The organism is Pantoea coffeiphila, from assembly GCF_016909495.1.
GTDB lineage: Bacteria > Pseudomonadota > Gammaproteobacteria > Enterobacterales > Enterobacteriaceae > Erwinia > Erwinia coffeiphila.
The window spans coordinates 802,740-1,247,023 of record NZ_JAFBFW010000001.1 but is presented as its reverse complement, the minus strand read 5'-3'; the positions used below and the strand labels follow the sequence as shown (position 1 = coordinate 1,247,023).

The window sequence follows — 444,284 nt, the reverse complement described above, 5'->3', positions numbered from 1 at the left end:
ATTCTCTCCTGGCAATATGCGTTGCAGCTTTAGCGGTCATGTGAATTTCCTTGAAAGCAACACTGAAGTCACGAAGCGGACTGGCGGATTTCCCGGTTGGGCATCCACAGCGCTGAACGTAGAGAGGAAGCCCGGATTCGGCCGCATGGACGCGGACGAAAAGCGCAGCCGGGGCAGGACGCCCCGTCTGCGCTGGTCCGAAAGGCTGACGAAAGAAGTGAAGGCACCGCATCGCGGCGCGAGGACCGCCCATTAGGGAAAACCACCAGTCAGCGTTGCCATCGATTGTTACCATCGGTCATGCAGCCCCGTCTGCACTGGTCCGAAAGGCTGACAAAAAAAGTGAATCCACGCTACTGCGCCGCTTTCTCCACCCCGATATCACCCACGTTATTACAGGTCTTATCCTTCGGGCAGTACAGATCCAGCAGCTTCAGCGTAACCCCATTGGTCCAGCCAAAACCGTCCTGTAACGGATATTCCCCACCGCCGCCACCGCCCAGGCCTTTTCCTTCCACCACGTATTTTTCCACCAGCTTGTGCTCTTTATCGTAGGTCGCCTGCACATTCTGCAGGAAGCGCATGCCAACCTCTTTTGCCAGCTCCTGCTTGCCATAGTGATTCAGCCCCTCAACGGCGGCCCACTGTAACGGTGCCCAGCCGTTGGGTGCATCCCACTGCTGGCCGTTGTTAACGGTTGTGGTGACCAGGCCGCCTTCCTTCAGCAGCTGCGCCTGGACGGCACTGGCGGTTTTGCTTGCGTGCTCATCGGTGGCCGCTTGCAGGTAGAGCGGGAACAGCGCTGCTGCGGTCAGTTGCGGGCGCACGCTGGCTTTCTGCCAGTCGTAATCCGCGTACCACCCCTGTTTTTCATCCCACAGATAGCGGTTGATTGCCTGCTTGCGGGTTTCCGCCTGCGCATCAAAGCGCTTCGCTGCCGCATCGTCTTTGGCGATCCGGTTGGCTTTCGCCAGGGTTTTCTCCAGGTGGAACACCAGCGCATTCAAATCGACCGGAACGATGCGCGTGGTGTGGATAGTACTGAGATCGTCGGGCTTATCAAACCAGCGCGAGCTGAAATCCCAGCCCGAGGCCGCACCCGCACGCAGATCGCGATACAGCGCAGCCTTTTCACGATTTTTGGCTTTATCGGCGGTGCTGATGTCATCCATATAAGATTCGGTACGCGGCACATCACGCGCATCCCAGTAGCGGTTCAGCACCGTGCCATCTTTCAGCTTCACTACGCGCTTGCTGGCGGCACCGGCGGCCACGCTATCGGCATCGGCCATCCAGTAGTCGTACTCTTTTTGCAGCTGCGGGCGATATTTGCTGTAAACCTCGTCGCCACCGTGCGTGGCCAGCAGATCGACCATCATACTGAAGAACGGCGGCTGTGAGCGGCTCAGGTAGTAGCTGCGATTGCCGTTCGGAATATGGCCGTACTTATCCAGCTCAGAGGCAAAGTTGTCCACCATGTCCTGCACGCGATCCCAGTGACCGCTCTCCGCCAGACCCAGCATGGTGAAATAACTGTCCCAGTAATAGACTTCGCGGAAGCGACCGCCAGGAACCACATAGGGCTTCGGCAGCGGCAGCAGGGAATCCCACTGGTTAGCCTGGCTGGCGGAACGGGTCAGCACCGGCCACAGGCCGTTAATATGTTCACGCAGGCTTTGCCCGGCGGGAGGTACATACTTTTCCCCTTCGGCGGGCAGCGTAAAGTTGGTATTCACAAAGCGCTTCAGGTCAAAATTGCCCTGGGTTTTCTGCATTTGCCAGTCGGCGAGAATAGAGGTCGGATCGCCGTGAGGCACCGCATCGGCGAAGGTTTTCTGGTCCGGGTAGAGTTTCGCTGCCTGAACGGCGTGATACAGCGGTCCGAGACGCACATCCGGCGGCTGCGGGGTACTGCTCAGCATCCGCTGATTATCTTCCGCCTGCGCCGTACAGCTGGCCGCGACGATTCCCGCCAGCAGGAGCGGATAAATCAGGCGCGTACTCAATCGACGTTGTTCGACTTTTCTCATCGGCTTTTCTCCATGTCCAGATCCGGTTGATCTGTAAGCTATTGACCCTGCGAAAAACTTTAGACGACTTTTCGCATTTGGTCAGGGAGGCAGGCCGGAAAATGTGAGTCAGACGGGTATTTTTGCGCTTAAAGCGGTGGGGAAAACCGTGCCGATAATACGTTATTTATCCATAAAGTCGGATGAATAACGGCATCGGCAGCAGGTTCAGGTCAGTGCCTGACTAAATCATCCACAGTGTGGATAATATCGCTACCAGCCAAAGGCAGATCAACGCACAGATTGCCCGGTGAAGTATCCGACGTGCGCCCAGCCAGCGATCCTCCAGTGAACGCGTAGCTCCGGGTTTCACGGCCCACAGATGAGCCATCCCGGCGTCAAATGCGGCAAGGTCATCCTCACTGTTTAACAGCTGAAACAGCCGCTCATCCAGCCACAGACGCCAGCAGTAATACTGCGTCAGCAGAAACAGCAGCAGCAAGAACGCGCTCTGATATGACCCGAACAGAAGCAGGGCCAGCAACAGCGGCGGCAGGGCCAGCGCGGAAAAGAAGCGCCAGCTGGCGAGATGAATATGAATCACGCGCTGCGTCATACGGATGTCGGGCATTGTGCCTCCTTAAACTGTTTCAGCAGCCGGAGATGATCCGGCGTCAGCACCACCTGAGGTCGCTGCGAGCGGATCATTGCCACCGCAGCGTCAACACTGTCGGCATGCTTTTCCGCCAGTAGCCAGGCGGCCACTACCGTTGCACTGCGGGAAAGTCCAAGGGCGCAGCAGACCCGCAGTGTGTCCTGCGACTGACGCAGCAGGCTTAGCCGATCCACCGCGCGCTGCAGATCGGCGATTTCCGGCACCAGCAGATCCATCATTGGGCAGCTGTGCCAGACAGTTTCTGGTTCGGGGCGGTGATGAAATTCAGCGGTCAGATCCAGCACGGCTGCCTGCGGTGATGTCTTATCGGGAAAACCGCCAAGGGACACACCGCCTGAAATCGCCGACGACGCGGGTAACCTACGGGAAAACCAGCGTTTCGACAGCCTGGCTCCAACCAGATAGGGCAACAGCAGCCAGCGGGCCGAAAGCGATATCTGGCCCTCCGGCGTTTTCTGAAATACGCGAGTTCCCAGCCCGGCATACCCGGCTGCCACCATCAGCAGCGCGGCGGCGGGCCACAGCAATACAGCACAGTAAGGTATCGACCACGCGATAAGCCCCAGCAGCAGCGCAGCAGCGGCATAGCGTGCCGCAAGCCGCCGGGCGCGAGAACAGGGCCGCTGCCAGCACCAGTCACCCGACATCGGAATGGCATAGCTGATAGCGATGCCCGCCGCAATACCGGTCAGCACGTCAATAAAATGGTGCTGCCAGGTGGTCATCACCGACACCGCGATTAGCCAGAATCCGCCACCGACCAGCCAGCGCATCGGGCCAGTCACATGCTGGCGAAAACGCAGCCACAGCAGCCAGGCCAGAATAATATGCAGTGAGGGCGCCTGATTATAGGGCAGGTCGAACTGTTCAAGCTGGTGGAACAGCCAGCCGAAGATCCCCGGTGATTCCGGGCGGCTAAAGGTGAACTTCAGCGGGAACAGTAAAAATCCAACGCAGGCCACCAGCGACGCCGCCAGCAGTCGCCAGGCATGGCGGGTCAGCTCGCGCTGAGAAGTGCAGATAAACAGCGAAAGGCCGTACAGCAGATCGATGCTCCAGTAGGGCACGATGGTCCAGGGGATAAACGGGATCGCGTGTTCCCAGCTGAAAACCAGGCTGCCGACATCGGCGCGGGTAGCGGTAAAATGGTTGACCTGACCGTAGCTGAGAAAGAACAGCGGCCCGAGCAGCAGTAGCCAGCAAAGCCCCTGAATCCACAGACGATAACGGCCCGGTGCGATAGCCGAATCAGCCATGGGGCTTTCTCACCGCCAGCGATACGGTGAAAATACCGAATTCATCAATCGCCTGCTGGCGCTTTTCGAAACCGGCTTCTTCCACCAGCGTATCCATCTCTTTCTGGCTGCGCACGCGCATAATCCACGGCATGCCGTTTTGATGGCTGGTCAGCGTCCAGGCGATAGTTTTGAGCTGCGGATGCCACGGCTGCCCGGTATACACCAGCACGCCGCCCGGTGGGATCGCCGCCGCCAGCCCGGCCAGCGAGGCTTTAATCAGCGCATTATCCGGGAACAGTTCATACAGACCGGAGACGATGCCCAGCGTGGGTGCCGGATCGAGCGTGGCCAGGGATTCGGTATCAAACGCATTGCCGTGGCGGAACTGTACCCGCTCGCTCAGCCCGCGCTCTGCGATCATCGCCTGGCCTCTCTCCACGTTGAGATCGCTGTAATCCCGCAGCAGAATGCTGTCGACGCCAGGCTGGTGTTCCAGCGCATCCAGCACGTAGCGGCCGTGTCCGGCAGCAATATCCACCACACGCACCGGCAGATGAGCCTGCTGCAGGTGCGCTACCGCGGTGCTAATCATCCGCTGGAGGTTTTCTTTGCGTATCCGAATCCCGCGCCAGCCGATGCTGTTCAGGTACTGACGATCGATGACCCGCCCCAGTATGCCGTTGCCTTCCGGCCGATTGCGGTAGACATAATCCAGCGTGCTGCCGGAATCAAAGCCGGTTTCATAGCCCAGCCGCATTCCCGCAGACTGCCGGCCGATGGTTTTCATGCCGTAGCGCATCGCGGCGTAAAACAGCCCCTGCGGCGAGCGTGAATTTGGCGGAGCCTGCAGTTCGCGAAAGGCGTCCGCGCTCGGGCTCCAGCGATCTTCCTGACCATAGTCAAAGACGTAAGGCGCAGTCGCATAAAGACGGTCGATAAAGTTTTTCATCTTATCGAACGCCAGCTGGCGATCTTGCTCACCCAGCGTGTCGTGGTAGAAGCCGGGCAGGATATGCTGCTCTTTGATTGCGCTGCGCAGACCGGCATAAAACTGCTTCTGCGGTTTAGCGTGCACCACGAAGTCATCGCCGGAAATCAGCAGCTGGGTCGGCAGGGTGATAGCAGCAGAATCGGAGACAATGCGTTCGGCGGTCTTGTAGAGATCGAGCAGGATATTGACGGCGATCTGCCGGGTAATCAGCGGGTCCTGCTCGAAGCTGGCGATGCGCTGCGGATCGTGGCTGAGGAATTTCCCCTTCACGTAGGAATTGACGTAAAACAACCCGCGTATGCGCTGCATTAATCCCAGCCCTGCGCGGGCAAAAGGCACATACAGTTTGACCTTAAAGGCGGGTGATGCCAGCACCATTCCGCGTATTTTCGGCGCATAGTCGTGTACCCAGGTGGCGATCAAAACCGCGCCGACGCTTTGGGCAACAGCCACGATATCCTCCAGGCCAACCTGTGCATCACGGGCAACAAAGCGCACGAATTCATCGACGTCCAGCACTGAACGGGCCAGGCTTGGGCTGTAGCCGCGATCGCCGGGCGTGTGGCCGTGGCCGCGCGCGTCCCAGGCATAAAAGTGCGTATCGGGCATCATCAGCTCATCGACAACGTGCTGCAATCGCCCGGAGTGCTCGTGCCCACGATGGAACAGCACGATGACTTTACGGCTGCCGCTTTCCGCAGCGGGCCAGTGGCGAAAATAGAGCGAGGCTCCGTCACTGGTGGCGAAGGTGCCTTCCTGATATTCACGTGATGGCTGAGTCATGGCCGTTTCCTTTTTTCAGGCGGTTTTCGCCGCAATCGCACTGCGGCAGCGGTTAAAACAGGTCCAGACCAGCAGCAGGGCGCAGACGGCAAATACCACGTTAAACGCGGCGATATACTGCGGCCAGAGGGCTATGATCAGGCCTGAGGCACCGAAGACGAAGGCGCGATCGCTTTTCCCCAGCGGGCCGCGATAGTCGCGCACGCCGGTCAGCGTCTGGCAGATTATCCCGCAGAACTCGGTCAGCCAGGCGAGCAGCACCACCAGAATCACCAGCCACGGCGAAATACCGGCTACAAAAGCAAAAGCCAGATAGAGTGCGGCGTCGGAGATGATGTCGCCGACTTCATTCAATACCGCACCCAGGGTGGACTGCTGGTTGAATTCCCTCGCCAGCATGCCGTCGATGGCGTTCAGCGCCATGCGCAGAAACAAGAAAATCGGCAGGGAGATAAATAACAGCGGATGCGGGAAGGCGATCAATATGCCGCCCAGCACGATCGAGGCCAGCATGGCCAGCAGGGTGACCTGGTTAGCGGTCACGCCGCGTGCATGCAGACGGGCAACCAGCGGTCTTAACAGGTTCTGAAATTTGGGTTTGATGTCGTACAGCGTCACGTTTTGGCTCCTGCCTTTCTTCGCGACGGGCGCGTTGCCCGCTCGGGTGTGATGGATATGCGGTGTTGTGAATCACGTGTTGCGAATACCGTCGTTACAATCCCGCGTGTGCACTGGGGTGCAATACGGGGAGGGATGCGGATAAATATAACTCAGATGGGGACTTTTGCCGCCGCAGCGGGCGGAGAGCCGGGAACATTATGGTTCCCGGCTTAAAAGCAGTTACAGATTAACGCAGGTTTCTTCCGCCAGGCCCAGCATAATATTCAGGTTCTGTACGGCAGCCCCGGACGCGCCTTTACCGAGGTTGTCCAGGCGCGCAACCAGTATCGTCTGGCGCTGCTGCGGGTGGGTAAAGACGAACAGCTCCATATTGTTGCTGTTGTTTAATGCTTCCGGCAGCAGGTATGGCGCGGTATCGTCATCCAGATTATTCAGTTCGCGAACCTGGATAAACTGCTGACCGGCATAGAACGCTGCCAGCTCACGCTGCAACGGCTCGCCGTCGGTATCGTTCAGCGGAATAAATACCAGCATGCCCTGTGCATAGTCACCCACGCCCGGCTGGAAGATCGGTCGGGTGCTCAATCCGCCCCAGGCCTGCATCTCTTTCAGATGCTTATGATCGAAGCCCAGGCCGTAGGCGGCAAAGCCGGTACCCTGCTGCTGGTACTTTTCAATCATCGCTTTACCACCGCCGCTGTATCCCGATACGGCATTGATCGCCAGCGGACGATCGGCGGCCAGCAGTCCGGCGCGGGTTAGTGGGGCGATCAGGGCGATGGCGCCGGTGGCATAGCAGCCAGGGTTGGAGACGTGGCTGGCCTGGCGGATTTTCTCGCGCTGACCGGCATCCAGTTCCGGCAGACCATAAACCCAGCCGTCCTGCACGCGGTGCGCCGAGCTGGCATCCAGCACGCGGGCACCAACTTCATCAGCCAGCGCAACGGCTTCACGTGCGGCGGCATCGGGCAAGCAAAGGATAGTGACGTCAGCCTGTTTCATCAGGGCCTGACGGGCAGACGCTTCTTTACGCTGTGCGTCGTCAATGCTGAGTAATTCGATGTGGGGATGACGGGCCAGACGCTGCTGGATTTGCAAACCGGTCGTACCCGCCTGACCGTCGATGAACACACGATATTTCTGACTCATTACAGCCTTTGCCTTAAGAATAAATGAGAAAAAAACAGTGTAATCAGATTGCAGCAGATTAAAAGCGCTTTATGAAAAAAATTGCATGAATATTCACGCTGAGGGGTTTTTTATGCTGATTGAGGGAAGCGGATTCTGACCTTCCCACCGGCGGCGCATCCCGCCGGTGGGAAGGGCTATGCTTATTTTTCGGTGGCCTGATTTATCGTCTCAGAGGCCTGCCAGATGCGGTATTTTACCTGCACATCCTTTGGTACGTAGACCACAATCGGCAGACGGCTGTTGTAGCGCTGGAAGGCATCCTCACCCAGGTTGGCGGCGATAAATTTTTGCTGTCTGGCGCGATCGGGGCAGGCCATCATGGTCGATGCCGGTTCGGAAAGCTTCTCAACGACCAGATAGTCGTAGCCCCAGCCGGAGAGCGTTTCGCGCTTGATCGTGCCGCCAATCATATGCCGGTTACAGTCCACTTCCAGCGTTTTACCGATCAGCAGCTCTACTTTAAGATCCCGCTCATTATCCTTTGGCGGCAGGGTAATCACCTGGCGGGTCATTCCCGCTTCGGCCTGCGGATACGGCGCAATTTTCTCCAGTGGCTGTTGGCTCGGGCTGCCTTCCTGGGGGGGACCTGAGGCCGCGATGGCCGAGACGGAACCGGCCAGCAGCAGAACAGAGAGAGTTGAAAATAGCGTATTCATCGTTTCTTCCTTTAAATGATCGGTGAAAATGCTGGAATTATACACCGAACAAATCGCACATAAAGGCAAATTATATGGCTTTAAGATTGTTTTTGCGGAATTATTCGCTGTCACTGTTCTCTGAAATATAATCCAGATGCTGGTTTAGCCACTGTTTTACGATATTCTGTGCGGCGGTTTCAGCATCGCTAGCGGAAAAACCACGCTCCAGCTGCAACCACTGACTGGTGGCCTGCCGGGCGGGGTCGATTGCCGCCAGCGTCAGCTGTCGCTGGGTAGCAGGCCAGTTCTTTTCATCGGTCCAGTCGCGAATGCGCTGCGCCGGATCGCCGTTTTGTTCCGTGTCCTGTTCTGATTTCAGGAAACTTTGCGGTGACAGCGTGGCGCGCAGAGCCAGGATGCGCCAGGCGGCGAAGCTGGCAAAGCGGATGGTGCCCGCATTGGCACTGACCGCGCTTTCCGGCGCGGTCAGCTGATTACGCAGCTGCCGCCAGGCTTCCTGTTTAAACAGTCCACCCTGCGGCGGGCAAATGGGCGCTGAGCTGTCACGGCTGGAACCGTAGAGCGGGCCAAATGCCTGGTAAGCCGCATCCCCCTGACGGGCAAAAACGAAGCAGTGAACGTAGGGGCGATCTTCTGCGCCGTAGCCGTTCAACTCAATGGTCATGCGCAGCAGCATCAGCACGGCTTCACCGCGCGAGGTTTTTGGATCTTTTCGCGTATCCTGCAAAATCGAGGCGGCAAAACTGTCCTGCGCGGTGATGGCAGCAATGGCGGTATTTTCGGCCCGTTGTGCCTCCTGCTGGCTGACGCCGCTGGTCGGAATAAACTGATGTAGATAGACCAGCCAGGCCGCGGCCAGCGGGCTGCTGCTGTAGTGACGCAGCTGTATCGCCGATTGGGCTGGTGTTGTCGGGATGGTGGCAATCACCGCATCTAACGCCGCCTGCGCCGGATGTAGCCGCGCGTTGAGTGCACCTTCACGTAGGGTTAACTGTTGGTCGAGACAGGAATTGAGCGATGCGCTGTCGCCGGCGCAGCTATTGCGTTGTTTCAGCCAGCTGCGCTGCTCGGTGCGCAATGTATTGATTTCTGCTTCAGGCAGCACCGCAACCAGCTGCTGATAGTTGTCAGCAATCGACGCATCCTTATCACTGAGTGCCTTATCGGCACAGATTGCTCGCTCCGTTGGCGTCGCTGCTTTCTGGCAGTCGAAAGAGGCCGCCTGCGCTGAAAAACAGCCAAAAACCGGCAGCATCAGCATGAAAAGACGGGATTTTTCGGACAGAACAGCGCGTATCGCCATGGGCATTCCTTTTGAAGTAGAGAGGATAATTTGCCACGTTATCCTAAAGATAGCGGCAAGTAAAAGACGCATTTCCTGCATCACCCTGAGTTGAATGAATACCGTAATGTATGTCCTGTTTTTGGGAGCGAAATGTTCCCTCATACCCGCTTGCAAGCCGTGGTGCATCGAATTTTAGTCATTGAGTTCCCCAACAACTCGCTAAACCGGGCGTTCGTGCGTCCGGTCTGTTTTGAGGAGAATTACGGTATGACCCGCATCGCCACGCTGCTGGCTTTCGGGCTGTTTTCCAGCCCGGTGCTGCACGCGACGCCTCTCACTTACCAGGTTGCGACCGACAGGACCGATATCGCACTGTCATGGAATGCTTTCGGCGACACGTTCTCTCAGGCACGGCTCAGCGGTGTCACCGGTGAAGTTTCGCTGGACCCCGGCCATGATTATAACGACCGCATCAACGTCAAAATTCCGGTTTCTACACTGAAGGCTTCTAACGATATGCTGACCTGGCAGTTGAAGAGTCAGCTGTTTTTTGACGCAGTTCGCTACCGCGATATTATTTTTACCAGTACACGAGTGGTCGATAAAGGCCAGGGACAGTACAAAATTTTTGGTCTGCTGCAGGTTAAAAACGTCCAGCGCCCGGTGATCCTTGAAGCCACAATGGCGGGAAAGGAGGCATCATCTTCGCCTGATGAACTGGTGCTGTTCGCCACCACGACTATCTCCCGCTCGGCATTTAAGATGGATCGTCTGGCCATACTGGTCGACGACCGCATTAAAATTGATATCGCTATTCGTGCGCATCTGGCCCCTGACGAGAATGCGAGCTCGCCGTAATCATCCCGGCCCGTCGCTGGCGGCGGCGAGCAGGGGAACAATCAGGTCGCTAATCGGTGTTGCAATGCCGTGCACCTGGCCTCGTCGCTGGATCACACCGTTGCGGCAGTCCCATTCCAGTGGGCGATCCGCCTGACGATCGGTCAAAATTGATGTACTGAGGTCGGCAGGCGCACGATGGAACCAGGTCAGGATCTCCTGCGGAACCTCATCCCCCAGTGCGGCTCCCTCTGCACGTGCCACCGCCTGGCATTCCTGGAGCAGCGCAAGCGACAGGCCGGTGATATCAATGCGAGAAAACATCCCGGCACGGCGGCCGGTCAGGACCATCAATCCGGCCAGCGCGTTTTGCATCAGTTTACGCCAGGCTACCTGCGTAAAATCGGTGGTGACATCAACCTCACAGCGTGTCCCTTGCAGCGCTTCAAGCACCCGATGGCTTTCCGCTACATCCGGCAGGGTGAGGCGCGGGCTGCTGCGCAACCACACGGTATTTCCCGTTTCGCGCTGCGCGGGGAACCACACGACCGAGGGCAGGATCTGCTGTGCGGAGAGGTAAGGCGCAAAAAGTGAACGCTGTTCAACGCCGTTTTGCAGCACGCAAACCACGGTCTTTGCGCTGCACAGTGCCGCCAGCCACGGTGCGGCTTCGGCAACCTGAGTGGTTTTTACCGCCACGAACACCAGGTCGTAATGCTGTTGAACAGCGGAAGGATGGGTAAGGATCGGGCCGGGGATTTCAATGCGGTGGTTGTCCACGCGCAGCAGCAGGCTGTCGTGGGGGGTACGTCCACAGAGCGTGGGTGTGCGGCCAGCTTCATGTAACGCTGCCGCGACGGTGGTGCCAATCGCACCGGGGCCGATAAGTGCAATAGCAGGGTATTGAGACATGATGCGTTTTTCCTGTTAATCAACGATTCGGGGGATGACAGAAACCAGTAATACTGTGCGCGAGCGTGCTCCGGCTGTCGCACCGTAATCCGCCTGGCGCATTATCTTCCCCTGGTAATATGAACAAACCAGGGGCGATCGTCCAAAAAAACATCACCGGGTTGAGCCTGACCCTATTCCGTCAGATGATTTTTTGGTGGGAAGCCGCCTGCCACTCGGAGGGATAGCGCGATGGGGCAAAGCGCAGCGTCAGCAACATCAGAGCTGCCACGCAGGCGGCGTGAAAGATCCAGTCGGCCAGATAGTCGCCGGTGGCGCTGCGCAGGAATCCGGACAGATAGGGTGATACCCCGGCGATAATAAAACCGATGCCCTGCATAAAAGCCACCAGCCGTGCGGCAAGAGGTGCATGGGAAGAGTGCTCCAGTGCCAGGACCAGGCTCAGCGGGAAGGTGCCGCCCAGGCCCACCCCGCAAATCAGCGCCCAGCCAACCGGCAGCTGCTGCGGTAGCCAGATAAAACCGCAGAATCCCACCAGCTGCATCATCAGCGCTATCAGCAATAACCGACGCCGATCCTGATGACGCGCCAGCATTGGCGTCAGTAGCGCGCCTGCCGTTTGGCCCAGCGTCAGCAGCGCCAGCAGACTGCCGCTGGACTGCGGCGTGGACCCCAGCTGCATATAATAGGGCGGTAGCCAGGCGACCAGACTGGTATACCCGCCGTTAATCAACCCGAAGTACAGCCCGAGCAGCCATGCGCGCGGGCTGACATGTAACCGTACCCGAGGGGTAGATAACGTTTTATTCGGTGGCTGAATGGCGGACTGACCGATGACCATCCAGCCGGTGAGCGCCAGAATGGCCGGTAGCGACCACCACGCCAGCGCGTGAAACCACACCTCGCTGTGCTGTGCCAGCCACGGGGTCATTGCCGCACCCAGCCCGCCTCCGCCCATTAGTGCAGCCGACCACAGCCCCATAACCGCGGGTGTGCTGTGGCCGAAGAGCCGCTTAATGATGCCAGGAATGGTGGCCTGAATCAGGCCAATGCCAATTCCGCCGATTAATGCACTGCTCAACAGGAGTGTGCTGTGAGGAGCCAGTTCGCGCAGCAGTGCGCCCGCGGCGATGGTCATCAGGCTCAGCGCGACGGTTTTACGCTCGTTGAGATGGTGACTCAGCCACTCTCCTGCCAGCGCCATTACCCCCATTGCCACCACCGGCAGGGCGGTAAGCAGGGAAGCCAGCGCAAAGCTCATTCCGCTGGCATCGCGAAGCTGCGGCAGCAGCGGTCCCACTGAGGTCAGCAGAGGACGCATATTCAGGCCAACCAGTACCAGAACCAGCAGTATCAGGCCGTTTTTTATCTTCAGACTCATCACATCACTCTCATTTCTTATTGTTCGAAGAAGGGTAAGGATGAGTTCACATAAGATAAAATATTCATTTATGATTAAGTCTATTGATTCTGCTTATGGGATGGCGTCATGCTGCTTCGACATATCAACTATTTTCTGGCCGTAGCCGAGCATCAAAGCTTTACCCGCGCAGCTCAGGTGCTGCATGTCTCTCAGCCGGCGCTGTCTCAGCAGATCAGGCAGTTGGAGGCGCATCTGGGCGCGACGCTTTTCGACCGAAGCGGCCGAAGCATTCGTTTGACCGATGCGGGAGTGGTTTATCTGGACTATGCCCGCCGGACCCTGCAGGGGCTGGAAGAGGGTAAGCGGGCGATCCACGATGTTGCAGACCTGCGTCGCGGTCTGCTGCGGATTGCTGTAACGCCAACCTTTACCTCATGGCTGATTGGGCCACTGCTGGCCGCGTTTTATCAGCGCTACCCGGATATCAACGTCAGCATTCGTGAGATGTCGCAGGAGCGTATTGAGGAACAACTATGCGCAGGCGAACTGGATGCGGGTATTGGCTTTGAAGGGACTTATACGCAGGAAACAGACGCGCAGGTACTGCTGAAGGAAAAACTGGTGCTGGTGGTCGGCAGCGGTCATCCCCTTGCGGGGCATGCATGTTTGCCTTTAGAGGTCCTCGATGCGCTGCCGCTGGTATTGTTGAGTACAGAATTTGCCACACGCGGGCAGATCGATCGCTGCTGCTGGCAAAACGGGCTGAGCCCTCGGGTGGTCATGGAGGCAAATTCAGTCAACGCGGTAGTCGAAATCATCCGCTGTGCACCGCTGGCAACGCTGCTGCCTGCGGCAATCGCCAGGGAAAATAAGCCGCTGACCGGAATTGCGCTTGAGCCGCCGCTGTTGGAAAGAACGGCGGTTATCCTGCAGCACCGGGATAGCTATCAAAGCGCCGCCGCCCGGGCGTTTATTCAGCTGGCTTTGCAGTGGGCAACGTTGTCGGCCCCGTATCCTTCTTAATCTGATCAAGATAGTTGTAAATGGTGTAGCGCGTTACGCCCAGCACTTTTGCCGCTTTCTCAACCCCGCCGCGCACCATAAACATCCCCCGGTTTTGCATCTGGCGAACAATCTCGACCTTCTCCTGCTTACTGGCTCCGGTTCTGAGCTGCCCCGTGGGGGGAATGCAGGCACGGATAATCTCATCCAGCTTTTCCTCCAGCCCGATGTCCTGCTCCTGTTTTTCCTCCGCTTCCTGAGGCAGCAAAATGGCTAAGGCCTCGCGTGCCGCATTTATCGCGCTGTTGTCGGCGTTAAAACAGAGTGAAAGTTGGGGTTTGCCGTTTTCATCTTTGAAGAACACCGTTGAGCTTTGTAGTGGTTTTCCCTGCAGGCTGGCCGTTGGATAGCTGTTAAAAACCGTGGGTTCGCGATCCAACGGGGCTGCGGAAGGATTAAGCAGGCCGAGAAATCCCCTGTCGTTATCCGGTGCATCCAGCAGCGGACTGCCCGGTTTTCTGCCGGAAACGTGCCCATTGATAATTTTGATTACCGACGTTTCCGGCTGTGCGAGATCGTGTAAAACGACCTCGATATGGCGACCCGCAACGGAGGCGAAGGCGTCCATAACGGCGCTAAGCTGGTTAATCAGCTGTGATTTATCGGTACTGGCAGTCATCAATAAAAACTCGTTGTGTCAGATATCATTCTGGATAAGAATATAAACAAATTGTTGAAACATCAACATTGATTGTAAATCAACGCCGGTGAGGGCCGATGACCAGCAAACTGTATCTTTTAAGCGATAGCCTCCGTGCCGCAGCGACCGTTCTATCATCCACTCTGGCGGAAGACGGCCGGTTCCATACTGTTCTGTCAGAAACGCTGTTCCATCCGCAGGGCGGCGGGCAGCCTTATGACATCGGGCTGATTGGTAAAGCCAGCGTGCTGGGTGTATTTCAGGAGAATGATGAAATAGTGCATGTTACCGACAGTGCCCTCCCCGTGGGCGAGTGCGCCATGGCGGTGGATGAAGAGTGTCGGCAGTTGAATACCCGTATGCACTCCGCCGGGCATTTGATTGCCGCCGTGGGCGAGGATCTGGGCTGGCAGGCGATTAAGGGCAATCATCGTCCCGGTGAAGGCCGGGTGGTATTTGCAGCCGCAGTCGCGGGGCAGGCCGTCCCCGATGCTGAATTACTCTGTGATGAAGTTAATAAACTGGTGAATCAGGCTCTGCCGCGTCAGCAGACTATGCCGGAGGGCATACGTCGTATCACCTGGGGTGAACTGCCGTTTTACAGCTGCGGTGGTACGCACGTCATCAGTACCGATCGGATTGGGCAGGTGTTGATTAGCAGCGTGAAGTTCCGCAAAGGGCAGCTTTCCGTTTCTTACTCGCTGGCCGATCCGCGACCGTTAACCCTCAATCAGGCAGCCTGAAATGCAACTACATCTGAATACTCCACTGCTGAACTCACGGGCACTCGGCCAGCTGAGCGGCAGTAACGTCTGGCTGAAAATGGATGCGCTCCAGCCCTGTGGTTCATTTAAAATTCGCGGCATCGGGCTGGCCTGTCGTACATATTACGAGCAGGGGGCCCGGCGATTTATTTCCTCTTCGGGCGGTAACGCAGGGCTGGCCGTTGCCTGGGCAGGTAGAACGCTGGGCGTGCCGGTGACGGTGGTCGTTCCGGAAACAACCTCAGCGCGCGCGAAGGAATTGCTGCATCTTGAACAGGCTGACGTCATCGTTCACGGTGCATCCTGGCAGGAGGCCAATCACTTTGCGCTCTCCCTGAAGGGGGAACTGGACGCGTTCCTGCACCCCTTCGACGATCCGCTGCTGTGGCAGGGACATGCCTCAATGATTGATGAAGTGGTGGCCAGCGGCGTACGGCCCGATGCGGTTGTGCTTTCCGTCGGCGGCGGTGGGTTGCTGTCCGGCGTGGTTGAAGGGTTGCAGCGCAACGGGCTTTACGATATTCCGGTGGTTGCGGTAGAGACGGAAGGTGCGGCCTCATTTCGTGCCGCCATTGAGGTCGGTCAGGCGGTGGAGCTTGAACACATCAACACCGTTGCGACCAGTCTGGGTGCGAAAAAGGTCTGTGAGCAGGCGATCAGGCTGGTGGGGCTTCATCCCGTTATCAGTGAGGTGGTGACCGATGAAGAGGCGGTGCGCGCCTGTCGTCGGTTTATTGACGATCACCGCGTGATGACGGAACCGGCATGCGGCGCGAGTCTGGCGTGCATTTATGAGCAAAAAGCCGTTATGAAAACCTTTCACAATCCGCTGGTGATTGTCTGCGGCGGCGCAACGATGTCCGCCGAACAGCTCTTTAGCATGCACGGCGGCGCATAGCGAAGCAAACGGACGGTCGTGAGCGGCCGTCGGCGGGTCGCTTAGCTTAGTTTAGCTCTCTTGCCGGGCATCAGCCGCGCCGATGCCCGGATTCTGTATTACTTCACGGTGAAGTTATACATCCCTTTGGTTTTATGGCCGTCGACGGAAAGGACGTGCCAGTCAACCATGTACTCACCGGCTTTCAGCTCTGATGACAGCGGAATATGCAGGACTTTATTATCCGCGCTGTCGACGGTTGCCTTAGCGGTGTCCACTGCTTTGCCGGCAGCATCGGTGATTGCCGCACCGCTGAAGCTGGCCTCAACGCCTTCGGTAAAGGTCAGGGTCAGCTCTTTTGGTGAACCGCTGACTTCGGCCTTGCTGGCCGGTGACGCGCTGGCGAGATGAGCGTGGGCCAGAGCCTGCTGAGACACCAGTGTTGCAGCCAGCACAGCAGCGGCGGTGAGGGCTTTCTTCATACGTAATACCATCTGAACTTCTCCTTGCGTGACAAACGGCTGCCGGACGATGGCCGACAGCATGAATACATTTATCGCCGTTGACTCAGGCGAACTGCGACACCTGGCGTTTCTGCTGCTGCCAGCGCGCGACATCAATCAACAGGAAGGCCAGCAGACTGGTTCCCATTACGGGTAAACACCATCCCAGAGCCGAGGTGACCAGCAGAGAGCCAATGCGCCAGCGCATCGGTAGCCGCAGCCAGGCATGGAGTAGCGAACTGGCAACGTTGTCTGCGGGGGCCGTCGGGCGGCGCAGCCACCACATGCGGTATCCCAGCACAATCATCACGCAAACGCCGATACCGAAGGCAGTCAGCAGCAGCTGGTTGGCCAGACCGAATAACAGTCCCATATGGAAATCGATTCCCCAGCGGGTCAGTTTGGCGGCGAGCGGGTGCTGATCAAAGTAGACGCGATCGACAATGCGCATATCGCGCGGATCGATGGCTACGATATCCACCTGCGAAGGCCAGCGCGCCTGGGCTTCGGCCACCGTCCACGCTTTGCCCTCGCTTTTCGGGCCGCGAATTTCGACTTTCGGTGCATCAATCCCTGCCCGGCGGGCGCTGGCCAGCACCTGCTGCCAGGTATTGTCCTCAGCGGAAGGCATGACCATACCGGCCATCGACATATGATGTTCAGCGTGCGGATCGGCAGGGGCAGGGGAAACCGCATGCGTATCCAGCGTGGTTCTGACCTGCGGCGTCAGCCAGTTGAAGGCGCTGCGCATTTTATCAATATTGCCACCGGCCCACTGCGACCACGTCAGGCCCGTTGCAGAGAACATCAGCAGACCGGCCAGCAGAAACAGCCCAAGAGTAATGTGTAACCGACGGCTGGCGGCCATGCGCCCCTGCGCTTTTTTCAGACGACGTTTCGGGCGGCCCAGCCACCACAGCGCCACGCCACCCACGGCAGCCACCCACATCCAGGAGGCCGCCAGCTCGCTGTAGAGGCGGCCGGTATCGCCCAGCAGCAGCCCACGATGAACCTGATCGATCCATTTTCTCAGCGGTAGCGATCCGCTGCTGCCGTAGACGGTGAGATCGCCGCGGATTTCAAGCGAGTAGGGGTCAACGAAAACGGCCCGCGATTCTGAGGACCCCAGCACCGGATCGACAAACTGTACGCGGGTGGTATCAGTGCGGCCCGGAGCAGGGCGTACGGCATAAATTCGCGTATCTTCCCCGGCGTAAGCCCGCGCGGCTGAGATTTGATCGGCCAGTGAATGTGCTTCGCCAACCGGCTGCGTGGTCAGCTCATGGGCATAAAGTCGGCTCTCTATCTGCGTGCTGAACACATAAAGCGTGCCGGTTAAGGCGGCGACAAAAATAAATGGCCCAACAAACAAACCGATATAAAAATGCAGACGGCGGAAAAACTCCAGCACGGCTCCGCGTGTTTTCTTATCGTTATTTTTAATTTGCGACATGGGTAATCCTGTGCAGAGCACATAATTTAAAATGCAGGTTTCATTTCCTGAAAATTAATCAGGAATTTTAATTTTATAGTGGAATAACGGCGTGATTAGTGGGCAGGCGGAGCCCGGGGAAGGCAGCAGCCAGGCAGAAATGTCGCGAAAAATGAGACAACAAGGCGTACCGGCGGTGCGCGCGTTGAAGTGCATAAAAGCCAGATCAGAGGGATAAGCACCCAGATCATAAACGGAAAGTGTACCAGCAGTTCGCAGTAGCCGCAGGCGAGATCGTCCATCGTCGCCATTCCGCCTGTTACGGGCTGCGAGCTATTATGGTCCGACATCGATGGGGATTTTTTCGCGCTGCCTTCGGTGTTTACGGCGGGCATTGTATGATGGGCCATGCCGGAAGCCATGTGATGCATGGGCATGGAACCGTCGTGCGCTACGGCATGTTGCGTATCACGTACCGGTATTGAATGGTCGGGGAGCGCGCCATCAGACATGCGCCCAGCCTGCATTGAATCGTCAGGTCCTGAGTCAGCCTGTTCACCCTGAGCCATTATCGCGTTTGCTGCACGCCATTGCGCCAGAGTTTTCGACACCTCTGGAGCAATAAACAGCATCAGTATTGCCAGTACGGCAATAAAGGCTGGCATGCGGCGTTGCGAAAGGCCTAACAGAGAAACCAAAGCGAAAGTCCGATAGCATTATTCATAATGGTGGAAATTTTAACGGCTTTTCTGGCAAATATGAAATCTAAATCAAGGAAAAAATTATTTTTTATTTGCTTTGCCATATAGTGCAAAAAATTACGCAGTAACTCGGCTTTATTTAAACATTTCGTTAACATTGCGGGTCAATTATTTTTACGGAGTAGAACGGCTTAACGCCTGCCGAGTCGGTCCCTGAAAATAGATCGTGCTGATATGGCAGCTCCGCGGCTGGGTCAGCACAAAACGGATCGTTTCCCACAAGGATTGGCCGTTAAGCAGGTTTTCTCCCATTCGCTCATTCCCCGTGGTCGATGCCTGCAAACTGGTGATTTCAAAATCCGGTGGATACAGCGCAGTGACGCGGATGTTCTCCTTTGCCATCTGACCGGCGAGTTTCTGACTGAAACCGCTTATTCCATGCTTGCTGGCGAAAAATGCGGGATGTGCAACGGAGTCCGTAAACTGTGGAATGCCGCAGGATGAGACTATTGTCACGATATCTGCACCCGATGACAGACGTAAGCCGGGTAAAAGCGCCTGAGTTAACAGAACAGGGCCGGTTAATCCGGAGTTGATTGTGCTGATGATCTCAGCAGGCGTTTGCTCATCCAGTTCTCCTTCCAGCCATTGCGCAGCGCTAAGGATAAGAATATCGATGGCTTGTTGCGGATGTAAAAGCGCCGCACAGAACCGGCTAATCGAGTCCGGCTGAGCCATATCGCACTCATAACCGCGAGCAACCCCACCTTCTGAGTGAATAATGTCGCAGGTAGCTTCTGCATCGGTAATTTTGCGCGCGCAAAGATCAACTTCGACTCCTTCTCTGGCCAACCAGACGGCAATGGCCTGACCAAAGTCACGGCCGCCTCCGGTAATCACTGCTCGTTTACCTTTCAGCATTTCTTCCTCTCTGGTTTATCATAAATTATTTCATTTACACGTAAGTTGACACAAGTGAACGGAGGCCGTTTTCCCAACAGTGCTCAAAAGGCGTCAGCTAAAAACCCAGCCAGTCAGATGTTAATTAACTTTTTATTTATTTTTGTAATATTGATCGCGTGATAATTTAAAATACTTCCCGAACCCACAGCCTGATTTTGCCAATAATACATTTTTTGATTACTAATGCGGTTTTAGGGTAAAAGCCTTTAGCCGATGAGCAATATCGTTTATCCTGTTTCCTCTCTTGAACAGACAATCATCGCCGTTTTCTTGAAAGAATAAGAAAGCAGAGTAGGTGATTTTTTATATCAATAATCATGAATTGGCTTATTCATGGCCGTTGTTTTTATATACGCGTCAGGCGGAATGATATCGGCTAAGTGATTGATAACCTGTTCCGATCAACAAGCCGCCTGTGATCTGGTTTTTCCATGAAAAAATGGTTTTCTGATGGTGCTTTCCGCACCATTATCCGCAATAGTGCTTATTTAGGCTCCGGAAACGTTGTTAGTGCGTTGCTGGGGCTGCTGGCGCTTTCATGTGCCGGCAGAGGCATGTCGCCTGAGATGTTTGGCGTACTTATTGTCATTCAGTCCTATACCAAAGCCGTCAGTGATTTTGCCAAGTTTCAGACATGGCAATTCATCGTTCAGTTTGGTATGCCGGCGTTAGTCAGTAAAAATATACAACGCTTTCGCGATGTGATCGCATTTTCATTTGGGCTGGATATTGTCAGCGGTGCGCTGGCGATGCTGGCCGGAATGATATTGTTGCCCTGGCTGTCCGACGTTATTGGACTGGATGCGGAAAACTTTAAACTGGCACTATTATACTGCACGCTGATTCCTTTTATGGCCTCATCAACGCCAACGGGAATTCTGCGAACGTTGGACCGTTTCGACCTGATTGCCGTTCAGCAGGCAATCAAACCGTTAATGATTGCTATTGGTAGTATCATTTCTTATTTCTCCCAGCTCGGTTTTGCCGGCTTTATTGTCACCTGGTTTGTCTCAAATCTGTTCGCCAGCCTGTTATTCTGGTGGTTTTCCGCGCGCGAACTCCGCAGGAAAAACTTTCATAAAGCTCTGCGCCCCGGTTTTATTGAACCGGCGCGGAGATTATCGGGTGCATGGAACTTTGTGTGGACGACCAATCTTTCGCACTCTATTTGGTCTGCGCGAAACTCATGCAGCACGGTCCTGGTGGGTATTATTCTGGGGCCGGTGGCGGCGGGGCTATTTAAGATCGCCATGACCGTTTTTGATGCTACGGGAACGCCAGCGAGCCTGCTATCGAAAAGTTTTTATCCGGAGATCATGCGTCTTGACCCTGCCAGTAAAAGGCCATGGGTGCTCGGGTTACGGTCAGCACTGCTGGCGGGCGCCATAGGAATACTGGTCGCGTTGCTGGTGGTTGTCGTTGGTAAGCCATTAATCTCCTTTGTTTTTGGGCTAAAGTATCTTGAAGCATATGACCTTATACAGGTGATGCTGGGGGCCGTCGTGATCTCCATGATGGGTTTTCCGCAGGAGTCATTATTGTTGATGGCGGGAAAACAGCGGACCTATCTGGTTATGCAAACATTTGCTTCCGCGTCATACATCGCATTGTTACTTGTATTACCGCATTTCTTTGGTGTGATCGGCGCAGCCTATGCGTATTTTGGCGGGCAGTGTTTTGACGTCCTGTTTTCTCTAATCCCTACGCTATGGGCCTGGCGTCATCGCAGTTCTCTTTCTGTTAATACTTCTGTTGGGACGAGTAAAAATGAGCAGTAAAAAGTGGGAAAGATTTTCCCCTGAAACAATTGAACGACTATTTACCGCTGTAGAAGAAGATGACAAACTTGTCGAGTCTGCCAGTTTACCGACGTTTATTGAGTTACGATGCTCAACGGATGATATCCGTCATTATTACGCCTTGTGTTTACAATTCTGGGAAGATGGATTCAAACGTGAGGATTTGCTGAAATTAATTAACAATGTATTACAGGGGAACGTTCTGAGTGAAAAAGAACGGCTTCAGTATAAATATATTCGCGCACGCTATAAACATTTACGGTTTGCCCAGCGACTTTACAGTAAAAAACATGAATCCAACTTTATTTTCCGTCAGACTACGGTTTTTCTGGGGCATTTCCAGGATGCCTTTCGCAATCACAATGAAAAAAACATCAAGATTTACGGGCGATTGTTGAATGTGATTTTAAGTGCGCCGGTCTGGTCCGTCGTTCGCTACTGCCTGCGCCATACGGTCCTGGATGATGATAATGGCTTTATACAGTACAGGCAGCAGCAGATACGTAAACTGCAAGAGGCGATCGCTAATCCTGAGCTGACGGGAGATGAGTTCCATGACGTCCGTAAAATTGTCAGCCAGCAGGTATCTTACTATGACACGATGAGGTCGCTGGAGCCGGGTAATTCAGATGCGCGCCAGCTTTCCAGTTTTTTATCCAATATTAATGGGTTAATGGGCGACCGCCATGACGAGATGGTTGCCGATAAATTATCCGGCAAGAGGTCTTACAGTGAATCCAGCCAGATGGCTAATAATATTCGTCAACCTATTGAAATGTTTGTTGCGCGTTATCCTTTATAAACCTCAGAGGGAATGATTACATTGTTAATTCGTTGATAAGGAAAGTCTGCAATGTTACGTATTTCCACACTGTTACTGCTAATTTTATTTCCGACGCTGGCATTTTCACATAACTTCATCGAGGGGCAACCTGTTGCCCCGGTTGGAATAGCCGATCGCGGCGAATTAATCCTTACCGGTAATGAAATCAGCTATAAAAAATGGAACAGTTCAAAATTGCAGGGAAAAGTTCGTGTAGTGCACTACATTGCCGGGCGTCGTTCAGCAAAAAAGAAAAACTCCATCCTGATAAAAGCGATTAAAGCGGCGAACTTCCCGAGTGACCAATTCCAGCCGACTACAATTGTGAATACGGATGATGAGTTTCCCGGTACAGGCTTATTTGTGGTCGGTAAAGTGGAAAAAAATCAACGCCATTATCCCTGGGCCCAGTTTATCATCGACAGTGATGGCCTGGGGCGCAAGGCCTGGCAGTTGAAAGAAGACAGTTCTACGATAGTGGTTCTCGATCGTGAAGGGCGGGTTCAGTGGGCAAAAGATGGGGCGCTGACGCCAGGTGAAGTGCTTCAGGTGATTAGCCTGATACAGCATTTACTCGACAATCCCGATCGCCATAGCGGTGCCCCATCCTCTGCGGCAGTTTCTCCTTAACGCTGTAGCGCGGTAAAGGCCTGAATAATTTTATCGATTTGTTCTTCGCTGTGTGCGGCGTTAACGCTGCATCGGAGTAGCGTAATGCCGGATGGTGCTGCCGGTGGCAGAACGAGATTGACGTAAACACCCCGGTCAATCAGTTCCCGCCAGTAGCGCAGTCCTTCTTCTTTCGACCCAATCACGACCGGAACTACCGGACTGATATGTGCACCGAGGGTGTAGCCGATTTTTTCAAGACCCTGATAAAGTCTGGCGGCGTTAGCCCACAGTTTTTCACGTAACTCAGGCTGTTGAGCGATAATTTTCAGCGATGCCCGTACCGAAGCGATGCATGAAGGGGATGGTGACGCGGTGAAAATGTATGGACGGCTGCTGTACCGCAGAACTTCCATTGCTGCAGAACCGACGGCAAAGCCCCCGATTGACGCCAGGCTTTTACTGAAGGTACCCAGCACAATATCTACGTCCTGTTCAACGCCCAGTTCCTGAGCCAGCCCACGGCCGGTAGCGCCCATAACGCCGAACGAGTGAGCCTCGTCAACCAGCAGATATCCACCGAAGCGCTTTTTAATCTCGACAATTTCAACCAGCGGGGCAACATCCCCCAGCATGCTGTAAATCCCTTCAACGATGATAATCGCGTCTTTCGCCCGCTCTTTCAGCCGAACCATTCTGCGTTCCAGATCCTGGGCATCATTGTGTCGGAAACGTATTATCTGTGCGCCGCCCAGAACGCAGGCGTCATAGATGCTGGCGTGGCAGTCTTCATCGATCAGCACGACGGCATTCGGGTCGGCCAGTGTACTGATAACGCCTAAATTTGCGGTATAGCCGGTAGAGAAAACGATAGCGGTAGGCCGGTCAAAAAAAGTCGCCAGTTCGTGTTCCAGCGCCAGATGGGAACCGTAGCTGCCATTCGCCATACGTGAACCGGTGGTGCCCGTTCCCTGATTGGCCAGTGCCGCCTGGCCAACCGCAATGGCTTCCGCATTAAAGGTTAAGCCGAGGTAGTTGTTAGTCCCTGCCAGGACAATATTTCGCTCGCCGATTCGGCCTTCTGTTGCAGAATAGACTTCATCAATGCAAGTACCGAAGGGATTAAGGCCGGATGTCTGAAACTGTTCTCGCTGGTTAGCGAGGCGGGTGAATTTATCATACAGACCCATTAGTGCTCTCCAGATATGAGAATAAGGTTTCAAGTAGTTGCTCAGGCGTTCTGACGTTCAATAAAATATTCATGGGTATTGAAATATCGAGTTTATCTTCAAGCATCATCAACAAATTCATCACCTGAACGGATTCAAGGCCAAGATCGTTGATTAGATCGCTTTCTTTCTTAATTTCAACATCTTTTGGAGCCATCTCCCGTATGCATTCCAGGATATAGTCCATTAGTAATTCACGGTTGCACATAGAAATAATTTTTAACACCTATAGTCTGGGGAAATTAAAAGAGTCTTTCGCGCAGCGCTCGCTCTACGCTAACCTCAGGACGCCAGTTAATATATTTTGATATATGGGAATTGCTTGCTGACCAGTCGTTGTGGGTTAATTCTCGGATTTTGCTGCGGGTTAACATCGGTTCTTTTCGCATTATACGATGCGATAGCATACTGACGTCGGCGGCCAGTTTTAACAGTGGAAGAGGAACGCCGATTAAATGCACTGGATTGCCACGTATACGGGAGCCGATCTCCTGCAGACGTTTCCAGCTGTATCCCTCGATATCTCCGTCGCAAAGCTCGAAGGGGGTTGTCTCAGATGTTTCAGCGATGACCCACTGATAGACGGCTTCTGCTAAATCGCTAACGTGAAGAAATGACAGAAGAGATTCGGCGTAGCCGAGGCGGGGGAGAATACCGCGCAGGAGCCAGTTAAACACCGGCTTCAGTTCTTTATCACCCGGCCCATAGACCGCAGTGGGGCGGAAAATACCGAGAGAAATATCAGATGCCATGGCGGTTAGCTTCTGCTCGGCAATAAACTTTGAATTTGCATACCACGAAAGCTGCGGATATCGCGCGGCCAGCGAAGAAATAAACAGGAAGCGCTGACAGTGACCGCCTGCCTGCACTGCCTGCATCAGACGCAGACTGCCGGATACGTTACAGTGGGTAAAAACGTCTTCCTGACTGCCTCTGACCTGGCCCGCGCAGTGGATAACGCAGTCTGCTCCCCGGACCAGTTCAGCCAATGCTACCCGATCGTCCAGGTTGCCGCGCACCCAGATCAAATTATCTGCCGTGCGGGTACTATCCTGCCGGGTTAATGCTCTGACAACGAAGCCCCGTGAGAGTAGTTTCTCGACAATATGCTTGCCGATAAACCCCGTTACGCCCGTAACGGCTACCGTTCTGTTCATTGCGCATAGCCTGCCAACTGCAAGGGCGAGCTCATCGCCTCACTGAGATAGCGCTTTTTAGCTTCGGCCCGCGCCGGTTTTCCTGAAGATGTGCGGGGGATACTGTGCGGCGGCAATAGTTTAACTTCCACCGTTACACCAAACTCGCTTTGAATACGAGACGTCAGCATATGAATAATCTGATCCCGGCGCTCTTCGGAATTCACACGGCACTGTATCTGCAAAATAATTTTCCCTGCCTCATCACGCTCGTTTGACGTCACGAAGGCAATGGCATCGCCGGTACGAACTTCCGGTACCGATTCGGCAACGTATTCAATATCCTGCGGCCAGATATTACGGCCGCGTATGATAATAAGATCTTTTTTCCGACCGGTAACATACAGCTCCCCGTCCAGCAGGTAGCCTAGATCGCCGGTATCCATTCTGCCGAGGGACTCGATTTTCGAGCGTGAAGCGTTGTCCCTGAAATAGCCACTCATCAGACTGGGACCTGAAATCCAGATATGACCGATTTCACGGTCGGCTAAGATTTTCCCTGACTCATTACGAATTTCAACACGATGCTCTGGAAGCGCCCGTCCGCAGTTAACGAATGTTACTCTGGCGCGCGTGTTCCGGGTTGGCTCAACGGCTTTGCCCTGATATTCCAGAATGTCGCGATCGACCGTATCGACCATCCGAGCGGCAACGTTATCGAAGAAACTGACCGCCAGCGTATTTTCAGCCAGGCCATAGCAGGGCATCAGCGCCTTGCTATCAAAGTTTATTTTGCTGAAGCACTCAGCAAAACGCTGCAGCAGCTCGCCCGAAATCGGCTCGGCACCGACCCCGGCCACACGCCAGCTGGACAGATCCAAATCAGCAATCTCTTTATCACTACAGCGCCTCAGGCATATTTCATAGCCAAAAGGAGGGGCAACGGAAACGGTGCCGCGATTTTTGCTGATGAGTTTTAGCCATTGCATCGGGCGCATCGCAAAATCCTGCGTACGCAGATAGTCAACGGAGAGCTGGGTTGCTACTGGCGTAAGGAGAAAACCAACCAGCCCCATGTCGTGATAGAAAGGCAGCCAGGAAACGCAGCGGTCACCGGCCTGTAACTTAATACCATAGCGGCTGATGGCCTGCAGATTCGCCATTGCCGAACGCTGGGTGATAATCACGCCGCGTGGAAAGCGCGTGCTGCCGGAGGTGTATTGAAGATAGGCGATATCATCGGGTAAAGGTGCCTTGAGCTGGACATCTTTCTCCGGCAGCTCATTGATCTCTGTATGAGTGAGGATACGTATATGCGCGGCTTCGCTATGTACGGGTTTGACTAACGGCAACCATTCATCACTGCTGATTATCGCGGCCGGCTGGCAGCTCTTGAGCAGCCCCTGAAGTTTGTCGATGTAGGAAGCACTCTGGCCTACGCCCATAGGAATGGCCAAAGGAACCGCAACTAAGCCCGCATACTGGCAGGCAAAAAAAGCTTCGACGAAGCCGACGCTGGTTTCTGCGATCAGCGCGACGCGGTCACCTTTTTTCAGGTTCATTGATAACAATCGACGAGCCACTGTCACCGCTCGCTGCTGAAGCACGCGATATTCCAGCGAGGCGATGAGCTGGTTACGTCGATCGTAGAAATTCATCCCGGTACATCCCTGGGCTGCGTAGTCTAAAGCTTCAACGAGAGAAGAAAAGTCTGCGTAGCGCATAGGAAGAGAATGCGTAGAGCGTGTTTCGTGCATATACAACCCATTTATAGATTAAATTATCTAACAATAGAAATGATTACTATTTGGAGGTTTTTTATTTGCGTAAATTTTTACACAAGCACATTTTTCGTCTCACAAAGTTGCCTTTAATTACACAGGTGTTGATAAGTCACAGCATGATAGGAAATACTGCGCGCGGACAGCCCGAGAGGAAAATATGACACGTTGGCTTTTTTAATTTTATCCCGGCATTAAAATACTGCGATGGCTGAAATTTTTAAACCCTCCCGTAGCGAAAATTCATGTTCTGACTTGAATGTAGCATTTAGTGTTAAAGGCTTTTTGACTTCGTTTAGGAAAAATACTGTTTAAATAAGAAACGGGAGTTGTTTATTGGAATAATTTGTTAGCAGCATAATATGCCTAACGCTCTGGTGATTTTCTTCGGTTAGATAACAGGCTAAAAATTCAATGCTTTTTATATAACCACTTAATGCATTTCGAGTATTGCAGGGTGGAAAGGGGTAAAGGGCACAATAACTACAGGTAATACGATCCTAAAAAGGCTATTGTGTGTTTTTTTCGTAAATTATTAGTTTCAATGGTATGTATGATTCACATCGAAAAAGTTATCAATAAGCGTCAACTCAAGTCATTTATTACGTTTCCCTCCAATCTTTTTCAAAACGATCCAAACTGGATTAATCCTTTAAATATTGAGCGATTAGAGCACTTCTCGAAAAAAAATCCGGCAGATGACCATATTGAATGGCAGACATGGCTGGCGAAAAAAGAGGGGGAAGTTGTTGGCAGGATATCTGCCCAGGTCGACTCCTTACACCGGGGGCTCTATGGTCCGGATACCGGGCATTTTGGCATGATTGATGCCGTCGACGATCCTGAGGTATTCAGGCTGTTATTTTCGGCCGCTGAAAACTGGCTGGCTTCTAAAGGCGCCAGAAAAATCACCGGGCCTTTTAGTCTTAATATTAATCAGGAAAGTGGTCTGTTGATTGACGGCTTTGACACCCCGCCAAGCGCCATGATGACGCACGGTAAGTCTTATTATTCGGCCAGAGTTGAGCAGCAGGGATACACACAGGGCATCGATCTGCTGGCCTACTGGATGCGTCTGGCTGAACTCCAGTTTCCGCCATCACTGGCTAAACTGATGGACCATGCTCGCAAAAAAGTCAGCATTCGCTGTCTTAATCGCAAGAAATTCAGTGAGGAAATGCAGGTTCTGCGCCAGATTTTTAACTCGGCATGGCAGAAAAACTGGGGATTTGTACCCTTTACCGAACACGAATTTGCCGTTATGGGGGACCAGCTAAAATTCCTGGTGCCGGACGATATGATCTTTATCGCCGAGATAGATTCCGTACCCGTTGCGTTTATTATCGGCCTGCCTAACATCAATGAAGCGATTGCGGATCTCAACGGGCGATTATTCCCCCTTGGCTGGGCGAAACTTCTTTGGCGGCTGAAAGTCAGCGGGGTACGTACGGCCAGGGTGCCGTTGATGGGGGTAAAAATCGAACATCAGTTTAGCCGGATTGGGCCGGTTATTGCCCTGCTACTTATCGAGGCGCTGCATGCCGCATTTGGTAAGTGGAACATCGAAGCGTTAGAAATGTCGTGGATTTTAGAATCTAACGCCGGGATGAGGAATATTTTGGAAAAAATTGGTGCGATACCCTACAAGCGTTACCGGTTATATGAAAAACAACTTTAATATCTTCTTGGGTTAATAATATCGCGATGCTATTTGAAAAGAAAAAGGGTTTCGGCCGTCTGTTCGACAGCATAAAAAACTCGCTGTCTGGTCTTGCTAACGCACTGTTAACGGAAAATTCATTCAGGCAGCTGTTTATTATTACTGGAATATTATTCGTCATTGCGCTGTGCGTTGATGTGTCAGCCGTTGAACGTCTGTTTTTAGTTTCCAGTTGCTTTCTCCTGCTGGTCGTAGAACTCCTTAATACGGCTATCGAAAGCGCCATCGACCGGGTTTCTCTGGAGATTCATCCACTGTCAAAACGAGCAAAAGATATTGGCGGCGCAGCACAGCTTGTCACGATGCTGATGACCGTGACCGTCTGGGCAATGATTTTGCTTTAGCCGATAATATCGCTATGTTTATACCAAATTAAGCCTCGGCAAGTTTCTCCATTCTTTCGGCAGAAATAACCGGATAAATTGCCGCCAGCGCGGTTTGCAGAACCTCATCATAGGGAGCCCGGGCATCAATGTTTAACACTCTGGAACCATTGTAATTAAGCTGGCTCATCACAAGGGCCTTGTCGCGCAGTTCGTCATAGTTATGATCGGGTTTGCGTGAAAAGGCGGTATCGGCATCAATTTCCAGACGAATAATCAACTCGGGCTGATACAAAGCCATCTGCTGGTATAAATGTTTTTCGCGTTCCGCCAGATACGTCATCAATTTCCCGCTTGTGCGTTCAACTCCGATGCCGGGGCCATCATAATAAAAGCCGGAAATTTCAGCCTGCGGATAGCGATCGCTGATCACCAGTACGCCGCTTTGAGCTAAGCGTTTCGCTTTAGCCAGATTCGCTTTTCGCCACACGGAAAGCCCGTACATAATCAGCGCGGCCCAGAGAGCAGGCGCTTTACTGCTCATGCGCTGGGTTTTCTCCGATTTTGCCGCCAGCCGGCGCTCAAGCCATACGCCAATCACCGGTAAACGTTTGATTTTATCGCCATCCTCACCGGATATTAACCCAAGATAGCGGCGTTCCACTGTGCAGGACGAACTGAGTGTTTTCACTAAATCTGCGGTCAGCGTCGATTTTCCGGTGCCGTCGCAGCCCACCACGGCAATCAGTCCGGGAATGCGGGTGGCAGAGTGTTGGGCTGCCGTGTTTAATTTATCGCTATGCATTTTTCTGTAGGCCTGAAAGGGCGAGATGAACCGCCCGCAGTGATGTATCGATTATTTTGCTTTCCGGTTCACGGGCATCTAAATCAAGAATTTTCGCGCCGTTAAAGGTCAGCTGTGGTATCGCGGCGATTTTCTCGCGCAGTGCAGACAGGGCGTGATCGGGTTTGCGTAAGTGCGCCGTTTGCTCATCAATATTCAAACGAATCAGCAGCGCCGGCGGGTATGAAGCCATCCAGCGGTAAAGCCGCAGTTCGCTATTTCTCAGCATGCGCACCCAGTAATTACCGCCTTCCGCCTTTGCAAGCTGAGGACCATCAACGCGGAACCCCGGAATTTCTGCCTGCGGATAGCGGTCGGTAATCAACAGACAGCCCTGTTGGGATCTCGCCAACATGCGGCGGAACTTATAGACCCGCCAGCAGGAGAGCAGATAAATGACCAGTGCGGCCATATTTCCCGGCGGGGAAGAAGGGCGACTGTGCACGCGTTCAGAACGGTTATTTAAATATTTCCCAATATATGAACCAATAATCGGAATTTCGGCGATCCGTTTGCCAATAAATCCTGAAGACTGCCCCAGATAAATCAGTTCCGTTTCACTCTGAGATGAAAGATGATTTGCAAGATGAGCGGCCAGCGTTGATTTTCCGGCACCGTCGCATCCCGTAATCGCGATCGCCCGAACCGGGGAGTGATTGATAATCGTTTTTAAATTCTTCACGTTAACAACCCTGTTTTAACAATGCATTCCATAATGCACGATGTTCTCCGTGTGTTTAAGTTCTGTAGAATAACAAGCATGATTAGCGACAATCTTCTTTTAAAATGCTATATCCTGAGGAGTTTATTTCACAGGGATGGCTGTATGAATTCGAAAAACAACCCACCAATCATCGCTATTATTGGCTGCGATGGTTCCGGAAAGTCGACTATTTCTGAACACCTTATTGGCTTTATTAATCAATATGAATCCGCTGTTAAAGTACATTTAGGAAAACAGGCCGGTAATGTAGAACGCCAGTTAGTAAAATTGCCGCTGCTCGGTAAAAAATTGGGTAAAACTATCGATCGTAAAAAAGTCAGCGTAGCAAAATCGAAAATTGGTGTTGTACCTGCACTGGTCATGATGGTTTTTGTTTTACGGCGTCTTTTCCGTTTTCGCCGTATGCTACGCTTTCGCAAGCAGGGGCTGATTATCCTGGCCGATCGCTATCCTCAGATGCAAATTCCCGGTGCCTATGATGGTGTTCTTTTACCTGAGCATGTTCCCGGCAGGCCTTTCATTAACTGGCTGGCTGGCCGTGAACATCAGGCATTTCGCTGGATGACCAGTTACAAGCCCGACCTGGTGTTAAAACTTAACGTTGACATTGATGTTGCCTGTGCACGAAAACCCGATCACCGCCGGGAATCGCTGGAAAAAAAAGTAGCCGTCACTTCAAAGCTGAATTTCCCCGATTCTGAAACTGTCGATATCGACGTTAATCAACCTCTCGACCATGTTCTTCTTTTGACAGAACGTGTCGTTGCTGATTTTTTGCAGTCGAGAGGATACAAAATGGGGGCTAATCAGCAGGGCTAATGCTTCTTGTCAAATCGGTTAACCAGTATTAATGCCAATGCCAGCAGGAGTATGGGGGGAAGTAGTGCCGTCAACGGTGCACTGAAAGAGAACAACAGGCCAAGATTGACTATGATCTGGTAGCTGACATAGGTGAGTAACCCAATAATAGCGCCCGTCGCCAGGCGGCTTCCCATACCTGGCGCCCGGGGGTTGCTAAATGTGAAGGGAACGGAAAGTAATATCATTGCAAGTATCAAAACAGGCTGCCCGAGCTTTTGCCAAAGTGCGATTCTGAACTCTAAATCGGGTTGGTTTGTTGTTTGCAAATAATCGATGTAGTTATTCAGCTGCCGGATTGAAAAACTATCACTGGGCATCATTAATTCTTTCAGGCTGGTATGGTTGAATATCGATTGCCACGGCATACTGTCATGTAACGTTGATGTTTCTTTTCCGTCGGCCCATGTTTTTTGATTAACATCGTATAAAGTCCATATGCCGTTGCCAATGATGGTCGCGGTTTTAGCATAAACATAATAATCGAGGGTTTGATCCTTGTGATACTTAAATATTTCAATGCCAACAGGCCGGTTGTATTCATCCAGCGTTTTAATCGTAACAAACTCATTATTTTTACGCGCCCACAGCGTGTTAGCTGAGCCGGACGCACTATCATCTCTGGCCTCGGCAATATCTTTTAACTGAAGTGCCCGCTGCTGAAGCGGTGAAGCCACCCATTCGTCCAGCGCACACAGCGCCACGGTAAAAATAATACCGGCACATAGCGCATTCATTCCTATCCTGAAAACTGACATGCCGGAGACGCGCATCGCAGTCAGCTCCAGACTTTTCGACAGCTGGCCCAGCCCGACAATACCGCCAAGCAAAGCGATAAAAGGCCCCAGATCGATCAGGCAGCGAGGCAGTTTCATCAATACCACCATCAATGCCTGAGTCCAGTGGTATCCGCCTGAACTGACATCATCCAGTTCATTAATAAAATCAAAAGTGGAAAAGAGCGGGATCAGCAAAGCCGCCGCGGCAGCGAAACCGAGAAAGACATTTTTAATCAGATAACGGCTAAAAATATTCACCGGAAAAACTTCTGTAAAAGTGAGGCCTGATGGGCCAGAAGGGCCAGGAAGCCCAACAGCATCATTAATGGCACCGTCCACACGCCGGGGAATGAGGGGATAATATCGCTGGCTACCAGTGAACGGCTGATGTTACCGGCATAAAAGATGAGAACAAACAGTACGGCCAGCGGTAACAGAGTGGCAAATCGCCCCTGGCGGGGACGCGTGCGGCTTAATGTTATCGCCAGCAGTGCCATTAAAATAGCGCTAATTCCTCGGCTTTCCCGCCACTGACGTTCGGCAATATCGGCGGGATCGTGTGAACGCGATAATTCTGCCATTGGGGCAGATTTACTTCTGAGTTCGATGCTTTGCTTCATGGGCTTAGGATGCAGATTAAAGTTTTTATACGTTTGTACGTTGTCATCCGTGCCTTTACGGTCAAGTTGATATGCCGTGCCGGAATGAAGCGTGACCGCCGGTGAGGCGATCGCAGGATTGACCACCTGCACAGAGAGTGCCCGAAATAAAAAGGTGTTATTGCCGGAGGTGCTGTAAATCAGCACATCTGACAGCAGGTTATTTTTACGATCGATCTTATCGCTCAAAATCATTCTGCCACTGTCATTCAGATTAAATTTCTTTTCCTGTAGATGGCTGACATCTAATTCAGACTGCGCCTGCTGTTTTAACTGGAATATTTGCGCATAGGCCCAGGGGCGGGCGTACACCGAGAGCAGGGTCACTAAAATACCTAATGGGATCGCCAGGAACAGGATTGCTTTATAAATCCGAAAAGGACTGATGCCTGAAGCCAGTACGGCAGTTATTTCTGAATCGTTATAAAGCTGCCCCAGCGCAACGGCAACGGAAACATAAAGCCCGACGGGAAGTAACATCTCCAGAGCAATCAATATCTTATAGAAAACGATATACATCACCGATTGCAGCGCCAGCGTACCGTTGGCGGCATCGGTCAGATAGCGTTGAGTGGAATAACTGGCAAAGATAAAAATCAGGAAGCCGATTATTGTTATCACCAGTCGTTGCGTTGCAACCATGATGTAGCGTTCGATTAAATACATAAAATATTGAGACTCAATATCAGCGTCATAAATAACGGATTTTTATAGCCTTTCAGAGTAATAGTTCAGTCGCGTTACCGTCTTGCAGTTACGTGCTATTGCCTGAGCGGCCTGTTCGCGATGAGCGATTAGTGCGGTAAGCCATCTGGCAGTTGATCTGTATTTGAGAATAATTTACAACATACCATTAGTAACATACTTTTGGTATGTTGTGGCAATCACGGCCAAACTCACTCTCATCACGCCCAGGGAATCTTACTATGCACGCACTTATTGTTGTTGCTCATCCGGATACACAGTCATTCACCCACAGCGTTGCCGCCCGCGTGGCAAAAGGCGTCACTGATGCTGGCAGTGGCAATACCGTTGAAATTGCCGATCTTTTTGCTGAAAATTTCGATCCGCGTTTTGCCGCGCCGGACCTGGCATTTTTCCGCAATCAGTCATCGCCGCTGGCGGAAATCGTGGCTGAACAGCAGCGTATCGATCGGGCTGATGCGCTGGTGCTGGTCTATCCCATCTACTGGTGGTCGTTCCCCGGCATGCTGAAAGGCTGGATCGATCGCGTGTTTACCAACGGCTGGGCCTACGACTACGCAGAAGACGGTGGACTGATAAAAATGCTGCCGAATCTGAACGTTCATCTGATTGGCATTGGTGCTGCCGACGAAGGGACCTATTCTCGTCGTGGGTATGATGAGGCGATGAGAACGCAGATCGATCGTGGAATATTTGATTTTGTTGGTGCAAAGGTGGTTACATCTGAGCTGCTGCTGACGCCAAACGGCCAATTCCCTGAATCACATCTGGAAATCGCGCTGAAAATCGGTAATAAAATCGCCGGATAACGCCATGCCAGCGGCCAGTCAGCCTTATTTTCACCATCGATCTTTTCAGGATTGATACAACGAGGAGCTTCGGCATGTCCCGTATTCTGAACGAGAAGCACGGCGTCATTAGTCACCATACAGCGTTAAGCATGACGGCGCGGGGTCAGTGATGTCGCGGCGTCGCTTATCTAAGGAAGAGCGCTTTGCTCAACTGATCGCGGTTGCGTGGCGGCTGATTGCCAGCGAAGGGACCGATGCGCTGACGATGGGCCATCTTGCCGAGGCGGCAGGCATCACTAAGCCCACCGTCTACGAGCATTTTGGCTCCCGCCAGGGGCTGCTGGCGGCACTGTATCAGGATTTTGAATCTCGCCAGAATAAGGTCATCGACGATGCGGTGGCTGCTGCGGAACCGGTTCTGAATGAGAAAGCCCGTATTATTGCGTCCAGCTATGTGAACTGCGTGCTGACGGAAGGGCGGGAAATTCCCGATGTGCTTGCCGCGCTGAGCGGTTCGCCGGAACTGGCCGAGCTGAGGAAGCAGTGTCAGAAAAGCTATCTGGAAAAATGCCGCCGCTCGCTGGCGATGTTTAGCGGCCCACGCGGGCTGTCGGATGCGGCGCTGTGGGCGATGCTCGGTGCGGCGGACAGCCTTTCGGCCACCGCCGTCAGCGGCGATATTGCTGAACAGCAGGCGGTTGATGAACTGTATCAGGTGATTGTGGCGATGGTGGAACGCAGCCGCTAGTGCGGCTGTCGTTTATAAAGACGCCATGACGTCGTTGCGTAACTTACTGATGTGATTGCGGATGGAGGCCAGGCTTTTCTCGCGGTCGCCTTCGCGCATGGCGGTCAGCAGATCGAGATGCTCGGTGTGATTCTCGCTCTGGCGGTGCAGCGGACTGTGCAGGCGGAACAGGCGAACGTTAACCCGCAGCCCCTTTAACACGCCGGCCAGCACCACGTTGCCGCTGGCTTCCGCGATGGTGTTGTGCAGCTTCTCGTCATAGCGCCAGAAAAGATGCTCCTCGTCGGCCTTCATCAGTTCGTGCAGCTCGGCGATCAGCGCATCCAGCGTTGGCTTACCGATTTTATCCAGCGCCTTGCCAACCGCTTCTACTTCCAGCAGTTCACGCAGCGCCATGGTATCTAAGTACTCTTTGATATCCACCGAGCGAACGGTATACGAACGCGCGCCGCGGCGCTCCAGCAGGTTCTCACCGGCCAGTCTGACCAGCGCTTCACGCATTGGGGTGCGTGAAACCTGTAGCTCATCGGCCAGGCGCGACTCGGACATTTCACTGTTGCCCGGAATTTTACGCTCAAGAATTAACTCTTTCAGTAATACATAGACCTGCTCAGACAGGCTGGCCGATTTCATATACAACGGTTTTGACGCCATAATTGCCGCCAGCGTATGGTCCTGATAGTCAGTCATCTTCACGCAGTTTCCAGTAGTTAATTCCGCCGCTAGTTTACCGAATTATCCTTCCGATGGGAAAGGGACCGCGCAGGCGAGGAAACGCCCCTGGCCCGCCACGCCGTGGAACTGATTATCGCCCCACACCGTCACGCCGTGCGACAGCGTAACGGCAGGCCAGGCCTGAACCTCTTTCCCTTCATACGGCGTGTGATCGGCGTTGGTATGCAGCATAGCGCTGCTGATGGTTTTCGGCGTTTGCGTATCCCAGATCACCAGGTCGGCATCGGAACCGGGGGCGATTGTGCCCTTTTGCGGATAGAGGCCATAAAGCTTCGCCGGGGCGGTAGCGGTCAGATCAACAAAGCGCTGGGCCGACAGGCGATTTTTCAGCACGCCCTCGCTCATTAACAGCGGCATGCGCGTTTCCAGCCCGGCAATGCCGTTCGGCACCAGATCGAACGATGCGTTTTCACCGTGCAGCTTTTTGCCGGTGGCATCATTATTAAACGGGCAGTGATCCGAAGAGAAAATGGTGAAGGTGCCGTTGGCCAGCGCCGTCCACACTGCGTTCTGGCTGTCCGTATCGCGCGGTGGCGGGCTGCAAATGCATTTCGCCCCGTGGAAGCTGTCATCAATCCCGAGATCTTCCGCCGTCAGAAACAGATACTGCGGGCAGGTTTCCGAAAAAATGTGCATGCCCTGGCCGCGCGCCCAGTAAATTTGCTCAATCGCTGCCCGGCTGGAAACGTGCACCAGCAGAATCGGCACATCAACCAGTTCGGCCAGCGAAATCGCGCGGTGGGTCGCCTCGCGTTCGCCGATCGGCGAGTGGGCGAGGGCGTGATAGCGCGGGGCGATTTTTCCCTGCTTCTTTAGCCGCTCGGTCAGCCAGTTGATGCAGTCATCGTTCTCCGCGTGGATCATCGAAATCGCCCCCAGCTGGCGGGCGGCATCCAGCACATCCAGAATATGGTGATCCGACAGCTTCAGTGCCTCATAGGTCATATAAATCTTAAATGAGGTGTAGCCCTGCTCGATCATCGCCGGCAGCTCAGCAATCACCGCCGGGTTGGCATCGGTAATAATCAGATGGAATGCGTAATCAATGCAGGCTTTGCCCTCGGCGCGCTGATGGTAGTCGGCAACGGCATCCTGCAGGCTCTGCCCCTTGAACTGCATGGCAAAGGGGATCACCGTGGTGGTGCCCCCGCACGCAGCCGACCGCGTGCCGCTGATAAAATCGTCGGCACCGATTGAGCCATCGGTCGAGGGCTGATCGAGATGGCAGTGGGCATCAACGCCGCCCGGCGTGACCATTCTGCCCGCGGCATCAATCACCTGGCGCGCGTCTTCGGCATTCAGCCCGGCGGCAATCATGCTGATTTTGCCGTCGCGGATGCCGATATCGCCGTGATAACGGTCGGAAGCAGTAATGATATCGGCATTTTTCACAATCAGATCGAACGTGCTCATCGCTGTGTCTCCCTGGCCAGCGCGGTGCTGGTGTCGGTTAACGGGGCCTTTTTCACCGGACGAGTATGCTGGGTACTCTGATACGCTTTCGCGTAGTGCAGCTCGATGCGCCGCTGAATGAAGTCCCACAGCGTGGTGAGGATCAGGTAGTAGGTTGCCGCCACCATAAACAGCTCCAGCACCATAAACTGCTCCTGCATCAGGATCTGCGTACGGCGCAGCAGCTCTTCCATCGAAATTACCGAGGCGATCGAGGTGGTTTTCAGCAGGCCGTTAAAACTGTTGCCCAGCGACGGCAGGATCAGGCGCATGGTCTGCGGGAAAATCACGTAGCGCGCCACGCCTGCATGGTTAAAGCCCAGCGCCCTGGCCGCGTTGATTTGCCCCTTCGGCAGCGCCTGCACGCCGCCGCGAATAATCTCTGCCAGATAGGCCGCCTCATTCAGCACCAGCCCGGTGATCACCGCTTCGATCACCGTAAAGCGAATGCCGATCTGCGGCAGGCCGGTATAAATGATAATCAGCTGCACCAGCAGCGGCGTACCGCGGAAAATCCAGATATAGGTACGCGCTAACTGATTAACCCAGGACCAGGGCGACAGCCTGGCGAAGGCCAGCACCACACCCAGTACCAGCCCACCCGCCATTCCAGCCAGGGTTAACAGGACGGTATTCACCGCCCCAAGGAAAATGAAATAGTTGGTGAGATAATGGAAGTAGCCTTCCCAGCTCCAGCCCTGAATCATAGTGAGAGTTCCTGTGGTTTAAGAGGAGGGGCCCTGAACGCTAAAGGTTCCTGGGATCATTTCCGCGCCGTATTTCTTAAACAGCGCAGGCAGGCTGCCGTCGGCATTCATCTTGTTCAGCGCATCGGCGGCGGCGGCGGCCAGCTTCGGATCTTTAAAGGCGATGGCTACCGGGGTGGGTTCCAGCCCCGAGATCACCTGCTTAAACATCCCTTTGTGCTGATAGTCGGCGGCCACGGCGTCAATACTGATCACCGCATTCACCTGGCCTGCGCGCAGCGCCTGGAAAGCGACGGTGAAGTTGTCGAAGGTATGGATATCAACGGGCTTAAGGTTTTTGGCAACCAGCTGCTGGCTGATTTTGCGGATGGTGGTTTCTTCAAACCCACCCAGCTCAACGCCCACGCTCTTACCGGACAGATCCTCAACCTTGGTGATTTTTCCTGCATCGGCAGGTGGGGTAGAAATACTCACCGCCTGGCTTTCATACGGGATCATGTACATCATTTTGGCGCGCGCCGGGGTGAAGAAAATGCCGGTATTGATCATATCCCAGTGGCCACCCTGCAGGCCGGGCACCATCGCGGAGAACTCAATACGGGTGTAATCAGCTTTCAGGCACAGGCGTTTGGCAATCTCCTCGCCCATTTCAATGCGCATGCCCTTTAACTTTCCTTCACCGTCGACATATTGCAGCGGCGGCAGCGTCGGGTTTGTTGACATCTTCAGCTCGCCTGAGGTAACCAGGCTGGCGCCCTGCGGTGCTGTACAGTCGGCGAAGCAGCTGCCGGACAGCAGCGTTAGCGCGGCTAATAAGGTTAATTTGGCTTTCATGTTGATTCTCCGGGTGTCAATTCAGGCCAGTGATTAATGCTGGAAGCTGTTCAGCACGTTAAGTTTTTCTAATTCATGACGTAAAACATGATGTAAATCGTCGGCCAGCGGCAGGCGCGGCGCACGCGGGATACCGACATCCAGCCCCATCATTGACAGACCGGCCTTGCTGGCGGCGACGTAGTGCGGTCCGCCCACGGCGCGCACCACCGGCAGGATCTGGCGATACAGGGCGAGGGCCGCGTCGCGATCCAGACGATCCGCTGCGGCTTCAAACATCTGCGCACACTGCGACGGCAGCAGGTTAGAGGCCACCGCCACCCAGCCACAGGCCCCCAGCCAGAAGGATTCGTAGCCGAGTATTCCGGCAAAGACGTTCATCCGATCGCCGCACAGTTCGATAATGTCGCGAACGCGGGTGACTTCCAGCGTGGATTCCTTGATGTAGCTGACCGTATCGATCTGCGACAGCCGGGCGACGGTTTTTGGCAGCAGGTCAACGTTGGCGGTGGCCGGGTTGTTGTAGATCATGATCGGGATGGAGATCGCTTCCCCGACCGCGCGATAGTGGGTAAACAGTTCGTCTTCATTCGGGCAGCTGTAAAACGGTGGGATGATCATCACGCCGTCTGCACCCATGCTTTCCGCTTCTTTGCTCAGCTCAACGCATTCCGGGGTCCATTCTGCACCCGTACCCATCAGCACCGGCACGCGCCCGTTTGCGGTGCAAACCACCGTTTCAGTAACCAGCTGGCGCTCCTCGCGGCTCATCGATAAAAACTCACCGGTGCTGCCGAGCGGAATAAGCCCATGAATTCCCTGTTCAATTTGCCAGTTAACCAGTTTTTTCAAAGCTGGCACATCTATTGCTGAACCATCAGGGGTAAAGGGGGTAATCAATACCGTGTAAGTGCCGCGAAACGTAGACATGCTGAGTTCCTTGAGAAAGTTCTTGATGAACACCGTTTGTATACCGTATACGTACTGTATACGTATACGATGTCGGAGCACAAGATCTGTGGAACTAAAATCTCAAGATATCAGCCAGAGTACCGAAACCCGGACCATCTGGTTTGATGGCCAGGCCATACAGGCTCTGGCTTCAGAGACGATCGCGGCCGCCCTGGCCCGCAGTAATATCGTGGCGCTGCGCGAAAATACACAGGGCGAAAAGCGCGGATTGTGGTGCGGGATGGGCTCCTGCTATGAATGCGTGGTGGAAGTGGACGGCAAAGGATCGCAGCGCAGTTGTATGACGCTGGTTGAGCAGGGGATGCAAATTCACAGCCGCCGTTCAGACGATCGCACGCCTCAGCCGCTGGCGTCGGCACCCGCGACGGTTGAACCCGCTGAAACCGTCTGCGATCTGCTGGTGCTGGGAGCCGGACCCGCCGGACTCTCTGCCGCGCTGGCGGCGGCGCAGGCCGGGGCTGCGGTTATCGTCATCGATGAGCGACCGCAGAGCGGCGGGCAGTTTTTCAAGCCGCTGGCACCTTCCCATATTCTGCACGGCAACATGCCGCCGCAGTGGCGCGACGGCGAAAGGCTGCTGACCGACGCCGTCGCGGCGGGCGTTACCGTTGTTCAACAGGCCACCGTGTGGGCGGCTTTTTCCGCGAATGAAATCGCCGTTATGGTTAACGGTCAGACGCGGCTGTTTCGCCCCGCGCAGCTGATTATTGCCACTGGTGCCTACGAACGGCCCGTGCCGTTTCCCGGCTGGACGCTGCCGGGCGTGATGACCACCGGAGCCGGACAGACGCTGGCTAAAGCCTATCGCGTGATCCCTGGCAGCCGAGTAGTGGTGAGCGGTAATGGCCCGCTGAACCTGCAGTTTGCCGCCGACCTGCTGGAAAGCCAGGGTTCGGTGGTGGAAGTGCTGGAACGCGCGCCGAAACCCGGGCTGAAGCATTTCCGCCAGATCTTCACCATGCTGCAGGCGGCCCCCGAACTGCTGTGGAAGGGTCGGCACTACCTTGGCGTATTAAAAAAACATCGCGTGCCGCTCAGCTGGGGCTATGAAGTGGTGGCCGCGCACGGGCAACAGCGCCTGGAGCGGATCACCGTGATGCGCGTCGACGCGAACGGGCAGCGTATTGCCGGTTCCCGCCGGGAAATCGACTGCGATGTGCTCTGCCTGGGGCACGGATTTATCCCTTCCACCGATCTTGCCCGTATGCTCGGCTGCGAACAGCAGCTTTCCTCCACGCCGTTCAGCACGCCGACGATTAAAACCGACCCAAACGGCGCAACCAGCGTCAACGGGGTTTACGTCGTGGGTGACGGCGCGAAACTGGGCGGCGCACAGGTGGCGCAGGCGCGTGGCAGGCTGGCGGGTCTCGCTGCTGCCGCCGCGCTGGGCAAAACGATCAGCCCTCAGGAGATTCCTACCCTCACATCCCGCCTGACCCGGGCCGAGGATTTCCAGCGCTCGCTGTGGCAGGTCTATCAGGCTCCGGCCGTCAGCCTGGCCTCGCTGGAAGATGAAACGGTGATCTGTCGCTGCGAAAATATCACTCTGGGCCGCCTGCGCCAGGCCATCAGCCAGGGGATCGACACCCCCGCCGCGCTGAAACGCAATCTGCGCAGCGGCATGGGGCTGTGCCAGGGGCGCACCTGCTCAGGAATGGTGGCGCAGCTGGTGGAAGAGATGACCGGCCGCCGGAACACCGTCAGCGGATTTTACGCGCCGCGTTTCCCCGTCCGCCCCGTTCCGATTGCCGCGCTGGCCTTTGAAAAGCCGGAATGGGGCGGGCATAAACCCGCCATCACTCCCAATCTTGCCCGACCGGTAGAGCAGGCCGCGCTGCCGTTGCAAAAAACCGACATTCTGGTGATTGGCGGCGGGGTGATGGGTAACTGCCTCGGTTATTACCTCGCGGCGGGCGGTGCCGGTGTGCTGGTGGTGGAGCGTGACGAGATCAATCTGCAGGCCTCCGGTGCCAATGCGGGCAGCCTGCATGTCCAGCTACTGTCCTTTGATTTCGGCAGCAAGGCGCAGGAGGGCGGTGGCCCGGCGGCGCAGACGCTACCGCTGGGCCCGACGTCGGTCAGGCTTTGGCAGGCGCTGGAACAGGCCAGCGGCGAATCGCTGGAAATTAAAATTACCGGTGGACTGATGGTGGCTGAAACGGAACAGGACATGCGCTTTCTGGAGCAGAAAATCGCCATGGAGCGCCGCTACGGCATTGAAACCGAACTGCTGGATGCCGCCCAGCTCAACCGGCTTTCTCCTCATCTGTCACCGGACCTGCTCGGCGCGGAATTTTGCCCGATGGAAGGCAAAATCAACCCCCTGCGCGCCACCTACGTGGTCAACAGACTGGCGACGGAGGCCGGTGCACGCTTCCAGCGCGGGACCGATGTGCAGGCCATCGAACCACTGCCGTACGGCGGTTACCGGGTGCAGACCAGCCGTGGGGTGATTGAAGCCGGGCGGGTGATCAACGCCGCCGGAGCCTGGGCGGCCAAAGTGGCGGAAATGGTCGATGTTGCGCTGCCGGTGAAAGGCGCGCCGCTGCAAATGATCGTCACCGAACAGTCCGCGCCGCGTATTGACCACCTGATCGCCCACGCGGGCCGCCACCTGAGCCTGAAGCAAACCGCACACGGCAGCATCCTGATCGGCGGCGGCTGGAGTGCAGGATTTAACCCCGAAACGCGGATGAACCAGTCACTGCGCGCCAGCATCGAAGGCAACCTGTGGGTGGCCGGGAAAGTGCTGCCCGCCCTCAACAGCCTGCATATGGTGCGCAGCTGGGCGGGGATGAACATCAATATCGACGGTGCGCCGATCGTCGGTGAAGTCCCCGGCAAAGCCGGCTTTTACCACGCGGTTACCTCTAACGGCTACACGCTGGCACCGGTTGTCGCCTGGAGCCTGTCACAACAGATTTTGCAGGGCCGCAGCGAGATCGATCTTGCGCCCTATGCGATTTCCCGATTCCACTGATAATAAGGATTTCTTTTCGTGAGCAATACACAACACACTCTCGCCGGCTGGATTGATAACCATTTTGAACAGCAGGTTGAGATGCTGAAAAAGCTGGTACAGATGCCTTCCGACAATCCGCCTGGCGACTGTACTCCGCACGCGTTGATGACCGCCCGCTGCCTGCACGACCTCGGGCTGGAGGTGGAAATCCTCACCGTACCCGATGACGTCGTCGCCGCAGGCGGCATGCGCAGCGCCACCAACCTGATTGTCCGCCACCGCTTTGGCCCCGGCAAGACCGTGGCGCTGAACGCCCACGGTGACGTGGTGCCGCCGGGCGGCGGCTGGAGCAAAGATCCCTACGGTGCGGAAATTGAGGACGGCTGGCTGTACGGGCGCGGGGCGGCGGTATCGAAATCCGATATCACCACCTACACTTCGGCGCTGTTGGCGCTGATTCACAGCGGTGCAGATTTGCAAGGCACCGTTGAACTGCATATCACATACGACGAAGAGACGGGCGGATCGACCGGCCCCGGCTGGCTGCTGGCCAACGGCCACAGCAAACCGGACTACGTGGTTTGCGCCGCGCTGAGCTACTTTGTGGTCACCGCGCACAACGGCTGCCTGCACCTGGAAATTGATTTAAAAGGCCAGTCGGCCCACGCCGCATTTCCCACCACCGGCTGCGATGCTATTGAAGCCGGAAATCGCCTGATGACTGCTCTCTACCGCTATCGCGATGCGCTGGGTGAAACCCATTCGGCAATTGACGGCATCGACTCACCGACGCTGGTGATTGGCCTGGTCAACGGCGGCATTAACACCAACGTCGTGTCGGACAATTTCGTACTGCGCCTGGATCGCCGCATTATCCCGGAAGAAAACCCGGAGGCCGTCGAGCAGGAACTGCTGGCGCTGGTCGCCGACGTACAGCGCCAGGTTCCCGGCGTTGCTTTCAACGCGCGTCGCATCCTGCTCGCCCGCCCGTTTACCCCTTCGCCGCAGAGCCTGGCGCTGGCGGCGATCTTCAGCCAGCAGGCCGAAGCCGTGTTCAATGAGCCCATTCCGCTGGTCGGCCTGCCGCTGTACACCGACGCGCGGCTTTACAGCGGTGCAGGTATCCCGACCATCATGTACGGTGCCGGACCGCGCAGTTTCCTGGAAGCGAACGGCCATCGCGCCGACGAACGCATTCACCTTGATGACTTACGCCGCGCCACCCTGGTGGTTGCCAACAGCGTGGCCACCCTTTTGCAGGAGAAAACCGCATGATCGCGATTAAAAATCTGACTAAATACTACGGCGAGCTGCCGGTCCTAAAAAACTGCACCCTTGATATTCAGAAGGGGGAAGTGGTGGTGATCTGCGGTCCTTCCGGTTCCGGGAAATCCACACTGATCAAGTGCATGAATGCGCTGGAGCCGTTCCAGAAAGGGGAGATTAATATCGACGGCATGGTGCTGAGCGATAAAAAAACCAGCCTGCCCGCGCTGCGCCAGCAGGTGGGCATGGTATTTCAGTCGTTCGAACTGTTCCCGCATATGACGGTGATGGACAATTTAATCGTGCCGCAGATGCGCATCCTTAAACACAGCCGCGAGCAGGCGCAGAAAAAAGCCCACGAGCTGCTGGAGCGCGTCGGCATGAAATCCCACGGTCATAAATACCCGGCACAGCTTTCCGGCGGCCAGCAGCAGCGCGTGGCGATAGCCCGCGCGCTGGCGATGGAGCCGAAGGTGATGCTGTTTGATGAACCGACTTCGGCGCTGGACCCGGAAATGGTCGCCGAAGTGCTGGCGGTGATGGCAGAACTGGCGGAGCAGGGCATGACCATGTGCTGCGTGACCCACGAGCTGGGCTTCGCGCGGAAAATCGCCGACCGGATGATCTTTATGGACGCCGGAGAAATCATTGAAGATTCGCCGACCGACACCTTCTTTACCGCTCCGGCTTCCGGGCGGGCAAGAGATTTCCTCGAGCAGATTATCCACCATTAACCGCGTTGAAAACCGCGCCTGCCCATTGCGGCAGGCGCGGGAACACGCTCAACGGGAAGATCCGGCGGCGTTAAATTGCAGGCCTATCCCACAGCGCTGCGCATTGTTCAAATACCCCCCGCGCGGCGGGCGTGACGGCGGTCATATGCATCGCGCCATGGACTGTCCCCGCCAGCCGTTCGAGCCGCACATTGTTGCCATCCCGCGCCAGTCTGCGGGCGTACTCTTCCGCCTCATCCCGCAGCGGATCGCATTCACAGCTCAGCAGCAGCGTGTCCGGCAGGCCGTGCAGCGACGCTGCCGCAGACGGGCTGGCCAGCGGATTCTGCCGATCGCTGTCGTCGGGCAAATAGCGCTCCCAGCAGTATTCCATTACCGACCGCGTCAGGCCAAAGCCCTCGCCGAACTGCTGCCAGGAAGCCGACTGCATCGCCGTATCCAGCGCCGGGTACAGCAGCAGCTGGCGGGCAATCAACGGCCCCTGGCGATCTCGCGCCAGCAGGCAGGCCGCCGCGGCCAGGTTGCCGCCCGCGCTGTCGCCGCCAACCGCGATGCGCTGCGGGTCGATGCCCAGCGAATCCGCCCGGTCGGCGATGGCACAAAGCGCGGCATAAAAATCGCTTAACGGCACCGGGAACGGGTGCTCCGGGGCCACGCGATAGCCAACGGAGAACACTACGCTGCCGGTGGCGTCGGCCAGCTGCTGGCACGGAGTATTCCAGGCGTCAAGACCACCCAGGCACCAGCCGCCGCCGTGGGCATAGACCAAAGCCGGATGTGCCTCACCGTCTTCTGCCCCGGCCGGAAAATACATTCTTACCGCGATCGGCCAGCCATCCTGCGCTTCTATGCTTAACGCCTGCCAGTCGCGAATTTCCCCGGCTACGGGCTGCTGACCGGCTATCAATCCTGCGTCGGTGGCCGACCGCATTACCGCCAGCGGCACGGCGGCGCTGAAAGCGGGCGCGGCGGCCAGCCAGCGCTGCGTTGCGCTATCGAGCGGCATAGCCTTTCTCCTGTAAAAACGCCGCGATCAGCGCACAGAATTCATCCGGGCACTCTTCGGTAATAAAATGCCCGCAGTCGCTGACCATCGCGCTGCGTAAATCGGGGGCGACTTTTTTCATCGTCTCAGCCGGGGCATCCCGCGTGGCGTTTTCCGCACCGATAGCCAGCACCGGCATACTCAGCGGCGTGGCGGCCCGCTGCTGATTCTGGCGGATGGTCTCCGGGATGGCGCGATAGTAGTTAAATCCGGCCTCCAGTTTCCCCGGCACGCTGTAGGCGTCGATATAGACTTCCGCCGCCACGCGTTCCCGTCGCCATGACCATTTATCGAACATATAGCTGAGATACAGCCGTTCGCGGCCCGCGATCAGCGCCTCCGGCAGGCCGCTTAGCTGGTTGAACATAAAGTGCCAGAGGAAGATATTCTCCTGCGGGCTGACAAAAATCTCCGGGGCGGGGGCCAGCCCGGGGATCACCGCTTCGGTCAGCAGCAGCGAATGCACGCGCTGCGGGAAATCTGCGCCCATGGCGTAGCCCACCCACATGCCAATATCATGGCCGATAACCGGATAGCGTTCGTGGCCGAGCTGGGACATCGCGTCAACCAGCTGCGCGGCGATATTCCCGGTATCAAAACCGCCGGTTGGTGCGTCCGACTCGCCGGTGCCGGGCGGATCGACCGCTACGGCGGTATAGCCCGCATGGGCCAGATGCTCCATCACGTGCCGCCACGTGTACCACGTCTGCGGCCAGCCGGGGATCAGCAGGACTGCCGGGCCGTGGCCCTGAGTGACGCAGTGCAGACGGCGTCCGTTAACGCGCAGATAGCGGTGGTGCAGAGTGGCGTTAACCATGATGTTCAGCCTCCGTGGTGGTGATGCCTAACAGGCGGTCTATCTGACTCTGGCTGACCGGGGCTGCCGCGAAATCATCGAAAATTTTATCGGTGACCGGAATAATATGGTCGCGGATAAACGCCGCCCCCTCGCGCGCGCCATCGTCCTTATTCTTCAGACAGCACTCCCATTCCAGCGCCGCCCATCCGGCGTAACCGTTCTGAGTCAGGCGGGAGAATATCGCCCTGAAGTCGACCTGACCGTCTCCCGTTGAGCGAAAACGCCCGGCGCGATCGGCCCACGACTGGTAGCCGCCGTACATGCCCTGACGCCCGGTGGGATTAAACTCAGCGTCTTTAACGTGGAACATGCCGATGTGGTCGCGATAGATATCCAGAAAATCGAGGTAATTCAGCTGTTGCAGGACGAAGTGGCTGGGATCGAACAGGATTTTACAGCGCGGATGATGGCCGGTGCGCTGTAAGAACATCTCGAATGAGATGCCGTCGTGCAGATCCTCGCCCGGATGAATTTCATAACACAGGTTCACACCCTGCTTCTCGCAGGCATCAAGGATCGGCAGCCAGCGGCGGGCCAGCTCGTCAAAGGCGGTTTCCACCAGCCCGGCCGGGCGCTGGGGGAAGGGGAACACGTAGGGCCAGGCCAGCGAGCCGGAAAAGGTGCCCATCTCGGTCAGCCCAAGGCGGGAAGAGGCGCTGACTGCCGCCAGCAGCTGCTGTTTTGCCCATGCGGCGCGGGCTTCCGGTTTGCCGTGCAGGTGCGGCGGCGCAAAGCTGTCGCACAGCGCATCGTAGGCCGGGTGTACCGCCATCAGCTGGCCGAAAATATGCGTGGTCAGCTCGCTGATAACCAGCCCGTGCCGCGCCAGCATGTCGGTTATCTCATCGCAGTACTGCTGGCTTTCCGCCGCCAGATTGACGTCAAACAGCCGCTTATCCCAGGCCGGGATTTGCAGAGCGCGGAAGCCGTTCTCCGCTGCCCATCCGGCAATCGCCTCAAGACTGTTAAATGGGAAAACATCATCACTGAACTGCGCCAGGTGCAGGCTGGGACCCTTGATCGTTTGCATATGAACCTCTATTGTTTGTCGATTGACAAACAATAGAGATCTGACGAAACGGCCACAAGGCGTTTTTGTTAACGCAGCACAGAGTGCTCAGTCGCAAGGGCAGAAGGTGGCTGATTTAATGTGATATTCTTGCTGCCAGATCCTGAACGTATCATCCGAGAGAAGAGAACCGCTATGGCCGGAAGACCCAGAGAATTCGATCGTGAAGCCGCCCTGATTCAGGCGCGGGATTTATTCTGGCGTCACGGCTTTGAGGGTACGTCGATGTCCGATCTGGTGGCGGCGCTGGGCATTGCCTCCGCCCGCATTTACAAAGCGTTTGGCTCGAAGGAACAGCTGTTCCGCGAGGCGGTGGCGCACTATGCAGAACACGAGGGCGGTTTTGCCGCACGGGCGCTGGAAGAGGGTGAGATTGCCCTCGCGATAAAACGAATGTTAATGGATGCCATCGCGCTCTATACCCGGCCCCTTGCGCCAGCGGGCTGCATGGTGGTTTCCGCCGCCGGTGCGCTCAGCGATGAAAATCAGCCGTTGCAGCAGTGGATGGCAGAACAGCGCCGCCTGCGTACGGAATCGATTATTAACCGCTTCCGCCAGGCGGCGGAGGCCGGGCAGCTGAAGCGCGATGCCAACCCGGACCTGCTGGGCAACTATTTTGCGCTGGTGCTGCACGGCCTGTCGGTACAGGCGCGGGACGGCGTTCCGGCGGACGTCTTGATCGAGGTGGTTAACGCCTCGCTGGCGGTGCTCTGACGGTTAAGCCGCGGATGGCTTAACCCTGGTCATTGTCCTCTGCAAGAATCCTCGCCCGACAAACGTCCAGAATTTCATCGGCCAGCGCGGAATCATCCGGGCAGGCGCGGGACAGTACCATCGCACCCACCAGATGCGCGAGGGTGTCGATCAGATCGGCACGCTTTGCGCCTTTTTCCCCTTCTTCGCCCGAGAGCCTGGCCAGATTTTTTTCAATACCGGCGGCAAATATGGCCTTCACCGACTCGGGCTGGCGCGCCGTGTCGGTGCCGAGCGCCGACATCACACAGCCTGACCCCATCGCATCGCGATGCTGGCGGGAGAGGTAGCGCTCAACAAATTTTTCCCGGGTGGTGCCGCCTGACATACCCGCCGCCTGTACAAAGCCGCAGCTCACCGCTTCCGCCATCAGATCCGCCTTGGAAGCAAAGTGCTTGTAGAAGCCACCGTGGGTAAAACCCGCCGCAGACATCAGATCCGCCACGCCAACCCCATCGAAGCCGCGCTCGCGAAACAGCGCCGAGGCCGTTTCGACAATATGCTGGCGATTTTCGCGTACCTGTTCTTTCGACACTTTCATTGCTGCTGGCTCCTCTGAGCGAAATTTCTGGCGCAATTATACATTGATGATGATCGTAATCAAAAAATATTGACTGTTTAGATTATGATCGTCATCATTAATTCCACGTCGCGTTGTTGCCGTCAGCGGGATCTTCCATGCCAACCGGGTGCGGCTGGCAGAGAGCAATATGGGCAGCACGACTCATTCAATCATTCACAGAGGAAACACGCAGATGTCCAAACCTTCCGTTCTGATTACAGGTGCTTCAACCGGTATTGGCGCAGTCTATGCGCAGCGCTTCGCCCAACGCGGACATGACCTGGTGCTGGTCGCGCGTGATAAAGCAAAGCTGACCGCACTGGCCGAACGTTTGCAGCGGGAAAACGGCGTTGCCGTGGATATTCTGCCCGCCGATCTTACCCAGTCGGATGACGTCGCGACGGTAGAAGCGCGCCTGCGCGACGATGCGAAAATTGGCATTTTGATCAACAATGCCGGTATCGCCCAGTCGGGGGGATTTGCCGGGCAGACGGCCGATTCGATTCAGCGCCTAATCGCGCTGAACGTTACCGCGCTGACGCGGCTGGCTAACGCGGTCACGCCACGTTTCGTGCAGGCCGGGGAGGGCGCTATCGTCAACATCAGCTCGGTCGTGGGGCTGGCACCGGAATTCGGCATGTCGGTCTATGGCGCAACGAAAGCCTTCGTGCTGTTCCTGTCCCAGGGGCTGAACGTTGAACTGGCGGATAAAGGCGTATACGTACAGGCGGTACTGCCTGCCGGCACTTACACCGAAATCTGGGATCGCGCGGGCATTGATATCAACACCCTGCCGCAGATGATGGAAGCGGGCGATCTGGTCGACGCCGCGCTGGTGGGGTTTGACCGCCGCGAAACGGTCACCATTCCGCCGGTGCAGAGTGCATCAAGCTGGAGCAGCCTGGACACGGCGCGACTGGGGCTGATCGCGGATATTAATCAGGCGAAGGTGGCGGAGCGCTATCAATCTGCCTGACCAGTGCTTACTGCTACAGCCCGGACCTGGGCTGTAGCTGATAAATCCAGGCGCTCACCTGCAGGCCATCAACCGTGGTGACCTCGACCTTCACCCGGTCATAGCCGTCCTCGAACTCATCCAGCATCGGCCAGTGTGCCTGCAGATTGTCCGATAAAAACAGGTAGCCGTTCACCTGCGCGCCATCGCTGTGCAGCACAATGCCGGGGAAATCCGCCGCCGCGCCCCAGCCCCGCTCGTAAAAGGTCCCGGTAACGTGGCCTGCCAGCCATTCGCCGCCGATGTTTTCCATGATATGCGCATTCGAATGGCCCGGGCGCAGCGTGCCGTAGACAAACAACGATTCCATCTTGCCTCAACAGTGAAAAAGGGATTACCCGCCGGGTAAAGAACAGCTTTCAACATACGGCCTAATCCGGCGGCTGGCAAACCCTTCGTCACGCAGGCACCCTCCTACAGATACTGCTCCAGCAACGTCTCCAGACTGTTCTGGTCGACGGCAAACAGGCGGATCCCTTCGGCCAGTTTTTCCACCGCCATCGCGTCCTGATTATGCGCCCAGTAGAATTCCGCTTCGGTCATGGCCGCAGGCTTAGCCAGTACTTCGCCCGCATAGCTTAGCGGCGCGGGCACCGGCCCCTGGCTTTGCTGTAGCTGTGCCAGCAGCGCCGGAGACACGGTCAGACGATCGCAGCCGTTCAGCGCCAGCACCTGTTCCGGCGTGCGGAAGCTGGCACCCATCACTACCGTGTGGTAACCGTGCTGTTTATAGAAGCGATAAATAGTTTGCACCGACTCCACGCCCGGATCGTTGTCGACGGTCCAGGCGGTGCCGGGACTGTTTTTCTTGTACCAGTCGTAAATGCGGCCAACAAACGGTGAAATCAGGAACACACCGGCATCGGCGCAGGCTCTGGCCTGGGCAAATGAGAACAGCAGCGTCAGGTTGCACTGGATCCCTTCTTTTTCCAGCGTTTCGGCGGCACGTATCCCCTGCCAGGTGGCGGCAAGCTTAATCAACACCCGTTCTTTGCCAATGCCTTTCGCTTCATACAGGGCAATGATTTCCCGCGCTTTGGCAATGCTGGCTGCGGTATCGAAGGAGAGGCGGGCATCCACCTCGGTGGAAATGCGCCCCGGCACGCTTTTCAGGATCAGTGCGCCGATACTGACGGCCAGCGTGTCGGCAATGTCTGACGCTTTTATCGGTTTTCCCGCCTGGCGGGACTTCACCGCCGCGACGGCTTCCGTAATCAGCGCGTGATACTGCGGAAGCTGCGCGGCCTTGTAGATAAGCGACGGGTTGGTGGTCGCATCTTCCGGCTGATAAGCCAGAATGCTATCAATATCCCCGCTGTCGGCAACAATCGTCGTGTGCTGCTTTAGTTGTTCAAGCTGATTCATAATCGTGACCTGTAATGAGAAGTAGGATTGAATGCACGGGGAACGGCACGGAGCCGCTCCCTGTGGTGGGGCTGGCAGGGCGATCAGTTAGCCTGCGCGACGCGGGTGGTCAGGCCTGGCATATTGAAGCACTCGGCTTCATTCTGGATCATATCCTTGATTTTATTGACCACGTAACGTTCAGGCTCCACGCCAAACGATTTCAGGTTGGCAAACATCGCCTTCATCTCTTTCACTACCGCCGGTTTTTCGTAGTTGTAGTGGCCGCTGAGTTCAAGGATCTCTTTCAGCAGATCCGGCTCATTAAAGATCTGCTCTTCGGACTTGTTTTTGTGCTCATCGGTCATCCATTTTTCCCACTTGTGGCTCAGCACGCACTCGCGGGTCAGCACGGTTTTCAGGTCGGACGCGGTCTTGATAAAGCCTTTCGCCGCCAGATCTTTTTCCACCTGCGCCAGCTTCAGATAGGCGCGGGTTTCAATGGTGCCGTAAGCCGGGGCCACGTTCATCGCGGTGATCCCCAGGCCCGGGTGCTTCAGCAGGATCTCATCCGGCAGATAGTCGCCGTTGTGCTCTTTCAGGCCTACGCCGTGACGGGTGCTGATGGCGGACAGTTCAGCGGACTGCTTATCGTTGAAATGACCGACGTTCTTGGTCAGGCGGGTCAGGGTTCCGGTCTGACCGACGATAAACAGCGGCTGCGGCAGCGATTCGGCCGCCAGGCGCTTGTTCAGCTCGATAATAAACTCTTCATAGGCACTGACGTCGGTCAGGCCGCCGTTGGTCTCTTCGGTACCGACCTCGTAGAAGAACTCTTTCAGGCTGTTGGCTTTGCGGTAATCTTCGCAGAAGCGGATCAGCTCAACGGTGCGGCTCAGAACCAGTTCGATATCAATGGCTTTACCGACAACGTACGGATCTTTGGTCGGGTCGATATGCAGCAGGTCGAAACCGGCATCCATATCAATCTGATAGGAGCGGCGGGCCAGCTTCATCGCTTCGTCTTCCGGGATATGGTCTTTACGTTCTTTATCGCGCTGCCACGGGCCGCCGTGGTCGCGGCAGAGGAAGTAATCGCCGTCAAAACCGACTTTATCCGCCATCGCTTTCAGGTCAGCGGCAAAGCGGAACTGATCCCAGTTATTCACGTAACCGGCACCGAATTCATCGGCATCGACCTGGTTACGGCTGGCAATAAACATCAGCGGCAGATCTTTTTCTTTTCCCAGTTCAAAACAGGCCTGAATTAATGCCGGAGACATGGGGCCAATTCCCAGCATGGTAGATTTTCCACCGTTAACAATATAATCAACGTACTGTTTCATTGTGTTTTTCATAATAACTCCTCAGGCTTTATTCATATCAGAAGTGATGGTTTTTTTAGTCGATGCTTTTTTTACCGGCTCGGTAATGTTCGGTCGCAGAATATGCAGACAGATGGCGGTCACAATCACGCCGATAGCCATATCGATGACGTACCACATCGGGGCTTTGTTCACCCCGGCAATGGCAATTAATCCGCCGTGGGGAACCATGGATTCAACGCCGTGAATCATTGCCAGACCGGCACCAACGGCGCTGCCGATAATAATTGACGGCAGTACGGTTTTAAGATTTTTAACGGCAAACGGAATGGCGCCCTCGGTAATACCGATTAATCCCATAAAGGCGGCAGAGGTGCCCATTCTTCTTTCATCTTCGGCCCATTTACGCTGGGAAATAAAAGTTGAGAGGGCAATGCCCAGCGGTGGAATAGCGCAGGCAATACGATATGCGCCGTTCGGGCCATAAATACCTTCGGCCATTAAGGCGAGGGTAAAGGCCGTGGCGGTTTTATTGACCGGGCCACCCATATCAAAGGCCGCCATCGCACCCAGAATCAGGCCGAGAATAACGCCGCTGCTTCCCTGCATATTCGACAGCATGGAAACCAGCCATTTCATCGCAAAGCCGATTGGCCCAATCAGTACGTAGAGATAGAGCATGCCGACAATACAGGTGGAGACGATGGGGATGATCATAATGGGCATCACCGGCATTAACGCCTTGCCAACCTTCCAGGTTTTGATCCATTTGGCAACGTAGCCGCTGAGAATACCGAGCAGCATTGCCCCAAGGAAACCGGTCACCACGTGGTCTGTGCCCAGCGGCGTGCTGGCCATAAAGCCGGTGATAAAGCCCGGCGTCAGCCCCGGTTTACCGGCAATGGAGTAGGAGATATAGGCCGCCAGCACCGGGATCATCATACCCAGCCCGGCACTGCCGATAGCACCCAGATTGAGTAAGAACGGGTTAGTGACCACCATTCCTTTGCCGACGACCGGTTCGCCACCCACCAGCGACAGCGCCAGGCAGATCCCGCCGACCACCACCACCGGCATCATGTAGGACACCCCGGTGCTGAACGCTTTGACTAAATCATCTTTAATGACTTTGATATTTTCCGACATTTTTTATCCTCCCGAACCCGCTATTTTTATCGGTTGCTGCGATATTTGAACGCAGCGATCCCCGTGCGCCCGCGCGCGCTATTTAAAATTGCAGAGTTCGCAGACATGTAATTAACGTTTTTAATATTCCGGTGACGGCCGTCGAAATAAAACGCACCGGCGCGTTGTTTAATTCACCAGGCTTACCGCTTTATCAATAATCGCGGCCGGATCGCGCACCACTTCGGCCGGGTTGAGGGAAATAACCCGACCCTCGTCTTCTTTTTCTTCAAAGCGCTCAACGCCCTCAATACCGATAGCAATTGCCAGAATCACCACGTCGGCTTCGGCAATGTCATCGTCACTTAATTCATTTTCAATGCCCATGCCGCCCTGGGTTTCCACCTTGACGTCATAACCTCTTTTTTTACACTCCTGCTCAATCGCTTCCTGCGCCATATAGGTATGGGCAACTCCGGTAATACATGCTGCAACGCCGACAATTTTCATAATGAACTCCTGATTTTTTATTGGCTGATTTTTAAAATAGGACTGACGGTTATTCTGTTTTTATATAGCCAGCGTGCTGGCCATCAGGTTGTAGAGTACGGTCACGTTTTCGGCCTGTTTTATTTCATTGCGGAAATCCTCTTTCATTAGCTTTCTGGCAAGCGTTGAGAAATATTTCATATGCTCGTTAGGATCGGCGGATTTACTCACCGTCAGCATAAATACGGTTTCAACCTGCTGATCGCCCCACGTAATGGGCTTCGCCAGGGTGGCCATACTGATAGTGGAGTGCTGAATATGGTCCGACTTGGTGTGCGGAATGGCGAAGCCATAGCCCACGGCGGTGGAAAAGGAGTCTTCCCGCGCCCAGATATCATCGGTTAACCGATCGCGATTATCGGTACGGTGATGCAGCCAGAGATTGTCTGTCATCATCTTGATCGCTTCGTTCTTATTACCGGCATCCAGAGCGCAGAGGATAAATTCCGGCGCGAGGATCGGCATTTTGCTTATTGCCCTGACTTCCGGCGAGCGTAGGGCGCTTTTCACCCCGGCGGAACGTTTTACGCTGACGATCTCCTGCACCAGCCGCTGGCATTTGGTGAAATCCAGCTCGCGCAGCGTGTGCTTTACCCCCGGGATGGCGGTCCCGCTCATGCTCAGTTCGTCAAAGCCCATTCCGACCAGCAGCGGCAGGAAATCGCTGCTGGCACCCAGCTCACCGCAGATACCGATCCACTTGCCAGCGCGGTGCACCTCATCGACGGCAAACTTCAGGGCGCGCAGGAAGGACGGGGCATAATTGTCGTACACCGATTCAACCTGCGAATTGCCACGGTCGGCGGCAAAAAAGTACTGCGTCAAATCGTTGCTGCCGACGCTAAAGAAATCGGCGTACTCGGCAATTTCGCTAATGGCGAAGAGAACCGAGGGGATTTCCAGCATCACGCCCAGCGAGATGGCCCCGTTGAACGGCAGGGCTTCATCGCGCATTGCGCTTTTGACCTCTTCAAGCACCTCGCGGCACCAGATAACTTCATCAACGCTGGCAATCATCGGGATCATGATTTTCGCCTCGCCGAGCGCCGAGGCGCTGAGAATGGCCTTCAGCTGCATGGCAAAGAGGTCGCGATAGCGCGGATAGGTACGCACGGCGCGGAAGCCGAGAAAGGGGTTTTCCTCCTCGCCGGTATCCAGATAGTCCACCGGCTTATCGCCGCCGATATCGAAGGTGCGGAAGATAACCGGCCTGCCATCTGCCAGCGCCATGACCTGACCATAAAGATCCGCCAGCTCGCAGTAGTCCGGCGGCGTTTCGCGGTCCATAAACGACATTTCGGTACGAAACAGGCCGATACCTTCCGCGCCGTTGTTGAATGCCGCTTCGGCTTCCGCCACGCTGGCAATATTGGCGGCGATTTCCACGCTATGGTTATCGCAGGTCGTTGCCGGTTGCATCACGCCCGCCATCATCTGCTGCTGCATCTGCTGCTGGACGGTGATTTCATGACGGTAATAGCGCAGGACCTGCTCGTCCGGTGCGGTAATCAAAATCCCCGGGTTACCGTCGATAATGATGTCCGTGTTCGCATCCAGCGTCAGTGCCGTAAAATCAATATCCGTCAGGGTCGGGATGCCGAGCGAACGCGCGAGGATCGCGGTGTGCGAGGTTTTACCGGTGGCGGACAGGACCATGCCTGCAAGGTACTGTTTATTGATGCCGAGGAACTGGCTCGGCGTCAGGCTGTTCGCCAGAATAATTGACGGCTGGGTTAATTCCAGGCTGTTTTGCGGCAGTGCACCCGTGCCATAAATAGCGGTAAGCAGCTGTCCGGTAATATCGAGAACGTCAAGGGTTCTCTCTTTAATATATTTGCTCGCTGAACGGTTAAGAATTTCACACAATTCCATCGCCGATTTAATGACGGCATCCCACGTATTCTCGCCGTTTGCAATGGCGGTGGTAATCTGGCTTTGGAAAGTCGCATCGGTCACGATCGATAAATGCGCCTGTAAAATATCATGCTCAACGCCGGTCTTAATTTCCAGTGCGGTAAGCTTCTCATCCTTCAGTGCCGCCAGGCCCGCCTGGAAAATACGCTGTTGCTGTTCTGCTGAATAATCTCCGCCGGGATTACGCGCCAGCATTTCGTTTAAAGACAGGCTCTGTATGCGCACCGGCTTCGCAATCGCCACGCCGCCGCTGATGCGTGAACCCTGAATAAAATCGAGCCGGGTTTCCCGCAGGGATCGCGGCAGATAGCCCGCTGGCGCCGTGGCTTCCTCCGCCTGACTGACCTCGAAAGAGGGCAGCTTTTTCAGCAGCGCCCGCAGCTGCTGTGCGGCTTCAGCCGCATCTTTCCCGCTGAGCGATATTTCGCAGGCGTCGTTGAATAATGTGTCGGTAGCCACCACCGAGAGAGCGCTTTTCCCATTACCCTGAATGCCGCTGCGAATATTCTTCCAGCACACGTCGGATTGAAACGTATTACACAGTCGTTCGATGTGCCCTGCAGGCCGGGCGTGAATGCCTTCATTCAGTTCACACTGGTACGCTATTATCTCTGACATCATCGCTCCCGATAAAGCTTTGCAAAAGCAGGCTTATTTTGTTGGCAGATATACGGCTCTGCATTTCATGTTTTATATCCTTCACCGTTCATGACCGTGTTTGAATAGAAAAAAAGTGACCTTTGCTTGAATAAAAAAGCAGGTTAATTATTTTGTGATCGCAATCATAAAATTAATTCGCGCTAAGCTGCTTGTGATAATCGTCACGTTTTTATTCATCATCGCGCCGTGATGACATATTTGCTAATTAAGCACCTTTTCTACTCTTTAATGGCGGGGTGAATGACGTACAGAATAAACACACTCTTTTATTTTTTATGTGGAAAGAACGATGCATTTTCGTGGGGTATTACTGGATTTAGACGGCACGCTGGTGAACTCGCTGGATTTCGTTGAGGCCTCCTGGAGTTTGTGGGCCGGGCAGAAAGGGCTGGACCCGCGCACGGTTTGCCATTACCTGCATGGCAAACCGGCGCTGAGCACCCTGCGCCACTTTATGCTGGACGCCAGCGAACAGACCATTCAGGACGAATTTCTTGCGCTGGAAGACTATGAAGCGAGCCATACCGACGGCATTACCGCCGTCAACGGTGCCGTGGATTTTCTCCGGCAGCTGGAGCGGAACCGGGTGCCCTGGGCCATCGTCACCTCGGGATCGCTGAAAGTCGCGTCGGCGCGCATCAGGCAGGCTGGTTTCCCCATGCCGCCGGTGCTGGTGACCAGCGAAGACATTCAGCAGGGCAAGCCCGATCCTGAACCGTTCCTGATTGGTGCCGCCCGGCTTGATGTTTCTCCCGCCCGCTGTATCGCTTTCGAAGACTCCACCGCCGGTCTGCTTTCTGCCAGTGGGGCAGGGTGCGTGGTGGTTGAAGTCCTCACCCGCCAGTCGGTGGTTCACGACATTGATACCTGGCAAACCATCGATCGCTATGCCGGGCTGAACGTGACGCCGAAGGGCGAGGCCGAATTTTTCCTGACCATTCAGAAGGAGTGTTAAATGTCATCACGAAAAACCCTGGCCAACGCCATCCGCATGCTGAGCGTAGACGCCGTGCAGCGGGCCAACTCCGGCCACCCCGGTGCGCCAATGGGCATGGCGGATATCGCCGAAGTCCTGTGGCGGGATTTTTTGAACCACAACCCGAATAACCCAACGTGGAACAACCGCGACCGCTTTGTGCTCTCCAACGGCCACGGATCGATGCTGCTTTACAGCCTGCTGCACCTCACCGGCTACGATCTGCCGATGGATGAACTGAAAAACTTCCGCCAGCTGCATTCGAAAACCCCGGGTCACCCGGAACTGGGCTATACCCCGGGCGTGGAAACCACCACCGGGCCATTAGGGCAGGGGCTGGCCAACGCGGTGGGCATGGCGATTGCCGAAAAAACCCTTGCGGCGCAGTTTAACCGCCCAGGCCACGCGATCGTTGACCACTTCACCTACGTTTTTATGGGCGACGGCTGCCTGATGGAGGGGATTTCTCACGAGGTGTGTTCGCTGGCCGGTACGCTGAAGCTGGGCAAGCTGGTGGCCTTCTATGACGATAACGGCATCTCGATTGATGGCCACGTTGAGGGCTGGTTCACCGACGATACCGCCAGGCGCTTTGAGGCCTACGGCTGGCACGTGGTGCGCGGGGTGGATGGACACGATCCGGACGCTATCCGCGCGGCGATTGATGTCGCGAAGTCCATTAGCTCCCTGCCGACGTTGATTATCTGCAAAACGGTGATCGGATCGGGTTCACCGCACAAGGCGGGGACGCACGATGTGCACGGTGCACCGCTGGGCGAAGCCGAAGTGGCGGCAACGCGAGAAGCACTGGGCTGGCACTGGCCGCCGTTTGAGATCCCGGACGAGATCGCCGCGCCGTGGGATGCCCGAAAGTCCGGCCAGGCGAAGGAGGCGACGTGGAATGAGGCATTTGCCGCCTACGCCAGCGCCTTCCCGGAACTGGCTGCGGAATACCGCCGCCGGGTTAACGGCCAGCTGCCCGCTGAGTTTGCCGCGAAGGCGCAGGCATGGATTGAGCAGCTGCAAAATAATCCGGCCAATATTGCCAGCCGTAAAGCGTCGCAGAATGCCATCGAAGCCTTTGGCCCGTGGCTGCCGGAATTCCTTGGCGGATCGGCGGATCTGGCTCCGTCAAACCTCACCCTGTGGTCGGGGTCAAAAGCCATTAATCAGCACGGCGACGGCAACTACATTCACTACGGCGTGCGCGAGTTCGGCATGACCGCCATCGGTAACGGCATCGCTCTGCACGGCGGCTTCCTGCCGTACACCTCCACTTTTCTGATGTTTGTGGAATATGCCCGCAATGCGGTGCGGATGGCGGCGCTGATGAAGCAGCGGCAGGTGCTGGTTTATACCCATGACTCCATCGGGCTGGGCGAGGATGGCCCGACCCATCAGCCGGTCGAGCAGCTGGCCTCGCTGCGCCTGACGCCAAACCTGAGTAACTGGCGCCCCTGCGACCAGGTGGAATCAGCGGTGGCGTGGAAGTTCGCCGTCGAGCGGCAGGATGGCCCCACCGCGCTGATTTTCTCCCGGCAAAACCTGGCCCAGCAGGAGCGGACGCCGCAGCAGGTGCGGGACATCGCACGCGGTGGCTATGTTCTGAAGGACTGTGCGGGCCAGCCGCAGCTGATTATTATCGCCACCGGTTCGGAAGTCGGGCTGGCGGTAGCCGCGTGGCAGGCGTTGACGGCGCAGGGCGTGAAGGTGCGAGTGGTATCGATGCCGTCTACCGATTGTTTCGATCGGCAGGATGCGGCGTATCGCGAGTCAGTGCTGCCGCAGGCGGTTTCCGCACGTATCGCGGTGGAGGCGGGAATTGCCGACTACTGGTTTAAATATGTTGGCCTGAACGGCGCGGTGATCGGCATGCACGGCTTCGGTGAATCCGCCCCGGCGGAGCAGCTCTATCAGGAATTTGGCATCACCCTGGAAGCGATACTGCAACAGGCCAGGGTGCTGCTGGCCTGATGCTGACGGCCCCTTTATCTAACGAGGGGCCTGTTCAACGGCGAGTGACCGGCGATCCCACCAGCCTGTATCTGCTCGATCGGCTACAGGTCGATCACATTCCCTCTGGGCAGATTCAGCGACTTGCGCATCGCGCCAATCACCTCACCCGGCTTGAGCAGCAGCGAATTAATGCAGACGTTCAGGATGCGGCAGCCGTCAAAGCGCAGAGGATTATCGATGGTGATATCGGAGGCGATGATGGTCAGCTCCGAGGCAAAAATATCCTCGCTGGTGATTTTATTCTTCAGCCCCAGCACGCCCTGCGTCTCGATTTTTATCGCAAAGCGATACTGCCTGGCCAGTTTCTCCAGCTGTTCCGCTGCCATGTAGGTGTGCGCCACGCCGGTGGCGCAGGCGGTCACCGCTACCACATGCAGATTGCGTTCGCTGGAGAACGGCTGGATCTCTTCTCTTCCTGTTCGGATAGTCATAAGCCTGCTCCCTTATTTTTGCGGCGGTATTCCAGCGGCGTGCAGTCGTTGATATCGCGAAATACCTTGCAGAAATAGTTGGTATCGGTGAAACCGCACTGCTCTGAAAGCTCGTTGATCTTCAGATTGGTACTGGTCAGTAGCGCCTTCGATCGCGTGATGCGCGCCAGCTTGAGATATTCATTAAACTTCACGTCTGACTCCCTGGAAAACAGACGCGACAGATAGCCGGGGGAAATATTAAACGTCTCGGCGACGCTTTCCCGGCTAATGTCCGTATGGTAGTGGCTGTCGATATGGCTCTTAATTTCATCCAGCAGCGTGAAGGGCCGCTGGTTAATCAGGCCATCGGTGATTTGATACAGCAGATCGTTAATCAGCGCGTAGACCACGTGGGCAAAGGTCTCGCCGGTTGTATCCTGCGACCACGCCAGCGATTCGGCCAGATCGAGCAGCCGGTCGCGGATCGTACTGCTGGAGTTTTGCAGGTTGTACTTCTCCACTTCCTTAAACTGCGTGCCGTCCCAGTTGCTGATGCTGAAGCCAACATCCTGTTTCCAGAACACGATCGACATGCAGATCACCGGGCTTTCCCACTGCGGCGAATTCCAGCTGTTGGCAGGAATATAGGTAATGGTGCCGACCGGGCGCTCGTATTTCACGATGCGGTCCGCCCCCTTGGGCAACAGCATGCTCAGCGCACCTTTTACCGTCAGCTCAATGCGCGGCACGTGCAGATAGTAGGCCATCGCCGGTGGATTCGCGTTGCCGTTTGCCACCAGCACGCTGTCGTTTATCGCGCCCTGGCCGCTGAATTCGCTGAGGATAGACTGAATAAAAGTGCCCATATTATGCCCGAGGTTTGATAACGGTTTTCAGAACCTTCACCGCCACGGCGGTGGCGACGGTTCCGGCAATGACCGAAACGATATAGCCAAAATGGTTGCCGACCACCGGTAAGACGATCAGCCCGCCCCATGGCGCGGCGTTGGTGGCACCGAACCACAGAGAGAGGATGGCCGCCACCGCGCTGCCGAACATAATCGCCGGGATCACCCTGACCGGATCGGCCGCCGCGAAGGGGATCGCGCCTTCAGTAATGCCCATAAAACCCATGATCACCGCAGGCTTCCCGGCTTCGCGCTCCACATCATTAAAAATGTCTTTAAACAGAAAGGTCGCCAGCGCCAGTCCCAGCGGCGGCGTGCAGTCGGCGGCGGCAACGGCGGCCATCAGCTGCGGATTGGTGGAGATCAGCGCCACGGCAAAGAAAAAGGCGGTTTTGTTCATCGGGCCGCCCATATCAACGGCGATCATGCAGCCCAGAACGGTGCCGAGAATGATAAACGACGTGCCCTGCATATTACCCAGCCAGGCGCTCAGCCACTTCATCAGCCCGGCGATCGGATCGCCAATAATGTAGTAAACCGCCATGCCGGTGAGGAAGGTGCCGAGCAGCGGGATAATAAATATCGGCAGCACCATGCGCAGAAAATTGGGGATGCGCAGCCGGGCAATCAGACTGAGCAGCAGCCAGACCACCAGCCCGGCAATAATCCCGGAGAGCATGCCGCCTAAAAATCCGGCCCCCATCTGGTAAGCCATCAGCCCGCCTATCGCACCGGGAGCCAGCCCCGGCTTATCCACCATCGACCAGGCAATAAACCCCGACAGCATCGGAATAAACAGGGTCAGACCAGCAAGGCCGATTTGCGACATCGCCTTCAGAAAGCCATGATCGGGTACGGCGGCCTTTTCGTTGAACATCACCGCCAGCGCCAGCAGAACCCCTCCGGCCACCACAAACGGCACCATATACGACACGCCGGTCATAAAATGCCGTTTGGTATTTTTTAATATTTTTATCATGTCAGCCTCGTCAGGTGGGTGCTCAGCAGGCCAGCGTGCGGGATATCAGCGTATACAGCGCTTTCGGGCCTTTCGCCAGTTTGATTCGGCTGACAAATTCATCGTTCATTAGCATGCGCGCCAGGGTGGAGAAATGTTTCATATGCGCGTTATTCTGCGCGTTTTTACTAATGGTCAGCATAAACAGCGTGTCCACCAGCACACCGCCCCAGGCAATCGGCTGCCGGAGCGTTGCCACGCTGAGGGTAGAGTGATGGATATAATCGGTTTGCGCGTGGGGGATGGCAAAACCCGAGCCGACGACGGTGGGAAACGGCACTTCCCGCGCCCAGATATCATCGCAGAGTTTATCCCGCGCGTCGGTGCGCTGCTGTAGCCACAGATTATCCACCATCATTTTGATCGCCTCGTTTTTATCGCGGGCGTCCATCCGCCATAAGATCGTCTCCACCGTCAGCAGCGGTTTTTCCATCGCGCTGGCCTGGTCTTTATTCATCGCGGCGTTGACCCGCAGCCGCTGCTGCATCGCCTGCTGAACGGCCATTTCATGGCGGTAGTAGCGCAGCACGTTCTCATCCGGATGGGTGATAAGCATGCCGGATTCAGCGTCGATGACGATTAGCTGCCCGGCATCCAGCGTCAGCGGCGCAAAGTCGACATCGGCGAGAGTGGGAATACCCAGCGAGCGGGCCAGTATCGCCGTGTGCGAGGTTTTTCCGGTGGATGACAGCACCAGACCCGCCAGCCGGCTTCTGTCCAGCATCAGCAACCGGCTGGGGGTCAGATAGCTGGCGAAAACAATCGCCGGTTCAGTGAGCCGCAGCGGACTTCTGTTCAGCGCCCGTTCACCATAGGCTGCGCCGATCAGCTGCGTGGCGATGTCGAGCACATCCAGCGTACGTTCCTGCAGGTAGCGGCTGGACGATTGCTCAAGCTGCTGGCAAATGTCCTGCGACACCCGGACGATGGCCGACCAGGCATTCATCCCGTCGTTAAGATACCCGATCGTTGCATCCTGAAACTCACCGTCGTCAATCAGCGTGAGGTGCGCCGCAATCAGATCGTGCTCAATACCCCGGGTTTGACTCAGGGCGCGCTGTTTCTCCCCGCGCAGCGACGCTATCCCGGCAAGAAAGCGCGCCGTTTCGCTTTCGACCCCGTCGGCATGCCGGGGAGTGCGATCGATAATGTCGGCGAAGGTCAGGCTCTGCATTACCCGCGGCCGGGCAATGGCGGCTCCCTGGTGAATACGGGTGCCCTGAATCACCTGCGGCTTCAGCTCGCGCAGGCAGCGGGGCAGGTAGCCCTGGCTGACGACCGGTTCGGGCTGCATGCTGAACGCCGGAAGATCCGCCAGCAGCGCGCGCAGCCGGGCCGCAGCCTGCTGTTCATCCTCCCCGTCCAGGGTGATGCGGCATTCATCGTTGAGCAGCGTATCGCTGGCAATCAGCGAGAGGGCGCTTTTTGCATTCGCCCGTAGCCCGGTGCGGGTGTTTTCCCAGTCGATAGCGGCCTGAAACAGGTTGCACAGCCGGGCGATATAGCCAGCGGGTCGGGCATGAATCCCTTCATTAAGTTCGCATAACCAGGTGATTGAAACCGCCATGCCGACTCCTGAGCGTGTGCGCAGAGCAAAATTTGCAGAACAGGTTTGCTATCTTTCCCTGTTCACTACGGCGATGACATAGCAAAAAAGTGACCTTTGCTTGAAAATAGTGGACTGATTGTTATTTTGTGACTTTTATCATATTTATTGCGGCGGGCAGGATTTGTTAGCGTGTTGATTGTAGAAGGGATTGTTATATCGTGGCGGGTGGAGTGGTTTGTGAGGCTGGTCACAAAATTTAAGAAGGTGACATCTCGGGATGGGAAATGTCACCCGCGAAGAGGGGGATTAATTTGTCGCCGGGCTCACCACGGCATCCATCAAAACAATCCGCCCGTCCTGCCGCTGATATTGATTGATAGCAGGGACCAGCCGCTGAAAATGCGCAGTGGCACAGTGTACATCCAGCGCCGCACGGTCCGGCCACTCTTCGATAAAGATAAAGTGCCCCGGATCTTTCTCATCGATAAACAGATCGTAAGCGATACACAGCGGTTCTTTTTTCGTGGCGGCAACCAGCTCGCGGTACAGCGGCAGCACGGTGTCGATGTGTTCGGGCTTGATAAAGTCTTCAGCGATTACTTTTAGCATTTGGGCCTCCTGGCAGGGATGGATAGTGGATTATGTAAATCTGGTAACATGTTTAATCTTCCGATTCAACACCAGATAGTGATGCCTTGAGATAAACCACACGGCAGCCCAATAGTTCCCTTAACCCTCCGTATTTCGCTCCTTCATGTAGCGCCAGAAGCGCTCTGCCGTCAGATTCAAACGCGCGCCGGAGCGATAAACATACGCCGAAATCTTCAGAGTAAGGCCCGGGTCCATAATCGCGAGTCTCTTCTCTTCCAGCTCACGCTGAATCGAGTAATCAGGCAGCCAGCCAACGGCGTCGCCCTTCAGGATCATCCTTTTCAGCAGCTCACTCATCGAGGAAACAAAAGTCAGCAGAAAGGTGGTGTTCGGTATGCGATCGATGACCTGATTGACCTGACGCCCCATGTAGCTGTCATTGGCATATTTAACCAGCGGCAGCGGGCTATCGTTTATTGAGAATAACGGCTTGCCGTCAGGGTCGCAGGGCGAGACCAGGTGCAGAGACGAATCGAAGATTTTATGATTGATAAACGGGTAATTCATCAGCTCTTCGTTATAAAACGACAGGATAAAATCACTTTTCCCCTCTTTCAGGTTAAACACCGCATCGTTGACGTTAATCGATTCAACGAAGAACACCTTATCCGGACTGTCGCGGTATTCGGCTAACAGATCGGGCAGCAGCAGAACGGAAAGCGACGGGGCGGCATCAATGCGGATGCTCTGCTTCAGCTTATCCTCGCCCTTGATGCGGCTAATCTGGAAGTCCATATCGTCGAGCATATTCCTGGCATAGCCGACGAATATTCTGCCCTGCGGCGTTAACTGGGGGGGGTTCACATTGCGGTTGAAGACGCTGAAACCCAGGTTGGACTCCAGTGACTGAATTCTTCTGCTGAAGGAGGATTGAGAAATATTTCGTTTCTCTGCCGCAAGGGTAAAGCTGCGGCACTCCTCCAGCGCAATCACATCATAAAGCCATTTCACTTCGAGATTACTTAGCACTTCTCTGCTCCGATTTCAGCCCCCATCGCTATGCAATTTTTACATGACGGATGATTTAAATGCAATTTCTGCATCACAAAGCCGGTGTTACTATCCGCTGCATCATGAGGTCGGCTATTGCCACCTCGCCATTCATCCAATGAGTCAGGGTATTCTATGAGCGCCATTCAATCTGTCATGCAACATCTCTCAAGCCTTGGCATCAATGATGTTCGCGAGGTGGTCTATAACCCGAATTACGAATTGCTCTTCGAACATGAAACCGCTGCTGACCTGAAGGGACCCGCTCGCGGTACGCTGACGACATCTGGCGCAGTGACGGTGGATACCGGTGAGTTCACCGGCCGTTCTCCACGCGACAAGTACATCGTTCGCGACGACGTAACCCGTCATACCCTGTGGTGGTCCGATGCCGGTACGGGCCGTAACGATAACAAACCGATGTCCGCTGACGTATGGGCGCACCTGAAAACGCGGGTTGCCGACTACCTGTCGGAGAAAGCGCTGTACATCGTTGATGCCTGGTGCGGCGCCAGCACCGATACTCGCCTGGCGGTGCGTTTTGTGACGGAAGTGGCGTGGCAGGCACACTTTGTCAAAAACATGTTTATCGCCCCCACCGACGAGGAGCTGGCAGACTTTACTCCGGACTTCACGGTGATTAACGGCGCGGGATGCGTGAATCCGCAATGGCAGGAGCAGGGGCTTAACTCCGAGAACTTCGTCGCCTTTAACCTGACGGAAAATATCCAGCTGATTGGTGGAACCTGGTACGGCGGCGAGATGAAGAAAGGCATGTTCTCGGTCATGAACTACCTGCTGCCGCTGAAGGGAATCGCTTCTATGCACTGTTCAGCAAATCGCGGTGAGAAGGGCGATGTGGCCCTGTTCTTTGGCCTCTCCGGCACCGGGAAAACCACCCTGTCGACCGATCCGCGCCGCCAGCTGATTGGCGATGATGAGCACGGCTGGGATGCTGACGGCGTATTCAACTTTGAAGGCGGCTGCTATGCCAAGACCATCAATCTGAAGGCGGAGTCCGAACCGGAAATTTATGGCGCCATCCGCCGTAACGCGCTGCTGGAAAACGTGGTGGTCAGGGACGACGGCAGCGTGGATTATGCCGACGGCAGCAAAACCGAGAACACCCGTGTCTCCTATCCGCTGTCGCATATTGAGAATATCGTGCAGCCGGTTTCCCGCGCTGGTCATCCTTCACGCATTATCTTCCTGGCGGCGGATGGATTCGGGGTGCTGCCGCCGGTTTCGCGCCTGACGCCGGAACAGATGCAGTACCACTTCCTGTCCGGCTTCACCTCAAAGCTTGCGGGAACCGAGCGCGGTATTACCGCCCCAACGCCGACCTTCTCGGCCTGCTACGGCGCGGCTTTCCTGCTGCTGCACCCAACGCAGTACGCCGATGTGCTGCAGGAGAAGGTGGCGCAGAGCGGTGCGGAAGTCTGGCTGGTGAATACCGGCTGGAACGGCGCGGGTCAGCGCCTGTCGCTGAAGGATACGCGCCAGATCGTTAACGCCATCCTGGAAGGGGAAACGGGCGCACTGCGCGAGGAAGCGCTGCCGATATTTGGCCTCGCCATTCCGCAGGAGATTGCCGGTGTGAATGCCGCCACCCTCGATCCGCGTAACGCCTGGGCCTCTCCGGCGCAGTGGCAGGAAGCCGCAGAGAAACTGGCGCAGCTGTTTATCAGCAACTTTAAACAGTACAGCGACAATGAAGCCGGTGCGCGTATTGCCCTGGCAGGGCCACGCCTGGAACAGGGCTGAGCTTTGAGTAGTTTGTAAGAGGTTGCTCCACCGTCGCTGAGAATGAGGCGCTGAACCTGAAAGATCTAACGCTGCCCCGTGTGTAAACCACCGGGCAGCGTTTTCATTTTTACAGCAGGCCGATTTCTGCCGGGGCGATACGTTGTCCACTTCATGCTTTTTTATATCGACTGGCCGAGAAGCAAATCGGCCAGATCGGTTACCGTGGGCTTACAACAGTTATCATTCCTGGGCTGGTCACTGTGAGGTTAAAACGGTTTTGTGGGCAGGTACTTGCCATCCAGGGTGATAACGGCGCGATGGCCTCCGTCCGGATCTTCGACCTTCTTGATGTCCAGTTTAAAGTTGATGGCGCTGATAATGCCGTCGCCGAACTTCTCGTGAACCAGTGCCTTAAGAGTCGTACCGTAAACCGACATCATTTCGTAAAAACGATAAATTGTCGGATCTGTCGGTATCCCATCCGCAAAACTTCCGCGAACTGGCATCGACTGCAGTAAAGTGACTTCATCAGCACTAAGCCCCAGTTTCTGACCAACGACTTCCGCAGCGCTGGCGGGTAGCGGGTGCTGACCAAGCAGAGCCGCAGTGACAAAGGCTTCGGACAAACCCGTCCCGTCTACAATCTCGGCAAAGGAAAGGTCTTTGCGGGCTTTAGCCAGAATAATGGTTTCGGTAAGGATCTGGCGAGCGGTCTGGGTTACTTGAGTCTGGATCATACTTTCATCTCCTTGATAAATATGGTGTTCAGGCAACACGCCTGGTTTGTGGGGAAACGGCCTGAATGTCAGGGTTGTCTGCGAGAGACATGAAGGTGCCGCTGCGGCTGTCAAATGCGTCGATACGCCCACTCTCAATGTCATAGATCCAGCCGTGCAGGGTCACGCGGCCTTCTTCAAGCGCCAGGCGTACAGAAGGGTGAGTCTGAATGTTAGCCAACTGCGCGATGACGTTCTCGCGAACCATGGATGCGACTTTAGTCGACTGGTCGGCATGCTGGCGGGCCTCATTTACCACCCGGGCTGAGTCTGCGTAACGCAGCCAGCTTGAGACTGCGGGCATATGATCCAGGCATTTGCAGGTGGCAATGGCCGTCATTGCGCCGCAGTCAGAGTGACCACAAATCACGATATCGTTGACCTGAAGTGCGGCTACAGCGTATTCCACGGAGGCTGAAACACCGCCAGGTTCGGGGCCATAGGATGGCACAATGTTACCGGCGTTGCGGATGACGAATAGATCGCCCGGCTCGCGCTGGGTAACCAGTTCAGGCACCAGCCGACTGTCAGAGCAGGAGATAAACAGTGCCCGGGGACTCTGCTGGTTAGCAAGGTTCTTGAACAGCTTTACACGCTCGGGAAAGGCGTTTTTTTGAAACTTAAGAAAACCTTCAATGATCTCTTTCATGGATGTTGTCTCAATGTCACTGGGTGTGAGGCAGAGATTAAACAGAGCGTGGTATAAGGTAAAAGTCTCATTTATTATTATCTGAATCAGATAATCTTATGAGGTAGGTTATGCTCGACCGACGTATTCGGTATTTTATGGCAGTCGCTGAACATTCCAGCTTCACCAGGGCTGCAGCGGCGCTACACGTCTCTCAGCCCGCTCTCTCACAATTGGTTCGGCAGCTGGAGGAAAGTCTGAATGCTCAGTTGTTCGACCGTACAGGCAAAACAACACGCTTGACGGATGTGGGGGAGGCCTATCTTCAGTATGTTCGCCGTGCTTCTCAGGAGCTGCAGGAAGCGACGCGGGTTATTCATGACGTGAACGATCTCAGCCGCGGCTCACTGCGGATTGCAGTGACGCCGACCTTCACAACCTATCTGGTCGGGCCGCTGGTTGAGGCGTTTCACTCGCGATATCCGCAGATCACCCTCACCGTGCATGAAATATCCCAGGAGCGCATGGAGGATCTGCTTCAGGTGGGCGAGTTGGATGTGGGGATAGCGTTCGGGGACGTCAACTGTCCGGACATTGAGGCAATCCCGTTGCTAAACGAGACGCTTGCGCTGGTAGTCAGCACCAGACATCCCCTGGCGAAGGAAAAATCTGTTGGATTACAAACCCTCAATACAGAGTCCCTCGTCTTGCTCAGTAAGGAATTCGCGACCCGTGAACAGATAGACAGCCACTGTAGAAAACACGGCATTCACCCAAAGGTGATGATGGAGGCTAATGCTCTCGGTGCGGTAATCGAAATCGTTCGAAGAACACTTTTGTCAACGCTGTTGCCCGTAAAGACCGCTCTGGCTCAGGAGGGGCTGGTGGCGATTACCCTCGAGCCAGAACGCCTGCAGCGCACTGTGGTCCTTATGCGACGCAGGGATGCCTATCAAAGCGTTGCGGCCCGGGTTTTTGCTGAACTGGCTGTAGAGGTATCGACTCGACTGGAGCAGGAAACGAGCCTCACCCCAAAAATGTTTCCCCCATCCTCGTGACGGTAATACGCGCTGCCGCCGTGTAATGCGGCGATGGCGCTGACCAGCGACAGCCCCAGGCCGCTGCCTGCGGTGTGGCGGACGTTATCACCGCGCCAGAAACGTTCGAAGACTTTCTCCGGTTCCGCCAGCGCATCGCCGGCGTTTGCCACCTCTATTTCGGTAACATCGCCGCGATGAAGGGTGCTGACCGCTATCGTGCCGTGGCCTGGCGCATAGCGGATGGCGTTGACCAGCAGGTTCGTCATCGCCCGCTGGAACAGCATTTTATCGGCGGTGAGGTGGCCGTTGGCGTGGAGTTCAATGACCATTTCCCGCTCTTCCGCTACCGGTTCCAGAAAATCGATAAGGGTTTCCAGGGCGTCATGCAGTAAAAAGGTTTCTTTATTGAGCCGGATATTGTGGTGCGTGGCGCGGGCCAGAAAGAGAATATTTTCCGTCAGCCGCGACAGGGCTTCCAGCTCTTCAATATTCCCTTCCAGCAGTGCCTGATATTCCTCTGTGGAACGCGCGTGGCCCAGCGCCACCTGATTCTGGCCTAATAACACGTTGATCGGCGTACGTATTTCATGGGCCAGATCGTCGGCAAACTGCGTCAGCCGGATAAAGTCCGTCGACAGGCGCTGGCGCATGGTATTCAGCGCTTCACCCAGCGGCAGCAGCTCTTTCGGCATCGCCTGAAGCGGCACGGTGTGGGTTAGCCGGTCGCTGCCGGTTTCCGCCATGGCCTGGCTTAAACGGCCAATCGCCCGCAGCCCGCGCCGGATAAGCAGCGGGCTGAGCGCGGCGCACAGCAAAATCGCCGCCAGCGACACCAGGATACTTTGCTGGCGATAGCGCTCCAGCATTATCGCCCGCTCCCGCGCCACCCGCGCAAGGGTAATCACTATCGGCCCTTCCTGAGAACGGGCCTGCAGGCTCAGCGCCGAGGCTTCAATATTATCCGCACCGAGCCAGCGGTGGATCTGCTGCTCGCCGGGCGGAGTACTGACCGGGGTAGGGGACATCTTCGGCAGCGCCACGCCGGTATGATTAATGCTGACGTTTTGCTGATGCTGCGAGCCGATACTGAGAATATCCTGACGAGTATCAACCATACGATTGAAATAGAGCGGCAGAGAGTCGGGATGCGCGCCGCCTTCCAGCAGTTGCCGTAGCTGCGCGGCGCGGTTGATCAGCGTTTGATCGTCGCGCCACACCAGCTCGCTGCGTAACGCGCTATACAGGAGCAGGCTGATACCGCCGCAGGCCAGCGCCACGATCAGCGTGAAGATCGCCGTCAGCCGCAGGGTGAGGGAAGGGCTATACACCGCCTGCCTCCTGTTCAGAGAGGCAGTAACCCATGCCCCTGACCGTAGTAATCAGCTTTTGCGGAAAAGGATCGTCAACTTTACGGCGCAGGCGTCGAATGGCGACATCGACGATGTTGGTTTCGCTGTCGAAATTCACGCCCCAGATTTCACTGGCGAGTAGCGTACGGGGCAGGATCTCGCCGTGACGGCTGGCGAGCAGCCACAGCAGCATAAACTCTTTGCGGGTCAGCGCCAGCGGAACACCATTACGCGCTACCTGAAAGCGCGCCGAGTCCATCACCAGATCCGCCACGCGGAGTGTGGTGCTGTGCGGCTGATGCTGGCGAAGCTGATTTCTTACCCGCGCCAGAAGTTCAGCAAACGAGAAGGGTTTAACCAGGTAATCGTTCGCGCCCAGCTCCAGACCTTTAACGCGATCGTCCACCGAATCCCTGGCCGTGAGGCAAATCACCGGTGTGCTGCTGGCGGTGCGCAGGGTTTTCAGAACCTGCCAGCCATCCAGGCCCGGCAGCATAATATCCAGTATCACCAGGCTGTAAGGGTGCGCCAGCGCCAGATGCAGGCCGTCCCGCCCGTCTACCGCGTGATCCACAATGTAGCCCGCTTCCTCAAGCCCTTTGCGCACCCAGGCGCTGGCCTTCTGGTTATCTTCAATCAGTAACAGTTTCATGGGCGCAGTGTGCCATGAAAGACAGGGGCGCCACAGCGTTTCAACGCCAGATGACAATATGGTCATCTTCGTGACAGGTAACCACGACCCGCGCGCAGGTATAACAGCACGGTCATTAACACAGGAGAATAAAACATGAAAAAGTCCGTCGCTGCGCTGTCCCTCTCTATGCTGCTGGCTGCGCCCGGTATGGCCCTTGCCGCCGGTAAAAACCCGATCAGCGTGCATATCCTGAACCAGCAAACGGGGATGCCCGCCCCGCATGTAGCGGTAACGCTGGAGAAAAAACAGGGTGAGAAATGGACCGTGCTGAACACCGCCAGCACCGACGAAGATGGCCGCGTGGCGGCGCTGTGGCCGGAGAAACCGTTTGAAGCAGGTGACTATCGGGTGATCTTTAAAACCGGTAAATACTTCGCGGATCGCAAACAGGAAAGTTTCTTCCCGGAAATCCCGGTGGAGTTCCACATCAGCAACACGGCCACCACCTATCATGTTCCGCTGCTGCTGAGCCAGTATGGTTATTCGACTTATCGCGGGAGCTGAAAAACAAAAAGCCCGCTTAAGTTTCCTTAAGCGGGCTTCTCTAAATATGGCTCCTCTGACTGGACTCGAACCAGTGACATACGGATTAACAGTCCGCCGTTCTACCGACTGAACTACAGAGGAATCGTGTGAACGAGGCGCATATTAATCATCGCGCCCGGGTGTGTCAACGTGGAAAATCAATAAAATCAGCTAACTGCTGATGTTTGCAGCAAAATGCTGATTTCGTCGGCATTTATCTCAGCATCCCCCTCATTTTTACGCCATTTGCGCCTTCCCGGCGGGCAGCGGGTTACGCTTTGCCAAAGGCTCTAGTATTATCGGCGATGGGTGCGCTGAATCGATCCATCCCCTGGCGGGCCCGCAAACTCGGTGAATTTTTAAAGGATTACGGCAATGAAAGAAAGATTTCCGCAAGGCTTTATGTGGGGTGGCGCAACCGCTGCCAATCAGGTGGAAGGCGCATACGATAAGGACGGCAAAGGTCTGTCGATTGTCGATGCCATTCCCGGCGGCAAGGCGCGTCTGAGCATCGTTTCCTCGCCGGAGTTTGATTTCTCGCTGGATACCGAGCGCTATACCTACCCGAACCATAAAGGCATCGATCACTATCATCGTTACCGTGAAGATATCGCGCTGTTCGCGGAGATGGGCTTTAAATGCTATCGCTTCTCCATTGCCTGGACGCGCATCTACCCGAACGGGGTAGAGCAGCAGCCGAACGAGGCGGGTCTCAACCACTATCAGCAGGTCATCGACACCTGTATCGCCCACGGCATCGAGCCGGTGATCACCATTTCCCACTATGAAATGCCGCTGCACCTGGCCAACGCGTTCGGTGGCTGGCAGGGGCGTGAGGTGATCGGCCACTTCGAGCGCTTTGCCCGCACGGTGCTGGAGCGCTTTGGTCAGCAGGTGAAGTACTGGATGACCTTTAACGAGATCAACAGCGCCTTCCACTTCCCGATCATGAGCCAGGGCCTGACGGTGAAAACCGGCGCGCTGGAGCCGCAGGCCAAATTCCAGGCACTGCATAATCAGTTCGTTGCCAGCAGCCTGGCGGTGAAAATCGCCCATGAAACCAACCCGGAAATCAAAATTGGCTGCATGATCCTCTATGCAACAAGCTACGGCTTCGACTGCAACCCTGTGAACCAGCTGGCGGCGCTGAAAGAGCGTCAGTCTTCCGACTTCTACTGTGCCGACGTGCAGGTGGGCGGCAAATATCCGTACTACGCGAAAAGCCTGTGGCAGTCGCTGGGCGTAAAGCTGGATATCCAGCCGGGCGATCTGGACCTGCTGAAAGCGCACACCGTCGACTACATCGGCTTCAGCTACTACATGTCGCGCACTATCTACGCCACCAACCCGGAAGCCGCAGCGGCGCACGGCAACCTGCTGGGCGGCGCGCGTAACCCGTTCCTGGAAGCCAGCGACTGGGGCTGGGAGATCGACCCAACCGGCCTGCGCATCGCGCTGAACGAGCTGTACGACCGCTACGAGAAGCCGCTGTTTATCGTTGAAAACGGCCTGGGTGCGATAGATAAGCCGGATGAAAATCACTACGTCGCCGATGACTACCGCATTAACTATCTGCGCCAGCATATCAGCGCGATGGCGGAAGCGGTTGAGGACGGGGTCGATCTGATGGGCTACACGCCGTGGGGATGTATCGATCTGGTGAGTATGTCGACAGGGGAGATGAGCAAGCGCTACGGCATGATCTACGTCGATCTGGATGACAACATCAACGGCACCGGCGACCGCTACCGTAAAAAATCCTTCCACTGGTATAAGCAGGTCATCGCCACCAACGGTCAGGATCTCGGATAAAGACTCCGGCTGCCCCGCAGGGGGCAGCCTGTCTTAACGCTTAACGCCGAGCTACCCGGCGCGGGCTGAATCCGAAAGAAGCGCAACGTCTTTGTCTGAGCGCCGCCGCACGGGCTCGGCTGCCTCAGAAAGTGACGACCTAAGCTATCGCCGCGCGGTCGCGCAGGCTGGACCAGACAAACGCCACGATAAAGATCAGGCTGAACAGCACCACGATCGTCGGTGCGGGCGCGCTGTCGAGGAAAAACGACAGCCAGGTGCCGAGGAAGCAGACCGCCATCGACAGCAGCACGGCGAAAATCAGCACCGACGAGAAGCGGCGCATCAGCAGCAGAGCAATCGCCCCCGGCGCAATCAGCAGCGCAATCGACAGAATAATCCCCACCGCCGACAGCGTGGCCACGATGGTCATGGCGATCATGCACAGCAGGCCGTAGTGCAGCAGCGAGGTGTTAATCCCGCAGGCTTTCGCCTGATGCGGATCGAAAGCGTGTAGCAGTAAATCCTTCCACTTCACCAGCACAATCAGCGCAATCAGCGCGGCAATCCCGCCGGTCTGCAGCATATCCGACAGCCCAATCCCCAACATATCGCCGAACAGAATATGGTCGAGATGCACGTCAGATTCGATGGACAGATAGAGGATCAGTCCGAGAGCAAACATCCCTGAAAAAATAATGCCCATCACCGTATCGCGCTTGATGCGGCTGTTCTCCGCCACAAAGCCGGTGGCAAGCGCACAGAACAGCCCGGCGACGAACGCGCCAATCGCTACAGGAATACCGATGATGTAGGCCAGCACCACGCCGGGAAACACCGCGTGGCTCATCGCATCGCCCATCAGCGACCAGCCTTTTAACACCATAAAGCAGGAGAGCAGGGCGCAGGGGATCGCCACCAGCAACGAAATCGCCAGCGCGTTCTGCATAAAATCAAACTCAAACGGGCTGAGCAGCAGTTCGGTCAGGTTCATGGCTGTGCCTCCTGCGTTTGTCGGGCCAGGCGACGGCGCGCCAGCATCCCGTGTTTAGGAGCCCAGATAAACGCCAGCAGGAAGATTACCGTCTGTGCCACCACGATAATGCCGCCGGTTGCGCCGTCCAGATAGTAGCTGAGCCAGGCACCGAAAAAGCTGGTGATGCTGCCGATAGCCACCGCAATTATCAGCAGCCGTGGGAAGCGGTCGGTCAGCAGATAGGCGGTTGCACCCGGCGTCACCACCAGACAGATCACCAGAAACGCGCCGACGGTTTGCAGGGCGGCCACGGTCGAGGCGGAAAGCAGGGTGAAGAACAGCAGCTTCAGCCGGGCAGGATTCAGGCCGATCGAGCGGGCGTGGTTTTCGTCGAAAAAGGTCACCATCAGGTCTTTCCACTTAATCAGCAGGATCGCCAGCGAGGTGAGGCCGATAATCGCCAGCTGCAGGATATCGCCCGGCGCAATCGCCAGAATATTGCCCATCACGATGGTCTGAATATTCACCGAGGTGGGATTCAGCGACACCATAAACAGCCCGAGGCCGAAGAATGAGGAGAAGATCAGCCCGATAATCGCGTCCTCTTTCAGCCGGGTGCGCTGGTTAAGAAACAGCATTCCGGCCGCCGCCAGCCCGCCGGAAAAGAACGCGCCGAGGGCAAACGGCAGGCCGAGCATATAGGCACCCGCCACACCGGGAACGATGGAGTGGGATAGCGCATCGCCAATCAGCGACCAGCCTTTCAGCATTAAATAGCAGGAGAGAAACGCGCACACGCCGCCGACCAGCGCGGAGACCCACATCGCGTTGAGCATATACTCATAGTGGAACGGTTCCGCCAGCCAGCCCATTACGGATTCTCCCAGACGATATCGCGCAGCGCGCCGCTGAAGGCATTCTCCAGATTTTCGCGGGTGAAGGTGGTGGCGGTGGTGCCGCAGGCCAGCACCGTGCCCTTAATGATCACCGTGTGGTCGCAGTATTCGCTGACCGACGCCAGATTATGCGTTGACACCAGCAGGGTGCGCCCCTCATCGCGCAGCTCGTGCAGCAGGCTGATAATTTGCTGCTCGGTATTCACATCCACCCCGGTAAACGGCTCATCCAGCAGGATCACCCGGCCGCGCTGGGCAATGGCACGGGCCAGGAACACGCGCTTCTTCTGGCCGCCGGAAAGCTCACCGATCTGCCGGTGGCGATAGTCGGACATCCCCACCCGCGCCAGCGCGTCGGCGACGATATCGCGATCCTGCTGGCGGGCGATGCGCAGCATGCCCATATGGCCGTAGCGCCCCATCATCACCACATCTTCTACCAGCACCGGAAACGACCAGTCCACGTCCTCGGCCTGCGGCACGTAGGAAACCAGGTTCTGCTTCAGCGCCTGGCTGCCGGGGCGGCCAAGCAGGGTGATGCTGCCGGAAGAGAGCGGCACAAACCCCATAATTGCCTTAAACAGCGTCGATTTGCCGGAGCCGTTAATTCCCACCAGCGCGGCGATGCTGGCGGTGGGAATATCAAGCGTGGTGTTGCGCAGCGCGGTGTGGCCGTTGCGATAGGTCACGGTGACATCGCTCACGTGGATGCCGCCGGGCTGCTGAAGGGCACTGAGTTCGGTCATTTTGCTAACCCCTGCTGGATACCGCGCACGATGGTCTCGCTGGTCACCCGCAGTAAATCCAGATAGGTCGGCACCGGGCCGTCCTGCTGGCTGAGTGAATCCACGTAGAGCACGCCGCCGTAGTGGCTGCCGGTTTCACGCGCAACCTGGCGCGCGGCCTTGTCGGAGATGGTACTTTCGCTGAACACCGCCGGGATCTGATGCTGTTTCACCTGGTCAATCACCCGGCGAACCTGCTGCGGCGTACCCTGCTGATCGGCATTGATCGGCCACAGATACAGCTCTTTCAGGCCGTAGTCGCGGGTCAGATAGGAGAACGCGCCTTCGCTGCTCACCAGCCAGCGCTTGTCTTCCGGGATCTGTGCCAGTGCCTGCTGGGCCGGGGCAACGGTAGCGCTGATTTGCTGCTTGTAGCGTTCGGCGTTGCGCTGGTAGGTAGCGGCATTGGCCGGATCGTATTTCACCAGCGCATCGCGAATATTATCGACGTAGATCAGTGCGTTTTTCGCCGACATCCACGCGTGCGGGTTTGGTTTACCGCTGTAAGGGCCTTCGCTGATGCCCATCGGCTCCACGCCAGCGGAGACCACGACTTCCGGCACCCCTTTCAGATGGCGATAGAAGCGGCTGAACCAGCGCTCCAGGTTCAGGCCGTTGGCGAGGATCAGCTGTGCACCCTGCGCGCGTTTGATGTCGCCGGGCGTCGGCTGATATTCATGGATCTCCGCGCCTGGCTTGGTGATCGATGCCACCTCGGCGGCGTCTCCGGCCACGTTCTGCGCCATATCGGCAATCACCGTAAAGGTGGTGATCACGCGGAATTTCTCTGCGGCAGCGGCGGGCGTTAGCGGCAGCGCCGCCAGCAGGGCAACGCAGCACAATCCTTTAAACCAGTTCAGACGAGGCATCAATGTTCTCCTGTAAGAAAGTTACGCAAGGCAATTAGCTGATGCTATGAGTTATAGCACAGGCTATAACTCAGGGAGAACAATTTTCATTCACCATTTCAAAAAATTACAAATGGTGTGGATTACGACTGATAGCAAACTAGCCAACGATGGCTAACGCCTTCACTTCGAACGGGTATTCCGTCGTGCTGAGACGGGCACAAGCGTGGATGTTGCATTTTTAGCAGGGGTTTATTTCCTTTTTGCAACAATCATTTAACTTGATCTTGTCGGGGTATTCCCTATAAGATGCATTTCAAATGCAACTTATAGTTCGCATCAAAACGATACACTGACCTCACCTGCACTGAGTCACCTCAACAGGTTAAACACAAGGAAATTTGCTATGAGCCAGACTCTCAATTCCGACCAGCTGCTGTCCGCCCTCGATAAAGTGATGGTGATTTCCACCACCGATCTGCAGGGCACCATCACCTACGTCAACGACCTGTTCTGTCAGCTGACCGGCTACAGCCGCGAAGAACTGCTGGGGCAGCCGCATAGCATCGTGCGCCATCCGTCAGTACCAAAAGCCACCTACAAGGACATGTGGGACACCATCAAAGCGGGCAATATCTGGACCGGCATCATCCCTAACGTTGGTAAAGGCGGTGGCCTGTACGTGGTGGATACCACCGTGCAACCGCTGTACGACGAGCAGGGCGCTATCTCTTCTTACATCAGCATCCGCCGGGTGATTAACGACCTGATGACCGATTTTGAAGCGGTAGAGTTCTCTAAAGAGCAGTTCGACGAATTCTACGATAACTAAGACATCACTATGGCCGATCTCATCGAACGTATCGTTATTGGCTACGGTTCGGAATCGGGCGATGCCCGGGCGCTGGCACTGCGCCTGGGCGAGCAGCCTTTTCTGCAACCTTTCGCTCCGCAGGTTCTGGAGCTTAACCATCTCTTTCAGGCAGAGCCGCGTTCCGGCGATCTGCTGCTGATCGTCTCCAGCTCGTTTGGCGATGGCGAACCTCCGGCCAACGCGGAACAGTTTATTGACCAGCTGCAACACTATGCGGGGGCTGACGGCCTGCGCTACGCCATCTTTGGCCTTGGCGATACCGCCTATCCCAACTTTTGTGGCTTTACCAAAACGCTTGATGCGGCACTGGCCGAGCGCGGGGCGCACAGCGTGATTAACCGCGTGGATGCCGATGCCGCGTTTGAGGGCTTTTTCTCTCAGTGGCTGGCGGTGCTGGAAAAAGTGCTGAACGGTGATGAACAGGCGGGGCGCGATCTGCACCTGCAGGTGACCGCCTGGAGCGAAGATAACGCCTTTGCTGCGCCGATAATCGAACGCCGCCGACTCAGCGCCGAAGCGCCCTGTGCGTGGCATATCCGGCTGAATATTGCCGGCAGCGGCATCCACTATCGCGCCGGGGATACGCTGTATCTCCAGCCGGAAAATGACGCCGATCTGCTGGCCGCAATTGGCACCTGGCTTGGCCGCAGCGATGCTGCCGAGGCCCTGCGCCGCCGGGAACTGCGGCAGATAAGCAAAACCACCCTGCGCGAACTGGCGAAGCTTTCCGGCAGCGACGAGCTGAAGGCACTGCTGAAAATCAGCCAGCGCAAAACGCTGGAGGCGTACCTTTACGGCGCGGACCTGCTCGATGTGCTCGAAGATTTCTGCACGCCGCAGTCGGTGACGCTGGACGCGCTACTGGAGCTGCTGCCCGGCTGCCTGCCGCGCGCTTACTCTATCGCCTCGCGCCCCGATACGGAGATCGTCGATCTGTGCGTGCGTGAAGTGTGCTATGAACGCCGCAACCGGGCGCGCAAGGGTGTCGCCACCGGCTGGCTGCTGGGTGACAACGGTGCGATGCGCATATTCAGCCGTGCAAACCCGGGGTTCTGGCTGCCGAAAGACGAGCGTGCGCCGCTGCTGCTGATCGGCACCGGCACCGGTATTGCACCGCTGATCGGGCTGCTGCGAGAGCAGGCGATGGAGAGCGCGACGACGCGTGAAACCTGCCTGATCTTCGGTGAAAAGCGCCGCGAAGGGGATTTCCTCTACCGGGGCGAGCTGGAGGAGCTTGAGCAGCAGGGCACAATTGGCCAGCTGATTACCGCCTTCTCGCGCGACGGAGCCGGTAAGTACTACGTGCAGGATGCCATCGCCGATAACGCAGAACACATCAGCGCGATGCTACAGCGCGGCGCGCACGTTTATCTGTGCGGTAACAAGCAGCATCTGGAAGGCGCGGTGGAAAATGCGCTGACGGCGGTTTGCGGCTTAGCAGGCCAGGCTGAAGAGACGCTGTGGCAGCAGCTTGCACAGCAGGGACGGCTGCATCTGGAGCTTTATTAATCCCGCCAGGTTTGCTGCCAATGTTCGCTCCGGTTGCGGTTCTGGAGCGAACATCATCCGTTACCGTCGGTCTGCGCAGAAAACTCTATGCAATCAGATGATCGGTTCGACGATAGCACGGCAATCTCCGTCATTAAATCACCGTAATCTGCAATCGCGCCAGCAGCTGGCTCATCTCATCATCCAGGCTCTCTTCCACAATCAGCGTGCTTGCAATCTCAAGGCCGCCGATCGCAAAGGCCGAAGCGGAATTCAGTTTTTCCGGTGACGCCATCACCACGGTTTCAGCGGCACGTTCGGAAAGGGCGCGCTTCACGCAGGACTCTTCATAGTTCGCAGTGGTAAATCCGGCAGTGTGATGAATGCCCGTCACGCCCATAAAGAACAGGTCGGCATGAATGCGCCGGATGGATTCGATCATCGCCGCGCCGACCGTGACCAGCGAATGCTTATACAGCTGGCCGCCAATCAGAATCACTTCGGCCAGCGGGTGATTGACCATGCTGACCGCAATGCTCGGGCTGTGAGTGACCAGCGTAAACGGCAGCGTTTTGGGGATCATCTGGACCATCTCCCCGGTGGTGGTGCCCCCGTCAACAATCACAATATTTCCCGGTTGAATCAGGGCCGCCGCTTTCCGGGCGATAACTTTTTTTGCATGAGTTTGCACGTTTTTGCGCGTTTCAAATGGCGCAATCGCCGTGGAGACCGCCAGCGCACCACCGTGCACTCGCTGAAGCTTCCCCTCGGCTGCCAGCTCCCTGAGATCGCGGCGGATAGAGTCTTCAGAGATGGAAAATCGCTGGCTCAGTTCGCGGGAAATAACCTGCTTTTCATCAGCAAGGATGTCCAGAATAAGCTGTTTTCTCTGGCTGGAGAGCATAATTCTTCCTTCTTGTTTTTTCTTGATCTTGCACGATTATGCATGCTAGCGTGCCTGCTGTCATCTCTTCTGGGGAAAACCATGCAAACTGAACCGCTAAAAATCCGCAATATACGTGAACAGCTGCTGTCGGATAACTGGTACACGCTGAAAAAATTCACCTTTGAGCTGCAGCGCCGGGACGGGCAATGGCAGGAACAGAGCCGCGAAGCCTACGATCGCGGCAACGGCGCGGTCATCCTGCTGTACAACAAAGCGCGCCAAACGGTGGTGCTCACCCGCCAGTTCCGCTTCCCGATTTATATCAACGGCCATTCGGGATTTTTGATCGAGGCCGCCGCCGGGCTGCTGGATAACGCCTCTCCCGAAGAGCGAATTATGGCCGAGGCGGAAGAGGAAACCGGCTACAAAGTGGCTAACGTGGAGAAGGTGTTTGAAGCCTATATGAGCCCCGGTTCGGTGACCGAAAAGCTGTACTTCTTTATCGCTGAATATACCGAGCGCGACCGCAGCACCGGCGGCGGCGGGCTGGTCGAAGAGGGTGAGGATATTGAGGTGCTGGAGTGGCCCTTCACACAGGCTCTGGCCGCCATTCGCAGCGGGGAAATTCAGGATGCGAAAACCATTATGCTGATTCAGCATCTGGCGCTGAATTCGGTGTTGGTTCAGGACGGTTATGCGGCTGGATAATGCGGTGGGTAAGTGGGTAAGTGGGTAAGTGGGTAAGTGGGGAGATCGCAGGCTGGGAAACTCTTTCGTGGCCTGAATGTGTAAAAAAGTCATCGGCAAGAAATTAAAGAGTCATTGGAAGAAATTTGCGCAGCGCGAAACAGATGTTATGTTATTTTATAACCGTTCAGATTAAGCTTCAGTTTTTAAACTAAAACCGTTTCACCCAATGCCCGCAGTCGTTAAGACAGCCCGACAGCGCCCGGAATGCTTATTAGGGGTTCAGATGAAAATCAGTAAAATTATTGTGCTCTCTCTGACGGTGGCCTCGGCACAGGCTCTGGCCTTTCAGGCGAAAGAGACTCAAATTTCCGCTCCGTCGCAGGAGCAGTTAAAAACCGCTGAAAATGCGCTAATCGGCAACTTCTACAATCCGCATGGGGTGCGAGGCCAGGCCAGTGCCTTTGCCACCTGCGCCGCCGTCCCGGTCGCCGGATGCGGTTGCCCGTTCTGCACCCAGCTGCGCAGCCGGGCATAAGCCACAAGCCACGCCGCCGGGTTCTGCTCCGGCGGCGGAGCTTTTACCTGTTAATGCGTGTGTTCGTGGTTATGCGCGTGCTCATGGCTGTGATCGTGTTCATCGTGAGCGTGCCCGCCGCCGTGAACCTTGCCCGATCCACCCACCGCCACGATATTAAACGGCTGGCCAGCCACCGCGATCTCACCGGTTTCTTTAAACGCCACCGCATCCAGCACGTGGATTTTGCTTTTCAGCGGATCGGTCACGAAGATTTTGCTGTCCGCCACGGCAATGCGCGGGCGCGGATCGTTCCAGTGGCCGTCCATTGAGTAAGGTTCGGTGACCTTCACCGACTGGGTAATCTGCCCCTTCAGCACATCAATCTGATTCAGCTTGCCGTCTTCAGTAAACACGTAAGCGAATTTCGGCCGCACCGGATCAACGGCAAAATGCACGCGGCGGGTTGGCAGCTGTATCAGACGGAAACTGTCCGCTTCGGTCGGGTCAATCAGCACCAGGCGGTCCGGGCCGTAGTTGCCAATAAAGTACTGCATGCCCTTGCCGCCAATCAGCGTGGAGGTGCTGCCTTCCGGCAGTGATTTTGCGTAAGGCAGATGCTTAATCACCGGCGCATCGTCATTTTGCGTGATAAGCAGCAGGCCGGTAGCGCAGGAGAGGGCATAGATATTGCCCGAACCGGCAGAACCGTGCAGTCCCGGGCAGGCGGCATCTTCGCCGACTTTATTCCCTTTCAGATCGACCACCCGCGCGCCGATTGGGCGCTTAGTAGCATCTTCAGGATTCGGAATAGAAACCACCGCGTAACCATCGTACGGCACCGCTACGCCGTGATGCGCGGCCACAACACTCACTTTGGCCGCATCATTTTTACCCGCCAGCAGCGCATGCTCGGTCAGCAGCTGCGCGCTGTTTTCACCGTCAAACCACTGCGCAACCTTGCCCTGGCGTTCCACGAAGTGGCCGGGCTTTTTGCCGTCCAACTCAACTTTCAGCAGTTTTGCATCGTCGATATCGATATCGGCATGATCGCCGTGATCGTGGAAGGCAATACCGGAAGAAATCGCCGACACCACGTTGGCGCTGCCCTGAATCGCAAATACCACCGCGCCGCTCTCGGTGCGCGAAAGGCTGGCCGGCCCCTTGACGTTAAGCGTCGCCAGCTTATCGCCGTCCAGCGCATCAATCACATTAATCACCGGCTTATCGTGATCGGCGACAAACAGCCGCCAGGCGTTAACGTCGTCTTCAGCCTGTGCGGAACCCGCCGCGACACCCAGCAGCAGCGCGGAAATCGCCGCTGATAAAATGCGTTTTTTCATGCTTATCTCCATCTTTAACTATTTCCCAGAATAATGAGTCGGTTACTGCTTCCCGATGGCGGCGGCCGCAAGCGTTGTGGCGTTGTGTTCCATCATGGCGAGATAGGTGGCGGCAGGGCCATCGGCGGCGGAAAGTGCATCGGAGTAAAGCGTACCGGCAACGTGCAGCCCGGCTTCACTGGCGATCTGCTGCACCAGCCGCGGATTAGAAATGTTCTCAGCGAAAATGGCGGAGGCGCGGTGGGTTTTTATCTCCCGCAAAATTCCGGCTACGTCCGCCGCCGAGGCTTCAGACTCCGTGGATACGCCCTGCGGCGAAAGGAAGTGAATGCCGTAGGCCTCTTCGAAATAGCGGAAGGCATGATGCCCGACGACCACGGTGCGCCTCTCCGGCGGCACCTGCTGAATTGCGGCGGTGATTTTGCTATCCAGCACGCTCAGTTTTTCCGTATAGCGATCGGCGTTCTGCTGATAAAACGCGCAGTTATCCTTATCCGCGGCGCAGAACGCCTCGGTAATATTCTTCACGTAGACTTTCGCATTGGCGACGGACTGCCAGGCGTGCGGATCGAGCGGGGCGGCATGGAACACCGCTTTGCCATTGTTGAAGTGATAGTGCCCGCCTGCCGGATCGCGCAGGATCGTGGCGTCTTTGGTGGTTTCAATAACCGGCGCGGTGCTCTCGCTGGAGCGGATCAGCCGGGTCATAAAGCCTTCCAGCTTCAGGCCGTTAATCAGGATCACATCGGCTTTTGCCATTGCGATAGCGTCAGCCGGGGACGGTTCATAGACGTGCGCATCGCCGTTTGGTCCAACAATCGTGCGCAGCGTAATGCGGTCTTCACCAATGCTGTGCGCCATATCGCCAATAATTGAAAAACTGGCGATCACATTGATTTTGGCGTTTGCCTGCGCGGTAGCAAACAGCGACAGCATGGATGCCATCACCAGCGTTAACGCGGGCAGGCCGGGCTTCTTCATCACATCACTCTCCTGATTTTATCCCTGGCGGAAAGCCATAAAGGCATACAAAAATTTACATCATGAAACGTTATAACATAACAATTGATGATGCAAATGATTATTAATGCCGAGTTTCAGGTGAGGAAGTGAGTGAACGGCCGCTTTCAGGCGACGCGATGAAGAGTGTGGGTTTGGAGAAGTGTCAGAGACGAAACATGGGTAAAAAAGACAGGTTTCAGTAATCAATGGGTAGCCAACTAACCAGGGGGCTATCAGCTCATGCGGGAATAAATTCACAAGAAAATACAATAATCTACTAATACACTCCTGTCTTAAATCACAGCATACTTCACCACGGTGCTTGAGGCTTTTTGTCTGGTCTCATGCAAATGCGTCGGAGACAAAAAGCAGAAAGCCCCGAAGGTAATTTTTCAATCACCAACGAGGCCTACTGATCGTCCCAACAACGTGAATGTAGCCTCTTACCCGTCGAAAGACAAGGAGAACGGCTATGAGATTGCCACCCGCTGTTATTATCGTGTGTTTGCTAATTATCCGCATCACACTGTTAATATTTACCTGGCTGACGCGCGAAACGCTCTGCGAATTGCGCTGGAAGGAGGCAGATCGGGAGGTTGCTGCATTATTCATGGCTTACGAATCCGGTAAGTAGCGACCCGCGCGGGGGAATGATTCCCCCGCTAACGGGGTTCACGCAGGTTGTGACGGTATCCAAAAGCACTGCTTACGGGGTTATCAGTTAACGCTGATAGCCCCGTCCTTTATGCATCAGAAATACGAGAAGAAGGGCGACTGGCGAGAGGTGTGAAAATCCTTTACTCTTATCGGCCTCAATGCGGGTTGGAAATCCCTGCAAATTCAGTGGTGTAATCCAAAATGAAGAAGTTTTTTATTTCGCTGTTGTTTTTATTTTCATGTAATTCCTCTGCCTTAACCCTGAGTAACTGGGAATTCCAGAAACCGGGATCGTTTTGCCCACTGATGGGCTACGATATGTGCCTGATGGATGTGTACGAAGGTGACATCGTGAAGGGCGATGCGGATAAGATAGCGAGCCGGATCGAAAAGCTGGCGAAAATAGACCCCTCTACTCGAACCGGCATGATCCAGATCCAGTCCAACGGCGGCGATGTGGAAGAGGCAATGCGCATCGGCCGACTGCTGCGGAAAAACAAAATTCAGGTGCTGGTGCCGATGAATGCGCACTGCTATTCCTCCTGCGTGCTGCTGCTGGCGGGGGGCGTGGGCCGCTTTGCGGCAGGAGAAATCGGCATCCACTCCTTTTACAGCCTGAGTTCGCAAAAACCCGGTGCGGACTACGATCGCGAAGAACAACTTTATGCGGATACCGAAAAGTCGATCAGAACCTATCTGAGTGAAATGCGTGTGCCGGGCTACCTGATGGATGCGATGCTGCAGGTTCCTTCCTCCAGACTGGAAATACTCGAACTGGATAAGCTGCAAGAATATGGCCTGTTTAGTGTCGATCCGGTGTTTAATCAGTACTTGAAAGCGAATAATCTGGATAAGTAAGTGTCATGGTGGGCAGATATTCTGCCCGCCTTGGCTCTGATGAGCAGATGCCGAAATATCTGCTCTGATTACTCACGAGCCGCTTTTAAACGTGCCCTTAACCCCGTGCGGTTCCGAACGCAGATACTGCGGCGGAACGCTGACCTCGCCTTTGAGCGCGGCGGCGGCATGCCACGGCCAGCGCGGGTTATAGAGAATACCGCGCCCCAGCGCGATCAGGTCGGCATCGCCATCGGTCAGCGCGGCTTCGGCCTGATGCGGCTCGGTGATCAGCCCCACGCCAATCACCGGAATAGTGACCTGCTGGCGAATATCGCGCGCAAACGGCAGCTGATAGCCATCCCGTACGGTAATCGCCTGCGCGGTGGAAAGCCCGCCGCTGGAAATATGCAGATAGTCGCAGCGCAGCGCTTCCAGTTCCCGGCTGAAGACAATCGACTGCTGCACATCCCAGCCGCCCGCCACCCAGTCGGTGGCTGACAATCGTGCGCCCACCGCCACCGATGCCGGTACGGCTTCACGCACCGCGCGGAACACCTCAAGCGGGAAACGCAGGCGATTTTCCAGCGATCCGCCGTACTCATCTTCGCGCTGGTTGCTGAGCGGTGAGAGGAACTGGTGCAGCAGATAGCCGTGCGCCGCGTGCAGCTCAATCAGCTCGAAGCCCAGCCGCACCGCGCGCTCGGCGCTTTGAACAAACGCCTGCTTGAGTTCGCCAAGTTCCTCTTTGGTCAGCGCATGCGGAGGTGCATCGCCCTCGGCAAAGCGGGCCGCCGACGGCGCAACGGTTTGCCATCCTCCCTGTTCCTGACTCAGCTGGTGGCCGCCGTTCCACGGTGCGGCGCAGGAGGCTTTACGCCCGGCGTGGCCCAGCTGGATGCCGAGCCGAATCGGCGAATACGTGCGGATATCGCGCACCACCTCGGCCAGAGCCGCCTCGGTTGAATCATCCCACAGCCCTAAATCGGCGGGAGAGATGCGGCCTGCGGGTTCAACCGCCGTGGCCTCCAGAATCAGCAACCCGGCACCAGAAAGCGCTAAATGGCCGAGATGAATGCGGTGCCAGGCGGTGGCATGGCCGTTATCGGCAGAATACTGGCACATCGGCGCAATCACGATGCGGTTGTCCAGCGGCAGCTGGCCGATATGGACGGGGCTGAATAGTTGACTCATAACACTCTCCGTTGCAAAAGTTAAAATATACGCCGCTCAGCGCAAAGCGATACCCGACAGCAACGTTGTTTTACGCTTTGCGCAAAGCAACACTCAACAGCGCAGCCGTCAAACCTTCAGTGTTTTGGCACGCCCGATAGCGTAGGGTATGCCCTCAGTGCAAAGCCACGCCCAGCAGCACCGCCGTTTCACCCGCCACACGAATCCCTTGCTGCCCGGTCAGATGGCGATGCTGGCGGCGGCGCTCGCCCGGCAGGCGCAGATCGGCATCGCCGTGCAGATGCGTCACCAGGCTGGCGATGCGCTCGGCGAACGGCGTGGCGGTGCTGAACGCCGGATCGATAACGATAATCGTCTGCCCGGCGTTGGAACTGGCCGCGCCGGGATACTGCGCTGAGCGATCCTCAAAGCCGAAACGCCCGCCGGTCAGCGCGGCGGCCATCACCTCCACCATCAGCGCAATCCCCGAACCTTTGTGGCCGCCGAACGGCAGCAGCGTGCCGCCGTGCAGGACCGCAGTGGGATCGGTGGTGGGCTGGCCGGATTGATCCAGCCCGGTGCCCTCCGGCAGTAGCACGCCGCGCAGTGCATGTTGCTTGACCTCGCCCAGCGACATCGTGCTGGAGGCCTGATCCCAGCCCAGCACGCCGCCATTGCCATCGGGGAAGGCAAAGGCCATGGCGTTGGTGCCGACCAGCGGCCCCGGTGAGCCGTACACCGCCAGGCGCGGGCGCGAATTGACAAAGTTTAGTGCAACATAGCCGCGTTCGGCGTACTCCTCAATATCGGTCCACAGCGCGCCGATATGGTGTGCGTTGCGGATGCTCAACAGAGCGATACCGTAACGGGACAGCCGTTCTAGCACTGCCCGCTGCGCCAGCTGTGCGGCTGCCTGGGTAAAGCCATTGCCGCCGTCCGCCTGCACAAACGGCGACGGCTGCGCGTCAATCACCGGCTGTGCATCGGCCGTAATCCATCCCGCCCGTATCGAGGCCAGATAGTCCGGCAGGCGCATCAGGCCGTGGCTCAGCGTGCCGTCGCGCTCGGCAATGGCAATACGCTGAGCCAGTATCCCGGCGATGGTGGAAGGAATACCTGCGGCGGCCAGTACCGCCTGTATACGTTCATGCAGCTGTTCAAAAGAGAGAGTAACGCTCATCGGGCGCTCCTTTTATTCGTCGGTAAAGCGGCACAGGCTGAACGGCGACCGCGCGGCAGAATCATCAGCACTGGCGATCAGATCGCTCACCCACCGCGCGGTCGCTGGCGCGCCGGACATGCCGTAATGGCCGTGGCCGAAGGCGCAAATCAGGTTCGCGGCGGCGGGATGGCGATCGATATAGGGCAGCGAGTCCGGTGTTGACGGGCGATGCCCGTACCACTGCGACAGGCGTACCCGGGGATAGCGCGGAAAGCGCTGGCGAAAATAGCGCTCCAGCCGGTCATAGCAGTCGCGGCGGGCGGGGCTGCCCGGATGGGCGTATTCAGCGAAGCCGCTGACCCGAATGCCGCCGGACATTTCCGTTATCACGCATTTATGGCTGGCATCGTGCAGTACGCAGGGTGTGAAACCGTCCTGCTGCGAGTCGGCAAACAGCGGGCGGCTGCGTTCCAGCATAATGTGATAGCCGCGCTCGGCGATCAGCGGAATAGGCAGACTGCTGGTGGGGAGCAGGGCGGTGGAAGCGTGGCCCGCAGCCAGAATGTAGTGGTCCGCGTGCAGCCTGCCTCCGTCCCCGGTCAGGCTGCGGATACGTCCCTCGCTGACCGCCAGCCGCTCGGCGCGGTAGCGCTGCCAGCGGCCTCCGGCGGCGATAAATTTTTGCCGTAGCGCCTCCAGCAGTGCGGCCGGATCGCGTACGGCAGCGGTGTGGTCAACGGCGGTAAAAATGGCTCTTTCGGCCGCGATCTCCGGGAAACAGCGGGCAATAGTTGCAGGGGGGATAAGGCGTGTCGCCACGCCAACCTGCTCCCGCAGCCGGGTGGCCAGCGAGGCCATCACCGCCTCTGCGCGAGTGGATTCATGGCGGGAAACGGTGCTGCCGGGGCGAAACAGCGGCGTCCAGGCCCCTTCACCCAGCAGCTCACGCCAGCCCTCAATGGCCTGATGATGCAGCCTGTGCAGCCCATCGCGGCTGCGCAGAAGCTGTGCCTCGTTGGCCATCTTCAGGCTAAGCCGCAGCCAGCGCAGGGCGTCAGGCAGCGCATGCGGCCTGACGATCACGCTCTTCCTGTCGCCGAACAGCAGGGCGGGCAGCTGACGCCAGAAGCCGGGCGTCGCCATGGGCACCACCGCATTCGGCCCGACCATCCCCGCATTGCCAAATGAGGCACCCGCGCCGGGGCGACGGGCATCCAGCAGCAGCACCGAATGCCCCTCACGCTGAAGCCGGAGTGCGGTGGCGCAGCCAATCACCCCGGAACCCATTACGATGCAGTTCGTACTCATGTCGTCGGCAGCGTGAAGGTGGTGTGGCTGGCGAGAAAGCGCTGGGTATGCGGCAAAGAAGGGTGGAGCAGGATCTCATCCGGCGTGCCCTGCTCGTAGATCGTGCCGTCGCGCAGAAAGACGATGCGGTCGGCAACGTGCCAGGCAAAGCCCAGCTCGTGGGTCACAATCGCCATGGTCATGCCCTCATCGCGCAGTCCCTTGATGGTGTTCAGCACCTCGCCGACCAGTTCCGGGTCCAGTGCCGAAGTCGCCTCGTCAAACAGCATCAGCTCCGGCTTCATCGCCAGCGCCCGCGCAATCGCCACGCGCTGCTGCTGACCGCCGGAGAGCTGGGTCGGCAGCGACGTGGCTTTATCCGCCAGCCCGACCTTGGCAAGATAGTGTTCTGCGATGCTTTTCGCCTCGCTGGCGCTGCGGCGCAGAATATGGGTCTGCGCCACGGTGATATTGCGCTCCACGGTCAGGTGCGGAAACAGGTTAAACTGCTGAAACACCATGCCGGTTTTCTCGCGCAGCGCCTGCAAATCACGGTCGTCGTAGCGCCGCGCACCGTCGCGTGCGGGCTTACCCAGCGGCTGGCCGTTGAGGATAATCTCGCCGCGATCGGGCGTTTCCAGCAGATTCATGCAGCGCAGCAGGGTACTTTTCCCGGAGCCGCTGGCCCCGAGGATTACCACCACTTCACCTTTTTCAATGCGCAGATCGATGCCGCGCAGCACCGGCTGCCCGCCGAACGATTTGTGGATATTGCGTAATTCAATCATAACGACCTCGATTTGGCGGGGGCATAGCGGGCCTCAATCAGCCACGCCAGCGCGCTTAACAGCAGGATAAACACCATAATGATGCCCGCTACGGCGGTGTAGGTTTCCACCGGGCGATATTCGCTGTCGCTGATCATCCGCGCCTGGCTCAGCAGCTCAGGGAAGGCGATAGTCGCCGCTACCGCGCTGATTTTGACGATCTCAATCACCTCGTTAACCAGCGCGGGCAGGCTGTGGCGCAGCGCCTGCGGCAGCATCAGCACCGCAAACGCCCGGCGGCGGGAAAAGCCCAGCATGCTGGCGGCTTCCCACTGCCCGGCAGGCAGTTTTTGCAGGCTCCCGCGCAAAATCTCGCAGAAGTAGGCGGCGGTATACAGGCTGAACGCCAGCCAGGCGGTCAGAAAGCGGCTCACCTGCATTCCGGTGTACAGCGGCAGGGCGTAGAAGAACCAGAACAGCACGATCAGCGCGGGCAGATTGCGCAGCAGATTAACGTAGATCTGCCCCACTGCGCGCACAAGCGGGCGTGGGGACAGCCGCAGCAGCGCCAGCAGGGTGCCGAGCAGGAAACCGCTAATCATAATCGCCAGCGACAGCTGTACGGTGTTGAGCAATCCTTCCCACAGCACCGCGCGGTAGTTGAGCAGGAAATGAAAATTCAGGCTGTAGTTCATCGGCGCGCCTCCTGCTGCCAGCGGCGTTCAAGCCCGCGTGCCGCCAGGCTGATCATCGCCAGCAGTACGAAGAACAGCCCCCCGAGCAGGGTGAAGGTTTCCAGCGGGCGGAAGGTTTGCGACGAAATCCGCCCGGCGTTATACACCACCTCGCTGAAGCCGATCACCGACGCCAGGGTGGTGGTTTTGATCAGATCGATCAGCCGGTTCATAAACGCGGGCATCACGTGGCGCAGCGCCTGCGGCAGCACAATCAGCCGAAAGCGCGTCCATCCGCGCATATTGAGCGCGGCGGCGGCTTCCCACTGGCCGCGATCGACGCCCTGAATCCCGGCCCGGAACACCTCGCAGAAGAAGGCGGCGGCCTGCAGGCTGATGGCCAGCACGGCGGAGGTCAGCGGCGCGGGGCTGAAGGCAAACAGAATCGGAGCGGCAAAGAAAAACCAGTAAATCAGCACGATGGCCGGGGCGGAGCGGAAAAAGGCCACGTAAAGCCCGGCAAAAGCGCGGAGCAGCACCGACGGCGACAGGCGCAGCACCGCCAGCAGCAGGCCGAGGGGGATGGCGGCCAGCAGTGACCAGGCCACTAACAGCAGCGTACCCTCCAGCCCTTCCAGCAGCAGCGGCAGCAGCCGGAAAACCTGGGAGAAGTCCCATTGATAATGCATAACGTCCTCAGTGACTTCAGGCGAAGGGGGCGGGCGCTGAACGCCCGCCGGAAACGGATCGCATTACGCGGATTCGCGCTGTACCGGGATCACGCTTTTCGGATCGATGCCGCGGAACTTCAGGAAGGTTTCATAGAACTGCTGCGATTTGCCGGTGTAGTAGAAGTAGCCCGCGCAGGTGTTCAGGTAGTTCAGCCAGCGGGAGTCGTTCTCCTGGCGCACCGCAATGCCGCCGGGAATATAGACCTTCGGCGCGGGTACCAGGGTTTTGCCGCTGCCGATACGCGCACGCGCCAGGTCGGCAGCCACGGCGGAAATCAACCCGGCGTTAATGCGCCCGGCCTGGAAAGCGGCAAAAATTTCCGCACTGCTCTGGAAGCGGCTGATGTTGGCCTTCGGTGCCTCCTTGGTGATGAACTCATCCCAGGTGGTGCCAAGGCCGACGCCGATAGTAAAGCTCGGGTCGTTGATCTGCTGCCAGTTTTCAATTTTGGCATCGTCCTTCGCCAGCAGCGCCAGCGGATACCACAGCAGCGGAGTGGGGATAAAGTTCACCGACAGCGCGCGGGCCGGGGTGGCATCCAGCAGCACGAAGGTATCAAACTGCCCGGTTTGCAGCCCGGCCACGGCGTTTGCCCAGGTGGTTTCCACAATCTCCAGCTGCACGTTCATCGCATCCGCCACCGCTTTGGCGAAGCTGATGCCGACGCCGCGCCAGGTCACGCCGTTGCTGACTACCGCGCCCGGCAGGTCCGAGCCGCTGCTGTCTTTAAAGTACCAGGGCTCCATCACCGGTGCGCCAATGCGCAGGATTTTAGTTTTCTGGATGCGGTCCCAGGTGCTGTCGCCGGGGTTCAGCGGCTGCGGGGCCGATTCGGCGGTGGCAATCAGCGGCAGGCTGGCGGCGGCAAAGGCCAGCGGCATGGCGGTAAGAAGCTCGCGACGGTTCATGATGGTGTTCTCCTGGTGAAGTAATAAAAAAGTTAAACGCTGATTTTGCTATAGATTTTCTTAACCAGCCCGGTGCTGTGCCAGGCATTGCTGACGCCACGGTTGACCGCCACGCCCTGGCCCGGCCCGTAGACGAAGGATTCCCCCAGCGCGTTGCTCAGCTCGATTTCTCCCTGCACCGGATACATCAACTCGTAGTCGCCAAAGGCGGCCAGGCGACGGGTATAGGGCGTTGCCTGCCAGATCCCCACGCTGAATTTTCCGTCGGCGCTGAGGTACAGCACGCGGCGATGCACCGTCGGGCGTTCGGCGGAGCTAATCAGATCGGCGGCAGGCCCGTCGATGAGATCCAACTCCACGTCGGCGTCCACTTTGAACGGCTGCGCAGTGGCAGGACCGGCAGCGAGCGAAAACGGCGGCGCATCGCTATGGCCGTCAGCAATCGCCTCCGGCTGATAGGCGCTGAACCACACCCGGGTGCCCGCTTCGCTGTGTAGCGCAAACTGTGCACCGCGTGGGATCACCAGACTATCCTCGGCGTTAGCGGTAATCTCATCGCCGTTGCTCAGCCGCAGCGTCAGCCGCCCGCCGATAACAATCAGCCACAGATCGGCATCAAAAGTGTCGATCTGCTGAGAAAATGCCCGCAGATACGCGACACCGGAATAAACGCCGTGCTGCTCGTTTTTGCTGTAGTAAAAGGCACGCTCGATCAGCAGATCGTCATCAAGCTGCGGTCGGCCATCAAGCCAGCTGTGGAAAAAATCGCGGCGCTGCTCGTCGCGGTGGTAGGTAATAATTGGATACATAGCAATCTCTGGTGTTAAGGATGAAGTGAAGAAGGCTCGCGGCCGTAGCGGGCATCGTTCAGACGATCCTCCAGCCGGTAGCGAGCGGTAAGGGAACTGACCAGCGGACGGTGGACGGCGTGGAACCAAAGAGGCCGGACGTCGGTCAGCGGATGCACCAGCCGATCTTCCTCTTCACCCCGCGCCAGCGCCGCCAGATCGCGCCCCATCAGCGTACCGATGGCGACGCCGCGCCCGCTGAAGCCGTAAGCAGCCAGCACGCCGGGAGCCAGCCGGTGCAGGCGCGGGTAGTGATCGACGGTCATATCCACCCAGCCCGCCCAGTGATACGCCCAGTTCAGCGTGGTGAGCTGCGGGAACATCATTTGCAGCCGTCGGGTTGCAGCGTTAAGCCAGCCGTCGGCGTGGTGGCGAAACAGCGGGCCGTCCAGACCCACATGCAGACGGCCATCGGGCCAGATGCGCACCCCGGAAAACATCCGGCGGGTATCATTCAGCGGCTGGCCGCCGGGCAGGATCTGGCTGAGTATCTCCGGTGCCAGCGGCTGGCTGACGGCCTGATAGGCTCGCACCGGGATGATTTCACGCTGGGTTTGTTGGCCCAGCAGATCGCCGGTAAAGGCACCGGTAGCAAACACCACCTGGCCCGCCGTCACGCTGCCGTGAGGGGTGGCAACACGCCAGCCGCTGCCCGACTTTTGTAGTGAAGTAAAAGGTGACTGCGTGTAGATCTCTGCGCCTGCCTGCCCGGCGGCCCGCGCCAGTCCGCGCGCGTAGCCAAGAGGATTCAGCGCGCCGCCGCGTTCATCCAGCAGCGCGCTGCGATAGCGCTGGCTGCCGGTAAACTGCTGTGTTTCAGCGGCATCCAGCAGGCGAACCGGATAGCCGCGCCGCTGAAGATCCTGCGCCGTAGTGCGCACCCACTGTTCCTTCGCCGGATTATGCGCGGCGATAAGATTGCCGCTGCGCACCGCGTCGCAGCGGATGTCGTGCTGTTTTACCAGATTGAACACCACGTCCGGTGCGGTTTCGGCCGCGCGGTTAATACGTGCGGCGATTTCAGGCGGGAAATCCTTCTCTATTTGCGCGGGCATAAACTTGGCGGCAGCGGCGACCTGTCCCCATGCACGGCCGGAAGCGCCCCAGCCGATTTCCCGCGCTTCCAGCAGCACCGTGCGCACGCCGCTTTCCGCCAGGCTCAGCGCACAGGAAAGGCCGGTAAAGCCACCGCCGATCACCACGACATCAGCGTCACTATCGCCATGCAGCTTCGGCCAGGCGATCGCCGGTTCAGCACGCTGGGACAGATAAGCGGAAAGGGGTCCGGCGGTTTCTAAGAAAAGTTCAGCAGATTGAGGCATGGGTTGTTAACCGATCTAAAACCCAGACTATAGGGATTAACGGCAGGCAGCAGAAACGACAAAGCCTGCTTTGCTTATGCAGCCAGCGTATTTGGCCTGGCGAACCGGCATCGCGGCCAGCAGCGGGTCAGTAGAGAAAAAGGTGGGGTCTTTATTCGTTGTGACGCCGGGCGTTGAGGCTGAAAATAGCAACGAATTATTCGCTGTGCCGATTCGATTCAGCGCTTGGGAAATAAATTCCTTCAAACTTCCACATTAACGGTCAGGTAATTTCGACTAATGGCGGCAATGAATAAAAGGATATATCTCATCGTACCACTTAAGGCTGTAAATAATATTCCCTGCTAACTTGTTGAATTATTTCCGCGTCTTTTGTTGTTATTTTTATCCACGCAAAAAGTGTTATTAAAATAAATAAAACATCGATTGCATAAAAAAGTGTGATCTTTATCACACATAAAGAATGCTAACGGTTATTGTCGTTGTTTTGTCAATTTTGGTAATGATATAACAAAAACCGCATAAGGGAGTGTAAAGGGATCTCCTTTATACATCAGATTGTTGATCGATTTTTCAGACTGTGAAGGCTTTTTCACAGCCTGCGGTAAGAGATTCTTAAAAAAGATAACATAAGAATAATTTGTTATTTTTATGTAAAATTAGCCCTTACAGAGCCTGTGGGACAGTTTGCATAACAGAAAGAGTCAATCGTGGGTCACGGCCATGCCGGTGATCTTTTGTTGGCTATAAATAAATTTTTTTTCGTGACTGAATTTACCCTGATGATGATGGGTTTATTATTGCAAGGCAGTTGGCAGCGCTATAATCATTATAATTTACACTGGAATGTACCGTGAGCAGATTCAGGTTTTTTAAAAGCCTTTACCTCATGGAGTATTACGATGAGATTTCATCGCAAAACTATCTTTGTCGCATTAAGCGCCGCGTCATTTATGGCAGGTGCGGCATCAACCGACAAAAAAACCGATAACGAAACCAAACCGGGCGAACTGCCCACCATTACCGTCACCGCAGAAAAAGTGGCTAAAGGCGAACAGCAAACGCCAATTAGCATGTATACGCTGACGGATTTTGATATTGAACGACGCAAAATCGACAATATCTATGACGTTTCGACCTACATACCGAACTTCTACATGACCAAAGCGGGCAACACGTCCGACGCGGGATTCTTCACCATTCGCGGCCTGACGCCGGGCATGGAAGGCGAACAGGCCGTAGGCTTCTTCGTTGATGGCGTATACAGCGCGCTGTTCGACGCCGAACTGCTGGATGTTGACCGGGTCGAGGTGCTGCGCGGGCCGCAGGCCACGCTCTACGGCCGCAACACCGAAGCGGGCGTGCTTAACGTCATCACCAAAGATCCTGACACCGTGCCGGAATACAAAGTCGGCCTTTCCTACGGCAGCTACAACCGTACCCAGGCCGACGCGCTGGCGGGCGGAGCAATCGGCGACAGCGAAGACTGGTCATACCGTACCGCGCTGAAATATGTCTACGGCGATGGCTACTTCAAACGCGAATCCGACGGCGCGAAAGATGTTGACCGCATCCGCGACTTCTACGGCCGCGTCAAGCTGCGCTGGCAGCCGATGGACGGCAACTGGGACGTGATCTCCACCTTTGAGTCGCAGAACAAGCGCGACGGCAACTCGCCGTTCGTTAACTGGAACGACATCAAAAGCGGCCGTAAATACGTGAAGTCTGACTACGGCGGCCAGGCCGACGTCGACGTATGGAAAGCGCAGATGAAGGCGGTGTACTCGTGGGATACCATCGATTTCACCTCGATCAGCGCCTACAACCACGATAAAAAAATCGACAACGAGGACCTCGACTTCACCAACGTCGACGAAGCCAAACTGTTGATGGATCGTGAAACGCGCTACTTCTCGCAGGAATTCCGCCTGAACTCCACCGATCAGGGGCCGTTCAACTGGCTGCTGGGCACCTACTTCCTGCACCAGGACGATAACAACACCATCGCCTATCGCTACAACTCCTACGACTACTTCCAGTCAGGCAACACGCAGATCAAAACCGACAACTACGCGGTGTTTGGTAATGCGGGCTACTACGTGCTGGATAACGTCGAGCTGGTGGCGGGTGTGCGCTACGACTACGACAAAAAACGCCTGCACTACACCTCAACCGGCACCATGATGGGCTATCCGACCGGCGACGGCGAAGATAACAACGATCGTTCGTTCGATGCCTGGCTGCCGAAGGCCGGAGTGAACTGGTACGTCACGCCGGAAGCGATGCTGTACGCCAGCATCTCCAAAGGCTACAAGAGCGGCGGCTTTAACACCCTTGGCCCGAACATGGCCCGCTCTTACGATGCCGAACACACCACCAACTATGAAGTGGGTCTGAAATCCGACTGGTTCGATCACAGCGTTCGCTGGAACACCTCACTGTTCTGGATCGACATGAAAAACCAGCAGACCGAAGTCACCTTCTACCCGGACTCCTACACCGCCAACAGCGGCAAATCGGTCAGCCGTGGGGTGGAAACCGACCTGACCTGGCAGGCGACCGACGCACTGCGTCTGGCGGCCAACGCGGGCTATACCGATGCCAAATTTAAAGACTTCCCGACCGAAGTCGATAACGGCACCGGCACCTACGTTTCCACCAACTACAAAGACAAGCGTCCGGCGAATGCGCCAGCCTATAACTACGGCTTCAGCGCGGACTACAACTTCGCCAACGGCTTCTTTGTACGCACCGACTATAACGTCACCGGCAGCATCTACTTCGATAACGCCAACACCAAAAAACAGTCGGCTTACGGCCTGCTTAACCTGTTTGCGGGTTACACCACCAACGAGTACGACATCACGGCCTACGTGAAAAACGTCACCAACGAAACCTACGTCACTCGCGCGTTCAATATGAACGGTGACTGGTATGCCCGCGCAGGGGAACCGGTCAACTTCGGCGTCAGCGTTAACTACAAGTTCTGATGTAAGCGGAACCTCAGGTGGCTGCGTGCAGCCACCTTTTCTGGCTGTTTCTTGCGGCCGGGCTTTTTCAGCAGGGCCTTATTTTTTATATCCCCCGTGGGGAAATTGAGGGAGGTTGGATGAAGCGATCGTCTATTGCCAGTGGCTGGGTGAGAGAGAAACTGTTGCAGCATGCGCAACACAAGCCGGACAGCATCGCGCTGCGCTATCGTGACAAGCAGAACACCGATGAATGGAGCTATCGTCGGTTAGTGAATACCGCCTTCGCCATGGCGCAGGAGATGGGCGATTCGCTGAACGTGAATCAGCGTGCCATCCTGCTGATGCCGGGCGATGCCAATTTTATTGCCAGCCTCAGCGCCTGCATTCTTAGCGGCGTGGCCGCCATTCCGGTCCATCTGACCAACGCCTTTCGTATTCACCGCAGCGCCGGGGTTATCGGCCATATTGTCGAAGAGAGCGCGCCGGAATACATCTTCACCTACCGTGCGATGGTCGAAGAGATCCAGTCGAAGGGCTGGCATCATCAGCGCAAACTGATCGTCGTTGACGAGCTGCCTGCCAGCCTGGCGTCGGGCGATCTGCCGGATAGCGCAGCGCTTGATGGGATCTATCATCCGGGTGGCCCGGTCTACCTGCAATACTCTTCCGGCTCGACCGGAAAACCGAAAGCCGTCTGCAACTACGACGACAATATTCGTGCCCAGCAGCAGCTGCTGTTGGATTTGCACTGCCGCTGCCAGCCGGAGGTGATCACCGCCAACTGGCTGCCGTTCTATCACGATATGGGCATGCTCAGCGGCCTGATGATGCCGCTGCTTTCCGGCGGATGCTGCAACTTTATGCCGCCGGCGCAGATGGTGGCCGACCCGCATCAGTGGCTGAAGCTGATTGAAGAGTACGGTGCCAACGCCGTCGCCGCGCCGGACTTCGTCTGGGCGCTGTGCAACGAGATGGTCAGCGATGAACAGGTTGCCCGGCTGGATCTGCGCTCGCTGAAGGTGGCCGCCAACGCCGCCGAGCCGATCCGCGCCGATACCATGGCGCGCTTCACCGATCGCTTTGCCCCGGCGGGCTTTGAGCCGCAGGCGTTCACCCCGGCCTACGGCATGGCGGAGTCCACCCTTGCTATCACCTACAAACCGGCCAACACCGACTATGTGATCCAGCGCTTTAACGGCGCGGCGCTGGCGGCGGGCAGGGCGCAGCCGGATGCACACGGCAGGCCGCTGGTCAGCTCCGGGCGCGTCGATCCCCAGTGGCAGCTGCGAATTGTTGATGCCGACAGCCATCAGGCGCTGCCGGAAGGGCATATCGGCGAAGTCTGGGCCAGCGGGGCATCGAAAGCGCACGGCTACTGGAACAAGCCGCAGCTCAGCGCGGAAACCTTTGAAGCCACCGTTGCCGGTGAGCCGGAAGGGCATCGCTATCTGCGCACCGGCGATCTGGCCTTCGTGTGGCAGGGGGAGCTGTACATTTGCGGACGTCTGAAGGACATCATCATTGTGGCGGGTGAAAACCACATGCCCAACGATCTGGAACAGGCGATCGAAAAGCAGTGCGAAGAGATAAAAACCGGCGGCGTCTGCGCCTGTCAGGATACCGACAGCGGCGAGATCCTACTGATGCTGGAAGCGCGCCGCCATCAGAGCGACGAGGTTTATAGCGCACTCGCCCGCGCCGCCTGTGCGGTGGTGGCGGAACACTTTGGCCTGACGATTGGGCGCGTTGTTGTGCTGTCGCAGGGCAAACTGAAGAAAACCTCCAGCGGCAAGATCCAGCGCCGCCAGATGATGAAAGAGTGGCAGGGCAACGAGCTTAGTCCGCTGTTTGTCTGGCAGAACGATCCGGCGGGCATCTCTGCCCTGGCTTATCACGCTGAACATCCCGAAGGCGGGATGGCAGAGAAGGAACGCGTGCCTGCCGCGCAGCAAGGATTGGCTGAGCGTGCCATTCCAGCGAACGGATCTACCCGCGTTGATAATGCGGCAGCACCATTAACCTCGTCATCAGCATCATCCTCTGCATCGCCATTGTCATCGTCATCAGCAGCATTAGCCGATCGCGACCTTGCGGCCAGTCGTGCTCTGAACGATGAGATCCTGCCGTGGCTGCACGACACGCTCTGCCGCCTGCTGGCGGTCGGTGAACTTGATCCGGCCCAGGGACTGCTGGACGCCGGGCTGAGCAGCCTGCAGGCGCTGCGCCTGTGCCAGCAGATCAATGAGAAATACCGCTGCCGTTTGTTGGTCACCGATCTGTTTGCCCATCCGACCCTGTTACAGCTGAGCGGCTGGATCGCCAGCCACACCGCCGTGCAACGTGCAGACGAACAGCCTGTACCGCCAGTTAACGATAACGAGGTGGCGATTGTCGCCATCAGCTGTCGCCTGCCGGGCCAGCAGTACGAGGGATGGCAGGCGTACGCCGACTGGCTCTCCGCCGGGGAATCGGCGGTGCGCCACGAAGCAAACGACCTGCGCCGCTTTGCGCTGCCTGTGGGGGCGCTGGCGGATATCGACGGCTTCGACGCCGCCTTCTTCGCCATCAGTCCGAAAGAGGCGCAGCTGCTTGATCCGCAGCAGCGCATGCTGCTGGAGCTGAGCTGGCACCTGTTTGAGCAGGCGGGCTGGCGGCCGGAGAGCCTGAAAACGGCGTCGCTGGGCTTCTGGATCGGCCAGAGCGGCAGCGAGTTCGGCATGCAGCTGATGCAGCAGAACGATCCCGACTACGCCAAAAGCTGGCTGGCAACCGGCATCAGCGCCAGCGCCAGTTCGGGCCGCCTGGCGAAGTTTTACGGCACGCGTGGCCCGGCGCTGACGCTGGATACCGGCTGTTCCTCGTCGCTGGTGGCGCTGGACTGCGCGGTGCGCAGCCTGCGTGCGGGCCAGTGCCACGCGGCGGTGGTCGGCGGGGTTAACCTGCTGCTCTCCGCGCAGGTGGAGCAGGCGCTGACCCACGCCGGGATGCTCTCGCCGAACGGCCGCTGTGCCACCTTTAGCGATAAAGCGGACGGCTACGCGCGCGGCGAAGGCGCGGTGATGATGCTGCTTAAACCCTATGCTCAGGCGCTGCGCGATGGCGATCCGGTGCTGGCGGTAATAGAGAGCAGCGTAGCGGCGCAGGATGGTGAAAGCAGCAGCCTGACCGCACCGAATCCGCAGGCGCAGGGCGCGATGATGCGCCAGCTGCTGGACGAAGCGGGCTGCACGCCGGACGCGGTTTCGCTACTGGAAACCCACGGCACCGGCACCGCGCTGGGCGACCCGGTGGAACTGAGCGCCGTGGCGACGGTGTATGGCGAACGCCTGCAGCCGCTGCCGCTGGGGGCCAGTAAAACCCAGCTCGGCCATCTGGAAGCGGCTTCCGGCCTCTACTCGGTGTTACGCGCCGTGGCGCAGATCCAGCGCCAGCAGCACTTCGGCCACCCGCATTTCAGCCAGGTGAATCCGCAGCTGGCGGAAAGCTGGCCGCGCTATCGCTATCCGCAGCAGACGCAGTCAGCCCGCGTTGAACGGGTAGCGGTAAACGCCTTCAGCTTTACCGGCACCATGGCATCAGCGCTGATTAAGCGTGCGGAAACGGCTTCACTGCCTGCTTCTCGCGAAGAGGTTAGCGGCCTGCTGCCCGTCAGCGGCCACAGTGAAACCGCACTGCGGCAGACCGCCTCGGCGCTGGCCGATGTCCTGGTGAAGCACCCGGAAAACGCCGCCGCGCTGCTGAATGCCTGGTGCGTCGGGCGCGAACATCATTTCCCGCTGCGCGCGCTGATCCGCTACCGTTCGCTGGATGAGTTAATCAGCCAGCTGAAACAGCCGGAGATCGTCACCACTGAACGCCTCAGCCGCTTCCGCCAGGCTGACAGCGCCGAACAATGGCTGAGCGGCGGCCGCTTTGACTGGCGGCAGGGCAGAGCACAGGTACACCCCGCAGCGCTGGCACTGCTGCCGCTCTATCCGTTTGACCGCCAGCGCCACTGGCCGCCGGGACTGCGCTTCACGCCGTCAGCAACGCACAATACAGCCGAGTCGGGCAACGCAACGCGCGAAAGCAGCGCCAGTATTGAGGGACAATCTTCGGCGGACCAGCCCGGCAGCGAGTACGTGCGTGGTTGGGTGGCGGACACCCTCAGCCTGCCCGCGGCAGATCTCAACGGCGATGACGATCTGCTGACGCTGGGGCTGGACTCCCTGCAAATGCTGGATCTGGTGGATGAGGGGAAAAAGCTCGGCGTGACCCTGACGCTGGCGCAGCTGTTTGAAAAAACCACCCTCAACGCCTGGCAGCAGTGCTGGCAACAGGCGGAGCGGCAGGCGGAATCCGTCCCGCAGGCTGAAAAGGCGCAGGTGCAGTGGGACGGCGGGGCCTTTACCCTGACCCCGGTGCAGCTGGCCTACTGGCGCGGGCGTCAGGGCGATCGCCAGCTGGGCGGCGTGGCCTGCCAGATCTATCTGGAGCTGGACTGCCCGGCGCTGGGCGATGAACGGCTCAGCGCGGCGCTGAACCAGCTGCATCAGCGTCACCACCTGCTGCGGATGCGCATTAACGCCGCCGAGCAGGGGGTCATTGAAGCCTGGCATCCGGTGGCCGTTGACAGCTATCACTGGCAGGCGCTGGCCGATGAGGAGGCCGAAAATCAACGCCGGGCGCTGCGTGAAAAACTGTCCCACCGGGTGGCGGATCTCAGCCGGGAAAGCGGCTTCCATCTGGCGGCCAGCCACCGTAGCGAAGGCAGCCGCCTGCATATCAACATTGATATGGTGATTGCCGACGGCATGAGCGTACAGATCCTGCTGGCCGAGCTGAGCCGCGCCATTCATCAGCCACAGGCGGCGTGGCCCGCGCTGGAATACAGCTTCCCGCAGTACCTGCTGGAACAGCAGCAGAACGACCTCAGCGCCAGCCGCGACTACTGGCAGCAGCGCCTGATGCAGGGACTGCCGCAGGCACCGCAGCTGCCTCGGCAAAGCCATGTCGGGCAGGGCGCACCGCGATTCAGCCACCGCGACTGGCAGCTGGACGCGGAACGCTGGAGCCGCCTGAAAGCGCTGGCGCGCGGTCAGGGCGTTACGCCGTCGATGCTGCTGGCGGGCTGCTACGCGGCCACGCTGCGCGGCTGGTCGGCGGTGCCGGATTTCAGCCTGAACCTCACTATTTTTAACCGCCGTGGCGATCACCCTCAGCTGCCGGAACTGGTGGCGGACTTCACCACGCTGCTGCTGCTGGCCTGCGAAAGCCAGCCCGACGACACCCTGCTGGCCGGTATCCGGCGGCTTAACCAGCGCTTTATGGCCGACTTCGATCGCGCCGACTACAGCGCGGTGGAGGTAATGCGCGACGGTGCACAGCTGCACGGTCGCCAGATGGATATGCCGGTGGTGTTCACCAGCAATCTGGGCCGCGATCTGATCGGCAGCAATACGCTCGGCGAGCTGCACTACTGGATTTCGCAGACGCCGCAGGTGTGGATTGACTGCCAGGTGATGGAGCATCAGGGCGCGCTGCTGCTGTGCTGGGACAGCGTCGATTCGCTGTTCCCGCCGCAGATGGTTGAGCAGATGTTTGGCTTTATGTGCCGACTGATCGACGGCATCGCCAGCGACGAACGGCTGCTGCATGCCCCGGTGGCGCACCATGTTGATAGCGCCGCGCTGGCGAAGCGTCGGCTATCGCAGGATCGACACACCGTGCCGCCGTTCAGCCCGCGCCTGCTGCACACGCCATTCTGGCGCAGCGTGCAGCAGCAGCCGCAGCAGCGAGCGCTGGTGGATACCGACGGCGAGCTCAGCTATCGGCAGCTCGGCAATCAGGCCCGGGAACTTGCCTGGCAGCTGCGTGAAGCGCGCGTGCAGCCGGGCGATCGCGTGGCGATCCTGCTGCCGAAAGGCCGCCAGCAGATCGTCGCGGTGCTGGCCTGCCACGCGGTGGGCGGCATTTATGTGCCGCTGGATGTGGCGCAGCCGCCAACCCGTTTACAGCAGATTATCCGCCAGGCGCAGGTTCGGATTCTTGTGGGCGCGGGTGAAAATATTTTCGACGCCGGTCAAAACCCGGCGGATACGTATGGAACTGCGCCGGTCGCTGGCGAGGCCAATGCATCCGCCTCCGCACAGCATGCTGAAAAACCGGTCAACGCGCCTGCCTTGACTGGCCATGCTGATGACGCTTCAACCGCTCCTGCTGCTAATCTGCAATACACCTGGCTGGATATCACCCAACCCGGCGAGTCGCTGCTGCCATTGAGCGAAATCGCCTGCGGCAATCCGACGGATGCCGCCTACATCATCTTTACCTCCGGTTCCACCGGGGTGCCGAAGGGGGTGATGGTCAGCCATCAGGCCGCGGCAAACACCGTGGATGAGATCAACCGCCGCTACGTCGGCGAGGATGCGATGCGGGTCTTCGCGCTGTCGGCGCTGAACTTCGACCTCTCGGTGTACGACATTTTTGGCGCGCTTTCCTGCGGCGGCACGCTGGTGATCCCGGCGGAGGGCGAAGAGAAAGACGCCCCGCGCTGGCTGAACCACCTGCATCAGCAGGAAGTGACCCACTGGAACAGCGTTCCGGCTCTGTTCGATATGCTGCTGACCGCCGCAGAACACGATCCGCGCGGGCTGCCGTCGTCGCTTAACCGGGTGCTGCTTTCCGGCGACTGGGTGGGGCTGGATCTGCTACCGCGCCTGCGCGCGCTGGGATCGCAGGCCGGATTTACCGCGCTCGGCGGCGCAACCGAGGCGGCCATCTGGTCTAACGCGCTGGACGTTGAGCAGATCGACCCTGAGTGGCAGGCGATCCCCTACGGCTATCCGCTGGCCCACCAGTCGTATCGCGTGGTGGATCGGCAGGGCCGTGACTGCCCGGACTGGGTCGCCGGTGAGCTGTGGATCGGCGGCGTCGGGTTGGCGATGGCCTACTACGGCGACGAAGCCAAAACCGCCGCCAGCTTCGTTATTCAGGGCGGCGAACGCTTCTACCGTACCGGCGATCGCGGGCGCTTTGTTCCCGGCGGCTGCCTGGAATTCCTTGGCCGGGAGGATCGGCAAATCAAGCTGAACGGCTACCGCATCGAGCTGGGCGATATTGAAGCCCAGGCCGAACGTTTCAGCCGGGTGGGCCGCGCGGTGGCGATCTATCTGGACAAACCGCATAAGCACTTACGGCTGTTCGTTGAGGGGGAAGCGCAGCGTGAAACCCGGGCCACGGCGACTCCGGTTGCGCCGCTGCCGGACGCTTTAGCGGTGGACGAGACCGTTCAGCAGGAAGCCCACGCGGTGCGCCATCTGCTCTGCCAGCTGCTGACTACAAAGCTGGGTCTGGCGATGAGCGAATGGCATCAGCCGGATGCGCTGCTGGCTAAGGCACAGATCGCCCCGCGCTATCGGCCGCTGGTGCGCCACTGGCTGAGCTGGCTGGTCGGGCAGGGCTGTCTGATCTCCGGCGAGCAGGGCGTGAAAGCCGGGCAGTGGCCGGGCGAATTTACCGCGCCGCCGCACCCGTACCTGGCGGCAATCGTGCAGTCGCTACAGCAGCGGCTTGAGTGGATCGCTGGGGTGGTACGCGGCGAGCAGAATGCGCTGGCACTGCTGGACGATCCGGTGCTGTCGCCGGAAACGCTGGTGGCCGGATCGCCGGAAACCCAGGCGGCTGTTGATGCCGTGGTGGCACAGATTGCCGCGCTGGCAGAGCAGCTACAGCGCCCGGTGCGCGTGGCGGAGCTGAACGGTCGCAGCGGTCTGTTCGCCAGCGCGCTGCTGGCGGCGCTGCCGGAGTCGGCGATTGAATACTGCCTGGTGGAGTCGGCCTCGTCGCTGCGCCAGCAGGCCGAGTTCCGCCTGAGTGGCTATCCGCACCGCAGCCTGCTGCTGGCGGCTGCAGACCCTTGCCGCTTCAGCGCCGACGTGGTGCTCAGCAACAACGCGCTGCACCGCTTCAATAACATTGCGACAGGCGTTCAGGCGCTGCGCGGACTGTGCGCCGCCGACAGCCGTGCGCTGATACTGGAAACGCTGACCCTCAGCCCGCTGGCGCAGCTGACGGTGCTGCTGCTGCCGCAGGAAGCCGCTTACGCCGATCGCCGCCGTGGCAGCCTGTCGCCGCTGCTTTCCGCCGACGGCTGGCACGAGGCGCTGGCCGAACAGGGGATGACGGTGGCATCGGCCTGCACGGTGGGCACAGGCGCGCTGCTGCTGCAAAGCCTTGCGGGCCGGTCGCGCGCGATGCCGGACGCCGCCGCCCTGCGTAGCTGGCTGCAGCAGCAGCTGCCAGCGTACATGCTGCCGCAGCAGATCCATCTGCTGGAGGCGATGCCGCTCAGCGCCAACGGCAAAGTGGACCGTCGTGAACTGGCGGTGCGCGCCGCCGCGGATGCGCAGGCGACGGGCAGTACGGTCAGCGCCGCGCTGCACGGCGAGCGCGAGCATCAGGTCGCTGCGGTGTGGCAGCAGGTGCTCGGCGTGATGCCGGACGCCGCCAGCAACTTCTTCCAGCTGGGCGGCGACAGCCTGCACGCCACGCGTATTGTGGCGCAGCTTGGCGATATCGGCATCGGCGGTGCCACCCTCGGCCAGCTGTTCGCCAGCCCGGTGCTGCGCGATTTTGTCGGCCAGCTGCCCGAACAGCAGGCCAGCGTGCAGATTGCCGCCCTGGCCCACGATGCTGAACAGCGCTACCAGCCGTTTGCCGCCACCGACGTGCAGCACGCCTACCTGACAGGGCGGCAGTCCGGCTTCGATCTCGGCGGCGTGGCGACCCACTACTATTCGGAATATCAGGGCGACGCGTTTGACGCCGCGCGGCTGGAGCAGGCGCTCAGCCAGCTGGTGGCGCGTCACGATGCCCTCCGTCTGATTTTCGACGAACAGGGAATGCAGCGCGTGCTGCCCGAGCAGCCCGGTGCCGTGCTGACCGTGCTGCGCTGTGCGGCCGCCGAATGGCCGTCCTTTACCGAACAAACGCGTGAAAATCTCTCTCACCGCGTGCTGGCACCGGGTGAATGGCCGCTGTTCCACGCCACGCTGATTGAAAGTGACGACGGGCAAAACCGCTTCTGCCTGGGGCTGGATAACCTGGTGCTGGACGGGCTGAGCATGCAGATGTTTATTGCCGAGCTTGCCGCACTGTATGCCGATCCGCAGGCCGCGCTACCGGCGGTGGATATCGGTTTCCGCGACTACGTGACCGCCGTTCACGGCAAGCAGCGGCCGGAATCGGAACAGTACTGGCTGGATCGGCTGGAAAACCTGCCGGATGCCCCGGCGCTGCCGCTGGCCTGCGATCCGCGCACCCTCGGTACGCCGCGCTTCCGTCGCCGCAACGGCTGGCTCTCTGCTGAACGCTGGCAGCAGCTGACCGCTAAAGCGCGTCGCCATCAGATCACCCCGTCGTGCCTGCTGCTGACCTGCTATGCCCAGGTGCTGGCGCGCTGGTCGGCGTCACCGTCGCTGAGCATCAACGTCACGCTGTTTGATCGCCAGCCGGTCCATCCGGCGATCAATCATGTGATGGGCGATTTCACCTCGCTGCTGCTGCTGGCCTGCCACCACGAAGCCGGTGAGAGCTGGCAGCATCGCGCCCGCCAGCTCCAGCAGCAGCTGGGCGACGATCTGGCGCATATGGATGTCTCGGCGGTGTGGGTGATGCGCGAACTGAGCCGCCTGCGCGGCAGCGCGCAGACCATGATGCCGGTGGTGTTTACCAGCGCGCTGGGCGCGCAGAACGCCGACTATCCGCAGGCTGACTTCCCGCCGTCTATCTGGGGCGTCTCGCAGACCCCGCAGGTGTGGATTGACCATCAGGTCTTTGAGCGCGGCGGCGAGCTGCACTTCAACTGGGACGTGGTGGAGGGGCTGTTCCCGGCAGGCATGGTGGATGAGATGTTTGCCGCCTACGGCGATCTGCTACGCCAGCTCAGCGAAAGCGAGAGCTGGGACGGTGTGATTCAGCCCGAACTGCCCGCGCCCCAGCAGGCCGCACGGCATCAGGCTAACGGCGTCACGCTGCCGCAAGACCCCCGTTCACTGCACGGTCGGGTGGCCGATGCCATGCGTGAGCATGCCGACCGCACCGCGCTGATCGACGGCGAGCGCCAGCTGAGCTTCCGCCAGCTGGAGCTGAAGGTGCAGCGGCTGGCGCTGGCGCTGCTGGAGCAGGGCGCACAGGCCGGGGAGCACATTGGCGTGGCGCTGCCGCGCGGCAGCGAGCAGGTGATTGCGGTGCTGGCCGTGCAGTGGATCGGCGCGGCCTACGTGCCGATGGCCGTCTCGTGGCCGCTGCACCGCCGTCAGCAGATCGTCAGCCAGGCGGCGATCCGGCGAGTCATCAGCGGACATGATGTTGAGTGGCCGTCGGACATTGCGCAGATTGCTGCAGATGCCCGCCCGCTGGGTTCGCGGCTGCCTGCCGCCGCGCAGGTAGAACCGGATGCACTGGCCTACATCATCTTTACTTCCGGCAGTACCGGAACCCCGAAAGGCGTGGCCGTTACCCACGCGGCGGCGGTGAACACCCTGGTGGCGATCAATCAGCTGTACGGCGTAACGGAACGGGATCGCGGGCTGGCGCTGTCGGCGCTGCATTTCGACCTGTCGGTGTGGGATATCTTTGGCCTGCTCGCCGAGGGCGGCAGCCTGGTCACGGTGTCCGGGCAGGATGAAAAAGACGCCTGGCGCTGGCTGGCGCTGGGGCAGGAACACCGCATCAGCCTGTGGAACAGCGTTCCGGCCCTGCTGGAAATGGTGCTGCCGCTGTGCGAGATGCAGGATGCGCCCGCCGGGCTGGCGGATCTGCGTCTGGTGATGCTCTCCGGCGACTGGGTGTCGCCAACGCTGGCGCAGCGGCTACAGGCCGCAGCCCCGCAGGCACAGGCCATCGCGCTGGGCGGTGCCACCGAGGCATCGGTCTGGTCGAATCACTGGCCGATGGCACAGCGCGTTGACGGCTGCCCGTCCGTTCCCTACGGCGTGCCGCTGCCGAATCAGGCATTCCGCGTGGTTAACGATCTGGGCGATGACTGCCCGGACTGGGTGCCGGGCGAACTGTGGATCGGCGGGCGCGGCGTGGCGGCGGGGTACTTTGGCGATGAGCAGCGAACCGCCAGCCAGTTTGTCACCCTGAACGGCCAGCGCTGGTATCGCACCGGGGATATCGGCCGCTGGCTGCCCGGCGCGGTGCTGGAGTTCCTCGGCCGCCGCGACAATCAGGTCAAAGTCTCCGGCTACCGGCTGGAGCTGGATGAGATCCGCCTGGCTATCGACAGCGCACCGGCGGTGAACGATGCGCTGGTATGGGTAGCCGAACAGGGCGGTCGCCCGGCGCTGGCGGCGGTGGTGCAGTCCGCGCAGCAGCCGGACTGGCGCGCGCTGGCGCAGCATCTTGCCAGCCTGCTGCCGGCTTATGCCGTCCCCTCCCTGTGGGGCTACTGCGACAGCTGGCCGCTGACCGACAACGGCAAGCGCGACCGGCGTGCCATTGAAGCGCTGGCCCAGGGCGTGGCGCGACAGGCGGCGGACCGCCCGCTCAGCGACTCGGAACGGCAGCTGATTGCGCTGCTGGCTCCGCTGCTGGAGCGCGACGACATCGATATTTACGACAACTTTTTCGCCATCGGCGGCGACTCCTTTATTGCCACGCGGCTGGCCGCCGCTCTGCGCCGTGAACACGGAACAGAGCTGCCGCTGTGGCAAATCTTCCAGTTACAAACGCTCGACCGCATCGCGGAGGCCTTGGCTTCCGCCTGCGAGCAGGCGTCGGATACCCATTTTGAGGAAGGAACGTTATGACCAGCCATTCGCCATCGGCGCAGCAGGCGCTTTCCCTGCTGCTTTCCCTTGAAAAACAGCAGGCGCAGTTCTGGTTAGATGCGGGCGCGCTGAAGTTTCGCGCCCCGCAGGGGGTGATTGGTCCACAGCAGATTGAGCAGCTTAAGGCGCTGAAACCGCAGATTATCGCACTGCTTGAGCAGTGGAGCCGCGAAGATGCCTTTATCGCCGAGCCGCAGGACCAGCACCTGCCGTTTGCGCTCAGCGATGTGCAGTCCGCCTACTACATTGGTCGCCAGCAGGCGTTTAACTTCGGCGGCATCGGCTGCCACGGCTATTTTGAAATTGAGGCCTCGCGCTGGGACGCCCCGCGGCTGGAGGCGGCCTGGAACCGGCTGGTGGCCCGCCATGCGATGCTGCGTGCCGTCGTCAACCCGCAGGGCGAGCAGCAGATCCTGCCGTCGGTGCCGCACTTTGACATCGCCAGCCGCAATGCGTCGCCGCAGGCCCTGCGCGAAGAGATGTCTCACCGGGTTTATGCCACCGACCGCTGGCCGCTGTTCGATTTACAGTTCAGCCACACCGACGCCGGTGACTGCCTGCACTTCAGTATCGATCTGCTGATTGCCGACGCGCTGAGTATTCAGATCCTGCTGGCCGAGCTGTGGCGTGAATATCGCGGGGAGTCCGCCGGTGATGAACTCACCGTCAGCTTCCGCGATGTGATCCAGTACCAGCAGCGCCAGCAGCGGCATCGCCGCTATGCCGAAGCGCGGGATTTCTGGCTGGAACGGCTGGAAAGCCTGCCGGAATGCCCGCAGCTGCCGCTGCTGCCGGAGGCCGCCAATGAGGGAACGCCGACCTTCTTCCGCCTCAGCCAGCAGTGGGACGCTACGCAGTGGCAGCGCCTGCGGTCACGCTGCCAGCAGCAGGGCGTGTCGCCTTCCGCGCTGCTGCTGACCCTGTATGCCGAAACCATGGCGCGCTGGTCCGCCAGCCGTCATTTCTGCCTCAACCTGACGGTGATGGATCGTCCGGACGTGCACCCGCAGGTGGCCGCGCTGATCGGTGACTTTACCTCGGTCAGCCTGCTGGAGGCGGATCTGCGCGCTACCTGCACCCTCGGCGAGCGGGTAAACCAGTTGCAAACCCGTCTGTGGCAGGACCTGGAGCATAACGCCTTTTCCGGCGTGTCGACCATTCGTGAACTGGCCCGCCAGCGCGGCAGCCAGCGTGCCCGTATGCCGGTGGTGTTTACCAGCGCGCTGGTCAGCGATGAGCACGCGCCGGATACCGCCAGTGCGCTGCCGGGCGATGCGCACTTTACCTGGGGCATCAGCCAGACGCCGCAGGTGTGGATCGACTGCCAGGTGATGCTGTTCCAGGGCGGACTGCTGATTAACTGGGATGTGATCGACGGCGTGTTCCCCGAAGGCACCGTGGCAGCGATGTTTGATGCCTTTAGCAGCCAGATTGCTCGGGTGCTGGAGGACGATCGCTGCTGGCAGCAGCCGGTCCAGCTGCCGCTGCCCGGCGCGCAGCAGCAGACGCGCATTCGCGCCAACACCACCACCCGCGATATCCCCAGCGGATTACTGCACGACGAGCTGCTGCAGCAGGCGGCACAGCGGCCGAAGGCGGTGGCGCTGATTGATGACGATGGCGAAGTGAGCTACGGCGAACTGCTGCATCAGGCGCAGACCCTGGCCGCTGCGCTGGCCGGTGCGGGCCGCTATGCGCTGGTGCTGAATGTGCGTCGCCAGCAGATTATCGCCGCGCTGGCGGTGCTGCTGGCGGGCGGCACCTATATCCCGGTCGACGCCGGGCAGCCGGAGCAGCGCATCGCCCAGATCGTTGCCGACGCCGGGGTGAAGGCGGTGCTGGTCGCCGGGCAACTTGAGCAGCAGGCGTGGCAGCAGCAGGGCGTGGCGGCGGTGGATGTGCTGCACCCCGTGGCACTGGAACCGCAGACCGTAGCGGCGCAGATCGATCCGCAGGATGCCGCCTACATTATCTATACCTCCGGCAGTACCGGGCAGCCGAAAGGCGTGGTCATCAGCCACGATGCGGCACGCAACACGCTGCACGATCTGCAACAGCGGCTGGCATTAACCGCCGACGACCGCCTGCTGGCGCTCTCCCGCATCAGCTTCGACCTGTCGGTGTTCGATATCTTTGGCGTACTCGGTGCCGGTGGCGCGCTGGTACTGCCCGCCGAGGCCGACCAGCGCAACCCGGCGCAGTGGGCGCGGCTGATCCGCGAACATCGGGTGACGCTGTGGAACACGGTTCCGGCGCTGATGAATATGCTGACCGGCTATCTGGCGACCGAAAACGCTACGCTGGATTCGCTGCGTTCGGTGATGATGTCCGGCGACTGGATACCGGTGGGGCTGCCCGCGGCCATCGCCCGCTGCGCGCCGCAGGCCCGTCAGCTGAGCCTTGGCGGCGCGACCGAGGCGGCGATCTGGTCCAACAGCTGGCCGATCGACCCGAAACACCACTATCAGCAAAGCATTCCGTACGGCCTGCCGCTGGCTAATCAGCAGTTCCGCGTGGTCAACGCGGTGGGCGAGGACTGCCCGGACTGGGTGCCGGGCGAACTGTGGATCGGCGGGCGAGGCGTGGCCCTGGCCTACTGGGGCGACGCGGAGAAAACCGCCGATCGCTTTATCACCGACGAGCGCGGCGTGCGTTGGTATCGCACCGGCGATCGCGGCTGCTATAACGCCGACGGCGTGCTGATCTTCCTCGGCCGACTGGATCAGCAGGTGAAAATTCGCGGGCATCGCGTGGAGCCGGGCGAGATCGAAGCGGCGCTGTCGCGGCTGCCGCAGGTGGCGCAGGCGTCGGTGGTGGTGCGCGGTGGTGTGATACAGAAAGAGCTGCACGCTTACGTGGAACCGGCGATGCTGGCGGCGGCCGGTCCGCAGGAAAATGCCCAGTGGCAGGCGGTAGTGCCGTCGCTTCAGCTGGCGGCGGACAGCGTGACCGCTTCACTGGATCGCGGGCAGATTGCCGAACTGACCGACGCGCTGGACCGCGTGGCGCTGATGCATATGGTGAAGGCGCTGTGTGACAGCCGGGCGCTGAACGTCGGCCAGCCGGTAACGCTTGATGAGATGATGCAGAGCGGCGGCGTGGCGGAAGAAAACCGCCAGCTGGTGCGCCGCTGGCTGCGCGCGCTGGTGCAGCACAACATGCTGGTGCAGGACGGCGAGCGCTATCGCTTGCAACAGTCGGTTGATACCGCCGTGATCGCCCGCCTGTGGCAGCGCGGTGAGCAGCTGATTGCCGGGCTGGACGACAACGGCGGCCTGCTGACCTATCTGGAGCGCAGCAGCCGCTGCCTGCCGGAGCTGCTGCGCGGCGAAGAAGATCCGCTGAATCTGCTGTTCCCGGACGGCAAGCTCGATGTGGCGACCCACGCCTATCAGAACAACCTGATCAGCCGACTGATGAACCATCTGCTGCTGCACGCGGCGGAAGAAAAGGTCCGCACGATGGCCGAACGCCGTCGGGTGCGGGTGCTGGAGATCGGCGCGGGAGTTGGCGGCACCAGTAACGTGCTGATCCCGCTGCTGGCGGGCTATGACGTGGAGTACACCTTTACCGACGTTTCGCCGTTCTTCCTTAACGAGGCGCGCCAGCGCTATCAGCAGCACGACTTCGTGCGCTACCAGCTGTACGACTTCAACCGCCCACCGCTGGAACAGGGCCTGGACTGCGGTCAGTTCGACATGATCGTCTCCAACAACGTGCTGCATAACGCGGTGGTGGCGCGCGACGGGCTGGCTAATCTGCGTCAGCTGCTGGCCCCCGGCGGCTGGCTGCTGATTATCGAGGCCACCCGTGACAACTACCAGCTGATGACCTCGATGGAATTTAAGCACGGCCTGACCGGCTTTACCGACGAGCGTCTGGAGTTTGACTCGCCGTTTATGCCGCAGGAGCGCTGGCTGGCGGCGCTGGATGACGTCGGGGCGGAATCCCTGTGGGCGTGGCCGCCGGAGCAGGATGCGGTATCGCGCCTCGGCCAGAGCTTTATGCTGGCGCAGTTCAACTCTCGCCGCCAGCGCTGTGAACCGCAGGCGCTGCTGACCGCCCTGAAAGCGCAGCTTCCCGCCGCGATGATCCCGGCCCGCCTGGCGGTGCTGGAAGCGCTGCCGGTGACGGTGAACGGCAAGATCGACCGCCGCCAGCTGCCGGAGTTGCCTGCCGCCGCCGAAAGCCACGCACAGTCGGCCAGCGAGGCGGGCAGCGACGCGCTGGAAACCCGGCTGCTGAGCCTGTGCCGCGAACTGTTGAATAACGCCGCCATCGGTCCGGAGGATGACTTCTTCGCCAGCGGCGGCGACTCGCTGCTGATCACCCAGTGGGTCAGCCGCATCCGCGAAGCGCTCGGTGCCGACCGCGTGCCGTGGGAGGGCAGCCTGCGCCAGGTGCTGCAACAGCCGACGGTGCGCGCGCTGGCGGACTACCTGCGCGAACAGGGCGCGGCGCAGGAAGAGAACAGCGACGGCTACGCAAAGGTCGCCTGCCTGAAGCCGGGCGATGGCGAGGCGGTATTTATTCTGCACGAAGGCAGCGGCACGGTGCTGCCGTGCCTGTCGCTGGTGGAGGCGCTGAGCGGGCCGGTATACGCCATCAGCGTTGCCAATACCGAGGCCTTCCTCGATCTGCCCGCCGAGGGGCTGATTGCGCGGCTGGCCAGCGACTATCTGGCGGAGATCCGCGCGATCGCGCCCGACGCCCACCTGTTCGGCTACTGCAAAGGCGGCCTGCTGGCCTATGAAATCGCCCGTCAGGCGATGGAGAACCAGACCCCGCTGGCGTCGGTAACGGTAGCCAGCAGCTACCGCATTCCTTATGTGATTGACGATCCGCTGATGATCGATATGGCTATCGTCTGGGCGCTGGGCATTGATGCACCGTGGCCGCTGGACAGACTGGAGCTGGAGGAGGTCTATCAGCAGATCCTGCACCGCAATCCGGCGTCCATCACCCCGCAGTGCGTGGCGCGCGTCGCCCGCGAACAGGGCAAAACCGCTTTCGCCAGCGCCTATGAAGAAGTACAGCAGCGCACGCCGGAGCAGCGTCTGAACGAGCTGACCGCCGCCATCGTCGGCAATTCCGGTGGCCAGCCCGCGCTGGCCGAGGCCGAGTGGCAGCGCATGTGCGCGGTGTTCCGCCACAGCATTCGCGGCATCTGCTGCTACAAGCCGGGCTTCTTTGCCGGGGAGATGACCTTCGCCTGCCAGCAGGGCGATACCTACCTGCTGCCTGCGCTCCAGCGCGATATGAAATCGTTCTGGGAAGGGGTGTGCATCGATGAGGTGCGCTATGTCGATTTGCAGGGCGACCATTTCAGCTGCATGAGCGCGGAAAACGTCGCGCCGCTGGCGCAGCATCTGGAACAGCAGCGGAGGGCAGGATGAAACACATTATTGTCACCGGTGGTCGGGGAGAAGTGGGCCGCGCGGCGGTAGCGCTGCTGCGGTCGCTCGATTACCGGGTAACGGTGGTCGGGCGCAGCCCCGGCGGGCTGGAAGCCGATTACCGGCAGTGCGATATCTTCGATGCGCAGGCGCTGGCAGACGTCTGTCGCGGGGCCGATCTGGTGCTCAACGCTGCCGGTCCGTCGTCGCTGATTGGCGCGCGGGTGGCGCAGGCGGCTCTGCTGGCGGGGGCGGACTACGTTGATGTGGCGGGCGATCCGCCGCTGTGGCGTGAAATCGCTCAGGACGGCAGACTGCAACACGCGCTGGCCCAACGTGCCTGCGTGCTGGGAGCCGGGTTAACCCCCGGCCTGGCGGCGATGCTGCCGCGCTATGCGCTGGCGCGGCTGGCGCACGTTTCCCATATCACCCTGTACGGCGGCGGCATCGAGCGCTTTACCGCCGTTTCCGCTGCGGATTTCATTGCCAGCCTCAATCCTTATCAGGAGCAGGGCCGGGCAGGCACGGTGATTGCCAACGGGGAAATGCAGCGGGCTTCGGCGCAGCAGCGGGTGAAGATTCCCACCGCCGCCCGGCCGTTTGACGCGCTGCCGTTCCTCAGCTTCGAGCTGGAGCAGTTGGCCGGCGAGTTCGGGCTGGGCAATCTGGCCGCCTACAGCCTGGTGGCCGATGCGCAGATGCTGCTGGCCTGCCAGCAGCAGGATGAGGCACAGGCGGAACTGGTGCGGCTGAGCACTGAGCTGGCCGCTGCCGAAGGCGAACAGCAGCACTTCTGGCTCCAGGCGCGGGGCACCCAGGCCGGGCAGCCGGTCAACCTGGAGCTGCGGCTGCGCTTCGCCAACAGCTACCGCCTGACCGGCAGCGTGGCGGCGCTGGCGGCGGATGCGCTGCTGCGCCAGCCAGCGGGCGACCTGAAGTGGCTGCCGCAGGTGCTGACGGCGGAACCGCTGCTCAATGCGCTGCACGCGCGTGGCCTGCTGGCGCAGTTCACTTCCAGCGTGCTGCCTGCCGAACAGCCACAGTTTACCGAGGGGGAGCTATGAGCCGTCCGTTACGCGTGGTGGTCTGCGGTACGCTGTTTGGCCAGGTCTATCTTTCCGCGTTTAATCAGCCGTTCGCCGGGTTTGAGCTGGCGGGCATTGTGGCGCGCGGCAGCCAGCGATCCCGCGATCTGGCGGAAAAGTACGGCGTGCCGCTCTATCAACAGGTGGACGATCTGCCGGGGGATATTGATATCGCCTGCGTGGTGATCCGCTCGGCCATCGTCGGCGGGGCGGGCAGCGAGATCGCCCAAGCGCTGTTGCAGCGCGGCATCTCGGTATTGCAGGAGCATCCGGTTTATCAGAGCGACGTGGCGCAGTGCCTGAAGCTGGCCCGTAAACACGGCTGCACCTATCACGTAAATACCCACTATCCGCACAGTCCGGCGGTGCGGCGCTTTATCCGCGTAGTGCAGAGCGCGCTGGCGGAGCAAAAGGCGCTGTTTATCGACGCCACCTGCGGCGTGCAGGTGATCTGTAGCCTGCTGGATATTCTGGGCCGCGCCTTTGGCCGCTTCGCCCCCTGCGCCTTTGAAGCGCCGGACGGCTGGAGCCAGGCGCTGCGATCGCAGATGCAGGGCACGCCGCCGTTCAGCCAGCTGCGCGGGGTGATTGCCGGGGTGCCGATCGTGCTGAATCTGCAAAACCAGCTCGACCCCGCCGATCCGGATAATCACTTCCACATTATGCACCGCATCTGCGTGGGCCTGCCGGGCGGCAACCTGCTGCTGGCCAATACCCACGGTCCGCTGCTGTGGCATGCGCAGATGCATATCCCGCGCGAGCGCAGCGAAACCGGCTGCCGTGAACCGCTGCCGCCGGAGCATGCGCCACACTATTACCGCACGCCGTTGTACGCGCTGGCCGAGGATAACCGTGACGATCTGGACGGCGTGCTGGCGGAGCAGTGGCCGTCGGCGGTGCGCCATGCGCTGCGGGAGTTTGCCACGCGGATGGGCGATCCGCAGCCGCAGCATGCCCAGCAGCTGCTGGCGCTGACCGCCGCCTGGAAGGATCTGATGAGCCAGGTCGGCAATCCGCAGAGCGTGACCTTCGACGCACCGCCGCCGCTGCCTGCCGCCGCGTGGGCCGCGTTTAATCAGGGCAAGGAGCAAGACGATGACTGAACAACCTTTACGCCTGCTGCGTGCGGGCACCTCCCGGCAGCTGGTCTGCTTCCATCACGCCGGGGGCATGGCCGAGTACTTTCTGCCGTGGCGCGACGGCGTGGCGCAGGAAAGCGCGCTTTACGCCACCCAGCTGCCGGGCCACGGTGCGCGGATGAACGAAACGCCGCTGACCTGCCTGCATCAGATGGCCGATCGGCTGGCCGCCGCCTGCCACTTCCTGCCGCGCCGTCCGACCTTTTTCTTCGGGCACAGCATGGGGGCGGCGCTGGCGTTTGAAGTGGCGCTGCGCCTGCAAAAACAGGGCAGACCGGTGGACGGGCTGGCGGTGTCCGGCCGCCTGCCGCCGCACCGCAACAGCGGCAGCGACTACTACCGCCAGAGCGACAGCCGCCTGATGGATAAAGTCACCCGGCTTTCCGGTGATGAGATGCCGTCGGGCCAGGCCAGCGAGCTGCTGACGCTATTAATGCCGGTATTTCGCGCCGATTTTCAGGCGATTGAAACCTACCAGCGCCGCTGCGAGGAAAAACTCAGCTGCCCGGTATTTGCCGCCGTCGGCGAGCGCGACAGCGAAGTGTCGGTGGAGGAGATGTCACAGTGGGAAAGGGTGACCGGACATCGCTTCAACCTGAAGGTGTTTAGCGGCGGTCATTTCTATCTTCAGCATCAGCGCAGTGCGCTGCTGGCTTTTTTAAACCGCGAGTGTGACCGTGCATCCGGTGCCTCGGTGAAGGAATATCATGAAATATAATGCGAATATCGTCAGCCTGTTCGGCCTTTACTGCGCGCAGGGCACGCCGCTGGGCTTTGCCCTGTTTGCCCTGCCGGGAATACTGCGCGAGCAGGGGGCGGATCTGCGCTTTATCGGCCTGGTCGGCCTGAGTATGCTGCCGTGGGCGTTTAAGTTTATCTGGGCCTCGTGGCTGGAGAACCGCCGTCCGTGGGGCTTCCGTTCGTTGCCCGCCGGGCTGGCGTGGATACAGCTGTTAAAACTCTTGTCTCTGGCGGCCATCGCGGCGCTGTTCTGGTTCGATCCCGCTGGTCACATTATCGGCCTGGTGGTGATGGTCACGGCGGTGAACCTGTTCTACGCCACTCAGGATGTGGCGGTAGATGCGCTGGCGGTGCGCACCTTTGCCGGTAGCCGCCACGTTAACGTCAACGTTGGCCAGGTGGCGGGCTTCAGCCTCGGCATGCTGGTGGGCGGAGTGGTCAGCCTGTATGTCTTTTACCGCACCGGCTGGCAGGGTACGGTGCTGCTGTGCCTGCTGATCCAGGTGGTCTGCCATCTGCCGTTCCAGCTTCATCTGCGCCACTTTGCCCGCCAGCCCGCTGAAGTGGCACCGCTGGGCGAGAAGGGCGCGGCGCTGCGCTATATCTTCCGCCGCAAACACTGGAAGCCGGTGATCCTCACTGCGCTGCTGTTTAAATCCGCCAGCACCCTCGGTGCCAGCCTGGTGTCGCCGCTGCTGGTGGATATGGGCGTCAGCCTCGACCAGATTGCGCTGATCTCCGGCAGCGTGCTGATCGTCAGCTATATCGCCGGGGCCGTGGCATCCGGCGTGCTGCACCGCTGGCTGAGCAGCGCACGGCTGACGCTGATCGGCCTGTCGGGCAGCCTGCTGTGCTGGCTGGGGATGGCGCTGTCGTTAAGCGCCGATCGCGCCTCCACCCAGTGGATCTTCACCTTCTTCGTGCTGGAAGGCTTCTTCTTTAACCTGTGCTGCGTGGCGCTGTTCGCCTGGTTTATGTGCTGGAGCGAAGGGGAAAAAGACGGTTCGGTGGTGCAGCCTGGCACCGACTTTACCCTGCTTCAGTGCTGCGAAGTGCTCGGCAGCAGCACGGCGATGGTGATTGGCGGCACGCTGGCGCACTACCTCGGCTTTGCCAACACCTTCTATATGGCGGCCCTGTTCGGCGCGGTGATTGCGCTGGTGATTATGCGCTGCTTCCGCCGCGTGCCGGATCGCTCACCCGATGAACCGCAGCCGCTGAATGAGGTGGCGCAATGAGCGAGCCGCAAAACGGCAGCGCCTTTCGCTGGCTGATGGCGCTGGTTAGCACCCAGCGGGCGCGGCTGGCGCTGTCGATGAGCCTGGCGGTGTGCTATTCGCTGCTGGCGCTGGTACCGTACGTGCTGGTCTGGCGGCTGGTGGACGGCATGCTCAGCGATCGCGCGCTCACTGCCGGACAGGTGTGGCAGTGGGTCGGGCTGGCGGCGCTGGCGCTGGCGCTGAAAATCGCCCTGCAGCTCACCTCCGGCCTGCTGTCGCATCAGGCGGCCTTCCGGCTGCTGTTCGACCTGCGCCGCCGGGTGATCGAACGGGTTGGCAGGCTGCCGCTCAGCGTCTGTCATCAGCATACTTCCGCCCGGCTGAAGAAGATTATTTCCGACGATATCGGCCGCATCGAAACCTTTGTCGCCCACCATCTGCCGGATATGGCGGCAGCGATTATCACCCCGCCCGCCGCCGCGCTGCTGCTGTTTTTCTTTGACTGGCGGCTGGCGCTGGTGGCGCTGATCCCGCTGCCGGTGGCGATCCTGATGCAGTGCTGGATCTTTCGCGGCTTCAGCGGGCGCATCGGCGACTATCACCGGGTGGTGGCGGATCTGCATACCAGCATCACCGACTTTGTGAAAAGCATGCCGCTGGTAAAAACCTTCAATATGACGGTGGACTCCCATCGCCGCTACGCCCGCGCGGTGGATGAGCACTATCAGCTGGTCAGCGGCTGGCTGCGCGACACGCGTACGCCGATGGCGCTGTTCAAAATCAGCATCGACATCGGGCTGCTGTGCCTGATGCCGGTGGGGATCTGGCTGTTTGCCCAGGGCGAGGTGACGCTGGCGACGCTGTTTATGTTCCTGCTGCTGGGCGTGGGGCTGATGGAGCCGCTGTTTAACCTTTTGCAGTTTGCCGGAATGTTCAGCGAGCTGCTGAAAGGGGTGGAAAACATTCGCGACTTCGCCACCATGCCCGTGCAGCAGGAAGCCGGGCAGTGGGCGACGCTGAAGCACTACGATATCCGCTTCGAGCAGGTCGGTTTTACCCACGGCAATAGTCAGAAAGCGACGCTGGAAAACCTCAGTTTTACCGCTCATCAGCATCAGATCACCGCTATCGTTGGCCCCAGCGGCGCGGGGAAAACCACCGCAGCACAGCTTATCCCCCGGCTGTACGAATATCAGCGTGGTGAGGTGTTGATTGGCGACGTGCCGATTACTGCGATGCCGCTGGAGCAGCTGATGTCGCTGGTCAGCGTGGTATTCCAGGACGTGTTTATCTTTGAAGAAACGGTGGAGAACAATATCCGCATGGGCAACACCGCACTGAGTGAGTCGCAGGTTCAGGCGGCGGCGCGTGCGGCCTGTGCCGATGACTTTATCCGCGCCCTGCCGCAGGGCTATGACACTCCAATACGGCCCGGCATGCTCAGCGGCGGGCAGGCGCAGCGGCTGGCGATCGCCCGCGCCATTGCCAGAAACGCGCCGATCCTGATCCTCGACGAAGCGACGGCGTTTTCCGATGCGCGCAACGAGGCGCTGATCCAGCAGGCGCTGTCGGCGCTGATGCGGGGCAAAACGGTACTGGTGATTGCCCACCGGCTGAACACGCTGACCGAGGTCGATAAGATTGTGGTGATGTCCCAGGGAACGAACGTGGCGGAAGGGCCGCACGCTGAACTGCTGGCGGCCTGCCCGCTGTATCTGCATATGTGGCAGGCGCACCAGCAGGCGCGCGAATGGCATCTGCCGGTACGGCAGCCGGAGGTGGTGCATGAATGATATTTTCAAGCTGATGAAACAGGTCGGCAACGCGCTTAGCGGCCTGCGCAAAATGGTGCTGCTGACGGTGCTGGATGCGTTTCTCGCCTCGGTGCCTTACGCGCTGCTGTTTTACATCCTGCTCGACATGCTTTCAGGCGCGCCAGATCTGCGCTGGCAGTTTACCCTGGCGGCGGGCTGCCTGCTGTTGATGCTGCTACGCGTGGCGCTGGCAAGGGTGCTGAACTTCAACCTGTCGCTGATGGGCTTCCGCGCCGGATATCAGCTGCGCAAATCGCTGGGGGAGCATCTGCGGCGGCTGCCGATGGGCTTCTTTTATCGCACCGATATGAGCAGCGTGAACAATACGCTGCTGAAGGATATCGATATGAGCGAGAAGATCTTCACCCATCTGTACGCGCCGTTTATCGCCAGCGTTTCCGTAGTGTGCTTCTTCGCGCTGGGCCTGCTGTTTAAGGACTGGCGGATGGGGCTGGCGATGCTGTCGACCCTGCCGCTGGCCGTGGCGGCTTTCCTGCTGACCCGCCGCTACGCGCGCCGCTGGACGGCGCAGATGCAGGCGCTGATGTTCCGCCTGAACGACGCGCTGATGGAGTATATCGACGGCATTAAAGAGCTGAAGGCCAGCCGGATGACCGGGCAGGCGTTTGGCCGACTGGATAAGGTGCTGGAGACGACCTGGCGGCAGTCGCTGACCGCCGAGAAGGCCAGCGCCTGGCCGGTATACAGCTTTAATCTGCTGGTGGAGTGCGGATTTATCGTGCTGCTGGCGGCGGTCAGCTGGGCCTGGCTGGGGCAGACCCTGCCGATGGCCGAGGTGCTGATGTTCCTGATCGCCGCCGTGCGCTTCTTCCGTCCGCTGCTGAATATTTCAATGTTCCTCGCCGAGCTGAACTACTTTGGCCTGGCCGCCGGGCGCATTGCCAAAGTGTTCGATCTGCCGGTGCTGCCGCAGGGCAATGAGATGCGCGATCCCGACCGGCTGCGCATCCGGCTGGAGAACGTCAGCTTTGCTTATCCTGAGAAACCGGCTCTGTTTGAGCGGCTGAATCTGACCATTGAGGCGCAGCAGGTGACTGCGCTGGTCGGGCCGTCCGGATCGGGGAAATCAACTCTGGCATCGCTGATTGCCCGCTTCTGGGCGCTGGAGGGCGGCACTATCTGGGTCGGCAGCGATTCGCAGCGGATTGATACCGCGAAGATGGACGCCAGCCACTGGCAGTCGTATATCAGCGTGGTGTTTCAGCAGAGCTACGTGCTGAACGATACCATCGCCAATAACCTGCGGGTGGCGCAGCCGGATGCGGACAGCCAGGCGCTGCGGCGGGTGTGCGAAGCCGCGCGGCTGCTGCCGCTGATCGACAGCTTGCCCGACGGCATGGATACGTTGGTGGGCGCGGGTGGGGTGCATCTTTCGGGCGGCGAGCTACAGCGGCTGTCGATTGCCCGCGCGCTGCTGAAGGATGCGCCGCTGATTATTCTGGATGAGGCCAGCGCCTCGCTGGACCCGGAAAACGAGCGCGATATCCAGCTGGCGATGCAGTCGCTGACCGCCGGGAAGACGGTGCTGGTGATTGCCCATAAGCTCTCTTCGGTGCGCTATGCCGACCGGATTGTGGTGATGGATGACGGGCGGATTGTGGAGCAGGGGGATCATCAGCAGCTGATGGCGGCGGACGGGCTGTATGCGGAGATGTGGGGGTTGCAGCAGCAGGCGATGAGCTGGCGACCGGGGGCAGCGGTGGTGTAACTGGCTGGCTGATCGGCTGATCGGATCGTTGGCTGGTTGGTTGGGCGATCGGGGGCCAGACCGGTGATGGCTGTGCGAAGGTCGCCCGGGCGATCGGGCTCAGGGCCGGGGGGAGACTGCGCACGCCGGAGCGGCAAAACCCGCATCCCTGCGTGCCTCGGAACGCGCCGTCCGTGGCGCGTTACGCCCGGATTAGCGCAGTCTTCCCCCGTCCCTTTGATAACGGAGATGGCTGTGCGAAGGTCGCCCGGGCGATCGTGGTCAGGGCCGGGGGGAGACTGCGCACGCCGGACCGGCAAAACCCGCATCCCTGCGTGCCTCGAAACGCGCCGTCCGTGGCGCGTTACGCCCGGCTTAGCGCAGTCTCCCCCCGTCCCTTTGATTTCGGAGATGGCTGTGGAAAGTCGGTTCTGCAAATGTGTGCTGGGTAAGACGGAAGATTGAACTCGGATCTAATCTAAATCGCGGTTTGATTCTTTTGATAACAGCAACGAAGAAGTCAATAAGGGAAGGCGTTGGGGCGGCTGGATGCAGACTCACGGCCAGGGATGGCCGTGCGTCAGGCTATAGGGACATACTCGCGCCGGTGCAGTAAGCCGCCCCAACGCCTTCAACCATTCTCCGAACATGCAGCGATAACTACAGCGCCCCAATGGCTTAGACCGTGCTCCGAACATGCAGCGATATCCAGCCCCAACGCCTTCAACCGAGCAAGAATCTAAACGCGGCTTAATTCAACCCCAACGCCTTCAGCCGAACTGGACGCGATAAAACTTCATTTCTCTTCCGGCGCGGCCTTAAGAAACTGCTCCAGCATCTCCTTCAGCATCTGCGCCTCCTCACTACCGTACGCATCTTCAATCTTAGTCTGATGCTCGTTCAGACGACCATTCTGCTGTTGCAGCACCGCACTACCTTTATCCGACATATACAACCTCACCTTGCGGCGATCCACCTCATCCGGGCGGCGGTAAACCAGCGCCTCCTGCACCATCTTGTCGATAATCTTGGTCAGCGTAGGGAAGTTCTGCATCAGCTCCTCGGAAAGCTCGCGCATGCTCACGCCGTCGCGATCCGAAATGATTTTTAAGGCGCGCCAGTGCTCAAGCGTAATGCCTTCCAGCGACAGCTCACGGTTGACCCGACGGTTGGCCTGAACCAGCAGATGGGCAAGGTATTCATTAATCGGCCTGTCGGACATTGGTCAGCTTCACTTCAGCAGCGGGAGGATAACCGCTACTTTAGCACTTCACTTTTGCGCGGTCATCCTGCGAGAAGTGAATCACAGAGTTGTTAATAATTTGTGAATTAGCACGTTTTTTGCATTAGGTTATCTTTTTGCCGTGAAGAGAATACCGCCATGTTCACGCCCCGGAATGACCTGTCACCTGCGATTCCTCGCTTTGGTTTACAACGCCAGGCGGGGGGATATTCCGGTTTTTCCACCGATCGCGGCCGCTGCCAGCAGAAACACAGGGGGAAATCCAGGCCGCTGCGGCTGGGGCTGTTGGTGCCTTTTCACGGCAGCGATGCTATCTGGGGGCCGTCGTGCCAGTACAGCGCGGTGCTGGCCGCCGCCGAGATCAATCGCGGGCGGCGGGTGCTGGGGCGTGAAATTGAATTGTTTGCGGTGGATGCCGGGGGCGATCCGCAGTCGGTCGTCGACAGGTGCCGGGAACAGGTGCAGGCGCATCACATCGATGCGCTGATCGGCGTGCATCTCTCCAGCGTGCGCGTGGCGCTGCGCGAGGCCTTTGCCGGGATTATTCCCTACGTTTTTGCTCCGCTGTATGAAGGCGGGGAGAACACGCCGGGGGTGTTTGCCATTGGCGATACGCCGCAGCAGCAGTTTCCCGCCGCGATCGCGTGGATGATGCGGCAGCACCGGCTACAGAACTGGCATATCGTCGGCAACGACTACATCTGGCCGCGCGCCACGCACCAACGCGTGCGCGGTTACATCGAATCCAGCGGCGGCCAGGTGGTCGGCGAAGACTATCTGCAACTCGGCCAGCTGGATATCTCCACCCTGATCGAACGCATCCGGGCATCCCGCGCTGATGTGATATTTGAATCGCTGGTCGGGTCTGACTGCGTGCTGTTTAATCGCGCCTTTTCAGAGGCGGGCCTCGCCGATCGGGTGATCCGGCTTTCGGGGTCGATTGAGGAAAATACGTTGCTGGGAATAGGGCACGACCATACCCGCAACCTCTACTGCGCCGCCAGCTACTTCAGCGCGCTGACCACCGAAGCCAACCGCACCTTTATGGATCGCTACCGTGCGGCCTATGGCCAGTCTGCACCGGTTCAGGGCGTGCTGAGCCAGTCCTGTTATGACGCCATCCATTTTTTTGCCGCGCTGGCCGAGCGCGCCGGAAGCCTTTCCCTCACTGCACTGAGTGCGGCATTTGAAGGGCTGAGCTTTCACAGCGTGCGGGGGAAACAGCATATTGTTTCAGGCCAGACGCATCCCACCATGTATATCGCCAAAGCCGAAGGCGTTCAGTTCTCCGTTGTGGCCGAGCTGGCTGATACGATGAAAAATTAGTAACCAATATTATATTTGAAAAGTGAAATATAACTTGTTAGGTTAATTCTTCCTGGCCGCGGGGCGATTTGCCCGGCGCTGACCATTACTGGGGAGAAGCAGAGCAAGATGGCTATTTCACGCAGTTTGTACCCGTTGTTGTGCCGTTCTGATGCAGAGCGGAGGCTGATATGGCGCTGACGCACAGCTATCAGCTACAGCAGTACGGCGGGCAGCCGGTCAGAGTTGAACACCCGCTCCCGCCGCTACAGAACGATGAAATCCTGATCCGCGTGACCCATGCCGGCGTCTGCCATTCCGATGTCTACATCCAGGATGGTTATCAGGATTTGGGCAACGGCGAAAAAATTGATTTTGCCGACAGCACCATGCCAATGCCGCTGGTTATGGGCCATGAAATCGTCGGTGAAGTGGTGGCCACGGGGAATGAACAACACCGTTCACTGATCGGCCAGCGCAGATTGATCTATCCCTGGATCGGCTGCGGAAACTGCCCTTCCTGCACCGGCGGGCACGACAATCACTGCGAGCAGCCGCGCTCGCTCGGTATCTTTCGCCACGGCGGCTACGCCGAACACGTGGTCGTCCCCGATGCCCGATATCTGCTTGATATCGGCGATCTCGATCCCGCCTGGGCCTGCACGCTGGCCTGTTCCGGCCTGACCGTTTACAGCGCCCTCCAGCAACTGCTGCCGATGAAATCCGGTTCTGCTCTGGCGATCGTGGGCCTTGGCGGGCTGGGACTGAGCGCCGTCTCCCTGGCGCGGAAACTCGGCTTCTCAACCATTATCGCCTGTGATATCGCCGACGACCGGCTGGAAGCCGCGCTGAAGCTGGGCGCGGATCGGGTGCTGAACACTGCCAATAGTGAGGATGCTGAACAGGCGCTGAAGTCCCTTGCCGGGCAGCGCCTGCACGGAGTGATTGATACCGTCGGTAGCCCCGCCACGGTACAGATGGCTATCGGCGCGGTGGCGAAAGGGTCACGCGTGGTGCTGGTGGGGCTGCACGGCGGCCAGACCGCGCTACGCATTCCGCTGCTGCCGTTCAAAGCGCTGTCGCTGATCGGCAGCTATACCGGCAGCCTGAGTGAATTGCAGGCGCTGATCGCCCTGGTCCGGCAGGGCGGTATTGCCCCACTGCCGATTAACCAGCGGCCGCTCTGCTGCCTGCCGGATGCGCTGAGCGATCTGCGCCGTGGCAAGGCATTGGGCCGCATCGTACTGAATCCCTGAACCATCAAGCCGGAGAGCACCATGATTTCAATTACCGCCCTGATAGAAGTGAAGCCCGGCTACGAGCGGGTCATGCTTGATGCCCTGCTGGAAGTGGCCGACTGGGTGAAAGCCCATGAGCCGACCACCCGGGGGTTTTATATTTCGCAGGATAGCCATAACGCCTGCCTGTTCACGACCTATGAACGCTTTGACGACCGCGCCGCGATGGATCGCCATAACGGCTCCGCCGCCGTGTCGCGCTTTTTTGATATTGCCCGACCGATTCTGGCGGGTGAGGTCACTCTGGTTACTGCAAATGAGGTGTCAGCCAAATGAGTTATGAAAACAGCATCGCCGCCCTGAGCCCGGCGGCGGCAGAATTTGTGAAGAAAAAGCACCAACTCTTTATCAATGGCGAATGGCAGGATGCCGCAGCGGGCGGCACGCTTGACGTGATCGATCCGGCCAGCGGCCGCGTGTTCACTCAGGTGGCTGCGGGTGAACAGGCCGATATCGCGCGCGCGGTCAGCGCCGCTCGCCGGGCGTTTGACGAGGGTGAATGGGCGGAGATGTCGCCGTCTTCGCGCGGCAAGCTGCTGTGGCGGCTGGGCGATCTGCTGGAACAGCACGCCGACGAACTGGCCGAACTGGAAGCGCTGGATAACGGCAAGCCCTTTAACGACGCGCGCTGGGGCGATGTGGCATTCAGCTACGAGCTGCTGCGCTATATGGCGGGCTGGAGTACCAAAATTACCGGCCAGACGATCCCGCTCAGTTCGGGTGCGCCGTTCCATGCCTACACCCTGCGCACGCCGGTGGGCGTCTGCGGCCAGATTGTGCCGTGGAACTTCTCGCTGATGATGGCGGTATGGAAAGTGGCTCCGGCGCTGGCGGCGGGCTGCACCATCGTGCTGAAACCGGCGGAACAGACGCCGCTTACCGCGCTCAGGCTGGCCGAACTGGTGCAGGAGGCGGGCTTCCCGGTGGGTGTCTTTAACGTGGTCACCGGCAACGGCGAAACGGCCGGGGCGGCGCTGGCCGAACACCCGGATGTGGATAAAGTGGCCTTCACCGGCTCCACCGAGGTGGGCAAGAAGATCCTGGCGGCGGCGGGCGGCAACCTTAAAAAGGTGTCGCTGGAGCTGGGCGGGAAATCGCCGATGATCGTCTATGCCGATGCGGACATTGAGAAAGCCACGGCGGCCGTCGCTTCCGGTATTTTTTACAACATGGGGCAGACCTGCACGGCGGGCACGCGGCTGTATCTGCATAACGACGTGGCCGACCGGGTGCTTGAGGGGCTGGTGAGCTATGCCCGCGACCTGAAAATGGGACCGGGCCTGGACAAAAGCACGCAGATGGGGCCGCTGGTTTCCGCAGAGCAGAAGCAGCGCGTCTGCGACTATATCGCGTCCGGCCTGGCCGAAGGGGCCACGCTGCTGACCGGCGGCGGTTCATGGGGTGAGGCGGGATACTTTGTTGAGCCAACGATTCTGGATCACACCCGCAACGACATGCGCGTGGTGCAGGAAGAGATTTTCGGCCCGGTGCTGTGCGTGATCCGCTTCTCCGATGCTGAAGAAGAGGACGTGGTGCTGCAGGCCAATCAATCCATCTACGGCCTGGCCGCCAGCATTTTCACCCGGGATATTGGCCGCGCGCACCGGGTGGCGAAGCGCCTGAAAGCGGGCACTATCGGCATTAACACTCACCACGTGGTCGATCCGGCGCTGCCGTTCGGCGGATTTAAACAGTCCGGCTGGGGGCGTGAGATGGGCTGGGAAGCGATCGAACTGTACACCGAACTGCGCTCGGTCGGCGTGGCGCTATAAGCGGAGGAGAAAACGATGAGCAGTCAGCAGCACGATGCAGTCAGCGCCGATCCGGCGGCCCTTCGCGTTAACGGTGAACGGCTGTGGCAAAACCTGATGGAGATGGCGGCGATTGGTGCCACCGATAAAGGCGGCAACAGCCGCCTGACCTTATCGCCGGAAGACAGCGCAGGGCGGCGAAAATTTATTGCCGACTGTCAGCAGCTGGGCATGACGGTCACCAGTGATGCCATCGGTAATCTGTTCTGCCGCTATGCCGGTACGGATAGCCGGGCCGATGCGGTAGTGATGGGCAGCCATCTGGACACGCAGCCGAAGGGCGGGCGTTTTGACGGGGTGTACGGCGTACTGGCTGCTCTGGAAGTCATCCGCACGTTCAGCGATGCCGGTATCCGGCCCCGGCGCAGCGTGGAGATTGCGGTATGGACCAATGAAGAGGGGGCGCGCTTTACGCCTGCGATGATGGGGTCGGCGGTGTTTGCCGGCATCATGCCGCTGGCCGAGGCGCTGGCGCGACAGGACAGCGACGGCATCAGCGTGGAGCGTGTGCTGAAGCAGGAGCAGTGGGCCGGGGAAAGTCCGTTTGGTCGCCCCTTTGATGCCTATTTTGAAGCGCATATTGAACAGGGCCCGGTACTGGAGGCCAGTCAGCGGACGATCGGCGTGGTCACCGGCGGCCAGGCTATCCGCTGGCTGGATATCACGGTGGAAGGGCATTCTGCACACGCCGGAACCACGCCGATGGCGAGCCGACGCGATGCGCTTCTGGCGGTGGCGGCAATGGCCGCAGAGCTGGAGAGGGTCGCCGCGCGGTTTGCACCCGAGGGGATGCTGACGATTGGCGAGCTGACTATCGCTTCGCCGTCCCGCAATACCATTCCGGGCAGCATCACCCTGAGCCTGGATCTGCGCCACCCGGATGACGAGGTGCTGGCCCGCTTCGATAGCGAGTGTCGGCTGGCGCTGGCGGCGGTTGCGGAGGGGCGTGGCGTGCAGGTGACGGTGAAACAGCACTGGCTGAGTGCGGCAACGCCGTTCGACAGCGACTGCGTTGATCGCGTCGACAGCGCCGCCCGGATGCTGGGATACGCTCATCAGCGCATTATTAGCGGGGCGGGCCACGATGCGATTCATATTGCCAAACACTGCCCGACGACGATGATTTTTATCCCCTGTGCCGGAGGGATCAGTCATAACGAGGCGGAGAGTATTGAGCCGGACCACGCGGAGCAGGGGGCCAATGTGCTGTTGCAGGCGGTGTGGGGACGGGCGAATCGTTAACAGTTGGTTGGATGGCTGGGCGAAATTCGCCTGTGCGTTGGGATATGGTCCAGGGGGGATGGCGCACACTGGATCGGCAAACCTGTATCTCTGTATGCTTTATCGTTTTAAACAGCGATGAAGAAGTTAATGAGGAAAGGATGTGGGGCGGCTTGATGCAGACTCACGGCCAGGGATGGCCGTGCGTCATGCTATAGGGACATACTTGTGCCGGTGCAGCAAGCCGCCCCACATCCTTAGCCCGGTCGCGATCCCACAGCAATGCTTTTAACATCTACGTTCAGAGCTCAGCCAGCATGCCGAAAATAAAACCTCCACCGACACACTCATCACATATATTAAAATCGCCAGGATTAAACAGTGATATTACCCACATTTTATCAGTTGAGAATTTTCAATTTTCCCTGTATCGACTATCGCGCAGGTAATATAAATAACTTATGTGAAGTTACAGTTATAAGTTTTTATTATTCCTTTGCTTTGTGGGTGTGCAACCGTCGCCCCTTTTTTGCTCCTGCTGGTAAATAACGCACTGTGATGGTGAGTGTGAATATTTATATTAAGTCATAAACCAAATTTATACGGCTTATAAAAATATTAAAGTTGACGAAATATCACCGCTGCGTGAATCTGAAAGTGCGTAGTTAATATATTAACTAATAAATAATAAATTATTTCCAACCCTCGTACGCTAATCAAGAAAACCAAATTTTGTAATTCGGAGTGAGAAATGACAGGATCAAACATTGCCCCGCGTAACGGCGGACAAATGGTATTGGAACAGCTGCGGGAGCAGGGCGCGCGCCGAATTTTTCTGGTCCCGGGCGAGAGCTTTCTGCCCTGTATTGATGCCTTCAATGAGCACCGCGACCGCATTCAGCCCATCGTTTGCCGTCAGGAGAGCGGGGCGGCCTTTATGGCGGAAGCCTATGGCAAAATGACCGGCGAACCGGGGATTTGCATGGTCACCCGCGGGCCGGGAGCCACCAATGCCTCGATTGGCGTGCACACCGCCTTCCAGGACTCCACGCCGATGATCCTGTTTATCGGCCAGGTGGGAAACGACTTTGTTGAACGCGAAGCCTTTCAGGAGATCGACTACCGGCGGATGTTCGGGCAAATGGCCAAGTGGGTTGCGCAAATCGATCGCACCGAACGCATTCCTGAGTATGTGGCCCGCGCCTGGGCGATCGCTACCAGTGGCCGCCCCGGGCCGGTGGTGCTGGCACTGCCGGAGGATGTGCTGTGGGGAGAATCCGATGCCGCCATCGTTCCGGCCCGGCCGCGGCTGGAAACCTGGCCGGGGAGCGCGCAGATGGCGGAGTTTGCTGACGCCATCGAGCGGGCCGAACGGCCGTTTCTGCTGGTGGGCGGCAGCGGCTGGTCGCAAGAGGCCCAGCTGCAGCTGCAGGCGTTTGCTCAGCGCTTTGACCTGCCGGTGGGCGTCGCCTGGCGTCGGCTGGAGTGCTACGACCAGCAGGACGAACAGTTTGTCGGCCACGTGGGCTTCGGCATGCCCGATGCGCTTCGGCAGCAGCTGATCGACAGCGACCTGATTATCGCCCTCGGCACCCGCCTCGGAGAAGCCACCAGCGAAGGCTACAGCTGGATTACATCGCCCCACCCGCGTCAGAAGCTGATCCATATCTATGCCGATCCTGAAGAGCTGGGCCGGGTTTATCGCCCCGATCTGGCGATTAACGCCAGCGTCAATGCCTTCGCCGCATCGCTGGCGGCGCTCCGGCCCGTCGGAAATCCCGCCTGGTCCGCGCTGCGGCAACGTGCGCGCCGGGCGTGGCGGGATACATTGGAACCGCTCGCCTCGCCGGGTAACCTGAGCCTGGATCGGGTGTCGGCCACGGTGGCAAAAGTGCTGGAAGGCCGGGGCTGTATCACGGTGGGGGCCGGGAACTACGCGCTCTATCCGCATCGTTATATTGCTTTTCGCGGGCTGGGCAGCTCGCTGGCACCCACGGTGGGATCGATGGGCTACGGCCTGCCTGCCGCTATCTCTTACAAGCTGGAGAATCCTCAGCAGCCAGCCGTTTGCTATGCCGGCGACGGCTGTTTCCAGATGAATATGCAGGAGCTGGGTGTCGCCCTGCAGTACGGCGTTGGCGTGGTGGTACTGGTGTTCAATAACGGTATGTGGGGGACCATTCGCGCCCATCAGGAGCGGGACTTCCCCGGCCGGGAAACGGCGCTGCGCTTCACTAACCCCGAGTTTGCCCGTCTGGCCGCCGCCTATGAAGGCTTCGGTAACGTTGTGGACCACATTGACGATTTCGAGGACGCGTTTCGCCAGGCGCTGGCGTTTGCGGAGGAACATCAGCGCCCGGCGATTCTGGAACTGCGCTACGACGCCAACGGCATTGCGCCCGGCATTTTACTCAGCGACATTCAGCGCAAAGCGCTGGAAGAGAGGCGTGCATGAGCCTTCCATCTTCCTTACTTACCCAGCTGTTAACGATAGAAACCGCCACGCTCGGGCACATCATCGATCACGGCTTTATGCATCCGCAGTTGCAGTGTGTGCTGCCCGCCGTGCGCTGCTGTGGCCCGGCGGTGACCGTTTCGCTGCCGGAGGATGACGGCTACAGCCTGCCCGCTGCGCTGCAAAGTGCGGAGCAGGGCAGCATTCTGGTGATTGAGCGGCTCAACGATGACCGACATGCCTGCTGGGGAGCAGTAATGACCGCGGCTGCTCAGCAGGCGGGAATTGTCGCGGTGGTACTCGACGGGTACATCACCGATATTTCGGCGATTATTGCCGCACCGTTTCCGGTGTGGTGCAAAGGACGATCGCCGTTAACCACGAAAAAAGGAAAGCAGGGTGGATCGGTAAATAAGCCGATTATTTGTGGCGGAGTTGGCGTGAACCCCGGCGATATTATTCTTGCCGATGAAAATGGCGTGCTGGCACTGCCACGCAGCGAATTCGAAACACATTTACAGCAGGCGCTGCGGATGCAACAGCAGGAGCCATTAATTATTGAACAACTAAAACAGGGAATAAGCCTGGCTGATATTTACGGTCACGGATAATTCCAACGTTATATTTCGCGAAGCCCAACCCACTGGAGAGAAAAGCATGACAAGCTCGGTGAATTACGATGCTGTGATTTCTGACGTGCCCGCAAAAGTGAATATGAAAAAAATTGCGGTAGCCAGCGTTATTGGTACGACGGTTGAATGGTACGATCTGTTTATTTTCGCCACCGCCTCCGCGCTGGTGTTTAATAAAATATTCTTTCCTTCGTTTGATGCGTTGATCGGCACGCTGCTGGCGTTCGGCACATTCGCTTCCGCCTACGGCGCGCGTATCGTCGGTGCTGCGCTGTTCGGGCATTTTGGCGACAGGCTGGGGCGAAAATCGATGCTGCTGATCTCGCTGCTGGCGATGGGCATTTCGACCTTCGCTATCGGGCTGCTGCCGGACTATGCCGCTATTGGCATCTGGGCACCGATTCTGCTGCTGACGCTGCGGCTGATTCAGGGCCTGGCGCTGGGCGGTGAGTGGGGCGGTGCGGTACTGATGGCGGTGGAGCACGCTCCGGAGAATAAACGCGGCCTGTACGGCTCGTGGGTGCAAATCGGCGTGCCGGTCGGCACCCTGCTGGCCAACCTGGCGTTTCTGGCGATTGCGGCGCTGTTCCCACTGGAAGATCTGCTGAGCTGGGGCTGGCGCATTCCGTTCCTGGCCAGCGCGCTGCTGATCGCCGTTGGCCTGTATATCCGCCTGAATATCCATGAAACGCCGGTCTTCCAGGAAACGAAAAAACAGCAGCAGCAGGTGAAGGTGCCGCTGCTGGAGATCGCCCGTAAACACTGGAAGCAGGTACTGCTGGGCGGGGTTGCCACCATGTCCACGGGTTCATCCTTTAATATTATCGTCGCCTTCGGCCTGACCTACGGCACGCAGACGCTCGGCTTCAGCCGCTCGATCATGCTTACCGTGGTGCTGGCTTCCTGCGCGCTCTGCATTGTGCTGCTGCCCGCCTTTGGCGCACTGTCGGATCGCTTTGGCCGCAAGCCGGTGATTATCGGCGGCATCATTGCCGAAGCGGTTGTCGCCTTCCCGATGTTCTGGCTGATGGATACCCAGTCGCTGCCGCTGGTCTTCCTCGGCTACGGGTTGCTGATGACGGCGTTTGCCGCCAACTACGGCCCCATCGCCACCTTCCTTGCCGAACTGTTTGGCACCCGGGTTCGCTATTCCGGGCTGTCGGTGGCCTATATGCTCTCCGGCCTGCTGGGCAGCGCCACCACGCCAATCGTCACCACCGCGCTGCTTTCCTGGACCGGGAAGGGATCGTCGGTGGCCTGGTATCTGATGGGATCGGCATTGATTTCGCTGGTGGCGCTGCTGCTGCTGACCGAAACCTTCCGCCGCGACCTACGCAGCAGCGCAGACGAAAAGCGCTGAGCCAACTTCACCGAAAATCCAATGAGAGAAAGTTATGAAACGCATTACCGCCGCGCAAAATTCACCCTCCCCCGCAGGCCCGTATTCGCAGGCCGTCGTCAGCGGCAACCTGGTGTGGACGGCGGGGCAAATTCCGCTGGACGCCAGCGGCAGTCAGCCGGACAGTTTTGAGGAGCGGGTCCGCCAGACGCTGCGTAATCTCGAAGCCTGCCTGCGGGCTGCGGGGTCTGACTTCGACCACGTTATCAAGGTGAACGGCTATCTGACCGATCCTGACCAGCTGGAAACGTTCAACCGCGTTTACCGGGAGTTCCTCGGGCATGCGCCGCCGGCCAGAACCACCGTCTGCGTGTCGCTATGGGGCGTGGAGCTGGAGATCGACTGTGTCGCTCAGGTTATTGAACACCCCTGAGCGGCGTTAAGCGGGTGAATAGCCCGCGTTAAACAACGCCTCTTTCAACCGGCAGAGAAAGGCCTCTTCGGCCTTGTTGATCTTCAGCACCTCATTCCACATCAGATACAGCGTAATCTGCGCAATACCGTCTTCGGGTGGCAGCTGCCACAGGTGCCCGGCGGCGGTTTCATCGTTCACCACATGTTCCGGCAGGGCCCCGATACCTAAGCCACAGCGGATCATCCGCTTCACTTCATGCAGGCTGGAGCTGGTGCCCACCACGGTGCCTTCCAGCGCCTGCTGGGCGCGGAACAGCGCCAGCGGCGCGAGGACGCCGTCGAGCTGCTCACTGGCGAAGGAGATAAATGCCTCGTGACGGAGGTCATCAACCTCAAGTTGTTGCCGACCATACAGCGGATGGCTGCGGCCGCAGTAAAGAAAATAGCGCTGGTGCAGCAGCGGCGCGTGCGCCAGCCCCTGTACCGGTTTATGCCGCAGGGAAACGCCCAGCCCGGCCTGATAGTGCAGCAGCGCATGCTGTACCTCATGGCTGGAGCCGGTGGTGATATCAAACGTGACGCGGGGATGATCGGCGTGAAACCGGGCAATCACGCTATCCATAATCTCGCTGTTAACACCGGATACCAGCGCCAGTCGCACCACGCCGCTCAGATCCTGGGGGATATCCTGCACGGCGAGCGACAGGCGGGCAATACTGCCGTAAATAACCAGCGATTCCTGGTAGACCATCTCCCCGGCGGCGGTCAGCGTGAATGCCGATCCGCTGCGGGCGATCAGGCTTTCGCCCAGCCGCTCTTCCAGCCGTTTCAGCGCCAGACTGACGGCGGGCTGCGACAGGTGCAGGCGAACCGCAGCGCGGCTGATGCTGCCCTCCTGAACAATCGCCAGAAATGTACGCAGCAGGTTCCAGTCAAGACGGTCGTGAATCGGTGACATGATTTTCTTCCTCGGCGGTGAGCCGCAGTGCGGGATAGTGCGTCTGAATACAGGCAATCAGTACGCCGAACGCCTGCCGCATGTCCTCTTCCGGCAGGGTGGAAAAGCCCATCAGCAGGCCGGTTTCTTTCCGTGAACCCAGGTAGTAACGCGACAGGGGGCGGACCAGAACGCCGCGTTCGTTGGCGATAGCGGCCAGCCGAACGTCATCCACTTGCTCGGGTAAACGCAACACCACGTGCAGACCGGCATTACTGCTGAAGGGATGCAACGCCCCGTCGCCAAAATGCTGTTCGATCAGTGCGACCAGGCAGGCGCGGCGTTTGCCGTACTGCAGGCGCATACGGCGAATATGCGCGCTGTAATGCCCGTCGGTAATAAAGTGGGCGAGGGCGTTTTGTGCAATCAGATGCCCGGCGCGATAAAACTCGGCGTGCGCCGTCATCATGGCGGCAGCCAGCGGCTCAGGGAACACCACATAGCCGAGGCGCAAACCGGGATAGAGCGTTTTGCTGAAGGTGCCGATATAAATCACCGGCGCACCGGCTTCCAGCCCCTGTAGCGACGGGATTGGCTGACCGGCAAAGCGGAATTCGCTGTCGTAATCATCCTCAACGATCCAGCTGCCCTGCCTGCGGGCAATCGCCAGCAGCTGCTGACGGCGCGAAAGGCTCATGACGGAACCGAGCGGATACTGATGCGAAGGGGTGACGAAAATCAGTCGGGGCGGCACGGTCAGCATATCGTCCGGCGGCAGCATACCGGCCTCATCGACCGTCACCGGGCAGAGGTTAACGTCGTTCATCCGCAGAATGTTACGGATGCCCCAGTAGCCCGGCTCTTCGACCCACGCTGAATCACCCGGATTGCACAGCATGCGGGTCACCAGATCCAGCGCCTGATGTATGCCCTCGGTTATCAGGATCTGCTCCGGCAGGCACTGAACGGAACGCGCCACTCGCAGATAGTCAACCAGCGCCTGCTGCAATTCCCGACTGCCGCCGGGATGGCTGTTGTAGGTGAGATGCTGCGGCGCGGGCTGGCGGCTGAAGCGGTTGAGGTATTTGGCAAACAGCTTATGCGGGAAGGCCGACACGTCCGGTACGCCGGGCATAAATGCCCCCCACTGTCGGGGACCGGCGCTGGCATTGGCGATCAGCGCCATGCCTCGCTGCGACAGCGCGGGTGGGGAAACCGGCTCCGGCTGGCGCTGTACGGGAGTGGCAGGCACCGGCGGCAGGTCGGGCACGCTGTCGGTGACGAAAGTCCCGCTGCCTGCCCGCGCCTCCAGATAGCCTTCTGCCAGCAGCTGCTCATACACTTTGAGCACCGTATTTCGGGAAAGCGTGAGTTCCTGGGCCAGATCTCTGGACGGCGGTAGCCGGGTGCGGGGCGGCAGGCTGCCGTCAAGAATGCTGAGCCGTACCGCATTGTATAACCGTGTATAGCGCTTATTCCCCGGCTGTGCGGCCAGGCGCTGCAGCAGTAAATCCCCGTTAAGCGATCGCAATTGGCCCCCTAAAGTATTCATAACTGGCTCTCGTTTATGGGGCCAATTTAGGGCTATATAATCATTAATACGTACGCGTTCAAAGTACTTTATTCGCCGGTTGCCGATTTTAAGTGAGGGACATAATGAATAATGCAGAACTGAATCAACGACGTCAGCAGGCCACACCCCGTGGTATCGGTGTGATGTGTAATTTCTTTGCCGAACGGGCGGAGAATGCCACGCTGTGGGATGTGGAAGGCCGCGAATATATTGATTTTGCCGCCGGGATTGCGGTGCTGAATACCGGGCATCGCCATGCAAAAATCATTGAGGCCGTCACCCGGCAGCTGACGCAGTTTACGCATACCGCCTACCAGATTGTTCCCTATGAAAGCTACGTCTCGCTGGCCGAGAAAATTAACCAGCGCGTGCCGATTGCCGGGCCGTGCAAAACGGCATTTTTCTCAACGGGCGCAGAAGCGGTGGAAAACGCGGTGAAAATTGCCCGCGCGCATACCGGGCGCCCCGGCGTTATTGCTTTTGGCGGTGCGTTCCACGGTCGTACCTTTATGACCATGGCGCTGACCGGCAAAGTGGCTCCCTACAAGCTCGGTTTCGGGCCGTTCCCCGGACAGGTCTTCCACGCCCGTTATCCGAACGCACTGCACGGCGTATCCACCGAAGAGGCCCTTGCCAGCCTGGAAACGCTGTTTAAAACCGATATCGACCCGAAGCAGGTGGCGGCGATTATTCTGGAACCGGTCCAGGGGGAAGGCGGTTTTAATATTGCTCCGGCCGATTTTATGCGGGCGCTGCGTGAGCTTTGCGATCGGCACGGTATTTTGATGATTGCCGATGAGGTACAGGCCGGTTTTGCCCGCACCGGCGAGATGTTTGCGATGGAGCATTACCCGGATGTGGAGGTCGATTTGCTGACGATGGCGAAAAGCCTGGCGGGTGGTCTGCCCCTGTCGGCGGTGGCCGGTAAGGCCGAGGTGATGGATGCACCTGCACCGGGTGGACTGGGCGGTACTTACGCGGGGAACCCGCTGGCGCTGGCCGCCGCGCATGCGGTGCTGGATATTATCGACGGTGAGCGGCTTTGCGAACGCTCCCGCCGCCTCGGCAGCGAACTGGCTGAGGTGCTGAACGGCCTGAAAACGGAATGCGCGGCGATTGCGGAGGTTCGTGCGCTGGGATCGATGGTTGCCGTTGAGCTAAACGATCCCGCTACCGGCCAGCCGTCGGCGGAGCTAACCCGCCTGGTGCAGCAGAAAGCGCTGGAAAACGGTCTGCTGCTGCTCTCATGCGGCACTTACGGCAACGTTATCCGCTTTCTCTACCCGCTTACGATTCCTGATGCCCAGTTCAAAAGGGCACTGGCGATCCTGAGCGATGCGCTAAAAGCCATCTGATCGCCTTTCTAACCGAATAAAGGCCTGCATAATGCAGGCCTTTTGCGTTGTTGGCCTGCAAACAACGGATTCAGCGCTAAAAAGCCAAATTATGCGAATTGTTGCCCGCCAATAGGCTGATTGCCCGACAGTTTTCATTACTCCTCTCAGAAAGTAAGGAAAAGGCTATTAAATATATAGGGTGTTTCAAATGTGACCCGCTTAAACCCGCGTATAGAGTAGCCAGAGAATAACAACAGGAGTAGAGCAATGAGCAATTCGACCGATCAAGAAGCAAACGATGCAAAGCCGATTGTTGAAGCAGACAGAGAAGCCCCGGCCGGTAAATGCCCTTTCCATGCGGGGAAACCGAATCAAACCTCCGGCGGCGGCACGGGCAATCGCGACTGGTGGCCTAACCAGCTGCGCGTTGACCTGTTAAACCAGCACTCCTCCCGATCTAATCCATTAGGTGAATCTTTTGATTACCGTAAAGAGTTCGCCAAACTCGACTATTCCGCTCTGAAAGGCGATCTGAAAGCGCTGCTGACCGATTCGCAGTCCTGGTGGCCCGCCGACTGGGGCAGCTATATCGGGCTGTTTATTCGTATGGCGTGGCACAGCGCGGGGACCTACCGCTCGGTTGACGGACGCGGCGGCTCCGGACGCGGCCAGCAGCGCTTTGCGCCGCTCAACTCCTGGCCTGATAACGTCAGCCTGGATAAAGCGCGCCGTCTGCTGTGGCCGGTGAAGCAGAAATACGGCCAGAAAATCTCCTGGGCCGACCTCTATATTCTTGCCGGTAACGTGGCGCTGGAAAACTCCGGCTTCCGCACCTTCGGCTTCGGTGCCGGGCGTGAAGACGTCTGGGAACCGGATCAGGATGTGAACTGGGGTGATGAAAAAACCTGGCTTGAGCACCGTCACCCGGAAGCGCTGGCGCAGTCTCCGCTGGGGGCAACCGAAATGGGGCTGATCTACGTCAACCCGGAAGGCCCGGAACACAGCGGCGATCCGGCTTCGGCGGCTCCGGCCATCCGCGCCACCTTTGGCAATATGGGCATGAATGATGAAGAGATCGTTGCGCTGATTGCCGGTGGCCATACGCTGGGGAAAACCCACGGAGCGGCACCGGCCAGCCACGTCGGGACCGATCCGGAAGCCTCCCCGATTGAAGCCCAGGGCCTGGGCTGGGCCAGCAGCTACGGCAGCGGGTCCGGTGCGCATGCCATCACCTCCGGCCTGGAAGTGACCTGGTCGCAGACGCCAACCCAGTGGAGCAACTATTTCTTTGAGAACCTGTTCAAATACGAGTGGGTGCAGACCCGCAGCCCGGCAGGGGCGATTCAGTTTGAAGCCAGCAATGCAGGGGATGTGATCCCCGATGCCTTCGACAGTGCGAAGAAGCATAAGCCAACCATGCTGGTCACCGACCTGACCCTGCGCTTCGACCCGGAATTCGAGAAGATTTCGCGCCGCTTCCTGAACGACCCGCAGGCGTTTAATGAAGCCTTCGCCCGCGCCTGGTACAAGCTGACCCACCGCGATATGGGGCCGAAAGCACGCTACATCGGACCGGAAGTCCCGAAAGAAGATTTAATCTGGCAGGACCCGCTGCCGCAGCCGGTTTATCACCCAACGGTCGGCGATATTGCGTTACTGAAAGAGAAAATCAAATCCTCCGGTTTGACGGTGAGTGAGCTGGTCTCGGTGGCGTGGGCTTCGGCCTCCACCTTCCGCGGCGGTGATAAGCGCGGCGGTGCCAACGGGGCACGGCTCGCCCTGCTGCCGCAGCGCGAATGGGAGGTCAACGCCGTTGCCGCCCGCGTGCTGCCGAAGCTGGAAGCGATCCAGCAGTCGGTGCAAAAAGCTTCGCTGGCGGATGTGATTGTGCTGGCCGGTGCGGTGGGCGTGGAGCTGGCGGCGAAGGCAGCCGGAGTGGACATCGAGGTGCCGTTTACCCCGGGCCGCGTGGATGCACGTCAGGATCAGACCGATGTCGAATCATTCGCCTGGCTGAAGCCGCTGGCCGATGGTTTCCGCAACTATCGCGGGCACGGCGGCGGTTCGACTGAAAATCTGCTGATCGATAAAGCCCAGCAGCTGACGCTGACCGTGCCGGAACTGACGGTGCTGGTGGGCGGGCTGCGTGCGCTGGGTGCCAACTACGACGGCAGCCAGCACGGAATATTTACCGACCGGCCGGGCGAACTGACCGCCGACTTCTTCGTTAATCTGCTGGATATGCGTACCGAATGGAAAGCGACAGATGCCAGCGCCGAGCGGTTTGAAGGGCGCGATCGTCAGAGCGGGGAGGTGAAATATACTGCCACCCGCGCGGATCTGGTGTTTGGCTCCAACGCCGTGCTGCGCGCTTCGGCGGAGGTTTATGCCAGTGAGGATGCGAAAGAGAAGTTTGTGAAGGACTTTGTTGCCGCCTGGACCCGGGTGATGAATCTGGACCGCTTCGAACTTTGACCGACTTTTCCCCGGTGATATCTGCCGGGGAGAACAGACGCCCGCCCGGTTTATGCGGCGAAGGCCGAACGTTATACGCTTAACGTCCGGCTTCGCTGTGCCACCGCGCCTGTCTGATGTGCTTTCGCAGGCGCAGCGGCTATCGCTAAGTAAGTTACAGCGCTTTCTGCGGATGGCTCGCCTTAAGCTTCCCGCTCTGAGTATCAGACGCCGAAGCCGATTCAATCTTCAGCACAAAAGTCAGCAGCGCATAGATCCCGCCGCCGGTCACCATTGAGACAATCACGCCAATGTTCGCCGTGGCAAACAGGCTTTTGCGGGCTTCATCGGTCAGTAAAAATCCGACGATATGTGCGATATAGGGATCGCTGGAGGTAATGGTCCCCAAGCCGACCAGCGTGGCGACGCACAGCGCCAGCAGCGCCGTCCAGCGTCCGCTTCTGCCGCCCGATTCGGGTTTGTTGGCCAGGGTCACATCCCAGCCCAGGCGCTTCTGCCGCACGAAATCAATCAGCTGGATAGCTCCGGCGGAGCCGATGACCACCGAAATCGACGCCAGAAATGACTGGAAGGTCGACAGGAAGGAGTCGGAGATAAACATCAGATAGAACGCACCGAAGCCGATAATCAGCGCATTGATCGCGGTGGTCGCCGCGCGGCTGACCGGCAGGCCGAGCGCCAGCAGCGCCAGACCGGAGCTGTAGATACCGGTAATCGCCGCCGACAGCAGGGAGATAATAATCACCACGGAGAAGGGCACGTAGAACCACATTGGTAGCAGGTCGGTCAGCGAGGATATCGGTGACTGCGCCGCCGCTGCGCTGAGGTCCGGGTTGCTGTCGGCCAGCAGGGTTCCCAGGATCAGCAAGATACTGACCGGGAAGGAGATGCCCGCCGTGGTCCAGAAAATCACCTTCGAGGCCGGGGTTTTCTTCGGCAGATAGCGGGCAAAATCGCCGCCGTAGTTCAGAAAGCCCAGTCCAACCATGGTCATCGCCATTACCGCGCCGCCGATCCAGGTCAGCAGGCTGCCCTGATGGGCGCTGACGCCAACGCGATCCCAGTGAATGTGCGGCAGGATCAGGAAAATAAAGATAATACTCATAAAGCCGGTCAGCCAGGCGATGTATTTTTCCACCTTCATAATCAGCTGATGACCATAGACCGCCACCGACATGGTCAGCACCAGGCTGAGAATAAACCAGCTGAGTATGCAGCCGAGCGTCGGCTTACCGTCGGCCAGTGCGAAGGCGGCGGGCCAGAGTTTGGCAAACAGCGCCGCGCCGGAGGTGGAGGCGAGGGTGATCAGGGTGATCTTCCAGCCCATATTGGAAATATAGGCAAACAGAGTCGGGAATTTATTGCCGTGATAGCCAAAGCAGAAGCGGGTCTGGGTCAGCGTCGGCAGGCCGGTTCGCGGGCCGCCGACGGCCAGAATACCCACCAGGAAGCAGGAGATCAGATAGCCGACAATACCGGCGCTGATCGACTGCCAGACATTCAGTCCCAGAGAGTAAACGTAAATCCCGTAGGCGATGCCGAGGATTGAGACGTTCCAGGAAAACCACACCGGGAACAGCCCGGACGGCGAGCCGTAGCGTTCAGATTCCGGGACGGCATTGACGCCGTTGGCTTCAACTTTTAGCCCGCCGGAGGTGGGCTGCTGTGTAGAGTTTGTCATCGGATAAGCCTTATCAAGAGGTTCAATCGCTAAAAATGGCGGTTTCTAATGCCAGCCGGAACATATTGTCTAACGCGGTTTGTTGTTGTTCTGCGGCGGGTTCTTCTCCGGTATTGCTGTTAATGCAGGCGGTCAGAAGGCTTAGTGCCCTGGCGCGATGCTGTGCGGCGAGGGAATACAGCGCCGAGGTTTCCATTTCGACGGCCAGGATGTTCATTTTGCGCAGCGCGGGCAGCATCCCGGCGGGCTTGTCGTACAGCAGATCGTTGGTGAAGGTGTTGCCGAACTGCGCGGGGATCTGCTGATGTTGTGCCACGGTCCAGCAGTGGCGCAGCAGATCGAAATCCGCCACGGCGGCGTAGTCGTAGCCGCCGAAGCGGTCGCGGTTGACCGACGACGAGGTGCCCGCACCGGTGGCGACGATGACGTTGCGCATATCCACGCCGTCATCCACCGCGCCGCAGGTGCCCACGCGGATCAGCGTTTTCACCTCAAAGCCGGTAATCAGTTCGTGGACATAGATCGAAACGGAAGGGATGCCCATGCCGTGCGCCATGACGGAGAGGCGTTTCCCCTTGTAGTAGCCCGTGTAGCCGAACATGTTGCGGGTATCGCAGACGCGCCTGGCGTCGGTCAGATACGTTTCCGCAATACGCTGCGCGCGCAGCGGATCGCCCGGCATAATTACGGTGTCGGCGAAGTCGCCGAGCCTGGCATTAATATGTGGCGTCATCAGAGTGCTCCTGCTGTGGTTCAGGCCCCGATGGTAGAAATCCCGGCGCGGCGTGAAAAAGGCAAATGTCCGGGCCTGGCCGACGGCGATCACAAAATTCATTTATTTGCCGTTCTGTGCGGCGGTGAATCCGCAGAAAACGCGGTGTGCTGAAGAAAGGAGTGCGAGAATGAACGGCTGATAGCGTATTGACAATGCTTCAGCCGGGCGGCTAGTCTCAGCCACTTTTTTGCCGTTGAGAGCGCGATATTATGACAATTATTCAGCAATTTGCGCAGCGCGGGCATCAGATCCTGCGCGATGCGGTTAATGCGGCACCGTTGAAAAGTAAACTGATGGGAGCCGGTGAGGTTATCCTGCGACAGGGCGAGGAGATTAAAGCCCTTTACTGGATTGCGCTGGGTGAATACACCATGCATTACAACGCGGGCAACGGGAAAACCTTCAGCCTCGGCCAGCGCTTCGTCAGTGATACGATCATCGGGGAAATTGAATATCTGACCCACACGCCCAGCCAGTTTTCGGTGGTGGCCCATGAATCGATGACGGTGAAGGTGATCCCCCGGGCGATGATGGACGAGCTGCTGACCCGCCATGCGGAGGTCGGCGTCTGGCTCAGCCAGCTGCTGTCGACCAGCTACCAGCGCGGCATGGCGAAAACCATGGAGCGTTTCCTCCAGCCGCTGATGTTGAATATCGTGTCGGATCTGTATGAACGGCATCAGCAGAACAAACCGCTGGTCGACTTTTCACAGGTTTATCGGGAAGCCGAACGCTTTGGCTGCTCCGAGCGCACCTACCGCCGTGCGCTGCATCAGCTGGTGGACGAAAAGTATCTTGAGAAGGTCGCCAGCGACTATGTCATTTGCGATATCGATAAATTCCGCCAGCTGCTGTTGCACCCCGAGAAATAAACCGGCCGGATGGCGGATCGGCCATCTGCGCTCACGCTTTCAGTACGGATGAAAAGTGACCCGCCGTGGCGGCGGGTACTCTGCTATCAGGCAAAGACGCGTTTTGCCAGCCGCTTCGCGCCGATCAGCGCCAGCGCCTGGGTGGGGGCATTGGTGTTGCCGCTGGTAATGGTCGGCATGATCGACGCATCAATAACGTACAGGTTTTCCACGCCGCGCACCTGCAGACTGGCATCCACCACCGCGTCGTCATCGCTTCCCATACGGCAGGTGCCCACCGGGTGCCACATAGTGGTTGCCACGGATTTGACGAAGGTCTCGATCTCTTCATCACTCTGCACTTTTGCGCCCGGCATCAGTTCCTCTTCAAGAATACCGGCCAGCGACTCCTGCTTCATCACTTCGCGGATCGATTTCACCGCCTGAACGCCCACGTCGAGGTCCCACTTATCGCCGATAAAGTTCGGATCGATCAGCGGCATCTCCAGCGGATCTTTGCTGGCGAGGCGAACCGAGCCCCGACTGCGCGGTTGCAGTACTACCAGGGCAAATGTGACGCCGGAGCGGGTGCCGGTCGGGCTCAGGCCGTTGGTGGAAATGATCGGTTCGTGGTAGCACTGCACCGTCGGCTCTGCCGCCAGATCCAGCGGATTCCAGTAGGAAACGGTTTCGATGCCGTTGCCGGATGCCGGGCCATCTTTGGTGATGTAGTAACGCATACCGGCTTTGATGGTGCCAAAGCCCAGCGCGGCGCTCTGATAGCCGAGCACGCCTTTCACGTAGGCGCTGACCGGGATAATCGGATGATCGTGCAGGTTTTCCCCGACCGCAGGCCGATCGACCTTCACGTCGATACCGAATTTTTGCAGTTCCGCCGCCGGGCCGACACCGGAATGCATCAGGATTTTCGGTGACTGCACCGCTCCGGCGGACAGAATGACCTGGGCGGCGTGAATGCGCTGGATTTCACCCTTGACGTCCACTTCCACGCCGGTGGCTTTGTTCGCATCGATCAGCACGCGGCGCACGGTGCGGTCGGTCAGCAGCGTCACGCGCCCGGAATCGACGTGGCACTTCAGATGGGCGACGTACGCGCTACAGCGCTTCTGTTCGCTGACGTTGCTCTGTACCGGGGAAACCCCGAGCTGGCTGTCGCCGTTGTAGTCGGCATTGTACGGCACACCGTATTCCTGGAATGCCTTCATGCAGTACTGATTCAGGGGATTGATACCGTGGGGCAGCTGTACCGCCAGCGTGCCTTTGATACCGTGATGCTGATTGTGGAAGGTGTCGTTTTTTTCCTGCTCGATAAAGGTGTCCCAGATGTTTTCAAACGACCAGTCAGCGTCGTGGCCGCTGGCTTCATGCCAGTGGTCAAAGTCGCGCTTTTGCCCGCGCACGTAGCACATGGCGTTGATCGAGGTGCCGCCGCCGACCACTTTGCCCATGCGAAAACGTCTGACCGTGCCGTGCTGCGGCGTGGTGTCATAGGGCCAGACGTGGCGATCTTTCGCCAGAATCTGGCCGTAGCCCGCCGGGATATGGATCATTGGATCTTTATCTGTTGATCCGGCTTCCAGAACGGCGATTTTTGCCTGGGTATTTTCGGCCAGATAACCGGCCACTACGCATCCTGCCGCGCCGCTGCCAATCACCAGTACGTCGTAATCTTGCTGACTCATTCTTTTTCCTTACTGCGAGTTATTTTGCATAGCCGTCATTAATTAACAGCAGGTGGGAGGGCTATTTCTGTTATGCAATATGATTAATTATGTGAAAAACATCAATTGAGAAGTTAATAAATGGCCGGGAATGATAAGAAAAAGACATTTTTTAAATTATTGATAATTAACAAATAAAAATAAAATGCACCGCAGGATAAAATTAAATGCACCGAGGAGTAAAATTTTTTGTATCCAGATTGTTAGATTGGCCACACTGAAAGTATGAATTAACGTTTTTACCGCTGACAATATTCATACCGCGCTGTGGAAACGTAACGAATGCTATTAATGACGGGAGCAAAGAATAGAAATGATTAATCAACAGGGTATTACCGAACTCTTTCATGGCCAGAAGCGGGCATTTCTTGCCGGTAAAACGCAGAGCGTTGAGCAGCGTGCTGCGGCGTTGCACAAGCTGAAGCAGGTTATCCTGGCTAACCGCGAGGCAATTCATCACGCGCTGGAAAGCGATTTGGGTAAAACGCCGGACATCGTCGATCTGGCGGAAATCGGCGCAGTCATCGAGGAAATTGACGGCGTGCTGGCCGGGCTGGCCGGGTGGGCTGAAGATGAGGTGTTTCCCCTCAGCGGTTTTCTCGCCGGTTCCGAAGGGCGCATCTGCGCTGAACCGTACGGCGTTTGCTATATCATCGGCCCGTTCAACTATCCGTTTAATCTGGCGCTGACGCCGTTGGTGGGGGCGATTGCCGCGGGCAATACGGCGATCATCAAGCCTTCAGAGGCCACACCCGCCACCTCGGCGGTCATTAAGGCCGTGGTGGAGCAGGCTTTTGCCGTGGAGTGGGTGGCGGTGGTTGAAGGGGGCCGGGCGGAAAATGAAATCCTGCTGTCGCTGCCGTTTGATTTCTTCTTCTTCACCGGCAGCCCGACGGTGGGCAAGATCGTGATGAAGGCCGCCGCCGAACATCTGGCCCCGGTGGTGCTGGAGCTTGGCGGTAAATGCCCGGTGGTGGTGTTTGAGGACGCCGATCTGGACCATCTGGTCGAGCGGCTGGCCTTCAGTAAATACCTGAATAGCGGGCAAACCTGTGTGGCACCGGACTATCTGCTGGTGCCGGAGGCGCTGCGGGATACGCTGGCATCGAAGCTGGCGGCGGTGCTACGGGCCGGTTTTAACGGGCAGTCGATCGGCAAAGTAGTCAGCGAGCGGCAGATTGAAAAGCTGGCAGGCTATCTGGAAAAAACCGGTGGTAACGTGGTGGTCGGCGGCGGTTACGATAAGGCTTCCCGCCAGTTTGAACCGACGGTGGTGACGCACGTTGGCTGGGACGATGCGCTGATGCAGGATGAGATCTTTGGGCCGATCCTGCCGATTATTACCTACGCCGATCTGGACGAATGCCGCCAGAACATCATCACCCGCCATGCTAAACCGCTGGCGCTGTATGCGTTCAGCCGCGATGAAGAGCGCGCGCTGGCGTTTATTAAATCAATCCAGTCGGGCGATGCGCAGATCAACGATATTCTGACCCACGTGTTATCGGCAGAACTGCCGTTTGGCGGCATTGGGCCATCGGGAATGGGAAAATATCACGGCAAAGCCAGCTTTGATGTGTATTCGCACCGGCGCTCGGTGCGCACCGTTAGCTGCAAATAATACAGACGTTAATGCGGGCGCGCCGCCCGCATTTCCCTTGGGCTGAGGCCAAAATGCCGACGGAACGCCTGGGAAAAATGGGACTGGCTGCTGAAGCCGCACTGCCAGGCAATTTCGGCCATTTGCATGCCGCTGGTCAGCGGCCGGGTCAGCAGGCAGCGAGCCTCTTCCAGCCGCATCTGCCAGACCAGCTTCATCAGCGACAGGCCTTCCTCCGCCAGAATGCGGTTCATGTAGTTAACGCTCAGGCGCATATGATCGGCAATCGTTTCGGGGCTCAGATCCTGCGCCTGCAAATTCAACGCAATATAGTCCTTAATGGCGACGATATTGTGCATTTTCGACACTTTCTTCGCGCTGGTGACTTTTTCGCTACTTAACAACACCTCGCCCAGCGTGGCGATAATCATCTGGCTGCCGATGGTGGCCAGCGCAGGGCTGAGCTGCTGCGACTGGGAAACATACTGATCGATCAGCTGCGTCAGCCAGGCGAAATCTTCAGTGGTAAGCTGCGTTGAGTAGCCGCCATGCTGCTGTGCGAGTGGCATAATGCGCTGGCACAGCGCGCGGTCGCAGCCGATGACATACAGAGAGGTGGGCGCGGTAAATGTCTCTTCAAACTGCGGATTCCACGGCATTAATGACAGGGAACCGTGCGGCAGGGACAGCTCGCCGAAGCGGTTTTCGATGCGTATATCCCCCTCTGTGACCAGTTTAAATACCACCTGGTTGCTGAAAGGCGTATCGCGGCAGGGCGCGAGTGCATCGCTGAAGGCGCTGAACTGCGAAAATGTCGCCGCCGGAGTTTTCAGATAGCGGAAATGGCCGTCTGAAAGCGGCGTGGCCTGTGGTGGTTTGAGGAACTGCAGGCCGTAAGATTCAGCCAGAAACAGCGAGAGGTCGGTGCTTTTCATCCTGCTACTCATGGCGTTATAGCGACGGGGGCCAGTATAAAATAATGTTCTGGCGGCATCTAGCGCGCTTTCACCGCCGTTTCCAAATCGACAACGCCGAAAGCCTGCAACAGCGCGGTGATCTTCGGCGAACGGTGGCGGGAGGGCGAATAGATCAGATGCAGCGGGCGGGTAAAGCCGGAAAAGTCGGGCAGTACCTCCACCAGTTTGCCGCTGGCAATCAGCGGTTCCACGGCGAAATCCATCACCTGCACCAGCCCGATGCCGTTTAGCGCGGCGTCCAGCAGCACATCGGCGTTGTCGACGCTCATATTGCCCGTCACGCTGACCCGCAGATCTTCTCCCTGGTTCCGAAACATCCAGTCTGTACTGCGCCCGTCTTTTTGCCCTTTCACCGTCAGGCAGTTGAAACCGACCAGTTCTGCGGGCGTTGCTGGCGTGCCGAAGCTCGTCACGAAGGACGGGGAAGCGACGGTGACCAGCCGCAGATCTTTTATCCTGCGGGCGATCACCTGCTGATCCTCAACGTCGCCGATGCGAATGGCGGCATCGAAACCGTCCTCAATGATATCCACCACGCGATCGCTCATCACGGTATCAATGGTCAGCTGCGGGTGGCGATGCAGCATGTCCGCCAGCAGCGGCATGGCGACCAGGCGGCCAAAGGCGGAGGGCGTGGTGATTTTCAGCGCGCCTTCGACCACGCTGCTGCGCTGATCCAAGCGGTGCTCAATTTCATCCATCTGCCGGATCAGTCCCCTGGAGGCTGCATAGAGAAACTGCCCGTCCGGCGTCAGGCTGATGCTGTGGGTGTTGCGGTTGATCAGCGAGATTTTCAGGTCTTCCTCCAGCCGGGCCACGGAGCGGGAGATGCCGGACTGAGTGAAGCCCAGTGCGTGCGCCGCACGGGTAAAGCTTTGCAGCTCGCCGACCTTAACGAATATTTTTAACGCGTTCAGATCCATATCGTTGCCATTCTCTGTTTGCCGCTGTGGAATATCGCCCGACTATATTAGCGAGTTTGTCACTTCAGGGATAACGGGATGCTTATGATTTTTATCATAACCAATATGAATATCGGCGCGTTTACCGGACAGCGAATTTTAAATTAAGGTCGGAATCATCTAAAACGCTGTATTACTACCGGATGGTTATTATGCCTTTGCCAATATATATACTGGGATTTACGTTATTTGCCATGACCACGTCTGAATTTATGGTGGCCGGATTAATCAGTTCGATGGCGCAGGACCTGCAGGTTTCTATTCCCGATATCGGTTATCTGATCACCATTTATTCGCTGGGGATGGTGGTTGGCGGTCCGCTGCTGGCGGCCGTTTTAATTAAGGTGGGTAATAAGACCGCGCTGCTCGTCATCAGCCTGCTGTTTCTTGCGGCGCAGAGCGTGGCGACTTTTTCGCACTCCTGGAAACTGCTGGCGGTGGCGCGATTCTTTACCGGTTTATCCTCTGCCGCATTCTTTGGTTTTGCTCTGCTGGCGGCGTCGAAGATGGTCGATCCTGCCCGTTTTGGCGTGGCGGCGTCGATTGTGTTAGGTGGAATGATGATAGCGATGGTTTTTGGCCTGCCGCTGTCAGCGCTGCTCGATCGCTATCTCGGGTGGCGTGCGGCATTTTCTCTGGTGATTGTGCTGACCGCGCTGGCTGCGCTGGGAATTATGCTGTTTGTTCCCGAGGTGAAGGCGGAAAAACAGGGCAGCATTCGGGCTGAGGTGAATTCTGTATTTCACCCCGGACTGTGGCTGGCCTACAGCACCAGCTTCTTTATTATTGCCGCCACCTTTGCCGTATTCAGCTATTTCGTGCCTTATTTTTCCGGGGCGGCGGGCTTCTCAACAAAATCGATCCCCGCCATTCTGTTTGCCTACGGTTTATGCAGTGTGATCGGCAATATTATCGTTGGCCGCGTGGCGGATAAAATACCGCTGCGGGTGATATTTTACGGTGGCCTGCTATTAATTGCGGCGCTGATCGGACTTTACACGCTGGTGGAAAGTAAAACCGCCGTGCTGCTATCGGTGATGATGATGGGACTGACCGGAATTACGTTGACGCCAGCGATGTCCGCCAGGGTGTTCAAGGTGACCGAAAACACCTCGCTGATTAATACCCTGCATACCTCGGTGATCTGCCTTGGCGTGGTGGTTGGGTCGTGGGGCGGCGGCTACGCCATTGATGCCGGGTTGGGTTTTCGCTCACCGATTCTGCTGGGGCTGGTCCTGGCCGCGATCGCTATGCTGACCATGCTGCCCGGCGTGCGGTTGCGCCGTCGGCCTGTGGCTGAGTAAGTCATGGATTAATTCTTTACATATTGTTAAAAACGTCTCTGACGATATTGATACCAATGCTAATAAAGTCAGTGTGTTAAATAATTTTATCTTCTTAACGTTAAGGGTAATGCTGGTAAAAATGGATATTTTACGGCGTTCTCAGCGGCTTCTTCCGTGCGTAGTATGGCTAATTGATACGACATAACAAGATCTTATCATTCTGGTGCCTCGTCTTGAGGCACCTTTTAGCGTAAGCAACAGGAAGCTTTATGAGCAAACAAGGAAATAAGGGCGTCCCCTCAAGGCGCCGCTTTTTGCAGCAAACTCTCGCCTTAATCCCGCTGGCCGCTGCCGGTAACAGCCTGGTTTCATTTGACGGCATGGCCGCTTCAGAACCGTCGGAGGGGGTCAGCGCCGACTACGTACCGATCTTTTTTAACAGCGAGGAATGGCCGTTCGTGCTGGCGGTGACCGATCGTCTGATCCCCGCCGATGAGCATGGGCCGGGAGCGTTGAGCGAAGGTGTGCCGGTGTTTATTGACCGACAGATGGAACTGCCTTACGGATACGGTCATCTGTGGTATATGCACGGACCCTTTGCCACGGCAGAACCCGAGCTGGGTTATCAGTCGGCTCTGATCCCTCGCGAGAGCTGGCGGCGCGGCATTCGGGCGGTTAACGGCTGGTGCCAGAAAACGTTCCATAAACCGTTTGCCGAGCTGGAACATCCGCAGCAGAACGATATCTTGCGCAGGCTGGAAAGCAACGACCTGAGCTTTGATGAGGTGCCCGGCAGCCTGTTCTTTACCCAGATGCTTGAGAACTGCAAAGAGGGGTATTTTGCCGATCCGATGCACGGGGGCAATCAGACGCTGGCCTCGTGGAAGTTAATTGGCTTCCCCGGTGCGCGTGCCGACTATCAGCAGGTGATGGATCACCCGAACCGACCTTATCCGCTCGGTCCGGTCAGTATTTCCGGCAAAAGGAGTGCGTAGCCGTGGTAATTAAAAAAGACCCCGTTGATATTGTGATCGTCGGTTTCGGCTGGACCGGATCGCTGATGGCGAAAGAGCTGGCCGATACCGGGCTGAAAATTCTGGCGCTGGAACGCGGCGAGGCGCGCGATACCTGGCCTGATTTTGCCTATCCGCGGATCACCGATGAGCTGACCTACGCGATTCGCCTGAAGCTGTTTCAGGACCCGTCGAAGGAGACGGTGACCGTCCGCCACAACCAATCGCAGACCGCGCTGCCCTACCGCCGGTTTGGGTCGTTCTTACCCGGTAACGGCGTAGGCGGGGCAGGCGTACACTGGAATGGCATGCTGTGGCGTCCGCTGAAAGCGGATCTGAAATTACGCAGCACGGTGATTGAAAAGTACGGCGCGGGCTTTATTCCTGCGGATATGACGGTGCAGGATTACCCGTTCAGTTACGAAGAAATGGAACCGTTTTTCGACAAGTTTGAGAAGATCTGCGGTGCGGCGGGCCAGGCGGGTAACGTCAACGGCACGCTGATCGACGGCGGTAATCCTTATGAGTCGGAGCGGCGTAATCATTACCCGACCAAACCGCTAAAACAGCAGTATTCCGGGATGCTGTTCAGTAAAGCCGCCAAAGAGCTGGGCTATCATCCTTTCCCGGTTCCGGCCGCCAACTGTAGCGAACCCTGGACCAATCCCTACGGTGTTCAGCTTGGCGTCTGCAACTATTGTGGCTTCTGCGAACGATTCGGCTGTTTTACCTACTCGAAAGGGTCGCCGCAGTCCTGCGTGCATCCGGCCCTGAAGCCGTACCGCAATATTGAGGTGCGTACGCAGTCGCAGGTGCTGCGGGTGAATACTGACTCTACCGGCACTAAAGCCACCGGGGTCACCTACATTGATGCTAACGGCCAGGAGGTTGAGCAGCCTGCTGATTTAGTAGTGCTGAGCGCGTTCCAGCTGCATAACGTGCGTCTGCTGCTGCTGTCCAAAATCGGCAAGCCTTACGACCCGGTCAGCGGCGAGGGCGTGGTCGGTCGCAATTATGCCTACCAGATGAACGGCGGTATTTCGCTGTATTTCAATAAAGATACCTTCTTCAATCCGTTTGCCGCCAGCGGCACCACGGGCATGTTTATCGACGAATATAACTCCGAAAACTTCGATCACAGTGGGCTGGATTTTATCGGCGGATCGACGATTTCGGCCACCATTACCGGTGGACGGCCCATTCAGCAAATGAGCACTCCGCACGATGCGCCGAAGTGGGGAACGGGCTGGAAGAAGGCGATTAAAGAGAGCTATCTGCACACGATGAATGTCAGCGCTTCCGGGTCAGTGATGCCCTATAAGCAGTGCTACCTCGATCTCGATCCCACCTATAAAGATCTGCACGGCCAGCCGCTGCTGCGGATGACCTTCGACTGGCAGCCGAACGAGCTGAAAATGACACACTTTGTCGGCGGCAAAGCCGAGGGCATCGTCCGCAAGATTAATCCCGATCGTTATGAAATGGGCTTTATGGGAATGGATGCGCACTACGACGTGCGTCCTTATCAGTCAACGCATACCACCGGCGGCGCGGTGATGGGCGATAACCCGAAAACCAGCGTGGTTAATAAATACCTGCAAAGCTGGGACGTGCCGAATGTGTTTGTGCTGGGTGCCTGCTGCTTCCCGCAGAATCAGGCCTATAACCCAACGGGGATCGTGGGAGCTACCGCGCTGTTTGCCGCCGAGGCAATCCGCACGCGGTATCTGGCTAATCCTGGACCACTGGTTCAGGCCTGACAGGGAGGAAGGCAGATGAAAACTCAATGGACTATGCGGTTATCCCTGCTGGCGCTGGCTTTGATGTCGGCCCCGGCCAGCAGCAGCCCCGCCAGCAGCGGGCAGGAACTGGTTGCCGCCGGGGACTGTGTCGCCTGCCATACGGCGGCGGGCGGCAAACCTTTTGCCGGTGGGCTGAAAATGTCGACGCCGGTGGGGGCGATTTACTCCACCAATATTACACCGGACGGGCAGACGGGCATCGGCGATTACAGCTACGATGACTTTGCTAAAGCTCTGCGCAGAGGCGTGGCCAAAGACGGCCATCACCTCTATCCGGCGATGCCTTACACCTCGTTCTCTAAGGTCTCTGACGAGGATATTCGCACGCTGTATGACTACTTTATGCATCAGGTGAAACCGGTGAACCAGCACAATCGGAGCAGCGAGATAGTGTGGCCGCTGAACATGCGCTGGCCGCTGGCGGTGTGGAATAAGATCTTCCATCACAAAAAGGTGTATCAGCCGGATAACCGCCAGAGCGCGCAGTGGAATCGCGGGGCCTATCTGGTGCAGGGGCTGGGGCACTGCGGCTCCTGTCATACGCCTCGCGGCATCGGTTTCCAGGAAAAGGGCCTCGATCAGCATGATGACGCATTTCTCACCGGCGGCACCCTGGAAGACTGGCATGCGCCGGATCTGACCAGCAATATCAAAGTCGGGCTTGGCCGCTGGTCAGAGCAGGATATTGCTGTTTTCCTGAAAACCGGGCACACCGGCAGCAGCGCGGCGTTTGGGCTGATGAGCGAGGTGGTAACACGCAGCACCCAGCATATGAGCGATCGGGATCTGCAGGCGATTGCGGTGTATCTGAAATCACTGAAATCCTCAGATCCGCAGGCCGTCGCGCCGAAGGAGGACTCGGCCACGGCGGCAGCGCTGACTAAAGGGGATATGAGCCGCCCGGGCGCGCAGGAGTATATGGATAACTGCGCCGCCTGCCACCGTATTGATGGTCAAGGCTATGACAAGACCTTCCCGGCGCTGGCGCATAATCCGGCGGTGCTCAGTGACGATCCGTCATCGCTGATTAGCATGGTGCTGCGCGGGGGGAAAACACCGGTGACACAGGGGGCGATAACCGGCCTGACAATGCCGGGTTTTGCCTGGCGTCTGGATGACCGGCAGATGTCGAATTTACTGAGTTTCGTTCGTAGCGGCTGGGGTAATAATGCGTCGGCAGTCAGTGCGGAACAGGTTGAGGAGATTCGTAAAAATCTGCCGAAGCCTGAGAAGGACAGTAGAGGACAGAGGCAGTAACGATGAGCAGGCCGCTTTTGCTGAGGGCTGAGGCGGCCTGCTGTTCAGTGAGTTACTCGTTGCCCCACTGATTGAGGAAATTGGCGATGTCGTCAATCCGCTCCACTTTAATACCGGCTTCCGCCGCCATCTCTCCCTGCGCTTCTTCGCTGATCTCTTCATTGTTCGCCAGGCGGGTGAGCAGCAGCTGGAAGTAATGTGCCAGTGAATCTAACTCTGCCTCATTCACCGGCAGCGCGGTTTCCTCCGCATATTCTTCGGCCATATCGTAGTATTTCAGAGGGATGTTATTGCTCATTGTTTGCTCCGGGTGTTAGGACCGGGCCAGCTGTGGTGTGCCTTGTCTGGCCCGGTGAATATCGTTATCCAGTTATTCTCTGTTTTGCCGGTCTGTCAGCGCGATCGATCTCAGATCTTCAGCATTTTCACCGTGGCATCCACGTCTATCTCATCTTCCGAGAAGATTAATGTCGTCCCCTGGAAGGTGTTGATCGCCAGTTTTTTTATTGAACGCATTTCGTCAGGATTCACAGTAGCCTTAGGTTTAATGCTGCTCATCAGCGCACCCACGGACAGCACCACATGTTCTTTATCAATGCGGGTGTCGGCGGGCACTTCTTCGTTGTAAACCAGCCAGGATTTGATCGAGGTGAGCTTAATTCGTTCACCGGCAATAAAGATGTATTTGCTCTCTGGAGCGACCTTGACGTTGAAGGCGGACAGGCCCTTGTTATTGGTGGTTGGTTCGAAGGTGACCGCCGCGTCTTTCTTTATCAGGTCCGGGTTGGCGACTTTGATCACATGAAAATAACGGTTGTCACCGTTTTCATCTTTGATAAATCCAAAGCCTTTGTCTTTAAACCAGGTTGTGATCGTTCCGTTCATCGCCATTTTTGCCTACTTAATCGTTTATCTACTCGGTTTTTGCAGCGCGCAGTGTAAAACACAATCCCCGCGCAGACCACGCCTTTACTATCAGTCTGGATGATAAATTTCAGCAGTGCCAGGTCGGCGGGGCAGGGCGTTAATCAGACGGAATAAGGACCGGGTCAGTAACCCCGTCGCAAATTCGTTCCCCGGCTTAAAATGGGTTATTATCCGCAGCCACTTTCGCTCCGGGTGACCTGATGTCCGAGATTATCGACACCTTTATTGCTCCGCCGTGCCATGACAGCATCGAAACGCTCTATCAGGATCAACATCTGGTGCTGATCGATAAACCCAGCGGGCTGCTGAGCCTGTCGGGGAAAAATCCGCAGAACCTTGATTCGGTTCACCACCGGATGGTTAAAATTTTTCCCGGCTGTACGCTGGTGCATCGCCTGGATTTTGGCACTTCCGGACTGATGGTGATCGCCCGCAATAAGGCCGTCAACGCTGCACTGTGCCAGCAGTTCAGCCAGCGATCGGTGAGCAAGATTTACAGCGCTCTGCTCTGCGGGCATGTGGTCGCTGATGAAGGGCTCATTGATGCGCCTGTTGCCAAAGATCCTGCTCTGTTCCCGCTGATGTCGATATGCGCCGTCAATGGGAAACCTGCACGCTCCCGCTATCGGGTGGTTGAGCGCTTCGAGCGCCAGCTGCCAGATGGAACATTCCTGCCGCTAACGCGGGTTGAGCTGACGCCGGAAACCGGACGCACGCATCAGCTGCGCATCCACTGCCAGCAGCTGGGGCATCCCATTTTAGGCTGCGATCTTTACGGCGGGCTGCGGCTGCCCGGAACAGAGAAGACTACGCGGCTGATGCTGCATGCCAGCGAGCTGCATTTTAACCATCCGGTCAGCGGAGAGCGTATTGAAGCCCGCTGTGAAGCGCCGTTCTGATCTTGCTGAGGCTGATGCTGCGGCGATCGGACACCGCAGCCTGAGATGAGCCGACACGAAAGCCAGCTCATTCTTCGAACCGCATCGCGCGGGTATCACCACATCAGATCGTCCGGCACTTTGAAATCGGCGTACGGATCGTCCTCATCCTGCTCTTCCTGGCTCAACGCGCTGTTTAACACAATGCTGTCGGCATCGCGCTGGGCGATTTTATCGGCAACGACGGCCGGGATAATTGCGTAGGTGCTTTCACCCACGTTATCCACGCCAAGACGTGCAATCGCCAGACGGCCGTTAATCAGCTGGGCCTGAGTCGTTTTATCCACAAAAATTTTCTTAATCAGCGTGCCATCGGTAAAGTTAAAGCCAATATCGCCTTTTGAGATGAGGATGCGGTTCATCTCAATCAGCTGTTTTACCTGCGCTTTGTACTCTTTTGCTAACGAGGCCTGCTTCTGCTGTTCGCTCAGCTGCCTGTCTCGCTCAATCTGCGCCTTCTTGTTTTCTTCCACGGCTTCCCTTGCTTCACGCGCCTGCACCCGCGATTTCTTCGCCGTTCGTTGCACTTTTTCCATCTTTTTGCTGCTCACTAAGCCAGCTTTGAGCATCTGCTCTTGTAAGGTGAGTTTTGACATCTTCGCTTCTGAATCCGTTGAATGATGCCAGAGATTATACCTGGTTTTTTTACGGCTGTACCAGGGGTAGCGGCCCGGCTGGTGGAGAGCATTATGATCGGCCCCGCTGTGATCCAGCTATGTCGTTTTGGCGCAGCGCTATTTTGATGAGTAATCACGTTATAAAACAGCGTTAAATTAACGAGGTTACTGGAATGAGCTTCCAGCTAATTCATTATTTACCGTATGGATTTAACATCATACCGATATATACAATATGGCGTGGCTGTTATCTTTTAAAAACTCGAGGTATTGGATGTCGTACAGGAATGGAAACTATTGCGCCTTTTACGTTGCGGAACCTTTTCAGGAAGGGAATTTAGATGCTCATGGAGCAAAAGATTTTGTGTATTACAACATGCTCCGTATGTGGGAAGGGAAAGATGATACGTTCCCCTTTATTGACTCGCATGATAAAACCTATAACGTCAGGGATGGCAGCGATTGGGAAAAAACGCTCAAGCCGCGCCTGCATCAGCGGCTGAGACATTCAAAAAACATCGTACTTTTTTTAAGCTCGCAAACCAAATCTTCCCGCGCTCTGGCAGAAGAAATTGACTATGGTATAAACGATCGGGGGCTGCCGGTTATTATTATTTATCCAGACTATGATACTGCACAGAGTTTGCTGGAAAATAATAATCTTAAACAGTCGATAAAAGATCTTTGGGAAAAACTTCCTGTGCTCAGAGACTCAATGTCATCCGTACCGACGCTTCACGTTCCGCTGAATAAGGATTTGATCACGCGCGCGCTTAACGATGAGGGTTTTACCGTTAATGGTAAGGTTGATTCCGGAGCGTATCGTTATACGTCTTAACTCAGGGAGCGAGCAGAGATGTTAAAGGTTAAACTGTTTGATAAGAAGGTCAGGGATGAGTTTTTTAAATATGCCTCAGGTATTACCGGTGCCATCACCGCTTACGTCCTCTTCTGGGATATTCCCGATGAATATAAAACGCTCGCTGGCATTATATGTATCCTTCTTTTGCTCGGCATCTACGCGTTTGTATGGCGTCGGGCGAATAAATTAACTTCCATCGATTTAACCGTTGACGGAACGACGGTGACGATTAAGGCTGGCGATATTTTTAGCCAGCCGGGTCTGAAAGCCATCGCGTTCAACGAATACTTTGATACACAGGTCGATGAGAAGATCATTGCCAGCCGCAGCCTTAACGGCATTTTCATCAATAAACACCTTAACCGCGACCTGGCGGAGCTTGATGAACATATCGCTAACTATCGCTTCGAACGGGAAGATATGATTAGCGTTAAAGAAGAGCGAGTGAGCGGGAAGAAACAGAGTTACCAACTGGGGACAATTTGCGTCTGGCAAGATTATCTGCTGACGGCATTTGCCCGTTTCAGTGAGCATAATGAAGCGCGTTTAACAATGGCAGAATACCTGACGTTTTTGATTAACTTCTGGGATCGCGTTAATCGCGTCTATGCCATGGAGAGTGTTTCCGTGCCCATTTTCGGTTCCGGAATAACCCGAATAAAGGAGCACAGGGGAATTAGCGATGAAGAGCTGCTGAAGATTATGCTGTGGACATTCCGCGTGAGTGAGATGCGCTTTGCCTATCCTGCAAAGCTCACCATTGTTATCCATCAGGATAAAATAAAAAAAATTAATCTCTTCGAGCTTAAGTCATCTAAAAATGGGCTATGAATTTTTTTCATATAATCAGCCTGGCCGTATTTATTAAGTTCATTTTCAAGCATTCGGATAGGGGTTGAAGCGGATTCTTTATTATCGCGGCTTCACTTTCCCGAAATTTCACATAACGCTCAACACAACAGAGGAGTGAGCTTTTATGGTCTATCGTACAAAAACCTATCTGGCCGGGGAATGGGATGGCGACAGTGATGCCATTGAGCAGCTGCATACATGGAATGAAAATAATTACTGGAGTTTGTCTTTCACCGATGCGCATAGCTTAACCCAGGCCAGGGACAGCAGCCTGAATTGCAGCATCAAGGCTTCTTTAGCTACCCGGCTTAATGCGTCAAAAACATTCGTACTGATTGTGGGTAGTAATACCAAAGATGCCAGAAGCGGCGGCTGTCGATATTGCGCGAGCTACAACAGTCTGTGGGAGTATTGCGACAGGGGGCGGGCGGTAGACCATCGTAGCTATATTACCTACGAGTGCGAAAAAGCGGTTAAAGATAAACTGAAAATTGTGGTGCTTTACAACGCCGCGTCCGTCAATAAAGCTAAATGCCCGGACGCCGTAAAATACGCCGGTACCCATGTAGCCATGTGCTACAAAGAAGATGGGAAATATTACTGGGATTATCAGGCGGTGAAGGCGGCGTTAGGTGCCTGAGTGCAGTTCCTCCCGATCTTCTGCCTGTTTTTGCAGGTAGGAGATCGTGAAAGCGACATCCACCAGTGACCACTCAGCATTTCATCATATCAGCGGGAAATGTTTTTCAGGCTAAAATAGTTTCCTCTTTCTACATCAGTCCTATTCACATTATTTCCTCTCTGCAACAAATGGCCCTCCGGGGTGCCCCTGTGTTTCATGCTCTGCGAGCAGCATCCTGATTTGAATCTGTTTTTCGATACAGATCGTAAGGCTTTGAATGCCATACATGTTATTCACCGAAATATCTGAATGCATCTTCAGTTTTGCCGTAATGGCAGATGAGTTCCTCACTCCTTCGTATCATAATCACCTTTATAGCTTTACACCTATATAGTATTCAGCCTATATTGTTCAGGAGGTCCCGTGTGGACGATTAAAACAACGGACAGGTTTGATCGCTGGTTTACCTCGCTCGATGATACCGATAGAGCCTGCGTGCTAGCAGCACTATTGGTCCTGCGGGAAAAAGGACCGGGTTTGTCCAGACCTTATGCCGATACGCTTAAAGGCTCCCGCTACAGTAACATGAAGGAGTTGCGCATTCAGAGCCGGGGTAATCCTATACGGGCATTTTTCGCTTTTGACCCAGCCCGCACAGGCATTGTGCTTTGTGCTGGCAATAAGGTTGGCAGTGAAAAGCGTTTTTACGAAGAAATGCTCCCTGTTGCTGACTGGGAATTCACGAACTGGTTGAACACATTACAAAAGGAGTAACGCGATGGGCAGAACGCTGGAGCAGCTTATTGCGGATGAAAAACCTGAAGTCGTGGCCAAAGCTCAGGCGATGGCGACGGACATCCTGCTCAACATTCACCTCGCCGAACTGCGTGAGAAAGTGCAGAAAACTCAGGTGGAAATGGCGCAGGCGCTGGGCATCAAACAACCGACCATTGCAGGGATGGAAAAACCGGGGCGCGACCTCAAGCTTTCCACGCTTAAACGCTATGTTGAAGCCACCGGCGGTAAACTTCGCCTGGATATTGAACTGCCTGATGGTTCTCACTACGGATTTGTACTGTAATTCGTAAGTGGCATGAAAAACAAAAAGCCCGCTTAAGTTTCCTTAAGCGGGCTTCTCTAAATATGGCTCCTCTGACTGGGATCGCCTTTGCCAGTAACTGGCTAATAAGTAAGCTAATCCTGAATTCCCTTTCTGTCAAGACCCCCAGAATGACCACCACATCAATGAGTCGACAAATACTTTTGCTAAACCAATCCGTTGTCATGCATGTCACTTTACAGATAGTAAGCAAATGCTGTTAAACTTTACACTAAACCTTCGGATTGACAGCCCAGTTTTGCACTGGCAGGGGAATATTTAAGTGTGCGGTTGCATGCAGTTTCCGGGATGCTGACGGCTTCTTTCACCTTATATTATTTTAATTGTACTTTTTTATAAAATCTGAGATCTTTCAAAGAGTTTATGAATTATGTGATCTATCATTGGGTTGTAGCGATATGAGGGCATTACATTGTAAACTGTCGGGGACAGGGGGGCTCGTTCTCGCACTACTTGTACGTACACTTACAAAAGAATTCTAAAGAAGCGAACAGGATTTTAGCATATGGCGAATGCAAGGATTAAATACCATGCTAATGAACACAGTATTCTGTATGCGGAAACAGGAGGCTGTTGCCCGCTTTGCACATCACCGATGATGTTCAAGAAGGCAAGTTCTAGGCACCCCAGCATAGGTTATGAAATTGCTCATATTTATCCTTTGAATCCAAATAAAACCCAAGAGAAGTCTCTGGAAGGATATATAGTCCCTGATGATATTAATTCACTTGATAATGTAATTCTCTTATGCCCGAGCTGCCACACAAAGTATAACAAGGATTTTAAAGTAGAAGAATACCTTAAACTTCTTCAAATTAAAAATGGCTATCTAAGTGAGACAAAAGCAAGACTGACTGCATCTCAACATGTTCTTCAAGGTGAGGTTTGTGAAATATTGGATCTTATTGTGCGTGTTGATGGAAATTTTGGCGATTTGTCTGAGACTAAACTAGATGTCAGTTCACTTAATGGTAAACTCAAAAGTGATATAAGTCCTTTGCAGAAAAGAGAAATTCAGTCAAATGTTATTGATTTTTTTGTGCCCATTAGAAATCATATTCGTCTTATTGAGCAGATAGATCAAGCGGCAATACGAATATTGCAAAACCAGATAAACTCTTACTATTTAGTAATAGATAAGCAAAATCCTAGAAACAAAGATTTAGTTTTCAACTATGTTTCACAATGGATATGCCTAAAGTCTGGAAGATCTCTAATTGCATCTAAAATCCTTACCTCTTTTTTTATCCAAAATTGTGAGGTCTTCGATGCTGATTCCAACTAAATTTACTACTCTTGAAGAATCGACCATCTTTAAGATGCGTGTCATTTTAAATACGAAAGTAAATGATGAAAAGTTATCGGAATTATTGGCTAGAACATCTGGGGATTTTCAAGATGCCTCGGAATTTTTACATGCTTTAGATATACTCTATGTTCTTGGTTTGATTGATGTTGATGCTTCGATGGAAATGATAAATTATGTTAAGTAAAATAACCTGCCCGCTTTTCAATCATGGCGAAATATCTTTTACTCATGGCTTGAATGTAATCCTTGGTGATGATGATGCTAAAAATTCAATTGGAAAATCCTCTGCTTTAATGGTAATTGATTTTGCCATGGGAGGGACGTCTCTTATGGATGATAAAGCTGGTGTTATCAAATCATTAGGGCATCACTCATACAACTTTGAATTTATTTTCAATAATATTAGCTATTTTTTCAAACGCTCAACTGATGAATCGAATATAGTTCATATCTGCAATATAAACTATGAAATAATTAATAATATTAGTATAGATGAATATACTGCTAAGCTCAAAGAACTCTATTATTTAGATCACCTAGTAAGCAGTTTTCGTTCATTAGTTAGCCCTTTTAGTCGAATATGGAATAAAGGTGCTTTAGATCCTGAGCAACCATTTTCTGGAGATGCAAAAGAGTCAGCAGGAAAGGCTATAGGACGGCTCATCGATCTTTTTGAACACATGACTGATATCGCTGAAGAGAAATCTGTTTTAGACGCACATAATGAAAGGAAAAAGCTAATATCCAAGTCTATGAATGCAGAAATTATCCCCAAAATCAATAGGGCTCAATACAAGACCAACCAGAAAATAATTACGGGTAACACGAATACTATTGAAGCGTTAAAAAGGGGATTTACTGGTGCGTTAAGTGCTTATGAGGCTCTTTTTGACGAGGAACTGCGTAAACTTCAGCAGCAGAAAAATGAGTTTTCTAGCCAAAAGAAAGATGTGCTTATAAAAATAGACCGAATTAAGCGAGACCTCTTAGGTGTGACACCGAGATTAACTGCTAATATTGCTCTTGTTAAGGAGTTTTTTCCTAATGTAGATGCTAAAAGACTCGAGCAGGTTGAATCTTTTCATCAAAATATTAGCAAAATGGTACAAAGGGAGCTTAAGAGGGATCTTGAATTGTATTCTGAACGTTTATCAAATTTCAATGTAGAGATCGATAGTTTAGACAACAAAATACGATTAGGCTTGGCATCAAAAGGGACCCCTGATGATATGTTTACGCGAGTATTCGAGTTAAAAGAACTTGCGGACAAAGCTGCTGAAGAGAATAACTTCTACGACAAAAAAAAAGCAATTGAGAAAGAAGCGTTGTTATCTAAAGAACGCTTGGAAGCGATATACGTGGACATTTTTCTCAGTATTGAAGCTGTAATGAATATAAAATTAAAAAACTTTAATAATGTGGTATACGGACCAAGCAGAAATGCCTCTCAGCTGAGAATAAAAAACGCAAATTCATACAACTTCATCTCGCCGGAAGATACTGGAACTGGAAAGTCGTATGCCGGTTTAGTTGGATTTGATCTTGCTATGCTTTCACTGACTCACCTCCCATTCATCATCCATGACTCAGTAATTTACAAGAATATTGAGGTGCCTGCTACAAGGAACATCATTCGAATTCTAGCATCAGTTAAACGTAAGCAAATATTCCTTTCATTTGATGAGGCCACAAAATTCGGTGCCAAAGTAGAACGATTATTGCGTGTTCATACCGTTCTTAAGTTAAGCGATGACGATCTTCTCTATAATAAAGACTGGAGAAAACAACAGTAACTAAGGTACTTATCCGGGGGAACAAAACCATGCATGAACTAGTGAAAGACAGATTAATCATGTTTTTAACTGATAAGGTCAAGTTTAGCCCTGCTTTATCTAAAGTACAGGGCCTTAATTTTAACCCTCATATATTAATGTGCTTTTAATTCATCTTTAGCTAAAGAATCATAGAGGATCTTAGTCAAAGGAGACTCAAGGTAATCATCACTTAATAATTTTATAAAATGTTTTTGAGACTCTTTGGTTTTTATAATTAATTTCCCTCCATCCTCACTCACAATCAATACTGTAGAAAGATAGATGTGATGACTGACATAATCGATGATTACTGGAACATCAATTTTCCCTAGAACAGGTGAATGTTTGGATATTTTAGCAAGCTTTCTTGAAAAAGAGATTTCTTTAGAGCTTTTTTCAAGATGAGAAATATCCTCAATCAATAAAGATGACCTCAAAGATTCTAAGGCGACAGCAGCCTGAGCTTCAATAACTTGATGGAATTGCATCGTAATTTCGAGCGTTTTTTGGTTTTTTATCAAAAATTCATCGTCTAAGAGTGCTAAGTCGTAATTGTAATCCAACCTAAATACTTGATTTGGTAATTCTTTTAAATAACCATCTGCATCAGGTATCAAGTTGAATAGTTTACGACTTTGTTCAAAAACAGTAAGATTGGTTTTGTTTTTATATAAAGATAAGCATTTATTGTTTCCACGTAACTGAATTATTATTCCCTTAACATCAGTAAATTTATTATTTAAATCATAATAATTTTGTGAATTCGGTGGGATAGCTGTGGCGCTTTTAATAAATTCGAATTCTTTAGGTTGTTTTTCATAATCAAATTTAAACAAAGCGTTCTTTCTGTCATCAAAGTTTGATAAGAGAGGAATGGTCAAATCGTCATTCTCTAAGATATCCTCTGATAGTTTTCTTTTAAATCCATCAAGAATTTTCGGCATGGCTGCTGCATCAATTTTCGATAATTTTAAAGAATATCCATCTTCAATTCTAACAATGAAAATTATTCTAATACCAGTAAATTTATTGAATATATCATGAATTTCTTGTTTAAAAATCTCAGGAGTCATTGTTTTTTCCTTGCTATAAAAACATAGTCATCTAAAAAACTGTAGAAGACTTGATCATTGACTTCTAGGGTGTCAGTTGATATTGCGATGATATTTTTAACTTCATTACTTCCTATGTGGGAAATATTAACCCTGTACAGTTTATATCCAAATAGAGCTAGGGTAGGGTTTGCATAATATTTGTCCGTTTTTATGAAAATCAAACCAATAACTATTACTAACAAGAGGTAAGCAATGTTTTTCTGAATGTCATCAAAACTAAAACCCATAAATGGAACTATATATGTGGCTAAAAAGGTTAAGCTTTCATAGTTTTCACTTTGACAGGATGTTATTGTGACGGCGTCAGCATTGTTAATTTTGATTAACGAGCGAAACCTGTTGTAGAAATAGAATGAGAATCCAATTAAAAAGAAGCATATTATTGGTATTACATTAGTTATGGCTAATCTATAAAAACCTATGAATTCACATGAGTCACCATAACATAACGGGATTTTTGCACTTAAGAGGATAATAAAAACGAACAGCAACATTAAGGATAGTATATACAACCCTATCTTATTAAATGTCCCCTTGATTTTCATTTCACACCCCCGGTTCATAGCATAATAGTTAAAAATGTCTAAATAGAATATAAAAATCATACAACAGCATACTGTTTTTTTATACAGTTATTGGAGATTATTCTCATCCTACCGCTGCGGAGCAAGGGGCGCTACGTCCAGCTATACAGCGTCAGATTTTTCTCCCACGTGCTTTCCGTTCCCCGTATCAGCTTCCGGTTAATCGTTTCCCAACACAACCTGTCCCGCAAGGGTAAATGGCACGCATGCTGCGCCCTTGCGGGCCAGAACGCTGCCGAGAAAGCGAACCGTCAGGCGATACGAAGACGAAAATCACACCACTGACGGAGAAAAAACATGACCATTTCCCTGCATACCCAGACTAGCGCCCCTAACACCGCAGCGGCGACCAGCGTATCCCCGCTGGAGCAGTCAGGCTCCTCAAAAACGAAATTTTCTCAAACCAGAACAGATATTTATCAGACTGTCACCAACAGCATCATTGCAGCGCTTGAAGCCGGTGTAAAACCGTGGTCTTGTCCGTGGCAAAGAGTATCCGGTATGTCTGGCTTGCCTTCTAACTTCGCAACCGGTATTGCGTATAGTGGAATGAATATCATGCTGCTGTGGTGCAGTGCATCAGAACAGGGCTTAGGTGATTCACGCTGGATGACCTTCAAACAAGCACAGGCAGTAGGTGGGCAGGTTCGCAAAGGCGAGCACGGCACGACAGCCATTTTCTATACAACCTTAGAGAAGGAAAACAAGGCCGGGGAAATCGACCATATCCCGATGCTGAAAACCTTCAATGTGTTCAATGTTGAACAAATTGATGGCCTTCCACTGACAACTGAAAGAGTCAGCTCGGAAGCAACCTTTGACCCGTTGCCGGAGGCTGAAAATCTGTTCCAAAAGAGCGGCGCAAACATCATTGAGAAAGGACAAAACGCCTTTTTCAGATCTTCAACCGATGAAGTCTGGCTACCGGATCGCCATCTGTTTTCAGATGCAGCTAATTTCTATGCTACCGGCCTGCATGAACTGGTTCACTGGAGTGGTGGTAAAAAACGACTTAACCGTGAAATGAAAGGGAAGTTTGGAAGTGCGGATTATGCGGAGGAAGAATTGGTAGCGGAGCTGGGAAGTGCTTTTCTGATGGCGGATCTGGGGATTGATGGAGAGGTACAGCATGAAAGCTATATTGCTTCCTGGCTGAAAGCGCTGAAAGCGCTGAAAAACGACAAACGCTATATTTTCAAAGCTGCAAGTGGGGCATCAAAAGCGCATCGTTATTTAATGGATAAAGCCTGAGGGCAGGAGCAAGAAGCCGCAAAGGAATGTGACTTTAACATAATATGGTAGTGGGTGGAGTAGCGGTGGTGTTAGGGGGGTATAATTCCACTGCGAATTTTCCTGGCACCGGATGCCAGGAAAATTCGCAGGCTGCGGGGCGGGCGGCAAAGAGCCCGTCAACCCTTTAAATGTATAGGCTCCGACTTGATCCGGCTGTGCTCTTTGTTAGAAAACGATTCAACCTGACAGTCGACAACGAACGAACAGCGGACATTGTCTGAACAGGGAGGTAAGCTCTAAAATTGAGTGACACAATTTGCAGGAATACTTATAGCATCCCTAACCTGTAGCGTAGGCAAAACTGCACCGGTCTTAGTCCTCCTTTATACCTCTGGCCTTTACATAAATCACCATGCCGTATATGTTTATCAAGCCAATAGCTTTCATATGATAGTAAAATGTTTAGGTAGTCGTTCAATTGCCTAGACCTTCAGAATTTTACTGAGCAGCGGCCAAATTAGCGCCGTTGCGTGCAGGGATGACCCGCTATGATCGAATCAATTAGTCTCTCCAATATCGCTACCTACCGTCCTGACAAATCAGAAGTTATTAATCTCAAAAAGATTAATTTCATTTATGGAGCAAATGGAGCGGGCAAGACCACAATCAGTCGACTTATTGAGAAACCTAGCCTCTCAACAGACTCTAGTATTACCTGGCTCAGAAATATGCCAGTGCCAGCAATGATCTATAACAACGACTTCATCACTGCCAACTTCTCAGAATCCAAAGAGTTTCAGGGAGTATTTACACTCGGCAAGGCCGAGAAAGTTCAGCTCGACCGCCTCAAAGATCTTAAAGATGAAAGAAAGCGCCATGAACAGTTGAGGGCCAAGTTAATCATCTCTCTTGATGGTGAAGATGGAAAACCTGGAAAGCATGCTGAGTTGATTTCTTTGGAAGCAAAGTTGGTTGGCCGATGCTGGGAACAGAAAGTGAAGCATGATGAATATTTCAAGGGGGCATTTACTGGTTCAAGGAATAATAAGGAAGCATTCAAAGCAAGGGTTCTTCAAGAACATGAGAATAACAAATCCAACTTAGTTGATTTGGTTGATCTCAAGGCTAGAACGGCAGTTTTATATGGTGACCAACCCTCGAAAATAGATCTTGTTTCGACCTTGGATTTATCACGGTTGATAGCATTCGAGAAAAGCCCGATTCTGGTTAAAAAGGTGGTAGGCAAAGACGATGTTAGTATATCCACGATTATTCAGCGGTTAGGTAATAGCGACTGGGTTAGGCAGGGTATGAGATTTCTGGAGCATACGGATGAACAATGTCCGTTCTGTCAGCAGACTCTGTCCCACGACTTCGAGAAGGAACTTACTGACTACTTCGATGAGACTTTTGAGGCGGATTCGAAGGCGGTCTCTGCCCTGCGTAATGATTATTTTCAAATTGCTGAGGATCTTTTGGCTCAGGCACATGTTCTGTTAGCTTTGGATTGCACAGAACTGGACAAGGAAAAACTTAATCCTAAGATTCAAGCACTGGATGCTGTTGTTCTTGTCAATAAAGGGCGGATGGAAAATAAAGTTACCACTCCAAGTGCTGAGGTGTTTCTTGAGGGGCTGGAGGGTATTGAGGCGGATATTGCTGCTATTGTTAATACGGCGAATGCGAAAATAACCGAACAAAATCGCCTAGTTGCAAGCTTCACTGCTGAGCAGCGCAGGCTCACCGGAGAAGTGTGGAAATATATTGTCGATGCCGAGCTAAAGAATACCTTAGCTGATTACACCTCTGAGAAGAATAAGCTACAGAAATCTATTTCGGGCATCGCATTGAGCCGGGATAAAGCCACGGAAGATATTAATGCTACAGACGTAGATATCGATAAGATTGAGACGGAGCTTACCAGTGTAAAGCCTACAGTAATTGCTATAAATAAGATTTTAAAAAATTTTGGATTCCTCAGCTTTTCTCTAGATCCTGCATGTGCGGATAACTCCTATAGAATTATCCGAGCGGATGGGAGAGATGCCAAGCAAACATTGAGCGAGGGCGAGAAGACCTTCGTAACGTTCCTTTATTTCTACCACCTGTTGAGAGGGAGTATTACGACATCCGGTATAACCGCCGATAGGATTGTGGTCATCGATGACCCTGTTTCTAGCCTTGATAGTGATGTGTTGTTTATCGTGAGTAGTTTGATCAAGGAGCTTTTCGCCGAAGTTAGAAAGAGTGGTAGCCATCTTAAACAAGTTGTGGTGCTTACACACAACGTGCATTTCCATAAAGAGGTCACATACGATCAGCGCCGGAAGGCCAATACATCTCTTGCTGATGAGACATTTTGGATTGTCCGCAAACCAAATGAGTATTCGGTAATTGAGTTCCATTCAAGTAATCCAATCAGGAATTCTTATCAATTACTCTGGGCAGAGCTGAAAAGGACACCGGTGCCAGTCCTTACGTTGCAGAATACCATGCGACGGATTTTGGAGAACTATTTCAAGATTTTGGGTGGTGTCGATACGTACCACTTGGTCGACAAGTTTGAGGGTATTGAAAAGACACAATGCCAGTCTTTGATGAGTTGGGTAAACGATGGATCGCATTACGCTCCGGATGAGCTCTACGTGGCCATTAGTGACAATATGGCAGCAAGCTACCTGAGAATTTTCTTCAAGATATTCAAGGCGGCTAAGCATGATGCGCATTACAGAATGATGATGGGCGATTCATATGTTGATCTAGATCCGGAAGAGATTTTAGAGCAGCAGGCGATGACTGATGCTAAAGAAGAGGGGGGCGTTGTATTTAATGATGCCGGTGTAGTAGAGGAATCAGCCCCAGTACCGACTGTACTCAAGTCTGAGATTGCTCTGCCAGGATTCGATCAGGGTATGCCGTTTTAAAGCCTTCCGTTGACGAGCGCATCCATGAAAAAATCCATCGACTAGATCAGGTTCGAAGCATCCGACCGAACGAGCGGAATGATCACTTTCCTTTGATTAAGGATAGCGTTGCAACGACCCGTTAAACTCACAGTATAAAGCGGACAAGCTTACTGAGCTGAAGGTCCGCTGTGAGAGAAAAGCGGACATTTGATTAATGTCAGCAATGACATTTTCTAACTCCACCTAACCCTTGTGAAGTCTGTAAAAAAGCAAGTTGAAAAACTCCGCTGGCGGTAAATCGTATTCGGTTAAAGCCTCCGCTGCCGGAGTTTTACCGAATGGCGCAGCAGGCAAACCGGCGCGTTCTGATCCAGTGCTGACCGCCAGCCCCCTATATCTGGTATGTCTCCTCACTGAGAGAGGCACAACATGTAGCGTTCAGCGCAGCAGCAGGGCGATTCGATAGAATTGGCTTTTTACCGAAAGGAAAGAAAAAACATCAGGGGCGGTCAGGCCGTGAAATGTGAACAACGTCCCTCTGTACAAGAAGCGGATGCTGCTGAAATCATAAAATGTCAGTCGGGCAGGAACAGAGAAATTGCAAGCCGCCCGGTTTTTGATATATTGAAGATGGTTTATGGGCAGATTTTGGGTCGCGTTTCGCGATCAGTGAAAAAAATGTCCGGTAGGATTGCCCTTTCAGGAACTCATTGTCCTGGCGCTTCTTAGGTTCTTGTCAAGTTTGCGTAAGAGTGCCCATAAACCTTTTTAAATGGGGACGTAGAGTGAATAGACTTTTATTATTAAAATCGGCAAAGACAAAGCCGGATTTAGCAAGGATTTTAGGCGTAAAACCTTCTGCATTAACGCATTGCTTATATATCGTTAAGCCCGAAAATCAATACGTGCAATTCGAGATCCCCAAGAGAAACGGGGGTAAAAGATTTATCAGCGCTCCCTCAGGAATGCTAAAAACCCTGCAATCCTCTCTTTCAGATTTATTACTTGACTGCCTGGATGAAATTATCTTTCTGAAGTTCCCCGATTCAGAGATAACGAGGCCAAAAGCAAAAAACTCTCTATTTTTAAAAGTGAAGTGCTCTGGCTCAGAAACAAAACAGCCTTCACTTTCGCATGGATTTGAAAGAAAACGTTCAATTATCACCAACGCAATGATGCACTTAGGAAAAAAACACGTCTTCAATATTGATTTAGAAAACTTCTTCAGTAGTTTCAATTTCGGAAGGGTGAGAGGTTTTTTCATTAAAAACGGAAACTTTTTGCTAGAGCCAGAAATAGCCACTGTGATTGCAAAAATAGCCTGTTATAATAACGAACTGCCTCAGGGCAGCCCGTGCTCACCCGTCATTTCTAATTTAATCACTCATGCTTTAGATATTAAATTAGCGGCGGTCGCCGCAAAGCATTCATGTACGTATACGAGATATGCAGACGATATAACTTTTTCAACCAGGAAGGAAAGTTTACCCTCTTCTATAGCGAAATCAGATAATCATACTTTTGTTGCGGGGAAGGTCATCAGAAATGAGATTGTCCGTTCAGGATTTTCGATTAATGAATCTAAAACGAGGAATCAATACAAAGACTCCCGGCAGGAAGTTACGGGGTTAGTTGTAAATAAAAAACCAAATACTAAAAAAGAATACTGGCGGCTTGTGCGCGCTCAGTGCAATCATCTTTTTAACACGGGCGAGTTTAAAGAGACGATAAATGGCGCTGAGGTGAGTGGCAACATTCACAGGCTCGAAGGGAAACTGACTTTCATTGACCAGGTTGATCATTATAACCGGCTTCGTCAGGGCGAAAAGTTAAATCCTAAGTATCATTTAAAAAAAGACGCCATCAGAAAAAGTAACCCTTCAATCAGGCGTTATTTACATACGTCCAGAGAGACAACATTTAGTAAGTTTCTGTTTTATCGCTGGTTCTATGGTAATACAAAACCTACAATTCTTACTGAAGGTCAGACTGATAACATTTATTTAAAGTCAGCAATATGGAAGCTTGCAGCCAACTTCCCGAAACTGGCAACTGGAAAAAGTGCCACAGAACCTTATAAGGCTTTGACTCGGTTTTTCAAATATAATGAGCGAACCCGATATTTATTAGAGCTTTTTGGTGGTGGTGATTACCTCAGGGATTTTGTAGACAATTACAAAGAATTGTTTAATGCTTACAAAGCACCTAAACCATCGCACCCGGTAATTATATTCGTGGATAATGACTCCGGGCCTAATAATCTGATTAATAAAGTTAAAAGAGTTAAGGGCATTGAAATTTTCCCGGCGGGTGTAGGTTTAGCCGACATCCGTCAGTCTGAGTTTGTTCATATTTTTTGCAATCTTTATCTGGTGCTCACTCCTCAGGGAGCGGGAAGCTCTGAGACTGATATTGAGTATTTCTTTAGTGATGCTGATCGGCTCAGGGAACATAAAGGAAAACGTTTTAATACGGTCGCCGACCGTGACGAGGTTAATGACCTAAGCAAAGAAGCATTTGCGACGCATATTGTTAAGACGCAGAAAGGTATTATTGATTTTTCACGGTTTACTCATCTTTTAGAACGCATTGAAAAAGTGATAGATCACTATAATTCAATAAAGTGATCTCTCTCATAGCAGGTAGATATCAAATCCAGGTACTGGTAAGGTTTTGATTGCCGGTAAATTACGGGTTTTACCGAATACGGTCGAACAGGAAAGTATCAGTCCGCTTCACGCCCTGAGACATTCGACAAGCTCTCTACGGCATTAGTAAGGGCGATTTTCGCGCTTCCAGTGCCAGCAAATATTTCGCTTCGTCATAACGGGTTCTGGTCTTCCAGCAGCGGTAAATAATCCTTATCCATTTGAATGCCAGAGCTCGGATCGCTGATTGATGAGATTTTCCTTTTTCTCGCATCCCCTGATAATACAGCTTGGCCCAGTATGATGAGTTAACCGTCTTGGCAGCCCATTCGACAAAGGTTTGCCTGACGAACTTTGCACACTGCCATCGCCAGTGAACCCAGGATTTCTGGCCACTCCGTTCAGTCACCGGAGCAATACCTGCGTAGTTTTGAATTTCCTCAGCGCTGTTGAAGCGGTCGCGGTTATCACCCAGTGCGGCAAGCATACGTGGGCCCATACACGGCCCCATGCCCGGTAGTGATTTGAACAGCTCTGCATCCAGAAGCGTATCGAATAACGATTCGATTCGTTCGTCGTAGGTTCTGATAAGTTCACCTACAAGTTTGATTTGTGATGCAAGAGCTGTTGCCATTAGCGCGTTCGCCTCGATGACACTTTTATCAGTGGTCAGGGGAATCGCGTTGGCAATGCTTGTAACCCGCTGTTCTGTATACGCAACAGCGGGACCACCTCTTGCGTTCATAAAATGACGGACGGTATCACTCCGGGCACGTTTGAGCTGTTGCAGGCTTGGCCAGCGGATTATGAGCTCACAGAACAATGAACTGTCCCGATGCGAGAACCATTCCAGGGGTTGAGGATAGTACTGCTTAAGCGTGTTAATGATCCGATTAACAAAGCGGCGTTTGTCTTCTACCAGCAGCCTACGCTGCTCGACTAGTTGTAGAAGTAAACGGATATCAGCATTGTCGGGTTCGATGGCTTTAATCTTTTGGGGATAGCGTAGCATCAGATCTAACGCCAACTCGGCATCCTGAGGATCATCCTTCGCACCACTTGGCCAGAAGGTCTGCCGATAGCGGGCCAATGATAACGCGTGTATGGGAAAGACAGTAATAAAGGGGTACTTCTGGAGAGCATATACTACCGGGCCTTTCTTCAGTTCAAGGGCGATAGCGATCCTGCCTTTGACCTTCTGGTGCAACTCATTGAGCCAGGTATCAAGCGCTTCCGGCGTATGGTTAATCACATGGAATGTGCGCTCACCGTTTTTAAACTGAACGCAGACATCGTGCTTTTTATCCGCCCAATCCAGACCAACATGAGCAGCAAACAGATCTATAGCAGTCATCACCAACTCCTTTTAACCGGGGATTGGTATGCATTCCACGCCCTTCGAGAGAAATATAGTCAGCAGTTTATCTGCATGCCCTGAGTATTCGTTAGCGAACGTGGAGCACTTACTGGCTCGAAAGCAAAGCGGCAATCATCAGATCACATGATTCTGGCACAATATTCGTAACCAGTAAGCGCATACCCTGAATCACTTAAAAGTGTAACCCTCAGGGTTAGAATGACTATATTTGGCACACAGCAGACAAGCACGTGGCGCTGAAGGTCTGCTGAGAGCGAAGAGCGGAAGCCCGCATAGCGTAAACAGGCGTCCGATATTTTGAAGTGTGCAGATTACTTAACCCGCTTCCCCGTTTCGTCAATGACCTTCTCGCCATCCTCTTTGGTAAACGCTCCTTTCTGACCTTCCGGTAGAATATCCAACACTATTTCTGAAGGGCGGCAAAGACGAGTGCCAAGCGGCGTAACGACTACCGGCCGATTAATCAGGATCGGATGTTGAAGCATGAAATCAATCAACTGCTCATCACTAAATTTCTCTTCATCAAGACCCAGGTTTTCATAAGGCTCAACATTCTTACGCAGTAATGCACGCACCGTAATTCCCATATCTGAAATAAGTTTAATCAGCTCATCACGGGTCGGTGGTGTATCGAGATAATAAATTATCGTCGGTTCGTTGCCGCTGTTACGGATCATCTCCAGCGTGTTGCGTGAAGTGCCGCAGGCAGGGTTGTGATAGATGGTAATGTTGGTCATATCTGTATCTCATTACAAAGTGATGGAGAGCCGCAACGCCAGCGCGGCCAGAGTGACAAACAGCACGGGCAGAGTCATGATAATGCCGGTGCGGAAGTAATATCCCCAGGTAATCGTTATATTTCTCTGGGCAAGCACATGCAGCCACAACAGGGTCGCCAGACTGCCTATTGGCGTGATTTTGGGGCCTAAATCGCAACCAATCACGTTGGCGTAAATCATCGCTTCCTTGATGACGCCGGACGCCGTGCTTCCGTCAATCGACAGTGCTCCAACAAGAACGGTTGGCATATTGTTCATGACTGATGACAGGAATGCAGTCAGGAAACCCGTGCCAAACGTTGCCGCCAGCAGTCCCTTATCCGCCAGCATATTCAGAACCCCGGAAAGATACTCCGTTAAGCCAGCATTGCGCAGGCCGTAGACCACCAGGTACATACCCAGTGAGAACACAACGATCTGCCACGGCGCACCGCGCAGCACTTTTCCGGTATTAATGGCATGACCTTTTTTCGCAACGGCGAACAGCACTGCTGCGCCGACGGCTGCAATAGCGCTGACGGGGATCCCCAGAGGCTCAAGCACAAAGAACCCGGCAAGCAACAGAACCAGAACAACCCAACCGGCTTTGAAGGTTGCGGGATCTTTAATCGCACTGGCAGGTGCTTTCAGTAGAGTGACGTTGTAGGTTGCAGGAATATCCCGGCGGAAAAACAAATGCAGCATACCCAGAGTGGCGGCGATGGCAGCAATATCAATGGGAAGCATGACGGATGCGTATTCCGTAAAGCCAAGCCGGAAGAAGTCAGCAGAGACGATGTTCACCAGGTTCGACACGATAAGCGGTAGGCTGGCGGTATCGGCAATAAACCCGGCGGCCATGACAAAGGCCAGCGTTGTCTGTTTGCTGAACCCCAGCGCGAGCAACATGGCGATGACGATGGGGGTCAGGATAAGCGCAGCCCCATCGTTAGCAAACAGTGCCGCTACAGCTGCACCCAACAGGACAATCCAGGTAAACAATAGACGACCACGTCCGTTGCCCCAACGGGAGACATGCAGCGCAGCCCATTCGAAAAAACCCGACTCATCGAGCAGCAGGCTGATGATAATTACCGCGATAAAGGTCGCGGTTGCGTTCCAGACGATATTCCAGACCACCGGAATATCACCCATATGGATAACACCAAATACCAAGGCCAGCGCAGCACCAATGCAGGCGCTCCAGCCAATACTGAGTCCCCCGGGTTGCCAGATAACCAGGATCAGTGTCAGTAAAAATATACTCCCTGCCAGTAACATTTCCGACTCCATTACATATGATTAAAAGAATGTGTTCGATTCATCTCAGCAGGATGATGCCGCTGATTTATCCAGCCACTGACGAACGTCTTCCCGCAGGCAGTGCCAGGATATCTTGATGGTTTCTGCTGCCCATGCGGGCATATGTGGAGAAAGTCGGTAATGGACCCATTTCCCTTCCCGACGGTCCAGAACGAGCTCAGCCTCCCGCAGAATTGCCATATGCCGGGAAACTTTGGGCTGCGACTCGGAGGTGGCCCCGCAAAGGTCACACACGCACATCTCGCCTGATTCTCTGAGAAGCATCACGATAGCCAGACGGGTTTCGTCTGACAGAATTTTGAAAAGCTGAACAGGCTGTAGCATTTTCTCTTCCGGTAAATTTAGAATACACATATGATAAAACATATGTATTGGTTTGAACATTATCGATTTTAGAGAGGAAGAAAAAATGGATCAGTTTCCAGCCCTGAATGCTGAGTGTTTCGACAGGCAGATCGCTGAGCGGCTTCAGCATCCGACACTACCACGTATCCTGATTCTGTATGGGTCAGTACGTGAACGTTCATACAGCCGTTTTGCTGCCGAGGAAGCGGGTCGATTGCTCATTGCTATGGGTGCTGAGGTCAAAACGTTTAACCCGTCCGGCTTGCCTCTGCCTGATGATGCACCAGAAACTCACCCTAAAGTGACGGAGCTGCGCGAACTGGTGAGATGGTGTGATGGCATGGTTTGGAGTTCCCCGGAGCGTCACGGGGCGATGAGCGCAATAATGAAGGCGCAAATTGACTGGATCCCTTTGTCAGAGGGCGCTGTTCGTCCTTCCCAGGGAAAAACGCTGGCGGTCATGCAGGTATGTGGCGGTTCTCAGTCCTTCAATGCCGTCAATCAGATGCGTATTCTGGGACGCTGGATGCGCATGTTCACCATCCCGAATCAGTCCTCCGTGGCGAATGCCTGGCAGGAATTTGATGAAAACGGGCGAATGAAACCATCATCCTGGTATGACCGCATCGTGGATGTGGCAGAAGAGCTGTTCAAAATCACGCTGCTGCTGAAAGGTCATACGGAGTACCTTGCCGATCGTTACAGCGAACGCAAGGAAAGCCATCAGGAACTGTCAGCCCGCGTCAATCAGGAGAAAATATAGAGTTCCTTGTATCGTGAACCCATCCTGAGTGAACTCAACAACGTCCGCTCCTGGCACAGAGCTGCCTGTCAGATTAGGTTTGGCCCTGTGTCGTAGTTGTGCCAGGCCAAGTCTGAGCTAATACAAATTATCAGTATCTTTCTGGAGCGTCTGCAGCCGCTGTTCCAGGCTATCCAGTCTTTCTTCGAGGTCATGGCTCTGCTGCTCAATATCTTCCAGCGTTTCTGACAGAACGTCACGTAGCAGCACAAAATTTGTGTGCAGGGCGTACACAAAATCGTGGCCGCGAACCAGTAATGCTTCGCGCGGTATGTCCTGCAATGCGGAATGCGTCAACCATGTCACCAGCGCTTTGGCGCTCATTTCAGTCAGTACGTCCGAAAGTTGGTCAGTTTCTCTGTTCATTCTGGTGTCCTGTCTGTTCTTATTTTGGGTGAGTATTTAGAGGGGCATTATTTCAGCTCGTTGCGCTGCTGCGTGGGTTGGGACTGTAAGTGATACAGAAGAACTATATGCCGTGGTGGCCTACATCGAGCCGTTGCAACTCGTCTAGCGTGTAGATGCGAAAGACATTTCGGTGGCGGGTTTCCAGCGGGATATGCTGATGGTTAACGATGACGTGTCTGATACTGTCAAACAGCCGTTCAAGACCGCGCTTTTTCTGCGGGTCCGGCACGATATAGAAAACGTAAATCCAGTCTTTACGGGTCCGGGCCAGCAAATGGCTGGCGATGATTGACTGGTAGCGGGCTCTGGTTTTCAGACGACGCTCGGTCTCAATGGCGATCACGGTGCCGCTGGGCAGGGTGATCAGACCGTCCGGGCGATGACCGACCTGATACCGGTTGAGGAAGGTTGTGCGATCGCCGTTTACCCACCCGGATGCGCCTTTTTGCTCAAGGATGATGCGGGCTACCTGATTATCAAGGTGATGCTCCAGCGTCCAGCCGGTAACTTTTGACGGCTCAAATCGCGCCGGGAAAAGCGCATCGTCGGGTGTTAACACAACGGCTATCCCGTCACTGGTAATGCCCCACAATGAAATTTTCATCGTGCGTGATACCAGGACGTGCTTTTGTATTAACCCCATGCCCTCGACTTTTGAAAGCAGGGAATACAGCGATTTATGATCTATGAACCCGAACAGCAGCATCAATGTTTTAAAGTCACTGTACGTTTCTTCTTTCAGGAAATTCAGCAGTCGTTGTATTTTTTCGCGATGTCGCGTCTGGCGTTCGCTGTATGCGGTGATAAGCATCATTACCCCCTTTAAAAATCTAGCAATGACGGGTTTTCCTCTTTGTCGGCATTCGGCATTGTCGTGTCTTTTTCGCTCGTCTCATCAAAAAAAAGATCGGGCCGCGTTGTGGTGATATCCGGTGTTGATGCGGGTCCGGGGGAAGTTTCCTCCTCGCCAAAATCCAGGGTGATGTTTACTGTTGCGGCGGTGGCGGATATTGCGGGCGACACGGCACAGATCTCCAGTTCGCGTTTTTTCACCCTGATGGGCGAAATCAGCGAAGCAGAGGGGAGTGCTTTTGTCGTGAAGATGAAGCTGACAAAATCGGGTAGGTTCAGGATCATATTGCTGTCGGTAAAGAAACGCTCGGCCTGCCTGATGGTGCGTTCACTGTCGATAGTCTCTGTCAGCACGGCGTCGGTTTTCGCTTTGCGGACCTCATCATCGACTAATATAGTGCCTGACATTCTGGCTACCCATTCAGCGGTATCCGGATCCATGACACGATAAACCAGTTTGAATTTGGCGTTCTCAACGACAGCGCCGACAACGGCGTCACCTTTCAAATCTGCCGGGCAGTCTTTTAAATCGGCAATAGACTGATGGTCCATAATAATATGCACGCCTTTATCGCGTGCCGCGCCTAAACCTTCCAGCGCGGGCCTGGATAAATGGTATTTCAGTTCGGAAAGATAAATTGCAATGGGGCGGGGCACATCTTTCACCCGCTCGCGCCTTTCTGCCAGCTGGTACAGGCGAACCAGCAGCATGCGCTGAGCGGTAATGATTTTGCTGTTGCGCATTGAACCGATGACGTAACAGCAACCGCCTGCCTCAAATATCTTATTAAGCGAAAATCCTGTCGGCGCATTGATGGCATTGAGTAAGGCAAGCTCTTCAATTTTCCCGAAAAAGGCTTTTATCTTATCGGCAATACCCTGAACGTAGTCTCCGTTATACACATCCCGAATAGTTGCGGTGGCATGTTGATTAACAAACTGCGCGGCTATTCGGGCCGCTTTCCGGTCGTCAATCCGGTAAAAGTCTGACTCCTGACCTTTCTCTGCCAGACTGAAACCGGCAACAAAAAGCTCTTCCAGTTCATCGGCGTTAATCTCTTCAATCAGGTTTAACTGGTATTGCGATTTTCGCAGGTCAATCAGGGCAAAAGGTTTGCCTGCATCCTCGCAGGCTTTGCGGTAAAGGTGCGGTGCCCATTCATCATCTTTGGGGTCCATAACAAATACGCCTTCACCGGCCAGAATACTTTGATAAAGTAATATGCCGGTGGCAACGCCTTTACCGGCGCCGGTGGTGCCGATAATATCCGCGTGTTGTTTTTGCCAGTCTTTTAACGGCAAATACATCGGCTGAATATCTCGGTCAATGCCGATAAATAACCCTTTGTTCAAGTCGATATAATCCAGCGGGTCATAATGCAGCGTTTCCGGCAGCAGTGATTTCACCGTACGGACATCGGTGCGTAATTCCCGTTCAAGCGTGGTTTTTCTGACGAGGCGTTTCTTTATTTTGTCTAATTCAGGGGTTAATACCCTGCGCAGCAGAATATGCAAAATAAAACCCGTTACGGTAAAAGTAATCAGAACCGACCATGCCAGAACGGGAATGCTGGTGACTACACGGCCTTTATAAAGCCACTGGAAAATCCAGATAACAACCGGGGCCATCGTACCGCAAAGAAAACACAGCAGGGAAAAAGCGATAATCAGCTTTTGCCACAACGGGGCTTTTTGCCGTTCATCGCTTTTCATCGACGCGAAAAACGGCATCGTCAGCCCCGATAACAGCGCCAGCATCAGCTGGTGCTGTTGCATAAAAGCAATGAAGCTCAGCGCGCCATTCACTATCGGCGACAGTGAAACGGCCAGCTTATTCAAAATCACGATGCCTCCTTCGTCAGCAGTTCGCCCCATGACGTCGCCCCATCAATTCGCCCCACGGTGTTGGGCGAAAAGGCGGGGCGAACGTCAGGGACGAAGAAGGTGGCCGCGTTGCGACCATGTGCAGGAAAGCATGCTTGCCTGCCCGAACGGCGTGCGCCAGTACATGCGGGCTGGACGCCCTTATGGCCTGTCACATGGGGGTAATGTCGCGGCTGGACGCCGTGCCAAAACCCCAACGTCAACGGCGGCACACCGTCGCCCGCTACGCGCGACCACCCCCTTTAAGACGGTCGCTTTCGCCTTTTTCTTCCCTTTACTCGTTCCTCGTAGCGGGAATAAAAGGGAAGCTGACCTTTAAAGAGGGTGGTCGCGCCACGCTACCGGCTTTTGGCCGGAGACTTATCTGCGACGGTGTGCGGGGCGATGCCCCCCAAATAAACCGCTGTCGTGGGCGACAGCTTTTCGCTCGCTGGGGCGGCGAAATTTATCCGGCTCCCCCGGCCTGCAAAATCCGCGTGGGCGCGGCTGTTTGCAGGTGAGGCGCGGTGCCTGAATTATTTTCGCTCCTTAACCCGCGAAAATATTTCTGTCCGCTGCCTCATTTTTACGGCCCCTGTTTCTTCGCTCCTTAATCCGCGAAAAACAGAAGCCATAAAAACCTGAAAACCGTCACGCTCTCCGCCCGTCTCGCCAGTATTAACCACGAACGCGGCCATATTTACTGATGACCTGACTGATAGCCGCCGGGTCTGCCGAAACACATTCAAGTAAAAACGATTTTCTGGCATCGGCCGTATGGTCAGGAAGAAAACCGTGTTTATTCTCTTTCACGATATTAAAGAATGCCCGTTCAGCGGAATGACATTCACTGCTGCCGCTGTTTCCCGTTGTTTTACCGTACATGCATAAAACCACTTCGCAGGCTTCAGCGGTCGTTGCGGATGTTGAACATGACGCCATAACGCCGAGAAATAATAAGGAGAGTATGACTTTCTTCATTTCAGTCACCGGTATGATTAATGAAAGGTTGCGTATTTAGGGTAATGTTATTTGCCAGAGTTATTGTCTGAATGCCTCTTTCATGCTTTTTAAATGAACTGGCTTAAAGTAAATATCACTCATCCGGCGCACATCGCCGTGTATGTCAATACTGACGATGACATCAATGCTTTTAAGTACCTTGCGTAACAGCACATCAAAAGGAATATTCCGGCAGTCGGGGTTTTCATAGCAGCGGTCAATGATCCCTTCAATACATTCTTCCGGGCTGCCTGCATGCAGGGAGGTGATTAATCCCTCATGCCCGGAACCAATAATTTTAAGCGCGTCCCATGCCTCCCGCCCACGAATTTCCGCCAGTAATATCCGGTCAGGGTTCATCCGATAATTAGCACGGATCAGCCTGCCGGGGGTGACAATGGCATTATCCCCGCCATCCGCCGGGTAAAAAAGATGCACATAATTGGCGTGGTGATAAAAATGGATTTCGGGATTATCTTCGATTGTGGTCAGCCGAAGATGCAGTGGAATATAATGCAGCAGCGTTTTCATATAGGTGGTTTTACCGGAGCCGGTTTCACCCACAATAAAAATCGTTTTGCCATATTCCACGGCCTTTTCCATAAAACGGGGGATATTCCCGCTGTGATATAACTGAACCAGTGCATCATCCTGGCTTTCCGTTCTCTCCTGACCAGCCACACGCTGATAAAATCCTGCATCAATCCATGACTGATGTGTTTTCTGCTCAAACGAAGGCTTGCGCAGCGTAATGGATACCGTATTACGCTCACAGGCCGGGGGAATAATCGCCTGAATACGTTCGCCGGATCTTAATGTTGCAGAAAGGATGGGTGATGTATCGTCAATATTGTCGTCTTGCCAGGATGCCAGCGCCCTGGCAAAGGCATGACACTGACGCAGCGTGATCGGGGATGCCTGTTTATGCCAATTCCCCCGGATTTTCGTATGCAGTTCGCCCGGTCGGTTAACGGCAATTTCTGTCAGGCCATCCTGCGCAAGAAAATCACCAAAGAGCCGGTTTTTCATAAAGTCCAGTGACAGGTTTTCAGCGTTCATACCATTTCTTTTTCAGCCGTAGTTGATAAACAGAGGAAAAATCAATATCCGTGCCGGTCATGATGCCGATCACATCGCCCTGGTTCAGGTACATCGTGGGCGGGATACTGATGCTGTTTTCCAGCGTCGTTTTCGCCATTTCCGCCGTGGCGGCGCGGGTATTTTCGGTATAGTCGGTATTGCGGTCTTTACCCGGCGCGGCATCTGATGCCGCTGCTGCCACGTCCTGTACGGTACTCAGCATCAGGGCGTTGCCGAAACGCTCCCAGAAATGGCTGTCGATCCAGCCCGTGATCCCCGCCTCGCCAAGCGGGCCGGTGGCCTGCGTATCGGTGAGCGGGATTTGCAGGCTGCCGGGCTCCGGCGTGCGCAACTCCGTCCACAGTACAAACATCCGGCTGCGCCCGTGTTGCAGTGCCCCGGTGCGGTAGATACCACGGGCAACTGTTCCCGCCGGGATCAGCATTACATGGTTACTGGAGCTCCAGACATTCTCACCGATCAGGCAGGAGATATGACCGCCAACATCGGACACGAAGCGCCGCATCATCGAACACGGAATATAGCGATCCACCGGGATATAGAGATCGGGATCAAGGCCCAGCCGCCTGACACCGGTGACGCGTGCGACGCCCGGATTGTCGTTGTTATTGCTGCCTGCCGGTGCTGTTGTATCCGGGCAGCGCAGGCGTCCATCTTCGCCACTGACCAGTACCGACTGACAGGATGTGTACGCCGTGGAGGCTGACGGGCTGCCCGACGTTCCCGCATTGCTGCGCGATCCGCTTCGGGACGTGCGTATATCGTCGCCTGACCCTGTACTGCCGCTGTTCAGCCCGTCTGCCAGCGCTGCCGCCTTGTTCAGGGCGGGTGGCCCGGGCGGCAGGGCTGGAGTGGCAGGGGGGCTCTGACTGGCAGGGGCTACGCTTTCCTGCCTCCCTGGCCCGAAGAGGCCAAACGGATTACTGTCCATGCCCAGATTTTTACGCTCCTGCTGCACCGCCCCGGAGGAGGGCGGCGACGCGGTGTCAGATTCTTTCTCATCACCCCTTTTCAGGGCGCTGAGAAGACGATCGCCACCGGATGCCAGCGCGATGACCAGGACCAGACTCAGCAGGCTGACGATCAGCGTGCGGTGACCGGAAGCTTTACGGAAACGGGTCACTTCCGGCTTACCGGGCGGCGTTTTCTGCTCCGGCTCCTGATATGCCATTGCCGCGCGGGCGCGTTCACGGGCTTCCGCTTCCCGTTCGGCGGTGGTTTTTTCCGGTTCGTCCGGGAAAGATTTGTCGGTCATTTTGCCTCCAGCGTAACGGACGGCGAAACGGTGTCACTGTTGGTCAGCGGGATACGCCCGAATCCGTCGTTTTCGATCCCCACCACTGAGCTCCCGTAGCGCAGAACCAGCTGCGGAGATGCCGGAACCACCATCACGGTGTAGTTGCCCCGTTTAACCGTTCCGGGCGTGACCGCCTGCTCCTGACCGTTAACCACCCGGAAAACGGAAGGCAGGGTTTTCGCGGGAGAAAAACCGATATAAGCAAAACGACCGTCATCCCAGGCAAAGTCCGGGGCAATGGAGGCTGAACCGGCGGCTACACGCCTGGTGTAGCGCCAGTTGCGCGGCGTGGCCGGATGCCGGAATGCCGACGCTATCCGCTGTCGGTCCAGCGCTTCCTGCTGTTGTTGCTGGCGGGTGGCACTGGCGGCGGCTGACTTTTTCCGCAGTTCGTCAGGATAGTGGTAGCGGATAATGAATGCCTGGGCGGGAGAGTCTTTATCCAGTACGTTCAGCTCCAGGCTGTAGTCGCGTTTCGATGTCACCACGAACAGGTTGGTTTTCCAGTCTTTTGCCGTCGGCAGAAAGACCTGGCTGATGTTGTTGCCGCTGGCATCCGTGACTGGCTGGGCGATGGGATTCGGGCTGACACCCACCCGGTTATCGCTTTTCGTCACGGTCCAGCCTCTGGGAAAACCCGCCTGCGCATCGATGACTGTTTCATCGTCATCAAATACCAGCATGGTGACGTAGCCGGGTCGGGTACTGACGACCGTGACGTTCTGGCTGTTGTACGTGACGTTCTGCATCCGGCTGTCATACGCGCTGCCGCGCGGTGTCGCCGAGCTCCATGCCACGCATGACGCCAGTAAACCCGTGAGGAGCAGAATGTGTTTCAGCATCATTCCCCCCTCAGCTCTTTGTCGCGCTGGTAGCTGGTGACGATAAAGCCCAGCGGGTTCACTTCACGCTGGCTGTCGGTCAGTTGCCGGTGCGGGACGTAGCGGTATGTGAGGCGGATATTCCAGACATCCGTTTTCACGGAATTATCAGCAATACGGCGGATAGTGCGCTTGATACGCAGGGTTGCCAGATTATCCGGCCCGGTGGCAGGCGCATGCACATTGGAAATAATGTCGATATCAACAATATATTCCGCCTTGTTAAAAATCACGTCCGGTGCCTGGTCGCCGTTAAACCCGTCCAGATAGTCCCGGTTCACGCTGTCGCTGTTAAATAACTGCACGTCGTCATAATCACGCTGGAGGGAGAAATAATTATATCCTTCGCGGAGCCTGACATAGTGTGCTGCCAGTGAATGCGCCAGTGCCTTTTCAGACGAAATATCCCGCTCCTTTACGCGCGTCATATATTCATAGCGCCCGGTTTGTTTATCCACTGACCATAATTCAGTGTCGGTGGTTTTCAGCGGCAGCAGAATAATAATGGTCGCAATCGCCATTGCGGCCAGAATCAGTCCGGCAGCGGCCACCCGCCAGGCGGTTCTTCGGGAACGCTCTTCCTTTTCCAGCAGGATGGATTCAAAAGAGCGGGAAACATTAACAATGTTCTGAATATCAGACATGGTGAGTGAGCTCCTGAATGATGGCGGGGGAATTTACCGGCTCGGGTTCGCCGGATACCGGCGGAAGGTCGCCCTGATACTGTACGCAGCCCGTGAGCGCGCACAGCATCAGAAGGAAGATGCTGAATTTCATGGAAGTTCCTTATTACAGGGATGCAGAAATGCCGCACCGGTGGCGCAGGCCACGGCGTGACGGGGAAAGGAAATTAAGGGTCGGGAGGATTAACGGTGACGCTGCCGGTTCAGGCGTTTCATGCTTTCGATGGCGGCGGCGCGTTTCTGCCAGGCGCTCACGGTTTTACCCGCGCCTGCGCCAGTGAGTCTGCCGGTCGCCGCGGCGACGGCCATGCCGCCTTTCGCAGCCAGGCGGGCACCGCCCTTTATCCCCGGCCCGGCCAGGTCAGCGGATTTGTTCGCCAGTCCGGTCAGACCACTCATGGCCGCCCCCTGTAACACCGCCTGTACAGCGGCTCCGCTGAGGGCGCTGGCGAGCTTCGCCGAGAACCAGACCACCACACCCGCTGCAATCCCGGCCAGCAGGCACTGTGCCGCCAGCGTCACCATGTTGCTGACATTGGATGTCCGGGTCGCTGCATCAAGGATTTTATTCAGGTAATTGATGGCGATACGGATGGATAAGGCGGAAAACATGATCGTTAATATTGCCGCGAAAATCGTTTTCAGCCAGTTATCAAACATCGGCTTAAGAAAACCGTACAGCAGGCAGAAAATAAAGAGCGGCGCGGTGGTCGTCATTAACAGGATGATAATTTCAGCGAGCAGGTTGACAAAGGTGGCAGCCAGTAACAGAACGATCGCGCCGCCCCATACCAGCACTTCGGCAAAGCCACCATTCAGTTTGACGTAAGTCGAGGTGTCCATACTGAACAGTGTCTGCCCCAGTGTCTGTGCCTTTTCCCAGACGGTATCAAGCAGCGCCCAGACGTTATCATTGCCGCTGACACCGTCTTTGAGTCCCTGGATAGCCGCTACCGCCATATCCAGCCAGCCATCCCGGTTTAACGCAAAGGTGGTGATCAGCAACATTCGCCCCACATCCCAGACGACATCTTCAACCGGGGCCCGGAGTTTGCCAGCCAGCGTCTGATAACCGCGATACAGTATAAATAAGGTAAAAGAGCTGACGATGATAACGCTGATCATCGTACCGTAAGTGGAAGACTGACCTTCCAGTACGGCATTCAGTCCATCCATGATGTTTTTGTCCATACCCACAAAAATACCACCGGACATGGTGCCTCACCTGATAGATAAAGAAAGGAAATAAAAAACAGGGAGAATTCTCTGTTTTGCTGGAGGAGATATTATTGTGTGACGGATTTTCTCTTTTCGGCTTCTTGCTGAAAGAATGTCTCAAATTTTTCTTTTATTCCGGGTTTGCCAATTTGAGCGAACATAATGGCAGCCCGTTGAGCAAACTCGCAGTTATCGCTTGCCTCGCCATCCTTCAGGCATTGCGTGTAAACCGCATATGTTTCGTCAGGATGCTGCTTATACCAGGTTTCGGATTTGGTTTCCTTGCAGCCGGAAAGTAATATCACGCCTGAGAGTGTGCATAAGGTGAATAAGGATCTGACCACGGATAACCTCCTTATAAATTATTAAGGTCAGCAACAGGTGCCGATAGCTGCTGCTGTTCAAAGGCTTTCTGTCTTTGCTGTTCCAGCAATGTCGTTCGCTGTTCAGCCTGTCTGACAGACATCTCCCACTGATTTGTCAGCGCATTTAACTGTACGCTTTTCGCCGCGATGGCGTTAGCCAGATCCTGAGACTCTTTCGAATCCTGTGCATTCGATATACGGTCAGATAAGTCTGATATATCGCTGAGTGTGCTGTTGATCCTGTTTTCAACGTCAGTGGTATTCTCAATCGCCATTGCCTGATTGAGGATTATCTGTTTACAACTGTCGGCCAGGGCCTGAGACTTTATCCCTTCCTGTTCCTCGCTGCATACGCTGAATGATTTGTATTTACTGTAAAGGTTTTGCAGTTCAGAAGAATATGAACTGTTTTGCGTGGTCAGCAGATCATCCAGTGAAATACTGCTCTTACGGAGATTATCAATATCGGTTTTCAGGCTTCGGGCATCGCTGAGAAAACCCTGAATATCCCGCACGCCGGTTGCAGTAGCTAACTGTTTTTTATACGCATCAAGTTCACTTTTATAATGGGTAACCGTATCCTCCCATTGCTGTAATTTCTGCATCCACTGGTTAATGGATTCGGTATTCTGCACGGCGTCGAAAACCGGTATTCCGGCGCTGAACGTCTGCGTCGGGAAAAATAACGATAATGCCAGAAAGGTATATCTGGTACGCATATCAACGACCTCCGTATTAATATCAGATTGCCCGCTCAAGGAAGGTTTCTTTCCATTCATCAGGTCGCATACCGTCCTGATAGATGGCATCGAATATTTTCAGGTTGTCCTCACTGCCGCTGAGGAGCCGGGTGAGTTTACCCAGCCCGGACAGATCCATTTTTGCCAACGCCACAAACGGGCGGGTTTCCCCGGCCCGCAACGGTGTTTTCAGGATGACCATATAATGCTCGCCCGGATCAAGGTTCCTGACAGTCTCATAAACGCTGTCCGGCACTTTCATTTTCTCCACGTAATCCGCATGACTGGCCTTCGGGTTGGCGAGGAAAATCTGGGTGCCGCACTGTTCAATAATCGCCGGGGCGATGGGATGTCTGACGATTTCATCCGGTGACTGTGTTGCGGGGACGAATATGCCGTTCAGCTTGCGGATAACTTTCAGCATATTGAGCGAGAAACGGGAAAATTCGACATCGGACAGCCAGCGCCAGAACTCATCCATAAACATCACCAGGCGGCGACCGTCCAGCAGGCTGGTCACGCGATACAGCAGGTAAAAGGTCACGGGGCCGCGAATATCGTCATCATCCAGAAATTCGGTGCCGTCGATACCAACGTTATCGACATCGCTGATGGTGAAAGTATCAGCCTCGTTATCAAACACCCAGCCGAACTCGCCCCCCTGTGCCCACTGTTTCAGGCGGATACGCAGCCCGTTGGTGCGGGCGTCTGTGGTCGGCGGCTCCGGCAGCACTTCCAGCAGCCGGGTGATTCCGAACCGGCGGTACTCCGGCGGATAGTCCAGCATGATGGTGTCAACGGCGGCACTGATCCGCTCCTCATCGCGCGGATCGAGCGGCTTACCGTTGCGGCGGCACAGCATGCGCACCAGCCGTTTGATGAAACTGATGTTCCGGCGGGTTGGCTCCAGCGCAAACGGGTTGAAGCCGGTGGGCTCGCCGGTACGGATGCGGAAATAACGCCCGCCCGCCTGGCGGATCGCCATCTCCGCCGCCCGGTCCTTATCGAAATACACCGTGGTCAGCCGTTTGAGGGTGGCAGAAGGCGCAAACGACGCCGGGTTACGGTACTTCTGCATCAGTTGTTGCAGGATGGTCATCAGCAGGGTTTTGCCGGAGCCGGTTTTCCCGATAATCGCCGTATTTCCCGGCGTTTTCTCACCGGTGTCATCCCGTCCGGCCTGGCTGTCGTGAAGGTTCAGGTAATACCCGCCACCGCCGGGCGATGTGAGGATGGCGATGGCTTCCCCCCACGGATTGCCGCTGCGTTTGTGGGGATGGAAGTTATGCAGGCAGGCCATATCGGCAAAATTCTGGCTGCTGACGGCCACCAGTCGGGGACGCAGCGTATAGACGCCCGGCAGTTGCGCCAGATATGCGGCGGGCAGTGACAGGGTGGAGAGCGTCGTCATAATACCCAGATCGGCGAAGGGCTGGGCCAGAACGTTAGTGTCCTTCACCACCTGCCCGGCACTGTCTGAGGAGATCAGCAGGGAAAAGTGGAATTTACCGCACGACACATGCCCGGACTGGAGCAGGTCGCGCAGGACAATCAGCTCTTCGCGCTGGGAAATCGCGTCGTCGTCCGCTGAGTTCAGCCGTTTTTCCGCCAGCCGGATATGATCCTGCGCTTCATCCCGCGCCATGCAGGTAAAGGACTGCGTCAGAACATACTCGCTTTCGGCGTACAGCAGTGCGTCCAGCATACCGGTATGGGTTTCCGGGGAATAATCCTTAATCTCGAGGCTGCGGAAGAAGCGGGAACCGCTGACCGTCTGGCATTCACCGGTGTCGGTGGTGAAAAAGACGTCTGGCGTACTGAGCGTTTCATAAAATGGTGAGCGCGTTACGGCCACTTTCTGCCACTGGCCGGTAAGCAGACGATGAAAGAACGCCAGTTGTGAGGAATACACCCGCTCGTTTTCTTCATATATCCCCAGCGGCATTGCCATATAGCGGGATAACGCAGACTCCAGCGCGTCGCGGTATTCCAGCATGATTTTGAGCGCGTCCTCCAGTGCTGGCTGGCGTTTACCGGGCGGCTGCGCTTTCATGGTTTTTTTCTCAATCGCAGAGAACGGCGCGTAGCAGACGGTAAAAAACAGCCGGTGCCGCCAGAACGGTTTTTCTTTTACCGGCTGGTAATACCGCCGTGTTACCTCATCGGAAAAGGGAATACCCGAACGGGCTTCAAAAGTATCATGGTATTTTTCACGGAGCCGGTGAATATAGAATGTTACCGGCAGCCCCTCATACGAACGAATAACGTTATTCAGGTGCGTGGCCATCAGGGTCAGGTGATGTTCGTCTTCACATTCAAAGACTGTGCCGCCCAGCTCCCAGGTGGCAACAAAATCACGGTGACGATTTCTGATGACGTAGGGGTGAATATGGGAGGAATACGGAATATATTTATCCAGCGTAATACGCTCGTTTAATTTCATTTTCTGAATAAACTCCGAGACATCAACATTATCGTACTGGTTTGCCAGAAGGGCATTCGCGCCAAAATGGGTATTGGTGAAAAGCCGTCCACGGGTTTTAAACGCCAGCCAGAGCAGGCTGAAATAATGAATATCCTTTCGGGCTTTATTTTTCATTTCCGCCCAGGCAGGAATGAGCAGAACCGCCAGGTAATAGCTGACATAGACCGCCAGCAGGACGATGGCCCCGCTGACAAGAACGAACGGCACAAGAGGAATACCCATAATGGCGGCAGGCCGCGTAAGCGCTTTATTCAGCGTAGCCATCGTTGCCTCCCTTATGACGCCCAGTAGGCACCGAAGCCGGATGCACCGACAATCAGGATCGCGCCGATGATGACGTTACGCATGTCGTGCAGGCTCTTGCCGTCGAACAGCACCTTGTAGCCCACCCACATGGTCGCCAGCGTGATGGTGACGGCGGCCAGTCCCAGCAGGCCGGTCGAGGTATTGCTCAGTGTTTCATTGGCCTTGTTAAAACCACTGTCCGCCGCCAGCACCGGGGAAGACAGCAGCACGGAAACAACAGCGGAGTAACGGCGTTTACGCATGATCATTTCTCCTCATCAGGGATAACAGGGATAGCGCCGCGAATGACGGAACCGGGATAATGCAGGGAAGTCAGGATCGGCGCAGTGGCACCGGCAGGCTCGCCGCGCAGCACAACGGCGGGATAACGGACAGACGGCTGTGCGTTCCGGTCAGGGGCACGCTGCCGGTCTTTCCGCGTGGACGGGACGACATAGCCAATGCGCTGCACGTAGCTGGTCTGGTTAAAGGCGGATTCCGGCCGCTGGCCGGTTTCAAAGTTGCCGGAGTAGTAACAACTGAGCGCCCGTTTCAGTGTTCCGCCGCGCCGGTAACAGTCGGCGAGAATGCGCTCAAATACCGACAGATTGATGCAAGGGTTAAGCAGGTCGCTGGCCGTGACGCCGTAATGGCGGAAATTGATGCTGGTGATTTGCATCAGGCCGACCGAATAGCGTCGGCCCTGTGCAGCCAGCTGTCTGGTAAGGAGGATCGCCTCCGGCAGGCTCGAGGGGAAATGTGAAATCACGCCCCGGCTGTCTGGCAGGATTTCAGCAATGGCGTAGGGGTGGAAGCCGGATTCGACCCGTGCGACATCAAGTGACGTGGACGGGTGAATACTGGCGGCGCACTGCACCGCCAGTGCCAGAAAGGCAGTGGTGGAAAGCATGCTGGCCTCGCAACAGAGAGACCGGCGGCTTACAGAAAAGTACGCCGCCGGGTGAGAAGAAGAGAAAATGGATTAAGTGGCAGCGGCATCCTGTGAAATGTCGCTTTCTTCTCTCGGTTCGAGCAGTACCAGCCTGCCGGAAACCGCAATACCGGGTATCAGCACGATATTCAGACCGGGCTTGCCGTTATGCGCGAAGGCCACGCCAACTTTTGTCCAGTACGTGTTTGTTTCGCCCTGCACATCGGGCTGGCTTTCCTGGGTAACAAAGACGTGATAAGCGGGTTTTCTCATGGAATTTCCTTTGATCAAAAACAGTAAATGAAATAAACCAGTCACATCCCGGTTCTGCATTCCGGTTTTAACGGGTCAGCGAGAACATTCAGCGGCACCCTGAATTGTGGTTACGTGACAGCCCGATCCATTTTGTTAAAGAGCAATACCCTGTCAGGACGAATTAATGTCCATAGGGGCGACTAATGCTGTAATGGCGTTCTCAGATTCGAATATCTGGTGAGGGATATAAATGAGAAACTCAAAACAAAAAGAAGAGAGAAAAATAGTGGAGTATTTAAGATGCAGTGAGAATAATGAGGATTTAAAAAACACGAGAGAGTGGTATTAACATTCACCGTGAATAATAAAGACATGCAGAGATATAACATCTCTACACGTCCTTTTTATCCTGTCAGCGGCTACTACGTTCAAGTTTTTCCTGACATTCCGTACAGGTGGTTACACCCGGCAGTGCTTGCCGTCGCTTTTCTGGAATGGGTTTACCACATACACGACAGTGAAATAATGATGGTGTCGACCCCGGCTTAAAACGACTCTGTTCAATCATCTCCTCCAGGCGCTGCTCATTAAATTCCTGATCGCGATCGATCTCATCCGGCATGTGGTGCCCTCCTGTTAGCGGCAACTTCCTTTTCACAAAGCGTGATACGTCTCCATACCATGGTGAGTGATAGTCCCAGGGAACTTGGTAGCAGGAGTTCAGTAACCTGCATCATGGCCATCAGCGCGTCGGGGGATTCAAGGCTTTCCACCCGGCACTTCTGCCATTGCCGCCAGATCTCGGCATCTGTCTCTTCATCCGGCTCAGGTGTACGTCCATATGGCACGCTGACACCAAGCAGCCGTCGGCGAAGGCAGACATCATTAGACGTCAAGCCAAAGTAGTGGTTGAGCAACGCGATAGAACCGCCCAGCCGGATAGCCCGGTTAATCTGCTGCTGTTGTCGGTATTCCTGTCGGGCCTGCGCCAGTAAATGATGCAGGACATCATGGCGGACACTGACCGAAACAAAGGGAGCCGTCGCCCGGCTGACAGCAAACAGTTCATCGAGTGATAACTGATTAAGAGCATTCATTTCGTCGAAAGTGAATCCGAGGGACTCGCAGTGACGAATATCCCCAACTTTCAGAGCGTGCAACGCATCAGTTAAGATGGTGTAATTAATTAATGGAATCATTCTGTTATCTCCTCAATCTATATGGAAAAGTTGAGCAAATAAACGGACATTTTTAACTGTTTGAACGTCCGGCCAATTTAAGGCTGATCCATTCATCAATTTCCGATTCGAGCCAGGCCACACTGGCCGGGCCAATTTTTATTGAACGTGGAAAGGTTCCATTTTTCATATACAGGTAAATTTGAGAGCGTTTCAAACCGGTTTTTTCTTCGACCTGTTTTAAACGTAATAACTGATGTGATGTCATTGTATTCTCCTATTGTGGAATGACTGGTGCATGTCCAGAGAAAATAAAAGAACACAGCAGTAAGCTTAGGAAAAGCCGATAGCACCTTATTACTGATGGGAAGATCCTTAGTACGGTTTTGTAGTGAATAAATAATAAGTTATTAGTTGTATAAGGATGTGGAGAAGGATAGTTGTGCTGCTGTGTAGTTTTCAGCGTTTCGCTGGTGCAATGGTGTCATGACTTAGCGTGATAATGAGGACAATAAAAAGATGCGGTTAAATACATTCATTGTGAATTTCAGTCAGGGGGGGCGTTACCACTCTGGCGGTAATGCGCTATGAAGCATCGCCATAGAAGTGTTCTGTGTGGTCGAAACATATATGCTCAACTACTTCCTTAACACAATGCTGAATTGATTGTGCTTCCCGATCATGTATAGACCGATCCAACAGATATAATAAAGTCCTTTGATTCTTGTTATCGTTAAGGCGGCTGAGGCAATATAGTCTTGGCTGGAGGTTCCATGCCGTAAAGATTCTGTAGTGTGATCCCCCGCACAGGGAGACGGATATGGCAGCTCTATGACTCACCTATGGTTTTTTGGATAACCTGATGTCGCTAAATATCGGTTAAGTGTGCGCTTGTTTTCCGTTCGGCAAAATAGTGCGCGGGTGTACTTCCCATTGTTTTTTTGAACATGGTGATAAACGCATTAACCGATTCATACCCCAGATTAGCTGCAACATTCTGAACCGAAACGCCGCTAGCCAGTTCCCGGAGAGCAATTATCAGTTGCAGTTGCTGACGCCAGCGTCCGAACGTCAACCCGGTTTCGCGCAGCATTAAACGCGCGAGAGAACGCTCGCTAAGCGCCAGTCTTTTTGCCCATGTTTTGAATGTGCTTCGGTCATCAGGTTGACTGACCAGAGCATCGGCCATGGCGCGGATTTTAGGATGCGACGACACAGGGAGGCTCAGTTTCTGCTGAGGCATGGTGGCTAATTCATCAAGTGTTACTCTGGTCAGTCTGGCGAGATGGCTTTCTGGTGGGTATCCGACGCCCTCGCGGGTTAAACGGGCAACAAGTTCTTTAATCAGACTGGAAATTGCCAGAGTACAGCATCGCTCCGGCAACGCGGCGGCTCCGGGTTCGATAAACAGATAGTTGAGATGCGCATTCCAGGTAGCTTTGGCGCTGTGCGGCACTCCCCCAGGGATCCAGACGGCACAATCAGGCGGCACGATCCAGATATCATTTTCGGCGCGACAAATGACCGCCCCATAGAGGGCAATAATCAATTGCCCTTTGCGGTGCGTATGCACAGGCACTTCGGCCGCGTAATCGACAAAATCCAGATGACGCGCGACTGCGGGACAGGGGGTGGCATCCGGATCAAACAGCGTATTGGCGAGTGGGGGTAACATAGATTGGCAACATTTAGGTATTTTTTGACAGAATAGAGTATTTAAGTGGATATGCAAGCCGGTAATAATTTCCGGCATGAAAAAAATTAACGCGAGTTACTTTCATTTTTTACACACGATATGCCAACGTCTTCGCGGTATGGCTTCTCCTTCACTACTGAATGATGCGAACGCTCTGCTCTATTCCGCGAAGAGTTTTGCCGCAGCGATGCTCGCATACTACATTGCACTGTCAATTGGCCTGGAGCGGCCTTCCTGGGCAATTATCACCGTGTATATTGTTTCCCAAACCTCCGTCGGAGCATCGCTGAGCAGAAGTCTGTATCGTCTGGTGGGAACGGTAGTCGGCGCGGGCATAACGGTATTAATTGTACCCACGTTCGCGAATTCCTCCGTATTTTGCAGCGTGATATTGACAGGCTGGATTACCTTCTGCCTCTATTTATCCTTGCTGGAACGCACGCCCCGGGCCTATGGTTTTGTCCTGGCTGGTTACACTGCGAGTCTGATTGGCTTCCCTGCGGTATCCGATCCTGGCGCGATTTTTGACATCGCTATCACTCGGATACAGGAAATCATGATCGGTATCTTCTGCGCGGCACTTATTCATCGCTATGTATTGCCCGCGCGCATCTCAGGCCAGTTCAACAGTAAATTGTCGCAGACGCTACTCGCGGCGCGACAGCGTATCGCAGAGACTTTAGCAGGCAAACCCGACGCTGCTTCCGGGCCGCTGCATATGGCACTGGCATTACAGTTCCTGCAGGGTATCAGCCATCATGTCCCTTATGATTTTGCGTTCTCTGTACCGGTCCGGCAAGCGAGAAAAAGGCTTCATGACAGGCTTGCGCGATTAGTCATTGTTAACTGTGAGTTACGCGACCGTTTAGCGCTGATAGCGACGATACCTGTCGATGTGCAAATTCTGCTGGGTGATGTTGAGGTCTGGTTGGCCTGCAAAGATGAAGGAAAATTCAAAAGCGAGGGTGAAGCGCTCAAAAAAAGCAGTGAAAAATTACTGCAGCGCTATTCAGTGTATGAGCTGACGCTTGAAGAAGCGCTGCGTGTAAGTTTTATGCGCTACCTGTTAGAGGCCATTGTCCTTGTGCAGCAGTGCTATCGTCTTTCGGACGCCATTCATCACGCGAAGCAGACGCCTGCGCAATCGGAAAAGAATACCGTGAGAGGGTATGTATTCCACCGCGATTCTCTCACTGCTGCCCGCACCGCTCTGGGCGCTTTCACCATCATTCTGAGCGGCTGCATGGTGTGGATTTTCTCGGCATGGCCTGATGGCGGTACGGCGGTTTCTATCCTTGGCGTTTGTTGCACACTGTTTGGCGGCTTCGATACGCCTGCCCCGCATATTGTGAAATACATTATCGGCTCCTTCTGGGGCGTTGTGATAAGCCTGATCTACAGTTTCGTTCTACTACCACAAGTCAGTGATTTTATCGTGCTGGTAACGGTTTTAGCTCCGATCTATCTGCTGGCTGGATCGCTCCAGGCCAGACCGCCTACCACGTTTATGGCGATGGGGATCACACTGACGCTGCCTATTTTGTGCGAGCTGGGTGCCCACTACAGCGGGGATTTTGCCGTGGCGGTGAATACCGCAATCGCACTATTTTCTGCAACTGGCTTTGCGGTATTCAGCATGGGCTTTCTGCAAACTGTACAGGCAGATGCGGCAATAAATCGCCTGCTTCAATTATGTCAGCGCGATATTAACCGCAGCGTGAAAGGTGTGCTGAATACTGATGAAACTCTCTGGATCAACCTGATGATCGATCGGGCTGCGTTGATACTGCCGCGTTTGCAGCGCAGCGGACAGTCACCGGAACGGGCACATCATTTGTTGTACGCCCTGCGCATAGGGCTGTGTGTAATGCGATTACGCCGATGTGATGCGCATGCGAACAAAGAAATAAAAGAAGTACTCACCCTTCTTACACACTCGACAGATATTGACACCTTACTTCAACGGATCGCCATTCTGACTGAGCGCAGCTTGAGCGTAACAGATGAACTATCGCGACATTATGTCGATCAACTGGTTGATCTTTACTGCGCATTAAGCGTTCAGAAAATGGAGCCTGCTAATGATCAATGATTTCAATATTGAGGGCGTTTTTGTACCCGGTCTGTTGGTAATTGCCCTCATTGCACTGACATGTACGCTATTTATCGTACATATCTTGTCATTCAGCAAGGGTTACCGCCGCTTGCCCTTTAGACCGATGATCGATTTTTCCGTCTTCATTATTACTTTTTACCTGCTGCTGCAGGGGCTGACCGAACTGGGGTTTTTTAAATGAAATCGTTACTTTCTCTACTGGGCCGCTACGTGCTGACGCTCAGCGCTGTGGCGGTGGCTACGCTTTTGGCTTTTATTCTCTGGAAACATTATGCGCAAACCCCCTGGACCCGCGATGGTCGAGTTCGTGCGGATGTGGTACAGATTGCGCCGGATGTCTCCGGACCGGTGCTGAATGTGGCCGTCCGCGATAATCAGTGGGTTAATCGGGGCGATGTGCTCTATTCCATTGACCCGCACTGGTTGAGGTTGGCCGTGGTCAGCGCACAGGCTGATGTTGAGGCGAAACGTCATGAAATGCTGATGCGCCAGGATGCGGCGAGACGACGCTCTCAGATTAAAGGGGTAATTTCCAGCGAGGATTTACAACAAACAGCCAGCGCAGCCAGCGTCGCTGCGGCTAATTACCACGGTGCACTGGCTGCGCTGGACCTTGCAGAGCTTAACTTATCGCATGCTATTGTTCGGTCTCCGGTTACGGGCTATGTCACACATTTGCGGCTTCGCCCTGGTGACTATGCCACAGCGGGAGAAACTAAAGTTTCCATCATTGATGCCCATAGTTTTTGGGTGGTTGGCTATTTTGAAGAGACTAAGTTGCAACATATCCGCACGGGAAATACTGCACACATTACGCTGATGGGATTTAAGCCGGTGATCACGGGTCATGTTGAGAGCATCGGACGCGGAATAGATGATAACAATGACGAGACCGGGGGGCTTGGCCTGCCTAATGTCGAGCCAACCTTTAGCTGGGTGCGGCTCGCGCAGCGTATCCCGGTTCGGATTCATATTGACAGATTGCCGGAGGGAATTGAATTGGTGGCTGGACTGTCTGCGAGTATATCCATCACACCATAATAAAAAGTATGGTCTCTATTGAGGATTTATGCAGAACTTAGGGATTGTCAGCTCTTGATCTATATGCCTGATGAGAATGTGTTTCTGTTAGAGTAATTCTGAGGTTTCGGTTATGAAAAACAGGAAAGATATTGTAAATGACTTAATTGTTTGGATAAACAAAAATATAGAGATGCCACTAAAAATTGATGATGTGGCTATCAAGTCCGGATATTCAAAATGGCATTTGCAGAGATTGTTTTTTTCTGAAACAGGGCAGAGTCTAGGAGGTTTTATCAGAGAGAAAGAATTATATCTTATTTTAGAAGCTGTTATCACAACAAATGAATCTTTGATAAACATCGCGATGCGATTTGGCTTTGACTCTCAGCAATCATTAACCAGGGCATTTCGAAAAAGATATAATGTCCCACCACACCGGTATAGAAAAAATGCCGTAAATATTAAAAGCAAGTCTTCTTTGGAGTAAGGTAATTACTCGTATCATAAGGTGAGCTTTTAAATCTTTAGTAACTATCTGGATTATGGACGGGGTTCATCTGGTAATCATGGTCTTAGTACCTCAGTTATAGATTTATTGAACGAAATGAAATCACTCATTTATTTCATTGAAAAGAATCTAAGTCTTCCTGTGCAATGTATGCTTTCGTGTTTTTGCATGTGTAATGTATTGGTAAGTAAATTCGTATTCATTAATTGGAATATAATTACGAGCCCATGTATGTATTTAATGATTGGATAAATTAAGGTTAATCTATTTCGTGCATTTTGGATTCGATCGAACCTATGCAATTCGACTAAACCCTCCTTTAATAAGGAGTGGCTTTAATGTATATGCGTGGTTGCGAGCATTTAAGTACTGTTTTGCTTTTACTTTTCTAATGCTTGATAATTGATGATATGTATTGATACCAGTAGTACAGAAATACAATGTCCCTTGAGGTGACAAGGAAAAAAGAGTCAAAAAAACTAATTATGTCCGTATTACTGATTTTAGAGTCCTTAATACGGACATTTGGGTTTGGTAAAATTCACTTGCGTCAATCCGACATTGATGTGGGGGAACCGCGTACGAGTGCAGTTTTTAACGTATCACCACTGAGCCTGTCGGTAATGCCTTCGTCAGATGCCCATTGTTCGAAAATAGATAGTAGTTTGTACGGTTTACTAATTAATGGACGGATGACTTCATTGTTTTTACAGGCCAGCCAGAAAAAACGAGATAGTGGTGTTGATATTCGCGTTGCAGATAATGAGGGCACTCTGCTATTGGTTATGATGTCAATGACTTTATCAAGTTCAGCATGTCGAATAACAAACCAGGCATCCCGAGGTAAAATATGAGCCGGGAAATACTCTTTCCCCAGGTAATTATTTATCCTCTTTGAGAATATCTCTTTATGTACATATGGTGAAATGTTTTTAGGGAGTTGCATAATTTTTTGTGTTATTCTTTCTTCCCATGTCATTTTATCGAATAGTTGAAATGGTTCTCCTTGTAAGCTAACTGTTATGCCATGATTAAAATCAATAGCTCCTGTTACAGGTAATGGTATTTTAAGAGATCGGGAAAGTAATTTTTGCACTAGAACATATTCATATCCAATCAATAGAGTGTCAATCACTCTCTCTGTGGGAATGATATATTTGCCAGTAGTGCTAACAATAAAATTATGTCCTTCAATAAACGCTTTTTTGTCAAGAAGGCATAAACGATTTATTGATGACATATCACATGGTCTGAGCCTTACTTTGTAGCTCGATCTCTGTATTTTTCGTAATGTAATTGGCGACTGAAAGTAAATAGAGAGATGAATGCTGCCATGTAATGCATGCCTGTAAATGTCACTTTTTTTTAATTTTCAGTCCTTTTTTATTTATCACTTCGACTGCTTCACGGATAGTCAGCCAGTCAGGCGAACTATAGTTTGTATTTGATAGTGTTTGTTTTTTTGACATAGTGGTTTTCCTCTATTTCTGTTTTTTAAAAAAAAATACCATGAATTTTCCAGTGAAATTAATTTCATGGTGCGGGATCTATTACGTTATAATATTTGGATTATATTGATACGGGGGCTTCTTAGCGTTTCAGTCCCCCATATCCGGCCTCATATTTCGCAGTGATTGAAAAGAAGAACAAATATCAGGTTAAACTAATTCAATTCTCAAACATTATTTAAGTTGAATGGAAGACATTACATAAATCTGTCTGCTCCGCCTGATGCTTCAATTGTCTGTCCAGTAACAAACTGATTCCTCCCAGAAAGTAGGAACGTAGCAATTGCAGCAATATCTTCAGGAAGTCCAAAGCGGCCCACAGGCGTTTTCTCTTTACCCAGTAATGCCATTACCTCTTCGTCTGTTCTGTCAGCCAGTTCAGGACGACGATTGCGAACATTCGGTAGCATGTTCTGCGCCCAGTTATCCGTCGCGACAGCACCCACTCCGATCGCATTGACCAGAATGCCATCCGGAGCCACGCTAAGTGCTAAACTACGGGTCAGGTTGTTGATAGCGGCGCTCAGTGCGTGTGAGACGGTAAGTTGCGGATTAGGGTAGATACCGCCAATGGATGAGATATTGACAATACGCCCCCAGTTTCGTCTCTGCATCCCGGGGATGATTACCTTACAAAAACGTCGCATGGCGGAGAATTTGGTCTCAGTCATTATCTGCCAGTCTTCTTCCGAAGTGGTTAACAGCGTGCCCGCATGGGCTCTTCCGGCATTGTTCACCAGTAAATCAATACGCTGAAAAACTTTTTCCGCTTGTTCAACCACTAAAGAAGGTAGTTTGGGATCAGTCACATCCCCGGCAATAGGCAGCACCGAAACACCGTATTTCTCTGAAATTTTTTTCGCAGCAAGAATCAGCTCAGGTTCTCGTCTGGCCACCATGACTAAATGCACACCATTCACGGCCAATTCTTCACAAATGCTGAAACCAATTCCGGTATGGGCTCCAGTTACCAGAGCCACTTTTCCAGTCAGTTTTAAATCCATTTGTTGCTCCTCAAGTTAAGCACAGTCAATAACATGAGCAGTATTAGTAACAAATCTCTTTTTCAGGAGCTTGTGCATCAGAATTCAGATGTCTGAAAAAAGCGGTCAAAGAGTTGGGTGTCGCCTTTGCTTATACTCCAGACAATATTGAGTTTAGTGCCAGGAGTGGTCAATGCGTTCGGACAATCACGAGCTTTCTTCTACCAGGATTCTTATGCTGGGGATTATTTGTTGTATTGTTGTGGCTAATATTTATTTTAATCAATCTGTCCTGAATTTAATTGCCGGATCCTTTCCCAATGAATGGGGAGCTGTTTCTTTGATCCCCATGGTCACCCAGGTAGGCTATGCGGTGGGCTTATTCTTTCTGATCCCCCTTGGCGATTATATTGAACGTCAGTGGCTTATCCTGCGTCAAGCGCAGGTGCTTTTCCTGGCAATGATCGGCATGATGTTATCCCCAACGGCGACAGTGTTGGTGTTCTTCTCCTTCCTTACCGGGATGGCTGCAACAGTAGCTCAACAGATAGTGCCGCTTGCCGCCTCGCTCTCAAGAACTTCTGCACGAGGTAAAACCGTTGGTACGGTGATGAGCGGTGTCCTGGCAGGTATCCTTGCTGGCCGGGCTATCGGAGGCCTTATTGGTCAGTATTTCGGCTGGCGTGGCGTCTTTTTATCCGGCGCGATCATGACATTGCTGGCTATATTTTTCATCTTACGCATTTTGCCTACTCAGTCGTTGTCAACGCCAAAGTTTAACTATCTGGCGGTATTACGTTCATTAGGACTGCTGTGGAAAAACGAGCCGCAGGTGCGTGGTGCAACTCTTACACAAGCAATGCTGTTTGCCTCCTTCAGCGTGCTGTGGACCGTGCTCCCTTTCTGGTTAGCTCATCGCTACGATTACGGTGCAGGGATAACCGGCGCCCTAGCTGCTTTGGGGTTAATCGGTATTCTGTGTGCGCCTCTGGCGGGAAGTTTCAGCGATCGTTAGGGACCATTCCGAATGGTTGTTTTTGGTGTGATACTCATGCTGCTAGCCTGGACTGTTTTTTGGAGATGGAACAGTATTGTGGGTATGGTGGTGGGCATTCTACTACTGGATGCGGGTGAGCAATGTGTACTGATAGCTAATCAGCACACGATTTATTCTTTGCGTCCGGATGCCAGAAACCGTCTTAATACATTATTTATGTGCGTTATGTTTATTGGCGGAGCATGTGGCTCACTGACTGCCACCTGGTTATGGGAGACAACTCATAGCTGGGCGCTGATTTCTTCAGCAGGGGGCGGACTCGTGATCATGGGGATGTTGATAGCCGTAAAACGTAAATATTCAGGCCCCTATTCGGGCACATAGCGCAATAGCACTTCTTACATCCGTCGCATTGTCTGAGTCATCAACATCATGTAAAGCGTCCTGTATCAATTGTTTAGCAGCCCATTTTTCCCCGGCTTCAGCCTGCAATGTCGCCAATGAATAAGCAATACGGAGGGCCCAGCCATGAGCCTGTTGCTGACGCGCTTTGTCCAGGGCCTTCTCCAACAGCAGGCGTTGCTTCTGAGGAGGTAATTGAGTGGCAGAAAGACGCATCAGCTCAGGCGTGCACCAGTTTTCATGATCCTGGCGGGTGGCTCTCAGCGATAACCCGGTATCAATTTCTGACAACAAGGGGGAATATTGCCAATCTAATCCCATCGCCCGCAACGAGCTAAACAGTGTGGTTTGACTAACATCGGTATGACTGAACTGTTTGGCCCAAACAAGAAACAGCTCGCCGTATGTCTTCCAGAAATATAAATCATGCCTTTTTGCCAGATGAATAAGCCAGTTTGCGGCCTTTATAACCCAACGCGGATTACGATCCAGTGCTGCTGTCATACAAGCGCCTTCAGCCAGTGCACAGCAAAGAGAACAGACATGCTGCAAACGAGCGGCTTTTTTAACACCGCGCCATGCCATCTGTTTCGCGGCCTTATACTCACCCTGTAACCAGAGTAAACGAGACAGAAAGGCCTGACCGGCGCTCTCTTGATCAAGACCAAAACGGAAAGAGTGACTTAATTCGCCATGTTCATACCAGTCAAGAGATTGCTGGAGATAATCACGCCCGACATAATGACGCCCCAAAAAATGCAGGGATACACCGAGAATACGCAGCCCGGTTGCCATCGCCTCCTCGTCACTAATGGACCGTGCCAGCTCGCACATAGATTGCGCATGCTCAAGCGCTTTATCCAACTCGCCAGTACGCAGATAATACAACCATAATCCGTAATGAGCCTGTAAACGTATTTCTTTGTCGTCGAGCTTTTCTGCAAGTGCAAGCGCGGTTTTCCAGGCTGAATGTGTTTCAGGCGTAGGGCCTTTTGCCCAGGTTGACGCCTTACCTGCTACAGCGCTGAGATTCATTCTCTGGCGTAGCGTTAATACTACCCGAGAAGTATTTTCATAAAGCAAAGGATAGATATGGCGCTGACATTCATCGTAGAGTGAATATTCAATCCAAAAAGGGGTCATCGCTTGTAAGATCTCAAGCCCCTTAGAGGGAGCGGCCCCTTCAGCCAACGTTTGCTGTAATATGCTCCGCAAATCATTAAGCATATGGCTATAACGTTCACGCCACTGTCCCGTTGGCAGCATAAACCAATCACCTTGGGCCTCTTCTACCAGAACTTTATAATAACCGGTAAAACGGGCTTCAAGAACAGTATATTCACCCTGTTGCCTGAGTTTATCGCATGCGAACTGGCGCATGGTTTCCAGCAGGCGGAAACGGGTCTCTGGTACCTGAGTACTGACCTGAATCAGGGATAAAGACAGCAATCTTTGCAGATCGTCAACAACCTGCCAGCGATGCTTGTCTTTAATCAGCAGAAGGTCACTTACTGATTTCACACTGAACATATCGGTATAGATCCCCAGAGAGCAAAATAATCTTTGTTCACGAGTGTTGAGTAACTGATAAGTCCACTCCAGCGTGGTCAGTATTTTCTGATGTCTGGGCACCAGAGAGCTGTGCGTATTGCTCAATAGCTGGAAACGGTCTTCCAGTCGGCTATAGATCTCTTTGACACTCATGACTGGCAGACGGGAGGCCGCAAGTTCAATCGCCAACGGCAGACCGTCAAGATGACGGCATAACTCGCCAATCAACGACAGTTCGCTGGCTGATGGATGGAAATTATGTCGGTTGGCCTGCCCACGTTCGATAAAGAGGCGGACACTGTCAAAAGTCAGTAACTCGTGGGTATCAGCCTCTTCGCTCTCAGGAACTTGTAATGGCGGTAGTAGATATTGTTGCTCGCCGGCAACCTGTAACGCTACCTGGCTGGTCAACAACAGTTTTATATGGGGAGCCAGGCGCAGGAGCAACGTAATCACTGGTTCCAGTTCACTAATTACATGTTCACAGTTATCAATCAGCAGTAAACATCGACGCCGTGCAAGCTGTTGCCGTAAATCGGCATCATTATGAATGGCAGCTAATGGAAGATGGAGCGCTTGTGAAATAACAGATAGCAAGCTGGATGCTTCGGTGATATGCGCCAGTTCAGCCACACATATTCCATCAGGAAAATGCGAGTGTGTAAGGCTGACGACTTCCCATGCCAAACGAGTCTTACCCACGCCCCCTGAGCCTGTAACCGTCACCAGACGGTATTGATCCAATAAGGTGCATAATTCCTGCACAGCTTTATCACGCCCCAGAATCGATGCGAGAAAAGGGGTAACAGCGGGCTCAGGTATTTCTGATTTAGAGAGCGGTTTAGTTGGCAATTTGTTGATATTAAAGCGATAACCACAACCAAATTCAGTAATCAGTAGATGGCGGTCATGTCCCAGTATGCGGCGTATAGCAGAAATTTGTGCCTGAAGATTATTTTCTTCGACGATTTCATTTCCCCACACTTGAGTAAGTAAAGATTCTTTACTTACCGCTTTACCTCCAGCACTCACCAGAACAACCAGAACATCAAAAGCTCTGGCAGAAATTCTTACTGGCTTACCCCGATGTAACAGAATCCTTAGCTGTGGCCAGATTTGCCAGTCAGCAAAGTGAATCTCATCAATTGATATCATGGTGTTGAGATCTTCTGTTTTGAGCATCACGAACTCTCGGTATGGAGTAAGCCATTTCTAACGAAAGTGGTCATCAGAATCAGGCTACATGTTGAATGTGCTGCATCGGCGTATAACTATTCAATACCACTTTTACCGTTAATGATTATAAAGCCAATAGTGCTATGTGGCATAGCTTTGCGATCAAGCTGGTGATGAAAACTGAATTTCGACGAACGATCCACGCTGACAATAAGACGACGATTGGCATCCAACGAAGCGATCAAAGGCTAATTATTGCGATGCCGGTCAGCACCACCACTGCACCGGCAATCCGGCGTGCCAGATGATTTTCACGAAAAAGCCAGTACGAAAGAAGGGAGCCGACAATAATGGATGTTTCCCTGAGAGGAGCGACGAGTGCCAGTGGCATGCTCTGCATGGCTGTCAGTACAAGGATATAGGCAAGGGGAGAGCATACAGCAATGATAAGGATTGGGATGATATCCACACGTACAGCAGTTGGAATGCGATTTCGTCGCCGCATCGCACCAGGGGTAAGAATCAGACTCTGTAGCAGGAGTGTGCTGGCGTAGTAGCGCACTGGATCCAGGTGCAGAGAGATTACCGAATAACCGTCCCAGAGTGTATAGCCAGCGATGGCGGTGCCTGTCGCTGCCCCCCAAAGCATTCCCTGTAGTGGTCGGCTTCCGCTCCTGAACGGATTGCCGGTGACAACGAAAATACCAGCGATAACGATAAAAGCGCCGAGTAAAGCGCCTGGTGAAATCCGTTCTCCCATGAGAAGGGTTGCAAACAGTATCGTCAGAACTGGTCCACTTCCTCGGGCAATCGGATAAACAACACCCAGTTCGGCGCGCTCGTAGCCAGCCTGCAAGATTAGAGAATAAGCGATATGAAGTGCAGACGAGATAACTGCGCCGACAGCGAGTCTCCAGTCGAGTTCCTGTTGTCCCTCAACTATCAGAATGAGGCTGAACGGGACCCACAGCAATGATGAGGCACAGCTGTACGCCCAGACGAACACAAGAGTGTCTTCCCTCTTGTATTTTGAGGCTATATTCCATACTGCATGAGCTACCGCAGCAGTAAGAATCATTGCTACCGTGCTGAACTGCATCAGGACATATCGGGCAAATCAATACCCGCCCGTTCAGCCCGGCGACTTTGTTCTTTATCCCGCAGAGTGAGAGCAGCGACCAGCGTATCAATAACGACGAGCTGGGCCAGTCGACTCCCGGCAGCGGCCATCTGTGCCGGGAGTGGCATTCCGCCAACAACGAGCGAAACGTTGGCGAGTGTCGCCAGTGGGGTATCGTACTGGTTAGTTATTGCAATAAGCGATGCTCCTGCCGAGGATGCTGCATCAGCGATGGAGAGTGTGGATGATGTGCGCCCTGTTGAACTGACGACGATGATGACATCGCCTGGACCGAGTAGACGAGCAGCAATCATCGCTGATAAATAATCCTGGATACTGACGGTTATCACACCCGCCGTCCGCAAACGAAAGACCGCATCAGCGGCAACCGTCGCAGAGGGACCAGCACCAAATGCAAATACCTGGCGTGCGCTCTGGATTAAATCGACCGCCTCATCAAGTGCGGAGATTTCGATAGCACCGCTGAGCGCAGTCAGTGCGTCTACACCAGCACGAATTGATGTTTCCAGCACTGATGCCAGCGTCGCATCCGCTGTAAGAACTTCAGGCGGGGCAAAGAATTGGGCAGTGCCACGAGCCCGGGCAATCTCTATCTTAAGTTCAGTGAACCCGGTGAACCCGATCGCTCGTGCAGCGCGTATTACTGTCGGCGGTGATACACCAGCACGGGTGGCAACCTGTGCTGCCGTGCTTGTACCGACAAATAAAGGATCGACAAGCAGGAGATCGACAACTTTAGCCTCACTTGCAGCGAGGTCGCCGCTTCGGGCGTGAATGCTGCCAAGCCATTGCTGTAACCGCTGCTCACCTTCTGAAATTCTATTACCATTTTCTTTATTCATATGTAATATATTACATGTCCTTTGGGAAGGGCACAACCACCACGTAATTAGATTCTGTTGCAAGGAGTCCACATTCATGAACACTGAAATCAATACAGTTGTTGCTGTTTTAGGTCCAGGTGCCATCGGCACAACAGTCGCGGCGGCGTTACACGAAGTCGGCCGCACACCATTGCTGTGTGGACGTACTCCCCGCGATCGCCTGACCTTGCAAGATGGCAACCGCTTTATCACCGTACCCGGTCCGGTACAGACGAATCCGGCACAAATCACTCGCACGGTTGATCTTATCTTTCTGGCAGTCAAGTCCACACAAATCGACGCGGCAGCAGAATGGCTCAGGGCGTTGACTGGCCCGGAGACGGTTATATGCGTGCTCCAGAATGGGGTCGAACAGTTGGACAGGCTCGCTACGTACTCTCTGCCCGGACAGATCGTTCCCGCTGTCGTGTGGTTCCCTGCTCAAGCGCAGTCCGATGGCTCGGTACGCTTGCGTGGTGAGGCGCGCCTCAGCGTGCCAGACGCACCAGCTTCCCGTGTAGTGGCCGCAGCGCTGCAAGGCACGTGGTGCTCCGTAGATCTGGCCGCGAATTTCAGCTCCCTGGCCTGGCGCAAGCTGATGCAGAATGCGGTGGCTGGACTCATGGCACTCACGCACCGCCGCTCAGGCATGTTTGGCCGTGCTGATATCGCCAGGCTTACGCTGGCTTATCTGCAGGAATGCCTGGCCGTGGCACGTGCAGAGGGCGCTGAACTCGGAGACGAAGTGCCGCAGGAGATCCTCGATAAGTTCCGGGCGGCTCCTGCAGACATGAGCACCTCCATCCTCACGGATCGAGAAGCTGGCCGACCGCTTGAATGGGATATCCGCAACGGCGTCATTGCGCGTCGCGGCCGGGTTCACAGCATTCCAACGCCGATCAGCGACATCCTGGTACCGCTTCTTGCGGCTGCGAGCGATGGCCCTGGTTGATCTTAAAGCCGATGATTGCACTCTTACTTCTCTTCTTCGTCGCTCTCGGTGCCGGAGTACTCAGCGGTGTCGTCGGCACTGGCTCGTCGTTAATCATGCTGCCCGTCCTCGTCGCCACGTACGGGCCACGGATTGCTGTGCCTGTTATGGCGATCGCCTCCCTTTTCGGCAACATCGGACGGGTGATTGTCTGGTGGCATGAGATTCGTTGGCGACCGGTGTTTGCCTATTCGTTGGCGGGAGTTCCTGCGGCTGTTCTCGGGGCGCACACGTTACTTACGATTTCTCCTGGCACAGTGGAGGTATTCCTGGCAGCTTTCTTCCTTGCGATGATCCCGCTGCGCCGTCTCATCAGACGATCGAACCTCCACTTGAATCTCTGGCACATGAGTTTTGCCGGGGCGATTGTCGGGTTTCTGACCGGATTCGTGCTGTCCACCGGGCCGCTCAGCGTGCCGGTATTTACCGGGTACGGAATGAGTGGAGGCGTATTTTTGGGATCAGAGGCGGCAAGCGCAATCCTGCTCTACGCTGGCAAGCTAGCTACGTTCGGTATATCGGGCGCACTCGCGCAGCCTGTCCTCACACATGGACTTGCCATCGGCATCGCATTGTTCGTCGGTTCGATGATTGCGAAACGTCTCGTCCAGAAACTCCAGACGCATACGTTCGAGCTTCTCATTGATGCCGTTCTCGTCGCTGGGGCAGTAGGGATGATCCTTGCTCTCAAATGAAATGGCACGCCAGGGCTGACGGCGCAAGCGTGTTGTTGTTGTGTAACAGCTTTCTACAGGCAGCGACGGGTCGGGGTGGAGGGGTTGGCAAGCCATCAGAAATGAATAAAGCCGTACCAGGGTATGCTGATACAGCTTTTTGTTATTGGTCATGCAGCTTCGTTGTTTTTATCCCGCCCTGTGTTAAAAGGTGGTACGTATGCGACCCGGCATGTATCGATATAATCTGACCACCACTGCATCATCGCCTTGCGGGCTTCCAGATGCTCAGCCTTATGAATGTAAGCCAGACGCACGGTGTTGCGCTCCTGGTGACTCATCTGGCGTTCCACTGCATCCTGCGACCATAAGCCAGACTCCATCAGGGCACTGCATGCCATTGCCCGAAAGCCATGTCCGCAGATGTCCTGTTTCGTGTCGAATCCCATAAGGCGCAGTGCTTTATTAACCGCGTTTTCGCACATCGGCCTGTACGGGTTATGGTCGCCGGGGAAGACCAGTTCGTAAGCCCCGGATATTTCCTTAATCCGTTTCAGAATAGCTATAGCCTGCTGTGAGAGGGGCACGATATGAGCAGTGCGCATTTTTGCACCGCGCCCTGAATAACGCACACCCACAATGGCTTCGCGTGTGGCGGGTATCGTCCAAATTCTGTTTATGAAATCAATTTCTGACCAGCGTGCAAAGCGCAGCTCACTGGAGCGAATGAACAGATGCAGCGTCAGCAGGACAGCAAGCCGGGTCAGTTCACGGCCCTGATGATATGCTTCAATGTGTTCAATCAATTCAGGCAGCCGCTCCAGCGGCAGGGCGGGATAGTGGTGTCTCATGGGGGGAGCCGTCACGCCATCAAGATTTGCTGCCGGGTTGGTGTCGATAAATCCCTGATGGACCGCATGGCGCATGATGTTACTGAGGTGCTGCCGCGTGCGGGACGCGACTTCCAGCAGGCCCTTTTCCTCAATACCTTTCAGCAGGTCAATGAAATGATGGGGTTTAAGCTCCGTGACGGACAGATGACCAATTACAGGAAAGATATGGTTGTTCATGCTGGCAAGCAGACGGTCAGCGGTGTTCTGCGACCACTTTTTATTGTTTTTATGCCATGCCAGCGCCACTGTTTTAAACACCTTCTCTGGTGTGCAGGCTCTGCGTTCAGCAGCCCTCTGCTGTGCCGGGTTGATGTTCAGCGCCAGCATCTTACGGATACCTTCGCGCTGCTGGCGGGCATCAGACAGGGAGACGGCAGGATAGGCACCCAGTGCAATGCGGGATTCTTTGCCGTTTATACGATATTTAAGATACCAGTGACGTGAGCCGCCTGGTTTGATAAGAAGGTACAGACCGTTAGAATCAGAAACTTTGAAGGGTTTTGCGGATGGTTTTAAAGTGCGGATTTTTGAGTCGTTAAGGGACATTTGGGGGTCACTCCGTCATCGAACTAACCTGACCCCAGATTTGACCACCAATTTTTCCCGATGCGGAGGGTAAAATCAAAATGCACCGGGAAGAGTTTTCACGCTAACCTCTTGAATCAATATCAGATAAGGATTCGCAAAGATGCATGCAAACAGGAAATTGGCTCCTCTGACTGGGTCGCATTTGCGAGCATGGGGCTATTACAAAAACCAATATGACTAACTAGCAGTAATCCTTAGTTCTCGGGCGGAAGACGAAATGTCATGCTGTTTCGGCAGCAATCCATATAGATTCATAAATTGACATTTTAGCCTCCACGTCGGCAGCGGTGTTGGGAGCAGAGGTTCTACATCTTAAACTGAAGCATTTAAGAAACATTGGCTTCTGGCTGAGTCATTGCCACCGATAAATACCACAATGAGTAGCTACGCTACTTGTGACGTTTTCTACCCCCCAGGCTTCAACGCATAACGGTAGTCGCGTTACACCCATGGTTATGTCTATCTACAGAAGGGCGAACTGAAGCTTAAATTTTAGAATAACAATGTAGCTCTTAACTATGGCGCAAATATTGCATATTAAAATTAGATAGAATGAGACTATTTAGAATGTTAACGCGAAGATATTTTATAAAGGTTTTTTCATGACACATTTCACACTCAAGCAACTTAAATATTTCGTCACTGTGGTTGAGACCGAAAGCATCGCCGAAGCGTCACGCCAGCTGCATATCGCCCAGCCTTCGATTTCGGTCGCCATCAAAAACCTTGAGGACGCTTTTGAACAGCAGCTGTTCATTCGCCATCATGCACAGGGCGTATCGCTCACCTCCAGTGGGAGACGGTTCTACGAAAAAGCAAAGGAGTTGCTGCGGTTGTCCTATGAGTTTGAGCAAAGTTCACGCGCAGAAAATGAGCTGGTTTGCGGCACCATCGCCGTGGGTTGTTTTGAATCGGCGGCTCCGCTGTATATGCCCAAGCTGATTGCAGGTTTCAAAAAACTCTATCCGGAAATCAATATTCAGCTGTACGACGGTGAACAGCATGAGCTGATGCACGGTTTACATCGTGGCCGTTTTGACATGGCATTTCTCTACGATCTTGACCTGGACAACGCGATTCAGAAAGAACCGCTGAATGCGCCGCATAAACCCTATGCGCTGCTACCGGCGGCGCATCCGCTGGCGAAAAAAAGTGCGGTGACATTACAGGAACTGGCAAGCGAACCGATGATCCTGTTGGATGCGGTACCCAGCAAAAATTACTTTATCAGCATTTTCAAAGAGAATGGTTATTACCCTGAAGTGGCCTATAGCTCTCCGTCAATTGAAATGGTGCGGTGCATGGTCGGGCAGGGGCTGGGCTTTTCGGTGCTGGTGACCCGGCCCTGTTCGGATATGACATACGATGGGCAGCGCTTGGTGCAACTGGATATTATCGATGAAATGGCGGCATCGACGCTGATTATGGCTTATCTGCAAAATAATGAACCCACGCGGCCCACGCGGTTATTTATGGATTATTGCCGCAGTGTTGAATTAACTCCGGCCGTCAGCAGCCATTAAATTGTTACTCTACCCGTTGCGGGTAGAGCAAACGTCAGTTGTATTTAACGTAATTCAAGCCAGGTGGTTTTTAATTTGGTGAATTTATCAAAGGCATGTAAAGACAGGTCGCGGCCAAAACCCGATTGCTGATTGCCACCAAAAGGAACGGTCACATCCAGCGCATCAACGGTGTTGACCGACACCGTTCCGGCGTTCAGTTTGCGCGCCACACGATGTGCCTGATTCAGGTCGTCCGACCATACAGACGCAGCAAGGGCGTAAATATGATTATTCGCCAGTTCGATGGCTTCCGACTCATCATCAAAGACTTTTACCGCGAGCACCGGACCGAATACTTCATCACGCCATAAGTTAACGTTTTCGCTTTCAATCTCAATCACCGTCGGCAGGATGTAGTTAGCGACTGTCTCGATTTCGCGTTGCTCGCCACCCGCGCGCACAATACCGCCCTGAGTCACTGCGGTCTGAATAAAATCCATCACCTTATCTTTATGCGCAGTCGAAACCATCGCGCCCATCCTCGCATTGGGGTTAAGCGGGTGGTCAGGTTGCCAGCCGTGCAACTTCGTGATCAACTTCGCCATAAAGTCGGGATAGATCTTACGCTCAACTAATAATCTGGAGTTAGCTGAACAAACTTCACCCTGGTTGAAACAGATACCGAAGGCGGATTTTTCGGCGGCTAAATCGAGATCCTGGCAATTGGCAAAAATAATGTTGGCGCTTTTGCCACCACATTCCAGCCACACCTGCTTCAAATTGGATTGGCCGGAATAGGCCATAAAGGCTTTGCCCACCGCGGTTGAACCGGTAAAGGTCAGCACATCAACATCGTTATGCTGGCCCAGCGCAGCACCGGCTTCGATCCCCAGCCCGGTAACAACGTTTAACACCCCGGCGGGCAACCCGGCCTCCAGCGCTAGTTCTGCCAGTTTCAGTGCGGTGAAAGGCGAATTCTCCGAGGGTTTCAGGATCACACTATTTCCGGCTGCCAGCGCTGGGCCAATTTTCCAGGCGGCAATATCGAGGGGAAAATTCCACGGCACAATGGCGGCAACCACGCCGACAGGTTCACGGGTGATGGTTGCCAGGGTACCCGGACGGGTGGGGGCAACCTCGTCATAAATCTTATCGATACTTTCTGCGTACCAGGCCATCACATGAGCAGCACCAGGCACATCAACGTTATAGGCATCGAGCACCGGTTTCCCCATGCTTGCGCTTTCCAGCAGCGCCAGTTCTTCCCGGTGCTCCAGCATCAGCTCCGCCAGCCTGCGCAGCACGGCTTTGCGTTGCGCTAAAGGACATTCAGACCAGATACCAGAGGTAAATGCCTGGCGTGCTGAACGCACCGCAGCGTCAATATCCTCAGCCTGGCAAGCGGTGACGTCCGCTAACACTGCATTGGTGGCGGGATTCACCACCGCCCAGGTTTTCTCCGCTTTGGCGAAGTAAGGTTTACCCCCGATAAGGGCATGCGTGCTAAAGCGTTGTTGGTTCAGCAGACCTTGCCAGTAATCACGATTATGCATAAGCGTTCTCCTTATTCGTCTCGGTCTCAGCTACCGGCGTTCCTTGCAGGATCATGCTTGCCGCACGTTCGCCAATCATAATTGAAGGCGCATTGGTGTTGCCGCTGATAAGCGTCGGCATAATTGATGCATCTGCCACGCGCAAATTTTCCACGCCATATACCTTGAGAGTGTCCGGTGCGACAACACTCATTTCATCCCGCCCCATCTTGCAGGTGCCAACCGGATGGAAAACCGTGGCGCAATATTCTTTGACGTATTGATGCAGCTGTTCGTCAGTCTGGATATGTTTGCCCGGCAGCATCTCTTCGCCATGCAATGCATTGAATTCCGGCTGAGCCAGAATATTCCTTGCTACTTTTATCCCTTCCACCAGCACGCTGGCGTCATAAGGATCGGCGAGGAAATTAAAATCAATAGCGATCTGCCCATCACGCTTTAACTGCAACGCGCCGATCGACCGCGGACGTAAAACGCAGGTGTGAATCGCATAGCCGTGGCCCCATTCAAATAAACGGCCACGATGGCTGCGATAACCCGGCACAAAATGGAACTGAATATCGGGTTCATCGCTACTGAGTTTTGTCGCGGCAAAGCCACCGGCTTCAACATAATTGGTGGTTAGCCAACCTTTGCGACGAAAGAGATACTGGAAGGGGGATGTCAGGATCGGTTTCCAGGCGGCGAGGGAAAAACCAAGCGTCAGAGGGTTTCTGGAACGCACGGTGACCAGACCATCCAGATGGTCCTGAAGATTTTTGCCCACCCCGGGAAGAGGGTGCACCAGCGGAATACCTGCGGCCTCAAGTTCGGCAGCAGGCCCGATACCTGATTTCAGCAGAATATGCGGTGAGCCGATCGAGCCGGCCGAAAGGATGACTTCATGGCGGCAGAGAATTGACGTGGGTTGATCGCGGCCATGCTCAGTTATTCGCACGCCTTTGACCGCTTTGTCTTCAATGATCAACGTTTGCACGGTGCAGTCAGTCATCACGGTCAAATTGCTGCGCCCAATATGGGGATGCAAAAATGCACGATAGCATGATAACCGTTTGCCATCCTTTTGCGTGACGTTGTAAATGCCGACCCCCGCCAGCGATTTACCGTTAAAGTCGGTGTTCTCCGCTAATCCGACCCGCTTGCCCGCCGCGACAAACAGCGCTGATACCGGATTGGGATCGCGCGGTTTATCGACCAGTAATTCGCCGTTAAAACCATGATATGCCGGGTCCTGAGACAGCAGATTCTTTTCCGATCGTTTGAACCAGGGCAGGACATTATTCCAGCCCCAGCCCTCACAACCTTGCTGTTCCCAGCGGTCATAATCAGAAGGTAATCCGCGAATATAAATCATGCTGTTCATGGATGAGGAACCACCCAGCGCCTTGCCGCGCGGGACGTGGATTTGCCGTCCCCCCAGGCTTTTTTGTGGCGTTGAATAAAAGTTCCAGCTGAACTTTTTGCTTTTATACAGGGTGATGGTGCCCGCAGGCGTCTGGATACGCGGGGTTTCATCACGGCTACCGGCCTCGATAAGGCAGATCTTGAGATCTGCCTGCTCTGCAAGCCGGGCGGCCAGTACTGAACCTGCGGAACCACCACCAATAATGATGTAGTCATAGGTCTTGCTATTGTTCATAGTCATTCCGGTGATTATTTAGCAACAGAGGTTTGCGCCACTGCCTGAGTACGGCAGAGGAAATAATAAACAGGTGAGACGATGGCTAAACCAATAATCCAGGAGATGTCGGCACCACCTAACATATTTGCTGCCGGGCCGGTATAGATGGCGGTAGACATAAAGGGAATCTCGACGATGATGCCCAGCAGATAACAGAAAATGGCTTTTGAATTGAAGTAACCGTATATGCCACCGTCGCGACGGAAGAATGAAGCGACATCATAATTACCGTGGGCCACCAGATAGTAATCAACCAGGTTAATTGCCGTCCACGGCACCAGCACATACAGCAGCATCAGAATAAAGTTGGTGTAATTGACCAGAAAGTTTTCCTGACCATAAATCGCAATCAGCACTTCGATAAGGATGGTGACAATCGAAACCACAATGCGGGCGCCAGAAAGTGGCGACCATTTAGGCAGGAATGTCTGGCCGAGCGTCAGGGTGCAGAGCACGCCGCAATAGAGGTTCATTGCATTGGTCGCGGCAATGCCTAAGGCAAACACAATAATTACGGTGGAGGATAATCCGCCGGTCATATTCACAATGCCGGTGATTAAATCACCATCCACGATGCAAATAGAAACCAGAATGCCAAGAATCATCGGGAACAATGAACCCAGTACGCATCCCAGGTAGCTACACCAGAAGACACTTTTTTCGCTGATATCTTTTGGCATGTAGCGGGAATAATCGGATACATAAGGCGCATAGGCCAGCTGCCATAACGCGGCGATGGAAATGGCACCGAGGAATCCGCTGAGATTAAAGCCATTACGTGCGAGAAAATCAGTCGGCAGACCATGCACGAAAACAATCCACGCAAAGGCCGCGAGCAAAATAATACCGGATACCCACGACATCACCTTGGTGTAGGCATGAATCAGGTTATAACCGAAGGCACAGGCGACCAGGCTGAGTACCGCAGAAACCAGGATGCCGGTATCGGTAGAAACCGGTGCGTAGATGGCGTGCAGTGACTGACCGCCCAGCACCAGGTTCGATGCCAGAAAGCCGATATACATGATGACGACTAACGCCACCACCAGCACGGAACCATAAGAACCAAACTGGCCGCGGGTTTGCACCATCTGCGGCACACCTAATTGTGGCCCCTGCGCGGAATGCAATGCCATAAACAGCCCACCGGCAAGGTTACCAATCAATACGGCGAGGGTGGCCCACATAAAAGATAAGTGGAAAATACTCACCGCCAGCGCACCGGTAATCACGGTAAGCAACATGATGTTTGAACCAAACCAGATGGTAAAAAGATCCCGTGGCTTGCCATGACGTTCATGCGCGGGAATGGGCTGGATGGTGCTCAACTCTATTGTGGTTGCAACAGCATTATCTTTTGGGTTGTTTGTCATCATAGTTATCTCAACAAAGTCATTTGCAGGCTTGCCGCATGGCTGCGGTTATAACCACCCAAAAAATTGGGAGGGGTGAAAATAACGTTGATGGGATGTTGCAACAGTTGGCTATAGAGAGAAATGAAGAAAAATATAGCCAACTAATATAAAAAAAAGATGCAATCTCGCTTATGGATTGGCTGCCCCAAATTGGAACGTTAAAGAATGACAGGTGAGATATTTTTGAATCTAATTAACTATTTGATTATTAACATCTAAAATGCCACGTTCTGGCTGAATGCCTTATTTTGGTGCGCGTCTGCTCGTCACTGAAGCATCGTTGGCAATATTAAATATCGTCAATTTTGCAAAATTAATAAGTAAAAATGTTGTCTGTGAATCGCGTTAATTTGATTTATCTCAGCACCTTTTTATCTTGCCTGTGCAGAGCGGATGCGGCTTTAACAGGGCTTTGTATTTTATTTCGGCGGACAAGGTTGCCAGCAGGTTAAATATTTTCTATCCAGACGCTCACTTTATAATATTTTACCGCCTGCACGTGCTCCAATAGTCTTGGGTCCTTCTTAAGTGGTTAATCCCCTGCGTGATGCGGGATGAAGGACGTTGAAATGACATCATTAAAAACTGAAACAGATACGCTGATTATTGGCGCGGGTCAGGCGGGGGTTGCCATGAGCGAACACCTGACGCGTCTGGGCATTCCGCATCTGGTAGTGGAGAAAAATCGGATTGCCGAATCCTGGCGTAGTCGTCGCTGGGATTCGCTGGTTGCCAACGGTCCGGCCTGGCATGACCGCTTTCCGGGGATGGAGTTTCCCGGCTGCTCACCTGACAGCTTCGTGGCGAAAGAACAGGTTGCCGATTATTTTGTCAGCTACGCCGCCATGAACCAGTCACCGATTCATACTGGCGTCGAAGTGTTAAGCGCTGAACGCAATCAGGGGCGCAGTGGTTTCACCGTCACCACCTCCGCAGGCGTGATCAATGTGCAGCGTATCGTGGCCGCTACCGGTCCTTTCCAGCGTCCGGTCATCCCGGCGATTGCTCCTCAGCATAGCCAGGTACAACAGCTGCACTCGGCAGACTATAAAAATCCGCAGCAGCTGCCGCAGGGGGGCGTGCTGGTGGTTGGTGCCGGTTCTTCCGGCGTGCAGATTGCTGATGAGCTGCAACGTGCCGGTAAGCCCGTATGGCTGTCGGTGGGACCGCACGATCGTCCACCACGTTCCTACCGTGGCCGGGACTTCTGCTGGTGGCTTGGGGTACTCGGTCTGTGGGATGCCGCAGCCAGCCAGCCGGGCAAAGAGCATGTCACCATCGCCGTCAGTGGCGCACGCGGTGGGCATACCGTCGATTTCCGTCGTCTGGCGGCGCAGGGCGTTAACCTCGTTGGCCTGACTGAAAGTTTCACCGCTAACACCGTACGTTTTCAGGATGACCTGGCGGTGAATATTGCGCGCGGCGATGCTAATTATCTCGCATTGCTGGATGCTGCTGACGCGTATATCGACCGTAACGGTCTTGATTTACCGCCTGAACCGCAAGCACGTGAGTTCCTGCCAGACCCCGCCTGCGTAACCCATCCGCAGCTGTCACTTAATCTGGCCGAAGCTGGCATCACCAGCATTATCTGGGCGACGGGCTACGTGGCCGATTACAGCTGGCTGAAGGTTAATGCCTTTAATGACCAGGGCAGACCGCAGCATCATCGTGGTGTTTCCAGCGAGCCTGGCGTCTATTTTCTCGGCTTGCCGTGGTTGTCACGTCGTGGTTCCACCTTTATCTGGGGCGTCTGGCACGATGCCAAATTTATTGCTGACCAGATCGCTATCCAGCGCCAGTACCAGCATTACCGCGCTCCCTCTGACTCGCTTTAAGGAACTGTTATGCCTACTCATCAACGTATTCGTATGTTCAACACCAAAGAAACCTATCCGAATCAGACGCTGGACAACGATCTCTGCCAGGCGGTACGCGCTGGTAATACCGTCTACGTGCGCGGCCAGGTCGGTACCGATTTTGCAGGCAATCTGGTCGGGCTGGGCGATCCCCGCGCTCAAACCGAACAGGCGATGAAAAACCTCAAACAGCTGCTGGAAGAAGCCGGTAGCGACCTGAGCCATATCGTGAAAACCACCACCTATCTTACCGATCCACGCTATCGCGAGCCGGTTTACCAGGAAGTGGGCAAATGGCTGAAAGGGGTGTTTCCGATTTCAACTGGTCTGGTGGTTTCGGCGCTGGCACAGCCGCAGTGGCTGATGGAAATTGATGTGATTGCGGTGATCCCGGATGACTGGGAGGCGAAATGACGCTTTCGATTGCCGCACGCTGTGCGGAGTCCGGCCAACTCGGTATCGCCATTAGCTCGTCGAGCATTGCCGTCGGCGCGCGTTGCCCGTGGCTGGTGGCCGGAGTGGGGGCGGTATCCAGCCAGAACATTACATTACCGGCACTGGGGCAGCAGATTCTGGCGCGGCTGGAGGCGGGGTTAGCGCCGGAACAGGCACTGAAAAGCGCGCTGGCAGAAGATCGCTTTAGCGAGTATCGCCAGGTGACTGTCATTGACGCCAGCGGTCGCAGCGCCGCCTTTAGCGGTGACAAGACGCTGGGTATTTATCATGTGGTGCAGGGCAAAGAATGCGTGGCCGCAGGCAATATGCTGGCGGAGCAAGCGGTGATCGCCGCAATGGTGACGGCTTTTGAAGCCACCACCGGTGAACTCACCAGTCGTCTGATTACGGCGTTGCAGGCGGGGATCGACGCTGGTGGTGAGGCGGGGCCGGTGCATTCTGCTGCCGTGAAAGTAGTCGATGATTACACCTGGCCGCTGGTGGACCTGCGCGTCGATTGGGCAGAAGAAAACCCATTGGCAGAGCTGCACAAGTTGTGGCTGGCGTATGAACCGCAGATGCAGGCTTACGTCACCCGGGCACTGGATCCACGCGATGCCCCGAGCTATGGCGTACCCGGCGATGAGTAACGCGGTACGCGACATCCTCGCGGCACTGCTGGCGTTTGATACCACCAGCCGCGAATCCAATCTGGCGTTGATTGCCTGGATTGAAGATTTTCTGGCGCAACGGGGTATCGCGTCGCAACGCATCATGGATGACAGCGGGCGCAAAGCCAATCTGTATGCCCGGCTGGGACCGGGCGGTGACGGCGGGGTGATGTTGTCCGGTCATACCGATGTGGTGCCGGTCGATGGTCAGCAATGGACGCTGCCGCCGTTTGCCCTGACACAACAGGAAGGGCGCTACTATGGCCGTGGCAGTGCCGACATGAAGGGCTTTCTGGCCTGCGTGCTGGCATCGCTGGATAACTTTCTGACCCAGCCGTTGCGCCTGCCGCTGCATCTGGCTTTTTCCTATGATGAGGAAGTGGGCTGCCTCGGGGTGCGCAGCATGGTGGACTATCTGCGCGCGTCTGCGGAAAAACCCGCCATGTGTATCATCGGCGAGCCGACAGAAATGCGCCCGGTGTATGGACACAAAGGCAAGGTGGCGATGCGTTGTCAGGTGCATGGCCGCGCCTGTCACTCGGCCTATGCACCCTCTGGCGTCAATGCCATCGAATACGCGGCCAGGCTTATCAACCAGCTGGGCGCAGCGGCGCAGCAACTGAAGCAGATCGAGGATGCGCGTTTTGATCCCCCCTATAGCACGCTCCAGACCGGTATGATTCAGGGCGGCAGCGCGCTGAACATCGTGCCGCAGGATTGTCAGTTTGATTTTGAAATCCGCTATCTGCCGGGCGCTAATGTTCAGGGTGTGATGACCGAGGTCGAGCTGTTCTCGCAACAGCAATTGTTACCGCAAATGCAGGCGGTGGCAGCCGAGAGCGCGATCCGTTTTCAGCCGCTGAGCTACTATCCTAGCCTGCTCACCGATCCGCAATCGCAATTCGCGCAGTGGCTGGCGCAATGGAGTGGCAGCAATGATTTCTCAACCGTGGCGTTTGGCACCGAAGGGGGATTGTTTGATGAAGCGGGGATTGCCACCCTGATTTGCGGGCCAGGCAGCATGGCGCAGGGGCATAAGCCGGATGAGTTTATTGCTATTGAACAAGTAGAACACTGCATGAGTATGCTGGTAAATTTATGTAAATGGATGCGTACAGTTCCTTTAAAATGAAACAGTCAATAGTTAGTTAAACCTAATGAAGCTAACCGTAAAAACGGCTCTGGTAAAAAAGACCTCAAAACACCGACCGGTAGTTTTGAACTGGCACCACCGCGTGATCGCAACGGCACGTTTGAACCGCAACTGGTAAAAAAGCACCGGACCAAACTCTCCAACGGGATAGAACGTAAGATCATCCGCCTGTTCGCTCTGGGGATGAGCTATCAGGATATCGGCCGGGAAATTGAGGATTTATAAGCGTTAAGCGTGTCCAGCGCCACCATCAGTGCGGTCACCGATAAAGATATCCCCGAATTTAAACAGTGGCAGCAGCGACCCCTTGTGAAGGTCTATCCTTTTGTCTGGTTGGATGCCAGTCACTACAAAATCCGCGAAGAAAGCCATTACCAGAGCTAGGCTGTATATACCGTTCTGGCACTGAATCTGGAAGGCAAAAAAGAAGTATTGGACCTGTATCTGTCGGAAAGTGAAGGCGCTAACTTCTGGTTATCCATACTGAGTGGCATGCAAAACCGTGGCGTTGAAGATATCCTGATCGATTGCGTGGACGGACTGACCGGCTTCCCTGAGGCGATTAACAGCATTTATCCACAGACTGAAGTGCAACTGTGCGTTATTCATCAGATACGCAACTCGATCAAAGACGTGGCATCGAAGTATGAATAGACCCGGGTTTCGTAGACACTTTTTTGCCTCATTGGAGTGACCCCGAGCCCATAGACAAAACTGACCTATATTTTGAGCATAGGAGGAGTCTATGGGCACACCACGTTTTACCCCTGAATTTAAAGAAGAAGCGGTCCGCCAGATCACTGAGCGGGGCTATTCCGTTGCTGACGTTTCAGAACGCCTCGGCGTGTCGGCGCACAGTCTTTACAAATGGGTCCGTTCAGTAAAACCTGATAATAACGGGCATCAGGCTCAGGACTTACTGGATGCCAGAACGGAAATTCTCAGGCTGAAAGCGCAGCTTAAGCGTACTGAGGAAGAACGGGATATTCTTAAAAAGGCAGCGCGGTACTTTGCCAGAGAGCCCGACTAAAGTACCGCTTCATCAACGATCACCGTGATATATGGTCGATCGCCGCGATGTGTCGGGTTTTGAAAGTTGCCCGTGCCGGATTTTACGTCTGGCTTCATTGTCCTGTCTCTGCAGGAGAAAAGGATAACCAGCGATTGTTGAAATTAATCCGCGACTCTTATGCACTGAGCGGCGGTGTTTACGGCTATCGCAGGGTTCACTGCGACTTACGTGAAGTCGGTGAAGCATGCAGCAGAAACCGGGTAGCCAAGATCATGAAGCAAAACAGGATACGGGCCGTACATGGCTACAAGATACCCCGTGGGACCAGAGGGCGTCCGTCACTGATAGCACCTAACCGCCTGCTGCGGGAGTTCACGGTTGTGAAACCCAATCAGGTCTGGGTAACGGATATTACCTATATACGGACCTGGCAGGGCTGGCTCTATCTGGCCGTGGTCATCGACCTGTTTGCCCGTAATGTGGTGGGCTGGTCAATGAAACCGACGCTGTCGCGTGAACTTGCACTGGATGCGCTGCTGATGGCCGTCTGGCGGCGTAAACCTGCCGAAAGCGTGATAGTGCACAGCGATCAGGGCAGCCAGTACGGCAGCGATGACTGGCGACGGTTCTGCCAGGCTAATAACCTGTCACCCAGCATGAGCCGGCGCGGCAACTGCTGGGATAATGCCGTGGCAGAATCCTTCTTCAGTTCGCTAAAAAAAGAGCGCATCAGAAAGCGGATATATAAAACCCGGGACATGGCCCGGGCTGATATATTTGATTATATCGAAGTGTTCTACAACCGGACCCGACGCCACAGTCACCTGGGAGGCGTCAGTCCAGAGGCCTTCGAAAAGGCCTCGTCGTGAGGACAGCGAATGTCTACGGGAATGGGGTCACTCCATAAGCCAGCCTGCAATGTCTGCCCACATTCATTCACTTGAGGCTTTTACCGGGTGTGTTCTCTTTACTCGTCGTTCACATGGTGTGGTGGCTACAGTGGATGGGGAGGAATTGGCGAGATTGGTGGCTTCAGATTTAGAAACAATTGAACTGAAGTTGTCGATGCTTAGATCACGTACAAGAAAGTCCTCGGGGACAGTATCTTTCATCGGGCCAGCAGAATTAATGTGGTCAAAATTACCGTACTTGGTGAAAAAACTATTCAATGAAGGTATTAAATTTAAAGTTTTGACAGGAAATAGGAAGCGCATATACACCTGTCTTCTGGACGGAAGTTGTCAACTAGGTTTCACAACTTCTATGCCGGATAAACAAAAATTTGGATATGCTGAAATTGGAATGGAAAAGTTAATAGTTGTGGTAGCGTCACTTATAGCAGACAACTTCAAAGAAAACGAGGACGTGATTGATACGCTGTCGAAGCTTCCTCTAATAGCTTATGATGAACAGTTACCATTGATAAGGGAGGTTTTCCAGGATTCTTCGCGATTTTTTGCACTGCTTCGTCCGTCTATTACTGTACCGGATTTGCGAATTTTAGAAAGAATGATCCGAGAAAATATTGGTTGGACTGTGATGCCTGAGTATTTATGCGCCCAAAGCATAGCAGGAGGTCAGATCGTTGAAGTCAATGTTCATGAGAGACTCCCCATAAATTCTATCTATTTGGTATGGATTGATAGCTCATTACGTAACCCACTCGTATCAGGAATCAGAGACAGAATTCTCGAACTATCAAAAAATAGCGGATTTATGGTTTGAGATACATAAAACAGGCAGCCTTATCGGCTGCCGTGTCATTATTTTATCCGTGGCAATCGCTTGGCAAAGTCATCTGCAATGTCATTCAATTTTAGGAATTTCACCCCTGGATGACCAAGCATATGCGTTAAGAGGCGTTCGAGCATCATTAATACGTGCGGGCGTCCAGATACGTCCGGGTGAATCGTGAAAGTAAAGATCGCATATTCATGCTCACGGTAGACCCAATCGAATTGATCCCTCCACAACTGTTCGATGTCCCTGGGATTCATGAAACCTTGGCTGTTGGGTTTTGTTTTCATGAACATGAAAGGAGGAATATCGTCGATTGTCCAACTGGCGGGTAATTCAATAAGGTCCGTCTCTTCTCCGCGTACCAGCGGTTTCATCCATTCGGTCGGTGTCTTGGAATAATCTATCTTGGTCCAGGAATCACCTTTCCTGACATAATAAGGCTGATGATCATGATGCATTAGTGAATGGTCATATTTGATGCCATTTTCTAATAGAAGATCTGTGGTTACAGGAGAAAATTCCCACCATGGAGCGACATACCCAGTAGGTCTCTTCCCTGTTAATTTTGTGACCATATCAATGCCCTTTTGAAGGACTTCTCTTTCTTGGTCAGGCGACATAGATATTGGGTTTTCATGACTGTAATTATGAACCCCTATCTCATGTCCAGCATTAACAACTGCTTCCATTTGCCGAGGAAAGGTTTCAATGGAATGACCAGGCATAAACCAGGTTGTTGGAATATTAAACTGGTCAAAGAGATTCAGAAGACGTGGAGTACCTACTTCGCCAGCGAACATACCGCGAGATATATCGCTTGGAGAATCCTCTCCCCCATAAGAAGATAGCCAGCCTGCAACGGCATCTACACCCACTCCAAAACCACATAGTATTTCTTTCGCCATGGGTTATTACTCCTCATACAGAAAAATTGAAATAATATCGCGTTAAGAGGGTTTCTTGACTAATTTCAAGAGATCCTCGGTATTAAATTCATTAATTCCTTTTTGAAGGGCCATTAATTTATGCTCAGGGATGTTGTATCCCCAATTAGCCCAAAATGATTGAATGCCATGATCTAATGCATCAATAACATTTTGGATATTGTCATCAATAAATATAATCTCCTCGTTTTTATCGAAGGCTATCGATTTTAGCAAGGTGAGAGTCTTGTTTTTATCGGTCATCCTCCCATAAATTTTATTCGCGGGTATGTTTAAACCATATTTACTTAGAATGAATGATATTGACTCCTCATCCTTTCCCAACACAATATAGATATCATTAGCTGTTTCAAATAAATTTGAAACATCCAATAGCGGACGGTGTAGTTCAGCCCAAAAACTAGGGTAAATACTTCTTGCCAGGTTCCTATACTGGATGAACTTATCCCTAAATATTTCCTTTTCTTCAGTTGGAATCGATTCATATATGGCAGTGAATCTGTCATTATCTATAGCCTCATTACCAAATTCGGTGAATGAGGAAATAAAGTGACCGTCGTGACGTACAAAATTCCTTAATTTCCTGAACCGTTTAGCCATCAGACTTGGTATTTTTTGAAGTACATTTTTGTTAAAATCACTGAGAGGTCTGTCATGTAATACATTCCATGTAATTAGCATGCATTCGTCTACTCCATCAACCACGACCCCGTCGAAATCCATTGCTATTAACATCGAATTATACCACCAGCGGTTCTTTAAGAGTTTCTCCGCGCTTCCATCTATCTATTGCATCGAATGTCTGACGCATAAATTTTCCACATTCGGCATAATAGGAGCAAGTTATGATATTCCCGTCGACAACTACATCTGCTTCAATTACGTTAGCGCCGGAATTAACCCTATCGTCTTTCAGACCAACATAAGCGCAGGCGAGTTTGTCTCTTAGAATACCGGCAGAAATCATAATCCAGGGACCATGGCAGAGCCCAGCCACAACTTTCCCCTGTGTTACCATCTGTTTTAGAAAATCTTTAACTCTCTGATCTTGGCGAACTCTATCAGGCGCTTCATGACCGCCAGTGAGAATAACAGCATCAAAATCAGTGGCGTTGAGTTGATCAAAATTAATATTGTCTTTGGATCTTTTATCCATAGGAACAGTGATGCCATATTTCCCTATCACTGCACTTCCATCCTTTGTTGCAATAGATATATCGTATCCTTCCTCTTTAGAACGATAGTAAGTATAAACTACATCGTGATCCTGAAAACCTGGACCAGTGATTATCACTACTCGTGTCGGATTAGACATGTCATTTTCCTTCTTATTGCGTTACGGGACGTTAATTAAAAATACATTCTGACCACAGTACATTTCTGAGATGGCATCTTTAGCTCGTAGGATATGAATTTTTCCCATTAGATGGCTTTTTACATCTAATGAAATAAAAATAAAATCATCCTCGTCATTCAACATTTTTCTATCAAGATTTTTGACGGAGAAGTATGCTAATTTGTGTAGGTCATGTTCTCTGATCAATGTGCCTGCAGATATCTGTTGCAAAGGAGGTAAAAGATCATGTTCCTGTGATTTCTTTTCATATGCCATATTTTGCCGGCCATAATTATCTTTAAGTCTGAGTAAGTCGAATTTGTTTCTTGGGTTTTCAACTTCAATTAATTCGATGCCTGATTTTCCAGAAATAGTCTGATGGAACACACCTTTTGCAATATATATGCTGTCGCCAGATTTTAACGCCTGATGTGTACCATCAAGAAATCTGGTCTCGCCATCACCATTTAGGCATATAAGGACGGTGACTTTCAGTATATGACAATGCATTGAAGTGGATAGATTCTTTGATATATGAAGGCGCCATACATCAAAAATAGAATCACAATAAACTCTATACTCATATCCCCATGGTTTTTCTATGAATCCATTGAGATGTAAGTCTTTCTCAAATGACTCACCATTATTTGAAGTTGAAAGTAGGATTTTGTTTATTTCAAGCAGGTCATATACATTTGGAGTCCGGTTGTGGATTTCCATATGGTCGCTCCCCCGTTAATTGAATTGCTGAATGTTGATTTCACTTCGGTCAATCGTTCCGTGATTTCAGTCTATAACGGTTATTTAGTACGAGAGAAATAACTTTTATGATGATTACCTATATTGTTTCTTTTGATCAGTCCTTCATACTCAATAATTACTGAAAGCTATGCTTCTATACTTGGGTACTCTTAAAGATGCATAGATTCTATGCCGTCAGGAGGTCATAGCTCACAAGCGATTAAGATGCTTAGCAAGATGCCGAACTCGGACGTCAGCACGATACAGCTCATGATATATGTATTCGATGTTTACCAGAGGTCGCTTTATGTGATCCGGTAGGGACAGGGGACAGGTCAGTAAACCAGCCTGTCTCCATCAGTAGCATGCATGCCGAACCTGGGGACATTGTGGAGGTCGATACCAGCGGAATGGTGATTGTCCTATGCGCAAAAGCTGAAGATGTCGCCTGAGTCTCTCATGAGATCGAGAAAACGAAGTCGCGGATAAGTGCATTGGACAATGAAGGTACCAGAGCGGATACGGAAAACCTGACGCGCCTTTTATGCCAGTGACCTGCACCCCATTGCTCAAGACGCCTCGATGTAAGTATACGTTCCGAACTTCCGCTGTTCGCTCAAAGCTGTCCTTGATCGTAGCCGTGGACAGCTCTGTGCCAGAAGCGGAAATTACGTACATCACAGTTTTTAATTTATGGACGTCGGTTACAGCGCTATGCACAAACTCCATACATAAGAGGGGAGGCCGCATAAGCCATGCGGCCTTTGGTATCAGAATGTCAGTTCAGGCATCTGTTCCATCACAAACGCTAAAACTTTCTCCGCGTTGAGTGACGCATAGGGCAGACTTTCAATAATTGCAATTGAACGAGAGTCCCCGACAATTTTTTCAATCTCGGAGACCTTGTACTGAATGTGTGGTGCAATCAGAAAACCGTCAAAAGCGGGAGCTACACTGGCAAAATTATCCAGACCCACAGCGCTAATAATGAGATTGTAGTCCTTTTTTTCTGCCAGCAACTGCATCCTTTTGGCGAGAGAATTTGCTGTATTACCAAACAAACAACATACCAGAAGCTTTTTCATATTTTACCTCCTGAGAATTGTTCACAGAATAATACTCGACATGCTGATAAAACGAGCTTTGCATCTTATTTGCATGACAAATCTCCAGCAGAGTTGATGTAACCCAGGAAAGACGAACCTGCCGTATTGTTGGACTGACGGGATGCATCTGGATCTTTTGTGCAGCCGCTTGTCTACGACGTTTCGTCATTTGGCCTTTTGTCAGCTGTTCGCTCGAAGCAGCCTGATGGGCTTCGCCTACAGCAGTTTGGTGCCATGAGCGGACATCTGAACTTAGCTTTGACAAACAATGTAACAGCAATACTCTGGTATCACTTTTAACCCATTAGTGATGCTTTTTTGACGGTACTTCATACATCCTCTGACATTGAACAGCCCAGAGAATATTGCGCGGGCTGTTCATGCCAGATAGCGAAGGGGGTTAGTGACGAAAAGGCAGGAAAAGTCGCCTTATTGTTTGCGTCCTCTACATCGTCAACACAATTTTTCCGACATTGAGGCCGTCTTCCATACGCTGGTGAGCTTTGCTGGCTTCAGCCAGCGGAAATACGCTGTCAATCACCGGGCTCAGCCCATCTTTACCGAAGCGAGTTAACCAGCACTCTTTAAAGCGACGGGACATCTCATGTTTCACTTCTTGCGAACGCGATTTCATTACCGTACCGATAATCTGCAGATGGCGGTACAACACCCGATCCAGCGGGATCTTCGCGTTTTCAATCCCCCCCATGATGCCAATCTGCACCAGACGTCCACCAAAGTTGAGTGCATTCACGTTTCGTTCAAAATAAGGCGCGCCAATAAAATCGAGAATAAGATCAACCCCCTTGTTATCCGTACTGCTGGCGACAACCTCGGAGAAGTCTTCTGTCACGTAATCAATGGCGTGATCGGCACCCAGACGGCGAACGAGATCGTGTGCTGCAGCATTCGCGGTGGTGATTACCGTCGCGCCTGTCGCATGCGCCAGTTGCACGGCGGCACCTCCCACACCGCCGGCCCCGGCGTGGATCAGTACCGTTTCCGTGGGCTTCAGTTTCCCCAGATGGATAAGCGCTTCATGCGCGGTTACAAAGACCTCGGCAATGGCCGCCGCATGGATATAGTCCATACCTTCCGGCACTGGCATAGCCATCCGGTAATCAATGCGGGCCATTTCAGCGTAAGCCCCGCCCCCGACGATACCCATAATACGGTCACCCAAGTTGTAGCCTTTTACATTCTCCCCGACGGCAATAACGTCACCGGCGATTTCCAGCCCCATAATCGTCGAGTCGCCAAAATCAGGGCGGCCATACCCGCCGCGTCGGTGAGTTAGATCGGCCCGGTTGACCCCCGCTGCCCGCGTGCGAACCAGCAGATCATTGGGGCGCAGCTGTGGGTCTGCGACTTCACTGATATTAAGTACATCGGCCGGACCGAATTGTTCAAAAGTGATTGCTTTCATGATTCTCTTTCCCGAAATAAGAAGATGGATAGCCGTCGTTCAGGCCTGTTCTTCAAACGTGGCATTGGCATAACCAGAAGCGGTAATCGCTGCCGGGAAGCCTGCATAAAACGCCATGTGCGTAATCAGGGCGGAAATTTCTGTTTTGGTCAGCCCGTTTTCAATGCCGCGACGCAGGTGGGCCGGTAGCTCATTGGAATGATTCAGCGCGATAAGACAGGCGATGGTAATCAGACTACGGTCGCGTGGTGCCAGGTCCGGATCTGTCCAGACATCGGAATACAGTGGTTGCTCAACGAAGCCGGACAGTTTAGGAGTAAATGCGCGTGCAGCTTCACGCGGGCGAGTAAAATCAACAGCTTTCATGGTCAGTTCCTCTTATATTCTGTCATTAGTGCCAGTGTGTTTTAGATTTGGCTGATGAATTTATTCACCAGATAATGGCTGAGACCTTCCCGACCGCCCTCCGAACCATGTCCGCTTTCTTTCATGCCGCCGAAAGGCAGTTCCGTCGCCACCATGCGGTACTGATTAATGCCGATCATTCCGGCCTCAAGGCCATCGCCAACATCCAGCACGGTACGGGCGTCACGCGTAAAAGCGTAAGCTGACAGGGCATACGGCAGACGGTTTGCTTCTGCCAGCCCGTCCTCAAGCGCGTCGAACGGACGCATCACGGCGATCGGGCCAAAGGGTTCTTCGTGCATGATCCGTGCTTCCATCGGCACATCGGTAAGCACCGTAGGTTCAAAGAAAAAGCCAGGACGGTTGAGCCGTTTCCCTCCAGTGAGCACTTTCGCGCCCAGGGCAACAGCATCGGCAATCAGCGATTCCATTTTTTCCAGTTGGCGGATATTCGCCAGCGGCCCCACCTGAGTGCCTTCCGCTATGCCATCGCCGATAATCAGTTGCTCCGTCGCACTCACGAAGCGTTCGACAAACTGTGTGTAAACACCTCGCTGAATAAGAAAACGGGTTGAAGAGATACAGATTTGGCCGGTGCCCCGAAAACGGTTAGCCGCTCCGCCAGTTGCCGCCGCATCAATGTCGGCATCGGCAAAAACCAGCACCGGTCCGTGGCCGCCCAGTTCCAGGGTAATCGGTTTAACACCGGCGGCAGCACGCTCAGACAGCAGTCGACCTACCGGTACAGAACCGGTGAATGCCACTTTGCGAATAACCGGTGAGGCGATCAGCGTGGCGGAAACCTGATCCGGTACGCCAAACACAATTTGCAGTACGCCTTCAGGCAGACCGGCATCATCCAGGCAGCGTGCCAGAGCCAGCGCCGTCGCCGGGCTCTCTTCACCGGGTTTCAGGATCACGCTACAACCTGCGGCCAGCGCCGCTGATAATTTGCGTGCCGGGGTAATGGCCGGGAAATTCCACGGAGTGAAGGCGGCAACCGGGCCGATGGGCTCTTTTTTGACCAGTTGCAGTACACCGGGGCGATTTGACGGTACAACGCGCCCATCAATGCGGCGGGCTTCCTCCGCAAACCATTCAAAATAGTCGGCTGCACGCAATACTTCGTCGCGGCTTTCAGCCAGGGGCTTCCCTTCTTCCAGCGTCATCAACGAGGCAATATGTTCAGCGCGTTCGCGCATCAGGGCAGCGGCATTCTTCATGATGCGGGCGCGTTCGGCAGGCACGGTACGGCGCCAGATGTCAAAGCCAGAACGGGTGGCTGACAGGGCACGTTCAAGGTCGGCGGCGGTCGCGAGCGGCAAGCGGCCGATAGTGGCTTCGGTTGCGGGGTTAATCACAGCGACAGTGTCGCGATTGCCCGCTTCAATCCAGTCACCGTCGATGAATAGATAAAGGGGATCGTATTGATGATTTTGCATGGTCGTTATCCTCAGTGTGTGCGTGTTTGTGTAATGTCATTCGGCTGAGGGGATCTTAAGTTCAGCGCACATCACTGATAAGATGGCTTCTCCCCACAACAGCTATGCAAGAAATGCACAGATGCAATCAGAGAAATTTGCCGAGTTCCTTGGAGTCTTTGTCGATGTCGCCCGTGAAAGCAGTTTTTCGGGTGCTGGTCGCCGTCGCGGACGCACGCCCTCCTCGATAGGACGGCAGATTGATGCGCTGGAAGCATACCTCGATACCCCGCTTTTTTTGCGATCTACACGGCATTTAACCCTGACGGATGCCGGGGAAATGTTGCTGATTCGCGCCAGACGGATCCTCGATTCACTGGAGGATACGCAGCAGGAACTGGCGTCAATGAAGGGCGAAGTAACCGGTGTGCTGAGAGTGGCGTGTTATCCCACATTTGGTAAACGCTATGTGCTGCCGGTTATGGCAAAACTCTCCCGACAGTATCCGGCGCTGAGCTTCGATTTGGATCTGACCGAACGGTTGGCAGACCCCGTCGCTGAACGCCTTGATGTTGTCATCCGTATTGGTAATATGGCCGACAGCACGTTGATTGCCAGCAAAATAGCAACGCAAATACGTGTGCTGTGCGCAAGCCCTGCCTATCTGGAAAGCGCGGGGATTCCCGCCTCGCTGGACGACATCGCCTCACATCGGTTAATCGATAAGCTGTACGGTGCGGATCTGCTTTGCTGGTCGAGCGTGATTGGCCATCCGGCCAGAGAAAACTCGGGCCTGCCTATGTTTGGCTGTGATGATTTCGAAGCAATGCGTCAGGCAGCGGTCGAAGGGATGGGGATCGCGTTCCTGCCGGACTGGGTGGCGGGAGATGAGATTAACAGTGGCGCGCTGGTACAACTCTTTCCGGAAATGTCATCGCAACCACATGTATCTACAGGAATATATGCGCTACGCGCGTTACGTCACCCACCTGCCAGAGTCACGGTATTTCTCGACGCATTGCGTGAATTCATCGGACATCCTGCAAAATGGTCAACATTTCACTGCCAGCTCTGACGATGTAAGCAACATTGCCATTTTTATTCTATGCGAACTTCCGCTGTTCGCTTATAGCGGACATCATACTCCTGAGCCTGTCCGCTCCGAGCCCAGACTGTGTGAAAACTGTTTTGGTAGATTAAACTGCGACTAAAACAGGGCTGAAAACTGCGCTCATACGTAAACTAACCAGTCGAGCAATTCCAGATTTTGCGTAGATGCGCGCACTTCAGTTCTAGGGCAGAGTTTTCACACAGCCTGTGCCAGATATAGTCATTCGAACCCAGAGAGTTACACTTTTAAGTGATTCAGGGTATGCGCTTACTGGTTACGAATATTGTGCCAGAATCATGCGGTTTGATGATTGCCGCTTTGCTTTCGAGCCAGTAAGTGCTCCACGTTCGCTAACTATTTTGCTGGCATTGGAAGAGCGAAAATCGCTCTTACTGATGCCGTAAAAAGCTTGTCAAATGTCTCAGGGCGTGAAGCGGACGTTGCTGACAACAGTTTGAGTGATTCAACAGAGCGTCAGTCATCATGTATTATCAGGACAAAGATGCCCGCTGAACCAGTCAACAACCCTATTTATGACAACGGGTTGATACCAGTGATCATCACCGTGTTCTGCACCTTCGATAAGTACGTAGTCCGTTTTGTTCCCCGATTCCAAAAGGGCTTTGTAAAGCGTTGCGCTCTGCTTAGGCGATACTAATGTATCCTTACTTCCATGCATTATTAGGAACGGAGGTTTACATCCTTTGAGACGTCCTATGGGGCTTGCATTTATCGCTTTTTCAGGTACAGAACTGATGGAGGCACCTGCAAAATTCTTGAAAGCCACACCATTAATTAGCAGTGACTCCGCGACTGCAGGAGACTGATGCACTTTTTGTCGGTGATCCGGAAAACCGTCACCTATGTTACGCAGATCTGATATTCCGTAAAGCGTAGCCACAGCCTGCACATCAGCGGACTGGCTGAGAAAATCGCCGTGATCGAATGATTTATCGCCATTAGTGGTACCAAGCATCTGCGCCAGCCATCCTCCTGCAGAATCGCCAAATACACCAATTCGTGAGGGGTCAATTCCATAATCGTGGGCATGTTGACGAAGGTATCTTACTGCTGCTTTAGCATCTATCACTGGCGCAGGGAAAGTATCCGGAATTGTCCTGTATTCTGCCGCTGCAACAACAAAGCCAGCCTCCGCTAAAGCCATGCGCATTTCCACAAATTTATTGTGCTCAGCTGTCATAAATCCTCCCCCAGGAAAATAGATGATGGCTGGTTTCAAAATTTTGGTACGAGGAACCAGAAAAGACATATGCAATTGCCTGACAGAACGAGTGTTTTTCACTGTCTCATAAACCACATCACTGATATTGTCTATAGGGTGTTTAGTCAAAGCGACTTGGATAATTTTCGCCCCATGAATATAACCAGGCAGATCATGATAATCAGAAGAGACTTCACTATTTATTTTAGGAATCATAAAAAATCACCAGTTTTTAAAATATTGTTTCGCCAGTCAACCTATTATTCTGAAAGGATAGGTCATCCTGTCAGATAATTTTTAAGGCCGAATTAATGGTGGCGAAAATCAAATTCGCTATAACACCCATTTGAAATATGCACCGACTGATATTGATGATAGAGATACGTAAAATCTAATCCTCTTTAATTACACCATCCCGGCCGAGCCCGGTGAAATCGGTTCTGTCTCCGGATGACTACTGTATACATACATATCCGAAGGCTTATCTATTCAGATACTTGTATTCGTTACAAACCATGAAAAGTGATGTTTTATATTCATGGCCAGTTACGTCCCCGGGTTACTGTTATTTTTTTCATATCTCAACCGGTCTTCACGAAAGCGATCAGCATTATCGACAATCCAGGTCCACAGCGGGATCATCCGTACAAGTAACTCCATACCTGTATCGGACAGTTCGTATTCGACTCGTGGCGGGATTTCACTGAAATCATGGCGGATAACCAGTCCGTCACGCTCAAGCTGTCGTAATGTACGCGTCAGCATGCGCTGAGTCACTCCGTGCATACGCCTGCCAATTTCGGCATGACGCAGTCTGCCATAAACGCCAAGCGTGTTGACGATACCCAGCGACCAGCGACTTCCGGCATGAGCCAGCACCTCCCGCCGCAAGCCATCATCATCGTCTCTCAGCCCCTTACAAACAGCCTGCGAATACTGAAGAATATCTTCCCGATCCATTTCATTGACTCCCGGTATCATACATGTACCTTCTTTTTTAGCCTGTTATGAATTGCTAGAGTGGTGCAACAATTCATGTAAGGCCAGATTATGAACAAAACAGATCTTAACACTACGTCTGAAAATATCCTCGTGCTCGGTGCCGGTGAGCTGGGCCTCCCCGTTCTGCGAAATCTTGCCCTTCGGGCAAAAGATGTGGAGGGAACGAAAATCAGCGTGCTGCTGCGCGAAAGTACCGTAACGTCAGATGAACCTGGAAAACAATTCGTTATCACGGAAATCAGAAACCTCGGTATTAATATAGTCACGGGCGATCTCGTCATGAGTTCTGTCGACGATTTGGCCAGCCTCTTTGCGCAATTTGACACAGTCGTTGGCTGCGCGGGGTACGCGGCCGGCATAAATACACCGATGAAACTGGCGCAGGCGGCCCTGCAGGCGCGGATTCCACGCTATTTTCCATGGCAGTTTGGTGCCGATTTTGATGCCATCGGACGCGGCAGTCCACAAGACATCTTCGACGCGCAGATTGACGTGCGTGATTTACTACGCAGCCAGCATGAAACTGAGTGGGTCATCATTTCGACCGGCATCTTCATGAGCTATTTGTTCGAACCAGACTTCGGTGTGGTCGATCTGCAGAACGATACTGTTCACGCACTCGGCAGTATTGACAACACCATGACGCTGACAACTCCCGATGATATCGGGATGCTGACGGCAGCGATCGTATTTAAAACTCCTCGCATCCGGAACGAAATTGTGTATATCGCCGGTGATACACTGACCTACGCAGAGGTAGCAGATAAGCTGCAATCAGCGCTTGGCCGTCCTTTCAGCTGCACGGAATGGAGCGAACAATATCTGATGGATAAACTCGCGCTCAACCCGCAAGACATGATGTCTAAGTATCGTGCCGTTTTTGCACAGGGGCGGGGTGTTGCATGGGATAAAAAGCAGACATTCAATGAACGCCATAACATTCCGGTTACCGACGTGGCAGCCTGGATAAATGCAAATCTGACCCCGGGCAGCTCATTATAATCGTATTTAAGCTGCTGTAATAAATACCAGAGTCTTTCTCCTGCCTAACCGAATATGGTGAAGAGAAAGACTCTGTTCCCCCTGTTGGCACTGATAGCAAAGCGGTTACGCTGTGTGCGCTGAAAACCGGCTCTCCGGTAAACCGGGGAATACGGCTGATTTCGCTCTTAGCAATGCTCCATCATGCCTTGACGGCACAGAAAGACCCACGCTGGCACTGGTACAATACAGCGTTGTGAATGCTTCTCCCGCGAGTGTCGGGCAAGTGCTCTGAACTCCTGGAGAGGGCAGGATACTCTCCGTCGTTCCGTCCGGACGATAACGTACAACACGGCTTCCTCCCCATTCGGCATTCCAGACATAGCCCATTGCGTCCACGCAGGAGCCGTCAGGCGCTCCCTTTCCTTCTGTTGCAGTGAACACGCGCTGGTTATTCATGGAGGGGTAATCACAGCACATTATACGGCCCTGCATCGAGTCACAGTAATACATCGTGCTGCCGTCCGGACTGAAACAGATGCTGTTCGGGATGGCCACCTCAGGCAGGGGTAGCGTCTCAATGCTGAGTGTCGCTGCATTTAGCCTGTGAAATCTTCCTATGATTTTCGCGGGGTATCCGTCATCCATGGTCCCGAAGACGAAATTACCCTCGCGGTCGCACCGACCATCCCCTGTCCGTGTTCCCGGTCCTCCCGGTGACGCCACAACCGGCGTAAAGATACCCGTATTCAGATCGCAGAAGGCGAATCGGGACGCCAGTCCCATCAATAAAACGTCAGAATGTTCAGTAAGAGCAAACGATCCGAGGCGTTCAGGCAGGGACCAGCGCATCACAACACTGGTGTCTTCTTCAAGGGCAAGCAGCTCGCTGCCTTCAATGTCAGTCCAGTAAATCCTGCGTGTCCTCTCGCACCAGATTGGGCACTCTCCCAGCAAATTTCTGGCATCAGCAGACACTGAAAACATGTTATTTCTCCCGCATATAAAAGTTTCGCATCGCGCCTGACCAAAAGCGTAAGGCCATCTGCATTATGGCAGACGGCAGTAACAAGCTATTCCCACCCTGTCAGGGCAAAAAACGCGCTGAAAGTTTGTCACCAAAAAGCATGATGGCGAGTCCTGCCAGCATGACCAGCATGCCCCCCAGTTTGAGTAGCGAAACCGGTCGCCGTACAGCACCCAGCAGACCGAAATGGTCAATCATCTGCGACGAGAGTAACTGCCCAACGATTGCCAGCCCGAGCAGGGCTGAAAAACCGATTTTCGGTGCCAGCACCACGTAGCTGAACAACGCACAGGCACCGATCAGGCCGCCCGCCAGACTCCATGCTGGCTGCGAAGGAATAGCAGCGAGAGAGCTAAATAACCCGCCACGTAGCAGCGAGTAAATCCCGAGGCTCAACGCCCCGGCCGTAAAGGAAAAGAACGCGGCGGTGACCGGATCGCCCCCGAGTCCTTTTGCGAGCTGACTGTTCAGGGTTGTCTGCAAGGTAATACCAAGACCCGCTGCAAAAGCTATTACGTAATAAATCGCGCTCATGCTGTTATTCCCTGTCAGTTTGCCTGTACCAGCGGCAGGAATTTCTCCGCAAAGATGTCCGGCTCATACCCGGCGGCGGCGAAAAGGTGTTCGCGTGATTCATCGATGGCAGCACGAAGACGCTCGCTGTCCACGCCCAGAACTTTGCCGTTCTGCTTGACGATGCGCCCGCCAATCATGACAGTATCGATGTTGCTGCGTTCAGTTGCATGCACCACCGTCCCGAAGGCATTCCCGTTCGGATAGAGATTGAGATCAGCAGCGTTAATCAGGATCAGGTCGGCCTGTTTGCCTGGCGTCAGGCTACCCACTTTATCCTGTAGTCCGGCACAGGTCGCACCATCGACGGTTGCCGACTTCAGCAGCTGCGCTGCCGGGAGCGTTGTCAGAGAATGCCCTGAATCACAGCAGTGCTGCTTATGCATACCCATTACTCGCTGCAGATAGAACGCCACGCGCATTTCCATAAACATATCTGTGCTGTAAGACGTTTCGTTATCCACGCTCAGGCCAGGATTGATGCCATGGCGCTGCGCGGCCTCAATGGCAAACATCCCGCTTTCAATGCCATAGTGCGAATCTGAGCGCGGACAGACGTTCACTCGTACGCCGGCTTCACGCAGGATTTCCCAGCCCTCATCAGGCAGTGCTGTGCAGTGATTGAAGATATTGTCCGGGCCCAGCAGGCCCTGCTGATGCAGTGATTTAAGCTCTGAAGCCATTTCAGCGCCAAAGAATTCGGTCACGATTGGCAGCCCGAGCCGGCGGGCCTCGGCCCACAATTCCGGCTCCAGCTGGGCCATGACGCCCAGAGAAACCAGTCCCTCAGGATTGTCTTTGAAATATTTTTCCTGCAGACGCTGCCAGTTACCCGGCCAGTGCGCTCTGTCCCATTCGCCTGCTACCGGCGCGCCGGAAGCATGAATAGCGCGAATTCCGGCATCAAGCAGGGCTTCAACGGCGGCGTCTGCATGTGCTGCGGTACGGCTGTTGTGCGAGTTATCAATCATGGTAGTGATACCCGCATCAATCGCGCCCAGCGCCGTCAGGAGATTACCGACATAGATATCTGCGGGCCGATAGTATTTCGCAAACGAGAAGTGCGTGGCATTGCTATAGTCGTCCAGACAGGTGGCGTTTGGGTTGATGCGGCGCAGCTGGCCTTCCCAGGCGTGACGATGAGAATCGACCATCCCCGGCATGGCAATCATATTTGTGGCATCAATGACGTGAGCACCCTCGGCGTTCAGGTCCTTACCGATGGCGGTGATGGTTGACCCTGTGACAAGAATATCGCCACGTTCATGGTTACCAACATTCTCATCCATACTCAGTATGGTTGCACCGCTGATCAGCGTTACCGGAGCATTTGCCGTCTGATTGTTAACAATATTTCTGCAGTAATCGGTCATTTGAATTGTCTCTTTCAGGTTCAGAAGGAAAACAATACGCCTCCTGTTTAAGCTGAAAAAGATGACTAACGTGTTTTCATCATTCAGAATTTGCGAATAATGATGGTTATCACCGTCACATGCTATTCAGGAGCGCAATCAGGTGGATCGTATTCAGGCTATGCAGGTTTTTATAAGGGTGGCTGAGGCCGGAAGCTTTGTCCGGGCAGCGGAAACACTGTCCCTGCCTTCTTCTACTGTTACCAGCACCATCAAAAACCTGGAGAAATATCTGCAGGTGCGTCTGCTGAACCGGACCACAAGACGTGTCAGCCTGACTCCGGAAGGTATGCAGTATCTGGCGCAGTGCCGGGAAATTCTGGCCTTAATTGAACATACGGAAGCCAGTCTGGCCGATTCGAACAGGCGCCCCCGTGGTCGTTTACGCGTTGATATGCCCGGCGGTATAGCGCACTTCCTCGTGATGCCAAACCTGAAAGAGTTCTACAGCCGTTATCCTGATATTTACCTGATGATCGGCGTCAGCGACCGGCAGGTTGACCTGGTTCAGGAGGGCGTGGACTGCGTGATCAGAACCGGAGAGTTACTTAACTCCACGCTTGTAGCCCGTCCGCTCGGAGAATTTCGCTGGATCACCTGCGCCTCTCCCGATTATCTCAGGGAGTACGGTATTCCGCAGTCACCTGAAGATTTATCTCATCACCGGGCTATTCATTATTTTTCCGGACAAAGCCGGCGTACAGACGAATTGCGTTTTGTAAAGGGAACAGAAACGCTGTCCGTACCCGTCAGGGGGCAGGCAGCCGTCAACGAGACGGGACTCTATATAAAAATGTGCCTCGAAGGATTCGGGCTGGCGCAGCTTGCTGAGAACGTTGTAGCAGAACACCTTCAGAAAGGAACGCTGGTTGAAGTCCTGGCCGACTGGCAGCCGTCGTCTGTTCCTGTCGCATTGCTTTATCCCCATCAGCGTTTTCTTTCACCCGCCGTACGTGCATTTGCAGACTGGATAGATGAAATATTCAGTTGATACGTCTGTCACAGCTCCCCGTTGCATACTAAAAGTCAGCAGTATTCAGGGGACCTGAAAGAACGGCAGACTTTATTTCGCGGATATGAGCATCCCGGAGCAGCGACTTCCCGGAGAAAGGCTGTACCCAGAAATTCACATCTCCGGTTTACGGGGGGACGCCGGCTAAGAGCGCCAGCCACATCCGGGCCCTCTTTTAACTAAAGTGTCTGAGTAAAATATTTTCAAGGATGTGAAAAACGGTCCTGATGCGCTGTGGTACCAGGGTCTGATAGGGCCGGTAAAGATAAAGCTGCCAGGTTTCCAGTTTCAGTTCCGGCAGGACATTCACCAGCCTGCCGTCTTCAAGGTATTCCCTGCAGGCCAGATTACTCGACTGAATCACGGCTTTACCGGTTAACGCAGCCTGAATCTCAGACTGGGAGTCGGTGGTAAAAAACTCCAGGTGCCGGGGAATAAAGGTATTGACGCCGTCGAGCATAAATTCAAACACCTTGCCGGTTTCAGGGTTAAGCAGACCGCTGAAAGGGTAACGCTGACGCAGGTCTTCAAAATTTTTCGGTGCGCCCAGCCTGTCAATGAGCCGGGGAGAAGTCATCAGGGCATGATGAACCAGCGTAATGGGCCTGACGATAAAATTCGGGTTTGGCTCCCGCTCTATACGGATCCCCATATCAATACGGTTCTGGACAGTATCCAGCTTCATCATGTCTAACCGCCAGTCAATAAACAGCTCAGGATAGGGATCGAGAGCGGTCAGAAGCTCATATAACACCTGCTCGTGGCCGGGAAACCGGAATAGCGTGATCCTCACAACACCCTTCATCTCATTGTCATCTCTGGCCGTCTGGAAAAGGGCCTCTGAGTCTTCAAGCAGCCGCATGGCACGGGGCAAGAAAAACTCACCAAAGCTGGTCAGCACAATGGATCGGGTATTGCGCTTAAAAAGCGGTTCGCCAAGCTGATGTTCCAGATCAGCAATCGTGCGTGTCACCACGGATGGAGAAATGGCCAGCCTGACTGCCGCTTCGCGAAAATTCATTGTTTCTGCAGCAGTAACAAAAAATCTCAGGGCATCGAGTTTATTCATAATAATTGTGATTTTAGCAATTCTGATTTTCTAAATTAACAATTTTTCAGCAATAAATCCAACCGTATACTTAGCATCTAAGAATAGTTAATACCTTAAAGAAGGGTGAAATAATCGTGAAAATTAGAAGGTTAGGTAGCCAGGGGCTTCATGTCTCGGAAATGGGGCTGGGGTGCATGGGCATGGACCATGGCTATGGCTATTCAGTTGAGATCCGGGAAAGGACAAAGCTGATAGACAAGGCTGTAGAGCTGGGCTGCAACCTTTTCGACACTGCCCCCATTTACGGATTTGAAAACGAAAAACTGCTGGGGGTAGCGCTCAGCAAACACAGGGACAACGTTGTCATCGCGACCAAATTCGGCGTGACAGGAATGGAAAATAGTGATGGACAGCTGGTGCCGGTATTAGACAGCCGTCCGGCATCTGTCAGAGAGCAACTGGAAGGTTCCCTCAGGCGCCTGAAGACCGACCATATCGACCTGTTTTATCAGCATCGTGTCGACCCAAAAGTTGAGCCGGAAGTGGTGGCAGGATTAATGAAAGAGCTGATCGCGGAGGGCAAAATAAAGTACTGGGGCTTATCCAATGCGCCCGTATCTTACATACGCCGGGCTCATGCCATCTGCCCGGTCACTGCGGTTGAAGACCAGTATTCAATGATGTGGCGTAAACCTGAACAGGATCTGTTTAAGGTCTGCGATGAACTTGATATTGGTTTTATGGCCTACAGCCCGCTGGGTAATGGATTCCTGAGTGGTCAGGTCACAGCTAATACAACCTACGGGGAAGGCGATTACCGGGGCATGATGGGGCGCTTCAAACCAGAGGTGATGGAAAATAACCAGACGCTTCTTAAGCTAATCGCTGAAATTGCAGAAAGAAACAACGCAACTTCAGCACAGATTGTTCTTGCCTGGGAGCTGGCTCAGAAGCCTTACATTGTGCCGATCCCGGGAACAACAAAACTACACCGGCTGGAAGAGAATTTTCACGCCGCAAATGTTCAGCTCAGTGACGCCGAATTAAATGATATCAACGAAGCCTTATCCCGGCTTGAAATTGACGAAACATTCTTCTGAAAAAATAAGAGATCGCTATGAAAACAACAGTATTTGTTACCCATCCCAACATTAATCAGTCCCGGGTAAACTCAGCCCTGGCAAAAGGTGCAGCATCACTGACAGGCGTTGAAGTGCGTTATCTCTATGACCTGTATCCGGATGGCAAAATCGACGTGGCCGCTGAACAGGCTGCCCTGGAGAAGACGGATCGTGTCGTGCTGCAGTTCCCTATGCAGTGGTACAGCACGCCGCCACTTCTGAAACAGTGGCTTGACGATGTACTGACGTACGGCTGGTCACATGGTGGAGAAACACAGGCGCTGCACGACAAGCAACTCATGCTGGCAGTTTCGCTTGGAGGTGCTGAGTCTGCCTATCAGCCTGATGGCGCTGCCGGACATACGGTAGGAGAGTACCTGCTGTCTTTTGAAACCATCTCCGGGTATCTGGGTATGAACTACATCAAGCCGTTCATTACAGGCGGAAGCGCGACGATAACTGACGAAGAAATCGCAGCTCAGGCCGGACGATACAAAACGGTATTAGCCTGATTATCTTCAGGCGATCATCAGTGTATTAAAACGCCTTCAAATGTGCCGTTGCTGATAACGGCACATTTTTCATTTATGGGAAGGAGAAATCGTGTGTCTTTACAGCCAGTCGAACTGAACAAAGCATATCGATTATTGCAGGTCGGCCCAACTACAATGATTTCCGCTAAGCATAATGGTAATGCCAATGTGATGGCCGCTGCCTGGGTGAGTCTGGTGGGGATCAATAAAGTCATGGCGTATATCGGTCCGCAGGCTTATACCCGTGGATTGGTGGAAGAAAGTGGTCTGTTTGCCGTACAGATCCCCGTAGTCAGCCAGATGGAAACCGTTTTGTACGCAGGTGAGCACAGCTACCGTGACAGGCCTGACAAGAATCATAAAATACCGACGTTCTACCTGAAAGAGTTCGATGTTCCGCTGGTAGAGGGTTGTGCTGGCTGGCTTGTATGTAAGGTAATACCCAACGCGGCATATGAGCTGGAACATAATCTGTTTATGGGAGAAATTGCCGGCGCGTGGAGTGACGATCGGGTTTTTCGCAATGGACACTGGATATTTGATGAAGCACCTGACGAATTACGAACCATACATTATGTCGCCGGGGGGCAGTTTTATGCCATCGGCAAAGGAACCCGGTTTGACCATGGGCCGGGCAAAGACTGAGACGCGAGTGCTTTTTGTACTGATACAACAAACTGCAGGGACTTGTTGTTAAAATGCCTTGCTGTTCCCTCATGGCCAGCAGGCGATACCGCCTCTGAGCCAGCAAGGGAAGTCGCTTTTCGGCGCCTGCAGCCTGCCTTCTTATATGCTCCTGTTAGCCCGCAGCACTCATAAATGAACAATGGCATGTCACATGGAAGGATCAGTGTCTTTAATCAGAAAGTGACAGTTTTGTTCTACCCACCGGTTGAGTTCATTCGCTGCCTGCCAGAGGGACGTTCCCAGTTCCGTGAGTGCATATTCGACTTTGGGCGGTACTTCACGAAAGACAGTGCGCGTAACAAGATTCCTGCTTTCAAGTTCCTTAAGATTCTGTGACAGCACCTTTTCTGATATACCCTGAATTTTTCTTCGCAAATCACCCGGCCTTGATGCACCGTCAGAAAGGGCATGAATAATGAGCAATGTCCATTTGCTCACCAGAACCTCGAGAACTTCACGGGCAGGACATGCCTCCCGCAAAACATTACCGGGTTCTTTGTTGTCCAGTGTAAAACAGTCGTTGAATTTTTCCATACTTACCTTGAGGTGGGTACTTGAAGATAAGTTAGTCTAAATCTACTATAGCGCTGAAATCAAGAGATTTGCATGTGCCATGCTGCTGCGGCTTAACCATCGTAATTATTGAAATAACCAGATAATGAGTTGGTAATGCTGAGTTTGTGACACGATAATGTCATACGTTACGAACACTGATAGCCATTAGCCGCCAGCACGAACAAATAATTTTTTTGTGTAATAACGAAAATTTTATCAAATAAGCCGGCTTGCTATATAAGCGCCTGCGCTAATAACAATCAATCCTTATGAATCGGGTTATATCAATGAAATATCATGTACTTTCTGCTTCACTGTTATTTTCACTTCTCTTTACTACTGCTGCACAGGCGAAAACAGCGAGTTATAAACTTGATGAATCGCATACGTCTGTGGTTATTAGCTGGAACCACCTAGGTTTTTCGAACCCGACGGCATCCCTTCATCATGTAGATGGCACAGTTAAGTTCGATCCGGCAACAAAAATTTTATCACTGGTTGATATCAACATTCCTGTAGCCAGTATTGATACCGGCGTTCCAGCACTGAATAAAGAGTTTGGTCAGCCAGATTATTTTGATGCGGAGAAATATCCGGTCGCAAATTTTAAAAGCACCAGCATTGAAATGAATGGTGATAAGTATGACGTACGGGGAAATTTAACCATTAAATCCATAACCCGGCCGGTTATTCTTCATGCAACCCTGAACAAAGCAGGTTTTCAGGCTATGGAGAAGAAAAATGCGGTAGGTTTTAACGCCACCGGTGTGATTAAGAGATCAGACTTTAAAATTGATAAATACGTTCCTTATGTAAGCGATAATATCACACTGACCGTGTCTTCGGAGGCGTATTCAGATTAATAAGATGCGGAGCCGTTAATGCTTCAGAAGCGTGGGCTGATGAAGCATCTTTACTTCCAGTCCAAACTTTTAACAATGTCGCATCCTGTCCGTAATCCTTCGGAAAGCATGCACTAATGAGTCAGCGTGTATTATTGCATGCTGACCCTATCAGTCCAGTCAGAGGGCAAGACGGGGCAAATTACGATGTCAAACAATTCATCTGAGGGCTAATTCATGACAGGTAACTTTTTAGAGCTTGCCAGAAAACGACGCACCATTTATGTACTTGGAAAAGATATTCCTGTCCCGGAGAACGAGCTGATCGGCACTGTCATTGAGGCAGTGAAGCAGGCTCCTTCTGCTTTTAACTCGCAAAGCTCAAGGCTTCTGATTTTACTGGGTGAGCAGCACGCTCGCTTATGGGAACTCACGCGTGAACAGTTACGCAAAATCGTGCCTGCAGAAAGTTTCTCCGGCACCTCAGATAAAATAGACGGGTTTGCAGCGGCTGCCGGCTCAATACTTTTTTTCGAGGATCAGGATGTTGTCAAGTCACTACAGGAGCAGTTTGCGGCCTATGCGGACAATTTCCCGGTATGGTCTGAGCACAGCACAGGTATTGCACAGTATGCTGTCTGGCTGGCGCTGGCTGAAAAAGGAATTGGTGCCAACCTGCAGCATTATAATCCTCTGATCGATGAAGATATTCGCACTGAGTGGAATGTTCCTCCATCATGGAAACTCCGCGCGCATATGAATTTCGGTGCCATCCTTTCACCCGCCAGTGAAAAAGCCTTTATGAGTGATGAAAAGCGATTCATCGTTGCCAAACAGTCATAAGGCTTGTTTATTATATTATTACTGACCGCGATCGCCCTGAGCTTCAGGGCGGCCGCTGAATGTTACGCTCGCCCTGAGCGGCCTTTTCACCGAAAAGTCCGCTCATCGGGATAGTACAGATGGCTCCGGTACCATTAAGACGCTTCAGAACCTCGATGGAAAGCATCCGCCGCAGAGGATCAGCTGGTACCTTGCTGTGTAAACCCATTCAGCCCGGCTGCTGTACAGGTTCCAGGTGCGCATCTCGTCCGGCAGCCATTCCGGTGCAGGCTCCTGCAACTGAGATTGCTGTGGTCATCAGTAATGGCACCGTCCAACCTCCGGACAACTCCTGTACTTTACCCAGCAACAGCGGTCCCATCGCCGCCATCAGATAACCGATACTCTGCGCCATACCTGACAGCGCGGCAGCATCACCAGCGTTTGTAGTGCGCAACCCGATGAAGGTCAGACCCAGCATCATGCTGGCACCCGAGCCGAAGCCGAGGAGTGCAGCCCACAGCATCGCCAGATTTGGCAAATAAAGGATGCCAATAAAGGACACTGCGGTTAACAGGCTGACGCCAGCAGCGGCTAATTTCTGATCGTTAAGACGACGCAGCGTGGCTGCCAGAATCAGGCCGGGAATGGCGGTGGTGAGCTGAAGGATGCCATGTACCTCACCAGCCTGAGCTGAGGAGAGCCCACTGTCTGTCAGAATGGCTGGCAGCCAGCCGACCGCAACATAAAACGGCATCGCATTCAGGCCCATAAACAAGGTGACCTGCCACGCCAGAGACGAGCGCCAGACCGCAACGGTCGCTGCTTTTTTCTCACCTGCTACTGGCAGTTGATGCTTTTTCTTCAACTGCGGCAACCATAAAAGCAACGCAAGGAGCGGTGCAATAACCAACATGGCTAACGCGATGTTCCAGCCCCAGCTCTGCGTCAGAGGAATGACAATGGCAGATCCAATGGCGCCAGCGGCGCCCATGGTGATGGAATATGCTCCCGTCACGGAAGCCACGTTGCCGGAAAAGTCACGTTTGATCAGGCCAGGCAGCAGGACATTGCCCAGGGCAATCCCGATACCAATTAACACTGTTCCGCCATAAAGCGCCCAGACGCTGTCTGTTGAGCGAAGCAGAATCCCCGCTGAAATCACGACCAGGGCACCAAAAAGGGTGCGTTCCAGGCCGTACTTGCGGGAAATCGATGCGCTCAGTGGAGAAAAGGCGGCAAAGGCCAGTAAAGGAAGCGAGTTAAGCAACCCAACGGCTGTGATACTTAGCCCAAAATCATGGCGAATGGACTCTAAAACGGGTGCTATAGCGGTAAAAGGAACACGCAGGTTAATGGCGATAAAAAGGATGCCGGTCACAAGTATGATTGAAGACCACTTGTTCGTAGTGTGGGACATAAGTTTTGCTTTCTCTGAAAAAAGAAAGACTTTAAAGGACGCATGAGTTACAGAATATAGATAACCTGACAACATATAGCTAAATCATGCCAGTTAATAAAAAATCTGTGACCTCGCCGGAAGAGTTTAATGCCGATGATTTCAGTCAGGCCGCTATCGCCCTGCATGTATCATCGTCAGGTGAGTATGCCGGGCAAAGTCCGCACGCTCATCGCAAGGGGCAACTTATTCTCTCTTTGCGCGGTGCAGTGCGCTGTGAGGTTGAGGATGCGCTGTGGCTTGTTCCACCAGGACATGCCGTCTGGGTTCCGGGAGAAATCCCCCACCGTTGCCGGATCACGAAGAATGCAGACACGTGCCTTTTATTCATCGAGCCCGGCACGGCAGCGATGCCGAAAATCTGCTGTACCATAGCGATTACACCTCTGGTTCGCGAGCTTGTTCTGTATCTTGCAGAGCAGGAACATGCTTATTCTCCTGACAGTAAAACCGCCAGGCTTGCAGCGGTGCTGCTGGAGCATATTCCGGATGTGCCGGTTGAAGCACTCCATCTTCCTGTATCAGATCATCCTAAAATCCGGATTATGGCTGAGGCACTTTTTAATGAGCCAGATGACCGGCGAACGTTAAAGCATTGGGCTGCTCATCTGGCCATCAGCGAACGATCTCTGGCCAGGCTGATAAAAGAGGCGACAGGAATGAGCTTTGGTCGCTGGCGTCAGCAGCTGCATTTGATGATTGCCCTGAGCCATCTGTCTGAAGGTCAGCCCGTGCAGCGCGTAGCCGGAACGCTGGGATATGATTCGGTCAGTGCGTTTATTACGATGTTCAGAAAAGCGCTGGGTAAATCACCGACGCAATATTTTTCTTCCCTGGATTAGTGCACAAGCACAGAAGCCGGATTTATTCAAAGAACACCAGCGTCCGCTTCACGCCCTGAGACATTCAACAAGCTTTTTATGGCTTCAGTAAGGGCGAGTGTCGCGCTTCGAGAGCCAGCAAATACTTCGCTTCATCGTACCGAGTTTGGTCTTCCAGCAGCGGTAAATGATCGTTATCCATTTGAAAGCAAGAGCCCGGATTGCAGATTGGTGCGATTTCTCTTTTTCTCGCAGTCCCTGATAATAAAGTCTGGCCCAGTATGATGAGTTAACCGTCTTGGCAGCCCATTCAACAAAAGTCTGCCTGACGAACTTAGCACACTGCCATCGCCAGTGAACCCAGGATTTCTGGCCACTTCGTTCTGTCACCGGTGCAATACCTGCGTAGTTTTGAATTTCTTCAGCGCTGTTGAAGCGGTCGCGGTTATCACCCAGTGCGGCAAGCATCCTTGGACCCATGCACGGTCCCATTCCAGGAAGTGATTTGAACAGTTCTGCATCCGGAAGCGTACCGAATAAGGATTCAATACGTTCGTCGTAGGTTCTGATTAGGTCGCCTGCCAGTTTGATTTGAGATGCGAGTGCTGTTGCCATCAATGCATTTGCCTCTATTACACTTTTATCTGTGGTCAGTGGAATAGCATTGGCAATACTTGCAACCCGCTGTTCGGTATATGCAACAGCAGGACCACCTTTAGCGTTCATAAAATGACGAACAGTATCGCTGCGAGCCCGTTTGAGTTGTTGCAGGCTGGGCCAGCGAATGATTAGCTCGCAGAACAGTGAATTGTCCCGATGGGAGAACCATTCCAGGGGCAGGGGGTAATACTGCTTAAGCGTGTTGATGAGCCGATTTACAAAGCGACGCTTGTCTTCGACCAGCAGTCGGCGCTGCTCAACTAATTGCTGGAGTAACCGGATATCTGCGTTGTCGGGTTCAATGGCTTTTATCTTTTGGGGATAGCGTAGCATTAACTCTAATGCTAGCTCGGCATCCTGCGGGTCATTTTTAGCGCCGCTGGGTGAGAAGGCTTGCCGGTAACGAGCCAGGGACAAAGCGTGGACGGAGAAAACGGTGATAAAGGGATATTTTTGAAGAGCATATACCACGGGGCCCTTCTTCAGCTCGAGAGCTATTGCGATTCTGCCTTTTACCTTCTGGTGTAACTCAGTAAGCCAGATATCAAGCGCTTCTGCCGTATGTTCAATCACATGGAATACGCGTTCACCGTTTTTGAACTGAACACAGACATCGTGTTTTTTATCTGCCCAGTCCAGACCAACATGTGCAGCAAATTGATTAGTCGCAGTCATCACCAACTCCTTTCATCGGGGATTGGTATGCATTCCACGCTCTTCGAAAGAAATATAGTCAGCAGTGTATCTGCATGCCCTGAGTATTCGTTAGCGAACGCGGAGCACCTACTGGTTCGAAAGAGAAGCGGCGATCATCACATGATTCTCGCTCAATATTCGTAACCAGTAAGCGCATACCCTGAATCACTCAAAAGTGTAATTCTCAGGGTTAGAATGACTATAGTTCGCTCATAACTGACCCAATCCGTTTCCGTGGATAGATCTAAATGATAAGCGGACCTCACACTTTCGATTCACGCAGGTCAATTCGGTTAAAGATGCTCATAAACGGCTTAACAATTTCTCCGAGTTGAAGCCAGAAAAATGCCCTACCAGTACAGACTGATACGGCTTTTTTTTGTGGCTTATTCTGTCAGAGGGGTTATCCCATTGTGTAACTGATTTCCTTCCCACAAATATAAGGTGGGGCATACGCTTTCCTGCACATATCCAGATAATCCGACCACCATTGCATCATCGCTTTACGGGAATCGAGATATTCTGCTTTATGGATGTAAGCCGCTCGAACGCTGTTACGCTCCTGATGACTCATCTGCCGTTCAACCGCATCCTGTGCCCACAGGCCAGACTCCATCAGGGCACTACAGGCCATTGCCCGTAATCCGTGGCCGCAGATTTCATTTTTTGTGTCATATCTCATCAGGCGCAACGCCTTGTTGACGGTGTTTTCACACATTGGCTTATACGGATTATGGTCACCGGGGAATATCAGCACGCGATGCCCGGATATTTCCCGTATCTGTTTCAGAATAGCGATGGACTGACGGGAGAGTGGAACGATATGTGGAGTGCGCATTTTTGCACCACGCCCAGAGTAGCGGACACCGGAGATGGCCTCGCGAGTGGCAGGAATGGTCCAGATTCTATTTTTGAAATCGATCTCAGACCAACGGGCGAAACGAAGCTCGCTGGAACGGATGAATAGGTGAAGGGTGAGTAATACGGCCAGGCGGGTTAACTCTCGTCCTTGCTTGTAGTCCTCAATGCGAGCCAACAGTTCCGGTAGCCGCTCCAACTGAAGGGCGGGGTAGTGACGTTTAACGGGCGGGGAGATGATACCCTCCAGATTTGCTGCCGGATTGTTCTCTATCAACTCCTGATGTATGGCATGACGCATGATGTTGCACATATGCTGCCGGGTGCGTGCTGCGACTTCCAGCAGACCTTTTTGCTCAATGCCTTTTAGCAGGTCAATAAAGTGACGAGGTTTTAGTTCTGCTACGGGCAAGTGTCCAATCACAGGGAATATATGATTGTTCATGCTGGCAAGCAGACGGGAGGCGTGGTTCTCTGACCATGTTCGGTTGCTTTTATGCCAGTCCAGTGCCACATACTTGAAAGTTTTGTCTGGCGAGGAAGTGGATCTTTCCGCAGAGCGCTGTTGTGCAGGATTGATATTATGCGCCAGCAATTTACGGATACCATCACGCTGTTGACGAGCATCAGCCAAAGACACATCAGGGTATGCGCCTAAGCCAAGGCGAGATTCTTTTCTATTGATACGATATTTGAGATACCAGAGACGTGAACCGCCTGGATTAACCAGCAGATACAGACCATGGGAATCGGAGACTTTAAAGGGTTTTGCGGATGGTTTTAAGTTGCGGATTTTTGAGTCGTTAAGAGACATTTGGGGGTCACTCCGTCATCGAACCAACTTGACCCCAAATCTGACCACCAAATTCTCCCGATGCGGAGGGAAAACTAAAAATACATCGGGAAGACTTTTCACGCTAACTTATTGAATCTAAATTACATAAGGATTCGCAGAGCGGCATGAAAACAAGAGTTTGGCTCCTCTGACTGGACTCGAACCAGTGACATACGGATTAACAGTCCGCCGTTCTACCGACTGAACTACAGAGGAATCGTGTGAACGGGGCGAATACTAATGGCCCTCAGGGTAGATGTCAAAACCCTTTTACTTAAAACGCTATCGTTTGCTGAAGGATGCAGCAATATGCGGTCATTACCGCCATTAAGGCGATAAAATGGCCCTAAACCCCACTCCGCGATATCGCTGCTGCCTCGGACTACACTTCCAGACCGGCCCTGAACTGCCCCCACTTAAAGACCGAATTCACGCCAATTGACAGGAATGGCTCCGGCGGCGTCTTATTCGGGCCCGGTGATGCCAGCAGGAAGTCAATCAGCTCGTTGCGCTCACCGGCGATCATATCCGCCAGCAGCTTACCGGTTGCCGTACCGCGGGTGATCCCCAGACCGTTACAGCACAGCGCGCCGTAAACATTCGGTGCCAGCTGGCCGAAGAAGCCTTCATGGTTTTCCGACAGGCAGATTGCACCGCTCCATGAATATTCCAGATTCACACCGGACAGCATCGGGAAGCGCCGTTCAAAGGAACGACGGTGATTTTCGATATAGCGTTTCAGCAGATGCTCACGCGGACGACCGTTAGGGTTAAAGCTGAAGCTGTTACGCACCAGAATACGGTGGTCAACGGTACGGCGAATCGTACTGCCGAATGGATGCGCAGGGATCACGCCCCATACCGGCTTGCCGCCCAGCCGCGCCTGCTCTTCTTCATTCAGCGGGCGCGTCAGACTGCCGTACAGGAAGGTGGGCAGCAGCGTGCGCTTCAGGAAACCAAAATCTGAGGCAAACGCATTGTTGGCCAAAATCAGCTTATCGGCGGTGATAGTGCCGTTATCGTGCATCAACGTGACTTTATCGCCGTAGTCGATCGAGGTAATCGGCGTGTTTTCATACAGCGTGACGTTAGATGGCAGACTGTCCGCCAGTCCTTTCACCAGCGCCGAAGGCTGCACCAGTACGGTGCCGGGAATAAACAGCGCCTTCTTATAGTAAGAAATACCGATGTGATCCGGCAGATCGCGCTCGTCAATCATTTGGGTTTCGCGGCCAATTTTCTCCAGACCGCTGCGATAAGCCTCCAGCACGGCAATACCCGCACCGCTTACCGCCGCCTGATATTTACCGGAGTCGCTCATCTGGCACTCAATACCGTGAGTTTTCACGATGTCGCGCAGATAGTCCTGGCCCAGCGTATTCAGCTTCAGCACGCGCTTCGCGGTGGTGATATCGCCGATATAGTCCTTCGCGCCGATATCATGCGGTACATCGATAGCGAAGCCCGCGTTACGCCCGGCGGGGCCAAAGCCGACTTCCTGCGCTTCAATCAGTACGATCTCGTCGTCCGGGAAGTTCAGCGCCATCTGGCGAGCGGCGGCAAGCCCCGTCAGGCCTGCGCCCACAATTGCCCAGCGGGTCTGTGTTTGCCCGACGTGAGCCGGGCGCGGCGTACGCGGTTTACTGGTGTGATACCACCCCGGAAGCGCATCGTCGGCGGGCAGAGAGGTTATTTTTTGCACTTGGGTATACTCCCGTTTATATGCGGTACAGAGGGGATTAACGGATCAACCGGTTCTATCAGCCAGCAATCGCCGCAGCGACATTCTGCTTCACGCCGGCAATCACCGCTTTCAGCTCTGTCTGCTCTTCTTCGGTCAGGCCCAGCAGCGGTGCGCGAGCCGGTCCGGTGCTCAACCCGGTCAGATCCACACCGTGTTTAATCGCCTGTACGAATTTCCCGCCGTCGAGGTAGTTCATCAGTGGCATCATCGCCGCCATAATTTTGCGGCCCTTATTGAAATCTTTTTCCACTACGCAGGCCTGATACAGGGCCACGTGTTCCTGTGGAATAAAGTTGGAACCGGCACAGACCCAGCTGCGTGCGCCCCAGGCAAAGAACTCCAGTGCCAGATCGTCCCAGCCGCAGGAGAGGGCGATGTTCGGGAACTTAATGGCCAGCAGATGCAGGCTGTTCAGATCGCCGGAGCTTTCTTTAATCGCCACCACGTTTTTCGATTTGCTGACCTCGGTGAAATAGGTTTCACCCATGCTGATACCCATACGGCCCGGGTAGTTGTAGAGCATGATCGGCAGCTGCGCGGCTTTATCGACGGTCAGCGCGTGGTGGGCGTTTTCCAGTTCGGTCGGCAGCGCATACGGCGGAGAGGTGACCAGAATGGCATCAGCTTTAATTTCGCGGGCGTGTTTGGCAAAGGCCACGGCATCTTCGGTACGGATCGCACCGGTGCCAATCACCAGCGGCAGGCGGTTAGCCGTGACCTGGCGTGCGCGCTCGGCCAGCGCCAGGCGCTCTTCCACCGTCTGCGCGTAATATTCACCGGTCGAACCGCCAATAATAATGCCGTGAACACCACCGGCAATTAATGACTCCAGCACTTCATCAAAACGGGCGAAATCAATCGAACCGTCAGCAGCGTAGGGAGTAACGGCAGGGGTATAAATACCATCAAAATTAATCATATATTCTCCAGGTCAGGTATCCGGGCAGCGTTGACTTAACGCTGAGCGGGTATTTGATGAGATCCCGCAGTCCGCCGAAGCCGGAAAAATACGGTTCGACAGGGACAGGTTCACTCCATTTGCTAACAATCTGCCAACAAGTTCACGGGCAGGCAATATGTGGATTTTTTTTGCATACATAAAAAAGACAAAGAAAATACGCATTAGTATTATGAAAATACCAATGGATTTTATTAATTCGTTTAAAATCATCAAATTAAAATATTATTTTCAGGTGATAATGTTCTGTTTTGTTTTCAGATGGCGATCACATTCCTGAATAATCCCCACCGTGAGCGTATTTACAGTGCGCAGTCGGGGGGTATAGTTTCAACATGAATTTAACCTGAAGTTAACAGCACTTTTCCCCTCGATAGCCTCGCTGGCGCGGGTCGCCTTCCAACACTGAGGCTCAGCAATAACGGGGGGAATGGTTAAATAAAAAGGATGTGTTCTTCAGGTGAATTTAATTTCGCTATAACGCGAAAAAAATAACAGGAGCCGATAAACAATGAACGGGTAAGGTTTACCGAAGAGAAAAAGATAACCGATATCAAGACTTACATGACGTTATAAAAATTAAATTAACGAAATTTCTGAATTATCGATCTGATTCAGAGCGAATTTCTGTACCTGCAAAATATGAATCCTTACAGGAGATTCACTGTCATGAATAAGAATAATATATCTATTGAGGATGTACCCTTAAATGGTTTTCACCAGTTGATGACCGTCCGCGCCGGGGGAGGATGGATCCTTGATGGCTATGTGCTGAGCATTATCGGCGTAGCGATCGTGCAGTTTTCGGGATACCTGCATCTGGACTCCTTCTGGCAGGGACTGGTTGCGGCATCGGCGATGTTCGGCACCTTCTTTAGTGGATTCCTCGGCGGCTGGCTGACCGATAAAGTTGGCAGGCAGCGCCTGTTCTTCGTCGGGCCGATTCTGTTTATTCTGGGTTCGATAGGCACGTTCTGGACGGAATCCGGCGTGATGCTGTTTTTCCTGCGCTTCCTGATAGGCGTGGGGGTGGGGCTGGAATATCCGGTTGCGGGATCGCTGCTCACCGAATTCCTGCCGCAGAAAAATCGCGGTCCGCGCCTGGCGGGGTTAACGATCCTGTGGTTTGCCGGTGCGGCACTGGCTTACATTGTCGGTAATGCGATTCTGGCTCACGGCGGTGATGACGCCTGGCGTTACGTGCTGGCCAGCCCGGCGGTACTGGGTGTGGCATTGTTCCTGATTCGTCTGGGTACGCCGGAGTCTCCGCGCTGGCTGGTCAGCAAAGGCCGCCTGGCGGAAGCCGAGCAGATCATCAAAAAAGTGTACGGCGCGACTTTCTCGCTGGCTAATCTGCCGAAAGAGTCGGAAGAACAAAAAGTGTCCATCCGCACATTGTTAAATGCAGGCTACGGTAAACGTATGCTGTTCGTGGCGGTGTTCTGGAGTGCGGCGGTGGTGCCGATGTTTGCGGTCTACTCGTTCGCTCCGGTGGTACTGCAGGCGCTGAACCTGAAGGGCGAGTGGGCCTCGATGGGTTCAGTGATTATCACGCTGCTGTTCGTAGTGGGTTGTATTATCGCTACCCGACTGATTGATACGATGGGCCGCCGCAAGCTGATTATTCACAGCTTCCTGTGGTCAAGCCTGGCCCTGCTGGGGCTGGGGGCAGCTTCACACGGTTCTGAAATGCTGGTACTGGCTCTGTTTGGTGCCTACGCGGTGTTTATCGGTGGGGCGCAGGTGCTGGAACTGGTGTATCCGAATGAGCTGTTCCCGACTGAGGTTCGTGCATTCGCCGTTGGCATGGGATCTTCACTGTCGCGTATTGGTTCCGCTGCCGGGACCTGGCTGGTGCCTTACTCTCTGGCGACGCTGGGTATTGGGCACACGATGTATGCAGCTGCTGCGGTATCCGTTTTGGGCCTGCTGGTATCCGTCTGGCTGGCACCGGAAACCAAGGGGATGACCCTGGAGAAGGCGGCTTCACTGAGTCGTTAATTGTTAGTCTGCTAAACCGTTAGTTCTTGCGCCGCCGCAGTTTATTCTGCGGCGGCGTTTGTGTTTGTTAGCGTCGTTTTCTCAGAGTGTGTGGAAGTGCAGATGGATTTCATCATCTGAACGGCTTTAAAAGCAGCGAGTAAGAAAGAAGAGGGTGGCACGGTATTGCGCGGCTAAAGGGCAATCCGCAGCGCTGAGGTGCAGGCATCTGGCCAGGAGACGGCGACAGGACGTCGTCGTCAGGTGGAATCGCAACAGGGACGTTGCGTTTCCGCCGGTCCGCCCGGCCGGATGCCGAAGCCGAAGGAACCGCGAAGCGGCGCGAGGACCGCCCGGTAGCCGCTCAATACCGGGACACGACCCACATCACCGAAGCGACAAACAAGCAATCTGAACAATTCCCCCAGCAGCCGCTCAATACCGTGACACGATCCCCACCACCACAGTGAAAAATCCATCTTCATCACCCGACATTTCATTTACAGCCCCCCAGCCGGGTTGTGACCTTGCTCGGGTAACAAAAAAGCAATTGCCGTCAGTCTCAAATCTCTTGCGCCAGATCTCACTTTCCAGCGTTTCCATGAGCGATGTTAGAGGTGTGTCAAATTTTTGTTATTTGATGATTTTAAAACACGCGTTTCGGTGCTTTATTAGTGAAAGTTTCAATTAACTTTAATATGAAACAAAAAAACTGCTCTGCGGCAACGTAGGCAGGGGACAGGAAAAGTAAAACAGTGGTTTGAATTTAAGGTGTTGATTTGTAGTAAGTTATTCCGATGAAGTGCTAATAAGAAAATAGTCATACACGAAATAGTAACCCCCTACATTTTACTAAAGTCGTCGGTCACGTTGAAGGAATGTAAAAGAAATTTTTCATTCGACGTCTCAGCCAGCCTGCGCATGCTAACGATAATAAGGGCTCCGCCATGAACGTGAAAAAAACAATTTTAGCGTCACTGTTAGTATGTATGTTACCTGTCACAAGTTTCGCCAAAGAAGTCCAGGTTGGTGTTTCTATGGCACTGTTTGATGACAACTTCCTGACTATTGTGCGCAATTCCATCAGCAAGGAAATGAAGAAAGAAAACGTCGACGGGCAGATCGAAGATGCCAAAGGCGACGTAGCCCAGCAGCTGCAGCAGGTGCAAAACTTTATCGGCCAGGGCGTTGACGCAATCATCGTTAACCCGGTTGATACCAACGCAGTTAAACCGATTGTTGACCTCACCACCAAAGCCGGCGTTCCGCTGGTCTTCGTAAACCGTAAACCCGCGACTGAACTGACCAGCAAAATGGCCTACGTCGGATCTGACTCCGAGCTGGCAGGCCGTCTGCAGATGGAAGCGCTGGCAAAACAGATGAACTACAAGGGTAACGTGGCGATTCTGATGGGTGACCTGGCTAACGAAGCAACGCGCGACCGTACCAAAGGCGTGAAAACCATCGTGGCTAAATATCCTGGCCTGAAAGTGGTGCAGGAGCAGACGGCGAAATTCACTCGTAACGATGCGGTGGATGTTGTCAGCAACTGGATGACGGCGGGTGATGACATTCAGGCTATTGCCTCCAACAACGACGAAATGGCTATCGGTGCCCTGCAGGCACTGGGTAAAAACCCGAACAAAATCGTGATCGCGGGCGTGGATGGTACACCGGACGCGCTGCAAATGATCAAGAACGGCAAGATGGTTGCCACCGTGTTCCAGGATGCAAAAGGACAGGGTGAAGGCTCCGTACAGGCCGCCGTTAAGCTGGCAAAAGGTGAAAAAGTTGAGCAGAACGTGATGATCCCTTATCAGCTGATCACCAAAGAAAACTACGCAGAATTTACCAGCAAAAACCTGAAATAACCGTTGCCGATAACAGTTGTACGGAGGTGTTAAATGTCCGCATATGCGCTTGAAGCCGAAGGCATCAGCAAGTTTTTCCCGGGAGTTAAGGCGTTAAGCAACGTATCGCTGCGCGTCAAACCCGGAACGGTGCATGCTCTGATGGGTGAGAATGGCGCGGGCAAGTCCACTTTAATGAAGTGCCTCATCGGGATTTACCGTCCCGATGAGGGACAAATCCGCATTAAAGGCGAGCCTGTGCAGTTTACCGATACGCTGGATGCGCTGCGTTCGGGAATTTCCATGATTCACCAGGAGCTTAATTTGGTACCGCATATGACGGTCGCCGAAAATATCTGGTTGGGTCGCGAGCCGATGAAACTTGGCTTCGTCGACCACGGAAAACTCAATCGTTTGACCAAAGATCTGCTGGTTAAACTGAATATCCGTCTGCGGCCTGACCAGATGGTTGGCGATCTGAGCATTGCCTCCCAGCAAATGGTTGAAATCGCGAAAGCGGTGTCCTGGAACTCGGACATCGTGATTATGGACGAACCGACGTCGGCACTGACGGAAACCGAAGTGTCGCATCTGTTCGCCATTATCCGCGACCTGCGCGAGCAGGGTAAAGCCATCATCTATATCAGCCATAAAATGGATGAGATCTTCGCCATTACCGATGAAGTCAGCGTGTTCCGTGACGGCACCTGGGTGGCCAGTGATTCCACGTCGAGCTATTCGCGTCAGTCGCTGATTACGCAGATGGTAGGGCGTGAATTAACCCAACTGTTCCCGAAATTTGATGCCAACATCGGTGAAGATGTGCTGACCGTGCGTAATCTGACGCGCAAAGGCGTATTCCACGATGTCAGCTTTAATGTGCGCCGTGGTGAAATCCTCGGGGTGGCGGGACTGGTGGGTGCCGGACGCAGCGAAGTGATGGAGAGCCTGTTCGGCATGACCTCCATCGACAGCGGCGAAATTCTGATTGACGGCGTGCCAACCACTATCGAATCCCCGGCATCGGCGATCGATAAGGGTCTGGCATTCCTGACCGAGGACCGTAAAAAGTCCGGCCTGTTCCTGGTGCTGTCGGTGATGGAGAACATGAGCATCGTCAAGATGACGAACTACAGCGCCAAAGCGGGCTTTGTTAATCACGGCGATATGGCGAAGGACTGTCTTGAGCAGATCCGTAAGCTGAATATCAAAACGCCGACAATGGACCAGATCATCAATAACTTGAGTGGCGGTAACCAGCAGAAGGTGCTTATTGCGCGCTGGCTGCTGGCCCAGCCCAAAATTCTAATCCTTGACGAACCTACCCGTGGTATCGACGTCGGTGCGAAGGCGGAAATATACCGTCTGATCAGCGAACTGGCGAGCCGTGGCGTTGCCATCATCATGGTTTCTTCCGAACTGCCGGAAATTCTGGGCATGAGCGACCGGGTCATGGTTATGCACGGCGGTCGTATTACCGGCATCCTCAATAAAGAAGATGCTGACCAGGAAACCATTTTGTCGTTGGCGTCCGAGTAAGGGCGTAAGGTAAATAAAATATGAGTGATATGAAAATGACAACGCAACAGTCAACTGAAGCACCCTCATTCTTCAGTAATCTGAAAAGCAAGATGCCGAAAGATACCGGTATTTTCGTGGTAATGGTCGGTATCGCGCTGATTTTCGAAGCCTTTGGTTGGTATGTTCGCGACCAGTCATTCCTGATGAACCCTAACCGCCTGGTGCTGATTGTTTTACAGGTGGCGATTATCGGTATTATTGCCGTCGGGGTGACCCAGGTCATTATTACTACGGGTATTGACCTCTCGTCCGGCTCGGTGATTGCCTTAACGGCGGTGGTTGCCGCCAGTCTGGCGCAAACCTCAGACAGCCTGTCGCCGATGTTCCCGTCGCTGGTGGATATGCCTGCGGTGATCCCTATCGGTGCGGGGATCGGGGTCGGTCTGCTGTGCGGAATTCTGAACGGCGTGCTGATTACTAAAACCGGTATTCCTCCGTTTATCGCCACGCTGGGTATGATGGTTTCTGCCCGTGGCCTGGCACAGTACTACACCCAGGGTAACCCAATCAGCTTCCTGTCTGACGGCTTCACCGCTATCGGTCAGGGCGCAATGCCGGTGATTATCTTCCTGGTCGTAGCGGTCATCTTCCATATCGCTCTGAAACACACTCGCTACGGCAAATACGTTTACGCTATCGGCGGCAACATGGTGTCGGCGAAAGTGTCCGGTATCAACGTTAACAAGTACCTGATCATTGTTTACACCATCGCCGGTGGCCTGTCCGGTCTGGCGGGTGTGGTGCTGGCGGCTCGCGTCAGCAGCGGCCAGTCAAGCATGGGTCTGTCCTACGAACTGGATGCGATTGCCGCAGCGGTTATCGGCGGCAGCAGCCTGATGGGCGGCGTGGGTCGCATCACCGGTACGCTGATTGGTGCGGTGATCCTCGGTCTGATTAAGAGTGGCTTCACCTTCGTGGGCGTTGATGCCTACGTGCAGGACATCATCAAAGGGATGATTATCGTGGCGGCGGTTTCTATCGATATGTACCGCAACCGTAAGAAGCGCTAATCGCTCCAGCGCAACTTCGTTAGCCCTTAAGCCGGGGGATCGGTCAAACGATCCCCCGATTTTTTATTTTTGTATTGCGCCATAACACGGTTGTTACGCTTCAGGGGAGTTATAAAATGCTGCGAGACGACGGGAAGCGGCTTTTTTTTTGACGTCTGGATTTCGTATTTTCAACATGTTATACCAAGTGAAAATAATCTTACTTTCCAGTAAAATTCCCCATTAAAGATTGATACATTTCATCGCGTTCTTGGAGTTACAGTGAAAAAAATTAATATCGCCTTTGTGAAAGCCAACTGGCATACAGAGATTGTGAGCAAGGCATTAGAGGGTTTCCGTCAGCGCATCGCTCAGGAAGATAACGTTGATGCCGTGATTAACGTCTTCGACGTTCCCGGTGCATTTGAAATGCCGTTAGTGGCCCAGAAGCTGGCGAAAACCGGCAAATATGATGCGATCGTCTGTGCTGCGCTGGTGGTTGACGGCGGCATTTACCGCCATGATTTCGTTGCCCAGGCGGTGGTTGATGGCCTGATGAACGTGCAGCTGGCCACCGAAGTTCCGGTGTTCTCCGTTTCGCTGACCCCGCATAATTTCCAGCCGGTTGACGAAATCGTGCAGTTCTACGATAAGCACTTTGTTAAGAAAGGCGCTGAAGCCGCGCAGGCCGTTCTGGCCGTTAATAGCCTGGTGATTGAATAATTTTCATCTTCGGATGCCTTTACCCGTAAAGGCATCCGGCTATTGTCGTTAAAGCCCCGATTTATTCCTCTGTTTCCCGACTCTCATTCCCTTTCTTTTTCCATTTTAAAGATCACCTCAGCCGGGCGGGCGAAATGCCGAAGCGCGTTCTGAAGCGTGCCGAAAAGCGCGCGGCGGAAAGATAGCCGCTGGCATCGGCAATTTGCGTCAGCGGCCAGCTGGTAGTTTGCAGCACCGCCCCCGGCACACGTGCGGCAGGCCGCTCATGATGATCAAGGGAAGGGCGGTGCACCGTCATTGCCGTCAGCCTACCGTAGGGTTCAGGCTGTAAAGCCCGGTGATCTGCGCGCTGCCCAGCACATCGGCCGCCGCGATTGCCGCCAGGACGTTAGCGCCGTTCAGCTCACCCGCAACCTTCAGGGTGCTGTTCGCCAGTGCGTAGACGGTGAAGACATAGTGATGCATCAGCTCATCGTTCCACGGCGGGCAGGGGCCGTCGTAGCCGAAATACTGTCCGCTCATCTCCTTATCGCCGGCGAACCACGCGGTGTAATCATTCACGCCGTGGCGCAGGCTGTTCGGCGCTGCCGGGCCGGGCTTGCCGCGTGGGGTTATCGCATCGGACTGGCTTCCGGCTGCAATTTCGCTGACGGATGCCGGGATATCCAGCAGCAGCCAGTGGTAGAAATCGACGCGCGGCAGCGATGCCTCTACCACTTTACCTTCCTGGTTGACGTTATCGCCGACGGACGGAACGTCCGGGTCGTGGCAGACAATCACCAGGGATTGGGTGCCTTCAGGGAGATCCTGCCACGCCAGGTGCGGGTTACGGTTAGCGGAGAGGCGAATGTGATTTTCGCTGTCGGCTACGGCAAAGGCGAATTCACCGGGAATGAGCTGGCCGTCGGTAAAGCTGTCGCTGTGAAGTTTCATGAGTGCTCTCTGTGGTAAGCGGTTGATTGAGATGCCGTTCGGATGGCGATCATCATATCGATAGCGAGGAGTGAAAAACTTCCCAATCCGCTCAATATTATTTCTTATAGCGTCATTTTGATGGCTAGGGGAGTTTTTTTATGAGTTGAGGAGTTGAGGAGTTGAGGAGTTGCTGCATGTTTGGCGTCTGGCCTGTCGGTGCAGGGTGGGTTCGCGGACTCGGCGTGAACACGTCCGTGTGGCCTCGATTCGCGCATCCCTGCGCTCAACGGTCCGCGAACCCACCCCGCACCGATTGCCAGTAAACTCAGGGTGTCGCTGCCCTCAACAAGACGCAACCAAATCTCTTTCTGAAGGCGACCGTTTCGCAGCAAAGCGACACGAAAGCCTGAGAGGGAGACCGTGACGGGGAAGATAAGCCGGGTGTCTGCCGCAGGGAGGCGGCAGTCAAGCCCCCAGGGATGGGTCTACGGCGTCCCGGCGTTCAGCCCCGTCACGGTCGCCCATAACCGAAGCTATCAGCAGCGCCGTCCCTCTGTAATGGTCTACGTCCTCGATCCCTGAAGCTAAGCTTCTAATGCGAAACGTTCGCCTCTTCCCCAATCCGCACCTCACCAACGCATCACCTGCACCATCACCGTGCGCCCAAACCTTGCAAATAATCCCGCTGAAACGCCAATCCGAGGCAATACCCCTTAGTGGGTAATCAGATTCTCTTATTTTACCGCCTGTTAGGCGGTCAGTAATAAGCCACTCGATTGTTTGTCAATTTCTGGCACGTCAATTGCAAAGATATATCAGTCAGAGTGAAAACTTATTACAAACGCCAGCTCAAACTGGCACTCGGGGATACGAGACGGAGGCAAAATGAACTTAAGACGACTGAAATATTTCGTGAAAATCGTCGATATCGGCAGCCTGACCCAGGCCGCTGAAGTCCTGCATATTGCACAGCCAGCGCTCAGCCAGCAGGTTGCCACGCTGGAAAATGAACTCGACCAGCAGCTGCTGATCCGCACCAAGCGCGGCGTCACGCCGACCGAAGCGGGTAAGATCCTGTATTCCCACGCTCGCACCATTTTGCGCCAGTGCGAACAGGCGCAGCTGGCGGTGGTCAACGCCGGCCAGGTCCTCACCGGGCAGGTCTCTATTGGGCTGGCACCGGGCACGGCCGCCTCTTCGCTGACCATGCCGCTGCTGCAAACGGTACGCGAACAGTTTCCCGAAGTGCTGGTCTATCTGCACGAAAACAGCGGTTCTTCACTAAACGAAAAAGTGATGAATGGACAGCTTGACATGGCGGTACTTTATGACCGTTCCCCAACTGCCGGTATTACCAGCATCCCGCTGCTGAAAGAAGAATTATATCTGGTTGGCACCACCGCCTGCCCAGGCCAGCACGTCGACCTCGCCGCCGTTGCCGAAATGAATTTGTTCCTGCCACGCGACTACAGTGCCGTACGTAAACGTGTGGATGAAGCCTTCTCCCTGCGCCGCCTCAGTGCCCGAATTATCGGTGAAATTGAGTCCATCGCTACGCTGACCGCAGCAGTCTCCAGCGGGATGGGTGTTACCGTTCTACCGGAGTCCGCCGCACGTGCGCTGGTCACCTCGACTAACGCCTGGATGGCTCGGATCAGCAGCCCGACGCTGAATCTGCCTCTGTCGCTGAATGTTTCTTCTCGGCAGCCGCTGTCACCGTCAGCGCAGGCGGTAAAGAATATTTTACTGTCGCTGCTCAACAGACCGGTCGTTGAAGATCGCGAACTGATGCTGGTTGGTTAATCCCTCTGTGCCGGGCGCGCAGCCGCGCGCCTCACTTCTGCCTTATCGCTAAAAAGCATATAAAACCTCTTTTTATTATTTGTTGCTATCAATTTGCATCCTTAACATGAAGGAAACCAGCAAATAACAGAGGGAGGAAAGCGCGTGAATTTTCAGCAACTTAAAATCATTAAGGAAGCGGCACGCTGCGAGTTTAATCTCACCGAAGTGGCTAACGCGCTGTTCACCTCTCAGTCAGGAGTCAGCCGCCATATTCGCGATTTGGAAGATGAACTGGGGGTAGAGATTTTTATCCGCCGGGGTAAACGCCTGCTGGGGATGACCGAACCCGGTAAAGCGCTGTTGACCATCGCCGAGCGCATTCTTGATGAGGCAGGCAAAGTCCGCCGTCTTGCGGACGTGTTTACCAACGAATCCAGCGGCGTTCTGACTATCGCCACTACCCATACTCAGGCACGCTACAGCCTGCCGAAAGTGATTAAGGCGTTTCGCGCACTCTATCCGCACGTGCGGCTGGAGCTGAATCAGGGATCGCCACAGGAGATTGCTTCCATGCTGGTCGCCGGCGAGGCCGATATCGGCATCGCCAGTGAGCAGGTGGTAAATAACCCGGCGCTGGCGGCGTTCCCGTGGTTCAGCTGGCACCATGCGCTGCTGGTGCCAAAAGGCCACGAGCTGATCCAGCAGCAGCCGCTGACGCTGGCGACCCTCAGCCGCTATCCGCTGATCACTTATCGGCAGGGGATCACTGGACGCTCGCGGGTGGATCGCGCATTCCATGCCGCCAGCCTGAAACCGGATATCGTCCTTAGCGCCCAGGACTCCGACGTAGTGAAAACCTACGTTGAGCTGGGACTGGGGGTGGGCATCCTGGCCGACCAGGCCTGCCAGTTGGATGAAAATTCGGATCTGGTTCGCCTTGAGGCGCGCCATCTGTTCGAGTCCAACACCGTCTGGCTGGGCCTGAAGCGCGGGCAGCTGCAGCGTAACTACGTCTGGCAGTTCCTGGAGCTGTGCAACGCGAATCTCTCTCTGGAAGAGATCAAGCGCCAGGCGCTGGCACTGAGCAACGAAGAAGAACCGGCTATCGACTTCCAGATCTGACCGCCGCCGTTTCAGCGGCACGGATCGCCCAAAGAGCATCGCGCAGCCACTTGTGTGCGCGATCGCCCTCCAGGCGTCGATGCCAGAACGGACGATCGCCCCCCATCCGCGAATACCAGAGCAGGGCAACCGCCAGCTCAACCGCTAATCCAACCCCAGAAGAGCATTCAGTTCGGCGATTTGCCGTTGCCACTGCTGCTGTAACTCCGGTTTCTGATGTCTGGGCCTGCGCGCCCGATCTTCTGCCAGTTTACTTTCCAGCTCCAGAAGCGCCGTCAGCCAGTGTTCCTCTTCGTTCGTTGCAATGACGGCCGCGGCCTCCGGTGTTTTTTCTGGTATTGCAGAATCCGGCACCGGCGTATCGGCCAGCAGGGCGTAAACCGGCGCCAGACTGTGCCACTCCGCCAGCCGCTGCTGATGAATAAGCCAGTATCGGTTGCAGCTCTGCTCAATCAGCATCCGGTCGTGAGAAACCAGCAGTACCGCGCCGCTAAAGGTTTTTAACGTTTCCGCCAGCTCTTCTTTCCCTTCCATATCCAGATGGTTGGTCGGCTCATCCAGCAGCAGCAGCGAGTAGTTTGCCAGCGTCAGCCCGATAAACAGCAGCCTCGAACGCTCGCCGCCGCTCAGCGTGCTGACTTTTTGCTGATGGCGAAGATACGGAAAACAGGCACCGATCAGCGCCATTTTCCGCTGCTCTTCGGTTAGCGGCGCAAAGTTTGCCAGCGCATCCGACAGCGTGTCTTCATCCTGTAGCTGTTGCAGGCTCTGGTCGTAATACCCCGTACGCACTTTGGGATGGAAAATCACCCCATCACTCGCGGTTTCCATTCGGCAATATGCCTGCCACAGAAGTTGTAGCAGCGAGGATTTTCCGCAGCCGTTACGGCCCACCAGCGCAATACGGTCACCGCTTTTCACCCGAAGCTCACCGACTTCAAACAGCACCGGCGCGCCCGGCGCAGGCCGCACCTGAAAGCCAGAAAATGCCAGCACGCGATCCGCCGGTAGGGCTTCACCGCGAAGCCGCAGCTGCCACTGACTGCCTGCGGTGACATCGGTTTGCTCTTCCTTCATCCGGTCGACCTGTTTTTCCATTTGTTTGGCTTTACGCGCCAGGCCTTCGTTGTCGTAAACGCTGCCCCAGATGGCCAGCCGTTTGGCGCTTCTGGTTACGCGGTCTATCTCCTTCTGCTCGGATTGACGGCGCAGTGCGTCTGCCGCATCTTTCTCCGCCAGCGCCCGGCGCGCCTGGGAGCAGGGGAGACGGATAAATTGCAGCCGGTTGTCACGCAGAATCCATGTACAGTTGGTGACGCTGTCCAGCAGGCTGCGATCGTGGGAAACCAGGACAAAACTGCCGTTCCAGTTTTGCAGAAACTGCTCAAGCCACAGCAGGGTGGGCAGGTCCAGATGGTTGCTCGGCTCATCCAGCAGCAGTAAATCCGGCTGACGGATCAGCGCACGCGCCAGCATCAGCCGCGTATGCTGCCCTCCGCTGAGCGTTCCGGCGGTCAGCGCCCAGCTATGTTCCTCAAAGCCCAGCGTCGCCAGCAGCACTTCGGCCTGCCAGCGTTCCGGCTGATGCAGGCTGCCGGGTAAATGGTTCTGTACCGCATCGATCAGCGTCGCATCGTGCAATGCCGCAGGAAGATGCTGTTCTACCGTTGCCATAATGCAGTGGTTTGCCAGTGTGATCGTACCGGACAGGGCCGGCAGTTCTCCGTTAAGGATTTTCAGCAGGGTACTTTTTCCGCAGCCGTTATGGCCAATCAGCCCGATGCGGTCGCCTTTCTTCAGGCCGAACGAAATCTCGGTCAGCAAAGGTCCGAAGGCGTTATCGAAGAATAAGGATTGTGCAGATAATAATGTCATGATGCTTACTCAAGTTTTACAGGCAAAAAGATGCCTTTCGTCAATAAAGCCGACGATAACCGGTAAGCCGGAGGGAAGTTCTCAGATTGTCAATCAGCTTCGCTCAAGCTGGTTATCGCAGCACGATACCGGTAACGCTTGAGCGGTGACGATCGCTAAGGACGAGTGAAATTAAAAAAACTTCACGGGTCAGCATGGCAATCCTCCTTATGTAGTCTGTGGGTGAATGAGTGGGCTGATTATATTGGGGATTTCCGAATTGTGCCACTGTCGAAAATCCCCGCAGAGGGCCAGTGGGGCGGCAGCGAAAATTTACCAGCGCAGTTTACGGCCGGAATATTCCACAAAATGGTGGCCGCCTTTGCCACGGTAAGCGTCAAACTGGTCGACAATCCCGGTGGCGCTTTCTTCTACGGTCAGCGTGGCATTTTCGCCGCCCATATCGGTTTTCACCCAACCCGGATGAATGGACAACAGCGTCAGCTCCTGCTTCTCCGTCGCTTCCTGCAACCCGCGAGTCAGCATATTCAGCGCGGCTTTACTGGCGGAGTAGAGCGGATAGGTGGCGATCTCATTCTCGTTGAGGCTGGAAAGCTCAGAGGTCATCAGCGCCAGCACGCCGGTGCGGTGATTCAGCAGCGGGATAAATTCAGCCGCGGTGCGAACGGGAGAAATAGCATTGGTTAACAGCAGCTGGATAATCTCTTCATCGCTCGCCTGATGAATGTTCTGATGGTCGGGGCCAAACACGCCCGCATTGATAAATATCAGATCAAAATGATGGGCGGAAAGCGTGTTTTTGACCGCCTCCCGGGCTGCGGATTGATTGATATCCAGTGTGACCCATTCCACCGCCGCGGGGCTTTTTTCCGGCACTGCCGCCCGCGTTGTTGCCGTCACCTGCCAGCCACGCTTTGCCAGTACCTCTACCACACCCAAACCGATGCCGCGTGAAGCGCCGACGATCAATGCTTTTTTAGAGTCAGTCATATTCATCCTTTTATTTAATGCATTAACGTTAAGTTATCGCGTTGATTGCGTTCGAACGTGCGTTTGAGTATGGGTCAGCCTGCCGCAGGCAACAATGGACAGGTGTGCGATCTGCCCTGTTGGCGAGGTTTATTGTGAAGGTGCTGCGATCGCGCATTCCATGACGCCAGCCTGAAGCAGGCTATCGAGGTCCGGAACCGATCGTAACGTCTTCGGCATGACACACTTCCCGCAGGCAGTCGCGCAGCCAGGCGTGTGCGCGATCGCCATCCATTCGCGGATGCCAGATCATCGATATTTTCATGGTCAGCGGCGTAAGTGGAAGCGGCAGGGTGACAGTGCCCTGGCGTAGATTCTGCGTATAACGAGAAGGCACGGTGGCAATCAAATCCGATCCCCGCGCCAGCGCAATCGCGGCGGAAAAACCGTCAACAATCGCGATAATATCCCGTTCAAGGCCCAGCGCTGCCAGCGCCTCATCCGCTCTGCCTTTCAGCTCACCGCTGCGCCCGGTCAAAATATGTTCCCCTGCGGCATAGCGCGCCACGGTCAGCGGAACGTTCGCCAGCGGATGGCCTTCCCGCAACACCGCAATCAGCCGATCTTCAAACAGCAGACGGGTACGCAGTTCCGGCCCGGCTTCGGCGTCTACTACGCCAGTGACCAGATCGACGCTGCCGTCGCGCAGCGTCTGGCTGCTGCGGGTCAGCTTGGGCACAAAGCGCAGCCGCACCCCGGGAGCTTCCCGGCGTACGCGGGCAACCAGCGCCGGGCCAAAGTTTTCCACAAAGCCATCACGGGTTTGCAGGGTGAAAATGCGATCCAACGTCGCCAGATCCAGCGCCGCCGCCGGGCGCAGCGCCGCTTCCGCCTCATCGACCAGGCGGGCAATATGCTGGTTTAGCTCCAGCGCGCGCGGCGTTGGCACCAGCCCGCGTCCGGCGCGCACCAGCAGCGGATCGCCGGTCACCTGCCGCAGACGTGCCAGCGAGCGGCTCATGGCGGAGGGGCTGAGCTGCAAGCGGCGTGCGGCGGCTGCCACGCTGCCTTCGCTGAGCAGCGCATTAAGGGTAAAGAGGAGGTTCAGATCGGGTTTGCTCATACGCTGATGTTAGCACAGCGCAACGATGAGATGGCGTTACATGCACGAATAACCTGCAATTCGTGCATCTTCCGCCTTATCAGCAACGGGCTTAGGCTGCGGGTAAATCAATATGGAGAGGTATCCATGAGCCAGACCTGTTATCAATCTTCACCTTATTCCTCCGCCGCGCTCTGCGCGCTGGCGCTGACCACCATGCTCTCCTCTATGAGCAGCAGCATCGCCAACATCGGTCTACCCGCGCTTGCGGCATTTTTTCACGCCTCGTTTTCCCAGGTCCAGTGGGTGGTACTGACGTACCTGCTGGCGGTGACCGGTTCGGTGCTGGCAATGGGCTGGCTGAGCGATCGCTTTGGCCGCCAGCGACTGCTGGCCGCAGGCGTGCTGCTGTTCACTTTAGCTTCGCTGGCCTGCGGGCTGGCCGGTCACCTCGGCTGGCTGATTGCCGCAAGGCTGATTCAGGGGCTGGGGGGCGCAATCATGCTGGTGAACAGCCTCGCGCTGGTGGTGCAGGTGGTTCCGGCCGATCGCAGCGGGCGGGCAATGGGCGTGATGGGATCGCTGTCGGCGCTCGGCACCGCGATGGGACCGGCGTTTGGCGGCGTGCTGGTGGCGGCGTTTGGCTGGCGGGCGCTGTTTTTGATTAATCTGCTGCCCGGCTTGCTGCTGTGGTTGCTGATCCGGCACAGTCTGCTGTCGCCGAGGGGGGCCGCCTCTGACAAGGCAAGCGAAACCGCAGCAGTCACCACCGCGAAAGCCGGAAATCCGGCATCAATAATGCCAGCAGACACGGCAGCCATCGATCGTTCAGGCGCAACGGCTGAGGCAGACGTCATGCCGCCTTCACCGTCAACAGCGGGGAGTAAGCTGAATCAGCTGCTGCGCCAGCGAGCGCTGATTGCCGGGCTGCTGCTCAGCCTGGTGGTGGCGGCGGTGATGATGACCACGATGGTGGTTGGGCCGTTTTATCTTGCCGCTGGCCTGCATCTCAGCACGCGTCAGAGCGGTATGCTGATGGCACTGGGTCCGCTGGTTGCCGTAGCCACGGGGCTGCCCGCCGGGCAGCTGGTGGATCGCATTGGTTCGCCCCGAGCCACCGCGTGTAGCCTGCTGGCGGTGGCGGCCGGATGAGGGCTGCTGACCGAACTGCCGCAGGCGATGGGCCGCAGCGGCTATGCCATTGGACTGATGCTGCTGACGGCAGGTTATGCGTTATTTCAGGCCGCCAACAATACCGCATTGCTGAAAGGGGCCGATCCGGCGCGACGCGGGCGGGTTTCCGGCATGCTGAATCTGAGCCGCAATCTGGGATTCATCGCTGGTGCGGGGCTGATGGCGACAGTTTATGCCACGGCGGGGCGGGATCTTCCCGCTGTGGATGCGGCTTCGCGCGGGCTGAGCGTCACTTTTGGTCTGGCCGCCGGGATGGTATTGCTGGCGCTGATTGTCGCCCGGCCATGGCGAAATTCTCCCACGGCATAAAATTTCGTTTCGCCATCGAAAACCCTTTTCCGGGCGTATCCCTGCACCGCATAGCGCAGCATACATTGCTCGCTCTCCGCTACATTGGATAACAGAGGATCGATAACCTATTCAGGAGTTGCCATGTTTGCATCACGTTTACGGGACGCCACCCTGCTGCGCCAGCAGGCCTTTTATGCCGGAGCCTGGCAGGGCGCGATTAATGGTGAAACGCTGCCGGTGATTAACCCGTCCAGCGGCGAAGTGCTCTGTACCATCCCTGCACTGGGTGCCGAAGAGACTCAGCGGGCGATTGATTATGCCGAAGCGGCACGCAAAAGCTGGGGTAAAACCACCAATGCTTCCCGCGCGCTGCTGCTGGAGAAATGGCATCAGCTGATCCTCGATAACGCTGACGATCTGGCGGTGATCATGACCGCTGAACAGGGCAAGCCGCTGGCGGAAGCCAAAGGCGAAGTGCTCTACGGTGCCGGTTTCGTCAAGTGGTTTGCCGAAGAGGCGCGCCGCATCTATGGCGATACCATCCCCGCGCCGAGCGAAGATCGCCGTATTCTGGTGCTGAAGCAGCCGGTAGGCGTCGCGGCGGCCATCACGCCGTGGAACTTCCCGATTGCGATGATCACCCGTAAAGTCGCACCGGCACTGGCGGCGGGCTGCCCGATTATCGTCAAGCCTTCCGAACTGACGCCGCTGTCGGCGCTGGCGCTGGTTGAGCTGGCCCAGCGGGCCGGTATTCCGGCAGGCGTGCTGCAGGTGGTGACCGGCCTGCCGAAAGAGATCGGCGAAACGCTGACCGGCAGCCGCACGGTGCGGAAAATCTCCTTCACCGGGTCCACCCGCGTGGGCCAGCTGCTGATGCAGCAGAGCGCCGACAGCATCAAGCGCCTGAGCCTGGAGCTGGGCGGCAACGCGCCGCTCATCGTCTTTGACGATGCCGACCTCGATATCGCCATCAGCGGTATTATGATCAGCAAGTTCCGCAACGCCGGTCAGACCTGCGTCTGTGCCAACCGCATTCTGGTACAGCGCGGCATCTACCCGAAAGTGGTGGAGCGTCTGCTGGCCGAGGTGGCGAAGCTGAAGGTCGGGGACGGCTTCGCCGACGGTAGCACCATCGGTCCACTGATCAACGCGGCGGCGGTAGCAAAAGTGAATGCCCATATCTCCGATGCCGAACAGCTTGGTGCGACGGTGCTGACCGGCGGCGTCAGCATCGGCGATGGCACCTTTGTTGCGCCAACGGTTCTGGGTGACGTCACCACGCAAATGCGTATTGCCCACGAGGAAACCTTTGGGCCGGTGGCGCCGCTGTTTATTTTTGATACGGAAGAGGAAGCGATTAATATGGCGAACGATACGCCATTTGGTCTGGGTGCTTACTTCTTCACCGAAAATATACGCCGCGCGTGGCGAGTCGGCGAAGCGCTGGAATTCGGAATGGTCGGATTTAATACAGGTTCCGTCTCGCTTGAGGTTGCGCCGTTTGGCGGCATTAAACTCTCGGGAATAGGCCGCGAAGGCTCCCGTTACGGTATTGAAGAATATCTGGAATCCAAGGCGTTCCATTTCGGCAGCTTGTAAATACTTTTTTTTAAATTCTTCGACGAAGCCCGCACCCCAAAATGGTGCGGGCTTTTTTATTTGTGATGGCTATCACTTAATCAAAATCAATATTGTCTCTGCTCTTCTCTGGTGCAGTTTTAGTACCAGAATCACCATCATGGTGCGTTCATTTTGTGATGAAAATCATCTATTTAAATAGTCGGTTTAACTGTAAAAAATACCCCGCTATTACGGCACAAAATTTTTTTGACGTCTGTTTTACGCATTTTTATTTTTTAGCTGACTGGCATACTTTCTGCATTACTTAATACAAAGGCGAATAACCAAAGCCGAAAACATTGTTAGTCAGCCAGCCAGATAAGGCGCCGATAAATAATCTTCCGGCCCGATCTGAATAAGGATTCAACATGCTAAGTTTTGACCCGGAAAAAATAGCATTACCCGCAGGGCACTACATTAACGGCCAGCATCAGGCCGGAGAAGGCAGTGCGCTGCTGGTGAATCGTCCTTCCGACGGCCTGCCTGCCGGGCAGCTGTATGAAGCTGACGCGCAGAAGGTGGATGAAGCGGTCAGCATTGCGGATCGCTCGGTGCGCGAAAGCGGCTGGGCCAGCTGCCCGCCGCGCCAGCGCGGTGCGGTACTGCGGCGCTGGGCCGACCTGATCGCCAGCGACACCCAGCTGGCGCAGCTGGAATCGCTGGGATCGACCCGCCCGATCAGCGACGTGATTAACCATGAAATCCCGTTTACCGCCGAAGCCATTCGCTTCTATGCCGAATGTGCCGATAAATACAGCGGCGACGTGTTGCCAACCCGCGATGCCAGCCTCGGCATGCTGGTGCCGGAACCTTACGGCGTGATCGGCGCAATCACCCCGTGGAACTTCCCGCTGTCAATGGCATCCTGGAAATGCGGCCCGGCGCTGGCAGCAGGAAATGCCGTGGTGCTGAAGCCGTCCGAGCTGACGCCGTTCTCTACCGTGCGTATGGCCGAGCTGGCCGTGCAGGCGGGCCTGCCCGCCGGTGTGCTGAATATCGTGCAGGGCGGCGGTGCTGTCACTGGCAGCGCGCTGGTCGCCCACCCGCTGGTGCGCAAAATCTCCTTTACCGGTTCTACCGCCACCGGGGCGCGCATTATGAGCGACGCTGCGTTTAACGGCATGAAGCCGGTGACCCTCGAGCTGGGCGGCAAAAGCCCGCAGCTGGTGTTTGACGACGCGGGCGATATTGATGAAGTCGCCGGACGTATTCTGCGCGGCTTTACCGCCAACGGCGGCCAGGCCTGCGTGGCCGGTACACGGCTTATCGTCCAGCGCGGCATCGCCGATGCGCTGGTCAGCAAACTGATCGAACTGTGCCAGTGCTTCCGTCCCGGCGTGACCTGGGATGAGAACAGCCGCTACGCGCCGATGATTGATGCCCGCCAGGCGGCGAAGGTGGCCTCGGTGGTCAACAGCGCGCGCCAGCAGGGTGCCGAAGTTCTGGTCGGCGGTGAACGCTTTGCCGACACCGGCGAAGGCTACTTCTGGCAGCCTACGCTGCTCAGCACCGTCAGCAACGATAACCCGGCGGTACAGGAAGAGATCTTCGGGCCGGTGCTGACCGTGCAGATCTTCGACGACGAAGCCGAAGGCCTGGCGCTGGCATCACATCCGACCTACGGACTGTGCGCCGGAGTACATACCAAAAATATTGACCGCGCCCTGCGCGCGATGCGCGGAATCGCCGCCGGTACGGTGTGGATCAACCGCTACGGTCGCTCCGGCGACTTCATTATCCCAACCGGTGGCTTCCACGGCTCCGGCATTGGCAAGGATTTAGGTCGCCAGGCGTTTGAAGCCTGCCAGCGCTACAAAAGCGTGCTGATCGACTTCTGAAACCCTTAACTCAACACCGAACTCTGAAGAGGTAGCGTAATGGCTGTGTTCAAACCGAAATTTATCACCTTCGACTGCTACGGCACGCTGATCAACTTCGATATGGCCGGTGCAGCTGCCGCCATCTTCGCGGATCGCATCAGCCCCGAGCGGATGAGGGCGTTCACCGACGACTTCTCATCCTACCGTCAGGATGAAGTGCTCGGCGCGTTTAAGCTCTATCCGCTGGTGGTGGCAAACGCGCTATTCCGCACCGCCAACAAGTGGGGCGTGGAATGCACGCAGGCCGACTGCGATGCGGTGATGAAAGCCTGTGCCACCTGGGGCCCGCATCCGGATGTGCCGGCCGGCCTCGCGAAAGTCGCGGAAGAATTCCCGCTGGTGCTGCTGACCAACTCCACCGATGAACTGATTAAAAACCATATCCCACGCCTGGGTGCGCCAATCCATATGACCATCACGGCGGAAGAAGTGGGGGCCTACAAGCCGCAGATGAAAGGCTTTGAGTACATGCTCAACAAGCTGAACTGCGGACCGGAAGAGATCCTGCACGTCTCCAGCAGCCTGCGCTATGACCTGATGACCGCGTATGACCTGGGCATTAAAAACAAAGTGTTCGTTAACCGCGGGCACGGACCGGCCAACCCGGCCTATGAATACACCGAAATCAGCGATATTGGCGGTCTTCCGGGCGTTGTAGGGCTGTAAGAGCACAGAGGAACAGGCGATGAAACTGGAATCATTCTGGCAGGCAACGGCACCCGAGTTTACCGGTGCTGCTACCGGCGATTTACCGGCCACGGCCGATGTGGTGGTGATTGGCGGCGGCTTTACCGGCATCTCCGCCGCGCTGAATCTGGCGCGCAGCGGCGTCAACGTCGTGGTGCTGGAAGCGGGGCAGGTGATGAGCCAGGCTTCGGGCCGCAACGGCGGCCACTGCAATACCGGCGTGGCGCAGAACTTTTCTGCGCTGGTGGCAAGCCAGGGCGTTGAGCAGGCGACCCGCTACTATCGCGCCTTTGCTGACGCGGTGGACTACGTGCAGCGCGTGGTGGCCGATGAGCAGATCGACTGTGACTTCCGCCGCTGCGGCAAGCTGAAGCTGGCCAGCAAAGCGTCGCATCTGCCGTCGCTGGTGGCCGCCTGCGAGATGATGAAGCGCCATGTTGACCCGGATGTGGAAATTCTCAGCCGCGAGGATGTGCGGCGTGAAATTGATTCACCCGATTTTCACGGTGGCCTGCTGCAGCAGCACGGCGGCCAGATGCATATGGGTAAATTTGGCGTCGGGCTGGCGGAAGCCGCCGCGCGCGCCGGGGCAGCCATCTATCCGCACACCGCGGTGACCGGACTGACCCGACTTAACGGTTATCGCCACCGTGTCAGTACCGCGAAGGGCGACATTGTGGCGGAAAAAGTGCTGATGGCGACCGGTTGTTCCAACATCGGTCCGTTTGAGTGGTTCCAGCGCCGCATTATTCCGGTGGGCAGTTTCGTCGTGGTAACTGCCCCACTGGAAGAACGCGTGCTGAACCGCCTGCTGCCGGGCGATCGCACCTATGTGACCTCGCTCAATATCGGTAACTACATGCGCACCACCGCCGACCGTCGTCTGGTGTTTGGTGGCCGCGCACGCTTCGCCATCAGCAGCCCGACCTCCGATGCGCGCAGCGGCGATGTACTGAAGGCCGGTATGCAAAAAATGTTTCCTTCCCTCGGTCATGTGCCGATCGACTACTGCTGGGGCGGGCTGGTGGATATGACCGCCGACCGCCTGCCGCACGCGGGGGAGCACGAAGGGGTGTTCTACTCGCTGGGCTACAGCGGTCACGGTACGCAGATGTCGGTGTGGATGGGGCGGGTGATGGCCGACCTGGTAGCAGAAAAGGCCAACAACAATCCGTGGCAGCGCAGCAGCTGGCCCGCGGTTCCCGGCTACTTTGGGAAACCGTGGTTCCTGCCGGTAGCGGGCCTGTATTACAAGGCTAAGGATCGGCTCTCCTGATCACCGTCCGCTTCGGGCCGCGCAGCGCCGCCGCCCGAAATAGACAGGTTATCGTAGATTAACAACGCTTTAGGGGTGTACTGATGAGTAAATTTCGTAAAGAATTTAGCCGTGCTAACCCGTCCTTAACCCAGGCCATTACGGATGTGTCAATCTCTCGCCGCAGCATGATGAAACTGCTGTCGGCGGGTGCGGTGATGAGCACCGGCCTGATTGGCTTCCCGGAGTTCAGCTATGCGGCAGAAACCCCGGTACTGGGCGGCAAGCTGCGTGCAGCGGTGGCCAACGCCTCGGCCAGCGACACGCTTGATCCGGCCAAAGGCAGCAACAGCGGCGACTACTGCCGTCTGTTTATGTTCTACAGCGGCCTGACCGAACTGGATAAAGACCTGAAGGCGCAGCCTGCGCTGGCGGAAAGCATTGAAAGCAGCGACGGCCTGACCTGGCAGATAAAACTGCGTCAGGGCGTGACCTTCCACAACGGCAAGGCGCTGACCGCAGAAGACGTGATTTACTCCCTGAGCCGTCATAAAGATCCGGCGGTGGCGTCAACGGCCATCACCCTGGCCGGACAGATGAAAGAATTCAAAGCGGTCAGCCCGTCTGAAGTGCAGATCGTGCTGGAACAGGCCAACTTCGACCTGCCGTCAATTCTGGCGACCAGCTCCTTCCTGATCGTACCGGACGGCACCAAAGACTTTACTAAAGCCATCGGCACCGGTCCGTTCACCCTGAAAGAGTTCCAGCCGGGCGTGCGCACCGTCGGCAGCAAAAACAAAAATTACTACAAGCCGGGCCTGCCGCGCCTGGACGAAGTGGAGCTGATGGGCGTGACCGATCCGGCCGCGCGCGTGAATGCCCTGATGTCCGGCGATCTGCAAATGGTGTCGACCCTGTCGGCCAACGACGTGAAGCGCCTGAAGCAGAACGGCAAGTTCAACGTGCTGGAAAGTAAATCCGGCATGTACAGCGACCTGATCATCCGCACCGATACCACGCCGGGCAATAACGCCGACTTCGTGCTGGCGATGAAGTATCTACAGCCGCGCGAAATGATCGTCAAAACCGTGCTGCAGGGCTTCGGCGATATCGGTAACGATACTCCGGTTCCGCCGTGGCATCCGATGTACAACAAGGAGCTGCCGCAGCGCCCGCTGGATATCGACAAGGCGAAGTTCCACCTGAAAAAAGCCAACATGGTCGGTGCGAAAGTGGAAATTATCACCACGCCGAACATCGAAGGAGCCGTTGAGGGTGGCCAGTTGATCCAGCAGATTGCCCGCTCGGCCGGTCTGAACGTCTCCGTGCGTCGCGTGCCGTATGACGGCTACTGGTCATCACACTGGATGAAAGATCCGGTGGGTTACGGCTCAGTCAACCCGCGCCCGACGCTGGATATGCTGTTCTCCCAATTCTACCTCTCGTCCGCGCCGTGGAACGAGTCCGGCTGGAAAAACGAGCAGTTCGACCAGCTGGTGGCCGCCGCCCGTGGCGAAAGCGACCAGGGCAAACGCAAGCAGATGTATGGCGACATGCAGAAGCTGGTGTATGACGGATGCGGCACGCTGATCCCGGCCTTTATCAGTTCGATGGACGGCTGTAGTAACAAAGTGAAAGGGGTTGAGGCCTGGCCGTCAGGAATGATGATGGGCTATCGCTTCCACGAGTTTGCCTGGCTCGCTTCCTGATAAGGAGAACGGCGATGAATCGGTACATTTTCAAACTGATATTCCGGCGCGTAGGGTCGGGTTTACTTACGCTGCTGATCGTCTCAATGCTGGTGTTCTTTATCACCAGCATGCTGCCGGGCGATGCAGCACAAATGATCCTTGGCCAGTCAGCTACACCGGAAACGGTCGCAGCGCTGCGCCAACAGCTGGGTCTGGATCAGCCGCTGATTGCGCGTTACTTCGGCTGGCTGGCCGGAATGCTTCAGGGCGATTTTGGTACCTCGTTCGCCAGTAATCTGCCGGTCAGCCAGCTGGTGTCGCAGCGTATTCCGGCGACCTTCCAGCTGGCGGCGACCACCACCGTGGTGTCGGTGCCGGTGGCACTGTTTATCGGCATCACCGCCGCCATGAAACGCGGTTCGATGCTGGACCGCGCGTTAGTGGTCGGCACCATGTCGGTGGTGGCAGTACCGGAGTTTCTGGTGGCGACCGTTGCCGTGCTGATTTTTGCGGTGAAGTTACAGTGGGTCCCGGCGATGTCGCTGGGTTCCACCCACCAGGATTTCCTTGGCTTCCTGCGCACCTTCGCGCTGCCGGTGGTGACGCTGTGCTGCGTGGTCGTGGCACAGATGGCGCGTATGACCCGCGCCGCCATAGTCAACCAGATGGACAGCCCTTACCTGGAAATGACCCTGCTGAAAGGCGTTTCGCCGCTGCGCGCCATGCTGCGCCACGCGCTGCCTAATGCCGTAGGGCCGATTGCCAACGCCATCTCGCTGAGCCTGTCCTACCTGTTCGGCGGGGTAATCATTATCGAAAGCATCTTCAGCTATCCTGGCGTTGCCAGCCAGCTGGTGGATGCGGTAAGCAACCGCGATCTGCCCGTGGTCCAGCTGTGCGTTATGTTCTTCGCCTGCTGCTACCTGGTGCTGCTGCTGGCCGCGGATGTGCTGACCATTGCGTTTAATCCTAAGTGGAGGGGCTGATGAACACACTCACGCTGCCGTGGCGCTTCTTTCAATCTCTCAACATCAGCGGCCGCATCGGCCTGCTGATCGCCCTGTTCTGGATCGTTATGGCGATATTCGGTGGCTCGCTGGCCCCGCATAACGTCGAGGATATCGGTGCCGGTCCGCTGTTTGGCGATATCAGCCGGGAGTTCTGGTTCGGTACCGATTATCTGGGCCGCGATATCTTCAGCCGCGTGCTGGTTGGCGCACGCTACTCGATTGGCCTGGCGCTGACGGCCGCCGTTCTTGCCAGCCTGGTGGGTACGCTGCTGGCGCTGCTGGCTGCGGTCGCCGGTCGCTGGCTGGAAGAGGTGCTGGGCCGTATCAACGATGCGATGCTGGTTCTGCCGGGGAAAATTCTGGCGCTGATGATCGTTGCGGTGTTCGGTTCATCGCTGCCGATGCTGATCCTGACGGCGGTGATCACCTACTGGCCGGGTGCCTACCGTATTGCCTACGCCATGGCGTCCAGCCTGCGTTCAATGGACTACGTGCAGGCATCAAGACTGCGCGGCGAGAGCCGCCTGTACGTGGCGATCCACGATATTTTACCGAATATGCTGCACCCGATGCTGACCGACTTCGGCCTGCGTTTTGTCTACATCGTGCTGATGCTCAGCGGCCTGAGCTTCCTCGGCCTGGGCGTGCAGCCGCCGTATGCCGACTGGGGCACGCTGGTGCGTGAAAATCTTCAGGGGCTGTTTGACGGCTCCCCGGCGGTGTTGATGCCAGCGGTGGCGATAGCCAGCCTGACCATCGGTGCAAATCTGTTTATCGACAGCCTGCAGGCAATGCGCCCGCTGACGCTGGCTAAGGGGACCGCATGAATATTACGCCACACAGCGCCACGCCGATGGTGTCCGTCGAAAACCTGAAGGTGACGGCCAACAGCGACGACGGCCGGGAAATCACTCTGGTTTCCGATATTCGTTTTACCGTACAGAAAGGGGAAGTGCTGGCGCTGATCGGCGAGTCCGGCTCGGGCAAAACTACCATCGCGCTGGCGCTGATGGGCTATGCCCGCCACGGCTGCCAGATCGCCGGTGGTACCGTACACGTGGCCGGCACCGATGTCACCTCGCTCACGCCTTCCCAGCTTTGCCAGTTTCGCGGCAACAAGGTCGCCTATATCGCCCAGAGCGCGGCGGCCTCGTTTAACCCGGCGATGAAAATTATGGACCAGGTGGTGGAGCCGGTAGTCATCCACGGGGTGATGAAGCGCGCCGATGCCGAGCAAAAAGCGGTGGAGCTGTTCCGCGAGCTGGCGCTGCCAAACCCGGAAACCATCGGCGAGCGCTATCCGCACCAGGTTTCTGGCGGCCAGCTGCAGCGCCTGATGACCGCGATGGCGCTGATCAGCGACCCGGACGTGGTGATCCTTGATGAACCGACCACCGCGCTGGATGTGACCACCCAGGTGGAAGTGCTGAAAACCTTCCGCCGCGTGGTGCGCCAGCGCGGCACCACCGCCATCTACGTCAGCCACGATCTGGCGGTGGTGGCGCAGATGGCCGATAAAATTCTGGTGCTGCTGAAGGGCAATATCGCCGAGTACGGCACCACCGAGCAGCTGCTGCGTGCGCCGCAGGCCGAGTACAGCCATCAGCTGCTGGAAGCGGCCCGGCAGAAACCGCGCCAGAGCCCGTGGCTGTCGGCCAGCGAATCCGAGCAGCCGCTGTTGCAGGTACGCGAGCTGTCGGCGGGCTACGGGCCGCTGGACGCCGAAGGCCAGCCGAAAGTGAAAATTTTGCAGGATATCAACTTCAGCCTGTACCGCGGCCAGGCCATCGGTATTATCGGTGAGTCCGGATCGGGGAAAACCACCCTGGCCCATGCGATTGCCGGGATGAACAAGCCCTGCGGCGGCCACATTCTGTTTAACGGTCACTATATCGAAGGCGATATGCACAAGCGGCCGGAAAACGAGCTGCGCCGCATTCAGTACGTGTTCCAGATGGCCGATACCGCGCTGAACCCGGCGCACAGTATTGAAACCATCCTCAAGCGGCCGCTGAAGCTGTTCCACGGCCTGCGCGGCCCGGCGCTGGAGCGCAGAATGCTGGAGCTGCTGGATCTGGTTCGCCTGCCGCGCAGCGTACTGTGGCGTCGTCCGTGGTCGCTCTCCGGCGGGCAGAAGCAGCGCGTGAACCTGGCGCGCGCGCTGGCGGCCGAACCGGATTTGATCCTCTGTGACGAGGTGACATCCGCGCTGGATACCGTGGTTGCGGCGGCGGTGCTGGATTTGATCACCGAGCTGCGCCGCGAGCTGGGCCTGTCGGTGCTGTTTATCAGCCACGATCTGCACGCCGTTCGTTCGGTGTGTGACGAGATTATCGTGGTGAAAAATGGCCGCATGGTGACGCAGGTCGCGCGTGAAGATTACGACAAGCCATCCACCGAGCTGTACTACGAGCGGCTGAAGCGCGCAGTGCCGGAACTGCGCCAGGGCTGGCTGGATGAGCACGAAGAGAGCGATATCGCGCTCTGAATGATGACCGACAGCGCGGTGGTCTGAACAGGTAATACCTGTATCAGGCCATCGCCGATAACGTGACTGATTGATTGCGGGGAGAGTCCATCGTTGAGGACGCCCCGTTAAACCACTTTTTCAGAGGTAACAGAGAACATGCCCGCACCGATACGATACGTACAGGACAGTCCTTACTTCCCGCCGGAAGTGGATGTGGTGGTGATCGGCGCCGGTATTGCCGGAGCGGCCGCCGCCTACGAGCTGGCCAAAAAAGGCGTCAGCGTGGTGCTGATTGAAAAGGGCCTGGTCGGCGGCGAACAGTCGAGCCGCAACTGGGGCTGGTGCCGTCAGCAGAACCGCGACGAGCGCGAGCTGCCGCTGATCATTTATGCCCTACAGCGCTGGGATGAGCTGGCGGGTGAAACAGGTGAAGAGCTGGGCTTCCGCCGCAGCGGGCTGGTTTACGCCTCCCGTAATCAGGACGATATCAACGCCTGGGAAAAGTGGAACCAGATGGCGAAAACCTACGGCTTCAGCAGTGAAATTCTCACTGCCGCCCGCGCCAAAGAGATGACGCCGGGCAGCACCACCGCCTGGCTGGGCGGCGTGCATTCGCCGACCGACGGCCATGCCGAACCGTCGCTGGCGGCACCCGGTCTGGCCATCGCCGCGCAGAAGCTCGGCGCGAAAGTGTTTCAGCAGTGCGCGGTGCGCGGGTTGGATATTTCCGGCGGGCGCGTCAGCGGCGTGTGGACCGAGCGTGGGCTGATTAAAACCGGACGGGTGATCTGCGCGGGCGGTGCCTGGACCTCAATGTTCTGCCGCCGCCACGGTATCGATCTGCCGCTCGGCAACGTGATCGGCACCGCGTTCCGCACCAAACCGATTGAGCAGGCGATTGCGCTGCCGCTGTATACCCCGGGCTTCGCCTGCCGCCCGCAGATGGACGGCAGCTACACCATGTCGGTATCCGGCCGCGGTCGTCTGGAGCCGGGCGCACAGGGGCTGCGCTATGCCCGCCAGTTCTATCCCACTTTCAAGGCGCGGCGTAAAAACCTGACGCTTAATCTGGGCCTCAGCCCGTTCTTCAACGGCCCGGAAGCGTTCGGCCGCTGGCAGATGGACGGCACGTCGCCGTTTGAAAAAATCCGTATTCTCGACCCGCGCCCGGATATGGCGATGGTGCAGGAAGGCATCGACGCCATGCGTAAAGAGTACCCGGCGATGGGCAAAATCCAGCTGGAACAGGCGTGGGGCGGCATGATTGACAGCACGCCGGACGCAGTGCCGGTGATTTCCCACGTCGGCAAACTGCCGGGGCTGATTATCTCGGCGGGCTACAGCGCGCACGGCTTCGGTATCGGGCCGGGGGCAGGCCGCCTGGCTGCCGATCTTGCCAACGGTGATACACCGATTGTGGATGCGACCCCGTATCGCTATGAGCGACTGGTTGACGGTTCCGGCCTTAACGCGCCGGGTATGATGTAAGGAACGACGATGACAATTGAATTCGTAGCGATGAATGAAACCCATCTGGATGCCGCCTTTGCGCTGACCCAGAGACTCAAGTGGCCGCACCGCCGCGCCGACTGGCAGCAGGCGCTGCTGCTGGGGGAAGGGATCGTGGCGCAGGAAAACGGCGAAGTGATTGGCACCATCCTCTGCTGGCGCTGGGGGCGTGACTATTCCACCCTCGGGCTGGTGATCGTTGACGACGCCCAGCAGGGCCGCGGCATTGGTCGCCAGCTGATGCAAATGGGGATGGATAAACTGGCGGGCAGCAACATTCGCCTGCACGCCACCGAGGCGGGCAAGCCGCTGTATGAAAAACTGGGCTTTGTGGCGACCGGGCACATTGAGCAGCACCAGTGTCGCGAGCTGCCGACGGTTAGCGCCCCGGCCTGCGCGCCCGGCCAGCGGCTGCGTGCTGCGGCACCTCAGGATGCCGCACTGCTGACCGCGCTGGACCGCCAGACGCTGGGCCAGCATCGTCCGCTGCTGATTGCCAACCTGCTGGACAGCGCCGAGCGTTTCCTGGTGCTGGAAGAGAACGGTGCGCCTGCCGGTTTCGCCTGCCTGCGCCGCTTTGGTCACGGCTATGCGATTGGTCCGGTGGTGGCCCGCAGCGCGCAGAGCGCGAAAGTGCTGATCGGTGAACTGCTCAGCGGCGTTAGCGGCCAGTTTGTGCGCATCGATACCGACCGGGCAACGGGACTGGGTCCGTGGCTTAACGAGCTGGGGCTGGTGGAAGTGGACGCCCCGGTCACGATGTGTAAAGGGGACGTCTGGCAGCCGGAAAGTGGCGGCATGCAGGCGTTCGCGCTGATGACGCAGGCGATGGCGTAATGAATATTGTCTATAAATCGGAACCCGAACGCGGCCGTAAGTGGGCCTCTCTGCTGGCGGATCTGGCGCCCGGTGCCAGCTTCCGCCAGTGGCCGGAGGTAGGTAACGCCGAAGAGGTGGAGTACCTGGTGGCCTGGCAGCCGCCGGAAAACATCATGCAGCAGTTTCCTAATCTGAAGGTGCTGTTCTCGGTCGGTGCCGGGGCGGATCAGTTTGACTATGCCAGCCTGCCGCCGTCGCTGCCGGTGGTGCGGATGATTGAGCCGGGGCTGACGCAGGGGATGGTGGAGTACGTGACTTTTGCCGTGCTCGGCCTGCACCGCGATATGCCGCGCTACCTGCAACAGCAGCGTGACGAAGTCTGGCAGGCGCACAGTATGCGATCCGCTGCCGACTGCCGCATCGGCGTGATGGGGCTGGGCAACCTCGGCGAGGCGGTGCTGAAACCGCTGGTGGCGATGGGCTTTGACTGCGGCGGCTGGAACCGCAGCCCGCGCGATCTGCCCGGCGTGCGCTGCTGGACCGGTGAAGCGCAGCTGAGTGAATTCCTGGCACGAACCGATATTCTTATCTGCCTGCTGCCGCTGACAGCCAGTACCGAAGGCATTCTGAACGCCGACCTGTTCCGCCAGCTGCCGCGCGGCGCTTCGCTGGTTCAGGTGGGGCGGGGACCTCAGCTCGATCACGACGCACTGCTGGCTGCGCTGGATGAACAGCATCTGGCGGCGGCGGTCATCGACGTCACCGTTCCCGAGCCGCTGCCCGCCGGGCACCGCTTCTGGCAGCATCCTCAGATCTGGCTGACGCCGCATATCGCCAGCCAGACCCAGCCGGAAAGCGCCGTGGTTGCGCTGCTGGAGAACATTCGCCGCTTTGAGCGTGGAGAAACCATGGTCGGCCTGGTCGACCGGGCAAAAGGATACTGATATGGATATTTCTCAGCTGGTCGCGCTGCGCCGCGATCTGCATATTCACCCTGAACTGGCCTACAACGAGCACCGTACCGCGGCTATCGTCGCCGAATTCCTGGAGGATCTGGGCATTGAGGTGCATCGCGGTATCGGTAAAACCGGGGTGGTGGGCGTACTGAAGCGCGGCAGCAGTACGCGTGCAATCGGCCTGCGTGCCGATATGGATGCGCTGCCGATGAACGATCTCGGCAGCCAGCCGTGGAAAAGCCAGACGGCGGGCGTCTGCCACGCCTGCGGCCACGACGGCCATACGGTGATGCTGCTGGGTGCCGCCGCGCAGCTGGCCGCCAATCCTGATTTTGACGGCACGGTGAATTTTATCTTCCAGCCCGCGGAAGAAGGTCAGGCCGGGGCGAAGGCGATGATCGAAGACGGTCTGTTTACCCGCTTCCCCTGCGATGCGGTCTACGCCATTCATAACTGGCCGCAGCTGCCGCTCGGCGTGGTGCAAACCCGACCGGGGCCGATTATGGCGGCCGGAGATGCCTTCAGCATTACCGTTCACGGCGGCGGCGGGCATGCCGCGCAGCCGCAGCTGACGCCGGATACCCTGCTGGCGACCAGCGAGCTGGTGGTGGCGCTGCATACCATCGTCAGCCGCAACCTCGACCCGTGCGATCCGGCCGTGTTAACCGTGACGCGGATCAACGGCGGTTTCTCGCACAATATGATCCCGGCGGAAGCCACGCTCAGCGGCACGGTGCGCGCCTTTGACAGCGCAGTGCAGGACACCATTGAACGCCGCATGCGTGAACTGGCCGCCAGTGTGACCGCCGCGCACGGCCTGACGGCGACGGTGAAATACGAGCGCTACTATCCGGCAACCATTAACAGCGCTGAAGAGGCGGCGGTGGCATTACGCGCTGCGCGTCGGGCGGGGCTGGAACACGGTGAGGCGCCAAAACCCGCGCTCACCTCGGAAGACTTCTCCTTTATGTTGCAGGCAAAACCGGGGGCATATCTGTGGCTTGGCTCCGCCGACAGCCGCCCGCTGCATCATTCAGAATATGATTTTAACGATGCGCTGATCCCTTATGGCATTCGCTGGTTCCGTGCCGTTGTTCAGGAAACGCTCGGCGTAAAAATATAACCGACAGATTAGCCCGAATTACGAAAGTTAATGCTGCTGCCGGTCCATCAACGGCAGCTTACCCCCATGGCTTATTGCGATACTTGGCAAATACAATTTTCACGTCAAAGAGGCAAAGAAATGCATAATTTACTGGCTGAGCAGCAGACATTTTCTGATAACGCACTGTTACTGGATACCCGCGCAGAGAACGTTCCGCGCGGCGTAGTAACCGCACACCCGATTGTGATTGCTAAAGGCAAAGGATCGGAAGTGTGGGATGTGGAAGGAAATCGCTATTTAGATTTCGTTGGTGGTATCGGCGTATTAAACGTTGGCCACAATCACCCGGCGGTAGTGAATGCCGTTACCGAACAGCTGCAGCTGGTTTCCCACGCCTGTTTCCAGGTGGCTGCCTACCCGGGCTATATCGAACTGGCAAAGCGCCTGAATAAATTAGTCGGTGCCGGTGAAGAATTTAAAAGCGTATTTTTCACCAGCGGTGCAGAAGCAGTAGAAAATGCGGTGAAGATTGCCCGCGCACACACTAACCGTCCTGGCGTGATTGCCTTTGACGGTGCCTTCCACGGCCGTACGTTATTAGGCGTGACCCTGACCGGGATGAGCCAGCCGTATAAACAGAACTTCGGTCCGTTCCCGGGCGATGTTTACCGCGTGCCGTTCCCGAATGCCTTCCACAATATTTCGGAAGCGGACTGCTTAAAGGCGCTGGATACCCTGTTCGCGGTGCAGATCCTGCCGGAGCGCGTCGCGGCGATTATCATTGAACCTGTGCAGGGCGACGGCGGCTTCCTGGCGGCGTCCCCGAGCTTTATGCAGGCGCTGCGTGAGATCACTCAACGCCACGGCATTCTGCTGATCTGCGATGAAGTGCAGACCGGCTTTGGCCGTACCGGCAAGATGTTTGGTTTCCAGCACACCGGCATTGTGCCGGACCTGGTGACCGTGGCGAAAAGCCTCGGCGGCGGCCTGCCGATTTCCGGTGTAGTCGGTAAAGCGGCGATCATGGACGCGCCGGCTCCGGGCGGACTGGGCGGCACCTACGGCGGTAACGCACTGGCCTGTGCTGCTTCGTTGGCGGTGCTGGATCTGCTGGAGCAGGATAACCTGCTGGAGCGCTCCAACCAGCTTGGTGAACACCTGAATGCGCGCCTGCGCCAGCTGGCGGATAAATACGCCTGCATCGGTGAAGTACGCGGTATTGGCTTTATGCAGGCGGTAGAGATCATCGATTTTGAAACCAAACAGCCGGATGCGGCGCTGACGCAGAAAATTCTGGATTGCGCCTGCCAGGAAGGCCTGCTGTTAATCAAGTGTGGCCTGCATCGCAATACCGTGCGTTTCCTCGCGCCGCTGGTGACCAGTGACTCGCAGCTGGAAGAAGCGCTGCATATCTTTGATATTGCACTGGCTCGTGCAACGGGACGACTGGGCTGAACGACAGTTCCTCATTGATATTATTGTATTTATTGATAATAACGGTTGGATGGTATGGCACGGTAAATCGCTGGCGTAAGTTGCGGAAAGCGTGCTATACCATTGGAAATTACCTGAAATATCTGACGCGCAGCACATCCCACTGCGCGGCGGATAGGGAAGGGTTGTGACAATGTAGTAACAATGAGGGCGGTTATGAACGGCTTAATGAAACTGGACCGTATCGACATCAACATTCTGGTGCAGCTGCAAAAAGATGGCCGTATCAGCAATGTGAATCTTGCCGATGCCGTTGGGCTGTCGCCCAGCCCCTGTCTGCAGCGCGTCAAGCGCCTGGAAACCGCCGGGTTTATCACCGGCTATGAAGCCCACATTAATCTGACCAAGATTACGGATTCGGTGACGGTGTTTACCGAGGTGACCCTTTCCGGCCATCGTCGCGAAGATTTTATGAAGTTTGAGAACGCTATCCGTGAGGTTGACGAGCTGATGGAGTGCCATCTGATCACCGGCGGTTATGACTATCTGTTACGGTTTATCACCCGCAGTATTGAGCATTATCAGGAAGTGATTGAAGGGCTGCTGGATGCGAAGGTGGGGATTGATAAGTACTTTAGTTATATTGTGATTAAGTCACCGATTATGAAAAGCAGCGTGCCGTTGCGTTCGCTGATTACGCGTCATACCCAGGTTGAGTTTTGATTTGGCTGATTGGCTGATTGGCTGATTGGCTGATTGGCTGATTGGCTGGTTAGCTGGTTAGCTGGGATCGCTGTGGCATGGGTGCCAGGGTTTCGGCCTCTGCGGCTGCCGGGCGGTCCTCGCGCCGCTTTGCGGTGCCTTCGGTTACGGCACCCGGCCGCACGGATCGGCGAAGACGTGTCATCCCTGACCCGACTTCGCCTGCCGCCAACATCCCTGTCGGCGGCTCCTGGCCAGCTGCCTTCACCTCAGCGCTGCGGATTACCCGGCAGCCGCAGAGGCCGATCCCCCTCGAAGAGTGTGCTTGCTGCTTTTGTTGCTGGTCCTGACGAGGAAATCAGGCTGGCAGGCCAAGAGGAGTCTTTCTGAAGGGCAATCCGCAGTGCTGAACGCAGTGAGGAAGCCCGGATTCGGCCACAGGGATGTGGACGAAAGGCGCAGTTGCGCAGGACGCGCATCTGTGCCGGTCCGTGAGGCTGACGAACGAAATGAAGGTATCGCGAAGCGACGCGAGGACCGCCCGGAAGGAAGACACCTGCCTTCATGCGAAACATATAACCCTCAGAATACGCCCCGATACTGTCATTTCGAGGAGATTATTTCTTCTTATTCAGCATCGACTTCAGATCGGCAAACGGATTGTAAGTGGCCTCACCGACATCTTTTTGCGCATCTTCACCCGCAACAACGGTGGTGCCGTACTGATCTGCCTCGGTGTACTTCGAGTGTTCGTGATCGTGGCAGTACAGGCACAACAGCTCCCAGTTGCTGCCGTCTTCCGGGTTATTGGTATGATCGTGGTCGATGTGGTGAACCGTCAGTTCGCGCAGGTTGGAATAGACAAACTCGCGTGAACAGCGGCCGCAGACCCACGGATAAATTTTGAGTGCTTTCTCACGGTAGCCGCTTTCCAGCCGCGCGTAGTTTTTAGGGATAAAAGCCATTGCCGTTGTTACCTGTGATAGAACGATGAATGCAAAATAGTGCCGCCAATATACCGCATTATTGCAAGTAAGGATAAATGAAGTATGCCGTACGAACCCTGATTTTAATGGTCTTCACCAGAGTCCGTAATGCCTGAACTTCAGTTTCGATAATCCAGTAAAACGATGAACACTGATGCGTAGCCGCAGGATAAAAAATAAGTATCCAGCGCAAAAATGTCACCTGGTGAAACAGATGACGGCAACTATGGAAGTTTCGTAAGGTGGCAAACAAGGTAAATGAAAAGAGGAGGCCATCATGAGCAGATTTCAGGGCAAACGCATTCTAATCACCGGCGGGAGCAGCGGTATGGGGTTGGCCGGTGCGCTGCGCATTGCCAGCGAAGGTGGGCAGGTTGCCATCACCGGTTTGAATGAAGAGCGCCTGGCGAAAGCCCGCAGCCTGTTACCGGGTACCACGCCGATCCTGAGAAATGATGCCGCCGATGAAGAAGATATCGCTGCGCTGGCGGCGGCTGTCAGCGAGTGGGGCTCGCTGGACGGACTGTGGCTGAATGCCGGTTACGCGGAGGTGGGTGCGCCGGAGTCCGTTACGGCCGACGGATTTAACCGCATGATGAATGCCAATGTTCGCGGACCGATGCTTCAGTTAGCTGCACTGTCCGGCTCGCTAAATCCCGGCGCATCCGTACTGGTTACCTCGTCATCTTCGGTTTATGAAGGCGCGGCGATGACCAGTCTGTATGCCGCGACCAAGGGCGCGACCGTGGCGATGGTGAAAAGCTGGGCCGCTGCGCTGGCCGCGCGCAATATCCGGGCGAATACACTGGTTCCCGGCCCGATTGAAACCAATTTCAGGCACTTTATGCCGGAGGAGTCCCGCCAGCAGTTTGAGGATTTCGTGGTCAGCCAGGTGCCGCTGCGGCGGGCAGGGACAGCAGAAGAAGCCGCCGCCGTCGCGCTTTTCCTGCTATCCGACGACGCTTCTTACGTGACCGGAAGCCAGTACGCGGTGGATGGCGGGTTGGTGCATTACTGACGTGACGTCTTATTTTATGCCGCATAAGACTTAAAGCGTTTTTATTTACGCCCTTCGCGATATACATGTAGCAGAACCTGAACGCGATCCCCTGCGGGGGATCTTACCTGGCCGCGGCCTGCTGCGGGTATATTGATTGATGATCTCTGCCGTAGCAGCTATAACCCTGAAGCTTCCATAGAGATAATTTAGAGTCTGCGTTATTTTCATCCTTCGATGAAATACGGCTATTCTCTCATTCCCCCCAGCACCGATGTCAACGCCCCTGCATCAGCTATCTCTGATATCCATTCGGCTGGAATTATTTTTAGCATTCCGCCATTCCGCCATTCCGCCATTCCGCCATTCCGCCATTCCGCCAGCGGTGGCTATTTAAATAGTTTTATCTTAATAACGCCGCTGCAGAGAATGCCACTTTTACCGCCATTTCGATAACACGTGCCCATATATTCTCTCCCACTGTAGATAAGGCGATCGAGAAAGAGCTTTAAAATTCAGCCATGTGAAAATTTCAATTGAAAAAGTTTGCCAGTGTTATTAATTGGTGGTTGTCGATTGATTTTCGGATTTTTCAGGAATTTTTATTCTGGAGTAAGGATTTTGTAAAAATTATACTGTCATGCTGAAAAATAACGTTAAATATTGTAAGGAATACAATGAAAAAGCTACTCCTCTGCGGCATGGTTTTACTCTCTACATCCTGCGCTGATTTCCAGCAGACCGTTGGCGAAAAAATGAAAGCGGTCAATGCGGCGCTCAATACCAATAGCACCAGCACCACCGGTACGCAAACCACTGCCTCGGTAAAACAATCCGGTAAAATCACCAATGAGCAGTGTAAGAGCAGCATTGGTAAAAGCAGAACCTATTTCGAACAGATTCTGGGTTTCAAACTGAATGAATCTAATTCTTCTGGCTACACGTCATTCTCAGAAACCTACAACCTGCAAATTTCCGATCGTAAAGATCGTTTCGGCGGAAATCTGGCTATCTGCATCATCTCAATCGACCCGCAGACCAATAAAGTGACCACCTTCTCGATGCCGACATAATCTAGCCTCGGGTTTAATTACAAGGGGCGATATTCCTGCCCCTTGTAGGATGATTTACTTTCCAGCCGCTCACCCTGATATTTTCTGCTTCTGCTTCTGCTTCTGCTTCTGCTTCTGCTTCTGCTTCTGCTTCTGCTTCTGCTTCTGCTTCTGCTTCTACGCCGATAACTAAAAAATCCATCCATGAACAATTGGTTTTATACAGGCAACCTGGAAATCAAACACCACCCGCCAGCGTTATCACAGTCACCACAGGCGACTAAGCCCTTTAAATTACAGACTCGATCACACATCAAATCGACAGACGACGCAGAAAATTTCCCCACCCACCCGTAATTCCCCACAAAACGCCGTAGTCACCCCCCGTTACAAAAAAATCCCGCCGCCAAAAACCGTACACTCATTTTATCCCCACAAAAAACAGGTCAGGAGCCACCATGCTACAGCCGCTCGTTCCCATCATTGCCGAATGGCAGCGCGACGACTATCTGCTCAGCAGCGACCCGAACCGGCTGGATGTGGCATGGGTCCACCATCAGCTTTCTGAAAACAGCTACTGGGCCAAAGGGCAGCCGCTGGCGCAAACGCTGCGCGCCCTGGCGGGATCGCTCTGCTTCGGCATTTACCACCGGGGCCAGCAGGTGGGATTTGGCCGCCTGATCACCGACTACAGCCGCTTTGCCTACCTCAGCGACGTGATCATTGACCCGTCGCAGCGCGGCCACGGGCTCGGCGGCTGGTTTGCCGCCAGCATTTTGCAGCACCCTGAACTCAAAACCGTAAAACGCTGGATGCTGGCCACCGACGATGCCCATGAGGTCTATCGCCGCGCAGGCTGGCAGCCGGTGGAAAAGCCACAACGATTGATGGAATTCATTCCCACCCACCCAGAGGATCACACCGCATGAGTTACCGCGTTGGCGTCGATATTGGCGGCTCGTTCACCGATTTTGCCGTGCTGGACGAGCGAGATAACAGCATTCGAACGTTAAAAGTTCTGTCGCGTCCCGACAGCCCCGGCAGCGAAATTACCACCGGCCTTGCCCAGTTCCGCGAGCGCGACGGCATCCAGCCGCAGGAAATCAGCGCGTTTACCCACGGCACCACCGTCGGCGTCAACGCGGTGATCCAGCGCAAAGGTGTGCGGCTGGCGCTGTTTGCCACCGACGGTTTCTGCGACGTGCTGGAACTGGCCCGCCTGAAGATCCCCCATATCCACGATCTGTTTTCACGCCGCCCGGCCCCGCTGATTTCCCGCGACCGGGTTTTCGCCATTCGTGAACGCACCGATCGTGACGGCCGGGTATTGCAGGAGGTCGACAGGCAAAGCGTGGTGGAGGCGATTGACGGCGCGCGGGCGGCAGGCTGCGAGGGGATCGTGGTTTCGCTGCTGCACAGCTATCGCAACGGCGGCAACGAAGCGCGGGTGCGGGAACTGGTCGCTGAGCTGGCCCCGGATCTGCTGACTTCCTGCTCGGCGGAGATCTGGCCGATTATTCGTGAGTACGAACGCACCATCACCGCAGTGATCAACGCCTACGTGCAGCCAAAGGTCATCCACTATCTTGACTCGTTCGAGCGGGCGCTGAAAGAGATGGGCGTTCCTGTACCGCCACGCATCACCAAGTCCAACGGCGGAGTGATGGGACTGGCGCAGGCCAAAGCGGAATGCGTACAGATGGTGCTTTCCGGCACCGCTTCCGGGGTGATCGGTGCCAGCTATATTGCGGAAAACTGCGGCTTTGACCGTCTGCTGAGCCTGGATATTGGCGGCACCAGCGCCGATGTGGCGGTTATTATCGACGGTCGCCCGGAATACGGCAGCGGTGAAATTATCGGCGACTTCCCGATCTACATTCCGTCGGTTTCCGTCACCTCGGTGGGACAGGGCGGCGGCTCGATCGCCTGGATCGACAGCCTGGGGGTGTTACAGGTGGGGCCGGACAGTGCGGGTTCACTGCCTGGCCCGGTCTGCTTCCGCCGCGGCGGTACAGAAGCCACCGCCACCGATGCTTTTGCCGCCTGCGGCATGATCGGCCATGGCGATCTCGGCTACAACGCGGTGCAGGTCGATGTAGCAGGAGCGCGGGCGGCGGTGCAGAAACTGGCCGAACCGCTGGGCATCAGCATTGAAGAGACGGCAGAAAACATTATCGCGCTGGCGATTTCCAGCATGTACAGCGACACCAGCGGGCTGATATCCCGTTTCGGCCTCGATCCGCGCGAGTTCTACTTCCTCGCATTTGGCGGTGCCGGGCCGATGATGGGCTGCTTCCTGGCGCGCGAACTCAAGCTGAAAGGCGTGGTTGTACCGCCAACGCCTGGCGTGCTGTCGGCGCTGGGCGGGCTGGTCGCCGATATCAAAAACGACTTTATCAACACGCTTTACTGCGATCTGACTCCGTCTGCCAGTGCCGCTCTGCATGATGCCAGCGGCGTGTTGCGCGATGAAGCCGAAGGCTGGCTGCAGCGCGAGTACGGTGGCGATCTGCCTTACCGGCTGAGCTTCTCTGCCGATATGCGCTATCGCGGCCAGTCGTTTGAAATCGACGTGGCGCTGGAGGAAGAATGGCTGCGGGCGGGTAATCTGGCCGCGATCCGTCAGGCTTTCGATGCGCATCACACCCGCCTGTTCGGGCATCATGACGAGCATGCGGCGGTACAGCTGATTAACCTGCGGCTGGTGCTGAGCTCGCCTACGCCGAAACCGCAGATGAAACTGCTGGCCGCCGCCGATGGCCCGGCGCAGGTACTGCGCCAGGTGGAAGCCTGGATCGACGGGCGCTGGTGGCAGGTGGATGTGGTTTCCCGCTCCGCGCTGGCCGCCGGGCACCAGCTCACCGGCCCGGTTATCGTCGCGCAGGACGACTGCACCACCTGCGTACCGCCGCAGATGCAGGTCGACGTCGACCGCTTTGGCAACCTGATTATCACCCCCGTTTCCGGAGAACATCATGGCAATTGATGGCCGTAACCTGCAGATCCTCGCCAACTACTGTGCGGCCGCGGCCGACGCGATGGCGTTTACGCTGATGCGCACTGCGCATTCCACCTTTGTTAAAGAGACGGAAGATTTTTCCTGTCAGATCGTCAGCCGCGACGGGCTGGCCTTTGCCTCGCCGCGCAGCTTCGGCGCGCCCTGGTACAGTGGGATTGACTACGGCCCGGTGCTGGCGCTGATCGACGGCTATCAGGAAGGGGATATCTGCATCACCAACGATTCCTATGCCGGAAATGTGGCGACCCACTCGCCGGATATCCATATCTGGAAGCCGGTGTTCCACCAGGGTGAAATCGTCTGCTTTGTGGTCGGCCATATTCACAACACCGACGTGGGCGGCGCGGTGCCTGCTTCGCTGTCGCGATCCCTGACCGAGATCGTGCAGGAAGGCATTCGCATTCCGCCGCTGAAAATCATTAGCGGCGGTCAGATGAATGAGGCGGTAGCGCAGATTATGCGGCTGAACGTGCGTGCGCCGGATCAGAACTGGGGTGACTTCAACGCGCAGATCGCCTCGGTGAATATCGGCGAGCGCAAAGTGCAGGAGATTATCGCCCGCTTCGGTATCGATGACTTCCTGACCGGCGTTGAAGGCATTCTCGACTACGCCGAGCAGCAGGCGCGGTCGATTATCAGTACCATTCCCGATGGTGAATATTTCTATGCCGATTATGCAGACGAAGACGGCGAGGGGGGCTACCCGTGCCGTATCGCGATCACTCTGCGGATCAAAGGCGACAGTCTGGAGCTGGACTACACCGGCAGCGATCCGCAGCTGGCTTCATCGCTGAATATGCCCACCGGCGGCCGCGAGCGGCACCCGCTGGCGCTGGTCGGCGTGACCTATGTGTTGTCGACTCTTGACCGTTCCCTGCTGCTGAATGCCGGAACCCTGCGGCCAACACGCGCCATTCTGCCGCCGGGCACGATAATGAACTGTGAGGCACCGGCGGCGGTAGGGATGCGTTCGCTGACCTGCGCGATGTCGCAGATTGCCACCGTGGGGGCGTTTTCGCTGGCGATGCCTGACAGGTTGCCCGCTAACTCGCCGGGCGGTAATTCGATTATTAATATCCGTACTGTGGATGCGCAGAACCGTACCGTGGTGGCTTCACTTGGCCCGGTCGGCGGCGGTGCGGGCGGCACGCCAAAACACGACGGGCCGGACGGTTCCGGCGGGCTGTCGGCGTTCCTGAAGAACACACCGATCGAGATCAACGAGGCCGAAGTGCCGGTGCGCTTCCATCGTTACGGGCTGGCGGCGGACAGCGCCGGAGCCGGGAAATATCGCGGCGGGCTGGCAACGGAGATGGCGTTTGAGGTGTTCGCACCGAATACCACCATCACCGCGCGCAACCGCAACCGTTCGGTGTTTTCCTCCGCCGGTGCGGCGGGTGGGCGTGCGGGGAGCACTTCCTGGTTCCGCACCACGCGCCCCGACGGCAGCGTCATTGAACACGGCAATACCGATGTCATTCACTGCGGGCCGGGAGATGTGGTGACGGTGAAAGGGCCAGGCGCGGGCGGCTACGGCGCGGCAAAAGATCGCGATGCGCAGGCGGTGCTGCGGGACGTACAGTGCGGATTTCTCAGCGAGCAGGCGGCGCGCGAGCAGTACGGCGTGGTGGTGCAGCGCGGTGAAATCGATCTGTCTGCTACCGAAGCATTACGGGCGGTAATGCCGGGTGCGGGCGATAAGCATTTTGATGTGGGGGCGGCGCGCGAAGGCTTTGAGGCGCTGTGGACGGAGGATCGCTATCGTCTGCTGACTGCATTCCTTGCCGAGCGGCCTGTGGTGTGGCGTCATTTCCTTAAGCATCAGGTGTTTGCTGCGGTGCAGAAGGGCGAGGGGAGCGATCTACCGCTGGATGAGCAGATGGCGGGATTGTTTGCCCGGCTGATGGCGCAGTTTCCTGCGCTGAGTGCGGCGTAGCGGGGCCACCGTTTTGCCTGTCAGTATCGGTGATAGCGCTGGCTGTTATTGATGTTGTCGGTGTTGTTGGTGCTGTCGGTAAGTCGCGGCGATCGCGCTGGCTGGCCGTGCCCCGTCTGGTCCTGTCCTGGCGCCGCGATGCGGTGCCATCACTGCGTGCGTCAGCCTGACGAATCGGAATAGACGGGGCGTCCTGCCCCGGCTGTGCCTTTCCCCCGCGTCCGTGCGGGGGAATCCTGGCTTCCTTTCTGCGTTCAGCGCTGCGGATGTCCCGCCCGGGTGCACGGCCAGCCTGCTGTTTTCTTCGGTGTTGCCTGAAAAACATCAGGATCGGTTCAGACTAGGGTGAGTAACTGCATCCGGTCTTACTACCCGTTTGCAATTTTCACGACCATCGCCAGCAAAATCTGGCGGTACATGTTGTGAATGTACGAATGTTTGCTGTGTGCCAAAACATGACATTCGGCGTTGTGGTAAATGCCTGATTATCATTTCTTTTACTGTTACAAACCGCTGGATAAATTCTCCAGTATCCAGCTTGAGTAAATTCGTGAACAACTAGCACTGCCTGTATAAATTATGCCGAACGCAAATTTACTTATTTCAGAAAAACTTGTTGAAATAGATTTACATTAGCGTTAGTTTGGCATGGGTTAAGTTTTGTAAATAATTTTTGAAAATGTTCTATTTGCGAACAGGCTACCTTTGAGAACGGATTTTTAGGCATGCAGGAGTGAGAAATTGAAAATAGATAGTTTAGAAGGCTATAATAGCTACTTTGACCTAGATGGTAGTCCTTTAGAGTTCTGTGCTCAGAGAAAAACATTCTACTATGATGGAATGAGGGTTGTTTTGGATTGCCTTCCGTATTTGCTAAATAAAAGCAGCGGCCAGATTCGCTTCTCTATTTCGGCAGTACATATCATAAAAAATTACATTGAAGATGCTAAGAAACAAGGTAAAAGTGAAGTCCGAATAAATCAGTTTGGTAGATTTAATAGGGGGAAGCTTCCTGTCGGTGAACAGACAGAATTTAAATATTCTCCAGCGGAACATTTTTTCATACCTGGACTGATTAGAGATATTCCATCAAATGGTTTTTTGACTCCTGTATATTTCGATAAAAATGTTTTAGTAAAGTTTGAGCATGCGGAAGGCTATAAGCTTCAGAAGCAAACAGAAAGTGCTGGTCGCATTAATGGTCCAGGTGGAATTAATATTCCATATGGAGTGAATAAAGGCGGTTATGTAATTATGTGGCTAGGTGACATAGTTAACTTACCTCAAAATGAGCTGTTTTATTTGTACTCTGCAAATGTGGATCCTCAGTATGATATTCATTCTGACTTTTATCGTAATCAAATATTAGGTGAGTGGCTGTAATATATGCTTAACGATTTGCTACACACAGAAAAATTACTTGCTACGCTCCCAATTTTCCCGTGAGCAAGGCGTTAGCGTTTACAGAGGGTAAGCAATGAGTTTGGAAGATATATTGTCAGGATAGATTGGTCCTTCAAGTGACACTGAAAAAGACAAGCAAGAACGAACAGAGCGGATGATTCGGCAAGCGATAGATTCACATGCACCGTTCAATAATTGCTCATTAAAGGTTTATGCTAAAGGATATTACGCTAACAAAAAGAAAATGGAATAGCCAAGAAAAAAAGAACTGGCTATGCCTATAAAAAAGGAGCACGGCTCCTAAAACGTATTGAAAACGCGATGGCAGATGATAGAGCGTTTCGTGAATTACCATCTTTCTTTATGGAGTGTTTAGCATTCAACTGTCCGGACAACGTATTCGCACATCTTACATGGACAGAATGTTTTCGAGATATGCTTATCCATATTTGGAATAGTCTACAAGGCGATGAGCCAATCACTGGTCGTTGGTTGGAGATAAATAAATGCATTTTTTTGTTTCACCAAAATCAAAAATGGACTCGGGAAGATGGACGAGGGTTTGCTGAAGCCACTTGGAATTATTTTTGAGTTCAAATAATGCGTAATGTGACGATTAAAAGCTCGATGTATCTATTGGTCACCATTTCAGCGGTCGCTTAGTTTTCCCTCGCATACTTTGGCGGCTTAGACTTGTCAAAGGTAGAAGATTTTTTCGGGCTTGCTCCTAAAGTGGTGACTGTTGACCTTTTAATTGTGGCAGCGTTCGTTAAATGGGGCTTGAAGTTCAGTATATTTAGAGATTGGCTTGTTCCTTTTCCAGATTTAAACGAGACCTGGGCAGGTTATATTTATTCAGATTGGATACATCTAGAGACAGGTGAAAAACCTGCTCCTATACCTATCATGTTCAGGGCCAACCAATCATTTTTTTTAAACTAGCTACATGATGCTCGCGAGTGAAATGGAAAGCATTTCTTATTCAGAGGTTTTTCTTATTTATCCTGAGAGGAAGATTAAAAACTTAGCATGTTACTATACTAGCAGGCCTCGACTAAGTTTAATCGAGCGGAGCATCCTTCATGGTGGAAAAGCGATGTTCAAAATTATTGAAAAGCCGAAACAAAAGTTAGTTGGTAGATATTGGACAGAGAGACTAACAAAGGAGAAATAGTTCTTCAGTATCACTCAAAAGAGCTATTGGAGGAGTTGCCAGACAATCTTGGTGAGCACCCCGTAACTGAAGATGAGAACCGACGCTAACAAGACGTTGCTGTCGGACAAATTTTACGCTGCGTTTTAAATTTTCCGCAGAGCACAGCGTTAATTCCGCAATTCGCTCAAAGCCGTCAGTCAATTCAGTAGATGACTTGTTTTCATTTTGTTGTGGCAGATGTCCAAATGAAATGCAAACAGGCAGGTAAAATGCAAATGTATGGTCAGGTGAGTGCAAATCCCCACTCGGGGATGTCCTCATGGCTGGCATCGTTCTCCGCAATACTGGGAGCCCCCCCAACCACCACCGCCCGTTTTCAAAGACAGCCGCGCAAAACCTCAAGGAATGACCACCCGGCCTGGTTTTAAAATCGCGAAACAGAAGCCAAAAGGGCAGAGCGCTACGGGACAGGTTAGCCGGGTGTCTGCCGCAGGGATGCGGCAGCCAAGCCCACATGGAGGTGTTTACGGCGTCCCGGCGATCTGCCCGTAACGCTCGGACCTACCCCGGCTACCACAGCCCGGTTTTAAAAACAGCGACACAGAAGCCAGAAAGGCTGGAACGGGACGTCATAGATGGGCCAGATAACGGCCGCCAGGTTCAAACTTATCTTATTTCACCCGCGCCATCGCCAGTCCATCCCAGCCTTTGGCTCCGACGGTTTGAACCGCCGTGGCTTCCAGCCGATCGTCGTTGCCCACCAGGCTGAGAAATTCCCGCAGCCCCTGGAGATTCGGATCGGCATCTTCGGCATCGGTAATTTTCCCGCTGCGTACCACGTTATCACCGATGATTACGGTGCCGGAACGCGAGTATTTTAGCGCCCACTCCAGATAGATCGGGTTATTTTGCTTGTCGGCGTCGATAAAGATCATATCGAACGGGGCGGAACCTTCGAGGGTTGGCAGCGTATCCCGTGCGGCACCCACCAGGATGGTCACTTTGCTTTCCAGCCCGGCGCGGCGAATGTTGTGACTGGCGATTTCGGCGTGGCGCGGCTGATACTCAAGGGTGATCACTTTGCCATCGTCCGGCAGCGCACGTGCCAGCCAGATGGTGCTGTACCCACCCAGCGTGCCGATCTCCAGAATGCGTCTGGCACCGATCATTTTGGCGAACAGATAGAGTAACTTTCCCTGATTAGGGGCCACGTCAATCGGCGGCAGTCCAGCGTTTTTGTTGGCATCCAGTGCGGCCAGCAGGGCCTCATCCTGCGGGACGAGTTGTTGAATCAGGTAATTATCGACGGCGGCCCAGCGTTGTTGATCCATGTTGCGTTTCCTGTTTTGGGGCAGAGCTAATAACTATAAGTCAGATATGGAGCGATGTGCGCATGGAGTTGCTTAAGATCCTGTGTCTGGCTTATCGGGGCTGGCCGGAACGCGGACCCGCTGTCACGTCCTTGTCCGCTCGGCCTCGCACATCCATGTGCTCGGACGGTCCGCTAATCCGTCCAGCCCCGATTGCCTCAATGCTTTGGTATCGCTGCCGGATAATCTGACATGAGATGGCAGCAACACCCATGTAGAGAGGATGACCGTTACGGGACAGGTTAGCCGAGTGACTGCCGCACGGATGCGGCAGCCAGGGCTACAGGGAGGGATTGACGGCGTCTCGGCGATCTGCCCGTAACGGTCAACCTGAGTACCTGACGGCCAGCGAATCCTCTGCTTTAGCAGCTTTTCACAAACGTCATCTCCCCTTAACCGCAGTGTCACACAACCCCGGCAAAGTAACGCCCATCGGTGGCAGGAAGCAGCAATTTGCAGACAACAGCTTCCCGCCGGGTATGACGCTGTGGAGATTTTTTTAATGCTCAACTTATCCAGACATCCGACCACTTTATATCAGGCCATCGCCGCCCGGCTGGAAGATGAACTGCGCAGCCGCTATCGCTGTGGAGAGTATCTGCCATCGGAAAAACAGCTGGCCGCACACTATGAGGTCAACCGTCATACCCTGCGCCGCGCGGTGGATGAACTGGTTGATAAAGGGCTGGTTCAGCGCCGTCAGGGCGTTGGCATTCTGGTGCTGATGCGTCCGTACGACTACCCGCTGCACGCACAGGCGCGGTTCAGCCAGAACCTGATGGAGCAGGGGAGCCATCCCACCAGCGAACGCCTGCTGGCCGTGTTACGCCCCTGCAACGCTGAAGTGGCCGCCGCGCTGGCCTGTAACGAGGGCGATACGGTGATCCACCTGCGCACCCTTCGCCGGGTTAACGGCGTGCCGGTGTGCGTGATTAATCACTACCTGCCCGATCTGGACTGGTGGCCGCAGCTGCAAAAGTTTACCAGCGGATCGCTGCACGACTTTATCAGCCAGCAGCTGGGCGAAGATCTGACGCGCAAGCAGACGCGCATCGCTGCCCGCCGCGCACAGGCAAAAGAGAGCCGTCTGCTGGAAGTCACGCTGCATGCACCGCTGCTCTGCGTGCGCACCCTGAATACCCGTAACGGCAGCGGCGCGATGGCGGAATACTCCGTCAGCCTGACGCGTGCCGACATGATTGAACTCACGCTGGAGCATTAAATGGAAGCACATAAGGCCCGCCAGCACTGGCTCTCAGTACTGGCCCACAGCAGCCCGCAACAGCTGCTGGCGCACTGGCCATCAACGCTGCAACCGCAGTACCAACTGCTGCGCGCGCCGGAAACCGGGCTGACCCGCCTCCAGGCGCGAATGGGGGGAACCGGGCGACGCTTTATTCTTGGCGATACCACCGTCACCCGCGCGGTGGTCCAGCTGGAAAATGGCACCTGCGGCTACAGCTATATTATCGGGCGCGATAAAGCCCACGCGGAACGCTGCGCGCTGCTGGATGCCCTGCTACAGGGCGACAGCGCACAGACTCTTCACCAACAGATTATTGCGCCGCTGGCCGCCGCACGTCAGGAACAGCTGCTGCTGCGTTCCCGCGAAGTTGCCAGCAGTCGCGTTGACTTCTTCACCCTCGTCAGGGGAGACAATTAATGACTCTACTCGCCAGTTTCAGCCATCCGGTTGCCGATGCCCAGCACGCCTTCCGCCGTATTCTTAAAGCCATGAGCGAGCCGGGCGTGATGGTTTCTCTGCCGTCGTTGCCCGCCTGGGGGCGTACCTCGGTGGCGGCAACGGCGGTGCTGATGACGCTGGTGGATCGCGAAACGCCGCTGTGGATCGATGAACGTTTCCACGATGAAGCGCTGCTGAACAATCTGCGTTTTCACACCGGTGCGCCGGTTACCGATCGTACCGACGCGCCGTTTGCCCTGCTGCATGCCAAATCCGCCGTTGATATCGCCAGCTTCTCGCCGGGCGATAACGTCTCGCCGGAAAAAAGTAGCACGCTGATTATTGATGTCGCCGGGCTGAGCGGTGGTCTGACGCTGCGCCTGCGCGGTCCCGGACTGATGGAAACCCGGGCGATTGCGCCGCAGCTGCCGGAAAGCGTGCTGAAATTCCTGCGCAAACGCGCGCATACCTTCCCTCAGGGGATCGATCTGATCTTCACCTGTGGCGAAAATATGATGGCCCTGCCGCGCACCACCAACGTGGAGGTGTGCTGATGTACGTCGCGGTGAAAGGGGGCGAGAAGGCGATAGCCGCCGCCCACCGGCTACAGGAAGATCTGCGCCGTGGCGACCGTAATGAAGCAGAGTTGCAGTGCGAACAGATAGACCAGCAGCTGGGCCTGGCGGTGGACCGGGTGATGACCGAGGGCGGCATTCACGACCGCGAGCTGGCCGCGCTGGCCATCAAGCAGGCCAGCGGCGATCTGGTTGAAGCGATTTTCCTGCTGCGCGCCTATCGCACCACGCTGCCGCGCCTGGCCGACAGCCTGCCGCTGGACAGCGGAAAAATGCGCGTGGAGCGCCGAATCTCCGCCGTTTATAAAGACCTGCCCGGCGGCCAGCTACTGGGACCAACCTACGATTATACCCACCGCCTGCTGGATTTTACCCTGCTGGCCGAGGGAAAAACGCCGCCCGCGCAGCGTGCCGAACAGCCGCTAGACGAGCGCTGCCCGCATATGTTTGACCTGATGACCCGTGAAGGACTGGCAATTGCCGAAGAGGATGACGGCAGTGAACCGCTGGATATTACACGCGATCCGCCATCCTATCCGCTACCGCGTTCGGCGAAGCTACAGCAGTTGGTGCGCGGCGATGAGGGTTTCCTGCTGGCGCTGGGCTATTCCACCCAGCGCGGCTACGGCCGCACCCATCCGTTTGCCGGTGAGATCCGTACCGGCTACGTCACGGTGGAAATCGCGCCCGAGGAGCTGGGCTTCCCGCTGGAGATCGGTGAAATCCTGCTGACCGAGTGTGAAATGGTCAACGGCTTTACCACCCCCGCCGATGCCGCACCGCATTTCACCCGCGGCTACGGCCTGGTCTTTGGCCGCGCCGAGCGTAAAGCGATGGCGATGGCGCTGGTGGATCGTGCGCTGCAAACCGATGAGTACGGCGAGCGCATCACCAGCCCGGCACAGGACGAGGAATTTGTTCTGTCGCACGCGGATAACGTTGAGGCGGCGGGCTTTGTTTCGCACCTGAAGCTGCCGCACTACGTCGATTTCCAGGCCGAGCTGGAACTGTTAAAGCGCCTGCGCGCGGAGTATCAGGAGAAGCAACGTGGCTGAACTGCATGGTTACAATCCGGGCTATCTGGATGAGCAAAGTAAACGCACTATCCGCCGGGCGATCCTCAAGGCGGTGGCGATCCCCGGTTATCAGGTTCCGTTCGGCGGGCGTGAAATGCCGATGCCCTACGGCTGGGGAACCGGCGGCATCCAGCTGACCGCCAGTATGATTGGCGAACACGATGTACTGAAGGTGATCGATCAGGGGGCCGACGATACCACCAATGCGGTTTCTATCCGTCGCTTTTTCCAGCGGGTTAGCGGCGCAGCGGTAACCGAGCGTACCGTAGATGCTACGCTGATCCAGACCCGCCACCGCATTCCTGAAACTCCGCTGACCGAAGATCAGGTGCTGATTTATCAGGTGCCTATCCCCGAGCCGCTGCGTTTTATCGAGCCGCGCGAAACCGAAACCCGCACCATGCACGCGCTGGAAGAGTACGGCATCATGCAGGTGAAGCTGTATGAGGATATCGCTCGCTACGGCCACATCGCCACCACCTACGCCTACCCGGTGAAGGTCAACGATCGCTACGTGATGGACCCGTCGCCGATTCCGAAATTCGACAACCCGAAAATGCATATGATGCCTGCCTTACAGCTGTTCGGCGCCGGGCGTGAGAAGCGCATCTACGCGCTGCCGCCGTATACCAAAGTGGAAAGCCTCGACTTCGACGATCATCCGTTCACGGTCCAGCAGTGGGATCAGCCCTGCGCCATCTGCGGATCGCGCACAAGCTATCTGGACGAGGTGGTGATGGACGATAGCGGCACCAGGATGTTCGTCTGCTCCGATACCGATTACTGCCATCAGCAACAGGAAAGCCAGTCATGAACAATGAGTCACCGCTGCTGACGGTCAATCAGCTTACCCATCTTTACGCGCCGGGTAAGGGTTTCAGCGATGTGTCATTTGAACTCTATCCCGGTGAAGTGCTGGGGATCGTCGGCGAGTCCGGCTCCGGTAAAACCACTCTGTTGAAGGCGATTTCGGCCCGACTGCCGCCGCAGCAGGGTGAAATTATCTATCAGGGTAATGACCTTTATGCGATGAGCGAAAGTGAACGCCGTCGCCTGCTGCGCACCCAGTGGGGCGTGGTGCATCAGTATCCGATGGACGGATTACGGGCGCAGGTATCGGCCGGTGGCAATATCGGCGAGCGACTGATGGCGGTCGGCGAGCGCCACTACGGGCAGATCCGCGAGAAGGCCGGCCAGTGGCTGGAAGATGTGGAAATCCCGCTGGCGCGCATCGATGACCTGCCGGGCACTTTCTCCGGCGGTATGCAGCAGCGTTTGCAGATTGCCCGCAACCTGGTCACCGGGCCGAAGCTGGTATTTATGGATGAACCGACCGGCGGACTGGATGTGTCGGTGCAGGCGAGGCTGCTGGATCTGCTGCGTAACCTGGTGCGCGATCTCAATCTGGCGGTAGTGATTGTCACCCATGACCTCGGTGTGGCGCGCCTGCTGGCCCATCGTTTGCTGGTGATGAAGCAGGGACAGGTGGTGGAGAGCGGTCTGACCGACAGGGTGCTCGACGATCCGCATCATCCCTATACCCAGCTGCTGGTGTCATCCATTCTGTAACCCATGTTGAGAAACCGCTATGAACCTCAAACTGCGCATCGAGAATTTGTCTAAAACCTTCGTCATGCACAACCAGCACGGCGCAAGGCTTCCGGTGCTGAATAATGCGTCCCTTCAGGTGGCCGCCGGCGAATGCGTGGTGCTGCACGGCCATTCCGGCAGCGGTAAATCCACGCTGCTGCGTTCGCTGTACGGTAACTATCTGCCGGACAGCGGCCATATCTGGGTTGAACACCATCAGCAGTGGGTGGATCTGGTCAGCGCTCCGGCCAGGCAGATCCTCGCGCTGCGCCGCGACACAATTGGCTGGGTCAGCCAGTTTCTGCGGGTGATCCCGCGTATCAGTACGCTGGAAGTGGTGATGCAGCCGCTGCTGGAGCGCGGCGTGGATCGGGCAGAAAGCGAAGAGCGGGCGCAGGCGTTGTTGGGGCATCTGAACGTGCCGTCGCGTCTGTGGTCGCTGCCGCCGTCAACCTTTTCCGGCGGGGAACAACAGCGCGTGAACATCGCCCGCGGATTTATCGCCGAATCCCCGATTCTGCTGCTGGATGAGCCGACCGCTTCACTCGACAGCGTGAACTGTGCGGCAGTGGTTTCACTGATTGAGCAGGCGCGCGCCCGCGGTGCCGCCATCGTCGGAATTTTTCATGATAATGCGGTGCGCGAACGCGTCGCCGATCGTCTGCATGTGATGCAGTCTGTTACCCCGGAGCACGCCGTATGATCATTAACAACGTAAAGCTTATCCTCGAACGGGAAGTGGTCAGCGGCTCGCTGGCCTGTGATAACGGCATTATTACCGCCTATGCCGAAACGCCAAGTCAGCTGCCGGGTGCCATTGATGGTGAAGGCGGCTGGCTGATGCCCGGCATGGTGGAGCTGCACACCGATAACCTGGATAAATTCTTCACCCCGCGCCCGAAGGTGGACTGGCCCGCGCATTCGGCAATGAGCAGCCACGATGCGCTGATTATCGCCAGCGGGATCACCACGGTGCTGGATGCCATCGGCGTGGGCGACGTGCGCGACGGCGGCCACCGTATGGAAAATCTCAACAAGATGATTAACGCCATCCGCCACAGTGAAAAACATGGCCTGAACCGCGCCGAGCATCGCCTGCATCTGCGCTGCGAGCTGCCGCACGACTCCACGCTGCCGCTGTTTGAACAGCTGATGTGCAATCCGGCGCTGTCGCTGGTCTCACTGATGGACCACTCGCCGGGCCAGCGCCAGTACGTTTCGCTGGACGCGTGGCGTACCTATTTCGGCGGGAAATACCAGATGAACGACGAGCAGCTGGATGCCTATCAGGCCGATCAGCTGCGCCTTGCCGCGCGCTGGTCCACGCCAAATCGTGAGGCGATCTCCGCCTGGTGCCGCCAGTATCATATTCCGCTGGCCAGCCATGATGACGCCACCCACGACCACGTGCTGGAATCGAAAGGCGTGGGCAGCACGGTCGCCGAATTCCCGACCACCGAAGAGGCCGCACGTTCATCGCGCGAGATGGGGCTACAGGTGCTGATGGGCGCGCCGAATATCGTTCGCGGCGGATCGCACTCCGGCAACGTGGCGGCACGCGACCTGGCCTCGAAGGGGCTGCTGGATATCCTTTCCTCGGATTACTACCCGGCCAGCCTGCTGGATGCCGCCTTCCGTCTGGCTGCTGATGACGAGATCGCGATGGATCTGCCTGCCGCCGTTGCGCTGGTCACCCGAAACCCGGCGCACGCCATCGGACTGACCGATCGCGGCGTGATTGCCGAAGGAAAACGTGCGGATCTGGTGCTGGTTCATCAGCCGAGAGAACAGGTCTATATCAAAAACGTCTGGGCGAAAGGTCGGATGGTGTTCTGATGGCGCGGTTAATCTGGCTGATGGGGGCATCCGGCTCCGGCAAGGATAGCCTGCTGCTGGCGCTGCGCGAAAGCGCTCCCGATCGGGTGGTAGTGGCGCACCGCTATATTACCCGCAGCGCCTCTGCCGGAGGGGAAAATCATATTGCGCTCAGCGAGCATGAGTTCCTGCGCCGCAGCGAGTTCGGCATGTTTGCCATTGAGTGGCAGGCGCACCAGTTTTACTACGCGCTGGGCACCGAAATCGATCTGTGGCTGGCTGCCGGGCTGGACGTGGTGGTCAATGGTTCGCGCCGCCATTTGGCGGTAGCACAGCAGCGCTACGGCGACCGTCTGCTGCCGGTGTGCCTGCAGGTTTCGCCGGAGGTGCTGGCGAAGCGGCTGCGCCAGCGCGGACGTGAGGATGAAAGCGAAATTACCCGACGCATGCAGCGTGCGGCAGAGCCGATCTCAATGGGATGCGTGACCCTGAATAACGACGGGGCACTGGAACGCACGCTAAAAGATTTTTCGCTGCTGCTGGCGGAAGTACCGTGCCGGGATGCGGAACAGAACAGCAGGTAACCGTACTATGGCTAGCCATTGTGCACTTGCGCACAATGGCTGCCTGGATGAAGGTCAAAGTGACTTTTTCAAAGCCAAACTAAGAAATCAAGAATTGATGACTGATTATCAATGAGCCATTATCTGTTGCCGCATGCTGCAATTGACGCGCAAAGCATGCGCAGACTGCCTCCTGTCCCTCACATGTCAGAGACAACAACTCCGTCCTGCTCCTGCTTGATATAGCTGTAAAAGCGTTTTTCCGGATCGTACATTTCCCGAACCTGGTTCAGCTTCTGCCATTTCTCGGCAGAAAAACATTGATTCACCATCTCCGGGGCGACATCCAAATCGATTTCGTTAATGTAGTAACCTTTCGCGTACGGTTTGATCGCCGCGTTGAGTTTCAGCATCAGCTTCCTGTTCGCCTCAATTTCTTCTTCCGTTGAGCCGATCAGATACCAGGAAATATAGTGCGGTGCCCAGTAGGTAAAGCTGCACGGTTCCGGCACCGTCGGATTGGTATCAATCACCGAAAAACCAAATGAACGCGAATCGACGGCTTCGTTTTCCAGCAGTTCGGCAACAACCGGCAGCGCCAGCTCTGGCCGATCGGTGAAAAAGGCCGTTTCGCTGGTTCTGCTGGTGCTGTAGGCATCCGTTGCGCCCAGCGCCTGGAACAGATCCAGATAGGTCAGCGAGCGGTTATGCACGCTTTGCAGGGTGCACAAATCCGGGAGTTTGCTGTTATTAAAAATGTCGGCCACTTCCCGTGCTTCCGCCTCCGTACTACCAAATGAAATCACGTTAAGCGCCAGATGCCAGCGCTGTTCTGACGGCGGTGTGCCCGGCGGGGAGAACTTGCCCAGCGCGCCGAGGATCTCCGAGCGCTTCGCATTGGCCGGCAGCAGCGTCATGATTTCATCCAGCGCGGGGCGCAGGTCCGTAACGGGAAAGTAAAAGCTGTTCATAATCGCCGTAGGCGCATTGTGCAACTGGAGCCTGTAACGCAGAACCACGGCGAAAAATCCCGGGCCAACGCCGCGAATGGCCCAGTACAAATCCGGGTTTTCATCCGGCGAGGCCATAACGATGGAACCGTCCGCTAACATCACCTCGGCTGCCAGAATCGACCCACACGCCATACCATAGGCGGGCATATTCCAGCCCATGCCGCCGCCTAACAGAAATCCACCGAGGGTAACGAATCCGGTATGCGCCCCGGGGAACACCAGCCCTTTATCAAAGGTGGCCTCGTTAAGTTCCTGACTAAGAACCCCGGGTCCGGCCCAGGCGGTTTTGGTCTGCGGGTCCAGCTCAATACTGTTAAAACGCGACATGTCGATGGTCACTGCGCCGTTACGTAACGGGGCTAGCGTGATGTTATGCCCGGAGCTGCGCAGTGCAACCCGACGCCCCGTCTGCTTTGCATAGATCAGCAGGATTTTTATATCTTCAGCGTCCAGCGGCTGAGCAATCACATCAGGGAATCGTTTCGGCTTTTTATTGTACCAGGTCATCGCCCAGAACCAGCGAAAATAGCGCGGGTCGGCGTGGCTGATAAAGGGCCCCTTGAAGCCTTCCGGTCGAACAGGAGCGCTGCCGGTAGCAAAACTGGCTACCGGGCGAAGCAGGCCGGAAAATAGTATGCCAACGGCAGCTGCGGCCTTGAGGAAATGTCTGCGTGCCAGTAATAACGTCTGCACAAAAGCTCCTTGTCAGATTACGGGTTGGCGGAAGGCAACTGGCTAAAGTAATGGGAAAGCTGACTGATATCGGTGTCTGTCAGACCGTTAACAACGTTCTGCATCATGCCGTTTTTACGGCTGCCGTCACGAAAGGCCCGGAGCTGACTGCGCAAATAGGGCGCTTTTTGCCCGGCCAGATTGGGCCACTCCGGATTCTGGCTTATACCGCCCGGACCATGGCAGCTCATGCAGCGGCTGGCCGTTTCGGGCTGCGCAAATTCCTGGCTTTTACCATCCGTACCATCTGACATCGCCAGCGCCTGCGGCGCAGCGAAAATCGCCATGCTGGTCAGGAAAAGCCATATCAGTAAGCGGCGATTGCTGTTTTTCATACCCACTCCGTCAGTTCTCATTAGTCGCGTACGCTGTTAGCGTTGCGTGTTGTTATATTTTTCCGCACCTCGGCCACCGCTGAAGAGGACACTTCAGGTGCCTGATTGCCCCATGACGAACGAATGAAATTCAATATATCGGCGATATTTCCGTCGCTGAGTGAATCGGTATAAGCGGGCATAGAATAAAGCGTGTCGTTGTGTTTTGTTTCGGCATTGGTTGCGCCTTCCAGCACAATTTTTATTAAGCTGGCCGGATCGGGATTATTGACCATGGTATTTAATGCCAGCGCCGGGAATTTATTTTTGTAGCCCAGTCCGTTAGATAAATGGCAGCCTTCGCAGTGGGATAAATACTGTTTTTCTCCGGGGCTTAAGTCCTCTCCTCGCGATAATTGATTCAGGGTTGTTAAATCGTAATAGGCCTTATCCTGTATGATATTCGGCTGTAACGAGCGCAGATAAGCGGCGATGGCCGAAAGATCGCTGTCCGACATGTATTGCGTGGAGTGGGTGACAACGTCGGACATCGGACCAAAGGTAGCGGTTTTATCCGAACGACCGGTTTTCAGTAGCGCAACGATTTCATCAGCGTGGGTTTGCCCCAGCCCTGAACGCTGCTCGCCGCGTAATGAGGGTACCGAATAGCCATCAATGACCTGACCGCCGGATAAATACTGGCTGCCTTTGCTGTTATCAAAAACGACTTCCTGCAGCGTGATGGCGCGGGGCGTATGGCAGGCACCGCAGTGGCCGAGGCCGGTGACATAATAAGCACCCAGCGCAACCGGTTCCTTCGGCAACGGACCCGGCGGCAGCGGTTTTGGTGCAAAGAGCCAGCGCCACCAGGTCATGGGCCAGCGCATCGAGAGCGGCCAGGGAATGGTGTTGTGCTCGCGGGGAGCCGCGACAGGCGTGACACCGTGCATGAAATAGGCATAAAGCGCAGCCATGTCGTTGTCAGTAATACGCGAGTAAGAGGTCCACGGCATGGCGGGGTATAACGTGTCACCTGAAGGAGCAATGCCGTATCTGACCGCACGTTCAAAGTCACCAAACGAATAGTTACCAATGCCGGTTTTCTTATCCGGCGTGATGTTCGGCGGGATCATGCCACCAATCGGGGAGGCGATGGGTAAACCGCCACTAAACGCCGGTTTACCGGGGGCCGTATGACAGGCAACACAGTCACCCACGCGAGCCAGATATTCACCGCGTGCAACCTGTTGTTCATCCATCGGTAAGGATATTTTAGCGAGGGGATAGCCAGGTTTGGGGATGATAAGAGTGACTAACCAGGCAAGCACGGCAGCCACAGCAACGCAGGCAACGATCCCGCTGGTCCAGCGGCATAGCCGGGAGGTGGTTGAACATTTGGTGTGATTTTTGGTCTTTCCCTGGCCATTTTTCATCAGTTTTGATGCCTTGAGTGTGAATTATTTTTTCGCTATTTGGTGCTCGTTTATTAGCAATGCGGGTTTTGATCGTTGAAGTAACTCGAGAGGGCGGTGTCTGAGTTTTTTAATTATTTTCTCAGGTTTAAAAACGAGGTGAGTATGTTCCAGTGTCGGTCAATTTTTTAAACCAAAAATGCCGAAGCGGGTAAATTCGATTTTTTATGAAGGCATGCTGGTTATTGCATATAATTTACATTTATTTATGCGAGGCAATACGCAGAATTATGTCTATGCCGTTGTGCCTTATTCGGTAATTTTTCAAACATGAAAAACATATCCATCAGCGCGATCTCGCCGGGCTGTTGGACCGGTTGGCAACCCTGATTTTGGCAAAACACATGACGGGACAGCAGTTTGTTACGCTGGTAAACTACTTTGCGCACACGGCGGAATTGTCCGATGCAGAGGTTTTTATCCGTAAACTGGCACTGCGCGTGCCGTCGCATAAGGATCAGCTAATGACTCTTGCAGAGCAGCTTGAAGAGAAAGGAATGAAAAAAGGGATTCTGCTCGGGGAGCAGCGCGGCGAACGTTCAGCTACGCTGAAAATTGCGCGAATGATGCTGCACAATGGGTTGGACTCGATCACGGTGATGAAGATAACCGGCTTGAGTGAAGATGACCTCGCAAAGATACCGTATTGATTTTATTTCGTCCGCTGTACAGTTTTTCAGTCTTAGAGTTTTTGTTTACAACATCTGAACTGACAGGTTATGTTCCTTGCCGAACCTTTCCAGGGGGAGCCCACCAGCGGGCTGAGAGTTTGCACTTGCAACGGTGCGAAGACCCTTAATACCTGATCCGGATAATGCCGGCGAAGGGATGGCGCAACCTGTCTGACTTTTGCCTGCCTCCGATCGAGGCGGCCAGAGTATCCACATTCAGTCGCGCTGTCTTTACTTTACAGGACAACACGATGACCGAACGTTTTACCGAAATCCTGCGTAACCAGAATCTGCCAACCTGGTCGGCGGCCGTTAATCACCGTTTCGTTGAGGAGCTGGTGACTGGCACCGTTGACGACCGCGTGATGATCAATTATCTGATTCAGGATCACCGCTTCCTCGACAGCTTCCTGATCCTGGTTGGTGCGGCAATGGCCAGTGCGGATACCACCGAAGCACGCCTGCGTTTTGGCCGCTTTGCCGGGATGGTTTCCTCCGAAGAAAACACCTATTTCCTGCGTTCGTTTACCGCGCTGGGCGTCAGTGAGCAGCTACGTAACGAACAGCCGGACACCGCGCCCACGGCCGGGTTCAAAGCCATCATGCGTGAAGCGGCAGCCACCCGCAGCTATGCGGCAGTACTGACGGTGCTGAACGTTGCTGAATGGCTGTATTATGATTGGGCGACTCAGGCTGCCCGACCGCTGCCGGAGAATTTTGTCTACGCCGAGTGGGTCACGTTGCACGACAACCCTGATTTCAATGCGTTTGTGGCGTTTATCCGCGAGGAACTGGATCGTGTTGGGCCAGCAGAAGCCTCGCAGTGTGAGGATCTATTCCGCCGTGCTGTTGGATTAGAGAAAGCATTTTTCGATGCGGCTTATGCGTAAATCACGCTGAAAGAAGGGTAATGCCAATACGAGTAGCCCGACAAACTCGGGCATCCGGAGTGTCATAAAGAAGGGGCAGAAAGCCAGTGCAGTCTGCCCCAAAAAATCTCCCCCGATGAAATCAGCTCCACAGCGCCAGAATCGGCCAGCCAACCAGCAGCAGTAGCGAAATAAACACCACGCCGAATATCGCGCCCAGCCGCCAGTAATCTTTCGACTTAACGTAGCCGCAGCCGTAGATAATCACGCCTGGACCGGTGGCATACGGCGTCAGGCAGCCCATAATCCCAATAGACAGCACCAGCAGGATACACAGGTGCTCCATCGGCACGCCGGGAATACCTTTCCCCACGGCAAGGATCATCGGCAGCATGGTCGCGGTGTGGGCCGACAGGCTGGCAAACAGATAGTGGGCAAAGTAGAACACCAGCACCAGCGCCACCACCGTGCCGCTTGGGGAGAATCCCTCCAGATGGCGACTCATGGTGTTGGCAAACCAGTCGATAAAGCCGGAGCGGGTCAGGCCATTCGCCATCACCACCAGCGTGGCGAGGTTAACCAGCGTATTCCAGGCGCTGTGATATTTAGTGATGTCCTTCCACGGAACCACGTGCAGCGCCAGCATCAGGGATACCGCCAGCAGGCCGACCGCCGTGGCGTTAATAATTTTGCCGCCAAATACCCACAAAGACAGACTCAGCAGCACCAGACCAATCAGCGTCATCTCCTGGCGCGTCAGGCGACCCATCTCTTTTAGCGCGCCACCCGCCCAGTTTGAGACTTCCTCGCTGTGGGTGATCTCTGGCTTATAAAGAATATAGGACAGCCAGGGTGCCACGATCAGCAGGATAATCCCCACCGGCAGGAAGCTGAGGAACCACTGCAGCCAGCTGATATGAATACCGGCAATTTTACCCACAAACTCCAGGCCCAGCACGTTAGGCGCGGCACCGGTAATAAACATCGATGAGCTGAGGCTGGTGCCTATCACCATCATCCACATCAGGTAGCCGCCGATGCGCTTTGACGAGGGATCGTTGGGGAACGATTTAAACAGCGGCGGCAGGTTTTTGATTACCGGGAACACCGTGCCGCCGGTGCGTGCGGTATTGGAAGGGGTAAACGGTGCCAGCATAATGTCGATGATTACGATGGCGTAGCCCAGCGTCAGTGTGCGCTTACCCATAAACTTAACCATAAACAGTGCGATACGACGACCGAGGCCGGTGACTTCATAGCCCAGCGCAAAGATAAATGCGCCGAACACCAGCCAGACCGTCGAGCTGGAAAAGCCCGCCAGCCCCCATTTCAGCGCCTGTTTACCGGCGTTAAATTCCGGATCTGCCAGCTCGGAGGCATCAAACAACACGTAGTGACTGCCGATAACGCAAATGGTTACGGCGATAAAACTGATCGCGGTTGCCGGGATAGGTTCCAGGATCATCCCAACAATCATCGCCACAAATACCGCGAAATAGTGCCAGGCCTGCGGCGGCATGCCGTCAGGCACCGGGATCAGCAGCATAATGGCGAGAACAATCAGCGGTGCCAGAGATTTCCATATCTTATCTTTCGCAATGGACATAATCGATCCTCTATCAGGGATTTAATGAGGGTTAATGGCATCAGCCTTCTGGAGCAGCGCGTCCATCTGGCGGAGCAGGTCGGTCACCGGATGTGCACGATTGCGGGCGCAAACCGAGGCCTCCTGCTGACACAGCAGACAGGTGCGGGGAGGCAGGCCGAAGTCTTTGCGCGACAGGAGCGTTCCCTGCGACGTGAGCACGTCAAAATCCCACAGCCTGCCCAGTGGCGAAGCCTGCTCGAGAGCGATCAGCGCACGTTTCACCCGTTCGGCGGGAGCGCTAACCGCCAGCAGACCTTCCGGGCCGCTGGGTAGCGCAACGCAGCGCTGGCGGTTGATTTCCCAGCCGGACTCGGCAAGTAACTGCCGTAACGCCCGCAGGCCGCGATTGAAAATGTGCCGCGTGAGCGGGCTGTCTTTTACCGATCCCGGTGCCAGAACGGTGAAGGAAATTAACGTACTGGCATCGTGCGCCAGCCATTCCTGCTGACGTGCGCGGCGTGCATCCCGGCTGGTCAGCAGCTGTTCCACGGTGATAACGGCGCGGGTGGCCGAGGTGATATATAGCGGCATGATTCACTCCCTGACCTGACGAACGACATCAATCACCGAGCCGTCGCGGTAGCGCACCACCGCAATTGTTCGGTCGGTAAAGGCAATCGGCTGAGGCTTACCGGTCAGCAGTTCTGCCCGCTCGCGCAGCCATTCAATCGGCACCACCTTCATACCGGCCTCTTTCAGCCGATCGGCCAGTTCGGGGCGGGCCGGATTAACGGCAATACCGTGATCGGTAACCAAAATGTCGATGCTGGAACCCGGCGTCACGCAGGTGGTGACCTTATCAACCAGCGTTGGGATACGGCCCCGAACCAGCGGAGCAACGATAATCGACAGCGCGGCGGCAACCGCCGTGTCGCAGTGGCCGCCTGAAGCGCCGCGCAGCACGCCGTCGGAACCGGTCAGCACGTTAACGTTAAAACTGGTGTCCACCTCCAGCGCGCTGAGGATCACCACATCCAGGCGATCGACCGAGGCACCTTTTGAACTCCAGTTGGCGTACTGGTTGGCGCTGATCTCAATATGGTTTGGGTTGCGCGCCAGCGATTCCGCCGCGTGGCGGTCAAAGCTTTGCACGTCGAGCAGCTTGCCGATCAGCCCCTTTTCGTGCAGGTCGACCATCGCGGCGGTAATGCCGCCAAGGGCAAACGCGGCGTGAACATCGCGGCGGCGCATGCTGTCCTCCAGGAAACGGGTCACCGCCAGTGAGGCCCCGCCGGTACCGGTTTGCAGCGAAAAGCCTTCCTTAAAGTAGCCGGAGTTAACCACCACTTCGGCGGCGCTGCGGGCGATCAGCAGCTCACGAGGGTTGGTGGTCATGCGGGTGGCATCCGCGCCGATTTTGTCGGCATCGCCTACGCGATCGACCTGAACAATCAGATCGACCCGATCCTGCGCAATGCTGGCCGGTGCGTGCGGGTAGCTGACGATTTCTTCGGTCAGCAGCACCACCTTATGGGCGTAATCGGCATCGACTTTGGCATAGCCTAATGAGCCGCAGCAGGCGCGGCCAATGCGGCCATTGGCGTTCCCCGCCGGGTCGCAGGCCGGTACGCCAAGAAAGGCGACATCGATGCTCAGTTCGCCGCGCTCAACCAGCTCGACGCGGCCGCCGTGGGAGTGGATCTGTACCGGTTCGGCAAGCAGTCCGCGTGATATGGCTTCCGCCAGCGGGCCACGCAGGCCGGAGGTGTAAATGCGGCTGACCACGTTATTGCGGATGTGATCGACCAGCGGCGCGTGGCAGTCGTTCAGCGAACTGGAGGCCAGCGTCAGGTTTTTAAATCCCATACGGGCAAGGGTCTCCATCACCGCGTTCAGCGTCAGATCGCCACCTCGAAAAGCGTGATGGAAGGAAACGGTCATACCGTCTTTGAGCCCCGAACGGCGAACGGCCTCTTCGAGAGTGGCGCACAGTTTTCCATCCCGGGGTTTCTGTGCCTGCAAATTGAGTTTCGAAGCCTGTTGATACTTCGGATAGTCAAACGCTGACCGGCGCTGCTCGCTGCTGTGTTCCTGCTGTTGATGCTGAGTCATAGTCTGTCCTTATTCATCACGAATTCCGGAAAGCGCCGCGCGGGAAAGTACCAGGCGGGCGCGCTCAATGACCGGGCTGTCGACCATTTTTCCGTTAAGCGACACCACGCCGCGCCCTTCAAGCGCCGCCGTTTCGGCAGCCTCGACAATTTGCTGAGCCTGATTAAAGGCTTTGCGCGTGGGGGCATAGAGGTTGTGCAGCAGATCGATCTGGCGCGGGTTAATCAGCGATTTACCGTCGAAGCCCAGCTGGTGGATATGTGCAGCTTCATGCAGGAAACCGGCATCGTTGTTGGCATCGGAATAGACGGTATCGAACGCCTGAATGCCCGCTGAGCGTGCAGCCTGCAGAATGGAGCAGCGGGCAAACAGCAGTTCGACGCCTTCCGGGGATCGCTCGGTGCGCAGATCGCGCACGTAGTCTTCTGCCCCCAGCGCAATACCGATTAAACGCGGTGATGCATGGGCAATCGCCACCGCCTGAGTAATCCCCTGAGCGGATTCGATGGCCGCCAGCAATCCGGTGCTGCCGGGCTCGCGGCCGCACTGCGCTTCGATGCGGCTGATTTCAGTTTCGATATCAATAACGTCCTGCGCGGTGTCGGTTTTCGGCAGACGCACGATATCCGCGCCACCGCGCACCACGGCTTCCAGATCGTCCAGACCGAAGGCGGAATCCAGGGCATTAACGCGAACAATGGTTTCGACGTCCCGGTAAAGGGGATGCTGGAGCGCGTGATAGACCAGACGGCGGGCGGCATCTTTCTCGCGCAGGATCACCGAGTCCTCAAGGTCAAACATCAGCGCGTCGGCGCGATAAATAAATGCGTTACTGACCATCGCGGCGTTAGCGCCGGGAACAAACAGCATGCTGCGGCGGATGCGCGAGCGCCGCGCTTCATTATGTGGCGTGGTCATTTTGCGTTCTCCCAGGGCAGGGCTGCGAGGCCAGCGGCGCGGGCCAGCAGGGTTTCCAGACGGGCGCGCAGGATGCAGTCCAGCGCGCCTTTATCGTCAACGATCAGCTGTACACCTTGTACGCCGTAGTGGCGCAGCGTCTGCCCAATGGTGGCGCGGATCGCTTCACCAAACTGCTTTTCAACGCTGCTGTTAATTTGCAGATCGATTTCCTGCCCATCGGCAGGCGCGATGCGGATCATCACATCGCCTGATTCCAGAGTGCCGGCAACGGCTGCATGGATTATTTTCATGTTTCACCTGTTACTGATTCAGAATGGGGTTGTTTCCCGGCGGGGAGCATGTGCTGCAGATAGTCGAAGGTGGTGGGCGGCACCAGATGCCCGATCGTGGCGATCTGCTGCTTCACCAGCAGCTGGCGGACCCAGGAGGCGGAAATGGCTTTGCCCTGATACTGCACGCGCTCAATTTCAACCAGCTCAATCGGTGGCGCATCCATCGCCGGATCGCTCAGGCAGCGGCGCATATCGCGGTTGTAATCAGCGGTCACCGCGCAAAACGGTTCGCTGCCGACAAAGCGGTGGGTAATTCCCAGCGCCGGGGCAATGTGCTGGCGAAAGATTTGCAGATCGATTTCGGTGTAGCAGTGATCGATCACTCCCTGTTCTTTGATGAAGTAGCAGGGGAAGGTGGCGCGAGAGATCAGGTATTCTGAGCCGCGATGCACCGTCAGGCCCGGAATGTCTGCGGTCCCGGCGCGCACCAACGCCAGGCGATCTTCATACGGGAAGCGCGAGGTATCTTCCTTCACCAGGAACACGTGCAGCCAGTCACACCGGGCAGCAGCCTGTTGGATCAGATAGCGGTGGCCGAGGGTGAACGGATTGGCATTCATCACAATACAGCCGGTTTTGCTGCCGCCGCGACGCAGGGTGGTGAGAAAACTGGCGTAGCGCTCCAGGCGGGAGGCATCATTCTCCATCAGCACCATAACGCCGGGAACGCGGGCGAGGGGGTAAAAGCCGCACTGTTTAAATAACGCCTCATTTTCACTTTTCGTGTAAATAAATAAGTGCGTGCACTGCCGTTCATAGGCGAGGTTGATTAATTCCGTCGCCAGCGTTAGCGCCAGGCCTTCCCCGCGCGCGGACTCGCTGATGGCAACGCATTTAATAATATTTCCGGCAATGCCCCCGCAGGCAATCAGTTGTTCATCGCGGGTGACGGTAATAAATACCTCTACCGACGTGTCGATGTTCAAATCGTTTTGGCGTAAAAACTGAATAATGGCGGCCATCTTTCGGTTTTCAGCGCGTTTTACCTGGGAAAAAACACAATGGGATAACATATCTGAACTTTTTCCGCCTCTTCACGTTTCCGTTAAGGCAACGTACAGGATGATAAATTTTTTCAAATCAATAACATTCATTACATGAATGCGTTCGGTGACTGGCTAATGCGGCGATATTACGTGCAAGGCGTGCCGTTTTTTTTGATTTGTTTCATAAACTGCGATCTGATTTAAAAGAGCTTAATGGTTTTTATTTGCTTAATTAATTTTGTGACGGATACTGGCAGGGTTTTATTTTCACTGATGCAGTGTATTTGAATTTTATTGACAATAATGGAATCGATCGGGCGAAGCAGGGAATTAAGCAATGGTAAATAAAATGAATACAAACTGTTTACGCCTGTTCGATCGTCGAATGTTTCCTCTGCGATTCTTCCTGTTTCTGTTACTGATTTCCGCACTGTTAATCGCTGCGCTGGGGCACTATTTTGCCGCCAGATTTGAAGATTATCTGAATCATCAGGTACGTGATATGGCGATGAATCAGGCGCGGATTATCGCCTCCAACGACAGCGTGGTGGCGGCGGTAGAGGCGCGAGATACCGCTCAGCTTCGTGCCATCGTTCGCCGCCTGGCGAGCGGTTCTGACTTTGACTATCTGGTGATCGGCGATCGCCATTCGATTCGTTTGTATCACCCCAATCCCGCTAAAATTGGCTACCCGATGCAGTGGACCAAACCCGGCGCGCTGGAGAAGGGGGAAAGCTATTTTATTAGCGGGGAAGGATCGATTGGCGTGGCGCTGCGCGCGAAAACGCCGGTCTTTGACCGACACGGGCAGGTGGTTGGCGTAGTTTCACTCGGTTATCTCTCCAGCAAAATAGAGGGCTGGCGGCGGGACTTTATCCTGCCGGTAGCCGGTGCGTTCGCGGCGATGCTTTTACTGCTGCTGTTACTGTGGTGGCTGTTTGCCGCCTACCTGCGCCACCGAATGCGCGGCATGGAGCAGTATGTTGACGGCCTGCGAACCCAGCGTCATGAACAGCTCAACTGGATGTCGACGATCAATGGCCTGCTGCAAATGAAGGAGTACGATCGGGTACTGGAGATGGTGCACGGTGAATCGGAGTTGCAACAGGCGACGGTCGATCGCCTGCTGGGATCTTTTGCCGACCGCCAGCTTGTTGGTCTGCTGTTTGGCAAGATGCAGCGGGCGAGTGAGCTGGGATTAACACTCGCGGTCGCTGACGGCAGCCAGCTCATGCAGCTCCCCGCAGGGCTGAACAGCGGTGAATTTGCCTCTATCGTCGGCAATTTGCTGGACAACGCCTTTGAAGCCTGCCGTGACGGTTCGCCGGAAGATCGTTACGTGGAGCTGTATCTGAGCGATGAGGGGGCGGAGGTGTTAATCGAAGTGGCCGACTGGGGCTGCGGTATCGCCGAAGCGCAGCGGGAAGCGATCTTTAACCGGGGAGTCAGCAGCAAAGACGACAATCACGATGAGCACGGTATTGGCCTCTATCTGATTGCTGGCTACGTGGCACGCTGCGGTGGGGTGATTACGCTGGAGGATAATCACCCTCGCGGTACGCTGTTTTCTATTTATTTACCCAAAGTGAAACCAACCCATGGCACACCCCCTGAGCATATTGATCGTTGAAGATGAAACCGCACTGGCTGAAACGCACGCCGAGTTTATTCGCCAGCGCTGCAGTCGCGGCCAGGTGTGGCTGGCGGGCGATTTAGCCCAGGCGCGGGTGATGATTGCGCGCTTCAGACCGTCACTGATCCTGCTCGATAACGCGCTGCCGGATGGAAATGGTATCACGCTGCTGCATGAATTGACGGCGGCACACAGCCCGTGCGGCGTCGTTTTCACTACCGCGGCCAGCGATATGGACACGGTCGCGGAAGCCGTCCGCTGCGGTGTGTTTGACTATCTGATTAAACCCGTTTCCTGGTCGCGGCTGGAGCAGACGCTGGATCGTTATCAGCAGCGTTTAACGATGCTGGCAAACCCGGATGCCGCCAGCCAGCGGCAGATCGACGAGATGTTTAATGCCTATGCCCGCGCTGCCGGTGAAGTGCCGCTGCCTGCCGGTATTGACGCGTTAACCCTGGCAAAAGTCAGCGATTTGTTTACCGACCCGGACGCACGATATACCGCCGAAACGGTGGCTCAGGAACTGAAGCTGAGCCGGACCACCGCCCGCCGCTATCTGGAATTCGCCGCCGGCCAGCAGCAGATCTGCGCTGAAATTGTTTATGGCAAAGTCGGGCGTCCGCAGCGCATCTACCGGGCGTCGTCACCGAATTAACGCCGGAAAAATTCTTTTCGCCTGTCACCGTTTCATCACCCGCCTGTCATATGAGCGTCATCGCGCTCGCCCTTAATAAGCGCACAACGACGAACGCGCTTAACCACAACGGTAATTAACAATGGCACAGGCACAGTTAAAAATTGCCCCACAGCATCAGGCGATACCTAATCCGGCCAGCCACGCCAAAGTGCTGGCGGTGAACGGTTTGGGTAAATCCTACGGCTCGCAGGCACGCGTACTGGACGACATTAACTTCGACCTGCACGCCGGTGAACTGGTGGCGGTTATCGGCCGTTCCGGCGCGGGGAAATCCACGCTGCTGCACGTGCTGAACGGCACCATCCCGGCCAGCGAGGGTGAGATCCGCCACTTCGCCGAAAACGGCAAACAGCAGAATATCGTTGAGCTGAACGCCCGACAGATGCGCCAGTGGCGCAGTGAGTGCGGCATGATTTTCCAGGATTTCTGCCTGGTGCCGCGTCTGGACGTGCTGACCAATGTCCTGCTGGGGCGTCTGAGCCAGACCTCGACGCTGAAATCCCTGTTTAAAATTTTCCCGGACGAGGATCGCGCCCGCGCTATTGGCCTGCTCGAGTGGCTGAATATGCTGCCGCAGGCGTTACAGCGCGCCGAGAACCTCTCCGGTGGACAGATGCAGCGCGTGGCGATCTGCCGCGCGCTGATGCAAAACCCGAAAATTCTGCTCGCCGACGAACCGGTTGCCTCGCTCGATCCGAAAAACACTCGCCGCATTATGGATGTACTGCGCCAGGTGAGTGAAAACGGCATCAGCGTGATGGTTAACCTGCACTCGGTGGAGCTGGTGAAAGAGTACTGCACGCGCGCTATCGGCATTGCCAAAGGGCGCATTGTTTTTGACGGACATCCGTCGCAGCTGACCGACAGCCTTCTTCATACTCTGTATGGCGAAGAGATGTCGCAGCTTAACTAACACTTTTGGGATACGGACACAGCAATGAAAAAATACCTACTCGCAGCGGTAATCAGCAGTGTTATGGCCGCCAACGCTTTTGCAGCAGACGCGCCAAAAGAACTGAACCTGGGCATCCTCGGCGGCCAGAACGCCACCCAGCAGATCGGTGATAACCAGTGCGTGAAAGACTTCTTCGACAAAGAGCTGAACGTTGATACCAAGCTGCGTAACTCTTCAGACTACTCTGGCGTGATCCAGGGCCTGCTGGGTGGCAAAGTGGATATGGTACTGAGCATGTCTCCATCCTCTTATGCCTCCGTGTACATCGCCGATCCGCAGGCGGTTGACGTGGTCGGTATCGTCGTGGACGACGCGGATAAATCACGCGGCTACCACTCTGTGGTCGTGGTGAAAGCCGACAGCCCGTACAAAAAACTGTCCGACCTGAAAGGTAAATCCTTCGGCATGGCCGACCCGGACTCCACCTCCGGCTTCCTGATCCCGAACCAGAGCTTCAAGAAAGAGTTCGGCGGCAGCGTGGATGACAAATACAACGGCTTCTTCTCTAGCGTGACCTTCTCCGGCGGCCACGAGCAGGATGTGCTGGGCGTGCTGAACGGCCAGTTTGAAGGCGCGGTGACCTGGGCTTCAATGATCGGCGACTACAATACCGGTTATACCAGCGGTGCCTTCACCCGTATGATCCGTGCCGGTCAGCCGGACCTGATGAAGAAAATCCGCATTATCTGGGAATCGCCGCTGATCCCTAACGGCCCGATTCTGGTCAGCAACAAGCTGCCTGCGGACTTCAAAGCTAAACTGATCACTGCGATCAAAAAGCTGGATACCGAACAGCACAGCTGCTTCGTGAAAGCCGTTGGTGGCGCGCAGCATATCGGCCCGGCCACGGTAAAAGATTACCAGGCGATCATCGATATGAAACGTGAACTGACCTCCAAGCGTTCTTAATCCGCCGCTTTCTCCCCGTTTGTAAGGGCCGGACTTCCGGCCCTTAATTCAGGTGTCCGCATGACAAATCCCGATTTTGAACGTTACTACCAGCAGATCCGCGGCAGACAAAAGCGCGATACGCTGCTGTGGTCACTCCTGCTGCTGGGGCTGTATCTTGGCTCGGCGCATCTGGCTGAATTCAATCTGCACACCGTCTGGGTGTCGCTGCCGCACTTCTTTGATTATCTGCGCGAAACCATTCCGGCACTGCGTTTTGATGCCCTGTTTAAAGACGTGAAGACCGACGGCTCACTGGCGTGGTGGGGCTATCGCCTGCATATTCAGCTGCCGCTGATCTGGGAAACGCTACAGCTGGCGCTGGCGGCCACGGTACTGTCGGTGATGGTGGCCGGGGTGCTGGCCTTCCTTGCCGCTGGCAATACCCAGACGCCGCGCGGCGTCAGTTTTGCTATCCGTACCGGGGTGGCGTTTTTACGCACCATGCCGGAACTGGCGTGGGCGGTGATGTTCGTGATGGCCTTCGGTATCGGGGTGATCCCCGGGTTCCTTGCGCTGGCGCTGCACACCATCGGCAGCCTGACCAAGCTGTTCTATGAAGCCATCGAAAGCGCGTCCGACAAGCCGGTGCGCGGCCTGGCCGCGGCGGGAGCCTCGTCGTTTCAGCGCATGCGCTTCGCCCTGTGGCCGCAGGTGAAGCCGGTATTCCTCTCCTACGGCTTTATGCGCCTGGAAATCAACTTCCGCCAGTCGACCATCCTCGGGCTGGTGGGGGCGGGCGGTATCGGTCAGGAGCTGATGACCAACATCAAACTGGATCGCTACGATCAGGTCAGCATGACGCTGCTGCTGATTATCGTGGTGGTCTCGCTGCTGGATACCTTCTCCGGCAAGGTACGCAAGCGCGTGGTAGAGGGGAAAGCCGCATGATCGTCTCCATCAACAGCGAACGGCAGAACAGCATCCGGCAGCAGCACAGCGCGCTGTTTGCCGTCCAGCGCCGTTACCTGACCAAAACCGGCCTGATCGCCGGGGCCATTCTGCTCTACTATATTTTCTTCTTCGCCAACTTTGGCATCAGCTGGCAGCAGTTGACCATCGGTCTGGGGCAGCTGGGGCACTACTTCCTGCGGATGTTTGTCTGGCACGACGTCGCTAACTGGCCGTTTGCCTACTACTTCGGCCAGATCGGTATCACTATCGGCATCGTCTTCGCCGGGACGCTGACCGCCACGCTGATTGCGCTGCCGCTGTCGTTCTTCGCCGCCCGCAACGTGATGAACACGCCGGTGCTGCGCCCGGTTTCGCTGATCGTCCGCCGACTGCTGGATCTGCTGCGCGGGATTGATATGGCGATCTGGGGGCTGATCTTCGTACGCGCCGTCGGCATGGGGCCGCTGGCCGGGGTGCTGGCGATTATCATGCAGGACGTCGGACTGCTCGGGAAACTCTATGCCGAAGGGCATGAGGCGGTAGAACGCTCGCCGGGTCGCGGGCTGAATGCGCTGGGTGCCACGGCGGTGCAGAAGCAGCGCTTCGGGATTTTCACCCAGTCCTTCCCGGCCTTCCTGGCGCTCAGTCTGTATCAGATCGAATCTAATACCCGCTCCGCGGCGGTGCTGGGCTTTGTCGGGGCCGGTGGCGTCGGGCTGGTTTATGCCGAGAACATGCGCCTGTGGAACTGGGACGTGGTGATGTTTATCACCCTGATTATGGTGGTGATCGTGATGACTATGGATTACCTCTCGGCGAAGCTGCGCAAACGCTATATTCAGGGCCAGCCGGTGCCGCTGTTTGAGGCGAAGAAGTAACGGAACAGTGTGGTTAAGCGCGAAGATAAGCAGGGCCGCGACTGACGAGTCGCAACACGCAGCCGTTTTTAAGTCTGATGCGGACTTTGGTAATGAAAGCTAAAGTCCGTATGACTCAATGCTCAATCCTCAATCCTCAATCCTCAATCCTCAGGCTTTAGCCGCTTACCTGTCAGCAATGCCGAGAATGAGACGACCTGGATAAGCCGTCACCGGATGAAATAAACTCGTTATTATGACGCAGAATATCAGCTTGTAGCTTCACTGCCGCCTCAGTTCAGCGTGTCAGCAATCAGCCACCACTTGCGGTTAAGCTCATAATACCGGTCGCCCGGCTCGGGCGGTTGTTCCCACGGTTTATCAATAATGTAATGAATGTTTTTCACCCGCTGGTCGTTCCACACGTGGGGATGCTGGTGCGGCAGGGTTTTCAGCGCGTTATACACCCACGGCAGCGGCTGCCAGCGGTCGCGGTAAAACTGATTCAGGAAATCCTGCTCGGCGAAAAGATAGGTGGACAGATCGTCCAGCGCCGCCAGCCGCGCCATCATCGCGTCAAACACCGACTTATCCGGCGTCAGCAGCAGGAAGCCACCGTTCAGATAGTTATCCACCTTGTCGGGCTGCTCAACGTGCTCCTCTCCCTTGCACCAGCTGTAAAAGCAGTTGTCGGGCGTCCAGTCGGCGGGATAGCTCTCGATGTGGTTGGGGTTGCAGCGGCAGGCGTGGCAGGCCGCAATCGTCCCCGCCGCCAGCGGTAGCGCAAACAGCTCGTCCATATTCTGCGTCACCAGCATATCGGCATCCAGAAAGGCCAGCCGTTCGAATTCGGTCAGCGTCCAGGCCGCCAGCTTGGTCCACACCTCGGCAAACCGCGCGTTGGCGTAGCGATTCTCCAGCGTGGGATTGGGGCTGACCGGGGCCACCTCTCTCACCAGACAACCATCCTGCTCCAGGGTTGCCCGCATCTCCGCGCTGATATTCCCGGTGACCATCACTACCAGCGGATAGCGGCTGCCGCTCACCTGCAGCGATTTTGCCAGCGTGCGAACGCCGATCAGGTAGCCGGGTTGGGTCAGTAATGTGGTCCATGCCATCATGGCGATAACTCCTTAGCCCAGCAGGCGTTGACTGAAAGCGTTGCTGAATTTGTGTTGCGGGTCCAGCGCCTCGCGCACTTCACGAAACGCCGCCATTTGCGGATACAGCGCTGACCAGTCGTACAGATCCGCATCGAAATATTTCCCCCAGTGCGGGCGACCGCCTTCTTCCGCCAGCAGCTTTTCCACCTCATGCAGAAAGGCCACGCCCTCAGCGGAGAGGGAACCATCCTCGGCGTAATAGACCACAAAGCCGAAGAAGCAGCTCTCCCGCTGCCAGGCAGGGCTGAGCCAGCTTTCCGACGCGCCAGTACAGCGCAGGATCACCGGGTAGTGCAGATGCGGCTGATTCTCGGCGTGCCAGCGTTTAATACGTGCAATAACCGCGCCCGCGCGGGCCAACGGAATGGCGATCTCGACATTGATCTGTGGAGTGGCAATGCCGCGGCAAAATACCTGATAGACATCGCCGGTAACGTCCGAAAAATCTTTAAAACGGGTGACGGTACGAAACGGCTTGCCGTTTTCATCACGGATTTGCGTGTCGTTACGCATATGTTCCAGCGTCTGATCGATGGTCTGATTCATCGCATCGCTGGTTTCCTGCTGAATAAGCGGATCGCCGTGATTAGCGTGATACTGCGCGCGCTCTTCGTCGGTGGCTTCGCGTGCTGCCCATACGTGTACCTGATTCTCATCGGGGAACCACCAGGCTTTGCTCAGCGCATAATTGCGGTTCCACTCCAGCAGATCCTCCGCGAGCGTGTCGCCGCTGACGGCGTTTTTAAAGCAGGTATAGACCGCAGAAGGGCGGGTGCGCAGCGTCACGGCGGTCACCACGCCAAGGCATCCCAGGCCGAGCTGCACCGCGTGGAACCACGAATGCTGGCGGTCAAACTCTTTTATGCTGCCATCGGCCAGCACCATGCGGATGCGCAGCGCCTCATCACCGAGGGAACTTTGATATAGTCCCTGGCCGTGGGTGCCGGTCGCCAGGGCGCCTGCCAGCGTTTGCGAGTCAATAACGCCGGGCGAAGCGGGCAGCATGCGTCCCATTGCCGTCAGCAGTTCATACACTTCATGCAGCGGCGTGCCGCCGGCGAAGGTGGCGCTGTCGGCATCGTGGGAGATAAGACCGCGCAGCCGGCTGGTATCGATCAGCCGATCGTTAGCATTACTCAGCGCCAGCATCCGGCCTGGCGACATCCGGCTGCCCATCACCCGCAGTTTGCCTGACATAGCGACAACCAGCTCGCACAGGTGGCGCTCACTTTCCGGCTGGAGTATCTGCTTTTTATCCGCCAGCGGCGCATTTTGCGCCCAGTTCCACAGGCGGGGTTCCTGCGGCGACAGCCTGGTAGTGCGCTGTGGGAAATCAGAGGGTTTACGCGTCATCAACAGCTCCTGTAAAACTGGATCGGGAGAGTGGACTATTAAGCGTAGACAAAAAACCCGTTATCTGGTGATAACGGGTGGGGAAAATTGTACATTCATGATTTTATTGTACAGATTGGCGGGCGACGGGTTGCAGATAGCGCAGGGTGGCATCCACCACCAGCTTACGGTTACGACTGATGCTCTGGCTTTCGCTTTCTTCGCTGCCAAACAGGCTGTTAAAGGTGTAGCGGTTAGAGACATTGTGGAAGCAGATACTGCTGATTAACCGGTGCACGTCCACCGTTGAAACACCGCTGGCAAACTCACCGCTCTCCTGCCCACGCTTCAGCACCTCATCCAGCACGTTCAGCGCGCTCTGGTTCAGCGTGCGGATCGATTCTGACTGGCTGATGTAGCGGCCGCGCATCAGGTTTTCACTGCATATCAGCCGCATAAAATCAGGATGGTTGATGTGATAATCAAAGCTGGCTTCGGCCAGGCAGGCAATCGCCTGCGAGGGAGACATCTCGGCGAGGTTCAGGCCGGTTTCATGCTCGCGGATCTGCTGATAGACCTGATGCAGCACCGCAATATAAAGCTGCTCTTTATTATTGAAGTGGTAAACCACCATGCGTTTGGTGGTTCCCGCATTATCGGCGATCTGTTCCATGCGCGCGCCCTGCAGGCCAAATTCGGCAAAGGTGGTCAGCGCGCTGGCAATAATGCGTTTTTTTAACCCTTCCGGATCGTTCTTACGTTTGGCGGGGGCAGACATAACCTGTAAATATCCATTATCTTTCCGTGGAAACCGTCACCAGAGTAACGTCTGGCGCGGCGATTTACAAAGAGAGAAAGTTCCGGATTTCGGTTCTGCTGGATTATTGCTGTCCGCAGGACTTACGTGCGGTTACCATGGTCAATACAGAGCAGACGGCCAGAATGGCAGCGCTGGCAAAAAAGGTACTGCGGTAGCCGTTATGATCGAAGAGCAGCCCGCCGACGGTTGAACCCAGCGCGATAGACATCTGAACGACAGCAACAAATAACCCTCCACCGGCTTCAGCATCGTCCGGGAACACCCGAGCAATCCAGGCCCACCATCCCACGGGTGCCGAAGTGCCTGTCAGCCCCCAGAGTGCAAGTAGAGCGATGACAACGCCAGTTGTGCCGCCAAATCCAATCAGCGCCAGTGCGGTAAGCGCCATTAATAGCGGAATAACGATCAACGTCTGATAGAACGCGCGTTGCAGCACCCGGCCAATCAGTAGAGTGCCGGTGAAACCTGCTGCGCCGATAACCAGCAGGATAAGGGAAATGTTTGTGCCGTGTACGTCAGTGACGGTTTCCAGAAAAGGTCGTATGTAAGTAAACAAGCCAAACTGCCCCATAAACAGCAAACTGCTTGCCAGCATGCCCACGACGACACCCGAATGTCTGAACAGGGTAAACACCTTAAAAGCACTGGCTATGCCGGGCGTGCGTGCGGGGGAGGGCATGGACGGCAGGGCTTTCCATTGCCACACCAGGGCAATCATTGAGATAGGAACCAGACACAGAAACGCCCCGCGCCAGCCAATGAGGATGCCGAGCCATGCGCCCACAGGCGCGGCGACAACGGTTGCAAGCGCATTTCCACCATTAACCAGCGCCAGCGCACGCGGTATGTCGCGTTTTGCAACCATTCGTATTGCCGCGGCGGCTGACATAGACCAGAAGCCGCCGACCGCGATTCCGATAAGCGCGCGACCCAGCATATAAATAGAGTAGTTGGGAGCGAGCGCTACAGTCGCACCCGACACGCCCATGGCGCACGTCAGCGTCAGCAACAGCGTTTTACGGTTGATGCTGCCGGCCAGCGCCGAGATAAACAGGCTGGTGAGGACGGCAAACAGGCCCGAAACGGCGATGCCCTGTCCGGCCATGCCTTCTGTGACGTGCAGGTCTGCTGCCATGGGCGTGAGCAGGCTCACCGGCAGAAACTCTGAACTGACCAGTGCAAAAGCGCAAACAGACATGGCAAAGACGCCACTCCAGGATGCGGGGACGTCGTGTGACGTGGCTGAGCCTTCAGAGGCCTCTGACAGAGCTGAATTCATGGGATATTCTTCATTTTACGGTGAAAGGACTGACCGTGCGCTGAATAGCCAGCACGCGGTCAGGATAAATTATGCGGATAGCTGCGTGGCGCTCAGTCCAGTTGATTTAAGCCGTGACGGCCAGGTTTTCCCTGAAAAAAGCAGTCAGTTTGTCGAAGGGAATTTTGTCCATTCGGTCATAGAGATCCACATGAACAGCATCCGGTATGATCATCAGCTCCTTGGGTTCGGCGGCGGCTGCAAAGGCCGTTTCGCTGAAATAGCGTGAGTGCGCTTTTTCTCCATGGATGAAGAGCACGGGCCGGGGCGAAATTTCCCGGATGTAGGTCAGGATGGGCATATTCATGAACGGCAGCGGCGTGGTCTGTGTCCAGGCATTTCCCGAGTTAACCGCGCGAGGGTGGTAGCCGCGCGGGGTCATGTAGTAATCATGGTACTCAACCAGGAATTGCGCCTCGCCACCCTTAAGCTCATTGTAAGGGGCCTGCAAGGCCGGTTTACCGCTTTCAGCATCTTTCCAGCGCTGCTGGCTCAATGTTGTCAGCGTCTGCGCGCGCTGCTCTGGCGTTACGCTGTCGTTATATCCCCTGGACATAACCCGCGTCATGTCATACATGGTGCTGGCGACAACAGCCTTGATACGTTTGTCTACCGCTGCCGCGCTTAATGCCATTCCACCCCAGCCGCAGATACCGATGATACCAATATGTTCCCGGTCTACATTCGGCTGCAGACCAAGACAATCCACCGCTGCGCTGAAATCTTCTACGCTGATATCCGGTGAAGCGACGTTACGCGGCTCTCCGCCGCTTTCCCCGGTGTATGACGGGTCAAATGCCAGCGTGATAAAACCGCGCTCTGCCATGGTTTGTGCGTAAAGCCCGGAGGATTGCTCTTTCACGGCACCGAAAGGCCCGCCGACCGCGAGAGCGGGAAGTTTGCCTGCTGCATTGACAGGCTGATAAATGTCAGCGGCGAGCGTAATGCCGTAACGGTTGCTGAACGTCACTTTGCGGTGTTCAACCCGATCGTTTTTCTTAAAAACCTTGTCCCACTTATCCGTGAGCGGGAGGCCCGTTTGCGTTTGCGCTGTAGCTGGAGGCAGAACACTGGCTCCTGCTGCCGCAATACCGACGGCGGTCAGCTTCAGCAGGGTGCGTCGGCGTGTGTCCGGTTGACCGGGCGCTTTCACTTCACGGCTATCAACATTTTTGGTCATGACAGATAATCCTTTGGCGTAATTTCATGTCATTTATCATCCACATTGCTGCCAGATATGACTAGATTATATATACTTAATGGCCTTATAAGTTAGGCTAATTAACGATGATTCATTTACCGGAGGCTGAGCACGATGGCCCGACGAAATCTTAACGACCTGATGTACTTCGTGACCATTGCGCGCGAAGGGAGTTTCACCCGCGCAGCCGCACTGCTTGGCGTGACGCAGTCGGCGCTGAGCCAAGCCATTAACGGTCTGGAAGCGCAACTGGAGATAAGGCTGCTGAACCGAACCACGCGCAGCGTTTCTCCGACAGCCGCCGGTGAACGCCTTCTGAATACCATCGGGCACCGGTTTGATGAGATTGAATCCGAGCTGGATGAGCTGACGGAAATGCGTAATAAGCCAGGCGGGACGGTGCGTATCACCTGTGGCGATCATGTCCTGCGAACCCTGCTATTGCCGAAAATCACGCCGCTGCTGCGGGAATATCCTGACATCAGAGTTGAGTACGACATCAACTACGGATTCCGGGATATCGTGGCCGATCGCTTTGACATGGGCGTTCGGTTGGGTGACACCATCGACAAAGATATGATTGCGTTACCGATTGGCCCGCCGCTGCGTGTGGCTGTTGCTGCCTCGCCAGACTACTTTGATCGTTACCCCAGACCGGAAAAGCCTCAGGATCTGCTGAAACATAACTGCATCAATATGCGTATGCAGTCCAGTGGGGGGATATATACCTGGGATTTTATCAGGCAGGGCAAACTAAAAAGCGTGCGCGTTGATGGACAGTTAATTTTTAACACGACGCCACCGATGGTTGAGGCGGCGCTGATGGGAGCCGGTATCGTTTCGCTGCCGGAAGAAGAGTTCGCACCGCATATTGAAGAAGGGCGACTGATCCGCGTACTTGAAGAGTGGTGCGAGCCATTCCCGGGTTACTTCCTGTATTACCCGAGCCGGCGCCAACCCTCACCGGCTTTCAGGCTGGTTGTGGACGCTCTACGGTATACCAAGACACCGGGAGCGAAAATATAACACTAGAGGCCTTTTTTCAGCCGTTAGCTAGTGACTTCAACTATTTGATTTAATATAGATAAATAGAAATGTTAATTTTATTAGTTAGCTGTACTAATAAACTCTTTAAGCGTTCATCAGCTAGTCATGCCTGTGCGTTCCTGCAAAACTCTCCGCTTCGCTATGAACCTACGATCTGACGCCCGCTGATGGCCATCTCGCCAATGCCCCTTACCGAGCAGATAGAGTTGACCGCTCTGCCGCAATGACAAGTCGGTATGCCATTGCGTGCGCCAGATCTTCATCACCCTGGAGACTCAACTAATGAACTATAACCACCTTGGACGGACCGGCCTGAAAGTCAGTCCGATGACGCTCGGTTGCATGAACTTCGGTGAACTGACCGATGAACAGGATAGTTTCAGGATCATGGACACTGCGCTGAACGCCGGTATTAACCTCTTTGATACTGCCGACGTTTATGGTGGCCCGCAGTCGCCGGACATGGCTAAAGGCTACGGTACCTCCGAGGAGATTATTGGCAACTGGCTGGCGCAGGATAAGTCCCGTCGCGATAAGATAGTGCTGGCCACTAAGGTCTATCAGCCTATGGATACCGGGCCAAACGATAAATATCTGTCGGCTTATCATATCCGCCGCGCATGTGAAGCCAGTCTACGACGTCTTAAGACAGACCATATCGATCTTTATCAGATGCACCATGTTGATCGTTCAACGCCGTGGGAAGAAATCTGGCAGGCATTTGAACAACTGATCAGGGAAGGCAAGATCACCTACGCAGGCAGCAGTAACTTTGCCGGCTGGGATATTGCTACCGCGCAGTACTCGGCCGCTTCGCGCAATCTGCTGGGGCTGGCTTCTGAACAGAGCCTTTACAACCTGACGCAGCGTACCATTGAACTGGAAGTCATCCCGGCACTGCGTCATTTTGGCATCGGGCTGATCGTCTGGAGCCCCGTAGGCATGGGGCTGCTGGGTGGTGTGCTGAAAAAGATTTCCGAGGGGCGACGCGCAACCCCGGGCCTGCTGGCGCAGATTGAGGCACGGCGTCCGCAGCTACAGGCATGGGAAGCGCTATGTGAAGAACTGGGTACTCCTCCTGCGCTGGTTGCGCTGGCCTGGCTTCAGCATAATCCGGCGGTGACTTCTGTCATTAGTGGCCCGCGTACTGCTGAGCAACTGCAGGAAAATATCAAGGCCATGGAGCTTAAGCTTTCAGAAGAGACGCTGGCCAAACTCGACGCAATCTGGCCGGGTCCTGGTGGCGAAGCACCGGGGGCTTATGCCTGGTAACTTCGCGAAGACTTGCTAATCAGGGAACGGGTGTCTCGCCCAGTTTGTATGTTCGCTACAGTCTCTGCAATAAAGCCAACGCTTTCAGCATCACACTAACAATCGCGGCGGTATTCACCGCCGCGCCCCATCAAAGATCACACCGCAGTAAACCACGGATGCATGCGTTCAACGACCTGCTGATAGTGTTCTTTAATCAGCTTTTCCTGCCGCTCGGCGTCGGGAAGCGGACCGCCGCGCAGCACGGCTTCGGCGGTAGAGCCGAAAATAATAATGCCGCGGGTGGCGATATCAGCGGCGGCAATATAGCCCGCCATCACGTTCTCCTCCAGACCGCTCAGCGCCGACTTTTCACGGCATTCGGCAGCCAGCTTCGTCAGCTGTTTAAACAGGCTAACCGTGTCGCCCAGCACCGGAATTTTTCTGGCGGAGTCGTTAAGAATACGTTGCAGATCGTCGAAAACGTCAGCGCCATTGCCTTCGCTGAACAGCACTTCCAGCGCCTGCTGCCACTGATGATAGGTGTGATTAAACAGCGCATTCTGCACCAGGATCGGGCTGGCGTGCTTCCAGGGAAACTTGTCGATAAGGCGCGAAACCAGCTTCTGTAATGCGGAGAACTGCGCTTTGTCGATCAACTTTTTCGGGGTGATCGCACTCAGCTCATCGAGAAACTTCGCAATCTCTTTTTCCGCCTTGGGCGTCCGCAGCGGCAGGCTTTTGCGCTGCTGTAACAGCTTGAGCTGGCTGAGATCGTAAAAGGCCGCACTCACGCGCTCGCCCGCCAGCAGGGCGCGGTTAACCAGCTGGATAACCTCCGCAGACTGCACCTGTGAGCGCTGTTCAAGCAGGGAGGAGTGGAGCCGATCGTAAGCCGGAGACAGGCTGAGAACTGTATTCATCAGAATCCTCGCAGAGACGAAACCGCAGCCTTCAGGCCGGATAGTGCCACAGAGTATGGCAGATTATTCCCTGCTCAACAGCCGGAACCTGCTTTTGCCAGACGCCAGGCGCTGGGCGAGCAGTTAAAGTGCTGATGAAACACTTTGGCAAATTGCATCTGGCTGCTGTACCCCACTGAATAAGCGATGATTTTTATTGGCAGGCTGTTATCCTCAAGCAGAGAGGTGGCAACATTCATCCGCAGCTGTAACAGATAATGCTTAGGACCATAGCCAAACTGCTGTTGAAAAAGGCGGCTGAGGTAGCTGCGGTCGATGTTACAAAATGCGGCGACTTCGCTCATCGTCACGCTGCGGTGATAGTGGCGTTCAAGGAAGTTAACCGCCGCGTCCAGATGACGATTGCCGCCGCTTGCGGCATCAAAGCGGCGGCCCGCGGCGGCATTGGCGATCAGCGCATCCAGCAGCAGGCAGGTCAGACCGGTAATGCGCAGCGAATACTGCGGATCTTCGGCAATCAGCTGTTGCAGTAGCTGCGACTCCATGGCCGGTAAAAGCGGATCTTTCGGCCGCCAGACGGGCATATCTCTCCGTAACCCGCATTTTTCCAAACTTCTGGCGGCGATCAGACCATCGAGTTCGATCCACATATATTCCCACGGCGTCTGTTTATCGGCCGTGTAGGTGGTGATCTCGTGCGGATGAATCAGAAACGCTTCGCCTTTTACCACCGGCCAGCGCTGTTTTTCGGTATACAGCGTGCCGCTGCCGGTTATCACATAATGCAAAAGATAGTGCTGCCGAACAGCCGGGCCATAACTGTGACGGCTGGCACAAACTTCGTGGCCGTACTGATAGATATTCAGGCCAAACTGGGTGATGTCATCGGGGTTGATATCTTTTTGCATGATTATTTCCCGTTTTTATTCATGTTATTACAGCATGGTTTTCGAACGGTCTGCGTGATGCCCTGAAAATAGTGTGATGTCACAACATAAAACTCCTTCATCATCGGCGCAATTAGCGAGCCGGATCACACTTCACTTCGACGGTCATTTTTCACCATATCAATGTCAAAAAATGACATAGGCAGCGGCCGCCGGCTTGCCTAGAGTTGAGTCGACTTCTCCTCATGACGTAACAAGGAATCGACAATGAAAATTACCTTTTTAGGTGCGGGCAGTACGGTATTCGCGAAAAATGTGCTGGGGGATATTCTGGCCACCCCGGCGCTACAGCAGGTGGAAATAGCGCTTTATGATATCGATGCACAGCGTCTGGACGACTCCTGGAGAATGCTAAATAACCTTAACGCCAACCTTTGTCAGGGAAAGGCGCGGATTGAGAAATATTCCGGCGTGGAGCAGCGGCTGAATGCGCTTCGCGGGGCGAACTATGTCATCAATGCCATTCAGGTGGGCGGCTACGATCCCTGCACCATTACCGACTTTGAGATTGCCAAAAAATTCGGCCTGCGGCAGACCATCGCCGACACGCTGGGCATTGGCGGCATCTTCCGTGCGCTGCGCACCATCCCGGTGATGATGGACTTCGCCCGCGATATGGAAGCGGTGTGCCCGGATGCGTGGCTGCTGAATTACACCAACCCGATGGCCTCGCTGACCGGCGCGATGCTCCAGCACACCGGCATTAAAACCGTCGGCTTGTGCCACAGCGTGCAGGTTTGCGCCGAAACGCTGCTGAAATCCGTGGATATGTCTACCGAGGGGGTGAAATGGCAAATCGCCGGGATCAATCATATGGCCTGGCTGCTGAACATCACCCGCGACGGGGAAGACCTTTACCCGGAAATTAAACGCCGCTCCCTCGCGCTGCAGCAGACAACGCACGATGACATGGTGCGACACGAAATTATGCGGGTGTTCGGCTACTACGTCACCGAATCCTCCGAGCACAACGCCGAGTACATGCCTTACTGGATCAAGCGCAACTATCCGGAGCTGATCGAGCGCTTTAACATTCCGCTGGACGAGTATCCGCGCCGCTGTATTGAGCAGATTGACCGCTGGCAGCAGCAGCGCGACCGCCTGACGCAGAACGACAATCTCAGCCACACCCGCAGCCACGAATATGCCTCGTGGATGATTGAGGCGATGGAAACCGACGTGCCGTACAAAATCGGCGGCAACGTGCTGAATCACGGCCTGATCACCAATCTGCCGAAAGAAGCCTGCGTGGAAGTGCCGTGCCTGGTGGACGGGCAGGGGATCACGCCGTGCTACGTTGGCGACCTGCCGCCGCAGCTGGCCGCACTGAACCGCACCAATATCAACACCCAGCTGCTGACCATCGAGGCGGCTATCACCGGCAAGAAAGAACACATCTATCACGCCGCGCTGCTCGATCCACACACCTCGGCCGAGCTGTCGATTGATGACACCGTCAGGCTGTGCGACGAGCTGATCGCCGCACACGGCGACTGGCTGCCCTCCCTGCATTAATCCCGATAAACGGGCGAGCCACGACGGTTCGCCCACATGGCCGGGCAGGTGCCGCGGCCTGAGAACATCAACTCTGGGGAATCACGATGAGCGTTTCGCTGAAAACAAAGGTCAGCTACGGGCTGGGTGCCTTTGGCAAAGATTTCGCTATTGGCATTATCTATATGTACCTGATGTACTACTACACCGATGTGGTTGGCGTTTCGGTCAGCATGGTGGCCTCACTGTTCCTGGTGGCGCGTATTCTGGATGCGTTTTTCGACCCGGTGATGGGCTGGATCGTTGAACGCACCCGCAGCCGCTGGGGGAAATTTAAGCCGTGGATACTGATCGGCACGCTGACCAACTCGGTGGTGCTGGTGTCGGTGTTCTGCGCGCACTATTTTGAAGGCGCGGCGCTGATTGCCTGGATCTGGGCCACCTATCTGCTGTGGGGCTTTACCTATACGCTGATGGACGTGCCGTTCTGGTCGTTGGTGCCGTGTATCACTATCGACAAACGCGAGCGCGAAGCGCTGATCCCGTGGCCGCGCTTTTTTGCCAGCCTGGCGGGCTACACCACCGGGGTGATCGGCCTGCCGCTGGTGGCGTATCTGGGCGGCGGCGATAAGGGGCAGGGCTTTATGCTGTTCTCGCTGATTCTGGTGGTGTTCTTTATCCTCTCGGCGATCATTACCCTGTGCAACATCGAAGAAAAATACTCCTCTTCCGCCACGCCGAATGCCGCCGAGCACACCACGATCAAAGCGGTGCTGAGCATGATTTTCCGCAACCGCCCGCTGTTTGCCCTGCTGCTGATGGCGCTGGCGTGGAACCTGGCGCATAACGTGATTACCGCGTTTGCCATCTACTACTTTACCTACGTTGTTGGCCGTGCCGAGCTGTTCCCGTGGTACATGATGTATGCCGGAATAGCCAACCTGATTGCCATCCTGCTGTTCCCAAAACTGGTCGCTCGCTTCTCGCGCCGCGCCATCTGGATCAGCGCCTCAGTGCTGCCGGTGCTTAGCTGCCTGCTGCTGCTGGCGGTGGGGATGTTTGCCCCGGGCAGCGCCACGCTGATCTCGCTGTCCGGCATTCTGGTTAACGTCGGCGGGGCCTTCTTCTGGGTGATGCTGGTGATTATGGTCGCCGACACCGTCGACTACGGCGACTATGCTCTCGGCGTGCGTATCGAAAGCATCGCCTTCTCGGTGCAAACCATGGTGGTGAAAGCCGGTGCGGCGTTTGCCGGATTGCTGATCGGTGTGATGCTCGGTGTGGTGGGCTACGTGCCCGGTGCGCAGCAGTCGGCCAGCACGCTGCTCGGCATGCAGGGGATTATGATCGGCCTGCCGCTGATGTTCTTTATGCTGACCCTGTGGATTTACCTGCGCCACTACAAGCTGGATGGCGAGCTGCTGCACCGTATGCAGCGCGCGCTTCAGCAAAAGTATGATGGCCACGCCAGCGTAACCGCGCCGCAGCCTGGCAACATGGCAGGTGATTACCCGACGGGCACCGCGCCATCTACAGCAACGAGCGATAATTACTCCCCGGCCAGCGCGGCCGAGGTGCCACGCAGCTGAATCCGCATGGCGAAATGTAACCGCTGATTTCCAATTGTAATGTTATAAAGTAACGGATATCATCCCCGGCGCAGGCGTTTGTCTGCGCTGTTCCATTTTCTCTGGATTAAGGATTGATATTCTGATGCGCAAAACTGTTTTATCGCCGCTGCTGGCGCTGATGCTGACCGCCGTTTCGGCGGGTGCCTTCGCGGATGCTCCGCGCGTGGCGAAGCTGGTGGCCCCGTTTGAAATTAAAGGCACCGACCCCACGCTGTCGGGCGACATCTTCCTGAAAATGTCGATTGTTGAAACGCTGATTAATGCCGATGCCGCCGGGAAACCGCTGCCGGGCCTGGCCAGCAGCTGGAAGGTCAGCGACGATGGCCTGACGTGGCGCTTCACTCTGCGTTCCGGCGTCACCTTCCACGACGGCAGCCCGCTGACCGCCGACAGCGTGGTTAACGCGCTGGACGTGGCGCGCAGCCAGCCGGGCCTGCTGGATAAAGCTCCGATTACCGCTATCCGCGCCGAAACGGGGGAGGTGGTGATTACCCTCAGCCAGCCGTTTACCCCGCTGCTGGGGCTGCTGACCGAAAACCGCGCGCAGATCCTCGCGCCTGCATCCTATAACGCTGAACATAAAGTGGTGCAGGTGATCGGCAGCGGGCCGTACCGCCTGACCTCATTACAGGCGCCGCAAAAGCTGACCGTCAGCCGCTATGACGGCTACTGGGGCGATAAACCGGCCATTGAACAGGCCAGCTATATGTCGGCGAGCCGTGCGGAAACCCGCGCGCTGATGGCCGAAAGCGGCGATGCCGATATGGTGTTTAACCTCGATCCCGCCAGCCGCGCCAGGCTAAAGAAAAACCCACAGCTGACCCTGCTGGCGGTGTCGATTCCGCGCACGGTACTGGTGAAAGTTAACGCCGGGCATCCGCTGCTGAACGATGTCCGTGTGCGTCAGGCGCTGAGCCTGGCGATCGATCGAGAAGGGATTGCCCGCGCTATTCTGCGCTATCCGGCAGCGGCCGGTCAGCTGTTCCCACCGTCGGTGGCGCAGTGGCATAACGCCAGCCTGGCACCGCTGACCACCGATACTGCCCGCGCGCGCGAACTGCTGGCGCAGCTGGGCTGGCAGCCGGGCGCTGACGGTATTCTGCAACGCGACGGCAGGCCGTTCTCGCTGACGCTGACCACCTATCCCGATCGCCCGGAGCTGCCGCTGATTGCCGCCGCGATCCAGCAGCAGCTGCGCGAAATCGGCGTGCAGTTAACCATTAACTCGACCAACTCCGGCGAAATCGCCTTAAAGCATCACGATGGCTCGATGGAGCTGGGACTGGTGGCGCGTAACTTTGCTCTGACGCCGGACCCGCTCGGCACGCTGCTACAGGACTACCCGCCGCAGGGCGGAGACTGGGGCGCGATGAACTGGTCTGACGCCACTTTCAATCAAACCCTGGCCCAGCTGGTGCGCGGCAGCAATCCGCAAGACAGCGACGCAGAACGTCAGCAGCTGACGCGCATTCTGCAAACCGAACTGCCGACCATTCCGGTGGCGTGGTATCAGCAAACGGCGGCGGTGTCATCGCGCCTGAGCGGCGCCGCTCTCGATCCGTTTGAACGCACCTTCGGGCTGGAAAAAATGAGGTGGCGTGAATGATCCGTCTGCTCGGTTTCCGTCTGCTGCAGGCCGGACTGGTGGCGCTGCTGGTGGGCGGTCTGACCTTCGTGCTGATGCGCATGCTGCCCGGTGATGTCGCCTATCGCATCGCCGCCGGGCGCTACGGTTACGACCGCGTCGATGCCGCTGCCGCGCAGGCCGTACAGCAGGAGCTGGGGCTGGATCGCCCGGCCTGGCAGGCACTGGCCGACTGGTTTATGCAGCTGCTGCGCTTTAATCCTGGTAATTCGCTGGTCTCCGGCGAGCCGGTGATGGGCGAGATTGCCCATCAGCTGGGGCAGACAATGCATCTGGCGGCGGTGGCCCTGCTGCTGTCGCTGCTGATGGGGCCGCCGCTGGGCATTATTGCCGGGCTGTCCCCCGGCGGTAAGCTGGATCGCCTGCTGCTGGCGATCTCCACCACGCTGCGTGCGCTGCCGCACTTCGTGCTGGGGCTGATCCTGGTCCTGATCTTCGCGCTGGGGCTTGGCCTGCTGCCCGCCGCCGGATACGGCGATGCTGAGCACGTGCTGCTGCCCGCGCTGACGCTGGCGCTGGGGCTGGCTGCAGTTTCCAGCCGGGTGGCGCGTAATGCTATGCGTCAGGTGACGGGATCACAGTGGTACAGCTTTGGCCGCACCAAAGGCCTGAAGCCGGGAACACTGTTCTGGCGGCACGGCCTGCGCAATGTCAGCGTACCGGTGGTCACTTATCTGAGCGTGCAGTTTATCTATCTGGTTGAAGGGGTGATCGTGGTGGAAACCCTGTTCGCCTGGCCCGGAATTGGTCACGCGCTGGTGCATGCCATTTTCCACCGCGACGTGCCGATGATTCAGGGGACCGCGCTGATTATGGGGCTGATGTTTGTATTGCTTAATGCGTTGAGCGACGGCCTGTGCTACCTGCTGGACCCACGGAGAAAAACCGCATGATGACGCTGTTACGAAAGGCCTCACGCGCCCAGCTGGCTGGGGCGGCGATCCTCCTGCTCCTGCTGATCTTTGCTTTTGTGCTGCCGTTAATCTGGCCGCAGGACCCGGTGCGTCAGCAGCTGATGCTGGCGCTACAGTGGCCGGAATGGCAGTCGCCGTTTGGCTACGATCACCTTGGCCGCTCGCTGTTTGCCCGCCTGACGTCGGCTATTCGGCTGTCGCTTGGCCTGGCGCTGGTCAGCGTGCTGAGTGCGATGATCCCCGGAATCCTGCTGGGCGTGCTGGCGGCGTGGCGGGGTGGAATAGTCGATCGCGGCATCGGCCTGCTGTCGGATACGTTTCTTGCGCTGCCGGGCCTGCTGCTGGTTCTGCTGCTTACCGCGCTGGTGCCGGATTCGGCGCTGATGCTGTATGTCGGCATCTCGCTGCTGCTGTGGGTGGAGTATTTTCGTCTGAGCCGTGCGATTGCCCGGCCGATACTGAACTCACCGGCGGTGCAGGCTTCGCGCCTGCTGGGCTTTGGTCCGTGGACGATTTTCCGCCGCCACCTGTGGCCGGAAATGGCACCCATGGTGCTGACCGTCGGTGCCTTCGGTGCCGCCAGCGCGATTATGGCGATTGCAGCGCTGGGCTTTGTCAGCGTCGGCGTGCGTCCGCCCACCCCGGAGCTGGGGCTGATGATGACCGAAATGCTGCCGTACTATGACGAAGCGCCGTACGCGCTGCTGCAGCCGGTGGCGGTGGTATTTTTACTGGTATTAAGCCTGCTGCTGCTGGCAGGGAAGGAGAAAGCATGAGCCTGCTGGAGATTGAAAATGCCGCAGTCAGCGGTGACGGCGTGGTGGTTGAACCGCTGTCATTTGTGCTGAACCCCGGTGAACCCTTTACCCTGTTGGGCGAAACCGGCTCGGGGAAAAGCCTGCTGGCCCAGGCGGTGATTGGGACGTTGCCGATCGGACTGGCTGCCAGCGGCACGCTGCGAATTGACGGTGAAGCGTACGATCTGGCTGGCCGTCCGGCGATGGTGCTGTGGGGGCACCGGTTGGGGATCCTGCCGCAGGAGCCGTGGCTGGCGCTTGATCCGACCATGCGGGCTGAACAGCAGGTGGCGGAAGGTTATCGCTACGTGCGGGGTATGGAAAAAAGCCCGGCGCTGCGGGCGGCCAGGGACGATCTGGACGCGCTGGGCGTCGGGCACGCTGCGGCTCGCCTGCCGCAGGCGCTCTCCGGCGGCATGGCCCAGCGCGTGGCCTTCGCCGCCGCGCGGGCGGGCGGGGCGCAGATTATCGTCGCCGATGAGCCGACCAAAGGGCTGGACGTGGCGCGCCGCGATGAGGTTATCGCGCTGCTGATGCAGGAAGTTCGGGCGGGCGGTGGGTTGTTCACCATCACCCACGACATTGAACTGGCGCGGCAGATTGGCGGTGAAGTGGCGGTGATGCTGCACGGTAAGATTATCGAACGCGGCAGGGCGGATCAGGTGCTGAATCATCCTCAGCATCCGTATACCCGCCAGCTGCTGGCTGCCGATCCGAGCCGCTGGCCGCTGCGGGAACACAGGCCGCACGGCGGTCAGGTGGTGCTGGAGGCAAAAAACCTGAGCAAAACGCGCGGTGGCAGGCAGCTCTTTTCCGGGCAGTCGCTGAGGGTGCATGCCGGAGAGGTGATTGGTATTACCGGGCCGAGCGGCTGCGGTAAAAGCAGCTTTGGCGATATCCTGCTTGGGCTGCTGGCCGCCGACGGCGGTGAGGTTCAGCGCGATCGTCGGCTGGCGGCGGTGAAGTACCAGAAAATCTTCCAGGACCCGCCTTCGGCCTTTGCGCCCCGGGTGACGCTGCGCCAGGCGCTGGCGGATGTGGTACGCCAGCATAAGCTGGATGCCGGGCGTATTGCACCGCTGATGGCGCGCCTGAAGCTGCAGCCTGTGCTGCTGGATCGTTTGCCCGGTGAGATTTCCGGCGGTGAACTTCAGCGCTTTGCGCTGCTGCGCGTGCTGCTGCTCGATCCGGTGTTTCTTTTTGCCGACGAACCGACCTCGCGCCTCGATGTGTTGACCCAGCAGCAGACGGTGGAGCTGATGGTGGAAGTGGCGGCGGAGCAGAACTGTGCCCTGCTGGTGGTAAGTCACGATGAGGCGTTAATCGATCGGATTAGCCATCGGCGGATTCGTTTTGGCGGTGAGGAAGTGGTTCAGGATATGGGGCGGTCGACGGTGGCTCTGGTGGGTGCGGACGGTTGATTCAGTTGCTTCAGATTCGTCGATCTGCATATCAGAGGGAGATTAAATCGCTATAGGGTTCCGCGTCTGGCTTATCGGGGCTGGCCGGAAAGCGGACCCGCTGCCACGTCCCTGTCCGCTCGGCCTCGCAGATCCTTGTGCGCGGACGGTCCGCTTATCCGTCCAGCCCCGATTGCCTTGATGCTTCGGCGTTGCTGCCTGAACAATCGTGTCTTCTTCGGCAGCCACGCGATGGTCTGAAAGGGGAGAACGTTACGGGACAGGTTAGCCGGGTGTCTGCCGCATGGACGCGGCAGTCAAGCCCCCAGGGACCGGGTTCACGGCGACCCGGCGATCTGCCCGTAACGGTCGCCCTATCTACAGAACCTGCCGAGATCTGACCGTAACGGTCAACCCATTCACTGATCTCGCCGCGAAAACAGCCAATCCAGTACTTGTTAACCAGTCTTTTATTTTGTACTTTAAAGACCTGTTAAACAGTCTCGAAAGGTACTCCCATGCCACACCTTATTTTAAGCGACACCAGTGCCAGCGTTAGCGAGCTGAAGAAGAATCCAATGGCAACTGTTAACGCAGGAGAGGGTTACCCGGTTGCTATTTTAAATCGTAATCAACCCGCTTTTTACTGCGTGCCTGCGGAACTGTACGAGAAAATACTCGAAGCGCTCGACGATAATGAACTGGTAAAACTGGTGACCGAGCGCAGTAATCAACCCCTGATTGATGTGGATCTGGACAGTTACCTATGAGGTATACGGTTAAATTCAGGGAAGATGCGCTGAAAGAGTGGCAGAAGCTGGATAAGACCATTCAACAGCAGTTTGCTAAGAAACTGAAGAAATGCTGTGATAATCCACATATTCCCTCGGCCAAACTTCGTGGCGTAAAGGATTGTTATAAAATTAAACTTCGCTCGTCGGGTTTTCGTCTGGTGTATCAGGTGATTGACGATAAAGTCATTATCGCCGTTGTCGCGGTGGGTAAACGAGAACGTAGTGAGGTTTATAATCTGGCCAGTGAACGGTTGAGATAGCCCGCTGAATTAGCAGATATTGATAACGTTAGAGTCCCTGCTCCTGCCGCCTCTGGTTCTGCACCTTGCGGGCCGGAACGCGGACCTGCTGTCACGTATCTGTGCTCGGGGGGAGTCGCTGCAGATTCCGCGTCTGGCTTATCCGTCCAGCCCCGATTGCCTTGATGCTTCGGCGTTGCTGCCTGAACAACCGTGTCTTCTTCGGCAGCCACGCGATGGTATGAAAGGGGAGAACGTTACGGGACAGGTTAGTTGGGTGTCTGCCGCATGGACGCGGCAGCCAAGCCCCCAGGGACCGGGTTCACGGCGACCCGGCGATCTGCCCGTAACGATCGCCACGTTCACCGATTTTTCAGCGAAATAGCGAACACAGAAGGCGGCACATCCCTGTGCCTGAACAATCCGTTTATCAGGCAGAAAGCTCTTTACGAACGATCTCTGCACCGGCGCTCAGGGCTTCCAGCTTGCCGGTTGCAACCTGACGAGATAACGGTGTCATACCGCAGTTGGTTGATGGATAAAGCTTATCGGCATCCACGAACTGCAGCGCTTTACGCAGCACATCGGCAACCTGTTCTGGCGTCTCGACGGTATTGGTGGCCACATCGATCGCGCCGACCATCACTTTTTTACCGCGAATCAGCTCAATCAGATCCATCGGTACGCGGGAGTTCATGCACTCCAGTGAAACGATATCGATGCTGGATTTCTGCAGTTTCGGGAACACTTCTTCATACTGGCGCCACTCGGTACCCAGCGTTTTTTTCCAGTCGGTATTCGCTTTGATGCCATAGCCGTAGCAGATATGCACAGCCGTTTCGCACTTCAGACCTTCAACGGCGCGTTCCAGAGCGGCGATGCCCCAGTCGTTCACCTCGTCGAAGAAGACGTTGAAGGCTGGCTCATCGAACTGAATGATATCGACACCGGCAGCTTCCAGCTCTTTCGCTTCCTGGTTGAGGATCTTAGCGAATTCCCACGCCAGCTTTTCACGGCTTTTGTAGTGACCATCATACAGCGTGTCGATCATGGTCATTGGACCCGGCAGCGCCCACTTAATCTGCTTATCGGTCAGCTTGCGTAAAAACTTCGCATCTTCCACGAAAACGGGTTTTTTACGTACCACTTCACCAATGACCGACGGCACGCTGGCATCGTAACGATTACGGATACGAACGATTTCGCGCTTTTCAAAATCAACGCCGCTCAGATGTTCAATAAACGTGGTCACGAAGTGCTGACGGGTTTGCTCGCCGTCGCTGACAATATCAATCCCTGCACGAACCTGATTATCCAGCGTCAGGCGTAAAGCATCCTGTTTACCCGCAATTAACTCATCGCCTTCTAATTTCCACGGTGACCAAAGCGTCTCCGGCTGTGCCAGCCATGTTGGTTTCGGTAAGCTGCCAGCGGTTGACGTAGGTAACAAAATTTTCATGAAAAATGACCTTGTATATTGGGTGGATCAAATAGCGTAATCAGCGGACCATTCTTCAAGAACGGCCTGATAAGGTTTGATAAAGTGCAGCTCGGTGAACTTGCCTTGCTCAACGGCTAGCTGGCTACGTTCTACTCGATCGTAAACAATCAGAGTTAATGAGTGATCCTGATGATTCAGGCTTGGCTGATAGCACTGCCCGGCCGCCGAGTTGGCATTGTAAATCTCAGGGCGGTAAATCTTCTGGAACGTTTCCATGGTGCTGATGGTCGCAATCAGCTCCATATTGGTGTAATCGCTCAGCAGGTCGCCGGTGAAATAGAAGGCCAGCGGCGCAGCGCTATTTGCAGGCATGAAGTAACGCGCATGCAGGCCCATCTTGGCGAAATAGTGATCGGTCAGGGACGGTTCGTCCTGCTGATATTCAATACCCAGCACCGGATGGACATTCCCCGTGCGGTTGTAGACGTTTTTGCTTGAGACGCTCAGGCAGATAACCGGCTGCTTGGAGAAGTGCGCTTTATACGTTTCGGACTTCACGAAGCATTTAAAAATGTTGCCGTGCAGATCGCCGAAGTTCTCCGGCGTGCTGAATCCCGTTTTGTCTTTATTATGCTCTGACAGCAGCACGCTGAAATCATAATCACGAACGTAGGAGGAGAAGTTATTGCCGACAATACCTTCAATGCGTTCGTTAGTTTCTTTATCAATGATATTAGTTTTTAAAATTTCAATCACCGGGAAAGCACTGTTGTGATTTTCGCCAGTAATATTTAAATCAACCGAAATAATATCAAGTTCGATAGCATAACGATCGCTTTTGGGATTATCCCAGTGCGCCAGGTTATTGAGGCGATTATTCATCATCACCAGGGTATTACGCAGGTTTTGCTGGCGGGTTTCACCGCGGGCCAGGTTAGCAAAGTTGGTGGTGATGCGCGTATTTTTTGATGGATTATAGTCTTCATCGAAACGCGTTTTTTTAATCGAAAAATTGAATTCTTGAGTCATGGTAACCTGCCGTCTTGATTTCTGAATTAAAGCTGAATTTATTTATTGCCTTCTCAAATTTGCAATGTTGTTCTGGCTTTTCGCTTCAGCAATCTTCATGATTGTCTATAGTAATTAATGCACATTTTATGCCAGACTATTCGTGTGAGGAAAAGTGATTTAATTTCACCGAACATGAAGGAATTTCATGATCGTGTGGGGGGATGCGGTTTTGAACCTGTTGCAGGTTCAGCGGCTTCACGTCCTGCGCCCGGCTTATCAGGGCTGGCCGGATCCCGTACCCGCTGCCACGGCCCGGTTTTCCTGGCCTCGCACTTCCCTGTGCTCAGATAACCCGCTTATCCGTCCAGCCTGGATTGCTTGAAAATTAGGTGCATTGCTGGACAAGGCACTGGACGCATCTGTTTCCCCTTTTTTGAGAATATCTCATGCGCGAGAATTTCATGGCTAACCCGTTCATTGCTGGCGACGTGTCAGTGGTGCCCGAAAACATGAAGATTAACGCGACCAAAATTTTTCTGGGTGTTATATTTTTCTCACATTAACGATAGTGTTTAACCTCCTTGATATTATTATTTTAATAACGGAATTAAGATGAAACGGATAGACTTACTTTCTTTGGGATTAATCGCCGCTGTACCTGCACTGGCTATCGACATGCCCCCTCCTGCTCCGATTAAAAGCATCGCCTTGATGCCTGATAGCTTTGTACGGATAGGGCAGGGAATTAACGCGGCATATCGTTTGACAACCATGGCGGGGCAGATCAGCGAAATATGGATTCACGCTAACTGTCAGACTCAGGATAAAACGCTGCTGTTTATCAATGCGGGGCCGGGAACGGGGCTTCGTGTTTACAGCTCCGATTCTATTGACCGCTACACGCCGGGATCGCCGTTTGAACCGGATGCCGATAGCCCGTTTATGACCCAATCCGAGCTGAATCTCTGTCAGCAGAACATTGCTGAACCTTCGTGGGCAGGGGTGGCTCCCGCAACCGGATCCGACGCAAAGCGATATGTAGATGTCAGCAACAGTCGCCGTAAAGGGGAGATGTTGCAGGCAAGGCTGGCAACGGACTACAACGAAATCCAGTTTGATAAGAAATACGCAGCGCCATACTCGATAAAGATTGATGAGGTGATGCTGGACTGCGGCAAAATGGTAGGAAAGTCGTTAGCCACCTTCTCACTGGATAATCAGGGTTGGTTGACTGACGAGCACATTGAGCAAGGCTCCGGCTTTACTGCGCTTTCGCCCGACATGGAACCTGTGGCAAAAGCGTTATGTGCGGCTGGAGAGCTGTCGCATTATAAAGGCACGGGAACGCTCATCTTGCGTGATAAAGCCGTGGCTGGTTCTGTGCCCGTGCGTCCTGATTTAGAGCACAATACACCGCTTGCGCTGCAGTCGTTCGCAATACCAGCAGACATCACTCAAGCCATTGCTGATATTTTCGCCGATCCTCGTCAAAAACCCGCATTTCGTTCGATAAGCTATACACAAAGCGGCCCGGAGAAAGAAGGACCGGGGCTGATGGCGAAGATCGACGCGCAGCCTGACGGCACGACGCTGACCATCATGAAAATGACCATCGGTGATGCGGTGTTCTATTCACAATATCAGCGGCTGTTCAATATTGTGGATGTCAAAAAATGGGAAATCATGTCCGACGCACCGTGGGTCAGTAAAACGCTGGATAACCGGATCACGCTGCCGTTAAGTCCGGGTGGGGTGTATTCATCCCACAGCCAGATCGCTAACGGGGATAAGCCTGAAACTGTCAAATCGCTTAGCCAGAACTGCGTTGCCGGTAAAGAGTGGCGTAACGCTGCCGAACTCAACGTGAAGTTCCCGGGGCGCTATCTGGCGTTCATCTGCAGTCAGGATCTCGGTGATGGCAGGGCGGCCAGCAGTGATTATGCTTATCTTGAGGCGCTGAAAGTGTATATCCGTATGGGTTACCAGGACAATGGACAGGCAAAAAGGTTTACCTTCACCGATGTGGATATTACGCGCTAGCGGGAACTGCGCGTGACGTTTCCCTAAGCACCGAGTCAGCAGCAGGCGAGCACGTTGTCCGGACGGACAAAAATTCATTGCCGCGCGGTCAGTGAATACAACCAGCCATCCAGAAAATCTTGCTCAAAACCCGCTGCTTTCTCCTTCACGCTCTGCTAAGTTAAAACAATGAACAATACTTTCTCAGCGTCATCCCACTCAGCGATCATTATTATCACCTCCTTTACGTAGGTGGGATAACACACGTCATTTTCCCGCCGGTAAGGCGGGCCTTACCGGTAATCAACCAGTGAGGTCAGTTATGAATAGCAATACGCCAGCAAAGACAGAAAAAGCCACGCTCCACCTGCTGTGTGGAAAAATCGCCTCCGGTAAATCTACGTTGGCTGACAAACTATCCGCTTCTCCCGGTACTCTGACCATCAGTGAAGATCGCTGGCTTGCTGCACTTTATGCCGGTGAAATGCATTCCGTCGCCGACTATGTACGTTGTGCCGCGAAGCTCAAAGAGGCGATGAAGCCGCATCTGGTTGCATTGCTTCAGAGTGGCGTCTCGGTGGTGCTGGACTTTCCGGCAAATACCCGGGCGAATCGCGACTGGATGATGAGCATTGTTGAGGCATCCGGTGCAGATAATCGGCTGCACTATCTGAAGGTTTCTGATGAGGTATGCAAAGCGCGTTTGCGTGCCCGTAATGCGGAAGGTTCACACGATTTTGCGGCGACGGATGCACAGTTTGAGTTAATCACCCGCTATTTCACCGAACCCGGAGTGGATGAAGGTTTTGAGGTGATTGAATACCGTTAAATTTTTTCATCTCCCTCCTGTTGGCATTTATACACGGCGGAGGAGGGAGCGGCTTATGACGCAGAGCCAACGGCAACTGTTGCACCCAAATGCAATCATCCAGGCCGGTTTATAACATGGCCTGAACGAGCGTTTTGATCTTTTCCGCTTTTTCAAAGTGATCCAGCTGCATCTCCTTGATCCACCACTGCGCGACTTCCATCAGCAGTTCCGGGTTATCGTTTTTATTGGCAAAGAAGGCATAGAACAACAGCCCGACGTTGCCGCCTTTGGCGGCGATTTTGGCTTCACAGATTCTGATGATTTTTTGCTTCATCTCTTCCTGCACGCGGACCCGCTGGCATGTCCCATTCCGCGCGGCCCCGCATATCCTGGTCACATAATTTTCTGTAAAGAGTGTTGGCTGTCTGCGTTTTGTTTGCTGAGGTTTAGTTTGTTGGCGAGGGGATGGGCGCCAGTGATTGCTGGGGTATAAGCAATTCCTGGTGAGGACAAGGTGTCAACCATGAGTTGCGTACTAACTTTAAAAAATGCTGCTGAAGTGTTCTTTCTTAAGATAGGGAACACAAAAAAATATCAAGAAATATAATCAGTATGACGCATTGAATGATTGGGTGACGGTGGTTTTGGATGCTTAGGGTATTTTTTTGATATTAATGCCATGTCAATATGGGGGGTTTCTTTGCATGTTTTAATAATTGTTGGCGTTTTTTTGGGTTAATTACGTTGATTAGAATGGTGGTGTTTTTATAATAATGGTCAACTGCTGAGTTGCGGGATTTATTTCCATGAATAAAACTACGCGGGATGAATATTTAATTCCAGGGTTGATGAAAAAACAGGGTCGACAGCCAGTCAAGAAATTTTGCCGATAAGGAGACTGCGATTGCTGGCCCACATGGCCGCAGTAACTGAAGCCACTTTGATCGGTATGGTGTGAAAAGAGGATGCCGGGCTGGAATCAGACCGAATACAAGGAGAGTAATCATGAACAGCAATCCCGCGATAGAATTCAGCCACAGCCACCACCTGCTGGCGGTACGCGGCTGTGATGCGGATCTGGACGTGCTGGTCTTTGAAGGCCGGGAGGCGCTAAGCCAGCCGTTCAGCTACCGCATTGAGTTCACCAGCAGCCAGCATGCCATCAGCAGGGAAAACATGCTGCTGAAACCGGCGTCACTGACGCTGCAGGCCCCGGTGGATCAGGGCCGGGGAATTAAAATCCAGCAGCCGGTGCGGGTGATCCAGGGTGTGGTGACGGGGTTTGACCGCCTCAGCACCTCAAAAGACGAGACGCGCTATGCCCTGACGCTGCAGCCCCGGCTGGCGCTGCTGGACCGCTCGCACCAGAACGCCATTTATCAGGACATGTCGGTGCCGCAAATCGTGGAGAAAATCCTGCGCGAGCGCCACGACATGCGCGGTCAGGATTTCCTGTTCTCGCTGGTGCAGGACTATCCGCGCCGCGAGCAGGTGATGCAGTACGGCGAAGACGACCTGCACTTTATCCGCCGTCTGCTGGGCGAAGTGGGTATCTGGTTCCGCTTCACCACCGACACGCGGCTGAACATTGACGTGGTGGAGTTTTACGACAGTCGGCAGGGCTGTGAGCCGGGCCTGACCCTGCCCTCGGTCCCGCCGTCGGGCCAGCATTCCGTGGGCGTGGACTCGGTGTGGAATATGGAAAGCCATCACCGGGTGGTGCAGAAGCAGGTCAGCACCCGGGATTACAACTACCGCCGGGCCACGGAAGACATGAACATGCAGGTGGATGTCACGCGCGGCGACCCGACCACCTGGGGTGATGCCTACCATTATGCCGACAACTACCTGACGCCGGGCAGTGCATACGACCGTAACCCGGCCCCGGAGTCCGGCGCATTTTATGCCCGCATCCGCCATGAACGCTACCTGAACGGGCAGACGCAGACCCGCGCCACCAGCAGCAGCCCGACGCTCTCTCCGGGGCAGGTGCTGAAGGTGACCGGGGGTGATGAAGTGGCGGCGGTGTTTGCTGACGGCGTGGTTATCACGGCGATAAACAGCCATGCGCGCCGTGACGCCGACTTTACCGTGCAGTTCGACGGCATCCCGGACGGCACCGACTTCAGCTTCCGCCCGGCACCCGGCTCCCGTCCGGTGATGGCCGGTACACTGCCGGCCCGGGTGACCAGCACCACGCCGAACGATACCTACGGTCATATTGATAAAGACGGCCGCTACCGGGTGAACATGCTGTTTGACCGCGACGGCTGGGAAAGCGGGTTCGAAAGCCTGTGGGTACGCCAGTCGCGGCCGTACGCGGGGGATACATACGGCCTGCACCTGCCGCTGCTGGCGGGGACGGAAGTGGCGATAGGCTTTGAGGACGGCAACCCGGACCGGCCATACATCGCCGAGGTGCTGCACGATTCTGCGCACGGCGACCACGTCACCATCCGTAACTACAGGCGTAACGTGCTGCGCACGCCGTCAAACAACAAAATCCGCCTGGATGATAACCGCGGGCAGGAACACATCAAGGTCTCGACGGAGTACGGCGGCAAAAGCCAGCTGAACCTGGGTCACCTGGTGGACAGCGAGCGGCAGAAGCGGGGCGAAGGTTTTGAGCTGCGGACGGACAGCTGGGGCGCGATACGGGCGCAGAAAGGGATATTTATCTCGGCGGATGGCCAGGCGAAGGCGCAGGGCGAGGTGCTGGGGATGGGGGCGGCGGTCAGCCAGTTGCAACAGGCCCTGAACCGGGCTGAAGCCCTGAGCAGTGCCGTTGAAGCAGCTAAAGCCGAACTGGCGGACATTCAGACTCAGAAGGCGCTGTTGCAGCAAACACTGACCGAGCTGAAACAATCCGCACTGTTACTCTCCGCCCCGGAGGGCATTGCCCTGAGCACCCCAAAAAGCGTGCAATTGTCAGCGGGTGAGAATGTTATCAGCACCAGCGGGGGCCACACTGATTTCAGTGCCCTGAAAAGATTCACCGTGGCAGCCGGGGAGAAGGTGAGTTTATTTGCCCAGAAGCTGGGTATCAAAATCTTTGCCAGTAAAGGGAAGGTGGAGATACAGGCGCAGGGCGATGAGATGACGCTGGATGCGCTGAAAGATATCCGCATCAGCAGCAGTAAGGGAAAACTGGTTATCAGCGCGAAGCAGGAAATCATTCTGACCAGCGGCGGGGGGTATATCCGCATTGCTGACGGTATCGTGGAGTGTGGGGCTCCGGACAAAATTATCCAGCGTGCTGCGGTGTGGCAGAAGTTCGGGGGGCAGAACATGAGCCAGGTGGCGCAGAGCTGGGAAAGCGCGGATTTTTCTTATACGCCTAAAGCGATTCACTCTTACGATGGTTCTGCTCTGTCGGGGCAGAAGCTGGCCATTCAGGCTGAAGATAAAGCCAGTCAACACGTCTCAACGGCCGAAGATGGAAAGAGTGTTCTGATGAAGCAGGTTAATGTTGTAACAGACACAATGCAGTTCGAGAAAGGAAAATAACCATGACGCAATCAGCAGAAAAAGAGATCGTGATCCGGCCTGAATATGATGAAAATGGACGGGCTTACTATCGCCTGCCCAATGCCAGAGCTGAAGACAATCTGGTGGTTGCCTGTCCAAAAGTGGCGGAAAAGGTGATACCGGTTATTTTTCTTCCGGGAGTCATGGGATCGAATCTCAAAAAGTTAGACTCTGATAAAAAAGTCTGGCGTGCAGACCTGTTTCAAGGCGCAGATGCCCTGGCATGGACAACTAAATCCAAAGAACAAAGAAAAGCGCTGCTGGATCCTCTCGCGACCGAAGTAGATTTAACGGGGAAGGTACTTTACGACGATCTTGACGGCAGGATGTTTCCCTCCAGGGCGGCCCGCAGCTGGGGCAGCGCGCTTTATAAAAGCTACGGTGAACCGCTGCATATTCTGCAATGTATGTTGAATGATGGTCATATTCTGATTGATAACCTGATCGATGGCACACGCAGGCGAACACCCCGACAGTTACTGATTGGTGAGAACTTAGGGGCAGAGAAAGGCGAAGAGGCGCTGACTGAGGCTGAGGTCAGGCGGAGTTACGATTATCTTTTTCCCGTCCATGTTTTTGGCTATAACTGGCTGCGGTCAAATGCCGATTCGGCCGATCGTCTCAACCGCTATATCCGAGAGGTATTAGGTACTTACCGTGACAGGCTGGCCGTCAATAAAGTCATTCTGGTTACCCACTCTATGGGCGGTTTGGTGGCCCGGCATTATTCAGAAAATATGAACGGCCGGGAAAATATCCTGGGCATCGTACACGGAGTGATGCCGGATCTGGGCTCTCCAGCGGCATATCGCCGGATGAAAACCGGGGAGCGAGGTATTGTCGGGGCGGTAATTGGTGCCGACGCGGCGAACCTGATGCCCGTGCTGGCCCAGTCACCCGGCCCGCTCCAGCTGCTGCCGGGTAAGGCCTACGGGATGGGATGGCTGAAAATTCACAGCACTACGGAAAAGATGGATAAGCCGAAGTCTGATCCTTATACGGAAATTTATCTTAATGAAAGTGACTGGTGGCGACTGTGCGAGAAAGACTTATTGCTGGATGAGGTGGATAAGGAATGGAAAGCCTATCAGAGCAGGATAAAAAAGGATGCAGAAAATTTTATCGAAAAGTTAAACGGTAAATATCATTCCAGTACCTACGCATTTTATGGTGCCAGTGAAAAATACCCTTCAGACGATCATCTGATATGGCAGCAGATACCGGCACCAAGGCCGGTGATGGGCATGCCTTTAGACCTCCCTGTTTGTCGTCACGTAGCGGGTAAAACCTTTGAATTAACCTCCTCCGGCGGCGCGGGCGACGGAACCGTACCGCTACGTGCCGGGCGTATTGCATTTTCCGGGATCCGTTCGCTGCTCGCTGCCGATGTCGATCATGAAGGCGCTTATGCCGCGGGGGATACCGGCAAAGAAAACGGCCTCTCTGTGGCAATGAAGTTTACGTTACGCTCGATTATAAAAATGGCCAGTGAGGTGACCTCATGCGGGTAAGGCATATGTGGCTGGGACTGATAGTTATCCTACTCATCCTTTTTACGATTATCTGGTTGCTCATCCGTCCGTGGCCGGCAGCCCCTTTAACAGCAGAGGAAAAACAAATGACAGATAAACTTTTTGAGCAGACCAAACCTCAGTGTCTCGGTCGTTACCTTTTTGATGTGCCCGTTTCATTTAAAAACGCTGCGGTGGGTCAGGTTAATATCAATGAGATGAGAATATCCAGCAAGCGACTGTATCCTCCGGCGTTTGCGCAACGTGTTCACTTACGTGAACAGGAGTTGAAAAACAGTCCTACAGTCGATCCGGAGGATCTACCATTTCTGAAGCAGGTGTACCGAATAAATGAAAACACAGTGATATTCGATCGTAACGTAAACGGGAGTGTTCCTGGATTTGGACGGGTTCTTGAAGGCCATCTTTATAATAATGGTGTGGCATTTATTGTTACTACAGAAATCACTGATTTATCCGATCCGAAATATAAAAAGGACAGAGTGGATTATCTGAATAGTGGATCAAAGGAAAGCGATCTAAACGATAAACCTCAGAAGGTGGCGGAAATGCAAAATCTGCTTTCCAGACTGAAGGGGAGAAAGGATGATGAGGTGCCGGAACAGCCCGGAATTTGTATTCCAGAAGGTTTCATTTACGACGCGGGTAGGATATCGAATGATGATATTACTTTGATATATAAACAGGATGATTTTGAAGTTATTGTGAACAGCAATAACAGCCTGGCTAAAGATGGCACATTGCTGGAGCGGGGGGGGGGAAATCAATGCTGCCATTGTCCGTGTTGGGGCTCGCACCCTGAAGAAAGGAGCCGTTAATCTGCCGGAGATAAATGCAGAAGAGTGGCTGATGAAAGCAAAGCAGGAGATCTATCATCCGGAAGAGAAAAGTGTTCCGTATTATACGTTTCATTTTTACGGTAACGAAAAAATGGGCGATTTGAAACATCCGGTATTTTCCATTGAGTTGCATAATTCTGGCAGGGAAACGAAAAATTATACTGATTCACAGCTTGTCGATATCTGGGACAGAATCACCAGAACGTTCAGATATCGCCCCGGAGCATTCTGAGCCCGAGTCGTACAGGAACGTCTTAAAGAGAACTACTCATTATGCCCAATTATAAAAATGTTAAGTGAGGTGACCTCATGCGGGTAAGGTATATGTGGCTGGGACTGATAGTTCAGACTGCCCCCATAGATCAGCAGACGCCTCGCCTCTCTTAAAATAAGAGGTAGTATAAGAACTATGTTTAATGCCCATAAGAATACAAACGGGTTGAAGTGTTATCGGGACCTGAGCGAAGTCACCGTCGTGAATCGCAGGAAAAAATTGCCATTATTCAACAGACTATGAGTCTGGCATGACCGTGTTCCATTTTGCTCGCCTGCATGACATCAACGATAACCAGATGTTCAAATGGCGAAAGCAGTATGAAGACGGCTCGCTGGCTGCCGTCACAGCGGGCGAGGACGTTGTCCCCATCTTTGAGCTCGCCGCTGCCACCAGTAACGTGCTGCGCACGCCTTCAAACAACAAAATCCGGCTGGATGACAACCGCGGAGAGGAACACATCAAGGTCTCGATGGAGTACGGCGACAAAAGTCAGCTGAACCTCGGGCACCAGATGGACAGCGAGCGGCAGAAGCGGGGTGAAGTCTTCGAGTTGCGAACCGGCAGTTGGGAAGCAATACGGGCCATAAGGGGATATTTATCTCGGCGAATGGTCAGGCGAAGGCGCAGGGTGAGGTGCTGGTGATGGGCGGCACTAGATAAAGCATTCATAATCGCTGGATTTATTCAGGGTTGTGTTGTACCGATAAAGTTTTCAGGAGAAATTAAAATGAAATCACTATGGTTGATTTTGATATTTTTGGTTTGTACAGTAGATGCATCAGAAATAAAAGAGTTAGATCGCTGGTCTCCACTTGTAATAGGTGGGTTTACTGTCGTGCCGGATAGAAAGGTAATATCAATTTTTAGCGATAAAAAAATTCATACAATCGCAGGAAAGGAATATTTTATATTAATAAAAGGATATGAGTCACGCCCTGGTCACCCATCAGGTCGATGCGGGGCTGGTCAAGAAATTTATGCTGATATCTATCAGGTTAATAATAAAAAATTAGTAAAGTACAGCGAGTGATGATTGTTAGTTGCGGGCGTTCTATTGAACAGTTTAGTCGCGGAGATGAGGGAGATTTCTCATCAATAGCATGGACTGAAAAAGGTGTTGCTTTTGACTGGATAGTACCTCCTAACTTCACAAGTCTAAAGGCTCAAATAAATCTCGATTCTGACGCTCCCGAACTTGTCTTTATACCCTGATGGTGTCGGTCAATCTTGAAATTATCCCCCACGTGCCTGACTCCCCAAAGGTTCGCGGTGCTGATTGATGTTGGCATCTCTATTCTGCCACATCGTTTCATCCCGGCCTGGTACGAGAGACTTAAGCAGGCCGGGATTGCACTGCCGATTTAATATGTTGATGACCGCGGGCGCAGTTTTTCGATGAGGTATTTTCGCCTTAGCTCTGTTTCACCCCATTCAAAATGTCGCGAATATTTACCAGCGCGTTACGCACTGCTGCACCTCCGGCGTAAAAAACCAGCTGGAGCACGGTTTCAATAATCTCTTCGCGGCTTGCCCCGGCATTCAGCGCGGCCTGAGCATGCGCCCGCAGCTGCGGAACCGTGTGCCCAAGCGTAACGCAGGAAGCAATCACCACCAGTTCGCGCGTTTTAGCATCCAGGCCCGGCCGGGCCTGGATTCCGCCCATCGCCCACTCGATCGAGATATCGGTAAAGTCGGGGCAAATATCCGCCATATCCTGGCGTAACGCTTCTCCCGCACCGTTACCATACAGTTGGTTAAATAAGGCTAAACCGCGTTCGCGAAGTTCTGGATTTGAAATCATTTTAAGCTCCTTCATCAAGTGAAGTGTCATTAAAACTCACTGACAAAAGTTGATAAATGGCAGTATATTTGTATCTTTCACAAGTTTGGTTTGATAATCGTGAATAAACTGGAAAGCATGGCGATATTCGTTCGCGTGGTTGAGCGGGGGAGTTTCAGCGCGGTGGCGGACGATATGCGTCTGAGTGGAACGATGATCGGGCTGCATATTAAAGCGCTGGAGTCACATCTTGGCGTTCGTTTACTTAACCGCACAACGCGCCGCCAGAGCCTGACGGACTTCGGCCAGGAATATTATCAGCGCTGCCGCCGCATTCTGGCCGACATCGAAGAGACGGAGTCACTTGCTCAGATTCAGCAGCAAGACCCCCGTGGAAAACTGAGAGTCGCCTGTCCTGTCTCTTTTGGCGTTCACGCACTTTCGCCCGTTACGGCACGCTTTCTGACCCGCTGGCCAGAACTGACCCTTGATTTGGTGCTGAGCGATAAGGCCATCGACATGGCCGAGGAAAGCATCGACGTGATGATAAAAATCGGCGATCTGGAAAACCTGAACTTGCTGGTCGCGCGCCCGCTGGCGTCCTATCGTTCGATCGTATGCGCTTCGCCCGCTTATCTGCATGAAGCGGGGGCACCTGCAACGCCTGAAGAGCTTAGTCGACATCGCTGCCTGGGTTTTGCTCATCCCCTTGCAGGCAGTGAATGGACACTTCATCAAGGAAACAAGTCAATCAGGGTGCCGGTGAATATCGTAATGTCGGTGAATAGCGGCGAGGCCTTGCGCAGCGCGGCACTACACGGTCTGGGAATTATGATGCAGCCAGAAGTGCTGATAGCCGATGATGTGCGAGAGGGGAGATTAGTTCCGCTATTAAGCGAGTACCAGCCTGTCGCCAAACCGGTGCATATTGTCACTTTTGCCGATCGGCGACAGCTGCCAAAAATCCGTCTCTACGTCGATTTTTTACTGCAGCAGTTTCGAGAATCGCTTTGCCTGGCGCGATAGCCCGGATAAATCAGTACCTGCCCGGGCAATATGTTGATGTGAAACAGTCCCGAATCAGCATCCTGTATCCCTGAATTCGCCAATGTTATTTATGCCTGGCGGAGAAGTGGGTTTTATTCGCCTGTGTGCGGACTTAGATTCAACAATTACACGCCATAATAATGAGTATCTTTGTTGTCATTACCGGAATGGCTCGGCGTGTGATATCTCACATTGCGGCTTTGTTCGTGAACGATTGAATGGAATATACAGGATGCGAAATACCGATCATCTGGGTGGCATTACCGCCTTTGTCACCACCGCCCGTCAGGGCAGTTTTACCGCAGCAGCGGAGAAACTCGGGCTGACAAAATCAGCCGTGGGTAAAAGTGTTGGTCGCCTGGAGGCCAGACTCGGGCTTAAACTCTTCCTGCGATCTACGCGGCGTCTTAGCCTGACTCCTGATGGCGAGCGGTTCCTGGCAAGCTGCCAGAATGCGATAGATATTCTTGAACATGCAGAGGCCGAACTGACCTCTCATATTGTCCAGCCTTCTGGCCGACTTCGGATCGATCTGCCTGCTGCGTTTGGCAGACAGCGTATTTTGCCTGTGCTGTTAGAAATCACACAGCGCTATCCCCAACTCGCCTTGACCGTCACGTTCAGCGAACGCTTTGTCGATCTCATCGAGGATGGTATTGACCTCGTCATTCGAATTGGTGAGCTTGCCGACAGCAGTGGACTGGTTGCCAGAAGACTGACCACGCAGAAATTGGTTATTTGCGCCTCGCCTGACTATTTACTGTCTCACGGTGAGCCCCTTTTATCTGAGGAACTGAACCAGCACCAGTGCGTTGTGGCCTAAAAACCGTCAGCTGTTACCTAAAATCCGCTACGTCGTGGACACGCTGGTAAAGGCCGCAGAGGATGGCTTGCTGGACTGATTTCCCGGCGGTGCGGTTGCCTCAAATCATCTCTTTACATAACGGTGCGGATTGAGCGTCAGAACTGTGCTTGATCAGAATACTGACGAATGCCAGTAGAGCGAAAATCACACTGCTCAGAACGACCGAATGTGTGCCGAGTCGGGCGATGAACCAGCCACCCGTCAAAGAGCCAAGCGTAATTCCCAGGTTGGAAAACGACATATAAAGACTGTTAGCAAATTCAGGTGCTTCGCTGGCTTCACGCATCAGCCAGGTCTGGCTGACAACCAGGCCGGAGGAGTGGAACGCGCCCCAGAACACGGTCAGCAGGCACATCAGTAACGGTGAAAATCCTACAAACCACACCAGTAACAGAAGCACCGTGAAAAGCAGTGGGTAAAAGACAGTCGTTTTGACGACGTTCTTCTGCAGGAAGCCGCTGAACACAAAATTACCGGCAAAACCGCAGACGCCAAACAGGATCAGCATGGCACTGATGGCGTTATTGTTCAGGTGCGTGACGCGGGACAGATAATCCGCGATGTAGCTGAAACTGGAAAACATTGCGGCAAAAATTAATGTGACCGTGGATATCGTCAGCCACAGCTTGCCTTTACGCAGTACGGAAAGCTGGCTGGAGAACGACACCCTTTCCCGGGCTGGCATTGACGGCATCAGGAATAAAACGCCGATAAAGGCCAGAACGCAGGCGGCGGCACCAAAATAAAAGGCTGCCGATAAAGAAAAATGATCGGCAATCAGAGAACTGAGTGGTACCCCGAGCACCAGCCCGATCGCCACGCCCGCAAAGACTTTGGCTGTCGCGCCCGCCGCTTTTTCCTTCGGTACGGCATTAGCAGCCACGACCAGCGCCACGGCAAAGAAGACGGCATGAGCCAGAGCCGGCAATATGCGAAACACCAGCATCAGGCTGAACACGTCGGTACTGGCATAGATCAGGTTCGACACGATAAAGACGACAAGAATGCTCAACAACACCGTTTTTTTATTCAAGCCGGAGAGCATCAGGGTGATGAACGGCCCGGTTACGGCCACGATGATGGCATAGATACTGACCAAAAATCCCACCTGAGTCGGCGTGACGTGTAACTGAGATACCAGTTTTGGCAGTAGGCCGATGATAGCGATTTCGGTGGTGATAACGCCAAAAACAGCCACAGACAGCGCCAGTAAAAGCAGCGCGCTTTTATTATGCATAAAAAAAACCTGGAAAAATCGCAGATGAAATCTGAAAGTTAAATAGCGAGAAATATCCTTGAAGCATTATTGCCCGCTTAACTTTCTGGAATGTGTATCATCGCTGAGTTTAATCAGGGCGGAAATACGGGTTCAGGCGTATCTATGGCGACATAGATTCTTCAATAAAATAATTATAATTCAGCAAGCAGGGCTGCCTGTACCGCCGGTCGTGACTCGATGCGCGTCATATACGTCGACAGTGCGGACCAGCGGTTAAGATCAATGGCGAAGAACCTGCACCAGCGCAATACGGTAAACAGATAGGCATCGGCAACGCTAAAAGTATTCCCGGCCAGATAGTCGCTCCCTGAAAGGATCTGCTGGAGGAAATCAAACCGCCGGAACAGTTTTTCGCAAATAGCCAATCGGGCTTCCTCGGGCAACGTGGTGTTAAATAACGGCGCAGACCCGGCGTGGATTTCGCTGGTGATAAAATTCAGCCATTCCTGTAAACGCAGCCGGTCCCAGCTGCCTGCCGTTGGCACCAGCCCGCACTCCGGCTTCAGTTCGGCCAGATACTGCACAATAACCGGCCCCTCGGTCAGAATCTGACCTTCTGTAAGCTCCAGCGCAGCCACATAACCCTTGGGATTGATGGCGAGAAAATCACGCCCATCCTCGGTCTTTTTAGTTTTATTGTCTACTTTGACCAGTTCGAACGGCAGGCCAAGCTCGCGCAGGACGATATGCGGTGACAGCGAGCAAGTATTGGGGGCGTAATAGAGTTTCATGATGGCTCCTGGAGTGTTAACAATCAGCGATGCGCCTGTCGTAACGCGTTGTGGGTACTATGTTTATCGCGAGTGTTTCTGTAAAATTAATCTTTAAATCAATAAGTATTAGCTGAGCTACTGTTCATCATGATGAATCTCCTCCACTGGCGTCTGCTGGTCGCTGCGGCTGAGGCCAGCAGCATCTCGCGTGCCGCAGAACGCGTTGGCATAACTCAATCCGGTGCCAGCCAGGCGATTGCGCAGCTGGAAGCTTCGCTGGGATTCCAGATCTTTATCCGCGAGCGGCGACATTTTTCCGTCACCGCGCTGGGTGAGCAGGTTATCACCCATGCGCGTAACATGATCGCGGAGCTGGACGCGATCCGCGATCTGGCCAACGACAGTAAGGGCTTAAGCCATGGACGCATCCGACTTGGCAGTTTTCCCTCGGTCATTTCAACGCTGCTACCGACACTGCTGCGTGACTTTCACCGCCTGCATCCGGGGATCGATCTGGTCGCGCTGGAAGGTAGCGATGAGGAAGTTGAGGAGTGGCTGGCCGCAGATACCGTAGAGCTGGGAGTGGTGCTTAATCCCGAGCCCGGCCGGGCGGAGGTGGTGCTGGGGCGTGATGAGTGGGTTGCCGTGCTGCCTGCAGGCCACGCGCTTGCCCGGCGCGCAACTACCGGCGGAATCACGCTTGATGAGCTGGCCGCTCAGCCTTTCATTCTGGCTACCGGGGGATGTACGGTGAATGGAAAAAGTCTGGTGGAGCAGGCCGGGCTGCACCTGTCCGACGTGAGAGTGACGGTGCGCGACTGGATCAGCGCCTGCATGCTGGTGCGCGAAGGTATGGGCGTGGCGATTGTACCCGAATCAGCGCTGCAAGAAGAGCTGCGGGGGCTGCGCGTCCTGCCGCTGACGCCGACCATTCATCGTGAGTTTGGTCTGGTGTGTTCACCGGCAGGAAGATCGTCCCGAGCTACGCAGACGCTACTTTCAGGACTGAAAAAAAACGGTCGCTGATGTGCCTTGCCCGGCACTGTACCTAGCGGTTAACCGTAATCCCCATCCTGTCCAGCAGCACCAGCGCCTGCACGCTGTCGAGCGTCACGCCTTCAAGATTCATCCCGCGCAGGTCAAGATCGCCCAGTTCGGCACCGCTTAAATCGCAGTGGGTCACGTTGACGGCTGCCCAGTCAAATGAGGCAAATTCGCCGCCGGACAGGTCTGAGCCGCTGAACGTGGCACCGCGCGCGACCACGCCGAGCCAGCGGTTGTTTTTCAGTTCACATTTTTCAAGTATGACTTTCGAGAGATTGGCATAGCTGAGGTTGCTGCCGGTGATGATCGCGCTGCAAAACCAGCTGCGGGTGGTGATCATGTTCATAAAGCTGGTTTCACGAAAGTCCGCGCCCTGCAACCGACAATCGCGAATTTCAATGCCCAGCGCGCTGGCATTTCTGAAATCGGCCATGGTTAAATCACAGCTTTTAAAGCTGGCATCCTTTAGGATTGCGCGGCGGAAGTTCGCGCCCTGCTGCGACTCTTTGTCATAAAACACGCAGTTGGTGAAGACGGTGCCGGTCAGGTCGGCACCCGAGAAGTCGCAGTTCAGAAAGGATGCGTTCTCAATCTTTTCGCCGGTGAATCTGCCCGCAACGATCTTTTCATTGTTCAGTATCAATGCCATTTAAAAGCCTGTTTATCTGCACAGTTGTTCAGCGCATTCTAATCGGGCTGCAAGGGCAAGGAAACCGCCCCGACAGGTTCAGGGGCGGAGATCGCACAAACGTCAAAATGGTGATCTTGAGCTCTAGTGCTCTATAAAGTCAGAGCCAATAAAAAAATATACTCCGCCAGACCAATGCTACAAGGTTATTGACTAAAAACCGCGCTCATCAAACCCGACCATTCTCTGGTTTTCAGCAGGCTGGACATTTCATCATCCGTCAGCTGCCTCTTTTCAACGCCATTAGCGGTAACCGTTTTCAGCATATTACCCAGCAGGATCACGCGTCCTTCGGGGAGATGCTGCACGATTACCAGCTTTTGCACAAAAATGGCATCAGGATGCGTGGAATTAAGGTAGTTGGCCGGGGCGAAATCAATCCACTCCTGCGGCGTCAGATCGAAGCCGTATTGATTGCACCATTCGCCCTCGACCTTCGCCTGGAGCAGATACTCACCTTTAGCATCACGGGACAGCCGGAAGGTGTCGAAGTCCTGAGAAATATCGCTATCAAGATCGTCCAGCGCCACTGGCGCGCGGATACCGTAGCTGCCAAAACCCAGGTCGCAAAGCCACTGACGGCCATCGACTTCAGCCACCACGGCCATATGGGTTTTCGGCCGACGTACAGGGTAGAACATCGGACGCGCGGCGACGAAACGGTAAGGAATTCCCAGTGCCTCCAGCGCCATGGCAAACAGCCCGTTGACCTCATAACAGTAGCCGCCGCGGCCCCGCTGCATGAGTTTGTCGGTTATATCTTCCGGAACCAGTGAAACAATCCTGCCCGCCTGCACATCCAGATTCTCAAACGGCACCGAAAAAAGCTGATGGCGCATGATTGCCTGCAGCGTTTCGGCGCTGGCGGTTACGGGGCCGGTATAGTTTATGCGGCGGAAATAGTTAGATAGATCAAAGTTGTTACTGTGCATAATGCCTCCCTGACATGTGTGTGGTTGACACTATAGATGGCGCAACGCATTGCCTGTATAGTCAGATTTATCGAAAATCAGACTGTACAGATCGCCATGTCCGCCCCGTCCCTTGCTGCTCCACACTACCGCCGAATCGCTGAAATGCTGCGCCAGACCCTGGCTTCAGGTGCCCTGCGGCCGGGCGATCGGATGATCTCCGCACGTAAACTGGCGGAGCGCGAACAGGTCAGTCTGCCCACCGCGCTCGAGGCGCTTCGCTGCCTGGAGGCAGAAGGGCTGATTGTTGCCCGCCCGCGTTCGGGCTATTTTGTCAGCCAGGTAAATGCAGCCCGCAGCAAACACTCCTTCTCTCCGTCAACCGGGCCCGTTCCGGTGACTATGTCTGCCGTTGCCCGCTCGCTGTTCAGTAGCGCTGAAACACGGCTGGTGCCGCTTGGCGCGGCGCTGCCCGATCCGGCCTGGCTACCCGGGGCGACGCTTCAGCGCGCGCTTCATGCAGCCAGTCGTCGGCTGGATGCGCACGGGCAGAGCTACAGCCTGCCGCCGGGCAGGGCCGATCTGCGCAATAATATTGCCGCGCGCGCCGCAAAGTGGGGAGCCCGTTTTGGCGCGGACGATGTGATTATTACCGCCGGTGCCACACAGGCGCTGCGTCTGGCGCTGCATGCGGTTTGCCAGCCCGGTGATGTCGTGGCGATTGAGCAGCCCGCCTACTTCGGCACGCTCCTGTTGCTGGAGGATTTAGGCCTCAAGGCACTGCAAATTCCCACCGACCCCACGGAGGGCCTGCTGCTGGAACCGTTGGCCGACGCTATTCAACGCCATCGACCCGCAGCGGTGCTGGCCTCGCCGACGGTGCAAAATCCGCTCGGTGCCAGTATGCCGGTAGCGAAAAAGCAGGCGCTGGTTGCGCTGATGGAACGCGCGGGCATTCCGCTAATAGAGGACGATGTTTACGGCGATCTGGTGGGTGAAGAACAGCGCCCTCCTGCCTGTAAGGCGTTCGACCACAACGGTAATGTGATTTACTGCAGTTCATTGTCTAAGACCCTGGCTCCTGGCTGGCGAATCGGCTGGATTGCCGCCGGGCGCTACCACCCGCAGGTGATGCAGGCGCGAATGGCCGGGGAGTGGGCCGGTGCGCCGATACTGGAAGCCGCAACCAGCGAGATCCTGGCGAGCGGTGACTACGAGCGCCATCTGCGCCGCTTGAAAACCCGCATTGCCAGTGGAGTGCAGGCGGTGATCGCGCGGGTGAAGGCGAGCTTTCCACCAGGGACGCGTATCGCTGCGCCCGCTGCCGGTTTTCTGCTGTGGGTAGAACTGCCCGAACCGATCAACGCGCTGGAAGTGCATCGCCGCGCGCTGGCGCTGGGTATCGGTGTCAGCCCCGGCCCGCTGTTTTCCCCTGGTGCGGAGCTTCAGAATTTTCTGCGGTTGAACTGCGCCAACGAACCGACGCCGCATCTGCTGAATGCCGTGGATCAGATCGGTGCGCTCTGTTATGCGCTGGTGGAGGAGGCCGCCCCCTGACATGGACTTGAATGTCCCTGACATGTCATGATGTCGTTTGGTTAAATTTTTGTATATAGCCGCAGGCTGTAGCAGATACAAATGGCATACATATTCAGGCGATAAAAGATGGCATATCTGGACTATTTATTTAAGTTTATGGAAGGGAATCCGGCACTCGCCGTGGGTTTTAACATTATTTTGCTGATTGTTTCCGGCATGTTTACCCACATTTTGTGCAAATTCCTGCTGATCAAAGTGGTGCGAAGAGTCTTCTTTGCCAGCCACAAGCAGGATGTGCCGCTGGAAAAAGACCGCCGCATCGCCGAGAAGCTGTCGAACTTTATGCCGGTGATTATCGTCTATTACGTTCTGCAGTTTATGCCGAATATGCCGCCATCGCTGGTGACGGCGATTAATACCTTCTGCGGCATTTTGTTTTTTATTTTCCTGTCGATCTTCTTCAATGAAATGCTGGATATCGTCAACAGCTCTTACGTCCGCAAGAGCAAGCGCAAAAACCACTCGATTAAGGGCTATATCCAGATAGGAAAAATTTTAATTCATGTTATTGCCGCAATTATGATTCTTGCGGTGATGTCGAATAAATCACCCGCCATTATTATTTCCAGCCTCGGTGCCGTGGCTGCGGTGCTGATGTTAGTGTTTCAGCATACTCTGCTGTCGCTGGTCGCCAACGTCCAGCTCTCTTCGAATGACGTCCTGCAGCTGGGCGACTGGATTGAGATGCCCGACAAGAATCTCAGCGGCGAGGTGACCGATATTGCGCTGCACACGATTACCATCCGCAACTGGGATAATACAATCTCACGTATCCCGACCAAAAACTTCCTTACCGAGACCTACACCAACTGGCAGGCGATGTTTTCTTCCGGTGCGCGGCGGATAATGCGCAGCACCAGCATCGATCAGCACTCGATTAACTTCCTCTCTCAGGAAATGCTGGCGCCGATGCTGTCCATTCGCGGAGTCAATGAACCGCTGGCGAAACTGCTTGATGGCCGTGATCCTGGAGGAGTGGCCGACAGCTGGTTTATTGATAACGAACTGACTAATTTAACGCTGTTCCGCCATTATTTGATGGCGTATCTCGCCGAACGGCCCGACATTATTAAAGACATGTACATTGTGGCGAGAACCCTGAAGCCGTCGCCGTCCGGCATGCCGCTGGAGATTTATTGCTTTACCTCGTCGATTTTTTGGATGGATTACGAGAATACGCAGTCAGAGATCTTCGAATATATCACTGCGGTGGCCGGGAAATTCTCCCTGCGTCTGTACCAGTATCCGGCGGGGCACGACTTCTGGCGGCTATCACAGGAAAGCAGCGGCCGGGATGGCGCGCGGTAAACCTCCTGCGGGCCTGCCTGTCAGGCAGGCCTGGCCACTCACTTATTTATCAACTTCATCCAACGAAGAAAAATCAATAACGAACTGTTTAAGCAGGCGTTCAAGCTGCACGCGGTCTTCCGGCTGCCATTGCTGGAAGACTTTCTGGTAAATTTCTTCACGCGCCGCGTCAATCTTATCGGTCATCGCTTTACCCACTGTCGTGATAACGGCTTCATTGATCCTCTTATCTTTCGCGTTTTTCTGCCGCTGTGCCAGACCCGCTTCTTCAAGCTTTGTGACCTGTCGGCTGACCGTGGTGTAATCGCGGCCCACTCTGTCTGCCAGTTCGACGACACCAATAGGACCAAACCGGCTGATTTGAACCAAAAGAGGAAACAGTGCGCGATCGAGATTGATTGTCGACGCTTTAATCATTAATTCATCACGTTGCGGGCGATTAAACACGCCAACAAGGGTGAGTAATGCATCATGCAGATCGGAAAAACTCTGGGTATTATGTGTATTTTGCACGCTTTTTATTGACACCGACTTTGGCTGGATTTAATGTGTGCATTATACACATAAATCATATTGGCGACAGGTGAACATTCAAATGAAAGCAGCGATTATCAACCAGCAGGGCGAAAAGCCGGTGTACGGTGAATATCCCGATCCCCAGGCCAGCGATAGTCAGGCCGTAATTACCGTCACAGCCGCCGCGATTAGCCAGTTGGCAAAATCACGCGCGGCTGGAAAGCATTACAGCTCGATGACCTCTGCTCCGTTCATTCCCGGGATTGACGGGACCGGTTACCTGAGCAACGGCGATCCGGTGTACTTCCTGTCATTTAACGCTCCCAGGGGAAGCATGGCGGAGAAAACGCGGGTTTCACTGGACAACGTTGTGCTCTTACCCGCAGGACTGGACCCTGTACTTGCCGCGGCGATTGCAAACCCCGGGATGTCATCCTGGGCTGCGTTAACGCGCCGGGCAATTTTACAACAGGGCGAAACGGTTCTGATCAATGGCGCAACCGGCACATCGGGTGGTCTGGCCGTCCACATCGCTCGCTGCCTGGGTGCCGGGAAAATTATTGCAACGGGGCGAAATAAAGACGTTCTGAACAAATTACGCGAAGAGGGCGCGGATGTTGTGTTAACGCTGGATTCCCTGCCATCTGAATTACCCGCCTTAATGGCTGAGGGGATTGACGTTGTTCTTGATTATCTCTGGGGGCAAAGCGCACTGGATATTATGACGGCGGCCGTTGCCGGTGGCGCAAAAACCGTGCGCTTCGTTCAGATTGGCTCACTTAGCGGTCAGGAAATTAACCTGCATAGTAAATTGCTGCGTTCATCAGGCTTGACGCTGATGGGGAGCGGGTTGGGTAGCGTTTCAGATACAGAATTGATTGCCGCGATAGGTGAACTTTTTCAGGCAGTAGTAAACAGTGGCTTGTCTGTTCCGTTTATGCAACGTCCTCTGGATGAGGTGGGGGAAGCCTGGTCCGAAGATGACAGCCGCTGTCGGACCGTTCTCATCCCCTGCAACGATCCTGTCAGGAAATAGTGTTGATCGGTCGGAATAAGGACTGAAATCCGGATTGAGTCAGGTACGTCATTTTTCCTTCCTGGTTTATCGGGGCTGGTTATCCTGGTATGGCTGCTTGAAAAACTATGTCTGGCCTGAGATAAAGTGTTTATGCAAGGCTGTACGATAATCATTTTTGTCAGCAACATAATGATCTGAAAGGGAGACAGTGATGGGACAGATTAGCCGGGTTTATGCGGTATGGATGGCGGTAATGCTGATAACCGCCTGCACCAGTGCGCCAAACCTGCCGCCGACCGATACCATCGTGGCGGTTAAACCGACCCAGTCCGGTGTTATCGCCAGCTCGGCAAAATACAGTTATCGTTTTGTTCGTGATGGCACGCCGCAGGAATATCAGCGCTACAAGACATTTTACGAACGTTTCCATCAGAAGGCTTCCGGCGTCAGAGTTAACTTTTTGGTTAAAGAGCATGAGGTGACGGCGGAGTACCTTGTGGTGATGGATAACCGCAAGCTGGACGCCGGGCAGCGTGACGTGCTGGTCAATCAATACAAGGCGGTTCCCATTGATAACGATCGCCTGGGCGTCCTGTTTAAAGCTAAAGGATTTTGGTCCTCCTCCCACGCGCCGGAACAGGCTGCCCCTTACCGGCTAGACAGACCGGTCGTGGTCGCCATCAACGACAAAACCCAAACGCTAAGCACCTTCGGTACCATCGCCCTGATACCGCTGTTGCCACTGTTCCCGCTGTTTATGATGTACGGATGTGCCACGGGTCCGTGTTTGTGATGCTCATACCGCAATAAATATCATATCCAAACCTGCCGCGAAAAATGCGGCAGCAGCGTATTTCATTTAGCTCTCCGGTGCGGCTGGCAGAAAATGGTTAGCCGCATACCGCATACCGCATACCGCATTGTAGCTGGCTGCCCGTAGCAGCGCAGTTGCTCGCCCCGTGGCGCTTGTCAGCAAAACCTCTTCCTCTGTCTGACTCGTCAACATTGCTATCCCTCAAAAGCTCGCGAACCCATCGTTTCAAATTTGCAATGATGAGTTGCAAACCATTCTATTTTGAAAATCATCGCGCGCGGATATGCTTCTCTCATCGCGACAACAAACGTCGTCGCCAACGACAGATGACCCAATAAATCTATCCATACTTAATTTAAGGAACGACATCATGAGTAAAAAACTTTCAGACAAAATTGCGTTAGTGACCGGCGGCAGTTCTGGTATTGGCCTGGCATCAGCACAGGAACTGGCAGCGCAGGGTGCCACTGTTTACATCACCGGCCGTCGTCAGGAAGAACTGGATGCTGCGGTGGCATTAATCGGACCTTCGGCCAAAGGAATCCGGGCAGATGCTTCTGTTCTGAGCGACCTCGATACCGTGTTCTCCACTATCTTGAGCGAATCCGGCAGGCTTGACGTGCTGTTCGCCAATGCGGGTGGCGGCGACATGATGCCTCTGGGTGCCATTACCGAAGAGCACTTCGACCGTATTTTTGGCACCAACGTGCGCGGTGTGCTGTTCACCGTACAGAAAGCGCTGCCGTTAATGGCTAAAGGGGCCTCCATCATTCTGACCGGTTCAACGGCAGCAGCGAAAGGCACCGCCAGCTTCAGCGTCTACAGCGCAAGTAAAGCCGCCGTCCGCAGCCTGGTCCGTTCCTGGGCGCTTGACCTGAAGGATCGTGGTATTCGTGTCAACGTGGTTAGCCCTGGCCCTATTCGTACGCCAGGTCTGGGCGGTCTGGTCCCTGAAGAACATCGTCAGGGACTGTTCGACGCGCTGGCAGAGGGCGTGCCGCTGGGCCGTTTAGGCGAGCCGGAAGAGATCGGTAAAACGGTGGCATTTTTGGCCTCTGACGATGCGAGTTTCATCAACGCGGCGGAAATTTACGTTGATGGCGGATTAGCGCAGATTTAATTCACGGTCAGAACAGCAGCTTTGAATATAAAGTTACAACGACACTTCAACGCCAGGAACGATCGCTGTTCGTGCAGCGCCTGGCGTATCGGGGCGGGCGGGAGGGGCGCTGTAATTTCCGCGTATGGCGTATCGAGGGGAGCGGGAGTGTCGCTTCAATTTCCGCGCCTGGCTTATCGGTGCTGGTCGGAACGCGGACCCGCTGTCACATCCCTGTACGCTCGACCTCGCACGTCCTTGTGCTCGGACGGTCCGCTTATCCGTCCAGCCCCGATTGCCTGCATACATTGGTGGTGCTGCCTGAAACCATTTGTTTTTGGCAGCAACGCAAGGATTCAAAAGGGAGACCGTAACGGGACAGGTTAGCCGGGTGTCTGCCGCACGGATGCGGCAGCCAAGCCCCCAGGGAGGGGTTCACGGCGACCCGGCGATCTGCCCGTTACGGTCGCCCGCGAACACCGATCTAACAGCGACCTACCGACACCACCTCTGAGGCCACGGCTCTAACAGCGACCTACCGGTACCACCTCTGAGGCCACCGTTCTAACAGCTATCGATCTACCGACAATCACTCAGCCGGATGATACTCAATATTAATCGGCTCATCCGGCAGCTTGGTGAACTTCTGGATAATCTGATGGTAATCCGCCGTCGGATTCACATCCTTAAACTGCTGCGGATAGAAATCCTTCGCCAGCATCTCAATACCGATAATATTGTACGGATGATTGTAGAAGTGATGGTAAACCGCCGCGACCTTGCCCGCCTTCACCGCCGGAATATCCTTCACCCCGTTACGATTACGCAGGCGATCAAAACTCTCTTTGATCTCCTCAACGCTGGTATTGTAACCCAGCGGGATCACCGTACTGGCTTTGCCACCGCGCTTTGAACCGCTCATCACATAGTAATCAGGATTCATTGAAATCACCTTCTCCACCGCCACGTTACCGCTGGTGCCCGGTAGCAGCTCGGAGCCGATATTGCGTGCGCCCGTCGCTTCAACCAGTGCGCCCCAGCCGTTACGGCCGTGGGTAAAGCAGCAGGCATCGCCGCCGCCGCCGATACCGGCAATCGGCTCAACGAACACCAGCGGCTTCGGTGAAATATCCTTCACCTTATTTTGAATGGCAGTCAGCTTCTGCTGATAAAAATCGGTATAGGCTTTGGCGTTGTCTTCCTGATTCAGCACCTTGCCGAGCAGCGTGACGCTGGCGGCGGTGTTCTGTACCGGATGCAGTTCAACGTCCACGAACAGCACCGGAATATTCAGCGCCGCAAGCTGTTTCAGCACGCCGGTCTGCTGGAGCGACGGCTTCGCGCGCAGCTGGGCAATCATCAGATCCGGATGCTTAGCGATCACCGTTTCCAGATTCACTTCACCCTGATCTGAGAAGCCCATATCCAGGATTTTTTCCGCCTGCGGCCAGCGGTTTTTCAGCATATTCCAGCTGCCGGTGTCCTGCTTCTTCATCAGGTTGTTCCAGGAAACCACGCGCTTGAACGGATTGTCGCGGTCCAGCAGAGCCAGGCTGAGGATCTCGCGGCCATCCTGCAAAATAATGCGCTGCGGCTCCTGCTTGATCACTACCTGCTGGCCGTCCATATCGGTCACGGTCAGCGGATAGGTGGTAGCGAAAGCCAGGGCGGGAAGGGTGGTAACAAGGAGAGCGGAAAGCTTCAAAGCCGGAACAGTTTTCATATTCGGAAAGACTCGGAATAATAAGGTGATGATAATTATTCTCATTTTTATCTAAACCGCACCTAAACTTTGTAACTTTTTTATAAAAAATTCACATTTTCACCTTCACCTTCACCTTCACCTTCACCTTCGCCTTCGCCTTAATCTGCTTCTGCTTCTGCTTCTGCTTCTGCTTCTGCTTCTGCTTCTGCTTATTTATCTGCGCCCGTGATTCAAATTCCCTCCGGTTCTTTCTGGCGAACGACCTGCCGCCGGGAAGGCGTTTGCCATTTGCAAACGAGTAAGAACCCCATCAAACCACATCGGCTATCATCTGCTAGTTTTGTCATTGCATTGAAATGTAAGTGTAAATTTAAATAAACTTACTGGTGAGTAATAAATTTAAACACAGATTGTGATCCCGCTCGCTTTTCCGTACGGATTGTTTGGACAAAAAAGGCGCAATAAATAATAGTGTTTGAATAATAAATCATGCTCGAATAATTATTCACAGCGGAGATAAAAAAAGATGAAACGTACCCTGCTTACCGGACTGTTGCTTTCTGCCATGACCCTCTCATCAGCCTCTTTCGCGGCGGATAAAGGGTTGATCGTCATCATCACCCCGTCCCACGATAATCCATTCTTTAAAGCCGAAGCCGACGGCGCATCGCAAAAAGCGAAGGCGCTGGGCTACACCACGCTGGTGGCATCGCACGATGATGACGTCAGCAAGCAGAACCAGCTGATTGAAACCGCCATTGGCCGCAAGGCAAAGGCGATTGTGCTGGATAACGCCGGTGCGGACGCGACGGTAGGGCCGGTACAGAAGGCGAAAGATGCCGGGATTCCTACCTTCCTGATCGACCGGGAAATCAACAAATCCGGCGTAGCGGTGGCGCAGATTGTTTCCAATAACTATCAGGGCGCGCAGCTGGGGGCGGAAAAATTCGCCAAGCTGCTGAACGGCAAAGGGGAATACGTTGAGCTGCTGGGTAAAGAGTCGGACACCAACGCCGGGGTGCGCTCACAGGGCTATCACGACATCCTCGATGACTACCCGGATATGAAAATGGTGGCTCAGCAGAGCGCCAACTGGAGCCAGACCGAAGCCTTCAGCCGCATGGAAACCATTTTACAAAAAAATCCCAATATCGTTGGCGTGATCTCCGGTAACGACACCATGGCGCTGGGTGCGGAAGCCGCGCTGAAAGCCGCCGGCAAAACCAACGTGATCGTGGTGGGCTTTGACGGCAGTGACTACGTGCGCGACTCCATTATCAATAAAGGCAACATCAAAGCGACGGTGCTGCAGCCGGGCTGGGCGCAGGCGCAGATGGCCGTTGAGCAGGCCGATTACTACCTGACTAACGGCAAAGCGCAGAAAGAAGAGAAGCAGCTGATGGACTGCGTGCTGATTGATGACGCCAACGCCAGCAAGCTGAAAACCTTTAATCTCTCTAACTGATTCGGGAGCCGATGATGGTGACGAAACTTCCGCTCGCCGTTCTGCTGAGCGCCAGTATGCTGCTCAGCGGCTGCACGGTGGTCGACCTTGATGAAAACGGTCAGCCCATCCTGCCAAAAGACCCGGCAGCGAAAGCCAGCTTTAGCAGTCAGACCCCGCAGCAGATCGCGCAGGAGAACTGGGACAGCAGGGTACTGAAAGGGGCGCAGGATCGCGCCCTCACCTGGAATGACATGAAGAATAAAAGCGCCGGGCTGAAAGCGGAGACCAGCAGCAGCGTCTTTGTGCACGCTGCCGGAACGGTTACTGCGGTCAGCGACGAAGCCGAGCGTGAACGCCTGCTGACGGTGACGATCAATGGCGAATCGGTGCCGGTGGCCATCGGGCCGGTGATCCGCAGCAACGCCATTCGGGATGCGGCCGGGTTTAAATTTGAAGAATTCACCAACCAGGTACAGTTCGCCAGGCTGACCAAAGCGCTGAACCAGCAAAACGTTCAGCAACTGCCGAAGATCGACGGCAGCTGGGTCGGCAAACCGGTTCAGCTGACGCTGGCCGTGACTCTGCAACCGCAGCGGATAGAGGATGCGGTTGCCGTGGTCATTAAGCAGGAGCAGCCGTAATGAGCCACACCGATCCGATTATTCTGCAAACCCGCGCGGTGTCGATGCTGTTTCCCGGCACGCTGGCGCTGGACAACGTCGACTACCGCGTCTGGCGCGGCAAGGTCAACGTCATTATCGGCGAAAACGGCGCGGGCAAGTCCACGCTGATGAAAATCCTCGCCGGGGTTCAGCAGCCGACCAGCGGTGAAATCTGGCTCAACGGCGAGCAGGTGCAGCTTAGCAGCACCCGCGCGGCGTCAAAGCTGGGGATTGGCATGGTGCATCAGGAGCTGAACCTGTTTGAAAACCTGTCGGTGGCGGAAAATATTTTCCTCGGCCGCGAACTGCAAAAAGGCGTGCAGCCGATCGATGAAAAAGCGCAGGAGGCGCGCACTGCCGAGCTGATGCAGCGGCTCGATCAGGCGATTTCACCGCGCGAGCTGGTCGCTAATCTGAAAGTGGGGCAGCAGCAGCTGGTGGAGATTGCCAAGGCACTGGCGGAAAACACCGACATTCTGATCCTCGACGAACCCACCTCGGCGTTGAGTAAAACCGAGGTAGAGATCCTGTTCCGGGTGATCCGCGAACTCACCCGTCAGGGGGTGTCGATCATCTATATCTCGCACCGTCTGGAAGAGCTGATGGCGATCGGTGACACCATCACCATCCTGCGCGACGGCCGCTTTCAGGCGGAAGCGCAGGTTAGTGAGATTGACGTGCCGTGGATCGTCCGTGAAATGCTCGGTAGCGAGCCGGTCAGCAGCTTCCTGACCCCCGATCGCCAGTTCGGCGCGACGGTGCTGGAAGCGGAAAACATCACCTGCGTGGGCCCTGCCGGTAACGCGGTGGTTAACGACGTCTCATTCAGCGTTCGCGCCGGGGAAATCGTCGGTATTTATGGCCTGATGGGCGCGGGGCGCACCGAGCTGTTCGAATGCCTGCTTGGCACCCAGCCTTCGTATCTCGGCAAGCTGTGGCTGGACAGCAAACCGGTGCCGCAGAGGCTGTCGACCGCCGACCGCATCCGTATGGGCATGAGTCTGGTGCCGGAAGACCGCAAGCGCACCGGCATTTTCCCCATCTCATCGGTAGCCAGCAACCTGACGATTGCCAGCCTGTGGCAGCGTCTGGAGCACCGTTTTGCCATCTCTCACAAACAGGAGATGGCGGTGGTCAGCAGCACGGTCAGCAATCTGTCGATCAAAATCTCCTCGCCGGAGGTGGCGATCAACGCGCTGAGCGGCGGTAACCAGCAGAAGGTGGTGATTGGCCGCTCGCTGCTGACCAATCCACGCCTGCTGCTGCTGGATGAACCCAGCCGGGGCATTGATATCGGCGCGAAAGCAGACGTGTTCCGCATGATGGTCAAACTGTCGGAGCAGGGGATCGCGGTGCTGTTTTCTACTTCGGACCTGAAAGAAATTATGGCGGTCTCTGACCGTATTCTGGTGATGTCCGGCGGCAAGCTGACCGCCGATATTCCACGCGCGGCGGCAGAAGAATCCGCGTTGGTGAAAGCAAGTGCACAGGGGTTCTGACATGACACATCTTTCCGGGAAAGCGCAGTCCGCGCCTGCGATGAAAGCCTTTAACTCGCGGGAGGGATTGATCCTGCTGCTGTTAAAAATGCGCACCTTTATTGCCCTGATTTTAATCGTCGGATTCTTCGCCATCACCGTGCCGGACTTCCTCGCCGTCGGCAGCATGGTGATCATGATTAAACATATCGCCATCAACGCCTTCCTGGCGCTGGGCATCACCTTCGTGATTATTACCGCCGGGATTGACCTGTCGATCGGGGCCACGCTCGGACTGTGCGGCATGATTGCCGGCTGGCTGATCACCAAAGGGATCGTCCTGCCCGCCTTCGGAATCGCGATTTTCCCCAGCGTCTGGGTGGTGGTGCCGCTGGTGCTGTTGATCGGCGGGCTTATCGGTGCGGCCAACGGCTGGATCATCACCCGCTATAACGTCGCGCCGTTTATCTGCACGCTGGGCACCATGTATATCCTGCGCGGGGCAGCGATGCTCACCTCCGGCGGTGAAACATTCCCAGGGCTACAGGGCAATCCGCAGCTCGGCAATACCGGCTTTGACAAGATCGGCTCCGGCTACTTCCTCGGCCTGCCGTGGGCAATCTGGATGATGATTGTGCTGGCGCTGGTCATCGCCTACGTCGCTCGCCGCCTGCCGTTTGGCCGCCAAGTCTATGCGATTGGCGATAACGAGCGCGCCGCCGAACTGTCCGGCGTGCGGGTAAAGCGGGTGAAAATCTTTGTTTACGCCATCTCCGGCCTTTGTGCGGCGATCGCGGGCATCGTGGTGTCCTCGCAGCTGGTGGCCGCCCACCCGGCAAACGGCACCGCCTTTGAGATGAACGCCATTGCCGCCGTGGTACTGGGCGGCACCTCGCTGGCCGGCGGGCGCGGCACCATCCTCGGCACGCTGATCGGCGCGTTTGTTATCGGCTTCCTCGCAGACGGCCTGATTATGATGGGCGTCAGCGAATTCTGGCAGATGGTGATTAAGGGCATCGTGATCATCATTGCGGTGATTATCGACCAGATGCAGAGCCGCATGCAGCAAAAGGCGGCGGTGGTGGCGCAGAAGGCGCTGCTGGTTGAGGCCGAAGCCACGCGGACGGCCTGACGTCTGACCGTGTCAGCCTGGCGTATAGAAAAACGATTTCGACCCCGGACGGGTGACCCCCGTTCTTATTTTCATCCCCGGGCGGCGGCGACGGCGTGATCCGCAGCGTGCCGCCCGGCAGAGAAATTGACAACCTTGCAGCCCCGGCTGCGTGATATTCAGCATGGAGAAGACCCAACATGACAACCTACAACTACCCAAAATTTGGCGCTGGTCTCTGGCACTTTGCTAACTACGTTGACCGTTACGCGGTAGACGGCTACGGCCCGGCGCTCAGCACTCTGGAACAGATTAAAGCGGCAAAAGAGGTCGGCGATCTTTCCTATGTTGACGTGCCGTATCCTTTCTCGCCGGGCGTGACCATCAGCCAGGTAAAAGAGGCGCTGGCCGATGCCGGACTCAAAGCGATCGGCATCACCCCGGAGATCTACCTGCGCAAGTGGTCGCGCGGGGCCTTTACCAACCCGGACCCGGTGGCGCGTGCAGAAGCGCTGAAGCTGATGAACGAAGCGGCGGACGTGGTGCGTGAGCTGGGTGCCAGCTACGTCAAAGTCTGGCCGGGCCAGGACGGCTGGGACTACCCGTTCCAGGTGGATCACAAGCAGCTGTGGAAGCTGGCGGTAGACGGCATGCGCGAACTGGCGTCGGCCAACCCGGACGTGAAATTTGCCATTGAATACAAGCCGCGCGAGCCGCGCGTGAAAATGACCTGGGATTCGGCGGCGCGCACCCTGCTGGGCATTGAGGATATCGGGCTGGATAACGTTGGTATCCTGCTGGACTTCGGCCACGCGCTGTTTGGCGGCGAGTCCCCGGCGGACTCCGCTCAGCTGATTATCGATCGCGGTCGTCTGTTTGGTATGGACGTTAACGACAACCTGCGCGGCTGGGACGATGACCTGGTGGTGGGTACCGTGCATATGACGGAGATTTTCGAGTTCTTCTATGTACTGAAGATCAACAACTGGGACGGTGTATGGCAGCTGGATCAGTTCCCGTTCCGTGAAGATAACGTCGAGGCCGCGCGCCTGTCGATTCGTTTCCTCAAGCATATTTACCGCGCGCTGGACAAGCTGGATATCCCGGCATTGCAGGAAGCGCAGTCGCGCCAGGATGCGATGCAGGCTCAGCGCATTATTCAGAACGCGCTGCTGTCATCGATCGAAGAGTAATCCCCGCTTCAGAAATCCGTCGGGCAACCGGCGGATTCTCACATTCCCCCCTCAAAGTGTTAAATCCCCGTAAAAATCAGGGTTTGATATCGAAAATCTTAATAAAAATACAAATGAAAATCATTACCATCTGTTTCAAATTTTATATATTCTAAACACACTTCGTTGACGTTGCTGCGAGCCAATAGCGATATGGCCTTGCCCACTGCGCTTTTGCCGGATAAACGTTCGCGTTTTACATATTTGGCCGCGTTAGCATTTAGCGGCTATCCCTGCTGGGAAACACAGCACTGCAGTAAAGATCGCTGTTATCCAGAGTGTTACTGCGAGGTTTGGTTGATGTGGAACCTGAAAAGCCTGTTTAATAAGCATGCTCAGGAAATTCAACGTTTTTTGCAGAAGCGCGGGCATGGTCCCGACGTGGCTGCGGATTTAACCCAGGATGTGTTTCTGCGGATTTTAGGCTCCGCAGCGCCAAAACGGGATGATAATCCGCGTGCCTATCTGCATATGGTGGCGCGCAGCCTGTCGGTGGATCTCTATCGCCGCGAGAAGATTGCCTCGATTGACTATCTGTCGGAAGAGGCCTACTGCGAGCTGCCGGATGAATCGCCCGATCCGGAAAGGGTGACCTCCGATCGTCAGCAGCTGGCGGTGCTTGACCGTGGTCTGACGGCGCTGCCGGAGCAGACCCGGCGTGCTTTTGAACTCTATCGCTTAGGGGATATGACCATTGCTGAAGTGGCACAGGAGCTGGATTTATCGGTGTCGCATACATGGACGCTGATCCGCCGCGCCTACCAGCATTTACGCACCACCCTGGATGATGATGCGAAGCACTAATGACTTTGCACAGCGACAGCGCGTGTAATTCCCTATAATCTGAATTACCTTTTATTCCCGTCGCCGCAAAGCTGCCGGAATTTGCCAATAATGACTGAGAAAATGTCGCAACACGAAAAGCTGTTTGAAGAAGCCTTCGACCTGATTATTCGCCTGCACGGCGATCCGGGGAATCCGGCCGCGCGCGAACTGGCCGAACGCTGGCGCGCGCGCGGCAAAGAGCATGAGGCGGTGTGGGCTGAAGCCGTTCATCTGCACGGCATGACCGGCAGGGTGGTGCAGGCCCGCAGCCAGGCGGTGCCGCAGTCGGTCGGGATTTCTCGCCGCCGCTTTGTGCTGGGCGGCTCTGTTGCCGTTGCGGCTGCCGCTACCGGCCTGGCGCTGGCACCCGGCATTCTATTGCAGATGAAAGCCAGCCATTTAACCTCTACCGGCGAAATCCAGCAAATTCCGCTGGAGGACGGCTCGGAAATTATTCTTGGCCCCAACAGCGCCATTGCTTCCCGCTTCACCGCCGATGAACGCCGCATTGAACTCCTGAACGGAATGGCCTGGCTTAATGTTGCCAACGACGCCCGTCGGCCGTTTAACGCGGTGGTCGAAGGCATGCAGGTGGTGACGCAGAAAGGGGCTTTTGACCTCAGCCGCGATGCCGATCTGCTGACCGTTGCCGTTGAACAGGGCGCGGTGGACGTCGCCACTCCTGGCCTGTCGCTGTCGTTAAACGAATCGGTCACCGCCGGCAGCTGGCTGTCGCTGGATCGCGATGGCGGTCTGGTGGAACGCGGCACCCGCAATCCGCAGCAGTTTGCCTCCTGGCGCAGCGGCATGCTGGTGGCGGAAAGTGAAACGGTGGCCGCCGTGGTAGCGCGCATTTCCCGCTGGGTGCCGGGTAAAGTGCTGATTGCCAGCCGCGAGCTGGGCGAACAGCGTATCAGCGGCGTGTATAACCTCGCCAACCCGCAGCGTGCGCTGGCGGCGGTGATCCAACCCTACGCCGGAAAAGTGCGCGAAATCACCCCCTGGTTGACCATTATTTCCGCAGTCTGAAAAAAAATTTAAAATTTCTCAGAAAAATCTCAACTCTCGTTCGTTTTATTAAGTAAGAACTGGCTCGGATGCGAATCCGCAAAGCCAGCGTACTGATTAATAACGCCTGCGGGGTCAAAATGAAGTCTGTGAAGTGCAAACGCGCGGAATCGCGCAACGGCAAAAAGTGGCTGGTGGCAGCCGTGTTCCGTACCAGCGCAATTTCTCTGGCGCTGATGTCGATGCAGCAAAGTGCGTTTGCGCAAACTTCGCCGGTCTCCTTCAACATCCCGGCCGGTTCCCTTTCCGGTGCGATTGCCGAATTTGGCCGCCAGTCCGGCGTACAGGTCAGCTATCCACCGGAATTCGCCGCAGGCAAACAGTCGGCGGGCGTCAAGGGTGCCGTCTCGTCGGAAGCGGCGCTGGGGCGCATTTTACAAGGCTCCGGGCTTTCCTATCAGTTTGTGAACAGCGACAGCGTCACCCTGGTTAACGGCGGTGCGGCGGCCAACACGTCTGCGTCTGCATCAGCGGCGGACGACTCGCTGCTGCTGGGCACCATCACCGTCACCAGCCGCGCGGGCAGCGATCCGGCCGATGCGCCCTGGCAGGGGGCCAGCTCTCGCGCCCACCTCTCCGCCGAGCAGGTTGAGCGTTTTAGCGGCACATCTGTTGGTGATTTTTTATCGGGTATCCCGGGCGTACTGAACGGTGACGGCCGCAACTCCGGCGCGGTGGACGTTAACATTCGCGGCCTGCAGGGGCAGGGGCGTGTACCGGTGCTGGTTGACGGCGCCAGCCAGGAAACCACCGTCTATCAGGGCTATAACGGCTCCACGGCGCGCACCTATATCGACCCGGACTTTATCGGCTCGGTTGATATTGAGAAAGGGGCCAGCATGGGGGCCGATTCTACCGGCGCGGTCGGCGGGATTGTGCGAATGAGCACCATCGGCGTGAAGGATATCCTGCTGCCGGGCCACGATTTTGGCGTGCGTCTCAAAGGTAACTTTAACACCAACAGCCGCAGCGCGCCGTCGCCGGGCACCACCGGCGGCCTGACCAACCTCGGCACCTATTACAGCTGGGATGAGTTCCCGAGCGGCTTCGGTGATTCATCCGGGACAAATCGCCCGTCGGCGCTGAAGCCGACCGGCGGTTCCGGCAGCATCGCCATCGCTGGCACCACCGATGCGGTGGATGTGCTGGCCGCCTACGCCCAGCGTTATAACGGCAACTATTTTGCCGGTAAACGCGGTGGAGACGATGCTCACGCGGTGATTTCCGGCCCAACCGGGCCATTCGGAGAGGTTAACGTCACCGACGGTAATCCACTGACGGCATACCGTGCGGGCGAGGAGGTATTAAACACCTCGCGCGATACGGAGTCATGGCTGCTGAAAGGCACTTTCCGTTTCCAGGACAACCAGAAGTTTGAGCTGGGCTACTCACGCTATATGACCCGCTACGGCAATATTCTCGGTTCGCAGCTGATGAGCTACTTCAATTCGCAACCCTATCAGGGATTGCTGAGTACCATCGACCTGGCAACATGGACCGGTCGCTACAGCTGGAAGCCGGAAGACAGTAATCTGATTGATATCAAAGTTGATACTTTCTATTCCGACGTGGATAACCGAGTTAATTCGGTGTTTAACAGCAGCGGCACCCTGTATCCGCAATACTTCTGGCTGGCGTCGAATCGCTGGGGCGGCAACGCGTCGAACACCTCACGTTTCTACAGTGATATTGCCGATGTGACCTGGCAGTACGGCGGTTCATTTACCCGTGAAAACGTGGGATTGCCCGACGGCGTGGATGAAGCGACCATGTCCGGATCGCGTTTTGGCTGGCGCAAAGAGTACAGCGGATTCAGCACCCTGGAAGTGAAGCCGCTCGACTGGGTGACCCTGAGCGGAAACCTGCGCTATTCCACCTTTGAAAGCTTTGACCGCAGCCCGACGCTTGAATCGCCGTTTACACGCAAAGATCACGGCTGGTCACCGATATTCAGTCTGATGGTGGAGCCTCTGGATGGCTTCCAGGCTTATGGTAAGTACGGCAGCGTTCTGCGTTCGCCAAGCATCTTTGAATCGATCACCGGTCCGTCATTCTCGGTACCCACTGCGGATAATCCGGTGGCGCCTGAACGCAACAAGAGCCTTGAGTTCGGTGTTAACTATCTGATGGATGGCGTGTTCCTGCCGGATGATAAGCTGCGTTTCCACGGGGCCTGGTTCAGTAACCACATCGACAACTACATCACGCGCGGAAATATCAAACGCTATACGGCCAGTGGACGGGAAAACTACCAGCTGGGCCGCATGAATCTGGATTATGCAGAAATGCGTGGCATTGAGCTGTCCGCACAGTATGACAGCGGGCGGGTGTTCGGCAGCGTGGCGTGGAATCACTACACCGACATTATGTTCTGCGCCAAAGACGGCGTAATACATCCAGCCGCCAGCCGCTGTGCGCCGGGTGGCCTCTACAACAGCTTTGCGCAGCAGCAGGTCCCGCCAAAAGATACCGTGACGGTAAACCTGGGATCGCGCTTCCTGGACAGCGATCTGACTGTAGGAACACGTATTAGCTACATCGGCAGCCGTTTTGTTGAGGGGCTGGGTGCGGACGAAGGGCTCGGGCAGGTTTCAGGTATGTACTCCATCGCGCCGTCGGACTGGAAGCCTTACACCCTGGTCGATCTCTACGCCAGCTACAAACTAAACCAGAACGCCACCTTCGATCTGTCGGTGGATAACCTGACCGACCGTTACTACGTCGATGCGCTGAACACCATTCCGATCCCTGCGCCAGGCCGTACCGTGCGCGGTGGTGTGACGCTGAAATTCTGATGTTAAACAAATGCCGCCTGCCGCAGAGCAGGCGCATGGGAGAAAATCAATGAGCGATGTGAGTACCCAAACCGAAAACCTGACCCGCGCGCAGCGGCTGAAGGCGGCCACCACCAGCAGCCATGACAGCCTGGATCAGCGCATTATGGCGGGCGATCCGTTTGCCAGCCGCGAACGCTACGGTCTGTTTGTGAAGGTGCAGTACCAGTTTCATCGTGAAATCGATGCGCTGTATGAATCTGCGCTGCTGGAGCCGCTGCTGCCTGATTTAGCCGGGCGCCGCCGCTTCCCGCTGATTGGCCAGGATCTGGCCGACCTTGGGCAGGCTCTGCCGCAGCCGGAAAGCGCAACGGCATTCAGTACGGCGGAAATCCCGGATATTGCCAGTGCTCTGGGCTGGCTGTACGTCGCTGAGGGCTCCAATATCGGCGCCGGTTTCCTGATCAAACAGGCGGAGAAGCTGGGGCTGTCCGGCGAGTTTGGTGCGCGCCATCTTGCCGGTGCGCCGGAAGGGCGAGGCCGCCACTGGCGTACCTTTACCGCCGCGCTGGACCAGCTGCCGCTGGACGAAGCCGGGGAAGCGCGCGCTATTGCCGGTGCGCAGCAGGCCTTTGCCCGCGTGCGTGAGCTGGTTGAACACTATTATGCGCGTTAGACCATAGAGCCACTCAGGCAGTGAACAGTCGCCCAGGACGTTGAGGTTGTCAGTTAGCTGTTTTGCTGGTGGAAGGGATGCCTGCCAGCTGTCAGTCGTTGTGCCCGAACACAGGGAGTGTGAGGGAGTAAAGCAGTACCCGAAGTAAGCAGTACGAGTAAGCAGTAAATCCTCCCGCCGTCAGGGAGGATTGTACCTATATGATGTAATGATAATCATTTGTGTTTTCATTCAATGTATTTCCACTTTTAACTTATGCTTTTCAGGAAAAATGAAATGAATCAGATTATGAAGAAATCAGTACTCGCTCTTGCTCTGTTTGGCGCAGCCGGTGCTGCTCAGGCCGTAGTCGTCACTAACCAGAGCTACACGGAAACGGGTGGGATTCGCGTTGGTCAGACAACTGCAGCTGTACCGACTCCTGCCGCCGGTGTTGATGGTCAGCTGTATGGTGCCAAAGCTACCTTCACTCACTTTGCTTCACCGACCTATCAGGATGCGAGTGGGGCATTCCACTTCAGCGGTCGCGAAATGGTGGCGGATGGTGCACCGGGTCCTGCGGGTCCTGGCCCGGATCACACTAAACTGGGCGTCTGGTCATTTGCCAAAGTCGGCACTCAGGATGTCTGGTTCGGCGAATGGGATGGCGAAGCCACTTCAGGCGCCGTGGGCACCAAAACGGCCGGTACCCACACGGTGTTCTACGCGGGTGAAAACGGTGACGTAGCCACCACGCTGCCAACGGCTGCACCGGTTAGCTACACCATTAAGTCCATCAATCAGTACAGCGGCACGCTGCCAACCAGTACGCTGACCGCCAACTTCAATACCAAAGTGGCCAGCTCTTCCGGTGACATCAACTTCACCGGCGGCACCATCAGCACCGTCGGTACTGATGTGCGTCTGGCAGCAACCAGCGTTGGCGTGCTGAGTGCTTCCGGCACCGGCGGTACGCTGGACGGTAAATTCTTCGGCACCGGCGCCAGCGCAGTGGCCGGTATCGTTAAGTTTGCCGATCGCAACAAAGATACCGCATTCGGCGGTACCAAGAACTAATCCGGTGGCGAATCTCACCACCTTATATGCAGGGATCACACCCTCAGCGGGAACGACGCTGATGGCCTGATTCACTGCCTTCCCGAGAGCAAAGGCCACTGGTCTTTGCTCTTTTTTGCGTCCGCTCTGTACGTTCCGAGCGGCACCGTTTGCCTCAGGGATCATGATCTATGCCGACCGTTCAGTTACCCGTTGCCCGCTACATTACGCCGCGCCGAACCGCACTCAGCCTGATTGCGCTGCTGATGGCCTCCGTTACCGTCACGGCGGTGGCGCAGGAGCGTGAAGATACGCGGCGCATGCTTGAAATGAGCATTGAGCGCCAGGGGGCCGAACGCGAGCGTGAAATATTGAAAGACGAAACGGCCACTGGCCAGCGGCCCACGCTGACCATTGACGGCCAGACCTACCAGGTAGAGCACACCGCCAGCGCACTGGGCCAGGCGCTCTATCTTTCACTTCAGTATCAGCAGTGGCAGGCTGCCAACCGTTTTCTGCAGGAGTACCTGACCCTGCCGGATCGTGACCCGCTGCTGGAACACTATGCCCGCGGAATGCTGGCGCGGGTAGTGGGCGATAACGACACCGCCATTACCGAGTTTCGCAAACTGCTGGCGCAGCAGCCGGACTTTATCCTCGGCAGGCTGGAGCTGGCAAGAACGCTGTTTGACGATGCCCAGGAGCGTGAAGCGAAAGAGGCCTTTGCCGATGCGCTGGCGATTATCGACGCCCGCGATCCGCAAACCGCCGGGGTGCGCAAAACCATTAGCGCCTACCAGCAGGCGCTGGAAAAACGCGGCGACTGGAGCGGCTCGTTCTCTTTCGGCCCCAGCTGGAGCGACAACGTCAACCGCACCTCCGCCAGCCGCACCTGTCTGATTAGCGACAGTACCGGCTTCTGCTACTACGAGCGCGCGCTGCCGGAGGCGTTAAAAGCCACCGGCACCGATTTCGACTTCAGCGTTCAGCGCCGACTGGCGATAAAAGGGCATCACGGTGTGTATCTGCGCTCGCTGCTGTACGGCACGCAGTATCGCAATCACGGTGAATTTAACGAAACCACCGTGACGTTACAGGGCGGCTACAGCTATCGCGATGCGCGCCAGCAGCTGATGCTGGCCCCGTCGTTTGAATATTACGAGTGGGGCAACGATGCGATGTACGGCGCGCCCGGCGTTCACGGCGAGTGGAGCTATATGCTGTCGTCCGCCTCGCTGGTGAAGCTGGAGGCGGATTATAAAGACATGCAGTATCGCCGCGCCGACTATGCCCGCAACTTTGACGGCGCGCAGCAGTCGCTCTACGGCACCTGGTACCGCGAGCTGACGCCGGGCTGGACGGTGTTTGGCGGGCTGGATTTCGTCAACAGCCACGCGGAAGACCCGACGGCGGAATATCAGCAGAAGGGCGTGCGGCTGGGGGCCTCGCTGCGCTTTGATGCCGGCTTTGACGGCACGCTTTCCGCCTCATACCGCCAGCGTGACTATGAGCTGTACAACCCGCTGATTGAAGTGCGTCGGCGCGACCAGGAGCAGAACTACACCCTGGTTCTGCGTGCGCCGCGCTGGGAGCTGGCCGGATTTGTTCCCAGCCTGACGCTGCGCCACAACCGGGTGAAAAGTAACGCCGACTGGATCTACTCCTACAACCGCAACGACGCCAGCTTGAAGCTGGAGTACAGCTTCTAGCCGGGTAATGGCCCTGACCAGAATTTGAAATATTGCACAGGGCCTGAAAAAATCTCAGCTAGCAATCGCCGTGCCAGCGTGCAGATAACGCTGGCAGGGCGGCGGATCTTAAGTTGGGGTGCGTGCGGGTGTGATTCGGGCTTTCAGTCAGGCCTTCCCGACTCGGCGCGGCGTTTCGCGGCGGAAGCCCAGACCGATCATCCAGCCGAAAACGTAGGGCAGGAAGCGGTAGCGCTTCACGATGCGCGGTATCGGGCTGGTCTGGCCCGGCTCACGTTTTTTGCCGCTCATTTTGATCTGAATAAACTGGGTGGCGCAGGTCGGGAACTGGCGGCGGCGCTGCACCTTATTCAGCTGGCGCAGACTGACCTCGCCATTGAGCAGCGGGCGTGTGAGCAGGTTGGCGGTGGCTACCGCGTCCTGGATCGCCAGGTTCACCCCCACGCCGCCAATCGGTGACATGGCGTGCGCGGCGTCGCCGATGCACAGCAGGCCCTCTTTCGCCCAGCTGTCGAGCCGATCAATACGGATCTCCAGCAGCCGCAGCGCGTCCCAGCGATCCAGTTCCGCCAGTCGGTCGGCGGGGAAGGGGGAAACGGTGGCGACCTGCTGCTTAAAGGCATCAATACCGGCGGCCTCCAGCTCGCCAAACTGGCCTTTAGTAATGGAATAGCCGCACTGCCAGAAACTGCCGCGATCGATCATAATAAAGTTCTGCTTCGGCCCCTTATGGCCCATCCCCCACTGCGGGTCCTCTTCGCGCTTATCCAGGCGGAACCAGACCACGTCGCGCGGTGCGCCGAACGATTTTCCGCTCAGCTGCGCTTTTTCCCGCACCTTTGAGTGGCGGCCGTCGCAGCCGACCACCAGCCGGGCACGAATCTCACGCGTCTGGCCGTCGGCAATCGCGCGCACGCCGCATACCCGGCCGTCGGCAGTGATCAGATCGTCAAAGGCACAGGATTGCAAAAGGGTAAAACCGGGAAGGGCGCTGGCGCGCTCGGCGAGAAAATTCAGGAAGTCCCACTGCGGCATAAAGGCGATAAATTTGCACTTCACCGGCAGGCGGGTGAAGTTGGCCAGCGTCACCTCTTCGCCGCCGACCTCGGCCTGTAGCTTTTCGGCGCGCTGGTGGGGCAGCTTCAGCAGATCCTCAAGCAGCCCGAGGTGATGCATGATCTGTAGCGTTGAGGGATGAATGGTGTCACCGCGAAAATCGCGTAAAAAGTCGGCGTGCTTTTCCAGAACCACAACCTGCACGCCTGCCCGTGCCAGTAAATAGCCGAGCATCAAACCGGCAGGACCACCGCCGACGATGCAACAGTCGGCGGTGAGCGTTTCCGCTGTCCGATCCATACAATCCACCTCTGCAATGCGATAAGTGAATTATATGATAATGCTTATCATTATCTATATCGAGTCATGATTCGCCTGCGGGTGCGGATTATTTAATTTCCACCGCGTAGTCTGCCACCGGGGTGATTTTTTTAATCAGCTTATTATCAAACAGGAACTGCTCGTAGGCCTGGTAGCGGGCGGTGTCCAGATGTGCCGGATCGCTGGCGAACAGCGGCAGTGATTTCTGCCACGCCTGGCGGTTCAGCTCGGTGTTCAGCTCCGGGTGGCTGCTGGCAAAGGCCTTCCAGGTTTCCTGCGGGTGTGCCTGAAGATAGTCGTTACCCTTCTTCAGCGCGGCGAGGAATTTGGCAATTTTCGGCTTGTTGACGTCATCGCGGTTAGCCACGATCACCAGCTCGTCATAGGCCGGAACGCCGTAATCTTCCACGTTGAACACCTTAGGATCTTTGCCCTGAATTTGCAGTTCCAGCGCCTCGATATTGCGATAGCCGCCGATCACCGCATCTACCTGGCCCGCCAGCAGCGCACCGGTCAGCTGGAAGTTGACGTTAACCGGGGTGATATCGGCAGAGGAAATCCCCTCATGCTTGAGCATGGTGCCCAGCGTGGCTTCTTCAATGCCGGTCACCGAGAAGCCGACTTTTTTGCCCTTCAGATCCGCCGGGGATTGAATGTTCTTATCCAGCGTCATCACCGTGTTCAGAGGCGTATTCACCAGCGTGCCGACGCGCACCAGCGGTAATCCCTGGTCGGCGAAGAAGTGCAGCTGCGGCTGATAGGTGATAGCCAGATCGGCTTTCTTTGCGGCCACCAGGCGCGGCGGCAGGGAAGGATCGGACGGCGGCACGATCTTCACGTCCAGCCCTTCGGCTTTAAACGCGCCAATCTGTTCGGCAACGATAATCGGCGCGTGGTCCGGGTTAACGTACCAGTCCAGCATCAGCGTGACGTTTTCCGCGGCGGCGGCGTGGCCCGCGATGGCCGTTCCCAGCAGCAGGGCGCAGAGGTTCTTTTTCATTGCTGTTATTCCTTGTTATGTCGTTTGCAGGTGGTTATTCCGCCGTCCAGTTAATCAGGCGGCGCAGCAGGCTATCGACGGCAACCCAGAGCAGCACCGTCATCAGAATCAAAATAAACAGCGCGGCGAACAGCTGATCGGTCTGCATCCGCGCATTAGCGTTGAGCATCAGATAGCCCAGCCCTTCGGCCGAGCCGACCCATTCGCCGATAATCGCCCCGATGGGGGCCACGGCGGCCGCCATGCGCAGCCCGGTGCCGAAGGCGGGCAGCGCCGCCATCAGCCGCACGTGGCGCAGCAGCGCCCAGGGGGAAGCCCCCATCGTGCGGGCAAGGTCGAGATAGTCGTTGTTCACCCGGCGCAAACCATCAAAGAACGCCGAGGTGACGGGGAAGAAAATCACCAGCACCGCCATCGCCACTTTGGCGCTCATGCCGAAGCCGAACCACAGCACCAGCAGCGGAGCGAGGGCGAACACCGGGATCGCCTGGCTGGTCAGTACCAGCGGCATCAGCCAGCGCTGCAGGCGCGGTGAATACACCATGCTCAGCGCCAGCAGTGCGCCGAGCAGCACCCCAAGCAGCAGGCCGCTGACCACCTCCGATGCTGTTACCAGCGAGTGGTAGGCCAGGAATCCGCGACCCTCCCACAGCGCCTGCGCAACGGCGGCGGGCGTCGGCAGCAGAAACGCCGGAATATTGCTCAGCGTAGCCAGCCACCACAGCAGCACCAGACCGATAAACACCGTCAGCCCGCGGCCCCATTTAGCCAGGCGGCTGTCCTGTTGATGGCTCATTCTGCGGCCCTCACCAGCTGTTGCAGCAGCTCGGCCTGACTCTTCAGCAGGTCGGCATCATCCGGCGCGCGCGGCGGCAGGCCACCGATATGATGGCTGTCATCAATACCGGCCGGATGCGGAGACAGCACCAGCAGCCGGTGGCTGAGGCGGCAGGCCTCCATCGGATCGTGGGTGATCAACAGCACGGTATGGTCGGCCAGCAGCTCGGCCGCCAGGGTCTGGATGGTGGCGCGGGTGATGGCGTCCAGCGCCGAGAACGGCTCATCCATCAACACAATCGGCTGGCGCTCGTACAGCGTACGGGCGATCGCCGCGCGCTGGCGCATCCCGCCGGAGAGCGCGGCAGGGCGGTCGTCGCCGTGGCCGCTCAGCCCGACCTGTTCCAGCAGATGCTCCGCCCAGGCGCGGTCGGCTTTTTCCCCGCGCAGGCGAGGGCCGAGAGTGATGTTTTCCCGCACCGTCAGCCACGGATAGAGCAGGTCCCGCTGGCCCATATAGGCAATGCGCCCCGGCACCGGCAGGCCGTCGCTGGCGGTGACCGAACCTGACGTGGCCTTTGCCAGCCCGGCGATAATCTTCAGCAGGCTGGTTTTCCCCGCGCCGCTGGCGCCAAGCATGGCGACGAAGGTGCCGCCCTCAATGCGGAAGTTCAGCCGCTCAAAGATAACCCGGTCGCCGAAGCGCAGGGTCAGATCGCGGATGTCGATGCCGGGGCGGGAAATCACGCCGTTCACCAGGCGTTAACCGGGTTTTCGACGGCGTTCAGCCCCATCTGCCAGAAGGCACCCTCCAGGCGGGTGGCGGTCGTGAAGATTTCACTCAGCCGATCGAAACGGGCGTCGGCACCGCGCTGCTGGCCCACGCGGTCGAGCAGCTCAATCGCCGCTTTCACACCGTCCAGATAGTCCTGGTCGCTGTAGTTCTGCATCCACGAAGCGTAAGGATTGCCCTCCATCACCGTGGCCGGATCGGCCAGCAGGCGCAGGCCGACTTCCGCATAGCCCGCCACGCAGGGCAGCAGGGCGGCCAGCAGTTCCAGCGCATCGCCCGAGTGGCCGATATCCAGTACGTAGCGGGTGTAGTTGATGGTTTCAGTGGCTTCCGGCTCGCGTTCCATCTGCGTTTCGTTCAGGCCCCATCCGGCGCAGTAGCTGACGTGCAGCGGCAGTTCGGCGACGATGTTATTCAGCGAACCGGCGGCGGCGCGGATTTCAGGCAGGGTGTGGAATTTGGTGACCAGCAGGGCGTAGGCGCGGGCGAAGTGGACGAGGAACAGATAGTCCTGGGTGAGGTAGCGGCGAAAAGCAATTTCCGGCAGCGTACCGGCACCGAGCTGTTGCAGGAACGGGTGGGCGACGTAGTGTTCCCAGTGCGGTCCGGCATTTTGACGGAGGCGACCAAACAGACCGAATTCGAACATTGAAGCAGGCATAAGATCTCCAAAATCGTGGTGGAGATCCGGGGTGCGGCGGCGGTGTGAAGAGGCAAATACCGATCTGTGTTTGCCAACCCGTCCCTTCGCTGGCATGACCCAGATCAGGTTCAAAGGGTTCGGCATTGCTGCCATCTCAGCCCGTTACAGGACACCCCTCGGAGGCGGTTGTTATACGATATTTATTTTTTGATTACAATCGATTGATTGGGGGCCGTGTTCCAGCAGGCTGGTTGTTCCCCCGGTCGGGCGGTCCTCGCGCCGCTGCGCGGTGCCCTCACTGCGGTCGTCAGCCTGTCGGACCGCAAGAGACGGGCTTTCACTGATAGCCTTGTGTATCAGCAGGCTGGTTGTTCCCCCGGTCGGGCAGTTCTCGCGCCGCTATGCGGTACCCTCACTACGTTCGTCAGGCTGTCGGACCGCAAGAGAAGGGCTTTCACTGATAGCCTTGTGTATCAGCAGGCTGGTTGCTCCCCCGGTCGGGCGGTCCTCGCGCCGCTGCGCGGTGCCCTCACTGCGGTCGTCAGCCTGTCGGACCGTCAGAGACGGGCCGTCCATGGCCCGGCTCTGACTTTCACCCGCGTCCGTGCGGGTGAATCCTGGCTTCCTCGCTTCGTTCAGCGCTGTGGATTGCCCGATCGGGGGAGCAACCAGTCTGCTTTTGACTTGTGTGTTGTCTGAAAGACAGACCTGGTTACTTCGCTCCTTTCAGTGCTGCGTATTACCTGACCGGGGGAGCAGCCAGTGTGCTTTTGACTTAAGTGCTGCCTGTGGGAAGTCCGTGTTGTCGTTTTTTAAACCTGGCTGCGGATGTTTCAAACGCTGCAGTTGGTGTTTTGCTTTTGGTCGTTTTTTTCGGATTTCTATTGGATTTTGATACTTTTTACCGAAGTTGTGTGCAATTTCGGGTGGTTGGTGGTCGATTTATAGAAATTCAGTATTTCCAGTGACTCGCAGTTTTTAACAGCCCGCACAATGCAAGAAAAGAGGGGAGGCCTCGGTGGCTGGCGGGTAATCCGCAGCGCCGAGGTGGAGGCATTACGCCAGGAGAAGGCAGCAGGGACGCTGCCATCAGGCCGGGTTTGAACAGGGATGTTCAATCCTGGCCGGTCCGTCGGCGAAATGCCGGAAACGAGGGAACCGCCACGCGGCGCGAGGACCGGCCGCCTGCCACCGAGGCCACCCCTTTCCACCATCCCCATCGCGACAAAAAAGCTAAACCAGCAACAACAGATTCGCCTTTGGCTCGGCTCTGACTTTTCCTCACATTGTGCGGCTAACTCGTTGCTCCCAGGCTATTTAAAGGGCTGCGAATTGATCGATCCAGGGAACAACCAGTCTGCTTTAGGTTTGGCGAGGGGCAGGGGAAAACATGGCCTCCTTGCTTCATACTGCACTCGTACTCGGCGGCATAGCGTGCCTTAACAAAATTTAATGCTGCGGCGGTTTATCGCCGGGTGAAATCCGGCATCGATCCTTACCTGTTGCGGGACGAGGCCGATACTCGCCTGTTCACCCCCCTGGGTGGATTATTAAGTTCTTTTCAGGTTTCCTGTTTTTACTTGTGGCCCTGAGCGGGCGGAGATCATACTGCGCGCAAATGCCCGATTCTGTAAGGAACCTCACCATGTCGCAGTCGCTTTATTCACGCTATGTTGCCGCCCGTGCGGACCACCCTCAGCTTTATGCCCGCGATCTTGCAGCGCTGCTGGAAACCAGCGAAGCACAGCTCGCCGCCGCGCGCGTGGGCCACGATGCCCGCCGTCTGGCCGATGAACCCAAAGCCCTGCTCGGCGCGCTGGCGTCGGTCGGTGAACTGAAGGCGATTACGCGTAACGACTGGGCGGTTCACGAGCAGGTGGGCCATTACGTTAATCAGCAACTGGACGGCCATGCGGGGCTGATCCTCAATCCGGGCGGCATTGATTTACGCCTGTTCCTCAAGCAGTGGCACAGCGCCTTTGTGCTGGAAGAATCTTCCGCACGCGGCGTGCGCCACAGCCTGCAATTCTTCGATGCGCAGGGTGACGCTATCCACAAGGTTTACACCACGGAAAACAGCGATATGGCCGCGTGGCAGCAGCTGATTGCACAGTTTGCCCGCGAGGAGAACCCGGAGCTGGACGTTGTTGCCGCCCAGAAGCAGCCGTTCGCCACGGAAGTGGACAGCGCGCGGCTGGAAGAAGAGTGGCGCGGCATGACCGACGTGCATCAGTTTTATATGATCCTGCACCGCCATCGTCTCTCCCGCCAGCAGGCGTTTAACAGCGTCAGCGACGATCTGGCCCGCCGGGTCGATAATCAGGCCGTTGAAGCCTTGCTCAACCGCGTGCAGCAGGACGGCAATTCGATCATGGTGTTTGTGGCGAACCGGGGCGCGGTGCAGATCTTTACCGGTCCGCTGGCGCGCGTTGAGCCGATGCGCGGCTGGCTGAATATTTTCAATCCAGAGTTCACGTTGCACCTGCGCGACAGCGAGATTGCGGAGAGCTGGATCACCCGCAAACCGACGGTCGACGGCGTGGTGACCAGTCTGGAGTTGTACGCTGCCGACGGTACGCAGATTGCGCAGCTGTACGGCGAGCGTAAAGAAGGCCAGCCGGAGCAGTCGTTGTGGCGCGAGCAGTTAGCCGAGTTGGAAGAGTCAGAGGTAACAGTCTGATTTGAGTGTGTGTGAAATAAGGTCTTTTTGAGACCATTTAGCCGCTATCGATGGACGATGGCGGCTTTTTTTTGTCTGCATCGACGAATGGACTGTGTTAGCCCGTACGCGTCAGCGACAAAATCCGCTGCCGCGCATGCCAAGATGAAAATGTGAAGCGTGAGCCGCGTTATAGTCAGGCCCCAGCGCATTACCAAAGCTGGCACATCCATTGCGCCAGAGTATATGCAGTGCGGCTGACTCGCTGGCAGGCTCTTGCCAGTTTTTCGCTACCCGCAGCCAGCGCCCGTTAGCCAGTTGAAAAGCGGTAATATCCCAGGCTTCTGCGGTGGCATGTTCGCTGCGCCGCCCCTGCTCACGATGATAAATATTGCGACAGGCAAAGCTGCCAACATGTTCAATACGCCGCAGCGGGCTTGCTACCTCCGACTGCTGCAATAATTGATGACTGCGTGTGACATACATCGTGCTGGCGACGGCCATGGGGCAACTCGCCAGAAAACTGCTGCTCAGTGACACCGGGCCAAATTTGCTGATGCGAATAGGTTGCGCGATAGTGCATTCTCCTTTGGGCAGTGGCGCTTCACGAAAACTGACCAGTCCCTGCGCACTGGCGCGCTGCAACACCCCAAGGCAGGCTTGCGGATCGTCTTTTAGCTGCTGCAATTTATAGCGGGTTATCCAGCCCGGCGGGTCGGTCACCGCAAGCGGAATGAAGGGGTTCCACTGTGGAGGAAGATGAGATTTTAACCAGGGCAGGCTCCACCAGGCCGCCAGCGCCAGAAGCGCTATCACGATAAGTACGCGCACAATAGGTTACCCGTCATGTTGTCAATATAGCTAAGTGTAGCTCTCCTGTTCATTTAGCCACCCGGCTTCCCGGTATTGCCTGGCTGCGTTAACCAGCAACGGAGCGATGAAACCAGGATTCACCCGCAGCGCACGGAAGAAAGCCAGAGCCGGGCCATGGATGAATCTGTTGTGGGGGGGCTTTTTTATCGCGATGGGGGCGGTGGAAAGGGGCGGTCTCGGTGGCTGGCGGCCGGTCCTCGCGCCGCGTGGCGGTGCCCTCGTTTACGGCATTCCGCCGACGGACCGGCCATGATTGAACATCCCTGTTCAAACCCGGCCTGATGGCAGCGTCCCTGCTGCCTTCTCCTTGCGTAATGCCTCCACCTCGGCGCTGCGGATTACCCGCCAGCCACCGAGGCCACCCCTCTTTTCTTGCACTGTGCTGGCTGTTAGAGGCCGCCAGTTATTGGAAACACTGAGTTTCTGTTAAACGACCAGAGAACCTTAATCATCCGCAATCGCTCGGAACACCATTAAAAGTATTCAAACTGAAAATGATTCCGAAGAACTAAACCGGAGCCAAAAGGAAACAGCCAGCCCCAGTGTTCAAATCCTATGCCAGCGCGGCATAAAGCACGAAAGCCATTTTTCCTCAACAGACAACGCTTAAGCCAAAAGCAGACTGGTTGTTCCCCCGAGTGGACGATCTGCTTCGCTAACCGAAGCGAAGAAACCAAACTTTCGCACACAGACAACTCCTGACTAAAAAGCAGACTGGTTGCTCCCCCGATCGGGCAATCCACAGCGCTGAACGAAGCGAGGAAGCCAGGATTCACCCGCACGGACGCGGGGGAAAGTCAGAGTCGGGCCATGGACGGCCCGTCTCTGGCGGTCCGACAGGCTGACGACCGCAGTGAGGGTACCGCGCAGCGGCGCGAGGACCGCCCGACCGGGGGAGCAACCAGTCTGCTGAAACACAGAATTTCTATTGAGCAGCCCGATCGGGTCAGCAACCAGCCTGCTGAAACACAGAATTTCTATTGAGCAGCCCGATCGGGTCAGCAACCAGCCTGCTGAAACACGGAACAACTATGCATCAACCAGTCAGCACAATCCCCCCCCGGCACGCTTCTTGCTTAATCACCTGCATCACCATGACCTGTCAGGCCCGCCTATGCCACTCTCCGCACTCAGCTTCGTCCTTGCATCAAAAAAAAGCGAAATCACCTGCCTACAGCAGCTACTGGAAATGGGCAGACTGGTCGGCGCGGTCAGCCAGCTGATCCACGTCCTGCAACGCGAACGCGGCACGGCCAACATCTTTTTATGCTCCCACGGCGAACTCTGGGCAGAACAGCTCAGCGAACGGGCGCTACAGGTGCAGCTGGCGGAACGGGCGGTGGACGATCGACTACAAACGCTCGATCTCAGCGGGCAAAGCATGACAAATGCGCCACGCCTGTTCAGCCGCATTGCCGCCGTACTCCACAGCCTCAGCACGCTACCGCTGCTGCGCCGCCAGATTCAGGCACAGGAGATCGGCCAGCCGGAGGCCATGCGCCAGTTTAACGACGTGATCCGTACCCATCTGGCACTGATATTCGAAGCGGCCGATATCTCCGGCGATCCACCCATCTCGCGGGCGCTGCTGGCGATGTTCAGCTTTATGCAGGGGAAAGAGCTGGCGGGGCAGGAGCGCGCGACGGGCGCTGCGGGATTCGCCGCACGGCGCTTCGACGAAGCGGCACAGCAGCAATTGCTGGATCTGATTGAAGGCCAGGAACGCTGTTTGCAAACTTTCAGCGAATTCGCCGACGCCCGCTGCCTGGCGCAGTGGCAGCAGCAACTTAACGCCGACAGCAGCGAGTTTGAACGCCTTCGCCGTATTGCCTGCACCCGTGCAACACCGGCAGATAACGGCGGCGATACCGCGCTGCGCTGGTTTGAGGTCACTACGGCGCGCATCGATGGCATGAAAGGGGTGGAGGACCTTCTGGAAGATGTGTTGATGGCCTGCTGCCGTCAGCGGATCGATGACGCGCAGGCGTCGCTGGCGATGCAGCAGCAGGACATCGGTGAGATCCCACCGCACGAACAGCACTATTCGGCGCTGATCCCACCGCAGCTCAGCCGTTCGGTGCTGGAACTGGTTGAGCAGCAGTCCCGCCAGCTACAGGCGATGGATACCGAGCTGGCCGGGTTACGCGCCACGCTGGCCGAACGCAAGCTGGTGGAGCGAGCCAAAGGGCTGCTGATGCAGCATCACGGCATGACCGAACCGCAGGCGCATAAAATCCTGCGCGATATGGCGATGAACCAGAACCGTAAGCTGTCGGACGTCGCCGAAGCGATGCTCGCCATGTCGGCGGTGTTGGGTAAAAAGAACAACTAATACTAAAGGAGTAGTTGCACTATTGGTGTGCCATTGCGCTGTGCAACGCGTGCCGCTGCGGTGCAGTGAAACCCCAGAAGTGGACATATAGTGAGCTAACCGACTGATTTTTCGATGAGCCACGAAGTTGGCATACAAGCTGCATTGTTATTAGCCATAACGACTAAGCCAACGGCGGTCTAGTCAGAGTTACGGATAAAGGCGTCCGTCAGCGTTCAGGAAACTGAGCGCTGACAGGACGCTTTTTTTTTGCTCATTTTTCAACATTACAGGAAGCCGCAATGACGCAAGACGACAAAAAAATGCCCGCGCAGTTCTCCCGCCGCCGCTTTATCGCCGGGAGTGCGGCGCTGGGCGGCAGCCTGCTGGTGCCGGGCCTGATGAACAGCGTCTGGGCGGCCGGTTCCGATGCGCCTGAAAAGAAAGAGATCCGCGTCGGCTTTATCCCACTGACCGACTGTTCATCGGTGGTGATGGCGGCGGTGAAGAAGTTTGACGAGAAGTACGGCATCAAAATCATCCCCAGCAAGGAGTCGAGCTGGGCATCGGTGCGCGACAAGCTGGTCTCCGGCGAGCTGGACGCCGCACATGTGCTGTACGGGCTGGTGTACGGCCTGCAGCTGGGCGTCTCCGGCCCGCAGCATGATATGGCGATGCTGATGACGCTGAACAATAACGGCCAGGCGATCACCCTGTCGAATCAGCTGAAGCAGGCGGGCGTCAGCGATGCCGCCTCGCTGAAGAAGGTGGTCGATGCCAGCGCTAAAGGCACCTACACCTTTGCGCAAACCTTCCCGACCGGCACCCACGCCATGTGGCTCTACTACTGGCTGGCCAATGCCGGAATTCACCCGTTTAACGACGTGCGTAACGTGGTGGTGCCGCCGCCGCAGATGGTGGTGAACATGAAAATCGGCAACATGAGCGGATTTTGCGTGGGCGAACCGTGGAACCAGCGTGCCATTCAGGACGATATCGGCTTCACCGCCGTCACCACGCAGGAAATCTGGCCGGATCACCCGGAAAAAATTCTCGGCACCACCGCATCCTGGGTTGATGCCAATCCGAATGCCGCCCGGGCGCTGACCGCTGCGGTGCTGGACGCCTCGCGCTGGATTGACACCTCGGACGCCAATCGCATCGAAACCGCCCAGACGGTGGCCGCCCGCGCGTACATCAATACCCCGGTGGAAACCATCCAGGGGCGGATGCTTGGCGACTATCAGAACGGGCTGGGCAAAACGTGGCAGGACACCCACGCCATGCGCTTCTTCAACGACGGCGCGGTCAACTACCCGTACCTCTCCGACGGCATGTGGTTCCTCACGCAGCACAGGCGCTGGGGGCTGCTGGACCATGACCCGGACTATCTGGCGGTGGCGAAAAAAATTAACCGCACCGATATCTACAAACAGGCGGCCAGCGCGGTCGGCGGCATCAACCTGCCGTCCAGTGAGATGCGCAGCAGCACGCTAATCGATGGGAAAGTCTGGGACGGCAGCAACCCTGCCGACTACGCCAACAGTTTTGCCATGAAACGCTAAGAGAGGTCGCCGATGTCCGCCAATGTTAAAACCAAAACCGCCGTGCCGATCGAAGTAACGAGCGCAGAAATTGTTTCCATTAATCCGGCCGCGCTGCATGCGGCACCACCGGTAACTGCGGTGAAAGCGCCGTCCGCCGTATCGCCGCGAGTGATTATGCACCGCGCGCTGCAAAAAGCCCTTCCGGCACTGCTGGGGGCGATAGTGCTGATTGCGATCTGGCAGATTGCCGCCATCGGCAGCAAAGGATTTCCCACCCCGCTGAAAACCTGGGAAGCGGCGAAGGTGATATTCGCCGATCCGTTTTACGTCGCCGGGCCAAACGACATGGGCATCGGCTGGAACGTGCTGGCCTCGCTGAAGCGCGTGGCGATGGGCTTCGGGCTGGCGGCGCTGATCGGCATTCCCGCCGGTTTCCTGATCGGCCGTTTCAGCTTTATCGCCAGCATGCTTAACCCGATTATTTCCCTGCTACGCCCGGTCAGCCCGCTGGCGTGGCTGCCGATTGGCCTGCTGCTGTTCCAGCGCGCCGAACCGGCCTCGGCGTGGACCATCTTTATCTGCTCGATCTGGCCGATGATCCTCAACACCGCCGAGGGCGTGACGCGCATTCCACAGGACTACCTCAACGTGGCGCGGGTGCTGAAGCTCAGCGAATTCACCGTGATGCGCAAAATCCTGTTCCCCGCGGTGCTGCCCTACATCCTTACCGGCGTGCGCCTGTCGATTGGCATTGCGTGGCTGGTGATCGTTGCCGCCGAAATGCTGACCGGCGGCGTCGGCATCGGCTTCTGGATCTGGAACGAGTGGAACAACCTCAACGTGGAAAACATCATCATCGCCATCCTGCTGATTGGGGCGGTGGGCATGGTGCTGGAGCAGGGGCTGATGGCCATTGCTCGCCGCTTCAGTTACGACAACCGTTAGGAGCCTGAGATGAAAAACGACAAAGCCATTATCCGCGTGCAGAACGTCAGCCAGAGCTTCCCAACGGCCAAAGGTCCGTTCCTGGCGCTGGACAACGTCAGCTTCGATATCGCGCAGGGCGAAACGGTCAGCCTGATCGGCCACTCCGGCTGCGGTAAATCCACGCTGCTGAATCTGATCGCCGGGCTGAGCCGCCCGACCGAAGGGGTGCTGCTGTGCGATAACCAGGAAATTACCGGCCCCGGACCGGAGCGCGGGGTGGTGTTCCAGAACCATTCGCTGCTGCCGTGGCTGACCAGCTTTGACAACGTGGCGCTGGCGGTCAATCAGGTGTTCAGCGGCTCGATGAGCAAAAGCGAAATGCACGACTGGATTAACCACAACCTCGAACTGGTGCATATGGCGCACGCCGCCGACAAACGCCCGGGCGAGATCTCCGGCGGTATGAAGCAGCGGGTGGGCATCGCCCGCGCGCTGGCGATGAAGCCGAAAGTGCTGCTGATGGATGAACCCTTCGGCGCGCTCGATGCGCTGACCCGCGCTCACTTGCAGGATGCGGTAATGGAGATCCAGGCACGGCTGAATACCACCATCGTGCTAATCACCCACGATGTTGATGAAGCCGTACTGCTTTCCGACCGGGTGATGATGATGACCAACGGACCGGCGGCAAAAGTGGGTGAAGTGCTGCAGGTTGAGCTGGCGCGGCCGCGCTCGCGGCTGGCGCTGGCTAACGATCCGCTGTTCCATCAGTACCGTCAGCAGGTGCTGCAGTTCCTGTATGAAAAACACCGGGCGGTGGCCTGATTTATCAGGCGGGATACGCGCAATGAAGAAACTCACCCTGATCGTAGTCGGTAACGGTATGGCGGGCGCGCGGCTGGTGGAGCGGCTGTGCGAACGCGCACCGGGGCGTTTCCGCATCCTGATCGTTGGCGAGGAACGGCAGCCGGCCTATAACCGCATCCAGCTGACCCCGGTGCTGTCCGGTGAGAAAGGCTTCGACGACATCATCACCCATGCCGCGCCGTGGTATGCGGCGCACGGCGTGACGCTTATCGCCGGTGCGCCGGTCACGGCAATCGACCGCGATGCGCGCCGGGTCAGCATCGGCGACCGGACGCTGGCCTATGACCATCTGGTGCTGGCTACCGGCTCGCGGGCGTTTATGCCGCCGCTGCCGGGCAACGATCTGTGCGGAATCCACGGCTTTCGCGATATGCGGGATGTGGAAAACATTCTCAGCGGTGAGGTTGTCGGGCAGCCTGCGGTGGTGATTGGCGGCGGCGTGCTGGGCGTGGAAGCCGCCGCCGCGCTGGCGCTGCGCGGAATGCAGGTCAGCCTGCTGCACCGTGGGCCGCATCTGATGGATGCTCAGCTGGATGCACATACCGCCGAGCTGCTGCGGCTCAGCCTGGCGACACGTGGCATCACTTCGGTGTTGCAGGCGCAGACCGCCGCTTATCTCGCTGATCTCTCCGGCTGCGTAAAGGCGGTGGCGCTGCGTGACGAACGTGAAATCCCGGCGCGGCGCGTGGTGGTGGCCGCCGGGGTACGGCCCGAGATCGCCCTGGCGCGGTCTGCCGGGCTGGCCTGCGATCGCGGCATTCTGGTCAACGATCGGCTGTACACCTCCGACCCCGATATTTCTGCCATCGGCGAATGCTGCCAGCAGGGGCAGCTGACCGTCGGGCTGGTTGCGCCGTGCTGGCAGCAGGCAGACGCGCTGGCCGCCCGTCTGCTGGCCGATCCCATCGCTGACCCCATCGCCGACCCCATTCCCGCCGCCGTCAACCCGACGCTGGCGGTGCGCCTGAAGGTGACCGGCATCGATCTGTTCTGCGCCGGTGAGCTGCACGGCGGCGAGAACGCACAGATCCACAGCGCCTCCGATCCGTTCGACGGCCATTACCGCCGCCTGCTGCTGCGCGATAACCGGCTGGCAGGCGTGGTGCTGTGGGGTGACATCAGCGATGGCCCGGACTATCTGTCCCACATGAACCAGACCTCTTTTTCGCAGACGCCACCGAGCGTCTTCAGCCCCGGCGATGCGCCTGCCGATTCCGGCCCGTCGCCCGTTAAATCAGAAAAGTTGTCCGTTGAGGCAACGAGGAGCAAAGCAATGTCAAAACCCGTATTAGTGATGGCCGGACACGGCATGGTCGGCCACCATTTTCTGCAGCAGCTGGTGGAACGTGAGCTGCATCTGCACTATCAGGTGATTGTGTTTGCGGAAGAGAAAGCCCCGGCCTACGACCGGGTGCATCTCTCCGAGTATTTCTCCGGCCGCAGCGCGGAATCGCTGTCAATGGTGGAAGACGGCTTCTTTGAGTCGAGCGGGATTGAGCTGCGGCTGGGCCACTGCATCGGCCATATCGACACCCGCCACCGTTTTGTTGTTGATCACCAGGGCCGACAGACGGCGTACGATGTGCTGGTGCTGGCCACCGGTTCCTATCCGTTTGTGCCGCCGATTCCGGGCAACGATGCGCCGGGCTGCCTGGTGTACCGCACGCTGGACGATCTGGCGGCGATCCAGGCCTGTGCCGCCACGGGGAAAACCGGCGTGGTGGTCGGCGGCGGCCTGCTGGGGCTGGAAGCGGCCAATGCGCTGAAGCACCTCGGCCTGCAAACCCACGTGGTAGAGTTCGCGCCCCGGCTGATGGGCGTGCAGCTGGACGAGGGCGGGGCGGCGATGCTGCGGCGCAAAATTGAAGCGCTGGACGTGCAGGTGCATACCGGCAAAGAAACCCGCGCCATCGTCGCCGGGGAAACCGGTGGCTACCGCATGGAGTTCGCCGACGGCGGCCATCTGGATACCGATCTGGTGCTGTTCTCCGCCGGTATCCGCCCGCGGGATCAGCTGGCAAGAGAGTGCGGTCTGGAGGTCGGGCCACGCGGCGGGATTGTGATTAACGATAGCTGTCGCACCTCCGATCCGGCGATTTTTGCCATCGGCGAATGCGCGCTGTGGAACGGGCAGATTTTCGGCCTGGTCGCACCCGGCTACCAGATGGCGCGCACCCTGGCCGATACGCTGGCCGGGAGTGACGTTGCCTTTAAGGGCGCGGATATGAGTACCAAACTCAAGCTGCTGGGCGTAGAAGTGGCCTCGGTGGGCGACGCCCATGGCCGCACGCCGGGCAGTCAGAGCTACAGCTGGGTAGACGGCCCCGGTGAAGTGTACAAAAAAATCGTGGTGTCAGAGGACAAAAAGCGTCTGCTTGGCGCGGTACTGGTCGGCGACAGCAGTGAATACAGCACGCTACTGCAAATGATGCTCAACGACATGCCGCTGCCCGCCAGCCCGGAAATGCTGATCCTGCCCGCCAGTTCCGGCGCGGCACCGCAGTCGCTGGGCGTGGCGGCGCTGCCCGACGGTGCGCAAATCTGTTCCTGCCACAACGTCAGCAAATCGGATATCTGTGACGCGGTGAAGGGCGGCTGCGGTGATATGGCGGCAGTGAAAGCCTGCACCAAAGCGGCAACCGGCTGCGGCGGCTGCGCGGCGCTGACCAAACAGGTGATGGAGTTTGCGCTGACCGAAATGGGCGTGGAGGTGAAAAAGGACATCTGCGAGCACTTTGCCTTTTCGCGGCAGGAAATCTATCACCTGGTGCGTGCGGGCAATATCCGCAGCTTTGAAGAACTGATCCACAAGCACGGGCAGGGCAGCGGCTGCGAAATCTGCAAGCCGCTGGCCGGATCGATCCTCGCCTCCTGCTGGAACGACTACCTGCTCAAGCCGCAGCATCTGCCATTGCAGGACACCAACGACCGCTACTTTGCCAACATCCAGAAGGACGGCACCTATTCGGTGGTGCCGCGTATTCCGGCCGGTGAAATCACCCCGGACGGGCTGATTGCCATCGGTCAGGTGGCTAAACGCTACAACCTCTACACCAAAATCACCGGCGGGCAGCGGGTGGATCTGTTCGGCGCGCGGCTGGAACAGCTGCCGGAAATCTGGCAGCAGCTGGTGGACGCCGGGTTTGAAACCGGCCACGCCTACGGCAAATCGCTGCGCACGGTGAAATCCTGCGTGGGCTCCAACTGGTGCCGCTACGGCGTGCAGGACTCTACCGGTCTGGCCCTGCGGCTGGAGAACCGCTACAAGGGGCTGCGTTCACCGCACAAAATCAAAATGGCCGTTTCCGGCTGCACCCGCGAGTGTGCCGAAGCGCAGAGCAAGGATGTCGGGGTGATCGCCACCGAAAAGGGCTGGAACCTGTACGTCTGCGGCAACGGCGGCATGAAGCCGCGTCACGCCGATTTGCTGGCGCAGGATATGAGCACCGAGGATCTGATCCGCACCGTGGATCGCTTCCTGATGTTCTACGTGCGTACCGCCGACCGGCTTCAGCGCACCAGCACGTGGATGGACAATCTGGAGGGCGGTCTGGACTATCTGCGCCAGGTGGTGCTGGAAGACAGTCTGCACATCGGCGCGGAGCTGGAAAGCGAGATGGATGCGGTGGTCGGCACCTACCAGTGCGAGTGGCAGACGACGCTGGCCGAGCCGGATCGGCTGGCGCTGTTCCGTCCGTTTGTTAACAGCGCCGAACCGGATGAAGCGGTGGTGATGGTTACCGAACGCCAGCAGATCCGCCCGGCGACCTCGCAGGAGCGCGCCGAACGGTCGCCGATCGTCGTTAATCCGTCGGTCAGCGCGGGGCAGGGCTGGGTGGATCTGTGCGATGTGCAGGCGATCCCGGCCAATGCGGGGATGGCAGCGCGGCTGGCCAACCGGCAGATTGCGCTGTTCCACCTGCCGACGCATCCGCAGCAGGTTTTCGCCCTGAGTAACCACGAGCCGGACAGCGATGCCAACGTGCTGTCGCGCGGGCTGCTGGGCGATGTGAAAGGGGAGCCGGTGGTGATTTCACCGCTCTACAAGCAGCGTTTCCGCCTGCAGGACGGCCGCAGCGTGGATGACGGCCAGCTGGCGCTCAGCGTCTGGCCGGTTAAGGTGGAAAACGGCCGCGTCTGGGTGCAGGAACAGCCGGTCGCGGCAGCGGTGAAAACGGCGGAAATTATTGCGACGGTCAGCGTATGAAATCGACGCCAGCAGCAACGACGCTCACCACCTGCGCCTACTGCGGCGTGGGGTGCGGCGTCAGCATGCAGCCGCAGGGCGATGCGTTCAGCGCCAGCGGGATAAAAACCCATCCGGCCAACCTCGGGCGGCTGTGCGTGAAGGGCAGCGCGCTGGGGGAAACGCTGGATCTGCAGGGGCGGCTGCTACAGCCGGAGATCGATCGCCAGCCGGTCAGCTGGGTGCAGGCGCTGGACGCGGTCGCGGATCGGCTGCGGGCGATTATCAGTGAATATGGTCCGCAGTCGGTGGCGTTTTACGGCTCCGGCCAGCTGCTGACCGAGGATTACTACGTTGCCAATAAGCTGATGAAGGGCTTTATCGGCGCGGGAAATATGGACACCAATTCGCGGCTGTGCATGGCTTCCGCCGTGGTGGGCTATAAGCGCGCGTTCGGTGCCGATGCGGTGCCGTGCCGCTATCAGGACCTGGAACAGGCCGACTGCGTGCTGTTAACCGGTTCGAACACCGCATGGGCACATCCGGTGGTTTACCAGCGGCTGGCGCAGGCCAAAAAAGATCGACCGGAGATGCGGATTATCGTGATCGATCCGCGCCAGACCGCCACCTGTGACATCGCCGATATGCATCTGGCGCTGCGCCCCGGCAGCGACGCCGCGCTGTTCTGCGGCGTATTAAATGCGATGGCGGAGTGCGGCAGGCTGGATAGTGATTTTCTCCAGCTGCATACGCAGGGGGCAGCAGAAACGCTGCGGGCGGCGAGTGAATGGACGCTGGCGCGCACGGCAGAATTCTGCGGCCTGGCGGAGGAACAGCTGCGGGACTTTTACCGGCTGGTCGGCGGCAGTGAACGGCTGGTGACGCTCTATTCGATGGGCATCAACCAGTCCAGCTCCGGGGTGGATAAATGCAACGCCATCATCAATCTGCATCTGGCCACCGGGCAGATCGGGCGCGAGGGCTGCGGGCCGTTTTCGATAACCGGTCAGCCAAATGCGATGGGCGGGCGCGAAGTCGGCGGACTGGCGAATCAGCTGGCCTGCCATATGGGTTTTACGCCGGAGGATATCAGCCGGGTAGGGCGCTTCTGGGGCAGCGATAGCGTCAGCCAATCCGCCGGACTGAACGCGGTAGATCTGTTCCGGGCGGTGGAAGAGGGGCGGATCAAAGCGGTCTGGATTATGGGCACCAATCCGCTGGTGTCGCTGCCGGATGCCGACCGGGTGCGGGCCGGGCTGATGCGCTGCCCGCTGGTGATTGTTTCCGATATTATGCGCGACACCGATACCACCCACGCTGCCCATATCTGCCTGCCCGCGCTGGGCTGGGGTGAAAAAAACGGCACGGTGACCAACTCCGAGCGCTGTATTTCGCGCCAGCGGGCTTTTTTGCCTGCCCCCGGAGAGGCAAAACCGGACTGGTGGATACTCAGCCAGGTGGCACAACGGCTGGGGTTTGTTGACGCCTTTGCCTGGCAGCATCCGGCGGAGATCTTTCGTGAGCACGCGGCGCTCTCCGGCTTTGAGAATCAGGGTTCGCGGGCGTTTGATATCAGCGGCCTGGCGCAGCTGTCGAATGCGGAGTGGGACGGGTTGCAGCCGATACAGTGGCCGGTCAACGCGGCAAATCCACAGGGCACGGCGCGGCTGTTTAGCGACAAACGTTTTTACCATCCCGACGGCAAAGCCCGGCTGATCGCCGTGGTGCCGCGCCTGCCGCTCAACGCACCGAGCGAAGCATATCCGCTGGTGATGAATACCGGACGGGTGCGCGACCAGTGGCATACGATGACCCGCACCGGCAAGTCGGCGCGGCTGATGCAGCACCTCAGCGAACCGTTTTGCCAGTTTCATCCCGATGATGCGCCGCAGATCCGCGCTGGCGATCTGCTGCGCGTGTCCTCGTCGCACGGCTGGCTGCTGCTGCGCGCGCAGCCGGACCCGCTGCAACCGCGCGGCAGCGTATTTGTGCCGATGCACTGGAACAGTAACTTCAGCCAGCAGGCGCGGGTGGATGCGCTGATTGAGGCGCACGTCGATCCGCTCTCCGGGCAGCCGGAAAGCAAACATATGCCGGTGAGCCTGCGCCGCTGGCGCGCCGCGTGGCAGGCGGAACTGTTTGTACGCGGCGAAAATAGCGTGCCGCCGCTGACGCCGTACTGGAGTCGGATTACCCAGCCGGGCATCGCACACTTTACCCTGGCAGACTCTTCGCGGCCGACGGACTGGCCGGCGTGGGTGAACGAGCAGTACCCCACCACTGGCCTGATTTGCCAGACCGCCGATCTGGGCGACGACGGTTTCAGCCTGCTGGCCTGGTGCGAGGGGGAACTACAGCTGGCGTTTTACGCCCGTCGCAGGGCACCGTCCGTGGATCGCCAGGCGGTAGTGGCGGCCTTCAGCGCACCGCCGCAAACCGCACCGCAGCGGCTGGCGCTGCTGGCAGGGCGCGCCGGAGGCGATAAAGCACCGACCGGTGCCATCATCTGTAGCTGCTTTTCCGTCGGTGAAATCCCGATTGCGGATGCCGTACGCCAGGGCTGCCGCAGCGTGCAGCAGCTGGGTGACGCACTCAAATGCGGCACCAACTGCGGCTCCTGCATTCCCGAACTCAAAAAAATCATTGCCGTTCAGCTCAGTACGCAGACGGCGGGAGAGGTCAAATGAACACACTTCAACAGGCGTTACGGATGCAGCAGATGGCAACGATTCTGGCGGCGGGCGATCGGCAGCAGCCGGTGCGCGCTGGCGAAGTCTGGCTGGTTGGCGCGGGGCCGGGCGACGCTGAGCTGCTGACTCTCAAGGCGTTGCGGGCGATCCAGCAGGCGGACGTGGTGGTGTTTGACAGGCTGGTCTCCCCACCGGTGATGGCGCTGATCCCCGATGAAGCGCTGCGCATTGACGTCGGTAAATCGATGCGCGATCACACTCTCGGCCAGGATGAGATTAACCAGCTGCTGGTTGATCTGGCGCTGAGAGGTCACCGCGTGGTGCGGCTGAAAGGCGGCGATCCCTTTGTGTTTGGTCGCGGCGGCGAGGAAATGGCGCACTGCCAGCAGAGCGGAGTGCCGTGCCATATCGTGCCCGGTATTACGGCGGCGATGGGCTGCGCGGCCGCCAGCGGCATTCCCTTAACCCACCGCGATCTGGCGCAGTCGGTGCGCTTTGTCACCGGCCACGGCGCGCAGGGCGAGCCGGACGTCGACTGGGCGGCGCTGGCCTCGGCGCGGCAGACGCTGGTGTTTTACATGGGCATTACCCACAGCGACCACATCAGCCAGCGGCTGGTGGCGCACGGGCTGCCTGCGAGTACACCGGTGGCGGTGATCGAACGCGGCACTCAGCCGGAACAGCGGGTGCTGACCGCCACGCTGGATTCGCTGGCGCACATTATCGCCCGTGAAAAGGTTAAAACGCCTGCACTGTTAATCGTCGGCGAGGTGGTGAAAATGTACCGGGGCGATAACGATCGCAGCAGCAGCGCGAATAAGTCCGGTGCCGAAAATCAGTCCGAACGCGCCGCCCTCACGGTGAGTTAAAGCCGGGCGACGGTGAATCGCGCTTTTGCCCTCAGCGCAGCGGCTGCCGGGGCCAGCCATAATTCCAACGCGCCAGCATTAAATTTCGTTAAGGTTCCGGCGTGCCTCATCACGCCGTTCGCCTGTAACCCTTGCCCGCCGGGGCTTACACCCTGAATCCTTCTTTGTGCAAACGCTTACACAAACATTGCAAATATCTTGTAATCAAATGATAATGATTGTTATTATCTGTTAGAGTATTTAGTCGGTTGTTACCGGCCGCCTCCCTTCCTGTGTAGCAAAGTAATAACTGATTTATATTAATAACAAGTACCTGCATTCAGCGGGCGGGCTGAAAGAAAGTGCAGTTCAGGGGAATTTTATGCGCGTTTTAGTGGTTGATGATGATTCCACGCTTTGCCAGTGGCTGAGTGAGAAATTACACGCCCACGGACACTCCTGTCGTCTGGTTCACGACGGCGCGTTAGCGCTGGAGGCTATTGAACAGGAAGTCTATGACGTGGTTCTGCTGGACCGAATGCTGCCCGGAATGGACGGCTTCAGCGTCCTGCGTGCGCTTCAGGGCCGCCAGCATCCGCCGGTAATGCTGCTGTCGGCGCTCGATCGCGATATCGATCGGGTGATGGGCCTGGAACTGGGGGCCGAAGATTATATGGGTAAGCCGTTCAATATGAACGAACTGCGACTGCGGCTGGATATTATCGTTGGCCGCGACAAGCGCCGCAGCGAGCACAGCCAGGTGCTGACGTTTGCCGATCTGAAAGTCGACTGCCTGCAACGATCGGCCTGGCGCGGCGGCAAGCGCATTGAACTGACCGATAAAGAGATCAAGCTGCTGATGCTGCTGATGGAGCATCCCGGCAAAGTGCTCAGCCGCACGCTGCTGCTTGAGCGGGTCTGGGGCTATCAGTTCGATCCGCAAACCAACCTGATTGACGTACACCTGTCCAAGCTGCGGGCCAAGATCGATAAGGGCTTCTCGCTGCCGCTGATCCGTACTCTGCGCTCGGTGGGGTATTGCCTTGGTGAAGTTGAGAAGAGGTAGGGGTGTCGTCCGTTAACAATCTGCGCGAGCACGGCCTGCGCCTGCGTCTTTTCCGACGCCGTGCGCTGATGAAACTGCATCAGTGGCAGGCCATTCTTGCCAACTACGATCCGGCGTTTCTGTCGACCTCCAACTTTCGTCAGGCCATTACCATCGCCTATCTGTTTATGATGATGATGCTTGGCTGTATCGTTGGTGTGAGTGTGCTAAGTGAATCACTGTTACGTACCCACGTGCATGATATTATCACCAACGATATCTACAGCTATTCCGCTAAATCACGCTTGAAAACCAGCGAAAGCCTGGTGGATTTTTTGCGCCAGGAGCGCGACGAGCAGAGCGGCGAGCTGCCGATGGTAATGGTTCTGGCCGCCGACGGGGCGCTGATTTATCACAACGCCCCGGTGACGCCCGCGCGCGGCCACTGTGGCATGGATATTGAATGTCTGAAAGGTCTACTCGGCGTGGCGGGCAGCAACCAGGTTATCGCGCTGGCGGTAAGGCTGGACGATGGTGCCACGTTCTTCCGCGCGTATAATATCGTGCCGATGATGGAGCGGCTGAGGACCATCCCGCTGGTAGCGGGGGCCGGGGTGTTTATTCTGCTGATGTGCTGCCTTCTTGTCAGCAGCCGCTTCAGTCAGCGTAACCTCAACAGCGTGCGGCAAATCCGCGAGGCGCTGCGCCGCTACAGCACCGGCGAGCAGCACGTGAGGATGCCTGTCTCACCGTGGGGCAACGATTTCGACGGACTGTGCACCGATATTAACCAGAATCTGGAGCGTATCGATCGCCTGATGAATCAGGTGCGCAGCACTGCCGGGCACGTGGCGCACGAGCTGCGGACGCCGCTGACGCATTTGCAGAATCGTCTGTTCAGCCTCGGCGAGCGCGACGATCTCAGCGGCAGCGTGCGGCGGGAGATCGACGCGGCGACCACCGAAGTGCAGGATGTGCTGGCGCTGTTCCGCAACGTGATGCGCATTGGTGAAATTGAAAGCGGCCGCTGCGTTCACCAGTTTGAACAGTTCAGCGCGCAGGATCTGCTGAACGATTTAGCCGAGTATTATCAGCCGCTGGCAGAAGAGAAGCAGTGCCTGCTGGCGGTTGAACTGAAAGCCTCGATGCCGCTGTTTGGCGATCGGGCGCTGGTGTTCCAGGCGATGGCGAATCTGATTGAGAACTCGCTGAAATACGCCGCCGAACGCGGACGGATCACTCTCAGCGTACAGCTGCATCGCGGCTGGCTGGCGCTGGTGGTGGCGGATCTGGGCCCGGGTATTTCACCCGACCTGTATCCGCGGGCGACGGAGCGCTTTGAACGACTGGGGCAGGACGGTACGCACAGTGGTTTTGGGCTCGGACTTTCGCTGGTAAAAGCGATTGCCGAATTACATCATGGTAAACTCTATTTTGGATCTGCCGATCCCGGGCTGGTGGTCTATTTGTGTCTTAATCGCAGCTAGTGAAGGATATCTCCAGGAAAGTCTTAGTATTAATCTGGCTATATTTATGCCATTTGTTCTTTGTGTAATATTATTTACCATTAAGAATTATTAATTCTCCCTCTACGCGCAGGGAATTATTCCCTGCGCGAATCCCCTGTAAAATATAATCCCTTCTCGGAGTCCGGTTTTATTTTCCCGCGCAACGTTTCTCACCGCGAAAATTACGGTTATTCAGACAAGAAAATAGCGAAAATTAACGTATCTTAATCTTCGGCATCTTGTTGTTCGTGAGAATAAGTCTCATTATTGACGCCTCTGGTTGTGCTTCTGCCGTGCGCGGAAGGCAACGCAATAACCTGAAAGAGAGTAGCGGAATAATGAAACAGTTAAGTGCAAAACTGCGTGCCTTTTTCCATGACGAAAGCGGCGTAACGGCCATTGAATACGGCATTCTGGCTGCGGCAATGGCGGCAGCGATTGCGGCAATCTTCGGCGATGACGGTATCTTTGTGAAGGCGCTGAACGACAAGTTTACTCAGATTGCCGATCAGATCACCGGCTCCGGCACCACCACTAAATAATGGCGATACAGTCAGGCGTACAGATTGCCTGGTATGTCCTGCTGGTTGTTGGTTTGCTGTGGTGTGTGTTTAGCGACCTGCTGCAGCGGCGCATTCCCAACCGCGCCGTGCTGCTGCTGTTACTGGGCTTTCTGGCGCTTTGCGCGCTGGCGGCTGAAGGAATAGCCGGTCCGCTACCGCGCATTTCCGGGACGCTGCTTCAGGCGTTACCCGGTGCCGGTCTGGTGTTTGTCATTGGTTTTGCTATGTTTTTAACCGGCCGTCTGGGTGCCGGAGATGTGAAGCTGATGAGCGTGCTCTGCCTCTGGGTTGGCTATGGGCATCAAACCCGGTTTGTGATGATCACCGCGATTGCAGGTGGGGTACTGGCGCTGGCGCTGCCGCTGCTGAATACCTTAACCACCGGTATTGCGTTGTTTATTGAACGGTTGAACAGCAACTTACGGATAAATATTACACCGCCGCCGGTATTACCCGATGAATTATCACGGGGTATTCCCTACGGAATTGCCATTGCATTTGGTGCGGCTTATATCCTTATTTGGCCTCAGTTCTGAATAAAAGAATCTGAACCGGTAAATATAAAAAAATGAAAATTAATTCAACGGTATTATTAGCCGGGGCGCTAATTGCTGCCGGTGTGGTCGCGTTGGTCGTCCGCAGCCAGCTCTCTGCACCGGTTGCTAAACAGGCGGCAAAGGCTCCAGTGGAAAAAACCGCAGTATTAGTCGCCGCGCGCGATCTCTCTCCGGGTGATTTTATCGATCCCTCTGCCCTACGCTGGGAAGAAACGACGGAGTCCGTTTCCCGCTCGTTTTATTTCGTCAGTGGTAAAGACCAGGAAAATAAACTGTTCGGTGCCACGCTGCGCGAACGTATTCCCGCAGGCACCCGCCTCAGCAGCAATATGCTGGTGCGTCCAAACGAACCTGGATTTGTCGCCGCCGTGCTGCATCCGGGTATGCGTGCCATCTCTATCCCGACCAGCGCCGTCGCCAGCAACTCCGGTCTGGTTTCCGCCGGTGACCGGGTGGATGTGATCCTCAGTCTGCGCCGTGATGAGCAGATGCAGCTGGCTCCCACCGCCGATAAACCCGTTGTCGTACCCATGCTGGCCGCCCAGACCGTGGCGCGCAATCTGCGGGTACTGGCGATGAACAGCCAGACCGACACCGACGTGCGTCCGCGCCAGGACGTTGACGGCGACGCGACGGGTAAAAATGCCCCGGCGCGCCCGCGTAACCCGGTCTATCAAACCGTGACCGTTGAAGCCACGCCGCAGCAGGCGGAAGTGCTCGCCGTTGCGAAAGAGGTTGGCCTGCTGCAGCTGGCGCTGCGTAGCCCTGTAGAGGCGGAAGATGATGTTGAAGCCGCGCTGACCCCGGTTACCCGTCTGGCAGATACCACCAGTATTTACGGCGGTTCACAGGGCAATGTGAAGGTGAAAACCTTCCGGGCCGATAAGCAGAACGTGCAGCAGTTCCAGGCAAGATGACAGCGTGCTGCCGCAGGCTGCGGCAGCACGGATGAGATAATCCCAGTCACGGATATTCCTAAATGAAGATGAAACCTACCGACTTTTGCCGCCGCCCGGCTGGCAAACGATTGCTGACGGCCGTCAGCTGGGTGTTAGCCACCCTGGCACTGCCAGCGGCTGCGGTCACCCAGATTGACGCCACCAGCGAGATCCACCTGAACGTTCACCAGGGGCGCATGCTGCAGCTGGATGAAGTCCCGGACAGCGTGCTGGTTGCCGACCCGGAAATCGCCAGCTTTGAGCTGCCATCCCCGGGCAATGTGTTTGTCTATGCCAAAACCGTCGGCACCACCACGCTGTATGCGATGGATGCCGACGGCCAGGTGATCAGCGCAATTCGCCTGGTAGCCGAGCACGACCTGGCGGCGCTGAAAGAGCGTCTGCGCCGTGAGTTCCCGGATGCACAGATCCAGCTGGAAGCCTCGGTGCCGAGCGGCGTGATCGTGCGCGGCAGCGTGGAAACTCCGCAGGATGCCAAGAAAGTTATCGACAGCGTGCAGGCATGGATCGGTTCTTCCGGCGGCGCGGGTGGATCGGGTGGCGGTGGCGGACAAGGCGGCGGAGCCGGTGGTGGTTCTGGCGGTGGCGGCGGTTCAGGCAACGCTCAGCCTGGCTCCAGCACCACGTCACCTAACGTGGTGAACCAGCTGAAGGTGCGTACCCCTTCACAGATCAACATCCGCGTTCGCGTGGTGGAAGTCTCCCGCAAGCTGACCCACGAACTGGGCTTTAACTGGGATGCCTCGCTGAATCGCGGCGGCAACAGCTTCGGCTTCGGCAGCGGTGCGTTAACCGACTTCTTCAGCGCCACCAGCAACACCTTCACCCGTGAAGGCGGCAGCGGCATGCTGGGCTATAGCAGCACCGGCAGCGACGGTTCGCTGAGCACACTGCTCTCGGCGATGAACTCGCAGGGCCTTGCCTCGGTGCTTGCCGAGCCGAACCTGACGGCGATGTCCGGTGAAACTGCCGCGTTTGCCGCCGGTGGTGAGGTGCCGATTGTTCTGGTCACCGGCAACAGCATCAGCATCGACTACAAATCCTACGGCGTGATCCTGCGTATGACGCCAACCCTGCTGTCGGGCAACCGCATCAGTCTGCATATCGCGCCGGAAGTCAGCGAGCTGACCTCGGTCGGTTCGGTTCAGCTGGAAGGGGGTTCCACCATTCCTGCACTGACCGTGCGCCGTGCCGACACCACCGTCGAGCTGGCCAGCGGACAGAGTTTCGCCCTGGCAGGCATGTTGCGCAGCAGCAACAGCCAGACGGTAGACGGCGTGCCGGGTCTGTCATCGATTCCGGTGGTGGGCCGCATGTTTGAGAAAGAGTCAACCAGCAGCGAAGAAACCGAACTGGTGATCATCGCCACCGCCTACGTGGTTGCCCCGGTAAGCGCCGGTCAGCTGCAAACCCCGGGCAGCGGCGTGAAGATGATCGATGCCGTAACTCCTGAATTCGGTGCCGCTGGCTACCTCTACTGACAGGCGATAAACATGAAAAATTATTCTTTATTTACCCTGCGCCTGAGCGGTATTGCGCTGCTGATGACCACGCTGGCCGCGTGCAGCGACCGCGATATCAGCGCCGAACGCATGGAGCGTTTCAATCAGCCGGATCTGGCGGCGGTGAAGGTGAAGCCGTCCTCGCTGGCGGTCAATCTTCAGGTCGATCGTAACGGCCAGGGGCTGACCCCGGAATCGCTGGCGGCGGTTAATCAGCTGCTGAAACAGCAGGGCAGGCTGGAAAAACAGACCCTGACGCTGACGCCGTGGACCCCACGCGGCGAACAGCTGGCGAATCGTCTGGCGAACGCCTTACAGAATGCCGGTGCCGACAAGCGCCACGTACGGGTGATGGGCCGCGTGCCGTCCGCCGGGCGCGGTGGCGATCTGCAACTGCAGTCGCAGGCGCTGGCGGTGACCAACACCCGCTGTCAGATCAACGATCCCAACCTGCTGATGGTCAAGCCGTATGAGGCCGTGGGCTACCTCGGCTGTGCCAACCAGAGCAACCTGGCGCAGATGGTGGCGGACCCGCGCGATCTGATCCAGGCGCGCAGCCTGGATGATGCCGACGGCGTGGTGATCGTCAACAGCATCGAACGCTACCAGCAGAACGAGGTGAAAGACCTCATCGACATTAACTTCGACGAAGATTAACGGAAGGTTAAGCGTATGAGCGAGGCAACGAATTCCGCCCAGCAGGAAGGCGAAGAGTGGGGCACCGGACTGGTGGCGTTTATCCAGGGCAGCGGGCCGCAGAGCCAGCTGCGTGAAGATCTGGCGCGGCTGAAGCGCAGCGATGCGCAGGTGCTGGCCGGTGGACTGAGCGCCGCCGCGCAGTGGTGCGAAGTGAATTTGCCGCCGCAGGTGCTGCTGGTGGATCTGGACGGCGAAGCCTGGCCGCTGCCAGCGCTGGAAAGCCTGATGGCGATGTGCGGCCCGCAGACGCGGATTATCGCGCTCGGCCAGGGGCAGGATATTGGTCTGTACCGCGCGCTGTTGCAGCTGGGTGTGACCGAGTATCTGGTGAAACCCTGCACCCTCGATCTGCTCTCCGCCACGCTGGCGAAGTGCGACGGCCAGCAGTCCGGCCCGGAATATGCCCGCACCGGGCGCACCGTGGCGGTCGTCGGTGCCAGCGGCGGCGTGGGCACCAGCACCGTTGCTGCCGGGCTGGCACAGCTGATGTCCGGCGAACGGCATCTGCCGGTGGCGCTGGTGGACTTCGACCGCCGCCACGGCGATCAGCTGCTGCTTCAGGGCGTGAGCGAGAGCGGTGGCCTGTCGGCGGTGCTGGAAAGCAGCCAGCTGGATACCCGTCTTCTCCAGCGCGCGATGTTGCAGGTGGACACCCGTCTGCACCTGCTGGCGCAAAAACCGGATTTAGGCCCGCTGAGCGAGCCGGATGCCGACGCGGTGCTGCACCTCGGCGGCAGCCTGTGCCGCATGTTCAATCAGGTGGTGTGGGATCTGCCCGGCTCGTTCCCGAACGGCGCGCTGGATGTGATCTGCTGTGCCGACCTGCGCATTATCGTCACCGAACTGACGGTGCAGGACGCGCGCAACGTTAAGCGCATCATCCAGGCCATCGGCGACGAGAGCGAAGGGCAGCGGCTGATGCTGGTGCATAACCAGAGCCACTATGCCGCCGCCGCACCGCTGACCCGCGCGCAGTTTGAAGCGCTGGTTGGCCGTCCGCTGGACCTTGTGCTGCCGCATGCCGGTGTTGGACTCGGGCAGAGCCTGAGCCTGGGGGCGCTGGATCTGGCCGCCAGCGGTCCATTCCGCCAGGCGATGCGCCAGCTGGTAGATCTCGCCTGCGGGCAGCGCCTGCAGCCGGTGAAAAAGAACTGGCTGAACGGCCTGCTTAAGCGCGCCTGAGCGAACTAACGTGAGGAAAAATCCCATGCTGATGCGTAAACCCGCAACCCCGCGCCGCGAAGAACCGGTCAGAAAACCGGACGCCGCACCGCAGGCGGCCAGCGTTGCCGAGGTGCCGGAGCCGCGCCAGGTTTCTGCCGCGCCGCGCCCGCAGGTGGAAAGCCGCAACGGCAACCGTCGACTGATCCGTTCGCAGCTCTACGACCTGATCGATGCCGGTCGCGCAGCGGCGATGTCCCGCGACAAGTTGCTGCTGCAAATCCAGTCGGCCATTCGCCAGCTGTGTGATGACCAGCGCCTGCAGCTGTCGCGGCAGGAAGAAGAGCTGATTGCCGGTGAAATGCTGGACGAGATGACCGGTATCGGTCCGATCCAGCCGCTGCTGTCTGACGACACGGTCAACGACATTCTGGTTAACGGTGCCGGACAGGTGTTTGTCGAGCGCTTCGGCAAGCTGGAGCTGTCGCCGATCACTTTTATCGATGAAGAGCACGTCTTTAACACCGCCCAGCGCATTGCCGCCGGTGTGGGCCGCCGCATCGATGAGTCCAGCCCGATGGTCGATGCCCGCCTGCCGGACGGCAGCCGCGTCAACGTCATCACCTACCCGCTGGCGATCGACGGCACCACCATTTCGATCCGTAAATTTATGCGCCGCAACCTGTCGCTGGAGCACCTGGCCTCGCAGGGCTGTATGTCTCCGGCGATGGCGGACGTGCTGAACAAAGCGATGCAGGCGCGGCTGAACGTGATTGTTTCCGGCGGAACCGGTGCCGGTAAAACCACGCTGCTGAACGCGCTGTCGCAGAAAATCGACAGCACCGATCGCATTATCACCATCGAAGACGCCGCCGAGCTGCAATTGCAGCAGGAGCACGTGGTACGCCTGGAAACGCGCCCGGTCAGCGCCGAGGGCAGCGGCAAAGTTGACCAGCGCGACCTGATGCGTAACGCCCTGCGTATGCGTCCGGACCGCATTATTTTGGGTGAGGTGCGCGGCGGCGAGTGCTTCGACATGCTGCAGGCGATGAACACCGGCCACGACGGTTCGCTGTGTACCGTGCACGCTAACACCACTCGCGATGCGGTTCAGCGCCTGGAAAACATGGTGATGATGGCCAACATGCAGCTGCCGCTGATGGCTATCCGCCGCCAGATCTCCAGTGCGGTACATCTGATCGTACAGATTGAGCGTATGCGCGACGGTATGCGCCGCGTGGTGGCGGTCAGCGAACTGTGCGGCATGGAAAACGAGGTGCTGCAAATGCAGGACCTGTTCAACTTCCGCGTCACCGGTTCGGACGGTCAGGGACGCATCACCGGCGAATACGTGCAGACCATTCAGCGCCCGCAGTTCTACGCGGACAAAGCGCACCTGTTCGATGCGCATTAAGGGAGCCTGATGAACGCGTTTAAGCTGAATCTGATCACCGGGCTGGTATTTCTCAGCGTGCTGATTGTGGTGCTGGCCGTCAGCCACTGGCGGCGTCAGCGCCAGCTGGACGAACAGCGCCGCCTGCGCTTCGCACAAATTCTCGGTGAGGGGGCGGAAGCCGCCGGTGAAGAGGATGTGTCGATTCTGCGCAGCCAGGCGCAGACGCCGCTGGCCTCGGTGCCGCTGCTCGGGCCGCTGCTGGCGAAACTGTGGCAGCAGCTGGCGTTTATCGGCTGGCAGCCAACCCTGCGCAAGCGCCTGCTGATCCTTTCCGCCGTCGGGCTGCTGGTCGGCATGACCCTTGGCCAGCGCACGCCGATGCCGCTGACCTTTGGCCTGCTGTTCTCCGTGTTGGTCACGCTGGCGATCGCCGTGCTGCTGTTCCGCAGCAGCCTGCAAAAACACCTGCATCAGCTGCGCGAAGGGCTGCCGGATGCCATTGACGCCATCACCCGCAGCGTCCGCGCCGGGGTGCCGGTTGCCAACACCTTTGGTCAGGTCGCCTCGCACCTCAGCGGCCCGCTGGCGACCGAGTTCCGCACTATCGATCACTGGCTGAAGCTCGGTATTCCACTGCGTCAGGTGATTCAGACCTCCGCCGGACGGGTGCCGATGGCCGAATACCGCTTTTTCGCGGTGATCCTGATTATCAACCAGGAAGCGGGTGGTCGTCTGGGGGAAACCCTGGAGCGGCTTGCCACCACGTTACGCCAGCGCCGCGAGCTGGCAATGAAGGTGCAGTCGAAAACCTCAGAGGCCCGCGCGTCGGCCAAGATCGTCGCCGCACTGTTCCCCTGCTGCCTGGGCTACATGTACCTCAAATCGCCGGAGGACATCACCTTCCTGTTCAGCGATCCGGTGGGCAGCACCATTCTGATTTACGCGCTGTGCAGCATCACGCTGGGCATGTTGATCACCCATCTGATGGTTAAACGCATCGCGTAAGGAGCCGTAAATCATGAGTCATAACCCGGATTCTATGCTGTGGCTGGCGCTGCTGCTGATTGTTGCTGGCCTGTGGCTGCTGCTGAGAAGCCGCCGCAGCGGCGCGTTGCAGCGCCTGCAGGCGCGGCTGGCACCGCATATCAGTAACGGTGACGCAGAGCAGGGCGGCACGGTGGATGAACTGAGCATTCTGCGTAATCAGGGTGCCGCACTGTCGCCACAGCTGGAGAAAGTGCTGCTGCCGGTGGCGAGTTTCGGCGAGCGAATGGCGGGGTCGGACCGCGATCGCCAGCAGCTGCGCCGTCTGCTGGACCTGGCCGGATTCCGCCGCGTGGAAACGCTTGGCTGGCTGCTGAGCGGCAAGCTGGCGTTCGGCGTGGCGCTGGGACTACTGCTTAACATCGGCGCACTGCCCGCCGGGGATCGCTTCAGCCTGACCGGGCTGGCGGCGATGCTGATTGGCTTCTTCGTTGGCGGGCTGCTGCCGGAGTTCTGGCTGAAGATGCGCGCCGCCGGTCGCGGTGAAAAACTGGCCCGTGCGGTGCCCGATGCGCTGGATCTGATGGTGGTCTGCGCTGAAGCGGGCCTGCCGATTGGCCGTGTTTTGCAGGTGGTCTCGAAAGAGCTGGGCCTGTCCGCACCGGAAATGGCCGACGAGCTGCGCTATACCGCCGCCGAACTGCAAATTCTTGCCGACCGTAACACCGCGCTGTATCACCTGGCCGAGCGCACCCGCGTGGCGGAAATCGAAAGCATGGTCGCCACCCTGCTGCAGGCGGAGCGCTACGGCACGCCGCTGTCTCAGGCGCTGCGCACTATTGCCGATGAAAGCCGTAAAACCCTGCTGCTGACCCTGGAAGAGAAGGCCGGGAAGCTGCCCGCGCAGCTTAGCGTACCGCTGATGGCCCTTATTCTGCCGCCGATTATCGCCATTATGGCCGCTCCCGCGCTGCTGCGCGTGATCCGCCTGCTGGCCCAATAACGAGAGATCCTGAAATGCTGATGAAAAACGCTCCGTCACTGTTTACCCCGCGCCTGCTGCTGGCGCTGATCTGCGGCCTGATGCTGGCCGGGTGCAGTTCCGGCCTGACCCTGAAGGGCAGCAAAGATGAAGGGCTGAAGCTGGCGCGCCTGCTGCGCGATCAGGGTCGGCTGGAAGCGGCCAGCGAGGTGTATGCCCGCCTGGACGCACGCGGCAAGCTGAACGGAGCCGAGATGCTGGAATACGCCACCGTCAGCGCACCGGTGCAGCAGCCGGCTCAGGCGCTGGCGCTGTATGGCCGTGCCCGCAACGCGCTGGGCGGCAATATCGACAAAATGGCGGACACCGAAGCGCTGGCACTGTGCCTCGGCATGGGCCGCGCCGAGCTGGCGCTGGGCCGCATGACCACTGCCACGAAAGATTTCGAGTGTGCGCTACGCCGCGACGGCAGCAACGCCACTGCACTCAACGGCATGGGCGTACTGCTGGATGCCCAGGGCCGCCACGATGAGGCCCGCCGCCGCTTCGAGCAGGCGCTGCAAAGCGAGCCGGGCAACGTGGCGGTGATGAACAACCTCGCGCTCTCCTGGCTCTCCAGCGGCCAGCCGGATCGCGCCATCGGCCAGCTGCGCACCGCCGATATGAACAACCCGTCGCTGCGCCTGAATCTGGCGCTGGCGTATCTCTACAAAGGGGATGAGTCCGCCGCGCGCGACACGCTGTCCCATCTGGCCGCGTCCGACCGCATTGACGGGCTGATCGCCACGCTGAGCACCCGCGCCGACGAGCTGAAGCAGAAAGGCGGTAACGGCAATCCGCTGCTGTTGGCCAGCACCCAGATGCTGCCGCTAAGCGAAAACGCCCAATGACAGGCGGAAAACTGCGCCGCTTCTCCGCCGCCGCCCGCTGTGAACGCGGGGTGATTGCCACCGAGCTGGCGTTCCTTGCGCCAGTGGTGCTGGTGGGCGTGATGATGCTGTTTGAGCTGGCGCGCATCGGCCTGGTGATCGGCATCGGCAGCGTGGCGCTGGATAACGCCGTGCAGTCGTTTCGCCTGGACACGCTGGAAAGCGAAAGCGCCAGCGATATGGCCGATTCGCTGCGTAGCCGCATGGTAAAAGCGGGCTACGGCTATATCTCCGCCGACGATCTGTCGGTCAGCGTGCTGCACTTTGACAGCCTGAGCGAGCTGGGTGGCCTGACGGTGTCCGACGACGAGCAGGGCGAAAATCGCCAGACGCTGCCGGTCTGGTCGGTGACCGTGCAGATCAAAAAGGAGTTTCTCTCGCCGCTGCCGGAAGTGCTGTCGCTGGGGAACACCTTCCGCTACCAGTACAAACACGTTTTCGGCACGGAACTGAACGATGAATAACCTTCTGCGTCGCCTGTGGCGGCAACAGCACGGCTCGCTGGCGGTGGAAACCGCGCTGGCGCTGCCGATTGTGCTGGCGGCAGGGGCGGTACTCACCGACCTGATTACCGTTGAGCTGGAGCGCGAACATATGGAACAGCGCGCCGGGGCGATTGCTTCGGTGCTGGCGATGCAAAGTGAACTGAGCCGCCAGGGTCTGAGCGGACTGCTTGCCGCTGCTATTCCCGACGAAAACACCGGCAGCTACCAGCTGAATATCGCCAACGTGCGGCAGAATCGCCAGGTTTACTGGCAGCTGTCACGCGGCAATAACACCGGTATTTGTACCGATAACGTGGTGCCGACAGGTAGCACCTGGCCCGGTGAACTGCCGGAAGTGAATGAAGAGTCGGGGAAAGAGAATGTGTCGATGATTGTGGTGGAACTGTGCCGCAACGGCAGCGATATCACCATGCTGGGTGGCCTGACGGTGAAAAACCAGCTGAAGGTTTCAGCCATTAACCGTGTTACCCGCAATACCCTGACGCTGGACGCCACGCTGGCGGCGGAAGCCGGGCTGGAGGAAGACGCCGATGAATAACTCCCTCAGCGTACTGAACCGCGCGGTTCGCCGTTTCTGCCGCCAGGAAAAAGGCGCAGGAACCGCTTTTTACGTGCTGGGCATGATGGCGCTGCTGGTCAGCGGGGCCTTTATTCTCGACAGCGTACAAACCACCGGCGACGCGGCGCAGATCAAGCGCGCGGCGGATGCGGCGGCGCTGGCGGTAGGGCGCGAGTCGCTGATTAAAAATAACAGCAGTTTCGGCGACGGTGAAAAGCAGCAGCTGGCCTGGGAATACGTGCGGACCAACCTCGGCCTCAACAGCCGCCTGGCGGAACAGCTGCGGATCTCCGATATTGCGGTCAGCGAAGGGCGGACGGACAAAGCCCATCGCACCTTTACCGTTAGCGTCAGCTACGCCAGCGATCCTGAACTGCTGGATGTCGGCTCGCAGGAGCAGGAGATCTACTCCACCGCCGAGGTGATCTATCGCCCGGCAGAACTGGCGATGATACTGCCGAACACCTCCAGCGAGCAGGCCGCCGACCTGGCGGTGCTGCGTCGCCTGACCAATACCTTTGCCGATGAGTTCCTCACCGACTTCCCCGACAGGCGAATGGCGCTGGTGCCCTACAGCCAGTCGGTCAGCGTCTGGGATGCCGATAACTGGAGCACCCGCATCCGCAGCTGGTCGCTGACCCAGGCGCTGACGCCGGTCGAACTGACCTCGCTGTTTCGTAACAACGACTACGGTATTGCCAATATGGCCAGCCGCATGATGCCCGATTTGCAGTCGAAGCGGATGTGCCTCTATCGCGGGCTGGACCAGGGGGATAACTACTTCTGGGAAGAGGCTCCGGCCAAAAGCTTCTGGATACATTACCGCCACGATCTGCCGATAAACGCCACCTGGATGCCGTTTATTCAGTGGGTGGGGCCAAACCCGGACTTCGGCCAGGCCACCGGGGTGAACGACACGCGCTTTATCGTCGGCGATAAGGGCTGCCCGACGGCGGCGCTGCTGCCGCTGACCGACGATCTTGGCAAGATCTCCGACCGCCTCAACCAGATGGAGTCGCACTTTAACGTGAACTACGCCATCGCCATGGGCTGGGGCGCGATGGCGCTGTCCCCGGCATTCCGCGGCGGTGACGGCTGGGGCGACAGCGAATATCCGCTGGACTTTAACGACAGCGGCAGCGGCAACCTGAAAGTGATTGTGATGATGGCCAACACCACCGGCGACTGGTTCGACACCGATTCCTATAACGCCTGGGTGGGTGAGGCGATCGACGGCGGCGAAGAAACCGGACAGGCCACCCCGGCCGCCACCGCGCGCTTCCGATCGCTGTGCAACAGCTTCCGCAACCGCGATATCAAGTTCTATTTCATCGGCGTGCGTCCGGGCGATCCGGAGGATTTTGGCCGCGGGCTGTTTGACCGCATTGCGCTGCCCGGTTTGCAGGTGTGTACCAACAACGATGGCGGTTCGGTGGAGTTTGCCGACAGTTCCAGTTTCTCCGGGGCCGAAGGTCAAATCAGCAACAAGCTGGATGACATTCTGGCGAGTATCGATAAACAGAGCAGTTCCGTACGCCTGATCGAGTAATTCATCCGGCAGAACGCGTTAATTATTAGGTGAACTCATGAAAAAATCATCCACACGCCCGGCCTGGAGCCTGACGCTGGCGCTTGAGCCGCGCATGATGTTTGATGCCGCTGCGGTCACCACCGCCGCCGACGTGGCCGACGCCACCGCCGTTGCCACCACCGCACCGGTCGCCACCGCGACGCCGGTCAGCGATGCGGTGTTTAGCATTGACGCTTCCGGCACGCCGGGTGCCGACGTGCACCTGTTCAGCAACGCCAGCGTAGCGGCGGACAGCAGCGGTGACGAAATCAGCAAGCTGACCATCAGCGTTAACACCAGCGGCAGCAACCAGGCGCTGGTGATTGACGGTACGGCGATTACTCTGACCACCACCAGCGCGTTCGGTGAAACGGCCAACAGCCACTACTCCTACAGCGTGGCGATTGCCGATAACACCACCACGATTACGCTGTTTTTGACCAATGCGGGTACGGTGACCCCCGATGCGGTGGAGACACTGATTAACGGCATCAGCTATCGCGCGCTGGACGGCGAGGTGGCTAACGGCACCGTCACCGTGCGGCTGGGAACCCTTAGCGACGCGCAAAACCACAGCACCGATCTTGATATCAGTAGTACCGTCACCATCGATAACGATAAAAACCTCGCGCCCGAAGTGGACAGCACCGGCGACCTGACGCTGCTGGACGATCTCACCGTGTCCGATCTTGCCGACGGCGCCAATGCCGTGAGCTATTCGCCGGACGGCGCATTCGCCTACGTCGCCAGCAGCAAGGGAAGTGTGGTGGTCTACAGCGTTTCCGACAGCGGCGTACTGACCAAACTGCAAACCTTCAGCGATACGGCTAATTTTGCCGTGACCAGCGGCATGGCGGTGGGCGATAAGGCGGTTTATCTGCTGAACGTGGTGCTGAGTGCCGATGGAAATAGCGCCACCAGTTCTATCATCACGCTGACCCGCGCCGCAGACGGTACGCTGACCTTCGCCAGTAAAGAAGCCATCGGCGACAAGCCGATCAATATGGCCATCAGCGAGGATGGTAAACAGCTGTATATCAGCTCGAATGTGAACGGGATTTATATCTATGATATCAATGCCCAGGGCGCGCTGACCTTTGCCGATCGTCTTACCACCAACGTTGACCGCCACGCCGGATTGACCTCGGTGGGCGATTATGTGTTTGTGATGAACCCCGGCGGCGAGTTTGAAACGCTCACCGTGCTGAAACGCGTGACAAAAGATGGCGTGAACACGCTGGAAGAAGTGACCAATACTACGGTCACCTCAACGCGTGATTTCACCTATCAGTATCAGGTGGCCGCCAGCAGCGACGGCAGCGTGATTTATACCCTGAATACCAACAACGGCAAACTGATTGCCTGGAGCTTCAACGGCAGCGTTTTGACGCAGATTGAAACCCGCACCATTTCCTCGGCGAAAGACGTGGTCATCAGCAGCGACAACACTTTGCTGTACGTTAGCACCAGCAGCGGCGAGTTGTCGGTCTATGCCATTGCCAGCACCGGTGCGCTCACCCTGGTCAGCAGCCAGACCACCGGCGGCAGCACCGCGCTGGCCAGCAACGGCACTTCGCTGGCGGTGGTCGGCGGCAGCAGCGTGGAGGTGTACACCTCGCTGATCACCTACACCGTCGGCGGCAGTCCGGTGGCGGTGACCACCGGCATGAACGTGTCCGACAGCAACTTCGACGTGCTGAATAACGGCGCGGGCAACTATAAAGGGGCCTCGATCACCCTGACCGCCTCCGGCAGCAGCGACAGCCAGTACAGCTTCGCCAGCGACGGCGGCCTGACCCAGCAGGGCAGCCAGCTGCTGCTCAACGGCAGCGTGATTGGCACCGTTGCCGCCAGCGGTAATACGGTGAAAATCACCTTCACCGCCGACGTGACCACCGCCACCGCTAATCAGGTGCTCCAGCAGGTGATGTGGGCGACCACCGGGACCAGCAGCGCGCTGGTGACGCTCAGCGTGGTGGTCAACGACGGCCAGCTGAACAGCAACACCGGCACCGTACTGCTGCGCGTCAACACCAGTCCGCTGCTCAACCAGGAGGTGGCCGCCGGATATACTCTGCCGCAGGCCACTACCGAGACGGACTACTGGCTGGAGCTGCCTGCGCTGTTTAGCGATGCCGACGGCGAAAACCTGATCTGGAGTGTCACCGGCCTGCCGGACGGTCTGACCTTTAATGCCGAGACCCACACGATTTCCGGCTCCACTACGGCAGTTGGCACGTTCAGCATCACCATCAGCGCGAAGGACAGCACCGGTGCCTCAGCCAGCCTGACTCTGTCGCTGGCAGTGGCGCAGATTGATAACCGCGCGCCGCAAACCAACTGGGACGCCAGCAGCCAGCTCAGCTCGGCGGTGGTCAACGAGTCGTTCACCATGAAGCTGGACACCACGCTGTTCAAAGATGCCGATGCCATTTACGGCGATACGCTGACGTGGACGGTGGAGGGCCTGCCGGAAGGGCTGACCTTCGATGCAGAAACCCTGACCATCAGCGGTACGGCGACCTCGCTCAGCGATAACTACCTGACCATTACCGTCACCGATAAGTCCGGCGACAGCGCCAGCCGTGATATGACCCTGCGGGTGATTACCGCCGATGAGGCTGCCAACACCCAACCGACGCTTGGCCCGCAGTCCAGCTCGCTGATTTACACCTCGAAGGGTGGCCTTGAGAACTATGGCTACTACGTGGACGCGATCAAGCTTTCCGACGATGGCACCAGCCTGGTGGTGATCGGCGGCACCAGCACCAACTGGGGCGGCACCATTTACGTTAGTGTGTACAGCCGCGATACCAGTACCGGCGAGCTGACGCTGCAAAAAACCTATACCCAGGGCAGCGTCAATGACGGTAACGACGCCAACGGTATTGAAATCGACGGTATTCAGGGCACCACCCAGTCGGCCTTCTCCGCCGATGGCAACACCCTGTATCTGTCCGGCACTAACAGCAGCGGCAAAGCGGTGCTCCAGGCATTTACTCTCGGCGACGACGGTTCGCTGACGCTGATTTCTGGCGCGGAAATCGGTGCCACGGCGGTGAAGCTGGTGGTGTCCGATGATGGCAGCAGCGTTTACGCGGTGAGCGCCAGCGGGCTGTACCGCTACAGTGTGGATGCCCAGGGCAAACTGACCGCACAGGAAAGTTTTACCGGGCTGAGTAGCGTACTGAGCATGAGCCTGGACGCCAACGGTACGCTGTACGTCATCAGCAGCACCGGCAACATGAGCCTCTATAGCACCGACAGCAGCGGCGTATTGAGCTATGCCGGGAAGCTGACCCGCGATGGCACTGCGCTGACCTGGACCGATAAAGACGGCAATGCCAGCAGCGCGGGCACGCTGGGCTCCAGCAGCGGACTGAACGGCACCTTTACCCAGATGTCGGTTTCCGATGACGGTTATGTCTATGTGGTGACCGGCACTAACGGCTATCTCACCGTGCTGCATTACGATGCGGCGAACGGCAGCATGAGCCTGATCTCGTCAAAATCTGTCAGCTCCGAGGTCGGTGGTTTCCCGATGTCGGTGACGGTTTCCGCCGACGGTACGGCGCTGTACGTTGGCACCAATGCGGCCAGCCTGGCCGTGTACACCATCGGTGAAGATGGCAGCCTGACTTTCCGCAATACCCTTCAGGGCGACGGCGCGATGATTGCCGTGGCGGTCTCCGACGACGGCAAATCGATCTACGGCGGATCGCGCTACTACAAAACCGGCCTGCGCTCATTCGACAGCTCAACGGATCTGGTCTCCGTGGCGTGGACCGAACGCGGCAGCAACGAGATCGCCAGCCAGCTGGTGCTTCGCGACGTCGACTATGATGCGGCCAACGGCGGTGCGGGCAACTACAACGGCGCCACCATTACCATGGAACGCGAGGGTTGGGCCAACGCCGACGACAGCTACAGCCTGAAAGAGGGCAACGGGCTGACGCTGGAGAACGGCAACATCCTGCTTAACGGCACCGCCATTGCCAGCTTTACCGTCAGCGAGGGCACCCTGACGGTCACCTTTACCGCCGACGTCACTACCGCCGTCGCCAACCAGGTTCTGCATCAAATCAGCTGGCAGAGCACCAGCAAAGCGCCGGGCAGCACCCTGACGATGGTGGTCAGCATCAGCGATCCCTGGACCACCGCCAGTCAGTCGGTTGAGGTCAACGTTACCGAGATTAACGACGCGCCGGAAGTCAGCAGCCAGGCCACCGACCCGACCTATCGCGACACCAGCGGCAGCACGCTGGTGTTCAGCAACACGGTGGTGGATACCATCGAGAACGACCAGAGCATCGTACAAATCACTCTTAGCGTCAGCGGGCTGGTGAACGGCGAGAGCGATTATCTGGTGATTGACGGCAAAAACGTCCTGCTGGCCGACGGCGTTCGCGTGCTGACCGACAGCAATATCGTGGTCACCGTCAGCGTCACCGACGGCGTGGCTTCGGTCACTATCGTCAGCGACGCGGGCATCAGCGCCGAAAAGGCGCAGACGCTGATCAACACCCTTAGCTACGGCAACCCGGATGCCTATCTCGGCAGCCGCGAAATCGTGCTGACCGGCATTAAAGACAACGGCGGCACCGCGCTCGGCGGCAGCGACAGTACCGATCTGGATATCCATTCGGTCATCACGCTACAGGCGCAGGACGCGGGCCCGCAGCTCAGCTCACCGGATAGCGATAAGCTGGCCTGGGCCGGAAGCCTCAGTGAAGTGAGCGGCCTCGGCACGATTATCCAAAGCGTGCTGTCGGACGACGGCACCAACCTGTACGCCATCGACGGCAGCGGCAAGGTCGCGCTGTTCAGCCGCGATACCGCCACCGGGGCGCTGACCTGGCTCGGCAACATGGACAGCGGGCTGGGTAAAATCGACAAGATCGCCCTGATTGATAACGGCAGCAAGCTGGTGATCAGCACCAGCGGCAAAGCGGAAGGCGCGCCGGATGATGAAATCAATTACAGCCTGAATATCTTCAGTATCGGGACCGACGGTACGCTGACGCAGCTCGATACCGTGCAAATGTGGGATATCAGCTCGGTGCTGGTCTCCGACGACGGGCTGACGATCTACGTGTATAACCAGAGCGGTCTCAGCGCGATCGCCATCGATGCCGAAACCGGCAAGATGACCAGTCTCGGGGATGTCGAAGCCAATGCCTTCGATCCGCCGCACCTGTGGCAGCCAGTTGCGCAGGTTATCAGTGGCGACTATCTGTTTATCGTCACCGATCCGGTATCCAGCCAGTTCCCCAACGCCATTATCGTCTACCAGCGCCAGGCGGACGGCACGCTGGCGCTGCTCGGCGCGGTCTTCGATCAGGACACCGACGCCAGCGGCAGCAAGCTGTCTATCGACTCACCGTCGGCAATTACCGCCAGCGAAGACGGCAGCCTGATCTATGTCGCCACCAGCAGCGGCCTGCAAATCTTCAGCCTGAACCAGAAGAGCGGCCAGATCGTGCAGACGGGCGTGATGAGCGATATCAGCGGGGTGACCGCGCTGGCGACCAGCAGCGACAGCCTGTACGTCACCCTGAGCGACGGCACGTTGCAGGCTTACAGCATCGGCAACAGCGGCAAGCTGACCCTGACCTCCAGCTGGAGCAGCAGCGAGTACGCGGCGCTGAATGGCGCAACCAAAATTATCACCACCCGCGACGGTGGGGTGATCGTCAGCGGCAGCCAGCTCGCCAGCCTGATTACCGTGGTGGAAGAAGTGCGCTACACCGTCGGCAGCGGCGCGGAGCTGAACTTCAGCAGCGACGTTACGCTGAAGGATAAAGCGCTGGATCTGCTTAACGACGGCAGCGGCAACTACGGCGGGGCGAGCGTTACCGTCACCGACAGCAGCGGGCTGGGCAGCTTTGCCTTCACCGCCGACAGCGGCCTGACGCTGAACGCCGACGGCCAGGTTGTGGATAACGGTACGGTGATTGGCAGCTTCAGCCAGCACGATGGCGTGCTGGTTGTGACCTTCGCCGACGGCGTCAGCAGCGCCACCGCCGGGCGGGTGATTAGCAGCCTGGTCTGGAACAATGCGGACAACAGCACCGGACGCACGGTGACACTGTCACTTATTGTCAGCGACGGTGAGCTGACCAGCGGTGCCTGGCAGCAGGCTGTCACCATTAACCACGCGCCGCAGAGCACCGACGTCAGCTATCAGCCTGCGGTGATCACCCTCGGTACGGCGTACACCGCGACGCTGCCACAGGGGATGTTTACCGATGCTGATAACGACACGCTGAGCTGGAGCATCAGCGGCCTGCCGGACGGCATCACCTTCGATGCGGCCACCCGCACGCTGAGCGGCACCGCCACCTCGGCAGGGGTCTATTCCCTGACCATTACCGTGACCGACGGCGACGGTGCCAGCGCTACCCGCCAGCTTGAACTGCGGGTGAATACCACGCCGGAGTTGGGCACGGGCGAAACCAGCTTCAGCGTCTCGTCCGGTACGGCCATTAGCGTGGCGCTGGCCGATACGCTGTTTAGCGATGCCGACGGCGATGCGTTGACCTGGCAGGCGGATAACCTGCCTGCGGGACTCAGCTTCGATGCCGAAACCCACACGCTGAGCGGCACGCTGCCGTCCGGGCGCTACACCCTGACGCTGACTGCGACCGATGCCTGGGGTGCCAGCGTCAGCCGCACGCTGGTGCTGCTGGCTAACCGCGCGCCGCAGGTCACCGACGCTACCTTTACCCCGGACCAGCCGATTGCGGGCATCAACTGGCAGCAGACGCTGCCCGCGGATCTGTTTAACGATGCCGATGGCGATGACCTGACCTGGAGCGTCAGCGGACTGCCGGACGGGCTGAGCTTTGACGCCGACAGCCGCACCCTCAGCGGCCGCGCCGCCACAGACGGCAGCTACCTGATTACCGTTAGCGTCACCGATCCTTACGGCGGCGTGGCCAGCCGCACCTTTACGCTGACTATCCAGCCTGCGGGCGCGGGAGTCTCACCGGTAGTGATGACCCCGGTCACGCTATTCCCACAGGCGGACGGCGATGCCGAACGCTTTATCTGGCAGGAGCGCGAGCCGGAATTTATCCCGGTCAGCGCCGAGGCACCGCGCGATCCGCTGGTGCTGAGCGATACCCCGGTGCTGGCCAGCGGTCCGCTGGACTACCAGGCCGCGCCGTGGCAGCTCGATCCGCTGATGCCAACGCTGATGCCGACGCTGGAGAAGGTCAACTTTACTTCCCGTACCGCCGATAACCCGGCGCTGGCGCGCGCCACCGCATGGCGCGGTGAATGGCACGACGGCGGCAACGGCCAGCAGGTCTATGCGCTGCCGCCTGGCCTGGCGGGGCGCGGCGGCATTGTGTCGGTTCAACTGGCCAACGGTCGCCCGCTGCCGGAGTGGATACGCTATGACGCTGCGCGCAGCGAACTGCAGATTAACGCCGCCGATGCCGGCCGCGTTGGTCAGGTTCAGCTGCGCCTTGAGCGGGCAGGTGGCGCTCCGGCGCTGCTGTTAACGCTGCACGGCAGTGAGTCTGCGCGCGCGGCAGCGGAAACCAGCGAACGGTTCCTGATACCGACCACCGGGGTACGCGCTCAGACGCAGCCGGATGTGGCCTTTAATCAGGGTGTATCACACTCGCTGAATGCCCTGCGCGGCGACGGCGACGATTTGCTCCAGGCGCTGAATGCGCTGGCGCGTGACTAACAGGGATTTAACTTTATAAATGAATAATTTCAATACGATGGGAACGCTTTCAGTGACTCACTTTACCTCTGTTTCTGCACCAGTACAGGCGGCGTTCAGCGCGCCGCGTCGTTTAAGCCTGGCCGTCGCGCTGGCCTGCTCTCTGCTGGCCGGATGCGCCGTCACCCCCGAGGCAATGACCCCCGCCGAGCAGGTGACTCAGGCGATGACCGACCGCACCCAGATGTTCAGCGATCAGGAACCGGTGCGCGGCAACATTACGCTGGATGAAGCTATTGCCCGCGCACTGAAGTACAACCTGCAGCAGCGCGTGGCGCTGATGGAGCAGGCGATGCAGGATGACCTGCGCAGCGTGGCCAGCCTGGATATGCTGCCGAAGCTGGCCGCCCGTGCCGGGCTGCAAACCCGCGACAACGTAGCCGGTTCCAGCAGCCAGTCGGTGACCACCGGCCAGCAGTCGCTGGAATCGTCCACCAGCCAGGATCAGACCACCCGCACCGCCGATCTGACCATGAGCTGGAACGTGCTGGACTTTGGTATCAGCTATATGAACGCCCATATGCAGGCGAATAAAACCCTCGCCGCCGAGGAGCGCCGCCGCAAAGTCGTGGCGGATATTACCCGTCAGGTGCGTACCGCCTGGTGGGAAGCGGCCACCGCACAGCGCCTGAAGCCGGAAGTGACCCGTGCGCTGGGCGAGGCGAAACGCTCGCTGGAGTACGCCCGCGCCACCGAACTTGAGCGCCTGCTGCCGCCGGTAGAATCCCTGCGCTTCCAGAAAAATATGCTGGAAATGGTGCGCCAGCTGGAAGTGGTGGACAGCGATCTGGCGCTGGCGAAAGCCCGCCTGTCATCACTGATGAACCTGCCGCCGGCCAGCGACTTCAGTCTGGTGGTGCCTGCTGAAAGCAGCATGGTCGCACCGAAGATGAGCTACACGCTGGGCGATCTGGAAAATATTTCCATGGTGCGCCGCCCGGAAATCCGCGAGGAGAGCTACGAAGCGCGCAACGCGGTGCTGGAAACCCGCCGCTCGCTGCTGCGCCTGATGCCAGGTGCGACGCTGTTTGCCGGGGTGAACGGCGACAGCAACAGCTACCTGGTGAACCACGGCTGGGCCTCTGCCGGGGTGCAGGTCAGCGGCAACCTGCTGAACGTGCTGGCGTGGTCGTCGGTGAAGCGTGCGGGCGAGTCGGCCGAACAGGTGGCGGAAGCCCGTCGCCAGGCGATGCGCATGGCGGTCATGGCCCAGGTCAACGTCTCCTGGCAGGAGTACCTGAGCAGCGTGCAGATGTTTAACCGCTATCAGGAACTGGCCCGCGTGCAGCAGGGTATCTATCAGCAGACCGATCTTAGCTACCGCAACCAGGCCGCCACCCAGATGGAGCAGATCCGCGTCAGCACCGAAACCATTCTGACTACCCGCGCCCGCGACCGCAGCTTTGCGGTGATGCAGAACGCGGTGGGCAGCATCTGGCAGGCCGCCGGTCTGGATATTCTGCCGGACCGCGTTAACGACACCAGCCTGGCCGCGCTGAGCAGCAGCATCAACAGCACCAGCAAGCAGATTGAAAACGGCGCGATTGCTGTGCCTGCGCTGGGCGCACCGACCGGTAACGTGACCACCGCCGCGCCTTCTGCCGCGCTGCTGGCCGCCAGCCGTCCGGCACCGGCCCCGACGCCTGCACAGCAGGCTGTGAGCAGCCAGCCGTATGCGGTGAGCTCAGGCAACATGTGGGACAGCTACAGCTCCCTGTCCGGCGGTGCGCAGTGATGAGCAAAAAACGGGCGTATCCGCTGCTGCTGGCGCTGATGATGGTGTGTGCCGACCGCGCGCTGGCGGAGGACGCGCCGCCGGAGCCGGTGCGCGTCCAGCTCAGCGCGGTACAGCAGACCACGCTTTCCAGCGGCATTGCGGCGCGGATCAATACGCTGACGGTGAAAGAGGGCGATCGGGTGAAGCAGGGTGCCACCCTGCTGAGCTTCGACTGCACCATGCTGAAAGAGAAGCTGAACTATGCCAGCGCCAACGAACAGGCGGCGCGGAAAAAGCTGGCGGTGGCGAACCGGCTGGATCGCCTGAACTCAATTAGCGTCTCGGACGTTGAGCAGGCGCGTTCGGCGGTGAGCATGGCGCAGGCGGAAAGCGGCGTAAACCGGGCGATGCTTGACCGCTGCGTGCTGAAAGCGCCGTTCTCCGGCCGCGTGACCGAAACGCTGGTGCGCAACTGGGAAACGGTGCCGGAAGGCAAGCCGCTGCTGACGCTTTACGACGACAGCGCCTTTGAGCTGGAAATGATTGTGCCGTCGCGCTGGCTGCGCTGGCTGAAAGCCGGCACGCCGTTTACCGTGGCGCTGGATGAAACCGGGGAAAGCTATCCGGCGAAAATTGTCCGCCTCTCCTCGGCGGTTGATCCGGTCAGCCAGTCGGTGAAGGTGTTTGGCCGTATTGAAGAGAAGGGCGACGGCCTGCTGCTGCCCGGCATGAGCGGCGCGGCGCAGTTCAGCCTGCCTGCCACCTCCGACACGGCGGCGCAATGAGTGAGATGAACCCCGCTGCGGCAGCGGAAGGACATCTGCGGGCGCTGAGCGAGCTGCTGCGCCTGCAGGGACGGGTGCGTGAGCTGGCCAGCAGTGACGAACTGGCCTTCTTTATGGTCAATGAAACTCATCGGTTGACGCCCTACCGCCAGGCGCTGCTGTGGGACGGTGCCAGCGGCAGGCTGCGTGCCGTTTCCGGCATCGCTGCGCCGGACGGCCACGCGCCGTTCAGCCAGGAGATGGCCCGGCTGTGTTCACGCTGGCAGCAGAGTTACGGTCAGCCGTCACGGCTGGATGCCAGCGTGCTGGACCCCGCCGACCGTGCGGTGTGGCAGGAGTACCTGCCCGCGTACGGGCTGTGGCTGCCGCTGCCTGCCGCGCAGGGCGAAACCGCACTGGCGCTGCTGCTGCTGCGTGAAACGCCGTGGCAGGACGGCGACCTGCTGTTGCTGAAAGAGCTGGGCGGTGCCTTTGGTCACGCCTGGTTCGGCCTGAATAACCGGCGCGGCGCTAAGCGGCAGAAGCCGAAGCGCGGTAAAGTGATTGCCGCCTGCGCCGTGCTGCTGGCGCTAATGCTAATCCCGGTGCGCCAGTCGGTGATTGCACCGGCAGAGGTGGTGGCGCATCGCCCGGCGCTGCTGCGTGCGCCGCTGGCCGGGGTGATTGATGAGATCCTGGTGCGGCCCAATCAGGCCGTGAAGCAGGGCCAGGCGCTGGTGCGGCTGGACTCCCGCGAATTGCAAAATCAGCTGGAAAGCGCCAGACAGCAGTTTGCCGCCAGCGACGGTGAATACCGCCAGGCGCAGCAGCAGGCACTGAGCGATACCGATGCTAAAGCACAGCTGGCAGTGCTGGCCAGCCGCCGGGAGCAGGGGCGCACTGAAATGGCCTTCCTGCAGGCGCAGCTGGCGCGTACCGAGCTGGTCGCCCCGCGCGACGGCGTGGCGATTTTTGATGATGTCAGCGATCTTACCGGCCGTCCGGTGGCGGTCGGTGAGAAAATTATGCTGGTGGCCGATCCGGCGGACAGCGAACTGGAGATCCAGCTGCCCGCCGCCGACGCCATCGCGCTGGCACCGGGTGCCGACGTGCGGCTGTTCCTCAACGTTGCGCCGGATAAATCGGTGGCCGCAACGCTACAGCAGACCGGCTACCGGGCGGCGCTGACGGCTGAAAATATTATGGCCTACCGGCTGCGCGCCGGATTCAGCCAACCGGACCCGCTGCTGCGCGTTGGGCTGAAGGGCAGTGCGAAAATCTACGGCGAACGCACGGTACTGATTGCCTGGCTGCTGCGTAAGCCGTGGTCGGCAATGCGCGTCTGGCTGGGAGTATAACCGTGGGGGCTTCTGTAAATGGCACTGCGCCGGGTTCCCACCCGGTTTCTGAGGCCGCTCTGGCTGCCCGGGGCGTGACGGCTTCCGGCGTTGAGGCGCTGCTGCATTCCGGCGGGGCTGCGGCGGCACGTTCTGCCGCGAATTCAGCACCGTTACCGCCGCTGCGTGAAGAGTTAATTCTGCATCGCGGCCCGGCGAACTGGGACGGTTCCCCCAGTTGGACGCTGGAAGATCCGCAGCGCGGGCGCTTTTTCCGCCTCGGCTGGCTGGAGATGGCGCTGCTGTCGCGCTGGTCGCTGGGCGATCGTCAGAGGCTGATTGCCGAAGTGAATCAGCGGCTGCCGCTGGAGATCGGCGACGAGGACGTGGAAAACTTCAGCCGCTTCCTGCAGTTTCATTCGCTGACCCGGCCCGAGGGCGAAGCCGCGCTGAAGCAGTTCCTCAATCAGCAGCAGCAGAGCCGCAGCGTCTGGTGGCGCTGGCTGCTGCATAACTATCTGTTTATGCGCATTCCGCTGCTGCATCCGCACCGTATGCTGCAACGGCTGCTGCCGCACGTTGAGCTGTTCTATCGGCGACCGTTCTGGCTGGCGACTCTGGCCGCCGGGGCCTGCGGGCTGCTGTTCGCCAGCCGCCAGTGGCAGACCTTTCTGCATACCTTCCTGCACTTCTTCACCCTGGAGGGGGCGCTGCTGGCCGGGGGGACGCTGGTGGTGACCAAGTGCCTGCACGAGCTGGGGCATGCCTTTACCTGCACCCGCTACGGCGCGCGCGTCTCTACGCTGGGGGTGGCGCTGCTGGTGCTGATGCCGGTGCTGTACACCGATACTTCGGCGTCGTGGAAGCTGCCGAAGCGCCGCCAGCGGCTGGCGATAGGGGCTTCCGGCATGCTGGTGGAGCTGGCGCTGGCGGCCTGGGCGACGCTGGCGTGGAGCTTCCTGCCGGACGGCATGTGGCGCAGCGCGGCGTTTATGCTGGCGACCACCACCTGGATAATGACCCTGCTGATCAACCTCAGCCCGCTGATGCGCTTTGACGGCTACTTCCTGCTTTCCGACGTACTGGGCGTACCGAATTTGCAGGCGCGCGGCTTTGCGCTGGCCCGCTGGCGGCTGCGCGAATGGCTGTTCGGGCTTGGCGATGCCCCGCCCGAACAGTGGCCGGACTGGCTGCGGCGCACGCTGCTGAGCTACGCCTTCGCCACCTGGGTGTATCGCCTGTTTCTGTTTACCGGGATTGCACTGCTGGTTTATCACATGGCGTTTAAGCTGCTGGGCATGGCGCTGTTCGCGGTGGAAATTGGCTGGTTTATCCTGTTGCCGATCTGGCAGGAGCTGCGTGAATGGACCAAACGACGTAAGGATTATCGAATGAATCGTCATCTTAGGATGACCCTGGCGGGGGTTACGCTGGCTCTGCTGGCGCTGATCGTGCCGTGGCAGCGCACCGTTACCGCTCCGGCGCTGCTGCGTGCCGCCGAGCAGCACAGCTTTTACATGCCGCTGGCCGGACGGGTTGGGGAGATCCTGGTGAAACCCGGACAGCAGGTGAAGATCGGGGAGCCGCTGTTTATCCTGCAGGCCGACGGTGAGTCGCACCAGCGCCAGCAGCTGGAAAAGCAGGTGGCCACCCTCAACTGGCAGCAGCAGTATCAGCTAATGAATCGCCGTGCAGCGCAGAACCATCAGCGTGTGCGGCAGGAGCGTGAGGCCGCAAATCAGCGGCTCCAGGTACTGGAACAGCAGCAGCAGGCGCTGACCGTGCGCGCCCCGGCCGAGGGGGTGATGGTGGATCAGATGCTGCCACTCACGCCGGGCGAATGGCTGCCTGCGGGAGAATGGCTCGGTACGCTGATCGGTCCTCAGGGCGGCGTGGTGGAAGCGCTGGTGTCAGAACAGGACTGGCGGCGGCTGAAGGTGGGCGACAGCGGCACCTTCTATCCACGCGATGCCTCCCGCGCCGCCAGTGAGATTACCGTGGTGGATATAGAACATGCGGCGCTGGCGGATATGAAGCCGCTGGCGGAACTGGCTTCGGTCTACGGCGGTCCGGTGGCGACGCTGAGCGACGCGCAGCGCAGGCTGATGCCGGAACAGGCGGTGTATCGCGTGGTCCTGAAACTGCCTGCCGACAGCCCGGCACCACAGCAGGTACTGAGCGGCACGGTATCGCTGAAGGGGGAGTCACAAAGCCTGGCGGTCAAACTGTGGCAACGGGTACATGCGGTATTGATACGCGAGCTGTCGTTTTAGCCTTTGCCGAATTCTTCCGCACGATAATTAACCGCGTGCGATAAAACTGCGATGTTGAATAATAAAGGCCGGAAGAGAATGATTTATCTCTTCCGGAATTGTGTTACTGACTGCGTTAAATAATCGAGCAAAGATAGGCATTGCCCTGGAAATAACTGCCGTCCGCTTTTTTCGCATGCGGATGATAGCCAATCGCCGCGCCTTTATGCTGGGCCGCACATTTCACATCGCCTTCGTGCTGTAGCGTTGCAGGCACTTTGCCGAACAGCGAAGCATCGTTCCATAACTGTGTTTTACCGGTCTGCTTGAGCTGCGGCGGCGTAGCAGACGGTTTCTCGCTTGGGCTAAGTGAAATACAGCCGGTGGAGAGCAGGGGAATAACGGTGAGTAAAATTGCTGCTGTTATCTTTGCCATAATAAATACCCTGGTTGGAGTTGGACTTTTTGTCTTTTATAAAAAGAAGAGTCTGATAATGATAAATCGCGCTAATTAAAGTCGGTGTATTAACGCAAGATCGTCTACGCTCAGATGGCGTATTATTTTTAACCATCATTTCGATGGGGTTTACGGCAGGAATCTACACCTGAAAAGGATTAAAGGCAACGAGGATTACGCGACGCAGATCGTAAATTTAATATTATTTTTCAGTCAGATAATGGGTGTTGAAATGATATTTCTAATTGGTTGGTGACGTTTTTACTAAGTTTGAATATTGTTTGATAAATAATATTACAGATTGATTAAATAAAGGGATTTTCTCAGGGCCGACAATTAATCAAGCCGTTTGGTTAATAAATGAATCATCCGTTTCGTCCAGTGCACGTATTGACATCAAATCTGAATAAAAGCGCAGTTATGGCTGGTAGTAACGATGCGGTACTTTTTATTATCATTCCCATCCCACCGGGCTGAGTTACCCTCAAGGCTTCTGCATCGATTGGCAAAACGGCATGAGTTTGCTGATAAAAGAGTTATCGCGAAACATCGTTGCTTTGGGCAGGGAATGAAAAGTCCGGCTGCCCTGATAATCGATAAACCAACTTCGTTTATGTGGATGTTTTATCGCAGGATCTTTTCAACCCCGCACTAGAAATATCCTAAAACCTGCGTAATAATCCCCGACCAACTGACCAGCAGCGCAGACTGATGGCACAGGATCGTTGTGTATTTCAGTATTTTTCTTTACCTTCCGGGACTCGATCTTATGGCCGATAAAGGCAAGGATCTCGCAGCGCTGTATCTTTCCGAACGTAAACGTCTGGAGCGCCAGATAGACCGCAAAGTGGGCTGCCGCAGCACCGCCAGCGATCTGGTGCAGGATATTTTTCTGCGGCTGTGGGAAAAGGCCGTCGAGTGGAAAGGCGATTCCGCTGCCTATCTGAGCCGCTGCGCGCGCAACGCCGCCATCGATCATCTGCGCGCTGAGAAAACCCGCGAAGCGTATTTGCAGGGCGAGCTGCCGGAGCCGTTTTCCGAGCCGCCGCTGTCGCCGCACGAGATCCTGGCCGCCGAACAGAACATCCGCCATATCGATAAGGTGCTGGCCTCGCTGCCGGAAAAAACACGCCATATTTTTCTGCTAAACCGGGTACACGGACGCAGTTTTTCTGAGATCGCCGGGGTGATGGGGATATCATCGCGCGCGGTGGCAAAGCATATGGCACGCGCGGTTGCCGCTTGTGAAGGTCCATCCGCGACAGGAGTGAACAATGTCGATTAAACCTGAATCAAACGACGCCGCAGTGCGTGCCGAAGCGCGTCGCTGGTTTCTGGCGATGCAAGACGGCCCGTCGCGCCGTCAGCTGGCCGCCTGCGATATGTGGCGGCGGGCGCATCCGGCGCACGAAGAAGCCTGGCTGGCGATTGAGTCCGTCTGGCAGGACACCGCCGCACCGGGCCAGCAGCTGGCGGAAAAAGAGGCCGACGTGCTGTCCGGCTATCTGGCGGCGATGGATAAAAACCGTGCGCGAAAGGCGACGCGTCGCCGCGCGGGTTCTGCCGCTGCGCTGTGCGTCACGCTGGTGATGCTGGCCGGTCTGTGGCTGCAAAATCCGTCGTGGATGCAGAATTTGTCTGCCGATCGGGTGGCGGCAAAAGGCGAGCGGCGCGAGGTGCTGCTGGCCGACGGCTCGAAGGTGCTGCTGGATGCCGACAGCGCCTTCAGCGTCGATTTCACCCCGGACGTGCGCCGCATTCATCTGCTGCGCGGCGGTGCGTATTTCGATGTGGTGTCATCAAAAACGCCGTTTATTGTGGATACCCCTGCGGGCAGCGTCCGCGTTCTGGGTACGCAGTTTGACGTGCGCCTGCAGGAGAGCGGCGGCGTGGTGACGCTGGCGCGCGGCAGCGTGGCGGTCAGCAGCGAGGGGCAGTCGCAGCCGACGATGATTAAACCCGGCCAGCAGGTCGCGTTTAGTCCGCAGGGGGTGGCAGCCCCGGCCAGCGTCAACGTTCAGGATGCGATGGCGTGGCACGGCGGTCGCTATATTTTCTATCGCGCGCGTCTGGGCGATGTGATGCGCGAGGTGGAACGCTATCGGCCGGGTCGCGTGCTGATGCCTTCTTCTGCGCTGGCGGATCAGCGGGTGACCGGCAGTTTCTCCCTGGCCGACACCGACAAAGCGCTGGATTCGTTACAGGCCAGCGTCGGCTTCCGTATGCGCAAGGTGACCGATTATCTGGTAATTATTACGCAATAAAAGCGTCTTATTTTCAGCTGGTTATGAGTTTTTTATAAAAAAGTTTCTTTTTCAGGTTCAGTGGTGCGCCTGCTGATGCGTGATCGTAGTGATAGTGAAAATGATAATAAATATTATTTTCGTTTAATTGCGATCGTCTTATCAGATATGGGGCACGTTAATGAACAACAAGAAAGTTCGTCGCGCAGGCTATGCATTAGCCTCGGCACTGCTGGCAGGCGCAGGCGCAACGGGTATGGCGGTGGCCGCCGTACAGCAACCTCAGGTTCAACAGTTCAGTTTTACGATTCCGGCAAAACCGGTCACCCAGGCCGTCAATGAGATTGGCCGCATTGCCGGCCTTTCCGTGGTATTTCGTGAAGATACGGCGATTGAGGTGACGGGCCGACCGGTACAGGGCCGGATGAGCGTCGAGCAGGCGCTGACCACTCTGCTGAACGGTACGGGACTGGGCTACCGCTTCAGCAACGACAGCACCGTACAGATTTACCGGCTGCCGCCGGACCCGGCCGCTAACGCCAGCACGATGGTCGTCAGAGCTTCGGATAACGGCAGGCTCGGGCCGGTGACCGGCTACGTCGCCAGCAACAGCACCGCCGGGACCAAGACCAACACCCCGCTGATGAAAAATCCGCAGTCGGTCAGCGTGATCACCCGCGATCAGGTGGATGTGCAGGGCGCGCAGAGCCTGACCCAGGCACTGCGCTATTCGGCCGGGGTATCGGCGGAGGTGCGCGGGTCGGCATCACGCTACGATCTGCCCTATATCCGCGGCTTTGGATCGCCGACCGACGGTAACCAGTATCTGGACGGTCTGCGCCTGCTGCGCGGCGGCGGCTATGTGATCCCGCAGATTGAAACCTTCGGCATTGAGCGCATTGAGTTCCTCAAGGGGCCTTCATCGACGCTGTACGGTGGCGTGAATCCCGGCGGATTGATTAATGCGGTCTCCAAAGTGCCCTCCAGCGAAGCGCAGAACTCGGTGGAGATGCTGTACGGCAGCCACAAGCGTATGCAGCTGGGGCTGGATTCCACCGGGCCGCTGGCCGACGATAACTCCCTGCTGTATCGGGTCATTGCCCTTGGTCGTAAATCGAATACTCAGGTGGTGAACACCAAAGAAGAACGACTGTTCGTTGCGCCGTCGCTGACCTGGATACCCGATGCCGATACCTCCTTTACCCTCAACATGAGCTATCAGCGCGATCCGGAAGGGGGCTATTACGGCGTTCTGCCGACGGTGGGCAGCCTGTGGTCCAGCCCGGCCGGGCAGATCGCACGTAACTTTAACGACGGCGACCCGGAGTACGACGAGTTCAGCCGCACGCAAACGGCGGTGGGCTATCAGTTTGAACACCGCTTCAACGACACCTGGACAGTGCGCCACAATCTGCGCTACCTCGATCTGACTACCGTGACCAAAAGCGTCGGGACCGCCGCGCTGGCCGCCGACGGGCATACCATTTCCCGCTATGCGCTGGGCACCGATGAATCGCTGCGGGGGATAACGTCCGATCTGCAACTGCAGGCGGAGTTTGATACCGGGCGCTTCTCGCATACCACCGTGGCCGGATTCGACTATCAGGAATCTTCATGGCGGCAGATCCGCGACTACGGCGCGGCACCGTCGATTGACTATCTCAACCCGGTTTACGGCGTGGCGACCAACCTGACGCTGGCGCCGATCACCAATCAGAAACAGCACATCACCCAGGCCGGGTATTATTTGCAGGATCAAATCGAGCTGGATAACTGGACGCTGGTGGCGGGCGGGCGCTACGACACCGCGCGTACCCGTACCGATAACTACCTCAGCGCCTCGCACGGCGTTCAGGATGATGAAGCGTTCAGCGGCAAGATCGGTCTGATTTACAACTTTGATAACGGCATTGCGCCGTATGCCAGCTACTCCACCTCGTTCCTGCCGGTGACCGGCACCGGCAGCAACGGCAACGCCTTTAAACCCAATACCGCGCAGCAGCGTGAGGTCGGCGTGAAGTACCAGCCGACCGGACTGGATGCGCTGTTTACCCTGGCCTGGTTCGATATTACCCAGAAAAACGTGGTGACCTACGCCAACGCGCTCACCTCCTATCAGACCGGGGAACAGCGTTCGCGCGGGGTGGAGTTTGAAACCAAAATGGCGGTAACCGACAGCATCAATGTGACCGGTGCCTTCACCTATACCAAAGCCGAAGTCACCAAAAGTCTGGCGGTTGATGCCGGCCAGCGGCCAATCGGCATTCCGGATTACACCGCTTCGCTGTGGGCCGATTACACCTTCCGCAGCGGTCTGATGCAGGGGCTGACCGTCGGCGGCGGCGGGCGCTACGTGGGGGAAACGGTGGGGGGCTATTCACCGAATGTGTACAGCGCCAGCGCCGTTCGCCTGGATGCGGCGGGGTATACGGTGTTTGATTCGGCAATTGGCTACGACTTCGGCAAGCGGTTTGGCAACCTCAATGGTTTAAGCACCCGGGTGAGCGTCAACAATCTGTTTGATAAAAGCTATGTCACCTGCCTGTCCAACAACTTCTGTAACTACGGTAACGAACGCGTGGTGAACGTGTCCGTGAACTATCGCTGGTGAGGCCGATGAGCGTAATGGAGCAAAATACGCATCGGGCACACACCGGTAGCGGGCAGCTGGCGGTGCTGCTGGCCATCAGCGCGCTGTATATCGGCTTCGGCATGACCATGGGGCTGATCCAGGGCGGATTCCCGGCCATTATGCGGGCGCAGGGAATGAGTCTGGGGGCGGTAGGCTGGCTGTATGCGCTGTACCTGCCGCTGGGCGTGGCGTTTCTGTGGTCTCCTCTGGTCGATCGCTGGCGGCCGCCGTTTCTGGCGGTGGAACTGGCGTGGATTGTGCCGATGCAGCTGGCTTCCGCGCTGGTGGTGGCCGCCGTGGCGCTGATGCAGGGGGCCGATCTGCGCCTGCTGTTTGCGATGGGGCTGTTTGTCGCCTTTGCGATGGCGACGATGGATATTGCACTGGACGCGCTGGCGGTGGAGCGCATCGATCCGGCCTGGCGACCGCGTGCGGCGGCCTGCAAGCTGGCGGCGCTTTCCATCGGCGCGATGATCGGCGGCGGGGCGTTTGTTGCCCTGTTCCAGCGCTTCGGCTGGGCCACCATCTTCCTGTGCTATGCCGCCAGTCTGCTGCTGCTGATTGTGCCGATGCTGCTGGTCAGCAGAGCAAAGTCGCCGGTGGCTCCGCCGTCCGTCGCGCCGCAGCAGCAGAAAGCCAGCTTCCGCCGACTGCTGCGCAATTCGCTACAGCGCAGGCGGCTGGTGCTGCTGACGCTGACCTGCTGCGTGATCTTCCCGCTGTCGGCACTCAACCGCTTAATGCTGATCGATATGCAGGTATCGATGGACGTCATCGGCGGCGTGGTGGGCACGCTGGGGCCGGTCACCATGCTGATGACCGCCGGGATCGCCGCGCCGATGATGCACCGTTTCGGTTTGTCGCGGGCGATCTGGCTGTTTACCGCTCTGGGGATCGTCGCCCTGGCGGCAATGGCGGCAGGCTATCTGCTGGCGCTGCCGTGGCTGGCGATAGCCGGTGCGGTCACCATGGGCGCGGCGGTCAGCGGAATTTATGTTGTGCTCAGCGCCCGCATTCTCGGCTGGTCGCGCGGGGAACAGCCCGCGACCGACTACGCCACGTTTTACGGCGTCGGGCGCTTTGTCAGTACGCTGGCCACCATCGCTTTTGCGCAGATGGTGGCGCTGATCAGCTGGCCGCTGTTTTACCTGTGCGGCGCACTGGCGCTGCTGACCGTAGTGGCATTACTGCGCCGTTCCGTAGAAGAAAAGGAAACAGAACATGAGTGACAAGAGCGTTTACACCGGCGCACAGCCGGATGCCGAAATTTTTGATATCAGCCACTGGCCGATTGTGTTTATCCGCTTTCCGCAGCTGGGTATGCCGGACCGAACCAACCGTCTGCTGAACGGCCTGACCGACTTTCTGCTACAGCAGCAGCGGGTGGTGTTTGTCTGGATACCCGCGCGGCATGGACACGAGCGCGAGCCGCATGAAGAAGAGAAGCAGTCCACCCGCTGGATGAAACAGTATAAAACCGAGCTGCGCGACTGGTGTGCGGGCTACGTTTATCTGACCACCGACGAGGAGGTGCGCGCCAGCCTGAGCACGCTGTTCCCGAAACTGAAAAAGATTATGCCGTTCCCGAAAACGCTGGCGAATGACCCGGAAGATGCCTGCGCGAAGGCGCGCGAGTTTCTGGCTTTGCCGGTGGAATAAGACCCGCCGGGCCTGAAACAGGCAGTCCGGCGGCAGTCATTGCCGCCGGACTGGCGCGTGGAGCGAGTATTTATCCTCAGGGACTCGCGGGCGACTTTGCCTGGTCATTGCTCCGTCACCCACTTAGCCCTTCAACCTTCAGCTTTTCAGTTCGCGCAGATATTTATAAACGGTGGTGCGCCCCAGCGACAGCACGCTGGCGATGTAATCCGCCGAGTTTTTTGCCCGGAACGCCCCTTCCTTATGTAGATCCATCACCAGATCCTTTTTCTGTCCGCGGGTCAGCGCGCTCAGCGAGGTGTTTTCACGCCGTATCCAGTCGTGCAGGAAGGTGTTGATTTTCTCCTGCCAGTCGTCGCGGAACAGAGCTTCCGGCTGCGGCTGCAGGCGGGTGACGGACAAAAACAGCTCCAGGGCGTTGCGCGCTTCTTCAAAGGGCGCGGTGCTGAAGTTAATGCACAGCAGATAGCCGGGATCAGTTTCATTTCCCGTGGCGATGGTCACCGAACGCATCTTTTTGCCGTCCCAGTTCAGCTTCTCGTAAGGCCCGGTGACGGCGGCCAGCGTCTGGCCTTCAAACTCATCCAGCCCGGCATCATCGCCAATATTGCGCTGCGACAGGTTATTGGCGATATACGCCACTTTGCCTGCGGCCACGTCGTGGATAACCACCTCAACGCTGGGAAAGAACAGCGCAGCGATGCCGTCCGCCATTGATTTTAGCAGCGGGAAGGGCGTTTTTTCGCTGAGCGTTACGTTTGCCACTGTGTTGTCCTCTTAGTTCTGCGGGCGCCAATCATAGCCGATTTATGCCGCGCGATGTTCGCTTCTGCCGTTCTGTTTTACGCAATCAGATTTTCATTGTAAACAAAAAGTGCATCATGTACTTTTTAGTTCACAATAATTCTCGATTATCGAGCCGAGTGGGTAAAAAGGAAGCAAAATGACGCCGACGGCGATTCCGATTGTGACGGCTGAACAGACGGCCGCGCTGCTGAAAAATATTGATGTGATGGTGGCTCTGCGTCGGGTATTCACTCACCTTGCGCGCGGTGAAGCGGTACAGCCCGCGCAGAAAGTGGTGCTGCTGCCCGATCGCAAAGGGGATTTTATTAATTATTTTGGCGTGGATATGCCACAGCAGCGGCTGGGGGTGAAGATTTCCCCGTATCTGGTGACGCCCGATAAACCGCTGATTACCGCCTGGACGCTGCTGATGTCGACGGAAACCGGCATGCCGCTGCTGCTGTGCGATGCCACGCTGCTGACGGTTGAGCGCACGGCGGCCACCACCGCGCTGGCGGTGGATTTGCTGGCCCCGGCCGAGGCGCGGACCCTGACGCTGATCGGCAGCGGTGCGGTAGGGCTTGCCCATCTGCGCCACGTGCTGGCGCTGCGCGACTGGCAGGAAATTCGCGTTCTTAGCAGAAATTCTGCACCGAATGCGGAGGATCTCAACCGGGAGCTGGGGATGGCGGATGGACGGCTGAAAATCTTCACCCGTGTTGAAGATGCGCTGGAGAATACCGATGTGCTGATGCTGTGTACCTCTTCCGCCACGCCGGTGGTCGATACGGCACTGCTGACGCGGCCGTGCCTGATTACTTCCATCAGCACCAACGCGCCGGGCGCGCACGAGATCCCGCCGGCTGCGCTGAACGCGATGGACGTGTACTGCGATTATCGCCAGACCACGCCGGGCTCCGCCGGTGAAATGATTATCGCGGAGGCGGAGCACGGCTGGAACAGTGCGGATATACGCGGCGACCTGCCGGAACTGGTGACCCAGGCCGCGGCTAAACCCGATTACTCACGGCACGTTTACTTCCGCTCCCTTGGGCTGGGGCTGGAAGATATCGCTATCGCCGATGCGATGCTGACTTATCTTAACCAACAGGATAAATAACATGAAAATCAGACCTTTTGGCGTTGAACAGTGGATGAACGAGTGGGAAAACCACTGCGAGTACAACCTGGCGGAAACCTGCGTGGAGTCGCTGACCATGCGGCAGCTGCTGGCGATGTCGGGCGATACCGCTGCGGTGCTGGATGAGATGCTGAACATCAAAATGACCTACGGGGCTATAACCGGCTCCGAGCGGCTGCGCCGGGTGATTTCGATGCAGTACCGGGCGCAGTCGGCTGACAATATCCTGATTGCCCACGGCGCTATCGGTGCTAATGCGCTGATTTATCAGGCGCTGGTGGAGCCGGGCGATACGGTGATTTCCGTGCTGCCGACCTACCAGCAGCACTACTCGATCCCCGCCAGCCTCGGCGCGGAAGTAAAGATCCTGCCGCTGCGCGAGGAGAACGGTTTTCTGCCGGATGTGGCCGAGCTGAATTCGCTGATTGATGATAAAACCCGGCTGATCGCCATCAATAACCCGAATAACCCCACCGGCGCGCTGATGGATGAAGCGCTGCTGAAGGAGATTGTGGCGGTGGCGCGGGAGGCCGGGGCCTGGCTGCTGTGCGATGAAGTGTATCGCGGCACCAATCAGGTCGGCGACGGCTACAGCGCAGCGGTGGCCGATCTGTACGAGAAGGGCATCAGCACCGCCAGCATGTCAAAAACTTACTCGCTGGCGGGGTTGCGCCTCGGCTGGATGGCTGGCCCGGAATCGCTGCTGAAGGCGGTAGAGATCCACCGCGATTACAACACGGTCAGCGTTGGCGTGCTGGATGACTACTTCGCCACGATCGCGCTGGAAAATCGCGATAAAATTCTCAGCCGTAACCAGACGATGCTGCGCGACAATTTGCAGCTGCTGGATGAGTGGGTGAGCCGCGAGCCGCTTATCGACTATATCAAGCCGCAGGCCGGTACTACGGCGCTGCTGAAATACCATTTGCCGCTGGGTTCCCGCCAGTTTTGTATCGGTCTGCTGGAGCGCTACGGGGTGATGTTCACTCCCGGCGAGGCGATGGATATGGAGGGCTATGTGCGTATCGGCTTTGCCAATAACGGCGAGGTGATGAAAAAAGGCCTGGTCCGGGTCAGCCAGTATCTGCGCGAACTGCAGGACGAGCTGAAATAATTTGCGGCAGGTGGGTGCGAGAGGCGCTTACCTGCTATTTTCTTTGGCGACTTATGGTATAAATTCAACACTAAAATAAAGAAAAGGTAAGTGTTATGTCGTCGCAGAAGTTGGCCAACAGAGTTAAAGACCTTCAGTCATCGGCAATCCGTGAGCTGTTAAAACACAGCAAGATGGAAGGTGTGATCTCGTTGGGCGGAGGAATTCCAAATCCGGATCTGTTCGATACGGAAGGCCTGAGAATCGCTATGGACCGCGTGCTGACTGAAGACGGTCACAATGCGTTTCAGTACGGTCTGAGCGAGGGTGACCCGAAATTACGTGAAGCGATCTGTCAGATTTCGGCGGAGCGCGGCATTCAGTGCACGCCGGACGATGTGGTCATCACCTCCGGTTCGCAGCAGTCGCTGGATATTGTGGCGCGGGCAATCATCAATCCCGGTGATGTGATTGTGGTTGAGCGCCCTACCTACCTGGCGGCGCTCCAGGTGTTCCAGCTGGCCGAAGCCGAGCTGAAATCGGTGGGCACCGACGGCGAAGGGATGATTGTTGACGAGCTGGAAGAGCTGGTTAAACAGACCCCGATTAAAGCCGTTTACATCGTGCCGACCTTCGGCAACCCGGGCGGCGTCACGCTTTCCGATGCGCGTCGTCAGCAGCTGGTGGCACTGGCCGCTCGCTATGACTTCCTGATTTTCGAAGACGACCCGTACAGCGAAATCAACTTCTCCGGCGAAACCTTCCGCACGCTGAAGTCCCACGCGCAGGCGATTGGCGTTGGCGAGCAGGTGATCTACACCTCAACGTTTTCCAAGATCCTGGCCCCGGGCGCACGCGTGGGCTGGATCACTCTGCCATCGTGGTTAAAACAGCAGGCGGTGATCCTCAAGCAGGCCACCGATCTGCACACCAGTTCACTGTCACAGGCGCTGACCCGCCACTATCTGGAAAGCGGCCGTCTGCGTCCGCAGATTGCGTTAATCAGCAAGGCCTATCAGCAGAAGTGTGATGCGCTGGTGTCGGCGCTGCAAAACGAGCTGGGCGATCGCATTCGCTTCCACCGTCCGCAGGGCGGGATGTTCCTGTGGGCCACCTTTACCGAGGCGTTTAACACCACCGAGTGGCTGAAAACCACGCTGAATAACGGCGTAGTCTACGTTCCCGGTGAGTTCTTCTACTGCGATCGTCCGGATACTTCAACGCTGCGCCTGTCCTATTCGACGGTGTCTGAAGCTAACCTGGCCGAAGCGGCAAGACGCCTGAAGGCCTCGCTGCCGCAGTAATCGCTCAGCTTATTCCTCTGGCCCTTTTGCAAGGGCCATTTTTTTGTGCCTTACTTCATCACGTTATCAATCACCCGCTGTGAGCGGCTCCAGCTATCACCAATAGCGAAATTGGGTTTACTGTTCGCCTGACTCGCGCAGTATTCCTGCACTCTCTGACGCACCTCCTGCGCGGACGGCGAACCGGCCAACTTCTCATTCTACTTTCGTCGCCCATTCATTTTTCCAGGCATCCACTGGAAGGGAGATTGACGGCTTATATTGTTGCAATTACAATCATTGCATTTGCAATCGAATGCTTCGGCGACAATACAGGAATGAGTGCATGAATAATGCCGTGCCGCTTTACCCCGGCTTTAGCGAACACTCCAGGCAGGCTGCCCTGGCGTGTCTGACCTTTATCGAACAGCGTGCCCGGGCGCAGGACACACCCAGGCGCTTTATTAACTGGCTGATGCAGCAGATGGCCGATAAAGACGGAATGTCGGATTGTGCCTGGCTGATTAGAGG

At 56.1% G+C, this 444,284-nt stretch carries 382 protein-coding genes, 2 tRNA genes, 7 pseudogenes and 2 riboswitches (1 of these 393 only partly in view); of the genes and pseudogenes, 216 read left to right on the top strand and 175 right to left on the bottom strand.

Features of this window, described 5'->3' with window-relative positions:
• Nucleotides 1-353: 353 nt before the first annotated feature.
• The 8 genes from treA to JOE09_RS05705 form a co-directional block, all read right to left on the bottom strand.
• Nucleotides 354-2,030: an alpha,alpha-trehalase TreA gene (gene treA / locus JOE09_RS05740; RefSeq protein ID WP_205065075.1), complete on the bottom strand. Its 1,677-nt coding sequence runs from the start codon at nucleotides 2,028-2,030 to the stop codon at nucleotides 354-356.
• Between the two features lie 223 nt (nucleotides 2,031-2,253).
• Nucleotides 2,254-2,640, bottom strand: a complete 387-nt coding sequence (locus tag JOE09_RS05735) for a hypothetical protein (RefSeq protein WP_205065074.1) — start codon at nucleotides 2,638-2,640, stop codon at nucleotides 2,254-2,256.
• Entirely contained in the window at nucleotides 2,622-3,941 is a 1,320-nt protein-coding gene (locus tag JOE09_RS05730; protein WP_205065073.1) for a phosphatase PAP2/dual specificity phosphatase family protein, read from the bottom strand. The genes JOE09_RS05735 and JOE09_RS05730 overlap by 19 nt, the downstream gene beginning before the upstream one ends.
• Nucleotides 3,934-5,697 (bottom strand): bifunctional alpha/beta hydrolase/class I SAM-dependent methyltransferase, encoded by a 1,764-nt coding sequence (locus JOE09_RS05725; protein WP_205065072.1) that lies wholly within the window; start codon nucleotides 5,695-5,697, stop codon nucleotides 3,934-3,936. The genes JOE09_RS05730 and JOE09_RS05725 overlap by 8 nt, the downstream gene beginning before the upstream one ends.
• Nucleotides 5,698-5,712: 15 nt before the next feature.
• A complete protein-coding gene (locus JOE09_RS05720) occupies nucleotides 5,713-6,315 on the bottom strand; it encodes a CDP-alcohol phosphatidyltransferase family protein (RefSeq protein WP_205065071.1) in 603 nt (200 codons plus the stop codon).
• 222 nt (nucleotides 6,316-6,537) lie between these two features.
• On the bottom strand, nucleotides 6,538-7,467 hold the full coding sequence (gene argC / locus JOE09_RS05715) for an N-acetyl-gamma-glutamyl-phosphate reductase (protein WP_205065070.1): 930 nt from the start codon (nucleotides 7,465-7,467) through the stop codon (nucleotides 6,538-6,540).
• A 182-nt stretch (nucleotides 7,468-7,649) separates the two neighbouring features.
• Nucleotides 7,650-8,165: a serine protease inhibitor ecotin gene (gene eco, locus JOE09_RS05710; protein WP_205065069.1), complete on the bottom strand. Its 516-nt coding sequence runs from the start codon at nucleotides 8,163-8,165 to the stop codon at nucleotides 7,650-7,652.
• Nucleotides 8,166-8,265: 100 nt separating this feature from the next.
• Nucleotides 8,266-9,471, bottom strand: a complete 1,206-nt coding sequence (locus JOE09_RS05705) for a lysozyme inhibitor LprI family protein (protein ID WP_205065068.1) — start codon at nucleotides 9,469-9,471, stop codon at nucleotides 8,266-8,268.
• A 132-nt stretch (nucleotides 9,472-9,603) separates the two neighbouring features.
• Here JOE09_RS05705 and JOE09_RS05700 point away from each other — a divergent pair, with 132 nt between their 5' ends.
• Nucleotides 9,604-10,311 carry a YceI family protein gene (locus JOE09_RS05700; RefSeq protein ID WP_338049300.1) on the top strand — a complete coding sequence of 236 codons (708 nt, stop codon included), beginning with the start codon at nucleotides 9,604-9,606 and terminating at the stop codon, nucleotides 10,309-10,311.
• Here JOE09_RS05700 and JOE09_RS05695 read toward each other — a convergent pair whose 3' ends face one another.
• Together JOE09_RS05695 and JOE09_RS05690 are read right to left on the bottom strand one after the other, a co-directional pair.
• Complete coding sequence (locus tag JOE09_RS05695) at nucleotides 10,312-11,202, bottom strand: oxidoreductase (RefSeq protein WP_205065067.1); 891 nt, start codon at nucleotides 11,200-11,202, stop codon at nucleotides 10,312-10,314.
• Between the two features lie 181 nt (nucleotides 11,203-11,383).
• Nucleotides 11,384-12,583: a cyanate transporter gene (locus JOE09_RS05690; RefSeq protein ID WP_205065066.1), complete on the bottom strand. Its 1,200-nt coding sequence runs from the start codon at nucleotides 12,581-12,583 to the stop codon at nucleotides 11,384-11,386.
• Between the two features lie 108 nt (nucleotides 12,584-12,691).
• Between JOE09_RS05690 and cynR (JOE09_RS05685) the strand changes: the two genes are divergently transcribed.
• Complete coding sequence (cynR, locus tag JOE09_RS05685) at nucleotides 12,692-13,588, top strand: transcriptional regulator CynR (RefSeq protein ID WP_205065065.1); 897 nt, start codon at nucleotides 12,692-12,694, stop codon at nucleotides 13,586-13,588.
• Here cynR (JOE09_RS05685) and JOE09_RS05680 read toward each other — a convergent pair.
• Complete coding sequence (locus tag JOE09_RS05680) at nucleotides 13,536-14,246, bottom strand: helix-turn-helix transcriptional regulator (protein WP_205065064.1); 711 nt, start codon at nucleotides 14,244-14,246, stop codon at nucleotides 13,536-13,538. The two genes, cynR (JOE09_RS05685) and JOE09_RS05680, sit on opposite strands and share 53 nt — an antisense overlap.
• 98 nt (nucleotides 14,247-14,344) lie before the next feature.
• Between JOE09_RS05680 and JOE09_RS05675 the strand changes: the two genes are divergently transcribed.
• Nucleotides 14,345-15,010 (top strand): alanyl-tRNA editing protein, encoded by a 666-nt coding sequence (locus JOE09_RS05675; RefSeq protein WP_205065063.1) that lies wholly within the window; start codon nucleotides 14,345-14,347, stop codon nucleotides 15,008-15,010.
• Between the two features lies 1 nt (nucleotide 15,011).
• On the top strand, nucleotides 15,012-15,929 hold the full coding sequence (locus JOE09_RS05670) for a pyridoxal-phosphate dependent enzyme (protein WP_205065062.1): 918 nt from the start codon (nucleotides 15,012-15,014) through the stop codon (nucleotides 15,927-15,929).
• A gap of 98 nt (nucleotides 15,930-16,027) precedes the next feature.
• Here JOE09_RS05670 and yobA read toward each other — a convergent pair whose 3' ends face one another.
• The 4 genes from yobA to JOE09_RS05650 all read right to left on the bottom strand — a co-directional run bounded on the left by yobA (nucleotide 16,028) and on the right by JOE09_RS05650 (nucleotide 19,465).
• Nucleotides 16,028-16,402 carry a CopC domain-containing protein YobA gene (yobA, locus tag JOE09_RS05665; protein ID WP_105592743.1) on the bottom strand — a complete coding sequence of 125 codons (375 nt, stop codon included), beginning with the start codon at nucleotides 16,400-16,402 and terminating at the stop codon, nucleotides 16,028-16,030.
• 73 nt (nucleotides 16,403-16,475) lie between these two features.
• Entirely contained in the window at nucleotides 16,476-17,864 is a 1,389-nt protein-coding gene (locus tag JOE09_RS05660; protein WP_205065061.1) for a PepSY-associated TM helix domain-containing protein, read from the bottom strand.
• 95 nt (nucleotides 17,865-17,959) lie between these two features.
• Entirely contained in the window at nucleotides 17,960-18,475 is a 516-nt protein-coding gene (locus JOE09_RS05655; protein ID WP_239552927.1) for a DUF2946 domain-containing protein, read from the bottom strand.
• A gap of 243 nt (nucleotides 18,476-18,718) precedes the next feature.
• A complete protein-coding gene (locus JOE09_RS05650; RefSeq protein ID WP_205065059.1) occupies nucleotides 18,719-19,465 on the bottom strand; it encodes an SDR family oxidoreductase in 747 nt (248 codons plus the stop codon).
• A 473-nt stretch (nucleotides 19,466-19,938) separates the two neighbouring features.
• Between JOE09_RS05650 and JOE09_RS05645 the strand changes: the two genes are divergently transcribed.
• The 3 genes from JOE09_RS05645 to JOE09_RS05635 are packed head-to-tail and all read left to right on the top strand — an operon-like array spanning nucleotide 19,939 to nucleotide 22,759.
• Nucleotides 19,939-21,285: a lipopolysaccharide biosynthesis protein gene (locus JOE09_RS05645; RefSeq protein WP_205065058.1), complete on the top strand. Its 1,347-nt coding sequence runs from the start codon at nucleotides 19,939-19,941 to the stop codon at nucleotides 21,283-21,285.
• The gene (locus JOE09_RS05640) at nucleotides 21,275-22,108 is read left to right on the top strand and encodes a hypothetical protein (protein WP_205065057.1); all 834 of its coding nucleotides are present in this window, start codon (nucleotides 21,275-21,277) and stop codon (nucleotides 22,106-22,108) included. Before JOE09_RS05645 ends, JOE09_RS05640 begins: the two co-directional genes overlap by 11 nt.
• Before the next feature lie 51 nt (nucleotides 22,109-22,159).
• Nucleotides 22,160-22,759: a YtfJ family protein gene (locus tag JOE09_RS05635; RefSeq protein ID WP_205065056.1), complete on the top strand. Its 600-nt coding sequence runs from the start codon at nucleotides 22,160-22,162 to the stop codon at nucleotides 22,757-22,759.
• Here the strand turns inward: JOE09_RS05635 and spt are convergent.
• From spt to JOE09_RS05615, 4 genes are read right to left on the bottom strand one after another with little or no spacing between them, the layout of a single operon-like run.
• Complete coding sequence (spt, locus tag JOE09_RS05630; protein ID WP_205065055.1) at nucleotides 22,756-23,928, bottom strand: serine palmitoyltransferase; 1,173 nt, start codon at nucleotides 23,926-23,928, stop codon at nucleotides 22,756-22,758. The two genes, JOE09_RS05635 and spt, sit on opposite strands and share 4 nt — an antisense overlap.
• On the bottom strand, nucleotides 23,915-24,175 hold the full coding sequence (locus JOE09_RS05625; protein ID WP_105592736.1) for an acyl carrier protein: 261 nt from the start codon (nucleotides 24,173-24,175) through the stop codon (nucleotides 23,915-23,917). The genes spt and JOE09_RS05625 overlap by 14 nt, the downstream gene beginning before the upstream one ends.
• A 34-nt stretch (nucleotides 24,176-24,209) precedes the next feature.
• The gene (locus JOE09_RS05620; RefSeq protein WP_205065054.1) at nucleotides 24,210-25,124 is read right to left on the bottom strand and encodes an NAD-dependent epimerase/dehydratase family protein; all 915 of its coding nucleotides are present in this window, start codon (nucleotides 25,122-25,124) and stop codon (nucleotides 24,210-24,212) included.
• Nucleotides 25,121-26,860: a fatty acyl-AMP ligase gene (locus JOE09_RS05615; protein WP_205065129.1), complete on the bottom strand. Its 1,740-nt coding sequence runs from the start codon at nucleotides 26,858-26,860 to the stop codon at nucleotides 25,121-25,123. Before JOE09_RS05615 ends, JOE09_RS05620 begins: the two co-directional genes overlap by 4 nt.
• Nucleotides 26,861-27,437: 577 nt before the next feature.
• Between JOE09_RS05615 and JOE09_RS05610 the strand changes: the two genes are divergently transcribed.
• Both JOE09_RS05610 and JOE09_RS05605 read left to right on the top strand, forming a co-directional pair.
• Complete coding sequence (locus JOE09_RS05610) at nucleotides 27,438-28,562, top strand: N-acetyltransferase (RefSeq protein WP_205065053.1); 1,125 nt, start codon at nucleotides 27,438-27,440, stop codon at nucleotides 28,560-28,562.
• Between the two features lie 26 nt (nucleotides 28,563-28,588).
• Nucleotides 28,589-28,948: a diacylglycerol kinase gene (locus tag JOE09_RS05605; protein ID WP_105592732.1), complete on the top strand. Its 360-nt coding sequence runs from the start codon at nucleotides 28,589-28,591 to the stop codon at nucleotides 28,946-28,948.
• A 28-nt stretch (nucleotides 28,949-28,976) separates the two neighbouring features.
• Here the strand turns inward: JOE09_RS05605 and JOE09_RS05600 are convergent, their stop codons facing one another.
• Nucleotides 28,977-29,732: a nucleoside/nucleotide kinase family protein gene (locus JOE09_RS05600; RefSeq protein ID WP_205065052.1), complete on the bottom strand. Its 756-nt coding sequence runs from the start codon at nucleotides 29,730-29,732 to the stop codon at nucleotides 28,977-28,979.
• Nucleotides 29,725-30,453 (bottom strand): nucleoside/nucleotide kinase family protein, encoded by a 729-nt coding sequence (locus JOE09_RS05595; RefSeq protein WP_205065051.1) that lies wholly within the window; start codon nucleotides 30,451-30,453, stop codon nucleotides 29,725-29,727. The genes JOE09_RS05600 and JOE09_RS05595 overlap by 8 nt, the downstream gene beginning before the upstream one ends.
• A 144-nt stretch (nucleotides 30,454-30,597) precedes the next feature.
• On the opposite strand from JOE09_RS05595, the gene JOE09_RS05590 reads away from it, so the two are divergent.
• A complete protein-coding gene (locus JOE09_RS05590) occupies nucleotides 30,598-31,314 on the top strand; it encodes a nucleoside/nucleotide kinase family protein (RefSeq protein WP_205065050.1) in 717 nt (238 codons plus the stop codon).
• Here the strand turns inward: JOE09_RS05590 and lptG are convergent.
• Nucleotides 31,311-32,390: an LPS export ABC transporter permease LptG gene (gene lptG / locus JOE09_RS05585; protein WP_205065049.1), complete on the bottom strand. Its 1,080-nt coding sequence runs from the start codon at nucleotides 32,388-32,390 to the stop codon at nucleotides 31,311-31,313. The genes JOE09_RS05590 and lptG overlap by 4 nt on opposite strands.
• Nucleotides 32,387-33,457, bottom strand: coding sequence for an LPS export ABC transporter permease LptF (gene lptF / locus JOE09_RS05580; RefSeq protein WP_205065048.1), 1,071 nt, complete (start codon nucleotides 33,455-33,457; stop codon nucleotides 32,387-32,389). Before lptF ends, lptG begins: the two co-directional genes overlap by 4 nt.
• A gap of 260 nt (nucleotides 33,458-33,717) precedes the next feature.
• Between lptF and JOE09_RS05575 the strand changes: the two genes are divergently transcribed.
• Together JOE09_RS05575 and JOE09_RS05570 are read left to right on the top strand one after the other, a co-directional pair.
• Entirely contained in the window at nucleotides 33,718-34,305 is a 588-nt protein-coding gene (locus JOE09_RS05575) for an NAD(P)H-dependent oxidoreductase (protein ID WP_205065047.1), read from the top strand.
• 151 nt (nucleotides 34,306-34,456) lie between these two features.
• Nucleotides 34,457-35,035, top strand: coding sequence for a TetR/AcrR family transcriptional regulator (locus tag JOE09_RS05570; RefSeq protein WP_205065046.1), 579 nt, complete (start codon nucleotides 34,457-34,459; stop codon nucleotides 35,033-35,035).
• A 12-nt stretch (nucleotides 35,036-35,047) separates the two neighbouring features.
• Here JOE09_RS05570 and JOE09_RS05565 read toward each other — a convergent pair whose 3' ends face one another.
• The 5 genes from JOE09_RS05565 to JOE09_RS05545 are packed head-to-tail and all read right to left on the bottom strand — an operon-like array spanning nucleotide 35,048 to nucleotide 39,693.
• Nucleotides 35,048-35,725: a GntR family transcriptional regulator gene (locus tag JOE09_RS05565; RefSeq protein ID WP_205065045.1), complete on the bottom strand. Its 678-nt coding sequence runs from the start codon at nucleotides 35,723-35,725 to the stop codon at nucleotides 35,048-35,050.
• Between the two features lie 45 nt (nucleotides 35,726-35,770).
• Nucleotides 35,771-37,183 carry a dihydropyrimidinase gene (gene hydA, locus JOE09_RS05560; RefSeq protein WP_205065044.1) on the bottom strand — a complete coding sequence of 471 codons (1,413 nt, stop codon included), beginning with the start codon at nucleotides 37,181-37,183 and terminating at the stop codon, nucleotides 35,771-35,773.
• Nucleotides 37,180-37,929 (bottom strand): amino acid ABC transporter permease, encoded by a 750-nt coding sequence (locus tag JOE09_RS05555; RefSeq protein WP_239552926.1) that lies wholly within the window; start codon nucleotides 37,927-37,929, stop codon nucleotides 37,180-37,182. Before JOE09_RS05555 ends, hydA begins: the two co-directional genes overlap by 4 nt.
• An 18-nt stretch (nucleotides 37,930-37,947) precedes the next feature.
• Entirely contained in the window at nucleotides 37,948-38,763 is an 816-nt protein-coding gene (locus tag JOE09_RS05550) for an ABC transporter substrate-binding protein (RefSeq protein ID WP_205065043.1), read from the bottom strand.
• A 33-nt stretch (nucleotides 38,764-38,796) separates the two neighbouring features.
• Entirely contained in the window at nucleotides 38,797-39,693 is an 897-nt protein-coding gene (locus JOE09_RS05545) for a dihydrodipicolinate synthase family protein (RefSeq protein ID WP_205065042.1), read from the bottom strand.
• Between the two features lie 88 nt (nucleotides 39,694-39,781).
• On the opposite strand from JOE09_RS05545, the gene JOE09_RS05540 reads away from it, so the two are divergent.
• The 3 genes from JOE09_RS05540 to JOE09_RS05530 are packed head-to-tail and all read left to right on the top strand — an operon-like array spanning nucleotide 39,782 to nucleotide 44,697.
• Nucleotides 39,782-42,715 carry an FAD-dependent oxidoreductase gene (locus tag JOE09_RS05540; RefSeq protein ID WP_205065041.1) on the top strand — a complete coding sequence of 978 codons (2,934 nt, stop codon included), beginning with the start codon at nucleotides 39,782-39,784 and terminating at the stop codon, nucleotides 42,713-42,715.
• An 18-nt stretch (nucleotides 42,716-42,733) separates the two neighbouring features.
• On the top strand, nucleotides 42,734-43,972 hold the full coding sequence (locus JOE09_RS05535) for a M20/M25/M40 family metallo-hydrolase (protein ID WP_205065040.1): 1,239 nt from the start codon (nucleotides 42,734-42,736) through the stop codon (nucleotides 43,970-43,972).
• Entirely contained in the window at nucleotides 43,969-44,697 is a 729-nt protein-coding gene (locus JOE09_RS05530; protein ID WP_205065039.1) for an amino acid ABC transporter ATP-binding protein, read from the top strand. The genes JOE09_RS05535 and JOE09_RS05530 overlap by 4 nt, the downstream gene beginning before the upstream one ends.
• Nucleotides 44,698-44,767: 70 nt before the next feature.
• Here the strand turns inward: JOE09_RS05530 and JOE09_RS05525 are convergent, their stop codons facing one another.
• Genes JOE09_RS05525 through JOE09_RS05515 form a run of 3 tightly spaced genes read right to left on the bottom strand, consistent with a single transcriptional unit; the run spans nucleotide 44,768 to nucleotide 47,631 of the window.
• Nucleotides 44,768-45,703: an alpha/beta hydrolase gene (locus JOE09_RS05525; protein ID WP_205065038.1), complete on the bottom strand. Its 936-nt coding sequence runs from the start codon at nucleotides 45,701-45,703 to the stop codon at nucleotides 44,768-44,770.
• Nucleotides 45,690-46,559 carry an alpha/beta fold hydrolase gene (locus JOE09_RS05520; RefSeq protein WP_205065037.1) on the bottom strand — a complete coding sequence of 290 codons (870 nt, stop codon included), beginning with the start codon at nucleotides 46,557-46,559 and terminating at the stop codon, nucleotides 45,690-45,692. Before JOE09_RS05520 ends, JOE09_RS05525 begins: the two co-directional genes overlap by 14 nt.
• Entirely contained in the window at nucleotides 46,552-47,631 is a 1,080-nt protein-coding gene (locus tag JOE09_RS05515; protein WP_205065036.1) for a sugar phosphate isomerase/epimerase family protein, read from the bottom strand. The genes JOE09_RS05520 and JOE09_RS05515 overlap by 8 nt, the downstream gene beginning before the upstream one ends.
• 174 nt (nucleotides 47,632-47,805) lie before the next feature.
• Here JOE09_RS05515 and JOE09_RS05510 point away from each other — a divergent pair, with 174 nt between their 5' ends.
• The gene (locus JOE09_RS05510) at nucleotides 47,806-48,384 is read left to right on the top strand and encodes a TetR/AcrR family transcriptional regulator (protein WP_205065035.1); all 579 of its coding nucleotides are present in this window, start codon (nucleotides 47,806-47,808) and stop codon (nucleotides 48,382-48,384) included.
• A gap of 19 nt (nucleotides 48,385-48,403) precedes the next feature.
• Here JOE09_RS05510 and JOE09_RS05505 read toward each other — a convergent pair whose 3' ends face one another.
• The gene (locus JOE09_RS05505) at nucleotides 48,404-48,964 is read right to left on the bottom strand and encodes a TetR/AcrR family transcriptional regulator (RefSeq protein WP_205065034.1); all 561 of its coding nucleotides are present in this window, start codon (nucleotides 48,962-48,964) and stop codon (nucleotides 48,404-48,406) included.
• A 214-nt stretch (nucleotides 48,965-49,178) separates the two neighbouring features.
• Here JOE09_RS05505 and JOE09_RS05500 point away from each other — a divergent pair, with 214 nt between their 5' ends.
• On the top strand, nucleotides 49,179-49,961 hold the full coding sequence (locus JOE09_RS05500) for an SDR family NAD(P)-dependent oxidoreductase (RefSeq protein ID WP_205065033.1): 783 nt from the start codon (nucleotides 49,179-49,181) through the stop codon (nucleotides 49,959-49,961).
• A gap of 13 nt (nucleotides 49,962-49,974) precedes the next feature.
• Here JOE09_RS05500 and JOE09_RS05495 read toward each other — a convergent pair whose 3' ends face one another.
• The 6 genes from JOE09_RS05495 to ptsP form a co-directional block, all read right to left on the bottom strand.
• Nucleotides 49,975-50,310, bottom strand: a complete 336-nt coding sequence (locus JOE09_RS05495) for a gamma-glutamylcyclotransferase family protein (RefSeq protein WP_205065032.1) — start codon at nucleotides 50,308-50,310, stop codon at nucleotides 49,975-49,977.
• A gap of 104 nt (nucleotides 50,311-50,414) precedes the next feature.
• Entirely contained in the window at nucleotides 50,415-51,365 is a 951-nt protein-coding gene (gene tal / locus JOE09_RS05490) for a transaldolase (protein ID WP_239552924.1), read from the bottom strand.
• Nucleotides 51,366-51,448: 83 nt separating this feature from the next.
• On the bottom strand, nucleotides 51,449-52,702 hold the full coding sequence (locus tag JOE09_RS05485) for a class II D-tagatose-bisphosphate aldolase non-catalytic subunit (protein ID WP_105592709.1): 1,254 nt from the start codon (nucleotides 52,700-52,702) through the stop codon (nucleotides 51,449-51,451).
• Nucleotides 52,703-52,711: 9 nt separating this feature from the next.
• Entirely contained in the window at nucleotides 52,712-53,815 is a 1,104-nt protein-coding gene (locus JOE09_RS05480) for a PTS fructose transporter subunit IIC (protein WP_205065031.1), read from the bottom strand.
• A 168-nt stretch (nucleotides 53,816-53,983) separates the two neighbouring features.
• On the bottom strand, nucleotides 53,984-54,304 hold the full coding sequence (locus JOE09_RS05475) for a PTS fructose transporter subunit IIB (protein WP_105592707.1): 321 nt from the start codon (nucleotides 54,302-54,304) through the stop codon (nucleotides 53,984-53,986).
• Between the two features lie 60 nt (nucleotides 54,305-54,364).
• Nucleotides 54,365-56,875, bottom strand: coding sequence for a phosphoenolpyruvate--protein phosphotransferase (ptsP, locus tag JOE09_RS05470; RefSeq protein WP_205065030.1), 2,511 nt, complete (start codon nucleotides 56,873-56,875; stop codon nucleotides 54,365-54,367).
• Between the two features lie 331 nt (nucleotides 56,876-57,206).
• On the opposite strand from ptsP, the gene JOE09_RS05465 reads away from it, so the two are divergent.
• Both JOE09_RS05465 and tkt read left to right on the top strand, forming a co-directional pair.
• Complete coding sequence (locus JOE09_RS05465) at nucleotides 57,207-57,872, top strand: HAD-IA family hydrolase (protein ID WP_205065029.1); 666 nt, start codon at nucleotides 57,207-57,209, stop codon at nucleotides 57,870-57,872.
• Complete coding sequence (gene tkt, locus JOE09_RS05460) at nucleotides 57,873-59,867, top strand: transketolase (RefSeq protein WP_205065028.1); 1,995 nt, start codon at nucleotides 57,873-57,875, stop codon at nucleotides 59,865-59,867. It abuts the gene before it with no gap.
• An 83-nt stretch (nucleotides 59,868-59,950) separates the two neighbouring features.
• Here the strand turns inward: tkt and JOE09_RS05455 are convergent, their stop codons facing one another.
• The 6 genes from JOE09_RS05455 to JOE09_RS05430 form a co-directional block, all read right to left on the bottom strand.
• Nucleotides 59,951-60,340: a fructose PTS transporter subunit IIB gene (locus JOE09_RS05455; RefSeq protein WP_105592705.1), complete on the bottom strand. Its 390-nt coding sequence runs from the start codon at nucleotides 60,338-60,340 to the stop codon at nucleotides 59,951-59,953.
• Nucleotides 60,337-61,188, bottom strand: coding sequence for a helix-turn-helix transcriptional regulator (locus tag JOE09_RS05450; protein ID WP_205065027.1), 852 nt, complete (start codon nucleotides 61,186-61,188; stop codon nucleotides 60,337-60,339). Before JOE09_RS05450 ends, JOE09_RS05455 begins: the two co-directional genes overlap by 4 nt.
• Nucleotide 61,189: 1 nt before the next feature.
• Nucleotides 61,190-62,209: a PTS fructose transporter subunit IIC gene (locus tag JOE09_RS05445; RefSeq protein ID WP_105592703.1), complete on the bottom strand. Its 1,020-nt coding sequence runs from the start codon at nucleotides 62,207-62,209 to the stop codon at nucleotides 61,190-61,192.
• A 22-nt stretch (nucleotides 62,210-62,231) separates the two neighbouring features.
• Nucleotides 62,232-63,815, bottom strand: coding sequence for a PTS sugar transporter subunit IIA (locus JOE09_RS05440; RefSeq protein WP_205065026.1), 1,584 nt, complete (start codon nucleotides 63,813-63,815; stop codon nucleotides 62,232-62,234).
• A gap of 288 nt (nucleotides 63,816-64,103) precedes the next feature.
• Nucleotides 64,104-64,406 carry a putative quinol monooxygenase gene (locus JOE09_RS05435; RefSeq protein ID WP_205065025.1) on the bottom strand — a complete coding sequence of 101 codons (303 nt, stop codon included), beginning with the start codon at nucleotides 64,404-64,406 and terminating at the stop codon, nucleotides 64,104-64,106.
• A 120-nt stretch (nucleotides 64,407-64,526) separates the two neighbouring features.
• Nucleotides 64,527-65,417: a LysR substrate-binding domain-containing protein gene (locus tag JOE09_RS05430; RefSeq protein ID WP_200546644.1), complete on the bottom strand. Its 891-nt coding sequence runs from the start codon at nucleotides 65,415-65,417 to the stop codon at nucleotides 64,527-64,529.
• A 156-nt stretch (nucleotides 65,418-65,573) separates the two neighbouring features.
• Between JOE09_RS05430 and pckA the strand changes: the two genes are divergently transcribed.
• Nucleotides 65,574-67,202, top strand: a complete 1,629-nt coding sequence (gene pckA, locus JOE09_RS05425) for a phosphoenolpyruvate carboxykinase (ATP) (RefSeq protein WP_205065024.1) — start codon at nucleotides 65,574-65,576, stop codon at nucleotides 67,200-67,202.
• A 248-nt stretch (nucleotides 67,203-67,450) separates the two neighbouring features.
• Here the strand turns inward: pckA and cynS are convergent, their stop codons facing one another.
• Both cynS and JOE09_RS05415 read right to left on the bottom strand, forming a co-directional pair.
• On the bottom strand, nucleotides 67,451-67,921 hold the full coding sequence (cynS, locus tag JOE09_RS05420; RefSeq protein ID WP_205065023.1) for a cyanase: 471 nt from the start codon (nucleotides 67,919-67,921) through the stop codon (nucleotides 67,451-67,453).
• A 28-nt stretch (nucleotides 67,922-67,949) separates the two neighbouring features.
• Nucleotides 67,950-68,609, bottom strand: a complete 660-nt coding sequence (locus JOE09_RS05415; RefSeq protein WP_205065022.1) for a carbonic anhydrase — start codon at nucleotides 68,607-68,609, stop codon at nucleotides 67,950-67,952.
• A gap of 110 nt (nucleotides 68,610-68,719) precedes the next feature.
• Between JOE09_RS05415 and cynR (JOE09_RS05410) the strand changes: the two genes are divergently transcribed.
• Nucleotides 68,720-69,646, top strand: coding sequence for a transcriptional regulator CynR (gene cynR, locus JOE09_RS05410; RefSeq protein WP_205065021.1), 927 nt, complete (start codon nucleotides 68,720-68,722; stop codon nucleotides 69,644-69,646).
• Here the strand turns inward: cynR (JOE09_RS05410) and JOE09_RS05405 are convergent.
• Both JOE09_RS05405 and hprR read right to left on the bottom strand, forming a co-directional pair.
• A complete protein-coding gene (locus JOE09_RS05405) occupies nucleotides 69,541-70,956 on the bottom strand; it encodes a heavy metal sensor histidine kinase (protein ID WP_205065020.1) in 1,416 nt (471 codons plus the stop codon). The genes cynR (JOE09_RS05410) and JOE09_RS05405 overlap by 106 nt on opposite strands.
• A complete protein-coding gene (gene hprR / locus JOE09_RS05400) occupies nucleotides 70,949-71,629 on the bottom strand; it encodes a response regulator transcription factor HprR (protein WP_205065019.1) in 681 nt (226 codons plus the stop codon). Before hprR ends, JOE09_RS05405 begins: the two co-directional genes overlap by 8 nt.
• Before the next feature lie 135 nt (nucleotides 71,630-71,764).
• Here hprR and uraH point away from each other — a divergent pair, with 135 nt between their 5' ends.
• Nucleotides 71,765-72,175, top strand: a complete 411-nt coding sequence (gene uraH, locus JOE09_RS05395; protein WP_205065018.1) for a hydroxyisourate hydrolase — start codon at nucleotides 71,765-71,767, stop codon at nucleotides 72,173-72,175.
• A gap of 47 nt (nucleotides 72,176-72,222) precedes the next feature.
• On the opposite strand, the gene JOE09_RS05390 is transcribed toward uraH, so the two are convergent.
• Nucleotides 72,223-72,298: transfer RNA gene (locus tag JOE09_RS05390), tRNA-Asn, on the bottom strand.
• A gap of 273 nt (nucleotides 72,299-72,571) precedes the next feature.
• On the opposite strand from JOE09_RS05390, the gene JOE09_RS05385 reads away from it, so the two are divergent.
• Nucleotides 72,572-74,008 (top strand): glycoside hydrolase family 1 protein, encoded by a 1,437-nt coding sequence (locus JOE09_RS05385; RefSeq protein ID WP_205065017.1) that lies wholly within the window; start codon nucleotides 72,572-72,574, stop codon nucleotides 74,006-74,008.
• Between the two features lie 139 nt (nucleotides 74,009-74,147).
• Here JOE09_RS05385 and JOE09_RS05380 read toward each other — a convergent pair whose 3' ends face one another.
• The 4 genes from JOE09_RS05380 to JOE09_RS05365 are packed head-to-tail and all read right to left on the bottom strand — an operon-like array spanning nucleotide 74,148 to nucleotide 77,513.
• Nucleotides 74,148-74,981: a metal ABC transporter permease gene (locus JOE09_RS05380; protein WP_205065016.1), complete on the bottom strand. Its 834-nt coding sequence runs from the start codon at nucleotides 74,979-74,981 to the stop codon at nucleotides 74,148-74,150.
• Nucleotides 74,978-75,835 carry an iron/manganese ABC transporter permease subunit SitC gene (sitC, locus tag JOE09_RS05375; RefSeq protein ID WP_205065015.1) on the bottom strand — a complete coding sequence of 286 codons (858 nt, stop codon included), beginning with the start codon at nucleotides 75,833-75,835 and terminating at the stop codon, nucleotides 74,978-74,980. Before sitC ends, JOE09_RS05380 begins: the two co-directional genes overlap by 4 nt.
• Nucleotides 75,835-76,605: a manganese/iron ABC transporter ATP-binding protein gene (locus tag JOE09_RS05370; protein ID WP_205065014.1), complete on the bottom strand. Its 771-nt coding sequence runs from the start codon at nucleotides 76,603-76,605 to the stop codon at nucleotides 75,835-75,837. The genes sitC and JOE09_RS05370 overlap by 1 nt, the downstream gene beginning before the upstream one ends.
• The gene (locus JOE09_RS05365) at nucleotides 76,602-77,513 is read right to left on the bottom strand and encodes a metal ABC transporter substrate-binding protein (RefSeq protein WP_205065013.1); all 912 of its coding nucleotides are present in this window, start codon (nucleotides 77,511-77,513) and stop codon (nucleotides 76,602-76,604) included. The genes JOE09_RS05370 and JOE09_RS05365 overlap by 4 nt, the downstream gene beginning before the upstream one ends.
• Nucleotides 77,514-77,898: 385 nt before the next feature.
• Between JOE09_RS05365 and JOE09_RS05360 the strand changes: the two genes are divergently transcribed.
• Complete coding sequence (locus tag JOE09_RS05360) at nucleotides 77,899-78,324, top strand: PAS domain-containing protein (RefSeq protein ID WP_105592681.1); 426 nt, start codon at nucleotides 77,899-77,901, stop codon at nucleotides 78,322-78,324.
• A 9-nt stretch (nucleotides 78,325-78,333) separates the two neighbouring features.
• Nucleotides 78,334-79,875 (top strand): flavodoxin domain-containing protein, encoded by a 1,542-nt coding sequence (locus tag JOE09_RS05355; RefSeq protein ID WP_205065012.1) that lies wholly within the window; start codon nucleotides 78,334-78,336, stop codon nucleotides 79,873-79,875.
• Between the two features lie 133 nt (nucleotides 79,876-80,008).
• Here JOE09_RS05355 and JOE09_RS05350 read toward each other — a convergent pair whose 3' ends face one another.
• Nucleotides 80,009-80,758, bottom strand: coding sequence for a DeoR/GlpR family DNA-binding transcription regulator (locus tag JOE09_RS05350; protein ID WP_205065011.1), 750 nt, complete (start codon nucleotides 80,756-80,758; stop codon nucleotides 80,009-80,011).
• A gap of 81 nt (nucleotides 80,759-80,839) precedes the next feature.
• Between JOE09_RS05350 and JOE09_RS05345 the strand changes: the two genes are divergently transcribed.
• Nucleotides 80,840-81,448, top strand: a complete 609-nt coding sequence (locus JOE09_RS05345) for an NUDIX domain-containing protein (protein ID WP_239552923.1) — start codon at nucleotides 80,840-80,842, stop codon at nucleotides 81,446-81,448.
• Nucleotides 81,449-81,713: 265 nt separating this feature from the next.
• The gene (locus tag JOE09_RS05340) at nucleotides 81,714-81,965 is read left to right on the top strand and encodes a hypothetical protein (RefSeq protein WP_205065009.1); all 252 of its coding nucleotides are present in this window, start codon (nucleotides 81,714-81,716) and stop codon (nucleotides 81,963-81,965) included.
• A gap of 50 nt (nucleotides 81,966-82,015) precedes the next feature.
• Here JOE09_RS05340 and aztD read toward each other — a convergent pair whose 3' ends face one another.
• Together aztD and aztC are read right to left on the bottom strand one after the other, a co-directional pair.
• On the bottom strand, nucleotides 82,016-83,287 hold the full coding sequence (gene aztD, locus JOE09_RS05335) for a zinc metallochaperone AztD (RefSeq protein ID WP_205065008.1): 1,272 nt from the start codon (nucleotides 83,285-83,287) through the stop codon (nucleotides 82,016-82,018).
• A gap of 42 nt (nucleotides 83,288-83,329) precedes the next feature.
• Nucleotides 83,330-84,268, bottom strand: coding sequence for a zinc ABC transporter substrate-binding protein AztC (gene aztC, locus JOE09_RS05330; RefSeq protein WP_205065127.1), 939 nt, complete (start codon nucleotides 84,266-84,268; stop codon nucleotides 83,330-83,332).
• A gap of 493 nt (nucleotides 84,269-84,761) precedes the next feature.
• On the opposite strand from aztC, the gene JOE09_RS05325 reads away from it, so the two are divergent.
• Complete coding sequence (locus JOE09_RS05325) at nucleotides 84,762-84,923, top strand: type I toxin-antitoxin system Hok family toxin (RefSeq protein ID WP_205065007.1); 162 nt, start codon at nucleotides 84,762-84,764, stop codon at nucleotides 84,921-84,923.
• A gap of 224 nt (nucleotides 84,924-85,147) precedes the next feature.
• On the top strand, nucleotides 85,148-85,804 hold the full coding sequence (locus JOE09_RS05320; RefSeq protein WP_205065006.1) for a COG3904 family protein: 657 nt from the start codon (nucleotides 85,148-85,150) through the stop codon (nucleotides 85,802-85,804).
• A gap of 72 nt (nucleotides 85,805-85,876) precedes the next feature.
• On the opposite strand, the gene JOE09_RS05315 is transcribed toward JOE09_RS05320, so the two are convergent.
• The 10 genes from JOE09_RS05315 to JOE09_RS05270 all read right to left on the bottom strand — a co-directional run bounded on the left by JOE09_RS05315 (nucleotide 85,877) and on the right by JOE09_RS05270 (nucleotide 94,902).
• Nucleotides 85,877-86,977: an NADH:flavin oxidoreductase/NADH oxidase gene (locus JOE09_RS05315; RefSeq protein WP_205065005.1), complete on the bottom strand. Its 1,101-nt coding sequence runs from the start codon at nucleotides 86,975-86,977 to the stop codon at nucleotides 85,877-85,879.
• A 154-nt stretch (nucleotides 86,978-87,131) separates the two neighbouring features.
• Nucleotides 87,132-88,136 (bottom strand): Ldh family oxidoreductase, encoded by a 1,005-nt coding sequence (locus tag JOE09_RS05310; protein ID WP_205065004.1) that lies wholly within the window; start codon nucleotides 88,134-88,136, stop codon nucleotides 87,132-87,134.
• A 12-nt stretch (nucleotides 88,137-88,148) separates the two neighbouring features.
• The gene (locus JOE09_RS05305; RefSeq protein WP_205065003.1) at nucleotides 88,149-89,426 is read right to left on the bottom strand and encodes an NAD(P)/FAD-dependent oxidoreductase; all 1,278 of its coding nucleotides are present in this window, start codon (nucleotides 89,424-89,426) and stop codon (nucleotides 88,149-88,151) included.
• On the bottom strand, nucleotides 89,423-90,193 hold the full coding sequence (locus JOE09_RS05300; RefSeq protein WP_205065002.1) for an amino acid ABC transporter ATP-binding protein: 771 nt from the start codon (nucleotides 90,191-90,193) through the stop codon (nucleotides 89,423-89,425). Before JOE09_RS05300 ends, JOE09_RS05305 begins: the two co-directional genes overlap by 4 nt.
• Nucleotides 90,190-90,867: an amino acid ABC transporter permease gene (locus tag JOE09_RS05295; protein ID WP_205065001.1), complete on the bottom strand. Its 678-nt coding sequence runs from the start codon at nucleotides 90,865-90,867 to the stop codon at nucleotides 90,190-90,192. The genes JOE09_RS05300 and JOE09_RS05295 overlap by 4 nt, the downstream gene beginning before the upstream one ends.
• The gene (locus JOE09_RS05290) at nucleotides 90,864-91,535 is read right to left on the bottom strand and encodes an amino acid ABC transporter permease (protein ID WP_205065000.1); all 672 of its coding nucleotides are present in this window, start codon (nucleotides 91,533-91,535) and stop codon (nucleotides 90,864-90,866) included. Before JOE09_RS05290 ends, JOE09_RS05295 begins: the two co-directional genes overlap by 4 nt.
• A 63-nt stretch (nucleotides 91,536-91,598) precedes the next feature.
• A complete protein-coding gene (locus JOE09_RS05285) occupies nucleotides 91,599-92,486 on the bottom strand; it encodes a transporter substrate-binding domain-containing protein (RefSeq protein ID WP_205064999.1) in 888 nt (295 codons plus the stop codon).
• Between the two features lie 32 nt (nucleotides 92,487-92,518).
• Nucleotides 92,519-93,295, bottom strand: a complete 777-nt coding sequence (locus JOE09_RS05280; RefSeq protein WP_205064998.1) for a cupin domain-containing protein — start codon at nucleotides 93,293-93,295, stop codon at nucleotides 92,519-92,521.
• 14 nt (nucleotides 93,296-93,309) lie between these two features.
• The gene (locus JOE09_RS05275) at nucleotides 93,310-94,656 is read right to left on the bottom strand and encodes an NAD(P)/FAD-dependent oxidoreductase (RefSeq protein ID WP_205064997.1); all 1,347 of its coding nucleotides are present in this window, start codon (nucleotides 94,654-94,656) and stop codon (nucleotides 93,310-93,312) included.
• Between the two features lie 36 nt (nucleotides 94,657-94,692).
• Entirely contained in the window at nucleotides 94,693-94,902 is a 210-nt protein-coding gene (locus JOE09_RS05270) for a hypothetical protein (RefSeq protein WP_205064996.1), read from the bottom strand.
• A gap of 656 nt (nucleotides 94,903-95,558) precedes the next feature.
• On the opposite strand from JOE09_RS05270, the gene JOE09_RS05265 reads away from it, so the two are divergent.
• The 9 genes from JOE09_RS05265 to JOE09_RS05225 all read left to right on the top strand — a co-directional run bounded on the left by JOE09_RS05265 (nucleotide 95,559) and on the right by JOE09_RS05225 (nucleotide 122,568).
• On the top strand, nucleotides 95,559-97,646 hold the full coding sequence (locus JOE09_RS05265; protein WP_200560731.1) for a TonB-dependent receptor: 2,088 nt from the start codon (nucleotides 95,559-95,561) through the stop codon (nucleotides 97,644-97,646).
• Between the two features lie 119 nt (nucleotides 97,647-97,765).
• On the top strand, nucleotides 97,766-109,423 hold the full coding sequence (locus JOE09_RS05260) for a non-ribosomal peptide synthetase (protein ID WP_205064995.1): 11,658 nt from the start codon (nucleotides 97,766-97,768) through the stop codon (nucleotides 109,421-109,423).
• Nucleotides 109,420-114,840, top strand: coding sequence for a non-ribosomal peptide synthetase (locus JOE09_RS05255; protein ID WP_205064994.1), 5,421 nt, complete (start codon nucleotides 109,420-109,422; stop codon nucleotides 114,838-114,840). Before JOE09_RS05260 ends, JOE09_RS05255 begins: the two co-directional genes overlap by 4 nt.
• On the top strand, nucleotides 114,837-115,904 hold the full coding sequence (locus tag JOE09_RS05250; RefSeq protein WP_205064993.1) for an NAD-dependent epimerase/dehydratase family protein: 1,068 nt from the start codon (nucleotides 114,837-114,839) through the stop codon (nucleotides 115,902-115,904). Before JOE09_RS05255 ends, JOE09_RS05250 begins: the two co-directional genes overlap by 4 nt.
• Nucleotides 115,901-117,028, top strand: coding sequence for a Gfo/Idh/MocA family oxidoreductase (locus JOE09_RS05245; RefSeq protein WP_205064992.1), 1,128 nt, complete (start codon nucleotides 115,901-115,903; stop codon nucleotides 117,026-117,028). The genes JOE09_RS05250 and JOE09_RS05245 overlap by 4 nt, the downstream gene beginning before the upstream one ends.
• On the top strand, nucleotides 117,021-117,782 hold the full coding sequence (locus tag JOE09_RS05240; protein WP_205064991.1) for a thioesterase II family protein: 762 nt from the start codon (nucleotides 117,021-117,023) through the stop codon (nucleotides 117,780-117,782). Before JOE09_RS05245 ends, JOE09_RS05240 begins: the two co-directional genes overlap by 8 nt.
• Nucleotides 117,772-119,043 (top strand): MFS transporter, encoded by a 1,272-nt coding sequence (locus JOE09_RS05235; RefSeq protein ID WP_205064990.1) that lies wholly within the window; start codon nucleotides 117,772-117,774, stop codon nucleotides 119,041-119,043. Before JOE09_RS05240 ends, JOE09_RS05235 begins: the two co-directional genes overlap by 11 nt.
• A gap of 77 nt (nucleotides 119,044-119,120) precedes the next feature.
• A complete protein-coding gene (locus tag JOE09_RS05230) occupies nucleotides 119,121-120,818 on the top strand; it encodes an ATP-binding cassette domain-containing protein (RefSeq protein WP_205065126.1) in 1,698 nt (565 codons plus the stop codon).
• Nucleotides 120,811-122,568 (top strand): ABC transporter ATP-binding protein, encoded by a 1,758-nt coding sequence (locus tag JOE09_RS05225; RefSeq protein WP_239552921.1) that lies wholly within the window; start codon nucleotides 120,811-120,813, stop codon nucleotides 122,566-122,568. Before JOE09_RS05230 ends, JOE09_RS05225 begins: the two co-directional genes overlap by 8 nt.
• A 775-nt stretch (nucleotides 122,569-123,343) precedes the next feature.
• Here the strand turns inward: JOE09_RS05225 and JOE09_RS05220 are convergent.
• Nucleotides 123,344-123,769 (bottom strand): MarR family winged helix-turn-helix transcriptional regulator, encoded by a 426-nt coding sequence (locus JOE09_RS05220; RefSeq protein ID WP_205064989.1) that lies wholly within the window; start codon nucleotides 123,767-123,769, stop codon nucleotides 123,344-123,346.
• Between the two features lie 159 nt (nucleotides 123,770-123,928).
• On the opposite strand from JOE09_RS05220, the gene JOE09_RS05215 reads away from it, so the two are divergent.
• The 9 genes from JOE09_RS05215 (at nucleotide 123,929) to JOE09_RS05175 (ending at nucleotide 134,284) form a co-directional block, all read left to right on the top strand.
• Nucleotides 123,929-125,116: a substrate-binding domain-containing protein gene (locus JOE09_RS05215; protein WP_205064988.1), complete on the top strand. Its 1,188-nt coding sequence runs from the start codon at nucleotides 123,929-123,931 to the stop codon at nucleotides 125,114-125,116.
• A 170-nt stretch (nucleotides 125,117-125,286) separates the two neighbouring features.
• A complete protein-coding gene (locus JOE09_RS05210) occupies nucleotides 125,287-126,351 on the top strand; it encodes an alcohol dehydrogenase (protein WP_205064987.1) in 1,065 nt (354 codons plus the stop codon).
• A 21-nt stretch (nucleotides 126,352-126,372) separates the two neighbouring features.
• Nucleotides 126,373-126,669: a putative quinol monooxygenase gene (locus tag JOE09_RS05205; protein WP_205064986.1), complete on the top strand. Its 297-nt coding sequence runs from the start codon at nucleotides 126,373-126,375 to the stop codon at nucleotides 126,667-126,669.
• The gene (locus tag JOE09_RS05200) at nucleotides 126,666-128,165 is read left to right on the top strand and encodes an aldehyde dehydrogenase family protein (protein WP_205064985.1); all 1,500 of its coding nucleotides are present in this window, start codon (nucleotides 126,666-126,668) and stop codon (nucleotides 128,163-128,165) included. Before JOE09_RS05205 ends, JOE09_RS05200 begins: the two co-directional genes overlap by 4 nt.
• Nucleotides 128,166-128,180: 15 nt before the next feature.
• Nucleotides 128,181-129,446 (top strand): Zn-dependent hydrolase, encoded by a 1,266-nt coding sequence (locus tag JOE09_RS05195; protein ID WP_205064984.1) that lies wholly within the window; start codon nucleotides 128,181-128,183, stop codon nucleotides 129,444-129,446.
• Nucleotides 129,447-130,176: 730 nt separating this feature from the next.
• Complete coding sequence (locus JOE09_RS05190) at nucleotides 130,177-131,880, top strand: thiamine pyrophosphate-binding protein (RefSeq protein ID WP_205064983.1); 1,704 nt, start codon at nucleotides 130,177-130,179, stop codon at nucleotides 131,878-131,880.
• Nucleotides 131,877-132,491: an RraA family protein gene (locus JOE09_RS05185; protein WP_205064982.1), complete on the top strand. Its 615-nt coding sequence runs from the start codon at nucleotides 131,877-131,879 to the stop codon at nucleotides 132,489-132,491. The genes JOE09_RS05190 and JOE09_RS05185 overlap by 4 nt, the downstream gene beginning before the upstream one ends.
• 46 nt (nucleotides 132,492-132,537) lie before the next feature.
• Complete coding sequence (locus tag JOE09_RS05180; RefSeq protein ID WP_205064981.1) at nucleotides 132,538-133,872, top strand: MFS transporter; 1,335 nt, start codon at nucleotides 132,538-132,540, stop codon at nucleotides 133,870-133,872.
• Nucleotides 133,873-133,906: 34 nt separating this feature from the next.
• Nucleotides 133,907-134,284 (top strand): RidA family protein, encoded by a 378-nt coding sequence (locus tag JOE09_RS05175; protein WP_105592641.1) that lies wholly within the window; start codon nucleotides 133,907-133,909, stop codon nucleotides 134,282-134,284.
• Between the two features lie 6 nt (nucleotides 134,285-134,290).
• Here the strand turns inward: JOE09_RS05175 and JOE09_RS05170 are convergent, their stop codons facing one another.
• Nucleotides 134,291-135,223 (bottom strand): LysR family transcriptional regulator, encoded by a 933-nt coding sequence (locus JOE09_RS05170; RefSeq protein ID WP_105592640.1) that lies wholly within the window; start codon nucleotides 135,221-135,223, stop codon nucleotides 134,291-134,293.
• Nucleotides 135,198-136,733: a MocR-like pyridoxine biosynthesis transcription factor PdxR gene (pdxR, locus tag JOE09_RS05165; protein WP_205065124.1), complete on the bottom strand. Its 1,536-nt coding sequence runs from the start codon at nucleotides 136,731-136,733 to the stop codon at nucleotides 135,198-135,200. The genes JOE09_RS05170 and pdxR overlap by 26 nt, the downstream gene beginning before the upstream one ends.
• Before the next feature lie 125 nt (nucleotides 136,734-136,858).
• Here pdxR and JOE09_RS05160 point away from each other — a divergent pair, with 125 nt between their 5' ends.
• Together JOE09_RS05160 and katG are read left to right on the top strand one after the other, a co-directional pair.
• A complete protein-coding gene (locus tag JOE09_RS05160; protein WP_105592639.1) occupies nucleotides 136,859-138,130 on the top strand; it encodes a 4-aminobutyrate--2-oxoglutarate transaminase in 1,272 nt (423 codons plus the stop codon).
• A 249-nt stretch (nucleotides 138,131-138,379) separates the two neighbouring features.
• Nucleotides 138,380-140,587, top strand: coding sequence for a catalase/peroxidase HPI (katG, locus tag JOE09_RS05155; protein WP_205064980.1), 2,208 nt, complete (start codon nucleotides 138,380-138,382; stop codon nucleotides 140,585-140,587).
• Nucleotides 140,588-140,741: 154 nt separating this feature from the next.
• Here katG and JOE09_RS05150 read toward each other — a convergent pair whose 3' ends face one another.
• Both JOE09_RS05150 and deoD read right to left on the bottom strand, forming a co-directional pair.
• Nucleotides 140,742-142,268 (bottom strand): purine-cytosine permease family protein, encoded by a 1,527-nt coding sequence (locus JOE09_RS05150; protein WP_205064979.1) that lies wholly within the window; start codon nucleotides 142,266-142,268, stop codon nucleotides 140,742-140,744.
• Nucleotides 142,269-142,290: 22 nt separating this feature from the next.
• The gene (deoD, locus tag JOE09_RS05145) at nucleotides 142,291-143,004 is read right to left on the bottom strand and encodes a purine-nucleoside phosphorylase (protein ID WP_239552974.1); all 714 of its coding nucleotides are present in this window, start codon (nucleotides 143,002-143,004) and stop codon (nucleotides 142,291-142,293) included.
• 248 nt (nucleotides 143,005-143,252) lie between these two features.
• On the opposite strand from deoD, the gene JOE09_RS05140 reads away from it, so the two are divergent.
• Nucleotides 143,253-143,915: a Crp/Fnr family transcriptional regulator gene (locus JOE09_RS05140; RefSeq protein WP_205064977.1), complete on the top strand. Its 663-nt coding sequence runs from the start codon at nucleotides 143,253-143,255 to the stop codon at nucleotides 143,913-143,915.
• An 86-nt stretch (nucleotides 143,916-144,001) separates the two neighbouring features.
• Here JOE09_RS05140 and JOE09_RS05135 read toward each other — a convergent pair whose 3' ends face one another.
• A complete protein-coding gene (locus JOE09_RS05135) occupies nucleotides 144,002-145,597 on the bottom strand; it encodes a GMC family oxidoreductase (protein ID WP_205064976.1) in 1,596 nt (531 codons plus the stop codon).
• A 352-nt stretch (nucleotides 145,598-145,949) separates the two neighbouring features.
• Between JOE09_RS05135 and mdlD the strand changes: the two genes are divergently transcribed.
• Nucleotides 145,950-147,257 (top strand): NAD(P)-dependent benzaldehyde dehydrogenase MdlD, encoded by a 1,308-nt coding sequence (mdlD, locus tag JOE09_RS05130; RefSeq protein WP_205064975.1) that lies wholly within the window; start codon nucleotides 145,950-145,952, stop codon nucleotides 147,255-147,257.
• Between the two features lie 8 nt (nucleotides 147,258-147,265).
• On the opposite strand, the gene JOE09_RS05125 is transcribed toward mdlD, so the two are convergent.
• Both JOE09_RS05125 and JOE09_RS05120 read right to left on the bottom strand, forming a co-directional pair.
• Nucleotides 147,266-148,171 carry a helix-turn-helix transcriptional regulator gene (locus tag JOE09_RS05125; protein ID WP_205064974.1) on the bottom strand — a complete coding sequence of 302 codons (906 nt, stop codon included), beginning with the start codon at nucleotides 148,169-148,171 and terminating at the stop codon, nucleotides 147,266-147,268.
• 59 nt (nucleotides 148,172-148,230) lie between these two features.
• Nucleotides 148,231-149,136 (bottom strand): LysR family transcriptional regulator, encoded by a 906-nt coding sequence (locus tag JOE09_RS05120; protein ID WP_205064973.1) that lies wholly within the window; start codon nucleotides 149,134-149,136, stop codon nucleotides 148,231-148,233.
• Between the two features lie 182 nt (nucleotides 149,137-149,318).
• Here JOE09_RS05120 and JOE09_RS05115 point away from each other — a divergent pair, with 182 nt between their 5' ends.
• The 4 genes from JOE09_RS05115 (at nucleotide 149,319) to JOE09_RS05100 (ending at nucleotide 154,533) form a co-directional block, all read left to right on the top strand.
• Nucleotides 149,319-150,479, top strand: a complete 1,161-nt coding sequence (locus JOE09_RS05115; RefSeq protein WP_338049293.1) for an MFS transporter — start codon at nucleotides 149,319-149,321, stop codon at nucleotides 150,477-150,479.
• Between the two features lie 251 nt (nucleotides 150,480-150,730).
• Entirely contained in the window at nucleotides 150,731-151,456 is a 726-nt protein-coding gene (locus JOE09_RS05110; protein WP_205064971.1) for a gluconate 2-dehydrogenase subunit 3 family protein, read from the top strand.
• Between the two features lie 2 nt (nucleotides 151,457-151,458).
• Complete coding sequence (locus tag JOE09_RS05105) at nucleotides 151,459-153,234, top strand: GMC oxidoreductase (RefSeq protein WP_205064970.1); 1,776 nt, start codon at nucleotides 151,459-151,461, stop codon at nucleotides 153,232-153,234.
• Between the two features lie 15 nt (nucleotides 153,235-153,249).
• Entirely contained in the window at nucleotides 153,250-154,533 is a 1,284-nt protein-coding gene (locus JOE09_RS05100) for a c-type cytochrome (RefSeq protein ID WP_205064969.1), read from the top strand.
• Between the two features lie 52 nt (nucleotides 154,534-154,585).
• Here the strand turns inward: JOE09_RS05100 and JOE09_RS05095 are convergent, their stop codons facing one another.
• Both JOE09_RS05095 and JOE09_RS05090 read right to left on the bottom strand, forming a co-directional pair.
• Nucleotides 154,586-154,831, bottom strand: a complete 246-nt coding sequence (locus JOE09_RS05095) for a DUF2543 family protein (protein ID WP_205064968.1) — start codon at nucleotides 154,829-154,831, stop codon at nucleotides 154,586-154,588.
• A 110-nt stretch (nucleotides 154,832-154,941) separates the two neighbouring features.
• The gene (locus JOE09_RS05090; protein WP_200547898.1) at nucleotides 154,942-155,424 is read right to left on the bottom strand and encodes a cold-shock protein; all 483 of its coding nucleotides are present in this window, start codon (nucleotides 155,422-155,424) and stop codon (nucleotides 154,942-154,944) included.
• A 236-nt stretch (nucleotides 155,425-155,660) separates the two neighbouring features.
• Here JOE09_RS05090 and JOE09_RS05085 point away from each other — a divergent pair, with 236 nt between their 5' ends.
• Nucleotides 155,661-156,359 (top strand): RluA family pseudouridine synthase, encoded by a 699-nt coding sequence (locus JOE09_RS05085; RefSeq protein WP_205064967.1) that lies wholly within the window; start codon nucleotides 155,661-155,663, stop codon nucleotides 156,357-156,359.
• A 95-nt stretch (nucleotides 156,360-156,454) separates the two neighbouring features.
• Here JOE09_RS05085 and JOE09_RS05080 read toward each other — a convergent pair whose 3' ends face one another.
• Nucleotides 156,455-156,994: a DUF2058 domain-containing protein gene (locus JOE09_RS05080; protein WP_205064966.1), complete on the bottom strand. Its 540-nt coding sequence runs from the start codon at nucleotides 156,992-156,994 to the stop codon at nucleotides 156,455-156,457.
• 295 nt (nucleotides 156,995-157,289) lie between these two features.
• Between JOE09_RS05080 and JOE09_RS05075 the strand changes: the two genes are divergently transcribed.
• The 8 genes from JOE09_RS05075 (at nucleotide 157,290) to JOE09_RS05040 (ending at nucleotide 163,573) form a co-directional block, all read left to right on the top strand.
• Nucleotides 157,290-157,853, top strand: coding sequence for a TIR domain-containing protein (locus tag JOE09_RS05075; RefSeq protein WP_205064965.1), 564 nt, complete (start codon nucleotides 157,290-157,292; stop codon nucleotides 157,851-157,853).
• Between the two features lie 18 nt (nucleotides 157,854-157,871).
• Nucleotides 157,872-158,708 (top strand): macro domain-containing protein, encoded by an 837-nt coding sequence (locus JOE09_RS05070; RefSeq protein ID WP_205064964.1) that lies wholly within the window; start codon nucleotides 157,872-157,874, stop codon nucleotides 158,706-158,708.
• 145 nt (nucleotides 158,709-158,853) lie between these two features.
• Nucleotides 158,854-159,369, top strand: coding sequence for a TIR domain-containing protein (locus JOE09_RS05065; protein WP_205064963.1), 516 nt, complete (start codon nucleotides 158,854-158,856; stop codon nucleotides 159,367-159,369).
• A 405-nt stretch (nucleotides 159,370-159,774) separates the two neighbouring features.
• Entirely contained in the window at nucleotides 159,775-160,125 is a 351-nt protein-coding gene (locus tag JOE09_RS05060; protein WP_205064962.1) for a type II toxin-antitoxin system RelE/ParE family toxin, read from the top strand.
• 4 nt (nucleotides 160,126-160,129) lie between these two features.
• Entirely contained in the window at nucleotides 160,130-160,432 is a 303-nt protein-coding gene (locus JOE09_RS05055) for a helix-turn-helix domain-containing protein (RefSeq protein ID WP_105592619.1), read from the top strand.
• Between the two features lie 544 nt (nucleotides 160,433-160,976).
• Nucleotides 160,977-161,756, top strand: coding sequence for an ABC-three component system protein (locus JOE09_RS05050; RefSeq protein ID WP_205064961.1), 780 nt, complete (start codon nucleotides 160,977-160,979; stop codon nucleotides 161,754-161,756).
• On the top strand, nucleotides 161,740-161,964 hold the full coding sequence (locus tag JOE09_RS05045; RefSeq protein WP_072440315.1) for an ABC-three component system middle component 7: 225 nt from the start codon (nucleotides 161,740-161,742) through the stop codon (nucleotides 161,962-161,964). The genes JOE09_RS05050 and JOE09_RS05045 overlap by 17 nt, the downstream gene beginning before the upstream one ends.
• Complete coding sequence (locus JOE09_RS05040; protein WP_087050408.1) at nucleotides 161,954-163,573, top strand: DUF2326 domain-containing protein; 1,620 nt, start codon at nucleotides 161,954-161,956, stop codon at nucleotides 163,571-163,573. The genes JOE09_RS05045 and JOE09_RS05040 overlap by 11 nt, the downstream gene beginning before the upstream one ends.
• Before the next feature lie 134 nt (nucleotides 163,574-163,707).
• On the opposite strand, the gene kwaB is transcribed toward JOE09_RS05040, so the two are convergent.
• Complete coding sequence (gene kwaB / locus JOE09_RS05035; RefSeq protein WP_087050409.1) at nucleotides 163,708-164,667, bottom strand: anti-phage protein KwaB; 960 nt, start codon at nucleotides 164,665-164,667, stop codon at nucleotides 163,708-163,710.
• On the bottom strand, nucleotides 164,664-165,203 hold the full coding sequence (kwaA, locus tag JOE09_RS26365; protein WP_420830618.1) for an anti-phage protein KwaA: 540 nt from the start codon (nucleotides 165,201-165,203) through the stop codon (nucleotides 164,664-164,666). The genes kwaB and kwaA overlap by 4 nt, the downstream gene beginning before the upstream one ends.
• A gap of 387 nt (nucleotides 165,204-165,590) precedes the next feature.
• On the opposite strand from kwaA, the gene JOE09_RS05030 reads away from it, so the two are divergent.
• The 3 genes from JOE09_RS05030 to JOE09_RS05020 all read left to right on the top strand — a co-directional run bounded on the left by JOE09_RS05030 (nucleotide 165,591) and on the right by JOE09_RS05020 (nucleotide 172,059).
• Nucleotides 165,591-166,544 (top strand): ArdC family protein, encoded by a 954-nt coding sequence (locus JOE09_RS05030; RefSeq protein ID WP_087050411.1) that lies wholly within the window; start codon nucleotides 165,591-165,593, stop codon nucleotides 166,542-166,544.
• 530 nt (nucleotides 166,545-167,074) lie between these two features.
• Nucleotides 167,075-169,450: an AAA family ATPase gene (locus JOE09_RS05025; protein WP_087050412.1), complete on the top strand. Its 2,376-nt coding sequence runs from the start codon at nucleotides 167,075-167,077 to the stop codon at nucleotides 169,448-169,450.
• A 767-nt stretch (nucleotides 169,451-170,217) separates the two neighbouring features.
• A complete protein-coding gene (locus tag JOE09_RS05020; protein ID WP_087050413.1) occupies nucleotides 170,218-172,059 on the top strand; it encodes a retron Ec67 family RNA-directed DNA polymerase/endonuclease in 1,842 nt (613 codons plus the stop codon).
• 136 nt (nucleotides 172,060-172,195) lie between these two features.
• Here JOE09_RS05020 and JOE09_RS05015 read toward each other — a convergent pair whose 3' ends face one another.
• The 4 genes from JOE09_RS05015 to arsR all read right to left on the bottom strand — a co-directional run bounded on the left by JOE09_RS05015 (nucleotide 172,196) and on the right by arsR (nucleotide 175,863).
• On the bottom strand, nucleotides 172,196-173,434 hold the full coding sequence (locus JOE09_RS05015; RefSeq protein ID WP_087050414.1) for an IS110 family RNA-guided transposase: 1,239 nt from the start codon (nucleotides 173,432-173,434) through the stop codon (nucleotides 172,196-172,198).
• 335 nt (nucleotides 173,435-173,769) lie between these two features.
• Complete coding sequence (arsC, locus tag JOE09_RS05010; protein WP_017491600.1) at nucleotides 173,770-174,195, bottom strand: glutaredoxin-dependent arsenate reductase; 426 nt, start codon at nucleotides 174,193-174,195, stop codon at nucleotides 173,770-173,772.
• A 12-nt stretch (nucleotides 174,196-174,207) separates the two neighbouring features.
• The gene (gene arsB / locus JOE09_RS05005) at nucleotides 174,208-175,497 is read right to left on the bottom strand and encodes an arsenite efflux transporter membrane subunit ArsB (protein WP_087050415.1); all 1,290 of its coding nucleotides are present in this window, start codon (nucleotides 175,495-175,497) and stop codon (nucleotides 174,208-174,210) included.
• 45 nt (nucleotides 175,498-175,542) lie between these two features.
• Complete coding sequence (gene arsR / locus JOE09_RS05000) at nucleotides 175,543-175,863, bottom strand: As(III)-sensing metalloregulatory transcriptional repressor ArsR (protein WP_017491598.1); 321 nt, start codon at nucleotides 175,861-175,863, stop codon at nucleotides 175,543-175,545.
• Between the two features lie 85 nt (nucleotides 175,864-175,948).
• On the opposite strand from arsR, the gene arsH reads away from it, so the two are divergent.
• Nucleotides 175,949-176,647 (top strand): arsenic resistance NADPH-dependent reductase ArsH, encoded by a 699-nt coding sequence (arsH, locus tag JOE09_RS04995; RefSeq protein WP_087050416.1) that lies wholly within the window; start codon nucleotides 175,949-175,951, stop codon nucleotides 176,645-176,647.
• 117 nt (nucleotides 176,648-176,764) lie between these two features.
• On the opposite strand, the gene JOE09_RS04990 is transcribed toward arsH, so the two are convergent.
• The 20 genes from JOE09_RS04990 to JOE09_RS04895 all read right to left on the bottom strand — a co-directional run bounded on the left by JOE09_RS04990 (nucleotide 176,765) and on the right by JOE09_RS04895 (nucleotide 193,905).
• Nucleotides 176,765-177,052, bottom strand: a complete 288-nt coding sequence (locus JOE09_RS04990; RefSeq protein WP_087050417.1) for a hypothetical protein — start codon at nucleotides 177,050-177,052, stop codon at nucleotides 176,765-176,767.
• 103 nt (nucleotides 177,053-177,155) lie between these two features.
• Entirely contained in the window at nucleotides 177,156-177,905 is a 750-nt protein-coding gene (gene mobC, locus JOE09_RS04985) for a MobC family replication-relaxation protein (RefSeq protein ID WP_087050418.1), read from the bottom strand.
• A gap of 11 nt (nucleotides 177,906-177,916) precedes the next feature.
• Nucleotides 177,917-179,791, bottom strand: a complete 1,875-nt coding sequence (locus tag JOE09_RS04980) for a type IV secretory system conjugative DNA transfer family protein (RefSeq protein ID WP_087050420.1) — start codon at nucleotides 179,789-179,791, stop codon at nucleotides 177,917-177,919.
• Nucleotides 179,792-180,487: 696 nt separating this feature from the next.
• Complete coding sequence (locus tag JOE09_RS04975; RefSeq protein ID WP_072032071.1) at nucleotides 180,488-180,790, bottom strand: TrbM/KikA/MpfK family conjugal transfer protein; 303 nt, start codon at nucleotides 180,788-180,790, stop codon at nucleotides 180,488-180,490.
• Nucleotides 180,791-180,850: 60 nt separating this feature from the next.
• The gene (gene virB11, locus JOE09_RS04970) at nucleotides 180,851-181,870 is read right to left on the bottom strand and encodes a P-type DNA transfer ATPase VirB11 (protein WP_048762574.1); all 1,020 of its coding nucleotides are present in this window, start codon (nucleotides 181,868-181,870) and stop codon (nucleotides 180,851-180,853) included.
• Nucleotides 181,860-183,167, bottom strand: coding sequence for a VirB10/TraB/TrbI family type IV secretion system protein (gene virB10 / locus JOE09_RS04965; RefSeq protein ID WP_048762575.1), 1,308 nt, complete (start codon nucleotides 183,165-183,167; stop codon nucleotides 181,860-181,862). Before virB10 ends, virB11 begins: the two co-directional genes overlap by 11 nt.
• The gene (gene virB9 / locus JOE09_RS04960) at nucleotides 183,164-184,054 is read right to left on the bottom strand and encodes a P-type conjugative transfer protein VirB9 (RefSeq protein WP_170928019.1); all 891 of its coding nucleotides are present in this window, start codon (nucleotides 184,052-184,054) and stop codon (nucleotides 183,164-183,166) included. The genes virB10 and virB9 overlap by 4 nt, the downstream gene beginning before the upstream one ends.
• Complete coding sequence (locus JOE09_RS04955) at nucleotides 184,051-184,734, bottom strand: VirB8 family type IV secretion system protein (protein WP_040206884.1); 684 nt, start codon at nucleotides 184,732-184,734, stop codon at nucleotides 184,051-184,053. Before JOE09_RS04955 ends, virB9 begins: the two co-directional genes overlap by 4 nt.
• Nucleotides 184,727-184,867, bottom strand: a complete 141-nt coding sequence (locus JOE09_RS04950; protein ID WP_040206882.1) for a hypothetical protein — start codon at nucleotides 184,865-184,867, stop codon at nucleotides 184,727-184,729. Before JOE09_RS04950 ends, JOE09_RS04955 begins: the two co-directional genes overlap by 8 nt.
• An 89-nt stretch (nucleotides 184,868-184,956) precedes the next feature.
• Entirely contained in the window at nucleotides 184,957-185,988 is a 1,032-nt protein-coding gene (locus JOE09_RS04945; protein ID WP_040206880.1) for a TrbL/VirB6 family protein, read from the bottom strand.
• A gap of 71 nt (nucleotides 185,989-186,059) precedes the next feature.
• Complete coding sequence (locus JOE09_RS04940; RefSeq protein WP_040206878.1) at nucleotides 186,060-186,335, bottom strand: EexN family lipoprotein; 276 nt, start codon at nucleotides 186,333-186,335, stop codon at nucleotides 186,060-186,062.
• An 11-nt stretch (nucleotides 186,336-186,346) separates the two neighbouring features.
• Nucleotides 186,347-187,075 (bottom strand): TrbJ/VirB5 family protein, encoded by a 729-nt coding sequence (locus JOE09_RS04935; RefSeq protein WP_040206876.1) that lies wholly within the window; start codon nucleotides 187,073-187,075, stop codon nucleotides 186,347-186,349.
• A 22-nt stretch (nucleotides 187,076-187,097) separates the two neighbouring features.
• Nucleotides 187,098-189,845 carry a VirB4 family type IV secretion/conjugal transfer ATPase gene (locus tag JOE09_RS04930; RefSeq protein WP_087051070.1) on the bottom strand — a complete coding sequence of 916 codons (2,748 nt, stop codon included), beginning with the start codon at nucleotides 189,843-189,845 and terminating at the stop codon, nucleotides 187,098-187,100.
• Between the two features lie 11 nt (nucleotides 189,846-189,856).
• Nucleotides 189,857-190,135 (bottom strand): TrbC/VirB2 family protein, encoded by a 279-nt coding sequence (locus JOE09_RS04925; protein ID WP_032754832.1) that lies wholly within the window; start codon nucleotides 190,133-190,135, stop codon nucleotides 189,857-189,859.
• The gene (locus JOE09_RS04920) at nucleotides 190,132-190,776 is read right to left on the bottom strand and encodes a lytic transglycosylase domain-containing protein (protein ID WP_032754830.1); all 645 of its coding nucleotides are present in this window, start codon (nucleotides 190,774-190,776) and stop codon (nucleotides 190,132-190,134) included. The genes JOE09_RS04925 and JOE09_RS04920 overlap by 4 nt, the downstream gene beginning before the upstream one ends.
• 72 nt (nucleotides 190,777-190,848) lie before the next feature.
• The gene (locus tag JOE09_RS04915; protein WP_048762577.1) at nucleotides 190,849-191,070 is read right to left on the bottom strand and encodes a hypothetical protein; all 222 of its coding nucleotides are present in this window, start codon (nucleotides 191,068-191,070) and stop codon (nucleotides 190,849-190,851) included.
• 394 nt (nucleotides 191,071-191,464) lie between these two features.
• On the bottom strand, nucleotides 191,465-191,674 hold the full coding sequence (locus JOE09_RS04910; protein ID WP_022065314.1) for a TraR/DksA family transcriptional regulator: 210 nt from the start codon (nucleotides 191,672-191,674) through the stop codon (nucleotides 191,465-191,467).
• Nucleotides 191,664-192,251, bottom strand: a complete 588-nt coding sequence (locus JOE09_RS04905) for a DUF2857 domain-containing protein (protein WP_032754824.1) — start codon at nucleotides 192,249-192,251, stop codon at nucleotides 191,664-191,666. The genes JOE09_RS04910 and JOE09_RS04905 overlap by 11 nt, the downstream gene beginning before the upstream one ends.
• 52 nt (nucleotides 192,252-192,303) lie before the next feature.
• The gene (locus JOE09_RS04900) at nucleotides 192,304-192,498 is read right to left on the bottom strand and encodes an AlpA family transcriptional regulator (RefSeq protein ID WP_032754823.1); all 195 of its coding nucleotides are present in this window, start codon (nucleotides 192,496-192,498) and stop codon (nucleotides 192,304-192,306) included.
• 600 nt (nucleotides 192,499-193,098) lie between these two features.
• Nucleotides 193,099-193,905, bottom strand: coding sequence for an AraC family transcriptional regulator (locus tag JOE09_RS04895; protein ID WP_032754820.1), 807 nt, complete (start codon nucleotides 193,903-193,905; stop codon nucleotides 193,099-193,101).
• A 76-nt stretch (nucleotides 193,906-193,981) separates the two neighbouring features.
• On the opposite strand from JOE09_RS04895, the gene JOE09_RS04890 reads away from it, so the two are divergent.
• The 4 genes from JOE09_RS04890 to JOE09_RS04875 all read left to right on the top strand — a co-directional run bounded on the left by JOE09_RS04890 (nucleotide 193,982) and on the right by JOE09_RS04875 (nucleotide 197,552).
• On the top strand, nucleotides 193,982-196,018 hold the full coding sequence (locus JOE09_RS04890) for an FUSC family protein (RefSeq protein WP_032754817.1): 2,037 nt from the start codon (nucleotides 193,982-193,984) through the stop codon (nucleotides 196,016-196,018).
• A complete protein-coding gene (locus JOE09_RS04885; RefSeq protein ID WP_032754814.1) occupies nucleotides 196,008-196,223 on the top strand; it encodes a DUF1656 domain-containing protein in 216 nt (71 codons plus the stop codon). Before JOE09_RS04890 ends, JOE09_RS04885 begins: the two co-directional genes overlap by 11 nt.
• Nucleotides 196,220-197,083: an efflux RND transporter periplasmic adaptor subunit gene (locus tag JOE09_RS04880; protein ID WP_032754812.1), complete on the top strand. Its 864-nt coding sequence runs from the start codon at nucleotides 196,220-196,222 to the stop codon at nucleotides 197,081-197,083. Before JOE09_RS04885 ends, JOE09_RS04880 begins: the two co-directional genes overlap by 4 nt.
• A 112-nt stretch (nucleotides 197,084-197,195) precedes the next feature.
• The gene (locus tag JOE09_RS04875; protein WP_048762578.1) at nucleotides 197,196-197,552 is read left to right on the top strand and encodes a helix-turn-helix domain-containing protein; all 357 of its coding nucleotides are present in this window, start codon (nucleotides 197,196-197,198) and stop codon (nucleotides 197,550-197,552) included.
• Between the two features lie 571 nt (nucleotides 197,553-198,123).
• Here JOE09_RS04875 and JOE09_RS04870 read toward each other — a convergent pair.
• Nucleotides 198,124-199,042, bottom strand: a pseudogene (locus JOE09_RS04870) (hypothetical protein).
• Nucleotides 199,043-199,278: 236 nt separating this feature from the next.
• Nucleotides 199,279-200,085, bottom strand: a complete 807-nt coding sequence (locus JOE09_RS04865) for an SDR family NAD(P)-dependent oxidoreductase (protein ID WP_016530710.1) — start codon at nucleotides 200,083-200,085, stop codon at nucleotides 199,279-199,281.
• Nucleotides 200,086-200,257: 172 nt separating this feature from the next.
• Between JOE09_RS04865 and JOE09_RS04860 the strand changes: the two genes are divergently transcribed.
• Both JOE09_RS04860 and JOE09_RS26085 read left to right on the top strand, forming a co-directional pair.
• The gene (locus JOE09_RS04860; RefSeq protein ID WP_227952978.1) at nucleotides 200,258-201,079 is read left to right on the top strand and encodes an MFS transporter; all 822 of its coding nucleotides are present in this window, start codon (nucleotides 200,258-200,260) and stop codon (nucleotides 201,077-201,079) included.
• A gap of 12 nt (nucleotides 201,080-201,091) precedes the next feature.
• Nucleotides 201,092-201,445, top strand: coding sequence for an MFS transporter (locus tag JOE09_RS26085; RefSeq protein ID WP_227952981.1), 354 nt, complete (start codon nucleotides 201,092-201,094; stop codon nucleotides 201,443-201,445).
• Here the strand turns inward: JOE09_RS26085 and JOE09_RS04855 are convergent.
• From JOE09_RS04855 to JOE09_RS04845, 3 genes are all read right to left on the bottom strand, one after another.
• Nucleotides 201,422-204,196, bottom strand: coding sequence for an ATP-binding protein (locus JOE09_RS04855; protein WP_048762579.1), 2,775 nt, complete (start codon nucleotides 204,194-204,196; stop codon nucleotides 201,422-201,424). The two genes, JOE09_RS26085 and JOE09_RS04855, sit on opposite strands and share 24 nt — an antisense overlap.
• 235 nt (nucleotides 204,197-204,431) lie before the next feature.
• Nucleotides 204,432-205,289 carry a DMT family transporter gene (locus JOE09_RS04850; RefSeq protein ID WP_032754802.1) on the bottom strand — a complete coding sequence of 286 codons (858 nt, stop codon included), beginning with the start codon at nucleotides 205,287-205,289 and terminating at the stop codon, nucleotides 204,432-204,434.
• Entirely contained in the window at nucleotides 205,289-206,173 is an 885-nt protein-coding gene (locus JOE09_RS04845; protein ID WP_004899254.1) for a MurR/RpiR family transcriptional regulator, read from the bottom strand. Before JOE09_RS04845 ends, JOE09_RS04850 begins: the two co-directional genes overlap by 1 nt.
• 76 nt (nucleotides 206,174-206,249) lie before the next feature.
• Between JOE09_RS04845 and JOE09_RS04840 the strand changes: the two genes are divergently transcribed.
• Nucleotides 206,250-207,146, top strand: a complete 897-nt coding sequence (locus tag JOE09_RS04840) for an oxidoreductase (RefSeq protein ID WP_032936819.1) — start codon at nucleotides 206,250-206,252, stop codon at nucleotides 207,144-207,146.
• Between the two features lie 11 nt (nucleotides 207,147-207,157).
• Nucleotides 207,158-207,880: a sulfite exporter TauE/SafE family protein gene (locus JOE09_RS04835; RefSeq protein WP_040206044.1), complete on the top strand. Its 723-nt coding sequence runs from the start codon at nucleotides 207,158-207,160 to the stop codon at nucleotides 207,878-207,880.
• 149 nt (nucleotides 207,881-208,029) lie between these two features.
• Here the strand turns inward: JOE09_RS04835 and JOE09_RS04830 are convergent, their stop codons facing one another.
• Nucleotides 208,030-209,298, bottom strand: coding sequence for a tyrosine-type recombinase/integrase (locus JOE09_RS04830; RefSeq protein WP_048762580.1), 1,269 nt, complete (start codon nucleotides 209,296-209,298; stop codon nucleotides 208,030-208,032).
• A 644-nt stretch (nucleotides 209,299-209,942) separates the two neighbouring features.
• On the opposite strand from JOE09_RS04830, the gene JOE09_RS04825 reads away from it, so the two are divergent.
• The gene (locus JOE09_RS04825; RefSeq protein ID WP_040206036.1) at nucleotides 209,943-210,863 is read left to right on the top strand and encodes a LysR substrate-binding domain-containing protein; all 921 of its coding nucleotides are present in this window, start codon (nucleotides 209,943-209,945) and stop codon (nucleotides 210,861-210,863) included.
• A 44-nt stretch (nucleotides 210,864-210,907) separates the two neighbouring features.
• Here JOE09_RS04825 and JOE09_RS04820 read toward each other — a convergent pair whose 3' ends face one another.
• The 3 genes from JOE09_RS04820 to JOE09_RS04810 are packed head-to-tail and all read right to left on the bottom strand — an operon-like array spanning nucleotide 210,908 to nucleotide 215,455.
• Nucleotides 210,908-212,398, bottom strand: coding sequence for an aldehyde dehydrogenase (locus JOE09_RS04820; protein WP_048762581.1), 1,491 nt, complete (start codon nucleotides 212,396-212,398; stop codon nucleotides 210,908-210,910).
• Nucleotides 212,391-214,037, bottom strand: coding sequence for a GMC family oxidoreductase (locus JOE09_RS04815; RefSeq protein WP_082144862.1), 1,647 nt, complete (start codon nucleotides 214,035-214,037; stop codon nucleotides 212,391-212,393). The genes JOE09_RS04820 and JOE09_RS04815 overlap by 8 nt, the downstream gene beginning before the upstream one ends.
• Nucleotides 214,038-214,051: 14 nt before the next feature.
• A complete protein-coding gene (locus JOE09_RS04810) occupies nucleotides 214,052-215,455 on the bottom strand; it encodes a purine-cytosine permease family protein (RefSeq protein ID WP_012541188.1) in 1,404 nt (467 codons plus the stop codon).
• A 608-nt stretch (nucleotides 215,456-216,063) separates the two neighbouring features.
• Between JOE09_RS04810 and JOE09_RS04805 the strand changes: the two genes are divergently transcribed.
• From JOE09_RS04805 to JOE09_RS04775, 7 genes and pseudogenes are all read left to right on the top strand, one after another.
• Complete coding sequence (locus JOE09_RS04805) at nucleotides 216,064-217,332, top strand: flavin-containing monooxygenase (protein ID WP_012541189.1); 1,269 nt, start codon at nucleotides 216,064-216,066, stop codon at nucleotides 217,330-217,332.
• A gap of 9 nt (nucleotides 217,333-217,341) precedes the next feature.
• A complete protein-coding gene (locus JOE09_RS04800) occupies nucleotides 217,342-217,767 on the top strand; it encodes a RidA family protein (protein ID WP_012541190.1) in 426 nt (141 codons plus the stop codon).
• Nucleotides 217,764-218,438, top strand: coding sequence for a DUF1028 domain-containing protein (locus tag JOE09_RS04795; RefSeq protein ID WP_012541191.1), 675 nt, complete (start codon nucleotides 217,764-217,766; stop codon nucleotides 218,436-218,438). Before JOE09_RS04800 ends, JOE09_RS04795 begins: the two co-directional genes overlap by 4 nt.
• A complete protein-coding gene (gene argE, locus JOE09_RS04790; RefSeq protein ID WP_012541192.1) occupies nucleotides 218,431-219,591 on the top strand; it encodes an acetylornithine deacetylase in 1,161 nt (386 codons plus the stop codon). The genes JOE09_RS04795 and argE overlap by 8 nt, the downstream gene beginning before the upstream one ends.
• Before the next feature lie 12 nt (nucleotides 219,592-219,603).
• Nucleotides 219,604-220,260: pseudogene (locus JOE09_RS04785) on the top strand (IS256 family transposase); the annotation flags it as partial.
• 97 nt (nucleotides 220,261-220,357) lie between these two features.
• A protein-coding gene (locus tag JOE09_RS04780; RefSeq protein ID WP_201794086.1) for an IS3 family transposase occupies nucleotides 220,358-221,493 on the top strand; the annotation gives its coding sequence in 2 pieces (ribosomal slippage) (nucleotides 220,358-220,604 and nucleotides 220,604-221,493; 1,137 coding nt in all).
• 49 nt (nucleotides 221,494-221,542) lie between these two features.
• Nucleotides 221,543-222,349 (top strand): LysR family transcriptional regulator, encoded by an 807-nt coding sequence (locus tag JOE09_RS04775; protein WP_227952988.1) that lies wholly within the window; start codon nucleotides 221,543-221,545, stop codon nucleotides 222,347-222,349.
• Nucleotides 222,350-222,387: 38 nt separating this feature from the next.
• On the opposite strand, the gene JOE09_RS04770 is transcribed toward JOE09_RS04775, so the two are convergent.
• From JOE09_RS04770 to JOE09_RS04735, 8 genes are all read right to left on the bottom strand, one after another.
• Nucleotides 222,388-223,269: a polysaccharide deacetylase family protein gene (locus tag JOE09_RS04770; protein ID WP_048762585.1), complete on the bottom strand. Its 882-nt coding sequence runs from the start codon at nucleotides 223,267-223,269 to the stop codon at nucleotides 222,388-222,390.
• Nucleotides 223,270-223,311: 42 nt separating this feature from the next.
• On the bottom strand, nucleotides 223,312-224,043 hold the full coding sequence (locus JOE09_RS04765) for an HAD family hydrolase (RefSeq protein WP_087051069.1): 732 nt from the start codon (nucleotides 224,041-224,043) through the stop codon (nucleotides 223,312-223,314).
• Between the two features lie 4 nt (nucleotides 224,044-224,047).
• Nucleotides 224,048-224,623 (bottom strand): DJ-1/PfpI family protein, encoded by a 576-nt coding sequence (locus tag JOE09_RS04760; protein ID WP_048762586.1) that lies wholly within the window; start codon nucleotides 224,621-224,623, stop codon nucleotides 224,048-224,050.
• A gap of 21 nt (nucleotides 224,624-224,644) precedes the next feature.
• Nucleotides 224,645-225,364, bottom strand: a complete 720-nt coding sequence (locus JOE09_RS04755) for a cupin domain-containing protein (protein WP_048762587.1) — start codon at nucleotides 225,362-225,364, stop codon at nucleotides 224,645-224,647.
• A 791-nt stretch (nucleotides 225,365-226,155) separates the two neighbouring features.
• The gene (locus tag JOE09_RS04750) at nucleotides 226,156-226,470 is read right to left on the bottom strand and encodes a PTS sugar transporter subunit IIB (RefSeq protein WP_014228889.1); all 315 of its coding nucleotides are present in this window, start codon (nucleotides 226,468-226,470) and stop codon (nucleotides 226,156-226,158) included.
• 466 nt (nucleotides 226,471-226,936) lie between these two features.
• The gene (locus tag JOE09_RS04745; RefSeq protein WP_048762588.1) at nucleotides 226,937-227,917 is read right to left on the bottom strand and encodes an NAD(P)H-quinone oxidoreductase; all 981 of its coding nucleotides are present in this window, start codon (nucleotides 227,915-227,917) and stop codon (nucleotides 226,937-226,939) included.
• Between the two features lie 39 nt (nucleotides 227,918-227,956).
• A complete protein-coding gene (locus tag JOE09_RS04740; protein WP_014229939.1) occupies nucleotides 227,957-228,283 on the bottom strand; it encodes a carboxymuconolactone decarboxylase family protein in 327 nt (108 codons plus the stop codon).
• Between the two features lie 41 nt (nucleotides 228,284-228,324).
• Nucleotides 228,325-229,764 (bottom strand): NAD-dependent succinate-semialdehyde dehydrogenase, encoded by a 1,440-nt coding sequence (locus JOE09_RS04735; protein WP_014229938.1) that lies wholly within the window; start codon nucleotides 229,762-229,764, stop codon nucleotides 228,325-228,327.
• A 121-nt stretch (nucleotides 229,765-229,885) separates the two neighbouring features.
• Here JOE09_RS04735 and JOE09_RS04730 point away from each other — a divergent pair, with 121 nt between their 5' ends.
• A complete protein-coding gene (locus tag JOE09_RS04730) occupies nucleotides 229,886-230,818 on the top strand; it encodes a LysR family transcriptional regulator (RefSeq protein ID WP_048762590.1) in 933 nt (310 codons plus the stop codon).
• A 517-nt stretch (nucleotides 230,819-231,335) separates the two neighbouring features.
• Here the strand turns inward: JOE09_RS04730 and JOE09_RS04725 are convergent.
• Both JOE09_RS04725 and JOE09_RS04720 read right to left on the bottom strand, forming a co-directional pair.
• Nucleotides 231,336-232,292 (bottom strand): alpha/beta hydrolase, encoded by a 957-nt coding sequence (locus JOE09_RS04725; RefSeq protein ID WP_048762591.1) that lies wholly within the window; start codon nucleotides 232,290-232,292, stop codon nucleotides 231,336-231,338.
• A gap of 330 nt (nucleotides 232,293-232,622) precedes the next feature.
• Nucleotides 232,623-233,057, bottom strand: coding sequence for a winged helix-turn-helix transcriptional regulator (locus JOE09_RS04720; RefSeq protein WP_196781243.1), 435 nt, complete (start codon nucleotides 233,055-233,057; stop codon nucleotides 232,623-232,625).
• Between the two features lie 69 nt (nucleotides 233,058-233,126).
• On the opposite strand from JOE09_RS04720, the gene JOE09_RS04715 reads away from it, so the two are divergent.
• Nucleotides 233,127-234,080, top strand: a complete 954-nt coding sequence (locus JOE09_RS04715; protein WP_014229934.1) for an aromatic alcohol reductase — start codon at nucleotides 233,127-233,129, stop codon at nucleotides 234,078-234,080.
• A 105-nt stretch (nucleotides 234,081-234,185) separates the two neighbouring features.
• Here JOE09_RS04715 and JOE09_RS04710 read toward each other — a convergent pair whose 3' ends face one another.
• The 3 genes from JOE09_RS04710 to JOE09_RS04700 form a co-directional block, all read right to left on the bottom strand.
• Nucleotides 234,186-235,046, bottom strand: a complete 861-nt coding sequence (locus tag JOE09_RS04710; protein ID WP_048762592.1) for an SMP-30/gluconolactonase/LRE family protein — start codon at nucleotides 235,044-235,046, stop codon at nucleotides 234,186-234,188.
• Nucleotides 235,047-235,146: 100 nt separating this feature from the next.
• Nucleotides 235,147-235,620 carry a DMT family transporter gene (locus JOE09_RS04705; RefSeq protein ID WP_012539997.1) on the bottom strand — a complete coding sequence of 158 codons (474 nt, stop codon included), beginning with the start codon at nucleotides 235,618-235,620 and terminating at the stop codon, nucleotides 235,147-235,149.
• A 14-nt stretch (nucleotides 235,621-235,634) separates the two neighbouring features.
• Nucleotides 235,635-237,032, bottom strand: a complete 1,398-nt coding sequence (locus JOE09_RS04700) for an amidohydrolase family protein (RefSeq protein ID WP_087051067.1) — start codon at nucleotides 237,030-237,032, stop codon at nucleotides 235,635-235,637.
• A 142-nt stretch (nucleotides 237,033-237,174) separates the two neighbouring features.
• Here JOE09_RS04700 and JOE09_RS04695 point away from each other — a divergent pair, with 142 nt between their 5' ends.
• The gene (locus tag JOE09_RS04695) at nucleotides 237,175-238,062 is read left to right on the top strand and encodes a LysR family transcriptional regulator (RefSeq protein ID WP_048762594.1); all 888 of its coding nucleotides are present in this window, start codon (nucleotides 237,175-237,177) and stop codon (nucleotides 238,060-238,062) included.
• A gap of 196 nt (nucleotides 238,063-238,258) precedes the next feature.
• Here the strand turns inward: JOE09_RS04695 and JOE09_RS04690 are convergent, their stop codons facing one another.
• Nucleotides 238,259-239,152 (bottom strand): LysR family transcriptional regulator, encoded by an 894-nt coding sequence (locus JOE09_RS04690; protein WP_041165285.1) that lies wholly within the window; start codon nucleotides 239,150-239,152, stop codon nucleotides 238,259-238,261.
• A gap of 116 nt (nucleotides 239,153-239,268) precedes the next feature.
• On the opposite strand from JOE09_RS04690, the gene JOE09_RS04685 reads away from it, so the two are divergent.
• The 3 genes from JOE09_RS04685 to JOE09_RS04675 all read left to right on the top strand — a co-directional run bounded on the left by JOE09_RS04685 (nucleotide 239,269) and on the right by JOE09_RS04675 (nucleotide 241,433).
• Nucleotides 239,269-240,234 carry an aldo/keto reductase gene (locus JOE09_RS04685; protein ID WP_082144865.1) on the top strand — a complete coding sequence of 322 codons (966 nt, stop codon included), beginning with the start codon at nucleotides 239,269-239,271 and terminating at the stop codon, nucleotides 240,232-240,234.
• Nucleotides 240,235-240,251: 17 nt separating this feature from the next.
• Nucleotides 240,252-240,767, top strand: coding sequence for an NAD(P)H-dependent oxidoreductase (locus JOE09_RS04680; RefSeq protein WP_014229928.1), 516 nt, complete (start codon nucleotides 240,252-240,254; stop codon nucleotides 240,765-240,767).
• Nucleotides 240,768-240,860: 93 nt separating this feature from the next.
• The gene (locus tag JOE09_RS04675; RefSeq protein ID WP_014229927.1) at nucleotides 240,861-241,433 is read left to right on the top strand and encodes a flavin reductase family protein; all 573 of its coding nucleotides are present in this window, start codon (nucleotides 240,861-240,863) and stop codon (nucleotides 241,431-241,433) included.
• 189 nt (nucleotides 241,434-241,622) lie between these two features.
• On the opposite strand, the gene JOE09_RS04670 is transcribed toward JOE09_RS04675, so the two are convergent.
• Complete coding sequence (locus JOE09_RS04670; RefSeq protein ID WP_014229926.1) at nucleotides 241,623-242,009, bottom strand: winged helix-turn-helix transcriptional regulator; 387 nt, start codon at nucleotides 242,007-242,009, stop codon at nucleotides 241,623-241,625.
• A 308-nt stretch (nucleotides 242,010-242,317) separates the two neighbouring features.
• Between JOE09_RS04670 and JOE09_RS04665 the strand changes: the two genes are divergently transcribed.
• The gene (locus tag JOE09_RS04665; RefSeq protein WP_048762607.1) at nucleotides 242,318-242,893 is read left to right on the top strand and encodes a YceI family protein; all 576 of its coding nucleotides are present in this window, start codon (nucleotides 242,318-242,320) and stop codon (nucleotides 242,891-242,893) included.
• 216 nt (nucleotides 242,894-243,109) lie between these two features.
• Entirely contained in the window at nucleotides 243,110-243,715 is a 606-nt protein-coding gene (locus JOE09_RS04660; RefSeq protein WP_048762596.1) for a nitroreductase family protein, read from the top strand.
• Between the two features lie 208 nt (nucleotides 243,716-243,923).
• Here the strand turns inward: JOE09_RS04660 and JOE09_RS04655 are convergent, their stop codons facing one another.
• A complete protein-coding gene (locus JOE09_RS04655) occupies nucleotides 243,924-245,114 on the bottom strand; it encodes a CynX/NimT family MFS transporter (RefSeq protein WP_014229922.1) in 1,191 nt (396 codons plus the stop codon).
• Nucleotides 245,115-245,200: 86 nt separating this feature from the next.
• Here JOE09_RS04655 and JOE09_RS04650 point away from each other — a divergent pair, with 86 nt between their 5' ends.
• Nucleotides 245,201-245,995 carry an AraC family transcriptional regulator gene (locus tag JOE09_RS04650; protein ID WP_041165282.1) on the top strand — a complete coding sequence of 265 codons (795 nt, stop codon included), beginning with the start codon at nucleotides 245,201-245,203 and terminating at the stop codon, nucleotides 245,993-245,995.
• Between the two features lie 76 nt (nucleotides 245,996-246,071).
• On the opposite strand, the pseudogene JOE09_RS04645 reads toward JOE09_RS04650, so the two are convergent.
• The 5 genes and pseudogenes from JOE09_RS04645 to JOE09_RS04625 form a co-directional block, all read right to left on the bottom strand.
• Nucleotides 246,072-247,309: pseudogene (locus JOE09_RS04645) on the bottom strand (IS110 family RNA-guided transposase).
• Nucleotides 247,310-247,733: 424 nt separating this feature from the next.
• Nucleotides 247,734-249,002 (bottom strand): tyrosine-type recombinase/integrase, encoded by a 1,269-nt coding sequence (locus JOE09_RS04640; protein WP_014229917.1) that lies wholly within the window; start codon nucleotides 249,000-249,002, stop codon nucleotides 247,734-247,736.
• 161 nt (nucleotides 249,003-249,163) lie between these two features.
• Nucleotides 249,164-249,239 (bottom strand) — tRNA-Asn (locus JOE09_RS04635).
• 166 nt (nucleotides 249,240-249,405) lie between these two features.
• Entirely contained in the window at nucleotides 249,406-250,725 is a 1,320-nt protein-coding gene (locus JOE09_RS04630) for an NAD(P)/FAD-dependent oxidoreductase (protein ID WP_200560763.1), read from the bottom strand.
• 58 nt (nucleotides 250,726-250,783) lie between these two features.
• Entirely contained in the window at nucleotides 250,784-251,686 is a 903-nt protein-coding gene (locus tag JOE09_RS04625; protein WP_205064960.1) for a dihydrodipicolinate synthase family protein, read from the bottom strand.
• A 708-nt stretch (nucleotides 251,687-252,394) separates the two neighbouring features.
• Between JOE09_RS04625 and JOE09_RS04620 the strand changes: the two genes are divergently transcribed.
• The 5 genes from JOE09_RS04620 (at nucleotide 252,395) to JOE09_RS04600 (ending at nucleotide 258,848) form a co-directional block, all read left to right on the top strand.
• Nucleotides 252,395-253,726, top strand: a complete 1,332-nt coding sequence (locus tag JOE09_RS04620) for an MFS transporter (RefSeq protein ID WP_205064959.1) — start codon at nucleotides 252,395-252,397, stop codon at nucleotides 253,724-253,726.
• A 926-nt stretch (nucleotides 253,727-254,652) separates the two neighbouring features.
• Nucleotides 254,653-255,576 (top strand): sugar ABC transporter substrate-binding protein, encoded by a 924-nt coding sequence (locus tag JOE09_RS04615; protein ID WP_205064958.1) that lies wholly within the window; start codon nucleotides 254,653-254,655, stop codon nucleotides 255,574-255,576.
• A 33-nt stretch (nucleotides 255,577-255,609) separates the two neighbouring features.
• Nucleotides 255,610-257,094 (top strand): sugar ABC transporter ATP-binding protein, encoded by a 1,485-nt coding sequence (locus JOE09_RS04610; protein ID WP_205064957.1) that lies wholly within the window; start codon nucleotides 255,610-255,612, stop codon nucleotides 257,092-257,094.
• A 29-nt stretch (nucleotides 257,095-257,123) separates the two neighbouring features.
• Nucleotides 257,124-258,146: an ABC transporter permease gene (locus JOE09_RS04605; RefSeq protein WP_172606588.1), complete on the top strand. Its 1,023-nt coding sequence runs from the start codon at nucleotides 257,124-257,126 to the stop codon at nucleotides 258,144-258,146.
• Nucleotides 258,147-258,407: 261 nt separating this feature from the next.
• On the top strand, nucleotides 258,408-258,848 hold the full coding sequence (locus tag JOE09_RS04600) for a 6,7-dimethyl-8-ribityllumazine synthase (RefSeq protein ID WP_105592610.1): 441 nt from the start codon (nucleotides 258,408-258,410) through the stop codon (nucleotides 258,846-258,848).
• A 112-nt stretch (nucleotides 258,849-258,960) separates the two neighbouring features.
• Here the strand turns inward: JOE09_RS04600 and JOE09_RS04595 are convergent, their stop codons facing one another.
• Entirely contained in the window at nucleotides 258,961-259,146 is a 186-nt protein-coding gene (locus tag JOE09_RS04595; protein ID WP_205064956.1) for an AraC family transcriptional regulator, read from the bottom strand.
• Nucleotides 259,147-259,151: 5 nt separating this feature from the next.
• Nucleotides 259,152-259,781, bottom strand: coding sequence for a YbhB/YbcL family Raf kinase inhibitor-like protein (locus JOE09_RS04590; RefSeq protein WP_205064955.1), 630 nt, complete (start codon nucleotides 259,779-259,781; stop codon nucleotides 259,152-259,154).
• An 867-nt stretch (nucleotides 259,782-260,648) separates the two neighbouring features.
• Here JOE09_RS04590 and nac point away from each other — a divergent pair.
• Nucleotides 260,649-261,566 (top strand): nitrogen assimilation transcriptional regulator NAC, encoded by a 918-nt coding sequence (gene nac, locus JOE09_RS04585; protein WP_105594829.1) that lies wholly within the window; start codon nucleotides 260,649-260,651, stop codon nucleotides 261,564-261,566.
• A gap of 144 nt (nucleotides 261,567-261,710) precedes the next feature.
• Nucleotides 261,711-262,670, top strand: a complete 960-nt coding sequence (gene cbl / locus JOE09_RS04580; protein ID WP_200547918.1) for an HTH-type transcriptional regulator Cbl — start codon at nucleotides 261,711-261,713, stop codon at nucleotides 262,668-262,670.
• Between the two features lie 144 nt (nucleotides 262,671-262,814).
• Here cbl and JOE09_RS04575 read toward each other — a convergent pair whose 3' ends face one another.
• The 3 genes from JOE09_RS04575 to JOE09_RS04565 form a co-directional block, all read right to left on the bottom strand.
• On the bottom strand, nucleotides 262,815-264,548 hold the full coding sequence (locus JOE09_RS04575) for an ATP-binding cassette domain-containing protein (RefSeq protein ID WP_205065123.1): 1,734 nt from the start codon (nucleotides 264,546-264,548) through the stop codon (nucleotides 262,815-262,817).
• Nucleotides 264,549-264,857: 309 nt separating this feature from the next.
• Nucleotides 264,858-265,535, bottom strand: coding sequence for an SDR family oxidoreductase (locus JOE09_RS04570; RefSeq protein ID WP_205064954.1), 678 nt, complete (start codon nucleotides 265,533-265,535; stop codon nucleotides 264,858-264,860).
• A gap of 181 nt (nucleotides 265,536-265,716) precedes the next feature.
• Nucleotides 265,717-266,637 (bottom strand): LysR family transcriptional regulator, encoded by a 921-nt coding sequence (locus tag JOE09_RS04565; protein ID WP_205064953.1) that lies wholly within the window; start codon nucleotides 266,635-266,637, stop codon nucleotides 265,717-265,719.
• A gap of 126 nt (nucleotides 266,638-266,763) precedes the next feature.
• Between JOE09_RS04565 and JOE09_RS04560 the strand changes: the two genes are divergently transcribed.
• The 16 genes from JOE09_RS04560 to JOE09_RS04485 all read left to right on the top strand — a co-directional run bounded on the left by JOE09_RS04560 (nucleotide 266,764) and on the right by JOE09_RS04485 (nucleotide 285,260).
• Entirely contained in the window at nucleotides 266,764-267,768 is a 1,005-nt protein-coding gene (locus JOE09_RS04560) for an MFS transporter (protein ID WP_205064952.1), read from the top strand.
• 27 nt (nucleotides 267,769-267,795) lie between these two features.
• Complete coding sequence (locus JOE09_RS04555; RefSeq protein WP_205064951.1) at nucleotides 267,796-268,119, top strand: MFS transporter; 324 nt, start codon at nucleotides 267,796-267,798, stop codon at nucleotides 268,117-268,119.
• 123 nt (nucleotides 268,120-268,242) lie between these two features.
• Nucleotides 268,243-269,700, top strand: coding sequence for an NAD-dependent succinate-semialdehyde dehydrogenase (locus JOE09_RS04550; protein WP_205064950.1), 1,458 nt, complete (start codon nucleotides 268,243-268,245; stop codon nucleotides 269,698-269,700).
• 389 nt (nucleotides 269,701-270,089) lie between these two features.
• On the top strand, nucleotides 270,090-271,559 hold the full coding sequence (locus JOE09_RS04545; RefSeq protein WP_205064949.1) for an aldehyde dehydrogenase family protein: 1,470 nt from the start codon (nucleotides 270,090-270,092) through the stop codon (nucleotides 271,557-271,559).
• A gap of 39 nt (nucleotides 271,560-271,598) precedes the next feature.
• Nucleotides 271,599-272,267: a haloacid dehalogenase type II gene (locus tag JOE09_RS04540; protein ID WP_205064948.1), complete on the top strand. Its 669-nt coding sequence runs from the start codon at nucleotides 271,599-271,601 to the stop codon at nucleotides 272,265-272,267.
• A gap of 19 nt (nucleotides 272,268-272,286) precedes the next feature.
• Nucleotides 272,287-273,564 carry an NAD(P)/FAD-dependent oxidoreductase gene (locus tag JOE09_RS04535; protein ID WP_205064947.1) on the top strand — a complete coding sequence of 426 codons (1,278 nt, stop codon included), beginning with the start codon at nucleotides 272,287-272,289 and terminating at the stop codon, nucleotides 273,562-273,564.
• 83 nt (nucleotides 273,565-273,647) lie between these two features.
• Nucleotides 273,648-275,252, top strand: coding sequence for an ABC transporter substrate-binding protein (locus tag JOE09_RS04530; protein ID WP_205064946.1), 1,605 nt, complete (start codon nucleotides 273,648-273,650; stop codon nucleotides 275,250-275,252).
• 14 nt (nucleotides 275,253-275,266) lie between these two features.
• Nucleotides 275,267-276,220 carry an ABC transporter permease gene (locus tag JOE09_RS04525; RefSeq protein ID WP_205064945.1) on the top strand — a complete coding sequence of 318 codons (954 nt, stop codon included), beginning with the start codon at nucleotides 275,267-275,269 and terminating at the stop codon, nucleotides 276,218-276,220.
• Nucleotides 276,220-277,071, top strand: a complete 852-nt coding sequence (locus JOE09_RS04520; protein ID WP_105594841.1) for an ABC transporter permease — start codon at nucleotides 276,220-276,222, stop codon at nucleotides 277,069-277,071. The genes JOE09_RS04525 and JOE09_RS04520 overlap by 1 nt, the downstream gene beginning before the upstream one ends.
• Nucleotides 277,068-278,732, top strand: coding sequence for an ABC transporter ATP-binding protein (locus tag JOE09_RS04515; protein ID WP_205064944.1), 1,665 nt, complete (start codon nucleotides 277,068-277,070; stop codon nucleotides 278,730-278,732). The genes JOE09_RS04520 and JOE09_RS04515 overlap by 4 nt, the downstream gene beginning before the upstream one ends.
• 138 nt (nucleotides 278,733-278,870) lie before the next feature.
• Entirely contained in the window at nucleotides 278,871-280,202 is a 1,332-nt protein-coding gene (locus JOE09_RS04510) for an NAD(P)/FAD-dependent oxidoreductase (protein ID WP_200547930.1), read from the top strand.
• A gap of 9 nt (nucleotides 280,203-280,211) precedes the next feature.
• Entirely contained in the window at nucleotides 280,212-281,060 is an 849-nt protein-coding gene (locus JOE09_RS04505) for a GNAT family N-acetyltransferase (RefSeq protein WP_205064943.1), read from the top strand.
• A complete protein-coding gene (locus JOE09_RS04500) occupies nucleotides 281,060-281,986 on the top strand; it encodes a 2-hydroxyacid dehydrogenase (RefSeq protein ID WP_205064942.1) in 927 nt (308 codons plus the stop codon). The genes JOE09_RS04505 and JOE09_RS04500 overlap by 1 nt, the downstream gene beginning before the upstream one ends.
• A gap of 7 nt (nucleotides 281,987-281,993) precedes the next feature.
• Nucleotides 281,994-283,121, top strand: coding sequence for a M20 aminoacylase family protein (locus tag JOE09_RS04495; protein ID WP_338049305.1), 1,128 nt, complete (start codon nucleotides 281,994-281,996; stop codon nucleotides 283,119-283,121).
• Nucleotides 283,122-283,241: 120 nt separating this feature from the next.
• Entirely contained in the window at nucleotides 283,242-284,558 is a 1,317-nt protein-coding gene (gene gabT / locus JOE09_RS04490; protein WP_205064940.1) for a 4-aminobutyrate--2-oxoglutarate transaminase, read from the top strand.
• Nucleotides 284,559-284,753: 195 nt separating this feature from the next.
• Nucleotides 284,754-285,260 (top strand): Lrp/AsnC family transcriptional regulator, encoded by a 507-nt coding sequence (locus JOE09_RS04485; RefSeq protein WP_105594848.1) that lies wholly within the window; start codon nucleotides 284,754-284,756, stop codon nucleotides 285,258-285,260.
• Between the two features lie 596 nt (nucleotides 285,261-285,856).
• On the opposite strand, the gene yajD is transcribed toward JOE09_RS04485, so the two are convergent.
• Nucleotides 285,857-286,204 (bottom strand): HNH nuclease YajD, encoded by a 348-nt coding sequence (gene yajD, locus JOE09_RS04480; protein ID WP_123329247.1) that lies wholly within the window; start codon nucleotides 286,202-286,204, stop codon nucleotides 285,857-285,859.
• A 298-nt stretch (nucleotides 286,205-286,502) separates the two neighbouring features.
• Here yajD and JOE09_RS04475 point away from each other — a divergent pair, with 298 nt between their 5' ends.
• Complete coding sequence (locus tag JOE09_RS04475; protein WP_205064939.1) at nucleotides 286,503-287,243, top strand: SDR family oxidoreductase; 741 nt, start codon at nucleotides 286,503-286,505, stop codon at nucleotides 287,241-287,243.
• Nucleotides 287,244-287,899: 656 nt separating this feature from the next.
• Nucleotides 287,900-288,295 (top strand): hypothetical protein, encoded by a 396-nt coding sequence (locus JOE09_RS04470; protein ID WP_205064938.1) that lies wholly within the window; start codon nucleotides 287,900-287,902, stop codon nucleotides 288,293-288,295.
• Between the two features lie 13 nt (nucleotides 288,296-288,308).
• Here the strand turns inward: JOE09_RS04470 and JOE09_RS04465 are convergent, their stop codons facing one another.
• On the bottom strand, nucleotides 288,309-288,476 hold the full coding sequence (locus JOE09_RS04465) for a hypothetical protein (protein WP_205064937.1): 168 nt from the start codon (nucleotides 288,474-288,476) through the stop codon (nucleotides 288,309-288,311).
• Nucleotides 288,477-288,732: 256 nt separating this feature from the next.
• Here JOE09_RS04465 and JOE09_RS04460 point away from each other — a divergent pair, with 256 nt between their 5' ends.
• From JOE09_RS04460 to JOE09_RS26495, 5 genes are all read left to right on the top strand, one after another.
• Nucleotides 288,733-289,203: a GNAT family N-acetyltransferase gene (locus JOE09_RS04460; RefSeq protein WP_205064936.1), complete on the top strand. Its 471-nt coding sequence runs from the start codon at nucleotides 288,733-288,735 to the stop codon at nucleotides 289,201-289,203.
• Nucleotides 289,200-291,260 (top strand): hydantoinase/oxoprolinase family protein, encoded by a 2,061-nt coding sequence (locus JOE09_RS04455; RefSeq protein ID WP_205064935.1) that lies wholly within the window; start codon nucleotides 289,200-289,202, stop codon nucleotides 291,258-291,260. Before JOE09_RS04460 ends, JOE09_RS04455 begins: the two co-directional genes overlap by 4 nt.
• A complete protein-coding gene (locus tag JOE09_RS04450; protein WP_205064934.1) occupies nucleotides 291,250-293,229 on the top strand; it encodes a hydantoinase B/oxoprolinase family protein in 1,980 nt (659 codons plus the stop codon). Before JOE09_RS04455 ends, JOE09_RS04450 begins: the two co-directional genes overlap by 11 nt.
• A 741-nt stretch (nucleotides 293,230-293,970) precedes the next feature.
• On the top strand, nucleotides 293,971-294,612 hold the full coding sequence (locus tag JOE09_RS04445) for a hypothetical protein (protein WP_205064933.1): 642 nt from the start codon (nucleotides 293,971-293,973) through the stop codon (nucleotides 294,610-294,612).
• A 270-nt stretch (nucleotides 294,613-294,882) separates the two neighbouring features.
• Complete coding sequence (locus JOE09_RS26495; RefSeq protein ID WP_476703936.1) at nucleotides 294,883-295,224, top strand: nucleotidyltransferase-like protein; 342 nt, start codon at nucleotides 294,883-294,885, stop codon at nucleotides 295,222-295,224.
• A gap of 1,236 nt (nucleotides 295,225-296,460) precedes the next feature.
• On the opposite strand, the gene JOE09_RS04440 is transcribed toward JOE09_RS26495, so the two are convergent.
• Nucleotides 296,461-297,120, bottom strand: a complete 660-nt coding sequence (locus JOE09_RS04440) for an O-methyltransferase (protein ID WP_205064932.1) — start codon at nucleotides 297,118-297,120, stop codon at nucleotides 296,461-296,463.
• A gap of 541 nt (nucleotides 297,121-297,661) precedes the next feature.
• On the opposite strand from JOE09_RS04440, the gene phnF reads away from it, so the two are divergent.
• Genes phnF through phnN form a run of 9 tightly spaced genes read left to right on the top strand, consistent with a single transcriptional unit; the run spans nucleotide 297,662 to nucleotide 304,483 of the window.
• Complete coding sequence (gene phnF, locus JOE09_RS04435) at nucleotides 297,662-298,381, top strand: phosphonate metabolism transcriptional regulator PhnF (protein ID WP_200547811.1); 720 nt, start codon at nucleotides 297,662-297,664, stop codon at nucleotides 298,379-298,381.
• Nucleotides 298,382-298,822 carry a phosphonate C-P lyase system protein PhnG gene (gene phnG, locus JOE09_RS04430; protein ID WP_200547812.1) on the top strand — a complete coding sequence of 147 codons (441 nt, stop codon included), beginning with the start codon at nucleotides 298,382-298,384 and terminating at the stop codon, nucleotides 298,820-298,822.
• Complete coding sequence (gene phnH / locus JOE09_RS04425) at nucleotides 298,822-299,397, top strand: phosphonate C-P lyase system protein PhnH (RefSeq protein ID WP_200547813.1); 576 nt, start codon at nucleotides 298,822-298,824, stop codon at nucleotides 299,395-299,397. Before phnG ends, phnH begins: the two co-directional genes overlap by 1 nt.
• Nucleotides 299,397-300,473 carry a carbon-phosphorus lyase complex subunit gene (locus tag JOE09_RS04420; RefSeq protein WP_205064931.1) on the top strand — a complete coding sequence of 359 codons (1,077 nt, stop codon included), beginning with the start codon at nucleotides 299,397-299,399 and terminating at the stop codon, nucleotides 300,471-300,473. The genes phnH and JOE09_RS04420 overlap by 1 nt, the downstream gene beginning before the upstream one ends.
• Entirely contained in the window at nucleotides 300,466-301,308 is an 843-nt protein-coding gene (locus JOE09_RS04415; RefSeq protein WP_105594866.1) for an alpha-D-ribose 1-methylphosphonate 5-phosphate C-P-lyase PhnJ, read from the top strand. Before JOE09_RS04420 ends, JOE09_RS04415 begins: the two co-directional genes overlap by 8 nt.
• On the top strand, nucleotides 301,305-302,063 hold the full coding sequence (gene phnK, locus JOE09_RS04410; protein ID WP_205064930.1) for a phosphonate C-P lyase system protein PhnK: 759 nt from the start codon (nucleotides 301,305-301,307) through the stop codon (nucleotides 302,061-302,063). The genes JOE09_RS04415 and phnK overlap by 4 nt, the downstream gene beginning before the upstream one ends.
• 19 nt (nucleotides 302,064-302,082) lie before the next feature.
• Nucleotides 302,083-302,787, top strand: a complete 705-nt coding sequence (gene phnL / locus JOE09_RS04405) for a phosphonate C-P lyase system protein PhnL (protein ID WP_105594868.1) — start codon at nucleotides 302,083-302,085, stop codon at nucleotides 302,785-302,787.
• Nucleotides 302,784-303,920, top strand: a complete 1,137-nt coding sequence (gene phnM / locus JOE09_RS04400) for an alpha-D-ribose 1-methylphosphonate 5-triphosphate diphosphatase (protein WP_200547816.1) — start codon at nucleotides 302,784-302,786, stop codon at nucleotides 303,918-303,920. The genes phnL and phnM overlap by 4 nt, the downstream gene beginning before the upstream one ends.
• Nucleotides 303,920-304,483 (top strand): ribose 1,5-bisphosphokinase, encoded by a 564-nt coding sequence (phnN, locus tag JOE09_RS04395; protein ID WP_205064929.1) that lies wholly within the window; start codon nucleotides 303,920-303,922, stop codon nucleotides 304,481-304,483. Before phnM ends, phnN begins: the two co-directional genes overlap by 1 nt.
• 179 nt (nucleotides 304,484-304,662) lie before the next feature.
• Here phnN and JOE09_RS04390 read toward each other — a convergent pair whose 3' ends face one another.
• Genes JOE09_RS04390 through JOE09_RS04380 form a run of 3 tightly spaced genes read right to left on the bottom strand, consistent with a single transcriptional unit; the run spans nucleotide 304,663 to nucleotide 307,954 of the window.
• On the bottom strand, nucleotides 304,663-306,168 hold the full coding sequence (locus tag JOE09_RS04390) for an FAD-binding protein (RefSeq protein ID WP_205064928.1): 1,506 nt from the start codon (nucleotides 306,166-306,168) through the stop codon (nucleotides 304,663-304,665).
• Between the two features lie 17 nt (nucleotides 306,169-306,185).
• Nucleotides 306,186-306,542, bottom strand: a complete 357-nt coding sequence (locus tag JOE09_RS04385) for a c-type cytochrome (protein WP_205064927.1) — start codon at nucleotides 306,540-306,542, stop codon at nucleotides 306,186-306,188.
• A gap of 20 nt (nucleotides 306,543-306,562) precedes the next feature.
• Complete coding sequence (locus JOE09_RS04380; protein WP_205064926.1) at nucleotides 306,563-307,954, bottom strand: cytochrome c; 1,392 nt, start codon at nucleotides 307,952-307,954, stop codon at nucleotides 306,563-306,565.
• 311 nt (nucleotides 307,955-308,265) lie between these two features.
• On the opposite strand from JOE09_RS04380, the pseudogene JOE09_RS04375 reads away from it, so the two are divergent.
• Nucleotides 308,266-308,643, top strand: a pseudogene (locus JOE09_RS04375) (Rpn family recombination-promoting nuclease/putative transposase); the annotation flags it as partial.
• Between the two features lie 82 nt (nucleotides 308,644-308,725).
• A riboswitch (TPP riboswitch) is annotated at nucleotides 308,726-308,839 on the top strand.
• Nucleotides 308,840-308,915: 76 nt separating this feature from the next.
• Complete coding sequence (locus JOE09_RS04370) at nucleotides 308,916-309,554, top strand: TenA family protein (RefSeq protein ID WP_205064924.1); 639 nt, start codon at nucleotides 308,916-308,918, stop codon at nucleotides 309,552-309,554.
• A 121-nt stretch (nucleotides 309,555-309,675) separates the two neighbouring features.
• Here JOE09_RS04370 and JOE09_RS04365 read toward each other — a convergent pair whose 3' ends face one another.
• The 6 genes from JOE09_RS04365 to citC are packed head-to-tail and all read right to left on the bottom strand — an operon-like array spanning nucleotide 309,676 to nucleotide 315,499.
• Nucleotides 309,676-311,139, bottom strand: coding sequence for an anion permease (locus tag JOE09_RS04365; protein WP_200560801.1), 1,464 nt, complete (start codon nucleotides 311,137-311,139; stop codon nucleotides 309,676-309,678).
• 21 nt (nucleotides 311,140-311,160) lie between these two features.
• A complete protein-coding gene (citX, locus tag JOE09_RS04360) occupies nucleotides 311,161-311,712 on the bottom strand; it encodes a citrate lyase holo-[acyl-carrier protein] synthase (protein ID WP_205064923.1) in 552 nt (183 codons plus the stop codon).
• Between the two features lie 3 nt (nucleotides 311,713-311,715).
• Complete coding sequence (gene citF, locus JOE09_RS04355) at nucleotides 311,716-313,233, bottom strand: citrate lyase subunit alpha (RefSeq protein WP_205064922.1); 1,518 nt, start codon at nucleotides 313,231-313,233, stop codon at nucleotides 311,716-311,718.
• A 9-nt stretch (nucleotides 313,234-313,242) separates the two neighbouring features.
• A complete protein-coding gene (locus JOE09_RS04350; RefSeq protein WP_205064921.1) occupies nucleotides 313,243-314,151 on the bottom strand; it encodes an aldolase/citrate lyase family protein in 909 nt (302 codons plus the stop codon).
• Complete coding sequence (gene citD / locus JOE09_RS04345) at nucleotides 314,148-314,444, bottom strand: citrate lyase acyl carrier protein (RefSeq protein WP_205064920.1); 297 nt, start codon at nucleotides 314,442-314,444, stop codon at nucleotides 314,148-314,150. The genes JOE09_RS04350 and citD overlap by 4 nt, the downstream gene beginning before the upstream one ends.
• Nucleotides 314,441-315,499, bottom strand: coding sequence for a [citrate (pro-3S)-lyase] ligase (gene citC, locus JOE09_RS04340; RefSeq protein WP_205064919.1), 1,059 nt, complete (start codon nucleotides 315,497-315,499; stop codon nucleotides 314,441-314,443). The genes citD and citC overlap by 4 nt, the downstream gene beginning before the upstream one ends.
• A 310-nt stretch (nucleotides 315,500-315,809) precedes the next feature.
• Between citC and JOE09_RS04335 the strand changes: the two genes are divergently transcribed.
• From JOE09_RS04335 to phnE (JOE09_RS04310), 6 genes are all read left to right on the top strand, one after another.
• The gene (locus tag JOE09_RS04335; RefSeq protein WP_205064918.1) at nucleotides 315,810-317,102 is read left to right on the top strand and encodes an ATP-binding protein; all 1,293 of its coding nucleotides are present in this window, start codon (nucleotides 315,810-315,812) and stop codon (nucleotides 317,100-317,102) included.
• Nucleotides 317,071-317,760: a two-component response regulator DpiA gene (dpiA, locus tag JOE09_RS04330; protein WP_205064917.1), complete on the top strand. Its 690-nt coding sequence runs from the start codon at nucleotides 317,071-317,073 to the stop codon at nucleotides 317,758-317,760. The genes JOE09_RS04335 and dpiA overlap by 32 nt, the downstream gene beginning before the upstream one ends.
• Before the next feature lie 121 nt (nucleotides 317,761-317,881).
• Nucleotides 317,882-318,715 carry a phosphonate ABC transporter ATP-binding protein gene (gene phnC / locus JOE09_RS04325; protein ID WP_200547831.1) on the top strand — a complete coding sequence of 278 codons (834 nt, stop codon included), beginning with the start codon at nucleotides 317,882-317,884 and terminating at the stop codon, nucleotides 318,713-318,715.
• Nucleotides 318,716-318,739: 24 nt separating this feature from the next.
• Entirely contained in the window at nucleotides 318,740-319,666 is a 927-nt protein-coding gene (gene phnD / locus JOE09_RS04320; RefSeq protein WP_105594885.1) for a phosphonate ABC transporter substrate-binding protein, read from the top strand.
• A gap of 60 nt (nucleotides 319,667-319,726) precedes the next feature.
• Nucleotides 319,727-320,596 carry a phosphonate ABC transporter, permease protein PhnE gene (gene phnE / locus JOE09_RS04315; protein ID WP_105594886.1) on the top strand — a complete coding sequence of 290 codons (870 nt, stop codon included), beginning with the start codon at nucleotides 319,727-319,729 and terminating at the stop codon, nucleotides 320,594-320,596.
• Nucleotides 320,593-321,477 (top strand): phosphonate ABC transporter, permease protein PhnE, encoded by an 885-nt coding sequence (gene phnE / locus JOE09_RS04310; protein WP_105594887.1) that lies wholly within the window; start codon nucleotides 320,593-320,595, stop codon nucleotides 321,475-321,477. Before phnE (JOE09_RS04315) ends, phnE (JOE09_RS04310) begins: the two co-directional genes overlap by 4 nt.
• Before the next feature lie 272 nt (nucleotides 321,478-321,749).
• Here the strand turns inward: phnE (JOE09_RS04310) and JOE09_RS04305 are convergent, their stop codons facing one another.
• From JOE09_RS04305 to JOE09_RS04285, 5 genes are all read right to left on the bottom strand, one after another.
• A complete protein-coding gene (locus JOE09_RS04305) occupies nucleotides 321,750-322,577 on the bottom strand; it encodes a glycosyltransferase family 8 protein (protein ID WP_205064916.1) in 828 nt (275 codons plus the stop codon).
• A gap of 12 nt (nucleotides 322,578-322,589) precedes the next feature.
• Nucleotides 322,590-323,972 carry a D-arabinono-1,4-lactone oxidase gene (locus JOE09_RS04300; protein ID WP_205064915.1) on the bottom strand — a complete coding sequence of 461 codons (1,383 nt, stop codon included), beginning with the start codon at nucleotides 323,970-323,972 and terminating at the stop codon, nucleotides 322,590-322,592.
• 103 nt (nucleotides 323,973-324,075) lie between these two features.
• Nucleotides 324,076-324,729: a TetR/AcrR family transcriptional regulator gene (locus JOE09_RS04295; protein WP_205064914.1), complete on the bottom strand. Its 654-nt coding sequence runs from the start codon at nucleotides 324,727-324,729 to the stop codon at nucleotides 324,076-324,078.
• Between the two features lie 103 nt (nucleotides 324,730-324,832).
• Nucleotides 324,833-326,050 carry an MFS transporter gene (locus JOE09_RS04290; RefSeq protein ID WP_239552916.1) on the bottom strand — a complete coding sequence of 406 codons (1,218 nt, stop codon included), beginning with the start codon at nucleotides 326,048-326,050 and terminating at the stop codon, nucleotides 324,833-324,835.
• A gap of 106 nt (nucleotides 326,051-326,156) precedes the next feature.
• The gene (locus JOE09_RS04285) at nucleotides 326,157-327,269 is read right to left on the bottom strand and encodes an alpha/beta hydrolase (protein WP_205064913.1); all 1,113 of its coding nucleotides are present in this window, start codon (nucleotides 327,267-327,269) and stop codon (nucleotides 326,157-326,159) included.
• A gap of 135 nt (nucleotides 327,270-327,404) precedes the next feature.
• On the opposite strand from JOE09_RS04285, the gene JOE09_RS04280 reads away from it, so the two are divergent.
• Both JOE09_RS04280 and JOE09_RS04275 read left to right on the top strand, forming a co-directional pair.
• Nucleotides 327,405-328,316, top strand: coding sequence for a LysR family transcriptional regulator (locus JOE09_RS04280; RefSeq protein WP_205064912.1), 912 nt, complete (start codon nucleotides 327,405-327,407; stop codon nucleotides 328,314-328,316).
• 303 nt (nucleotides 328,317-328,619) lie between these two features.
• Entirely contained in the window at nucleotides 328,620-329,609 is a 990-nt protein-coding gene (locus JOE09_RS04275) for an aldo/keto reductase (RefSeq protein WP_205064911.1), read from the top strand.
• A 137-nt stretch (nucleotides 329,610-329,746) separates the two neighbouring features.
• Here the strand turns inward: JOE09_RS04275 and JOE09_RS04270 are convergent, their stop codons facing one another.
• Together JOE09_RS04270 and JOE09_RS04265 are read right to left on the bottom strand one after the other, a co-directional pair.
• Nucleotides 329,747-330,511 (bottom strand): hypothetical protein, encoded by a 765-nt coding sequence (locus JOE09_RS04270; RefSeq protein ID WP_205064910.1) that lies wholly within the window; start codon nucleotides 330,509-330,511, stop codon nucleotides 329,747-329,749.
• Between the two features lie 74 nt (nucleotides 330,512-330,585).
• Nucleotides 330,586-331,419, bottom strand: a complete 834-nt coding sequence (locus JOE09_RS04265) for an AraC family transcriptional regulator (protein WP_205064909.1) — start codon at nucleotides 331,417-331,419, stop codon at nucleotides 330,586-330,588.
• Nucleotides 331,420-331,665: 246 nt separating this feature from the next.
• Between JOE09_RS04265 and melA the strand changes: the two genes are divergently transcribed.
• The 8 genes from melA to JOE09_RS04225 all read left to right on the top strand — a co-directional run bounded on the left by melA (nucleotide 331,666) and on the right by JOE09_RS04225 (nucleotide 340,393).
• Complete coding sequence (gene melA / locus JOE09_RS04260; RefSeq protein WP_205064908.1) at nucleotides 331,666-332,973, top strand: alpha-glucosidase/alpha-galactosidase; 1,308 nt, start codon at nucleotides 331,666-331,668, stop codon at nucleotides 332,971-332,973.
• Between the two features lie 86 nt (nucleotides 332,974-333,059).
• A complete protein-coding gene (gene melB, locus JOE09_RS04255; RefSeq protein WP_205064907.1) occupies nucleotides 333,060-334,541 on the top strand; it encodes a melibiose:sodium transporter MelB in 1,482 nt (493 codons plus the stop codon).
• Between the two features lie 124 nt (nucleotides 334,542-334,665).
• The gene (locus JOE09_RS04250) at nucleotides 334,666-336,189 is read left to right on the top strand and encodes an ABC transporter substrate-binding protein (protein WP_205064906.1); all 1,524 of its coding nucleotides are present in this window, start codon (nucleotides 334,666-334,668) and stop codon (nucleotides 336,187-336,189) included.
• The gene (locus tag JOE09_RS04245) at nucleotides 336,186-337,121 is read left to right on the top strand and encodes an ABC transporter permease (protein ID WP_205064905.1); all 936 of its coding nucleotides are present in this window, start codon (nucleotides 336,186-336,188) and stop codon (nucleotides 337,119-337,121) included. The genes JOE09_RS04250 and JOE09_RS04245 overlap by 4 nt, the downstream gene beginning before the upstream one ends.
• The gene (locus JOE09_RS04240) at nucleotides 337,118-337,918 is read left to right on the top strand and encodes an ABC transporter permease (RefSeq protein ID WP_105594900.1); all 801 of its coding nucleotides are present in this window, start codon (nucleotides 337,118-337,120) and stop codon (nucleotides 337,916-337,918) included. The genes JOE09_RS04245 and JOE09_RS04240 overlap by 4 nt, the downstream gene beginning before the upstream one ends.
• On the top strand, nucleotides 337,915-339,360 hold the full coding sequence (locus tag JOE09_RS04235) for an ABC transporter ATP-binding protein (protein WP_205064904.1): 1,446 nt from the start codon (nucleotides 337,915-337,917) through the stop codon (nucleotides 339,358-339,360). The genes JOE09_RS04240 and JOE09_RS04235 overlap by 4 nt, the downstream gene beginning before the upstream one ends.
• Before the next feature lie 497 nt (nucleotides 339,361-339,857).
• Nucleotides 339,858-340,109 (top strand): type II toxin-antitoxin system Phd/YefM family antitoxin, encoded by a 252-nt coding sequence (locus tag JOE09_RS04230; protein WP_205064903.1) that lies wholly within the window; start codon nucleotides 339,858-339,860, stop codon nucleotides 340,107-340,109.
• Nucleotides 340,106-340,393, top strand: a complete 288-nt coding sequence (locus JOE09_RS04225; protein WP_200560825.1) for a type II toxin-antitoxin system RelE family toxin — start codon at nucleotides 340,106-340,108, stop codon at nucleotides 340,391-340,393. Before JOE09_RS04230 ends, JOE09_RS04225 begins: the two co-directional genes overlap by 4 nt.
• Before the next feature lie 409 nt (nucleotides 340,394-340,802).
• On the opposite strand, the gene JOE09_RS04220 is transcribed toward JOE09_RS04225, so the two are convergent.
• Both JOE09_RS04220 and JOE09_RS04215 read right to left on the bottom strand, forming a co-directional pair.
• A complete protein-coding gene (locus JOE09_RS04220; protein WP_200547847.1) occupies nucleotides 340,803-341,831 on the bottom strand; it encodes a methionine synthase in 1,029 nt (342 codons plus the stop codon).
• Between the two features lie 27 nt (nucleotides 341,832-341,858).
• Nucleotides 341,859-342,842 (bottom strand): DUF1852 domain-containing protein, encoded by a 984-nt coding sequence (locus JOE09_RS04215; RefSeq protein WP_205064902.1) that lies wholly within the window; start codon nucleotides 342,840-342,842, stop codon nucleotides 341,859-341,861.
• 594 nt (nucleotides 342,843-343,436) lie between these two features.
• Between JOE09_RS04215 and JOE09_RS04210 the strand changes: the two genes are divergently transcribed.
• Both JOE09_RS04210 and JOE09_RS04205 read left to right on the top strand, forming a co-directional pair.
• A complete protein-coding gene (locus JOE09_RS04210) occupies nucleotides 343,437-344,864 on the top strand; it encodes a hypothetical protein (RefSeq protein ID WP_205064901.1) in 1,428 nt (475 codons plus the stop codon).
• 301 nt (nucleotides 344,865-345,165) lie between these two features.
• Nucleotides 345,166-345,672 (top strand): P-loop nucleotide/nucleoside kinase family protein, encoded by a 507-nt coding sequence (locus JOE09_RS04205; protein ID WP_205064900.1) that lies wholly within the window; start codon nucleotides 345,166-345,168, stop codon nucleotides 345,670-345,672.
• Between the two features lie 109 nt (nucleotides 345,673-345,781).
• On the opposite strand, the gene JOE09_RS04200 is transcribed toward JOE09_RS04205, so the two are convergent.
• Entirely contained in the window at nucleotides 345,782-345,988 is a 207-nt protein-coding gene (locus JOE09_RS04200) for a DUF6500 family protein (RefSeq protein ID WP_239552915.1), read from the bottom strand.
• A gap of 671 nt (nucleotides 345,989-346,659) precedes the next feature.
• Between JOE09_RS04200 and JOE09_RS04195 the strand changes: the two genes are divergently transcribed.
• The 7 genes and pseudogenes from JOE09_RS04195 (at nucleotide 346,660) to JOE09_RS04165 (ending at nucleotide 352,860) form a co-directional block, all read left to right on the top strand.
• Nucleotides 346,660-349,161 (top strand): type VI secretion system Vgr family protein, encoded by a 2,502-nt coding sequence (locus tag JOE09_RS04195; RefSeq protein WP_205064899.1) that lies wholly within the window; start codon nucleotides 346,660-346,662, stop codon nucleotides 349,159-349,161.
• Between the two features lie 2 nt (nucleotides 349,162-349,163).
• Entirely contained in the window at nucleotides 349,164-350,693 is a 1,530-nt protein-coding gene (locus JOE09_RS04190) for a lipase family alpha/beta hydrolase (protein WP_205064898.1), read from the top strand.
• Between the two features lie 5 nt (nucleotides 350,694-350,698).
• Nucleotides 350,699-351,532: a T6SS immunity protein Tli4 family protein gene (locus tag JOE09_RS04185; RefSeq protein ID WP_205064897.1), complete on the top strand. Its 834-nt coding sequence runs from the start codon at nucleotides 350,699-350,701 to the stop codon at nucleotides 351,530-351,532.
• On the top strand, nucleotides 351,447-351,785 hold the full coding sequence (locus JOE09_RS26275) for a T6SS immunity protein Tli4 family protein (protein WP_205064896.1): 339 nt from the start codon (nucleotides 351,447-351,449) through the stop codon (nucleotides 351,783-351,785). Before JOE09_RS04185 ends, JOE09_RS26275 begins: the two co-directional genes overlap by 86 nt.
• 212 nt (nucleotides 351,786-351,997) lie before the next feature.
• Nucleotides 351,998-352,230: pseudogene (locus tag JOE09_RS26080) on the top strand (transposase); the annotation flags it as partial.
• Nucleotides 352,225-352,475: pseudogene (locus JOE09_RS04170) on the top strand (type VI secretion system Vgr family protein); the annotation flags it as partial. The pseudogenes JOE09_RS26080 and JOE09_RS04170, both read left to right, overlap by 6 nt.
• Nucleotides 352,476-352,557: 82 nt before the next feature.
• A complete protein-coding gene (locus JOE09_RS04165) occupies nucleotides 352,558-352,860 on the top strand; it encodes a hypothetical protein (protein WP_205064895.1) in 303 nt (100 codons plus the stop codon).
• A 381-nt stretch (nucleotides 352,861-353,241) separates the two neighbouring features.
• On the opposite strand, the gene JOE09_RS04160 is transcribed toward JOE09_RS04165, so the two are convergent.
• Nucleotides 353,242-353,631, bottom strand: coding sequence for a carboxymuconolactone decarboxylase family protein (locus JOE09_RS04160; protein ID WP_205064894.1), 390 nt, complete (start codon nucleotides 353,629-353,631; stop codon nucleotides 353,242-353,244).
• Between the two features lie 99 nt (nucleotides 353,632-353,730).
• On the opposite strand from JOE09_RS04160, the gene JOE09_RS04155 reads away from it, so the two are divergent.
• Nucleotides 353,731-354,636, top strand: coding sequence for a LysR substrate-binding domain-containing protein (locus JOE09_RS04155; RefSeq protein ID WP_205064893.1), 906 nt, complete (start codon nucleotides 353,731-353,733; stop codon nucleotides 354,634-354,636).
• A gap of 253 nt (nucleotides 354,637-354,889) precedes the next feature.
• Nucleotides 354,890-355,559, top strand: a pseudogene (locus tag JOE09_RS04150) (LysR family transcriptional regulator).
• Nucleotides 355,560-355,580: 21 nt separating this feature from the next.
• Here JOE09_RS04150 and JOE09_RS04145 read toward each other — a convergent pair.
• The gene (locus tag JOE09_RS04145; protein ID WP_205064892.1) at nucleotides 355,581-356,759 is read right to left on the bottom strand and encodes an MFS transporter; all 1,179 of its coding nucleotides are present in this window, start codon (nucleotides 356,757-356,759) and stop codon (nucleotides 355,581-355,583) included.
• 173 nt (nucleotides 356,760-356,932) lie between these two features.
• On the bottom strand, nucleotides 356,933-357,532 hold the full coding sequence (gene gstA / locus JOE09_RS04140) for a glutathione transferase GstA (RefSeq protein ID WP_205064891.1): 600 nt from the start codon (nucleotides 357,530-357,532) through the stop codon (nucleotides 356,933-356,935).
• A gap of 129 nt (nucleotides 357,533-357,661) precedes the next feature.
• On the opposite strand from gstA, the gene JOE09_RS04135 reads away from it, so the two are divergent.
• On the top strand, nucleotides 357,662-358,540 hold the full coding sequence (locus tag JOE09_RS04135) for a LysR family transcriptional regulator (RefSeq protein ID WP_205064890.1): 879 nt from the start codon (nucleotides 357,662-357,664) through the stop codon (nucleotides 358,538-358,540).
• Nucleotides 358,541-358,562: 22 nt separating this feature from the next.
• Here JOE09_RS04135 and JOE09_RS04130 read toward each other — a convergent pair whose 3' ends face one another.
• A complete protein-coding gene (locus JOE09_RS04130; RefSeq protein ID WP_205064889.1) occupies nucleotides 358,563-359,207 on the bottom strand; it encodes a Qnr family pentapeptide repeat protein in 645 nt (214 codons plus the stop codon).
• Nucleotides 359,208-359,392: 185 nt separating this feature from the next.
• Nucleotides 359,393-360,178: an arylamine N-acetyltransferase family protein gene (locus JOE09_RS04125; protein WP_205064888.1), complete on the bottom strand. Its 786-nt coding sequence runs from the start codon at nucleotides 360,176-360,178 to the stop codon at nucleotides 359,393-359,395.
• A gap of 36 nt (nucleotides 360,179-360,214) precedes the next feature.
• Here JOE09_RS04125 and JOE09_RS04120 point away from each other — a divergent pair, with 36 nt between their 5' ends.
• The gene (locus JOE09_RS04120; protein WP_205064887.1) at nucleotides 360,215-361,714 is read left to right on the top strand and encodes an aminotransferase-like domain-containing protein; all 1,500 of its coding nucleotides are present in this window, start codon (nucleotides 360,215-360,217) and stop codon (nucleotides 361,712-361,714) included.
• Between the two features lie 108 nt (nucleotides 361,715-361,822).
• On the top strand, nucleotides 361,823-363,064 hold the full coding sequence (locus JOE09_RS04115; RefSeq protein WP_205064886.1) for a mechanosensitive ion channel family protein: 1,242 nt from the start codon (nucleotides 361,823-361,825) through the stop codon (nucleotides 363,062-363,064).
• 42 nt (nucleotides 363,065-363,106) lie between these two features.
• Here JOE09_RS04115 and JOE09_RS04110 read toward each other — a convergent pair whose 3' ends face one another.
• On the bottom strand, nucleotides 363,107-363,586 hold the full coding sequence (locus JOE09_RS04110; RefSeq protein ID WP_205065120.1) for a MarR family transcriptional regulator: 480 nt from the start codon (nucleotides 363,584-363,586) through the stop codon (nucleotides 363,107-363,109).
• A 73-nt stretch (nucleotides 363,587-363,659) separates the two neighbouring features.
• Here JOE09_RS04110 and JOE09_RS04105 point away from each other — a divergent pair, with 73 nt between their 5' ends.
• The 3 genes from JOE09_RS04105 (at nucleotide 363,660) to JOE09_RS04095 (ending at nucleotide 366,532) form a co-directional block, all read left to right on the top strand.
• Nucleotides 363,660-364,616 carry a quinone oxidoreductase family protein gene (locus tag JOE09_RS04105; protein ID WP_205064885.1) on the top strand — a complete coding sequence of 319 codons (957 nt, stop codon included), beginning with the start codon at nucleotides 363,660-363,662 and terminating at the stop codon, nucleotides 364,614-364,616.
• 226 nt (nucleotides 364,617-364,842) lie between these two features.
• Nucleotides 364,843-365,391, top strand: a complete 549-nt coding sequence (locus JOE09_RS04100; protein WP_205065119.1) for a hypothetical protein — start codon at nucleotides 364,843-364,845, stop codon at nucleotides 365,389-365,391.
• A 391-nt stretch (nucleotides 365,392-365,782) separates the two neighbouring features.
• Nucleotides 365,783-366,532 carry an SDR family NAD(P)-dependent oxidoreductase gene (locus JOE09_RS04095; protein ID WP_105594917.1) on the top strand — a complete coding sequence of 250 codons (750 nt, stop codon included), beginning with the start codon at nucleotides 365,783-365,785 and terminating at the stop codon, nucleotides 366,530-366,532.
• Between the two features lie 568 nt (nucleotides 366,533-367,100).
• Here the strand turns inward: JOE09_RS04095 and JOE09_RS04090 are convergent.
• The gene (locus JOE09_RS04090) at nucleotides 367,101-368,234 is read right to left on the bottom strand and encodes an ABC transporter substrate-binding protein (protein WP_205064884.1); all 1,134 of its coding nucleotides are present in this window, start codon (nucleotides 368,232-368,234) and stop codon (nucleotides 367,101-367,103) included.
• A gap of 508 nt (nucleotides 368,235-368,742) precedes the next feature.
• Between JOE09_RS04090 and JOE09_RS04085 the strand changes: the two genes are divergently transcribed.
• From JOE09_RS04085 to JOE09_RS04035, 11 genes are all read left to right on the top strand, one after another.
• A complete protein-coding gene (locus JOE09_RS04085) occupies nucleotides 368,743-369,681 on the top strand; it encodes a D-ribose ABC transporter substrate-binding protein (RefSeq protein ID WP_205064883.1) in 939 nt (312 codons plus the stop codon).
• A gap of 14 nt (nucleotides 369,682-369,695) precedes the next feature.
• The gene (locus JOE09_RS04080; RefSeq protein ID WP_205065118.1) at nucleotides 369,696-370,304 is read left to right on the top strand and encodes a DUF2291 family protein; all 609 of its coding nucleotides are present in this window, start codon (nucleotides 369,696-369,698) and stop codon (nucleotides 370,302-370,304) included.
• On the top strand, nucleotides 370,304-371,824 hold the full coding sequence (locus JOE09_RS04075) for a sugar ABC transporter ATP-binding protein (protein WP_205064882.1): 1,521 nt from the start codon (nucleotides 370,304-370,306) through the stop codon (nucleotides 371,822-371,824). Before JOE09_RS04080 ends, JOE09_RS04075 begins: the two co-directional genes overlap by 1 nt.
• Nucleotide 371,825: 1 nt before the next feature.
• Nucleotides 371,826-372,935 (top strand): ABC transporter permease, encoded by a 1,110-nt coding sequence (locus tag JOE09_RS04070; RefSeq protein WP_105594287.1) that lies wholly within the window; start codon nucleotides 371,826-371,828, stop codon nucleotides 372,933-372,935.
• Between the two features lie 179 nt (nucleotides 372,936-373,114).
• A complete protein-coding gene (locus JOE09_RS04065; protein ID WP_205064881.1) occupies nucleotides 373,115-374,107 on the top strand; it encodes a sugar phosphate isomerase/epimerase family protein in 993 nt (330 codons plus the stop codon).
• Nucleotides 374,108-374,446: 339 nt separating this feature from the next.
• On the top strand, nucleotides 374,447-374,950 hold the full coding sequence (locus tag JOE09_RS04060; protein ID WP_105594289.1) for an RNA polymerase sigma factor: 504 nt from the start codon (nucleotides 374,447-374,449) through the stop codon (nucleotides 374,948-374,950).
• 102 nt (nucleotides 374,951-375,052) lie between these two features.
• Nucleotides 375,053-376,000, top strand: a complete 948-nt coding sequence (locus tag JOE09_RS04055) for a FecR family protein (protein ID WP_239552912.1) — start codon at nucleotides 375,053-375,055, stop codon at nucleotides 375,998-376,000.
• Nucleotides 376,001-376,119: 119 nt separating this feature from the next.
• Nucleotides 376,120-378,834 carry a TonB-dependent receptor gene (locus tag JOE09_RS04050; RefSeq protein ID WP_205064879.1) on the top strand — a complete coding sequence of 905 codons (2,715 nt, stop codon included), beginning with the start codon at nucleotides 376,120-376,122 and terminating at the stop codon, nucleotides 378,832-378,834.
• A gap of 58 nt (nucleotides 378,835-378,892) precedes the next feature.
• Nucleotides 378,893-379,489 (top strand): biliverdin-producing heme oxygenase, encoded by a 597-nt coding sequence (locus JOE09_RS04045; protein ID WP_199735015.1) that lies wholly within the window; start codon nucleotides 378,893-378,895, stop codon nucleotides 379,487-379,489.
• A 276-nt stretch (nucleotides 379,490-379,765) separates the two neighbouring features.
• Nucleotides 379,766-380,545 (top strand): Slam-dependent surface lipoprotein, encoded by a 780-nt coding sequence (locus JOE09_RS04040; protein ID WP_123330666.1) that lies wholly within the window; start codon nucleotides 379,766-379,768, stop codon nucleotides 380,543-380,545.
• A 170-nt stretch (nucleotides 380,546-380,715) separates the two neighbouring features.
• On the top strand, nucleotides 380,716-382,233 hold the full coding sequence (locus JOE09_RS04035; protein WP_205064878.1) for a surface lipoprotein assembly modifier: 1,518 nt from the start codon (nucleotides 380,716-380,718) through the stop codon (nucleotides 382,231-382,233).
• Nucleotides 382,234-382,380: 147 nt separating this feature from the next.
• Here the strand turns inward: JOE09_RS04035 and JOE09_RS04030 are convergent, their stop codons facing one another.
• The 5 genes from JOE09_RS04030 to tenA form a co-directional block, all read right to left on the bottom strand.
• Entirely contained in the window at nucleotides 382,381-383,589 is a 1,209-nt protein-coding gene (locus tag JOE09_RS04030) for an FAD-dependent oxidoreductase (protein WP_205064877.1), read from the bottom strand.
• An 88-nt stretch (nucleotides 383,590-383,677) separates the two neighbouring features.
• A complete protein-coding gene (locus JOE09_RS04025; RefSeq protein ID WP_205064876.1) occupies nucleotides 383,678-384,610 on the bottom strand; it encodes an ABC transporter substrate-binding protein in 933 nt (310 codons plus the stop codon).
• A gap of 34 nt (nucleotides 384,611-384,644) precedes the next feature.
• Nucleotides 384,645-385,406: an ABC transporter permease gene (locus tag JOE09_RS04020; protein ID WP_105594296.1), complete on the bottom strand. Its 762-nt coding sequence runs from the start codon at nucleotides 385,404-385,406 to the stop codon at nucleotides 384,645-384,647.
• On the bottom strand, nucleotides 385,403-386,134 hold the full coding sequence (locus tag JOE09_RS04015) for an ABC transporter ATP-binding protein (RefSeq protein ID WP_420830608.1): 732 nt from the start codon (nucleotides 386,132-386,134) through the stop codon (nucleotides 385,403-385,405). The genes JOE09_RS04020 and JOE09_RS04015 overlap by 4 nt, the downstream gene beginning before the upstream one ends.
• Nucleotides 386,135-386,139: 5 nt before the next feature.
• Nucleotides 386,140-386,841 carry a thiaminase II gene (tenA, locus tag JOE09_RS04010; protein ID WP_205064874.1) on the bottom strand — a complete coding sequence of 234 codons (702 nt, stop codon included), beginning with the start codon at nucleotides 386,839-386,841 and terminating at the stop codon, nucleotides 386,140-386,142.
• 64 nt (nucleotides 386,842-386,905) lie between these two features.
• A riboswitch (TPP riboswitch) is annotated at nucleotides 386,906-387,010 on the bottom strand.
• A 1,458-nt stretch (nucleotides 387,011-388,468) separates the two neighbouring features.
• On the opposite strand from tenA, the gene JOE09_RS04005 reads away from it, so the two are divergent.
• A complete protein-coding gene (locus JOE09_RS04005) occupies nucleotides 388,469-389,503 on the top strand; it encodes a hemin-degrading factor (protein ID WP_205064873.1) in 1,035 nt (344 codons plus the stop codon).
• 111 nt (nucleotides 389,504-389,614) lie between these two features.
• Here the strand turns inward: JOE09_RS04005 and JOE09_RS04000 are convergent, their stop codons facing one another.
• A complete protein-coding gene (locus JOE09_RS04000; RefSeq protein ID WP_205064872.1) occupies nucleotides 389,615-390,313 on the bottom strand; it encodes an extensin family protein in 699 nt (232 codons plus the stop codon).
• An 852-nt stretch (nucleotides 390,314-391,165) separates the two neighbouring features.
• On the opposite strand from JOE09_RS04000, the gene JOE09_RS03995 reads away from it, so the two are divergent.
• The 28 genes from JOE09_RS03995 (at nucleotide 391,166) to JOE09_RS03860 (ending at nucleotide 432,480) form a co-directional block, all read left to right on the top strand.
• Nucleotides 391,166-391,339 carry a hypothetical protein gene (locus tag JOE09_RS03995; RefSeq protein WP_205064871.1) on the top strand — a complete coding sequence of 58 codons (174 nt, stop codon included), beginning with the start codon at nucleotides 391,166-391,168 and terminating at the stop codon, nucleotides 391,337-391,339.
• A gap of 130 nt (nucleotides 391,340-391,469) precedes the next feature.
• Nucleotides 391,470-392,687: a nitrate regulatory protein gene (locus tag JOE09_RS03990; protein ID WP_205064870.1), complete on the top strand. Its 1,218-nt coding sequence runs from the start codon at nucleotides 391,470-391,472 to the stop codon at nucleotides 392,685-392,687.
• A 281-nt stretch (nucleotides 392,688-392,968) separates the two neighbouring features.
• A complete protein-coding gene (locus JOE09_RS03985; protein WP_205064869.1) occupies nucleotides 392,969-394,231 on the top strand; it encodes a CmpA/NrtA family ABC transporter substrate-binding protein in 1,263 nt (420 codons plus the stop codon).
• A 12-nt stretch (nucleotides 394,232-394,243) separates the two neighbouring features.
• Nucleotides 394,244-395,158 (top strand): nitrate ABC transporter permease, encoded by a 915-nt coding sequence (gene ntrB / locus JOE09_RS03980; protein ID WP_205064868.1) that lies wholly within the window; start codon nucleotides 394,244-394,246, stop codon nucleotides 395,156-395,158.
• Nucleotides 395,159-395,167: 9 nt separating this feature from the next.
• Nucleotides 395,168-395,965, top strand: coding sequence for an ABC transporter ATP-binding protein (locus JOE09_RS03975; RefSeq protein WP_200562581.1), 798 nt, complete (start codon nucleotides 395,168-395,170; stop codon nucleotides 395,963-395,965).
• A 22-nt stretch (nucleotides 395,966-395,987) separates the two neighbouring features.
• Nucleotides 395,988-400,214: a nitrite reductase large subunit NirB gene (nirB, locus tag JOE09_RS03970; RefSeq protein ID WP_205064867.1), complete on the top strand. Its 4,227-nt coding sequence runs from the start codon at nucleotides 395,988-395,990 to the stop codon at nucleotides 400,212-400,214.
• Nucleotides 400,211-402,880 carry a nitrate reductase gene (locus tag JOE09_RS03965; RefSeq protein ID WP_205064866.1) on the top strand — a complete coding sequence of 890 codons (2,670 nt, stop codon included), beginning with the start codon at nucleotides 400,211-400,213 and terminating at the stop codon, nucleotides 402,878-402,880. Before nirB ends, JOE09_RS03965 begins: the two co-directional genes overlap by 4 nt.
• A 23-nt stretch (nucleotides 402,881-402,903) precedes the next feature.
• On the top strand, nucleotides 402,904-403,752 hold the full coding sequence (gene cobA / locus JOE09_RS03960) for a uroporphyrinogen-III C-methyltransferase (protein ID WP_420830615.1): 849 nt from the start codon (nucleotides 402,904-402,906) through the stop codon (nucleotides 403,750-403,752).
• Between the two features lie 361 nt (nucleotides 403,753-404,113).
• A complete protein-coding gene (locus JOE09_RS03955; protein WP_105594307.1) occupies nucleotides 404,114-404,797 on the top strand; it encodes a response regulator transcription factor in 684 nt (227 codons plus the stop codon).
• Between the two features lie 2 nt (nucleotides 404,798-404,799).
• On the top strand, nucleotides 404,800-406,263 hold the full coding sequence (locus tag JOE09_RS03950; RefSeq protein ID WP_338049285.1) for an ATP-binding protein: 1,464 nt from the start codon (nucleotides 404,800-404,802) through the stop codon (nucleotides 406,261-406,263).
• A 359-nt stretch (nucleotides 406,264-406,622) separates the two neighbouring features.
• A complete protein-coding gene (locus tag JOE09_RS03945) occupies nucleotides 406,623-406,826 on the top strand; it encodes a Flp family type IVb pilin (RefSeq protein ID WP_105594308.1) in 204 nt (67 codons plus the stop codon).
• Nucleotides 406,826-407,383: an A24 family peptidase gene (locus tag JOE09_RS03940; protein ID WP_105594309.1), complete on the top strand. Its 558-nt coding sequence runs from the start codon at nucleotides 406,826-406,828 to the stop codon at nucleotides 407,381-407,383. The genes JOE09_RS03945 and JOE09_RS03940 overlap by 1 nt, the downstream gene beginning before the upstream one ends.
• 32 nt (nucleotides 407,384-407,415) lie before the next feature.
• Nucleotides 407,416-408,321 carry a Flp pilus assembly protein CpaB gene (gene cpaB, locus JOE09_RS03935; RefSeq protein WP_205064864.1) on the top strand — a complete coding sequence of 302 codons (906 nt, stop codon included), beginning with the start codon at nucleotides 407,416-407,418 and terminating at the stop codon, nucleotides 408,319-408,321.
• A gap of 62 nt (nucleotides 408,322-408,383) precedes the next feature.
• Nucleotides 408,384-409,844 carry a type II and III secretion system protein family protein gene (locus JOE09_RS03930; RefSeq protein WP_205064863.1) on the top strand — a complete coding sequence of 487 codons (1,461 nt, stop codon included), beginning with the start codon at nucleotides 408,384-408,386 and terminating at the stop codon, nucleotides 409,842-409,844.
• Between the two features lie 12 nt (nucleotides 409,845-409,856).
• Nucleotides 409,857-410,522, top strand: a complete 666-nt coding sequence (locus tag JOE09_RS03925) for a CpaD family pilus assembly lipoprotein (RefSeq protein WP_200544461.1) — start codon at nucleotides 409,857-409,859, stop codon at nucleotides 410,520-410,522.
• A gap of 15 nt (nucleotides 410,523-410,537) precedes the next feature.
• Nucleotides 410,538-411,746 (top strand): CpaE/TadZ family protein, encoded by a 1,209-nt coding sequence (locus tag JOE09_RS03920; protein WP_105594313.1) that lies wholly within the window; start codon nucleotides 410,538-410,540, stop codon nucleotides 411,744-411,746.
• A 25-nt stretch (nucleotides 411,747-411,771) separates the two neighbouring features.
• Complete coding sequence (locus JOE09_RS03915) at nucleotides 411,772-413,139, top strand: TadA family conjugal transfer-associated ATPase (RefSeq protein ID WP_205064862.1); 1,368 nt, start codon at nucleotides 411,772-411,774, stop codon at nucleotides 413,137-413,139.
• 9 nt (nucleotides 413,140-413,148) lie between these two features.
• A complete protein-coding gene (locus JOE09_RS03910) occupies nucleotides 413,149-414,126 on the top strand; it encodes a type II secretion system F family protein (protein WP_105594315.1) in 978 nt (325 codons plus the stop codon).
• A 13-nt stretch (nucleotides 414,127-414,139) separates the two neighbouring features.
• Nucleotides 414,140-415,108 carry a type II secretion system F family protein gene (locus JOE09_RS03905; protein ID WP_205064861.1) on the top strand — a complete coding sequence of 323 codons (969 nt, stop codon included), beginning with the start codon at nucleotides 414,140-414,142 and terminating at the stop codon, nucleotides 415,106-415,108.
• Between the two features lie 14 nt (nucleotides 415,109-415,122).
• Entirely contained in the window at nucleotides 415,123-415,977 is an 855-nt protein-coding gene (locus JOE09_RS03900; protein ID WP_205064860.1) for a tetratricopeptide repeat protein, read from the top strand.
• A complete protein-coding gene (locus JOE09_RS03895; protein ID WP_205064859.1) occupies nucleotides 415,974-416,480 on the top strand; it encodes a TadE/TadG family type IV pilus assembly protein in 507 nt (168 codons plus the stop codon). The genes JOE09_RS03900 and JOE09_RS03895 overlap by 4 nt, the downstream gene beginning before the upstream one ends.
• Nucleotides 416,473-417,060, top strand: coding sequence for a TadE/TadG family type IV pilus assembly protein (locus JOE09_RS03890; RefSeq protein ID WP_205064858.1), 588 nt, complete (start codon nucleotides 416,473-416,475; stop codon nucleotides 417,058-417,060). The genes JOE09_RS03895 and JOE09_RS03890 overlap by 8 nt, the downstream gene beginning before the upstream one ends.
• Nucleotides 417,053-418,630, top strand: a complete 1,578-nt coding sequence (locus tag JOE09_RS03885; RefSeq protein WP_205064857.1) for a hypothetical protein — start codon at nucleotides 417,053-417,055, stop codon at nucleotides 418,628-418,630. Before JOE09_RS03890 ends, JOE09_RS03885 begins: the two co-directional genes overlap by 8 nt.
• Before the next feature lie 37 nt (nucleotides 418,631-418,667).
• Nucleotides 418,668-426,350: a putative Ig domain-containing protein gene (locus JOE09_RS03880; RefSeq protein WP_205064856.1), complete on the top strand. Its 7,683-nt coding sequence runs from the start codon at nucleotides 418,668-418,670 to the stop codon at nucleotides 426,348-426,350.
• Between the two features lie 19 nt (nucleotides 426,351-426,369).
• Nucleotides 426,370-428,124, top strand: a complete 1,755-nt coding sequence (locus JOE09_RS03875; RefSeq protein WP_205064855.1) for a TolC family protein — start codon at nucleotides 426,370-426,372, stop codon at nucleotides 428,122-428,124.
• Nucleotides 428,125-428,162: 38 nt separating this feature from the next.
• Nucleotides 428,163-428,891: an efflux RND transporter periplasmic adaptor subunit gene (locus JOE09_RS03870; RefSeq protein WP_234472018.1), complete on the top strand. Its 729-nt coding sequence runs from the start codon at nucleotides 428,163-428,165 to the stop codon at nucleotides 428,889-428,891.
• Nucleotides 428,888-430,228 (top strand): efflux RND transporter periplasmic adaptor subunit, encoded by a 1,341-nt coding sequence (locus JOE09_RS03865; protein WP_205064854.1) that lies wholly within the window; start codon nucleotides 428,888-428,890, stop codon nucleotides 430,226-430,228. Before JOE09_RS03870 ends, JOE09_RS03865 begins: the two co-directional genes overlap by 4 nt.
• Nucleotides 430,229-430,326: 98 nt before the next feature.
• Nucleotides 430,327-432,480: an HlyD family efflux transporter periplasmic adaptor subunit gene (locus JOE09_RS03860; RefSeq protein WP_420830614.1), complete on the top strand. Its 2,154-nt coding sequence runs from the start codon at nucleotides 430,327-430,329 to the stop codon at nucleotides 432,478-432,480.
• A 115-nt stretch (nucleotides 432,481-432,595) separates the two neighbouring features.
• Here the strand turns inward: JOE09_RS03860 and JOE09_RS03855 are convergent, their stop codons facing one another.
• Nucleotides 432,596-432,895: a hypothetical protein gene (locus JOE09_RS03855; protein WP_205064853.1), complete on the bottom strand. Its 300-nt coding sequence runs from the start codon at nucleotides 432,893-432,895 to the stop codon at nucleotides 432,596-432,598.
• Nucleotides 432,896-433,685: 790 nt separating this feature from the next.
• On the opposite strand from JOE09_RS03855, the gene JOE09_RS03850 reads away from it, so the two are divergent.
• The 5 genes from JOE09_RS03850 to JOE09_RS03830 all read left to right on the top strand — a co-directional run bounded on the left by JOE09_RS03850 (nucleotide 433,686) and on the right by JOE09_RS03830 (nucleotide 439,450).
• Nucleotides 433,686-434,201 (top strand): RNA polymerase sigma factor, encoded by a 516-nt coding sequence (locus tag JOE09_RS03850; RefSeq protein WP_205064852.1) that lies wholly within the window; start codon nucleotides 433,686-433,688, stop codon nucleotides 434,199-434,201.
• Entirely contained in the window at nucleotides 434,191-435,180 is a 990-nt protein-coding gene (locus tag JOE09_RS03845; protein ID WP_205064851.1) for a FecR family protein, read from the top strand. Before JOE09_RS03850 ends, JOE09_RS03845 begins: the two co-directional genes overlap by 11 nt.
• Before the next feature lie 160 nt (nucleotides 435,181-435,340).
• Nucleotides 435,341-437,770: a TonB-dependent siderophore receptor gene (locus tag JOE09_RS03840; protein ID WP_205064850.1), complete on the top strand. Its 2,430-nt coding sequence runs from the start codon at nucleotides 435,341-435,343 to the stop codon at nucleotides 437,768-437,770.
• A 5-nt stretch (nucleotides 437,771-437,775) separates the two neighbouring features.
• Nucleotides 437,776-439,020, top strand: coding sequence for an MFS transporter (locus JOE09_RS03835; RefSeq protein ID WP_205064849.1), 1,245 nt, complete (start codon nucleotides 437,776-437,778; stop codon nucleotides 439,018-439,020).
• Nucleotides 439,013-439,450, top strand: a complete 438-nt coding sequence (locus tag JOE09_RS03830) for a hypothetical protein (RefSeq protein ID WP_205064848.1) — start codon at nucleotides 439,013-439,015, stop codon at nucleotides 439,448-439,450. The genes JOE09_RS03835 and JOE09_RS03830 overlap by 8 nt, the downstream gene beginning before the upstream one ends.
• 138 nt (nucleotides 439,451-439,588) lie before the next feature.
• On the opposite strand, the gene JOE09_RS03825 is transcribed toward JOE09_RS03830, so the two are convergent.
• Nucleotides 439,589-440,164: a helix-turn-helix transcriptional regulator gene (locus JOE09_RS03825; protein ID WP_200544802.1), complete on the bottom strand. Its 576-nt coding sequence runs from the start codon at nucleotides 440,162-440,164 to the stop codon at nucleotides 439,589-439,591.
• A 229-nt stretch (nucleotides 440,165-440,393) separates the two neighbouring features.
• Here JOE09_RS03825 and JOE09_RS03820 point away from each other — a divergent pair, with 229 nt between their 5' ends.
• The 4 genes from JOE09_RS03820 to JOE09_RS03805 form a co-directional block, all read left to right on the top strand.
• Nucleotides 440,394-441,356 carry an ornithine cyclodeaminase family protein gene (locus JOE09_RS03820; RefSeq protein ID WP_205064847.1) on the top strand — a complete coding sequence of 321 codons (963 nt, stop codon included), beginning with the start codon at nucleotides 440,394-440,396 and terminating at the stop codon, nucleotides 441,354-441,356.
• 1 nt (nucleotide 441,357) lies between these two features.
• Nucleotides 441,358-442,491: an aminotransferase gene (locus tag JOE09_RS03815; RefSeq protein ID WP_205064846.1), complete on the top strand. Its 1,134-nt coding sequence runs from the start codon at nucleotides 441,358-441,360 to the stop codon at nucleotides 442,489-442,491.
• 95 nt (nucleotides 442,492-442,586) lie between these two features.
• Nucleotides 442,587-443,774: an aminotransferase-like domain-containing protein gene (locus JOE09_RS03810; protein WP_205064845.1), complete on the top strand. Its 1,188-nt coding sequence runs from the start codon at nucleotides 442,587-442,589 to the stop codon at nucleotides 443,772-443,774.
• Between the two features lie 325 nt (nucleotides 443,775-444,099).
• Nucleotides 444,100-444,284: the 5' end (the start) of a transketolase-like TK C-terminal-containing protein gene (locus JOE09_RS03805; protein ID WP_205064844.1), read on the top strand. 916 nt of this gene lie beyond the right edge of the window; the window shows 185 of its 1,101 coding nt (coding positions 1-185); the start codon lies at nucleotides 444,100-444,102; the stop codon falls past the right edge of the window.

Coding starts and splice junctions, on each gene's coding strand:
- treA (WP_205065075.1), bottom strand. CDS start 2,030: ATGAGAAAAGTCGAACAACGTCGATTGAGTACGCGCCTGATTTATCCG.
- JOE09_RS05735 (WP_205065074.1), bottom strand. CDS start 2,640: ATGCCCGACATCCGTATGACGCAGCGCGTGATTCATATTCATCTCGCC.
- JOE09_RS05730 (WP_205065073.1), bottom strand. CDS start 3,941: ATGGCTGATTCGGCTATCGCACCGGGCCGTTATCGTCTGTGGATTCAG.
- JOE09_RS05725 (WP_205065072.1), bottom strand. CDS start 5,697: ATGACTCAGCCATCACGTGAATATCAGGAAGGCACCTTCGCCACCAGT.
- argC (WP_205065070.1), bottom strand. CDS start 7,467: ATGAGTCAGAAATATCGTGTGTTCATCGACGGTCAGGCGGGTACGACC.
- eco (WP_205065069.1), bottom strand. CDS start 8,165: ATGAATACGCTATTTTCAACTCTCTCTGTTCTGCTGCTGGCCGGTTCC.
- JOE09_RS05705 (WP_205065068.1), bottom strand. CDS start 9,471: ATGGCGATACGCGCTGTTCTGTCCGAAAAATCCCGTCTTTTCATGCTG.
- JOE09_RS05700 (WP_338049300.1), top strand. CDS start 9,604: ATGTTCCCTCATACCCGCTTGCAAGCCGTGGTGCATCGAATTTTAGTC.
- JOE09_RS05695 (WP_205065067.1), bottom strand. CDS start 11,202: ATGTCTCAATACCCTGCTATTGCACTTATCGGCCCCGGTGCGATTGGC.
- JOE09_RS05690 (WP_205065066.1), bottom strand. CDS start 12,583: ATGAGTCTGAAGATAAAAAACGGCCTGATACTGCTGGTTCTGGTACTG.
- cynR (WP_205065065.1), top strand. CDS start 12,692: ATGCTGCTTCGACATATCAACTATTTTCTGGCCGTAGCCGAGCATCAA.
- JOE09_RS05680 (WP_205065064.1), bottom strand. CDS start 14,246: ATGACTGCCAGTACCGATAAATCACAGCTGATTAACCAGCTTAGCGCC.
- JOE09_RS05675 (WP_205065063.1), top strand. CDS start 14,345: ATGACCAGCAAACTGTATCTTTTAAGCGATAGCCTCCGTGCCGCAGCG.
- JOE09_RS05670 (WP_205065062.1), top strand. CDS start 15,012: ATGCAACTACATCTGAATACTCCACTGCTGAACTCACGGGCACTCGGC.
- yobA (WP_105592743.1), bottom strand. CDS start 16,402: ATGGTATTACGTATGAAGAAAGCCCTCACCGCCGCTGCTGTGCTGGCT.
- JOE09_RS05660 (WP_205065061.1), bottom strand. CDS start 17,864: ATGTCGCAAATTAAAAATAACGATAAGAAAACACGCGGAGCCGTGCTG.
- JOE09_RS05655 (WP_239552927.1), bottom strand. CDS start 18,475: ATGCTGTTTATTGCTCCAGAGGTGTCGAAAACTCTGGCGCAATGGCGT.
- JOE09_RS05650 (WP_205065059.1), bottom strand. CDS start 19,465: ATGCTGAAAGGTAAACGAGCAGTGATTACCGGAGGCGGCCGTGACTTT.
- JOE09_RS05645 (WP_205065058.1), top strand. CDS start 19,939: ATGAAAAAATGGTTTTCTGATGGTGCTTTCCGCACCATTATCCGCAAT.
- JOE09_RS05640 (WP_205065057.1), top strand. CDS start 21,275: ATGAGCAGTAAAAAGTGGGAAAGATTTTCCCCTGAAACAATTGAACGA.
- JOE09_RS05635 (WP_205065056.1), top strand. CDS start 22,160: ATGTTACGTATTTCCACACTGTTACTGCTAATTTTATTTCCGACGCTG.
- spt (WP_205065055.1), bottom strand. CDS start 23,928: ATGGGTCTGTATGATAAATTCACCCGCCTCGCTAACCAGCGAGAACAG.
- JOE09_RS05625 (WP_105592736.1), bottom strand. CDS start 24,175: ATGTGCAACCGTGAATTACTAATGGACTATATCCTGGAATGCATACGG.
- JOE09_RS05620 (WP_205065054.1), bottom strand. CDS start 25,124: ATGAACAGAACGGTAGCCGTTACGGGCGTAACGGGGTTTATCGGCAAG.
- JOE09_RS05615 (WP_205065129.1), bottom strand. CDS start 26,860: ATGCACGAAACACGCTCTACGCATTCTCTTCCTATGCGCTACGCAGAC.
- JOE09_RS05610 (WP_205065053.1), top strand. CDS start 27,438: ATGATTCACATCGAAAAAGTTATCAATAAGCGTCAACTCAAGTCATTT.
- JOE09_RS05605 (WP_105592732.1), top strand. CDS start 28,589: ATGCTATTTGAAAAGAAAAAGGGTTTCGGCCGTCTGTTCGACAGCATA.
- JOE09_RS05600 (WP_205065052.1), bottom strand. CDS start 29,732: ATGCATAGCGATAAATTAAACACGGCAGCCCAACACTCTGCCACCCGC.
- JOE09_RS05590 (WP_205065050.1), top strand. CDS start 30,598: ATGAATTCGAAAAACAACCCACCAATCATCGCTATTATTGGCTGCGAT.
- lptF (WP_205065048.1), bottom strand. CDS start 33,457: ATGTATTTAATCGAACGCTACATCATGGTTGCAACGCAACGACTGGTG.
- JOE09_RS05575 (WP_205065047.1), top strand. CDS start 33,718: ATGCACGCACTTATTGTTGTTGCTCATCCGGATACACAGTCATTCACC.
- JOE09_RS05570 (WP_205065046.1), top strand. CDS start 34,457: ATGTCGCGGCGTCGCTTATCTAAGGAAGAGCGCTTTGCTCAACTGATC.
- JOE09_RS05565 (WP_205065045.1), bottom strand. CDS start 35,725: ATGACTGACTATCAGGACCATACGCTGGCGGCAATTATGGCGTCAAAA.
- hydA (WP_205065044.1), bottom strand. CDS start 37,183: ATGAGCACGTTCGATCTGATTGTGAAAAATGCCGATATCATTACTGCT.
- JOE09_RS05555 (WP_239552926.1), bottom strand. CDS start 37,929: ATGATTCAGGGCTGGAGCTGGGAAGGCTACTTCCATTATCTCACCAAC.
- JOE09_RS05550 (WP_205065043.1), bottom strand. CDS start 38,763: ATGAAAGCCAAATTAACCTTATTAGCCGCGCTAACGCTGCTGTCCGGC.
- JOE09_RS05545 (WP_205065042.1), bottom strand. CDS start 39,693: ATGTCTACGTTTCGCGGCACTTACACGGTATTGATTACCCCCTTTACC.
- JOE09_RS05530 (WP_205065039.1), top strand. CDS start 43,969: ATGATCGCGATTAAAAATCTGACTAAATACTACGGCGAGCTGCCGGTC.
- JOE09_RS05525 (WP_205065038.1), bottom strand. CDS start 45,703: ATGCCGCTCGATAGCGCAACGCAGCGCTGGCTGGCCGCCGCGCCCGCT.
- JOE09_RS05520 (WP_205065037.1), bottom strand. CDS start 46,559: ATGGTTAACGCCACTCTGCACCACCGCTATCTGCGCGTTAACGGACGC.
- JOE09_RS05515 (WP_205065036.1), bottom strand. CDS start 47,631: ATGCAAACGATCAAGGGTCCCAGCCTGCACCTGGCGCAGTTCAGTGAT.
- JOE09_RS05510 (WP_205065035.1), top strand. CDS start 47,806: ATGGCCGGAAGACCCAGAGAATTCGATCGTGAAGCCGCCCTGATTCAG.
- JOE09_RS05505 (WP_205065034.1), bottom strand. CDS start 48,964: ATGAAAGTGTCGAAAGAACAGGTACGCGAAAATCGCCAGCATATTGTC.
- JOE09_RS05500 (WP_205065033.1), top strand. CDS start 49,179: ATGTCCAAACCTTCCGTTCTGATTACAGGTGCTTCAACCGGTATTGGC.
- JOE09_RS05495 (WP_205065032.1), bottom strand. CDS start 50,310: ATGGAATCGTTGTTTGTCTACGGCACGCTGCGCCCGGGCCATTCGAAT.
- tal (WP_239552924.1), bottom strand. CDS start 51,365: ATGAATCAGCTTGAACAACTAAAGCAGCACACGACGATTGTTGCCGAC.
- JOE09_RS05485 (WP_105592709.1), bottom strand. CDS start 52,702: ATGAAAAACACAATGAAACAGTACGTTGATTATATTGTTAACGGTGGA.
- JOE09_RS05480 (WP_205065031.1), bottom strand. CDS start 53,815: ATGTCGGAAAATATCAAAGTCATTAAAGATGATTTAGTCAAAGCGTTC.
- JOE09_RS05475 (WP_105592707.1), bottom strand. CDS start 54,304: ATGAAAATTGTCGGCGTTGCAGCATGTATTACCGGAGTTGCCCATACC.
- ptsP (WP_205065030.1), bottom strand. CDS start 56,875: ATGTCAGAGATAATAGCGTACCAGTGTGAACTGAATGAAGGCATTCAC.
- JOE09_RS05465 (WP_205065029.1), top strand. CDS start 57,207: ATGCATTTTCGTGGGGTATTACTGGATTTAGACGGCACGCTGGTGAAC.
- tkt (WP_205065028.1), top strand. CDS start 57,873: ATGTCATCACGAAAAACCCTGGCCAACGCCATCCGCATGCTGAGCGTA.
- JOE09_RS05455 (WP_105592705.1), bottom strand. CDS start 60,340: ATGACTATCCGAACAGGAAGAGAAGAGATCCAGCCGTTCTCCAGCGAA.
- JOE09_RS05450 (WP_205065027.1), bottom strand. CDS start 61,188: ATGGGCACTTTTATTCAGTCTATCCTCAGCGAATTCAGCGGCCAGGGC.
- JOE09_RS05445 (WP_105592703.1), bottom strand. CDS start 62,209: ATGATAAAAATATTAAAAAATACCAAACGGCATTTTATGACCGGCGTG.
- JOE09_RS05440 (WP_205065026.1), bottom strand. CDS start 63,815: ATGGCGGTTTCAATCACCTGGTTATGCGAACTTAATGAAGGGATTCAT.
- JOE09_RS05435 (WP_205065025.1), bottom strand. CDS start 64,406: ATGCTAAAAGTAATCGCTGAAGACTTTATCAAGCCCGAACACATCGAC.
- pckA (WP_205065024.1), top strand. CDS start 65,574: ATGAGCGCCATTCAATCTGTCATGCAACATCTCTCAAGCCTTGGCATC.
- cynS (WP_205065023.1), bottom strand. CDS start 67,921: ATGATCCAGACTCAAGTAACCCAGACCGCTCGCCAGATCCTTACCGAA.
- JOE09_RS05415 (WP_205065022.1), bottom strand. CDS start 68,609: ATGAAAGAGATCATTGAAGGTTTTCTTAAGTTTCAAAAAAACGCCTTT.
- cynR (WP_205065021.1), top strand. CDS start 68,720: ATGCTCGACCGACGTATTCGGTATTTTATGGCAGTCGCTGAACATTCC.
- hprR (WP_205065019.1), bottom strand. CDS start 71,629: ATGAAACTGTTACTGATTGAAGATAACCAGAAGGCCAGCGCCTGGGTG.
- uraH (WP_205065018.1), top strand. CDS start 71,765: ATGAAAAAGTCCGTCGCTGCGCTGTCCCTCTCTATGCTGCTGGCTGCG.
- JOE09_RS05385 (WP_205065017.1), top strand. CDS start 72,572: ATGAAAGAAAGATTTCCGCAAGGCTTTATGTGGGGTGGCGCAACCGCT.
- JOE09_RS05380 (WP_205065016.1), bottom strand. CDS start 74,981: ATGAACCTGACCGAACTGCTGCTCAGCCCGTTTGAGTTTGATTTTATG.
- sitC (WP_205065015.1), bottom strand. CDS start 75,835: ATGGGCTGGCTGGCGGAACCGTTCCACTATGAGTATATGCTCAACGCG.
- JOE09_RS05370 (WP_205065014.1), bottom strand. CDS start 76,605: ATGACCGAACTCAGTGCCCTTCAGCAGCCCGGCGGCATCCACGTGAGC.
- JOE09_RS05365 (WP_205065013.1), bottom strand. CDS start 77,513: ATGCCTCGTCTGAACTGGTTTAAAGGATTGTGCTGCGTTGCCCTGCTG.
- JOE09_RS05360 (WP_105592681.1), top strand. CDS start 77,899: ATGAGCCAGACTCTCAATTCCGACCAGCTGCTGTCCGCCCTCGATAAA.
- JOE09_RS05355 (WP_205065012.1), top strand. CDS start 78,334: ATGGCCGATCTCATCGAACGTATCGTTATTGGCTACGGTTCGGAATCG.
- JOE09_RS05350 (WP_205065011.1), bottom strand. CDS start 80,758: ATGCTCTCCAGCCAGAGAAAACAGCTTATTCTGGACATCCTTGCTGAT.
- JOE09_RS05345 (WP_239552923.1), top strand. CDS start 80,840: ATGCAAACTGAACCGCTAAAAATCCGCAATATACGTGAACAGCTGCTG.
- JOE09_RS05340 (WP_205065009.1), top strand. CDS start 81,714: ATGAAAATCAGTAAAATTATTGTGCTCTCTCTGACGGTGGCCTCGGCA.
- aztD (WP_205065008.1), bottom strand. CDS start 83,287: ATGAAAAAACGCATTTTATCAGCGGCGATTTCCGCGCTGCTGCTGGGT.
- aztC (WP_205065127.1), bottom strand. CDS start 84,268: ATGAAGAAGCCCGGCCTGCCCGCGTTAACGCTGGTGATGGCATCCATG.
- JOE09_RS05325 (WP_205065007.1), top strand. CDS start 84,762: ATGAGATTGCCACCCGCTGTTATTATCGTGTGTTTGCTAATTATCCGC.
- JOE09_RS05320 (WP_205065006.1), top strand. CDS start 85,148: ATGAAGAAGTTTTTTATTTCGCTGTTGTTTTTATTTTCATGTAATTCC.
- JOE09_RS05315 (WP_205065005.1), bottom strand. CDS start 86,977: ATGAGTCAACTATTCAGCCCCGTCCATATCGGCCAGCTGCCGCTGGAC.
- JOE09_RS05310 (WP_205065004.1), bottom strand. CDS start 88,136: ATGAGCGTTACTCTCTCTTTTGAACAGCTGCATGAACGTATACAGGCG.
- JOE09_RS05305 (WP_205065003.1), bottom strand. CDS start 89,426: ATGAGTACGAACTGCATCGTAATGGGTTCCGGGGTGATTGGCTGCGCC.
- JOE09_RS05300 (WP_205065002.1), bottom strand. CDS start 90,193: ATGATTGAATTACGCAATATCCACAAATCGTTCGGCGGGCAGCCGGTG.
- JOE09_RS05295 (WP_205065001.1), bottom strand. CDS start 90,867: ATGAACTACAGCCTGAATTTTCATTTCCTGCTCAACTACCGCGCGGTG.
- JOE09_RS05290 (WP_205065000.1), bottom strand. CDS start 91,535: ATGCATTATCAATGGGACTTCTCCCAGGTTTTCCGGCTGCTGCCGCTG.
- JOE09_RS05285 (WP_205064999.1), bottom strand. CDS start 92,486: ATGAACCGTCGCGAGCTTCTTACCGCCATGCCGCTGGCCTTTGCCGCC.
- JOE09_RS05280 (WP_205064998.1), bottom strand. CDS start 93,295: ATGTATCCAATTATTACCTACCACCGCGACGAGCAGCGCCGCGATTTT.
- JOE09_RS05275 (WP_205064997.1), bottom strand. CDS start 94,656: ATGCCTCAATCTGCTGAACTTTTCTTAGAAACCGCCGGACCCCTTTCC.
- JOE09_RS05265 (WP_200560731.1), top strand. CDS start 95,559: ATGAGATTTCATCGCAAAACTATCTTTGTCGCATTAAGCGCCGCGTCA.
- JOE09_RS05260 (WP_205064995.1), top strand. CDS start 97,766: ATGAAGCGATCGTCTATTGCCAGTGGCTGGGTGAGAGAGAAACTGTTG.
- JOE09_RS05255 (WP_205064994.1), top strand. CDS start 109,420: ATGACCAGCCATTCGCCATCGGCGCAGCAGGCGCTTTCCCTGCTGCTT.
- JOE09_RS05250 (WP_205064993.1), top strand. CDS start 114,837: ATGAAACACATTATTGTCACCGGTGGTCGGGGAGAAGTGGGCCGCGCG.
- JOE09_RS05245 (WP_205064992.1), top strand. CDS start 115,901: ATGAGCCGTCCGTTACGCGTGGTGGTCTGCGGTACGCTGTTTGGCCAG.
- JOE09_RS05240 (WP_205064991.1), top strand. CDS start 117,021: ATGACTGAACAACCTTTACGCCTGCTGCGTGCGGGCACCTCCCGGCAG.
- JOE09_RS05235 (WP_205064990.1), top strand. CDS start 117,772: ATGAAATATAATGCGAATATCGTCAGCCTGTTCGGCCTTTACTGCGCG.
- JOE09_RS05230 (WP_205065126.1), top strand. CDS start 119,121: ATGAGCCTGGCGGTGTGCTATTCGCTGCTGGCGCTGGTACCGTACGTG.
- JOE09_RS05225 (WP_239552921.1), top strand. CDS start 120,811: ATGAATGATATTTTCAAGCTGATGAAACAGGTCGGCAACGCGCTTAGC.
- JOE09_RS05220 (WP_205064989.1), bottom strand. CDS start 123,769: ATGTCCGACAGGCCGATTAATGAATACCTTGCCCATCTGCTGGTTCAG.
- JOE09_RS05215 (WP_205064988.1), top strand. CDS start 123,929: ATGTTCACGCCCCGGAATGACCTGTCACCTGCGATTCCTCGCTTTGGT.
- JOE09_RS05210 (WP_205064987.1), top strand. CDS start 125,287: ATGGCGCTGACGCACAGCTATCAGCTACAGCAGTACGGCGGGCAGCCG.
- JOE09_RS05205 (WP_205064986.1), top strand. CDS start 126,373: ATGATTTCAATTACCGCCCTGATAGAAGTGAAGCCCGGCTACGAGCGG.
- JOE09_RS05200 (WP_205064985.1), top strand. CDS start 126,666: ATGAGTTATGAAAACAGCATCGCCGCCCTGAGCCCGGCGGCGGCAGAA.
- JOE09_RS05195 (WP_205064984.1), top strand. CDS start 128,181: ATGAGCAGTCAGCAGCACGATGCAGTCAGCGCCGATCCGGCGGCCCTT.
- JOE09_RS05190 (WP_205064983.1), top strand. CDS start 130,177: ATGACAGGATCAAACATTGCCCCGCGTAACGGCGGACAAATGGTATTG.
- JOE09_RS05185 (WP_205064982.1), top strand. CDS start 131,877: ATGAGCCTTCCATCTTCCTTACTTACCCAGCTGTTAACGATAGAAACC.
- JOE09_RS05180 (WP_205064981.1), top strand. CDS start 132,538: ATGACAAGCTCGGTGAATTACGATGCTGTGATTTCTGACGTGCCCGCA.
- JOE09_RS05175 (WP_105592641.1), top strand. CDS start 133,907: ATGAAACGCATTACCGCCGCGCAAAATTCACCCTCCCCCGCAGGCCCG.
- JOE09_RS05170 (WP_105592640.1), bottom strand. CDS start 135,223: ATGTCACCGATTCACGACCGTCTTGACTGGAACCTGCTGCGTACATTT.
- JOE09_RS05160 (WP_105592639.1), top strand. CDS start 136,859: ATGAATAATGCAGAACTGAATCAACGACGTCAGCAGGCCACACCCCGT.
- katG (WP_205064980.1), top strand. CDS start 138,380: ATGAGCAATTCGACCGATCAAGAAGCAAACGATGCAAAGCCGATTGTT.
- JOE09_RS05150 (WP_205064979.1), bottom strand. CDS start 142,268: ATGACAAACTCTACACAGCAGCCCACCTCCGGCGGGCTAAAAGTTGAA.
- JOE09_RS05140 (WP_205064977.1), top strand. CDS start 143,253: ATGACAATTATTCAGCAATTTGCGCAGCGCGGGCATCAGATCCTGCGC.
- JOE09_RS05135 (WP_205064976.1), bottom strand. CDS start 145,597: ATGAGTCAGCAAGATTACGACGTACTGGTGATTGGCAGCGGCGCGGCA.
- mdlD (WP_205064975.1), top strand. CDS start 145,950: ATGATTAATCAACAGGGTATTACCGAACTCTTTCATGGCCAGAAGCGG.
- JOE09_RS05125 (WP_205064974.1), bottom strand. CDS start 148,171: ATGAAAAGCACCGACCTCTCGCTGTTTCTGGCTGAATCTTACGGCCTG.
- JOE09_RS05120 (WP_205064973.1), bottom strand. CDS start 149,136: ATGGATCTGAACGCGTTAAAAATATTCGTTAAGGTCGGCGAGCTGCAA.
- JOE09_RS05115 (WP_338049293.1), top strand. CDS start 149,319: ATGGTTATTATGCCTTTGCCAATATATATACTGGGATTTACGTTATTT.
- JOE09_RS05110 (WP_205064971.1), top strand. CDS start 150,731: ATGAGCAAACAAGGAAATAAGGGCGTCCCCTCAAGGCGCCGCTTTTTG.
- JOE09_RS05100 (WP_205064969.1), top strand. CDS start 153,250: ATGAAAACTCAATGGACTATGCGGTTATCCCTGCTGGCGCTGGCTTTG.
- JOE09_RS05095 (WP_205064968.1), bottom strand. CDS start 154,831: ATGAGCAATAACATCCCTCTGAAATACTACGATATGGCCGAAGAATAT.
- JOE09_RS05090 (WP_200547898.1), bottom strand. CDS start 155,424: ATGGCGATGAACGGAACGATCACAACCTGGTTTAAAGACAAAGGCTTT.
- JOE09_RS05085 (WP_205064967.1), top strand. CDS start 155,661: ATGTCCGAGATTATCGACACCTTTATTGCTCCGCCGTGCCATGACAGC.
- JOE09_RS05080 (WP_205064966.1), bottom strand. CDS start 156,994: ATGTCAAAACTCACCTTACAAGAGCAGATGCTCAAAGCTGGCTTAGTG.
- JOE09_RS05075 (WP_205064965.1), top strand. CDS start 157,290: ATGTCGTACAGGAATGGAAACTATTGCGCCTTTTACGTTGCGGAACCT.
- JOE09_RS05070 (WP_205064964.1), top strand. CDS start 157,872: ATGTTAAAGGTTAAACTGTTTGATAAGAAGGTCAGGGATGAGTTTTTT.
- JOE09_RS05065 (WP_205064963.1), top strand. CDS start 158,854: ATGGTCTATCGTACAAAAACCTATCTGGCCGGGGAATGGGATGGCGAC.
- JOE09_RS05055 (WP_105592619.1), top strand. CDS start 160,130: ATGGGCAGAACGCTGGAGCAGCTTATTGCGGATGAAAAACCTGAAGTC.
- JOE09_RS05050 (WP_205064961.1), top strand. CDS start 160,977: ATGGCGAATGCAAGGATTAAATACCATGCTAATGAACACAGTATTCTG.
- JOE09_RS05045 (WP_072440315.1), top strand. CDS start 161,740: ATGCTGATTCCAACTAAATTTACTACTCTTGAAGAATCGACCATCTTT.
- JOE09_RS05040 (WP_087050408.1), top strand. CDS start 161,954: ATGTTAAGTAAAATAACCTGCCCGCTTTTCAATCATGGCGAAATATCT.
- kwaB (WP_087050409.1), bottom strand. CDS start 164,667: ATGACTCCTGAGATTTTTAAACAAGAAATTCATGATATATTCAATAAA.
- kwaA (WP_420830618.1), bottom strand. CDS start 165,203: ATGTTGCTGTTCGTTTTTATTATCCTCTTAAGTGCAAAAATCCCGTTA.
- JOE09_RS05030 (WP_087050411.1), top strand. CDS start 165,591: ATGACCATTTCCCTGCATACCCAGACTAGCGCCCCTAACACCGCAGCG.
- JOE09_RS05025 (WP_087050412.1), top strand. CDS start 167,075: ATGATCGAATCAATTAGTCTCTCCAATATCGCTACCTACCGTCCTGAC.
- JOE09_RS05015 (WP_087050414.1), bottom strand. CDS start 173,434: ATGACTGCTATAGATCTGTTTGCTGCTCATGTTGGTCTGGATTGGGCG.
- arsC (WP_017491600.1), bottom strand. CDS start 174,195: ATGACCAACATTACCATCTATCACAACCCTGCCTGCGGCACTTCACGC.
- arsB (WP_087050415.1), bottom strand. CDS start 175,497: ATGTTACTGGCAGGGAGTATATTTTTACTGACACTGATCCTGGTTATC.
- arsR (WP_017491598.1), bottom strand. CDS start 175,863: ATGCTACAGCCTGTTCAGCTTTTCAAAATTCTGTCAGACGAAACCCGT.
- arsH (WP_087050416.1), top strand. CDS start 175,949: ATGGATCAGTTTCCAGCCCTGAATGCTGAGTGTTTCGACAGGCAGATC.
- JOE09_RS04990 (WP_087050417.1), bottom strand. CDS start 177,052: ATGAACAGAGAAACTGACCAACTTTCGGACGTACTGACTGAAATGAGC.
- mobC (WP_087050418.1), bottom strand. CDS start 177,905: ATGCTTATCACCGCATACAGCGAACGCCAGACGCGACATCGCGAAAAA.
- JOE09_RS04975 (WP_072032071.1), bottom strand. CDS start 180,790: ATGAAGAAAGTCATACTCTCCTTATTATTTCTCGGCGTTATGGCGTCA.
- virB11 (WP_048762574.1), bottom strand. CDS start 181,870: ATGAACGCTGAAAACCTGTCACTGGACTTTATGAAAAACCGGCTCTTT.
- virB10 (WP_048762575.1), bottom strand. CDS start 183,167: ATGACCGACAAATCTTTCCCGGACGAACCGGAAAAAACCACCGCCGAA.
- virB9 (WP_170928019.1), bottom strand. CDS start 184,054: ATGATGCTGAAACACATTCTGCTCCTCACGGGTTTACTGGCGTCATGC.
- JOE09_RS04955 (WP_040206884.1), bottom strand. CDS start 184,734: ATGTCTGATATTCAGAACATTGTTAATGTTTCCCGCTCTTTTGAATCC.
- JOE09_RS04950 (WP_040206882.1), bottom strand. CDS start 184,867: ATGAAATTCAGCATCTTCCTTCTGATGCTGTGCGCGCTCACGGGCTGC.
- JOE09_RS04945 (WP_040206880.1), bottom strand. CDS start 185,988: ATGTCCGGTGGTATTTTTGTGGGTATGGACAAAAACATCATGGATGGA.
- JOE09_RS04935 (WP_040206876.1), bottom strand. CDS start 187,075: ATGCGTACCAGATATACCTTTCTGGCATTATCGTTATTTTTCCCGACG.
- JOE09_RS04930 (WP_087051070.1), bottom strand. CDS start 189,845: ATGGCTACGCTGAATAAAGCGCTTACGCGGCCTGCCGCCATTATGGGT.
- JOE09_RS04925 (WP_032754832.1), bottom strand. CDS start 190,135: ATGATCATGCGTAAACGCCGTTACTCCGCTGTTGTTTCCGTGCTGCTG.
- JOE09_RS04920 (WP_032754830.1), bottom strand. CDS start 190,776: ATGCTTTCCACCACTGCCTTTCTGGCACTGGCGGTGCAGTGCGCCGCC.
- JOE09_RS04915 (WP_048762577.1), bottom strand. CDS start 191,070: ATGAGAAAACCCGCTTATCACGTCTTTGTTACCCAGGAAAGCCAGCCC.
- JOE09_RS04910 (WP_022065314.1), bottom strand. CDS start 191,674: ATGCCGGATGAGATCGATCGCGATCAGGAATTTAATGAGCAGCGCCTG.
- JOE09_RS04905 (WP_032754824.1), bottom strand. CDS start 192,251: ATGATTCCATTAATTAATTACACCATCTTAACTGATGCGTTGCACGCT.
- JOE09_RS04900 (WP_032754823.1), bottom strand. CDS start 192,498: ATGACATCACATCAGTTATTACGTTTAAAACAGGTCGAAGAAAAAACC.
- JOE09_RS04895 (WP_032754820.1), bottom strand. CDS start 193,905: ATGTTACCCCCACTCGCCAATACGCTGTTTGATCCGGATGCCACCCCC.
- JOE09_RS04890 (WP_032754817.1), top strand. CDS start 193,982: ATGAAAAAAATTAACGCGAGTTACTTTCATTTTTTACACACGATATGC.
- JOE09_RS04885 (WP_032754814.1), top strand. CDS start 196,008: ATGATCAATGATTTCAATATTGAGGGCGTTTTTGTACCCGGTCTGTTG.
- JOE09_RS04880 (WP_032754812.1), top strand. CDS start 196,220: ATGAAATCGTTACTTTCTCTACTGGGCCGCTACGTGCTGACGCTCAGC.
- JOE09_RS04875 (WP_048762578.1), top strand. CDS start 197,196: ATGAAAAACAGGAAAGATATTGTAAATGACTTAATTGTTTGGATAAAC.
- JOE09_RS04865 (WP_016530710.1), bottom strand. CDS start 200,085: ATGGATTTAAAACTGACTGGAAAAGTGGCTCTGGTAACTGGAGCCCAT.
- JOE09_RS04860 (WP_227952978.1), top strand. CDS start 200,258: ATGCGTTCGGACAATCACGAGCTTTCTTCTACCAGGATTCTTATGCTG.
- JOE09_RS26085 (WP_227952981.1), top strand. CDS start 201,092: ATGGTTGTTTTTGGTGTGATACTCATGCTGCTAGCCTGGACTGTTTTT.
- JOE09_RS04855 (WP_048762579.1), bottom strand. CDS start 204,196: ATGCTCAAAACAGAAGATCTCAACACCATGATATCAATTGATGAGATT.
- JOE09_RS04850 (WP_032754802.1), bottom strand. CDS start 205,289: ATGCAGTTCAGCACGGTAGCAATGATTCTTACTGCTGCGGTAGCTCAT.
- JOE09_RS04845 (WP_004899254.1), bottom strand. CDS start 206,173: ATGAATAAAGAAAATGGTAATAGAATTTCAGAAGGTGAGCAGCGGTTA.
- JOE09_RS04840 (WP_032936819.1), top strand. CDS start 206,250: ATGAACACTGAAATCAATACAGTTGTTGCTGTTTTAGGTCCAGGTGCC.
- JOE09_RS04835 (WP_040206044.1), top strand. CDS start 207,158: ATGATTGCACTCTTACTTCTCTTCTTCGTCGCTCTCGGTGCCGGAGTA.
- JOE09_RS04830 (WP_048762580.1), bottom strand. CDS start 209,298: ATGTCCCTTAACGACTCAAAAATCCGCACTTTAAAACCATCCGCAAAA.
- JOE09_RS04825 (WP_040206036.1), top strand. CDS start 209,943: ATGACACATTTCACACTCAAGCAACTTAAATATTTCGTCACTGTGGTT.
- JOE09_RS04820 (WP_048762581.1), bottom strand. CDS start 212,398: ATGCATAATCGTGATTACTGGCAAGGTCTGCTGAACCAACAACGCTTT.
- JOE09_RS04815 (WP_082144862.1), bottom strand. CDS start 214,037: ATGAACAATAGCAAGACCTATGACTACATCATTATTGGTGGTGGTTCC.
- JOE09_RS04810 (WP_012541188.1), bottom strand. CDS start 215,455: ATGATGACAAACAACCCAAAAGATAATGCTGTTGCAACCACAATAGAG.
- JOE09_RS04805 (WP_012541189.1), top strand. CDS start 216,064: ATGACATCATTAAAAACTGAAACAGATACGCTGATTATTGGCGCGGGT.
- JOE09_RS04800 (WP_012541190.1), top strand. CDS start 217,342: ATGCCTACTCATCAACGTATTCGTATGTTCAACACCAAAGAAACCTAT.
- JOE09_RS04795 (WP_012541191.1), top strand. CDS start 217,764: ATGACGCTTTCGATTGCCGCACGCTGTGCGGAGTCCGGCCAACTCGGT.
- argE (WP_012541192.1), top strand. CDS start 218,431: ATGAGTAACGCGGTACGCGACATCCTCGCGGCACTGCTGGCGTTTGAT.
- JOE09_RS04775 (WP_227952988.1), top strand. CDS start 221,543: ATGTCTGCCCACATTCATTCACTTGAGGCTTTTACCGGGTGTGTTCTC.
- JOE09_RS04770 (WP_048762585.1), bottom strand. CDS start 223,269: ATGGCGAAAGAAATACTATGTGGTTTTGGAGTGGGTGTAGATGCCGTT.
- JOE09_RS04765 (WP_087051069.1), bottom strand. CDS start 224,043: ATGTTAATAGCAATGGATTTCGACGGGGTCGTGGTTGATGGAGTAGAC.
- JOE09_RS04760 (WP_048762586.1), bottom strand. CDS start 224,623: ATGTCTAATCCGACACGAGTAGTGATAATCACTGGTCCAGGTTTTCAG.
- JOE09_RS04755 (WP_048762587.1), bottom strand. CDS start 225,364: ATGGAAATCCACAACCGGACTCCAAATGTATATGACCTGCTTGAAATA.
- JOE09_RS04750 (WP_014228889.1), bottom strand. CDS start 226,470: ATGAAAAAGCTTCTGGTATGTTGTTTGTTTGGTAATACAGCAAATTCT.
- JOE09_RS04745 (WP_048762588.1), bottom strand. CDS start 227,917: ATGAAAGCAATCACTTTTGAACAATTCGGTCCGGCCGATGTACTTAAT.
- JOE09_RS04740 (WP_014229939.1), bottom strand. CDS start 228,283: ATGAAAGCTGTTGATTTTACTCGCCCGCGTGAAGCTGCACGCGCATTT.
- JOE09_RS04735 (WP_014229938.1), bottom strand. CDS start 229,764: ATGCAAAATCATCAATACGATCCCCTTTATCTATTCATCGACGGTGAC.
- JOE09_RS04730 (WP_048762590.1), top strand. CDS start 229,886: ATGCAATCAGAGAAATTTGCCGAGTTCCTTGGAGTCTTTGTCGATGTC.
- JOE09_RS04725 (WP_048762591.1), bottom strand. CDS start 232,292: ATGATTCCTAAAATAAATAGTGAAGTCTCTTCTGATTATCATGATCTG.
- JOE09_RS04720 (WP_196781243.1), bottom strand. CDS start 233,057: ATGATACCGGGAGTCAATGAAATGGATCGGGAAGATATTCTTCAGTAT.
- JOE09_RS04715 (WP_014229934.1), top strand. CDS start 233,127: ATGAACAAAACAGATCTTAACACTACGTCTGAAAATATCCTCGTGCTC.
- JOE09_RS04710 (WP_048762592.1), bottom strand. CDS start 235,046: ATGTTTTCAGTGTCTGCTGATGCCAGAAATTTGCTGGGAGAGTGCCCA.
- JOE09_RS04705 (WP_012539997.1), bottom strand. CDS start 235,620: ATGAGCGCGATTTATTACGTAATAGCTTTTGCAGCGGGTCTTGGTATT.
- JOE09_RS04700 (WP_087051067.1), bottom strand. CDS start 237,032: ATGACCGATTACTGCAGAAATATTGTTAACAATCAGACGGCAAATGCT.
- JOE09_RS04690 (WP_041165285.1), bottom strand. CDS start 239,152: ATGAATAAACTCGATGCCCTGAGATTTTTTGTTACTGCTGCAGAAACA.
- JOE09_RS04680 (WP_014229928.1), top strand. CDS start 240,252: ATGAAAACAACAGTATTTGTTACCCATCCCAACATTAATCAGTCCCGG.
- JOE09_RS04670 (WP_014229926.1), bottom strand. CDS start 242,009: ATGGAAAAATTCAACGACTGTTTTACACTGGACAACAAAGAACCCGGT.
- JOE09_RS04665 (WP_048762607.1), top strand. CDS start 242,318: ATGAAATATCATGTACTTTCTGCTTCACTGTTATTTTCACTTCTCTTT.
- JOE09_RS04660 (WP_048762596.1), top strand. CDS start 243,110: ATGACAGGTAACTTTTTAGAGCTTGCCAGAAAACGACGCACCATTTAT.
- JOE09_RS04655 (WP_014229922.1), bottom strand. CDS start 245,114: ATGTCCCACACTACGAACAAGTGGTCTTCAATCATACTTGTGACCGGC.
- JOE09_RS04650 (WP_041165282.1), top strand. CDS start 245,201: ATGCCAGTTAATAAAAAATCTGTGACCTCGCCGGAAGAGTTTAATGCC.
- JOE09_RS04640 (WP_014229917.1), bottom strand. CDS start 249,002: ATGTCTCTTAACGACTCAAAAATCCGCAACTTAAAACCATCCGCAAAA.
- JOE09_RS04625 (WP_205064960.1), bottom strand. CDS start 251,686: ATGATTAATTTTGATGGTATTTATACCCCTGCCGTTACTCCCTACGCT.
- JOE09_RS04620 (WP_205064959.1), top strand. CDS start 252,395: ATGAATAAGAATAATATATCTATTGAGGATGTACCCTTAAATGGTTTT.
- JOE09_RS04615 (WP_205064958.1), top strand. CDS start 254,653: ATGAACGTGAAAAAAACAATTTTAGCGTCACTGTTAGTATGTATGTTA.
- JOE09_RS04610 (WP_205064957.1), top strand. CDS start 255,610: ATGTCCGCATATGCGCTTGAAGCCGAAGGCATCAGCAAGTTTTTCCCG.
- JOE09_RS04605 (WP_172606588.1), top strand. CDS start 257,124: ATGAAAATGACAACGCAACAGTCAACTGAAGCACCCTCATTCTTCAGT.
- JOE09_RS04595 (WP_205064956.1), bottom strand. CDS start 259,146: ATGACGGTGCACCGCCCTTCCCTTGATCATCATGAGCGGCCTGCCGCA.
- JOE09_RS04590 (WP_205064955.1), bottom strand. CDS start 259,781: ATGAAACTTCACAGCGACAGCTTTACCGACGGCCAGCTCATTCCCGGT.
- nac (WP_105594829.1), top strand. CDS start 260,649: ATGAACTTAAGACGACTGAAATATTTCGTGAAAATCGTCGATATCGGC.
- JOE09_RS04570 (WP_205064954.1), bottom strand. CDS start 265,535: ATGACTGACTCTAAAAAAGCATTGATCGTCGGCGCTTCACGCGGCATC.
- JOE09_RS04565 (WP_205064953.1), bottom strand. CDS start 266,637: ATGAGCAAACCCGATCTGAACCTCCTCTTTACCCTTAATGCGCTGCTC.
- JOE09_RS04560 (WP_205064952.1), top strand. CDS start 266,764: ATGAGCCAGACCTGTTATCAATCTTCACCTTATTCCTCCGCCGCGCTC.
- JOE09_RS04555 (WP_205064951.1), top strand. CDS start 267,796: ATGGGCCGCAGCGGCTATGCCATTGGACTGATGCTGCTGACGGCAGGT.
- JOE09_RS04550 (WP_205064950.1), top strand. CDS start 268,243: ATGTTTGCATCACGTTTACGGGACGCCACCCTGCTGCGCCAGCAGGCC.
- JOE09_RS04545 (WP_205064949.1), top strand. CDS start 270,090: ATGCTAAGTTTTGACCCGGAAAAAATAGCATTACCCGCAGGGCACTAC.
- JOE09_RS04540 (WP_205064948.1), top strand. CDS start 271,599: ATGGCTGTGTTCAAACCGAAATTTATCACCTTCGACTGCTACGGCACG.
- JOE09_RS04535 (WP_205064947.1), top strand. CDS start 272,287: ATGAAACTGGAATCATTCTGGCAGGCAACGGCACCCGAGTTTACCGGT.
- JOE09_RS04530 (WP_205064946.1), top strand. CDS start 273,648: ATGAGTAAATTTCGTAAAGAATTTAGCCGTGCTAACCCGTCCTTAACC.
- JOE09_RS04525 (WP_205064945.1), top strand. CDS start 275,267: ATGAATCGGTACATTTTCAAACTGATATTCCGGCGCGTAGGGTCGGGT.
- JOE09_RS04520 (WP_105594841.1), top strand. CDS start 276,220: ATGAACACACTCACGCTGCCGTGGCGCTTCTTTCAATCTCTCAACATC.
- JOE09_RS04515 (WP_205064944.1), top strand. CDS start 277,068: ATGAATATTACGCCACACAGCGCCACGCCGATGGTGTCCGTCGAAAAC.
- JOE09_RS04510 (WP_200547930.1), top strand. CDS start 278,871: ATGCCCGCACCGATACGATACGTACAGGACAGTCCTTACTTCCCGCCG.
- JOE09_RS04505 (WP_205064943.1), top strand. CDS start 280,212: ATGACAATTGAATTCGTAGCGATGAATGAAACCCATCTGGATGCCGCC.
- JOE09_RS04500 (WP_205064942.1), top strand. CDS start 281,060: ATGAATATTGTCTATAAATCGGAACCCGAACGCGGCCGTAAGTGGGCC.
- gabT (WP_205064940.1), top strand. CDS start 283,242: ATGCATAATTTACTGGCTGAGCAGCAGACATTTTCTGATAACGCACTG.
- JOE09_RS04485 (WP_105594848.1), top strand. CDS start 284,754: ATGAACGGCTTAATGAAACTGGACCGTATCGACATCAACATTCTGGTG.
- yajD (WP_123329247.1), bottom strand. CDS start 286,204: ATGGCTTTTATCCCTAAAAACTACGCGCGGCTGGAAAGCGGCTACCGT.
- JOE09_RS04475 (WP_205064939.1), top strand. CDS start 286,503: ATGAGCAGATTTCAGGGCAAACGCATTCTAATCACCGGCGGGAGCAGC.
- JOE09_RS04470 (WP_205064938.1), top strand. CDS start 287,900: ATGAAAAAGCTACTCCTCTGCGGCATGGTTTTACTCTCTACATCCTGC.
- JOE09_RS04465 (WP_205064937.1), bottom strand. CDS start 288,476: ATGGATTTTTTAGTTATCGGCGTAGAAGCAGAAGCAGAAGCAGAAGCA.
- JOE09_RS04460 (WP_205064936.1), top strand. CDS start 288,733: ATGCTACAGCCGCTCGTTCCCATCATTGCCGAATGGCAGCGCGACGAC.
- JOE09_RS04455 (WP_205064935.1), top strand. CDS start 289,200: ATGAGTTACCGCGTTGGCGTCGATATTGGCGGCTCGTTCACCGATTTT.
- JOE09_RS04450 (WP_205064934.1), top strand. CDS start 291,250: ATGGCAATTGATGGCCGTAACCTGCAGATCCTCGCCAACTACTGTGCG.
- JOE09_RS04440 (WP_205064932.1), bottom strand. CDS start 297,120: ATGGATCAACAACGCTGGGCCGCCGTCGATAATTACCTGATTCAACAA.
- phnF (WP_200547811.1), top strand. CDS start 297,662: ATGCTCAACTTATCCAGACATCCGACCACTTTATATCAGGCCATCGCC.
- phnG (WP_200547812.1), top strand. CDS start 298,382: ATGGAAGCACATAAGGCCCGCCAGCACTGGCTCTCAGTACTGGCCCAC.
- phnH (WP_200547813.1), top strand. CDS start 298,822: ATGACTCTACTCGCCAGTTTCAGCCATCCGGTTGCCGATGCCCAGCAC.
- JOE09_RS04420 (WP_205064931.1), top strand. CDS start 299,397: ATGTACGTCGCGGTGAAAGGGGGCGAGAAGGCGATAGCCGCCGCCCAC.
- phnK (WP_205064930.1), top strand. CDS start 301,305: ATGAACAATGAGTCACCGCTGCTGACGGTCAATCAGCTTACCCATCTT.
- phnL (WP_105594868.1), top strand. CDS start 302,083: ATGAACCTCAAACTGCGCATCGAGAATTTGTCTAAAACCTTCGTCATG.
- phnM (WP_200547816.1), top strand. CDS start 302,784: ATGATCATTAACAACGTAAAGCTTATCCTCGAACGGGAAGTGGTCAGC.
- phnN (WP_205064929.1), top strand. CDS start 303,920: ATGGCGCGGTTAATCTGGCTGATGGGGGCATCCGGCTCCGGCAAGGAT.
- JOE09_RS04385 (WP_205064927.1), bottom strand. CDS start 306,542: ATGAAAAACAGCAATCGCCGCTTACTGATATGGCTTTTCCTGACCAGC.
- JOE09_RS04380 (WP_205064926.1), bottom strand. CDS start 307,954: ATGAAAAATGGCCAGGGAAAGACCAAAAATCACACCAAATGTTCAACC.
- JOE09_RS04370 (WP_205064924.1), top strand. CDS start 308,916: ATGACCGAACGTTTTACCGAAATCCTGCGTAACCAGAATCTGCCAACC.
- JOE09_RS04365 (WP_200560801.1), bottom strand. CDS start 311,139: ATGTCCATTGCGAAAGATAAGATATGGAAATCTCTGGCACCGCTGATT.
- citX (WP_205064923.1), bottom strand. CDS start 311,712: ATGCCGCTATATATCACCTCGGCCACCCGCGCCGTTATCACCGTGGAA.
- citF (WP_205064922.1), bottom strand. CDS start 313,233: ATGACTCAGCATCAACAGCAGGAACACAGCAGCGAGCAGCGCCGGTCA.
- JOE09_RS04350 (WP_205064921.1), bottom strand. CDS start 314,151: ATGACCACGCCACATAATGAAGCGCGGCGCTCGCGCATCCGCCGCAGC.
- citD (WP_205064920.1), bottom strand. CDS start 314,444: ATGAAAATAATCCATGCAGCCGTTGCCGGCACTCTGGAATCAGGCGAT.
- citC (WP_205064919.1), bottom strand. CDS start 315,499: ATGTTATCCCATTGTGTTTTTTCCCAGGTAAAACGCGCTGAAAACCGA.
- JOE09_RS04335 (WP_205064918.1), top strand. CDS start 315,810: ATGGTAAATAAAATGAATACAAACTGTTTACGCCTGTTCGATCGTCGA.
- dpiA (WP_205064917.1), top strand. CDS start 317,071: ATGGCACACCCCCTGAGCATATTGATCGTTGAAGATGAAACCGCACTG.
- phnC (WP_200547831.1), top strand. CDS start 317,882: ATGGCACAGGCACAGTTAAAAATTGCCCCACAGCATCAGGCGATACCT.
- phnD (WP_105594885.1), top strand. CDS start 318,740: ATGAAAAAATACCTACTCGCAGCGGTAATCAGCAGTGTTATGGCCGCC.
- phnE (WP_105594886.1), top strand. CDS start 319,727: ATGACAAATCCCGATTTTGAACGTTACTACCAGCAGATCCGCGGCAGA.
- phnE (WP_105594887.1), top strand. CDS start 320,593: ATGATCGTCTCCATCAACAGCGAACGGCAGAACAGCATCCGGCAGCAG.
- JOE09_RS04305 (WP_205064916.1), bottom strand. CDS start 322,577: ATGATGGCATGGACCACATTACTGACCCAACCCGGCTACCTGATCGGC.
- JOE09_RS04300 (WP_205064915.1), bottom strand. CDS start 323,972: ATGACGCGTAAACCCTCTGATTTCCCACAGCGCACTACCAGGCTGTCG.
- JOE09_RS04295 (WP_205064914.1), bottom strand. CDS start 324,729: ATGTCTGCCCCCGCCAAACGTAAGAACGATCCGGAAGGGTTAAAAAAA.
- JOE09_RS04290 (WP_239552916.1), bottom strand. CDS start 326,050: ATGAATTCAGCTCTGTCAGAGGCCTCTGAAGGCTCAGCCACGTCACAC.
- JOE09_RS04285 (WP_205064913.1), bottom strand. CDS start 327,269: ATGACCAAAAATGTTGATAGCCGTGAAGTGAAAGCGCCCGGTCAACCG.
- JOE09_RS04280 (WP_205064912.1), top strand. CDS start 327,405: ATGGCCCGACGAAATCTTAACGACCTGATGTACTTCGTGACCATTGCG.
- JOE09_RS04275 (WP_205064911.1), top strand. CDS start 328,620: ATGAACTATAACCACCTTGGACGGACCGGCCTGAAAGTCAGTCCGATG.
- JOE09_RS04270 (WP_205064910.1), bottom strand. CDS start 330,511: ATGAATACAGTTCTCAGCCTGTCTCCGGCTTACGATCGGCTCCACTCC.
- JOE09_RS04265 (WP_205064909.1), bottom strand. CDS start 331,419: ATGCAAAAAGATATCAACCCCGATGACATCACCCAGTTTGGCCTGAAT.
- melA (WP_205064908.1), top strand. CDS start 331,666: ATGAAAATTACCTTTTTAGGTGCGGGCAGTACGGTATTCGCGAAAAAT.
- melB (WP_205064907.1), top strand. CDS start 333,060: ATGAGCGTTTCGCTGAAAACAAAGGTCAGCTACGGGCTGGGTGCCTTT.
- JOE09_RS04250 (WP_205064906.1), top strand. CDS start 334,666: ATGCGCAAAACTGTTTTATCGCCGCTGCTGGCGCTGATGCTGACCGCC.
- JOE09_RS04245 (WP_205064905.1), top strand. CDS start 336,186: ATGATCCGTCTGCTCGGTTTCCGTCTGCTGCAGGCCGGACTGGTGGCG.
- JOE09_RS04240 (WP_105594900.1), top strand. CDS start 337,118: ATGATGACGCTGTTACGAAAGGCCTCACGCGCCCAGCTGGCTGGGGCG.
- JOE09_RS04235 (WP_205064904.1), top strand. CDS start 337,915: ATGAGCCTGCTGGAGATTGAAAATGCCGCAGTCAGCGGTGACGGCGTG.
- JOE09_RS04230 (WP_205064903.1), top strand. CDS start 339,858: ATGCCACACCTTATTTTAAGCGACACCAGTGCCAGCGTTAGCGAGCTG.
- JOE09_RS04225 (WP_200560825.1), top strand. CDS start 340,106: ATGAGGTATACGGTTAAATTCAGGGAAGATGCGCTGAAAGAGTGGCAG.
- JOE09_RS04220 (WP_200547847.1), bottom strand. CDS start 341,831: ATGAAAATTTTGTTACCTACGTCAACCGCTGGCAGCTTACCGAAACCA.
- JOE09_RS04215 (WP_205064902.1), bottom strand. CDS start 342,842: ATGACTCAAGAATTCAATTTTTCGATTAAAAAAACGCGTTTCGATGAA.
- JOE09_RS04210 (WP_205064901.1), top strand. CDS start 343,437: ATGAAACGGATAGACTTACTTTCTTTGGGATTAATCGCCGCTGTACCT.
- JOE09_RS04205 (WP_205064900.1), top strand. CDS start 345,166: ATGAATAGCAATACGCCAGCAAAGACAGAAAAAGCCACGCTCCACCTG.
- JOE09_RS04200 (WP_239552915.1), bottom strand. CDS start 345,988: ATGAAGCAAAAAATCATCAGAATCTGTGAAGCCAAAATCGCCGCCAAA.
- JOE09_RS04195 (WP_205064899.1), top strand. CDS start 346,660: ATGAACAGCAATCCCGCGATAGAATTCAGCCACAGCCACCACCTGCTG.
- JOE09_RS04190 (WP_205064898.1), top strand. CDS start 349,164: ATGACGCAATCAGCAGAAAAAGAGATCGTGATCCGGCCTGAATATGAT.
- JOE09_RS04185 (WP_205064897.1), top strand. CDS start 350,699: ATGTGGCTGGGACTGATAGTTATCCTACTCATCCTTTTTACGATTATC.
- JOE09_RS26275 (WP_205064896.1), top strand. CDS start 351,447: ATGGCACATTGCTGGAGCGGGGGGGGGGAAATCAATGCTGCCATTGTC.
- JOE09_RS04165 (WP_205064895.1), top strand. CDS start 352,558: ATGAAATCACTATGGTTGATTTTGATATTTTTGGTTTGTACAGTAGAT.
- JOE09_RS04160 (WP_205064894.1), bottom strand. CDS start 353,631: ATGATTTCAAATCCAGAACTTCGCGAACGCGGTTTAGCCTTATTTAAC.
- JOE09_RS04145 (WP_205064892.1), bottom strand. CDS start 356,759: ATGCATAATAAAAGCGCGCTGCTTTTACTGGCGCTGTCTGTGGCTGTT.
- gstA (WP_205064891.1), bottom strand. CDS start 357,532: ATGAAACTCTATTACGCCCCCAATACTTGCTCGCTGTCACCGCATATC.
- JOE09_RS04135 (WP_205064890.1), top strand. CDS start 357,662: ATGATGAATCTCCTCCACTGGCGTCTGCTGGTCGCTGCGGCTGAGGCC.
- JOE09_RS04130 (WP_205064889.1), bottom strand. CDS start 359,207: ATGGCATTGATACTGAACAATGAAAAGATCGTTGCGGGCAGATTCACC.
- JOE09_RS04125 (WP_205064888.1), bottom strand. CDS start 360,178: ATGCACAGTAACAACTTTGATCTATCTAACTATTTCCGCCGCATAAAC.
- JOE09_RS04120 (WP_205064887.1), top strand. CDS start 360,215: ATGGCGCAACGCATTGCCTGTATAGTCAGATTTATCGAAAATCAGACT.
- JOE09_RS04115 (WP_205064886.1), top strand. CDS start 361,823: ATGGCATATCTGGACTATTTATTTAAGTTTATGGAAGGGAATCCGGCA.
- JOE09_RS04105 (WP_205064885.1), top strand. CDS start 363,660: ATGAAAGCAGCGATTATCAACCAGCAGGGCGAAAAGCCGGTGTACGGT.
- JOE09_RS04100 (WP_205065119.1), top strand. CDS start 364,843: ATGGCGGTAATGCTGATAACCGCCTGCACCAGTGCGCCAAACCTGCCG.
- JOE09_RS04095 (WP_105594917.1), top strand. CDS start 365,783: ATGAGTAAAAAACTTTCAGACAAAATTGCGTTAGTGACCGGCGGCAGT.
- JOE09_RS04090 (WP_205064884.1), bottom strand. CDS start 368,234: ATGAAAACTGTTCCGGCTTTGAAGCTTTCCGCTCTCCTTGTTACCACC.
- JOE09_RS04085 (WP_205064883.1), top strand. CDS start 368,743: ATGAAACGTACCCTGCTTACCGGACTGTTGCTTTCTGCCATGACCCTC.
- JOE09_RS04080 (WP_205065118.1), top strand. CDS start 369,696: ATGGTGACGAAACTTCCGCTCGCCGTTCTGCTGAGCGCCAGTATGCTG.
- JOE09_RS04075 (WP_205064882.1), top strand. CDS start 370,304: ATGAGCCACACCGATCCGATTATTCTGCAAACCCGCGCGGTGTCGATG.
- JOE09_RS04070 (WP_105594287.1), top strand. CDS start 371,826: ATGACACATCTTTCCGGGAAAGCGCAGTCCGCGCCTGCGATGAAAGCC.
- JOE09_RS04065 (WP_205064881.1), top strand. CDS start 373,115: ATGACAACCTACAACTACCCAAAATTTGGCGCTGGTCTCTGGCACTTT.
- JOE09_RS04060 (WP_105594289.1), top strand. CDS start 374,447: ATGTGGAACCTGAAAAGCCTGTTTAATAAGCATGCTCAGGAAATTCAA.
- JOE09_RS04055 (WP_239552912.1), top strand. CDS start 375,053: ATGTCGCAACACGAAAAGCTGTTTGAAGAAGCCTTCGACCTGATTATT.
- JOE09_RS04050 (WP_205064879.1), top strand. CDS start 376,120: ATGAAGTCTGTGAAGTGCAAACGCGCGGAATCGCGCAACGGCAAAAAG.
- JOE09_RS04040 (WP_123330666.1), top strand. CDS start 379,766: ATGAATCAGATTATGAAGAAATCAGTACTCGCTCTTGCTCTGTTTGGC.
- JOE09_RS04035 (WP_205064878.1), top strand. CDS start 380,716: ATGCCGACCGTTCAGTTACCCGTTGCCCGCTACATTACGCCGCGCCGA.
- JOE09_RS04030 (WP_205064877.1), bottom strand. CDS start 383,589: ATGGATCGGACAGCGGAAACGCTCACCGCCGACTGTTGCATCGTCGGC.
- JOE09_RS04025 (WP_205064876.1), bottom strand. CDS start 384,610: ATGAAAAAGAACCTCTGCGCCCTGCTGCTGGGAACGGCCATCGCGGGC.
- JOE09_RS04020 (WP_105594296.1), bottom strand. CDS start 385,406: ATGAGCCATCAACAGGACAGCCGCCTGGCTAAATGGGGCCGCGGGCTG.
- tenA (WP_205064874.1), bottom strand. CDS start 386,841: ATGCCTGCTTCAATGTTCGAATTCGGTCTGTTTGGTCGCCTCCGTCAA.
- JOE09_RS04005 (WP_205064873.1), top strand. CDS start 388,469: ATGTCGCAGTCGCTTTATTCACGCTATGTTGCCGCCCGTGCGGACCAC.
- JOE09_RS03995 (WP_205064871.1), top strand. CDS start 391,166: ATGGACGGCCCGTCTCTGGCGGTCCGACAGGCTGACGACCGCAGTGAG.
- JOE09_RS03990 (WP_205064870.1), top strand. CDS start 391,470: ATGCCACTCTCCGCACTCAGCTTCGTCCTTGCATCAAAAAAAAGCGAA.
- JOE09_RS03985 (WP_205064869.1), top strand. CDS start 392,969: ATGACGCAAGACGACAAAAAAATGCCCGCGCAGTTCTCCCGCCGCCGC.
- ntrB (WP_205064868.1), top strand. CDS start 394,244: ATGTCCGCCAATGTTAAAACCAAAACCGCCGTGCCGATCGAAGTAACG.
- JOE09_RS03975 (WP_200562581.1), top strand. CDS start 395,168: ATGAAAAACGACAAAGCCATTATCCGCGTGCAGAACGTCAGCCAGAGC.
- nirB (WP_205064867.1), top strand. CDS start 395,988: ATGAAGAAACTCACCCTGATCGTAGTCGGTAACGGTATGGCGGGCGCG.
- JOE09_RS03965 (WP_205064866.1), top strand. CDS start 400,211: ATGAAATCGACGCCAGCAGCAACGACGCTCACCACCTGCGCCTACTGC.
- cobA (WP_420830615.1), top strand. CDS start 402,904: ATGCAGCAGATGGCAACGATTCTGGCGGCGGGCGATCGGCAGCAGCCG.
- JOE09_RS03955 (WP_105594307.1), top strand. CDS start 404,114: ATGCGCGTTTTAGTGGTTGATGATGATTCCACGCTTTGCCAGTGGCTG.
- JOE09_RS03945 (WP_105594308.1), top strand. CDS start 406,623: ATGAAACAGTTAAGTGCAAAACTGCGTGCCTTTTTCCATGACGAAAGC.
- JOE09_RS03940 (WP_105594309.1), top strand. CDS start 406,826: ATGGCGATACAGTCAGGCGTACAGATTGCCTGGTATGTCCTGCTGGTT.
- cpaB (WP_205064864.1), top strand. CDS start 407,416: ATGAAAATTAATTCAACGGTATTATTAGCCGGGGCGCTAATTGCTGCC.
- JOE09_RS03930 (WP_205064863.1), top strand. CDS start 408,384: ATGAAGATGAAACCTACCGACTTTTGCCGCCGCCCGGCTGGCAAACGA.
- JOE09_RS03925 (WP_200544461.1), top strand. CDS start 409,857: ATGAAAAATTATTCTTTATTTACCCTGCGCCTGAGCGGTATTGCGCTG.
- JOE09_RS03920 (WP_105594313.1), top strand. CDS start 410,538: ATGAGCGAGGCAACGAATTCCGCCCAGCAGGAAGGCGAAGAGTGGGGC.
- JOE09_RS03915 (WP_205064862.1), top strand. CDS start 411,772: ATGCTGATGCGTAAACCCGCAACCCCGCGCCGCGAAGAACCGGTCAGA.
- JOE09_RS03910 (WP_105594315.1), top strand. CDS start 413,149: ATGAACGCGTTTAAGCTGAATCTGATCACCGGGCTGGTATTTCTCAGC.
- JOE09_RS03905 (WP_205064861.1), top strand. CDS start 414,140: ATGAGTCATAACCCGGATTCTATGCTGTGGCTGGCGCTGCTGCTGATT.
- JOE09_RS03900 (WP_205064860.1), top strand. CDS start 415,123: ATGCTGATGAAAAACGCTCCGTCACTGTTTACCCCGCGCCTGCTGCTG.
- JOE09_RS03895 (WP_205064859.1), top strand. CDS start 415,974: ATGACAGGCGGAAAACTGCGCCGCTTCTCCGCCGCCGCCCGCTGTGAA.
- JOE09_RS03890 (WP_205064858.1), top strand. CDS start 416,473: ATGAATAACCTTCTGCGTCGCCTGTGGCGGCAACAGCACGGCTCGCTG.
- JOE09_RS03885 (WP_205064857.1), top strand. CDS start 417,053: ATGAATAACTCCCTCAGCGTACTGAACCGCGCGGTTCGCCGTTTCTGC.
- JOE09_RS03880 (WP_205064856.1), top strand. CDS start 418,668: ATGAAAAAATCATCCACACGCCCGGCCTGGAGCCTGACGCTGGCGCTT.
- JOE09_RS03875 (WP_205064855.1), top strand. CDS start 426,370: ATGAATAATTTCAATACGATGGGAACGCTTTCAGTGACTCACTTTACC.
- JOE09_RS03870 (WP_234472018.1), top strand. CDS start 428,163: ATGATGGTGTGTGCCGACCGCGCGCTGGCGGAGGACGCGCCGCCGGAG.
- JOE09_RS03865 (WP_205064854.1), top strand. CDS start 428,888: ATGAGTGAGATGAACCCCGCTGCGGCAGCGGAAGGACATCTGCGGGCG.
- JOE09_RS03855 (WP_205064853.1), bottom strand. CDS start 432,895: ATGGCAAAGATAACAGCAGCAATTTTACTCACCGTTATTCCCCTGCTC.
- JOE09_RS03850 (WP_205064852.1), top strand. CDS start 433,686: ATGGCCGATAAAGGCAAGGATCTCGCAGCGCTGTATCTTTCCGAACGT.
- JOE09_RS03845 (WP_205064851.1), top strand. CDS start 434,191: ATGTCGATTAAACCTGAATCAAACGACGCCGCAGTGCGTGCCGAAGCG.
- JOE09_RS03840 (WP_205064850.1), top strand. CDS start 435,341: ATGAACAACAAGAAAGTTCGTCGCGCAGGCTATGCATTAGCCTCGGCA.
- JOE09_RS03835 (WP_205064849.1), top strand. CDS start 437,776: ATGAGCGTAATGGAGCAAAATACGCATCGGGCACACACCGGTAGCGGG.
- JOE09_RS03830 (WP_205064848.1), top strand. CDS start 439,013: ATGAGTGACAAGAGCGTTTACACCGGCGCACAGCCGGATGCCGAAATT.
- JOE09_RS03825 (WP_200544802.1), bottom strand. CDS start 440,164: ATGGCGGACGGCATCGCTGCGCTGTTCTTTCCCAGCGTTGAGGTGGTT.
- JOE09_RS03820 (WP_205064847.1), top strand. CDS start 440,394: ATGACGCCGACGGCGATTCCGATTGTGACGGCTGAACAGACGGCCGCG.
- JOE09_RS03815 (WP_205064846.1), top strand. CDS start 441,358: ATGAAAATCAGACCTTTTGGCGTTGAACAGTGGATGAACGAGTGGGAA.
- JOE09_RS03810 (WP_205064845.1), top strand. CDS start 442,587: ATGTCGTCGCAGAAGTTGGCCAACAGAGTTAAAGACCTTCAGTCATCG.